Raw genomic sequence first — 420,815 nt, 5'->3', positions numbered from 1 at the left:
TCCGCAGATTATGCACGAATGTTAAGAAATCCGGAGTGCAAATATCAACCAAAAAGAAGATCGTTTTTTGATTTATGAAAGAGATCTAATATAAATATTTAATTTTTTTTCATTAATTATAAGTAAAAGATATCCCCTAAAATAATCTCACCCTTAGTCTTAAATTTAATTATATCACTATATCTCCCTTAATTATTACAAGTTAAAACTTCATTTTTATAAAATCTATTTAATTTTTAGATAAAGATGTATTAAGATTTTACCAGGCCATCATCATCCTTTTTTATTGCAAAAAACTATAAATTATATGTAAAATATACTGGCATATTAATTGATTTATATTTTAAATACTGAATTTAAAAATTCACACAACAACTTACAAAAAATCTCGATCCGACAAAATAAAACTTCTTGCTTTTAAATTATGATGATTATTTTAAATTTAAATTTTATTCGAAAGATATATATACTTATATACACTTGCAAAATACTACAATTATTTAATTACCAATAACAACCAACTCAAAATTACTCTATCTAACATTAAAAAATTTCGTAAATTACTCAAATTGCGTATTGAATATATTCTCAATACGCCGTAATTTTACAATTATTATTTAATCTATAATTCACTTAACATTAGGTGAAACCATATTCTCAGGTACAACGACTTCATCAAACTGCTCAGCTGTGACTAAATTCAGCTCTACAGCAACTTGTTTAAGTGTTTTACCTTCCTTATATGCTGTCTTAGCAACTTTTGCCGCGTTTTCATAACCAATCACAGGATTCAATGCAGTAACTAACATCAACGAGTTATGCAAGAAATAATCAATCTTATCTTGGTTCGGCTCAATCCCCACAGCACAATGCTCATTAAAGCTATTACATGCATCACCTAGCAGCTGAATTGATTGCAGTAAATTATAAGCAATAACCGGCATAAAAACGTTTAATTCAAAATTACCTGAAGCTCCAGCGATATTAATCGTCGTGTCATTACCCAAAACCTGCGCAACAACCATCGTCATAGCTTCACTTTGAGTAGGATTCACCTTACCTGGCATAATACTCGAACCTGGTTCATTTTCAGGAATACGAATCTCCCCAAAACCACAACGAGGACCACTCGCTAACCAACGAATATCATTGGCAATCTTATTTAAACTCGCAGCAACTGTTTTCAGTGCGCCAGAAGCAAATACTGCAGCATCACGTCCTGCTAGTGCTTCAAACTTATTCGGTGCAGTCACAAAAGGTAAACCCGTAAGCTCAGCCAATTTTTTTGCTGCATTTACAGCATAATCAGGATGAGCATTTAGACCTGTCCCGACAGCTGTACCACCTAATGGCAATTCATATAACCCTTCTAAAGCTTGCTCTAGACGCTTTAATCCATGATCGAGTTGGGATACATAACCACTGAATTCCTGGCCTAAAGTTAACGGCGTTGCATCTTGTAAATGTGTACGCCCAATCTTAACAATATTTGAAAATTCTTGAGACTTCTGATGTAAAGTTTCACGTAAAGCTTGAACTGTTGGAATCAATAACTCATTGATCTGTAAACTAGCAGCGACATGAATCGCTGTTGGAAACGAATCATTTGTAGATTGAGCTCGATTAACATGATCATTTGGATGAACGGGTTTCTGTGCTCCAAGCGGATTACCCAGCTTTTGATTCGCAATATTTGCAATGACTTCATTACAGTTCATATTACTTTGAGTACCAGAACCTGTTTGCCATACCACCAATGGAAATTGACTGTCCCATTGCCCCGTAATCACTTCTTCTGCTGCACCCACAATATAATTCGCCAATTCAGCAGGAATTTGATTTAACTCAGCATTGGTAAGTGCAGCCGCTTTTTTGACCAGCCCCATACCACGGATCATCGCACGAGGAAGTCGCTCACCACCAATTTTGAAATTTTGCAAACTGCGCTGGGTTTGAGCCCCCCACATGGCATCACTTGGTACTTCTACATCACCCATCGTGTCGTGTTCTATACGTGTTTGCATATCAGCCTCAAATATTTCGCTATTCCTTGGAAGAATCATGTTTGATTCGGATTCATCCACCGTTGATTTGATGCTAATCAAAAAAACCATAAATGTAAATGATTATCATTTTAATTATTAAAGGTGCTTTGATAGTATCGCCATTGATCTTCAATCATTTGTTCTAGTGATCGATGTGCTTTCCATTTCAATAATTCAAATGCTTTTAAACTATTCGAACCAATTTGATCTAATTCTTGGAAAACATAATCAGTTTCCTCAATTCGAATTTTTGTTTCAGTCACTTTTTCTACCGTATTAATCAAGTTTTGAATTGAACTTGGCTGACCTGCGATATCAAATGCTTCGCACGTTGATCTTTGATTAAATAACCACTTTAAAGTTGCAATGACTGCCTCACACACATCAATGACATGCACAAAACTTCGTTCAACCGTTTGGTCTTTTGTCTTGGCATTCTTTTGTAATTGAATGGAATCGCGCTGCATGGCTGCGACTTGTAACACCAAAGGCAAAATATTTTTAGGTAAAGGGGCAACCACTTCACCCAAAACTCCATGTTCAAAAGCACCAGCTACATTTGCTAGTCTCAGGATCGCAATACTCCATTCTTCGTCCGTTTTAGAGGTATCACGGATGATCTCTTCAATCATTTGCTGGGATTTAATATAAGGGTTTGGATTGGCAAAATTGAGAGGATGTTCTTCATTTAAATTCAAACTCGAAGTGCCATAAACCGCTATACTTGAAAGATGCAATAATGTTCGTACACCAGTTCGTTGCATTGCACGCATCAGACTCATAATGCAACTGACATTATCATTATAATATTCAAGCGGTTTTAAGCGAGACTCCTCTAAAGACTTAAATCCTGCAGTATGTATAACAGCACGGATTGAGTACTGCTCAAAAACTTTATTCAGAGCAGGCGTATTTCTAACATCTAGCTTTACAAAAGGTACATACATTCCAGAAATATATTCAAGACGTTCAAGTGTTTGTAAATTCGCATTGGCAAGATTATCTACAATGACGACTTCTTGACCATGTGCCAATAAGCTTAAAACAACGTGTGAACCTATAAAGCCTAATCCACCTGTCACTAAAATCATTGTATACTACCTTTTTGTTTAAAAGCCTGAACAAGCTATTTTCAGTTTGATCACCCTATGCGAAGTTTTAAATGAGTACGTTATTACTAATTACCTCGGCACCTAGCTCAATCCATGCTTGGCATGCATTAGGACTCGCACAATCATTGCAAGCGAAAGGCGAAATTTTTCGAGTTTTCTTTTATCAAGACGGCGTTCAAGTTGCAAACAACTTACAGTGGTCGCCAGATGATCAAAGAAGTCTCACACAAGAGTGGCAAAAATTAAATATCAAACTTCCTGTTTGCGTAAGTGCTGCCCTAGCACGTGGAATCACTGATGCTGAAAATGCTCAACGCCATCACATTGAGTCCCATAATCTGGCTGAAGGTTTTCAGCTGGTAGGACTCGGTGAATTGGCAGATGCTGTCTCATCTTCAGCACGTCTAGTTCAATTCTAAATTATTCATTTTTCATTGATTGTTGCAATTGAAAGGTAAATTGTGTGAAATCTGTACTGGTTATATTAACCCAATCAAATCTCAACTCGCTACAAGTTCATGAGAGCCTTTCTGCAACCATGGTTTTAGCAACTTTTGGCGCTGAAGTAAAAGTTTTATTGCAAGGCTCAGCCTTAAGTTTACTCCGTTCCGAATTAAGCTTCGAACCCATTAAACATGCGTTTAAACTGGCTTCCAACCTCGTCGATAGCTTTGAGTTTTACGATCTAAGCCCTATTTTGGTTGAATCCAATCAACAAGATAATCCCTTTGTTCAACATACTACGCATGAGATTAAATTTATTGAATTTAATAAAGAGTTAATTCAAAGCTTTGACCATGTGCTGCATTGGTAACTCATATGACCGATAAAACACTTTATTTAATACAATCTCAATTTGCAAATACAGAACATTGTATTCAAAAGGTTCAAAAGACATTGGATAGCAATGATGCTTTAGTCCTTATGGGGGATGCGGTGTTGGCATTGTTTACACCATCTTTACTTACGATTCAAAACAAGGTCTACGTTTTAGATCGAGATGCTGAGTTATTACCTTCACATCTATTGAACGGCGATTATTTTCAAATTGAAGTGATTGATTACACCACTTTTGCAGATATCATTCTGGGCTTTACACGCTGTATTAGCCTTAAATAAAACAAATTTATTGACTTAGGTTTTACCATGACCACTGAATTATCCCTTGAACTCGATCAAGATGGTCATTTAGTTGACTATACCATTTGGAATGAAAATGTAGCGCAAGTACTCGCGAATACGCTCGATCTTGAGCTAACAGCTTGGCATTTCGAAGTATTGCATGCGGTTCGCCAGTTCTACGCTCAATTTGGCCATTCTCCTGCAACTCGTCCCTTAATTAAATTTTTAATGAAACACGTCAGCGCTGACATTGATAATGCAGTATTGCAAGAAAGGTTTAAAACAGGCCTAGTTGCTCGCCATCTAAGTCGATTAGCCGGAATACCAAAACCAGCCAATTGTCTGTAAGCCAAAGCTACTTTTTTGATTTACATAGTATAGTGAGTCAGTTCAGTTCGTAGCTTAAAAAATGAATTAATCAGTGAAATAGATATTAAAAAACCCGCTATGCAGCGGGTTTAGACATCACCTAGACTAATGATGGTTAAGATGTCGCGTGTCAATCAGGGAAATTGGAATACGTCAACTCAACGCAAAAAATTATAATAAAGTTCGAGTTATCAATTCAGTCCAAATTCATATCAATATCTGACAAATTTGCTAGTTTGCGCTACACCAATCATCAATTGTCATGCCCGATTGTTGAAAACTCGTAGATTGCTGATTTAAATAAAATTGCGCAATACGCTTCATTACATGTGCTTGTTCAACTTGAATAAAATGGTCTGCTAAACCAACAATGTTTTGATAGGCCTTTAACCTTCCGCATAAAGCAAGTTGTTGCTCCATCGGTGTGGCTGTACTGTGTTCATCATCTAAAATTTGCTTGGTTTGTTCGATCAGCTGCATTTCATGATCCAGTTTTTGCTGATACGCCATTTGTTGTGCATCAATCAAATCATTCGCTACAACCTGTTGTGATATAACAAAACTTAAACCTACAAAAATCAACCTCACCCATAACATGCGCATTAGATTCCTAAATCAGGCTCAGCTTTCCAAACATCCTCATAATCATCTCGATCAATCATAAAACGGAAACCTGTTTCCAATGCAAGAAATGGAATGGCATCGGGTAAAATTTCTTCAAGCTCTTTCACCGTCATAGTCTCAAAAAAATCTTCGCCCTCGCCTAATTCACCACCATAAATAAACCATGCCACTTTCTCACCTGGTTCAGGCTTATTACGTAAACCGACGATTGGCTCTTGATCTAAAGTATGCTTAGCCACAGCTACAACATCATCTTCATTCACTTTGATGTAAGCAGAATCAAACTCCTCACAGACTAATTTTTGCTCTTCAATAAAATCTTGCAACATGGATGATTCCATTTTCATCATAAATTCAGACCTAATTTTAAGCATAGTGTCGTATAAGCACAATCAATCCGACGAAACAATCTGTTTTTACAATGTTTTTTTTGCTATCTTGATTTTGTTACATATTCAAGATTAAATGGGGGGAATTTCATATGAGCAGCAATTCAAATATTTCAGCAACAAATACCGCTTCTCTACATGGTGGTAAACGTGCCAATGCAGGTCGAAAATCACAGTTTTCAGAAAAAACAGTAGTAATGCGTGTTCCTGAATCAAAAGTGATTCAAATTAAAGAATGGTTAAAAATACGACCTGAAGATGATTTCAATCAACAAATTGAAATTTCACCAATCCAATTTAGAACACGTTTAAAAATCGCCTATCCTATTGAATCTGTGGCAGCAGGTTTCCCTTCCCCAGCACAAGATTATGTAGAAGGACATATTGATCTAAATGAATACTTGGTTCACAACGTAGCATCTACTTTTATACTACGCGTAAATTCTTTATCAATGAAAAATGCAGGGATTGAAGTTGGTGATCAAATCTTGATTGACCGGAGTTTGAATGCAGAACATGGTGATATCGTCTTGGCGCTGATTAATAATGAATTCACAGTAAAAAGATTAATGTTAGAAAAACAAAATGATGGAACGATCCTTTTATGGTTAAAAGCCGAGAATCCAGACTACCCTGACATCTATCCTCGTAGCGAAGAACAAATCATGGTCTGGGGTGTAGTGACTTGTATTTTAAAAAAACTGAAATAAATTGATCTAAGCAGTTCACCCTACTCCTATGCAAAATATTTATCATCAAGAGATTTTTGCGCTCATTGATATTAATAACTGCTATGTCAGTTGTGAGCGTGTATTTAATCCAAGTTTAAATGGTCAACCGGTCGTTGTTTTAAGTAATAACGATGGTTGTGTCGTATCTCGTAGTGAGGAAGCAAAAGCTCTCAATATTGGCATGGCCGTGCCATGGTATGAAATTGAAAAAGATATGCTTAAAGCTGGTGTTAAAGTATTTTCAAGCAATTATGCCCTCTACGGCGATATGTCTAGTCGTTTTTTCACTATTTTAGAGCAACACTTTCATGCAGATTCAGATCTAGAGCCCTATTCAATTGATGAATGTTTTATTCGTCTAACACATTATCAAAGTCTTTTTGATTTAGAAAAATTTTGTCGAGAATTAGTCGACCGTATTCAACAATGGATCGGTTTACCTTGTTGTATCGGGATTGGTTACAGTAAAACACAAGCTAAACTCGCCAATCACTTTGCCAAAAAACGTTCTGGTTTTAACCGAGTGTGTTCTTTATTGGATTTGGATCCATGCAGTTTTGATCAATTACTTATAGAAACCTCAGTATCGGAAATTTGGGGCGTAGGTCGAAAAATTAGTAAACAACTTGAAAGTTACGGTATTTATAATTGCTATGACTTAACTTTTGCCAATGAACACTATTTGATGAAGCAGTTTTCAGTGCTCATGGGGCGTACCATTCGTGAGCTAAAAGGTCAGTCCTGTATTTCACTAGAAGATCCTTATTTACCGTCTAAACGAATCTTAGCATCACGAAGTTTTGCATCAGCATTAAAGGATAAAGCATTAATCAAGCAAGCCATGATTTTTCATTTAAGTCGGGCTCATGAACGTTTAAGCAAGCAAGAACAATTATGCGCCTGTGTCCATGTGTCTCTTTATGAAAAAATTCCAGTAAAACCATTCAAGAAATCACATTCTCATGTAATTGGTTTGGAATATCCGACGGATGATTTATTACTCTTGACGCATGCAGCACAACAGCAAATTGATGTTTTATTTAAAGAAAATATACGTTATGTAAAAGTTTCCGTCATGTTTTCTGCTTTGAGTGCTAAAAAAACACATACACATGACCTTTGGCAGCCTCATGATTTAATCCAGCAGCGAGATTCACTCATGACAACAATTGGCGCTATGAAAAACCGCTTTGGAAAGCATTGTATTCAAGTGGGCTATCATACCAATCAACAACAATGGAAAATGAAGCAATTACACCACTCTCCACGCTATACCACCTCATGGTCAGAAATGCTAACTATTGATGACTCACATATGGCGGTTACACAAAACAAATGAATACTTTTGGTCAATTCGGTTTAAAATAGCAGACTCGAAGAATTAAAAGAAAAATGTAATTTTTTAACATTGCCAATTGACTGCAAAGTTCTCAAAATACAGCTCATTGACGACATTGTTTTTTTGCTATTTTTGAAACAAAATATAAATGAAAAGCTTAAAAACATGCCATAATATGCAAACTTTGCAGACATCTTGCAAGGTTATATTGCAACTTTCATATTGGAGCTGTCTTCATGAGTTCGACCATTTTGGTCATACATGGACCAAATTTAAACTTGCTAGGAAAGCGAGAACCTGAAGTTTACGGACATTTAACTTTAGACGATATCAATCATCAACTCATACAGCAAGCTCAAGAAAGTTCAATTCAACTTGAAACCTTCCAAAGCAATTGGGAAGGTGCCATTGTCGACCGAATTCATCAAGCCCAGATTGATGGTATAAAATTTATCATCATCAATCCTGCTGCACTGACCCACACCTCAGTAGCAGTACGTGATGCCCTATTAGGTGTTGCGATCCCATTTATTGAAGTTCACCTTTCAAATGTTCACGCACGTGAAGCATTTAGACACCACTCTTATCTCTCAGATAAAGCTGTCGGTGTCATTTGTGGACTAGGCGCACAGGGTTATTCATTTGCATTAACTCATGCCGTGCAAAAAATTCAAACTTCTACACATCTTTAACCTTAGGAATACGAATTCATGGATATTCGCAAAATTAAAAAGCTCATCGACTTAATGATTGAATCGGATCTTCAATCTATTGAAGTAAAAGAAGGTGATCAATCCATTGCTTTAGCGCGTCGTAATCCTATCGTAGCCGCTGGTGTTGCACCAATACAATCTGCTGCGCCAGAAGCTCCAGTTGTGAAACCAGCTTCTCGTGGTGCTGTTGAAACCTCACCAATGGTTGGCGTGTTCTATGCTGCACCAAGTCCAGGCGAAGCACCATTTGTAAATGTAGGACAAACTGTTTCAGCAGGCGAAACGCTTGGAATTATTGAAGCAATGAAAATCATGAACCCAATTGAGGCAACTCAAAGTGGTGTGATTGAAGAAATTTTAGTTAAAAATGGTGATGTAATCCAATTCGGTCAACCTTTATTCCGCTACCGCGCGTAATCGTTGGGGGTTGGTATGTTGCAAAAAGTTCTCATTGCCAACCGAGGTGAAATTGCACTGCGTATTACACGTGCTTGCAAAACACTCGGTATTAAAACAGTCGGTATCTACTCGGTTGCCGATAAAGACCTCATGCATTTACGCTTTGTTGATGAAGCCGTTTGTATTGGTCCTGGTGCAAGTAGCGAAAGTTATCTAAATATTCCTGCAATTATTACAGCAGCGGAAGTGACTGGTGCAGATGCAATTCATCCAGGTTATGGCTTTTTATCAGAAAATGCTGAATTTGCTGAGATTGTAGAAAGTTCTGGTTTTATCTTTATTGGTCCACGTCCTGAACATATTCGCCTTATGGGGAATAAAGTGTCAGCGATTATGGCGATGCGTAAAGCTGGTGTACCAACCGTTCCAGGTTCAGCTCATGCTGTAACACCAAACAATGCCTTGGCTGAAGCAAAAGAGATTGGCTTCCCACTTATCGTTAAAGCTGCTGCTGGTGGTGGCGGTCGCGGTATGCGAATTGTTGAACGTGTTGATACACTGTTGGAGTCTGTACAAGCAGCTCAACGTGATGCTGAAATGTGGTTCGGTGATGATACGGTTTATATGGAACGTTTCCTTCAAAAGCCACGCCATGTTGAAGTACAGGTGATTGGCGATGGTAATGGTCACGCCGTACATTTATATGATCGTGACTGTTCATTACAACGTCGTCATCAAAAAGTGCTTGAGGAAGCTCCTGCTCCAAATCTTCCAGAAGAAGCTCGTGCTGAAATTTTAGCAGCTTGCGTAAAGGCATGCGAATTAATGCAGTATCGTGGCGCAGGCACGTTCGAATTCTTATTTGAAGATGGTGAGTTCTTCTTTATTGAGATGAATACACGTGTTCAAGTAGAACATCCTGTGACTGAAATGGTGACGGGTGTCGATATTATTGAACAACAACTTCGTGTAGCCGCTGGTCTTGGTTTGAATCTAGAACAAGATCAAATCAAAGTACACGGTCATGCAATTGAATGCCGTATTAATGCAGAAGATCCAACCACCTTCCTTCCATCACCAGGTAAAATCGAGCAATTCTACACACCAGGTGGTGCAGGCATCCGTTTAGATTCTCATATCTATCCAGGTTATAGCATTCCACCTTACTATGATTCGATGATCGCAAAATTAATCGCACATGGTAAAGATCGCGAAACCGCTTTGGCTCGTATGAAACAAGCCTTAGATGAAATGATCTTAACTGGAATCAAAACCAATATTCCGCTACACAAAGATCTCATCCTTGAAGATAAGAACTTTGCAGAACAGGCTATGGATATTCACTACTTAGAGAAACATTTGTTGAAACAGGTACAAGGACATAGCGAAGCTGAGTAATTACAGCTTTACAAGATGAATAAAAAAGCCTCTTTTTCAGGAGGCTTTTTTATTATTGAAGAATAGGCTGCAAAGATTTTAGCTCATGGCAATATACGATTAAGTTTTGCAAAACATTGTCCACCCTTTTCAGATGCACAGAAATTGATTTGATTCGGATTGTCCCATTTTACAAAATATTGAGACAAATCTCCTGCCTGATCTACTTGATTACCAGAGCAGTCTTTTTCATTGTTCTCATAATTGACTTGCATGACCAAGGTAGGCAACAAACCCGAAGAGCTGTCTTGAGATGGTTGATACTCAAATAAACCGACCGACCACTCTTTAGCACTATTCACGACCACCTCATTGTTACCACGGAAATTATAATACTCAACACATTTTTTATTATTTGGAATTTCCATTCCCCATAAACCTAAAATTTCTGGGCGCATGTTGATTCGAATATTATTTTCAGGCTGTTGTAAATCAGCACCTTTAGCTTGCGCTTGGACATTTTGATCGGCAGAAGAAAAAGACGTCATTAATAAAAGTAAAGGTGCAAAAAAAACTGTTTTTTTCATACAACATCTATAGGTCAACGTTTAGAGCTAAATTAGCACATTTCAGCAAGAAAACTCATAGAATTAACGTGATAAGAACAATTTTATATAAGAAAATGAATTCCCTATTGATGAACTTTAAATCATCAGCAGTTTAATGCGATCTATTGATTTATTAGTGCAAAAATATATTCTTATCAGAATAATATTCATTCTATACCTCACAGAAAGCTTAAAAATATAAGATTTTATGCAAGGGAATATACGTTAAGTATGACCATATGGATACGAACAGAGCTGATTAAAAACAATGCACAATCTTTTTTGATTGTCATGCTCATCATTACACTTTGTGCTTTGGCTGGAATACTTGGTCGACCTCTCTCATTTCTTGCAATTTTCTGGCCTGCAAATGCCGTACTACTTGGTCTTTTTTTAAGATTTAGTTATCTCAATAATCTTGGTGGCTGGCTTGGCGCCTTTTCTGGGTATATGCTTGCAGACCTAGGTACTGGCAACACTTTACAACTTACTTGGTTGTTAACTCTTGCTAACTTGCTAAACCCATTAGTGACCTTATACCTACTGAACCGGTTAAAAATCAATTATCAAGAATTCAATAAAGGTCTTACATTTGTTTACTTATTTTTAATTAGTGCTTTTGGAGGGTGCCTAGCGAGCCCAACCTTTGCGATTTTAACCATCCCTTATGTTCCTAACAGCTTTATGGAGCTCAGCCGTATTTGGGTTGATTTTGGCATGTGGTGGAGTGGTGAAATTCTTAACTTTGTCGCTTTTTTGCCTATTGTTCTCGCATTACCAAGCAAAACTATAGTTCAACAATATTTTGTAAATCAAAAAAATCAACGTTTAAGTTTACCCCTTATCTTACCCTTCGTATTTGTCGTTGTATCTGTAATTCTAACTCACTTTTTTATTGGGCCTGGCGCCATCATGTTCCCGATTGGAGCACTCATCTGGGCAGCATTAACCTACAATTTATTGTTGGTTGCAATCATCAACTGCTTTGTATGTATGTTCTTATACAACAGCTTAAGTGCATATTATCTAACAGAATCTCCAGAGGCATTTATTTCGACAACACTGTCTGTTCGCATCGGTCTTTTCATGCTGGCTTTAGGCCCACTAACATTATCAATTATTAGTTTGAATCGCCAAAAGCTATATCACCAAATATTATATTTAGCGAACCATGACAGTTTAACAACGACTATGAATCGCCGATATTTTTATGAAGAAAGCGAAAAGACGATAGACTCAACTCATAGGGAGGTGAAATCCAATATTCAGAGCGTGTCTATTTTACTACTCGATATTGACCACTTTAAAAAAATTAATGATCAATATGGACATGAAATAGGTGATATTGTTCTCAAAGACTTTAGCAATATCGTCAGATCTCAAATTAGATCAAATGATTTATTCGGTAGAGTTGGCGGTGAAGAATTTGCCATCTTAATTAAAGATAGTAACCTACCAGCCTGCATTGAAATCGCACAGCGTATATGCGACCGCGTGGCAGAAACACCGATTATGATCAGGCAAAATCAACATCTCAATATTAGTGTAAGCATAGGTTTAAGTTATCAACAACTTCCGTCTGGCACCCCATTCCAACAATTGATTAATCGTGCAGACGTTGCCCTTTATCAAGCGAAATCTGCAGGACGAAATAGATTATGCGTGGATCCGCAATTACTATTTACTCAAACATCATAAGTCACTATCTTGCTTCAGTGGGCTTGAGATTTGGTAAAGCGGATAAAAATATTAAACCAATCAACGTTGAAGCTCCTGCAATGATAAAAATATAGCTGCCAGAAATCAGCTCCCAATATTGTCCTGCCAATACGCTTCCAGATGCCACACCTAAGCCCCACATCGTACTATACAAAGCTTGAGCTCTACCCTGCTGCCCAGCAGAAAAGTGCTCAAATATAATGCGCATCGCCAATAAGTGAAATAAACCGAAACTAAATGCATGCATTGTCTGGGAGAAAAATTGAAGAACAAAACTTTCAGGAAATAAACCAACAATCAAAAACCTAAGCCCAGTCATCCATAAACAGATCGCAACCAACTGACGCCATGTAAAACGATTTAAAAAAAATGATGCATAGGCAAACATCATGATTTCAGCAATAACACCTGTTGACCAAAGAAATCCTGTTGCTGTGGTACTAAATCCAGATGACTGTAAGTAATTGCTATAAAAACTATAGAATGGTGCTTGAGCAAACAACATAATGAACTCAATTAAGAAAATTGCTTTCACAATTGGTTGTTTTAAAACTGGAATAATGGATTCAAGTGTTTTTTGGGCTTTTGGTGCGCCCTTCGGTTCTTTTACTGTAAATGACCATAAGAACGCTAGAAATGAAATACTCAGTAATAAAATCGGGAGATACTGAATATCGATGATTTCAAGAATTAGACCAATAAAGAAAACACCAACAATAAACCCAATCGATCCCCATTTTCTCACTTTGCCATAAAGTTCATTTCGTTTTTCGCCTAACCAAAATAATGTAACGCCTTCAAATTGAGCAAGTATCGCATTTTGAAAAAAGCTGAAGATCAACATTAACAAGGCAATTGATTGAAAATTATTAGGTATAATAAAAATGAGGAACCATATACTCGCTTCCATCCATGTTGCGATTCGCACCAATAGCATTCTTTTACCCGTTTTATCCGCCACCCAACCCCAAATAAACGGCGCAAAAAAACGTGTCATGATTGCAATTGCACTAAGCCCCCCAATCTCTAAAAAGCTAAATCCCTGATCTTGCAGATATAGACTCCAATACGGCATGAAGGTACCAACAATCGCATAGTAGAAAAAGTAGAATCCACCTAATTTTGTTTTAATTGGCAACGCTTGTATCATATTGCAATTACCAGTATTTTCAATAAGTTAATATCATTTAATAGTTGCATACATTTGTTACCACTTAGGTGTAATTGCACTTCATCAGTCTACAAATCAGTCTACAAATTTATTTTTTTGTAGACTCTTCATTTTTTGTAGACTGAAGATATTTACGTCTTAGAAAATAATTCTGTGATCATTTTCATGAGAATTAATTGTTAGTAAGTTACTAAAGAAATTTTATACTTTACCTATAAGGTTTCCTACCCAATTTTGCTATTTCTCTTTTTTGAGAATTCAGCGGATAGCATAACTTGCAAAGTATTGAAAAAATTTCAATCTATAGATTGAATCGTACTAGACTGGGGTAATAGAGTTTGATGAGGAAATTACTGCTAAATTGCTAATGTAAAAATTTATGACAATGCATGAGTAAGAGTTTTTATAAATTACAATTATATTAATTTAAATATTATATTAATAATCTATTAATATCAGGCACTCATAATAAATATTTCTAAAACTATAAATCTTGATACATATTCAGGGTATCTATTAATAAATATAAGGCACATGCTGAGTTTGTCGATAATACTATTGACAATTCAAGGACAATCATTATGTCAAATTTCACAAAGTCAAGTGACTCTAAAACCCAGCAACAGAACCAGCAACAATCAAATCCTGCAGACGATAATACGCAAAAAGCTCAGCAAGAAAAAAATAAGGAACAGCAATTAAATGCTGAGAACAGACAAACTAAAGATGCTCCGAAAGAGCATACTGAGGTTGAAGTTAAAAAATAACTTATAACTCAGAATTCTTAAATCATTTAAAAGGTTTAACTCCTTTTAGGTGATTAGGATAAATAATGAATATTGTTAAAGTTAAAGTCCATAAAATGTATGAAAACTTTCACAGAAATCCAGCTATTCAATATGTTGGGTTTTTTGATGATAATAATGTATTAATCAGCTTATACGATAACAATAATATTAAACTCATTAATAAAATCGGGACGTTGCAATGGGTAAGCATTGCTACTAATCAAGCTTACTTTGTTGAAATACCAGATTATATTAGTGCCGAGAATTAAACTCATGATGATTAAATACCCTCAAGTAATCCTCGTTTTTCACAAAGAGTCAAACCACAGTGATCGTAGATGTGCTTGGGCAAACTATAATTATCAAGGGAAACTAAATAACATTACGGATTTTTATGGCCAGAATTTATCTCTTTACGATGGCAATAAAGTTGTCATCGATGGTGATATTTGGGTTCTGGAAAGTCATCTACACAAGGTATATAGAGATAGAGGTCGCAAATGAAAAAAATTCTAAGTGCATTCGATTTAAAACGTAATTTATATTTCAGAAAATTAATGCTCGATGGTGATTACAAACAAAATGTATATGATTTAAAGCATAGGAATAATTATGATTTATATGTATATAAATTAATAGATAGTGAATCAGGCAGAAAACTGTACTTTAAAAATTTTATTATATTTAAATAAATTAGCCCTCATTTAGAGGGCTATCCCTTTACTGATTAGCAATAATTACTTTTGAGATTTCCCTGGCAATCAACCATGCTTGATCTTGAATTAGCTTTGCTTCAGCATCATGAGAGATAAAACCAACTTCAAGGATTAAACCTCCATTTTGTACGAAAGCCAATTTGCCTCGAGCCGATTTAGATTGATCAATCCAGCCACTATCTCCACGAAGTCGTGAACCTGTGATTTTCTGAACGGCTTTAGAGATCTCTTGAGCCAATTTCTTATCTTTAGGTAATGAGATTGTTTCAATACCAACAGCAGTTTTGTTTGCTGCTGCATTCATGTGAATCTCTAGAGCAATTTTAGAGCCTTTGATCAATTTGAGTGCTGAAGACAATGGATCGTTCTGAGTGCCGATACCATCAGTTTTCACCTGTAAGCCCGCCTGCTTTAGGTAATAAGCTAAAGCATTTCGAATGGTTACAACAAAATCGGCTTCTTTAAGATTGCCATTTACCGCACCAGGATCAGAATTTGAATGCCCTGCTGTTACAGTTACAAACTGATTAATGCTATGCAGTTCAGGTTGAGCCTTCAAGCGAGCAAGAATCATAGCTACACCAACAAAACACCCGACAAATTCTTTCCATTGTTCGGGAATGTAGTTTTTAAGCTCTGGTGGAATAACATTCCACACCTGTACAAACTGATCACAGAATAAAATTAAGGCATAAAAAAAGGCGCTAAATGCACCTACTTGTACTGACTTGAGTTTCCAAGCCTGTTTCCAATTTTCAATTAATTTCATTTTCTATCCTCTCTGAGGCTTTTCATAATAGCCACATCTTGTTTGAGTTGATTGATTGTATTAATGGTCCACGAAGCACTAGTTATAGATATGCCGAGTAGAATTGTTGATGCCCATTTAAGTAAACCTATCGCACCTTGAGCACGATTGTTTTCACGCTCAAGCGCCTCAATCTTGATACGATGCTGATCAAGTGCTTGGTGATACCCTTTGTTAATGGCATTTGATTCAATAAGTTGTTCAGACACTTTTTGGAGTTTGTCTGTTACTTCATTTAATTTTTTCCAAATTGATGCACTAGGTTCATTCACTAACGCCCCCTTAAAATCGACAATAAAAAAACCACCCGAAGGTGGTTTGTGATTAATCCGCAGTGGCTTGTGTGATTCGTGTTGAATATTTCCACGAGGTCGGCTTCCATACGTCCCGTGCAGCAACACGAACATAATATGTTGTCGTTGATTGCAAGCCAGTAATCGTGCAAGCATTTTCGCTACCCGTCCAACGTGCAGCTGTAGTTTCGGGATCAAAGTTCGCATTAGTGCTGATCCACACTTGGTAATCTTTCAAATCAGGCACTTCACTTGGAATCCAAGTCACTGTGATCGAATCTGCAGTTGCCGATGTGTACACGTTCAACAATTGTGGTGGCACTGGATTACTGATATTTAATTCAGCAAAGGTACTGACAATCGAACCGTTTTTACTTGCGACACGTACTGTATAAGCACGTTGAATACCATCGATTTTCGCTTCATCCATACTGTATGAATAATCGGTATTCGTCGTTTCAATTGTTCTTAGCAATACGCCATTTGACCAAATTTGCACAACGTAACCAGATGCGCCTGCGGCTGATTGCCATTGCACTTTGAAGCTAGTACCAACGAATGCTGACTGCAGTGACAAGCCTTTCACACCTGCAGGACGACCACCATTAATGGTGTAACTGTATGCCGTTACTTCATCTAAGGTTTCTTCTTTTTGCTCAAGACCATTGAAGCTTGTGAACTTTAAATAAATCTGTTTACCGATCATATTTGAGTTGAAGTCATATTCAAAAATGGCTCGGTCAATACGAACAAATGATTCACCTGAACTGTGTGAGCTTACATCATCAAAACGACCACGAAGCATGCCACTTAATGTATAGCGCCCTGATCCATCCAAGGTTGCATCAACATAGTTGATATATTCATCACCGACTTTACACAAGGTTGCATCAACTTCAGCATCTTCAAGCGTACCACCAAAGATTTGAGATGATGTATTCAACTGTACTTGCATCGATGTGTCATCCGCATCAATGGCTGAAACTAAGGTACCGTAACGAGCAGAGCCATAGATAGTGCCGATCATTTCATAAGTCGTATTGTCTATACTTGCCCAGACGTTACAGCCACCCCAATTAATACCACCAGATGCAGCCACCCAAATTTGATTTTTTCCATCGGTTAATTCTAATGGAGGCTCAAAAATTGCCGGTGCATTGACATTACCTGGTTCTTCATTGCCACCTTGATACCCATTCGAGGATTGCAGGTCATATTCAACTGCTGAACGAGATCCGACTGCTAACTCTTCAGCGGTAATCGAAAGTACCCCCGCCTCATCTTCTTCAACTCGTGTGATTCGTACTGGAAACTGATTTAAACCTAAAGATTCGTCTGTGATGGTCACAATGTCCATTGGTTCAAGTCGGCAGTACTTCCAACCCAATTCGAACTCATATTCATTTCGAACATAGAGTCGTCGCTGTAATAGCAATTGCACCGCATGACGGGCAATTTTTGGCTCACAGAAAAAGTCGAACTTGACTGGATCTTGTGTACGCAGCCCAAACATTTCAATGTTGGCTTGGTCCTTAGCTTCAACGGTTTCTGTGTTGTACTGGTTGAAGCGATTCACGTACTCAATTTGGCAATGGTTGTATGCATCGGTATCGCGACTTCGACGCACACGTACTGGCTGATCTTCACCTAAGAAATCATCATCTGTTAAGTGATATACCGGTTCAAGATTTGGCGTAAATGTCACGCCATTTCCTGTCACTGCACTGTCACCGTATGAACGGATTTTCAAGCCATCGGGACTTGGTACCACTGCACAATTCACCGCTTCAACAATTTCATTGATGATTTCAAATGCTTCACGCTGTTCAGTCAAAGCAGGACTGATCAACAAATTAGTGGCTGCACAATAGGTTCGAAATTCAGATAAATCTGCCATATTCAAACTTGGTGCCGCACCATATCGTGGATTTGTGATGAAATCTACAATCACATCAGCTGGATTGGCATCATGGATTGTTTCTGAAAAAGTAATATCGCTAATCACTTCAAAATTATGATTCGATAATGCTGCACTACCACCCAGATCATAATTAGCACATGCGACATATCCAAGGAACGGATAATGCACCGCCTCATCTGGATGCTTTGATGCTAAATAGCCCCAAACAGCATTTTGATCCCCATCGAACAATTCAAATCCGATCTGATCAATTGGCTTGAGTTGCACACCGCCTTCAGTTTTAGTGACGATCTGTTCTTTATCACGCCAGATGATGCCAATGTCTTTGATTTTGTTTTCACATAGACCCAACATCAAAGAGGCTGAATAAGTATATGTTGTGTTTTTAGTCTTGGTTTTACCACCTTTACCACCTGATTTTGTCACTGTGGTATGCGGTGTGGCTTTAAAGTCGCCATACCAAAACATGTTGGCTGCTACACGGTTTTTGCCATAGACCAATGGCTGAGTCAGACCATACGCAGATTGCTGAATGCGCATCGAATTGATGCGCTTATCAGATGTGCTGACTGTTGTAGTCCCAAATATTCCGCCCATTATTCTTTTAGCCTCTTCATACGAAAAAAGCCCGCAATTCTGCGAGCTAGACTTCCTTTTGTGCCATCTTGGAGTATTACTCCCTGATGTAAATAGGAGTGAATAATCGTTGGCCATTGGACGACAATTGCACCATGACTGATGCACTTGCCAAAGTGGTATAAAACAATGTCACCAGGCTGTGGCTCATCGACTTCATCGCACACGGATAAAACATGCTCTAAATATCGTTGGCCAAGCTGATGCATGTGCCAATCTGGTGGATATGGACGCGGATCTAAGTGATCCATCAAGCCCACTTTTTCATAGACTTCACAGATCAGTGTTCCACAATCCACACCCACGCCTTTGACTCGGCCCTGATGATGATAGGGGGTGCCGAGCCAAGTTAGGGCTTCGGCAACGGCTTCGAGGTTTTTCATCTTAATTAATAACTCATATAGCTTATGATTTTACTCACAATAAGATTCGCTTGACGTTCGCTACCAGCCGAATTTGGGTGTAATCCGTCATATAGGTATTTTCCAGCACCACCCTGAACTTCCAATTCACGGATTATTCCACTCTCTTTGTTTTGATCAATCAGAATAAAACCATACCGCTTCGCCATTTTTCCAAGCCCATCAAGTAAAGGCTCTAAAGATTCAACCGTACTGGATGCACGTTGTAGCGGATTCGCATAGAAACAAACAGCATCTGGCCAAGTATTACGCAACGTCCAAAAAATCCAGCGCGCAGCTTCTAAGCAAATAGTCTGATCAAGATCCTCAAGTGTAGCTTTTGACATAGCTGCTTCATAAGATCCGAGATTTGTTAAGCCGTCATTTGTTCCACACGCGACAACGATCACATTTGGCGCTTCATTGTTTAATATGGCTTTATCAACTTGATTCTTTAGATATTGATAATGTGTAACACCTGTTCTATTTCTAAAAGCTGCACCACTTTTCGCATAGTTACGAAACACTGACATTTTCAGCATATCTTTTGCAAAAACAGGCCAATTTACTCGTCTTGAAGTACTATCAAAAACTTCGTTATCGACATCAGATGTTTCAGTAATAGAATCACCGAAAAAAAGATAACTTGCACCATGAGCTTTTGACTTTGTACCTTCCCCTGCTAAATCAGTACCGTAAATTTGTTTCAATTTTCCACTTATATATGGTGTGAAATCGGTCGGTTGATCTGAAATTTCAAATTGAATTTGTGAGGGATCACTGGAATTAACATTCGCTAATTTCAGAGTCATTTGAGCATATTTAGAACCAGCAGGTATTGGGAATGTTTTATAAGTTAAACTTGGTGAAATACTAGCAATATCAGTAATATTACCATTCTGATTTAAGAAACGAATTGCTTTATATCCACCAACCCCATTTCCTAAGAAACCGCTTACTGTTAAATTACCACTTGGCGGAACTTCAATAAAACCACTAGAAATAGCGCCGACTGAATCGTTCAATTTGCCTTCTGCTGTTACTACTTTATCAAGCACAACATTCGTCGGATCAAATATATTCTTAGAACCTGGTTCAAACTTTGCGTTTAGTATTGTATTTACGGTTTTTTCTGCATCTTTATTTAGTACAACTTCATTCTCATCTAAAATTTTAGCACCGTAAATCTCTACTGCTTTGCCTCTAGCATAAGCAACCCAAGTTGTTACTGAGTTACCGAATTCAATTTGTATATCTTTAGTATTTAATACAAAAGTATCAGTCGTATCTTTTAATGTGATCTGGAAATATTTAGCATTAAAAGGGACAGTAAGCACAGTTTGTAAGAGTGTTTTATCAATTGCCACAACTGACATTACAGACAAGTTTTTATCTAAAAATCTGCAATATTTCGTATACGCTGATGATATTAATCCACTTATAGCAATACTTGATCCTTTTGAAACATCAATTAATCCAGTTGTTATTGAAAGTCCGCGATCAACAATAGCACCAGTGCTGTTTAAGTTTTTCCCAATTAACACATTATCTGGGTCAAATATGTTTTTATTTGCAGGTTCAAATTTAGGTTTAATTAAGTCTTCAACTTGTGTTCTTCCCAATTTTGTACCGTATATTTCAATTAATTCACCCTGTACATAAGCAGTAAAAGCTGTAGCAACGCTTGAAAATTCAAATTGTATTGACTCAATATTGATATCAGTGTTGTTTGCTTCTTTCAAAGTCATCTGCGCGTACTTTGAACCATTAGGAATAGGGAATGTTTTTGATGTTAAATTTGATGCAATACTGCTCACAGTAATTACACTCATATCATCTTTTAGAAAGCGAATAGCGCGAAAACCGCCGACACCATCACCTAAAAAACCACTGACAGTTAAATTCTGCTGATTTTGTACATCAACATAGCCGCTAAGAATTGCATTTCTTTTAGCAGAAATTGAACCATCAGAAGTTATAGAAAAATCCCTTGCCACGTCTTTAGGGTTAAGAACGTTCTTAGATAATGGTTTGAATCTAGGCTTTGTTTTATCAAATAATAGCTCTTGAAAGCCTGTCTCTTTTAGTTCATTGAATTTTATGTCGGTATGATCATTAGCCATTTTTAATGGATCATATAAACTCTTTGTAAGGCTAGTTACACCAGATGTTGCCTTATAATATTCACCACCACCCTCAACGCTCAAAACTTTTACGGATACACCTAGTGGAATATTTTCAATATCAGCGTTAGCTTCTGCGAGTGTTGCATAAGACTTGTAATAACCATTCGCTGTCGCAGACTGACGTTTATCAAGTTCATCAGTAAAATTAAGCAGCTTACCCATAGCTTGCTGGAATTTACGCTGAGTAATATTAGTACCGATAAATTCAAGAATATTTGGTAAAGGCATTTTCCTACCCCATAAAAAACCCAGCTCAAAGGCTGGGTATGGATTAATACAAATTTGATTAAACTGCGGTTTCTGGCACAGGAATAAATGGCGCACCACGGAAACGGCTAAAATTATTGAATCGATTTTGGCAAGTCTCTAAGCGTTTATCACATCCTGGATAAACTTTGATTCGTTGCCCTGCCTGCGGGGCATCTAACAATGGCAAAGTCAATAATAAAGCACCTGATTCATGCATGCGAACCGTCCGTTTTAGACCAGCATTTCCACCGTCCAGAAACTCGATCACGCCTTGTGTGAACCATCCCTGTGGTTGATTCACTTGGCATAAAATTCGTGCTGCAGTACTGCCTGACTCAATTGTTGTTTCAACCATGAAGTTTTCGCGCAGCAAGCCACATGCGCCATCAAACAAAGTGTTTGAACAACTTGGCTGATATAGATTTCGCGGCATTTGCACATTCAATTCATCCAGATCTGATGCAACACTGGCATGAATTGAATTACGATCTAAGTCAGGCTCAATGATTCGACCTTCGAACAACTTAATGGTGCCGGCACTGGTGTCCGTTGGCATACTCTTATCCATAAATATGCGCTCCAACTTAAATCGAGCACCATCTAATTGGCCATTATGAAACGCTTGAACAACATTAATGCCGTTCCATTCATTATCATCAATACAATTAATGCTGATCGATAAATTATCAACTTCAATACCGAGTGACAGACTAATTCCTTCCCGGCTGATGATCGGACCTTTCGAACTATATGCTTGACCTGCAACAGTCAAATCAAAGTCATAATTCGTATATCTGAATACATCACCCTGCACAGTTGTAATCGTATAGAGATCTGCCATTACAAACTGATCAGCATCAAGCAACGCAATTAATTTTGGAGAAGCAGCTCTCATACTTTATTTCCTAAAGATCCCACCAGATCAACTCTTTTTGCGTTCCAAAGTTTATGCATAAAGTTCGTAAACTGTTGCTCATCATCAGCAAATCGACACCGATAATAAAAAATGCCATCAACTTGCAACGTATCACCTTCAGCAAGGGGTATCGGTAAATTCAACAAACCGTTCTTTGTAATTTCATACTGTGTTACCCACATTTTTGCCTCAAGATCAGTCCACATTGGTTGATCAAGATCATCACTCCACATAAGAGGGTCTTCAGATACAAACTCAGCCGTATGACTTACCGGTATTTCTAGGCTGGCCATTTTCTTATGCAATTGAAAAAAAGTGGTTTCACCATCACCAGTAAAAGTGCAATTAAACTCATAATCATCAGGCATTTTGAAAAGAAATGAATCGAAAGCGCCACGGCGCTCTAAAAAAAAACTTTCAAGTTGCTGTAATTCACTCCTACCATTCTTTTCGCGTAAAAATGCAAATGACATTGAGATTTCATACTTAGGAATGGCTTGGTAACTTGCGCGAAGCTCCCGACCGTTCACAGACGTCATTATTTTGGTATTAAAAATGGGAGTTTTTGACAACTCCCATTCAAGACCAGGTAATTCAGGAAATAATACATCAGACACAAAAACCTCCTTAGGTACCGAAATTACGGCGATGGCCCTTTAATCCACTCGCCAATTCACGACCATGCTTTTCAAAGAAACGCTTTACGTCACGTGAGTCAAAGGCTTGAATTGAGAAATGGTTACTCACTTGCTGACTTGGAGTTTGATGTGTGCCAAAGCCTCCATCTGCACTAAGTGACTTACCTAAGGCACGAATCGTATTCGCGTGCTGCTTAGGTAAAACCATTTCTTCTTCGTGAAGTTGTGTCATAGGGTTTACACCAGCAGGAATATCGTAACCACCCCGAGCAGATGCCACTTTTCCAACAATTGCTGATACACCCGCGAATGCAGCAATACCAGCCGCCACACCCAATGCAGGACCTACGATTGGAATAGACGAAAGCGCAGCCCAAGCACCAGCCATAGCCTCCCAAGCTGACATCATGATTGACTTTAAGACTTCCATGAGCTTTAAACCTAAACGAGCAATTACACCTGTTGAAGTTGCAGCGGTTTTCATGCCTTCACCAGCTACCACAGCACCAGTCTGAGCAGCTTGCCCAGCTACTTCAGCCGCCGTCTCTGATTTGATAAACCCTAATTTAATCACCATACGAGTTGCTAAACTTGCAGCGTATTTTTTCAGTGGTTCACTAATCATGCTTTGAATAAATGCCCCTGCCAGTTCTGTAAAAATGGCATTCATGGCATTTTTCCAAGTCAGCGTGCCATTCATCATGGACTGAATGCCTTTATCCCATAGACCAGACATGCGTGACGTCAGATCCCCAAACTTATCTTCAAAGTCTTTCATTTGAGCATCTGAAATCATGCCTGGTGCTTGGATATCAGATACCGATCTTTGATGATCTAATGCACTGATTTCATTGGTTACGCCACTTACCCCAGAACTATTCCCAGTGAGTTGACTTAGCTCTTGTTCAAGATCTAGGCGCTCCTGCAATCCAATACGCTTGATGGCATACAACTGTTCTTCAAGTTGTTTTGCAAGACGTACCTTTTCAACATTATTGATTCTTCCAGCATCAAGATCAGCATCCAAACGTGCCATTTCTAGCTCGAATATTTGCTGAGACAAAATCATTTTGCCTTGAAGCTCTTCCTCATGAAGTGCCTTGAGTTTTTCAAGCTGCTCAATTCGAATAGCTTTGATTTTGTCAGCGGCTTCCTGCTCAGCTTTGATTGAAAAAGCTTTCTTATCTTCAGCTGACAATATAGAAGAATCAATATTACTAAGTTCTTTCTTAAGATCTAAAGCAACCTGCTTGCTTTCATCTGCATATTTATACTGCAGTGCTAGCATTTCCTTTTCAGCTTCTTCAGCTTTGCGGATTTGCTCTTGAAGTGATTTATCAAAATCTGAAGATTCAGTCCCTGCTTCTACACCGTTAACGCCAGCCATGTAACCCTTGACGTTTTTCACGTACTGGCGATTAATTGGACCAATACCGGTACCACGATCAACATTCCCTTCACCTGCATGATAAGCAGAAATAGCCTTGTTGATATCACCATACTTATCTAGCAAGAAACGCATGTATTTGGCTGCGCCTTCAGCAGCTTGTTTTGTGTCGAATGGATCAGATACGCCAAAGCGCGTGGCGGTCATATCCAGCATTTGAAAGTTGCCTTTCGCCGTGCCGTATTTAGTCTGAACGCCTTCAACATTTCGACCCTTAGTCTCTTGCATGTTAAGAGCTGATAGCATGCCACTCGGCAAGCCATACTTGGCTTCAAAGCCTGAATAGTTAAACTTTTCAGCATTCGCTTTTACACGTGCATTGACCTGCAAGATCTGTTGCTGTTTTTCAAGCTCCTTAGTTTGACGTTTTTGAGTCTCCTCAGCTTTCTTTTCAGCCTCCTCACGCGCTTCAGCTGCTTGTTTACGCTTCCAGTCCGCTTCTTCAGCCTGTTTAACAGCTTCAGGCATTGCACCGTCTTTAGCGGTGTATCCCATACCTGCCTTATCACGAGCATCTGCCATGTGCTCAGCACGCTCACGCGACACACCACCAACGTTCATGTTGTGTTGAATATAGCGTTCTCGTTCAGACTGTTTGTTAGATTCACGAACATACTCCATCTGCTTTGCAGTCAAATTGGCTAATGCAATTGCTTTATCGTTGATGGAATTTGTGTGTTCCTTATTATCCTTAGTACCTTGTGTCACAACATGGTTATAAGTCTTTAGAACACCCTGAGCATCAATGACTGCTTTACGCTCTTTATTAACGGCAGCTGCTTTCTCATCAATGCCTGTTTTATGCTTAGCCTCAACAGTTCGAAGATTGTTGATACCAGTAGCCAACTGATCCGCATTTAGTTTGCCTTGCAAATATTGGTCATATAAGTCTTTCGCCGTCTTCTTATCAGCCTCAGAAGCATCAGAGTGACTAATAAGCGCACGCACCAAGCCTAGTAATGCAATTTCCTGTTTACGGAATCCTTGTTCAGCTTTGGATAAATCTGCTGTAGCTTGTCGAGTCAATACACGCTGTTGAGCCTTATCAAGCTTTTCATATTCCTCACGAAGTTGAGCAATTGTTTTGCCTTGTGTACTTAAAGCAGGTACTGCTTCATCACTGCTTCGTTTCATGTAAAGGAATGCAGCACCTGCCGCTAGACCTTGAAATGCCAACATACCTAAGCCAGCAGGCCCACCGAGCAATGCTGAAGCACTACGTAAGACACCCATCGCCGTCGCGGTACGCATTGCCTGTCCTTGAAGCGCAGACAATTGCATCTGGTATGCCATACCCTGGGCCACGCCGATCACAAACTCTTTAGCCAATACGGCGCATTGAACAACTAATTTGGCTGAAATAGCTGCACCTAAAGCGATGGCCACAGCTTTAATATTGTCAAAGTTCTGCGCAATAGCAGTCACTGCAGGCGTTACTGAATTGATCAGCATTGCCTGGAAACCTTGGAACTGAAGTTCTAATGTGTAAAGGTTTTCTTTTGCTTTACCAAGATTGTTCACCATGTCCTTTGACATGATTGCACCAGCATTCTTGGCTTCCTCACCCCATTTTTTAAAACCTGCACCGCCGTCTTTAAGTAGTGGAATCAATAGACTGCCATCATTCACAATCTGTTCCATGTAGGTGATGACTTCAGCGTGCGATAAATTGGCTTTTTCCAAACCGTTGTAATATGCCTGGATAACTTCTGGACCACTTAAATCCTTGAACATATCAATGGTCACACCGATTTTAGGTGCAACCTTCTCGAAAAAATCCATCATTTCGCCTTCACCACGGCGTGCTTCACCGAGGCGATCTAGCGCATCCTTACCCATCATGCCGAACTGTTCTAAAGACAGACCAGCCGTTCTAGCACCAGCAGCAAAATATTGAAAGTCTTCAATTGACTCACCAACAACTTGGGACATCTTTTGGACTTCAGATGCAGTATTAATCGAATTTCGAGTGAAATTCACCAATCCATCTACTGCCAACACTGAACCAATACCAGCGGCAATTTTTTTACCTAAGCCCAGCATTTGAGTTGAGATATTGCTTGAAAGATTATCGAAAGTCTTTTGAACACCTGACACGTCAATTTTGAAGTCAACTTTTTTGCCTGTGACTTCAATTTCCTGCGCCGTATCTTTAACAATACTTTCGGCTTCATTCATGCCTTTTTTAAGTTCAGAAGTCTTCGCACCAACGTGCACTTCCACTCGATTGTTGCTCATAATTCCTATCTCACAGGCACAAAAAAACCGCCGTGAGGCGGTATGAAAATTTTCAGGTATTAAAAAGCACTCTAAGGTGCTTCTTTAAGTAAGTTTCAAAACTATGGGAGTTACTGTTTTGTTCCTAAGTACAGTACTGCGTTCTGTCTATTGCTATTTTCTGCCACTGCATAAAGTGATTTAATTGATGAATCATAATAAACCACACCCTTTACAGACTGTCCTGCTAAGAGACAAGGTGAATAACCAAAAGCTAAATCAACATTGTAGTAAGGTGCATTTTCTTCAACTGCTATTTTCCCCGAGAAAGTGCAGCCACTTTGTCCCTTACCTGAAATCACTCCCGTATTTGAAATTGTTAAGGTTGCCTCTTCAATACCTTCAACTATCGCTGATTGACCTATATAAGATCCTGCAATTGTCGTGAGATTGGATACCGAATTATTTAAATCAGCATCATATAAAGTGTCAAATGTAACCTGATTTGACGGCGTATAAGTGATCGTTCCATTTAGGCTCTTTTTAGTTTCAAAAGTACCATTAATAGATGTGTCGTAAACTGCACTACCACCAAAATAAAAGTCTTTCCCTTTAATCGCTTTTACTGTGTTACCAGAAACAGTTAAGTCACCAGTCATGAAGCCAGTAATTCCGTTAGAATAAGGTGGTGTGTATAGAAACCAGAATTTATTATTTTTATCTACCAACCCAATAACATTTTGCGCTTGATTGGTCTTGCCAGTGTAAACACCAGTGATTTCAGCATTAGCTACAGGTGTTTTATCTCCCTCATTATTAGAAGAAGATGAATTACCCCCGCCACCACCGCAAGCACTTAAAGCTAATGCTAAAAACCCAAATCCAAGTACTTTTTTCATGGTTATATCCAAGTTGTTATAAAGTCACACAAACTTTAACCAACTCAAATCTTTAAATCAATCAGGGCAGCCTTAGCCACCCTGAGGAAAGTTCTGCAGATCCGCAAACAAATCATATTCATCATCGCTTTGAGTATCTTCTGAACCAGTACTGTCTTCAATCCCCATAAATGCCTCAAGAATCCGACACAGACGCTGAATGCCAACATGGCTGGGAGGACACTGCTTTTGATACGCATTCAATGCTTTGACTCTTGGAAAATCCAATTCATTACGCACATAGTCGTAATCCTTGCCTAGAGTTAGCACCAAATGCGTGTACAGCTCCTCCCAGTCTATTCCCCCGATTCACCTTCTTGAGGTTCATCACCTGTATAAACCAGACCTGATGCACCCATGACCGTTTCAAATACGTCATTGACGTGACCAATATCTAGCAGTTCATCAGCCACGTATTCACGTGTAATGTCAGGGTAATTGCGCTTTAAGGATTTAAAAGCAACATCTGCCACTAAAGCGAAATCGCTTGGATCGAAGCTTTTTAGCTTAGGCATCAATTGTTCAGCAGCACCCAATGACAACGGCGCAAAAATCCAAATTTGGCCATTAATTTTAATGGGGTTACCACGTGGGTGATCGACCTGGTTAAATTGCATGTGATGTTACTCCGAAGTAGTCCATTTGAAGACGCGGTTTAAGTCGTCAGCCATTGGCTGGAATTCAAATTCAGGTAGATCGTAATCATCCTGTTTTGAGCTGAACGCCAATTTGTTGCTAACACAGCGGAAGAATTCCATTCCAAAGAACTTACCTTTGTAGTCGCGGAACAAATCAACACTGAATTCAGGGGTGTAGCCCATATCCAAGTTGCTTACGATGCCCGACTTGGCGCCTGCCACCGTCGCAGTGTATTTGAAGCTGATAAATACGGTTTTACCCACATCGGCAGATGCAAAGGTATAAACACCTGTCGATTCATCCACACTGTATTGACCTGCAACCGGTGCACTCGCCACACGCTTTAATGGAATAGCTTTGGCATCAGTCACGCCTAAATCTTTCAAGAATGTACCGCTATTCGGGACCACTGGCGTAACTGACGCTGCAACGACTTCACCATTGATGGTTTGAGCGACTGCAGTAATACCACCTTCAGTGACCACGCCACCAAAGAAAATGGAATTCAGTAATGCGCCGTTGATGCGACCCATGGTTGCTTTACACTTAATCGAACCTTTACCGCGTGCGGCATCCACGGCGAACTGACCACGGCCATAGAGTTCTTTCAAGTCATAGCTGATATCAACTGACGTTGACTGCAGTACGCCCACTTCAACTGGTGTGCCGTTGGTGATTGGATTACCGTGCACATCCTGTAATGGTGTGGCAAAGATTTTACCGGCACCAAATAAATATTGAGCCATATCGACCTCTTAAAAATGAGAAAACCGCCGTATTGGCGGTCATGGAATTTATGAATTGCTTTAGGTAGTGGTGAGGATCCGTATCGGAATAATGGCAATCCCTTGGTCATCAAGCATATTTTCCACTGCTTCAAAAACTTCGATCGTGCCCTCGATCCAACAATGCTCGACCAATCCTCCTAAGGTTTGGTATTCGCAGATGTCAGGATGATCAGGCGCAAGCTTGGCACGTACTTGATCAATCATCTGATTTAACTGCACGCTCGGCGGTATAGATGGATTTGATTCATGAATGTAAACGTACACTTCCGCTTCAAGTTCAACCTTGGCATCCAAGCCTTTGATCGGTGCTTCAGTCTGGTTGCCTTGCGTCACAAATAACGCTGGGCGCTGTTCGGGTGTAACATGGTTAAAATGCCTTAGCCTGCGACTCGTGGTTTTAATCCCATCGATACCCGATAGACGATCAAACAATGCCTGGTAAATGGCTTCACTATTCACTGCTCAATCCCCTTTCAATTGCAGCATCAATATTCTTCGGCACACTCTTCGCCACTTCATCCAATGAATCACGCATAAAACGGCGCTCTTTCATATCGACTTTACGAGAATGGGCTTTGATCATGATTTGACGTGCTGTGATCGGCTGACCAAAGACTTTCTTGATCATCCGAAGATGCGCCTTAATGGCCAATGCACCTTTAAGCCCAAATTCATGAGCAAAGGCATAAGGTACCAAAGCACCACCCGCACCGACTGTACCTTCGATCCAATCCTTACCCTCTTCCACCTTAGATGCAACAGATCCCCTTAAACGCCCAGACTGCACATTCAAGCGCTGACCTGTCAGCATGTCTTCCTGAATAGTGCGCTGAAGTTTAAGTGTGAGTGCATTTACCGTGCGCCGTATTTCAGCACGTACACGTTCATTGACCTCGTTAAAATCAACATCAGCATCAACACGGTAATCACTCATACATCACCTACTTTGCAGCAGCAGTTTCTTTTTTAGGTTCTGCTTTGATTTCAGGTACCGCACGTTTAAAACCATGTGGTGCCAAGATGTGTGCAATGTCGGTATCCGACTCGATCACACCTTTTTCAACCTTGTATGTGGTGCCTGCAATTTCAAGCGAAGTCGCTTTAAAGTTTTCAGGCGCTTGATACTTAAATGACATGCCTTGCTCCTAAACAACGAAAGCACCAACACCGATACGATTGGGATTGGTTCCATCATTGCCAACTGGAATTGAATTTTTTAATGCCAGGTAACGCTGACCATAAATACTTTGGTTATAAAATGCATCAGTACCCGAACGTGAAAAACTCACGCTCTGACCTGCAATAGTCATACTTGATGCATCTGAAAAGCTGTTACCTGACTTTGATTTATGTGCAACTCTGAGAATATGTGCTGCATATAGACCCACAGCACGTTCTTTCAGATCACCAAATTCAAGTGCCGTCACAACGAGATCCGCTTCTTCTAACGCATCTGCAATTTCTGCATCGGCTAAATTAAGTAGCGCCGTGTCGTACTTGAACTTCAATTTAAAAGCTTGTGGGTCCATAGATCACCTTATTCAGTGGCTTGAGCAAGTTTGGCTTGCAACTGCTCAAGGGTTTCATCTTCAGCAAAGGTGATTTCAAGATCAGTCAGCGCTTTACGCACATCATCAATCGTGAGCTCAGGAGTTTTGGATTCATCCTTGCCTTTACCGTCGTCTTTACCCGATTGAGCGCCTTTACCACGACCTGAAACAGGCTTTTCAGTCGCTTCTGCAATTTCTTCAACAGCCAGTTCACCTGCATCAATCAAATGCTTAGCAAACTTATTCTTTTGAAGTGCTTTATGGTGATTGGCTTCAACTACTACGGCGATCCCTTTAGGTAAAGTCACCAGGCCTGAAAAAACAAAAGCGGCATTAGAGCCGCTGTATGTATATGAATATTTAGCCATGAGATTTTAATCCTTATGCATGGTCAAGGTAACGAAGTGAATCAACACGCTTCAGCCAAACGCCTTGGTATTTGTAATGACCAGGCACAAGTACATCTAAGCCTTTCGGTTGCGCTGTTAAGAACTCAACGCTGTCACCTTTAAACTGGATACATGATGGATCACGGCGATAAATGATCGAACGGTCAGCGCCTGCAGTACCTTTGCCATTACCACGACCAGAACCACGAATCGTTAATGGCTTACCCTGAGTGGTGAAGATGTTGTTTTCTTCAATGTACTTCAGGAATGTTTTACCGCCAGAGTTTGGTACCACACGTGTTGAAAGGTGTGTGTACTGCGCTGATGCCATCAAGTAGGTATCTGGCTCAATAGACGCATCACCGTCAAACAGGTTTGCTGAGTCAGCCAGCGAATTATTGAAGTCAGATAAAACTTCTTCAATGGTCGCCGTAGCCCAGTCATGCTGACCTGTCACGATGGTCACGCCTGTTTGGTTCAAGAAGCCATTCACCTGTTCAAGCTGTCCACTGGCATTGGCTTTGGTGTAACCATACCAAGCGACATTCGACATGTGCTTTTCAGCCGCCAAGTTTGCAGCCTGAACTTTATCTGCTTCGATTTGAAGCCCCATTTTTTGTGCAGTCGCCAATTCAACGATTGAATATTGATAGCCAATCACACCAACTTTCACTGGCAGGCTCACAGTGTCATATTCCACTTCTGCAAGCGGGATATCATCACCAGTACCAGCATAATCCTTACCTAAGCCTACGCCTTTTTTACGAGAGAGGATTTCACCACCACCATAAACCGCATTGACGTTGGTTACTGGGATGAACTTGGCATAATCAAGGACCTGCGCCAGCTGTGGTGTAATTTCGTTCTGTTCTTCGATCTTAACGAAGAGCTGTGCCAATGCATCCATGTTGAACGCATCGCCAACTTGTGCCTGAATGGCATGTGAAATCGGCGTTAAACGCGCTTTCATTTTTGCTAATTTGCTCATGTTTAATTAAGCTCCACGAAGATTAAGAAGGGCTAAACCATCGGCACCGGTCACGGTTTCCCATGCTGCACCTGGTAATTCTGTTCCGTCAGTTGCTGAGCTCGACAATGAACCCAACGGCGCTGCAGTGGTACCGTTTGCTGTTTTTACATAAACCGCTGCGGTAATGTCTGTGACTGGTGCAGTCGGTTTGACCCAAATCGCACCCTCAAACATGATCGGCAACATGTCACCAGCTTTATAGACTTCCTTGCCTGAAGCATCTTTGCCAGTCTTGCCAACGCCGTGGCGTACTACAACACCAAAGCGTGTAGGTGTAGCACCAGTCACAGACTTCACAGATTTACCGTCAGTCGTGCGGACAACCACATCACCGTCATTCACATTCACTAGGCCTGACAATGGCAGTGACAGTACGACCTCTTTCGTGGTTAAACGGCCACGCTGACCGACCACCGCATTTAATTGCTGAACCATGATTCAAGTTCCCCTTAAATTGTTTTGTATGCAGCAGACTTGTCATAACCCTTATTTTCATTCGGGTCTTGATTATTGTTTTGCTGTTGTTGCTGTTTATGCAAAGCATCACCGACAGCATTGCCTGGTGTGGTCGTTTTTACCGCTGACAATGCACGGAATACCGTGTCGACTTGCTCAGGCTTAGCGTCACCCACGGGGACACCACCAAGGACAGCAACGACTAATGAATCACCTGCTTTCGCGGCAATCACATCACGCTTGATCTGCTCACATGAACAGCCTTCAGTTTTGATACCTGGTACCAATGCAACGGCGTCCGCAATGACAGAAGCACGTTCTGCAACGACCTGATCAAGTTTTTCAGGTGTCATTTGGTTTTGTTCAAGATCGCCGACTTTCTGCTTCAGCTGTGCATTTTCAGTCTGTAAAGTGTCCACCAATGCTTGAACCGCTGGTAATTCATCACCAATCGCAAATTGCTTGTCACCGACTTTCAGTTTTGCCGCTTTCAAGTTTTCAATCTGGTCTTGCTGGATTTTCAAGGCATCCGCTAAGGGCTTGTTATCGCCGATATCGAAACGAATACCGTTTACAACTACTTCCATTGTTTTTCCCTCTGTTGGGTTTGGGTTTTGGTCACCGACGCGACAATCACCGCCACAGCGACCGTATTTCACCAGCGCCACGTGATTGCCTTTAAAATTGATAAAGCGAGCTTGATACGGCGTACCATCAGGTGCCGTGCCTTGTTCAAGGACAAGATCAGCTGCATAGCCCAATGAGATTTCGACACGCTCATTGTTTTGAATGGCATTGATGCTGTTCTGATCTTTAATGATCAGATCACCGACCATGAAATCACCTTCCTGACGCACGTTTTCACATTCGCCAATGTGGTATTCCTTCCAGTTGGAAGCATTGATTTCATTCTTTGGTGGGTGATAGTCCGTTGCATCTACGCCGTCGAATCCTTTAATGACTTCAGGTTTGAATAGATCCTCAGCTGCAACATAGACATTGATGACCTGATCTGCTGAGAAGCCTTCTAAATTTGGAAATTCATAGGCGTAGTACTGACGTACTTGAGGTGCTTTGGCCAAACGTACGTTGACGCACTTCAGATACCCTTCTTGAGTAAATGAGCGTGTACTTTCGCTTGGTGCAAAGTCCCCAATTTTGAGTTGGTAAATTTTATTCATGAGTTAATGACTCAGTTTTTGTAGGATTCCGCATAAAAGAAGTGCACAAGCCACAATTGCCGCCATGTGTAACAAACATCGACCAAACAATTCTGAGTCGTTATCTGGCACTGATGATTCAAGATTTTCAGAAGGTGGTGGTGCAGGCGAAGGTCTTGACCTAAATTGCTTATTAATAGTTGATAGTTTTTTTGGTTGTTCACAGGAGGTATCTAATTGATTTAGTGAATCTTGGTCATTAAAAAAGGGCTTATTCGCCCTTATTTCTTCCGCTTTCTTTTTTATGCTATTCGCAATCATTTCCAAATCGTGTTGATCCAAACAATTACTAAAAGCTGGATAAATCTGACAGTCTGAATAACAACCCTTCATGACATCCCAATCGGTAGCAGGCTGTGGTACTGCTTTTTTGTTTTGAGCTTCCAGGCGGCGATAAAAACGCTCTTTGGAAAATTTCTTTTTACGCATGACATCACCTTTCTGTGGGCAATAAAAAACCCACCGAAGTGGGTCAATGTTCAAGATCAATCAAGGCTTAAGATACACTCGAATTGAGTGGCCACCTCGAGCAGCATTATAACTATGTTCAACATCACGCACGGTACCTGAAACTTCGTCGCCGTGTTCAGTTGTACCGGTAAATATTTCACCAATTCGAGGTACAACTTCTAAGTTCGCATCAATGGCTAAATGATCGTGATTAATAACTTCTACTTTCATAAATAATTCCTATCTAATGGGAATCAACTTTATGAAAGTTATAAAATTTATTCAATACAAACCCACCTATGTGGGTTAAAAATTTGAAATTATGCAGTAACTAACTTAGGTTTTGGCGGTGATGGCTTAGCCTTAGGTCTTGGACAAGTAGAGCGCTTTCCATCAATATGCTCGGATAAATCAGGTGGTATCGTTTTGTGCATAGGGTCTAAAATAAAATCTACACCCTCTCTCCTAGCTAGTTTTGCAGCTGGTAAAAAATCTGAATCACCTGAAACCAATATAATTTGATCTACAAATTTTTTATACGTCAAGCTTGCTACATCAAGCCCTATTTTCATATCCACTGTTTTTTGAGTAACTTCTAACTTAAAATCATCATCAGTTAAAGAATTATAATCTCGCTTGCCCGACAAAAGCTCCTTCATTGTACTTGGCTTAATTGTCCAACCACTTATTTCCGAAAGATATCCCATTCTAAGTGCAACTTTTCTTTGCTCTTTAAGACACTTAAAAAACTCTTGTCTAAAAACTGCCATTTCTGATTTTGAAAAATCAACAGCCTTCTTTGAGATTGGATAATGATGTTTTTTAGTTAAAGGCTCACAATCGTAATAAAAAATTCTGTATAGCTCATGTTCTCTTTTATTACTTTTAGTTTCACTGCTGCTATTTGTAGTCTTGTCTCTACGACCTTCTGTTAAATGATACAAACACATTGTATATAAGTTTTTAGCAGCTGCCTGAGGAGTATTATCTTCGGGTTTTGTATAAATTGTTTTATATCTTTTTAAAAAAAAAGCACCATCAACTAAAATTGCAGTTCTTGCCATATATCCCCCAGATACACAAAACCCCTAGGGTTCGGCGATGTCTAAATGGTAGACGGCTTACAACCAAGGGGTATGTGAAATAATATATGCACATAATTGATTTATGTCAATACAGTTTGTTAGCCCACCAGAATATCCTCATAATTCGGTACTGCCGTGCATCGGCAACCAATCTTTTCACCAGGGTGACCACCATCAGGAGGTGTATCCCATCGAAAGGTCTGCCCATGGTGACGACGACATAATGGCCGAACCCTTTCATCCTTTGCCGTTAAGTAATCGTATGTTTCCACACCCATCGACGTCTGACGCTTCTTGTTGATAGCGCCGTTAATCTTACCCATCTGATCGGCTGCAATCAGTCGTGCACGAAAGTCCGTACTATGACCGAGCTTTTTAATTTCCTGAGCCAGATCTTCGTTGGTCTGCCCTGTTTGCAAAGCATTCATCACCAAAGCTTCTAGCTTATCGGTGTACTGAATTGGAATTGATTTAATCAAAGATACGTTTGCAGCAATCTGAGTATCAATCTCATCCTGAATATCAGCACCACGGAAAAACGGCGTCAAATCCACACCAACAATGGTCTTAGTATGGCTTGCGATCTGCTTATCCACTTCTTTACTGGTATCCATGACCACCTTAGTGGCCAAAGATACCGACACTTCCATGGTGTATTTGACCATCTTTTCACGTAATGCTGTGAATAGATCAGTCACCCAGTTATCACCAATGTTGTGACCTACCGTAGGTAAAACTAAATCCTTGGTTTGGTCTTGGCAATATTTGGAGATTACCAAAAGCTGACGTGTATAAAACAACTCAACACGGCGATTGACCTTGACTGCCTTGGGCTTAGCCTTGCGTCCTTTCTTGCTTTTCTTGATCTGCTGAAGCTGAGGCTTAAGGATCTGTATGATCGTCGTCATTTGGCTTCACCATGGTTTCCAGCAATTTGATGTGTTTTTCATCAATGACAGAATAAACGCCGTCGATATTCAGCTGACGAGCGATCTGCGGTTCAGTGATGATGCCCATATTGAGATACTTCTCATCACGCTCAGCATTGGCTTTTTCCACTTCCGCACGGACTTTCGCATCCAATTGCCAAAGCGGATTAAATACCACATCCAGTTCAGGAAATTGACGTCCAAAAGTAGACTGACAGATCACGGCGAGAAACTTCATCAAGATCGGCTTAAGGTCCCATTCCTGCTTAGTAGCAATCGAGTCGTAATAATTACGAGTGTCATGCTCACCAGTGGCATTCATGCCTGCAGGTGATTGGCCAAACAGAATCGTATAAGGGATATCTGCCGCGCCTGCCGTCTGAACAGAGAATTCACGCATCATGTCAGGCAAGCCGCCGAAACTATACGTTTTTGATTCGTACTTTTCTTCAGCATCAAGGACTAACATACCGTTTAGGCTTTTCATCAGCCCCACAGACATGAAACGTTCCATGACGCCTTTCATATCCTCTCTAATCTTATCGACCAAGTTCGGCGTTTGAATGACGTCAATCTTCGACTCATGAATAAGGCTAGCAGATCCACGCTTTACACTGGCATGGTCAAGAAGATCCTCATAGACTTCTTGCAAGATGCTTTGAGGCTCTTCATTGACCACATCGGCATGAGCAATACGAATCAAGCGAGTATGATGAATGCGCTTTTTCGCTTCATTCCCCATTTTCATTTCGTAAAATTCAGGCTGTTTTAGCAGCCCACAGCATGCCGACGGTGGCAAATAGCTATTTTTATCCGCCGTGATGTATTTCTTTTTCACGACTGTGAAGAATTCCAAACGACCTTGGCCGAGTTTGGAAATATCTAAAGGTTGATCTAAGGCAGCGCCGTCAGCCGTTCCAAGCAGGATATACACAACGCCGTAGAGGCGAGACAGGATTAAGCCTGATAAAAGCACATGCTCTAAGTGAAATGCCTTACACGCTTCTTCAAGGCGTTTTAAATCATCACCTTGAATGCCTTCATAGAACCATCCAGCTCGAAGCATGTCAGATGCAGGACGATTGACAATACGGCGTGCAAGCCAGTTTTGATACACCGCTTCAAGTTGATCATCGTCAATGTCTTTACGGACGAACTTGCCACCTGTGGCTTTGTCACGCTCGGTACCAATATTGGATACCAAGTTGGTATATGCACCAGCATCACCAATAGCGTTGATTGCCTGTTTTACTGCATCTGCTACAAGCGTTTTAATTTTACCGCCTGTATCAGACTTTTTATCTTTAGCCATAAATACCTCTAATCAAATACAGTCGGCTTTTTCGCAAGTGAGTCATTAATCGCATCGATAGTAGGGTCCCATTGGTCATCATGCTCATGTGTGAAGTCGGCTTTAAGACCCTCGATTTCTTCAACATAATTCAATAACCACGGCGCACTCACAGGTAGAACAACACGGCGATCTTCAACATAGAACACCACATCCATAGTACGAGTCAGCTTGTCTGTATCACGCTGAATCGCTTTGATCGGTAATGTGGTTTCACGCGAAATGTTTTGGATCAACATCGTTCCAGATGCTTTATCCTCAATGGCCATGTATCGAAGCTTGCCGATCTTGGTATTGCTTTCCTTATGCTTATTGATGAAATCCTTGGCTTCCTTCATCAGCTCAGGTGCTTCCCATTTTCCACGGCGTACGTCGATGATGTACAGACGATTGTCATAACCAAGCCCTGCACATAAGAACACTGAATAGTCGTTATGCTCTTTGGTTTTTTGCGCCGTATCTGCCCATATTGCACGCCACTTGAGTACTGGTAACTCATGGTATCGATCGAACCATTCAGCCTTAACAAGGTCACCACCAAGCTTTTTAGGCTCTTGCTGGTACTGACTGCTGAACGTATAACGTGACACTGTAGCGCCGTCTTTATCCTGACCGCCCTTCTCTAACTGCAGTAATGACTGTAAAGACTCTTTCAGTGGCCAATAACTCTGACGCCCTTTCTCGTCACGCTCGACATCACGTGGCACTTTACGGCGTATATGCTCAGGCAAGGTATTGATGTAAGCATCATCAATCAGTGCCGGTATCGAGATCTGATGCCATTTCCCTGGCACGTTGCCAGTCATCACAAAGTTAGTCGGATCCTCAACGTGTAAACGCTGCATAATCAGAATAATCGGTGTAGATGATTTGGCTTTACGTGAGTTGACCGTGTTCAGAATCTTACGATTTGCCTTGTTACGTGCCGTCTTACTAAATGCATCTTCAGGCTTGAGCGGATCGTCCAGGATAATCGCACCAGTAAATCCAGCATCTGCCAAAGTACCTGCACGGCGGCCCGTAACTTGACCACCCATCGAAGCGGAATAAACATGTCCCGCTTCATAGCCGTCTACAGTCGTTTTCCAGCTTGCCTTAGCATCGGTACTAGTCGAGATCTTCACAGGCCATAAGCCTTGAAAATCTGCCGATTTCACAATGTTTCGCGCCGTAGATGACACATCTTCTACAAGTGATTGCGAGAATGATAAATACAAGAACCGTGAACGCTGGTTTCGAGCAATACCACGTGCAATCAGATTGGTCAGTAGTTCAGTCTTACCCGAACCCGGTGGAACGTTAATGACTAAATTTTCAATGCGACCAGCAATGACTTCATCAATTGCCCATGCAATATATTCATGGTGCCAATTAACTGAGAACTTAAACCCCATACGAGGCATGAAAAAACGGCGTGTGAAAAACAAATGTTCACGTTCGCATTTCTCACGTTCAATCTTTATCTCAAGCGGTCTAGTATTTACTTTCGAGTTCATCTAACACCTGCTTCACTAATTCAGGGCTAGCATCCACGTAGGTAACATTTTCGCTTTGTAATGGTCCACCACCTGCGCCAGTCAATTCTGTTTTATTGGTGTACTTGCCACCGACATCTTCAGCCACCTGTTTAAGAATGGTCAGCTGTAAAATCGGATTGCGTTTGTTCTGTGGGTTATTCAGCAAATTCTCATAATGACGTAAGCGCACGGCGAGATTTGCCAAGGGCATTTCATCTGTGTTTTTACGGAACTGCTCCCGGGTTTTATAAAACTCATCAGCTAATGCTTTACTGAGGTTTTGCCCTGTCCGTTTGGTCGGGTCGTATGCCTCACACTGCTGACGTGAAATAGTGATGCCAAACTCTTGTTGGACAAGCTCAACGGTTTCAGTAGGTGTATTCCACTGCGCTAAGCTACGCACGATAAAGAGTTTGTGCTTTTGATTTAGCGTTGCCATTGCTCTTTATCCGTCCAACTACGTCCAACTTAATGGACAAAAAAATTTAAACGACCTTCAGAAGGCAAGTACCACACGCATGGTAAATATCGGCTCTTGAAATTTCAGGTCGCTGTTTCGCTGCATCAATCATGATTTGAACTTCTTCGCTTGCACCATAACGGCGTACCACACCAGTGAATTCCTCCACGTCATGCCCTTTGATCTCAATCTTTGGTAAACCTGTTTCACGGTTAAATTGTGGGATACCCCATTCATCACGCTTATGTGCGATGTGGTAAAGCTCATGCTCAACCAGTGCACAAAATGCAATATCATTCGCCACTTGGGCAAATTTGGCATCAACCGTAATGAGATATTCAGGAACTTGACCAAACCATTGTTCAAATTGTTCCTCTTGGCGTGCTTTCTTCCATCCACCCATATTGATCATGACTTTTTCAGCTTGACCAACGACAAAACGCCCCTGTTTGATAAATCCGCCGTTTGCCCACATCACGGCGATCTGTGGCCAGTAAAATGAGTCCAGGTGAATATGATCAGGGTTAAACACTTCAGAATGTTCATTTAGGAATACAGCTTTAATCCATGCCCACAGTTCGGGTGCTGGGATAAAGTTAGGCGTATCTAAATCGAATATTTCTTTTGGTGGGTGTGGTCGAACTGGTATGGCTTGTCCGACTTCATTGCTCATTGCAGTACGTTCCGTAAGTTTCGGATACGCTCTTTCAGCTCAATCATGATTTCATCAATGGCAATCATCTGATGACGCTTAAGACCAGAACGGCTGAGGTTTTGATATTTCGCCAGCTCCGCACAACAGAACTGTAAATCTTGTTTAGCTTGCACACGATCTGTCATATAAGTCCCTACCGCGTTAATACAATATTTCAAACAAAAGAAACCCCACTAACAATTACGTTAGTGAGGTTTAGTGCCGTAATAAGTTCGGCAAGTACTTCAAAAAGGGCTTGCTCTTACCTGCGAGCCCTTTAGGTTGGCATGGTGCAAATACATGCATGCGTTAGAAATTCAAGTTAGATGTTAAACATCCAGGTTTATTGAAAGGAAAACGCAATTCCGTATTTCAACTTGAACACTTCCGTATTGCTTACGGTTACAACCCAAGATCACATTAACACCCCTTTAAACTTGAAAAATAAAGTTAATGTAAGGGAATTTATTTATCGCTTTAACTTGCTAATTCAATGAACGATTAATTATGTTAATAATTTAAATGGCAAAAAAATACCTCCTGGGTGAGGAGGTAAAATTGAAGAACAGGTTAGGTCCTGTGCATAAATAATATTCGGTTTCTAAAAGCGTAGCATTAGCAATAAGTTACAATATTATATTAGAAGAATTCATTAACCCGAAGATTTTAATTCAAGCTGTCTATCATCTTGAGTAATCTTAATTTTAATATTTTGATAAGTACGCTTACTAGGATTCATAGCGGATCCTACTACCTCTTCAAAAAACCTTCTATCTTTCATTAACTCTGCATATAGCTTGTAGCCTATCAATATTCTTTCAGGTTTTTTATTATTCGCTAATGTTTCTTTAAAAATATTGTTTAACTGGTTTACATCTAACATAAATAAAAATAAGCTCTAAATTTAAGAAGCCCATTATGCCTTATTCAAAAGTTCAAACAATGACAACTGCCTGTTATTAAAGCTTTCAGAACAAACAAACGGTTAAAACACTATACTTCGTAACTTTATCACCAAAAAAAAGAAATATTGATAACAAAAAAGCCCACCACTGGCGAGCTTTTAAAATAACTTAGTGCATCAACGTACACTTCGGTCACTATAGCACAAATATGACATAACCCTTGCGCAAGGTCAAACATTCATTATTGTCTTTGAACAGTATGTTCGTTAGTATTTTAGGTAACTTCATCTCGCTGCCCAATGATGTCTGATTATAAGCTAACATTAAGTGAATATTTATCTACTGTTCAAGAAGTTATAAGGGTCACCTTTGATGAATCTGTTTGGGTCAAAGCAGAGATAAGAAATTTAAATATTAAAAGCGGACATTACTATCTTGAGCTGGCTGAAAAAGAGGAAGGTTCAGACAAAGTGATCGCTAGTTGTAAGGCCACTATTTGGAAGTCTTCTGCTCAAAAGATGGTTCTAAAGTTCGAACGTGAAAGTGGTATTGAGTTATCACGAGATCTTAATGTTCTGATAAAAGTTAAAGCCAAGTTTGACCCTCAATATGGTTTCTCAGTTAATGTAGAAGATATTGATTCAAGATTTACGTTAGGTGATATAGCACGGCGCTATCAGCAGACATTAGAAAAATTACAAACCGAAGGTCTTGCAGATAAAAATAAACAGCTACCTACGCCGTTTGATATTCAAAATGTCCTGGTCATTGCACCTGAAAATGCTGCAGGTTTAGGCGATTTCAAAAAGGATGCTGACGCATTAGACAAAGCCGGTGTCTGCCATTTCGTTTATCACAGTGCAACTTTCCAAGGCAATACAGCGCCAACAAGTATCCGAGATTCTTTAATAACTGCCCTTAAGCAATGGGTCAAAGATTATGAAGTTGCCCCTGATCTCATCGTTCTTATACGCGGTGGTGGATCTGTAAATGATTTAGCATATTTAAATGATTTTGATTTGGCAGCTCTGCTTTGTAAGCGTTCCGTCCCTATCTGGGTCGGTATTGGCCATGAAAAAGACCGAACGATTCTAGATGAAATTGCACATCGATCTTTTGATACACCCAGTAAGGTCATTGGAGGTATACGTAATTTGATTGTAGAGCGTGTCCAAGATGTAACTGATTCTCTACAAACTATTAAGTTGTTATCTCAGCATCAGATCACGGCGTATCAAAGCCAGAATGATCAATACATAAAGTCAATCAAGACACTGGCGAATAATCAAATTAGTTTAACTAATCGAAATTTAGACTTAATTAAAGACACCACTCAATATTTAGCACAGCAACAGGTTAAGCTGGCTTCTCAGCAAGTTGAATCTCTCATACGCGAAACATTACTTCAGAATCCCAAAAATGTTATGGCCAAAGGTTTTGGTATCGTCCGTAGCCAAGGCAAAGCCATACGTTCTATTCAACAAATATCAGGTGATAGCATTCAAGTAGAATTACAGGATGGTATTATCAATGCCAATGTGACTCAGGTATCAAGCAATGACTAAGAAAGAATTAACGTTTAAAGAAGGCTATGAAATTCTCAAAAAGAACGCCGAGCTGCTTGAGTCTCAAGATGAACCAGATATTGATAATTTGATGAAAATTGTTGAAGAATCGATGTCAGCATATAAAGCCTGTAAATCACGTGTAGACGCCGTTCAACAAGCTTTGAATGAGACATTTAAGGATTGAAATGCATAATTCACTTGAAAGCTTCTTAAAAAGAATATCTTTTTTCCTTATTTATTTACCAGCACTCATTTATGGTTGCCAAATTGCTTATTTTTCAGGAATAAGTGAACCGTTGGGAATAGACATCTCATCCTTAGGAATGAATTATTTTGAGGTTTCATTTTTTGGTTATTTAAATCTATCTACTACGTTTTTAGATAATTTAAATAAACTAGTATTATTAATTGCATTTTCTATGTTGTATTTAGCCATAGCATTTTTATTACATGTTTTGGCGATTCACCCTTCAGAAAAAGAAAATGAAAAATTCAGAGTTGATGCACTATTATCTAGTTTTGAATTTCAGAAACCGATTATTTACTCTAAGTTTGTCAAAATGGTAAATTCATTTTGGTTTACTACTACTATCTATTTCTTTATATTTATCTTTAGTCTATTGCTCATTCTTACATTCTATAATAAAGGTAAAAAAGATATTATTTCTACTGTTGATAAGATTAAGACATCTGAAATTTGTGAATACACTACTGGTTATATCAAACAAAATAACGAACAATTCAGAGTCAAACCTATTCTGTGTGGTAACTATAAATGTTATGGAATTAACTTAGATAGACTTGAAGTAATCACTTACCTCCCTGAAAACTATAGTCAATTTTTAAATATCCCAAATAAATTTAAATAAATTAATACTTCAAGAACGGTTGATTAAGCACCTTATTTGGTGCTTTTTTTATATCCAACAAATCCATACCGACTATGCAAAGCAGCTAAACCGCACTTAACATCCATTCTTGAATCTGCTTGAGTACGATTTTCACGTACCATTTCAGACCAAGAATTCCCATAAAAATAACGATCAATGATTGCTTCCATCCAATCATCTAAAATTTCAGATTGTCCCTGCATATCTAATATTAAACGCTGTACGGCGCGTGCTTCATTATCATCAATCTGACACACAATTTTTGTCTGCTTTAATTTTGGTAATTGATAATCACCAGTCAGGAAATCAACAATGATTTTTGATTCCTGTAGATCGGTCAGTTTTTTCTGTTTTGTTTTCTTAGTGGCATGATCCATGGCCACTGCAATCGGATTAATACTTTGGCTACATGTACCACTAACTGAATTCATCCATGCGCCGAATTGATGTAACCATCCTTCTAAATCAAAACGTGACCAATCTATTGTTTGTAAAATATGTTGTTTCGTTGCCTCTGCTACAACCATGACTATTCCCCTACCATCTTCTCAATTTGTTGTATTGCTAAACCTGATTTCACTTGTTCTGTACTAAACCGTATTACCTGGTAACCCATCATTGCTGCTGAGTTATATTTTTCCATGTCACCGATATACCCCTTGCCCCTAGTGTGACGTCCACCACTCCATATACCGCCTTCAACCTCTATGAGTATTTTTTTGTCGATCAGGTGAAAATCCGCACGCCATTTGCGTTTGGGATGGAACCTAAACTCTCTCTCAAATTCGATTCTGTGCGCCTTAAGTTGTAAAGCTAATATCGACTCTCCCATACTTTCAATTTGCTTATCACGGCGCGGAGATTTTGACTTAAGTACATTTTTACTTTTTGAGCCGTACAAGCTTTTATATTCAGCAAGGGAAATACTTGTCATACTGATTTTCCAAAAACGATATCAGCAAATAATTCCCTTGCTGATTTGCTCAATCTGAATCCCTGGGGAGTTTGGCCATCCTTTTCCACGAGCCCCCAATTCGCTAGTCCATTCAAATAACGTTGCAGGCTACGGATTGAAATTCCCATGTTCGGTTGAATCTCATCGAAAATTTGTTTCACAGAGATTCTTCCATTCGTTGAAGACATGATTCTCAAGATCATCAGGTTTGTAATCGTGCGATCAGCTTCAGTCACGCTACACCTCCCATTAAAACGCCGTTAAAACCTACCTGTTTCAAATAGGATTCCCATTTTTTCGCCTGTTCAGGTTTTTCAAGTTTCATTGAGATACGAGCTGCAAGTTTTTCATAGGACTCGCCTGGCTCAGCGTACTTACCAGCAAACTCTGGATGCTTAGCTAATTTCTGAGCAAACACCTGAATCTGTTTGTCAGTGAGGTATTTTGGTTCTGCAGTAGAATTTAATTTCTGATGGCCATTGGAATTTGAATACTTGGTGCGGTATGCGTTGATCAACCAATCTGCAAAATGGAAATTCATCAGTTCATCACAGAGATTCTTTCCAGCGTTGTAAATTTCAAATGCACGTTTTTCACGATCACCCCAAGTTGCGTTCATGAGCATTTCAAAATCCAAATCGGGATCAGCCAAAAAAATTTCTTCACGAAGTTTTTTGAAGCAAAGCCACCCTTTTTTATTTTTAGATTCTATTGAAAGATTCTTTGAAAGATTCCGTGTCCCAACGTTGGGACCCTTTAACGGAATTGTTGGGACTCTTTCATGGAATTGTTGGGACTGTTCCATTGTTGGAACTGTTCCACTGTTGGGACTCTTTAAATCATCATTTTCAGTATTAAAGGGTACCGTTGTTGGGGCTGTTTCACGGCCATTTACACCTATTAATTGATAGACTTTAACTTGTTTAGTTCGGCCTTTGCGTTCACCAGTATCTGCAATTAATCCATCTTCGATTAGCTCATCGATGATTTTAAGAACAGTTTTACGGTCCATTTCTGTATCTTCAACCAATCTGCTCATGCTTGGATATGCACAATGATCTTCACTGGCACGATCAGCAAGTGAGAGCAATACTAATTTTTTAAGGGGTTTTAAAGCTCCGCCTTTTTTGGTGGGCATTTCAACTTTCCATGCCCATACACTTGCATCCAAGCTCATGGCTTAACTCCCAATTTTACAAGGCCGCGCACTTCCAGCTGACGGACAATCCGAGGTTCTATAAAATCGTTGTTGATTTTGTAGCGAATTCTTGATTTTTCTTTGACTTGAATGAGTTGAGCGCCATTCTGCATTTGATGGCGTAGAGCTATGGCTTGCCCCCCCATTTTGGTTGTGTGCTCGAGGAGATAAAATTTCTCTTGTGCCTCAATTGCAGCATTCATTTTTGATAAAGGCATTGCTGCAAGCTCTAAAGCGGTATAGATCCGAACGGGATCTAGTAAATTAATAATTCTTTCTTGAGCGATAAAGGTGGTTTTAAGTTTCTTGCTCATTCATCACCATCCTTTGGCTTCACATAACTGCCAAATGCCATTACTTGATCTGCTTTAATTAAGCTTGAGATAACTTTATGTGCTAACCACATCGTTATACGAAATCGGTATGCCATCTTTAGAGCGAGTTCTTCTTTCGTCACTGCAGCATTGTTTTCGCTATAGCCGCGTAGCTTGAGGTTCGTTTGTTTAACTAGATAAACTTCATTTAACAACTGCAGTGTCGGCTCATAGAATGACTGCACACCTTGTTGCTGTTTATAGTCAGGTTGCTTTTGAAATTCAGTATTCATGAAACCTCCGCTAATGCCATTTCAGCATCTGTTAAACGACGCTTGACCAATACTTCTGTCACTGTTGCTGTACGCACAAGATGATTGAGTGCAAAGTTATGGTTGCCATCCAGTAAAACCCCACCGCTCTGTACTTTGTGAACTGTCATCAAGTGGCCTGGCTTGTTTGGATCGATAAATACAACGACATCACCAGCGAGGAAATCTATGTCTGGATTGTTTTGAACAACTTGTTGTGATAAATTTATTTTCATATTCAATACCTTCGAATGTTTTGAATTACTAAAAGCCTGACCTTGACCGTCAGGCTTTTTCGTCTACGCAAGCATGAATCTGTGAATCAAGCTTTGCTAAAAACAAATGAAGTTGATGAATTACTTTGGACATATCCATTGCTTCACCACGTGTAATGCGACCATCAGCCATCATTTCTCTGAACACTTCACAAACGTCACCACCACCCTTGCCAATACTTAAAACAAGGTCTGTTAGCGCCGTGTCTCTGCATTCAGGAATTTGAGGCAGATCTATTGATACCTTTCCATGATCTGCATTAAGAGCATGCAGGATCCTGAAATCCCCAGTAATTGCAATTAGCTTTGATGCTTCAGCGAGCGTTAAGTGATGTGTATCCGTATTAGGATTGACTTTGCTGTTGAGTACAGCTGGGCTTTTAATTCCGAGGCGTGGCGCAAGTGCATTTGCTCCACCTGGATAATCGTGAACTGTGTTGTATGCAGCATCAGTTATGTTCATTCGTATTCCCTTTGAACGTGTTTTTAGGCAGATGCTTTATTAAAATTATTATTAGTACGCTTGATAGGTTCTAAACCTTTGGCTAAATCCCTAATTTGATATTCACGTGCTAAAGGAATTTTATGTTCAGACCACTGACTAATCGCTTGAGAAGATACATCTAGCTTTTCTGCAAGATCAGTAACACTGCAATTTAATAACTCTAGTGCTTCTTGTTTCGTCATATATTCTGCCCAATAAGGTAACTTTTCTTACTTTATTAAACAACATAAAACTTACCTAGTCAAATGGTAAGATTGCTTACATATAACTTGGTAAAAATTTATGGAAACTCTTGGTAGCCGTTTAAAAACACTTAGAAAAAATAAAAAAATTACTCAGCAACAATTGGCTGATTCTATCGGTGTATCTAAAACGTCTGTAATTTATTGGGAGAAAGATGACAATCTTCCTAAGCATGATAGTCTCATGGCGCTATCTAATATTCTCTCTGTATCCCCTGAGTTTTTAATATCCGGAACTAATCCAAATAGTATTGATTCTAATGTTTCCTTACCTTTTGTTGTTACTGGTCGCCTGGTTCCAGTTATTTCATGGGTTCAAGCTGGATCTTGGACTTCTGTTGACGCCGTACCTAATGGGACTCAATTCGAGGAATGGTTACCACCCAATCCAAGGTGTGGAAAGAATGGATATGGATTAGAAGTTGTAGGTGAATCCATGATGCCTGACTTCAGACCAGGCGATAAGATTTATGTAAATCCTGATTTTCAAACGGCGGATTTGAGAACCGGTGATCTTGTAATCGTTGCTTGTGAGGGTGATGCTGAGGCCACATTTAAAAAACTAATATTAGAAAGCGGTAATGTTTACCTTCAACCTTTAAATCCAAAATGGCCTGAGCAAACAATTGCTTTAGTTGATGGCTGTAAATTGGTTGGTAAAGTTGTTGGGTTGTATAGAGACGTATAATTTTTTTGGGAGGGAAATCTTTTGAATATAAATAATGTTATTTTTCATCAACTAGAAAAGAAATCTGAAGAACGAGGTCCTGAAACTGTCTCTGAGGATTATGCAGATGAACTACTGTCTCCAAATGATCCAATTGTTCAAAAGTTTTGTAAAGATATAGTTGATTCATATCGAACCCATAATCCTATTTGGGGTAATATTGATCAAACTAAAGCTTTTCACACATTACTTGAAGGTCAGAATTCACCTGATCCATCAGATTTTGTTCAATTTTCAAAAAATGTAACTGATCTTATCAAAACTGAACTGTCCAAATCTATAATGGGTACTGGAGGCTTTATTCTTATATTGAATTACACCCATTCTGAAATAGATTGGCTAATGGTAATTATGCTTAAGAATGACGAAGGATATGGTTTAAGCGAATTATTAACTTTAGAAAAACGAAAATATCTTAATTTAAGAAAACTAAATGAGTCTGCACGAGTCAATATAAAGCAATGGTATGATAATATTAGCTTATCAGATGAAGATAAAGGAAACTGCCTTTCATTTATGAAAGGTAAAAAAGATGAAGATGTAACGGAGTATTTTCGAAATGCTCTAGGTTGTATAGGTTATCAAAGCAGTAATAAAAATACTAAAAATGTAATTAAAGCTATAACTGATTACATGGAAGAGAAATCATATCCAGCAAGCGTAAGGGACTCTATCCGTGATAGTATGTATACGTATTTTTCCACACAGCACAGTGCGGATCTTGAAGTTGACTTAGTTACAATATCAAGAAAAGTTAATGCTGAATCTCCAGAAGATTTTACCAGCTATTTATCTGAAAATAATATAATGATTGATTCTTCATTTAAACCAAGTGAAAAAAATTACAGGGGACTTCAAAAAATTTCATTTAATATTGGTGAAGTAAAAGTAAGCTTTACATATGATGATTTAAATGGAAATGTAGTTTTAAATAATGAAGGTTTACTGATAAAATCAATACCTACTCACATTATCAATGAGATAGAAAGTTACAAACCAAGAATCTCCCCTCCTCCAGCGGGCTAGTCCTATGCAAAGTTCAACTACTTTCGATGGCGTGAGAATATATGTTAATTTAATTAAATTAACTAAAAACATTAAACATCCTTCTCGAAGGACATTACAGGGCTTTATCTCCAAGGAAGATAAAGATGTTGCTAATGAACATTTGGAAAGTCTAAAAAATTATATTAATTCTTCATCTCAACTATTTCCATTTTTTGATGATGAAGATGGTGAAATTATATTTAAGCTACCAAGCTTTTATAATTTTTCATTAAAATCAATGTTAAACGATCATCCATCATTAAGAAATAATTTAATTTCAGAACCCACTTATTTCCAAGATATTGATTACATCTACTCTCCCTTAGATATTAGTCAAATAGACTTGATTGAAAATGGAGAAATCAAAAACTACATAAAAAATGTGAATATTTATTTATTACTGAAGACTCAGTCTGATCATCAGACCACTAACGGTTCAAATGAAGAAACTTTATATTTTCTAGGTAAAAAAAAGTTTTCCATAATCAATAATCTTTCATCTGTAAGCCCAGTAGACTTAGATACAATTTTAGCTTTTAAGACTTCTTATATTGAAAGTCAAATACATAAAGATGCGATAAACCATATTATAAAAGATAGCTTAATTAATTTTTATTCTAATCACCATGTAATTTCAATAAATCAGGTTTGTAAGGACTTTAATAAAATATATGATGTAATAAAGAATAATTATGAAACATACATGTCAGAATTTACTTTTTCTAAAGTTAAAAGAGAAGTAGAAAAATTCAGGACTGAAAATATTATACGCATAAACAAAGCATTCTCAGATATTCAAATGCAAATCGTGACTATACCAGCATCAGTAGTTATTGTTGCTGCAAATTTCAAAACAGCCAAAGAGTTTTCACTAAAAACTAATAGTGTGATTCTTTTTGGTGCAGTATTTTTTGCAATTGCAGTATATTACATATGTGAGAATCAGAAAGACACCCTTATAAACATTTATCATGAAATTCTCTCACACAAAGACGAACTAGAAAAAAATCCTCTATTTGTTCCTGATAACGATATATTAAAAAATTACACCTTTTTAATTAATCGCTACGAAAAGCAAATAAAAAATTTAATGAAAATCAAATTTGGAGTCTTAATATCAGTATTACTTACCATTATGATTTATTTAAATCTAAATTCTGAATATACATGTTTAACCAAAAACATATGGTTTTTAGAAATTTTCTGGTGTTCTCCTCCTAAATTTTAATCATCATGTGTTTTATTTAAGATTCCTATGCGTCATATTAATATTGATTACTCTAATTTCTAAAATTGCCACTTTAATTAACTCACCCTTGCTTGTAGTCGTATTAAATTAATTAATTCTAGAAAACCCACCCCTGCGGTGGGTTTTCTTTTATGTAGGCAAATTTAACCAACCCTTCAAATGTCACTTTTGAACGAATAGTATAAATTTGGATATATACATCAAAAAGGTTGACTTAATGAAATACTTACTTGGTGCAACATTGCTTGGATTGGCACTTACAGGCTGTACTTCAACACCTCAAAAAATTGTTGCACAAAATAATGTTACTAATAACACCCCTGCTAATACCCAAGTGATTTATTTCACTGGTCCAATGGATCTTACGCTTGAGCTTAAGTCTTCAGACAACTTTAAAACTGCAGAATTAGTAGATAACTCAGGTAAAGTTCATCACTTAAAGCAAACTGTTGCAGCGTCAGGTGTACGCTTAGCTAATGAACAAGGCGTATTAATCCATTTCAAAGCTGGTGACGGCGTAGTTGAATTAGTACCAGGTAAGCCAATCAGCATTACTGAGTTCAAGAAGCAATAATTTATTTCCCTCAAATCGACCCACCTTATGGTGGGTTTTCTTTTTTTAAAAACCATATTTCCCCTGATATTATGAACTTAAGACTTTGTGCCAACATTGATCTTAAAAATATAAAGGATAAAATTATGATCGAAGTTTCTTTGATAGATATTTCCAAAGGCGTTCAAGAGCCTTTGTATGCTCACGAATTTGAAATACTGCCCCGTTTTGGAGAGTGGATAAATATAAATGGTTCGATTTTTGAGGTTGTGATGGTGATTCATCATCCTTCCGATCAATCTGGCCCGGATCTATATGTAAAGCATCTAGGCAACGATATTGATTTAATCGACCATCTGGTCCGTGAAAACGCAACTTAACTTTTGATAAGTATTCTTCTGTCAAATCATCAGGATTAGTAATAAGCACACCAATCAAATGAGCGTTTGGTCTTTGCCCAGCCTTAAGGGTAATTAGCTTATTCTTGCTTGTAATTCCAATCATAGCCAACTCCAAACAACCCACCCCAGCGGTGGGTTTTCTTTTGTCTAGTATAAAAGAAAAAAAACAAAATAGTAAGTTTAATTACCAAATGTGTTGACACCAAAGGTAAGATATCTTACCTTTGGTGTCACAAACAATAAAAAAGCACACCAGGAGGTAAGGGATCTGATGTGCTTTTGCAAACTGCGAGATCAATTATGAATCTAAATTTCACCCCATTCAATACCGTCGCCGTAAGTTTATTGGTATCTAGTGTAACGATTGGTGCATTAGTCTTCACTAAACAACCTCAAGCGACTGATTTAAAGCTTAGCTATTCAAGCTATGTGCCTAATCAGACTGCTGTAGCTGCTCTTAAACTAACATCTGAAACAACTGGCTATGCTGTAATTCGACTAGATGAATACACTCTTGACGTGTCATTTGACTATGAAAAATTCACTAATGATTACGGCGTACCTGGTAGTGAATATGACGATGCAATGATTACCTCATTGACGATCGATAAAGTTCACGATGTTTTAGGTAATTCAGTATCAGATTTCACTGATCACAACGACCATTACAACATTAATCAAATGTTGATAGCTCACATGCATAAAAATCGCATGTTGGGAGGTGTGTGATGGCCCTACCCATCATTGAAGCTAACCAAACATTATTGGTTCAAGCCATCATCGTATATCTGTATGCGGATCCAGGCTTGGGTAAAACCTCAATTGGATTTACGGGCGACAAAGCTATTTCATTCGACTTTGACAAAGGAGCACATCGTACGGGTGAGTTACGTCGCGGTGCTGTTGTTCAGGTACAGCAATGGTCAGATGTAGCAAATTTAACGCCTCAGGATTTGGCGCCATACAACACAGTAGTCATAGACACTGTTGGTGCAATGCTAGAGAGCATAAAAACACATTTGGCTTTGAACAATACCAACAAACAAAAAGATGGTTCACTGAAATTAAAAGCTCAAGGTTTGGCGAACAATATATTCAAACAATATGTGAACACGTTGATTGCTTCAGGCAAAGATGTAGTTTTTATCGCTCACGCATCTGAGGATCAGAACGGCGATCAAGTTGTATATCGCCCAGACCTTGGCGGTAAGAACCGTAATGAGCTTTACCGTATTGCAGACATTATGGGTTATTTAACGACTGTGACCACAGGTGAAGGTAAAAACGCACGTGTCATTAGCTTCAAGCCTTGCCCTACTCATCACGCCAAAAATGCAGGTGGTCTAGGTGGTGAAACTGGTGAAGTGTGGGTACCAGATTTAAAGCAAAATCCTACATTCTTGGCTGACATCATCAAAGCTGCTAAAGACCACATCAATACAATGACACCCGAACAGCTGGAAACGATCAAAGCAGATGAGGACCTTGAAAATTGGAATCAAAATTGTGCTGAAGCACAACATGCTGGGGATCTAAATCAACTTACTGAGTCATTACCTCAGGGCCATCGTTATGTGATGGATATGTGGTACGCCGTTCAACGTCGGGCTAAAGAACTAGGCTGTCCCTACAACAAAGATGATAAGAAATGGCTCAATCCACCTGAATTTAACGGCATTACAAATGAGCAATTAGCTCAACTACAAGACTTTATTGCAGAACGTGGTTTAGACACTAAAACGGTTTGTGAATATTTAGGTCTAGATGCCTTGGCTCAAATTGAAGCAAGTCAATTAGTTGCAGTTAAGAAAGACATCGAAAAATTAGCAAAAAATATGGTGACTAGATGAAATTTAACTATTCCTCTATCACCCGGACACTCACAGTGTTCGGGGCGAGAATGACCCATATTTTTGAAAATGTAGGTATTGGTGAAATTGAAAGCCTGGTCATCAATGCAAAATTTAAAGAAGCAACTTGGAGAACGAAATGAGCTCTGTAAAAGAAATCCAAAAAGAAGAAAACGAGCAACGCTTGCAGAAAGCTAAAAACAAAGTCATTGCCGCTTTGGAAAAGGATCCGCTTGGTTTGTCTATTGCTCAGCTTATGACGATCTGCCAGCTCAGCATCAAGACAGTTAAAAATGTTTTGTCAGTGATTGAAGTTGACCAGGAAGACGGTGTGTTCTTTTTAAAGGGTAAACCTAAGGATGAAATCAGCCATAAGCCACAAGTCGTTCCAATGGAAAAACCAACCACTGTGGCCAAACCTGCAGGAGAACCAGCTGCCATTAATATAAGTGAAGCATTCCTGAATCTGCTCAAGGACTTTCCTGCAGGTTTAAATAAAACTGACATTCAGGCTGTATTAAAGATTTCGGACAAGCAGTTTTCAAATCTGACCTACAAATTTACCCAGGCCAAAAAAATCGAACGTTCAGGAAAACTAGGCAGCTATATCTACACACTGCCTAAACCTGAGTCTAATCAACCAAAGATTGAACCTGAACAACCAGTATCAGAAATCATTGAATTCCATACACCTGTGGTGGCTGATTCAACCCAATTCGATACACCTCAGATCATTGAGCCTGAGCCACAACCAGTTAAGGAAAACAAAATGCCAGCTTCAAATACACCAGTTTTAAATGCCCTAATGAAATTGGCTGAAACACAAGTTATTCAAACCCAAACACTGGAACTCACTCAGGATCAGATTGGCCAAGCCTTAATGGAATACTTTGACTTTAATCGTATCGAATGGACCACAGATGGTGAAACCCTGGTGGCAACTATGGTTAAAACTGAAGAAATGGTGGCGTGATGGGAAATATAACTATTTCTGAAACTCGGGAATTAATGAAGGCAGTTGAAAAAATTGCAGTTCGCCCAGGTGATGTCACTCATAAGGATTTAATGATAGCGCCTGCCCTTTTTAAAAAACTCATGGAGGATCGCACCAATGGTGTGATCTCTATCCAAGTCTTAATTGATGGCAAACCAATTGTTATTGAGGCGGCAGTGTAATAATTGAGAAAACAGAAAATCCGCTGAATCTTAGCTTGGATCTGATTAATAAAATTTTGCCTGAGCTTCAACAGCAATTTGACAATTTTGAACATGATCCATTTGCAATGAAATTTGGTCTTACACTTGAAGAATCAGGTGTGGGTATCGAAATTAAAATCAAGACTGGTGAACAATACAGCTACAGCCTGGAACAGTTAAAAAATCTGAAAGCTGAATTAGAAAATCCACTGGTGCAAAGTTTACAGGAGGTATCATAATGGCTTTAAAAAGTTTTAAGAATATCAGTGAAGATGAACGTTCTAAATTATTAAAACCATTTTTAGATGCACCAGACGATCAAAAGTTTGGCCAAGATTTGGTAGCGTTGTATTTAGATTGTTCACCTTGGACATTAGCAAGAATGCGCTGTGATGGGTCTGAACTCCCCTACACCAAAATTGGTCGCCGAGTTGCATATAGAAAAGCTGATGTATTAGCATTCGAAAAAAGCAGAACCGTCACCTGCACAGCTCAATACGCATAAGTTAAAAAGGCAGGTTTACCCTGCCTTTAATTGCTTAAGTCTTTCATCCCATACACTTTCATAATTAAAACAATCAATTCTCCCTTGATATACAGCCTCAATCATATTCATGGATGCTCTTAATTCCTCCATCGGGATTTGTACATACCCACCCGTGACATCTAAACGTGGTCTTGCAGTATGATTAAGCAGTCGTTTAGTGACATAGATATTAAATCTTAGCAAATTACATATTGTCGCGAAGGTGCGTCTAAAATCATGCATCGATACATAAAAGTTAACCTGAGCACCTATTTTCTTGAGTGCAGTATCTACAACAGTAGCGTGAATATTATGAGAAGTTGGGATTTTAGTCGCTGGGAATACCCAATCATTTTCTTTTAGTAAGTATCTTTCTTTAAGTATGGATAGTAAGTGGTCCCCTACTGGAAATTTATGATTAGAACCATTTTTCGTATCTCTAAAAATAACTATACCTTCTTTAAAATTTACATCTTCCCATTTAAGACCGCAGACTTCTTGACGACGGCAACCGGTATACATGGTAAATAAAATGATATCTCTATGCGTATTGGATCGTGCTGTATTTTCTAGATTAAGCTCATCCTCATAATTTAGAACGGCGTTGTAGTATTTATGAATGATACTTTTATCTAAATGCCTATTACGACTTTCAATCTTATTCCAGCCTTTAGTTACGGCAATAATATCTACCGGATTGCTTTTTAAAATTGGGTTTTCATCGGTCGAATACAGCACATGAATATATTTCCAGACCGTGCCAAGCAATGAAATTGCACCATTGGCTGATGACTTGCTGAGCTCAGATACTTTGATAAATTTGTCCAGGACTTCTTTTTTTGTTATTTCAAAGAGCTTACGATCTGACCACTTTAAGTATAAATCAAAGTATTTTTTATACTGCCTAATTGTTTTAGGTTTAAAATCATTTCTATCGATATAAATCTTTAATGCTTCATCGACAGTGATATTTAAAAAATTATTTACGCTAACTTTTTCATTAGGACTAATGTATTCCCCATTGGAGATTTGAGCCAAAATCATTTGGGCTTTTGCTCGAGCAGAATTTACAGATATTTCGTTCGCTTTCCCAATCACTACTCGATAAAGTTTTCCCTCGTGTCTCCGTTCTACAATATAGGATTTTGATTTAGTAGTGACTCGAATCGCAAAACCGATCAAATCTGTATCTCTAATAATTTTTTGACCAGAATCCGTCAATGGGATAGCATCAACATTAGACTTGTTGAGTTTCATGATTAATCCAATAAACCTGTAGTAAGTTTATTAAATCATGCTTCTCAACAGTCTACAAATAGTCTACACGTTAATTTTTAAGAGATTTATAGAACCGTTAAAATTAATATAAGTTGTTAATAAATATAAAATTTTAAGTTAATCTTCATCCACAATGGTGCTATAGAAAAAGTAGAATCCACCTAACCTACTTTGGATTGGGAATGTTTGGTGCATATTGAACCGTGCTTAATTTCGAATAGAACTATAATATTATAAAATAGATAATGAATAGTGATGAGAATGAGTAAGGCAGCTCAAGGCTGCCATTAAATTAATTCAGTGCGATGACTTTAACTAAGATTGTTTGTGATTCTTCAAAGTCATCAAATATTTGCTTTCGATTAAGTTCTTTTGACTTCACTTTAAACTCATGATTCTGGTACTGAATGACTGATGGAATTGAATCGAAATACGCATAGTCTGCCTCGATGGTTTCTTCAAACAATGGAGTGCCCAATTGATAGTCTTTGCTCTTCAGCACCACATATTTCACAGTCGTTTTCATTTCATACTCTTTTATTAACGCTTTATTTTTAGTTATATCACCTTTTGAAAAGTGTTCAATCAAAAATAGAAACGTTTGACTATAAAGGACTCAATCAATTATTTTTTAACGCCTTTAAGCTTAATTAAAGCAACATGACAAGCATCACCACAAAGAAAAATAGCAAAATAAGACAATAAATATATATTTTTTGATAACTGGTTAACATTTATATGGATTCTATGCTAAATTTAGCATATACAAAAACAACATCTATTTAACTGGTTGATAATAATGAAAGTTCAATTTATATCTATTCTTACTGCTCTTTCACTGAGTGGGTGTATCGTTGTATCCAATAAACCAAATGCAAGTTCTGCAAAAGCTTATGCATCTAATGTTATTGATTTTAAACCTTCAGAAAATGCCAAGCGAATTGAAACACGTGGTCAGGTGATTTGTGAACCGTTAAAACCATGTACTGAGTTAACATTTGATTGGAAACAGCAGAGCAATAACTTATTTAGAGTACATACAAATCTATTTGATCGAAAATCTTTTGATATCAAGCAAGTGATCTTCACGCTAGATGGTCAAACTTATCCTTATACAACTTTAACTCAAACCAATACACGATCAGTCAACAATTCAGATCTCATTAACTCTACAAATTACATTGATGTACCAATGAATTTTGTCGTTATGTTTGATCAGTCTAAATCTATCGATATTGCTGTAGTGACAGATCAAGGTGCTATTACGCATAGCATTTTAAAAGATGGGCATGCATCGTTTGCCTATCAAACATTTAAAAGTGGCTACCAACAATTTAAGCAAAAGTAAAAAAAGACCCACTATGGGTCTTTTTTTAATCATCGATACAAAACTGCAACGTGTTATTAGACTGCTAGGCATTTCATTTTTTAGAAATTTTCGTTAGATTTAACAAATTGTGTACACAGTTATAATAAACAAGACAATAGGTAAAATCATGAAAATCAAACTAGCGCTTATTTCAGCATTGGTTGTATTAACAGGTTGTGCAGGAAGTTATCCAGAACGTGTTGTAACCAAAGGACCTCTCATCTGTGCTACTGATGAAATTTGCCCTGAACTTGCACTACGTTGGAATGATGAAAAGCGTAATGGTTTTAAAATAACTGCAGATGTAAATGACACTGTACAGCACGATATAAAACAATTGAACTTTATTGTTGATGGTCAGCCTTATGTCTATTCAACAATTCAACCAACCCAATATGCAACTGTGGCAGGTGTAACAAATTCATCTAATTTTATTATCGTTCCTGTAAGTTTTTTAAACTCATTTAGAGACGCAAAACAAATTGATCTAAAAATTGTGACAGCTAACGGCGAAGTGACTCGTCCAATCTTGCAAGCTGATGGTCAGAAATCTTCTGCTTACTTAACCTTTATCAAAGGTTATACAGGTCAAACTATCGAATAAATGCATTATTCATTAAAAAGCCAGTTCGTTGAACTGGCTTTTTTTTAAGACTTACAACTTTTTTGATAACTTGTTCCTAAATCTTGGAATGATCGATCAAAAGAATTTCTCATTTTTCTTGCAAACAATGCTTCTTCCTTTGCTTTAGCCATATGAATATTCTTTTGTGCTAATCGTTCTAAAGCATTTAACGCATCTGCATATTCACAAGCTCTTTGAATGATCAACGAAATATTCTGCTTACTATCGACCGATTGATGTAATCGAATTTGACTCGCCTCAATCTCGTTATAAATTGACTTCACTTCAATATCAAACTGAGATTGCGTTAAGCCATTCGCATAACTATACGATAATCCACATAAGACCATCGCCCCAACCAATATCCTTATTTTCAATTGAATTCCCCATAAAACGTTCAATTGCAATTTTAAAATTATATTAAAAAGCCAGATCAATCATCTGGCTTTGACATCATACGCTTTTTTACTTCGGTTAAATTGGCTCAAATGGCGCAACAACGTCGGCATTTTGGGCACGATGACGCATAAAGTGATCCATTAACACGATTGCAAGCATCGCTTCAGCGATTGGTGTCGCACGAACACCCACACAAGGATCGTGACGACCTTTAGTAAGCACATCCGTATCTTCACGATTAATCGTAATCGTTTTACCTGGTGTAGTAATAGAAGCAGTAGGTTTTAGTGCAATTGATACACGAATATCTTGACCGCTTGAGATACCGCCTAATATACCACCAGCGTGATTCGCTAAGAAGCCATCAGTTGTCAGTTCATCACGTGTTTCATGACCAAATTGTTCAGCCACGCCAAAACCATCACCAATCTCTACACCTTTAACCGCATTAATTGACATCATCGCATGTGCGATATCAGCATCTAAACGGTCGAAAACAGGTTCTCCCCAGCCTACGGGTACTTTTGAAGCAATAATTTCAAGTCGTGCTCCACAGCTTGTTCCTTTTTCACGCAAAGACGTCACAAGTGCTTCAAAACGTGGTACAGCATCTACATCACCACAAAAGAATGGATTATTCGGCACTTCATTCCAATCTAGTTTTTCTGTTTTTTCAGTTCCGATTTGTGTTACATGCCCACGGATTTCAATACCAAATTTTTCAAATAAGAATTTTTTAGCAATTGCACCCGCTGCGACACGCATCGCTGTTTCACGTGCGCTTGAGCGACCACCACCACGGTAATCACGGAAACCATACTTTTGTGTATAAGTATAGTCTGCATGACCTGGACGGAAAGTTTGTGCGATATTACCGTAATCTTTAGATTTTTGGTCTGTATTACGAATTAAAAGACCAATGGATGTCCCAGTGGTTTCACCTTCGAACACGCCTGAAATAATTTCAACCTCATCTGGTTCTTTGCGTTGTGTTGCAAATTTAGAGGTACCTGGTTTACGACGATCTAAGTCTATTTGTAAGTCCTCAGCTGATAACTTCAGACCTGGTGGAACTCCATCTACAATCGCCATCAAACCAACACCGTGAGATTCACCACAAGTTGTTACACGGAACAATTGTCCAATACTATTGCCAGCCATGTTCAACAACTCCTTTATACTTGAACAGATTGAATGAATAAATCACGATATTGACGGCATTGTGCTGCAGTCAGTGCAAAAATACCTGACCCACCACGTTGGAATTGCAACCAGTAGAAATCAACAGTATTAAAGTTTTGCTTCATCGCCCATTCTGAGTTGCCCACTTCAATGACGATTAAACCATCTTCAGTTAAATAGTCTGCGGCTTGAGCCAGCATTTTACGCACAAGATCCAAACCATCTTGACCCGCTGCCAATGCCAACTCTGGCTCGTGATGAAACTCATCTGGTAAATCTGCCATATCTTCAGCATCGACATACGGCGGATTAGAAACAATTAAATCATATTGATTTTCGGCAGGTATTTTAGCGAAAAGATCAGATTCCAATAAAGCGACTTGATACTGTTTATTGTGATGCTCACAGTTGATTTGTGCAACTTCAAGGGCTTCTTTTGAAATATCAGTAGCATCGACTTCAGAATCAGGGAATGCATATGCCAAAGCAATCGCGATACAACCAGACCCAGTACACATATCCAAAATACGCTGTGGAGTTTTAGGATTTGGATTCACTGGCAAATTATTGACCGCCTCACCCATTTCACCATTTTCAGTCAAACAATAAGGTGCAAAACGATTTTCAATCAGCTCAACGATTGGTGAGCGTGGAATCAGTACACGCTCATCGACATAAAATGGTTTACCAAAGAAATAAGCAAGATTTAATAAATATGAAGTAGGAACACGGTCATTGATACGACGTTCGAGTAAGCTCAAGAATTCCGCAACTTCGCTTGGCAGCAATTTTGAGTCTAAAATCTCAGCATCGGCATTCCAGTCCAGTGACAGAGTTTGTAAAACTAAAGCAGAACTTTCAGCAAAATAATCTTCAGTACCTTGACCTAAGTGTGCATCGTATTGACGTAATGCTGTAACTCCAAAACGAATAAAATCTCGAATAGTTGTTAAGTTTTCAGCGGCTTCCTGTAGATGTTCAGGGCTAATAGTCGGTCGATCCACTTAAGGCGTCTCCAAGGTCAAATTTTTAAAAACGGTCTATGATACCTTGTTTTGTCCTATTAATAAAAAGTTCTATCCGTGTTATTCGGCAAATTTGTATTGAAAATTTGAATAGTTAGAATTATCTATTGAATAAGGTCTACTCATTCAAGTTTTAAAATAGCGAGAAAGTTGATTAAAACTAACGATATTGAAAATAATCGTGTATACTCGAAGCCAACTAGAAAATTTATGTTGTTTCATTAAATCTTTTATTTCGCAGTGTTAGTCATAATCCTACGTTTGGTTTCAGATTTTAAGTTTCATTTTTTTTCCAAGTTACATCATTGAGTTCAAACTCATAACATTAAAGTTTTATTAGGATTCCTATTATGTCTAATACTGTTAAAGGTACAGTTAAATGGTTCAACGAAACTAAAGGTTTCGGTTTCATCCAACAAGAAAACGGTCCTGACGTTTTTGCTCACTTCAGCGAAATCAAAGGTTCAGGCTTCAAAACTTTGGCTGAAGGCCAACAAGTTGAATTCAGCGTAACTCAAGGTCCTAAAGGTCCTAACGCTGTTGACATCGTAGCAGTTTAATTAACTGTTAAAAAAGCGGGCTTAGCCCGCTTTTTTTTCGTCTCTCGAAAAGTTCACCATACTTGAAAAAGAAAATTTAGACTCAAAATAAGAAAAGTTAAAGTGAATTTCAAAAGTTAAAGTATGAGTTATAAACACAATAATTTAATGGCAATGCGTCAAAATTACTGGAGTGATGATTCTTCCCCTCGTGTCACAACAGAAAAACAATTTCTTAAGCAATTTTTGATGGATCATCAAATTTTTGAAAATCCAAGTTCGGATGATGTTAAATATTTTGTCTTCAGCTTACCTAGCGTCATTATTATCAAAGCATATGCCCTTGGATTTATTCATGAAACTGTTGTCAACTTAATGAAGTTATTCATTTCAGAGTATCGCGTGTCTCTATCGGCTCGAGTTCAACTCCCAGTTAAATACCGACTTTAAAAAGCGTAGGCTATTTAAGTTTGAATAAATTGACCATTTATACACCTGATATTGAAATACTTGAACTATTTTAATACGTTCATAACATGTAATATTCAATACAATGATTTCTCTGCGCGATTCGCTTAAAGGACCTAAACTTCATGTCAGATCAGAATGAAAAGCTTAAACAATTAAAAACTTCTTCAATGGATCGCCGTCTTTCGATTGCGAAAGCTTCTCTACTGGCTGGCACACGCTGGGCTGCTTCAAGTGCGAGTTCTATTTTTTCAAGCGAGGAAGAAAAAGAAAAAAAACGTAAACAAGCGATGAAAGAACAAGCTGACTATCTCGTTGCTGAAATCGGTAAATTAAAAGGCTCTATCGTCAAAATTGGTCAAATGATGGCGTTATATGGTGAGCATTTTCTACCTGAAGAGATTACGCAAGCCTTAAACACTTTAAATAATCAGACCGTTGCCCTTGCCTGGCCTGCGATCCATGAGCAACTCCGCAACCAACTTGGCTCTAAACTCGATGATCTCACCATTGATCATGAGCCTTTAGGCACCGCATCATTAGCGCAAGTTCACCGTGCAACACGTAAGTCTGATGGTCTTGAATTGGTGCTCAAAGTTCAATATCCAGGTGTAGCAAGCGCAATTGACTCAGATATGAGCTTGTTTAAGAACATGCTCAAACTTACACGCATGGTTCCTCAAACTCGTGAATTTGATCAATGGTTTGATGAGGTTCGCGAAATGATGCACCGTGAAGTAAATTACAAAATTGAAGCTGAAACAACACGTCGTTTTAGAGCGCGTTTAAAAGATGATCCGCGTTATGTTGTTCCACAAATTATTGATCAATATTGTACAGATCAAGTGCTTTGTATGACTTTTGAGCGTGGTGTTCCGATTAATAGCCCAGTCATGCTTTCACTCCCTCAGGAACGTCGCAACAAATTAGGTGAAGCATCGCTTGAAATTGCCGTTCGTGAAGTATTTGAATGGGGCGAGATGCAGACTGATCCTAACTTTGGTAACTACCTAGTACGCTTAGGTGACGGCGCGCAAATTGAAGATAAAATCATTCTTTTAGACTTCGGTGCGATCCGTCAATTTGATGATCAACTCCTCAAGGTAGCTCGTAATTTAATTACCGCGGGCTATCATCATGATGCTCAAGCCATGGTCAATGCTATGACAGGTTATGAGTTTTTCGATGCAATGCCATTAAGCATTAAACCTGACATGGCAAAAGTGTTCCTTCTAGCTACTGAAGCTTTTAGTACTTATAGCAATAATCCAGACCTACCAACAGGCATTATGGATGAACAGCAGCGCTATGATTGGAAACAAAGCCAACTGCATAGCCGTGTGATGCAACGAGCATCCAAGTCGATGGCATCGCGCTATTTTTCAGTTCCACCGAAAGAATTTATGTTCATCAGTCGTAAGTTCATAGGTGCATATACATTCATGACTGTGATCGAAGCAAAAACAAATGTGCGCAAAATGATCCAATCATATGTTTAAGGAACAAAGACCATAGTGATCTATCGTGTCACTATGGTCAATTTATTAAATAAAAAATTTAATTACTAAAAAAAATATATCTTAAATTTCATTAGAATACCTATTGAATTACCATTTATCTGTTTGGTCAAAAAAGTCTTTTAAGCTAGTCATTTTCGACATAGTCATTTCACTAAACACATGTCACGATCTTGTTGTATAAAAAAACCATCAGGGAATTTACAACAATGAATGATATCGCAAACAAAGCGCAAGGTTTAGGCTTAGCCTTGATCACTAAGCTCGCAGGCAGTGATTTAATCGATCAATTAAAACTAAGAAAAATTATCGAACGCTCGCTTTATCAAGGTTCTAAGGCTGGATTTAAAACCTTGGGCTCTACACAGAAAATTTTTAAACAAAAATCCAATACTCCAACTCAACGTCTATCCAATCAGCAAAAAGGGTTATTTGATCTCAGCCTTTCTGAAGAACAACAGATGACTGTTGATGCGATGCAACAATTTGCTCATGAAGTTCTCTACCCACTAGCACATACAGCCGACCACCAAGCTACTTTTCCAGAAAACTTATGGGCTCAATTTAAAGATTTAGGTGTCAATTATTATGCATTGCCTGAACAATACGGCGGCGTTGCTTCAGAAAAGAATGTGGTTACAAATGTGCTGATCGCAGAGCAACTTGCACAAGGTGACTTCTCATTAACAGCTACATTACTCTCCACGTTCTCAGTCATTAATGCAATTACACAGTGGGGTTCAGCAGAGATTCAAAATAAGTATTTGTCGGCATTTAGCGAACAAGATGATCTATTTGCAACTTTTGCTGTTCAGGAAAATACACCTGCTTTCAACCCTTTCCAATTAAAAACAAAAGCGACACGCCAAGGCGATCATTTTGTCATTAATGGTGAAAAAACTATCGTTATTCTAGGTGAGCAGGCAGATCTTTTATTGGTTTCCGCAGATTTAGATGGAACAGCTCAAGTTTTCATTGTTGAGCGAAGTGAAACCATTTCATATAAAGCTAATCCAGCAATGGGGCTTAAAGCAACCCAATCTGTGAGCCTAAAATTTAACAACACACCAGCATTTAAACTGAGTGAGCAAGATTTTGATTATTCAGCGTTCATTGATCTGGGTAATTTAATGTGGTGTGCAATGGCAGTGGGTACATGCCAAGCGGTTAAACAATATTGCATTCAGTATGCCAATGAACGCACCGCATTTGGTGAACCAATATCCCACCGTCAAAGTGTTGCATTTATGATCGCGGATATGGCTATTGAAATTGATGCTATGAAAATGTTGGTTTTGAATGCTGCAAGCCGTGCAGAATCAGGTTTAAGTTTCCATCGTGAAGCATACTTAGCACGAATTTTATGCGCAGAAAAATCAATGAAAATCGGCACTGATGGCGTACAACTCTTAGGTGGACATGGCTTTACCAAAGAACATCCAGTTGAACGTTGGTATCGAGATTTGCGTGCTACTGCCATTATGCATTCTGGTTTACATGCTTAATCAAATAATAAAAATTTAAGGACAAAGATGATGAATTTAGAAAATCCGAAAAAATTTAAAATGCTTGTTGATCAAGCTCATCAGACAGCGTTAAACGTGCTTCGCCCTATTTCACGTAAATATGATAAAGCTGAACATGCTTATCCCAAAGAACTCGACATGTTAGCATCCCTATTGGATGGTATGAATGAAGGTGGCGATGGCATGAATGCTGGCGCTGCCGTCAATAAACGTGGAGATACGACTCAAGGCAACAAAAATGGAGTGAACATGTCTACTGCTTTGGGTGTAATTGAGATGTGTTATGGCGATACTGGTTTATTACTTACCATGCCTCGCCAAGGATTAGGTAACTCTGCAATTGCTGCTGTAGCCAATGAAGAGCAACTTGAACGCTTCAAGGGAACTTGGGCTGCGATGGCAATTACCGAGCCAGGCTGTGGATCTGATTCTGCAGCAATACGCACCACAGCGACTAAAGATGGTGATGATTATATTTTAAATGGCGAGAAAATTTTCGTCACTTCTGGCGAACGAGCTGATTCAGTCGTGGTTTGGGCAACACTCGATAAAAAACTTGGGCGTGCAGCAATCAAATCATTTGTTGTTCCTAAAGGCACGCCTGGCATGACCGTTGAACGTCTTGAACATAAACTCGGAATTAAAGCTTCAGATACTGCTGTCATTCGCTTTATCGATTGTCGTGTCCCTGCTGCAAATTTATTAGGCAATGCTGAAATCGATGTTGCAAAAGGTTTCGCTGGCGTCATGGAAACTTTTGATAATACACGCCCTCTTGTGGCCGCAATGGCAGTTGGGTGCTCTAAAGCGTCTTTAGAGCGTATCAAGGAAATTTTTAAAGACCAACTAGATGCTGAATATGCCACCCCCTACCTTCAATCCTCAAATATTGCAGCTCAGATTTATCGTATGGAAGCAGAATGGGAAGCTGCTCGTTTATTAACCCTAAAAGCTGCATGGATGGCTGACAATAAAAAGCCTAACTCGCGTGAAGCTTCAATTGCAAAAGCGAAAGCTGGACGAATTTGTAATGAAATTACATTGAAGTGTGTCGAACTTGCTGCAAGTGTAGGCTATACCGAAGATGAGTTGTTGGAAAAATGGGCGCGTGACTCCAAAATACTAGATATCTTCGAGGGTACACAACAAATTCAACAGCTTATTGTTGCGCGCCGTGAACTTGGAAAATCATCAAGCGAATTGAAATAAATCACGTTGAATTAAACTCAATTCCGATGAAACTTAGATATACTCTGTGAAGATTTACTAAGTTTCATCGATTATGTACTTTATTCGAACTATTCAACCCCAAGATAATCCCCATATTGCAAAAATCATTCGTGAAGTCTCAGTGGAGTTTGCTCTCGCTGCTGAATCAGGCTTCGCAGTAGCAGATCCAATTCTAGATCAACTCTATGACGTTTATACAAAACCTCACTCCATATATTGGGTTATTAGCAATGACCAACACGAGGTCTTTGGTGGTGGGGGCATTGCACCTTTGCTGGGCCAAGAAAACACCCTAGAGATACAAAAAATGTATTTTATGCCCTCAATACGAGGTTTGGGTTTTGCAAAACAAATTCTAGAAAAATGTATCCAATTTGCACGAGATCAGGGTTACACGCAAATTTATCTCGAAACCACAGCATCTCTTTGGCAGGCTGTAAAATTATATGAAAAATTAGGTTTTCAACATCTACAACACCCATTAGGAAATACTGGACATAGTGATGCATGTGAAATACGCATGTTAAAAGTATTATAAAAAAAACCGACCCATGGTCGGTTTTTTTTATTTTTGAGTGTTAGCCCAGTAATTTATCAATAACACCAAATTTTTTAAAAATTTTTGCTCGTCGTTTAGGATGAATATTGGCTTTATTTAAATCGCCACCATAATGGTCAAATACGCGCTTATCCATAATTTTAAACCATAACTTAGGTATTAAAACTGGGATCAACATCGTCGCATATCCACTTGGCAACACTGGCGCTTCTTCAAAGTTTCTCAATGCTTGGAATGGTCGTGTCGGATAAGCATGATGATCCGAATGGCGCTGCAACTGGTATAAGAATAGATTGGTTGTGATGTTATTATTATTCCAACTATGTTCAGGCATAGTACGCGAATAACTTCCATCTACTTTCTTCTCTCGCAATAAGCCGTAGTGCTCAAGATAGTTGACCATTTCGAATAAAGTCACACCATAAAGTGACTGAATGGCTAAGAATGGTAAAATTTTCTTACCATACAGTTTTAGCATCGTTGCGTGAAAAGTTGCACTAATGGCTGCGCCGTGAAATAGTTCATTTTTCAGTGAAAAGAACGATTCACCTTTACGATTTAATCGATGTTTCTCAATCTGTATTGCCGACTTCAAGCCACCGCTAATGGTTCTTGGAAGAAACTCATAAAAGGTCTCACCCATCTTAGAGGTCGCTGGATCTTCTGGAGTAGCAGCACGTTTATGATGCCCATATGGGTGCTCAATACGGAAATGATTGTATCCAAGTGGTGCTAGTGTCACGTGTGACCAATAATGATCTGCACGCTTTGGACGATGGCATAGTTCATGGGCAGTATTCACACCAATACCGTTGATCAATCCCATTGTACAACCAATCAATAACTGATCCAACAATGGAGTTTCTTTACGTGAAACAACATATCCGGCAAAAAAATTGGCTGCATATTGTAAAGGAACAAACATTTTTACTATACGATCATAGTAAGGATCACTGACTAATTTTTTGATCTGCTCATCACTCGGATTATTCTCATCAGTACCGACCAAAGCATCAATGGTGGGAATAATTACGTGTAATAATAAAGGTCCACCTAATGCAAACAATTTTTTAGTTGCTTTAGGTCCGTATTGATATCCAGCCAAAAAGCCCATCCCTAATACAGGCAGTGCTGGACTAAGCAACCATAAGTAACGCTTCTTATCCAGTTGTAAGCCTTGCGCTATCGGGTTCTGACTCAATAACTCTTCAACTTTTACCTTTGCATTCACTTGCAATTTTCCTTTTCTATTTCTTATTTTTATCTTTGGTCATTTCAAATTTCAAATACAGTCGTAATCGTCCAAAAAAGCTATTGAGTCGTATTTCCACAACGATTTTGAAGATAAAATACATTATAGAAATCTTTACACATGTTAAGATTCAGCAATTGTAAGCGTATAGGGAATATACGAAAAACATGGATGCCCTCAGTCAAGTTTTTGAAGATATTCACCTCAAAAATACGGAATATCTCTACCTTCAAGCACAAGGTAAATGGGCTTTTGAGTTAAGTCATCAAACAGCCATGATTACCTATATTTTATTATACGGTGAAGCCTTTTTTAAATTTCAAAATGGCGAACAGCTACACTTAAAAGCTGGAGATATGGCAATTATTCCTTCTGGAATGTCACATCAAGCCTATAGCCATCAAGAACAAAGATTAGTCAACATTACTCAAATAGATCATTTATTTAAAGGTTTAAGAGATGATGAAATTATCCTCGGTGACGAAGATGATAAATCTGAGAAATCTCTCATCTTCAGTATACGATCTAATATGGACAGTATTATGGGTGGACCATTGATTCAAGCCTTACCCACTTATATCCATTTAAACAATGCACTGAATGCTAGAGAGCCGGAGTGGTTAAGGATCGGGCTTTATTTCGTGGCTGATGAAACCAAGATGAACCGACCGGGTCGCCATAAGATTATGGATCACGTGGTGAGTATTATGTTAATCGAATGCGTGAGAGATTACATTTCCACGCTTACAGACCAGAATAACTGGTTAAATGCTCTTACTCACCCAGAACTGAGCCCTGCATTTTCAGCGATTCACAGCCAACCAGAACGAAACTGGACTGTAGAATCATTGGCAGAAACTTGCTTTATGTCGCGTTCAAAATTCGCTCATTTATTTCAAAATATGGTGAATGAAACACCATTAGCATACTTACAGAAACACCGTTTAAGATTAGCCAGTCAACTTTTACGCTTGAGCCAGCTTTCAATTCAACAAATCGCACACAAAGTTGGTTATTCATCAGAGACTGCATTTAGTCAAGCCTTCAAAAAACATTATCTATGCAGTCCAAGCCAATATCGTAATACTTATTTGAATTAATCGAATTGAATAAATCATAGCAAAATAAAAAAGCACCGAAGTGCTTTTTTATGAAGATAGAATTACTGGGTGAGTTACTTAATTTTTGCAACTGACTTTAAATACTCAGTGTAATCTTTAAGTAATTGTGTACCACGATAGTTTTGATAAAGCTGTGCAAGCTGCTGTTTTTCTTCAGCCGAAATCGAATCCATCGATGGTTTTTTTACCTCAGCCACACCGATAATTACCATTTCATTTGGTAATTGAGCTGTAGTCACAGACCACATTCCTGCTTTAGGTGCAGGCACACTAAATGCAGCACGTTCAATTTCTCGTTTAAGACCTTGAGAACGAGTAAAAACACCAGCATTTACGAAAGATTGCTGATGCTTAGTTAAAACCTGCTGTGAAGGTAGTGTTTTAAAATCCTTCAACATCGCAGCAACTTTTGCTTGAGCAGCTTCATATGCCTTTTGATTCAACAGCTTTTCTTTGACCTTCGCTTTGGCTACTGATAAAGGTTGAACACCAGCTTCACGGTATTCACGAACTTTTAACCAAACTGTATCACCATTCGCCAATTGTATATTGCTGGTCGCGTTACGATCACCATTTTTTACATCTTGACTAAAGATCTTAGCTTTAACAGCAGGATCCGCTAGGACTGTATTTTGAGTGGCAAGAGTTACATTATTCGCAGTAACCAATTTAGCCGATTTTAATTCCTGAGGAACTACATCTAGTGCGTCGCTACTAACAACGAGCTCATTTAAACCATTCACTAAATCAGAATAAGCATTGGCATTTTTAGATTTTAATAAATCAACTTCAAGACGTGCTTTTTCAGACTCAAAACTAGCAACATTCACTTGAGCAGCTTTAGCTTGAATAATATGTACACCAAAATCAGTTTTTACTGGCTTAGAAATCGTACCTTTTGAAGCTTGAACTGCATTATCAAAAGCATCACCGAATACACCGGCTTCATAACCATCAACTCGACCCGCATTATCTTTGGAACTAGAATCTTCAGAATACTGTTGAGCAGCCTCTGCAAAAGATAATCCTGATTGAATTTTTGCATAGACCTCATTGGCTATTTTTTCAGCCTCAAGCGCAGTACGATTATCTGTTGTAATCAAAATATGTTGGACTTCAACTTTGGCATTTTTATTTTGTTGAGTTACATATTGATCATAAGCTTGTTTTAATTCTGCATCTGTAACAGTTGTTGTGGCATTTGCTACCATAGCAGGCGTTACCAATACATAATCAAGATCAACTGAGGCAGGTTGCTTAAACAGCACTTTATGTTTTTCATAATAAGCAGCGACTTCAGCATCAGTTATTTTTACAGACGTTTTGTAATCATCCAATTTTACAGATGACATAAATAACGTACGTTGCTCACCTTGTAGATTTGCGATTTGCTGAATATCACTTTGGCTTACCAAAGAATTATCACGAATGCTTGAAACTAACATTTGAAGCGCATGATCTTGTCTTAAATTTTGGATTAGACCCTGGCTCGTCATATTAATTGATCGAAGATAGTTTTCATAAGCTTGTTGTGAAAATTTACCATCAACCTGCAGACTTGGCTGTTGAGCAATCATTTGTTCAATCTGAGCATCACTTAAACTGATGCCTAACTTTTCAGCCTGCTGAACCAATAAAGCACGATCAATTAAACTATCTAGAGCCAATTGTTCAATATACGATTGATTCAGAAGTGATTCATCACCTTGAACCATTTGTAAGAATTGATCTTTATAATTCTTAGTTTGAACTTCTAGCTCTTTATTAGAAATTTCTAAATCATTAACGGTTTTAGCAATCCCATCTTTGTTTCCACCACCGAAATAGCCTTCAATACCGACCAATGCCAATGGTGTCAAAAATAATACTAGAAGGACTTTGCCGAGCCACCCTTTAATGAGTTTACGAAACGATTCCATAGGTATTCCAATATTTTATTTCAAAGCGATTCTAACTGATAATCCAAACCGAATATATCAGATGAAGCCATAAATTTTCTTTTTAATAAAAAACGCGCCAAGTCGGCGCGTTTTGGACTTAATAAGAATTAAGCTACAGAATCTTTTAAACCTTTACCAGCTTTAAAGCTAGGAACTTTACTTGCTTTAATTTGTAATTCTTCGCCAGTTTTCGGGTTACGACCAGTGCGTGCAGCACGATCTTTAACGCTGAAAGTACCAAATCCTACTAAAGTAACAGAGTCACCTTTTTTCAGCGCTTCGCCAATAGAAGCAATAGTCGCGTCCAATGCCTTACCAGCATCAGTCTTAGACAATCCCCCTTTCTCTGCAATTGCATCAATCAATTCTGATTTATTCATGAAGATTACGTCCTCTTATATCGTTTGTTTAAAATCCAAGGCTTGTATTTTAAAAGGCCATGACGACTTTATAGCAATGCTTTGGGGGGAAACGCAATACTGCTCGACCTGTTTTGATCAAAATAAGCGACAAAAAATACCAAAATTACAGTTTTATCTCTAAATCCATCATTTTTTTTCAAGTTTGGCTCGTAAAGCTTGATTTTCAGCAATGAGCACATCTAATTTCTGGTGAATATCTAAAATCATATTCTCAAGATGTTGTACATCTTTAGTTGAGACGAGCCCAATACGATTAAGCGAAGTACTCACCCCATGATCTAAAAGTTTTTCCACCTTATCTTTTTTATCCGTAACAGACTCTTTAGTTTTTTCCGCAACTTTGATTACTGTTTGATCTGTAAATTCAACCGTTTTAGATTCAAGCTCTTCACCGACTTTGACTAAAGAGTCAAACATTTTATTACCTTCTTCCTCTGCGCGAGAAAAAGCACCTAAACCAGCAAGCCAAATTTGTTTAGTATATTTACGAAAATCAAGTGTGGACTTACGTTGATGCTTTGTTTTACGTGAGTTTGCAGGTTGTGAGTTGTCCATTAATTCCTGTTCTTTATTGTTATTTACATCTTGATCCACCGTTACACTCCTGTATATTTTAGCCTCTAAACTGACTATTCGTGCATAAAATACATTGATAATATCAAATATCGCTATTGAACCTTGTTCAAAACTGTTCTACAAAGCAATGATAAATGATGTAATCTTAGACTTAATTTAAGTTTGTGTTAATAGAACTTTTTAGATTTATTAAATTTGAATAGGATTTATTTATGAGTGAATCGCAACAACAACAAGGTCATACCCGTTTGTTGCTTAACATTGTTATGTTAGTTTTAGAGACATTCTATTCTTTCGTCTTAAAACATGACCGTGTTGTTCGCCTTCAAGCAAAAAAATTTGTAGAACAACAAATTACAATTAAAATGAATAGCTATATCCCCTATTTTGACTTTTATATCCAATTTACGGATAAAGGCATCTTATTTGACCTTCAAGCGCCAGAAAAAGAACCTAACCTCAAGGTAAGTAGTACTTTAGTCGATATCATTCAAATTTTCGGGTTTGCAAACCGCAGAAGTTTGAAAAAAATGCGTATTGAAGGTGATCAAACCCTTAAAGACGAATTCAGAGATTTAGCATTGCATCTCTCAACACCGAAATTACTTTCAGATTGGAAAAATTGGTTAACAACAGCTTCTGAAGACCAAGATACAAAGGCTTCGAGAAAACGCATTGCACCATTACTTGAAAAAATTGACTTACAAAGATCTAAAATCAATACACTTCAAGTAGAGGTAAAACAATATAAAAATCGTATGCGTCGCATGCAATCCAACCAAAAACGTATCAACATTGCATTCGGGATAGTTTCGGTTCTATTCGTGGCTTTAATCGTGTATAATTTATTGAATATTTATTAAAATAATAAAGTTTTATCTGTTTGAATCCTCGCCATATTTAATTCCGATTAATTTAGTTGGTTTTTAGAAAAAAATACTTGACTAAATTAGTCGGAATTCATAAAATTTCATCATCTAGCCTTTTACACGTGTATCGAATCATGCGCTTAACCACTCGCGGTCGCTACGCAGTGACTGCATTACTTGATCTAGCTTTGCAGCCGACTGAACAAACCATTACTTTGGCAGAAATTGCTACTCGCCAAACTATTTCTGTGGCTTATTTAGAACAACTATTTGCTAAATTAAAGCGTCATGGCTTGGTTTCGAGTGTACGTGGTGCTAATGGTGGATACCATTTAGCGCGTAATGCTTCTGATATTACGGTCTTAGAAATTATTGAAGCTGTAAACGAAACTGTTGATGCAACACGTTGTGACCACAAAGGTAACTGCCAAAATGGCGCAATGTGTCTAACTCACGATTTATGGCAAGAACTCTCCCTCCACATTGCCGATTACTTAGCTAAAATCTCTCTTGCTGATTTAGTTGCTCGCGATAACGTTCAAACTGTTGCGATCCGCCAGAATACAGCTCCATTAGATTCAGCCCTTTTATCGGTTACAGGTATTTGACATGAAACGTCCAATTTATCTTGATTATGCTGCAACGACTCCAGTCGACCCACAAGTTGCTGAGCGCATGATGGAATGCCTTACATTCGATGGGACTTTTGGTAACCCTGCATCACGTTCGCACGCATATGGTTGGCAAGCTGAAGAAAAAGTTGAATACGCTCGTGAGCAAGTTGCAAATCTTGTAAAAGCAGATCCACGCGAAATCGTTTGGACATCTGGCGCTACAGAATCTGACAACCTTGCACTAAAAGGTGTTGCACAGTTCTACGCTTCAAAAGGCAAACACATTATTACGAGTAAAATTGAACATAAAGCAATTTTAGATACTTGCCGTGAATTAGAACAAGAAGGCTTTGAAATTACCTATCTTGAACCAGAAGCTCAAACAGGTCTAATTACTCCTGAAATGGTTCAAGCTGCTTTACGTCCTGATACAATTCTTGTTTCATTAATGATGGTCAATAATGAAATTGGTACTGTGACTGATGTTGCCGCTATTGGTGAATTAACTCGCGCGAATAAGACATATTTCCACGTAGATGCTGCTCAAGCTGCTGGTAAAGTTGAAATCGATTTATCAACCATGAAAATTGATTTAATGAGTTTCTCTGCTCACAAAATTTATGGTCCTAAAGGTATCGGTGCACTTTTCGTACGTCGTAGTCCACGTGTGCGTCTTAAAGCTCAAATGCATGGTGGTGGTCATGAGCGCGGTATGCGTTCTGGTACGCTTGCTACTCACCAAATCGTTGGTATGGGTGAAGCATTTGAACTTGCAGGTAAAAACCTAGTTGCTGAACAAACTCGTTTACGCACTCTACGTGACAAACTTTGGAATGGTCTACAAGATCTTGAACAAGTTTTCTTAAATGGTCATCCGACTCAAAACGTAGCAAACTACTTAAACGTAAGTTTTAACTTCGTTGAGGGTGAATCTTTAATGATGTCACTTAAAGATGCTGCTGTTTCATCTGGTTCAGCTTGTACTTCTGCAACATTAGAACCTTCTTATGTTCTTCGTGCATTAGGCTTATCTGATGAGTTAGCACACAGTTCAATTCGCTTCAGTTTTGGTAAATATACGACTGAAGAAGATATTGATCATGTGCTAGAAGTAACTAAAGCTGCTGTAGAAAAATTACGTGACCTTTCTCCACTTTGGGATATGTACAAAGAAGGGATTGATCTGTCAAAAGTTGAATGGACAGAACACTAATTTAAACCAAACACATGCATCTTATTAAGCTTAAATATTGAAATTTAATAAGATGCACCCATATTAAATATTATCAGCCGACCCTGAGGTTTGGAGACGCATCATGGCTTATAGCGAAAAAGTGATTGATCATTACGAAAATCCTCGTAATGTTGGTGTTTTAGATAAAAACGCAGAAAACGTAGGTACAGGTATGGTCGGTGCACCAGCTTGTGGTGACGTTATGCGTCTTCAAATCCAAGTGGATGAGAATGGTGTAATTGAAGAAGCTCGCTTCAAAACTTACGGATGTGGTTCTGCAATTGCTTCAAGTTCACTTGTAACTGAATGGCTAAAAGGTAAAACTTTAGACCAAGCACAGCAAATCAAAAATATTGATATTGCAAATGAACTTGCGCTTCCTCCTGTAAAAGTACACTGCTCTGTACTTGCAGAAGATGCAATTAAAGCTGCTGTAGAAGACTACCGTAGCAAAAAAGCGAAAGCTTAATTTAGCGCTTGATGATTGAATGGAGTTTTCATGATCAATTTAACTGAAAATGCTGCAACTCATATCAGCAATTATTTATTGAATCGCGGTAAGGGTGAAGGTATTCGCGTTGGTGTGAAAACTTCAGGTTGTTCTGGATTGGCTTATGTTCTCGAATTCGTTGATGAAGTTGATGAACATGATCAAGTCTTTGAACAGTTTGGGGTTAAAGTTTTCGTTGATCCGAAGAGCCTTGTTTATCTAGAAGGTATGGAAATGGACTATGTTAAAAATGGTCTAAACGAAGGTTTTGAATTCAACAACCCAAACAAAAAAGGTGAATGTGGTTGTGGTGAATCTTTCACTGTTTAAGATAATCATTCTCTTTTTACCTGATTAAAACAGTGCCCTGCACTGTTTTAATTCTATTCAGCGCCCACTTTTATTTTTCACTATTTTGGAATTTCCAATCCATGAATCATTTTGAGTTGTTTAATCTCCCTGTAGCACTCGATATTGATTTAGCAACTTTGAAAGCTAACTTTCTAAAATTGCAGCAACAATATCATCCAGATAAAGCTGAAAATAAAGACCAGGCCTTGATCAAATCTAGCGAAATTAATCAAGCTTATAAAGTTTTATCTCAAGTTGACAGCCGTGCTGGATATTTACTTACACTCAAAAAACAAGACTATCATTTAGATCAATCCATCAATGATTTCGAATTTTTACAATCTGCATTAGAAATTCGTGAACAATTAGATGAAGCTCAAAGTTCTGAACAACTTTCATCTTTAAAAACTGAAGTGCAACAATGGATTGATGGTTTAGTTCGCGAATTCAAAATAGACTATGAAGCTGAAGATTGGGCTGAGTCTCGCGATACTGTTCGAAAATTACGTTTCTTCCAAAAAGTGATGAACGATATACATCAAGCTGAAGATCGTATTCTCGATGATGAAGATTTTGATTTAGATGACGAATTCTAATTTTATTTTTTTGTTTTATTTTCAAGGGATTTAACACATGGCACTCTTGCAAATTGCTGAACCTGGACAATCAAGTGCGCCACATGAACATCGCATTGCTATTGGTATTGATTTAGGTACGACCCACTCTCTTGTAGCAACTGTGCTTTCTGGCAAACCTAAAGTTCTAAACGATGAACAAGGTCAAGTGTTACTTCCTTCTATCGTACATTATGCTGAAAACTCTACTGTGCTCGGCAATGACGCAAAACCGTTTATAACTCGTGACCCACAGAATACTATTGTTTCTGTAAAACGTTTTATGGGACGCTCAAAAGCTGATATTAAATTTCAACACCCGTATCAATTGGTGGGTGAAGACAATCAGATGCCTGCTTTTGAAACAGCACAAGGTCGTAAAACACCTGTTGAAATTTCTGCTGAAATTCTAAAAAATCTAAAAGATCGCGCTGAAGCAAGTTTAAAAAATCCCATAAATGGTGCTGTCATTACAGTACCTGCCTATTTTGATGAGGCACAACGTCAAGCAACACGAGACGCTGCACAGCTCGCTGGTTTAAACGTACTGAGATTATTAAACGAACCTACAGCAGCAGCTGTAGCGTATGGTTTAGATCAAGCAACAAATTTAAGTACAGATCAAAATTATGTGATTTACGACTTAGGTGGTGGTACTTTCGACGTATCCATCCTACGTTTCTCACAGGGTGTATTTGAGGTACTCTCTACAGGTGGACACACTGCACTTGGAGGCGATGATTTAGATCGTCTTATCGTCAAGTGGGCTAAAAAATCACTCAATATCGAGACCTTAGATGATAACGAGTATGCACACTTCCTTGTTGCAGCACGTAAAGCGAAAGAAGCTTTATCGGATCAAGATCAAGTTAATCTTCAGCTTTTAGAAAACGAATTAACATTGGATCGTGCAACGTTTGAAAGCATCATTAAAGTTGCTCTAGATAAAACGATTTCAGTGTGCAAACGAGTATTACGTGATGCTAAATTGGAATTAGACGATATTAAAAATGTCGTTTTAGTTGGTGGCTCTACTCGCTCTTATGCGGTACAAAAAGCTGTAGCAGAAGTATTTAGTCAAGAACCTCTGTGTACCATTAATCCAGATGAAGTCGTTGCAATTGGTGCTGCAATTACTGCCAACCAATTAATTGGTAATAGCACCGATGGTTCTTTACTACTTGATGTAACACCGTTATCACTTGGTATTGAAACCATGGGTGGATTAGTAGAGCGATTAATTTCACGCAATACTGCAATTCCTGTCGCTCGTCGTCAAGAGTTCACCACGTATCAAGATGGTCAAACTGCGATGTTAATCCATGTTGTCCAAGGTGAGCGCGATTTAGTAGAACATTGCCGTAGTCTCGGACGTTTTGTTTTACGCGGCATTCCACCGATGACTGCTGGTCAAGCACGCATTGAAGTGACTTATCAAGTCGATGCTGACGGTCTCTTATCGGTATCTGCTCGTGAAACAACATCTAACGTCTCAGCTCAGATTGATATTAAACCATCGTATGGTTTATCTGATACTGATATGGAGCGCCTACTGGTTGATGGTTTTAAATTTGCAGCAGAAGATAAAGCCCTTCGTCATTTACATGAAACTAAAGTTGAAGCTCAACGAGAACTTGAAGCTCTTTCTCAAGCGCTTAAAGCTGATATTAAACTCTTGACTGAACAGGAAGCTCAGGATTTAATTTCTGCACAAACTCATTTGGCTCAACAACTTGAAACTTCTGATATTGAAGCAATTGAAGCTGCTGTTGCTGCGTTAAAAGTTCATAGTGATGCATTTGCTGCAAAACGAATGAATCAACATATTGATCATGCTCTCAAAGGCACTAAGCTTGACGATTGGTCAAACTCAAACTAAACATAGGTAAAAATTTATGCCACGTATTAAAGTTCTTCCACATGCGCAAATTTGCCCTGAAGGTGCTGAGTTTGAAGTTGAGCAAAATGCCAATCTTTGCGAAAGCCTACTAAAAAATGGTATCAAAATTGAACATGCTTGTGATATGTCTGCAGCTTGTACGACCTGCCATGTCATTGTTCGTAAAGGTTTTGATGGTCTTGAAGAAATGAATGATGTAGAAGCAGATTTACTCGATCGTGCTTGGGGTCTAGAGCCAGATTCACGTCTTTCTTGCCAAGTAAAAATTGAAAATGATGATTTAGAAGTTGAAATTCCGAAGTACACGATTAACCATGCTTCTGAAAATCATTAATCATTTGTAAAACTATAAAAAAAGGTCACTTAAGTGACCTTTTTATTTGTGTAGATATAAAATCCTAATTTAGATATTTTACTTCATCAGATAGTTTTAATTTCACAATACCAGAAGAGTTGGTTAAATCCTGCTGAAGTTTAATACGTTCAATCATTTTTTCTAAAACTGCGATTAATTCAGCATATTCGTAATTTTGTACTTCTTCCATATTCAGCACCAGCTGAAACCCTTTGTACTCATAATCAAACCAATGTTGATGGGTTTGCTTGGTGCTATATTTTTCCATTACCTGCCAACTCTTAATCGAACCATGAATCCCTTTCAGTTCTACAGGTTCCTGAGGCGCACAAAGATAATAGTTTTTAACTAACTTATAAGTCTCATCCGAGATTAAAATTTCATCAATTTCTGCAGCATTTTGAAGTCTTGCAGCTAAATTCGCATCCCGCCCAACAATGGTATATGCCATTCGATGAACTGCGCCATAGTTACCAACGTGACAATAACCAGTACTAATGCCCATACGTATATGCAGTGCTGAGTATCCCATTTTCACCCAGCGTTCACGCAAAAATTTCATTTGTTGACGCATTGCCATCGCCATATCGATGCAATTTTTGGCATCTTGTTCAACCCCTTGCGAATCTGGATCTCCAAAGAAAATGAGAATCGCGTCTCCCATAAACTTGTCAATTGTTCCACCATATTGCTTGGCAATTTCAGTCATATGGCTCAGATAGTCATTCAAAACAAAAGCTAAGTCATCTGGAATAAGAGTCTCTGAAAGCTCAGTAAATCCCTGAATATCAGAGAAAAAAATCGTAATTTTTTTTCGTTTATATTCAAGTTTAGCTTCAGTTTCACCACGCATGATTGATTGCCACAATTGAATTGGTGCATAGCGGCTTAACTGATTCGATAACTCAATATATCGATTCATTTCTTTAAAATAAGTTTGACGTTGAACATCTAATTTTTTTACACGTCGATTCTGATAATAATTAGCAAAATTCACAAAAAGAATCGCACATATACACGAGACTACGGACAATTCGATTGAAGTTTGCTGGAAATAATCTTCAAAACCAAAAATAAAAATTGTACAAATATAAAAAACAATGATCGCAACTAAAATTGCAATCGAACTCACCATCATCGAAATTTTATTATTAACGGCGGTATACACTAATCCAAACAGGAAAACAAATGTTGGCAACAAACTTAAATGCACTGCTGCTAAGGCGGTAGCTACAACAACAACATCAATAATAAAGAACGCAAAACGTCTGGTTTTACTACCATAACGATATTGGATACTGTGTGAAATTCGGGGCGCTAATAGAATCAGCAAGAAAATAAATAGAGGGTATAAAATCTGATAATTTTGGTTTTGTGAAGTGAAATAATAGATCACAACAAGAATCGCGATCATCACATACCCCATCATCCTGAGGAGTACTTCAAATTGCTGTGGCTCTTTATCCAGCATTCGTTCAAATGGCAATTGCTATTACCTCAATTCACATTATTTTTATTCTTCCCTGAAATTGACGTATTTACTCCATACGCCAATCGAAAGGCATGTCACCTTGACCACGTAGCGCGAGCATGAGCGTTTGACGCATATGCGCTAAAACATCATTACTGTAAGGAACTGCAGGTGAAGCACCCCAAACAGGCTTAGGCCATGCAGAATCATTCTGATAACGAACTACATGATGAAAATGAAGTTGAGGAACCATATTTCCTAGTGCTGCAACGTTCATTTTATCCGCACGGAAAACTCGAGATAATTGACTAGATAACCAGCTAGATTCTCTTAAAAATTGTTCTTGGTCTGCTTGGCTTAATTCATATAATTCAGTTACACCAGGAACACGCGGCACCAAAATCAACCATGGAAATTGCATGTCATTCATTAAACGACAAGTTGAAAGTGGAAAGTCGCCAACAAAAAAAGTATCTTGAGCAAGTTGTGGATGCAAACTAAACATATATTTATAAATGACGCAAAAATTAAATGGATAGCTAATACTAACACAACAGTTTTAGACTGAGTATTATTAGTCATGTGTTTCGATACAAAAAAATATGTATTTCATTGATTTGAATCTCACTCATTCATTGCAACTCATCGCTAAAAAATCTACCTATAAGTTGACTGTCAGCCAGTGCATTTTGAGCAATGAACAAGTCTAGATTCAAGCCCAACTTAGATCAGTTGAGCCCTCTCATCAATTCATCTAAAAGATCATTAATAAACTGAATTCTTTTGTCATTTTCCTCAAGCATAACCATCACTTTCAGACGTTGACCACCGTCCATTCTAAAAAATGTCGGATGTTTTTGCATCATTTGGATAATACTCATCGCTTGAACAGGAGTATCAGGTGAAAATTCAATTTGGCCACCCTGCTTACTCAAGTCAATCTTGGTAATACCTAATTTTTCTGCTTTTATACGCACCTGATGAACAGTAAAAAGATATTTCACTTGTTGAGGTAGCACACCAAAACGATCGATAAGCTCCATACGGATATGATCGAGTTTTTCTTGTGTATCCGTATTACTAATTCGCTTATAGAACAATAAACGCTGATGCACATCACCTAAATATTCATCTGGAATTAATGCAGGCATATGTAAACTAATTTCAGCCGTGATTGACAAAGGGGCATCAAAGTTAGGAGTCTTACCATTTTGGATAGCTTTAGTCGCTTTCTCAAGCATTTCCATATATAGACTATATCCAATTGCATGCATTGAACCACTTTGTTGCTCACCTAAAAGCTCGCCTGCTCCACGTATTTCTAAATCCTCTGTTGCCAATACAAAACCAGCGCCTAAAGTAGAAGCACGCTGAATGGCATCAAGTCGTTTTTCAGCATCACCTTTTAAGCCTTTAATAGACGGAACCATCAGATACGCATAGGCTTGATGATGAGAGCGCCCCACACGACCACGCAGTTGATGAAGTTGTGCCAAACCTAGCTTGTCTGCTCGCTCGATGATAATTGTATTGGCATTTGGTACATCAATTCCCGTTTCAATAATGGTCGAACACACCAATACATTATATTCTTTATGATAAAACTGCTGCATGACCTGTTCTAACTCACGCTCACGCATTTGACCATGCGCAACTGCAACCCGAGCTTCAGGAACTAACAACCGAATATTTTCAGCCGCTCGTTCAATGGTATCCACTTCATTATGCAAAATATAAACCTGACCACCACGTAATAGTTCACGCAAGATCGCCTCTTTCATCGTGGCATCGGTCTGCTCATTGACAAAGGTCTTAACAGCGAGACGGCGTGCAGGTGGTGTAGCAATAATTGAGAGGTCACGCATACCTGAAAACGCCATATTTAAGGTACGCGGGATTGGCGTAGCGGTTAGCGTCAGCATATCTACATCGGCACGCATCGCTTTAATACGTTCTTTATCTCGCACACCAAAGCGATGTTCTTCATCAACAATCATCAATCCAAGTTGTTTAAACTGGACATTTTCCTGCAAAATTTTATGCGTTCCAATGACGATATCAACTTTACCCTCTGCCAAATCTTCGATCGTTTTTAAGTGTGTTTTATTTGAGCCAAATCGAGATAACACTTCAATACGGATAGGCCAATCAGCAAATCGATCTTTGAAAGATTCATAATGCTGTTGCGCAAGTAAAGTTGTTGGAACTAAAACAGCAACTTGCTTATTGTTCTGTACAGCAACAAAAGCAGCTCTCATCGCTACTTCTGTCTTACCAAATCCAACATCACCACAGACTAAACGATCCATTGGTTTAGCTTGTTGCATGTCGTATAAAGTCGCTTCGATAGCATTCGCTTGATCAAGCGTTTCTTCATAAGCAAAACCACTGACAAACTGCATATAAGTAGTGTGATCTAATTCAAATTGAATACCTGGTTTTGAGTGGCGTCTTGCTTGAATATGAAGAAGTTCGGCTGCAACATCATGTATCTGTTCTAGTGCTTTGCGCTTAGCTTTATTCCAAGCATCAGTACCAAGTTTATGCAGTGGTGCTAAATCAGGATCACCTCCACTGTATCGACTAATCAGATGCAAATTGGTGACAGGAACATAGACTTTGGCATCATCAGCATAATTAAGTTGCAAAAATTCGTGGTCTTGATCATCAATACATAAAGTCACTAATCCCGCATAGCGACCTACACCGTGATCAATATGAACTACAGGAGCACCTATACTTAATTCAGTTAAACTTTTAACTAAGAACTCTTCAGAAACTTCATGCTGGCGTTTTCTACGGCGTTGTACAACACGATGCTCATAGAGTTGATTTTCTGAAATGACAGATATTTGTCCTTTAATCTCCAAGCCACGCTCAAGTGGTGCATGCGTTACTGCTACTGAATATTGTTGATTAATAAACTCCTGATAATGCTCTACAACAGGAATTTCACCCATACTTGCTCGCAAGGAGTCCTTTAACGATTCACGACGTCCCGCACTTTCAGCGACGAGTAAGACAGGGTGTTGCGCAGCATCAATAAATGATTTTACAGCATGAAATGGCTGTTGATGTTTAGGCTCTACCGCTAAACGAGGTGGCTGTTCAGCAGAGGTATTAATTACACCCGCTTTAGGTTCAAAAACTTCGTCAGATGCGATAATACGAGGAAACTGATTGAGTTGTTCAAAAATTTGATTTTGTTGAAAGAAGATTTGTTCTGGAGCTAATAAAGGTTGATCAACATTATGACGTCGGTCTTCATAACGCTGATAAATATCTTTCCAAAATTGAGTTAATTCACTTTCAATATTGCGATCTGTAATGACAATGGAATGATTTGGTAAGTATGATGTAATACTACTTTGTTCTAGCATTTCTTTTTTTGAAAAGAACAGCGGAAAGTAATAGTCCAATCCCGGTGAAGATATACCCTCCATTACATCCTGATAAATTGGATTTTTTTTCGGGTTCGCCGTTGGAAACTCTTCAGCATAACGGTCTCGAAATTGAGCTCTACCTTCTTTTAAAGGAAACTCTTTAGCTGGTAAAACCTTAAAATGTTCAAGTTTCGTCGTGGTCCTTTGAGTTTCTGGATCAAAAAATTTTAAAGAATCAATTTCATCATCAAACAAATCTATTCGAATTGGAGCATCTTGCCCCGAAGCAAAAATATCAACTAAACTTCCCCGAACAGCAAATTCTCCATGATCATATACAGTATCGACCAAATGATAACCAGCCTGAATCAGGCGTTGTTTCTGCTTTTCTAAATCAAATTTTTGCCCAACGCTAATATCAAAATGCTCACCTAACACCCAAGACGTCGGCGCAACACGTTGTGCCAAAGTTGTGCTTGAAATGAGTAGTATCCCTTTTGCTGGCATATTAGAGAGCACTGATAATCTTTCTGAGACAATATCTTGATGCGGAGACAACCGATCGTAAGGTAAGATCTCCCAATCTGGAAAGATGGTGGGCTTCACACCATAAAATTCAAGTTCACTCTCAAGTTGAGCTAAATGTTGATTATTTCTAGCTACCAGAACAAAGAGTCGATCAGAGTTTTGACTTATTTCTTTTAAAAGCAAAGCGATGGCAGAGCCTTTAAGCGCCCCTAACCATCTTTTTTCGCCAGATTTTATTTGTGATAGATTAAGTTGAGAAATTTCTTTTTGGAACATGAAGATCGCTTTAAAAGTCTGGTAGGACATTGCACTATTTTATCATGTTCAAAATCGAGAATGAGTTATTTTTAGATATCACAAACATTCAGTCGCAAACATTAGCGCTCACGTTTGAATTCACGATAATAATCATTGAGCAATATCACGAATTTTTTTAACTGTTCTAGATTCTGTTGATTATTACCTAATCTCGTAGTAAAACGACCTGTATTCAACTCAAGATCTATTTTCTCTTTGATCAACATTCCCCGATAAAATAAATTTTCCAAATCATCAAAACGAGTAACCTTTCGGTTCGAAAAATATGACAATCTTTCATTTAGTTCATTCAAAACAACGTCATCGATAATATATCCTAATTCAGGATCATAACGAATTTGATGAGTCTGTAAATAAACTTGCTCAGCCGATGGTTTTTTTTGAAACAAATCAGAAATTTTTTTAAACATAGTTTGGGAAGAAAAGCTGAAAACTCAAAATGATGGTCTATCTTAGCATCTGGTCACGAATACACCTATATTCATGACCAAAAAGCACTCAAACTAAAATTAACCGTAATTTTTTCTTAAATATTCTACAATCTTCTTCGATTCGAACAACTTTACGCCTGTGTTAGGATCAACTAAGTACGGGACTTGTATATCCTTCCCCTTGCGATTCATTACCTTTACAACCTGCTCGCGTTTACCGCCAGCCAAAGGAATATATTTCCCAGGCTTCAATCTTAAAATCGCTGGTCCTTGATCCTGCCAACGCTCTTTAGCGACATTGTGAAACTTAAAAGGTAATTCAAGTTCTGTGAGTTCAGCGCGCACGATTCTGGTGTATGGACTCGCTTCAAACCCCCACAGCTCAATTAAATGCTTGGGTTGTGGTCTCTGCTTAATCGCTTTATTTATAAAAATCCCACGAGCACCATTAATCAGTGTTCCAGCTAGAGCAACTACAGGCAATTTGGGGTAATGTGAGAATTGCTTCGGTGTTTGACCTTTCTCACCATAATGCTTAAAAAGATAGTGAATAATATCCTGAGACTCGTAAAGTTTAGCCCCAGTATTTTCATCAATCAAAAAAGGAAATTGAATCTTACCACCAAGTGTTTTCACTTGATCTCGATAGACCCTTCCACCTTTCGGACAAGGATACACTTCGTAGTCAAGATTAAGTAAAGTCAACACCTCTCTTACACGACGACAGAATGGTGATCCTTCAAATTCGTAAAGCTTTAATGCTTTTTCTGGCTGTTTAGGAAACGGTGTACCTGAAGTCCCACGTCCACCTTCTGCAACAGCTGAAGCTAGCGCCTGAGCCACTTTTAATTGATGAATCACCATACTGATTACCTCGTTTTTGTTTTATTTAAATTAATCGACTAATTTTGTCTTGGACACAATAATTCCATTATTGTCTGCATAGATATAATCACCTGGTTGGATTGTGATATTTCCAATTTGAATCGTGATATTGGTTTCGCCCACCCCTTTACGATTACTTTTTTGAGGTATAGCCGCAAGTGCGTGCACGCCTAGATTTAAACTCGCAATGGCATCAACATCTCTGACACAACCATTAATAATGACACCACTCCATCCATATTTAACGGCAGACTCAGCAATCATATCTCCCATCAATGCACAACGCATGGAAGAACCACCATCTACAACTAAAACTTTGCCTTGCCCATCTGTAGCGAGTAACTCTTTTACTCGTGAATTGTCCTCAAAACATTTAACAGTGACAGCTTCACCCCCAAAGCTTTTTACACCGCCGTAACTTTTAAAGAATTTTCCATCAATAGATGGATACAATACTTGAATATCTAAATCAGGATGGTCATCCAGTAAATCACACGTCACAAATGTTGGCGTTGTCACTTTTTATACCCTCAGTTATGTTTTTGAATCTCTAAATTATCATAAATCTTAATTTTTTCATTTTGAGTTCTTGCGCTCACGACCATAGTATTAGCGACTTGCTCTGCTGTCACTGGCTTATATTTGAATGTATTTGGCAGAAATTGCGATACTCGCTTGAAAATACTCTGAGAAATATCCTCTAGTGTCCTTGTTTCAGCTCTTTCACCAATTAAGAGTGAAGGTCGAATGATCGCCAATTGATAGAGTGATAATGATTTTAGATAATTTTCTAACTTTCCCTTCACTTGATTATAAAAGAATGGAGATCTTTCATTCGCACCTTCCGCACTTACAATTGCAAAAAAAGTATCGGTATTCACGAGCAAATCAGCAAAATGAGCATTTATCTCAAAATCGATATTGTAAAAATTTTCTTTAGAGCCTGCTTTTTTAATTGTACTTCCTAGGCAACTAAACGCATGTGAGAATCCAGAAGCGTCCTCATCATTTAACATTAAAAAGTCATCAATGACCAACTGATCAACTTTAGTGAACTTTTCAAATTGTTCATCATGCTTACGAACAACTACGACAATTCTTTCGCAATCTACCAATTGATTCAAATGATTTACCAAAGATCGACCAACTAAACCAGTTGCCCCTATAACTATTGCACTTTTAATATTTTTAATCATTTTTTCGCCATTCCTTCCAATATTCATATAATCTAACGTGCTAACCGCATTTTATCTGCATCAAAAATGTTGTCAAAGCATGTCAAGACTTGACTTTGCCGCATCATTTAATCACAATATGGCACTTGTTTACGGGCTGGTGTAAATTCTTCTAATGTTTGTATTTAGTTGAAATTTCAGCCCGCCCAGACCAATCAATTTCAAGGAGTGCACGAGTGGCAAACTCTGCTCAAGCAAAAAAACGTGCTCGTCAAAACGTTAAAGCACGTAAACACAACGCAAGCTTACGTTCTATGGTTCGTACTTACCTTAAACGCACAGTAGCAGCGATCGCTGCAGGTGACTATGCAGCAGCTTCTGAAGCTTACAAAACTGCAGTACCTGTAATCGACCGTATGGCTGACAAAGGTATCATCCACAAGAACAAAGCTGCTCGTCATAAGAGCCGTTTAAATGCACAAGTTAAAGCTTTAGCTTCTAACTAAGTTGCGTTAAAAAAAGCCCTTTAAGGGCTTTTTTTATATCTTTAATTTATCAACAATACTTAAATAATATTAAAATTACTATCTTTCTTGCTCTACAAATTCACGAATAGATAATTCATTACATTCACCACGCCATATCCATTTCAATTTTGCATCTATGAATGCTTCACCTTCAAACCAAACAAACAAACCTTCCATCATTTCTGGCCAATCATGCTGACGAATCTGTGTTTTACCTGAAATCACAGCCAGAATACCAGCCAGAATAGTGTCATGGCTAACCGCCAAACTTAATCCATGATTCTGTTGAGGGTGAGTTTGATAAAGCAAATGTAAAACATCAACCACACCTGTAATTGGCTGCTTCATCCCAGGTAAGGTATTGTTTACAAAGCTATTAATAAAGCCCAAAGCACCTTGTTGCTTAAAATATGGCGCAGCTTGATCGATATCTAAAACGAAGCTACCAGGCTCGACCAAAAGCCCCTGCTCAACAATCTTAATATGATGGGTATTTGACTTAGGATTGATTTGATCAGCACCTTGAATCATCAGTGCAGCAGTATCAATACAACGTTGAATTGGACTAGAAATACAGTGTTCTATCATACGATCTGTTTGATCTATAAGATAAGCCCCCCAAGCCTGCGCCAGATCCTTACCTTGATCAGTTAATTGCAAATCATATCCAGCGAGTCCTTGACCCACCACCATTTCACGTATTGAGTGGCGAGTAAATAGTGTAACAGGCACAGCAACATCGGGCAGTAAGTCAACTGCTCTGAGCATACTTGGAGGAAGCAACTTCAGCGACATAATAATTCTAATAAATGAAATTAATTTGACTATAACACGATGAAATTATAGTTCCACTCCCCTAAAGTACATTTGACAACGCATCTAAAGCCAATTGCCTCATTTCAGGATCACGATATGCGATAAAACCATTATTCAAAACAGTATCACGCTGATTATAGGTAAATGGCACAGAATCTAAGGTCAATAAACCACCCCCTATACTCTCTAGCAAGCCTTGTCCAGCACTAGTGTCCCACTCAGAGGTTGGATGAAATCTTGGGTAAATATCTATCTCACCTTCAAGCATCATACAAAATTTATAAGCACTTCCAGCTTCACGACGTATAACCGGTATTTCTCTTTCAATATAATCAATATAGTGTTGATACTTAGGATTTTTACTACTATGACTGAGTCCAATTTGGATGGCATCGACTGGTGAGGCTTTAAATTTGCAATATTTTTCCCAAATATTGTTCATAAATGAATATTTATAAGGAAGATCCGTCAAATAGCCCATATACATAACTTGCTCTGTCGGCACGACTATGACTGAAAATACAGTTTGATGGTTCTGAATAAGACTCAGATTAATCGTAAATTCATCACGCTCATGAATAAACTCCTTCGTACCATCCAAAGGGTCTAGCATCCAACATTGAGGCCATTCATGTCGCTCCGAATAATCACTTTCTTCAGAAATGATTGGAATATCAGGTGTAAGTTTTGCAAGCTCTCTGAGCAGATATTGATTTACCTTTAAATCTGCTTGAGTTACAGGAGAATGGTCATCTTTTTCGTTGATTTTAAAATCACGTCCAGCACAATAGTTTTGATATTCTTCTAATAATATTTGGCTTGCAACAGCCAAAATCGGAACCAAATTTAACATTTGTTGATCTTGGGGAGCATGCGTTGTGATAAACATGGATAAAACCTATTTTTTCTGGCGCTACACACTCTAAGCACGACGATCATATTAAGAACCTCAGCCTAAAATGCAGCGTGATTTAATTTGCATTGTTGGATTTATATTAATAGTAGCAAACCTATAAAATATAACCACTTTGAAACACATAACCCATTTCAATCATAAGAACTCTAACACTTTTAAAACAAAATCCGAAGCGTGATTGCCAACAACCCTCAATACATCTTAAATAACACCCGCAATAGTTCCAAAAATCAGAGAGCGCCTTAGAGTCAGTATCAACATAAAAAAACAAGCCTTCTTAAAGAAGGCTTGTTTTTTATTTTTGCTCTTTGACTGGACTTTCAGGCTGTTCATTCGGTTTTTTTACAGGCTCTTTATTTTTAAAAGAGTCCTGATTCCCTTTATCCTCATTAGATTCTTTGTGTGGTTTCGAACTATTATCATGTTTTGTCATACTTCAAACTCCTATGCACCATTTTCAAAAAATATGATGCTTTCATAGCGACTTCTATACTATTTTTGTATTCATTCTCAATATCTAAATTTGTGACCTCACACATCTAATTCGATATAATGCGAATGGAATGAAATATAGAAGTCACCACGCACACCCATTCTTGAAGTTCAATTTTAAAATGCTGATGCGAGTTCAACCTTTTGCATCAAATGATGGTGTAAGTCGATATTTAAATAACGCCCATTTTGTTGTTTTTATTTGTGCTAAATTGCAACAATACCTGAGGAAAGATGAATGAATAAACCCATCATCATGTTCGACATGGATGGAACCCTACTCGATCTTGCTTTTGACGATTTAATTTGGAATCACAAACTCCCTGAGCGACATGCCAAAACTCATCAAATCAGTTTAGATCAGAGCAATCAAATTCTATTTAAATTTTATCAAGATCATAAGCACACGCTCGATTGGTATTCTACGCGCTTTTGGACAGCCAAAGTCGGCGTTGATACCTTTCAGCTTCAACACGATCACAAAGAATTCATCAAGCTGAGACAGGGATGCATTGCGTTATTATCAAGTCTTAAGCAAGCTGGATACCGAATGTGGTTAGTCACCAATGCTGATGAAAGAGGTTTGGCATTGAAAATGAATCAAGTTGACCTCACCTCTTATTTTGAAGTGATGATCAGCAGCGAAACGATCGGTTTTGCTAAAGAGCGTTTTGAATTTTGGGATCAATTACAGCAAATGCACCCATTTGAACCTCGTCACTGCGTTCTCGTTGATGATACTGCGGTTGTACTCGAAGGTGCTAAATCTTTTGGTATTGAGCATCTAATCACAATTACCCAACCATCTAGCGCTCAACCTGAGCGCGAAAGGTCTAAACTTCAGTATCCTGCAATCAATGATCTAAGATCATTAATCCCCTATTTAGACCAAATTAACCATGAGAAAGAAATGAATGTCAAAACAGCATGAAACTAAAATCACAGATTCAATGCGAATTGATAAGTGGCTTTGGGCAGCACGCTTTTTTAAAACCCGCTCAATTGCCAAAGCAGCAATCGAAGGTGGTAAAGTTCATCACAACAATGATCGTGTTAAAGTTTCTAGAGAAGTACGTGTAGGAATGGAGTTAACGATTCAGCAGGGATTTGAAAAGAAAACCGTCATTGTGAAAGCATTATCATCTGTACGAGGCGGGGCACCTACTGCACAATTACTCTATGAAGAAACTGAAGTCAGTATCGCGCGTCGTGAGTTGCTTTCTGCACAAAGAAAATTGCATAATCTTGCACGACCAGATCATCGACCAAGCAAAAAAGATCGACGTGATATTACAAGATTCCGTCAACAAAATGGTCAGCAATATGACGAAGTTTGGTCATACGATGATGAATAAGTTAAAGCGACAAATACTGTCGTTTTGAAGTTTAAAATTATAGAACAGTCCGATTTTTTCTGTCACTATAAATGCCGTGGACATTAGACTTAATTAAAGACATCCACTTAAGTTATCAGTGATTTACATCGTTTTGAGGTTATGAGATGGATGATAATAAAAGCAAAGCACTGAGTGCTGCTTTAAGCCAAATTGAAAAACAATTTGGTAAAAATACGGTAATGCGCCTTGGTGACAATACTGTTCAAGCTGTAGAAGCTGTATCTACAGGCTCTCTTACATTGGATATCGCACTAGGTATTGGTGGTTTACCTAAAGGCCGTATTATTGAAATTTATGGTCCAGAATCATCAGGTAAAACCACCATGACACTTCAAGCGATTGCGCAATGTCAAAAAGCTGGTGGTACTTGTGCATTTATCGATGCTGAGCATGCTTTAGATCCTCAATATGCTCGCAAACTTGGTGTAGATATCGATAACTTATTGGTGTCACAACCTGATCACGGTGAACAAGCACTTGAAATTGCAGATATGCTGGTACGATCTGGCGCTATCGACTTAATTGTTGTCGATTCTGTTGCAGCCTTAACTCCTAAAGCCGAAATTGAAGGTGAAATGGGTGACTCTCATATGGGTCTACAAGCACGCTTGATGAGCCAAGCATTGCGTAAAATTACAGGTAATGCAAAGCGCTCCAACTGCATGGTGATCTTCATTAACCAAATTCGTATGAAAATTGGTGTCATGTTTGGAAGTCCAGAAACCACTACTGGTGGTAATGCGCTCAAATTCTATGCTTCTGTACGCTTAGATATTCGCCGCATTGGTCAAGTGAAAGAAGGCGATGAAATAGTTGGTTCTGAAACACGCGTTAAAGTGGTGAAGAACAAAATGGCACCTCCTTTCCGTGAAGCATTATTCCAAATCATGTACGGTAAAGGTACAAATCAGCTTGCTGAATTGGTCGATCTCGCTGTACAACAAGAACTTGTTCAAAAAGCTGGTGCTTGGTATTCATACCAAGGCAACAAGATTGGACAAGGTAAGAACAACGTGATTCGTCACCTTGAGGAAAATCCTCAACTTGCGCAAGATCTTGATCGCATGATTCGTGAACAGTTGTTAACCACAGCGACACCAGCTCCAACTGAAGAAAATGACGAAGAAGCAGATTTATTTGAAGTATAAGTTTTCAAAAATTTGAAATCGAAGCGCCCAAATTCTGGGCGCTTTTGTTTAAGTGCATGGATTTAAAATGTCAGAGAAGTTTCCCAAGTTCATTCATTATGAGCAATTAAAATCAATAATGAATGAAGATGAACCTCAACATCTCATCAATGATCAACACTCGGCTAGTCAACACCTAACCGATCAAGCACCAGATGAATGTGATTTAGATGATACTCATTCTTCAGTTCTAGCACAGAATAAAAGCTTAACAGGGACTCGTTTGAGATCGTATGCATTTGCAGTCTTAACTCGCAAAGAATACTCAAAAAAAGACTTAATCGATAAACTTGCTTTGTATGCACAAAATAAAGAAGAGGTTTTGAGCTTAGTTGATGAGCTAGCGCGAGAAAATTATCAAAGTGATGCTCGCGTTGCAGAAATGACGGTACGCAGCCAATTACGTAAAGGAAAAGGCCCAAATCGAATAAAGCTAGCGCTTAAAAGCAAACACGTTGATAAAGCGTTGGCTGAACCAGAAATGGAAGAAATAGATTGGTATGAACAAGCATACTTATTGAAGGTCAAAAAATATGGCTATGAAGTTGCTCAGGACGCAAAATTAAAAGCAAAACAAATTCGCTTTTTACAATATAGAGGCTTTGAACTGGATGCGATTATGAAAGCTATAAAAAGAAAAGAGAATGAAGAATAAGAAATAAAATTATTATAATGGTGGCAACCCTACTAGCAAAACTCCGGCACATCATAGTTCTGATACCGTTGCTACCTTCCGGTCCTGGCGGGGTTCTCAGAGTACAATTGCGAAGCCACCAGCAGGGCTACCATTGCAAGAACAGAGTATAGAGATTTTTAACGATCTTGCAAGACCATAATGGGCTTTAAAGGCACTAAAAAAGTTCAAGTGAATATTTACTAATCTATTAACAACAAACTTGATATTTTTCATCTAAATAACTTCAACTTAAATTTCTTCATTTATACAGTTTCATTGTAAATTTATATTGATTTTAAATGCTATGACGTTTTTAATGATCTGATTATTAAGAATTGAAAATACTCAAAGTTCAAATTTGAGTATGGATACAAATGGAATAATGAACATGCTCAATAAGCGTACTTTTCTTGCACTAGCATTGATGAGCTCAACATCAGTTTTTGCCAATATTCCTATCGAATCAAAAGGATTAAGCCAAAATTCAAGTTTGAACCAAACAGCAGTCGCAGTGAATAACACCGCTACCGCTCCTACCAACACCAGTTGGCAACTTATCCAACAAAATCAACGCTTAGAAAATCAAATTCGTGCACTTCAAGGCAAATTAGAAGAACAAGAACATCAAATTAATCAACTGACCAACGAATTAAAAAATCGCTATACAGATCTAGATCAAAGATTAGAACTCCTTCAACAAAAAATTGATCCTGTGGAGGAGTCCAATACCGAAGATCCTAATGCTGCACCACCCGCTCCCAATGAGCCAACTGCACCAAGCACTAGCACTAACTCAAATACCACAGCATCACAAAATGCAACGAACTTGAATCAAACCAACCAACAAGAACTTGATAAAGCAGCTTATACAGTTGCCTTAGATGCATACAAGCAAGGTGGCGCAAAAAAAGCTATTGCACCTATGCAAAACTTTGTACGTAACAATCCAAATAGTGTGTATACAGGTAATGCCTATTTTTGGTTAGCTGAGTTCAATTTAGCAATTGAACCACCCAATTATGAAGAAGCAAGAAAACACTATGAAACTGTCGCTTCGAAGTTTCCAAATTCAGGGAAAGCAGCGCGATCTTTATATCAGCTGTATAGCATCGCGAAAGATGTAAATAAAAATGTTCAAACTGCTGAAATTTACAAAAATAAATTATTAAGCACATATCCTGACTCAGAAGAAGCTGGATATTTCAAAAAAAGTTAAATAAAAAAGACATCATAAGATGTCTTTTTTTATGCTAGCAAAAGCCCTTAACGAACAATACCGCGCTTAGATTCATTCAGAGAATCTATAAGGAGCTGTGCTTCAGAAACATTTGGTAAAATTTCAGCAGTAATCTGCTCAATGGCTTGTTGTGTCGTCAGACCACTCTTATAAATCAACTTAAATGATTCTCGCAAACCATTGATTACATCTTTGGACCAACCCTTACGACGCATACCTTCTACATTCATTCCAAATGCATGCGCCGGATTACCAGACACCATCACATAAGCAGGCACATCCTTCAAAATCAATGATGCTCCACCAATCATGCTGTATGAGTCGATCTTACAGAATTGATGAATACCTGAGTTACCACCGACAACAACGAAGTCACCAACATGCACATGACCTGCGACACCAACATTGTTTGCAAAAATGTTGTTATTACCCACCACACAGTCATGCGCAATATGCGTATTCACCATCAACAGATTATTACTACCAATTTTAGTAATACTTTGATCCTGCACTGTACCGCGATGCAGACTGCAATGCTCACGAATTTTGTTGTTGTCTCCAATCTCAAGCCAAGTTTCTTCACCTGCATACTTAAGATCCTGACACACCTCACCCACACTGGCAAACTGGAAAATTTCGTTTGATTTACCGATGCGAGTATATCCACCAACCACCACATGAGAATGTAATACTGTCCCACTATCAATCGTCACATGAGGACCAATAATCGAATAAGGACCAATTTTTACATCAGAAGCAATCGTTGCCGTAGGATCAATAATTGCTGTAGGGTGGATTAAATCACTGTTACTCATGCTTGCTCTAATTTCTGATGAGAGATAATAATTTCAGCTGTCGCTGCAATTACACCATCAACGCTCGCACTACAAAGATACTTGTAAATACCACGTTTCTGCATTACAAGCTCTGATTTTAACACGAGTTGATCACCAGGAACGACTTGTTTTTTAAAACGAACTTTTTCAGCGCCAGCGAAAAGAAAAAGTGAACCAGGTTTGGGTTTTTCATTGTTCATGATAAAGCCAAGAACGCCAGAAATTTGTGCCATCGCCTCAACGATTAAGACACCCGGCATGATTGGATAACCTGGAAAATGACCTTGCATAAACTCTTCATTTATGGAGACATTTTTAAATCCGACAATTCCATTCTCAGTCACTTCTGTAACACGGTCTACCAATAGAAATGGATAACGATGCGGCAAATATTCACGAATTGTTTGAATATTCATCGGCAATTCAGGAATTGAAAAAGATAAAGTAGACTCTGTCATATTATTTACGCAATTTTAAAGTTGATTCGATTGACTCTAACTGAGCCTGCATATCATCTATTTGTTTGACTAATTTGGTCAATGGCACATCTGCTAATTGTCTTAGACGAACAACTGTTCGTTTCCAACGAGAATTTTCGAGCAATCCCATTCCTGAAGAATATGTACCAGCTTCTAAAATGCTACCTGTGACCATTGACATTCCAGTTAGCGTCACATTATCTACAATTTTTAGATGTCCTGAGATACCACAAGCACCTGCAAGGATACAGTTTTTGCCAATCACAGTACTGCCCGCGATACCGCATTTTGCAGCAATCGCAGTATTTTCACCGATTTGAACGTTGTGTGCGACTTGCACAAGATTATCAATAATCACACCATCATGAAGTATAGTGTCATCCAAAGCGCCACGATCAATACTACAGTTAGAACCAATTCTGACATCATTTCCAATTTGAACAGACCCGAGTTGAGCAATTCGGTTCCACTTACCTTGATAAGGAGCAAAGCCAAAACCCTCTCCTCCAATTACGGTATTCGCATGGATACGAACACGTTTAGCAATTTTAGATCGACCCGTAATCGTGACATGCGAATCAATGAAACAATCCTCACCGATTTCAACATACTCATCAATTTTAGTTTGCGAATGAATTACTGTATTTGAACCAATCACGGCATGTGGGCCAACTACAACGTAATGACCAATGTATACATTATCTCCAATCATAGCACTCGGATCGATTACTGCGGTGGCCTCGATTCCACGTTGCACAGTTTTAGATTCGAACACATGAGTTAAAATCGCGAAAGCAAGATACGGATTTTGTACGACAATAAAATTATTATGCTGATTAAGCTGAGCCTGCATCTCAGAAGTGACAATTAAGGCACCTGCTTGAGATGAAATCGCTTCGTCTAAATACTTATCAGAATTTACAAAAGAAATTTGGTTTGAGTTCGCTTGAGTTAAACTTGCAAGACCCTCTAGCAACAGATCTGCATCACCAATAACTTGGCCTTGTACAAGTTTGGCCAAGTGATCGAGACGAAATTGATTTGATTTCATTGACTATTTGATTGCATTAACCTTTTGAATCATTTTAGCAGTTAAATCGTATTTTGGGTCATATGCCAAGGCAGCATTTTTATTTAAAACTAAATCAAGATTATTTTCTTTGCGCAATTGTTCAGCAATTTGTTTAATTCTTGAGTCAAAAACTTTGTTTGTATTTTGAATGGTGCTTTGAACACGTGATTGAACAGTCTGTTGTAAAGATTGAAATTCGTTCATCTTCGTTTGATATTGAGAGGATAGTTGCTGGGCATTCGATTGATTGGCTTGAGCTGATTTAGCCAACGCTTCAATTTCTTTACCTAACTGTTCCAACTTTACCGTTTGCGGTTTAATTGTCTGCTCAAGCTGAGCATTCTGCTGCTTTAAATACGTGCTATTTTCTACCACTTTTTCTAAATCGATTACCCCATATCCTGCTGCATGTGCAAAGCCAACTACAGATGTGAGTAAAGCCGTTGATATCATTGTTTTAAATATATTCATTATTATTCCTTTTAAGGCAAAAGGCCGTACTAGAAAGTACGACCAATTTCAAATTGAACAGACTTAGTTTCATCACCAGGCTTATCATTCAGTGGGTACGCATAGCTTAATGATAGTGGACCAATCATCGTAATCCATGTGAAGCCTACACCAACACTATAACGCATATTTCCGGCATCGAAGCCAAAGTTATCTTTACAGTACTGTCTAGCATCGAATGCCGTCGGATTGGTTGCGCCAAAATAAATATTTCCAGTAGGTACGTCACATTGAGTGTCGAACACTTGAGCACCTTCTGCAAAAATAACAGGACGGACCTGTCGCGCCCAGTCGCCTTTGAAAGGAACTGGTAAGATTAATTCAGTGCCAAATTGAACTAATGCATTACCCCCCACCTCTTCAGGGTTTCTATCTTCTCTAGTTAGAGCAGCATCTGTAATACTCGGATATTTTGGACCTAATGTACTATTATCGTAACCACGAACAGATCCATAACCACCAGCGTAATAGTTTTTATAGAATGGTAAATCATTACCGAAACCTACCTTACCATAACCACGCCATACAAAATCCTTTCCTAAAGGAATAAAGGCTTGAGTATCGTATGTTACCTTCTGATATTCAACATCACTACCCGGCAATGCAATCTCTGCATTAACACGATGAGACATACCCGACGTTGGGAAGCGTGGATTATTTAATGTGTTATAAGACCAACCTAAATTTAAACTATAAGTAAAGAAATCACCTTTAAACTCATTACCGTACTCAACTTCAGGTTCAGAGCAAGGTTCATAACCAATTACATTACCGTTATCATCTTTAATTGGCTCTAAGTCGACTGGACAATACTTACCAGTACTTGTTTCCCTACCACCATTGGCAAGTAAATAATCACGTACATAAGTAGAAACAAATGGACCAGTCGTTACTTCAGTTTGATCAATATTAATACCAGCACTTAAGCTCTGATTCTCATCAATTGGGTAACCAAAGCTCAGACCACCACCGAAGCTATCTGTAACATAATTGTTAACGTTATAGTCTTCGTCTAATTTCGTCTTACGATAATAGAGATTGTAACCACGGCTGACACCATCAATTGTAAAGTATGGATCAGTAACACTTAGGTTATAATAATCTTGTGTCTCAGAACGAGAAAGATCAATCGCTACACGGTTACCTGTACCTAAGAAGTTAGTTTGACTTAAGCCTGCTTGGAATGTGATACCACCATTTTGCGAATAACCAACAGCTAAAGTACTTGATCCTGAGTGTTGTTCTTCAACAGCGATATTCAAATCGATTTGATCAGGCGCTCCTGGAACACGTACAGGCTTAACATCAACTTTGCTGAAAAATCCAGTACGCATCAAACGGACTTTTGAAAGATCAATTTTTTCATTACTCGCTAATGCACCTTCCATCTGGCGCATTTCACGACGTAAAACTTCATCAGCAGTCTTGGTATTACCTGTAAAATTAATACGTCTAACCGTAACTTGCTGACCCGGATTGATGTAATAATTCAAATTAACTTTTTTTGTTTCATTGTCAATTTGAGGCACAACATTAATTTCCGCATAGTAATAACCAGCATTACCATACTTACGCTGTAACAACTGTTTTACTGCATTCACCAACTCTTGTGAGTAAGTTGCATCATCTTTATAAATCTTTAGTGCACGAAGATCTTCGTCTTTATATAAAGCATCACCTAAAAATTTAGTTTCACCAAATTTAAATTGCTCACCCTCATTCATTGAAACTTCAATGAAAATATTTTTTTTATCTTCACTGATATTCAAATTAGAGTTGGTAATTTCAAAATTGATATAACCTTTATTAAGGTATAAAGCTCTTAATGCTTCAAGGCTTGCTGCCATTTTTTCACGCGCATAGCGATCATTTCTGGAAATGACAGATAACCATCCGCTTTCCTTGACAGCAAAGACTTGCTTAATTTCATCGTCTTTAAATACAGTATTACCAATTAAATTAATTTCAAAAACTTTAGCTGGTTTACCTTCAATGAAATTAATATTGACATCTACACGGTTATTAGCTTTTGCAACAGTTTCAACCTGAATATCAGCATTGTAGCGACCTTGTTGTGAATACTGTTGTTCAAGCTCGGTTTCTAGCGTCTGAAGTGCAGATTTAGTGAGCACCTCACCTTCAGCTAGACCCATTTTCTTCAAGCCCTCTTCCAAGGCTTCTTTTGGAATGAGCTTATTACCCTTAAAATTGATTTTAGAAATAATAGGACGTTCAACGACTTTAAAAACCAAAACATCGTTTTCTTTAAAAGCTTGAATATCATCAAACGAATTAGAGGCATACAAGGCACGAATCGCATTCGCAATCACTGGATCATTAATGCGATCCCCAGCATTCACCGGTAACATTGCGAGTACATTAGCCTGCGTTAGTCGAACTAATCCATCAACACGCACATCCCGCGCGATAAACTCGTCTGCTGCATATACTTGTTGTACTGCTGCCATTGCGCTAACGAGTGCCAATGGCATAAATAAATGTTTGTGCTGCATGCCTATTGTTTTCCAGTAAGTTAATTATCCATCTATAACGCTTATAAACGCATAAAATCATTAAATATTGCGAGAAACATCATACTTCCCAGCAACACCATACCAATTTTTAATCCAACCAATTGTATTTGTTCAGAAACAGGTTTACCACGAATTAATTCAATTATGTAATAAACTAAATGCCCACCATCCAACATCGGAATCGGAAGCAAATTTAATATCCCCAAACTTACACTCATTAATGCCATAAATGAAATGAAAGTTTGCCACCCCATTTCAGCACTTTGACCTGCAACTTTAGCGATCGTAATTGGACCCGAGAGATTATCCAACCCAATCAATCCACGAATCATTTTGACAATTGAGCCAAGGATCATAGATGATAATTGACCCGTTTTCTCAAGCGCAACCACAAAAGCTTCCGCTGGATTATATTGAATAGTATGCTTATATTCAGCAGGAATATTGATCTGACCAGATTGAGCTTGAACTCCCAACATTCCTGTCGTATTCCCCATATTGTCGCGCTTCCCTTGGGGCATGACCTTTAATTGAACGATCTCGCCTTGACGCATCACCTCAATATTCAATAGTTTTTCTGGTGATTTTTGTACTATATCAACAACTTCAAACCAATCGTTAATTTTTTTATTATCAATCGCGACAATTACATCACCTTTTTTCATCCCTTGGCGTATAGCAGCACCATCTTCAGATAATTTATGCACAACTGGTTGAATATGAGGTCGATATGGTAAAAATCCCAAGATATCCAAAGGTGATTGAGACTGATCTTTTAAAAAATGCTGAATCGGTAAATTAAAAGTTTGTACCTGACCATCACGATCAGCTTGAATTTGAATCGTACCAGTTTCACCTACGCGATCAATCAGCGCATAATTCAATTTTTCCCAAGTTGGCGTCGCAGTTCCATCCACAGCTATGATTTTATCACCAGAACGCATCTCTACTTGTGCGGCTGGCGTATTTTCAATCACTTTACCAATTCGAGTGTTTAATTGTTCTTGTGCTGGTAAGAATAGAATCCAAAACAGTAAAACGGCAAAAATTAAATTAACGAGGGGTCCCGCAGCAACGATTGCAATTCGTTTTAAAGGGGATTGCCGATTAAACGCATAAGGTAAATCTTCCGCACTTACATTACCTTCACGCTCATCCAACATTTTTACATAACCACCTAAAGGTAATGCAGAGAGCTGATATTGGATACCCGATTTTTTAGAGGTCCACTTTAAAACTGTTGGACCAAATCCAATTGAATACACAAGAACCTTAACGCCAAGTTTTCGTGCTACCCAGTAATGTCCAAATTCATGAATTGCAATCAATGGACCTAGAAGCAAAATAGCCGCGACGATAATGAAAAGTATATTCATCTTAGGTACTCAGTGAATTCGTGAGTTGAATAGCATAGCGACGTGCAAGCGCATCAGTCTCTAAGATTAGCTCTAAAGAATCAGCATTTGAATTTTGAACATGATTCAAAGTGGATTCAACAACTTTAGGAATATCTAAAAATTTGATTTTATCTTTTAAAAATGCTTCAACCGCGATTTCATTTGCAGCATTTAAGATCGCAGGCGCCAATCCTCCAGATTTCATTGCTTCACGAGCCAATTGCAACGCTGGAAAGCGTACAATATCAGGCTGCATAAAATTAAGCGTATCGTATAGAAATAAATCTAGCGGAGGAACATGTGTTTCAATCCGATCTGGCCATGCAAATGCATGTGCAATCGGCGTACACATATCAGGATTACCCATTTGAGCCAAAGTACTACCATCAACATACTGAACCATTGAGTGAATAATACTTTGTGGGTGCACAACCACTGTAACAAAATGTTCTTGAATTGAAAATAAATGACAGGCCTCGATCAACTCGAGACCTTTGTTCATTAGCGTTGCCGAATCAACTGATATCTTCTGCCCCATAGACCAATTAGGGTGCTTACAAGCCTGTGCAGGTGTCACCGTACTGAGCTCATCAAGCGTATGATGCAAAAATGGACCGCCAGAAGCAGTCAACAAAATTTGTGAGACACCTAACTGGGGTTTACCAGCTGTATCTAATTGCAAATAATTTTGAGGCAGGCACTGAAATATTGCGTTGTGTTCAGAATCTACAGGTAATAATAAGGCTTTATTCTCTTTAGCGGCCTTCATCATGATGTCACCAGACATCACCAACGATTCTTTATTTGCTAGAAGAACACGCTTACCCGCTTGAACAGCAGCGAGTGTTGGCAACAATCCCGCTGCACCTACTATCGCCGCCATTACAATATCAACCTGAGGATGCTCAGCAACAGCGATCAAACCCGATTCATCGGAGAGAATTTCGGTTGAAGTGATATTTTTTAATTTGAAAAATTGATGTAGTTCATCCACTTTCGCCGAAGGTACAACAGCATACTGTGGATGATATTGTTGACATATTTCGCTTAACTGCTCTACACGACTAAATGCAGATACCGCAAAAACATTGTACTTCTCTGGATGTCGATCAATGACTTTTAAGGTACTTTGTCCAATTGAACCCGTTACACCTAATATACATACTGATTGAGACATCTATAAATCTACACCAACAAGTTTTAAAACAAATATTCCCGCAGCAAAAATAGGTGCGGCAGCAAGCAATGAGTCAATGCGATCTAATACACCACCATGACCAGGCAAAATACGACCTGAATCCTTAATACCTGCACGACGCTTAATCATTGATTCAAACAAATCACCTTGAACTGAGCTAAATACTGTCAGCACAGATAGGAGTAAAAATAGAATATGCTCTACTGCGGTTAAATCTAAATAGTTAAATTGTACGAATAAGATAACAATGATGACTGTAATTACACCACCGATTAACCCTTCAATAGATTTATTCGGGCTCACCTCAGGTGCAAGCTTACGCTTACCAAGCTTCCTACCTACAAAGTACGCCCCACTATCAGCACCCCACACTAAGAGGAATAGATACATGAGCCACCAAGGTGAACTTATCCAGACTTCGTATATTGCCGATACTGCAGCACTAATAATCACTACACCAATCCAATTCAGTGAAGTGTTATACCACGCATCATAAAGAGGATATTTCTTAACCCAATAAATGGTAGTAACCCAAGTAATAATCGAAGCACTCCACAACAGCAGCACTAGATCATCAAAATAAAGCGCAATTGCAGAAAATACCGCAGTGATTACACCAAAGCATCCTGCTTTAAATTTATTCACTTGATCAGTTTGACGAGGCATGAGTTTAAACCACTCATAGCCAGCCCCCCCGGCAGCGATAATCATTAACGCTAACATTGGATAAATGGATGTAGTTGCAAACATACAGCTCAACACTACAGCCACTAAAATCAATGCGGTAATTATCCGCTCTAACATTATTAGTTCTCTATTTTCTCTTGTTGGACCTGCTCAGAAGTTTTTCCAAAGCGCCTTTCTCGCCCTAAAAACACACCAAAGGCATGATCCAATTCTTCTGTTGTGAATTCTGGCCACAACGTCTCAGTAAAATACAATTCAGCATATGCAGATTGCCATAATAAAAAATTAGACAATCGATAATCACCACCTGTACGAATCAATAAGTCGACTGGAGGTAAGTCACCTAAACTGACATGCTGAGCAAACAAATCAACATCAACTTGATCAACATCAATTTTTTGTTCTTTGACGAGTTGTGCTATTGTTTTAGCAGTTTGTGCGATATCCCACATTCCACCATAGCTCACAGCAATTGTGAGCGTCATTTCTGTGAAAGTAGCAGTCCTTTGTTCTGCTTGCAACATTAATTGTTGCAATTCTGGCGATAAACGAGAGCGATCCCCGATGAATCTGAGCCCAATCTGAAACTTTATCATTCGAGGAATTTGTTCATTAATCGTCTCTTGCAACAACTTCATGAGCAAATCAACTTCGTATTGAGGTCGATTCCAGTTTTCACTTGAGAAGGCATAAACAGTAAGTGCTTTTACACCCACTTTACGACAATGCTCTACAATCGGATCAAGGACATTTTTTCCTTCACGGTGTCCATCACCTTTTTGTAGATGTTTCTTTTTTGCAAAACGATTGTTGCCATCCATAATGATGGCAACATGTTGTGGCAGAAGCTCTGCTGAGATGGTCATTATATAGCTTAGACCTTCATCAACTCTGCTTCTTTTGCTGCTAAACGCTTTTCAACTTCAGCAACAAACTTATCTGTGATTTTTTGGATTTCATCGCCAGCACGACGCTCATCATCTTCAGAAATTTCTTTTTCTTTCAACAACGCTTTAATATCACCTAATACATCACGGCGAATATTACGAATCGCAACTTTTGCATTTTCAGCCTCGTTACGTGCCACTTTTTGCATATCACGGCGTGTTTCTTCAGTTAATGCCGCCATTGGTACACGAATTGAATCAGCAGTAATTGGGTTCAAACCTAAATCTGACTCACGAATTGCTTTATCGATTGCAGCAACCATGGTGCGCTCGAAAGGTTGAACAAGCAATGTACGCGAATCTTCAACACCAATGTTAGCAACTTGGTTTAATGGCACATCAGAGCCATAGTAAGGAACCATTACGCCGTTAAGAATTGATGGATGTGCACGACCTGTACGAACTTTAGCAAAACCATGCTCTAATGAGTCTAATGATTTATTCATGCGCTCTTCAGCATCTTTTTTAAGATCGTTAATCATGTGATCTTCCTTACCTAATTCTCAAAATTTAAATCAAAATAGTGTTTAGTATAAATAGCTTTGAAAGCCACGTACATCAATTAGTAACGTGAGTACCTTCTTTTTCACCCATAACCACTGACAATAACGCACCTGATTTATTCATATCGAATACTTGAAGTGGAACATTATGGTCACGGCATAAGCAAATCGCGGTTAAATCCATTACACCAAGTTTCTCATCTAAGACTTGGTCAAATGTTAATGCATCATATTTAACAGCGTCTTCATATTTGCTTGGATCTTTATTGTAGACACCATCCACCTTCGTCGCTTTGAGAATTAAGTTAGCCTCAATCTCAATACCACGTAAGCATGCAGCCGTATCTGTCGTAAAGAATGGGTTACCCGTACCCGCTACAAATACACAAACTTCACCATTATTTAAATGACGAATCGCATCACGGCTAGAATATGATTCTACAACTGTACCGATTGGTAATGCTGACATTAAACGGGTTTTGATATTACGACGTACCAATGCATCTCGTAATGCCAAACCATTCATCACAGTTGCTAGCATACCCATTTGATCACCTGTTACGCGACCAACCAACCCATCTTGCTGTAATTGGCTACCACGATAAAGGTTACCACCACCCACAACGATACCAACTTGCACACCTAGACCAACCAAGTGAGCAATAGATAAAGACATTTGATCAAGCACCTGCGCGTCGATACCCATATCTTTATTGCCTGCTAGCGCTTCGCCCGAAAGTTTTAGCAGAATACGACCAAAGCGTGGTTTTTTAGAATCTAACATCACAAACTCCAATATCCGAATTCATTTATATGTAATACTTCAAACAATTATGCGGTTTTAATTTCAATCAATTCTGCATAAAGGTCGTATTCATCCGCATCAGTGATTTTAACAACCAGTAAATCACCTGCTTTAATCTTGCTCTTATCAATATCTTCTACAAAGACATTTCCATCAATTTCTGGAGCATCTGCATAAGAACGCGCCACTGCAACTGGAAACTCTTCTTCTAGATCATCAACCAGCACGGTCATGGTTTGACCAATACGCTTTTGTAGCTTTGCAGCAGAAATTTCTTGCTGAACCTGCATAAAGCGTTCGTAGCGTTCCTGTTTAATTTCTTCAGGCACATGATCTGGCAGATCATTTGCAGTTGCACCTTCAACTGGAGAGTATGTAAAACAACCAACGCGATCGAGCTGAGCTTCTTTCAACCAATCTAGAAGTTGCACGAAATCCTCTTCAGTTTCACCCGGGAAGCCAACAACAAATGTTGAACGAATGACTAAATCAGGACACTTTTCACGCCAAACTTTTAAACGCTCTAGCGTGTTTTCACTATGCGCTGGACGCTTCATTAGTTTTAAAATTTTAGGGCTTGCATGTTGGAATGGAATATCTAAGTAAGGCAAGATCTTACCCTGTGCCATCAAATCGATAACTGCATCAACATGTGGATATGGGTAGACATAATGCAGACGTACCCAAATACCCAATTGACCTAATGCTTCACACATATCATAGAACTTAGTTTTTACAGGCTGACCATTCCAAAAATCAAGCTTGTATTTCGTGTCTACACCATATGCCGAAGTATCTTGAGAAATAACCAAGACTTCTTTAACACCAGATCGTTTTAAAGCCGCCGCTTCTTCTAATACTGAACCGACTGGGCGAGATACCAGATCGCCACGCATACTTGGAATAATACAGAAGGTACAACGATGGTTACAGCCTTCAGATATCTTCAAATATGCATAATGTTTTGGTGTTAATCGAATACCTTGTTCTGGCACAAGATCAATAAATGGATTGTGCTTAGGAGGCTCAGGAACATATTGATGCACAGCTTCCATTACTTCTTGATAAGCTGCTGCACCAGTAACTTTAAGTACATTTGGATGCATTTGACGAATTTTTTCTTCATCTTTACCCAAACAACCTGTTACGATGACGCGACCGTTCGCACTCATCGCCTCGCCAATCGCGTCTAATGACTCTTGTACTGCAGATTCAATAAAACCACAGGTATTAACAACAACTAAATCAGCACCGTCATAATCCGACGCTACATCATAACCTTCAGTTTTTAACTGAGTAAGAATTCGCTCGGAATCTACCAATGCCTTAGGACAACCTAAAGAAACAAAACCGACTTTGGGGGATTTCATGAATCTGCGCTCCACTAGAATCCGCGTATTGTATGTCTTTTCAATTCATAAAAACAGTTGAAAACCCCACTCTTTGCATAACGCACCAAAATATTCCCATAAATTTTAAAAAATATTGCAATCGCACCAATATGATGCATTATTAAATAAACCCAACTTTGCTTGAATATTTTGCAATCGCTTCGCGCTTTTTTTCTTAATAAATGAGTTCATTTTAGTTGTTTTTAACGATTTCAAACAAAGTTGGCTCATATTTTGCTTTATTTGAGGACGTTAAAATTAAATAACTCCCTCTTTGTGAGCAGTGATGGAAAAACTCATAGATGCAATTGCTCTATTTTAAGACAGGATTTTGAGGTTAATGAATCAACAACCAACGATTGATTACCGTTTACTCGTAGACAACTTGAGCACTGCGATACTTTTAGTCGATAGTGAATTAAATATTTTTTATTTAAATTCCTCATGTGAAGCACTCTTTGATATCAGCTTATTAAGAGCATCAGGTCAATCTGTGCTCAGTATTTTACAATCTCCAGGTGATTCATTTAACACAGAAGAAGCACTCACGAATACATTACTCACGGGGCAAGCTTATACCCGCCGTGAAGCGACTATTATTGTGAACTTTAAAGATGTACATGTTGACTATTCTGTTGCCCAACTTAACACTGGCAAAAGTTATCACCCCCTCCTTCTGATTGAACTCAATCCAATTGATCGAATGTTGAAAATTTCTAAAGAAGAAAATTTTATTCAACAACATCAGGTCGCACGCCAATTAATCAGAGGTGTCGCGCATGAGATTAAGAATCCATTAGGGGGCATACGTGGCGCAACTCAATTATTGGCACGTAGTTTAAATGATCCTGAATATAAAGAATTTACGGACATTATTATTAGTGAAGTAGATCGCCTGAGAAATCTTGCTGACACAATGCTCGGTTCTCGGCAGTTACCAAGCTATGAACCTGTAAATGTTCACGAGCCTTTGGAGCGTGTGCGTTCGTTAATTGTAAATCAAACGAAAAAGAAAATTAAAATTACTCGTGATTATGATCTTTCATTACCTGATGTTGAAGCAGATCGGGATCAACTTATTCAAGTGATGTTGAATATCAGTGTAAATGCTGTTCAGGCCATGACTGAAAACAAAGAGTTTTTTCAAGACACTCAACCTGAATTAACCTTGCGTACACGTATTCATCGCCTTGTCACGATTAACGGAACTTTACACCGCTCAACTGTTCGAATTGATATTGAAGATAACGGCCCTGGCGTTCCAGAAGAAATTTTGGAGTCCGTATTTTATCCATTAGTCACAGGACGCGCTAAAGGAACAGGCTTAGGTCTGAGCATCGCACAAAATATTATGCATCAACACAATGGAATGATTGAATGCCAATCCGTTCCGGGCAAAACCGTATTTAGTCTTTATATACCTTGGGAGTTAAACCATGTCGCGAAATAAAATTTGGGTAATAGATGACGATCGCGCCATGCGTTGGGTTCTAGAAAAAACATTTAAAGAAGAAGGTTTAGATGTTACCAGTTTCGAAGAAGCTCAATCTGCACTGGATCAGTTACTTGATGATACACCTGATGTAATTTTGACAGATATACGGATGCCAGGAATTGATGGTCTTACCTTTCTCGCTAAAGTCAAAGGTCATTATCCTGATCTACCTGTGATCATCATGACGGCACATTCGGATCTAGAGTCAGCAGTATCAAGCTATCAAACGGGTGCTTTTGAATATTTACCAAAACCATTTGATATTGATGAGGCTTTAGCACTTGTCAATCGTGCCATCATGCACATTAATAAGCTCCAACAACAAGAATCTGCGAAATCAACCGTACAGCCAATTCAATCAACTGAGATCATTGGAGAATCTCCTGCAATGCAGGAAGTCTTCCGAGCAATTGGACGTTTGTCGCAATCACACATTACGGTATTAATTAACGGTGAGTCAGGTACAGGTAAAGAGTTAGTCGCTCATGCATTGCATCGTCATTCACCTCGTAGCAGCAAGCCATTTATTGCGCTTAATATGGCTGCCATTCCGAAAGATTTGATTGAAACTGAATTATTTGGTCATGAAAAAGGTGCATTCACTGGCGCTAATACTCAGCGACAAGGTCGTTTTGAGCAAGCCAATGGCGGTACATTATTCCTTGATGAAATTGGGGACATGCCATTCGAAACCCAAACGCGCTTATTGCGTGTTTTAGCTGATGGCGAGTTTTATCGCGTCGGTGGACACATTCCAGTGCGTGTTGATGTCCGCATTGTCGCTGCGACTCACCAAGATCTAGAAAAATTAGTACATGATGGACGCTTCCGTGAGGATCTTTATCATCGTCTGAATGTAATTCGTATTCATATTCCTAAACTTGCTCACCGCTCGGAAGACATTCCGATGCTCGCACAACACTTTCTCGCACGAGCAGGTAAAGAACTTGGTGTAAGTCCAAAGATTTTACGTACAGAAACTATTGAATACATGAAACAGTTGCCTTGGCAAGGTAATGTACGTCAACTTGAAAACACATGTCGCTGGCTGACAGTGATGATTACTGGACGAGAGGTTTACCCAGAAGATCTTCCTTCTGAGTTAAAACAACTGCCAATCCAAAAATCTGATGATCCAAATCATCCACACAATCAAGCAGATCGTATCGCTATTCAGCATTGGGATGAGTTGCTTAGTCAGTGGGCTGTACAAAAACTCAAAAATGGTGAAATGAAATTATTGGATATCGCCACGCCTATGTTTGAACGCACCTTAATTAATGCGGCACTACAACAAACTCGAGGAAGAAAACGCCATGCTGCTGAGCTTTTAGGTTGGGGTCGCAATACCTTGACTCGTAAGCTAAAAGAATTAGGAATGGATACTGCTGAAGATGATGAAGATGAAGTCGTAAGCACTACAGCCGAGTAAACTTCTAGATTTAGGTTAATCAACACAATTGATTAACCTATTCTTCATCATAATTCTAAAATTTTAAATCATGCTCAATATAAGATACAAAAAGATGAGTCCAAATGAATAATAATCACTTAAAGCATAAAATTTATCTAGGTATCATCTTCTGCCTTATTTCTTCACCCTCCTTTGCCACAGTCGGCGGTCCCGAGACAATAGAAGTACTAGGTTCAGATATTAAAGATCAGAAAATATATTATTTACGCCATTACCATGATGAATCTGGTCGACCACCAACACTTTATTATTATTTGCTCAACAGCAGAAACCCACATAAAGCGATTGAGGTTCAATCCATTTATACCCCATTAAATAGCCGAAATCACATTACTGAAATTCAGCATGCGCTACGCAAAATTCAAAGTATTCAAGCTCGCCTTGTCAAACCAACACCATTAAGCCCCAAGACTGCTAAACTAAAATTCAATAGACAAAGAGAACAGACTGGAAATTTTTGGTTAAACGTGCCAGAAATTAAAGTAAGTAAATTCCAATCTCAGGTACAACTCAGCCAAAGCTCTGATCCTTCAATGTATAAAAGTCAACAATTCGAGAATATTCGATATCATCGTAATTTACCTCAGATCAAAAAACTTTACGCATTTCCTTACACTTTCCCCGATTATCGCGTTGCAGTCATTAGTTACATGGGTATTCCTACTGAAACAGGCTACGAAAAACAAGATGCCATTTTACTCAGCTCAACAAAATAAAAAGCTCCCGAAGGAGCTTTTTATTATGCTTTTTAAGCACGCTGTTCAATTGGTACAACTTTGCGTAATTCAGGTCCTGTGTAATCTGCACTTGGTCGAATAATACGGTTGTCCGCACGCTGCTCCATCACATGTGCCGCCCATCCTGTTACACGAGACATCACAAAAATTGGCGTGAATAGCTTCGTTGGTATACCCATAAAGTGATAAGCAGAAGCATGGAAGAAATCAGCATTACAGAATAATTTTTTCTCTCGCCACATGACTTCTTCACAACGTACTGATACTGGATATAAAACTGTATCTCCTACATCTTTGGCCAAGCGTTCAGACCATACCTTAATAATCCCATTACGTGGATCATTGTCTTTGTAAATTGCATGACCGAAGCCCATGATTTTTTCTTTGCGTTCAAGCATACCCAGCATTTCACGCTCAGCTTCTTCAGGAGAGCTCCACTGCTCAATCATATCCATTGCCGCTTCATTTGCACCACCATGCAGTGGACCACGCAATGAGCCAATCGCACCTGTAATGCACGAATGTAAATCTGATAACGTCGAAGCACACACGCGCGCCGTAAACGTAGAAGCGTTAAATTCATGCTCCGCATAGAGAATCAATGAAACATTCATGACTTGTTCATGCAATTCATTAGGTTTTTCGCCACGCAATAAATGCAAGAATTGAGCACCAATTGAATCGTCATCAGTACTTTCTTCGATACGAACACCATCATGGCTATATCGATACCAATAACAAATAATGGCTGGCAATGTTGCCAAAATACGATCAGCTACATCTTGCTGCTCACCAAAGGACTGTTCTGTTTCTAAGTTACCCAACATAGAAACACCAGTACGCATAACATCCATAGGATGTGAGTCTGCTGGGATACGCTCAAGCACTTCTTTTAGTGCTTGTGGTAATGCTCTCAGTGATTTTAGTTTTGCTTTATAGTCCGCAAGTTGTTGCGCCGTAGGTAGTTCACCAAAGAAAATTAAATATGCAACTTCTTCAAATTGGCAGTTTTCCGCCAAATCCTGAACATCATAACCACGATATGTTAAGCCTGCACCACTTTTCCCAACGGTTGAAAGTGCTGTTTTACCTGCGACTTGTCCACGCAATCCTGCGCCAGTCAATACTTTTCCTTCAGCCATTTTTTTATTTCTCCTGAGTGAATAGCTTATCTAGTGTGTTTTCGAAAGTATGATAATCAAGGAACTCGTATAATTCTTTTCGTTGTTGCATTTTATCAATAACATTCACTTGCGTGCCATCTTTACGAATTGAATGCATTACTTCTAATGCTGCTTTCTGCATCGCACGTGTCGCAGACAATGGGTATAACACCATTGAAATCCCCTGTTCTGCTAGCTCTTCGGTTGTATAATAAGGGGTATCACCAAATTCAGTGATATTCGCTAGCACAGGCACACCTACAGCATCACAGACTGTTTTATACATCGTTATATCAGTCATCGCTTCCGCAAAAATAGCATCAGCTCCAGCTTCAACACATGCACATGCACGATCAATGACGGCTTGAAGCCCTTCTTTTTGCAGCGCATCCGTACGTGCCATGACCACAAAATTAGAATCAGTTTTTGCATCAACAGCAGCCTTAATACGGTCTACCATTTCTTGTTGTGACACAATTTCTTTATTCGGACGATGTCCGCAGCGTTTTTGCGCAACTTGGTCTTCAATATGAACAGCAGCAGCTCCAGCTGCGATCATTTGCTTGATACTTCGTGCAATATTAAACGCACCACCCCAACCTGTATCAATATCCACAAGTAAAGGTGTATCTACACGTTCAGTGATACGACGAACATCTTCAAGCACATTATCTAAACTCGTCATTCCCAAATCAGGAAGACCATAGGAATAGTTTGCAACACCTGCGCCCGATAGATAAATTGCTTTATAGCCAACTTGTTTTGCCATCATTGCTGCATATGCATTTACAGTTCCGATGATTTGTAATGGCTTTTCCACTTCTAATGCTTGTCTAAATCTTAAGCCTGCAGACGATTGTTCTGTCATATTCCTTTCCACAGTGTTTACTATAATTATCGAGTTTTTAGTATATCTATAAATTTAGTTTGATATATGACCGTTTAGTATTTTTGCTCTAAAACTTTAGTCATATAAAAGTGAATTGTCATTCATTTTTTGATTTTGTTATTATTTAGAGTGACAGGCGTTAAGTGCTTTAATTTGTTATACTCCATCTTCAAATTCATTTTCACTATTGTTACTGCATGCAACATCCATTTCCACATATTGAAACTTCTGGTTGTGATATGCCCCATACTCGCCGTGGTCAAGAACGACGTTTAGCATTATTGCTAAGCGCCAATACGCTATTCTTGGAACGTGGCTACGATGCTGTGTCTTTGGATGATATTGTTCAACATGCTGGAGGCTCCAAAGCATCTATCTATAAATATTTTGGCGGTAAAGAAGGGCTTTTTACTGCAATATGTGATTATCGTCGTGAACTCTTTTTTAAAGATATCTGTGTTGCATATGATCCAGAACATGGCGATTTTAGATCTTATCTGATACATACATTACTTAACTTTCATCGCCACATTAAAAAAGAAGATCACACTGCCTTTATGCGTCTCGTGATTGAGCAATCCCAAAAAAATCCAGAACTTGCTCTTTATTTGCACGAAAAAGGCCCTAAACATATCCAGTTAGCGATCGCAAATGCATTAGAAAATGCGCATAAACTTGGCGTGTTAAAATGTGAAAATCCTTTATTTTCTGCTCAATTATATTTTGGAATCTTAAGAAATTTAGAATGGAAAATTTTAATGGGGATACCAGAACTTGAAACCGATCAAGAAACCATCGAATACATCAGCTATTCTGTCGATCGCTTCCTAGATGGGCACCAAAAAGTCTAGTTTTTTTGCAATTCTCTTTACATATAGTATATTAGTCGATTCTCGTTTTTTTCATCAACCAACAATTATTGGTCGTCTCACTCACTATTTTGACGAAACAATGATTGTGGAGTAACCATGGCTCTACGACATTTTCTTACTTTACGTGACCTTTCAACTGCAGAATTAAATCGCATTATTGATCGTGCTATAGAATTAAAACGCATGCAGCATAATCATGAAGTCTACCAACCCTTTGTTGGTAAAGTAATGGGAATGATTTTTGAAAAATCGAGCACACGTACCCGTGTTTCTTTTGAAGCTGGTATGACCCAATTTGGTGGTAGTGCAATTTTCCTTTCGTCCCGGGATACACAATTAGGTCGCGGCGAACCGATTGAAGATTCAGCTCGCGTTATTTCAAGTATGCTTGATATTGTAATGATTCGTACTTTTGGCCACGATATTGTCACTCGTTTTGCAGAATATTCTAAAGTCCCAGTTATTAATGCACTGACCGATGATCACCACCCTTGCCAATTGCTTGCTGATGTTCAAACATTCGTAGAACACCGTGGCTCAATCCAAGGCAAAACCGTTGCGTGGATTGGTGATGGTAATAATATGTGTAACTCATATATCGAAGCTGCACATATGTGGGGCTTTAAACTCAAGATTGCATCACCAAAAGGTTATAAACCAAAACCTGAATTTCTCTCTGAATTCGCGCACTGCGCCGAAGTTGTAGACTCTGCTGAAGATGCTGCAGTGAATGCTGACCTTATCGTTACTGATGTTTGGGCCAGCATGGGACAAGAAGAAGAGCAAAAAATTCGTGAAAAAGCTTTTGCTGATTTTCAAGTCAATGAACGTCTAATGGATCTTGCTCATCCAGACTGTTTATTTATGCACTGTTTGCCAGCCCATCGCGGTGAAGAAATTTCAGAAAATATGCTCGATCATAAAAATGCTGTGGTATGGGATGAAGCTGAAAACCGCCTTCACGCTCAAAAAGCACTTGTTGAGTTCCTCATCAATGAAAGCTTAAAAAAAGATTAATTTCATCCACTAAAAAAGCACCCTCGGGTGCTTTTTTATTTTCTAAATCTTAATGATCATCTTTTAAATATTTAGGTTCTTTGGGAAGTTGCCAACTACAAAAGAAACATACGATTAAAATAATGATCACGTAAATAAAAAATGAATTTTCAATTCCTGCGGCCTTAAACTGTAAGGCAACAGAAGGTGCAGAACCACCAAATACAGCATTACCTATCGCATAAGAGAAACCTACACCCAACGCACGAACATGCGGAGGAAACATTTCAGCTTTTACAATTCCACCAATAGAGGTATACAAACTAAGCAATAGCATAAGGAAAATCAGAAGCATCGCGACAATGAATGGAGTTTCGCTGAAATATCTCATCCCGATTGCCATGACTGGGTAGATAAATATAGCCATTAGACCACTAAATAACAGCATAGAATTTCTGCGACCAATACGATCTGATAATGCACCAAAGAATGGTTGTGCCACCATGAGTACAAAAATACAGGCTGTCATCATCAACCCTACCGTTTTAGGATCTATTCCAATGTTGGTAAGGTAAGTTTTTGAGTAAACTGTAATCACATAGAAACTAAGAGAGCCTGCTGAAGTATAACCAACTACCAAAAGGAAAGTTTTCCAGTGATTTTTAAAAAGCTCACGAAGTGTACCAGAATCTTCTTTGTCACTTTCATCACTGGATAAAGTCTCTTCTAATCTACTTCTCGCTAATAAAGATAAAATTGCTGCAACACCACCAATAATAAATGGAATTCGCCATCCCCCATCATAAAGCTGCTGTTCAGACATAAAAGCTAAGAATATTACACCCAATAAACTTGCAAGGAGTTGACCACCCGTGAGCGTTACGTATTGAAATGATGAAAAAAAGCCACGTTGACCTTTTAAACCCAATTCACTCATATAAGTCGCCACAGCACCATATTCACCACCAACGGATAAGCCTTGAAGCAGTCGAACCATTAATAATAAAAACGGTGCAGCCATACCCACTTGCTCATACGTTGGTAACGCTGCAAACATGAAAGAACTTATAGCCATCAATATAATTGAGATGACCATTGATTTTTTTCGACCGTGTTTATCTGCAATTCGACCAAAAAGCCAACTACCGATAGGTCTCATAAAAAAGCTTGCTGCAAATACACCCCACACATAGATGGCTTGGGTAGAACTATCCATATCTGGCGCAGTTAAAGCTTGGGTAAAATATACAGCAAATACTGCATATATATAAAAATCAAACCATTCAACTAAATTACCAGAAGCTGCACCAATAATTCCTTTGATACGGCTGGTTTTTTCTTGCTTGGAATATATTGTAGACAAATGAAAAATCCTTATTCTAATTACATCGTTTATTGTCGAATAATGATGAAACTCTGTGTATTTCAAAATTTCAGGCAGAAAATATATGCCTATTTCATGCCAATTTAAAAAGCCTTTATGTAAATTTTATTAAATAGGCTTATAAATTTTTCTCAAATATATTTAAGGTCGATTTATTATTAATTTAATTAAAACAGACTTCCTCCTATGACAACTCACCGAATAAAGCCTTGTGGCTGTAAAATGATAATCAGCGCCCCGAAAACAACCACTCCGCCACCAATGATATCCCATTTAGTAAGATCCATTTGATCCACAAACTTTAACCACAACAATGCCGAACAAATATAAATACCTCCATATGCAGCATATATTCGACCTGATGCTGCTGGATGCAAAGTCAATAACCACACAAAAGCAGCGAGTGCGACAGTAGTAGGTAGCCACAACCAATGCGAACGCCCTTGATTTAGGATCAAATATGGAAAGTAACACCCTAATATTTCCATCAGTGCTGTTAGAAAAAATAAAGCTGTCGTAGATATTACTTTTGTAACTTGTATGTCCATACTTTCATCCAAAAATTAAAGCCCGTTTAAATAAACGGGCTTTAGTACAATTAATAACACACTAGGCTGGTTCAGCTGCAGAATCTTCAAATACTTCCAACTTTAATCCAACAGCTTTGCCATCTTCTTTTTTAACTGTTACTGCTACATTACCGCCGTTTTCAGCCAACTCACCAAATAAAATCATTTCGGCAAGCGGCTTTTTCAAATGCTCTTGAATCAAACGCTGCATTGGACGAGCACCCATCAGACGATCATAACCATTTTCACTTAACCAATCTCGTGCTGACTGATCTACCTCTAAAACAACTTTTTTGTCATCAAGTTGAGCTTGAAGTTCTGTAAGGAATTTATCTACCACAGAATCGATTACTGTCGTAGGTAGAGCTTTAAATTGAATAACCCCATCTAAGCGGTTTCTAAACTCTGGTGTAAATGCCTTCTTCATTGCTTCCTGATTATCACGACTATTATCTTGCTCTGTAAAACCAATACTTGTACGGGAAATACTTTCAGCGCCAATATTCGTTGTTAACACAATAATGACATTTCTGAAGTCTGACTTACGACCATTATTATCGGTTAATGAACCATGATCCATGACTTGCAGCAATAAATTAAACACATCAGGATGTGCCTTTTCAATCTCATCCAATAACAATACACAATGTGGATTTTTATGGATTGCGTCAGTCAGTAAACCACCTTGATCAAAACCAACATAACCTGGAGGTGCACCAATCAAACGTGAAACCGCATGACGTTCCATATATTCAGACATATCAAATCTGACTAATTCAACACCGAGCAGTTTTGCAAGTTGTTTTGTCACCTCGGTTTTACCCACACCAGTAGGTCCTGCAAATACGAAACTACCAACTGGCTTATCTGGTGCTTTAAGCCCAGCTCGTGACAACTTAATTGCAGAGGATAATGCGGTAATCGCCTCATCTTGACCAAATACAACTCGTTTAAGATCACGCTCTAAGTGCTCAAGCACAGATTTATCATCTTTGGACACAGTTTTAGGTGGAATTCGTGCAATTTTCGAAACAATATCTTCAACATTTTCAACTGTAATCAAAGTGTTATCTTGATCAGCTTTCAAACGTCGTTGTGCCCCTGCTTCATCTATTACGTCAATCGCTTTATCTGGGAGGAAGCGATCATTGATAAATTTAGCCGATAACTCAACTGCAGAAACAAGAGCTGCATCATCATATTGAACTTTATGAAATTCTTCGAATTTAGACTTGAGTCCACGAAGAATATCAATTGTTTCATTAATTGATGGCTCATTAACATCAATCTTTTGGAAACGGCGTGATAATGCATGATCTTTTTCAAAAACTTGACGATATTCTTGAAACGTTGTTGAACCAATGCAACGTAAAGTACCATTTGCCAATGCAGGTTTGATTAAATTCGATGCATCCATAGTGCTACCCATACTTGAGCCTGCACCAATGATCATATGAATTTCATCAATAAACAAAATTGCTTCTGGCTTCTTCTTTAGGGCATTTAACAATTGCTTTAATCGTTTCTCAAAGTCACCACGGTATTTTGTACCTGCAACAAGTGCACCGATATCTAAACTATAGATTTCCGCATTCAGAAGTGGCTTTGGTGCTTTATTGTTAACAATCAGCCAAGCCAAACCTTCTGCTATGGATGTTTTACCCACACCTGGATCACCCACCAAAAGCGGATTGTTTTTACGACGTCGACATAGAATTTGAGCTGCACGCTCAATTTCCTTTTCACGACCAATCAAAGGATCAGTTTTACCCTTTAAAGCTTCTGCGTTGAGATTTAAAGTATAAAGCTCTAATGGACCTGCATTTGCTGAAGCTGAGTTTTCACCCTCTAAGTCATCCGTTTCTTCTTCAGCTGGAACATCTTCCTTACGCGCACCATGTGAAAGATATTGAGTTAAAGTAAGACGATTGATTTGGTGACGTTTTAGCAAATAAACCGCAAATGAATCTCGTTCTGAGTACATTGCAACCAGTACATCTGCACCCTCAACTGTCCGATCTCCACCACTAGACTGAACATGGAAAATTGCACGTTGTAATATACGATCAAAGCTTTCTGTAGGATGAGGCGCTTGTTCAGCATTATCGCCTAATTTAGGCGTATGTTGCTCTACATACTCTTCAAGCTCTTTACGTAAACTGACAATTTCTGCACCGCAGGCTTTTAGTGCATTCACTGCAGAATCATTATCTAAAAGTGCGAGTAACAAATGTTCAACTGTAAGAAACTCATGTCTCTTTTGACGAGCCATGCTAACAGCCAAACGCAGTGATACTTCTAATTGACGACTGAGCATGTGATCCCCTTATTCTTGTGGCTCGATCTGGCAAAGCAATGGATGACTTTGAGAGCGCGCATAATTGTTAACTTGATTCGCCTTGGTTTCAGCAATGTCTCTAGGATAGACACCTGCGATACCTTTTCCTTGATAATGTACTGTTAGCATTACTTCGGTAGCTTGGTCAAGATTCAATGCAAAGTATTGTTGTAAAATTTCAATTACAAAATCCATTGGCGTGTAATCATCATTCAACAATACCACATTGTATAAGGGAGGTCGCTTAAATTGCGGTGGTGCTGTTGCTACAGCTAAATCGCCATCGGCTTCATCATTTTGTGCATCACTCAATCGTGGATTGAAGTGCCAATCCACTAATCCAGATTGTTGAAATGATAATTTAATGTCATTTAGACATTTATGACGTTTATTACTTCGCATAGCACTCTATAATCTATTATTGAGAATTTGCCGCAGCTTGCGGTACTTCAGCTGCAAAGGCAGCGGTTGATTCGATTGCTTCACCACGTTGCCAACTAAAGCGCTTAGTTTGAGCACTTGAGCCTTTCACACGGATTTCAATAAATTGGGGCGTAAAGCCTTTTGGCATCGTCCAACGACCAGTTAATCGCTGATAATGGTCGAAACTGAATGATTTTTCTGAAATTGGAACAACTAAAACTTCCGTACCTTGAATTAATCTGATTTCAATTTCACCAGATGCTTTACGTTTATTCGGGCTGACTTGAACTAAATCAACCTGATATTCATATACATTTTCTGGAAGCGACTTAACAGCTAAATTTTGCACTGTTAAACTCAATCCACCACGTTGTCTCAGCACTTCTCGGAAAATCGCACTCTGACCTTCAATTTGAAGTTTTTCAGCGTTGGCTTGATTTAATGCAGCATACATATCGTTTGAGTTAGTTACAGCAACATCACGTTCTTGAACTGAGGTATTTAATTTCTTATTCAGCTCAGATAATTCTTTTTTTTGTTTTTCGACAACTTCAACCAATTGTTCCGCGTCAGCATCATAACCAACTACAGTTAGACCTTGACGATGACCAACCGTATAGCCCAGAAGTAAACTGCCTGCACATAAGATGATTCCACCCGCCATAAGGGGTTTATTCGATTGAAAAAAACCGATATTTTTTTCATCTTTATGCTGTGACGTATTATTTGATTCTGAGTTTTGCATCGTCATCTCTAATTTATAAAATCAAAACACACATTTAACTGCAAAGTTAAATGTGTGTGAAGTCAAAAAAGGTTTTTTATGGTAATAAACCAATCACGTTAAGGCCTGCATTTTCCGCAAATCCAAACATTAAATTCATGTTTTGAACAGCTTGTCCTGCTGCACCTTTCACCAAGTTATCTTGGGCAACTAAAATGACTAACTTTGTTGGTTGTGGTTTATACAACGCAATACGTAAATCATTTGATCCACGAACAGAACGAGTTTCTGGTGAACTTCCTGCCGGCATAACATCAACAAACTGCTCGTTTTGGTAGAACTGTTCGTAAATTACTTGCAAATCGGCTTGCTGACCTGCTTCTGTTAAGTCGATATATATTGTAGATAACATGCCACGAATCATCGGCACCAAATGCGGAACAAAAAGGATATTGTCAAATACACCTTTCTGTCCCGATATATTTTCAAGCGCTTCAACAATTTCAGGATGATGGCGATGCCCTGCAACACCGTAGGCTTTGAAGTTATCAGCATTTTCAGTATAGATCATGCCTAAACTTGCTTTGCGTCCAGCTCCAGATACACCAGATTTTGCATCAATAATAATACTTTCAGGTTTTACCAATACTTCTGAAGATCTCAGTACAGGCGCCAAACCAATTTGAACTGTCGTTGGATAACAACCAGGATTACCAATCACTTGAGCTTGTTTAATTTTTTCACGATTGAGCTCAGAAAGCCCATACACTGAATTTTTAAGTAGATCTGGACAAGCATGCTCCATACCGTACCATTTTTCAAATTGCGCTAAATCCTGCAAACGAAAGTCAGCGGCTAAATCGATTACTTTTGTATTCGCTGCTACTAATTCTTCAGCGTGTTTCATCGCTACACCATGTGGTGTCGCAAAAAACACAACATCGCAAGACTTTAATAAATCTAAGCTTAAATCTGAAAACTCTAGATCGGTATGACCACGTAAACTTGGAAACATATCATCGACACGACGACCAGCCTCAGTACGAGAAGTCAGTGCTTTCACTTGAACATTTGGGTGTCGCAGCAAAAGACGCAAAAGTTCAACGCCTGTATATCCTGTACCACCAACAATACCAACTGAAATCACGATATCTACCTCTAAATGACTGTATTCGTTACAGGCAGTAGTATGACAGGAACTTGTGACTTTCTGAACCCTTTCATATGGGAATGCTGTTATTTTATAAGTTTAATAATTTAGATGGCTCTGTTAAGCATCTAATAAAGTCTATCATGTGACTTCATTGATTTACCTGCCAACTCAAATAGCATAAATACAGTGCAAATATAAACCCTGGGAGAGCAAGAAATACGATCGGATCCTGTTTCACAACAAAAGGAGTTACTCCCCATACCGAACATAACCCTCCACTCACGGAAAGCAATTTAGAAATCTTTTTTTTGATTTATCTATAAAATTGCCATGATCAATAATATCAACCACGCTATAGCCCCGCCAAAAAGCGATAAATAGTTCGTCCAATGAAAGTGAATAGGATTACTCGGGTTCAGTAGAATATACATGAGGATGCTATAAAGCATTAAAGCAGGCACAGACAAAATTAGAATCAAAAAAACACACACTAATTCGTCTTATGAGCATATTAGAGACAAACTAACCAAACAGAGCAATCATGATAGCCAAAATTTAGAATACCAGTCGCCAGATCAGACTAATTGACTAGCGCTAAACAATTGATTTTTTAATATCGACAAAGCAATCCCAGCATAATAATTAATTATGCATCCACCAATATGGCAACGGCGTTATTTTTAATTTTTTTCGGTTAAGTTTAAAATCTGGATCATACTTCGCCACTTCCGCCCAAAACTGAGCACTATGATCAAAATGCTTTGTATGTGCTAATTCATGCACACAAACATAGCGTGTTATTTCCTGAGGAAAAAGCACCAAAGCACTATTCAACATAATGTCATGACGTGCTGTACAACTTCCCCACCGCGTTTTTGGCTGACGAATCTTACAGCCATGATAAGCTAAACCACACTGATCAGATACTTGAGCCAGATATACAGGCAGATGCTGTTTAGCATAATCAATAACAAAGGCTTTTAAATATTGTTGAGGCTGACGATCACTCACACTCAGCTCATTCATCACTGAATCAAACTTATAGTTGAATTTCTGCTGAATATATTGAATTTTAATAGAATTTTCTAAATTAAATAACTGTAAAGATAAAGGTAAAACGCGATCAATCTGTTGAATTTTACTTTGTTGTGCCTGCCAAGTTTGAACGATCCAAGCTTCTGAATCTTGAACAAACTGTTGTATTTGTTTATGGGTACAAAACCATGGCGCAGTCACACAAATTGACGTTCCATCTATACGTAGACGTAGTCTTTTCGATCGAATACTTTTGGTGATTTCAATATCAGGAAGGTCGGATAAAGTCATTGTTATTCTTTAATTATTAAATCCCCACCCCCCCTTTAAGAAAGGGGGAAGAAAAGCCCTTCTATTTAAAAGAGGGAGTTTGGGGAGACCAGCTCGTCAAGGAGTTAAAATTAAACTGCTGTACGCTCTTCAATACCATTGTTGGTCGCAACAATCGCAATGTCTGCTTTATTCAAAGCAAAGATACCGTTGCATACCACACCAGGAATATCATTCAATGTTTTTTCAAGCTCAAGTGCATTTAAGATATTTAAGTTATGCACGTCTAAAATCACGTTACCATTGTCGGTCACTACACCTTCACGGTACGCTGGGTCGCCACCTAAAGAGACAATTTTACGTGCAACAGCAGAACGTGCCATTGGAATCACCTCAACAGGAAGTGGAAAATCACGCCCCAACTGATCTACCCATTTAGAATCATCTACGATACAGACGAATTTTTTTGCAATCGATGCCACGATTTTTTCACGTGTCAATGCCGCACCACCACCTTTGATCATGTGCATATGACGATCAATCTCATCTGCACCATCTACATATGCATCAAGACCACCCACTGAGTTCATATCTACCACTTCAATACCCAGCTTCTTCAAACGCTGCGCAGTCGCTTCCGAACTTGCAACTGCAGCTTCTAATTGAAGTTCAGGAAGTAAATCAATCAAAAAGTTAACAGTACTGCCTGTGCCTACGCCTAAAATGCCCCCTTTCGGTAAGTGTTTTAAAGCTGCTTGTGCTGCTGCTTGTTTTTTCTCATCTTGGGTTGCATATAGACTCATGACTTCACTCAACTAATTTGGACTTTTGCAGTTATTTTAAACCGCTAAGCCTTATGGTTTGTTACAATAAGCGCCTATTTTAAACTGTTAGATGGAAAATTAACATGCTGTCTCGTTTGGTTCGACAAATTTTACAAGCAACGGTATACGACGTTGCTATCGAAACCCCACTCGAAGCGGCACCACGAATTAGTGAACGTCTTAATAATAATATTCGTTTTAAACGTGAAGACCTACAACCCGTATTCTCTTTCAAACTCCGCGGTGCCTACAACAGAATCAGCCAACTTCCTAAAGCTCAACTAGAACGAGGTGTCATTACCGCTTCTGCTGGTAACCATGCTCAAGGTGTAGCTCTCTCAGGAAAAAAATTAGGAATTCGCGCGATTATTGTGATGCCTAAGACAACACCAGACATTAAAGTCCAAGCAGTAAAGCGCTTAGGTGGCGAGGTCGTACTTCATGGTGATTCTTTTGACATCGCAAATAAATACGCAATTCAACGTGCGCAAGATGAAGGAATGACTTTTATTCCGCCTTATGACGATGAACTCGTTATGGCTGGTCAAGGTACAATTGCCAATGAAATTTTACGTCAATGGCGAGATGTGGATTATGTATTCGTTGCCGTTGGGGGTGGCGGTTTGATTGCAGGTGTTGCTGCTTACCTTGGTGATGTTGCACCGCATGTAAAAGTTATTCCTGTGGAATATGATGAGTCAGCTTGTTTAAAAGCCGCTTTAGAAGCAAATGAACGTGTGATTCTGCCTTCAGTTGGTTTATTCGCGGATGGTACAGCCGTGGCGCAAATCGGTGAAAAACCTTTTGAAGTGATTCGTCTGCAAAAATCTGACAATTCAGGTCCAATCGTAGAACCAGAAGTTGTTCTTGTGAATACTGATGAAATATGCGCAGCAATTAAAGACACCTATGATGAATGCCGTAGTATTGTTGAGCCGTCAGGTGCGATGGCACTTGCAGGGATTAAAAAATATGTGGCTGAGCACGGCTTAGAAGGTAAAAACATCGTTTCAATTGTATGCGGTGCAAATATGAACTTTGACCGTTTACGTTATATTGCAGAACGAACTGAATTAGGTGAACGTAAAGAAGCTATTTTTGCTGTCACGATTCCTGAACAAAAAGGTGCATTCCTCAATTTCTGTCGTGCCCTTCAAGGTCGAAATATTACTGAATTCAACTACCGTGCAAGTAGTGCGACTGCAGCGCAAGTATTTGTTGGAATTAGTTTAAAAAGCGGCGAAAAAGAACGTCAAGAAATATTCGAGACATTAAAGTTTCAGTATGATGTGGATGACTTATCTGACGATGAAGTTGCCAAATTACATATTCGCTACCTGATCGGTGGTCATGCTGATATTGAAAATGAACGTTTATTCCGCGTTGAATTTCCTGAACGTCCAGGTGCATTATTAACATTCTTGGAACGTCTTGGTCCAACGCATAACATTACCCTGTTCCATTATCGTAATCATGGTGCGGCTGAAGGTCGTGTATTGGTTGGACTCGAAGCTGAAGATGCACAACAAAACCCTGATGGTTTAGTTGAAACGTTAGAAAGTATCAATTATCCATACGAAGAAATTACCAATAATCTTGGTTATCAACGTTTCCTCAAATAAAATCAATACAGCCTGTCATTTTGACAGGCTTTTTTAATTCAATAATTGATATACAATTAAAATCGAAAGATAGAAAAAACGATCACTTTAAAATTTTAGATATTAAGATAAATCATGCAAATATGGTTCAGTTTTGTAGTAATTCCTTTTCTCATGTGGATCATCTTTTCCGCACTTCTGTTTATTTCGAAATATCTATATCCTGAAGTTACCACCTTAAGCAAATCCCTCGAAGTTTTTATTTTTTTAGGTTATGCAGCACTCCCCTATATCATGTTGGGATTAGCACCTATTTATCGTTATCGTATGACGTTGATATATATGATGGCAATTGTGCTCATGACAAGTTTCGTTCATGCTAACTTTATGATCGATCATATTCATTTAACTTATATTTACTTAGCACTTTCATGGACATTGATTTCAATTACGATTTACTATTTTTATAGTGATCACAAATAATCCTCAACAAATGAATTGAATCAACTCAGATCAACAAGATAAACTCACTCAAAGCGAAATTAAAATCAAATCATTACTTTCTGATCTTTAAAATTTTAGGATATTCAATGGCGCTATTTGCAGTAATTGGCTTAGGCAGCTTTGGTGGTACAGTTGCATTAGAACTCACTCAATTAAAACATGATGTGATTGGAATCGATACTGAAAAAAAATACGTTGAAAATATCTCTGATAACATCAGTCATGCTGTCATCGCCGATGCCACAGATGAACATGTACTTCGAGAACTGAATGTACAGAATTGCGATGCCGTCGTTGTCGCAATTGGAGAAGATATTGAGGCCAGTATTCTATGTGTCCTCAACCTTAAAAATTTAGGCGTAGAAAAAATCCTAGTAAAAGCAAAATCGAAAGCCCATCATATGATTTTGACGCATCTCGGTATTGGTCAAATTATTCATCCAGAAGAAGACATGGGTATTCGCGTTGCACAATCATTAAGCTACCCAATGGTTAGACGCTATATGGCGTTGAATGATGACCGTTATATTGTCAAAGTGGAAGTGAGTGAAAAACTACAAGGTGTAGAATTTAAAGATATCATGGAGCACAGCGACGGCGTACAAACATTACTATTACAACGTGGCACACATGTAATTTATGACATCGCACCTGGTACATTGCTGCAAAAAAATGACATTTTAATTGTTGAAGGTCCTGTCAATCTTCTACGTAAACTCTCATCGAGATTTATTTCGAAATGATGAAATTTTATGATCAATTGATCAATAAAAAAACGCAAAGTATTAATTTGAGTCCACCAAGTTTGCTTGCTTTGGGCTTTCTCAGTTTTATTATCATTGGAACATTACTGCTAAAACTTCCCTTTGCACACGAAGGAAATGTCTCTTGGCTAGAAGCCTTATTTACCGCCACGTCTGCTGTGACAATTACGGGACTTTCTGTGGTCAATATTGGCGAGGCATATACGACTTTTGGTCAATTCATCATTATGCTACTCATCCAATGTGGTGGCTTAGGATTCATGACTTTCGCAATTTTGGCTGCTTTGAGCCTTTCCACTAAACTTGGTTTAAAGCAACAAGTGATGGCTCAAGAAACAATTGGTCAAACCAGTTTAGCAAGGGCCTCGTTCACTGTTAAAGCCGTCTTATTGTATTCTCTATTTTTCGAAGGGATTGGAACATTCATCCTGACATTTACGTGGCTTCAATACTACGATTTTAGTGATGCCCTGTTTTATGCAGCCTTTTACAGTATCTCAGCATTTAATAATGGTGGTTTCTCTCTTTTTCCAGACAGTTTAATGAGTTTTTCAGGCCAATATGCTGTAACTCTGACCATCAGCATGTTGTATATCATTGGTGGAATAGGTTTCGTGGTACTTATGGATATCAAACGCGCTCATAAGTGGAAAAAACTCTCAACCAACAGCAAACTGATTCTTTCTACTATCGCGGGACTCAATCTATTTGCCTTTATTATGATTTGGTGTTTAGAAGCAAATAATCCATTGACCCTCGCCCCAATGTCAATTGGAGACCAAGCATTAAATGCTTGGTTTCATGCCACAGTACCGCGATCCTCTGGATTTAATAGTATTGATATGGCCAGTATGAGTGATCCAGCAACCTTGGTGACTATGCTACTAATGTTTATTGGCGGCGGATCTTTAAGTACTGCTGGTGGTATTAAAGTAGGTACATTTATTATTGTAGTATTGAGTGTAATCACATTTTTGAGACGAGCTGACGAAGTCACTGTTTTTAAACACTCGATTCCCGCAACTGTCACCTATAAAGCTCTTGCGGTCATTAGCATAACTGCTATGCTCATTTTCATTGGTTTCTTTACGTTATTAATTTTAGAGCCTAATAAACGTTTTCTAGATTTACTATTCGAAGCTGTTTCCGCAGCTTGTACAGTCGGATTATCTAGAGGTATTACTTCAGAATTACAACCTGCAAGTTTATATATGCTCATGATACTGATGTTTGCGGGTCGTCTCGGTCCTTTGACACTAGCTTATTTAATTGCAACCCCTAAAAAAAGCAGGTTGAGTCATCCTAATGCTGAAATCCAAGTGGGTTAGATAGAATTCACTTGGATCTAAGGTGAAGTTGATCGATAAAACACGAACCAATCCAAAAATAGATCAGATGTTTATAGCCATAAGTGCGTTTTATGATAGCCATGATTTCTTTATGCAAAGCATTGAACTTATCATGAAAAAACACAACCTTAGAACTTTGCAATCAACAACCCAATACAAAGAAATTAAAAGACTCAAGGAAACCCCAAATCTTTAGACCATATGCTTATGATTAAAAATTATGATTGGAAACCAATATAACGATTGAGGTTTTCAACACCCAATGCAACTTTATAAATTTTAAACTGAGCTAAATCAGAACGAGTAATCTCAGTAAATACATTCGAGTTTTCATCATCTGCATGAATTTCATCTACTGTGCGAGGCATAGTTGCTTCAAATTCATCTGAAATAAATTCAAATCCCAAGTCCATAGCAATAAACAATGTATGATCACAAGGTTGAATATATTGCTCTTCATTCCAGTCAATAACAGCGTGTTGACAATGCGGGCACTGTACATTTTCTTGAGGATCTTGAAGTTCAATTATTGTATAAGCCATGTCAACCTTAAGTATTACGCGCTATAAAACATAAGTTTAACCATTGCTTTTAGATTTTTAAATAGCCCTCTTTATTCATTACTAAATATAACAACCTTAGATTTTAGAGAAAACACAGCAACTCAATTGACTATTCAGAACAATAATGTATTTTTTAACAAAACGTCGCATATATGGAATGAATCCATGCTTTCAGATTTAGATGATTTTTATTGCTTTGCCCTTGTTGTCGAACATGGCGGTTTTAGCGCTGCTGAACGAGCAACTGACATTCCGAAATCAAAATTGAGTCGACGTGTTTATAATTTAGAAGAAAATCTCGGTGTAAGGCTTATTCAACGTAGTTCACGTCATTTTGCTGTCACTGATATTGGGATGAACATTTATCGCCATGCGCAAGTAATGATGAATGCTGCCCAATCTGCTCATGATTTGGTAGATCATTTAAGTGAACAACCAAGAGGCTTAATTCGTGTTAGTTTACCCGTATCAATTGCCCAACATGAAATGACCAAAATACTGCCAAATTTCCTCAAGCAGTATCCTGAAATTAAAGTACAATTGATGGTTACTAATCGACGTGTCGATATCATTAATGAAGGAATTGATTTAGCGCTTCGTGTTCGCTCAAGTTTGGATGATGACCCAAGTTTGGTCATTCGAAAATTTGAAAATATTGAACAACATCTTTTCGCCAGCCAGGCTTATCTTAATGAGTTTGGATCTATCAAAAAACCTGAAGAACTCTCAAATCATCGAATATTAAGTATGGTTGATGAACATACTGATCAACAACTCGTTCTACATGATTCAAACAACAAATCGATTAAAGTCAAAGTGAGTCCAGTCGTGATGGGCTCTGATTTACTTATGCTTGCACAACTTGCAAGTGACAATTGTGGGGTAGCATTACTCCCAGACAGTATTGTTGAAGATTATATTAAAGATGGGCGTCTTGTTAAGGTTCTGCCTGACTGGAATGCACCACACGGTATTTTTCATGTGGTTTACCCTTCTCGCCGTGGTTTATTACCAGCTGTACGTGTGTTCATCGACTACTTAGTTGAGCACCTCACCAAAAGATAGTCACAACAGCACAAAGATTTAGAAGAATGTTGGCTTATTATTTGCTACCATTCACTCTGCTTTGTGCTAGTTTTTTTAGATTTTTATGACTTCTATTTATCAACAACAACTTGATGCAAAAATTGAACGTATCCGCAATCAATTTGCTGAATATCAACCACCTGAACTAGAAGTTTTTTCATCTCCTGAAAAACATTTCCGTATGCGAGCTGAGTTCCGTATTTGGCATACAGAAGATGATATGTTTTATGCCATGTTTGAACGCGCGGAAGATGGTATTCAAAAGAAAGTTGTACGTGTTGATGAGTTTCCAATCGCGGATAAATCTATTAATGATTTAATGCCTGTTCTCCTGTCTGAACTAAAATCAAATGCAGTGCTCTCTAAGCGTCTGTTTGAAGTACATTTTCTTTCAACGTTGAACGGTGAAATGCTGGTTTCATTGATTTATCGTTGTCCGCTTGATCAAGACTGGGAACAACTAGCAAAAAATTTATCTTCAAAACTCAATATTAAGATTATTGGTCGCAGCCGTGGTCAAAAAATTGTATTGACGGATGAATATGTAATTGAAGAATTACACGTATTTGACCGTAAATTCAAATATAAACAAATTGAAAGTAGCTTCACGCAACCTAATGCGCAAGTTTGTCAAAAAATGCTGGAGTGGGCATGTAACGCAGCTCAAACCAGTGATAAAGATCTTTTAGAGCTTTATTGCGGTAATGGTAATTTTACCCTTCCATTATCGCTAAAGTTTAATCGCGTTCTAGCGACGGAACTGGCTAAATCATCAGTTTATGCAGCGCAATGGAATATTGAGCAAAATCAAATAAACAATATTCAAGTTGCTCGCCTTTCAGCTGAAGATTTTACTTTAGCCTTCAATGCAGAACGTGAGTTTAGACGTTTACACGAAGCCAATATTGATATTCAAAGTTATGACTTCGATACTGTATTTGTAGATCCACCTCGTGCAGGCATTGATGATGATACCTTGAAGCTGCTTCAACGCTTTAACCGTATTATTTATATTTCATGCAATCCAGATACTTTACACGACAATTTGAAGATGTTATCGGAAACTCATAAAATCACTAAATTTGCGCTGTTCGATCAATTTCCTTATACCCACCATGTCGAGTCAGGCGTTCTTTTAGAGAAAATTTAAACAATTTATTTCTTACTAAATGGACAGTTCTTACACTGTCCATTTTTTATGCTTTTTGAATTTCACTTAAAAATCATATAAATAAAGAAAAATTTAATTTTTCAATGTCATAATTTCGTTAAACTTTAGGTTTATCATCGAAATATTTATTTTAAAATGTGCCTTAAATCACGATTACAAACTTGCATTAAATTTTAAATCGACTATATTTCGACCTATCTTTGGTTGCAAATGAAGGCTCTATGAGTTTTTGGCAAAAGCTGTTTTCATCAGATTCGCAGCAGAACGAGCATAAAAATCAAATTGCTTGTGTTGAAAATGATTGTTCATGTAAGACTAACGATCAGTTGATCGAGGCTTTACAAAAGGCATCAGATGAAGATGTAATACGCGGAATCAAAAAAGTTCTTATTTCGCGTGGCTATTCAAAAAAAGATCTTACTGATTTATTGAGTAACAAAATCACCCTTCAGTAAAGAAAAAAAGCACTGCATAGACAGTGCTTTTTTTATGATAAATTTTCTGTTCAATTTAAAAATGTTCAATTAAGATAAGCTCATAGGATAATTAAAAATACATTTGGGGATTCAATGAAAAATATTCTATTCATTATTTTAGGGGCGACTTTCATATCGCTTAGTGGTTGTAATAAGCTACCTTCAGCATGTGAGGAAGTTTGGGGCAACATTGAAAAATTAGCGAAAGAGAGCGGTATTCCTCAAACTGCCATAGATCGTCAAAAAATCGAGTTTGAAGAGCAAATTAAACAGCTTCCTAAAGAAGATGCAATTAAAAATTGTGAAACACAAAATGCTTTCTTCTCATAACTTCATTTGAGTTGAATAAAAAATTTAGGCACCTTTTTTAGAGTGCTTATATTGTATTTATACCTCATTATTTATTTCCAATTCGGTTATACTGTGGACTCTCTTTCAATAAATGTACATCTGTAAAGTTATTGGAATATTTTATAAATGCGGCATAAACACGTCAAAACATTCCCTCTTGGTGCTCACTTAATTGTTAAGCATTTTGGTTATTCACATCATGGTATTTATGTGGGTAAGGGTCGTGTTATTCATTATTCAGGTTTTGCTCATCTCTTTAAAAAACATCCGATCGAAATTACATCTCTGCAAAAATTTGCACATGGCAAAAAAATTACGATTCGGCATTATAGCACCCCCAAATATTCAGGTCGTGCTGTCGTAAGACGAATGCGCTCTCGAATGCATGAAAATAACTATCATCTCATTATTAATAATTGTGAACACTTATGTTCTTGGGCGATCACGGGCATCGAAAGTAGCCCACAAGTCATCAAAATGATGAATAGACTCACCACTATTGGTTATATCAGCTCACTCATGAGCTACTTAAATAGTCTTCTTTTAACTTTAGCAACCACCTGTTTTGCTTTGGTATTTTATATTAAGAAAAAGTTAAATGATCAGCGCAAACTGAAAGGCCCTGTGTATATCGCTTTACAGCAACATCAGAAACTAAAGCAAAAAAAAGCCCCGCTTAAGCAGGGTTTCGAGGAAAACAAAGTTTCAAATTAACCTTTCGGTTGAATTAAATATGCGCTTGAAAATCCAAATAGTCAAATATATATTTGAAATATAATGTTATTTTAGTTTTTATTTATAACTTATTAAATTATTCTTAAATACTCACCTTTATCTAATCATGTGAATTTAATCACAAAAATTATTTATTAACCTAAATTTGAATAAAAAAAAGCCTGAATCAATCAGGCTTTTTTTGATATTACCAAACTTTATTTTGCAGGCTTAAAACTATCTTTTAAATCCAAAATACGGTTAAAGACAGGTTTTTCAACAGTATGATCAAATTGATCAGCGACAAAATAACCTTCACGTTCGAATTGGAATCGATCTTCAGGTTTCGCTTGAGCTAAAGCAGGCTCAATTACCGCTTGAACAATTTTTAGAGAATCTGGATTTAAATTCGCTAAGAAATCATCGTCCGCATCAGGTGCGGCTTCAGTAAATAGACGATCATAAATACGAACTTCAGCAGGAATCCCTTTATTTGCAGATACCCAATGAATAACACCTTTGACTTTACGACCTTCTGGATTCTTACCTAAAGTATGCGGATCGATAGAGCATTTAAGTTCAACAACTTCGCCATTTTCATCCTTAATCACTTCATCACATTTAATCACATAAGCATGACGTAAACGGACTTCACCACCAGGAATTAAGCGTTTAAACCCTTTAGGCGGCTCTTCCTCAAAATCTTTACGATCAATATACAATTCAGAAGTCAGTGGAATTACACGATCACCCATATCAACATTTGGATGGCGTGCGTGTGTTAAATCCATATCCTCTGGAAGGTTGGTCAATGTCACTTTAAGAGGATTCAATACCGCCATACCACGTGCAGCAGTATTTTCTAATGATTGTCGAATGCAGAATTCAAGCATTGCAACATCGACAATACCATCAGTTTTAGATACGCCCACACGCTTACAGAAATCACGTAAGCCTTCTGGAGTAAAGCCACGACGACGCATTCCCACGACTGTAGGCATACGTGGATCATTCCAACCATTGACGTAACCACCTTCGACCAGCTTACGTAATTTACGTTTTGAGGTGATGGTATAATCAACATTCAAACGGCTTGATTCGTACTGGCGTGGAACTGCTGGAGAATTTACCTTAGCGACAACCCAATCATAGAACGGGCGATGGTCTTGGAATTCAAGCGTACATAGGGAGTGCGTAATGCCTTCAATCGCATCAGACAAAGGATGAGCATAGTCATACATTGGATAGATTTTCCAAGTATCGCCTGTTTGATGATGCTCAGAATGTAAAACACGATAAAGAATTGGATCACGCATATGTACGTTCGGTGATGCCATATCAATCTTGGCACGAAGTACTGCTTGGCCTTCTCCAAGCTCACCATTACGCATTTGTTCAAAACGTGCTAAGTTTTCTTCAACCGTTGCATCACGTTGCGGAGAATTTTTACCTGGTTCTACAAAATTCCCACGATTCAGCTTAATTTCTTCAGGAGATTGCAAATCGACATATGCATCACCTTGTTTAATTAATTGAATCGCCCATTGATACAATTGATCAAAGTAACTTGATGCGTAGCGTGGTTCACCATTCCAGTCGAAACCGAGCCATTTAACATCGTTCGCAATACCATCTACATATTCTTGTTCTTCTGCATCTGGATTTGTATCGTCAAAACGAAGATTACATAAACCAGAAAATTCTTCTGCAATACCAAAATTCAGGCAAATCGCTTTAACATGTCCAATGTGTAAATAACCATTAGGCTCTGGTGGAAAGCGCGTCACGACTTTATCTGTACGCCCTGCTGCAAGGTCTTCTGTAATTACTTGACGTACAAAGTCTAAGCCCGGTTGTTGTTCTTGCTGCGCAGCATCGACTGATGGATTGTTAGTCGTCGGGGTAATTGGCAGGGATGAAACAACATCATTCGGCTTCATAGTTGATAAATCACTTCTATAAGATAAAATAGGATAATTAAAACGCTATCTTCATATTATTAACAAAGAAAATAACGTTTTTGCTTGCCTTGTAGTTTACAGTTTGCTTATGCTTCTCTCAACCACAAACCCATGGCTTTTTGTCCATGATCAGGAGATTATAGAATGAGTTTTCCTCAAGTCGAATTAAACACCAATAAAGGACGTATTGTTCTAGAGCTTAACTCTGAAAAAGCACCTAAAACTGTTGCTAACTTTTTAGAGTACGTTCGTGATGGTTTTTATGATGGCGTAATTTTCCACCGTGTAATTGACGGTTTCATGATCCAAGGCGGTGGCATGGATGAAAACTTCAAAGAAAAAGCAACTCGCGATTCTATTGAAAATGAAGCTGACAACGGTTTAAGCAATGACGAAGGTACGATTGCTATGGCACGTACTCAAGCTCCTCACTCAGCATCTGCACAATTCTTCATTAACGTGAAAAACAATGCTTTCCTTAACCATACGGGTAAAACAGCTCAAGGTTGGGGTTATGCAGTATTTGGTAAAGTTGTAGAAGGTATGGACGTTGTTAATGAAATCAAAGGCGTTCGCACTGGCAACCGTGGCTACCACGCTGACGTTCCACTAGAAAACGTTGTGATCGAATCTGCTAAAATTATCTCTGAATAAAAAACCTATTCCCTAACTTATTAAGTTTTCAAGCACTGCTTTAAAACGAATATCATGTTCAAGGGATTGTTTCACCATCTAAAGTTGATGGGGATGTAGGCAAATAAGGAATATTAAGTGACCTATCTGTTTATTTCAGATTTACACCTGTCACCTGAACACCCTCGACTCGTTCGAGGGTTTTTAGATTTATTAGATCATTATCAAGACCAGCAAACCCAACTCTATATTTTAGGTGATTGGTTTAATGCATGGATTGGTGATGACTATACAGCTCCTTGGCTCGATGAAATCGTTGAACGCTTAAAAAGATTTACTGCTCAGGGAAATCAAGTTTTATTTTCTGTCGGCAATCGTGATTTTGCGCTGAATCAAATTTTTTTAAATAAATTTGGTGGTCAGTTGCTACCAGAAATTTCTTATTTACAAATCAACGATGTCAATATTCGTCTCGAACATGGCGATGCCTTGTGTACAGATGATGTCGCCTATCAACGTTTTAAAAAAATAATCAGAAATCCACTCCTCATTTGGATACTGCGGAAAACCCCACTTTCTTTTCGTACTCAACTTGCAAATGGATTTAGAAAAAAAAGCCACGAATCAAAAGAATTTAAATCTTATGATGTCATGGATGTAAATCAAGATACTGTCCACGATGCATTGAAAGAAGTTGATTTATTAATTCATGGTCATACGCATCGCCCATCGATTCATCAAGTAAATCATAAAGTACGCATTGTTCTTGGTGATTGGCGTCTTGATCATGCTCAGATTTTATTGATTAATCAGAATCAACTTTTTAAAAATCAATTAAGTTCACTTCAACTTGAAAACTGGACATATTGAATATTTTTGTAATGAAGCACCCTTTCGAGTGCTTCCATTTTTAGGATAAAACCTTATTTTCTTCTGCAACGCTTCTTGAAATTTCATTTTCTTGAATCGCATCCACATCAACTTTCGTTGGTTCAAATTTAATAATGAACCCGATAACAATAATTGGAATAATTGCGAAAACCGAAATAATAAGGAAAACATCTGTACTATATTTTGCCATCCAAATCGGTAACACAAATAGTGCGATCGCTTGAGCAACACCAGTCGTTGCACGATTAAATCCTACACCCACCCCACGAATATGAGCTGGATAAGCCATGGTTGGGTATACCATCATCTGAGCACCAGGACCAAAACCTTCTGCGAACAACCAAATACCAAGTAAAAGAATTGCACCATAGAGTAGATATTGATTTGATGGTTCAATTACTCCCAAGAGAATGAGTGCAAGAAACTGAAGCCCAAAGCCAGTTAACAATACGAATCGTGAACTAAAACGGCTCGCCATATAAACACCCAACAAACCTCCAGTGAATGCAAAGGCTAAATTTAATCCAAGCGTGGTTGTAATCGTCGTTAAAGTATCGGTATTGAAAAATCTGGTTAAAATCGAAGGTAAAAAGAAAGCAATGGTCGTATATTGAAAAGCAACAGAAATGTGGATCACAATGCTTACAATTGTTCTATGCAAATATACTGGACTGAATAACTCTTTAAAGCTTGCTTGAGGTTTTTGAATTTTCTTGGTTTCCTCAACAACCTTAGCATCTGGATCTACTTGTGCATTGATATCATAAGATTCACGTAAAATTTTAGCAGCACCCTCAAGATCGCCTTGATTAGCGAGCCATATTGGAGATTCTGTTAAATATTTACCCCGAATAAAAATAATCAATAATGCGGGTACTGCACCAAAGATCAGTGAAATTCTCCATAACCAATTTGCATGTTCTGGCGGTAGAATAAAATAGAGAACTAAAACAATGGCGAAACATACACTAGATGCTGCATACCACATTGGGCACCACGCGGCTAATCGTGCTGCTTTGTTACTCTTACCATTAAATTTTGAAAATTCTGATAAGTACGACATTGCTACAGGTAAATCAACCCCGACACTGATGCCCATAATAAATCGGGCCGCAATTAAAACCCAGACATTTGGGGCCAAACCTGCAACAATGGCTGCAATCACAAAAAGCACCATATCCGCCATAAAAACACGGTATCGTCCAATTTTATCTGTTAACCAACCACCTAATAAATTACCAACAATTGTACCGACTACAATTGAAGATGCCACCACACCCGTCATTACAGGTGTCAATGAAAAGTCATAAATAACTTGCTCAATACCAAATGACAAAGTCGTGAGGTCATAGGCATCAATAAATACACCTATTAATGCTAACCAAATAACTTTATTCGTCTTACCCTGACCCGCATGCTTAGAAATAAGATTCGAAACATCTTCTGTTCTTTTGATCAGATAACTTTGTTCATCGTTGCTTAATGTTGACATAAGTCCCCCCTTGTGCGAGGAAGCTTAATCATTGAATATTATTTTTATAAATATTATATTATTAAAAATATTTTATTATTTTATATATATTAAATAATAATAAATTTTGAATTAAAATTATTATTAATATATAAATTTAAAGCTTCAATTTGACTAAAAGACTATTTTATATAATTAGAAAAATTAACTATGACTCATAACAAATAAATCAAAATTATTTTAAAGAAAATCAAAAATAATATTCTTTTTTTCTGCTATAGAATTTTTTACATATAAAATCCATAAAATAATATTTTTAAAATTAAATTTAAAACAATATATTTCAACAACTTCTATTGTTTTGAAACTTTCAGCAATGTTTGAAATCAAAAATCTTTCTAAAAGCTATCCCCTAAAAAATGGTGGTGAGGCTCATGTCCTCAAGGATATAAATCTAAAAATTTTGAAAGGAAAAATCACGGCGATCATTGGTCCGAGTGGTTCTGGAAAATCAACATTGTCGAAATGTCTAAGCTTGTTAGAAAAACCATCTCATGGTGAGCTGATACTTGATGGAATTAAATTAAATCATCTAAATTCTGAAGAACTTCGATTACAACGTCAAAAAATTGGCCTAGTGTTTCAATCAGCATCGTTACTCAAAAGAAGAACAGCTGCCGAAAATATAGCATTACCACTCGAATTTTTAGGCGTCGTTGAAAATCAAATTCAAGAACGTGTTGAATATTTACTTGAAAATGTCAAATTGATGGATCGGGCTCATCACTACCCAAATCAACTCTCTGGTGGTCAGCAGCAACGAGTGGGTATCGCACGAGCACTTGCATTACAGCCAAGTATTGTTATAGCTGATGAAGCGACATCAGGCCTAGATCCTGATTCCACACAATCCATATTGAAATTATTAACTGAGCTTCGTGACGAACTTGGTTTATCGGTCATTCTCATCACGCATGAAATGGATGTTGTTCGTCAAATTGCTGATGAAGTTGCAGTGCTCTCTCACGGTGAAATAGTAGAGCAAGGTCCAATTATTGATTTAGTTTTAGATCCAGAATCAAATGTTGGTTCGAAAATATTTCCTACACCTAAATCAGCATCTATAAGTGCAGATCATATTGTTATCAATGCAACGTATTCCACAAAAAAAGGAACACCTTTAGATTGGTTGACTCAAATCAGTATTGAACTCAATTTATCTTTTGAAATTAATGCCTCAACAGTTGAATCCATTAATGGCTATACAGTAGGTAAAACAGTTTTTAGTCTTCCTGAACATGTATTTGCTGCTCATGCAGAAAAAATTTATTCCAGATTAGACCAACTCAATATTCATTACGCTCCTATTCATAAACTTAATGTACAAGCTGGCCAAGCGGCGTGAGGATGAAAGATGTCTAATGATATTGTTTTAAATCAAAATACTGCTTGGGCTGATATTCCAAGCATGATCATTCCAGCTTATTTAGAAACTTGGACAATGGTCGGCATCGTAATGACTTTAGTCATTATTTTTGGCGGAATCATAGGAATAGCATTATTTAATAGCTCTAACCGTGGATTATTTGAAAATCCTAAACTTTATGCAGTCTTAAGCAGCATAGTGAATATAGGTCGATCACTTCCATTTTTAGTGCTCATGGCAGCCATTATACCTTTAACAAAATGGCTTACAGGCACAACTATTGGTATTGCAGCTGCTGTCGTACCTATGACTATTGCAGGGATTCCTTTCTTCGCGCGCTTAGTCGAAAACGCACTGAATGAATTACCGCCTGAAATTACTTCAGTTGGGCGTGTTTCTGGTGGTACTCCTTTACAAATTATTCATCAAGTTCAGCTTAAAGAATCACTACCAAGTTTAGTTTCTGCTGCGACATTAAATTTAATCGTGATGATCGAATACTCTGCAATCGCTGGCACTATCGGTGCTGGAGGCATTGGTTACCTTGCTGTTTTATATGGTTATCAGCGATTTGATCATCACATCATGATCGCAACAATTATCACGCTTATTATCACGATCCAAGCTGTTCAATTCACGGGTAATCGTATTAGCGCTTCTCTCAAAAATCATTAATGAGTTAAACCATGAGTTCTAAACAACATAACTTTGAAATAAAGAAAAAATCTAAACTCCCTTTCATATTGGGTGCACTAGTCGTTTTGATTATAGGAGTGATTGTTTGGTTCAATCTTTCTAAATCAGATGAGAAGAATGCATCTTTTGATGATGTTTTAAAGGTTCACTATGAGCCTGCTATGATTGGTGAAAAAAATCTAATTGAATATGCCAATGAAAATATTGCACCTGATTATGGCATTAAGCTTGAAGCTGTTGGTGTTCAAGATTCTGTACAAGCTAATCGTGCGGTGAATGATGGGGAGTTTGCAGCAACGATTCATCAACACCAATGGTGGTTGAAACAAGTAACCGATGCTAATGGTTTTAAACTCATTCCAACAACTGAAATTTATCAATGGGCTTTTGCGATTTATTCAGATCGATATAAAGATGTTAAGGATATTCCTCAAGGTGCTAGTTTTGCGATTCCAAATGATTTAGCAAATCAGGCTCAAGCATTGTGGCTTTTAGAGCGTGAAGGCTTAATTAAACTTGATCCAAGCATTGAACCACGTACAGCACGCTTAAAAGATATTAAAGAAAATCCACGAAACTTCGATTTTAAAGAAATTGAATTACTTTCGCTTGCTCGAACTCTAGATTCTGTAGATGCAGCGATTGGCTATGTTGCTCAATTTGATGCTGGTAAAGTCTCTCGTAGTAAAGGAATTCTCTTCCCTGCAGCACCTCGCACCTTTGCAGCGCGCTTAGTGATTGCTGAAAAACATAAAGATAATCCTCAAATTAAAAAATTACAGCAAGTATTCTCTGATCCACGAATTGAAGAATATTTAAAAACAACCGATGACGTCAATGTCAAAGGAATTTTGAGTCCTGTGTCAAAAAATTAATTCATTACATTCCAAAATATGAAAGAGCCCAAGGGCTCTTTTGTCCTAATTTTTGTATATATTTTTTTAAAAATAACTTATGATATTTTAATATTTTTCTTTTTAAAACAGTTATTTACAATACAAAAATCATAATGCCTTACAACCTAATCATGCTAAAAAAATCCTTAATATTAACCAGCTTACTCTCTGCTGTATCGGCATTCTCATATGCCGAAGAAAACAAAACTGATTTCGATTTGAATGGAACCATTCGACTCAAATATACCCACAATGATTATTTACCAGACAGTGGTAATACCATTGATTTTGCTGATGCAGTTCTATGGCTCAATTATAAAAATGACAACATTACGGGACATTTAGACTATCGAATTTATCAAGCTTATGGGAAATTAGGTGGTATTCATTTACCGGTCAATGCTTGGATTGATTATGAAGTACAACAAGATCACCATATAAAAGCAGGTCTACAATCTGTACCAGTCGGCTTAGGCAGATATCAAAGTAGCACCTATAATCTTACTCAACTCTACCATTTAGGCTTGGAAGATTTAAATAATTGGGGTATCAGCTATCAATACTCCCCTAAAGATTTAAATCTAACAGCAGCATATTTCTTTCATGATGCTGGGAGCTATACTGGTAAAAGTAAAAACTCTGCACACTATTCAAGTAATTTAACTGTTGAACCTGAATTTACCAATGGAACTCAATTAGATGAAAAGCATACCATTGCCCTTAAAGCTGACAAAGAACTCCATTACCAAATTAATGATACTCCAGTGCATATTAAAATAGGTGGTTCTTACTTATATAGTGAGCTTGATAATAAAATAAGTAATCAAACTGGTGACCGTCAAGTATGGAGTGTATTTCAAAATACTAAATTTAATAATTTTGGATTTAACTTAATATACGGCAACCAAAGTATTAATAATAAAGATAAAACATTCAATGATGTTTCAACTTTTGGATTTTTTGATGGTCAATATAATGTAGCGAATGAAGCTAATTTTTTATCAACCGAAATTAATTATACTTTAGCTTCAAGTTATAAAAACTTCAACCAACCATTATTTTATTCTAACTACTCACGCTATTTTAAAAAATCAAATGATTTTAATGATTCTGAACGATTCATTAATGGTGTAACTGTTAAATATAAGAAGAATTTTCAATTTTATTTAGAAAACATTACTTCTAAGAATGATACTGTGTTCGGCCCTGTTGCTGATGGCTATGCAGAAGGTAGTGAAAACATATGGAATAATTTGACCTACTTAAGCTTAGGCTATTATTTTTAATCCATATTGATCAATTCTTGTAGTTTAGTCATCAAGCTACAAGAATTTTAAATTAAAAATTTTGTATCAGAACAAATACTCAATTCTCAATCCTACATTATTTGAGCATGTGCACCTTGAATTAAAATCATAAGACTTGATAATTAAAGTTCAAATAAATTTGTGAGTTTATGATGTCTAATTTCAGCAATATCACTGTACAACACCATGAAGATGATAAAGTGTCATTATTAATCGATGGTAAAGCAATCTCAGAACGTTATGATGTACGCCTAGATGCCACAATTATTGATGAACTCCAAAATCTTGCTGATGGCGCTGCATTGACAATTTTTGAACAATTTATATTTTCTCATCAAGACCTCAACTTTGAGCATTCATATCAATATGTGACTAACATCGTAAACCATAATAACGATTACAAATTGATCACCAACCTTGTCTATAAAATTAAAGCCGCAGACCAAGCTCCGATTGAACATAATATCAGTAAGAATGGTCAGCCTATGACTGAAGAAGATGTACGCGCATTCATCAATCAACAAATTGCAATGTCATTAGAAAAATATACTGATTTAAAATATTCCTATTGATTTAAAGACAAGTCAGGCCTTTCATATCATTTAGCATCAACTATAGAAAATATTTCAGTTCGGACTCATTTAAAATTTTTAGATGAATATATTGTGAATAATCGGAGGATAATATGGATCTGTTAAACATCTCCCAATCTCGCTACACCACCAAAGCATACGATTCTTCAAAAAAGATCCCTCAAGAAAAGTTTGAAAAATTATTGGAATCTTTAAGGCTCGCACCTTCATCTATCAATATTCAACCATGGCATTTCTTTGTTATCGAAACTGATGAAGCCAAACAGCGCATTGCTAAAGCACTGGTTGGTAAGTATGTTTATAATGCACCAAAAGTCCTTGAATCTTCACACACCATTCTGTTTTGTACGCATAAAGACATTACAGACTCTCATCTAGATCAATTATTAAATCAAGATGAAATCAGCGGTCGTTTTAAAGATGACCAAGCAAAACAAGCTCAAAAAGATACGCGTTTAGGCTATGTTGATTATTATCGCAACGAAAAAGGCGATATCCAGCGCTGGTCTGAAAATCAAACTTTTATTGCACTTGGGCAAACCTTATTTGCTGCAGGTTTAGAAGGTATCGATGCCACTCCAATTGGAGGATTCGATGAAAAAATTATCGCTGAAGAGTTAAATCTTGACGCAAAAGGCCTGATTCCATCAGTGCTATTGGCGCTTGGTTATCGAAGTGAAAAAGATTTTAATGCCAAATTACCTAAATCTCGTTTGAATGCAGATCAAGTTTTCACTCGACTATAAATGTATTTGCCACAATAGCTTTCATGCTATTGTGGCTTTTCATTAAGCCGCTATTTTCTGTGAAATTTCTAAACTGATCATTGCAGCAGTTGCAGCTGACAGCGTCCAACCCAGATGCCCATGACCGGTATTATAAAAGACTCTCGGATGCTTTCCTTGTCTTACCACTGGCATCATATTCGGCATCATCGGTCTTAATCCAGCCCAAGGGACACAATGCTCAGTTGAAATATCAAAATTACGATTCACCCAATGAACCAAAGGTTGTATGCGATCCATACGGATGTCTCGGTTATAGCCATTAAATTCCGCAGTACCAGCAATTCTTAAACGACCTCGACCTAATCTCGACGTCACGATTTTTGCACTTTCATCCAATAAACTTACCCATGGTGCATGTTGTTGGCTATGTTCATCATTCAGCTGAACTGTAATCGAATACCCTTTCACCGGATAAACATTGACACGATCTCCAGCCTGTTGTGCTAAATGATAGCTTCCAACTCCACCACAAATAACCATTGCATCAGCTTGAATAAATCCATCGGGTATATCTTTATTTTTGGGATCACAAGCCCGATATTTAGCTGAAACTTGCTCTGTAGAATGATCCAGATTTAAATCTTCAACTTCTACACCATATAAAAATTTCCCGCCTTTATTCGCCACCACTTGGGCTAAATGCGTGGTGTATTTGTGTATATCTCCTGTGGCATCGTCAGGACAATAAAAACCACCGTAATATTCCCCAGTCAAACTTGGTTCAATACTGTGAATTTCTTCATTTGTAACAGCGTGACGCTCTAATCCACCTTTGCATAACAAATCATTCACTCTTATTGCAACATCATAATCCTGCTGATTATGATAAAAGTGCAAAATTCCACGCTTTTCCAAATCGAATTGAATTTTTTCTTTCTGTGCAATTTCAAACAGCCGTTTTCTTGCCAATAATGCCAGCCTTACCGTTTCTTGTGTGTTGGCTTCGTAATGTTTGATATTACCCATAAATTCAATCAGCCAAGCGTATTTATGCAAATCAAAAGATGGGTTGAGTAATAATGGTGCATCTTTTTGGGTCATCCATTTGATACCCTTCAGTACCGTTGCTTTCTGATTCCACACCTCTGCATTACATGCAGAGAGTTGACCTCCATTCGCAAATGAAGTCTCCATTGCTGGATATAAGTTTTTATCCAAAATTGTGACTTGATAACCAAGTTCTAATAATTCATAGGCAGTGGTTATTCCTGTAATGCCAGCACCAATCACCATAATATGTGACATAAAAGCTCCTTGAAAATTTTATATTTTCAATGCCCCATCTGTCACGGTACCTGAGAGCTTCGGAAATCTTCATAACATATGATTTTTTCCATCCCCTTCGGTGAGTCTAAACATCATTAGACTTCCCTCCAGATGATTGAGAATAATTACAGTCCTTTTGCCTGAGAGATTCCGGGGTCGTTGCTCCTTCGGCGGATCTACAGAAGACCTCTCTCCTGCAATATTCGTTTAATTCTTATTCAGCAATTAATATGCCATAGTTAATTTTTTTATACATCTACGAAAATCAATTTTAAAAAATATTTTTATAAATATGGATCACCAACTTTAAGACAACAGCTAAGACAGGAATTTTTAGCTTGGGAAACGTTACAAAGATCATTGTTTAGCTCAAACTTTCTCTACCATCGAGAACAATTTAGTCATTAAAAAACAAATGAGGAAACAATTTATTTTTTAAAGTTACTCTCTCAGAGAGCTTAGATCATCTTCCATCTACACTTTCATCTTCTTCAGCATAAAAGTGTAATGACTGATTAGAGCAATCATTGAAGCTCAAAGTTTCAATAGATGTGAGAGTCAGCAGAATGTGAGTTAAAAATTTGCTGTCAACCCCACATGTTTTAGCGATGAGTATGTATAGACATTACAATGCCCATACCTGCAAGCGTTGCAATGACTGCCGTACCACCATAACTCATGAGTGGCAATGGATCACCAGTGACTGGAAGAATTCCACTCACCATTCCACTGTTCAAAAATACAAAGAAAAAGAAAGTTAAACCTGCCGCACCCGCATAAAGACGTCCAAAATTATGGAAGCTGTTCATGGAAATTATCAAACAACGAATAATGATCGCCGCAAAGATAACAAATAATACGAACACACCAAAAAAGCCAAATTCCTCTGCATAAGCAGACATAATAAAGTCTGTATGATGTTCGGGGAGATAACCTAAATGAGACTGTGTTCCTTCATTAAAACCTTTACCAAATAGTCCACCAGAGCCAATCGCAATTTTAGACTGAATGATATTCCACCCTGCACCTAGCGGATCTGATTCAGGATCAAATAAAGTTAAAATTCGCTTTTTTTGGTATTCCTGTAGAAAGAAATTCCATAATAATGGTGCAACTACTGCAAACCCAGCAACCACAGCCCCAATCAAACGCCAAGAAATACCACTTAAAAAAATGACAAAAATTCCGGGAATAATTAATCCAATGTTTAAGTCAGGCTGTAATGCGACTAAAACAAAAGGAATCATCATCAGAAATAATGCAAAGAGAATATGCATAAATTTGGGTGGTAAAGTCCGCAGACTGAAAAACCAAGCCATCATGAGTGGCATCGTAAATTTCATAAATTCACTGGGCTGCACACTCCCTAATCCAGGAATAGAAATCCAGCGTTTTGCGCCTAAGCGGACATCACCAATTAGCAATACCAAAAGCAGAAGCACAATCGAAAATGCATACAGATAAGGACTGACAATTTGATAAACTTTTGGAGGAATTTGTGCACAAATAAACAGCAAAATAAAACCGATACCAAAACTGGTCGCCTGACGAATCACCATGCTTGAATCATGATTGGTTGCACTATAAACAACCATGAGTCCAAAAGCTGCGTTTAATATCAAAAAACCAAGTAACCATGGATCTAAATGTAATTTAGTCCAACGTGACGAATCATGTTTGATTGTTCGTCCATCTCTCAAGGCATGACGCAAAAAACGGTACTGTTGTGAAGGTATCATTGGCTGAATTGCATATTCTAAGTGGCGTTATTATAAGACAATGTTTTGGCTATTTAAGCAAAGTCCCAAACATAAAACTAAATTATTTCGAGTCAGACTGTGACTGAAGAATCAGACGAGCAAGTTCTAAATCTTCAGGATAAGTAATTTTAATATTATCAGATCGTCCAATCACCACATCTACTGGATGATGAGCATATTCAAGCGCACTCGCTTCATCCGTGATTGTGATCTTGTGAGTTAATGCATGTTCAATCGAGGTTTTTAGCAATTTAATGGTCGACAATTGTGGAGTTTGTGCTTGCCACAATGCACTTCGATCAACAGTTTTTTCAATGGCACTCGACTGATCTACTCTTTTTAAAGTATCACGTACAGGCGTTGCTAAAATTGCGCTATGCTTAGATTCGATAACATGGCGAATCAAAGATTCTAAATTACTCAAGCTCACACAAGGTCGAGCAGCATCATGCACAAACACCAGATCATTTTCATCTGCAATATTGGTTAAATAATTTAAACCATTAAGTACAGAATCAACCCTCTCCTGACCACCTAAGCAGAAATGAAGGATTTCTGATTTAGCAAATTGAAGTGTCTGAGCAAATTGGTCATGCTCTGAGATTGCCAACACATAGCCAGCAATAGGCAATTGAGCAATACGTTCTACAGTATGCTCAAGTACAGTTTTATTCTGGATAATTTGATATTGCTTTAACGCTGATTTGGAAAATCGACTACCAGAACCTGCTGCCGGAATAATAGCCCATAATTTACGGTTGTTCAGATTCAGGTTGTCTAGACTCATTGGTTCTTAAATCTACGTTAGCATTTGGGTCGATGTAAATCGGCTTATAATTCGTACTGATTGTACTCATTTGAATAAAAGTTTCATGAGGCTTAATTAAGCCAAGATCTAAACGTGCATGTTCTTCAATCGCCTCAACACCATTTTTTAGATCATATACTTCAGCAGCCAGAATACGATTACGCTCTTTTAACTCTTCATTTGTTTCAGCTTGTTGATTCATTTGCTGAAGTAGCGCCTGATGAGGGAAATATCCTCCTTCACCGAGCCAAAAGCGATATTGAAAGATGGCAATTAAAATTATTGCCACCAGCAAAATCACTTTACTTGAAGTAGTTTTAAAGACGTCTAACATTATATTTGAGGCTTAGTTAACATCATGAAATTAGAGCACTAATATACCCTAAAACAAAGAAAGGTAGTATGTGTAACTGTGTTAAATATGCAAATGTTAAACAAATTCACATTGATTGATTTCTTTTAAAAATACTTACTGATAAATATCAAAAGTTATTGAATATTCAAGAGTCATTATATTTACACTTTTTATTTCATAGCTTAATAACAAAAAAACCACTCTTTAAAGAGTGGTTTTTTAAAATTCAAAATAATCTAAACGATTAATTTAAACCTTTAAACTCAGCTTTACCGCGGTAAATAGCATTCGTCAATTCTTCGATACGAAGCAATTGGTTGTATTTCGCTACACGGTCAGAACGACAAAGTGAACCAGTTTTGATTTGACCAGCACCAGTACCTACTGCAAGATCCGCAATTGTAGAATCTTCAGTTTCGCCAGAACGGTGAGAAATCACTGTAGAGTAACCATTTGCTTTAGCAAGATAGATCGCATCTAAAGTTTCAGTCAACGTACCGATTTGGTTATACTTAATCAGGATAGAGTTACCAACTTTTTCGTTGATACCACGTTGAAGGATTTTAGGATTTGTAACAAACAAATCATCACCAACCAATTGAATCTTGTCACCAAGAATCGAAGTTAGGTAAGACCAACCTTCCCAATCAGATTCATCTAAACCATCTTCAATAGAGATAATTGGATATTGGTTTACAAGACCAGCAAGGTAGTCAGAGAATTGGTTGTTTGTGAATGCTTTATTGCCTTCACCAGCAAGGATGTACTGACCATCTTTGTAGAATTCTGAAGATGCACAGTCAAGCGCAAGCATAATGTCAGAACCTGCTTTGTAGCCAGTTTTTTCAATTGCTTCAAGAATAACTGTAATTGCTTCTTCGTTTGAACGTAAGTTCGGCGCGAAACCACCTTCATCACCAACAGCAGTATTTAAACCTTGTTTCTTTAAAACTGATTTTAAAGAATGGAAGATTTCTGCACCTGCACGAAGTGCTTCAGAGAATGAAGTGAAGCCAACTGGCTCAATCATGAACTCTTGGATATCAACGTTGTTGTCCGCATGTGAACCACCGTTTAAGATGTTCATCATTGGAACAGGCATTGTTAAAATGCTGTTGTTACGAAGGTCTGCGATGTATTGGAAAAGAGGAATTTTCTTTTCGTCAGCAGCAGCACGCGCAGCAGCCAAAGACACTGCCAAAGTTGCGTTCGCACCTAATTTTTCTTTGTTTTCAGTTCCATCTAAAGCGATCATCGTATTATCGATGTCTTTTTGTTCGAATACTGATTTACCCACTAACGCGTCACGGATTAACGTGTTTACGTTGTTCACAGCAGTTTTAACACCTTTACCTAAGTAACGTGCTTTATCGCCATCACGAAGTTCTAAAGCTTCACGAGAACCAGTTGAAGCACCAGATGGTGCACATGCACGGCCAACTACGCCAGATGCTAAGATAACGTCTGCTTCGATGGTTGGGTTACCACGAGAGTCCAAAATTTCACGTGCACGAATGTCAACGATTTGGCTCATGAACAATTCCTCAGTTGATTAATAAAACGATGCGTCTAACGCTGCATCAGTGTGTATCTAATTTTTTGAAACCTTTAACCAAGGTATCCAATTCTTTAAGCTGAGCTAAGAATGGCTCAAGTTGAGTCATTCGAAGAGCGCAAGGTCCATCACATTTTGCTTTTTCTGGATCAGGATGTCCTTCCAGAAAAAGACCTGCTAGACCTGTAGCCATACCCGCACGCGCTAATGTCGTAATTTGTGCGCGACGGCCACCTGCTGAATCTGCACGACCACCTGGGGTTTGAAGTGCATGTGTCACATCAAAGAAGACTGGCACATTCATTTCTTTCATGATGTCGAAACCAAGCATATCGACAACTAAGTTGTTGTAACCAAATGCTGAGCCACGCTCACATAAAATCAGCTTGTCATTCCCGGCTTCCAAACATTTATGCAAGATATGACGCATTTCATGCGGTGCTAAGAATTGCGCTTTTTTGATATTGATAATGGCTTGAGTTTTTGCCATCGCCTCAACAAGATCTGTTTGACGGCTAAGGAAAGCAGGTAATTGAATGATGTCAGCCACTTCAGCCACAGGTGCTGCTTGATATGGTTCATGAACATCTGTAATGATCGGAACATTAAAATGTTTTTTAATGTCAGCTAACCACTCAATTCCTTTTTCAAGACCAGGTCCGCGGAAAGAATTTAAGCTCGAACGATTTGCTTTATCAAAGCTTGCTTTGAAAACATATGGAATATCCAAACGTTTGCAAATATCAACATAAGTTTCTGCAATTTCAAAAGCTAAATCTTTTGATTCAAGTACATTCATTCCGCCGAATAATACAAATGGCAAATGATTTGCCATTTGTATATCGCCTAAACGTACAATTTCTTGTGCTTTTAATTGTGACATTTAAACTTCCTAGTTATGTCCTAAGACATTCATTATTTCGATTTTTGATACTGTTTTTTAGCAGCATCAATAAAACCAGCAAATAATGGATGACCATCACGTGGAGAACTTGTAAATTCCGGGTGGAATTGTACAGCAATAAACCAAGGATGTTGAGGAATTTCAACAGTTTCAACTAAACGTTGGATTGGCGAATAACCAGAAATTTTCATGCCTTTTTCTTCTAAAGCAGGAATATAACGATTATTCATTTCGTAACGATGGCGATGACGTTCAATAATTTCTACTGAACCATACACTTCTGCAGTTTTAGTGCCTTCAACCAATTCTGATTTTTGAGCGCCAAGACGCATTGTTCCACCAAGGTCAGAATCTACAGAACGTTGCTGTACTTCACCACGTTCGTCTAACCATTCCGTAATTAAACCAATTAAAGGCGATTTAGTTGAACGGTTAAATTCTGTTGAGGTTGCATCTGCAATACCAGCAACATTACGTGCGTATTCAATGACCGCAAGTTGCATACCTAAGCAAATACCAAGGAATGGAATTCCATTCTCACGTGCGAATTTAATCGCTTGCATCTTACCTTCAGTACCGCGCTCGCCAAAACCACCAGGAACTAAGATTGCGTCAGCATCTTTCAACACTTCCGCTACATCTTGGCTTTCTAGTTCTTCGGCATTGACATAATCAATTTGAACTTTAACGCGGTTTTGGATACCTGCATGTAAGAGTGCTTCGTTTACAGATTTATAAGCATCTGGAAGTTCAACATATTTACCCACCATCGCAACACGAACAGTGTACTCAGGATTTAATAGTGCTTCTACGACATTATCCCAATCTGAAAGATCGGCTTCTGGTAAATCGTTATAACCAAAACGCTCGCAAATTAAATCATCAACGTCTTGTTCATAGAACGTACGTGGAATTTCGTAAATTGTGCGTGCATCTTTACACACCACAACTGCACGAGCTTCTACGTTCGTGAACAACGCAATTTTACGCTTTGTATCAGCATCAACATCGTGTTCAGTACGACAGATCAAAATATCTGGTTGAATACCGATTGAGAGTAATTCTTTCACTGAGTGCTGAGTTGGTTTTGTTTTCAACTCTGCAGCTGACTTGATATATGGCAACAACGTTAAATGCATCAGCATTGTGCGTTTGTGACCAAGTTCAACCATTAACTGACGAACAGATTCCATGAATGGGAGAGATTCAATGTCACCTACTGTACCGCCAATCTCAACAATAGCAACGTCATAGCCTTCGCCAGCGCGAAGAACACGTTCTTTAATATTGTCTGTAATGTGTGGAATAACTTGAACTGTTCCACCAAGGTAATCACCGCGACGCTCTTTATTTAAAACGTCTTGGTACACGCGACCAGATGTAAAGTTATTAAGCTTGGTCATTTTCGCACGACGCAAGAAACGTTCGTAATAACCCAAGTCTAAGTCAGTTTCCGCACCATCCTCTGTGACAAAAACTTCACCATGTTGGAACGGGCTCATCGTCCCTGGATCGACATTAATATATGGATCCATTTTCACCATGGTTACTTTTAATCCACGGGCTTCTAAAAGTGCAGCAACTGAAGCAGCTGAAATACCTTTACCTAGTGATGAAACAACACCACCAGTAACGAAAATAAAATGGGTCATTGGGTTTCTCGTACAATCGAGCCTAAATCGGCCTGCAATGTTGCGCAATTTTACTTTACTCTGTACCTATAAAGCAAAGTCAATCCGCATCAATTCAAAGAACAATAAACAATTGGTTATTCTATCATCATTTCCAATAAAGATTCACGCACACTTTCAGTGATTTTCATCTGTTAATTTGCTGTTATACTACGTCAGTCGATCTAGCTAGTTTGTTTTGAGCAACTATGAATAAAAAATTTTTAATCGGTGGTGCAATCTTATCTGCACTCCTCGTTACTGCATGTGTAAAAAAAGAAGCGCCTAAGGAAGAAGAACAGGAACAAACTGTTGAAACAACTGAACAGGCAGAACAAATTGAGAACATTGAGATTTCTGAACCAGAAATCGAACCTGAGCCACCAACTCAAGTTGAAATTGAGCATCAGGAAACAAACAATACGTCAGCGACTATTCGTCGTGAATACCGCGATGCTCCTGCACAAACGAATCCTGCCCCAGCACCAGCTGTTGAAAATGTAGAACGCCCTACACCTTCTCCAAGTGCATCAACAGGTGGTTCTCAATCTGAAGATGATGCTGTTGCCGCTGCTATTGCTGCTGCTACCCCTGCTTTAGAAAACTAATTTTCGAATTTAAAAAAACCGAGTGACAAGACTCGGTTTTTTTATGTCAACATAAATGAAAGTCAAATTGTTATTCATTTATAAACAACAAAAATTGTCAGGCTTTCTCTAATTCTAAAAAAAATTCTGCAATTAATTTGTGTGCCCAAGATTCTGGATTTTTTTTACCTTCATAGAAACAGCAATGGCTTCCTTTTTTTGTGGTCACTACTGCCATGTTCGGCATATGTTGAATCACTTCTTTATAAGGCTCTAAATTGCGGATATGGCATACTGGATCGTCTTCCGAATTTAAAATCATCAACGGCACTCTAATCTTCTCAAAGACATAGATGGGATTTGTCGCTTTACAATATGCGTCATAATTTTCAAATCCAGCGAACTGATAATATGTTTTTTCAAAATCAAATAAATCTTTAGCAACACTCAGTTGCTTTAAACTTTCTAAATTTCGCCAATGTTGCTCATAAGGTTTTAAAAAATGTGCATTTAACTTTTTTGCCATCAAACGGCTATAAAAAGGATGAACATTTGAAAAACCAGTTTCCGTATTGTATCCAGGACAAAGTGCGAAAGCCGCTTGAATTGGTGTGGAGCTTTCTTCCTCACCTAAATATCGAACCAATAATCCAGTTCCTGCTGAAGACCCAACTGCATACAATTTAGAATATGGTAAGCGCTGTTGAATATGTTCAATCTGCTCTCTTAGATCTTGCGTGTTTCCAAAAAGATTAATTTTAGGAACTGAAAGTGGTAGACCTGCATGCCCTCGTCTTAAACACAATGCAATACGCCAACCAGTTACTTGATGTAAGTCTCTGACCAATTCTCTCATACTGGCTGGGCTTCCAGTAATGGTATGCAGCACTAAAATAGTAGGTGTTTCCGCAGGCAGATGCATGCCATACCAAGCAATACCCGTTGTTCCCCCATCAGACATTGTTAACTGTTCAATGAAGTCATATTCTAATTTTACGGTTTTCTTTCGAACTTTATCAAAATACACCAAGTGAGCATGCGTATTCGAGAGCCACGGCGTTGGTCTATATTTATAATGCAGACGTTTCAAGTTTGAAATCACATGCGCTAACTCACCTTGCGGATTAAAATAGATTGAAGGTATAGCTGCACCAGTAAAATGATCAAGTTGGGTTTGAGTGAATTCTTGCATCCACTTGAAACGCTGATTAAGATTCATACAGACTCCGAATTTACTTACTCCAATTCATAAGCCAAAAACATGCCTAATTTATTTTGGTAGAAATTGAGCCATACGTTGGCCCATTTGCAACGCCAAAGCTTCTAAACCACTTTTAGGCCGAATCATCACCTCAAAGTCAATAATTTGACCTTGCTCATTAAACTGGATCATATCAATGCCTTTTAATGTTTTTTCACCCACATTTGTGGAAAATTCAAGCACAACACTGAGCCCATCTGCTGTATAGAACTCACGGTGATAACGAAAATTTTCAAAGATCTCAATCACATTGGTCAAAATAAAAGTAACAACTTGTTTGCCTGGATAAGGCTTAAATGCGACGGGTGATTTAAATACGACTTCTTCAGACAAAAGCTCATTCAATAGACTTAAATCACGCGTTTCAAGCATATGGTGCCAACGTTGAATAGATTTTTGTGTGGTTTCGAGTGTCATTTTTATGTCCTTTTTGTTGTATCAGTCCAATCTTTTAGAAGAAAAGGGAGAATACTGCGTCAAGGAGAGGTCTCATTCAATTAAGTACCCTCTCCAAATCCTCTTCTTGCACTTTCATCTAGAATACAGGAGAGAAATTTTCTGGCTTAAATCTTGGCAGCCAATTCAGCGCCTTGACGAATCGCACGTTTTGCATCTAGCTCACCCGCCTCTTTCGCCCCACCAATTAAATGAACTTTTTTACCTACCTGCTCGAGTTGATCAAACATAGCCGTATATGATTCTTGACCTGCACAAATCACCACATGATCCACGTCTAATACGGTAGTTTGTTCATTGATTGTGATATGTAAACCTTGGTCATCAATCTTGTTATACGTTGCACCTGGAATCATTTTTACTTCGCGATTTTTTAATCCAGTACGATGAATCCAACCCGTCGTTTTACCCAAGCCTGCACCAACTGAAGTGGCTTTACGTTGTAATAAGTAGATTTCACGTGATGGCTGTTCTACTTGAGCAGGTTTTAAACCTCCTACATTAGAATATGATGTATCAATTCCCCATTCATCATAAAATTTTTGAGGATTCAAGCTTCCACTTTCCCCCTCATGTGTTAGATACTCAGCAGTATCAAAACCAATACCACCAGCACCAATAATCGCAACACGCTGTCCGACTGGTTTTTTCTCTCTTAAAACTTCGATATAAGACAACACTTTTGGATGATCAATTCCTTCAATATCTAAATGTCGAGGTGTCACACCTGTAGCGACTACAATTTCATCAAACTGATCTGTATTGAGCTCTTCAAAAGTTGCAGTATGGTTAAGTTTTAATTGAATTAAAGGCTGCAACTCAATTTTTCGCTTAAAGTAACGCAATGTCTCATAAAACTCCTCCTTTCCTGGAATCGTTTTTGCAATATTAAATTGCCCCCCAATTTGATCGGCTGCTTCAAAAATGGTGACCTGATGACCACGGTCAGCTGCATAAGTAGCAAAACTCAATCCTGCAGGACCTGCACCAATGACAGCAATTTTTTTAGGCGTATGGGTTTCTTTAAAAATGAGTTCAGTTTCATGGCATGCACGTGGATTAACCAAGCATGACGCAATTCTGAGTGAAAAAATATGATCCAAACACGCTTGGTTACAGCCAATACACGTGTTGATTTCGTCACTTCTACCCTGTTCAGCTTTTAGTACAAATTCTGCATCTGCAAGCATTGGGCGAGCCATAGAAATCATATCTGCATGACCTGAAGCTAACACGTGTTCAGCCATTTCAGGGGTATTGATACGATTTGAGGTAATCAATGGAATATTAACTTCACCTTTTAGCTTTTCTGTCACCCATGTAAATGCTGCTCGAGGTACTTTCGTTGCAATCGTGGGTATACGCGCTTCATGCCAACCAATACCTGTATTAATGATAGTCGCGCCGGCTTTCTCAATTTCTTTTGCAAGATGGATGACCTCCTCAAGCGTTGAACCGGCCTCAACCAAGTCGAGCATAGAAAGTCTATAAATGATAATAAAGTTTTCACCCACCTCTGCACGGGTACGTTTTACAATTTCAATCGGCAAACGAATGCGGTTTTCATAACTCCCACCCCATTCGTCATCACGGTGATTGGTACGTGCTGCGATAAACTCATTGATGAGGTAACCTTCAGACCCCATAATCTCAACACCATCATAACCTGCATATTGAGCCAGCTTTGCACAGTTGGCAAAATCATCAATGGTTTGATGAACTTCAGCCGAGCTTAAAGCATGAGGTTTAACTGGATTAATTGGTGCCTGAATTGCTGATGGTGCAACATTTTCAGGCTGATATGAATATCGACCAGTATGCAAAATCTGCATTGCAATCTTACCACCAGCATCATGTACCGCTTGCGTAATGATTTTATGTTTCTCAGCTTCAGCAATCGAGTCTAATTTTGACCCTCCAGCAAAAGTCACACCAGCATCGTTGGGTGAAATTCCCCCCGTCACGATAAGACCGACCTGTCCTTGAGCACGCTCAGCATAAAATGCGGCCATACGTTCATAGCCACCTTCAACCTCTTCTAAACCTACGTGCATTGAACCCATCAATACACGATTTTTTAAAGTGGTAAAACCTAAATCTAGTGGTGCAAGTAAGTTTGGATAATTTGACATTCTGACCTCATGGCTCGCGTTTGCTTGCTATTATTGTGTGCTTCATGCAACTTGTTGCATAAATATATATTCTAATTTTGCATTTTATGCAACATGTTGCATAATAAAGTTGATTCAACATTTTACGATATATGATTTATGTCTTTAGCACATGTTTTGTTGACCAGTCTCATCGAAAAACCAAGTACAGGTATTGAACTTGCGCGTCGCTTTGACCGTTCTATGGGATTCTTTTGGAATGCAACTCATCAACAAATCTATCGTGAACTCAATGCTATGCAAAAAAAAGGTTGGATTTCGACTATTGATGAAGGTGATCCCAACTCGAGAAAGAAAAAATATAAAGTTGATGCTCTAGGTCGAACTGAACTTGCCAATTGGATGGTACAGCATAGTGAGCCTGCCCAACTCAGAGAAGAATTGATGGTGCGTCTAAGAGCTGAAGCACAACTAGGTGGTAATAATGTGTTGACAGAATTGGAATCTCATTTAGAGATTCATAAAAATAAGTTAAAAATATATCAAGCGATTTACGATAAAGATTTTGCCAATAAAGATAATGATGACCGTACACTCTATATTCATAAAATGATTCTTCAATTAGGCATTGAACTAGAGCAAGGTTGGATCAGTTGGTTAGAACGTGTAATTCCACAATTGAAAATAATGAATACAAAATAAAGGATATATCTATGCCATTTTTTACTATGCATGATAACGAAAAATTATATGTTCGTGAAATTGGTCAAGGTGAACCTGTTTTGGTGCTATCTGGTTTAGGAATGCAAAGTTGGCAGTGGATCCCTTTTTTTGCATTTAATTTAAAAAAATATAAATTCATTATTCCTGACTGGCGTGGTTTTGGTGGGTCTAAGCATTGTAAAATTCCAGATACTGATGCTATTTCAAGTCACTGGAACGATATTCAGGCATTGATCAGTCAACGCCCTAGACAACATTATAAAGTGATTGCTTATTCTATGGGGGCAACTACTGCCATGCATGGTATGCAATATGGTCAATTTGCTGATCAAATCAAAGCATACTTGCATATTGATCAAACCCCTAAAATACCTTCTGATGAAACTTGGAGTTTCGGGCTATTGGGCGATCGCTATCCAGAGTTCAAAAAGCTACTCATCGAACTTTCTTCTTTTTTACATCAACATGAAAATTATCAAAACCTGAGTGAATTACCTACTCACTTAAGCCGCGAATTAGTCGAGCTTTGGGTTAAATTTTTATCTTTACAAGATAATCATCAATTGAGCGCTAAAATTTTTAAAACAACGCTCAATCAACCGAAAATTCAAAAGTTAATCCTCCCTATGCAACGTCTCGACTATATGCGTTGGTACATTGACAACTATCTAAACCATAAAGAAGATTACAGAGCCGCGATCTCAAAGTTAGAATGCCCAGCAACTTTTTTTATCGGCACTAAATCCGCACTCTATCCAGCGCAAGGGCAAAAGCTCATTGCTGAATCGGTTAAAAATCATCGTATCGTACTGTTTGAGCGCTCAGGGCATACGCCTTTGATCAATGAACCCATTAAATTCGCACAAGAAATTTCTAAATTTCTGAATCAAACTATATAAGCTCTAATGAATATTTGAATATTAAGTTGATCCAGACGTCATACTTGGGCACAAAATCAATAGGATGGAGATTGGATGAATCAGTCTAAAACAAAGCTTGTGATTTTTTCGGGTGCTGGTATGAGTGCTGAAAGTGGTATCAATACATTTCGAGATAGCGATGGACTTTGGGAAAACCATCGCATAGAGGATGTTGCAACGCCCGAAGCTTGGCGTAACAATCCTGTTTTAGTACAGCGCTTTTACAATGAACGGCGAAAAAAAATTTTAGCATCTGAACCTAATGCAGCACATCTTGCGATTGCAGCACTTGAACAACATTATGATGTACATGTGATCACGCAGAATATTGATGACTTACACGAACGCGCTGGTAGCAAAAAAGTACTGCATCTTCATGGAAATATAACACTCGCTAAAACATCGGGGCCAAATGCTCAATTCACAGACAAATTTTACTCAATTGAAGGAATTGAACTGGATATTTCTCGTGACTTCTGTGATGCTGGATATCCGCTTCGTCCACATGTCGTATGGTTTGGTGAATCCGTTCCCGCTTTTGAAGAAGCAGATGTGATATGCCAGCAAGCTGAAATCTTTGTTGTGATTGGAACGAGCTTAGCTGTTTATCCTGTTGCAGGCTTAGTACACAGTATTTCACCAAGCTGTGATGCGTATTATATCGACCCTAGAGCCGATCTCGGCCGTGTGCCACAACACTATACATGTATCTCAAAATCAGCAACCGAAGGAATGCAAGATTTGGCTAAACTTCTTTCTTCAGTTCAGCCAAATTGAGGCATGGGCTTATTTGAGTTTATCAAAATAAGGTTTTAACCATCGAGATAACATGAAGCCAATTAAGACAATCAAATACAAAGGCCAAATCATTAATAAAAACACCAAAAGATCGAGCACAAATTGCCAGCCATATTTGATGCTATTCCAAGCACGCTGAGTAAAGTGATCACCATTTAATCGCGCCACTGCATCAATATCAATATCAACCCTTTCTCGGACCAGTGTTGGTTGATTCAGTTGTAAACTGATCGTACTGAATTTAACACGGTCTTGAACTTCGAGTTGAGTGAGCCGTGTGATTTCATTCAAATGAGTTGGTCGTGCTTGACTTGAAATAGTCTGTGCTTGATTCATTTTTTCTTGAAGAAGCTTCAATTCAAAACGTTGTGCACTATAGCGTTGCTGATTCAAAAAAAACATTAAAGGTAAAAGTTGATTAACAACATGTGGGGCACGCTCACTCGGTACACGTAGCACCATAAAAGATACAGGTTCAACTTTTTCAAATACTTTTACTTTGCCTTCTGAAATATTCTGACGTTTAAGATCAACCACATTGAAATCAATATCTTTTCTTTCAATAAATCCGCCTGCTTCAAGGGTTATTTTTTCTATCTCTAAACTGCTTTTCACCACATCTTTAACGGTAAAGTTAACTTGCGCCTCTCGAACCATACGACGAGTCAGCTCAACTGGATTAACCTCTTGATTTAATATGACCTCAGGTTTTTGCTCCTGGACGGGCGAAGTATTTGGTTCAGCCGCTTCTTGCATATCAACTTGCGTATCAGCAGTATTTTCTTGAACTGCTTCAGCAGAATGTTCCTCTATTTTTTTTGAACAGGATGCCAGCAACATCGAACACAGCAGCGTGCTTATTACTATTCTTTTCATTCATTTTCTCTAAATTATAATGTTTGTATTGATGGCTCATAATTTTAATTATTATAAACATTCAATTAAGAAATTATACTTAAAAGTTTCAATGAAAATGGCATACCTCATTGAATGAAATATGCCATCAATTCATATTCAATTGATTTTCAGATTCTATCTACTCTATTAGCTTACTTTGTCCATGTTCATATCATCGACTACATGACCAGCGATCTCAGACACTAAATTTTCAAAAGAGAAAATTTGATTTAACTGCTCTTGCGTTAAAAGATTCTGCTCAATGACAACTTGCTGAATGGTTTTATTTTCTGCAAGACAAACCTTCCCAATTTCATCACATTTGGCATGACCTAGAATCGGATCTAATAATGTGACAATGCCAACACTTCGCATCACTGCATCGTAACAAGTCTGTTCATTTGCAGTAATACCTTGGATACATTTGTTTTCTAGTGTTTGCATTGCTTGAATTAATAAATTGGTTGATTCATTCATGGTCAGTGCAATTACAGGTTCCATGACATTTAATTGTAATTGCCCCGCTTCAGCTGCCATGGTCACTGTCAAATCATTACCAATGACTTTAAAAGCAATTTGGTTCACTACTTCAGGAATAACTGGATTGATTTTCGCAGGCATAATGGATGAGCCGGCTTGTAATTCAGGTAATCTAATTTCAGCTAATCCCGTACGAGGCCCTGAACTTAATAAGCGCAGGTCATTACAAATTTTTGAGAGCTTGATGGCTAAACGCTTTAAAGTACTTGATAGAATAATAAATACGCCACAATCACTGGTGGCTTCAACATAGTCTTCAGCACCTTGTAATTTCAATCCAGTAATTTGAGAAAGCGTTTGAACCACTTCTAGTGCATATCCATGAGGTGTGTTCACACCCGTTCCAATCGCAGTCGCACCCAAATTTATTTCTAGCAGTAAATGACGCATCTTTTGGATGAGGCGATAATCTTCTTTTAATAGCGTCGCAAATGCACGAAACTCTTGTCCGAGTGTCATGGGTACAGCATCTTGGAGTTGAGTTCGCCCCATTTTAATTACGTGTTGAAATTCAGATGCTTTGATCTCAATAGCAGCGATTAATGAGCGAACTTGAGACAATAAATCTTCTAAACTGTAATATGTTGCTAGTCTCAATGCAGTTGGATAAACATCATTGGTCGATTGCGATTTATTCACATGGTCGTTTGGATGAATTACATCATATTGACCTTTAGGCAAGCCGAGACGCTCGAGTGCAAGGTTAGCCACCACTTCATTACTATTCATATTAATAGAAGTTCCAGCCCCACCCTGATAAATATCAATTGGAAATGATGATTTCCAACTTTCAGGCTGCTCAATCAGTTGATCACAAGCCCATTGAATCGCTTGGCTGACATCTTGACTCAATTTGGAAAATTTTAAATTTGTCTGTGCTGATGCTTTTTTTACCTGTGCCAATGCACGAATAAAATGTATGTTTTCACCTATTTGTTGATGCGAAATCTGAAAATTCTCCATCGCACGCAGGGTATGAATCCCATAGTAACGATCGGAAGGAACCGCTTTTTCACCGAGCAGATCCTGCTCTATTCTTGTTTTATCAAATTGAACCGTAGACACTTTTATTACTCAACAATAATGCACCATTATCGTGCAATATCGATGATAGGCTTCATGCTTATTTTCACTATTGATTTAATACTTCTTTATGCAATAAAAAATTACAACTTCGCTGTTTAGGTGACTAATGTAACTTTATGTTAAAGACAATCATTTATAGAATTGTATTAAACCTCAAAGTAATTATTTTTTGAAAAAAATAGTCTTTGTAACCAAAATTACATTCAGTTTCACTAAACGACTATAAATCTCACTCAAATGTAACAGAGCGTAATTTTCAAAACGTGCTTGAATCAGCTCCTCGAATAATTCGATTAAAAATTCATCTCGGAAAGATGGTCATTTAGGACAGACAAAGGATGGCATAGCAATGAGCCAATTAAATCCTACGCTAATCACATTTATTTTTTATATTGTGGCGATGCTTGGCATTGGGCTTTATGCCTACAAAGCCACGAATAATTTTGATGATTATATTTTAGGTGGTCGGAGTTTAGGCAGTGTCGTCACTGCATTATCCGCAGGTGCATCAGATATGAGTGGCTGGTTACTCATGGGTCTACCTGGTGCAATTTATCTCTCAGGTTTATCCGAAGCTTGGATTGCCATTGGTTTAATTATCGGTGCTTGGTTGAACTGGCTTTTGGTCGCGGGTCGTCTACGTGTTCATACCGAAATTCAACATAACGCATTGACTCTCCCCGACTATTTCACCAGCCGCTTTGGTGATCGGAAAAAAGTACTTCGAATCATCTCAGCTTTTGTAATTTTGATTTTCTTTGCAATTTATTGTGCCTCCGGCATGGTCGCAGGTGCACGTTTATTTGAAAGCCTATTTAGTTGGGATTACAACACAGCCCTGTGGATTGGAGCAGTAGCAACGATTAGTTATGTCTGCATTGGTGGTTTTTTAGCCATCAGTTGGACAGATACATTTCAAGCAGGCTTGATGATCTTTGCGCTTTTACTTGCTCCAGTAATGACCTATTTAGCCATTGGTGAAAATGCTCAGCAAGTTAGTGTCATTGTGGAATCCGCACGCCCATTAGCGAATAATTTACTTTCAGATCTCAGCACTGTAGCAATTTTATCTTCAATGGCATGGGGACTTGGCTACTTTGGTCAACCACATATTCTTGTGCGCTTTATGGCAGCAGATTCCGTGAAGTCTATTCCAGCAGCACGTCGCATTGGAATGACATGGATGATTCTATGTCTTGGTGGTGCAGTCGCTGTCGGTTATTTCGGAATCGCTTACTTTGATACGTTTCCTCAACTCGGTGCTGCAGTCAATGCAAATCCTGAAACTGTTTTTATGGAATTAACTAAAATTTTATTTAATCCATGGGTTGCAGGAGTGATTCTTGCCGCGATCCTTGCTGCAGTGATGAGTACCCTAAGTTGCCAGCTATTGGTATGCTCAACCACGCTTACAGAAGACTTATACAAAGCATTTATTCGTAAATCTGCCTCACAAACCGAGCTGGTTTGGGTAGGTCGTTTGATGGTATTAATCGTTGCGATTATGGCGATCTTCCTTGCAATGAATCCGAACAGCAAGGTACTCGGTTTAGTTGCTTATGCGTGGGCTGGCTTTGGTGCAGCATTTGGACCACTGATTATCCTTTCTCTCTTCTGGAAGCGAATGACCATCAATGGCGCATTGGCAGGTATGGTTGTTGGTGCTGTTACCGTCATTGTATGGAAAAACACAATGGCTGATACAGGCGTCTATGAAATCATTCCTGGGTTTATTTTATCTTGGGTAAGTATTATGGTGGTGAGTTTATTAGGCCGCCCGCCAGCGCAAGATGTGACTGACCGTTTTGACGAAGCTCAACAGAAATATGAAACTGAAATGCAAGAAATCAAAAATGGAAGGTAATGAGAAATAAAGAATTAAGGGGCTTATAGCCCCTTTCTTATACATTTACTTTTTAAATGTTTGCTTAAGTTGCACTTGCGACGATTCCTTAATAACTTCCATCACTGGATAGCTACGGGTTTCTTTGATGCCTGGCAGTTGCCATAAAACCTGTCCAGAAATCTTGCGAAACTCTTCCATGTTGGCGCAACGGATTTTAACCACAAAATCAAAACCTCCGCTGATCATGTGACACTCAACAATCTCAGGGTAACTTCTGACTGCATCAGAAAATTCTTCTAATACATTTGGAGTTGTTTTATCTAATAAAATTTCGACAAATACCACAAAACTTCGATTCAGCAGATCTGGATTTAACTTGGCTTCATAACCTGTAATATACCCATCTTTGGTTAGTTTTTGTACTCGAGCAAGCGCTGCTGTGGGAGAAAGATTGACCATTTCAGCAAGTTTTATATTTGATAGACGCCCATCTTTTTGCAAGATATCTAAAATTTTTAAATCTGTACGATCCAAGGTCATCATTTGAGTCTGCATGCGAATTATTCTCTAAATTTAACTCTAATTATAGTGAGTTATGCACCATATTTTCTGTAATTATAAATTAAATAAACCTTAAAGATAAATCTATTTCATTGTCACAGGACGCTGGCGTATATCTCATGGAACAACTTAGCTCACCCCTTTCTCGCCCATTAGACATTCAAGACATTACTGAATTTAAAGATAAATCAGATCTAGAATTAGAAATAAATCGTGCATGGCGCCGTGATGAATCTGAATGTGTCGAAACACTTCTCGAACAGACCGAGATTGATCAAGAAATTTCAGACAAAATTTATCAATTAGCCTTCAATTTAGCGCATTCATTACGTGAACGTAAAGGGTCAGCAGGCAAAGCAGGCATTGTACAGGGTTTATTACAAGAATTTTCATTATCTTCACAAGAAGGTATTGCGCTCATGTGTTTAGCTGAAGCGCTGTTACGTATCCCTGATAAAGCAACACGTGACTTATTAATCAAAGACAAAATCAACCAAGGCAATTGGAAAGATCATTTAGGTCAAAGCAGCCTAATGTTTGTAAACGCGGCAGCATGGGGCTTAATGTTGACCGGTAAGTTAATGGAAACACCTAAAGCAAATAGTTTATCTGGTCTACTCACAGGCATCTTGGCACGAAGTGGCCGTGGCATTATTCGCAAAGCCGTTGATGTTGCTATGCGTATGATGGGTGAACAGTTTGTTACAGGTGAAACCATTGATGAGGCGTTAAATAATGCCGAACGATTAGAAGAACAAGGCTTCCGTTACTCATATGATATGTTAGGTGAAGCAGCGCTTACAGATCATGATGCGGAGCGCTATTATCAAGATTATACAAATGCGATTCATGCGATTGGTAAGGCATCATCCAACAAAGATGTTTACGAAGGCCCTGGGATCTCAATCAAACTTTCGGCGCTTCATTCACGTTATCAACGCTCGCAAATTGACCGTGTACACGATGAACTTTATCACAAAGTCTTTAATCTAGCGGTTCTAGCGAAACAATATGATATTGGTCTAAATATCGATGCTGAAGAAACTGATCGTCTGGAAATTTCATTGGAACTTCTTGAACGCTTATGTTTCGAACCGAAATTGAATGGCTGGAAAGGCATTGGATTTGTGATTCAAGCTTATCAAAAAAGATGTTTTTACGTGGTCGATTACATCATTGATTTAGCTAAGCGTAGTCAAAAACGTTTAATGATTCGTTTAGTCAAAGGCGCCTATTGGGACAGTGAAATTAAGAAAGCACAAGTTGAAGGCATGACCGATTATCCTGTCTTTACTCGAAAAGTGCATACAGATTTATCTTATATTGCATGTGCTCGCAAACTTTTAGCCGAACCAGACTTTATTTATCCGCAATTCGCGACACATAATGCACAAACCTTAGCCACTATTTATCATTTAGCAAATCCTGAACATTATTATAAGGGACAATACGAATTCCAATGTTTACATGGCATGGGCGAACCACTTTATGAACAAGTCGTCGGTTCTAAAGCAGATGATAAACTTGGCGTACCTTGCCGAATTTATGCACCTGTCGGAAATCACGAAACCCTTTTGGCTTATTTGGTTAGACGATTGCTTGAAAATGGTGCAAACACGTCTTTTGTTAATCGTATTGCTGATAAAACACTCAAAATTGATGACTTGATTGAAAATCCACATCAAACCATTGATGTCACAAGTCGAATCGAAGGCAAAGTTGGATTAAAGCACCCTGCTATTCCATATCCGAAACATTTATATGCTGATCATCGCCCTAACTCTCTTGGAATTGATCTTGCAAATGACCAAGACCTTGAACATTTGAATCATACTTATCAACAATGGTCTAAAGTTCAAATTAAAGCCACCCCAATGGGTCTGAGATTAGATGAATCCATACACGATACAGAGTCAATGGCAATTCTCAATCCTGCAAACCATCAAGATATTGTCGGTAATGTGACGGAAACTCATGCCATGCAAGTGGAAATGGCGTTAGTTAATGCGACTGAAGCACAGCAGGATTGGCAAAATTTGGAAAAAGATCAACGTGCAGAATATTTAATTACAGCATCCAATGTGATGGAGTCTCGACTTGAAGAGCTGATGGTTCTGCTCAGTCGTGAAAGCGGTAAAACATTTGCCAATGCGATTGCTGAAGTACGCGAAGCAGTAGATTTCTTACGCTACTACGCAGCACAAGTGAAAGATCTAGATCACAAAGCCGTTATTCAACCCTTAGGTACAGTATTGTGTATTAGTCCTTGGAACTTCCCATTGGCAATTTTTACAGGTCAAATCTCGGCAGCACTTGTGACTGGAAATACTGTAATCGCTAAACCAGCGGAACAGACCCCTTTAATTGCCTCAATTGCAGTTCAGATCCTTTGGGAATCTGGCGTACCACAATCTGTCTTACAGCTCTTGCCAGGACGTGGTGAAACAGTGGGTGCACAACTCAGTAGTGATCATCGTATTCAAGGTATTATGTTTACAGGGTCAACTGAGGTTGCGAAAATTTTGCAGAAAACCGTTGCAAAACGACTGAATCAATTTGGTCAATCAATACCTCTCATTGCAGAAACTGGCGGTCAAAATGCCATGATCGTAGATTCTTCTGCCCTGACTGAACAAGTGGTATTAGATGTTGTCAGCTCAGCATTTGATAGTGCAGGTCAGCGTTGTTCAGCACTGCGAATTTTATGTGTTCAAGAAGATAATGCGCATACCGTGATCAAAATGCTCAAAGGTGCAATGAAGCAATTGCGTGTCGGTATTCCAAGTTTATTAAAAACTGATATCGGACCTGTAATTGATCGAGAAGCAAAACAAACCATTGATCAACATATCAATAAAATGAAATCTTTGGGCTATCCCGTTCAACAACTCATGTTGGATGAAGATGACTCTCATCTCAAGCAAGGGACATTTGTTAAACCGACTTTGGTTGAGTTACCACATTTAGATGATCTTGAACGTGAAGTTTTTGGTCCAGTACTGCATGTCATTACTTATAAATATGGCGAACTTGATCGACTTATTGATCAAATCAATGCCAAAGGCTATGGTTTGACTATGGGCTTACACACGCGTATCGATGAAACCATACAAACCGTAATTTCAAAAGCAGAAGTTGGAAATCTCTATATTAACCGCAACATTGTAGGTGCTGTTGTCGGTGTACAGCCCTTCGGTGGAGAAGGTTTATCTGGTACAGGTCCAAAAGCTGGTGGACCGATGTATATTTATCGGTTAATGCATGAATGTACACATAAAAAAATTGCACAACCGTATGCAACGAGCAAAGGCGTTGAATTGACTGAACATCAAAATTTATTGAATCAATATAAAGATTGGGTCAATAAGTCATTTCCTCATTATCAAATGAAGGCATTGCAACCAAGTTGTGTCGGACATAGCTATGAATTACAAGGACCAACAGGTGAAAGTAATCAATATGTTGTGTTACCGAGACATCGTGTTTTAAGCTTGGCAGATCAGGAAATTGATCAGATTCATCAACTGCATGCCATTCTAGCGATTGGCTCTCAGCCAACCGTTCTAGGCGAGAATACGTTTGTTCTAAAATACTTACAGTCTATGCCTAAAGAGGTCGCTCAACGTATCGCCATTATTGCTGATATTGAGACAGGTAGTTTTGATGCAATTCTACATCATGGCACCAAAAATCAACTGTTAAAATTGCAAGATAAAGTGGCTCAGCGACAAGGTCCGATCATCGGAATTACACATCTAGAGCCTGGTAATTATGACATTCCTTTAGAACGCTTCTTTATTGAGCGTGCAATTAGTATTAATACCGCAGCTGCAGGTGGTAATGCAAGTCTAATGACCATGCAAGCTTGATTCTGTTGAGTCAAAAAAAACCAGTGCATTGCACTGGTTTTTTATTTGTGATTTAAACAGCAAGCATACTATTTAAAGTTTCCGATACATTTTTAGATTTCACGATAGGTTTCAATGCTTCAAGTTTCGCTTTGACTTCGGCTTGTTGAGGTTGGGCTAACGTGTACCAACGTGACAAAAGTTGTAACAAACGTGAGCCTACAATCGGATTCTTTTCGTCCAAATATTGAGCCAACTGAATAATGTGATCTACCCCAAAACTCCAAGTATTCACAGGGTTTGAATTTAAACCACCAGTTACAGCACGGATTCGATTAGGTACTTTAAGATCGTAATCAGCATGTGATGTCAGTTTTTGAATCGTCTCTGCTGTCGCTTTCGGATGAGCTGCTTGGATCATAAACCACTGATCCATTGATAGAGCCTCATCTTTAAAACGCGCATAGAAATCTTCTAAAATCTCAGCAGCTTGCGGTGCATCATTCCACACCAACACTTTTAAAGCCCCTAAACGTTCAGACATATTACGTGTTTGACGATACTGTTGCTCAGCTAAGTCAAATGCAGCTTCATCTCCTTGACGTGCAATAAAAGAAAGCATGATGTTCTTTAAAGCACGTGTACCCATAGCTTGGGAAAAATCTGACTGTGTTGCTGGATCTAATGATAAATAAGTCTCTTTAGCAAAATCACCTAAACGGCGAGACAAAGTATCTAATAGAGCATTACGCTTTTCATAGATCGCTGTCGGTTGATAATCGTAGTCAATACGGCTACCCAAATATCCTTCACTCGGAACATCAAATAAACGTGAAGCTAACAGCGGATCTTGCTGAATTACTCTAGGTAGCGTTTTTAACATCGCTTCAATATATATGTCAGCAGGTTGGTCATTTAATAAGATGCGCTCAAGCAATGTTTGCGTCGCTTGCCACTGATTAAAGCCATTGGTTTCGTACTGTAATAAGAAGGCAAGCTGTTCATCAGTATAATTAAACTCTAAATTCACGGGTGCAGAGAAATTTCGTAATAGTGAAATTACAGGCACCTTCGCCACGTTTTTAAACTCGATCGTTGCTTCATCAGTCGTGAATAAGTAAACACCATCTTTGACTTGATCTTCAACTAAAGCTGAGCATTCAAGTTGAAGTTGCTCACCAGTGTGTTCATCAAACAAAGCCAAAGCGACAGGAATTGGAACCGCTTTTAAGTTTGGATATTTTGGATGTGGTTTTAAACTTTGCTTAAAGTTTAAACGATAAGTTTTCTGCTCAGCATCATACTCACCTTTGGCTTCAAGCTTAGGTGTACCCGGTTGGTTATACCAAGTTAAAAATCCTGATAAATCCACACCAGAACCTGCTGATAATGCAGCAACCCAATCTTCCACAGTCACAGCTTGACCATCATGGCGACGGAAATACTCATCCGTTCCTTTACGGAATTTTTCTTTACCTAATAAAGTCGCCATCATTCGGTTAATTTCTGCACCTTTTTCATACACAGTCGCTGTATAGAAGTTATTAATTTCTACGAAATGATCTGGACGTGGAGGATGAGACAATGGGCCTGAATCCTCAGGGAATTGATGCGCTTTAAGCACTGCCACATCATCAATTCGTTGAACAGCAGCAGACTGCAAATCCTCAGAAAAAGATTGATCACGGAAAACGGTTAAACCTTCTTTCAGACAAAGTTGGAACCAGTCTCGGCAAGTAATACGATTACCCGTCCAGTTATGGAAATATTCATGAGCGATAACAGATTGAACACGCATAATCGCAGCATCAGTCGTGTATTCTTCATCAGCTAAAACACATGATGTGTTAAAAATATTAAGCCCTTTGTTTTCCATTGCACCCATATTGAATGCACTGGTCGCGACAATCATATAATTGTCTAAATCATAAGGTAATCCATAGTGCTCTTCATCCCAACGCATAGAATGTTTAAGTGCTTCCATGGCAATATGGCACTTAGGAATATCTTTTTCTTCAGCATAAATTTCTAGAGCTACATCACGACCTTCAGAAGTGACGTAACGATCTTTTAATACCGCTAAGTCTCCAATGACACATGCAAAGAGATAGGCTGGTTTCTTGGTTGGATCTTGCCAAATGGTATAATGACGTCCTTCGCCCACTTCACCCGCTTCAATTAAATTACCATTCGCCAGTAGGACTGGAAATTTCTTATCCGCTTCGACACGTGTTGTGAAAACAGACAGCACATCTGGACGGTCTGGATAGAACGTAATTTTACGAAAGCCTTCTGGCTCGTTTTGAGTTACAAACAGATCAGATGCTGCTTGGTATAAACCTTCAAGTTGTGTGTTTGATTCAGGATGAATTTCAACGACTGTAACGATGCATGCATCATCAGGTGCATCTTTAATCACTAACTGTTCATCATCTAGATGATATTGCGAAGAATCTAACTCTTGACCATTCAGTGTAATTGACTTCAACTCAAGCTCACGACCAAGCAATACCAAATCACCTTCAGTCTGACGTTGCATTTTTAGTGTGCCTGTCACCATCGTATGATCGTCATAGACTTGGATATTTAAATCAATCGAATCCACGACAAATGCTGGCTTCTGATAATCTTTCAAAAAAATCGTTTGATCTGCTTCGATCACTGGATTTGCCGCGATATTCATAACTCGTCCTATAAGCTGTTCTTTACAGCGATTATGCTTTTATGTGAAGTCAATTGATCATAGGTCAAAATTGACGAATTGTCTGTGTTTGACGCTCTATTTAATATGGGTCTATTCATGTTTTTTTCAATTTAATTTATTTGTAGTAACAACAGTTTGCTTCTTTATTACCCGTTTCAAATATCTTGTCTAAGTACGATAGAAATGTAACAAAAATTCACTTCTTTATTTTCAAGCATAATTATTGCTTCAGTTTAAGAGCGGTAATCATCAAAAAACTTATAAATCATAAATGAGGTGAATCATGCTCATCAGGGACCACATAGTCAGAGTAGAAAACATCAAAACCATGCAGATGATGGATGCTGCTAAAATTGATCATCGCGTGATTGCAGCGTTTTTAACCAGTGAGGGAATGCCTATTGAAACATCAGAAGTCACAGCTGTATTGAAAAACTATGATGTACTCGGAATCAAGAGATTATCTCAAAAGAAATCTCAGGTACTGATCCAAGCTAAAATGCAACATTTTTCCGATTCAGAGCTCCCTTGCCCTTTAACCTATTAAATCCTCTATCTAGGTCGATCTAACACTTGAGGAAATGATTTTCCGGTTCGATCTATTCATATATTTCACATAAGCAGGCATTCACCTGCTTATTTTATTGATCGCAACACCAGTCAGATTTGTTTTCAATACTGACTCAATCAAGCGATGTTGAACAATCGTGTGTATAATTCTTTCATCTTGAAATTAAAGTGCTGCCATGTTGCAAATTCTCCAAAAAAATGCTGATGAAAGTAGTTTCTGTCCACTTTGTCAGGCCAGTATGTACTTTATTGAAGCAGAAGAATTTGATAAAGAAATCCTATTCCATCAATGTTCCCATTGCCACCATCAAGTCTTTCAAGATGAAAACCGCAACTGCCATTGTGAGCGCTGCACAGCAAAACGAAAGAAAATGATGCAGGAAACTCGCATTCAAGAACAACGTAAGATTGCATCGAAGAATAAAGACATACAAGAACTCGATTTGCATCAACTGAGCTTTATGCACAAGTTGTTTTTACTCTCAATATTAGATCAACAAGTCCATGAGCATACCCAACATCAAGAATTCATCGATTGGGAAAATATTAAATATCATACCATTACCCCAAGTTATTTATTTCAAAATCATTTGATGAAACAACTTTTGAAAGACAATATTCTTGTCCCACGTGACTTTTCGAGTGAACTCAGTCAATACTATATTAATGTCCGTCTTGACGGCTATTCTGAGCCGAGCTTGTTTAGTATTACTCAAGCGTTACGTCAGCTCTTTTATGAAAATCTGAGCCAAGGTGTACCATTTAAAAATAGTGATGAAGTCAAAAGTGCACTCTATACTCTGTTGTACCAAGAAATTATTCAATTTGCGCAATACTACTGTCGAACTTGGGGCGTTCAAATTGCTGGAAATCAGAGTTTTCAAACCTTTTGTTTTAGATTATTAGACTCTCTTGCTGTGGGTCAAATCTATTATTTAGTTCAAACTGCGCTTGAGTATTTGCACCATCAGAAAGCACTCCAAGCCCGTAATGAAAATTTTATCAATACCAACCTTTTAAAAAAGACCTTACAGCAATATCGTGAACGTTCTTTAGCTGAAAAATGGGAAACCTCAACACTGCCAAGGCTACCTAACTTACCTTTAAGTAAAATGAGCGAAATCTTATTTTTTCATTTTCTAGGCTATGATGAATCAATCTTTTTTCAACCCGTTTGGCGATCGTGGAGTAAAATCGAGCCACGTTTAAATTTCTACTCACAAAAACGTTGTATGAATTGTGGCTCGAATGAACTTTCTGTGGATTATGACGCTGATGACTATGTCAGTTTAATTTGTCGTAATTGTAATCACCAAGACCACTATTTTACACGCTAGCGAACGACTATGAATCATCCAGAAAACTTGATAGCAAATGCTCCAAAAGATATTGAGGTTCAAACCCAAGAGATTCTTAAACAGGTCATTGAAGCATGGCATCTGTTAAAAACCACTCAACCTTTAGTGCATTGTATGACCAATCAGGTTGCTGCCAACTATGTCGCAAATGTACTGTTAGCTGCTGGTGCCTCACCTGCCATGATTGATAATCCTTTTGAAGCTGAAAGTTTCGTGAGTATTAGTCAAGCTTTAAGTATCAATTTAGGGACTCCTCATACAGAACAAGTTGCCGCAATGAAAATTGCCACAGAAACTGCTCACAAAAAAAATATACCTTGGGTATTAGATCCTGTTGGCTATAGTGCTGTTTTGCCATGGCGTACTGAAATTACAAATGATTTATTGCGGTTTAAACCCACCATTATCCGAGGTAATGCTTCAGAAATTGGGAGCTTAGCAGGACAACAAAATCAATCTAAGGGTGTAGACAGTACCCTCGATAGCGCTGCCGTAGTAGAACAGGCAAAAACTTTATTAGATTACTCTGAATGTATCGCAATTTCTGGCGAATCTGATTTTATTCTTTCTAAGTCTTATGGATGTATGGTTAAGATTAATGGAGGTTCACATTTACAGCCAAAAGTTACCGCTACAGGATGCGCCTTAGGTGCATTAATTGCTGCTTATGCTGGCGTAACAAACCCAACCATTGCCTGTATTGCTGCCCATGTACACTTTGCCATCGCAGGTAAGCTCGCTTATACGCAGGCTCAAACTGTCGGAAGTTTTAATGTCGCTTTTATCGATGAACTCTATAGCTATTCGGCTGAAAAAATTCAAAATAGTGCAGATATCGAAATACTGACTTTTGCTGCATAACAAAAGGCTGAAGATCACTTCAGCCTTTTTTGTCTTACTTCTGAACTCTACCTTTACGATAATGCTCTTTTGGCATTTCCGCCAACTCAATGATCAATTGAACCGTTAAGCCTTGAGCATGATAACCATTAAAGCTATGAAGATACTCATTTAAGCGATCTGAAATAAGATTCTTTTGCTCTTCATTACGCCCCGTCATGATCCCTAAACGAACATGAATATAGGCTTGAGGCTCTTCGCCAAAACCAATCAGGAAATCACTATTAGCACGAATACGTGATTTGATATCAGAAGGATGCCCCACTAGACCTGTATCAAATAAAGCGTGGTTTAAGCCTAAAAGCAACGCTTTCGCATCTAAATTTTGAATATTATCCGAATACTCAACGATCATCTGTGGCATCTTAATTCCCTTTGCTTGTGTGTTAAAAAATCAATTTCAAACGCGTAACTCATTATTCAATGAATAATAAGGCTAATCTCACTTGGTCATAGCCTATACGCGGATTGGTATTTTCCACGATCGGACGCAACTTGATTGCGCCATCTTCACCGAAATGTTCAGGACTCTGTCTTTTAAGTAATTTTTTATAGATTTTACGTACTTGTTCAACGACTTCATCCCCAGGATGAGCAACCGAGATATCTAAGCCCTGCTCACGATGAAGTTTGCCTAAGTGGTTAATAATGGTTGCTGGCGTTAAACCACGCTCAACCGCAATATCCTGAATTTCATAACCATTTTCGAAGAGCTCGCGAGTTTCATCGAGAGTCGCGGTGGCATAATTGGCTTTGCCTGCATTTTTGGCAATTTTTTTCTCATTACGACTAATCTCAAGCTCATTGAGTGTGCCACCACAGTGCCGAATAAATGCCTTATGTTGCGCTTCTAAATCAGCATCACCAAAATGCGCTTCTGCTTCATCAGAGAGTTCTTGAAATCTTCGGTCGGCTTTAATTGCTAAACTGTCTAATTCTAATGCTTGCTCATTGAAGCCTAGCAACCTCAGACCATCAATAGATTTCAAACGAGATAAGGCGACATAGCCCTGACCCTTTTCAAAGGTATTCGCCAAATTGATTTCCGCCGCCGATAAAGTCATCCCTTGAGACTTATGAATAGTAATCGCCCAAGCTAACCGCAAAGGAACTTGGGAAAAACTCGCGATTGTCTTTCCTGCATCATTATCAACAGACCAGGTTTCAGGTTCGACCACCAAAACAGTGCCGTCTGTTAATTTAACTTTAGGTAATACCCCGTGATCATCTACTTCTTCAAAGCCAATGACTTCACCAAGGCTGCCATTGATATAACCCACATCAAAATTGTTTTTTACAAACATGACTTTGGCATGTTTCTTTAAGGTCAATTCTTCTGGTGCACGAACGGAAGATTTTAATGTCTCAATTAATTTTTCATTACCATCCATTTGTGCACAAAATTGATGACCATCCCCATCAATCTCATTTAAATGACGGTAATTAATGGCATCAACATCCATATTATGGGTATACAAACGTGTAAATGTTTCACCAATATCTTGCTCACGCGTTTGTTGTAAAGCTTGAATATGCTCGGCTTGAATATTTTGTGCACGGATTGCATTCAAAATATCATTCAAGGCTGAGTCATCTTGTCGATGTTGTTCAGTTAAATAACAAACACGAAATTTCGCTTCTACCCAAGCCTGGGACATAAAACAGAATTTATCTCGATTTTTTTCGTCATTGCGTCCGACTGGTGGTAACTGGAAGAAATCTCCGGCGGCAATCACCTGTATGCCACCAAATGCTTCATCAGACTCTTTAAAAAACTTAAGCACTTGATTAACTAAATTAAGCTGCTTCGCATGTAGCATCGAAATCTCATCGATGATCAATACCTGCGCATTTTCTAAATGCTCTTTGAGATATTTACGCTCTTTCATGCGCTTTAGATCATCATCTGATAAAAAATCTTTGATCCCGATCCCCGCCCACGTATGAATGGTCATCCCATTCATGTGTGTGGCTGCAATGCCTGTAGATGCGGTAATGGCGACTGAAACTTTTCGTGCCTTAAGATAATTAATATATTGATTAAGCGTATACGTTTTTCCTGCACCCGCAGAACCTGTCAAAAAGACATTTTCTCCTGCTTTCATTAACTTCAGTGCAGTTTCTTGTTTCATATGTGCTTAACCTAATTTGAACGCTCATAGCCTAACGACATTTCATCAAAAAGTTAAGCCAAAAATCAGCCTTGTGATCATGTTAACGCTTGAATACGTCAATTTAAGGCGCATCAGCTGTTGATTTGTTCAGGATCTCCAAAATTCCAAATCAACATTTCATTGACTTGATGTACAAACGCTTTGGCTTCCCTCACAACCTTAAGATCAGCAACTTCGTTATTGGGCAAACGCAGTTGGTCAAAATGCAACTGATCGAATTTAAAAAAACACCCGAGTGTCAAATGCTGTGAGGGATCATGTAAATTTGACATATGGAACGCCACATATTCACCATCAATAATTCTTTGGGTATAAGATAAAGCCAAACAATGTTTATAATTTACAGACTCTTGAATAATTTGCTCTAATTCATTCAACTCCACAAATTTCCAATTCTCTGTATACATGACTGCTTGAGGTGATACTCGTTTCCAATGACTTTCAGCATGTCTCAATTTCAAAGTCGTCAATGTATCCACATAATGTAAATGCTGATGCCAACGTATTGCTTGCTGATACCATGCGGGCCATGTCATATTTTTCGAAATAGTTCTATCTTGTTGGAAAAAATCAATGAGATAATCTGCGACATAAGAGTCAAAAATACTATTGCTTCGGTTATATTGAGAGTTTGGATGTTTAAAGCGCTGCCTAAACTCATCTAGATTGATATGATACTGCTGCATCAAGAAATGAAAATGCGTTTGATGTTGTGTTGAGGGCTCAATAAATTTGATGATTTCATCAGGTAGATCTTTAACTAAGTCATTTAAAAACAACATATAAGACTGCATCACTTGAGAAATACGTTTAAAGACATATTTCACTGAACTCAATCCTTGCTGATCCAATGACCATAACAAGTCCAACCATTCATTAAGATATAAAATAGAAGCCGTGAGAGGTTGTGATTTTTTAGAATATTGAACATTTAGCGGCTCATGCTCAGCAGATAGTTCAAACCATGATTGTTGCTGTGAAATACGTAAACACTCAGAAATAAATAAACGACCGATAACCTGTTCAAAATATTGAATCGAGAGTTGTATGACATGCGGATGTACTTTACAGCAATCCACAAAACTTAAAGCGGTGACGGCCAATCGAATATTGGGATCTTTTAAATTTTCACTTACCCAGTCGATGACAAGATAATCTTGTTTAAATAACCAATTCACTGCTCTTTTGTGTATAAACAGTGGCGACTGTTGCGCTATATCTTCTACCCAATACTGCACATCTTTATTTAAAAAATTTTGTTTATTGAAAATATCTTGATACTGCCAATACCCTCGTTTGATCCAACGTGTAAAACCTAATAAATGCGGTGTTTGCTCGTTATGCTGTTTGAGTAAATTGAAATCAGGCTCTAAGTCTACCAATTGAGATAAGCTAAATTGTTCTTCGAAAGAAATTTGTGCCATACGATATAACCGTTTTGGCAACATTAATTCTGCTGAAGTGCTTAACCGATCGTATACTGGAATCAATTTTTGCACTGCAAGAAAATTATCTCCCATGACTGAATTGACCAAACACAGATGTTTAAAATTTAGTTCAACTTCCAGAGGTATTTCAGCACCAAATCGACTGAAATTCAGCAAATGAGGTTCATCATAATACTCACTTTGCATCATGATTCGATCTAACTGCATCGCTTGTTGATCGGTCAAATTATAGAGGCACTGTTCAACACGATTTTCTCCATCGACCCATTTAAAGACTTCTTCAACCAGCATTTGACGAAATAACTGCACTTTCGTTTTTAAATATAAAGAATGATGTGAGGCCTTATGATTAAAGATAAAACTAAAATCATTGAACATAAAATCCGCAATTTTTTGAATCTCGACATTTGAGTGGGATGTATAAAATTGAATTTTATAATCATCGATACACTCAACTGTGAGCAATCCATCTGCGATTATTAAGCTATTATTTTCCTGATCAATTACGAATAAATTTTCAGGCGTAATCGTCCATAGATATAACCACTGATCCTGAAATACAGCTTTGAGTGTATCGCAATGATCAATTAATGCCTGTGCAGTATATTGATGACGTTGCTTTGGATTTTGCGGAGGACACGCCAGCATACAGTTTGCCTAAATATGAAAGACTGGAAGATTTTTAAAAATAACAACGATATAACCACATTATTCTATCTTAAAATGAGTTGTGCTATTCAGATTCTGTAACTTTTGTATGAGTCACATTAGCAGTTCGTATCATGCAGCAATTATATGAAAATTTCTTTAAAGTAGGTTTGACTCACTGCTCTGACTGTATTAAAACAATCTCATACTAAGAACTTTAGAGACAATAATGAAAACAGTGGTGATTACAGGTGCAAATACAGGAATTGGATTAGCGACAGCAAAAAAATTTGTTGAAGATGGTCATCACGTCGTGCTTGCTTGTCGTAATTTGGATAAAGCTCAGAAAGCTAAAGCAGAAATCAGCACCAAAGGTCATGGTCAAATTGATATTGTAGAATTAGATTTAAATGATTTAAATCAAGTCAAATCTGCAGCACAAACTTTAAAAGAAAAATATTCACAGATTGATATTTTGGTCAACAATGCAGGTCTGATGACGCCTAAATTAGAAGAAACGGCTAATGGTTTTGAAAAACAAATAGGTGTCAATTATCTAGGGCATTTTGTGTGGACAATACAATTGTTACCTTTACTTCAAAACGCGCCTTCAGGCCGTATCATTCATCTTGCATCCATGATGCATGTTCTGGGTAAAATTGACACACATCAATTTAAATTTCATTCTGTTAAAAAGTATAACGGTGTACTCAGCTATGGAAATAGTAAATTAGCAAATTTACTATTTAGTCATGCCTTAGCTGAAAAGCTCAGAGGCACATCTATCACCAGTAATGCAATTCATCCAGGTGGTGTGGATTCCGAAATTTATCGCGAGCTTCCTAACTATCAATATCGCGCTTTAAAATTGTTCTTAATCTCACCCAACAAACCAGCAAATCTTATTCATCAAATTGCGTTATCACCTGAATGGTCTAAGAAAACAGGTCAATACAAAAGTTTGCAAACACCAGCTTTTCAATCTGCACATGCGAAAAATCGTAGTTTAGCTCAGCGATTGTTTGACGAGACAGAACAACTTTTAAAAGAATATTTATAATCAACCTAAACAGTTTTGAATCAGGGAATGAATCAATAGATGATCGAAAAAATGAGTGCTGAGACCACGCTACACTACCAACCCGACATTTTAGGTGAAAAATTTGAGCAACATATTTTCAAATTTTCGCCTGATTATGATGGTGAGGTTATTGCAACATTAGTACGTCGTCCATCAGATATTCCATCAACTAAAGCTGTGCTGTATATCCATGGCTTTATTGATTATTTCTTTCAACAAGAAATGGCGAAAAAATTTAATGCCCAAGGTTTTCAGTTTTACGCCATTGACCTTAGAAAATACGGTAGATCACTACTTCCGCATCAAAAACCTTATTTTGTGAAAGACCTAACCGAATATGATGAAGATATTCATGCCGCATTGAATACAATTCAAAGTGAGGGTAATGAATCGGTATTATTATGCGGTCATTCTACAGGTGGTTTAACTGCCACTTATTTTTCAATTCGACACCCTGATCATCCATTGATTAAAGCAATCTGGGCCAACAGCCCATTTTATGATTTCAATATGAATGTATTAAAAAAGAAATATGCGCTTCCAATGATTGCAAAATTAGCTCAGCAATTTCCGTTGATGCAATTACCAAGTGAATTAAATAAGTTTTACGTGAAGAGTTTGCACGAAAATTTAAATGGCGAATGGAGTTTTGATCTCAAGCTTAAACCTAAAACCTACACCAAAGTGTATTTGAGTTTTATCGGTGCTGTTGTGAAAGCACAACAGAAAATCCAATCTGGTCCTAAAATTTCAGTTCCGCTTCTTGTTATGCACTCAAGTCGCACGACCAATCCCAAGAAATACAACATTGATGCTCAGACTTCTGATGTGATTTTAGATGTAAAAACTATCGAAAAATATGCAAAAGCATTACAAGGTGATGTCACTGTAATGACAATTAAAGATGGTCTGCATGATTTGGTTCTTTCAAAAAAACTGGTTCGTCAGCAAGTATATGACCAACTCTTTGCTTGGCTTGCTTCAAAAAATCTCTAAATTCTGTTCATCTAAGACCTCATTTTATTGGTCTTGATTGTTAATGTGTATTGATCAAGCTGAATTGACTTTCTCTTGGTCATACAATATTTCTATTCTTCAACCTTCCCATCTCTTCACAGACCTTTGCGACCAATCTCCTTTTCACCCATTTGAAATATTATTTCTTGCTTTCTGTTTTTTGTTTTGAGCCATGGAGAAATTGGGTTGGTATTTGGTAGGTACACATCTTCTCAAGCGTGTCCAATACTGCAAACACGGTAAATATCGCCGAACACAACAATAAATGGTAAAAGGAATCTCACCATGGCTTTTAAAAATATTGCAGACCAAACAAACGGGTTTTATATCCCTTGTGTTTCACTCTTCGGACCAGGTAGTGCTAAAGAAGTTGGAAGCAAAGCTCAAAATTTGGGCGCTAAAAAAGCACTGATTGTGACTGATGCAGGTTTATACAAATTTGGTGTCGCAGATATCATCGCTGGCTATTTAAAAGAAGCGCAAGTGGAGAGCTACATATTTGCAGGTGCTGAGCCTAATCCGACTGATATTAATGTTCACGATGGTGTGAAAGCCTACAATAATAATGCTTGTGATTTTATTATTTCTTTAGGTGGCGGCTCTTCACACGATTGTGCTAAAGGTATTGGTTTAGTGACTGCAGGTGGTGGGCACATTCGAGATTATGAAGGAATCGATAAAAGCACCGTTCCGATGACACCTCTTATTGCAATCAACACAACTGCAGGAACTGCTTCGGAAATGACGCGTTTCTGTATTATTACAAATACAGAAACCCATGTAAAAATGGCAATCGTCGATTGGCGTTGCACTCCACTCATTGCCATAGATGATCCTAAACTGATGATCGCAAAACCTGCAGCGTTGACAGCTGCAACAGGTATGGATGCGCTTACTCATGCCGTCGAAGCCTATGTTTCAACAGCAGCAAATCCAATTACGGATGCCTGTGCTGAAAAAGCCATCAGCATGATCAGTCAATGGCTGAGTCCAGCGGTTGCTAATGGTGAGAATATTGAAGCACGTGATGCAATGAGTTATGCACAGTATTTGGCAGGCATGGCATTTAATAACGCCTCTTTAGGTTATGTACATGCCATGGCTCACCAATTAGGCGGTTTTTATAATCTTCCGCATGGTGTATGTAACGCGATTTTGCTCCCTCATGTCTGTGAGTTCAACTTAATTGCCTGCCCTGATCGTTATGCCAAAATAGCTGAATTAATGGGTGTAAATATTGAAGGATTAACCATTAATGAAGCTGCATATGCAGCAATTGATGCGATCAAAATCCTCTCTCAATCCATTGGCATTCCAACAGGATTAAAAGAGCTTTCGGTTAAAGAGGAAGATTTAGAAGTGATGGCTCAAAATGCACAAAAAGATGCCTGCATGCTCACTAACCCACGTAAAGCAGATCTCCAACAAGTCATCAACATTTTTAAAGCTGCAATGTAAATTTTTGAGTTGCTAGATCTAAAAGAGAATCTGGATACACTTCAGATTCTCTTTTTTTTTATTCTTTGGTTCACAATCGAATTCGGTAGTACATTACATCAGGAACAGCGGCTTTAAAATTTTGTAGGTATAAAAAAATGAGAATAAAATACGTTAACAATACGAAGAATATGCTTTAGGTCGTTGTGTTTTACTTTAATTCGGCTCAATTATGATAGTGCTGTAAAAGTTGTTGCGTTGAATGATCTTGCGGTGATAACTCCATTAAACGCTCCATTGCATCAACTGCATCAGGATTTCGTGCAATGTATTTTAAAAGCACTTCAACATCAGAATAGTTAAAAATTGCTTCGCTTAGACGCGAATCTAGACAATTTCGCCAAGAACATAAGAATGGGCTTTCAGTTTTGGAGAGCATTACACCATTGACCTGCTGTAAAGCTTTATCAATAAATCCAACGTCTAAAGCATTTTCGATTTGGAGGAAATCAGCCTCAATATGCGCCAGTAATTTATAGGGTCTTGAGCCTAACATTCCACCCAATAAATCTCGAAGCTGCGACATTTCAGCTTTTAAAGTTCCCATGCTTACCTTGCGTTCCCCATACAAAGCTTGATGAAGCGAATCTAAGCTAAGCCCTTGAGGACATAATGCCAATATTGTCAAAATTTCAATCTGTCTAGGGGTAACCACCAAGGTACGTCCGTTAAATATGACTTGAGGAATTCCAAAGGTACGAATAAATAAATGTTGGCGTTGATAATTCAGTAATGCTGATTGTATTAAAGATGCACAACGTTCTGCTGCGAGTAGTCCAAAACTATTGTGATGATCCCATGTCGTTGATAAATCTAATACACCAATGAGTTGCTTCGAAAATGGATCAACAATTGGTGCTGCATAGCACACCCAATCATGAATAGACTCCATATAGTGTTCATTTGAAAAAACACAACTTGATTTTTCAGTTTTCAAGGTTAATGCTAAAGCATTGGTTCCAACCACTTCCTCCCGCCATTGACCGCCTTCAATAAAGTGAACGCGTTCTGCAGCCTTACGCATTTGTTGACTTGCTTCCGTCCAAATAATGGTACTGTTGATATCACCTACCGCAAGTACCATAGATGATTGTTGTGCAACATGTTTTAACTCTTGTTCACATATTTTCAATGCTTGATTTAGGCTGTTACTTTCAACAGTACTCGTTGTGATCAACGGCGCTACCATTCGCTCTTTCGGAATTTCTGCCAACTTCGATCTTTGCCAAGACTTTAAAATATGCTGACCAAGTTGTTTCGCCTGTACAGTTGAAAGACTGATTTTCTCTCTAAGTGTTTCTATTTGTTGTCTTTGCTTGATAAGAGTCTGCATTGAGTTCATTCCTTATTATCTCAACATTTCCCAATATGCATATGTTGTACTTATTATAGTTATAGTATTTGTTGATCAGTTGTAAACCTTCATCATTCCAACCTTTTTCCAACCTTATTGTGGTTATGTTAACTCATCAATAATAGAAGATATCTAATACCAAAGACGAAGATATTTTCCATAACTTTACAGCACAACCAAAGGATGGACACTATGCGCTACGCTGATCCCAATCAACCAGATTCTAAAGTTCAATTTAAAGCACAATACGAAAATTTCATTGGTGGGAAATGGGTTCCTCCAGTAAAAGGTGAGTATTTTGATAATCTTTCTCCCGTAGATGGGAAAGTCTTTACTCGAGTTCCCCGTTCTTCAGTCGAGGATATTGAACTCGCTTTGGACGCAGCTCATGCCGCTAAAACTGAATGGAACAAAACGTCTGCAACAACTCGCTCTAACATTTTATTAAAAATAGCAGATCGCTTAGAAGAGAATCTAGAATTACTTGCTGTGGCAGAAACATGGGACAATGGTAAACCTATCCGTGAAACCTTAGCTGCAGATATTCCACTGTGTATTGACCATTTCCGCTATTTTGCTGGCTGTATCCGCGCACAAGAAGGTGGTATTTCAGAAATCGATGAAGATACTATCGCTTACCATTTTCATGAGCCGTTGGGTGTCGTTGGACAGATTATTCCATGGAACTTTCCGATTTTAATGGCGGCGTGGAAACTTGCGCCTGCATTAGCAGCGGGGAACTGTATTGTCTTAAAACCAGCTGAGCAAACTCCTGTCAGTATTCTAGTTTTAGTTGAACTGATACAAGATATTTTACCACCAGGTGTGCTGAATATCGTCAATGGTTATGGTGTTGAAGTAGGACGCCCTCTTGCCACAAATCCACGTATTTCAAAAATTGCATTTACTGGCTCAACTGCGGTTGGTCAATTAATTATGCAATATGCCACCGAAAATATTATTCCAGTGACATTAGAACTGGGTGGCAAATCTCCAAATATTTTCTTCGAAGACATCATGGATAAGGATGATGAATATCTAGATAAAGCGCTTGAAGGTTTTGCCATGTTTGCCCTGAATCAGGGAGAAATTTGTACTTGTCCATCACGCGCTTTAGTCCAGGAAAGTATTGCTGATAAATTCTTAGAGATGGCTGTAGAGCGCGTGAAGCGAATTAAAACGGGACATCCACTTGATACAGAAACCATGATTGGTGCTCAAGCCTCGCAAGAGCAACAAGATAAAATTTTAGGTTGTATTGCGACAGGTCGTGAAGAAGGTGCTCAAATTCTTACAGGTGGTCAAGCACGTGAAGAAATTGGACAAGGTTTTTATATTGAGCCGACGATTTTCAAAGGCAATAACAGCATGAAAACATTCCAAGAAGAAATTTTTGGACCAGTTTTGGCTGTGACAACATTTAAAGATTTCGACGATGCTATCAACATTGCCAATGACACCATTTATGGATTAGGTGCTGGTGTTTGGTCACGATCAGCGCATACTTCATATCGTGCAGGACGTGCAATTCAATCAGGTCGAGTCTGGACAAATTGCTACCATATCTACCCTGCTCATGCTGCTTTTGGTGGTTATAAAAAATCAGGGATTGGTCGTGAAAATCATAAAATGATGCTGGATCATTACCAACAAACTAAAAATTTATTGGTGAGTTACTCAACTAAACCAATGGGTTTCTTCTAAAACAAAAGCTAAAGAAGCGGCTGATTGCCGCTTCTTTTCTGCTACAGGAGCTTAATGGATTAGCTGGCTTGTAGACTTTTCATATCAATCACAAAACGATATTTCACATCACTTTGAAGCATTCGCTCAAATGCCTCATTAATATTTTGCATATCAATGACTTCTACATCCGACACGATATTGTGCTGACCACAAAAATCAAGTAGTTCTTGAGTTTCTTGAATCCCACCAATCACCGATCCAGCGATTGATTTTCTTCCCATAATCATGGGCACTGAATTACTGCTAAATTCACCGAGATAGCCTACCAATACCAGTGTCCCACCCAATGCAAGTGTCGGAATATAAGGCTTTAGATCATGATCATAAGGCACAGTATCAATAATTAAATCAAACTGATTTTTCATTGATTTCATTTGTGTTGGATCTGTTGATAACACGACATGATCTGCACCTAAATCACGTGCATCCTGTTCTTTATTTGCTGATCGTGTAAATAAAGTCACTTCTGCATCAAGCGCATGAGCAAGTTTAATCGCCATATGACCTAAACCACCGAGTCCAACAACAGCCACTTTAGAGCCTTTACCGACATTCCAATGTTTTAACGGCGACCATGTCGTGATCCCTGCACATAAGATGGGTGCAATGGATTGAGTATCTAAATTTTCAGGTACTTTCAATACAAAATCTTGGCTCGCAATGATCGTTTGTGCGTAGCCACCATAAGTAGGTGTTTGATCATGACGATCTAAACTACCATACGTTTGTGTATTGCCAGCTTCACAATATTGCTCCAAACCTTGGTGACAAGCTGAACAAGTACGACATGAATCTACCATACACCCGATTCCGACCAGATCTCCGACCTTAAACTTCGTTACAGATGTTCCGATGCTTTTTACACGACCAATTACTTCATGACCCGGTACAATTGGGTAACGACTAAAACCCCAATCATTACGCGCTTGATGTAAGTCAGAATGACATACACCGCAGTATTCAATATCAATAATGACATCATCGGGGCGAGCTTGACGTTGCTGAAACGTATATGGAACCAATGGACTTTTAGAATCAAGCGCTGCGTAAGCTAAAACATTATGGGTCATCGTGACTTCCTCAAGCTATTAATTTCGTACTCTCTTATTCGTTATATCACATCAATATTTTTAATAAATTTAGCTGAGTCTCAATCTAATTTCTTTTTCACTTATTTTTGTAATTCGCGCTCTACGAAATGCAAGCGATCTTGCCCCCAGTACATATTTTCCCGTACAAAAAATGTAGGTGCTCCGAATACCCCTCGTTGTACGGCATGGTTTGTTTCATCAATCAATTTTTGTTTTACCACCGGATATTGGCTTAAATCCAAAAGTTGCTGACCGTCGATTGCATCACCTTGAAATAAATTTATCAGAACTTCTGGATCGGCTAAATTCAAGGGCTTTCTAAACATCGCATCGAAAAGCTTGGTCAAAATCACTTCAAAATATTCATCATGAGAGATTTTGACTCCCGTTAATATACGCATTAAAGTCAATGTATTCATTGGAAAATATGGATTCATCTGCATCGGAATCTGATAATAATCTGACCATCGATTTAAGTCTTGCATTGAATAGATCCCTTTAACAGGCACCTCAATTGGACTCTTGTTACCAGTCGATTTAAAAATTCCACCCAATAAAATTGGTGTGTAATCAATCAATGCATTATATTTTTTGGTGATTTCTTGTAGCTTATAAAAAGCCAAATAACTAAATGGACTGCCAAGATCGAAATAAAATTCAACTTTTTGTTGTTGTGTAGTCATGTCTTATCCTTATTAAATATGATTACCACTGTTCAGACCATGGTCGCAAATCCAATTCATGTGTCCAAGCATCTCGTGGTTGATGAGCAATATGCCAATAGTTATCAGCTATATGTTGAGGATTCAAAATACCGTCATGCTGTTTTTTTTCATACAAATGAGGGAAAGTATCTTTAATAAAATCAGTATCAATCGCCCCATCAATAATGATGTGCGCAACATGAATATGATGAGGCCCTAACTCTTTTGCCATACTTTGGGCTAAGGCTCTTAACGCATGTTTAGCGCCAGCAAAAGCGCTGAAATATGATGAACCACGGATGCTTGCTGTTGCACCAGTGAAAATGATAGTGCCGCGCTGCCTTGCGACCATCCGTTTAGCTACTTCACGACCATTTAAAAAAGCACTAAAACAAGCCATTTCCCAGATTTTAAAATATTTACGTGCTGTTTCTTCTAGAATGCTACACGGCACATTTGCTCCAATATTAAAAACCAATACTTCAATCTGACCAATGTCACGTTCAATTGTGTCAATCAGTTGAATCACTTGATCTTCTTTTCTTGCATCTGAAGCAAATCCATAAGCTTTACCACCGTGTGCTTCAATCTCTCGGATGACAAGTGCAAGCTTGTCTGCATTGCGTCGAGTCATACAAGCAGTATATCCACCTCGTGCAAAGCGTTTTGCGATCTCACTGCCTGTGGCATCTCCTGCACCAATGATCAGTGCGACCTTGTTATATGTTGATTTTTCTTCTGAATGATTAATTTCTGACTGCTGATCGTTCATCATCTCTCCATTAAATAACGATCGTTATTATAACGATCACTATGTTATAGTTTTGAGGCACAGTCAATGGTTATTGAATATTCAATATGAGATATAAAGCAGGATACAAAGAAGAAAAACGTCGCGAAATTTTAAAAACCAGTGGTGAACTCGCAAAAAAACAAGGTTTTAACAATACTGGGGTTGATGGTTTTATGCACGCTGCAAATATGACCAGCGGTGCTTTCTATTCTCACTTTTCTTCAAAAAACGACTTATTTAAAGCCTTAATCGAATCTGAAATCGGAGCAAGTATTCAACAGTGGGAAATGAATCCTCATCAAGATCCAGAATCTTGGTTAGATTTTGAAATGAACCGATATCTTTCTCTATTACACGTTCAACACCCAGAAAAAGGCTGTGTTTTACCCTCACTTGCTGCTGAAGTTTCACGCGCTGATGTTGACATTAAACAATGTTTTGAAAAAGAACTTCAGCGTGGTTACAAACTATTTGCGCAGCATGCTCCAGAACCTGATTTCGCTTGGTCAATACTCTGTCAAATGGTGGGCTCCGTACTATTAGCACGTGGAGTTCAAGATGAATGCTTAAAAAAAGATATTCTCAATTCTAGTCTAGCTATGCTCAAGACATTATTAAAAAATGGGATTGCGAAATAAATCGTTTTATATTGTTTTATGGAAGAAACCTTAGTTCCAAAAGCTCTATAATTTCCTCATCATTCTTTTAAGAACGTCACATCATGAGAAAGCTTCCTGAAACAGTATATGCAATACAGCATTTAGCCTTTGAAGATCTAGGTTCTTTTGAGGAGACACTATATCAACTGGGTTATCGGGTCAGATATTTTGATGCAGGTGTGGATGATCTTTCAGTAGCATTAAACTACGAAGGTCTGACCATTATTTTGGGTGGACCGATTGGTGTTTATGAAACAGAAGATTACCCTTTCCTACAAACAGAAATAGACTTACTTAAAGAAAGATTAAAACTTCAACGCCCTACGCTTGGCATCTGTCTAGGTGCTCAACTCATTTCAAAAGCCTTGGGTAGTGAAGTATATGCCGGCCACACCAAAGAAATTGGCTGGAGTACGGTAGATATTATAAATGAGCAAGACAACGTTCTAAATTCTTTAAATGGTGTGCCAGTTTTGCATTGGCATGGTGATACCTTTGATCTTCCCGCGCAATCGAAACTTCTGGCGAGCACACAAATTTATAAAAATCAGGCTTTTCAAGTTGGATCTAATATTTTAGCACTCCAGTTCCATCCTGAAGTGACCTCAGATAGTTTAGAGAAATGGTTGATTGGTCATACTTGCGAATTGCGTAAAGCGGGTATCGATATTACTCAATTACGTGCAGATAACCACCGTTATGCTGAAAAGCTAGAATCTGTGGCAGGTTCAATCTTAAGCCATTTTATTGAACAGATTAAATGATTTTGATTTGAATGCCTTCAACCCAACTGTAGATCAGGATATTGGATTATGCTATACCTAAATTCAATATCCAAAAATTATAATGAAGATATAAATGTCACCACTGTTCAGTTTAGCCATCGTTCATTTCTTTGCACTTATTAGTCCTGGACCAGATTTTTTATTTGTCACGCAAAGTGCCGTTCGACAGTCTCGCATACATGCACTTTTTGCAGCATTAGGAATTTCTCTTAGTATTTTAGTTTGGGCAATTTGTGCTATGAGTGGATTACACTATCTATTCCAAAAAATGGCTTGGCTCCAAACAATTATGATGATTTTAGGAGGGGTTTATCTCATTTATTTAGGCATTCAACTCTTTAAATCAGGGCTAACGAAATTAGAACCTGCTTCAGCTTACGTTACAAAAGGCATAGTCAAGAAAAAATACAGTTCTTTACTCATTCAAGGCTTTCTCACCAATATGGCAAATCCTAAAGCATTAGTTTACTTCAGTAGTGTTTTTGCGCTTGCGATGAATAGTGATGCAACTCTGATACAGCAGAGTTCACTGTTAATGTTAATTTTTATTGAAAGCTTGATTTGGTTTGCGATAGTTGCTTTTATTTTTTCTGCTAAACAAGTAAACACAATATATCAAAAAATCAGCAAGAAGATTGATCTTATAACAGGTAGTATTTTTATCAGTTTTGGATGTTTCTTAATTTTTAATCGCGATTAAAAAAGCACCCGTAGGTGCTTTCTTAAATGTACTGTTTTTGAAGAATATTATTTCTTATCAGTTGCGACTGAAGCTTCAGTCGTAATATTCACCGTGATTTTGTCGCCTACATTAGGCACATATGCTCCAACACCGAATGCAGAACGGTCAAATGAAGTCGTTGCATTGAAACCAATAGACTGAGCTTTCGTCATAGGATGTTCAGCTTGTTTATTCAAAACAGCATCTAGTACGACAGGCTTAGTAACATTTTTAATCGTTAGATCACCTGTGATCTTATACTTGTTCTTACCATTTGGTTGAACTTTAGTACTTTTAAAAGTGATATTCGGATGTTTTTCAGCATCAAAGAAATCTGGTTTCAATAAATGTTCATCTAATGCTTTAACATTTGTATTGATACTTGAAAGTGGAATTGTAACATTCACTGCTGAATTCGTAGGCTTTTCATTGTCTACTTTGATCGTCCCTTGGATATCGCTAAAATTACCTGAGGGTGTAGAAAAACCAAAATGATCCCAAGTAAATACTGTCGCTGTATGAGTTGGATCAATTTTATACTCAACTGGTTTAGCAACTGAAACTGTTGCTACAGAAAGCACTACGGCACTTAACGCTATTGTTTTAAAGTTCATCAATTTTTCCTCGAATTTTTTAAAACATTTATGAAATGGATAGTGAATAATGTATAGCATTCTGAAATTCTTGCATCAGTACAGATAGAACAGTTTGTTGCAAGATTAGAACGCACCTTAAGAAGGTGTCACTTTTATCAAATCAATTTGATCAGATTATGACTATCACTTGTGTATAGATCATGTTTTTCATCTTTAAGCTTTCTCCTAATAAGCAGTTAACATCAACACATATCTTAAATATGAGATTAAATTAAACATTTATACAATATACTAATATTTTGTCTCATTTATAATACTAAAATTACCGCTTTGAACTGGAGAATAATGATGAGTGAACAACAACAAGCGATTGATAAAGCGCTTAAAACTAAAGCACCTAAAGATGTCGTATTGGCTTTTTTATATAATACTGATAAATCAAGAGTAGCGATTGCTTCAGAAAAGTTAGTGGCTGAAGATGCCATTTATACTTCGCTAAATTTTAATAATCCTGAACTTAAACAAATTGAACCTTGGGCTGGTACTTCTACAGGTCGTGATGTCTACATTTATACTTTTTCTAATGTCGGAACTTATTGGACGATCGATGATTTTCAAATCACAGATATTTTAGCTGAAGATGAAACAGTGGCTGTATTCGGTCAATTTACTTATACATCTGTTTACGCTAAGCGCACTTTTACTTCACCTTTTTCAATTAAAGCAATAGTTAAAGATGGCTTAATCACGTATTTCCAGTTTATGGAAGATACTTACGCTTCAGCTGCATCTTTCAGAGTAAGTGGTGAATGGACAATTCAACAAAATGCTGATCCAAAATTAAATTTTACCGTGTCAGAAACTACGGCTAATTAACTGTAAAATAATAAAAATAGGATAATAAAAAAGCCTCATAAGAGGCTTTTTTTATGACTGTTAAAGCTTTTCAATCAGAATACGATCAATCTGTTTTAATCCTGAAGTTTTTTCACGATTTTTTCGACGTACTTTAATGATTTTCTCTTCAGCCATATCTTGTAGCAATAATTCTACTGCTACCATCGCTTCAAGTGGTAAGTCTTCACCAATCCACTTTTGCTCACCCGCATCCATTAAAGTAATTTCATCACTAATTTGCTCATACAAACTCATTGCGCTACTCACTTCCAATCTGAAATCTAGGGAATGAATGTATCTATATAGATACATAAAAATAAAAAGACGCCCCACAGTTGGGACGCCTTTTAAAACACTTAATTCTAAGAATTAAGCAGTAATTTCTTTCACTGCTGCGACAACTGCTTCAGTCGTAATACCGAAGTGTTGGAACAAATCTTTCGCTGGTGCAGATTCACCATACGTAGTCATACCGATTACACGACCATCTAGACCTACAAATTTCCACCAGTAATCTACATGTGCCGCTTCTACAGCAACACGTGCACGAATGTTAGATGGAAGAACTGCCTCACGGTAAGCAGCATCTTGCTTCACAAATTCTTCAGCACATGGCATAGACACAACACGCACACCTTCAAGCTGTGCATAAGCTTCCATTGCCAATGCAACTTCTGAACCTGTTGCAATGATGATCGCTTTCAATTCGCCTTTTTCTTCAGCCAATACATAACCACCTTTCGCAACATCAGCAATTTGTGCCTCTGTGCGTGTTTGGAATGCTAAGTTTTGACGAGAGAAGATCAACGCAGTTGGACCTTCAGAACGTGTTAACGCAGATTTCCAAGAAATTGCTGCTTCAACTGTGTCACATGGGCGCCATGTGTTGAGGTTTGGTGTACCACGTAAAGATGCGATTTGTTCAATTGGTTGGTGTGTTGGACCATCTTCACCCAAACCAATAGAATCGTGTGTGTAAACATGAATCACACGTTGTTTCATCAATGCAGACATACGTACTGCGTTACGTGCATATTCCATAAACATGAGGAATGTTGCTACGTAAGGAATGAAACCACCGTGAAGTGCAACACCGTTTGCGATTGCAGTCATACCGAACTCACGTACACCATAGTGTACGTAGTTACCTGCAGCATTGTCTTGAACGCCTTGTGCGCCTTTCCAAAGTGTTAAGTTAGAACCTGCTAAGTCAGCAGAACCACCTAAGATTTCAGACAGCATTGGGGCAAATGCTTGGATTGCATTTTGGCTTGCTTTACGTGTTGCGATGGTTTCAGCTTTTGCGTTTACTTCAGCAATATACGCATCCGCTTTTGCAACGAAGTCAGCAGGTAATTCACCGCTTAAACGACGTTTAAGATCAGCCGCTTCAGTAGGATATTTTGCTTCATATTGTGCAAATACTTCGTTCCAAGCTGCTTCTGCTTGTTGACCTTTTTCTTTCGCGTCCCATGCAACATAAACGTCAGCGGGAATTTCGAATGGACCTTCAGTCCAACCCAACGCTTCACGCGTTAATGCGATTTCGTCGTTACCCAGTGGTGCACCATGGCAATCTTCTTTACCTTGTTTGTTTGGTGAACCTAAACCAATAATCGTTTTACAGATAATGATTGTTGGTTTCTTCGTTTCAGCTTTAGCTTCTAAAGTTGCCGCACGTAATGCATCTGCATCGTGACCATCAACTTTCAATACTTGCCAGCCATAAGCTAAGAAGCGTTGTTCTGTATCGTCAGAGAACCAACCTTCTACTTCACCATCAATTGAAATACCATTGTCGTCATAGTAAGCAATTAATTTACCTAGACCCAAAGTACCTGCCAATGAACATGCTTCATGAGAAACACCTTCCATTAAACAGCCGTCACCTAAGAAACAGTAAGTGAAATGATCAACGACTTTAATGTCTTCTTTGTTGAATTGCGCTGCTAAGGTTTTTTCAGCCAAAGCAAAACCAACAGCATTCGCGATACCCTGACCCAATGGACCAGTGGTTGTTTCGATACCAGGTGCATAACCTAATTCTGGGTGCCCCGGTGTTTTTGAGTGCAATTGACGGAATGCTTTTAAATCTTCAATTGAAAGATCATAGCCAGTCAAATGTAATAATGCATATTGAAGCATTGAGCCATGACCATTTGATAATACAAAACGGTCACGGTTAGCCCACTGAGGGTTTGTCGGATTGTGATTTAAGAATTCACGCCATACAACATCAGCAATATCAGCCATCCCCATTGGTGCACCTGGATGTCCAGAATTTGCTTTTTGCACAGCATCCATTGCAAGTACACGAATTGCGTTAGCAATGCGACGTTCATTCAGCGGGGTTGTCATAGATCAGTGTCCGATAAATTAAAGATGGGAAATGAATAAAATTCAAAAACTGGGTGTATTGTCTTAAAAAAATCAAACAGCGTAAAGCCCAGAAACGTATATTTCAGCCCTAAAGCGAAAAAATTCATACAATGCGAGTCGGTTTTATCAATATTCAATTCAATATTTTTTAGTCGCTTGGCCTTTTTTTAAAGTACTGATGTTGAATCATGTATTCACATTCTTTCGTACCCACTTAAGCTGTTTTTTATTTCAGCTCAGTCTTAAAAAGAATAAGTCTTATACAAAAGTTTTCACTTATCAATTTAACAGATGATGATATCAATTAAAAAAACACAAAAATGACATAAATTCATGCTTTTTAGTCAGGTTAAGCTAGTCCTTAACGTTAAGTCGATGTACCATATTGCGTCTTTAGAAATAACTGTGATAGGACTTATGCGCGAGTACGCTGTATTTACTTCAGAATCTGTAAGCGAAGGCCATCCAGATAAAATGGCTGACCAAATCAGTGATGCTATTTTGGATGCAATCTTAAAAGAAGACCCATATGCACGGGTTGCTTGTGAAACGCTTGTAAAAACAGGTGCTGTTGTTCTTGCAGGTGAAATCACAACAACTGCAAATGTAGACTTTGAAGCAATTGTACGCCAAACCGTAAATGGCATTGGATACCATCATTCTGATTTAGGTTTCGATGGTTCGACTTGTGCTGTCATCAACATGATTGGAAAACAATCTCCTGAAATTGCTCAAGGTGTAGATCGTCAAAAACCTGAAGATCAAGGTGCTGGCGATCAGGGTTTAATGTTTGGCTACGCAAGTCGCGAAACAGATGTTTTAATGCCTGCTCCTATTTCGTATGCGCACCGTCTTATGGAAAAACAAGCAGAACTTCGTCGTAACGGAAGTCTGCCATGGTTACGTCCAGATGCGAAAAGCCAAGTGACTTTTGCATATGAAAATGGCGTACCTGTTCGTTTAGATGCGGTCGTATTATCGACTCAACACGATCCTGAGATTTCACAGACTGATTTAAAAGAAGCTGTCATTGAAGAAATCGTGAAAAAAGTGATTCCAGCAGATATGTTCCATGCGGATACCAAATTCCATATCAACCCTACTGGTATGTTTGTGATTGGTGGTCCAGTCGGTGACTGTGGTTTAACAGGTCGTAAAATCATTGTAGATACATATGGTGGTATGGCTCGTCACGGTGGTGGTGCTTTCTCTGGTAAAGATCCATCTAAAGTAGACCGCTCTGCTGCTTATGCTGGTCGATATGTTGCAAAAAATATTGTTGCCGCTGGTTTAGCCGATAAATGTGAAATTCAAGTGTCTTATGCGATTGGTGTTGCTGAACCAACATCTATCTCAATCAATACATTCAATACTGCTAAGGTTTCTGAAGAATTGATTATTGCATTGGTACGAGAGCATTTCGATTTACGTCCGTATGGTATTACACGTATGTTGAATCTCATTCAACCGATGTATAAGCAAACTGCTGCATATGGTCACTTTGGTCGTGAAGGTTCTGATACTGCATTCACTTGGGAAAAGACAGACAAGGTTGAAGCGCTTAAAGCATCAGCTGGTTTGTAATTTCCAAATAAAAAAGCCCACATTGATGTGGGCTTTTTTATAGATTCAATTTGCTTTATCACTTTGATGAAGCGTGTCCAAAAACGACTGCTTCACAGGGACATTTTGGTTATCTTGTAAATATAAATGGGCCACTTTAAACACAATGGCTGCGGCTAAACACGCAATGATACAAAATATCCAAAAACCATAAGGTGTTCTGATATTTTGTGATCCGCATTCAGAACACACTTTGTCTGTCGAAGCAACCACCTTGTCGCAACACGCACAATGATACTGATACAGCATACTCATCCTCCCGATTTGACTGTCTTTTTATTTTTATCTACATCACCTTAGAGGCTAATATTTATACTATATAAGCCTTCACCAATAATCAACCTCATGATGTAGCTATAAAACAGCAACCATCTATGTCTTCATTCAATATCTTGTATTATCAGATATCTATATGAATTTTTTTTGACAACTTGCTCTATCATTCTTTTTTCTTCTAGAGATTATCCATATTTTATTCACGCACTCGCCCATCATATCCGCATGGAAATCATAAATTGAAGTAAAATAAACGTAGTGAAAAAATGATGATATGACGATGGTTCAATTAATTAAGAAAGGCGGCTTGAGAGAAAGAGCAAACAGAAGTCGCTCTTATCAAGGTTCTGAAAATACTGAAGCAACTTTGCGACCAAGACGTTATCAGCAAGACACGCTCGTTCTGACTCAAACAGAAGAGTTAGATCAGGATTCAGTTAAGCAAAATAAGCGCATCTATCCACAACCAGACTGCAAAGATCAAAAATAGACCACCCGATGCCATATCTATGTAATGCCCTGAACGCTGGTAGAGCTGTTTAATTTTAGGTCGTGCTAAAACGACCATCAAAAACGTAAAGGTTAAAAACGTTTGAATCGGAATAATGACTGCCAGTTGTATTTTCAACATCTCTGGTGCTGAAGCAGTTAAGGCAAGTGAAAATACACTACTAAAATAAATCAGTGTTTTAGGATTGGATAGGTTTGTAAACAACCCCATCAGAAAGTATTTTTCAGCTTTTAAAGGTAACTGATTTTCATCAATTGCATCAAGTTTGAAAGACTTATAGGTTTGCCAACCACCCTTTAGCATCGCCCAGCCCATTTTTGCCAAAAATAAACCACCGACTAACATTAAGACTTGTTGAATCCAAGGGAATTGGGCAATCAAAAGTGCAAAACCTGATAAAGTTAAAATCACCCAAAATAAAATTCCAATAGAAATACCTAAAATAACTTTCAACGTGTTTGCGATTGTGGTTGACGCTGCGCATTTGGCAATCAACAAAATATCAGGTCCAGGACTCAATTGAGCAACAAGATGTAGGACACAGATGGTAAGTAATAGAGACATAAATCAAAAATGAATAAAAATTGTTTGAATTATACTGTTTTTTAGGAAAATCGAGATACAAAAATAAAAAAACCAGACATTACATCTGGTTTTGAACATGCGCAATTTACTTTTGATTAACGTCTTTCATTTCAATTTTCTTTGCTTCAGGTGTAATTTCTCTTGCTTCACCATCAATGATAGTAGAGTCATTTGAACCACGACCGTGCTGCTGGCTTTGCATTTCTTGCATTTGGCGCATTAAATCTGCAAATGGATTCTGACCATTTGCTTGACCACCCATGCCGCCCATATCTCCCATCATACCACCCATCATTTTTTCCATCATGGCTTGCTGACGCTTCATCATGGTTTTCATCATCACCGCTTTAAATGCTGTTTGAACAGGTGGAATTAGAATAAGTAAGGCGAATAGATCGGAAATTAACCCCGGAATTAAAAGGAAAATACCCGCAATAATTTTAGGTAAGTTATTGGTCAAATTCGGATCAGCACTCATATGACCTTGTTGCATTTGCTGCATCTGTGGCATTAAACCTGATGCATGAGAACGAACCATATTTAAACCAATAAAGAATGCAGCAATAAACCAGAAGAATACATACCACATACTTCCGACTAGATCACCCACACCGACCCATACGAAGATTTCAAGGACTATACCGATTAAAACAATAAGAGCTAATTTCATGAAATGTAATCTAATCTCAAAAATTTAAATATAGGGTCGTAATCATCTGCTCAATCTGTATCAAGCTTTTTTCATACGCTTATGTAACAATATGGGCATTATTTTATTTTTAAAGTCATGGAATGTCATTAATTATCGGAATTGATCCTGGTTCACGTCTAACAGGTTACGGTATTATTCAAAAAGAGGGGCAAAAACTCACTTTTGTTGATGCTGGAACAATTCGCACTGAAACACCTGACATGCCTGAGCGTCTAAAACGAATTTTTTCAGGCATTGAAAGAATCGTTAAATTTCATGGTCCTACCGAAGCTGCTGTGGAACAGGTATTTATGGCGGTCAATCCTGACTCTGCCTTAAAACTTGGTCAAGCACGCGGTGCAGCTATAGCGGCATTGGTCAATTTAGATCTACAAGTGGCTGAATATACTGCGCGTCAAATTAAACAATCTGTTGTTGGCTATGGCGCTGCTGATAAAGAACAGGTTCAAATGATGGTTATGCGCATACTTAATTTAAGTATTAAACCACAAGCCGATGCTGCAGATGCACTTGCCGCAGCAATTTGCCATGCACATGCCTCTGGCAGTATGAGTAAATTGGCTGTCTTAAATGCTTTAGGTGGAATGGCACGTGGACGAAGCCGCAGCAGTAGTCGTCGACGTTAAAAGTCTCTCGACACTCAATGCACTTATTGGCGAATTTGAAAGTTATCGAAATCACGCTCTTTGATGTCAATTAAGTCTTCATAGAAGATTTGCTTAACTTTACTATTATGAGGCCCTGCCATGGCCAGTTTGATCATGTCATTGACATCTTTATATGTGCCAACAATGATAGCTTCCACATCCCCATTATCCATATTTTTAACGTAACCAGTTAAATGCAACTTTAAGGCTTGTTCCATAAACCAGCGACGAAATCCGACCCCTTGAACAAGACCTTGTATCGTTAATTTTAAATATCGCATATCTATCCCTGAATTTTATTTTAGATTTACTATTTGATAAATCGCTTGAACCATATTCTGAGCTAACAAACCACGTTTACCCTGTTGAGCCAATACATCACCTGCCATGGCATGTAAGTTAACAATTTCATGAAGTTGAATGGAATTAGACAATTGTCCTTTAAGACTAGCAATCATTCCTGCAAGGATATCCCCCATTCCACCTGTACCCATTCCTGGATTACCTTGGGTGCAAATCCAAATGGTTTGCTGCGCGTCAATCGTTAAACTTCCTGCACCTTTTAATACCCATTCACCAGCATACAGTGTTTGTAATCGTTTAATTGCTTTGATGCGGTCATGCTCAACTTCCGCCACGCTAGAGTGTAAAAGTTTTGCAGCCTCACCAGGATGTGGCGTTGCGTAAGTTCTCTCATTGAGTCGAATGGGCTTTTCAGATAAGAACCACAATGCATCAGCATCGAGTACAGTCGGTTTGTTCATAGAGGACAGAATACTCATCCATTGATCATATTGCTCAGCTGCCCAATCATCACGTCCCAACCCCATTCCAAAACAAATCGAATCGACTTGCTGTAGCAAATTTTTTCGTTGTGATGGATCGAAACGATTAATATCCTGCACCATTACATTGGGAGATCGTGACAAAATTGCTGAATGATGTTTAGCATCACACACGATCGTGACTTTACCCGCCCCAGCGGCAAATGCAGCTTCAGCCGCCATAATCACCGCACCTCCCATTTGTGCATGACCGCCAATCACGAGCACATGCCCATACGTTCCTTTATGTCCTGTAGAGTGTCGTCGCGGCAAAATTGTTTTGACTGGGCTTAATCGGGCCACAGGTTTTAAATCTGAGTCACATGGTAAAATGGGAATGAGTTTTAGATGTCCTATAAAATCCTGTGCACGCCCTACAAATTGCCCTACCTTATATGCGAGTGCGGTAAGCGTATGCTGAGCATGAATAGCCATTGGTAATGGTTGACCTGTATTTGCATCTAAACCGCTCGGCATATCAATCGCAATTTTGACGCCGTCTTGCTCATTAATATGATGGATAATTCTCTGCCAGTCTTCACTTAAAGTACGATTAATTCCAATTCCAAACAATGCATCAATATAGACATCATAACCCTTACAATGGTTCAGATCGGTGAACTGCTTAAGTGGTATGGATTGACTCATTTTATAAGCACTCTGCAAGGAGTCAGCCGAGTGATGATCGACTTGTGAAAAAGAAAAAATATCGATTTCTAGATTTTGGTTGAATGAACAATGTCGTGATAAAGAGTGCTGTGCTAAATAGTACGTAACAAGATAACCATCCCCTGCATTATTTCCTTTGCCGCAGCAGACTGCGATACGGATTTTCTTTTTTTCAATACCTTGAAGAATTGTGATGATTTCTTGTGCCATCATCCAAGCAACTTGCTGCATAAGACCAAAAGCACTATTTTGATCGTCAAACCAGCGCTGTTCCCAAGCTTGTATCTCACTGCTGTGATAAACTTGTTGATGCATTATCGTTCCTTTTTTTATTTATGACTCAATCTCTCTCATCTATACCAGCTCGTATTCCAACACAGCAATTTGATCCTCATGCGCTTAAAGCTTGGATTAAATCTCAAGCATTGGAACTGGGCTTCGCTGATTGTGTCATTGCCCGACCTGATGCTCAAGATGAATTACCTCGATTAAAAGCATATTTAGATCAAGGATTTCATGGTGACATGAAGTTCCTCGAAGAAAATTTGGAAAAACGTGCTAATCCAACACTGTTGGTTCCCCATACAAAAAGTATTATCTGCGTCAGAATGAATTATTTGGTTGAACGACCTCAACCTCGAACAGTACCTGATTTCCCTAATTCTGCCGTTATTGCGCGATATGCACGCGGACGGGATTACCATAAAACCATGCGCGGTAAATTAAAAACACTTTCAAACCTTATTCGTGAAAAAGTCGGTCCGTTTGAATCAAGACCTTTCGCCGATTCAGCCCCTATTTTTGAAAAATCACTCGCTGAATCTGCAGGTATGGGTTGGACAGGTAAACATACCCTGCTCATCCACAAAAAATCGGGTTCGTTTTTTGTACTCGGTGAACTGTTTAGTTCACTTGAATTACCCTTTGACGAGCCTGCCAGTGCACATTGCGGATCATGTACAGCATGTATTGATATTTGTCCAACGCAGGCGATTGTAGCGCCATATCAATTAGATGCCCGAAAATGTATTGCCTATCTGACCATTGAATACCAAGGTGTGATTCCTGAAGAACTACGCCATGGCATAGGTAATCGCGTATTCGGATGTGATGATTGCCAGCTGATTTGTCCTTGGAATAGTTTCGCACAAACCACAACGGTTACTGATTTCCATCCCCGTCATGGGCTGGATCGTCTTTCTTTAATGGAATTATGGCAATGGGACGAAGCAACATTCTTAGCCAACACAGAAGGCAGTCCACTGCGTAGAACAGGCTATGAAAGCTTTATGCGGAATATTGCGATTGGAATCGGGAATGCACCGTATCATCCAAACAATATTGAGCAATTGATACTAAAAAGAAATCAGTCTAGTGAGATTGTGCAAATCCATATTGACTGGGCAGTACAAGAACAACACTCAAAAAGAAACAATTAACACTACTTTTCCAAGATGACTTGACAAGACAAAATCACCATTTTGAGCATGATCTGAAATTTTAAGCACACGTTAGCAACAAGTTCTCAACATCAAGTTCCCAAAAAATAATTTTGCGGCGAAAAACGCATAAAAATAGTCAAGTTTGTAACTAAATCAACAATGATTAATTTCTATTGAGTTGGCGAATTTGATAATTTTTTTGAGTCATTATTGTCATATTTTACGATTTTGCTTTATTAAAATTACAGTATGATCAAATAAGTAGCTTTTTAATTGATGGATAAATTATGCAAGTACGCAATGATTGGACGCGTGAAGAAATACAAAAACTCTATGAACAACCCTTCATGGACTTAGTTTTCGAAGCACAACGCGTGCATCGTCAATACTTTGATGCAAATACCATTCAGGTCAGCACATTACTATCGATCAAAACGGGGAAATGCCCTGAAGATTGTAAATACTGTTCTCAATCTGCACGTTATGATTCCAAACTTGAAGCCGAAAAAAGAATTGCTGTTGAAAAAGTAATTAATGAAGCCAAAGAAGCTCTCGCTTCTGGATCATCTCGTTTTTGTATGGGTGCTGCATGGCGAAATCCTCATGAACGCGATATGCCTTATGTACTTGAAATGGTACGTGAGGTAAAGGCCCTAGGACTTGAAACTTGTATGACCTTAGGGATGCTCAATCAATCACAAGCGGAACGTTTAAAAGAAGCAGGTTTAGATTATTACAATCACAATTTAGATACCTCTCGTGAGTACTATCCAAATGTGATTACCACACGCACTTATGATGATCGTTTAAATACTTTAGACTTTGTACGCCAAGCAGGCATGAAAGTGTGTAGCGGTGGAATTGTTGGCTTAGGTGAAGATACTCAAGATCGTATTGGTCTATTACATGAACTTGCGACCTTAGCTATTCATCCAGAATCGGTACCAATCAACATGCTTGTGCCGATCGAAGGCACACCCTTAGCAGATGTTGAAAAACTCGATGTGACTGAATGGATTCGCACTATTGCCGTAGCGCGTATTATCATGCCAAAAAGTTATATAAGACTTTCAGCGGGTCGTGAATCTCTTTCTGATTCTGATCAAGCTTTAGCGTTTATGGCAGGTGCTAACTCTTTGTTCTCAGGTGAAAAGCTTTTAACGACACCTAATGCTGGTGAAGGCAAAGATAAGCAGTTATTCGATAAGTTAGGTCTAAAAGCAGAAAAAGCGAAGCCGACTGTATCAGAGCTGACTATAGATGCAATGGCAAGTTAATTTCAAAGCTTCACTCAATTAAAAACCGAAGCTTTGCTTCGGTTTTTTTATGATGTGATCAATATGCCATAACTGGCATTAAGATACTGTCCTGGCTTAATTTCATCTGTTCCATTGGCATGGTGTACCGTTATTTTTTGACTAAATGCATCAAACTCAAAGCGATCATAACTATCTTGGTGGTGCATCAACCAATAAATCGTATCTATGGCATGATCATCACAAATATAAGTATTTGATTTAAAATCTTTACCCATTTAATTTAAATCCTTTTTCTAGTCACAATATGATTATATCTCAATTCATTTTATTGAATATCATTTTCTTTATTTAAGATAATATCTAATTTTTTATCAATCCAATATATTATATTTACATATCACAATAAATCGATTTCCACACATTTTATAAGCGCTATTATTTTATTTTATTTTAGAATAAAGACTGATTATTATGAGTATTATTAATTTAAAACCTCAAACTGCATTGCAACACCGCCCCAGCGCACTGACCACACAAATTAATGCTGTATGGGGACAAGGACCATCTTCACGTTATGAAAGCCTCGCCTCGTTATTCAGACCTACATTTGAAAAAATCAAAGCTTCGCGATCAGAACGCGAAGAAAAGCGAATTTTAGCTTTTGAACAGATTCAATGGTTAAAAGACATCGGTTTTACGAGACTTCGCTTACCCAGTTCGCAAGGGGGATTTGATGCAACGATTCCAGAATTATTTAATCTATTGATCGAACTTTCCGAAGCTGATGCAAATTTACCGCAGGCACTTCGCGTACATTTTGGCTTTGTGGAAGATTTACTGCTCAGCCGCGACCCACAGTTTAAATCTATATGGCTTCCTAGAGTGGCTCAAGGTCAAATTATTGGAAGCGCATGGTCTGAAGGTGGAAATGAGTCCATTCATGAATTTAAAACGAGACTTTCCAAAGATGCTGAGGGACGCACGATATTGAATGGACAAAAATTTTATACCACAGGAAGCTTGTATGCAGACTGGATTGATGTGGGTATTACTGATTTGTATGGAGAATCAGCCAGTATTCTAATCCCTCGACATGCTGAAGGTGTTGAGATTGTGGATGACTGGAATGGTTTTGGTCAAATTCTTACAGCAAGTGGTACTACTAAGTTCACTGATGTTGTTGTGAATCAACAAGATGTCATCGGAGACCAACAGCGCTTTAAATATTCAGCAGCATTCTATCAACTGATTCAATTGGCAATTATTTCAGGGCTTACAAGAGCAGCAAGCTATGAAGTATCAGCTGAGGTTTATAAACGTGAAAGAAATTATACGCATGCCAATGCTTCCTTCGTCCGTAATGATGCTCAAATCCTACAAGTGGTGGGTCAAATTCGTGGTGTAGCGTACACCACTGCAGCAATTATTGGAAAAAATGCACAGGCTATACAACGTGCTTTTGAAGCTGGGTTGAATGATAATGAACAACTCGAAGCAGATCAAAATGCCATAGCTGAATTAGAGGTTGCTCAATCTCAAACCATTATCACCACACTTGCATTAAATGCTTCGACCATCATTTTTGATGCTCTAGGAGCATCAGCCACTGATAAAAACTTAGCTTTAGATCGTTTCTGGCGAAATATTCGTACGCTCGCATCACACAACCCAAGAATTTATAAAGATCGAATTGTCGGAGACTTTAGCGTAAATGGTGCATTGCCCCCTTATCAATGGCGTATCGGTAAAGTTGACGAATCAGGGCTTCTACAAACAGATAAGGCTTCTTGAGCTCGCTTTAAATCTTTAAGACACTATTCTTTAGTGTCTTTTTTTAGTGTTTTTTAAAGTGATCTATCTAAATCGCTTAGGCTATTAGAGCTCTTATTTACGAACCTAGTAAAAAGGTCCTTAACAGGACCTTTTTAGCATCATCGAAATTACATCAATTAGGCAGCTTGAGTTTTCAAATGTTTCGCCAAAGGACTATTACCAATTTGCCATACAAATGGCAATTCAGTTTGATTCACGACAAAAGCACCCACCACTTTCTCCTTATAAATAATCGGATTATGTGAGGATACAACTCTTGCATTACGCCAGAAACGATCTAACTGTTTTGATGAAGCACTAGCTGAAGCACCTAAACTGTTGAATAGTTTAGTTGTTAAATCAAGTACAAGATCTGAAATGACGACCTGCCCTTGAGCAGATTCTAGTTCCGCAATTTGGTTAATCTCATGATCTTTTTCAGATGAAGCATTAAAGTGACTTAAATATGCATCATCCAGTGCTGCAGCTGTTTTTAAAGTAATGGCTTGACTGGCAAATGCTTGGGAAGATGCCTTACCAATCACTTGTAGAATCTGAGCATCATCACGGACAAGATCAGCATTCCCGTGGCTAAAGATTCGAGTACGCTTACGCACTTCCTCACTAAAGGTCTCCACCGCAGAAAATGCGATGCCGGTCAGTGTTGCTAGATGTACAACTTGATAAAAAGCTGTTTGATATTTAAAACGCTGATCAAACGGGTAAATATGATCTCGTTCAATCGACACTTGGTTGATTTTTAGCGTCCCGCTTCCAGTGGTTTTTTGACCAAATCCATCCCAATCATCATGTACTTTAATTCCATTAGCTTTAGTTGAGACCGCTGCAATCACATGCTGATCAGTGGTCTCATCATAGGCAAAAAGATCAATCCAATCGGCAAAAATAGTACCTGTAGAATAGAACTTTTCTCCTGAAACTTCATATTCGCCTTGTTGATTTTGTTTCACTCGGGTAATGACGTCGCCTATCTCAACATTACCGACTTCTGTCCAAGCGTTTCCTGCGATTTCACCATTTACAAATCGCTTAAACCAAAACGCTTGTGATTGATCTTTATGCGCCACTAAACGGTCTTCGACAAATGCAAAATGTCCACGTAAAGCTTGCACAATATTTGAATCCGCTGTCGCCAACTCGATTAAGATTTGGAAAAGTTGCTGTTGGGTAAAACCTGCACCGCCATATTTTTTTGGCACACGTAATGCACCAAAACCTGCATCGTTTAACCATTTAATTTGTTCATGAGGCAAATCACGATCGGTTTCTCGTTGAACGGCCCCTTCTGCAATCCGCTTAAAAATCGGTCGAAACTTTGCTGCAACCTCTTCATAGTTGGCACCAAGTGAAAGTTCTTCATTCTGATTTAATATAGTCATAATAAATTTCTCCTTAGCTCCATGGATGACGTGGTGGTGGGACATCATTTAGAAAATAATTTCCTACAATGTTGTATTTCCAACGCACGGGATCATGCAAGGTGTGTGTTCTAGCATTGCGCCAATAACGATCTAAATTTAATTCCGATAAGGTCGAACGCGTGCCAGAAAGCTCAAATAATTTATTCGCTGCTAAAATCGCAATGTCAGTCGTCAAGACTTTTGCTTCAGCCACGAGCAATGTTGCTTCATTAATTTGATCTTCGGTCGGTTGTTCAAGCGCTAAATCAATCGCTAATCCTGCCAAATCCAGAACCGCTTCAGCAGCACGCAGCTTAATTTTCAATTCACCAATATTAGCAATGGTATATGGATCTGAACTTGCTTTATCTAAACCTGAATCAATCCATGGACGTGCAAAGTTACGAACGTAATGAATCGTTTCTTGAATCGCACCACGCGCAATCCCAGCATCTACAGCAGCTTGAATAAATTGAGAAATTGCTCCAGCTGCAGTCGGTCTTACAAAAGCTTGATAAATTGGAACGATAAATTTTGCATCTACTTTAACGTTGTTTAATTCGACTGATCCACTGACCGTTGTACGCTGACCAAACCCACTCCAATCATTGGTAATTTTTACACCTTCTGTCCCTTGTGGCACGATTGCAGCAAATGGTTTTCCTTCAGCATCAATCGCAACAACTGGAATGCGGTGTGCCAGTAAAGCTCCAGTTGCAAAGAATTTTTGACCATTCACAATCCCATTGCCAGAAGCATCAAATTCTATTTTTGTGGTGAGATCGGCAACCGTCTTAGACCCTTTTTCTGAGAAAGCATTCCCCAAACGCTCTCCACCCAGTACTGCTTTAAAAAAGAATTGTTTTTGTTCTTCGGTGGCATCTAAACGGATATGCTCTAGAAACACCCAATGATTTTGTGCGATTTGACCTAGTGATGGATCAGCGCTAGAAATGGTTTTAACAACTTCAGCGAGAGTCTTGTAGCTCGCTCCTGCACCGCCATATTGCTTTGGAATATTAATTGCCCAAAGCCCTGATTGAGAGTACTTGTTAATTTCACTCAAAGGTAAACGGCGTTCATGATCACGAATGGAGGCTTCCTTTGCAAAATCTTCAGCGAGCTGTTGTGCGATTTGAATCGCTTCTTCATCTGTCTTAATCACATGCGCTGGCTGATGAATTTGGTAGAATTCTTTTGAAATTTCAGCCTCATGCAATTTTATATCTATTTGTGCAGTCATTTTATTCTCTTCAAAAAAATTGAATAAAATTAAACTAGCACTAATTATTTTAATTTTTTATACGATTATTTTATTTACTAATCTAATTTCAAACAAAATAAATCATTTATTTTTTTATTATGTATATTGCAGTTTTTCTCATTAAATAATAAGTATGACATTTCATATAATCAGAATATAAACATTTAATTATTTTATATTTTCATTATGACTAAACATATACGATTTAATGCTTTTGAAATGAATTGCATTGCACATCAGTCCCCAGGCTTATGGCGTCATCCGCTCGATCGCTCTACGGAATATAAAGATTTGGAATATTGGACTGATTTAGCAAAAATATTAGAAAAAGGTATTTTTGACGGTATTTTTCTTGCAGATGTTTTGGGTATTTATGATGTGTATCATCAATCGGCTCAACATGCTTTAAATGGTGCTGTTCAAGTTCCTGTGAATGATCCAATTCAAATTGTTCCAGCAATGGCAGCAGTCACCCAACATTTAGGATTTGGCGTAACCACCTCTATTTCATTCGAACATCCTTATCCCTTCGCACGACGTATGAGCACGTTGGATCATCTCACCAAAGGTCGCGCGGGTTGGAATATTGTGACTTCATATCTAGAAAGCGGATCCAAAAACTTAGGTTTAAAAACCCAAGTAAGTCACGACAATCGTTATGATATTGCAGACGAGTATCTGGAAGTTTTATATAAACTCTGGGAAGGCTCTTGGGAAAATGATGCGGTACGACGCGACAAAGCTGCTGGTATTTTTGCGGATCACACCAAAGTTCATCCAATCCTTCATGAAGGTACATATTTTAGCGTGCCAGGTATTCATATCTGTGAACCTTCTCCGCAACGCACACCTGTATTATACCAAGCTGGTGCATCAAAGCGTGGACAGAAATTTGCCAGTCAAAATGCAGAGTGCGTATTTATATCTGCACCAACGAAAGTTGCTGTAAAAAAGTTAGCACAAGGAATTCGTCAGAATCTTATTGAGGAAGGTAAAGATCCAAATGCAGTTCTAATTTATACGATGCTTGCGATTGTGGTCGATGAAACTGATGAGAAAGCGCAGGCTAAATTTGCAGAGTATCAATCTTACGGAAGTTATGATGGTGGATTGACACTCGCTTCAGGGTGGTCTGGTGTAGATTTTTCACAATTCAAAGCTACAGACCAGGTTGAATATATTCATACCAATGCCATTCAATCTATGTTGCAATCATACGTAGAAGCAGATCCAGACAAAGTTTGGACCATAGAAGAAATTGCAAAATGGACCAGTGTTGGTGGAAACGGCCCCGTGATTGTCGGCTCACCAAGCACAGTAGCCGATCGTCTTCAAGAATGGGTGGATGAAACTGGCATTGATGGATTCAATTTGGCTTATATTTTGGCACATCAATCTTTTGAAGACGTGGTCGAATACGTCATTCCTGAGTTACAACGTCGCGGTGTTTATCCTACAGAATATACCAAGGGGACACTGAGAGAAAAGTTGTTTGGTCATGGACCATTACTTCCCGATGATCATCGTGGTGCTCAATACCGTAAGTCATCAACGAATGGGCTGCACACCACAACCAAAAACGCAACACTTGAATCTGTGTAGATCCATTTAAATTCTCTAAATCTAAAAAAAGCCCCTTTCGGGGGCTTTTTTAATGCTGATGTTCTAGTTCATGGTGATATGCATCATCTTCTATCTGCAAGGTCATTTCAGTAATATGATGATCATGACTTAACATTTCAAAAGCTTGTTGATGTAAACGTTTAGGATCGACATTCGGTGCAACCAAATGAACTGTGAGCATGACTTTTTTGGATGTGATCGCCCAAACTTTGAGTTGGTGAATATCCGTGACTCCTTCAAGCGATAATAAATCTGCACGGAGCTTTTCAATATCAATTTCATCAGGCACACCTTCGAGCAGGATGTTGACACTTTGCTTGGCGAGAATCCAAGCACGGGGTAAAACCCAAAACCCAATGAGGACTGCAATAATCGTGTCAACGAGTACCCAACCTGTAAAATAAATAATCACAGCGCCGATGATCACACCCACAGAACCAAGTGCATCACTTAATACTTCTAGATATGCCCCTTTGATATTGAGGCTGTCCTGACTACTTGAGAAAAGAATCTTCATCGAAATTAAATTAATGATTAAGCCAATGACGGCAACAATCATCATTCCAACACTTTGAATTTCAGGCGGATTACTTAATCGATGAATCGCTTCTACCAAAATATAAATTGCAACGATAAATAACATCACCGCATTAAATAGAGCTGCCAAAATTTCAAACCGTTGATATCCAAAAGTTCTCTTGTTGTCTGCAGGTTTTTGACCAATCTTAATTGCAACCAACGCGATGGCTAAAGCGGCAGCATCAGTAAACATATGTGCAGCATCAGACAATAAAGCTAAACTTTGGGTAAGGAATGCTGCAACGACCTCAACAATTAGAAAGGTCGTGGTTAAAGCGAGTGCAAAAGTCAGTTTCTTTGCGTTGCCTTTACTGACTTCCACATGACTGTGATCATGATTATGCGAACTACCCATTTTATACTCCTCATCAGAAACCTCACTTAAAATAAAGTGAGGATCTGATTCATATACATAATGCTATTGTTTAATTTATTGTTCTGCTTTTGCTTGATTCATCCACCTATACAATACAGGTAAAAGTAGTAGCGTCAGTATTGTAGACGAAATTATTCCACCGATAACCACTGTCGCAAGCGGTCGCTGTACTTCAGCACCCGTACCCGTAGCGAGGGCCATTGGAACAAATCCTAAAGACGCCACAAAAGCCGTCATCAGCACAGGACGTAATCGCAACACTGCACCTTGCCAAATGGCATCTTTTAAACTGTATTCACTTCTTAGCTCCTTAATAAAGGTCAACATAACCAGTCCATTCAGAACAGCGACACCTGATAAAGCGATAAAACCAATACCGGCAGACATTGAGATAGGAATATCACGTAACCATAAAAATAAGACTCCACCCGTGAGAGCAAAGGGTACGCCCGTGAACACCAATAAACTTTCTCTGATATTTTTGAATACAGCCATCAGCAGGATAAAAATCGTAATCAAAGCCAATGGAATCACGATAGTCATTCTAGCTTTGGCAGATGCCAAATTCTCAAACTGTCCACCATACTCAATCCAATAGCCGCTCGGTAATGCATATGTCGTGAGGCTAGATTGCAACTCTTGGACAAATGAACCCAGATCTCGCCCTTCAACATTTGCCGTCACAATAATCTTACGCTTGCCATTTTCACGACTCACCTGATTCATACCATCAATATTTGACACTGTAGCCACATCTGCCAGTCTTACTGTCCCACCATTGGGGAGTTGTATGGGTAATTGTGCAATCCCCATGACTGTCCGATCTTGATCAGTAAGTCGAATAACAAAATTAAAACGGCGGTCGCCTTGTAGAATTTCACCGACTTGTTGACCACCGATACTTGAAGCGACTAAATTTTGTATTTCACGAACCGAAAGACCATATTGCGCTGCTAAAGAACGATTTACATCTATATTTAACAAAGGTAAACCTGAAGTCTGTTCTACTTTGACTGCGGTACTGCCACTGATTTTTTGCACAATCCTGGCAATTTTGGCAGCTTCATCGTTTAACACCTGCATATCATCGCCAAAAATTTTTATACCTATGTCACTGCGGACTCCAGAAATGAGCTCATTAAAACGCAATTCAATGGGTTGAGAAAATTCACTATTGTTGCCAGGCAAAGTCTCCAAAAAAGCTTCAATACGTGACCTTAAATCATCTAAGCTTTCTTTGGGATTCGGCCACTCTTGACGAGGTTTCAACATAATGAATCCATCTGAGATATTGGGTGGCATCACATCTGTCGCCACTTCAGCAGTACCAGTTCGTGCGAAAACATTTTTAATTTCTGGAAAATTTTGAAGCAAAAGTTTCTCAGTCATTTCCTGCATTCTTAACGATTCTTCTAAGCTGGTACTGGGTGAACGCATTTGTTGAATTGCAAAATCACCTTCGCTTAATTGCGGTGCGAATTCACTTCCTAAACGTGTCGCCAACAACCCTGTTAAAACTAAAATACTGACTGCGAGCGTTAACATGACCGTTCGATATAAATAAGTCATATCTAATGCTTTTAGATATTTTTCCTTCATCCATACCATCCAACGCCCTTCTTTCTCCTTCACTTCACCTGTTACAAATAAGGCTACCGCTGCAGGAACAAAAGTGATGGATAAAATGATCGCAGCAATAAGTGCTAATACTACGGTGAGTGCCATAGGGTGAAACATTTTTGCTTCAACACCACTCAACGCAAAAATGGGCAAGTACACCACTAAAATAATCGTTTGACCAAAAATTAAAGGACGGCGTGCTTGACGAGCAGCAAGGAATACTTCTTTGAAGCGCTCTGAACGGGTTAAAGGTCGTTTAAACTGTTCTTGGGCATGAGCTAATCGGCGAATACAGTTTTCGACAATTACCACCGCGCCATCTACAATAATTCCGAAATCTAGCGCACCTAAACTCATAAGGTTGGCACTAATTTTCTGCTGTGCCATACCTGATAATGTAAATAACATCGAAAGTGGAATCACGCATGCTGTAATTAAAGCTGCTCGAATATTTCCCAAGAAAATGAATAAAATCACAATCACCAAAATTGCACCTTCGACTAAGTTCTTTTGAACTGTCTTAATGGCTTTCTCGACTAAGGTGGTACGATCGTAAACAGTTTCTATTTTTACGCCTTGGGGCAGTGTGGTTTGGATTTCCTGAATTTTTTGATCAACCGCTTGTGCAACGCTACGGCTGTTTTCACCCATCATCATCATGGCGATGCCGAGTACGGTTTCTTCTCCATTATAGGTAGCTCCACCTGTTCTAAGATCATGTCCAATCGACACTGAAGCAATATCTGAAACACGGACAGGATTTCCATTTAAGGTAACCACCGTTGTATTTTCAATATCCTGTATCGTATTCAGTGTTCCAGGAACTCGTACTGTCAGTTGTTGACCTCCATCTTCAATAAATCCTGCTCCACGATTTTCATTGTTCTCAGTAAGAACTTGTTGAAGTTGCGTCAAACTGACTTGTAGTTGTTGCATACGATTCAAGTCTGGCGAAACAACATATGTTTTATTGAATCCTCCAATAGTATTCACCTCTGCAACGCCTTTTACCCGTTGCAATTGTGGACGCACAATCCAATCTTGAATTTCGCGTAAATCCATTGCTGTGTATGAAGAACCATCAGGTTTTTTAGCCTTTGGCTCAGCTTTTAGTACCCATTGATAAATTTCACCCAGCCCCGTAGATACTGGAGACATGGTAGGTGCGATATCATCAGGTAATTCGGATTGAACCTCTTGCACACGCTGATTAATTTGTTGACGTGCCCAGTAAATATCAGTGCTATCTTTGAAGACAATGGTGACCTGAGATAAACCATACCTAGAGATCGAACGGGTTAATTCAAGATCTGGTATCCCCGCCATGGCATTTTCAATTGGATACGTAATGCGTTGCTCAACTTCGAGCGCAGTAAATCCATTGGCTTGGGTATTAATTTGAACCTGTGTATTGGTAATGTCTGGAACTGCATCAATTGGCAATTTTTGATAACTATAAACTCCAACAGCAATCCAAGCACAGGCAAACAGCATGATCCAAATCGCATGTTGAATTGAAAACTGAATAATTCGCTCAAATAGCCCTTCAGCCTTCGGCATGTCATGATTAGTGCCCATGGTCAGCTTCTCCTTTTTCTAACTCCGATTTCAGTAAGAAGCTGCCTTGATTGACATATTTTTGCCCCGCTTGAAGACCAGACTTAATTTCTGCCCATTGACCATCTGAAGACATTTCACCTACTTCAATGGGTTGTGCTTTAAAGTGGAGTTTTCCATTTTTTTGTTCTGTAACAATAAATATTGCTGATTTACCTTCGATTTGTTGCACTGCATTTTTTGCAACGCGTAATACATTGGATGCATCGGGACTTTGAAGTTCAACATTTACCATCAAATTTGGTCTTAACTCACTTGCCTTTCCTTGAACTTTAGCGCGAACAATCAAGCGACCAGTCTGCGCATCTGCTTGCGACGTTAACGATTGCACAACTGCTGTATACGTCTGACCTGATTGTAAAGATTTGAATTGAATATTTTGTTGTGCACGAATTTGATTACTCGCATCTGCAGGTAACACAAATTCGAGCCATAAATCTTTTAATTGTTCGATGATGAAAATCTGATCTGCAAGTTGCACATTTTCACCTACCACGATGTCTTTTTGGCTGATCACGCCCGAGATAGGCGAACGAATGGTAAAACGCCCATTCGAACCTGCTGAAGCTCCCAAAGCTTGTAAACGTGCATTGGCACTTTGCACTGTGATTTGTGCTTGACGATATGCATTTTCAGCACGTTGCAAATCCTGTTTTGCGGAGATCCCCTGCGACCACATCCGTTGTTCACGTTGCAAATCTTGGCGTGCCAAATCTAAATTGGATTGCGCCATTCTCAAATTCGCTTGTTGGTCAATGAGCTCTGGGACACTTAATACTGCAAGTACTTGACCTTTAGTTACTTCTTGTCCCAGTGCTACATTCACTTGTTCAACATGACCAGCAAAATTAGGGGAAATATGCGCTTGTTGATCTGTATTTACCATCAATTTTGCAGGCAAGTTTGTGTATCGCGGAATTGCACCTAATTGAGCTGATTCTATTTTTATACTATGTTCGACTAGCTGTTTAGATGTGAGTTCAATCTCACCTTCTTCTGCATGATCAGCTTCTGCGCCATTCGACGTTTCAGCTTGCTCTTCACTCTCGACAATTGCTGTTTTGTTATTATCTTTGAAAACAATCCAAATCCCGATAACTACCGTCACCCCAATAATCAGGGCGATGAAGAATGCTTGGTTTATTTTTCCTTGTTGTATAGATCTCATTTTATTCTGCCCCTATATTGATGAAATTTTCTGACTGTGACACAGCCTCTTTGAGTAATTGGGTATAGGCATCCGAACGACTAATTTGTTCATAACTGGTACCAATACTTAATGCCTCAGCAGCAAGTGCGGTTTGCCATGCCTCTCTTAAGAGCTGAATTTGACTGAGCCGAATATTTTGTAATTGTGTCGTTGCTTGTTGCACCTCAGTGATTGAAAGTTTTCCATTTTTAAAACCGAGCAAAGAGCGCGTCTGTACTTTTTCAGACAAGCCTTTCTGTCTCAGTACAGCGTCATACTGTAGTTTTAAGCCTCGCACCTGATGAAATGAGTTTGCAATCTCTAAAATTTGTTGTTTGAGTTCTCTTTGTTGTTGACGCTCAAGTAGAGATTGCTGACGTTGGGCAAGCGGAATTTGGTATTGCTGACGATTAAAAATATTGAACGGAATATCTACACCCACAGATAAACTAGTATCGTTTGTCTCATTGGGCGCTTTTGTTCGCGTCATCCCTACATTCAAATTTGGATTTGGTTTTGCTTTTACTTTAAGTTGCTCAATTCGTTGATTAGCCTGTACAACATTGAGTGCATAAAGCTTTTCTAAATAACCTGCAGAAATATAATTTTGAACATTCTGTTCAACTTGGTCAGGCCAATAAATCCGATTTGAATCAACCTTCACCTCTGCTTCAGTTTCTCCCCAGAGATTAGAAAGATTACGTTTTGCAATTTCTTTATTTAAAATGGCTTGCTGATAATTGCGTTCATTTTCTGCCGCTTCAATCTGCGCTCGTTCATACTCAACCAAGGCTATGCTTCCTGCCTGATATCGTTTTTTAGCGCTGTCTAAAGTTTCACGACTGACTTGCAGTTGAGACTTTTGAATTTGTGCTTCAGATTGCGAAATTAAAAACTGTGACCAAGCATACTTCACGATTAATTGGCTTTGTGCTTCCCACAACTTTTCTTGCAATTCATTTTGTTGACCCGCCAAACGCGCTATATTTTTTTGAATCCGTCTTTGACCAAAAATGTCGATCGGCTGACTAATACCTAGACTTAACTCTTGATCTTGATTCGAGCCAAAGCCATCTCGAGACAGAGTGATGGTCGGGTTTTGCCAAAGTCCACTTTGCTTGACTGCAAGTTCTGACATTTGTTGTCGTTGCTGCCAAATCTGTTCTGATTGTTGATATCGAGACACTTGAACGAGTGCTTGTTCAAGCGAATTGACTGTCATTGCTTGAGCATTTGCACCCAAACTAAGCGAACCTAAAACCAGCCATAATCGAATGGAATGTTTTAATTTAAAAGACATGTGAATTTCCCACTAATTTAAAAATAAGTGGTGGGAAATTTTTAGGCTACCCCACCAATAGCGGGGTTAATTCAGGAGGCGGAGGGATTTTACCTAAATGAGGCGATTGATAGGCATTAATCCAAAGAAAGTGATTTTGGTAAATCTTTTCGATGTGTTGTGATGAAGGCAAATTCTCGTTTACAGCAAGAATAAACTGAGACATCGACGGCAGATGATCTTGATGATCCAAAACATCGATTTGCGCTTTTTCTTCTAGCGTCACGCTTTGATCATCACCAAGCACGAAGCCTTTTTCAATTTGGGACTTCGGACTTTGATTTGAAAGATCGGCTTGGCAAAGTACAGGTTGATGATGACCAAAGTGAAAACTTTGTGTCGATGTTGAGTCGCTTTCATGAACACAAAAAGCCGCCGCCACATTCCAAAGGCTTTGGAACATGAACATACATGCTAAGAATGTCACAAATTTAGCCGATCTCATTTAAGCAGGCTCTCATCTTTTCTATCTGCATTTAAAACGTGATAGTGATCACAATCAAGTGAAGAGTTGTAATTCTCCATCATATTTTGATGATCGAAACCTTGATATTGAAATAATGTACATAAGAAAAATGAATGAAAACTTAAAAATTTAGCGCTTTTAAAGCACGCTTCGAAAATGGTATCGATTTTGCTACCTAATCATACGAATTTTATTTTTTGTATTACTGAGGTGGCAACAATGAGCTATGTTGCACGAGAATTGAGTCAAAAGCATAAATTTTTGCTTGGTTTTGGATCGTTTTTAATTCCAATTTTAATCTGGTGTGCAGTAAGTTATTTGCCTTTTATTTGGCATCCCCAAGTTCAAATCACAGATTCTGGTAGCACATCATTTTTACAAGTCGATAGCCGTGTCAGTAGAGAAGTTTATTATGCTGAAGCGCAATCGGCAGTCGATCAAGGACTGCCACCACCTCGGGGAATTTTGGTCAATCCCATTTATCTACCCGCACCAGATGAAGTCGCTACAGCCTTAGTGACCACATTTACAACGTCACCCGCTCAAGCAAATGCACCATGGTTTCATGAAAGTTTATGGCACAGCATTAAATTGGTGTTTACCGCATTTTTTATTTCTTCTTTGATCGGTATTCCTTTGGGTATTCTTTGCGGTTTTTCTCATAAAATTTCTCAATTAACTGAACCTTTTGTAGAGTTCTTTCGCTATCTGCCTGCACCAGCCTTTGGCGCTCTTGCTGTTGCGATTTTGGGCATTAATGACGCACCTAAAATTGCCATTATTGTGATTGGGACCTTATTCCAACAAATTCTTATTATTGCCAATACCACCCGTCTGGTCGACCGCAGTCTTGTTGAAGCTGGATTCACCTTAGGAACCAATAAAATCAAAAGTTTATTATATGTGGTCATCCCTGCTGCACTCCCAGAAATTTATCGAAACCTTCGTGTACTTTTAGGTTGGGCTTGGACCTATTTAATCGTTGCAGAACTCATAGGAAGTACATCCGGTATCACGTGGTTCATCACTCAACAAGCTCGCTATCAAAACTTTGACAATGTTTTTGCCGCAATTTTGATTATCGGTTTGATTGGTCTGATTTGCGACGTGATTTTAATGAAACTTGGACAGCACTTATTTAAATGGAAAACGGGAGCTCGCTAATGTCTTCACTAATTCAACCCTCAGATTTTGATGCCCGCGCTTACTTTGACAAAATTTACGCTCGTCCCGTCATTTTAGAAGCGAAAAATCTCACCCAAAAGTTTAGCCACGGAAAAACTGAGCGCACCATTTTAAATGCTTTAGATTTAAAAATTCATAAACGTGAATTTATCTGTGTTATTGGTCCTTCAGGATGCGGTAAGTCTACCTTTAGCCGTATTGTGGCAGGTCTTGATCCATATACCAGTGGTGAATTACTGGTAGACGGTGAAACCATCACAGGACCGAGTCCAGAGCGTGGCATGGTTTTCCAAGGCTACACACTGTTTCCATGGAAAACGGTAAAAGAAACTGTCATGTTTGGTCCACTCATGCGAGGTGCCAGCAATGCTACAGCTGAGGCGCAAGCCCGTGAATGGATCAACATTATCGGACTTGAAAAATTTGAGCAGCAATACCCTCATGAACTTTCTGGAGGGATGAAACAACGCGTTGCCATCGCTCGCGCGCTCGTGAATCAGCCGAAAATTCTTTTGATGGATGAACCCTTTGGGGCTTTAGATCCTCATACGCGTCAAAAAATGCAAAAGCATCTGATCGATCTTTGGGCCAATATCGATATCACGATTATTTTTGTGACACACGATATGGACGAGGCGATTTTACTGGCCGATCGGATTGTGGCATTGAAGGCCAATCCTGGCGAAATTAAGGAAATCATTGAGGTTGATCTACCAAGACCACGTCAGCATGAATTGATGCTCACTGAAAAATTTAAATATTTAAGACAACGTGTAGATGCTTTGGTACATGCTGAAGAAGATGAACTTGATCCAGCACTCGCCGACTTACCTAAAATTCCAAGAATGACCAAGGTCAGTCATTCTAAATAAGGCGCTATATCCTGATCACACAAACGGTCAGGATAAAGCATGCAACATCAATCCTTTTGACCACACCATTTTAAATGCAGACTTGGATTAATCACGACTTCATTTCATCACGCTCAATTCGCCCATCTACCAATTGAATGGTTCGATCACATGTAGCGGATAATCGTGGATCATGGGTCACTAACAATACCGCACAATTTTGTTGCTCATTTACTTCACGAAACAGCTCAAAGACTTCGCTCGCTGTTTGACTGTCTAGATTACCTGTAGGTTCATCAGCGAGGAGTAAAGCAGGCTGAGTGATTAAAGCTCTGGCGATTGCGACACGTTGTTGCTGCCCACCAGAAAGTTGACTGGCTTTTCGTTGTGCAAATTGACTCAATCCTACCGCTTTTAACAAATCATGTGCCCGATCTAAAGCTTGCTGATTGGGTTTACCATGCACCAACATTAGAGGCATCAAAACATTCTCAATAACGGTGAACGCTTGAATCAAATGATGAAACTGAAACACAAATCCTATGCTCTTCCCACGCAATTCCGTTCTTTGTTGATCTTCCATTTGACTGGTTGGTTGACCAAGTAAATAAATTTCACCACTGGTGGGTTGATCGAGTAAACCTAAAATATTTAATAACGTACTTTTACCTGAACCTGAAGGTCCAATTAACGCAGCAAAATCTTGACGATGTATCGCAAAATCAATCCCATGCAGCACTTCAATTTCATTGGGTTGTCCAATGTTATAAGACTTTTTCAAAGCCTCTAAACGTAGTACTTCATCATGATTAGACATGACGGATTGCCTCCACAGGATCTAAACGCGCTGCACGACGGGCAGGAATCGCCGCTGCAATTAAACCGCTCAATGTTGCAAGTAATAAAGCGGATCCAATCAAATAAGGTGAAATTGGAATGTAGAATAACCCTGGGCCAAATTCATTAAATGACCAAACCAATGCATAACTGGTCAGGATTCCGACAATAGAACCAAGTAAGCCGAAAATCGCACCTTGAATGAGAAAGATTATCAAAATCTGTTCTCGGCTCGCACCTGTCGCACGCAAGATTCCGATCTCACGTGTACGCTGTACCACTGTAATGGAGAGTACGCTGGCGATCGCAAATGCAACAGATATTCCAACAAATATAATAATCATATTGGTTGAAAGACTTTGCGCTGAAATCGCATTCATCAATTGCGCATTACTTTCAATCCAACTTTCAGCTTTTAATCCAGTGAGACGATGAATTTGCGTTGCGACCTGATCTGCGGAGAAAATATCAGAAATACGAAGATCAATAATGGTAACCCCACCCGGCAAACCCAATAAAGACTGTGCCCGCTTTAGATCGATATACATATAGCGTGAGTCTAGTTCTTTGACCCCGAGTTCAAAAATACCCGTTACATTCATGACGGCGTTAATATCTTGACCGTTATCAACGCGAATTTTACTGCCTACGCGCACACCAAGGTCTTTGGCCAACTCACTTCCGATGAGTACATCATCTGCTTTTAAACGAAGCTGACCAGTTTTTAGATACTCTTGCAAAGGTACAATACGTTGATAACGTGGTAAATCAATCCCCATAATCGCAACTGACTGAATCGCTTCCCCCCGTTTTACCAGTGCAGGTCCTGAAATCATGGGGGAAACGGCATTGAGCGTCTTGATATTGTCTAGATTTTCAAGAACTTCTTGCCAGTTATTGATCGACTTAAGTCTTTGAGCCCTTTGATCTTCATGGATGATGTGTGCTACGCCCTCAGGCACTTTAACGACGCGATTGACCTCATCTGGTGCATGTAAACTAATATGTGCCTGAGTACCCAACGTACGCTCAATCAAATTGGACTGAAGCCCCTGAATTAATGCACTAATAAAGACAATAACGGCAACACCAATAGCAACACCACCAATAATCATCAGTGTTTGACTGCGACCCTCGCGTAAAAACCCAACAGCGATGAGCCAATTGGTCCATAAACGCTTTATCTTCAAAGTGCTTGTACCTGCTTAGTTCTGACACGCTGATCCGCTTTTACTTCATCAGGCTTTATTATGACCTGATCATTATGATCCAACCCTGATAAAACTTCAGTCATGGTGGTTCCACGCAACCCTAATTTTACAGATTGACGTTGGACCTTACCCTCTCTTATCACCATAACTTCAGCTTGCGTGGTTGAAGGGTCAATAAGCGCGTCATTGGCTATTACTTTGGTTTTATTTCGACGTGCTGTTTCGACATTCGCTGAGACTGTCATATCTTGCTTCAAAAAAATGGGTACAGAATTCACCGCCAATTTGACTTCAACCGTACCACGTTGAGGATCAATATTAGGTGCAATAAAGTTAACTTCAGCTGGAAATGCTTGCTCTGGATAAGCATCTGCAATCACTTCAGCTTTTTGACCTAATTTCAGATAAGGTAAATTTTGTTCATCCACCGCCACTTTAATTTGCGTTGGACTATCAACTGCGACTGTAAAGAGCACTTTTCCAGGTTGAATCGCATCCCCTTTTTCGACTTCACGCGTCAAGATCGTACCCGATACTTGTGCCCGAATTTCACTTTTTGCCAATTGGGCACGTAGCGCATTTAATCTTTCGCTTAAGGTTTTTTCTTCCACTTGACCTGGAGCAAGGCTTTGCGCCTTCAGTTTTGCCGCAGATAATTGATTTCTGGCTAAGCGTTCAGCTTCTAAAGCTTGTTCTTTTTCTTCAACAGAAAGCACTCCCGGTTCCGTTTGCTGACGACGTCTTGCTTCGCGACTGGCTTGTTGCAATTGGAATTCTGCCGTTTTCAATTCAACCTGCGCTTGTGGATAGCGAATTTTCTGCAATTCCTCTAGCGCAACTTCTGCTTCACGGACTTGTGCTTTTAAATCATCAGATTGAATAATTAACAGTACATCTCCTGCTGCTATTCGTTGACCTTCTTGCACGCGTCGCTCAATCACCACACCCGAAATTTCACTCCCAATTTCACTACGTGCTACATTTTCAGCACGACCTGAAGCGACCACTGTTTGAATCAGTGGTTTTTCTTCGATTAGGTAAGTTTCGACTACGGGACCTTGCCACCAACGGAAAATGAAATATATCCCACCAATCAAAATGAGCAGAATGAGAATCCACCATTTTCGTTGTTTTAAAATACGCAAAGCTTTATCTCCCAATAGGCCTACTTCGGTTTATATTGTCGAGTACAATAAGCTCTTAAAATATCTGGTGAGCGTTTGTGAAGATGCTTGGTATTTCGTCCCGCAACACGTTTACGCCACATTTCAAAACTACTTTTTTTTAATTGTTGTCGCATCAATCGAATAACTGCACTTTCGTTTAATCCGTATTCCAGCAGAATGGCTTCAAAGGGTGTCCGATCTTCCCACGCCATTTCAATAATTCTGGAAATATCAGCTGTTGTATACAACGCATATGATCCTTTTTCATTCGCATCAAACGTTGATGTTAAGCGTTCATTCGTGAAAAATATGTGATTTTTTGTTGATTTATAGACACTTCATACACGCTAACGCATTCATCGCATAAAACGATTGATTTTATAATTTTAATCCGTTTCCTAGTTTTTCCATTTCTATCTATTCTTAATACATACAAGGTAGGCAACTCTGTTGCTCTACCGACCAATCATTCAGTCCAACTTTGTGCCCAGTGCAAGCCCCTCTGCACTGGGCTTTTTTTTATTTAAATGATTCAACCAATTTTGGATAAATCAGCCCATCAATATCTAGTTTTACCGTATAAACTCCATTTTCAAGATTAAACTTATTGACATGATAAGTTGATCCATAAATAGAATCTAAAGTTGAGGAGCGTTTAAATACCTTTTGATTTGCCTCAAGATCCAACAAATGTGTGCCTTGAATAAATTGTTCATATTGCTCAGGTTCAACACCAACACGCTTAGACATAATCATCAAAGCATCGTTTCTCGTCTCAGGGTCTTGAATAAATTTGACGGTTCGATCCCATACTTGCAGCACTTTTTTCCACTCTGCTTGATGCCTAGATAAATGCGTCATATTTACCGTCAACGTATCATAGATCAATCCTGGTTTATCTTGAGAACTATAGATGATTTTGGACCCAGCTACGCTTTTTAAAGCTTGATTTGCTACAGGTTGCCATACAGCGATGGCATCCACATCTGGGCTGCTAAACACTTGGGGTAATTCGTTGGTTGCTGCATTAATCAGTTTAATTTCATTGGCTGATATATTTTGATCTGAAAGTGCGGTATTCAATAAATTATGATCGACCAGCCCTTTTTCGACTGCAATAGTTTTACCCTTAAGATCTGCCACACTATGAATGCCCTCTTTTGCAAGAATGACATCATTCCCTGATGAATAATCAGTTGCTAAAATCATAATGCCCCGCGTTCCACCTGATGCGATGACCAAATTATCCCCATGAGAAACAGAAACCGCATCCAATTGGTTTGCTGCAAAAGCATTCATAGAGGCTGAATAATCAAACCATTTAAACTCTACGTTTAATCCAGCTTCTTTAAACCATCCTTTCTCAATAGCAACTTGCCATGCCACCCATCCCGGCCAATCACTGTAACCAATACGAATCGGTTGCATTGATTTTTCGGCTTGAGTATGTTGACTTGGTTCTGGAATTTTTGCGGTTTTATCACAACCCACGAATAACAGTGCAGTTCCAATGACTCCCCAGACCATCGTTTTCATTGCACCACCTCACCAATGCTCGTGCACTTAAATTTAGTATTGGTAAAATTTGAGGCTTGAATATAATCACGCCATCCACCAAAGTGACTGATATCAAGTGCATCTGCTAAAGCATGTTTTTCACATATAAAGCCTTTCACCCATGTTCCATCAATGAGTTGTACATTGCCAATACCAAGTGGTGCTGGGACTTCAGCAACAATGTCACCGAACAATGCTCTTGGTACATCCCACACTTCCACTTCAATAGAATGACCTGATGTATCTCGTTGTAGCCCCGGCTTAGGTGGTTGAGTATTTTTTAAAGCAAATAGTTTGTAATACGGCGCAGTACGCGTTTTTTTTACCAAGGTGGCTTGTCTGCTCGTTAACTGAAAATTCAGCGGCATGCCTGTAAGATGTGCTCCCACCACTGCCAATTTAACGGTGTGCTCAGATCCTATTGATTTATGAATTTGATAGCCTTGCTTTGACGTTGCTAAATTTAATCCTGAAGTCGCTTGCCATTGCTGACCGAAGTGTGCCAAAGCTTGATCCATCCAAGCGCCAGCAATTAAGGTGATACCACTTGGCAAACCATCATCACGGATGACATTCGGAAGTGCCAATGCTGATAAATCAGCAAAATTAACAAAATTGGTATAAGCCCCCATATGCGAATTCTTTTGGATCGGATCTGCTTCAACATCTGCAATGCGATAAATCGAAGGAGCTGTTGGCACCATCAACGCATCATAATTTTCTAATTGAAGATTAATCTGTCTAGCCCATTCTGCACGCTGATACTCATCTTGCATCACGTCTACAGCATTGAATTGATCAGCTTGATCAATAATTTGCTTAATTACCGGATGACATTGCTCACGTCGAACTTTGTGTTCGACGGCATGCGTACGCTCCGCAACCCATGAGCGGTTATACAATGCGGCAGCCAATTGATTAAATACTGTGAAATCAATCTCTTCAACTTGAAATCCGAGCGATTTCATTCGAGTAATGGCTGTTTGAAATGCTTGCTCACTTTGAGTATCACCATAAAATTCTAAGTGATCTGGGATTGCAATCTTGCCCTTCGAAAATTGTGTCGGAACTGTTCTCGGATGCTGTCTTGAATAAGCATCGGTCGCATCATAACCTTGCATCAATTGCGCTACCGTCCAAGCATCCTCTACTTGAGTTGCAAAAATTGAGATCACATCAATACTTCGACATGCAGGGATTAAACCTGTGGCTGAAAACCAGCCTTTGGTTGGTTTGAGTCCGACAATATTATTGAAACCCGCGGGAACTCTGCCAGAACCCGCTGTATCAGTACCGAGGGCGAATGGTACATACCCATTTGCTACTGCAACCGCTGAGCCAGAGCTTGATCCACCGCTGATATAATCCGGATTGAAACTGTTTTTTACTGCCCCATAGGGTGAACGTACGCCAACCAATCCCGTGGCAAATTGATCTAGATTGGTCTTGCCCACCACGATTGCACCAGCAGATTTAAGCTTAGCCACTACGGTTGCATCTTGCGTTGCTAAATAAGCCGCATCTGGGCACGCCGCAGTGGTATAAAATCCAGCAACATCAATATTGTCTTTGACAGCAAATGGCACGCCATATAACGGAAGATCAGCGATATCCTGATGGACCAATGCATCAATCTGCGCCTGTATTTGCTCTGCACTGGCTATTGAAATCCAAGCGTGATCATCATTGCAGAGTTCAGCAACATAACGCTTTAAGTCATTCAACTGAATAGTTTGATTTGTATAAGCCTGTTGCCAATCTTGTATAGTCCATAATGTCTGCACGGCGGTGCTCCTTATACGTGTTCCGAATTTTGAGGAATAGGTGGCATGACTGCATCCATCAGCTCTAAATGCCCCTTAATTACCCCTTTTAATGCTTTAAATTGCTCACTGATGGCTTTTAGGTCACTGCTGACCCCTTGCATCAACATCACCTGCATGACTTTGTCATCATCTAATTGGATATGTAGTGAACTAATCACCTGAGTCAAAAACTGTTGCTGTAAATCAATAAGTTGTGTTCTTAATGGCTTTAAACTGACGTCATACAGTAAGGTTAAAGTACCGACCATGACCTCATTTCGGCTGACGAGGTCATTGATCAAATGGTGGTTAATCATGTCAACAATGGCTTGAGATCGGCTTTCATAATGTTGATCTACAATTTTTTGATCCATAGCCTGCAATGTATTTTCAGGTAAAGTGATGCTGATCCGCGCCAGCTTCTGTTTAGGCACGTTTGAGCTCCTTAGGTTTTTGAGATTGTTGTAGGTGTAAACCCGCACGGACGCTCATCAGTTCAATAAAGAATTGAAGGATGGGATGCTTCGATTGTTTGGATTGATTTGTCGTCATCTGCAGCACCTCTAGGTATTACAAAAAAAAGAATTGGTAATACTTGGTAAATGCAGAAAACGTGCCAAAACTTTTCTTGAGATATATAAAAGAGAGCTAGGAAAAAAGTCGTCGGAAAGATTCAAAAATGTGCATGAATCAAATTTGTGCACTTGATTTGTTCAATGTTCAGAAATGCAAAAAGACCGCCTTTCTGGAGATAGACGGTCAACTCGAATAGTTATTATTTTGTCTTCTTGTTCTAATGAAATACTTTACTGGATATCAGTGACGAACTCCTCACGCGGAATACGGAATTTCTTCAATCCAATTAACCAATCTTTTTCTGGATTACGGCGACCTAGTGCCAATAGCACCACCGACTTCAAGCCTTTTTCTTTTAAACCTAATAATTCATCCAAACCGTCTTTATCAAAACCTTCCATTGGCGTTGCATCTACACCTAACTCAGCTGCTGCCGCAATTGCCATACCAAAGCCAATATGTGCTTGTTTTGCAGTATGGTGGTATTGCTGCTCTTCAGTAAACGTCGAGAACAGGTTCTTTAAGTTTTGCACCACATCCATGGTCGTATCTAAAGGTAAATGACGCTCACGATTCATTGCGTTATAGCGTTCATCGATACGCTCGTCTGGAATCGTATCCCAAGCCGTAAATACCAAAAGATGCGATGACTGGGTAATTTGCGGTTGATTCAATGCAACTGGTGAAATTTTCTCTTTAAGTTCTTGGTTGCTGATCGAGATAATATGGAACGGTTGTAAGCCCGCTGAGGTCGGTGCTAAACGCGCAGCTTCAAGAATTTGATCGACTAATTCTTGCGGTAGTTTTTCACCAGTCATTTGTTTGGTTGCATAACGCCACTGTAAAGCTTCTAATAATTTCATGTATTTACCTATAATATTTAAATGTGAATATTTTTAATTCTTTAAGCGTATAAACTCGCCAACATTGATTTGAGTGATTGGCTTGGACGACCTAAAAGTTGTTCTAAATCTTGGCTTTGAACTTCATACTGTCGATGTTTAATATCTACGACTGTGCCATGTGTGAGATAGATCAGAAATTCGGGCAAACCGATTCTTTTTAACAACTGTTGATAGGCTTCTTCAGTGAGATCGTGATATTCCACTGGTATTGTTTTGAGTTGACTTAGCTCATCAGCAATATCTTGATAGCTATAAGTTTGGCTGCCGACTAACTCATAGACCTTATTCTCATGATCATTTTGAATTAAGGCATTTGCTATTGCTTCTCCTAACTCTGCTCTTAGCACATAAGGCACTTTTCCCGCTCCTCCAGAGAGCTGGATGCCTGTATCGATGACTCCTTCACCGATAATTTGTGGAATCGCTTCTGCATACATGGTGTTGCGTAGGAGTGTATATTTCAGTCCGCTTGCTTTGAGGTAATCTTCAGTTTGAAAATGACTGATCATCAAATCTTTCACCGCTGAATTTTCGATATTTTGAATGGACAAACCTGTGTAATACACATGTTGAACACCTGCTTCACGCGCAGCATCGATGACATTCTTATGTTGTTCAAAGCGATTCATTTCCATCGTTGAAATGAGAAGTAACTTGTCGATACCATGAAAGGCTTTGATCAAACTTTCAGGTTGATTGAAATCTCCTTCACGGACTTCAATATGTTCACTGACATAAGGTTTGGCTTTTTCTAAGTTTCTCGCCAATACAGCAAATTCATTGTTTTGTAGCTGTTGCTTTAATTGTTGCACTACACTTCGCCCTAAATGGCCAGTAGCACCAGTAACTAAAATCATTCAATAACCTTGGATTATTTTTGCAATGATATAATTTATAGGCGAGTTAAAAAATGAGATCACTATACTGTTGTATAGTGAATTTAGGATTTCATTTGATTAAATTTTATGACGAGATGGGAGGATAGATGGCTGATTTTATGAAAGAGAATGCTGAAACATTAAGCGAGGATGACCAATGTAATTTGATGTTTATTGTGGCACTTAAAAATGCCATGAACGTCATTAATGGCAAATGGAAACTTGCGATTGTTGCAACCATGATTAAACAGCCACGCCGTTTTAATGAGATTGAACGTCTGCTGCAAGGCATTACACCCAGAATGATTTCTAAAGAGCTCAAAGAACTTGAATTGAACAATGTTGTTGAAAAAATTGAGTCTCTTGATGAAACCACGGGTAAAACGACCTCAATGTATGATCTGACGTCATCAGGTCGTGGATTAGAAAAGTTGATGGTGCAAATGGCGGTTTGGGGACAAGAGCATAAAGAGAGTTTGAAGTAATTATATTTTTTTATTGATCGAATCAAGGCGGTCTAAGTCTAAGACCAGTACCACAATTTTTGCATCAATAACTTGATAAACCAAACAATTATCTGCTGATCATAGTTTTACTTTATACAAATCGACTGATTCACTGAATTTTTCTTGGGATTTTGGGACTGTCTAAAATTGTCTCGAGCTTACGAATAAGCTGTTCTGCAATTTGTGGATTAAGTTCATCGAACTTTTTAGAGACCTTTTATTAGATCATTAACTGGTAAAATAAAATTTATCTTTTAATATATAAAACAAAATGTTATCTTAAATTTGATTTTTTTTAATCTAAAAATCCTAACAAAAGTATTTTATTATTATGAAATTAATAGCAATTAAATTAGAAAATTTTAGGGGTTATCAAGGTGTAAATCTGATAAATATTGATTCTAAATTAACAGGAATCATTGGGAAAAATGATGCGGGTAAATCGACTATTTTAGAAGCACTAGATATTTTCTTTGAGAACTCTTCTTTGGATAAGAGTGATAAATGTGTCAATTCTACCGAAGATGATAATGTTTCAATAACATGTATTTTTGATGATAATCCAACCTCTATAATACTTGATGCTACATCTGTCACAACTTTACAAGATGAACATTTACTAAATTTAGATGGATACTTAGAAATAAAAAAAACTTTTCGTATAAGCCAGAAAGTATCAACTGACTTATGTCTGATTGCCAACTATCCAAATAATAGTGGCTTAGATAATTTGATAATTTTGAAAAATGCAGAGTTAAAAGCATTGCTTAAGGTAAAAAATCTAGATATATCCCAAGTTCAAGACCAAAGATCTAATACCTCCTTAAGACAATATTTATTCCAATCAGAACATCTTACCTTTCAGCTTAAAGAAATTCCATTAAATAAAGAAGATGCAAAAAATGTTTGGGATGCCCTAAAAAACTTCTTACCTATTTATGCTTTATTCAAATCAGACCGCAATAGTAGTGACCAAGATAGTGAAGTCCAAGATCCAATGAAACTGGCAATTCGACATGCATTATCTGAAATTCAACCACAATTACAAGCTATTCAGGAGCATATCAAAACAAAAGTTGAAGATGTTGCGGGAAGAACTTTGGAAAAACTATCAGAAATGGATTCAGCATTAGCGAGAGATTTGATTCCAGATTTTTCAAAAGAACCTAAATGGGAGTCTATTTTTTCAATGGCTTTAGCCTCTGAACAAGGTATTCCTGTCAATAAAAGAGGAAGCGGAGTAAGAAGATTAATTCTCCTAAACTTTTTTAGAGCCGAAGCAGAGAAAAAATTTCGAGAGGCAGATGGTCGCTCAATTATTTATGCTATTGAAGAACCTGAAACCTCACAACATCCAGATTATCAGGAGATGCTAATAAAAGCTCTTCTAGATTTATCCATATTGCCCAAAACTCAAATATTAGTAACTACTCATACCCCAGCCTTAGCAGGCTTGATGCCTCTAACCAGTTTAAGATACATAACTAAAGATGAGGAAAATCAACATGTAATTGCTCATGCTGATCGCAATGATATTTTAAAATCAATCAGTGAAGATTTAGGTATCCATCCTTTTGGTAATATTTCTAATCCTCAATGTCGAGGATATATCTTTGTTGAGGGTGTATCTGATGTAGTGTTTTTAAAACACATATTTGCAAAATATGCAGAAAGTCGATTAATTCAAAAAGATTATATCGCTGAATTAGATGTACAACTTTTAATAAGTGGTGGTAGTGATAATTTAAAACATTGGGTTAATTATAAGTTAATTGAATCACTTCAAAAACCTTGGGCTGTCTTTTTTGATTCAGATGATGATGGTCAAAACTGTCAAAAACATCAACAAAATTTAGCTATAAAAGCAAAATACCCTAATATAATTTTTCATTTAACACGTAAAAGAGAATGTGAAAACTACTTGCATCCAAACCTGATACTTAGATTAACTAACAATGAAGTCAATCACTTACCTGATGACTTTTCTGATCAAAAGATAATATTACAACCATTATTGTTACCATTTAAGACTGTTAAACAAACTAATATGATTGAAAAACTATGGCATTTAACAACATGCGATGAAATTATAGAAAGCTGTACAGATGCACAGGGAAATAATGAATTCCTTCAATTCATTAATAGAATTGAGGAAAAGTTTGGTTTAATTGAACCAGAAAAAAAGACCGCCTAAGCGGTCTTTTTTTATATCGCACTTATCAAGCCACAGGCGCCAACGTAAACAACACCTGCCCCGTTTTCACCGTTTGCCCTTTTTCAATGCTAATCGCTTCAACCTTCATACGCTCAGGCGCAATAATTGGAATCTCAATTTTCATCGCTTCAATCACGGCAAGCGTAGCGCCTTCTTCCACAATATCGCCTGACTGACATTCAATTTTCCAAATTGAACCCGGCATATGCGATTCCACCGCACAGCCCCCTTCAGGTACTTCAACCCCTTCACCATCATCGACTGCATCCAGGCTTTCAGAGACATATTCTGCAAGTCCTGCTTCATGCCAGCGACGACGTTCAGCATCAAAGTTGGCTTGTTGCACAGCCTTAAATGCTGAAATGGAGGCTTGGTTTTCCGTTAAGAAATCGTTGTACTCTTTTAAGTTTAATACGCCTTCTTCAATACGCAGTTTTAAGCGACCAGCTTTAAAGTCCTCACGCATCTGCATAAGTTCTTCTTCAGACACTTCATAGAATTTAATTTGGTCAAAGAAACGCAGTAACCACGGCTTGCCTTGCTCAAAGTCGGCGTTTTTACGGTAGCGTGACCACATTTGCGTGGTACGACCGACAAACTGATAGCCCCCCGGACCTTCCATGCCATAGACACACATATAGGCACCGCCAATCCCTACAGCATTTTCAGGGGTCCACGTCCGTGCTGGGTTATATTTGGTCGTCACCAAACGCTGACGCGGATCAAGTGGTGTTGCGACAGGTGCACCCAAATACACATCGCCCAAGCCCATGACCAAATAACTTGCGTCATACACCACATCTTTCACAGCTTGTTTATCTTTTAAGCCATTAATACGACGGATAAATTCGATATTGTCTGGACACCATGGTGCATCTGGACGCACGGTTTGCATATAGCGTTCGGTCGCAAGTTGGGTCTGTGAATCTTCCCAAGCGAGTGGTAAATACACAGTACGGGATGGTACCTGCATCTCTGTGACATCTGGCAATTCAGCTTCTGCCACTTGCAACAATCGCAGTAAATCCAATTGATCGAGCTTGATCGAATCAAAGTGAATTTGTAACGAACGAATACCCGGTGTCAGGTCGATAATGCCGGCAATATTTTGCTTTTGAACCCATTGCATCAGCGCATGAATACGGAAACGTAAGTTCAGATCCAGTACCAACTCGCCATATTCCACCAACATGTAATTATTGCCAGCAGGACGATACACCACATCAGGTGCACCATTTTCACCTTTTAAGGTATCAAGCACAGCGTTTTTCAGTGTAGATAGCTCAGGATAGAACGACTCATCAAATGCCACCGCTTCTGTATCTGATGCTTCTAGTTGTGCATGATATTTTTCATTCAAAAGTTTGGCTTGGTGATAGCTCACAGGCACAAATTTGACTTTATCACCGGCTTTGAGCTGTCCCAATTTCCACAGCTCAGAATGAATCACCACCGCAGGACAGACAAAACCACCGAGACTTGGACCATCTGGACCAAGAATAATTGGCATATCACCGGTGAAATCAATCGCACCAATGGCATAGGCATTGTCATGAATGTTGGATGGATGCAGACCTGCTTCACCACCGTCGATACGCGCCCATTCAGGTTTTGGACCAATTAAACGGATACCGGTCCGGCTTGAGTTAAAGTGAATCTCAAAGGTATTGGCAAAGAAGGTATCAATGTCATTTTTGGTGAAGAAATCAGGCGCACCATGCGGGCCATACATCACCGCAATTTCCCATTCATGACTAAATGATGGGATTTGCTCAGGTGCAAGGCTTTTCACTTCATCACTTGTGAATGCAGTAATCGGCAACATATCGCCAATCAGTAAGTTACGCCCTGTATGACCGCCAAACTGACCTAAGGTAAAGGTCGCTTGTGAGCCCAAGTATTCAGGTACATTCAAACCGCCTTTAATACCAATATAGGTACGGCAACCTGTGCCGATTTTACCACATTTGAGAATCTGACCTTTACGCACATTCACGGTTTGCCACATCGGAACTTGAACGCCATCTAGTGTCGATGGCATATCACCACCGGCAAGCACGATTTGGCTGTCACAATGGAATTTTAAAGTTGGTCCTTGTAGCGTACATTCTAAACCTGCGGTATTAAATGGATTGCCAAGCAGTTGGTTTGCTACATTTAAAGACAATGGATCAATCGCACCTGATGGCGGAACACCGACATCCCAATAACCCAAACGACCTGTAACATCTTGCACAGCAGTTTGAATACCAGCTTGAAGCACTTCAATCTTTTGCGTTTTCCACTCAAATGTATTTAAAAAACGTGTGGTTTGTGTGCCTGCTTTAAAGACTTCACCATCCACAATGTTTTGTAGATATTCAAGATTGGTTTCGATCCCTGCCACTTGAGTTTTAGCAAGCGTATCTGTCATGGCTTGAATTGCTGATTCACGGTTATCTGCTGTCACAATGATTTTAGCAATCATTGGATCATAGAAAGATGAGACATTTGAGCCAGTTTCTACCCAAGTTTCATTACGAGCATTGTCATCAAACGCCACATGCGTTAACAGCCCTGCACTTGGTTGGAAATTTTTAATCGGATCTTCGGCATATAAACGTACTTGAATCGAATGACCTTTAGACTCCAAAGCTGATGTCGGTGCAACCCAATCACCACTGCCTAATGTCACCATCCATTCTACCAAATCGACACCAAACACTTGCTCCGTCACGCCGTGTTCAACTTGTAAACGGGTATTTACTTCTAAGAAATAGAATTCTTGCGTGTCGGTATCCATGACAAATTCGACTGTACCTGCCGAACGGTAATTCACCGATTGCATGAGTTGAATCGCAACAGTTTGAATATATTCACGTTGCACATCATTCAAATGTGGTGCAGGTGTCTCCTCAATCACTTTTTGGTTACGACGTTGCACCGAACAATCACGCTCACCTAAAGCTAAAACGAGACCCTTACCATCACCAAAAATTTGCACTTCGATGTGACGGGCATTTTGCACGAATTTTTCTAAGTACAAACCAGCATCTTTAAAGTTGGCTTGTGCAAGATAAGATACGGTTGCATAGGCATCTTTAAGCTCTTCTTCGTTCCACACCAAACGCATGCCGATACCACCACCGCCTGCGGTACTTTTCAGCATCACAGGATAACCAATGCGTGATGCTTCTTTTAGTGCTTCAGCTTCATCGGCAAGCAATTGACTACCCGGTAGTAAAGGTACATTGGCCTGAATCGCAAGTTCACGCGCGGTATGTTTTAAACCAAACGATTTCATTTGGCTTGAGTTTGGCCCTAAAAACACAATGCCTTGCGCTTCACATAGGTCACAAAATTCTGCATTTTCAGATAAAAAACCATAACCGGGATGAATCGCTTGTGCGCCTGTTTGTTTAGCGACTTCTAAAATTTTATCGACATTTAAATAGCTTTGGCTTGCAGGTGAATCACCAATAAACACTGCTTCATCCGCTAAAGTCACATGCAGTGAGTCACGATCTGCTTCTGAATACACCGCAACAGATTGAATACCTAATTTTTTAAGGGTACGGATCACACGGCAAGCAATTGCCCCACGGTTGGCGATTAATACTTTATTAAACATGGCTTATTCCTCGCCTTCACGTACGATCAATTGAATTTTGGTTGGGTTATAGGCATTGCATGGGTTATTCAGTTGTGGGCAGTTCGAGATCAATACGATTAAATCCATCTCCGCTTTCACCTCCACATATTTCCCCGGTGCCGAGATGCCATCATCAAATTTAAGATGACCTTCCGCAGTCACAGGTACATTCATAAAGAAGTTAATGTTTGGCCCAATATGGCGCACGTTTAAACCATGCTTTTTGGCAATTTCATGTTGTGATAAAGCAATCATGAAATTGTTACGGCAACTGTGCATCGGGAACTTATCGTGTGCGTAACGGACAGTATTGCTCTCACATGAACATGCACCACCTAAAGTGTCGTGACGACCACAGTTATCATCATTAATGGTGGCAATTTTATTACCGAAGTTGGTATATAAGGTCGTGCCTTTTTCTAAGTAAATTTGTTGGTTGATGGCTAAAGTATCGGTTGCACTATAACGCTCTTCAGGGTTAGACGCCGAGATAAAAAGCGTATCGACCGCTTGATTTCCTTCAAGATCAACAATACGGAAATATTGCCCTTTTTTGACTTCGCACATCCATGCTTCACCGGCAGGACAGACTTCGCTTAAAACTGATTTTTCTAAATTTACAAGTGCAGTCATGATCATTCCCCAATTAAGCGCTTAATGCGTAGTAACGATTGTTGTTTTGGAATGCACGCTGATTTTGCGGGCATGAATCACGACATACATCGGTATCAAGTAAAGGAAGTGCTTTAAACAATGAAAGCTGAACATCGGCAGGCGCATATTCCGTGCTGTTATCTAAAGCATGCGGTGCGGATGATAAGAACACCAAGCAATCCATTTCAAAGCGCAGTTCAATCACTTGATTCGTATTGTCAGATGCTACATAGCTGAGATTGCCATGGTCATCCGGTTGAACTTTAGAAAACAGATTTAAGGTACTGCTCAGGTCTGTTGCCGATAAACCAAACTTGGTCATTTCAAGCAATAACGAATCTTTGCCGTTACGGTACATGTCATTACGCGCATCTTGAAAGGTTTGCGTGCCAAATTGTTGTTCGATTTGTTGTGCGGTACTTGGTGCACAAAACGCATCATTCCAACCGTGGTCATCTTTGACAATGGAAACCATCGCGCGACCAAGATCAGATGCAAGGATATGTCCTGTGCTTAAAAATGCCGTATGTTGCCCTTTTAAGCTGTCTGGCATGTTATAGCGTTCGAGTTTGTCTTCGCTATTGACGCAGTACAATGCCACATTGGCATTTTTGCCTAAGGATTTAAGTTGTAATACTGCGCCACGCTGAATACGTGCTGACCAGTGATGTCCACCCGGTAAACGTTCCGTCCACAGGACTTGATCTTCGTGATAAGTTATTGTGCTCATATGCATCCATCCCAATCTTCTACGGTTTACCTCCCGGGCTTTTATCCCTCCGTGTAGCTTGAGCTTGCAACTTAAGCCGTGAACTCTCGGTCGCAGACATACATGATTGTTCATGTATCGGAACCCTAGATCACTTTATGATTGAATAGATAGATGCAAAGGCTGTGCCAAAGTAATACTTTTTTGTGTTTTAGTATTACTATCGCTTGATATACAACATTACTCTTAGAGCTGATTGTATTGAACGCAACTTAATTCAAGTAAACCTGATGAATCAGTCGGAGTAAAGAATACGCGGTAAGCACCGAAATTAACCTGCGTGCAATTTTCTTGTTCAAAAAAAAAGCTTACACGTGATTCTATTTTGTTTGTTATGAGCGGTTATTTTCTGATTGCTTAAGTAGGTTTAGACTCTGGTTGATATCACGCACAGTGATTAACTTAAAAATCATAACTAAGCTTCCAAGTGCTACGAACAAAAGAAATACAAGTAAAATGATTAAAGTCATCCCTGTGTTTAATGCGCTATCTGAGGTATAACGAGCTAAAAACCAAGTAAAATTTGAAAATATAAAAAAAGCTAAAGAACCGGTGACGGTATATAAGGCACCATACGCTAACCCTTTAAAGACTAATTCCCGTTCTGAATAAATACATTGAATTTCTCCATTTTCAACTTTAAAAAATTTCCATGTAGTGCGAAGGGACTTCACTAAGTAAAAATAGTAATCTGCATATTTGCGTATAAGTATATCGGTTAAGAATGAAGGAATCTCAACACCGCCATTGAGTTGATCACTGGCAATTTTCTTCAAAAAAGGATCTATTGTTTTATTCGGGCTTACAGAGATAAATTCTCGAATGTAAAAAGATGCAGCCTCATATAAATTTTTATTTTCATTAAAACTTTTCAGACTCACAAAATACGTTTTTCGACCGTAAAAGACAGCGACGATACCTATAAGCGTCGTACAAATAATCGAAAATAAGCTGAGATAGTCTGAAACTGAAAATGAAGGTATGAGTTGTATCATGGATATAATCTTAAATTTATAATGTATTGAGTTTTATAATTAAAAAAACCACTTAGATAAATGACCAAAATAGTGGACAATGGACTGAGATCAAATCGTTTACTTTCTACAAACAGATGATGAGTCCAATGTCTCGATGTCAGACATCACTCTTAGTTAAAAAAGTATAATCAAAAGCAAAAAATTCGTCTTCATACAAATAATGGCGACTATCTACTTTTCATCTTAATTTCGCTCATTATTTATATGAAGATTCATTCGAGGTTCAATCTTTACTCTATTCAGTACGATTAAACTTTCTTACATGTAATAGAGTTTTCTTGATTCTGAAAATTTAGCTAATTTTTTTATAAATGAATCGAAATAATCTTTTTCCTTATCTTCAGTTCGAAAACCTGCATATAAAGTACGCCTTAACCCCTCTGGTGCAACGCAATCTAGGCGACGTGAAGTGACCCACCCTTTGATTTCATATTCGTTTACCACCCAATCTGGTAAAGCTGCGATTCCACGCCCACTTGCGACTAACTGAATCAGCATCTGGGTCAGATCTGTGGTTCGAATATTTTTTGGAAGAATATTTGCAGGAATGAACAACTTCGACATGATATCTAAACGATGTTTGTCTACTGGAAATGTAATCAGCGTTTCTTCAGCTAAATCTTGAACAGTAATGTTTTTTGCACGTACCAAAGGATGTGTTGTAGATAAAACAAGTCGTGATTCATATTCAAATACTGGGAAATATTCAACTCCTTTTAATGCAATTGGGTCTGCAGTAATCAACAAATCAAATTCGCCATTTTGTAGCAATTCATGAGGATTTGCTTCAAACCCTGATGCAAAATCTAAATCAACATCAGGATATTGGTTTCGATACTGATTTAATATCGGCATGAGCCAATCAAAACAACTATGGCATTCTGAAGAAAATGTAATTCTACCAGTTTGCCCATGGATAATACGCGTGATATCGCTTTGAGCAATCTGAACTTGCGGTAAAATTTCATCCGCTAACTGCAACAGTCTTAAACCAACATTAGAAAAAGTAATTGGCCTCGTCTTGCGGTTGACGACTTCAACCCCCATCCACTGATCAAGCTCACGTAACTGATGAGATACGGCTGAAGGTGTAATGCAGAGATCACTCGCTGCAGCGACTAAAGAGCCATGCTCTCTCAAAGCCAATAGCATTTTCAAATGTTTTAGTTCGATCATATGGGAAAAAACTCAAATCATGATCCCTCTAGGGACATATTAAAATCTTCGCTTTAGCCCACATTAAGTGAGCTATCTAGGCTGATAAGACATTTGGGTGAAATTAAATCAATCCTTTTACAAGGAAGATACTTCCTATGATAACCAACAAGACAGCGAAACATTTCTTTAACATTGCTGGCGATAAGGCATGTGCAGTTTTGGCACCAAATTTTGCTGTTATAAAACTCATCACACTAATGCCAACGAAAGCATAAATATGAACATACCCGATGGTATTCGGCACATTGATCTCAGCAGTCATACCAAAAACCATAAACCCTATAGCACCAGCTAGAGCTATTGGTAATCCACAAGCAGCAGATGTACCGACAGACTTTTGCATCACCACCCCATAACGATTCAGATATGGAACGGTCAGACTACCACCACCAATCCCAAAGAGTGCCGATGCAATCCCAATGACACTACCTGCTGCAACTTGCTGACTTGATGAAGGAAGAGCCATTGTTGAATTAACTGCTTTGTTCGCGCCTGTAAACATAGTATACGCCACCCAAATCAAAAATAAGCCGACCATGATTTGAAGATGTAATCCCGGTAACAAACCAGCAATTCCAGCACCTGCAAAACAGCCGATGGCCATGGGTGGAGCTAAATTTTTAAATACAGGCCATAGCACAGCACCATTTTTATGGTGTGCCATTAATGAGCTAATCGAAGTGACAACGATTGTTGCTAAAGATGTTCCTAGTGCCAGATGCATAATGACATCAGGATCATAACCCATTTGGGTAAAGACAATAAAAAGTAGTGGCACAATAATCGTACCACCGCCTACACCAAACAGCCCAGCCGCAAAACCAGCAAATGCACCGATGATTAAAAAGGTTATAAGTTCCACAATAGACTAACTTTTAAAAAGATGAAGGGATTAAGGGGTTGAGTTAAGCGTGTTCCAACTGACCCACTTGATGATAAGCACGGTTAAAGTACACCAAACTTTCTTCTTGATTACTTTGCTTTACTGCAGTCACACGGCATAAAAAAATACTATGTGTACCGACTTGTTGAATATTCTCAATCTCGCAATCAAAACTGACTAAAGCATCTTCTAAAATCGGCGACCCAGTTTTTAAATCAATCCAATCACCTAGTCTGAAGCGATCTTCTGAGCTGAGCTTGCTTGAAGCAAAAGCATTCGAAAGCTGTTCATGCTGAGTACTCAGTACGTTTACAGCCAAGACTTTATTTTCAACAAAATGTGCATGTGAACGAGAGAACTGATTCATACAGACTAATAGTGTTGGCGGAGTATCTGTGACACTACATACCGCAGATGCAGTAAAGCCATGCATCCCTGCTTCGCCTGTGGTTGTAATCACATTTACCGCAGTTGTAAGTAAAGACATTGCATTTCTAAAGTCTGTTGCTTCAATCATCTCTTTCATCTCAAATATACATATGACGTGTCGTCCATTAGACAGAACAAATGATCTTGCGACGATTTGCCCTGATTAATACAAGACTACGTTTGATTAAGCTTCTAGCTCTTTACGGACAATGGCAGCTCCAGCACTTAAAGCCTCAAGCTTGCCACGTGCCACTTGACGAGAGAGCGGCGTCATACCACAGTTCGTTGATGGATAAAGCTTATCCGCGTCCACAAATTGCAAAGCTTTACGCAAGGTATTCGCGACTTCCTCTGCGGTTTCAACTTGATTAGTTGCCACATCAATTGCACCGACCATAACTTTCTTACCACGAATCAATTCAATCAAATCCATTGGCACACGTGAGTTTTGACATTCAAGCGAAATAATATCGAGCTTAGATTGTTGTAGCTTCGGAAATGACTCTTCGTATTGGCGCCATTCATTACCCAAAGTTTGTTTCCAATCGGTATTGGCTTTAATACCGTAACCGTAGCAAATATGAACCGCAGTTTCACATTTTAAACCTTTAAGTGCACGCTCTAGGGTTGGTACCCCCCAATCATTTACTTCATCGAAAAATACGTTAAACGCCGGTTCATCGAATTGGATAATATCCACGCCTGCTGCTTCAAGCTCTAAAGCTTCTTGGTTTAAAATTTTGGCAAATTCCCAAGCCAATTTTTCACGGCTCTTGTAGTGACCATCAAATAAAGTATCAATCATGGTCATTGGACCAGGCAACGCCCATTTAATTGGCTGATTGGTTTGGCTACGCAAGAATTTCGCATCTTCAACAAATACCGCTTGTTTACGAGAAACTTCGCCCACAACAGAAGGTACACTTGCATCATAACGATTACGAATACGCATGGTTTCACGCTTTTCGAAATCCACACCTTCAAGATGCTCAATAAATGTAGTGACGAAGTGCTGACGGGTTTGTTCACCATCACTCACTATATCAATACCAGCAGTGACTTGCTCATGTAATGATAATTTCAATGCATCACGTTTTGCCTCAAGAAGCTCTTCCCCTTCGAGTTTCCATGCAGACCATAGTTTTTCAGGCTCAGCTAACCAAGATGGTTTCGGTAAACTACCCGCAGTTGAAGTTGGGAGTAATAATTTCGGTGGTGTAAGTGCCATGTCTAATCTTCTTTCTCTAAATTCGTGAATCTGTATATCAATTGGATGTTTTAAGCAGCTGTTTCGACTTCGAAATTTTCAGCCCATTCATTTAAAATGTCTTGATAAGGCTTAATGAAATTTTCTTCTGTCCATTTACCTTGTTTGACTGCTAACTCAGCACGTTCTACACGGTCATACACCACACGTGTAAGTGAATAATCGCCATAGCTTAGACTTGGTTGATACACCACACCTGCAGGAGAGTTGGTGTTGTAGATTTCAGGTCGATAGATGCGTTGGAAACTTTCCATGGTCGCAATAGCACTGATCAATTCAAAATCAGTGTAGTCTCGGACTAAATCGCCAGCAAAATAGAATGCGAGTGGTGCGTTACCACCTACAGGTTTGAAATAACGTACACGTAAGCCCATTTTGGCAAAATATTCATCGGTACGTGAATATTCATCATTTTTGTATTCCACACCCAAAATAGGATGTACGTTGGTGGTACGGTAATAGGTTTTAGAGGTTGAAACACTTAAGCAAATTACTGGTTCTTTGTTGAATTCTGCTTTAAATACTGCTGAATTCACCAGATGTTTATACAATTTGCCATGTAGATTACCAAAATCTTCAGGTTTTTCACCCACGCCACAACCCAACTGAGTCAATACTACACTGAAGTCATAATCACGTACATAAGATGAGAAGCTATTGCCAATCATACCTTCAATACGTTCACCTGTTTGGTGGTCAATCACCACACTTTTCAGTGTTTCAATAAATGGGAAAGTTTGTCCATTGCCTTCGATATCAATTTCTGCAGAAATGATGTCGATCTCAAGTGAATAGCGATCACCTTTAGGATTATCGACAGTCGCCAAGCTATTAAAACGGTTGTTGATCATCGCAAGTGTACGACGCAGATTTTCCTGACGACTTTCACCACGAGCCAAATTAGCAAAGTTTGTAGTCAAACGTGTACTTTCTGCTGGCGTATAGTTTTCATCAAAACGGATACGTTTAATTGAACACTCAAATGCTGTACTCATGGAGATTGCCACCTAAAATTTTATAAAAAACTAAATTTCTGAATGGCTGTATTTAAACGTGAATAATAAAGTGAGTAAAACGATATAAATTCAGCTTAAGATGAGAATCCCTCATGTTAAAGCATATTCGCTATTTCAAAGCGATTTAGAATAGATGAGCTAACTTATCCATGCAGTTAATGAGTAGATCACTGGTTTACGGATGCGATTCCGTTCACTCAAATGGTGCTCAAGTGAATTTATCTCAACCTAACCTTAGAAAATATCAGCTTATTAGAGGTTTAATTATCAACTCAATCTTTAAAATATAGGGTTTAAATTTAAACCTATATAACCATGTCAAACAAACTTGAACGTCAAAAACTGTCTCTCCCAGCAGGTCACGACAAACTTCTACTTCATTCCTGCTGTGCACCATGCTCGGGTGAAGTGATGGAAACCCAGATTGAATCAGGCATCAACTTTTCGATCTTTTTTTATAACCCCAATATTCATCCTGTCAAAGAATATGAAATTCGTAAAGAAGAAAATATTCGCTTTGCCGAAAAACATAACATTCCTTTTATCGACTGTGATTACGATACAGACAATTGGTTTGCACGCGCCAAAGGTATGGAAAATGAACCTGAAAAAGGCATTCGTTGTACTATGTGTTTTGACATGCGTTTTGAACGTACAGCTTTATATGCAGCTGAAAATGGCTTCAGTCTAATAAGTAGTTCGCTTGGTATTTCCCGTTGGAAAGATATGAAGCAAATCAACGACTGTGGTCATCGTTCAGCTTCACATTATGAAGGGATAACTTATTGGGATTACAACTGGCGTAAGAATGGTGGTGCTGTGCGTATGCTCGAAATCAGCAAAAAAGAGGAGTTTTACCAACAGGAATATTGTGGTTGCGTCTATTCCTTACGTGATACTAATCGTTGGCGTATGAGCCAAGGGCGTGATCGCATCAAAATAGGTGTGAAATTCTATTCAAATGCTCTGGATGATCTAGACTGATTACTTCAGTATTTAGCTATAATCTATATAAATAATTAAGCTTATGGCTAAATTTCAAAATCGTTGACCAGATTTTATAGTTCTTAACATATGAATGGTATTGTAAGTTTTTAACCACTCACGTTTAATCACGTCGAAACCTTGTAAACGCCAAAATTGCTCCGCTGCAGGTAAAAAGGGATGTGTATGCAAATACAAGGTTTCTATGCCGTGTTGCTCGGCATGTGTAAATAATAACTGACACAGTTGCGTGGCAATGCCTTGTCGACGATATTCAGGCAGTACAAAAAGTTTGACCACCTCAACAGCACCTTCAGCAATATCCAAATCAAAACGTCCGTCATAGGCACGGTAAGCAATCGTTGCAATAATTTTGGCTTGATTTTTGACCACGATAAAACAGCCTAAAGGACTGTCCACATAGTACTGCTCAAACTGGGCAATATCTTTTGGAATACAAGCAACATACAGTTCTGGAAATAAAAGCTGCCGTGAATATAAAGCAAATTGAATGACAGATTGATCGGCGGATTGCAGTGTTTCATAGGTTAAATTCATTTTACAACCAAGAATGATCAGGGATAACAATGGTCTTGTCTTGAATCATGGCTTCATGAAACTCGACATCGTAGACGCTTTTTAAAAATTTCGGATCGGTGAGACGCGCTTTTGAATCAGGATGAATCACTTCATGTTCACGCATAAAGAACAAATGATCGGCAAATAAAAATGCCAAATTCGGATCATGCATAATGGCAATCACTGTAAAATTCTGCCGTGACAATTGACGCAATTTTTTCATCAAATAAGATTGATAATAAACATCCAAATGATTGGTCGGCTCATCTAATAAAATCACTTTCGGTGCTTGCACTAAAATACGGGCAATCATCACCAATTGACGTTCCCCGCCTGATAGCTCCGTATAAGGACGCTCTTTTAAATGCTCGATATCGAGATCAACTAAAGCCTGATCGACCATGTCCCAATCTTGTTTAGATGGACGAAATCGACTAAATGCAGCCCGACCTGTAATCACCACATCTTTAACTAAAAATGGGAAAACCGTTTTATGGAACTGCGGTAAAAATCCAAGTAGCGCGGCCCTTTCTTTACCTTTTATGTTTTCTAAGGCTCGACCTGCATAAAGTACTTGCCCATCTGTGGTCTGTTCTAAACCTGCCATCAGTTTAAATAGGGTCGATTTGCCACAACCATTGCGACCTAAAATCACCGAGAACTGATGGGCTGGAAATTCAAGCTGAATATTTTTTAACACGTGTTTATGCCCATAGGCATAGTTCAACTGTTCAATATGAATCATGCCCAAGCCGTCCTTTGTGTTTTGATTAATAATAAGAAAAATGGCGCACCGAGGAGCATGGTGAAAATGCCGATTGGAATTTCAAAGCTCAGTAAAACTCGTGAAAAATTATCAATCAGCAGTAAAAAACTACCGCCTAGAATCATGTTGGCAGGAATACTGTAGCGGTGGTCAGGGCCGACCAGCATGCGCACAATATGCGGCATAAATAGTCCGTATAGACTGATAATGCCTGCGGCAGCCACTGAAGTGGAGGTGCATAGCGTCACCAATACAATCAGTATGAGTTGCTCCCACTTCGGATTCACCCCCACAGCTTGTGCTTCATCAGCTCCCAATGCCATCAGATTCAAGCGCCAACGCATGGCGTATAAGCCCATTAAAGCCACCGTAATCGGCACAACCGCATATTGGACTTTCTGCCACGATGCCTGATGTAAATTCCCCATGGTCCACTGCACGATCGCTTGTAATTTAAAAGGATCACTTAAATATTGAATAATGGTCAGTCCTGCTAAAAACAGACCTGAAACAATCATGCCGGATAAAATCACCATCACCAATGAAGTTTGGCTTTCATGCTTTTGTTGGGCAAACACATAGGTTAATGCCACTGCACATACGCCAAAAATAAATGCTGATAAATTGGGCGATAACCAACTCAAAGATAATGCTAAAGCCGCACCAAAGGCGGCACCTGAAGAAATCCCTAGCACATAGGAATCCACTAAGGGGTTGCGGAATAAAGCTTGCAAGCCATTGCCGGCTGTTGCCAAAGCCGCCCCAACCATAAAGGTTAATAAGATGCGTGGTAGGCGAATATTGAAGACAATATTGTGCATCAAGCTAAATTGTTGCGCATCAAAATACGCTGTACCAAATATCCACTGGATAAACCATAGTGCATAATCCCCTGCGCTTAATGTTTGACTGGGGCCGAGCAACAGCGACACAAAAATCAGCAGAATCGGCAATGGATAAAACCAGGTGTATTTCAATTTTGCCTTATTCATGACATCAACCCCTTGGCAATTTTCTGACCATAGAGTTTCTCTAAAATTTTGAGTTGCAAGGCTTCAACTGCTAAGCCTGAGGTGTCAGGGTAAATGTGATGATGCAGATAAATCGCAGTCACAATAATTTTGATTGTATGTGGGTTATAGATAAATGCAGGGCTGAGATTAAACACTTTCTGTTGTTGTACTGCTTTTAAACCTTGTAACTCTTTACGCTGATAAATCAGGTTTGGGTCGGTATTCCACAGCACAATATTGTCAGGATTCCACTCAATCAACGTTTCTGGATTAACATTCGGTTGATTGGTCTCTGTCTTAACGATGTTGTAAGCCCCAGCCAATTCAATAAAATCATTGGTAATCGATTTGCGTCCTGAGGTTGAATAAATTCGCCCACCTGACCATGCGTAATACACTGATTGCTTATATTTTTGTTTTGAGGTTTTGAGTGCCACTTCAGCCAGAAGCGCATCTGAAAAATCCAGAATTTCTTTAGCACGTTGCTCAGCACCGGTGAGTTGGGCAATTTCATACAGCTCTTCTTTTACCTGATTATAGGTGCCTGACTCCATCACATAGACCGCAATACCGAATTGTCGAAGCAATTGAATGGTTTGCGTTTGCCCACTGACTAAAATGACCAAATCTGGCTTTAACAGCATTAAGCTTTCAATATTGGTGGCATTTGTACCTTGTGAAGGTGTGGCGAGTTGCTTATTGGCAATACGTGAGTCCATTTTAGAATAAGCATTAAATAACAAGGGCTGTAAATACACCTCAGCAGGAATCCCCACGACCTTTGCACCCTGCCCCAACATATGTAGCCCGTCTAAACCTGACTCAAATAAGGATACAATGCGCTGTGCCGGCTGAGCTAGGCAGACTTCGGTCTCTGAGCTATCAACCACACAATGCGATGTTGGGCTTTGTATTTTTGCTGGTATCGGTTGCTCTGTTGCCGTACAAGCCAACAGTACACAGCTCAGTAAAAGGACAATAAATCTTTGCATTAGTATTGCCACTGTACCGATAACGCTGCTTTGATCGGCTCACCGGGTTGAATCCATACATGGCTATAACTGGATAGATAATATTTCTCGTTTAACAAATTATGAATATTCAATTGATAGCGTAAATTTGGATTTGCTTGGTAATAAGCCCCAAGGTTAAATACGGTATAGGCAGGTAAGCTGAAACCATTAGCCGTATTGTTTGGGCTGTCCCCACTGCGTTGCCCGACATAATTGAGGTTGAAATTTAGACCTGCCGCTTGTTGCGCATTTTGCAAAAGGTCATAGCTTGCCATGACATGTGCGCTATGTTTGGGTACGTTGCTCAGTGCTGAGCCTGCAGGCAACACATCATCTTTGCTGACTTTGGCATCCATATAGGCGTAGCCTGCTGACACCAGCATCTGGTCATTGATACGATGGTTGAAGTCAATTTCAAGTCCCTTGCTTTTCACTTCACCGATTGCAGCTTCAAAGTTTGGGTCAATCGCATCCGTCATCAGAACATTTTTTTTGCCCATATCAAACAAGACGATGCTAAGCATGCTGTGATCTTGCCAATGGTATTTCGCGCCGATTTCATAGCTTTTCGCTGTTTCAGGTGCAAACGTCTCCCCTGTGCGACCCATGCCATTATTCATGGAAAATGTTTCGCCATAATTGGTGTAAAAAGAGAGTGCTGGCGTAAGACGGTAATTGAGGCCTATACGTGGGCTAAACTTTTGTGCTGTACTCTGATCCTTGAATTGTGTGCGATGGTTGATCAAGCGCTGTTCGACACGATCTAATCGACCACCGAATAAAATATTCCATTGATCATTAAAAAAAACCTGATCTTGTACATTCACAGCCATGTACTGCTGACGTTCATCCGAATCGGTATGTAAAGGCATCTCGGAACTAAATTGCCCATAAACGGGATGGTAAATGTTGATCCAATTGGGCTGAGCAGCCGAGTGATTGAGACGCAATTGACGTTGCATAAAGTCTAAACGTCCTGTTTCTGCACCGAGTACCCATTCATGCTGCACATGACCGAGTTGCAGTTGACCAAGTAATTCACCTTGTAGCAGAATATCCTCAGTCTGATAATCACGATGACGACGCTGACGCTCTAATGTTTCAAGGTCGGCCTGTAATTTGCGTGGTTCTGTTGAATAGCCAACCATCTGCGCATCTTTATAACTGATCGCAGCATTCATCTGCCATGCGTCATTGAACTGATGCTTTAATCGAACTTGATAGAGATTGTCTTTGACGCGCATATCATCATCAGAAGGCTCACCGGTAAAGGTCTTTGGATCCATCAATAACTGGTTATTTACAGCCGTGATACCACGGTCAAATGTGCCTAAATGCTGGGTAAATTCAGTGTCTAAATCCACTTGGGTATTTTCAGATAATTTCCACGAGAATTGCGGTGCGACAAATAAACGTTGGCTACTGACATGATCACGGAACGACTGATTATCCTCAATGGCAAAGGCCATTCGATACGCCAACGCATCGCTGATTGGCGCGGTCTGCTCTAGACTTAAACGATATTCATCTTGTGTTGTTCCACGAAGATTAAGCACTGTTTCAGGCGTCCATTGTGGTTTTTTTGTGGTGACATTCAATGCCCCACCGACCTCACCACGTCCATACAGTGCGGCACTGGGACCTTTTAAAAAATCCAGTGATTCAATATTCACCATATCTCGCGGTGCAGAAATGCCACGATTGACACTTAGCCCATTACGAATGGCATTCACCCCCATATTGGGATTGCCTTGGAATCCCCGGAATGAATAATTATCCCAAAAGCCCCCACCATAATTATTTTGATGCAATACCCCACTCACGATGCTGAGGGCTTGATCCATGCGCTGAATATCTTGCTGCTGAATGACATCTTGCGACAGATGACTTTTATTGAAAGGGATATCCAATAGATCATGCTGAAACTTGCTTAAAGCTTGAGATTGCTGTGTAGATTCTGAGGCTAAAGCTGTGCTGACATAAATCGTATCTAAGGTTTTGACCTGATCTGTTGCAATCACCTGATCATTTATACCAACCAAACTCATTAAAAAAACTACACGCGATTTCAAAAAAACTATCCTCATCTATACGCACAATATTGATGCATTTACAAATAGTGATTTCAAATTGGTGCACTATTCATAAAATTAATGCACTAAAACTAAGCGCAAGTTGTTCTAGCATCGCTGGATTAGTTTTGTGTACATTCTTGTATACAAGATATGGATTAGAAGCAAAAAAAATGCCAATTTTTGAAAATTGGCATTTTTTTAATAAATTATCCTAAACAGTTGAAAATATTTTAAGGGTAATTTTCTTCACGTCCTCAATACTATGTAAGACATGATGTTCTGCTAAATGGATCGCCCCATCAGCATCACGAGCTAAAATACATCTAAGTATTGCAGCATGATCTTGATAAGCATGCTGGATATCGAATTCACGCATGGCGCCTAGACTGAGCACAATTCGGATTTTTTCACTGATTTCATGATGAATCTTGGCGATTTGACGATTTCCTGCAGCTCTAACCAAGGCACAATGAAAATCTTCACTTTGCAGCACCAATGCTTGGGTGTTCTGGTTATAGTCCTGTTCGTCTACAAGCCATAATCGCTTTAAATTCTGTAATTCTTCAGATTGCTCATGATCCATTACGCATAAACGTTTAACAGCCTCTTTTTCCAAGATCATACGTAAATCAAAGAGCTCCTGATAAAAGGTAAAATCTAAAGGCTTAATTTCCCAACCACTGCGGAAATGCACATTCACATAGCCTTCTTGTTCAAGTCGATACAGTGCTTGCCGTGTTGGGGTACGGCTAACCTCATACTTTTCAGAAAGGTCCGTTTCAGTAAAACGTTGTCCAGGTTTGAGCTTAAAGCTAAAAATATCATCCTTTATTTGTTGATAAATCACATTAGCTAAATTGCCAGTGCCTGACTTAATGGGCGTTATGCTCATCCTTAATTCTCGTTTTACATCTATGTAATAAATAAATTATAGAGTCATCATGAGAATTTAAGAATCAGTAAATATTGATATATAGGAAAATAGATTAAATTTTGGCTTTTAGATTTATAGGATAATTTAATTTAAGCCCCTATATAACGCTAATTAATAATTGCATTTCAATACTATAAATCAACCCATACAAGAAATTGAAAAGACTTAAACTTTTCCCAAAAACCAATTTTTCCAAGAACTGGTTCCACGAACTTCAATGGGTACGGTTGCAATCAGGGTATCTTTTAAAACGTCAGTATGTCGTACGGCTTTGGCTAATCGGGCTTTTACAGAGTGAATGCATTCACGATCTCCAAACTCACATCGATCTAATGTGGTGCCACCGCAAGGACCATTTGCAAGTCCTTTAGGACATGTTTCAGGGCAAATATATAAAGTATCAGCCAATCTACATTGACCGCAATTTTCACAGCCCACAACCATATGTTTAGACGTAAATTCGGTTTTTAACAAAGTTTTTGATGCTAGCTCGTTATTCCAAAAGGACGCTTTAAAAATAAACTTACCTATACCTTTAGAGATTTTGGACTCAAAAAGGGCTTTATGCATGACATGCAAATGATGATATTTAATCAGCTGACCTAATGTCGGTTGACGTGCATCATAAGTTAATTCTGGAACAAACTCATTTCCAGTCTTAATCTGCCAAAGAGATTTCCAGCGTGCTTCTAGTTCCTCTAAATCATCATGTTGATATTGCTCAATATAATTTTGAAGAATCTTCTGTTCTTCTGACTTCTCGCATGCTGAAAGATGAACACCATTGAAACCTAAAAGCTTACACATCAATATTTGTATGGCACACCGCTTATACGCATTTTCAGCCAATCCATTCTGTTTTTCCTGAGCCAACACTCTCAACATATAAGGTGTAATCACAATACCAGCGACTTTATTTTTGACTATAAAATTGGCCCGTGCCAAGCTCAGTGGCATAACGCAAGCCAGTATTTTTTGTTTGTAATGGTAATGTTTTAGAAAAGACTTTATCTCTTTTAAGGCATCCATGTCATACCCTAATTGGGTAATAATAAAATCTGCGCCGGCTTTAACTTTTTTATGTAATTTTAAATATTGAGCATAATGCTCAGCCTCAGTATATTTAAAGGGATTAAATGCAACACCTATATTAAAGCCACCATAATTCTTTGCGGACATCACTGCATTAATCGATTCTAGATATCGGGTACGTTCAAATTGATCATCCCCATAACTATGCTCTTTAAGCTTATCACCAGTGATCAAAAGTAAATTTCTAATCTGAGCTGAACTAGCCTGATGAAGAAATAACTCAAAATCCTTAATATCACGACCTTTCCCTGAAAAATGCAAAACTTTATCGATTGATTTTGGATAATCCTGACTTGCTTCAAGGGGTGCCATATCGTGATCCGATTGGACACGATCGGCAATGGCTACAAAGGCTGGAAAGCCCGCTATATTATGCGTTATCTGTTGGCTTTTGGTTGAGGTTAAATACTCTACTAAAATACAGAATTTTTGAAGTTCTAAGTGTTGAAAAAAATTAAGCATGTGTCTTGATTGACCGATTTTTTTAGACTGCAATCATTGTCTAAATCCAAATGAATAGAATTCATGCACTTATTCAAAGATTAACAGAATTTATTAAATTAGATGTAACCCATTTCCAAGTTATCTATTAAATTTAAATAGCTTGGGAAAAATCGGCTTTTGAACAAGATTGTAGAACAATCATTAAAATCGATTAAATCAGGATATTCTATCTTTGAACTCTTTATTCCCTAAAGGTCATTATAAATAATTGATGATTTAAGCTGTTACCATTTGCTTACCAAAATTTAAAAAATAAAAAACCACTTACGATTAATGCGCGTAAGTGGTCGTTTTATTTGGTGGGCCCAGACGGATAATAACTAACACCTACCCTATTGTTTTTATTATACTAATTAATTTCAAAAAATTATGGGATACAAGTTAGGATACACAGATCAATTGATCTATTTTTAAGCAATTAAACTTTTTTCACTACCAAACTCTCTTACTATATCACCAACTTCACTTATTATGACAAATAAAAAGCCTATTGGTGAAAGAAGAGCCGTCATCAATATAATTACTATTATCGATTTTAGTATGCACTTTTTATAATGGTACGCCCCAGATAAGTTTCATCTATATCCGCGACGACATCATAGTAAGCGAAATGCTGAAGAATACATCCCCTTCCCGATTATGAATTACTATAAGCAGAAGTTACATCTAATATCTTGTAGGCACCTTGTGCAATATAATACTTAAAAGAATTTCAATTTTGCGGTTCATTAAATGGAGTTCGTTGTCTACTGGTATTACAGCACTAATAAAAGATATTAAAAATATTATTTTATGTTAATCATATATTTTCGCTCTCGAAACTAAAACTATTTTTATCTGTTGCGATTATCGATTATATTTTTTCGATCCAGCATCTTGTGAAAGCGCAAAATTAATAATCTCATCTGACTGAAACTCTTTCTTGATATATTTCAGACTAACTGGATTACAACGTAATGCATATTTCAAAATTTTCTCTGAATACTCTTTTAAAAACTGGATCACAAAAGCTCGCTGCTCTATTGCTTGGAACCATAAGTCCTCATAGCACACCTCAATATATTGAATCGCATAAGGCCGAAGCTTTACAGCATACTCACATAGTTCTTTACTAGGGTTATTAATATATTGAATAGACATAGGATTATTTTCAATAGCCATCAGGCACATTGAAGCAGTTGGATTCCGAATATCTCTAATCGCCATACCATCTTTGCGTAATACCATATAAGAAAGAGCTTCTGTTTGGTGCTTAACGTATTTAATTGCTAGAGGATGTGATTGAACTGCAACTTGACAAATTTGCTCTGTTTGATGATGAACATATTTAAGTGCAAATCCATTTTGCATTACTGCTGCCAAGCATATTTCTTCATTCTGAAATAATACATGTCGTAGTGCTAGCCCTTCATTTTTCACAGCTGTTAAAATTATTTCATGGCTTGGTTCATGAATAAACTGTAAAGTATCGCCATTTTGCTGGACAGCCATTAAACATAAATCTTCAGTCTGGTTTTTAACATATTTAATAGCTCTAGAGTTTTGTTTAACTGCCTCATAACATAACTTAAAATCTTGTCTTACTACATACTGTAGATATAAGCCATGTTCACTGACTGCTTTAAAGTCAGCTTCATAACTTAGATCATACATTCGAGTACATTGAATCATTTCGAAACTTTCTCTTTATGTACAGTAGAATGATGAAATGTATAAATGATTTCATCATCCATTTGTTTATTTACTTTTATAATTTCTGATTTTTCAACATATTCAACGCTACATCGACAATCATGTCTTCCTGTCCACCGACCATACGGCGTTTACCTAGTTCGACTAAAATATCAAATGCAGATAATCCATATTTTGCTGCAGCCGTTTCAGTATGACGCAAGAAACTTGAATAAACACCTGCATAACCGAGTGCCAAGGTTTCACGGTCTACGCGCACAGGGCGCTCCTGTAATGGACGCACAATATCTTCGGCAGCATCAATCAGTTTTTTCACATCACAGTCATGGTTCAAACCCATTCGCTGAACAGCTGCAATAAATACTTCAAGTGGTGCATTGCCTGCTCCAGCCCCCATACCTGTTAAACTAGCATCAATACGGTTACATCCATGTTCCAATGCTACAATACTATTCGCCACGCCCAAACTAAGATTATGATGTGCATGCATACCTGTTTCTGTTTCAGGATCCAGCAAATCTTTCATAGCTTTAAAACGATCAGCGATATCGTACATATTCATGGCACCACCAGAATCCACTACATAAATACACTGGGCACCATAACTTTCCATAAGTTTACCTTGCTGAGCCAAACCTTCAGGTGTATTCATGTGGCTCATCATTAGGAATCCAACGGTATCCATGCCTAATGATCGAGCATATTCAATATGCTGTTTAGATACATCAGCTTCGGTACAGTGGGTCGCAACTCGAACAACGCGTGCACCAGCATCATAGGCTGCTTTCAAATCATGGACAGTGCCAATGCCAGGCAATAGTAAAGTCGCCACTTTGGCATTTTTGACTTCACTAGCAACAGCTTCTATCCACTCTAAATCTGTATGTGCGCCAAAACCATAGTTAAAACTTGAACCTTGCAAGCCATCGCCATGTGCCACCTCAATGCTATCTACCCCAGCTTCATCTAGGGCGCGAGCAATTCGACGGACATGATCCAAGGAATATTGATGGCGGATCGCATGCATGCCATCCCGCAGGGTCACATCAGAAACATAAATCTTACGTTGTGGATCTAACATTTTACGCTCCTGCTACTACGTTATTATGGGTTAAGTGCATTTCGGCAAAACGCTCAGCAGCAGCTAAAGCTGCACTGGTCATGATGTCGAGATTACCGGCATAAGCTGGCAGGTAATGTGCTGCACCTTCAACTTCAAGGAAAATAGAGACTTTCAAGCCGGCTAATTTTCCTAAGCCTGGAATATTTAGCGGTCGCTCTGCATTAAATTCTTCAAACTGTACATCCTGTTTTAATCGGTAACCCGGAACATAAGCATTTACGGCATCTACCATATTTTTTACTGAAGTACGGATAGCATCCTGATCAGCACCCGCTTCTGCCAAGCAATACACGGTGTCACGCATGATTAAAGGAGGTTCAGCTGGATTCATTATGATAATTGCTTTGCCTTTTTGCGCACCACCGACTTGTTCAATGGCTTTAGATGTGGTTTCAGTAAATTCATCGATATTGGCACGTGTACCCGGACCTGCAGACTTGCTAGCAATTGAAGCAATAATCTCAGCATAATGAACTTTCACTACTTTTGAGACTGCACGTACCATTGGAATTGTTGCTTGACCTCCACAAGTTACCATGTTGATATTGGCTGCATCCAGATGCTCATCCAGATTCACGACCGGCACCACATAAGGTCCTATTGCCGCAGGCGTTAAGTCAATCACTTGAATGCCATATTTTTGCAATACTGCATTGTGATGTGCATGTGCCCCAGCAGAGGTAGCATCAAAGACAATTTTAATATCTTTAAATGATGGTAGTTTGAGCAAGCCTTCAACACTTTCAGCAGTGGTTTCAAAACCAAAACGTGCAGCACGCGCCAAACCATCAGACTGAGGATCTGCACCGACCATTGCAGCCATTTCCAGGTATTTTGCATTGCGCATAATTTTAATCATCAAGTCGGTACCAATATTGCCCGAACCAATGATGGCGCATTTAATTTTTGCCATAATATTTGTCCCTATTTGTTATGCGCTAAAACGTACAGAGACTGAGCCAAAGCCTTCAATCTCTACCTTAAATTCTTCACCTGCTTTTACTGCCACCATTGGACCTAATGCACCAGTCAGAACAATGTCACCAACTTTTAAAGGCCGTCCACGCCGTACCATTTCATCTGCTAGCCAGACCGCAGCATTGAGTGGATTATCCAGACAGGCCTTGCCTTGTCCCTCTGATACCACTTCATCTGAACGAGTCATTTGCATACGACAATTCACTAAATCAACATCAGCCAACTGTACTTTTTGAGTTCCAAGAACAAAGGCTGCACTTGAAGCATTGTCTGCTACTGTATCCAATAAGGAAATTTTCCAGTTTTCAATACGGCTATCTACGACTTCAATCGCAGCCACGGCATACTCTGTAGCAGCAATAATGTCAGCCACACTATGTTTGCTATGGTTTAAACTGCTTTTCAGCACCAATGCAATTTCCGCCTCAACTTTAGGCTGAATCAGCTTGTGAAACGGGATGGTTTGACCATCCTCAAATGCCATATCTTCAAAAAGCATGCCGAAATCAGGTGAATCCACGCCTAGCTGTTTTTGGACTGCATATGAGGTGAGGCCAATTTTTTTTCCGACTAGACGACGACCTTGATTCAGCGCGCGCTTAGTATTAATGTCTTGTATCGCATAAGCCTGATCAACTGTAGCAGCTTCAGGCAAAAGTTCTCGGATTGGTGCAATCGCTTGCTGACTTTGTTCGGCTTTATATAATGCATCCGCAATCGATATTTCTGTGGCTTCCATTCTCGGCTCCTTCTCTTGTTTCAAGCTATTTTTAGGCGAAGCTCCGCCTAAGCTTGAATGCTCATAGTTTTATAATTGAGTGAAAATGGTTCAGCCCATGTTGCACTCTTCCTTAAAATGGGCTGACATCAAAATGAATTAGTCTGTGATACTGACGTTTTTACCGCTTTTTAGCTCTGACATACGTTGGTCAAGTTCTCCATCGACATAATAGAGTTCTGTAAAACAGCCGATTTGATCACGAGTATCAAAATATGCCCAGCGGCAATTACCAAATGGTCCTTCGAAAAATCCAGCCATAGCTTTAACAATACCTAAATTTAAATAGTGCTGTTCCGCTTGGGCATATTCAGCCGCATCTTTTTGACGGAACCCTATGTGATGCGGGCCTTTACCTTTATCATCCAGCCAGTCTTTATATACGCTCTTGCCACCATCATGGCGAGCTAGTTCGATTAAGGTTTCACCAGCAAAGCCATACGCACAGCTAAATTGAAAGTCTCCTCGTTGACCATAATACTCTTTCTCTTTTTGGGTCTGAGAAAGACCTTCAGCGACATTCCACACTTCAACGCCATTAGTCTTACTGAAGAAATTCATTGCCTGCTGCAAATCTTCCACCACAAAACATATTTGGTCGAAGCGCTTACTCAGCATATTCTGTACAACTGACATGACCAGATTCCTTATGCTGACTCTAAGATACGAAAACTAATGGCTTGTGCAGGACAAGAGCCTGCTAGTTCTATCACTTCATCTTCACGATCAATATCAACTAAATGCAGCTTTAAATTAGCCACCTGACTGCCTTCTGGGATTTCAAATATATCTTCCGACATGAGGCACATGCCATAACCCTGACATTGGTGTGCGTCTAAAATAATTTCAATTTTTTTGTTGCTCATGAGATTCATCCTTTAATTTCAATATTCTGTCCTTTCAGACTATTCATGTTTTTTTATAAGAACACGCCCAAATTTGGAGTACGTAAAACCGCTTCTGTTAAGATAGCCTTGCGTTTTAATAAACGAACACCCTGCTCTGTAATTTTTAGCGTGTCTACACGGCGGTAAGGAATGATGTCGCCCTGTTCATCATGACCACGTTGGCGGTACATAATCGTAGCACTGTGAACATTTACAACATCGGCTTGTTCAGTAGGTTCAATCATCACACTACCAATTACACGTAAAGTACGTGATGGTGGTACTTCTGCCCACGCCTGCCCCGATGCCATACGATCTATACGTGTTTTAATATGTGCTTTTCGATCTAACACACGGTAGGCTTCGCCAGGAAACTCATCTTTAAAATGATAAGAGCTGATACGCAGTGGTACTTCGTAGACAATCTCATCATCCAAAAGCGCAAACCATTCGTCAAAACGGCGTTCATCTAACAGCAGCGCTTCCTGTGCCAAAAATTTGTGTACAGTATTGTGAGTTGAATAATCCATTATGCCACTCCTTTTTGCTGTTCATTTTCATCAACCAGACAAGTTACTTTGGCTTGTTTGCCTTCACGCATTTCTTTCAGCCAGCGGCGCCAGAACCCAATTTGACAGTATTCACCGTAAATGGATGGATGAAATTCGCCTGGGCCTGTCCAGCTTGGATCTTTACCTGTCTGTTTTTGACTGTAGTGCAAATTGACTTTTTCCTTGCGCAACCACGGACTTTGTGCCCCCTTAGCAATTCCTTCCCAGACCGCAGTATCATCTGCTTCAAAAATACCGCCCGAACCAAAGGCATATTGTCCTGCGGCATAAGCTTTTTCTGCATAGTGTTCTGGTACAAAGCTGAACTCAAACTCGTAGTTCCAAAGTTCCATCACCCCAGGTGCAACTGGTTGCCACATACGAATGTTGGTAAATGGAATAGGCATTTCACCCGGCGCTGACGGATGTGGCAAACGCATATAACTGAAGTTCGGAAAAATCGTACCAATGGTCGGTGGAATTTCTTTAATCATTTTAATTTGGGTTTCATCTAGATTAGATAAATCAAACTGTGCCTGTAGCTCTGGTGGATACCCCCAATTTGGTAATGGAATGCCGACCATATCGGACAAGTTATGACCAATAAAACTGTTACCGTTACCAAAATCATAACCTGACGCATGAGTGCTGACTTGATTGACGCTTGGAATAAAACCTGAACTCGCCGCAGACATATGTGCCGTACTCACATGGTAGGCATCGCCACAGAAGTTTTCTGCACCGCTTTTCCAGTCGGCTTTGACCTGGAAGCGCTCTGGTTCTTTAAGTAATTTCACGCCATCTGGGTGAATACCAAAAATCGCATCCAGGGCCCATACCGTGTCACCTAGATACTCACGTAGATCAGGTACATCTTCATTTAAAGAGGCAAAGATAAAACCATATAAGCTTTCAACTTTAGCGGCGCGAAGTAATCCCCATTCCTTCGCATCAAGCTTGCCGCCATAAGCGTCTTTCATGTGCGGTGCGCCCATCCAGTCGCCGTTGTTTTTATACACCCAACCATGGTACGGGCATTTAAAACTGGTCGCATTACCACGGTCGTTATGACATACCTCTGTCCCGCGGTGACGGCAATGATTCAGCAAAACGTTGATTTTATTTTCGCTGTCACGCGTCACAATCACTTTATCCAAACCCAGACGGCGCAATACATAGTCGCCTGAATTCGGAATTTCAGTTTCATGCGCAATAAAAATCCAGTTGCGGGTATAAATACGTTCCATTTCTGCACGGAATACCGCATCGTCATTAAACACATCAATCGGTAACAAACCGTTATTTAAACTTTCCTCTACACGATCACATAAATGATCCACATAGTCTTCATCACTTCCTGCAGTCACTTGAATATACTTAAACATGCGACATCTCCCTGATTGTTGTTTTCTATGCCTGGCTTGCGCTCATCCTGAGCGTTGCTGGGCAGCTCGGTTTAAAAAATAATTAGCCTGCTTTTTTGGCTGGGCCATTAAATGGCGCCCAGTTCTGCTTTCTGAATTCCAGCAAATAGGCTTGGGCATTGTCTTCATGTAATGGAAGCTCACGTGGAACCCAGTCGGTATCTAGCTGATCCATATCGGCATCGTATTCAAAACGGCAACCCAATGGCCCGTCGAAATACCAGAACCAGTTCGAACCTAAACCATGACGGCCAGGGCCCCAAAAGCTTTCGTGACCCGCTTTTTCAAAACGCTGGCCTGCCAGCATCAACTCACTTGGCCCAGAAAGATGGAATGAAATATGTTCAACACCTTTGATATGTTCCGGTGCCTGAATGAGGAATAAGGTATGGTGATCTGTGGTACCGCCAGCACGCAGGAATGGTCCGCCACCTAGACGGTCACTGACACGAAAACCTAAACGGTTGACAAAAAAGGCTTCGGCTTTGGCAGCATCTGGAACAAAGATTGCCGTATGTCCAACTGTACGCGGTTGAATTTGAATAGAATGATCTACCCCCAGCTGATTATAGCCACGCTGATGTGGAGCACCTGGCGCATTGATTTTTTCTACAGGCAAATTCAATTCACGGCGAATGCTTATTTGGAAACCAATGCTAATGCCTGAGTCATCTACAGTTTCTAAAGCACCATTTTCTAAAACCTTAACATCACGGTCTTTAGAAAGTTCAGCTTGAATGGCATCTAAAGTCGCTTGATCTGCAACACCATAGACCATTTTGCGTAACTGACTCATGGATGGGAGCTTTGGCGGCAAAGCAGCATGATCTGCTTCTGCAACCAGAATACCTGTACCATCTAAAGTTTCAAAATAGCGGCCAAAAGCTTGACCTGGCACTTCAGTCAAACCAAAGTCCTGCATAAATTGAACTGAGGCTGCCAAGTCATTTGCACCGTAGATCAATTGATCTACACCGATAATATTCATTCCATTTCTCCTGTATTCCATTCCTCGGAATACCCCTGTTACCTTGTATTTTTATATCGCCGTTTTACTGCATCTTGCATTGGCTATTGAGCTGTCCAGCATTGTGAATAAAGTTGAAACAGCCCAATATTAGATCTAAGACCAATTGACGATTGACTTAGTCTGTGTACAATCCATCCCAACACATGTATTTCATTTCAAGAAATTCATCGATGCCATAATGTGAACCTTCACGGCCCAAACCGCTTTGTTTCACGCCTCCGAATGGCGCCACTTCATTTGAGATTAAGCCTGTATTGATACCGATCATGCCTGCTTCCAAGGCCTCAGAAGTACGCCAAACACGCGCAGAGTTCTGACTGTACAGGTATGCTGCCAGTCCAAATTCGGTATCGTTGGCTTGCGCAATGACCTCTTCATCTGTGCTGAAACGGATCAGCGGCGCAACCGGGCCAAAAGTTTCATCATGCGCAATCACCATGTCTTTGGTGACATTGGTCAAAACCGTCGGCTCAAAGAAGAATCCGCCTAACTCGCTGCGGCGTCCGCCGCACACTACCGATGCCCCATGCTCCACGGCATTGGCAATATGCGACTGCACTTTTTCGACTGCGCCAGCATCAATCAGGGGGCCTTGAACTACGCCCTCTTCCAGGCCGTTGCCCACTTTCAGCGCTTTGACTTTAGCTGCCAAGCGCTGTGCAAATTCGTCATAAATTGCGTCCTGCACATAGATACGATTGGCAGAAATACAGGCTTGCCCTGTGTTACGGAATTTAGAAGCAATTACGCCATCTACCGCCAAGTTCAGGTCTGCATCATCAAATACAATGGATGGTGCATTACCGCCCAGTTCCATTGAACATTTCTTAATGGTGGCTGCTGATTGTTCTAACAGTGTGCGACCCACTTCTGTCGAGCCTGTGAAGGTAATTTTACGGACTAAAGGATGTGAAGTCAGAATGCCACCAATGACACGGGTGTCATTACCGGTCAATACACTGAATACGCCATCTGGCACACCAGCACGGCGAGCAAGTTCTGCCAGTGCCAAAGCGGTCATCGGGGTCTGGCTGGCAGGTTTTACCACCATGGTACAGCCGGCTGCCAATGCAGGTCCTGCTTTACGAGTAATCATTGCCGCTGGGAAATTCCAGGGGGTAATCGCTGCACAGACACCAATCGGTTGCTTTAATACTACAATACGCTGGCTATCTTTCGGTGCCGGCAATACATCACCGCGGATGCGTTTCGCTTCTTCAGCAAACCATTGCAAGAATGAAGAGGCATAATCCATTTCACCGCGCGCTTCAGATAAAGGCTTGCCTTCTTCCAAAGTAATGATGGTGGCTAAGTCTTCTTTATGTTCCACCACCAGCTGATACCAGCGGTTGATAATTTCATAACGCTGTTTGGCTGTGGTTTTACGCCATTTCTCAAAAGCTGTTTGTGCTGCTTCAATGGCGTGATTGGTTTCTTCTTCCTTGCAACGGGGCAATTTAACCAGCTCTAATCCTGTTGCCGGGTTATTTAAGCTGTAATTGCCATGAGCAGTTTCCTGAATCCACTGGCCATTAATAAAGGCACCTGTTTTCCAAAGGCTGGGATCTTTCAGCAGGTCTGCTGGATTTAAATGTGCAAAACTATTCATTTATCTATCCTTAACTTATTTAGCCTTACTCTGGAAAACGGCCAATCAGGAATTCGCTATCCGGGTCATCGGTGCATGGCAAGCCTGAAGCGATTAAACCTTGACGCAATACTTTCATCTGACGATCTGGAATACGGGCAATCGGTGCGCGAAGCGGACCACCGTTGAAACCAGCTAACCAGTCCATGTATTTCCAATGCGCACGGTTAATATAGTTAGAGCCTGGCATATAGGCTCCAGTTGCAGCGCCTACTGCACCGCGAGCCGGCTGAGCTTGCCAATACAATTTCATCGCTTCATCAAAGTTGCCTTCTTTAGCTAGATTAAAGGTTTTGACAAAATGATCACCCATCCACTGTGTATAGCTGGTTCCTGAGAATTGCATATCCATGTAACGAAGTAGTGGAATCACATCACTTTCAATCGGGCATGTCACGACGATCTGATCGTTAAAACGTTCAAAGCTATCAACTAAACCGGCAATATGCGGGAAGCCTTGTTCTGCTTTTAACGACACCACATTCGGACAGTCATCAATTAAGCGTTGAATCAGTTCTGGTGACATGCCTTGTGGATGTACACGCTCAAAGCCCCATAATGGAATCGCGAACAGCATTACGGCTAAATCTGTCGCATCACAGAAAGCTTTGGTGTAGTCATAAATGTCTTGTTCAGAGGTCGGCCAGAAATTGGATGGATAAGACAGCAGCACAATATCTGCACCGGCTTTTTCCGCCAGTTTTACTGCACGAATATTTTCTTCTAGTGTGCCAAAGCCTGCATGGAAGAATAGACCCAATTTGTCGCCTGCCTGATCTTTTGCCCAAGCAGTAAACTGTGCATTTTCTTCTGGGGTAATTGCAACTTCTGTGCATAACAATGTATAGGTGTAACCTAAGTCGATGACTTTTTGAATATCATGGCGAATGCCCTTTTCATTTAAACGGCTTAAATCCTGGCTATAGCTTGGAATGGTGACAGATGAACAACCTTTTAAATGTTCTTTTGCCCAAGCACGTGCTTCACTGCGTTGATAATTAGCCATGAAAATTCTCCTTTCCCTGTAGGGTTACGTTCTTAAATATTGATGTTTTAAATTTTTAATTAACGGTCGATGGTGACAATGCTGTCGTTCATCTCTTGGTATTTGTCTGCGGTTTTGGCATTACGTAGCAGCATTTCAGCAGTCACGATGTCTTGTAGCGCTGAGCCAACGGATTTGTAGATGACAATCTCTTCCGGTGTATTACGTACTTTGGCTTTTCCTGACATCACATCAGATAAAGAAACTGTCTTTGCAGCCACATCACAGCCTTCTTGTTGTGCAACTAGCGCATCACCTGTTTCATGAATCACTTCTTCCGGCATATCCGCCACAATCAGGCTAGCCTGTTTCATGGTTTCAACATCTAGCTCACGCTGTTCTGGCAAGGTTGAACTGACTGATACAACAGTCATGCCCGGTTCAAGCCATGCAGCATCAAATACCGGTCCGCCGTCACGGCTGCGTGATGCACAGATCACCACATTGGCACCCTGCACTGCTTCTTCTGCGGAAGCGAAAGACTGAATATCCAGACCGTATTGGGCATGGAATTCTTGTGCGAATTTTTCACGGTTGGCTTGTGTTGGGCTAAATACGCGAACTCTTGCCACACGGCCTGTAGCATTGAGTGCATGTAAATGACTACGTGCGAGTGCACTTGATCCTAAGATCGCAACATCTAATTGATCTGCATCTGCCAAGGCATTGACGGCGACGGCTGAGCTTGCTGCGGTGCGGATGTCGGTAATGCGGTTACCATCAATCAAAGCTGCAAGACGCATGGTATCTTGATCGAACAATGAAATAAGGTAGCTGGCTTTTTTGTTTTTTGGGCTTGCTGCAATCAGCTTACAACCCATATATTCTTTAGATGGAGATACGGCACAAAGGCTACGTAACCAGAAGCCATCACCACGTGCCATTGTGCGCGGTGGCACCATTGCATTGGAAATAGGCTGGCTATAAGCATTGCTAAGCGCTTCGATGGCGCTTGACCAGGTTGCGAGTTCTGCAACATGATCATCATTAATAAATAAAGTTGGATGGTGTGCGTGGTTCACTGCTGAACTCCGTTTCAGTCATTTTTTTCTAATGTACTGAAGCGAGATATGCGGAGCTAGCATATAAGATGTAAAGCAGTTATCTATAAAATGGATGGATTAAATAGTGTTTGCATTGATATTTATAAGAATTTTCTACGGATATTGTGGATGGTCTAAGTCTTAATTAAATGCAGAACGGTAAAATCTATAAAAAAAAGCTCAATCGGTAGTGACTGGGCTTTAAGATACATGCTAATAAAACGGAAAATTAAAAATATATAAGGAGTATCATGTTTATTCTATGGAATTTTAACCACTAATACTCCATTGTGGACATTCAAGCTCTTGCTTACCTCTTGAATAGTAATGGCACTTAGAACAGGAATTACACTTAACTTTATCAGAAAAAAGAAAATTGGGAGAAGCGATTAGATCTCGACATATACCTATATGTAAATTATTTGGTATTTCTTTGTTCCTTATATGACCATACGAAAGTCCTGATGAGATGAACTCTTGTTGCTTAAATTGATTAGATATAGATATCTGACGTTCTATTCGGTCTTCAATATTCCTTGAGTAAGGATATATCAACCGTTTATTTATATTGTAAAAACCTTCACTTAAATCATAAAAATCAGGCTTAATAAATCCCATTAAAGATTTAATATTTAAGACCTCATCTAGAGATGAATCACCCGTAATTAAACTTATTCTAATTGAAGATTCTATTTCATGCTTTTTCAGCAATGTAAGCCAATCATTCAGACAACTTAAGACTAGCTCATGATCTATTGTAAAAAATGGTTCTATAAGTAAATTAAACAAGTAGCCATGAGCGGCATGAAGCTGAATATGACGGAAGCCGTGTTCGATTGCTAACTCTGTACCTTGTTTTAAATTTTTAAATTGATCCAATATAAAATTCTCATTAAATTCAGATGAATAACCTTTATATAATGAGACATTATTTAATTTAGAAATAAAGTTATATTGACCTTTATAGCCCATCCATGTGCTGGCTAACTGTATGCCAGGTATGCTTCCTTTATTTTGTATTCTAGATGCTAATTCTTTCCATATTTTATCATTTGTTATGTTAGGTGACCCCCCATTAGTCCCGAAACCATTTGGAATCACTACATTTCCTACAATAGCACAGTACAGTTTCTCACTAGCTCTAGCTTCATAAAACTCAATAAACTTTTGGTTTATTAAGTTATCCCCATCTGTCATTCCTGTATTGACAGCTAAAAAAAAGTTTTTCTTTTGAAACAACATTTAAATTTGCTTGCTTATAAAATACTTATAAAAAAATGTGAATACTGTAGCAACAATTGTACTTATAACATTAATAAAAATAGCAGCTGAAATATCATCTATTTTATCCATAAATAAAAGTATAACTATAGATAAATTAACAAAAACTAGAATTATTAAAGCAATTTGTAGTGCAGTAATACCAGCTTTTAATACTTTTAGAAGATTTGATATTTCAAAGGGTAAAATAGAATACGCTTCTTCTAAAGATGAAGGTTTCATCCTCACATGATCTTTTATCTCATGATATTCATATTGAAGATGTGTTGGGACAGGCCAAGTTTGAGTACTGAAACCATGCTGACCTGAATATGACCGACTATCTTCCATTAACTGACTAAAATCAATTTTCGCAACTTTTTCCCCAATCTCAAGAACAATATATTTAGAACTATAATTATAGAGGACTAGTCCTAATTGCCCTTTAAAACCAGGGTCTGCAATAGTATTAACTGCACTTAAACCTATGCTAAATAATGAGCCTTTAGTTACAACTCGACCTAATATATTAGAAGGAATTTCTAAATGTTCTTGTGTGATTAATACAACTTTATGTAATGGTTTAATAAGAATTTTTTTTCCATCTTCATTTTTTGCTGTCAACTTTTTTGATGGATTTTCTGTTAAATCAAAATAATTTTCACTAGCTGTCAATTCATATGAAGCTCCTTTTAGGTTATTAGAATCAAATCCCTTTGTTATAATTTTATTTATCGCTGCTTGCTGTTCAATATATTTATCACTAAGAATCATTTTTTCATTTCCAACTAAGAGAAATAATTTTTTCAAGGCATTGATCAATAGCTTTGACATCAGACTTATCAATTGAATTTTTACTGATCAAATCTGAAATATTTTTGTCGAAATTTTCTTTAAAAGGACTGGCTAAAGCTAAGTTCCAATCTACTAATGTATAACATATAGAAATTAAATAGGTTTTTATAGAAGGATTGTTAAATCCGTAACTATCTAATAGGTTAGATAATTCCCTTTCCAAATGCTGATTATTTTTTAATAATGTATCAAACTCATTTAGAACGATCTGTGTATCAGGGTTCAGTAGATCTGGAAATTTCATTACAATACTCACTTATAAATTATTAATTGAATCAATAATACGTTGATGAATATCTTGAACTGGTAAGTCCGCAGGAATCTTTACGATAGCACCCTGATATTCTTGAATCACTAGATCATAATTTTTCTTAACAATCTTCAGTTTTTCAATATTTTCATACGTATCTTTGACAGAGCGATTAGACATACGAGCTAAAGACACATCAATAGGATTATCTAAATAAATGATTAAATCTGGCTTTAAAAAATCTTTATTAATTTCATAAAGAAATTGTCGCTCTTCAGGTGTTCTAGAATGATAAACGTAGGATGAAAAGAAATATCTAGTACAAACAACATTGATACCTTTGTTTAAAAAATTTTCCATTCCATCAATAGGGTTATGCAAATGATCATGCCTATCAGCAGCAAATAAAAAAGCTAACTGTTTATCAAAGAGAATTTCATCTGAACAGACTGTGACTCTCCCCTTAAAGATCTCTCGAATAAGATTTCCAATAGGACCATTAGAAGGTTCATAAGTTAGATGAGACTTATTTCCTTGATTATTTAAATAATCAAAAAGTAATTGTGATTGTGTAGAGGTTCCAGATCCATCAATACCCTCTATAACAATAAATTTACCTTTCATTTTGCAGCCATCATCAAATTAATACAGGGGTAGCTTAGCAGATCTGTTTTTTTTTTACTAAGAAAAGCAGAATTGGCTGTTCATAGTTTAGATAATCAATCTATAAGCCTTAATTTGATATAAAGTTTCTTAAACAAAATCAAAACTTCCAAACTCCATCACCGATTCACAATCATCCCTTTCAATATCTGCGGTGCTTGCTTTTCAAACCACTGCTGAATTACTCGTGAAGCACGAGTATTTGGACGGCGAATGGTATGCGCCAGCACCACACTACGTGACAGCTCAGGCTCTACAATCAAACTCGCAGCTAAACGTTGCTGGTTTTCCACACCAAATAGCCCCGAAGAAATCGCATAACCTCCACCAGCCGCTACTAGCTCATGTTGCAAACGATTCGAGTCGGCTTCTACCACACAGTCAAACTTATAATCCATCTGCCGTGCCAATTGATCTAAACGCGCACGCAGCGGATGCGGACGGCTCGGTACAATTAAAGGTAAATCCTGCAAATCTCTGAGCTTAATGGTCGGCTGTTCCACCAATGGGTCATGCGCTTGACCGACCAGCATCAATCCGAACTCAGCAATCACTGCTTCCTCATGCTTAATCACCTCACCTTCACGAAGCAATAAAGCCATATCAATCCGCCCTTCTTCAATCATTTCTTCCAGATGAACGTTTGAACCTTCACTAAGGTGCAAATCAATACGCGGGTAATTTTGCTTCACATAGCGGTACAGCTCCCCCGAGAGTTGACGTACCAAGGCAGGCAATAAGCCGACACGGACTTCACCAATCGGTTCACCGCCATAGGTGCGAATATCATCTTCAATTGAGCCGCATTCAATCGCTAGGTTAATAATTCTGGGTAAAAGTTCAAAACCTAATTCGGTCAGAACCACACCACGTCCGGTACGTTTAAATAAGCGTGTGCCGCATTGTTCTTCAAGTTGGGCAATATGCCGGCTAATCATGGACTGCGGTACATTAAACGCATGCGCTGCCTTGGACAGGCTGCCTAACTCTGCGACTTTAATAAACACCAGCCATTTAGAATCCAGTATCGATTGCATGCATATTTCCCTATTCATGTTCCCTATGAAAAACCGACCTGAAACACAGACCGGCTTAGATCTTTATACTGCATTAAGAGTCAAAAAACTCTTTAAATTAGTATGAATATCTGCAACTTGATGCTTGGACGGCGTAATCCCTGCTTCCAGCAGTTTTCTTGCCATCATATGATCTACAGGTTGATTCACCGAATCAATAGCTACAAGTTTATCTTTCGCATAATGGAACACGGAAAAACGGCCGCTTTTCATATCGCCACGAATCACATAATCACTGGTATCAAAAGAAAGTCCGGTCATCTGCAAACGAATATCCCCTTGGTCTGTCCAGAACCACGGTACATTTTTATATTCCACAGGCTGCTCAGTGACGAACTTGGCTACGGTAATCGCTTGATCATTGGCATTCTGCACCGATTCCAATCGGATACGGCGGTCGCCTGCAAAATGATTTTCATGGTTGGCACAATCACCAATAGCAAAAATATTGGAGATATTGGTTTGCATGGTACGGTTTACGCTAATCCCATTATCACATTGAATGCCTGCCTGCTCTGCCAGTTCGGTATTTGGAATTGCCCCTACGCCCACCAACACCAATTCAGCAGGAATCACGCCATTAGCACAACGTACCCCTGTGACTTTCCCTGACTCACCGACAAATTCATTGATAAATGCACCGGTTTCAATTTGAATGCCATTTGTACGGTGTATATCGGCAATATAATCTGACACCAAAGGCGATACAGAACGGCCCAAAACGCGTGGCATATGCTCGAGCACCGTCACATTCTTAGCTAAACTACGTGCAGTAGAGGCCAACTCTAAACCAATAAAACCGCCGCCGATAATCACGACATTTTCAGCAGTATTCAGTGCTGAGCGTAATTGCCGTGCATCCTGTAAAGTGCGCAGACTCATCACGCCTTGCAGTTCAGTTCCCGGTAAAGGCAATTGACGTGGACGGGTTCCTGTCGCCAATACCAGATAATCATATTCAATCATATCGCCATGATAGAGCTTGACCACGTTTTCATCGGGGTCAATTTCGCTCACTGCAGTGTTTAAACGTAAATCGATTTGATATTTTTCATAAAAAATTTCTGGCTGCAGACAGAGTTTGGATAAATCCATCTCATCTGCATCTTTGATAAAGCTTTTTGATAATGGTGGACGATGATATGGTAATTCAGCTTCATTACTGATTAATATAATTTCACCAGCAAACTGTTCATGACGTAGGGCTTTGGCACAGCTGCAGCCGGCATGACCACCACCAATAATCACCACTCTTTTATTGTTATTCATCTTGATTTCACTCCATGAAAATCATTTATGGGTTAAAAAATGAGTTAAATGCTGGGTGACCTGATCAGGTGCTTCAAAATTACAGATATGACCACTGCCCTGAATAATTTCTAACTTCGCCTTCGGCAATTGCACTGCCATCGCCTGCATATCTTCCACTGGACCACCACCATGATCATGCTCTGCGGCCAGTAGCAATACCGGAGCTTGAATCTGTCCGAGTGATTTTGAAAAGTCCATTTCAATAAAAGCATTCACATAGGCACAGTAACCTTCGACCGTGGTACGTTTAATCATGGCTCGCAGTTGTTGGTCAGCCTCAGGATGCGTGTTACGAAATTCTTCAGACAACCAGCGGTCCACCGTAACATCGCCTAATTTATCCAAGCCATTGGCCTGTGCTTTGGCACAACGGTCACGCCAAAAATCGTGACGGTCATCTGGCTGACGAGGACGGCAGCAACACGCTACAATTTTTTCAATCCGTTCCGGATATGCCAGCCCCAGCGATAAACTGACAGAACCGCCAAAACCCAGGCCAACCACACTACTTTTTTGAATGCCTAAATGATCCCATAACGCAATCACCCCATCGACAATTGCTTGAAAAGAACATGGTTCTGGCGGTAATGGACTAAGGTTATGCCCCCAGGGATCAAAGGTCAGTACCTGAAAATGCTCTGCCAGAATTTCCGCATGCGCTGCCCAAAAACTTGCATCATTGCCTATACCCGGAATAAAGGTAATCCATGCCGCCTCTGATTTGCCTTGAACATGATGATTAAATAACGGTAATGACGTCATGTCAGTTGAACTCCACTCATATCTTGTTTGAGCTTAATTAAACAAAAATGAGTGATGAATCCTAGGTTTGAAATCCTAAATCAGATATCCAGAATATGCATATCTGCTTTATGAGTTAAATGCTATTTTCACATGCCAATGCTTCGTACAGTTAAGACCAAGGACGAATAACACTTTGGTACTGACCAACGGAGCACGACATGACCACAGCACAAAATTTTAAAATAAAAGGCTTAGATCGTATACGCTTTGGCGTTGAACAGCTGGATGATGCTTTACGCTTTGCCAATGATTGGGGCCTGAAGCAGGTCGAAAGCGATCAGGACAATAGCTATCTTTTTGTGACTACAGACAATTCTCAAGTCGAGATTTTTCAAGCGGATGCAACCAATCCGGACCGCATACCTATCGGAAATCCAAGTGGTATGTGTGAAATGGTATGGGGCGTCGAAGATCAGGACAGTCTGGATTCGATTGCTGCAGAGCTGAGCACTGACCGTGAAGTGACTGTAGATGCTGACGGCACCATACACAGTCATGATGATTTGGGCATTCGTATTGCTTTCCGTTTAGCCCAACGCAGTTATGTACCATTTTCCGATACGCAATTTAACTCACCAAGCCAACCTAAACGTATCAATAGCCGAGCACCTCGTTACGAAAAAGCGCAGCCTTATGAAATCAGTCATTTAGCTATTGGAGTTGACCATGCTGGGGAAGCAGTGAAATTTTATCTAGAGCGATTAGGCTTTCTCGTTTCTGATCGTTATGCAGACCGTGGTGTATTCATTCGTTGCTCTGCAGAAGGAAATCATCATCATCTCTTCTTTATGAATGGTAAAGCTCCTGGTACTCGCTTTAATCATCTAGCTTTTAAAGTACGTGACATTCATGAAGTAATTTTTGGCGGTCAGCATATTGACAGTCAAGGCTGGCAAACATTTGCAGGTCCAGGCCGTCATCGTGTTTCTTCAGCATGTTTCTGGTATTTCCTTACCCCATTTGGTGGTGCTTGGGAATATGCCGCTGATGAGGACATCGTGACCGAAGACTGGGAATCAACAGACTTTGCAGCGGAAGCACATATTTTTACCGAATGGACTTTCGGCTTGGAAAAATCTGACGGTACCTTGCGTGGTCCGATTTCACATAGTAAAGCACAATCACTAGAAGACTAAAGCTGACGTTGAGATAAGGAAGAAAGCATGAATGCTACTGTTCATACTGAAGCGGAACATTACTGGGTTCAGCTGATTCACTCAGATGTGCGCATCATTCAAGGTAAATATAAAACCCGTATTATAGAAGCAGGCAATCCGAACAACCCTCCCCTGTTTTTACTGCATGGTACTGGCGGGCATGTGGAAAATTATGCCCGAAACATTCCAGCGCTGGCTGAACACTTCTATGTGATTGCCTTAGATTTTCTCTGGCATGGTCGTTCTCAAACGACTGGATTTGATCATGAGGTCATTCCAAATTTGATTGACCAGATTCTGGATGTGATGCAGCAATTAAATATTTCACGTGCGCATTTTGAAGGCCAATCTATGGGGGGCTGGGTTGCCATGCAATTGGCAATTCAGTATCCAGAAAAAGTAGATCGTTTAGTACTGACCACCACTATGGGTTACCGCCCAGATGCATCTGCAGTCCCTGACTATGTAGAACCGCATTGGGCTGCAAATTTACCCAGCTCGATTGAAGTACTCAACAACCCAAGTTTTGAAAATGTCCGTACCCGGATGGCACGCATTTTAGCGAAGCCAGAACGTTTAACGGATGAAGCTATCCAAGTTCGTCAAAGCTTATATCGTCAACCTGCTTTGGCTGAAGTTCAAAAGCAATTCATTACTGAATATTTGTCTGGCGAAACTATACAAAAACATACGGTAACTGATGCTTTGGCTAAAAAAATTCTAGCTCCGACGCTAGTTTACTGGGGCGATGCCAACCGTACACCGCCTGCTTTAGGTAAGCATATTGCAAACCAAGTTCTGCAAGGAAAATTTTACTGTGCGGAAGATACGGGACACTGGGCGCAATTTGAAAGTGCCGACGTCCACAACCAAGTGGTAACCGACTTCTTATTAAGCAAAGACCAATAAAACCAGATTTAAACATTGAAAATTTAAGGAAGAACGAATGTCGAAAATTGATTTAACAGGCCGCTGGGAATTGGTGACCTTTGCACAAAACTATGATGACGGACGCCAAGTTCTACCTATGGGTGAAGCACCGCAAGGCATTATTCAGTATACCGAAGATGGCTTTATGAGCTGCATGATCTGCCGTCCAGATCGTGCCAATTTTACCACTGGGGGTCAGTGGAATGCTTCGGATGCCGAAAAAGCCGGGGCTTATAACAGCATGATGTCCTATGCAGGTCGATATGACGTTGAAGGTAATACGGTAACCCATTATGTCGATCTCAGTTTATTTCCAAATTGGATTGGCGGACAGCAAAAACGTACCTTCTCTTTGGATGAACAAGGTCAGCTCAGTTTGACTGCCCGTTTAGAAGAAAATACCTCTGAAGCCCGCACTGCACTCTTGCTGTGGAAACGCGGTTAATTCAATTTTCAAGGAATGAACAATGAATACGATGACAAATCCTGAGATTGGCAAAAGCATCCAATGCGGTGCAATTCAAACCAACTATCACGATGTAGGACAAGGGGAACCTGTACTGCTACTGCATGGTTCAGGCCCTGGCGTCAGTGCATGGGCAAATTGGCGTTTGACCATTCAAGCACTACAAAATGATTACCGCTTGCTTGCACCTGACTTTGCCGGTTTTGGTTACAGCACATTCCCAAAAGACATCAACTTTAACCGTGATACATGGCTACAGCAAATGGTGGATTTCCTAGATGGTTTAGGACTAGAAAAAGTCAATGTCATCGGTAACTCCTTTGGCGGCTCCATGGCACTTGCCCTAGCTATTTATCACCCTGAGCGTGTCAATAAGTTGATTCTTATGGGCAGTGTTGGAGTTCCATTTGAATTGACGGCTGGTTTAGATGCGGTATGGGGCTATACACCATCATTTGAAAACATGCAGGCAATCATGAAAATCTTTGCCTACAACCAAAATCTGGTGGGTGATGATCTGGTGCAAATGCGCTATATCGCCAGCACCAAAGAAGACACACGTGCAGCCTATGAACGCATGTTCCCCGCGCCACGCCAGCAATGGGTTGAAGCAATGTCTCATTCAGAGGAATCCATTCGCAAAATTAAGCAGCCGACATTGATGGTACATGGTCGTGATGACAAGGTGATTCCGCTTTCAACCTCTTTGACCATGCTGAACTGGATTGAAAATAGCCAAGTTCATATTTACAGCCAATGCGGCCATTGGACGCAAATCGAGCACGCACAAAGCTTTACCCAACTGGTTGCACAATTTTTAAAAGATTAATAATGCTTCAAGGATGACTCGCATGACACAACAATCTGCCGCTGCAGGCAAAAAAGTTCTCATTATTGGCGCAGGTACAGCAGGCATGGCTTCCGCTATTACGCTTTCCCGTATTGGCCTGAAAATCGACCTAATAGATATCAATCCGAATTGGGGTGCATTAGGTGCTGGATTGACAATTACCGGCCCGACCTTACGAGCACTGAAACAGCTCGGGGTTTATGACGAAGTCACTGAACAAGCTTACGTTGGTGATGGTATTCAAGTGTGCGATCCAGCTGGCAATCCTATACGTATTATACCAACACCCATGCTAGATGGTGCCGATACCGCTGGAAGTGGCGGTATTATGCGTCCAACTATGCATTCGATTATGCATAAATACGTTAAAGACTCTGGTATTCAAATGCGCTTGGGTTTAACTGCTGATGCTTTTGAACAAGATGAAAATGGGGTAACGGTAACATTCAGTGACGGAAATAAAGGCTATTATGACTTCGCGTTAGGTGCAGATGGTGTACTTTCAAAAACTCGCCAGCTGTTATTTCCTGACGCGCCTAAAGCAGAATACACAGGTCAAAGCTGCTGGCGTTTATTTTTAAAGCGCCCTGCTTCCATTGAACGTCGTACCTATTTCTTGGGTGGTCCAGTGAAAGTCGGTTTTACTCCTGTTTCTAAAGATCATATGTATATGTTCTTATTGGAACGCTGCCCACAACGCTGGCAAGAGCCTGAAGATAATTATAAAAAATTAAAGCAGTTGCTTGAAGGTTATGACGGTATTCTAGCTGAAATTCGTGAATCCTTAAGCGAAGCTGATAATCAAAATATCAACTTCCGCCCACTTGAATGCTTTGACCTTCCAGGACCATGGTATGTAGGAAAGGTATTACTTATTGGTGACTCAGCACACCCTACTACGCCACAATTAGCTTCAGGTGCAGGTATGGGTATTGAAGATGCTTTAGTACTCGCTGAAATCTTTGAAAAACAGCCAAATGTCGACCTGGCCTTTGCTGAATTTATGCAGCGCCGTGAGCAACGTTGTCGTTTAGTCACGCAAAGTTCAATGGAAATTGGACGTTTGGAGCAACAGCGAGCACCCGTTGAACAACAAACTGCTGTGGTAGAAAAAGCACTGAATATTCTTAAAGAAGCCATTTAATCCAAAGCCCCGGTCACAGTTGATCGGGCTTATTTTTTTAAATAAGAATTTATACACCTCAGTTTAATTAACTAGCTCAGTGACGAGCATACATTATTACCATGCTAAAGGAGCAGCATTATGGTTCGTATTGAAAGCAAACGTGGAATGTTTGCGCTGATGTTGGCACATTGTGCCGGCATGCTAGATTTAGTCGCGTTGCCAATTTGGGTTGGAACACTCATTGCCCATTATCAGTTTGATCCACAACAAGCTGGTGGTTTAGCGACGCTCTTTTTAATGGGTGCTGCAGGTGCCAGTATTTTCTTTGCACCACGCTTTAACCGCATCAATGTCAAACTTGCTTCTGTTGCAGGCTTCGCATTAGCAGCTATCACATTTGTAATTGCAGGACTCAATACAAGTTTCCCAGTTTTGGCTGGATTACACTTTCTTGGTGGACTCGCTGCAGGTACTGCACTCAGTGTGACGCATGGAACTATGGGGCATGCTATTAATCCACACCGAGTATTTGGCTTTGCTGGACTGGCTATCGGTATTTTTGGAGTAATTTTTTTAGGTGGCACACCTGAAGTAATTCAATACTTTGGTGGTCAGAGCATGTTCTATGTAATGGCGGGAATAATGATATTCGCATCTTTAGCCTGTCTGTTGTTCTTTCCCAAACCAACCAAACCGGTACCTTTTGATAACTTTGAACAAATTAAGAACTTACCCCCACTAGGTAAACCTGTGTGGTTCTGCATGATTGGTGTGGCATTGTTAGCCATGACCCAAGCCATGACCTTGAGTTTTTATGAACGGATTGGTTTAGAACGTGGTTTTACCCGTGACATGGTCACCATGGCTTTAGTCATTTACGGTATTGTCACCATTTTTCCGGCACCTTTAGCCGCAATTTTACAAAATAAAGTCAGTGTCACCGCGATCATTGCTTTTGGTCCGATTTTTCAAGGGATCTTTGCCTTACTCACCACACAAACCCATCATTATTCAGTCTTTGCTTTTGCTGGCCCAATGATGGCATTTACCATTTTATTTGTGCATACCTTTGCTTTTGGTTTATTGGCACGTTTAGACCCAACTGGTCGAGCGGTCGCAGGAACCCCTGCCATGCTGATGGTCGGTGCAGCGGTTGCACCTTTTATTAGTGGTACGCTAGTGAAATTTATTGGTTTTGAGGCGATTGGTTATGCTTGCTGTGTGCTTGTAGCGGTACAAGTGTATTTATTTAGTCAAACGCGTAAAGCTGTATTGGCAGGTGAAACCAATGTTCCTGTAGCAAATATCACAAAAAGTGATCAACACCCTGCCGTTTAATACAAGCAGATTTTTTAGTTTTATTCGCTATTCACTCTATGTCAGGTTTTTCCATAAGCCTGACTTTTTTTAATTTGCTACATTTAATAATCCCATAATTTATTTTTAGCTTTAGAAACAAGTATGTAACTTAAAAGTTTATTAAGCTTAAGATGAATTATACTCAGTTCTACTTTACTCTACACCAAACTTGCTTTGGATTTAACTAGAAACTGGATAGCTATTGATGACAAGAGTGATTCTTCATTAGTGAAAGTAAAATTCACGAAACATAGCAATTCTTTATAAAATGCACTTATTATTAAAGCATATGATGCGCCCTCTGCCGGTTATGGACTAAAGTGCACAATAAGGCTTTCGCTTTTTCTTTAATATAATATGAAACCCAAATAATCCTTGTACTCGAGGCAGATGTTTGATCCTAGTGCTCGATTATATTAATAGTAAACTCAGCCATAATAGCAACGCCCAGATTTCGCACAGCTCTTCAAATAATGAGAAACCAATAGCAAACCGTCTTAGGTATGGATGATATAAAACTATTGAGCATAAAAAAACCTGCATCCGCAGGCTTTTTCATGCTCAATAGTTTTTAGATATAAGCTGCCGTAACTTGCTCAAAGCCCTTCGCTAGCAGCATACTTCTTTCCATCATGGAACTCCCCTCGATTTCCATACGGCCAATTTCACCCGACGTTTCCACCACAAATTGCGCACGGGCCAAGCGTTTTTGCATGAACTGCTCGAATACAGCTTCCAAATCATTCCCATATTCATCAAGTAGCTTAGCCAGAACAATCGCATCTTCAACTGCAAGCCCAGCACCCGAACCTAAGTGAGGAGTGGTTGCATGTACAGCATCACCAATCAAAATGGTGGAACCGCGATGCCAATCGCTATTCACCATTACACGCTCTAAAGGACGGTAAATGATTGGCGTGTTTTCATCAATCGAATCAATATAAGGCTTCAGTACTGCTTCGAATTCTCTCAGCAGCTGTTTTGCCATGTTTGGTAATACTTCAGGCTCTCGCCATACCTGATCTTTTGGTACACACTCCATCATGTACATATACATTTGCGTTGGGCTGCAAGGGTTAAAACCTACTTTCATATTTTCAGACTGGAACATGCGTCCGCGATTGATCTCTGCAGGACGGTCAAACTGCAAGCGCCAGCAGGCCTGGCCGGTATATTCAGGTGCTGCCTGCTCTGGCATAAGTAATTGGCGCAATTTTGAAAATACACCATCCGCACCAATGACCAAATCATAATGTTGGGTACGCCCACTCTCAAACTGTACAAAACTGCCATGCTCTAACGTACTTTGTAGGCTTGCAACTGTATCGCCTAAAAAAACAGGGATATTCAATGCTCTCACTTTACTTGATAAAATGTCGTGCAGCACCGGACGCAGAATAGCACCCTCAGATGGAAAGTCATCAGCAATGACGCGTTTAGATAAAACGGTTCGAATAAAATTACCATGTTGGTCATAAATATCTACCCCATCATGCACAAAACCTTGCTCAGCAATTTCTTGCTGGACACCCAAGTCACACAATGCACGCAATGTCAGTACGGAAAGCGTGAGTCCTGTTCCCAAAGCTTTCCAGTCTTCAGATTTTTCTACCAATTCAACATCATGGTTGGATTGTTTTAATTTTATAGCTGCAGCCATACCACCAATTCCGCCGCCTAAAACCAATATTTTCATGTTCAATTCCTTGAGTGTTGTTAACTAGCACAATACCTGCGCTATTTTTCATATCAAACTCAGTCAATATTCCATTGAACGAGTCAAACCTGACTGCTACAAAAGCAATCGTTATTCAGCCAAACCTGAAACAGCTTTGCTATGCTGTACAAAATTTTCAGAAATATTTTTAATCATCATACAGACCGTCATAACGTCAGAAGCTATAGCTAAAATTGCAAAGAATCGCGTCCATGCCATATTATTTGCCATATAACCCATGCACATGGTTCAAGAAACTGCACCAAATTGGCCAATACCGCACATCCAGGAAACACCTGTAGTCCTTGCTTCTGTTGGATAAAACTTCGCAGCTAAAACAGGTAATGAAGACTGAGCGGTATTTTGTAGCGTTCCAGCACTGTTCACTAATACAATAAAAAAAGTTTGTATGTGCATCATTCTATCCTTGTTTCATGCATGTTTCATGCAGTGCAAACATTAAATTCTGAATTCAGCATAACCTAACCCAGTATCTATAATGATGGGACAAGCTGGATATTAGATATAATTAAAATAGATAGCATGAATAAAAAACCGCCTCTTTGAAACGGCGAACCAAAGAAACTATTTGGTTATTCGGCAGGCTGTATTTTGAAATAATGCTCAGAAGCCCAAATTGCTGTATTAGCGCATAAAACAAAAATCAACATTGCAATAGAAAGGTTCAACAGTGAGGACCAAGGCAGAAAACTCAGTATTAGACCGCTCAGAAGACCGAAGAAAAATTGTAGTCCGCCCATGAGCGCACTGGCAGAACCCGCTTGACGGCCTTGCTTCGACATGGCCAATGCCGTTGAATTCGGTGCAGTGAGGCCTATACCTGAGACCGCCATAAATAGACCAGCCAATACCACTACTAAGCCAGCTTGTGGCAAAACAGATGCTATCAGCAATAAAAATACCCCGGCAATTTGCACTAGGCCGCCAATTCGCAGCCGTTGCAGCACCGAATATTTATGTTCCAGCATGTGATTTATGGCTGACAACAACATTGTGCCCACAGCATTAATACCAAAGGCATAAGCAAACTGCTGTTCATTCAGATAATAGCTATCCATCAATATAGTCGACGCCACATTGATATAGCAAAACAATACACCAAAGCTAAAGCAGCCAGCTAGCATCGGAAAACGGTAGCTCGGGTCTTTGAAAATTTTAAAATACAGCTGAAATACATGCTTAAATGAAATTTTTAGTCGGCGCTCGACAGGCAGTGTTTCTTTAAAGCCGAAAATAACCCAAACCAAACTGACAATACCTAATAAGGTCAAAGCACTGAAAATGGCATGCCAATGAAAAAAGAGCAGCAGCCAGGCACCTAAGGTCGGTGCAATCACTGGGGCAACGCCCATTACAATCATCATGCTGGCGAAAGCTTTAGCCGCATTATGGGTATCTAATACATCTCGTATCGCTGCACGAGCCAAAACCAGGCCGACACAGCTGCCCAATGCCTGCAATACACGTGCAGCAAGCAAATTCAGCAAATCATCTGCGTATATACACAGTATGCTCGCTACAATGTGTAGGCACAAACCAAAAATCAGCGGTATTTTCCGGCCGATCTTGTCACTGATAGGGCCATAAATTAATTGCCCGATTGCCAGACCAAAAAAATATGCTGGTAGTGAACTCGAAACCAGTAATGTAGAGACTGCATATTCTTTGGCCATATTCGGTAAAGCTGGCAAATACATGTCTGTTGAAAGGGGTGCAATGGCTGTTAACAAGGCTAAAAGTAAAATCCAGCTCAGGCTATATTTCTGCACAGTCACAGCTTGTGTCATGCGGTATATCCTTTATTTCGGCAAAAGTTATCCATTGCTCTGTTTTCAAGGCCTTAAAATATTTAGTTCAATGGATTAGTGGGTCAGTACAGCTCGGTTCAACAAACCTTGATCTGCAACAATCGTTTGTCCCGTCATCACCTTGTTTTGCTTCGAAGCTAAAAACGCATACAATGCGCCGTAATCCTCAGCATCAGGTAACTCCTGCAGCAGGCTGATAGACTGGAACAGATTTAAAAAAGTATCTTTAGGAATATCAGACTGTTTTTGATGATCCAATTTCAGCGCTTTCGGGCCTTTGAGCTGACTATTGCCAATAGCAGCGGGAGCAACGCCATTGACCCTGATTTCAGGTGCAAACTCAAATGCAAGCTGCTGAATCAGACTTCGAATTGCACCTTTAGTTGCAGTATAAACTGCTCCGCCACCATCTGCGGCGTAAGCTGCGGTAGAGGTCGTAAAGACCAATGACCCTTGATTGGCTTTGAGTACATCAGCAAAGATATGTGCTGTCAGTAAATACCCTTTGACATTGACATCAAATAACTCATCAAAGAGTTGATCCAGATGTGCCGCACTCATATCTGCAATTGCTACATTGCCATCAAAAATCCCTTGTGCGCCAATCACCGCATCTAAACGGGCATATTTGGCTAAGATTTGTTGTTTACAGTGTTCAAGTTCTGAAATCTTGGTGACATCACAAGTCATTAATAAGTCACGATCAGTAAATTCAGAATGTAGTTGCTGGATTTTTTCAGCAGAGACATCCGTCACAATGACATCCGCACCTTGGTCCTTGCAATAATGGGCAATACCTAAACCTAAACCAGAACCTGCACCTGTAACTAACACAATGTGGTTTTCTAATAGTGACATGAGCTTCCCTTTTGAAAATAAAGGGTCAAAGACTGACCCTGTTGGCATTTCCTGTGCATTAAATATCTTAAAATTCTGCAGGTAAGTTAGCAGGTTTAGGTTTATTTTTCAGATAAAGTGGTACGGAAACATTCAGTGCGAAACGACCATCATTACTCACGGTGTTTTTAGTTTCTAAATCTTTAGACCAACTTAAACCTACATATAATCCACGACCAAAATCTTTAAGGACTTGTACACCAAGACCTATTTGACGTGCTTTATCATTTTCATGTCCATAATATGCTGTACCGTTGTTTTCATCAGCAGTTACTTGCTCACGAATATAACCAATTGGACCGACTTGTAGTCCCTCATGGATTGAATCCAGCTTTTTCAGCACGGTTGCATCGAAAAAGAATTCATCACCTGAGAGATATTTACTTTCTTTGTTCTCAAAATTATAGAAGTAATGCGATTCTAGCGAAACATTCCAATTTGGACTAAACAAGCTATAACCCAAACGTGGGTTGATTGACCAATATTCACCACTGGTATTGGTACCACCTTGTTTCCAAGAACCTGTGGTGGTCACTACCCCTAGACCAGAGCTGACATACTGCCCCGGCTTGACTGCCCAAGTAATATCAGCAAAATGGAGATCAATATTGGCAATATTAGTATTTGAATGTGTTCCGATTTCACCGAGCATTGGATTACTAATGGTTTCTTCTGCAAGAATAAAAGGAATTGCCACCCATGCACGATAATCACCACCCAAGACTTTCCAACCTGGTGTATAAATGAAGATAGAAGTCGATGCTGGTGCATTTAACTCTAATCCCATGTTATTACCATTGTTGTCTTTGAGTTCACCATTTAGAAACTTGGTCGAACTCGTGTAGTAAAGCCCCGGTGGTAAAGGTGCACTAAGGGGGATACCCATAGTATTACCCGCTGGTGCTTGTGGTGCTGCCCCTGGCTCTAGAGCCATAACCATTTGTGAAATACAAAAAGATAAAATAGCTAAAGCACAAGTGCTTTTTTGAAATTGTTTTAACATTGCCTACTCCATTAGCGCTGTTTATTCCATTAACTAAGCTATTGAAATGAACGCTATGAAGTCACCAAAAAATATTGAAAGCAGTTATCAAATTTATAGATATCATCATCCTTTAGACAAGGAATAAAATGCATATGTAATAATACATAGTAGGTTCAAACCAGCCACATTCAACAATTAGATATCAATAAGTTACATGCAAATCATCTCATTTTTCGCCAACCTTATATAAAGCAAAATTTTAAATTCATCAAAAACCACTTGCATTAATAGTCACTATCTTGATCTTTTTTTTTGAAATTAATTTTTTTAACACTTCTTTTTCATTTTATATGAATAAGTGGATGAGCAAATGCTTAAAATATATGATGTTGTTTGTGACTGATTTACAACGTAATTTGCTAGAGATAGACTGTACAAAAGATTAATATAATTTCGTACCTATGGGTTTTTTAAGCATTATAGATAATAAAGAAATTTATAGTTTTATGCTCAATGATGAGCAGTGGGATAGACTCAAAGATAAATATAAAAATCTCAGCATGTATATGCCTTGCTGTCAGACTCGTGCCATTCCTAAAAAGAGTAAATTAGGCACACAATATTTTGCACATCATCCCTCAAGCAGTTGTGGTTTTAGCTCTGGTGAAAGTCGTGAACATCAGTTCTGTAAATATCTCATCTTAAAATACTTACATGAGCATGGATGGACAGTAACGCCTGAGTTTCGTGGTCAAACACCTTCTGGTGAAACTTGGATTGCTGATATTTATGCCCAGAAGAATAACGCCAAAATTGTAATTGAAATTCAATGGTCACTTCAAAGTATTGAAGAAACCAAGCGCCGTCAGGAAAAATACAAACAATCAGGGATTCGAGCCGTCTGGTTTATGCGAACCACTCAAAAAAATAAATGGGATGTCTTAGATTATCAAAGCTATGACTTACCTGTTTTTTCAATTTGGCTGAACAAAGAAAATTATCAATTGATGGCTAGTGGTGTATTCCACAATTGGGACGACTCCGACTTAGTGGAAATTGAATTTATAGATTTTTTCAAAGCACTGATTACTGGTTCCGTTCAGTATTCCTTAAAACCCAATGCAAAGCGATCTATACAGGTCTCAATGAATAGCAGTCAGTGTTGGAAATGTAAAAAGCAAACCAACACCATTATGGAGATTAATTACTTTATTCCACATGCCAAAGGATATACTAAAATACACAGCTTAAATATCGAAAGACTTTCACATTATCATTGTGAGATTCTAAATCACCCCAGTCTAATCAATTCATATCAGTATGGCTTGCTAAAAAAACGTTTTAGTAAAACCCGTGGTGAAGCCTATGTATCAAATGGCTGTTTTCACTGCGATGCTCTACAAGGTGCATTTTTTTCACATCACGAACGTGATACACAAAATATGAAACATAGCCAATTTATCGATGTACAAATTGACCATGACACTCAAATTGATGGGCTGTGGTTTTATTTAGGGTGACTATGCAGAAGCCCAAATCTATTTTTAATTTCTATAGTTGTTCTTTAGCTAAGTTCAACAAAGCTTCTAGTGCAGGTAATTTATTCGTAACACCTGTCATACTAGGTGACGTGTTCAAGTACTGTATTAAAGGCTCTAAGAGCTTTTTGTCACTTAAATCTTCAATACTAATCGGTAGTTTTGGCAACATTAAACTCATTCTTGAAACTACTCTTTTTTTCATACCTTTATATTGTACTGGGATCACATCATCCACTTTTTCAACGATAAAACAATCGACTAAGCGAAATAACTTCGGAGGTTTATTTCCAGTTCCCTCAATAACCCACATCATATCTCCAGCTTGTGGATTTCCCTTGGCCCTCGTATATAAAATGGATTCAGGCAAAGAGCGATAATTTATCTTTGTATTATCAAAATTATGATACCCGATCCAATGCTTTGTCATAAAAAAATCCCAAACAACAAATATGAATGATACAGTATCCATAAAGTATCTAAATACAAAATAGAATAAAACCATCCACATTCAAAAACATAAAATCAATAGCTTATATTTAGCTCTCTTAGCACTGTATATGCTAATTTTTTAAATCTCAAATTCAACAAAAACCACCCACATTTATAACCATTTTATTGACCTTCTGTTTAAAAATATTTTTTTCACATGCCTTTCCTTAAATAATAGTAACAAGGAGCATGATTATGAAATCTAGAGTTTTAAATTTTAAGAAATACACTAAAGTAAAGTTTGACTCTTATCAAACTATTCCCGTCCCTTATCCGCCTTTAAGTAGAATTTATCTTTGCTATGTTCATATATTAAAGGCAGCAAGATTACCTTCATTCTTTGATACAAAAACCAACCTCGCATATCCGACCACAGCTACAAATAATCAGATCTTTTTTCTAGACAATTTTCTGCTTCTATATGCGATCCAAATACAAAATTTACCTATTAGCGGATGCTATATTTTGCAGACCGACATCGATTTACCTAGGCTTGAATATCAACTGAGTACACGCTTATTCACACTAATTACTGAACTTAAATTTGATATTAAGCAGATCAATCCAAATAACGTGCTAAATGCATTTAACACATCACTTTCCAAGCATGCCATTTATGACTTGAATTCCACTCACACCGATAAACCGCGCTCTGAATTTTCACTCGATTTACTCTCAAAACTAATCGGCTGTAGCCGTAATCAACTCTTATATCAACAAAAACAAATCAACGATGCATATTCAATTAAAGTCCAGCAACTCAAGCAAAAGTGTGTAGCACTCCAACACCCTCAGCCAAGTACAGAACTGTTTTGGAGCGCTTAACATGGAAACTAAAAGCATCATTCATCAATTATTACAGCAAGAATTTATCCATGAACATTATGCTGAGATACTAAGCCAATATTTAAAAGGCAAAGTCTATATTCTTGAGCTAAAACAATTATTAAATCCAGAGATCACCACAGAATATGATCACATTCAACTGTGCTTACTCTCACCGCCTAGCGTTTCTCAACATCCAATTTGCGCTTATCTTTATTCAGTAAAACAGCACTTACAGCATTCTTTAATACAGCAATGGGCGATCCACAATTTACATGCTGCATGTATTCTTAAATCTATCCAGAATAAGGGTAACAAAGACCATCAAACAACAATTATTAAAGTTCTTGATCGATTTAGGTTAGCAAATGAAGCTTATGACGCATCACAACAGGAAAAACCGCTCAGTAAATCTCAGCGTCAGTACCTATGGCTATGGCAACAGCTGCCTGAAGATGAAATAGGACTATGTGAATTTGTACAATATTTACGTCGCTTAGAAACGAATCCCCAACTCACTCGTTTTCAATATTTATTACTGCTAGATCTACGGCGTTTTTATGATTATGTATTAGCACTCAAGCCCAAAAAGAATAATTCACCCTCAATCAAACATGTTAATGAACCCCATTATCTCGATGAACACGGCGCAATTTTATGTCATCCACAAGACATGCCACAAAAGGAAGATCCTGCCCTCTTCTACGAAAAATCCCAAGATGAGCAACCTGATCCTCAATATGCTGTAGATACTGCTCAAATATTCCCTCTAGCAACTCAATCAAGTTTCTTACAACATAAAATCAGCCAACTCACTCAACAACACATCATTCGGCAACAGCATGATTTTACGTGTAGCAAACATTACCCAGATTTCAACAGTTTGAGCCTACTGGTACAACATTGCTACCAACATTATTTAAACAACCCAAATAAAAATAAAGCCTATCTGTTTATCCTCCTGAGTTTTCTCAGCGGGGCTCCGATTGAACAATGGCTTAATCTGCAGATCAAACAACGCTATGCGCTCAATAAACGACAAAAACTGATTTTAGAAGACGAACAATATTTTTTACGCTCCAAATTTACGTTATTTGAAGATGCTAATTTTGGCTATAAAGATCAGTTACTCAATCAAGTGACCTACTTCGACTTACCGTTAGTCAAAGAGCTAGTAGAAGGTCTAAGAAAGCCTCCCATAATAAAACAAGAACAGGTCGCACATGCTTTAAAAAGATGCCGTGAAGAACTGTTTATTCCTTCACTATCAACTAAAAAAATAAGTGTGTTATTACATCACTGGATTTACCAGCATACTCAAAACCAACAACTTGCCGACATCCTGACAGGCATTGATGCTAATCGATCTGTTTCTATTTCTTATTGTTCATACCCTATATACCGCTTACAGAAATGTTATCAAACAACTGTAAAACAGCTTTCTCATGATTTAGCACAACAAGTTCATTTTACTCATGATGAGCAACTACGGTTTGGGAGTTGCAAAGCACCCAAGCCACAGATAGTGACCGCAATATTTGCATATCTACACTACCAAATCATTCAAGCTCAACATCAAGGGAAAATGTTGGAGATGTTCAATCACTACAACATTTGGTTGTGGCACATTTTATTATTGTTCAGTGCTGCTCGACCTGTTAGCGAGTTTCCTGGCTTCTTAAAAAATTTTGATCTAAATCAACAATGGCTTTGGGTTTCAGATAAAGAAATTCATTCAAGAACGGATGATGGCCGTTTAATTCCACTGTGCGATTTTGTAGTGAAGGAAATCCGCAAATTCATAGCCTACTTAAAGCAGTTTCAACAACTATATCCAGAGCATAAGACTCATCTTCAAGAAATTTTAAACAGTAAAAAACCACTGCTTAGCGTTTACCAACAAGGACAATGGCAAGCACTTAGTCCTCATATTATCGATCAATTCACCAATATCATGCAGCTCAAGCAACCCAATTGGTTACGTCATACTGTACGAGCGTATCTCACAGAAAAAGCAGATGAAAATTTAATTCTTGCTTTATTTGGGCATGAGCAAAATCAGCAAGAAATGGGGCAAAAATTCTCAAGTTTTTCACTTCAACAATATAAAGAACTCGCCAACGACCTCAACGATATGCAACACGCTTACCAAATTGATGGGATGTATGAAGATACTTAAAGAAAAAAACTATGCACATGAACGGCGTGCAAAAAATAGAGACAAAAAAATCCGCAAAGAGCGCTTACAGGTTCAATTGATCATTGATGAGTTTATATCACCTGAAAAACTACAGCTGGCACAACAATCTCAAAGCATTCCCGATCTTTATCACCAAGTGACTCAACATTTGGATCATCATAAATTCAGCTTTTCTTTAAAAAAGGCATTTTATCAGCACTTTCGCAAACATGTTATTCAATACAACCTTGCCAATAATACAGACTTACCACTCCCTACACAGCATCTCGTTTCTATTCAACGTAATCCTTTGCTTTTTAATGAATCTTGGTTAGATAATTCAAAATACATTACGTATATGAAAGAGCGGATTTGGCATTATTGGCATACTACAGAACATTTTTCAGATGATGAAATTATTGGCAATCTTCTTATCAGTGCAATCCTGTACGGCGGACTTTCACATCAAGCGAGCTTAAATAATTTACTTGAACACCTTAAGTTAGATAACCCGATCTATCATATTCAGGCTCTACAACTACCAATCATTTTCCTTGAACCTCAATCGCCACACTATGGTGACTTGTATGATCCTAAGCATCCCCTCAAGAAATCACGAAATTTTGTACCTGATCGATTGACTCAACTGTGGATCCTTAGATTTAAAGCAAAGACTATCGATATTCAATTTGATTGCTACGCTTATATCCGTTTCATTTTTAATGCATTAGAAATACCTTACAATTTAAAGCAATTTAATCAACTCTTAGAGGCTTCCGGTCATTCATTAATGCAATTAGACAATGTCAATTTAAGCCCTGCGCTTGCCCTGTGTTTGACTGAAGAAATAGAAACTTGTGGCTTAAGCCCTAGTGCATTTAAACGCTATCTTTCACCCCAGCTAATACCCTGCCATTCTGAACAAACTAAAGAGCCACTGCTCAAAAATATTAATTCCACGGCAAAAGAGGAACGATTACACACTGAAGATACTCTTGAGACACTTACTGCTTTGCATAAACAGATTTTGAGATTCTTCAAAAACAGCTATAAGACCTCTACAGACATATATAACTTTCTACACACCCAACATAACAGCCTGCCTGAAAATAGCAAACGGTTAGCTCTTTGGCTGTATAGCTTGTTTCATCCTGCTGTAAAAGATATTCACTCTATCGCTCAACTCTATCAGTTGGATTCAGCGAAATATTTGCTCCATATCTCGCAACAACAAAAAATTAGATATTCTTCAATTTATAGCTATTACACAAAACTCGCAGAGACTTGGTTACTCCACAGCAATGAATTTATAGAAGAACCTAACCTTAACGATCATTTGGAAGCGATCTATATCCGTATGTTAAGCAACGTAGGTAAATCTAAATCTCAAAAATTTGATCTCATAAAACGATTTCATCAATTCCAACATGTCTTATTTGATGCTGAACCGTTCCCACTCGCACATGAAGGTAAACACTTAAGCTCCCCGAAAGCTGAAATCATCTCTGCAAAAATATTCCAACAGATGCTTGCGCGACTTGAATACTACAAAAGCCCAAGTTATACAGTACATGACCTAGAAATGCTCAGTATCGTATATACGTTAGCATATCGTACGGGAACGCGGATTAATGAAATTCTTGGACTTCGAATAAAAGACGTGGAAGGCGTTCATGCCAGTTCGATTTGGATTCGCCCATATCGTGCCAAGCATCAACAACACTTACTTAAAACGGATAGTGCTGAACGCAATCTCAACATTCAAATTCTACTCACTCAAGAAGAGCATCTTAAATTTCAGTATTACTGTCAAGCACGGCGACGTGCTTATATGCCAAATCAATATTTGTTTACGACATGGAATGGAACAGATCGTCTAAAACCACATTTGGTGACACTCCCTTTTCAACGAATACTAGATACATTATTGCCTGAACATCGTTATTCTTTTCATAGTCTCAGACATACCGCAGCGAATAATCTCGCTTTGATATTAAACTTAAACTACGAATTTGTTTCTACTTTCACAGATTATTCATACGATCATTACAATCGCATTAGGAGTCATCTATTGCGCTCTAAAGCACCACAAGACAGCTGGTATTTAATTGCTCACCTGCTCGGTCATATTGAACCAACCGAGACTTTCCGAAGCTATATCCATATCAGCTATGTGATAGCAGGTTTACAATTACGTCAATTTGACCCAATGCTTTCTACCCAAATTATTCAAAAAATCTGCCCAACTTTAATAACGCCGTTGAAACACACAGAAGAGATTCATCTCAGTAGTTTTGACACTCAAATGCTTCAAGCGACTCATCTAATACTATTAGGCATAGATAAACAATCAAGTATGCCAATCAATAAAAAAGAAATTCAGCAAAAACCTACTGATGATTGCATCTATGGTACTACTCAATCAGAATACCCATCTGCACTGATCATAAAAATACTCAAAGCATTAGATCAGTCATATACACCTGAGCTTCTTTCTCAAAAGTATGATTTTCCGATCAAGCCCCTGATACGATGGCAGCAAAATTTATTCAGGCTCAAACAACTCAAAAATCGTAAAAACCGTGCACGTTTTATTATTGATGCGGATAAATCACAACGCATACTTCCACATATTGAAACGCAAGAGGAAAAACGACTATTAGAGTATTTCTTTAAACAGCTCAATCTGTATCATTATGATGATGCTAATCTATTGGCTGCTATAGATATATTTGAAAAAAAAGCAAGTGTTTCACATGCAGGACTAATTTTTAATATGTCTGATATAAGACAAGCGAATATATTTTTGAGGGGGATTTATTCACTGTTTCCAAATAAATATTGGAATGTAGCTATATCACCTGAAATCACTCAAGGAAAACTCATGGAGCGATTAGAATTTAAATTTCAATCTAGCAATACAAACAGCAGTTTGAGTAACTCTTTTAAAATCGAGCTAGTATCTCAAAACAATGCTAAAGCTTTAGCAGTACTTCGTTATTGCAATTTGATTTTGCTTATTTTATGTATGCCGTTATAGCCAATTCACAACTGATCCAGCTGATAACCTGAATATTCATAAAAATCTTGTACTAATTTTTCATACACTTCAGAAAAGTTAATTAAATTTTCTCGCTGTAAGCCGTAGTGGTCAAAATAACGATCATCAATAAAGTAAGCTAAACCAATATGTGTATTGAGAGAAGTGGATACGCCAAGCAGTCGACAAAAATATGGGTTATATTGTAGCTGTAATGCTGTATCCATAATAATTTTAGACGCTACAATTTTGGACACATTACGAATATTCAATTGCCGAATGCTTGGATGCATCGATGTCAACATACGATTCGCAGAATAATCCATCATGATCGTTTGGCCTTTTGTTAATTTAATTTTTTATCAGGTGATGATTTAGAGGCTTAACGTCGTTTCGTTAATCCCTAAACTGTACTTATATTTATATAAAAATATGTCTATATCGTCAAGTTTTTATTGTCTACTTAACAATTATTGTAAATTACATTAGACTCAAACATTCTTCAAAGTTCGATTAAAAAATAAGTTGGAAGTCAAAAAACTAACTCTGCAAAAGTTAGTTGAATAAACGAGGATATCTGTAACCTCTATTGGTCATTTTGAAACATGCTGATGAGACCTTCGCTTGAAAACTTCTATAAGCTACTTTTCATATTGAACTTATATGGTCATTAAATTTTATTGAGAAATAACGATCTGATTAATTCAGGGGTCCACCAAGAAACCAATACACTACAAAACCTATCTGATGCTTAAAGCAAAATAGTCGATAAATTTATTATTCCAATATCGAGTGATCAAACTAACTGAAATCATTGAATCCAATAATTATCATTATTACTAGTTAAAACATATAAAAACTTAGATTTTATGTGTTTTCATTTTAATTTTCATCAACTTAAGTGTTATAGATATTTTTTATATATATAAAATAACCTAAAAAGCTGATTGAAGTAAATTCAATGAGCTTTTTGAATAGCCACCGATTTACATCACATATCTATCGTAAGCATACCTTCGATACTAAAATAATTTCTACTTGCATTCGCTCTCTTTCCAATCCATTTTCTATTTGGTAAATAACAAGTACCAATTGAAATTTTAGTCTTTCCAAATTTTTTGTGAATATGTTCGTAAGCCTGCATTAATCTTTCATTTATTTCGATAGCATCATGATCTGCAAATAGTTCGGGTATATATTTATCTTTATCTATTAAATCAGAAAGCATCACGCCACATTTTTTAAATTGAATGCCTGGCTTATAGACTTGATCTAAAAGCTTTAAGGAGTATCTTGCTAGAACAGTAACACTATCCGATGGCTCGGGAAGGTCTATAGAAGTTGACTTTCCATAGTATGGAACATTCTTATCAAATGGATTTGATTGTACAAATACAATTAATGTTCCACAAAGCGAACCATCCTCTCGTAATCGCTTGACTGCATCCTGAATGTATTTGCAAATCGCCTCTCTCATATCCCCGATGTCAGTAATCTTCTCACCAAACGAACGACTTGCCACAATCTGTTTTTTAGGTGGTGGTGTATCTTCAAGTTCGATGCATGAAATCCCTTGTAACTCCATTACTGTTCGCTGCATAACAGATGAAAATAATTTTCCAATTTGGTGTGGGCTACATTTAGATAAATCTAATACAGTATTTACCCCCATATCATTTAAGCGTTTCGAATGTTTTCTACCAACTCCCCAAACCTCAGATACCTCAATAATCCCCCAAAAATGTTCCCGATGACGTGAATCCATGTCTACCAAATTACACACACCATTAAACCTTTTAGCTTTTTTTGCCATGTGATTAGCAATTTTAGCTTCTGTTTTAGTACGACCAATTCCTACGCACACAGGCAATCCAATCCATTTAAGGATTCGGTCTTTCATTTCTCTGGCAAGATCATCAAGATCATAATGTTCTGCATACGCCGTCAATTTTAGAAAACATTCATCAATTGAATATATTTCTTGCTCATCTGGTGCAACATACTGTCCAAGGATTGAATGAAAGCGATGTGACATCTCGGCATACAAAGCGTAATTGCTTGATAAGACCTGAACATTATGTTGCTCTACAATATCTCTAATTTTAAATAGAGGTACACCCATCTTAATGCCTAGATCTTTGGCTTCCTGAGATCGAGCAACTGCACAGCCATCATTATTTGATAACACAATGACTGGTTTATTTATAAGAGAAGGATTGAACAGACGCTCACATGAGACATAGCAATTATTTACATCTATGAGCGCGTAAATTTCTTGTTTTGACTTCATTTGAACTTCTTAATAACGCTAGTAACTACACCCCAAATTTCAAAAGTTTGACCTTCCATTGGATGGATATCTTTATAACCTTCGTTTTCGGCTTTGAGCCAACAACCTAATGCATCTTTAATGAGGCGCTTTACAGTGAACTCATTATCAATCAATGCGATAACAATATCTCGATGTTGAGGCTCAATACTACGATCAACAATCAAAGAGTCATTGATATCTAAACCAGCATTGAGCATAGATAAAGAGTTAACCTTTACAATGAAAGTTGCGTGATCATTACTAATCAAATATTCATTTAAATCTAGTTTCTTATCGATGTAATCTTGGGCTGGTGACGGAAAGCCAGCTTGGACGCGCTCTGTAGCTACAGGAATTTCTACACGGCTTAATGGATCTAATAATCGAATATCAGAAATTTCATGATTAGGTGATTTTTTTAAATAATTTTTAATTTCTACAACTCGAGACTCTGGTACACGAATAACTTTTGTTGGTTCATCAAACCGAGATTTTCGACCAGCACCTTCGCGCTTTCCACCGTGACCTGATATAATTTCTGACATGATTAATTTCCCCTTGATTGCGTTACGTAATCAAGATTGTATTCATGCTTTAAATTATTTCAACATATAAAAATTAGCTAATGCTAAAAAGGCTTTAAAATAGAGAGTCTTGCTGTTTATTTTCAGATGAACGGTCGAAAGGTTTGGTTATATATTCATCATCCATTTCAAAAAAAAGTTCATGAGCATCTAAATGGGAGACTGTTAACCAGTCTTTTCTATACTTCTCTGGAATAACAATGATAGATCGCTTTTCATCGTCTGGACCATGAAACTGTTTCATAAAGTGATGATGTTCAGCATTGATCGTCAACATTGAGAATGAGCGTATCTTTCGACCATCGATGATTGCGTCCTCATAAATACCTGCGACCGTAAAAGGAGCTTTATCTTCTCTCGATATACCACACCAATGAGGCTTTCCATCGATATACTTGGGCTCATAAAACTCTTGTACAGGTATCAAGCAAAACTTGTCATTTTTCCAAGCGCTTCGGAATGAAGGTTTTTCAGCAATTGTTTCTGTGCGTGCATTGTATGTATGCCGACCAAATTTAAGGTCTTTGGACCAATGAGGTACTAAACCAAATTTAGCCACGTCTAAATCAAATTGTTCAGCACCATCCATAATGATAGGGGCATCGTATAAAGGGAAGACATGTTGTCTAAAATCCAATTCTAGTTGTGATTCATAAAGATCTAATAAATGTAATTTATTTTTTGAAGGAAACTCATAATTTGAGCACATGTCTTATTTCCTTAATTATTATTTACTAATAAAACAGATTTCTATCCTAAACATCAAATTATGTTGACTTAAGATTTTATATTTTATATGAATTTCACTAGTATTATGTATAATTATTTATGAATTTAATTAATGAAAGCCCCCCTTTTCTGGAGGCTTTTTATATGTTTTATATACTGTATGCTACTAGTAATAATTAAAAAAACCACTTAATGCGGTTTTTCTTAATAACACAGCACAGTCTAATAATACTGAATAGCCATAAATTCAATATACATATTTTGGTAAAATAAAATTGCAAATTTACAAGATTTTTTGGATTAGAACCTTTTAATTTCAGAGACTAGTTTTTTATTAAAAAAATAATAAACTACTTAATTACATCCCTAATTTTTTTATTTAATCATATATATGGATAATTTTTGTACCATTCAAGTATTTTTAAATAATGAGTGGATCGACTGTGCAACTATTGAACTCAGAGATCTAGAAACTAAAGGTTGGTTGGCTAAAACTGCAACATACTATTTATTTGATTATGCAATTGATTACATTAATTTGAAAGATAATCATGCTCTTTCAAATTATTATCCTGTAACTATAAATAGTAATCTTGAAACCACATGGCCAGCTTTTCTTATGGATTTATTACCACAAGGGTACGGTCGAAGAGAGTTATTAAAAAAGCTTGGTCACTCTGAATATGCACAAGAGCTAGCAGATTGGTCTTTACTTAGGGCAGGAGCTAGTAACTGCATTGGAAATTTAAGGGTTAAAGAGGCACACGAATGGCTTCTATCTCAGTACTCACCTCAACCAATAATAGGATTTTCACTAGAAGAAATCATCCAACGTGGTGAACAATTTCTAGAATATTTAACTTCTTTAGGCTTATTTATTAATGGATCTACTGGTGTCCAAGGTGAATGGCCAAAACTGTTATTGACACAGAGTTTTGATGACCTATTTTATCTAGATCACACACTACCAGATAACAAGGCAAAACAACACTGGTTGGTTAAGTTCAGCCGTGGTAGAGATGAACGTCTCAATAAAATTTTAATGCATGAACCACTGTATATGCAATTAGCTGAATATCTTGGTCTGAATGTATTTAAAAAGTTAGAGCTATATGGAAAAACATTGTTCATTCCACGTTTTGATAGAAAGGTAGAAAATAATTGTGTTGAAAGAATTGCTCAAGAAAGTTTAGCCTCATTTGGTGGAAAAGCTGGCTTTGGAGTGGCAATGACCCATAATGAAGTTTGCCAATTAATTATGAAATATTGCAGTCATCCTGAACTTGATATCATCGAATACATTAAAAGAGATTTAGCAAATATTGCTTTAGGAAACAAAGATAACCATACACGAAATACTGCATTTCAACGACTCAATAATGGTTGTATTCAATTAACTCCTCTCTACGATTTCACTCCTACATGGATGCATCCAGATGGAATCTCTAGATGTACTAGATGGGAAAATGACGATACTAATTGGAGAGAAATTACAAACTATATTTTACAAAATACTTCTATAACCGAGGATCAAATAAAATACACGTTTACTGAACAGCTTGACTTATACAAAGGCTTATTAACTAAAATGGAATCCATAGGAATTGATTATGAGATCATCGAAAATTGCAAATATAGAATTCAAGATATTTGCCAACAATTAACAACAATTTGTCATAGATAGAAAATCCTTCTCAAAAAACAATCTATATCATACTGATTTTTAAACTGAAGAACTTCAGACGTTCAAGCATAAACTGTGGATGAACAACATCAACTAAAAGTTGGTTTTAATAATTTTATGAGATGCGTTCCAATATAAATTATAAGTGATATGGTTGAAAACACGATATCTCATCAAAAGCTTAAACCAATTTATTGCAAACAAAAGAGAAATTATTAGTTTTTCCCATCTGTAATCCATCATGTACCATGTGGTATTTATCATTTAAATAAGGTAATACAAAATGTGTATTCTAATAATTATTTACACCCAGTTGAGGACAAAAATCAGGGTTATATTGTAGCTGTAACGCCGGATTCAGGGTGATTTTTGTAGCCCCTATTTTAGATACATTACGATTATTAAGTTGCCGAATACTAGTACCTGATACTCGGTGGCATCAATGTAACAATACGACTCGCGGAATAATCCATGATGGTCGTTTTACCTTTTGCTATTTTTTTTATCATGTGATGATTTAGAGGCTTCACGTTTCTTTAGTTAATCTCTAAACTGTTTCTACATTTATATAAAAATATGGCTATATCGCCATATTTTTATTGTCTATATGGCGGTAGTAATGACATTTGAATTAAACTCGAATAATTTTAAAATTCGATTGAAAGAAGCCCGAAAGATACGTAAGTTAACTCAGCAAGAGTTAGCTGAAAAAACGGGAATACCTGTGACATCAATCGCACATTTCGAAGCAGGCTCACGAAAGCCATCGCTGGAAAATTTTTATAAGCTTATTGTCATACTTAATATATCGGCAGATTACATTTTGGGACGCTGTGAAAAAATGAGTACCACAGGGATTGATCCTATTACAAATGCATTACAGGACTTACCAGAGTTAGAACGCAAAATGATTGAAAAATTCATTATCTCACTTCAAAAAGAATGAGATTGAAGGGTTAAAAATAATTTCAAAATAAGGGCTATTAAATGATATGGATAAATACATCGATATGAATGATACAATTTTTATCTAAATATATTTTTTGATCTTGGAAAATAATTCTTAAATAAATCTCTTTCATAAATCTAAGGTTATAAAAAATTTATCCGAAAATATTATGATTAAGCCTAAAAAGTGTATAAGCCCACAATAGATTCCTGAGTATACTAAACATACAAAAGTCGCTAGCAGAATGGCTAACAGTCTGATCGCTATAGCTCTGTTATCAAATCAGCCTATCAAAAAGATAGTCGTGAATGCGAATAATGTATTCGAAAAAAACTTTCTCAGCAATTTGTAATGACCCTAAATATTAAAAAACCACATTTAAGTGGTTTTTTTTACATAGCGCCTAATTGGTTGCCTACACATTGTGTGTACGCTATGGATCAACTCATCATCTATTATCAATTAGATGGTCATAAAAATCGGATTATCGTTCACATCTACATTTTGCTTTGTAATTTCTATACCACTCTTCTATTTCTTCTGTATCAAAATAGACCGCCGATTGACGAGATGTGCCATCTTTCATAAATCTTGGAAAAGTAACATCATTTTCTATAATTTTGCGTAAGCAATCTCTGGTGACATTAAGCAACTCACAAACCTGATTATACTTCAACCGAAGTGGCTTGAGATTTTTACAAACTGAAGGTATTTCTATAGCTTCAGAAGCTTGATTACGGATAACGCTACGTCTTCCATTTGAATTATAAATTCTCGAATGATCCAACTTTGGATCCTCTTTCTAAAAAACTTACACCAAGCCTAACAAATTTTTTTTTTAGGAAATTAAATCCATGTAAAACTCAAAAAAAAATCACTCTCACGAGTGATATTTAAAATTAGTTGTTGAGTATTAAGTTAAGAGTGATTCGATATGGGCACTCCACCACTCCATAATCTCATAACGCTCTTCTAAGTGGGCTCCTTGATCATATGCTCCTTTAACACCGCCTTTCACGTGAGATAATGCTGCTTCGATCACCTGAGACTTATTACTAAAATGTTTATTTAAGTTGGTCGAGGCAATATGTCTAAAACCGTGGGGATTTTGCTTCCCTTTATAACCCAATCTATTTAGTGCAGCATTGAATGTTAAATTTGAAATAGGTCTGCCTAGATCATTTCTACCTGGAAATAGATATTCACTTTCTCCAGAATATTGCTTAAGTTCTTGTAAAAGCTGAATTACATGCCTTGATAAAGGAATTCCATGTTCAATTCTATTTTTCATCATATACGATGGTCTTACCCATACAGCCTCTTGAAAATCAAATTGCTCCCATCGTGCATTTTGCAGCTCTCCTGGACGCGGAAACATATGAATTAAAAGCTCTAAACCTATTGCAATCGGTCGAGATGAAGAATTTCGAATCAACGAAATCATTTTTGGTAACTGATGAATCTTTACGTGCTTCATGCTTTCGGACTCACCTTTTGCTAAATGGTTTCCAATACCTTCGAGCGGATTATATAAAATTCCCTTTTTAAACTTCGCTAAACTATAGGCACCTGAACAACATGAAATCAGCTTTTCAATTCTGTTAAAAATTCTTTCATTTATTTGCTTTTCAGTAAAAAACTCCAACCATTCTGTCGGCGTAATTGACTTATATGCACGATGTCCAAAGACTGGTATTAAATGCCGTTCAATTGATTGCTTTTCTTTTCGATAAGTATCAGCAGCCCACACTAATTTTTTTCGGTCTAACCACTCATATATTAAATTTGAAAATAATTCACTTTGCTCTTGCAACTTGAGTTGCTTAACCTCAGCCTGTGTCTTTATTTCAACTTTACCATTGAGCATATCTTCAGCTTTTTCTCTTGCTTGTAAGTAGCTGACCGAAGGGTAAGCTCCTAATCCAATCCAGGACCATTTGCCTTTGGAATTTTTATAACGATATTGCCACGATTTTTTGCCATTAGACTGAACTCTGCAATATAAACCCGCTATATCAGTTGGCTCACGATATTCTTTAACTTTAGGCTTTAAAGATTTATATCTATCTTCTACATTTTTTTTACGTCTTACTGTTCCATTCTGAACAATATTTGTTGAACGGTTTATAACATCAGCCTTTCCTGAATGTGTATTCATAACGCAGGATTATCCTTATATTATTTATATCTTGTATCCCTGAGTTATATTTTAAATTTAGGATACAAACAAGGATACACAGAGCGTGTTCCCATATGAAGTTATATGACGTTAAACAAAGCAATAAAAAACCCTTAACTCTTTTAGAATTAAGGGTTTGGATCTTATATAAAGCTATATAAGTATAAAATTTGGTGGGCCCAGACAGACTTGAACTGTCGACCAACGGATTATGAGTCCGCTGCTCTAACCAACTGAGCTATAGGCCCTATAAATACTGATTTCTCAAGTATTTTCGAATCAGAATACTAGCCAATATCAAATTCAAAAACAAGGTTTTTCATTTTTTTATCTTCAGCTTGACCAAAATTTATTCATCGCAGTTTACAAATCACGTACGATCTTGATCATGTATAGAATTTCAGTCACAAATATGTGAAAAATTATGAATTTTTGGTAAGCGTCGAGGATGTAAAGTTTGCAGATAAAATCTAAATTTAGTAGTCAATTTTTCTATAATTTATTACTAAAGGGATTGAATTTTTTAAAATGAAGTAAGAAACTCTGCCATATAAAATTCAAATATCTCTGTGAATCATGAAAAAACACATTGCCGAAATGGCATTTAAACTTGCTGGTGTCAAATATCATGTTGAACCGAATGTGCTTGGTGATAAACAAGTCATTATCGGTTTTGAACATACCACGATGATGGATGCTGTACTCTCAATCGCACTGTTTCAAATCCATGATATCCCGATTCACACACTAATTAAAAAAGAACTATTCAAAGGACCTTTTAAGCCAATTCTAGAAGGGGTTGGTGGTATTCCAGTTGACCGTCACTCAAATAAAGATATCGTGGCGCAAATGGTTGAACTCTTCAACTCCAATGACAAATTTAATCTCGTGATTGCGCCTGAAGCGACTCGTGCGAAAAATGGTGAACAACGTAAACCGATCCGCACCGGTTTTTGGCATATCGCAAAAGCCGCAAACGTCCCTATCGTTTTCTTGTTTGTAAACCAAAAAACCAAACAAGGCGGAATTTTTGGCAAAATCATGCCATCAGAGTTGGATCATGATTTGAAATTGATTCAGGAACTTTATAAGGAACATACAGGTTTAGACATTATTATTCCTGAACCGAAGAATAAAGCCTGATCTTGATCAATTGCTAAAATAAGGGTCTTTATTAAAAAAAAGCCCTTATGGTAGAATTTCGCAGATTTGATTAGGCATAAGGCCAATCTACAAGGAGCATATTTCGCATGGCGGGTCATTCCAAGTGGGCCAATATTAAGCATCGTAAAGCTAAACAAGATGCTAGTCGTGGTAAAGTTTTCACAAAATATATTCGTGAAATTGTTACAGCTGCAAAACTCGGTGGTCCAGATGCAGCAAGCAACCCACGTCTTCGTGCAGTTGTTGAAAAAGCATTGTCCGTTAACATGACTCGTGATGTCATCAACCGTGCCATTCAGCGTGGTGCTGGTGGTGAAGACAATGATGATTTAAAAGAAGTCACATACGAAGGTTATGGTGTTGGTGGTGTAGCCGTTATTGTTGAGACAATGACTGATAACTTAAACCGTACCGTACCAGATGTTCGTCACTGCTTCTCTAAAACAGATGGTAACTTAGGTACTAACGGCTCTGTTGCTTTCCTTTTCACTAAACGTGGTGAAATTACTTTTGAAGATGTTTCTTTAGAAGACCAAATTATGGACGTTGCGTTGGAAGCTGGTGCAGAAGACATTGAAGTGACAGAAGATGAAATTCTTGTGATCACCACACCAGAGTCTTTTGGTACAGTGCAAGATGCTTTAGCGGCTGCAGGTTTAAAATCTGACAATGCAGAAGTGGTGATGAACCCTTCAACTAAAGCAGAAATCACAGATATCGATCAAGCGAAAAAAATCATGAAAATGATTGATATGCTTGAAGATTTAGATGATGTACAAAACGTATATACCAACGTTGAGTTCTCTGAAGAGGTTTTAGCGCAATTGGATGCTTAATCCATATTCAGAATTAAAAAAACGCACCTTCTGGTGCGTTTTTTTAATTGAAAGGCGTCTTTTTTTGCAAGCTTGAATTATGCTTTACTCAATAAACCATGACAGTTAAATACATCATATTCTTTAATGACAAAACTTGAATGCAATGCCACAACATGATCAATTTTACCAATTCGCTGTAACAAAATCTGGCTATAATTTTCCATATCACGAGCAACAACTTCTATAATAAAATCAGCAGATTGCCCTGTGACTAAAAAAGCATTGATCACTTCAGGAATACTTTTAAGTTCATCTAAAAATTTTGCAAAAGTATCTGAGTCATGCTTACTCAATGATACTTGTAACAACACATGTAAATTAAACCCCAATTTTTGATAGTTAATATCACGCTTTAAATTTGTCATGATATTGGTTTCGATGAGATGTTTAATACGACGGTGCACTGAACTTACAGACAGGTTAATACGCTCCGAAAGCTCGTTCAGATTCAAATCTTCATGCGTAAGAATTTCTAAAATTTGTTTATCGTAACGATCTAATTCCATCTTCTTCTCAATATTTTCATGGCACAAAATGATTATGCGTTATTTTTTCAAAAATATCGATTCAAATGAAAATAAATTAACTAATTAGACAACATAACAGAAAATATGCTCTGTTATATCCCGCGCCAATCTACCCGCGCATTTCGTTCATTGGCATAAATACGTTTAACATATTGTCCTATCGGCAAATCAAGCAATTGATTTTGATATTCCACAAATTCAGATGAAACTGGCTGATGATATTCTCTTTCCCAAGGTGTACCAGAAATCTCGAGTAGTGGAGCAAGCATTGAACAAACGGCGATATCTGCCAAACCTAAACGATCTCCTACCAAATATCGAGATTGATTGTGAATCAATTGATCATTTAACTGCAAAATAATTTCATGCATGTTTTCTTTAGCAAGTGAAACTTGTTCATCATCGAGTTGATAGCTGGTTGAAACTAAAGTTTTAATAAGTGGCTTACTGATCTTTTGAAATTTTCTCAGATATCCTTTTTCACCAATCATGATTTCTAGCGGCTCATCACTTTCAGATAAAGCTTGAGCAAGCCCCCACCGCCTCACTGATACGCCCAATTGATTGCTCAGGTCATTAATTTCAATTGCTTTTTTTCTTAACTTTAAATCTGATCTGAGCAATGAATGCTCTGGATAGACATCATCCAAATACAGGGCAATTTGGGTTGAATCTGCAATCCACTTTTCTTTATCACGTAATATCGGCAGAGAGTTTTGACCTGTTTTTAATTTTGCGAATGCACGATGTACGCCCGGAATCATATTTTGAGCAACATAATCCAATTCCTTATGATCAAGTAACCAGCGAGCTTTTTCACAAAAGTGAGATAAAGGAAACTGGTAAAGGATGCGCATAAAATCTCCGAAGTCTTGATCAATCATAGGATTTATTGTTTTGCTTACTTTATGCAACCCTATGCCAAAACACAATGTGATAATGCATCAATTGCAACTTAAATTGTTATTTTTGGAAATATGAATCCGTTAAATTATAAATGTTTAGCAAATCTTTATCTTTTTTATTGCAAAGTCTAAATGAATTCAAGGTGTTTAGAGCACTGAAATTTATTAAAATTCATTATTAATCAAAATTTTAAGTTTTCTAATATTTTTCAATCGATATCTATATTTGTCTTAAGCATTTTTTTTTAATAGTTCAACGAAAACCAGCATTTAAAAAAAATATTCTATGGGCGTAGCGTATATCTCCTCAAAGAGGAATTGATCTATGTCTCGTTTAATTACTGAAAATGTTCATGTTATTGAAAATGATCAAGATGCCATTCATGCAGCCTATCATGTTGCTGATTATGCGCTCGAAGGTCGCAATCAGCGTGACCAACAACGAGCTTTACCATTTGCAGAAATTGAATTATTCAGCCAAAAAGGTTTAGGAGGCTTACGCATCCCCCACGTCTATGGCGGTGCTGAAGTCTCTCATCGTACCCTTGCCCAAGTATTTCGTATTCTAAATAAAGCGGATTCAAGTTTAGGGCAAATTCCACAAAATCAAATTGCATTGCTCAATATGATCAACATCATGGGAAGCGATGAACAAAAGCAATTTATTTTCAACGAAATTTTAAAAGGTAAGCGTCTTGCCAATGGGGGGCCAGAACGACATACCAAAGATACCAAGACTTTAGACACACACCTTGTTTTGGAGGATGGGAAATATCGAGTTTCAGGAAAAAAATTCTATTCTACAGGCAGTTCATTTGCACATTGGTTAGCCATCAAAGCCATACACCCTGAAGGTCACGTGGTTTTAATTTTAGTGAACCGTGAATCCACTGGTATCGAAGTCATCAATGACTGGGATGGATTTGGTCAACGTACCACTTCAAGTGGCACAGTGATTTTAGACCATGTTGAAGTTGATCCATTACTGATTTTTGATGAAAGAAAATTATTGGACGTCCCTAATTTTAGAGGCGCGTTTTCACAGCTGATGCAAGTGGCTATCGATGTTGGTATTGCTGAAGCAGCATTTGAGGACATGTTGTTTGCGATCCGTAAAGCACGCCCAATTGTGGATGCACAAGTTGAGCGTGCCAGTGATGAGTATTTCACCTTACAAGAAGTTGGCAAAGCTAATGTTTTGTTAGATGCCGCCATTCTTTTGCTTGATGAAGCAGCTGATTATTTAGATTCACTCAATGTAGTTGAACAACTCTCTGATGAACAGATTGCTGAAGCTTCGATCAAAGTTGCTGAAGCTAAAGTCTATGCCAATGATGCTGCACTGCATATCTCAGAAAAGTTGATTGAGCTCGGGGGAAGTCGCGCCAGCCTCAATGTCCATAATTTTGATCAACACTGGCGAAATGCACGTGTACATACCCTTCATGATCCTATTCGCTGGAAACTTCACGCGCTGGGTTCGTATTACTTAAACCATACTTTTCCTGCACGTCATGCCTGGATTTAAGGAGTCATCATGTCATCTTTACAAGCTTTAGAGATCCAAGAATCAGGCAGTTATAGACCAGCGCATATTATTCGCTCTGATGAAGAAGCATTAAAAGTCGCACACGAACTTGCAGAAAAGTTTAAGTACCGTGCATCTGAACGAGATTTAAATCGTGAGCTTCCTCATGAAGAAATCGAAGCGTACAGTCAATCTGGCTTATGGGCCATTACAGTACCTCAACAATATGGCGGTGCCGATGTTTCTATTCATACACTGACAAAAATCATCGCATTAATGAGTGGTGTTGATGGCTCTATCGGACAAATTCCACAAAATCATTTCTATGCACTTGAAATTTTGAGGAATACTGGGTCTGATGCTCAAAAAAGACGTTTATTTACTGAAGTTTTACAAGGTGCTCGCTTTGGAAATGCCTTGGCTGAGTTTAAAACTAAAAATGCAGCACAACGCCATACCTCTTTAAGACAAGTCGAAAATGGTTATGTCCTCAATGGAGAAAAATTTTATTGCACTGGCAGTCTATTCGCTCACCGTATTCCAACCCTTGCTAGTGATGAACAAGAGCGCCAGTTTCTGGTCTTTGTTCCACGTCATAGCGAGGGCTTAAGCCTAATAGATGACTGGAGTGGATTTGGACAACGCACCACTGGCAGTGGGACTGTTAAATTTGAAAATGTACAGATTGACCCAGAGGATGTAGTCCCTTTTGATTCAGCTTATTCAACCGCCACCATTTCAGGTCCATTTGCACAAATTATTCATGCCTCAATTGAAACAGGCATTGCTCGAGCTGCTTTTGAAGAAACATTAATACGCGTTCGTCAAGCACGCCCTTGGATAGATGCAAAAGTTGAACATGCCACTCAAGACCCTTTGACACTGTACGAAATTGGTCGAATTGCAACAGACGTCAAGGCCACTGAGTTACTACTTAAACAAGCAGCGCAAGCGGTTCAAGATGCCAAAGTCTCCCCTTCAGAACATTCAGTTGCACATGCTTCTATTCAAGTGGCTAAAGCACGTGCACACAGTACCGAGACTGCACTAAAAGTCTCGTCAAAACTGATTGAACTGGCTGGTAGTCGTGCAAGTCAACGACAAGATAATCTTGACCGATACTGGAGAAACGCACGTGTTCATACCTTGCATGATCCAGCGCGTTGGAAATATTTCTTCATAGCCAATTATGTTTTAAACGGCGTATTCCCCCCAAGACGAGGTACGCTGTAATGACAAAAATTCAATCGAAACCTCAAAAACAGATCCTGTTCAATGCATTTGATATGAATTGTGTAGGTCATATTAATCATGGACTTTGGACACATCCACGTGATCAATCATACCGATTTAATGAATTAAGTTATTGGACAGAACTCGCTCAAACTTTAGAGAAAGGTCTTTTCGATGGATTGTTCATTGCCGATATTACTGGCGTTTACGATGTCTATCAAAATGGCATTGATCTAACCTTGAAAGAATCAATTCAACTGCCAAGCCATGATCCAAGCACGCTGGTGTCTGCAATGGCAGCCGTCACGCAGCATTTGGGTTTCGGTATTACAGTGAACTTAAGTTATGAATCTCCTTATCAATTTGCTCGTCGCTTCGCGAGTCTGGATCACCTGACCCAAGGACGTTTAGGATGGAATATCGTCACTGGCTATTTGGATAGTGCAGCGCGATTATTCGGTCAGCAAGGACTGAAAGATCACGATTTACGTTATGAACAAGCTGAAGAATTTTTAGAACTCTGCTACAAATTTTGGGAAGGCTCTTGGGAAAATGATGCCGTCATCCAAGATAAGCTCAATCGCATTTTTACCGATCCGACTAAAGTACATGCGATCCACCATCAAGGAAAGTTCTATAACAGTCACGGCGTCTTCCAAGTCTCGCCTTCAGTACAACGAACACCTGTTCTATATCAAGCGGGAGCATCACCTAAAGGACTACAGTTTGCCACTCGGCATGCAGAAGCCATGTTTATTGGTGGAGATACCGCTGAAAAAATTGCATCGCAAACACAAAAGATTCGCCAATTAGCCCATTCACAAGGTCGTGATGGTACAGCAATTAAATTATTTGCGGGTATCACTGTCGTCACTGCTGAAACAGATCAACAAGCGCAAGAAAAACTGCAGGACTATATTCAATATGCAAGTCCTGAAGCAGGGATTGCGCATTTTTCAAGCTCAATCGGAACAGACTTAGGTCATCTAAAAGATGAGGATGCTATTCCATATAAAAAAACCAACAGCATCGTTTCTGTAAATGAGCGCTTTAAGGAAAACAAAGTCACTTTGGCAGATTTAAAAGCTCAGCATGTACTCGGTGGACGTTATCCCTTATTTGTTGGCAGTGGAGCAACAGTTGCTCAACAGCTAATCGAATTCATTGATATTTCTGGATTAGATGGTTTTAACCTTGCCCGTACAGTCGCTCCAGAGTCACATCAAGATTTTATTCGTTATGTCATTCCTGAACTGCAACAACGTGGTCGCTATAAGACCGCCTATGCTGAGGGTAGCTTAAGGCACAAGCTATTCAATGCGGGAGATCATTTACCACTTTCACATCCTGCACATCATTTCCGATGTCCAAGCTCAACACAAGATATACAACAATCAAATTTAAATCCTATACACCAACATTCAGCTTAAGTTTTTAATATTTAGGGGTCTTTCTATGGCACAAGCTCAGTCTTCTCGACTTAAATGGATCGGCGTTGCAATCGCCATTATTGTGATTGCAGCGTTTGCATGGTCCTTTTTGAAAAAAAATGATCAACAAGAAATTGTGATTGGCATTAGCCCACCATTTGCAAAACCACTTCAAGCCGCAATTGAAGAAGCAAAGGCGCAAGGCATTCATGTACGTTTGGTAGAATTTTCAGATTGGAATACACCCAACATCACCCTAAATCATGGGGATATTGATGCAAATTATTTTCAGCATCAACCTTTCTTGAATAATGCGTTAAAAGAAACCAACTTTAAGCTCAAACCCTTGGGCATCGGCTCAGGAACACATGTCGGTTTATATTCAAAAAAATATAAAGCGATGAGTGAAGTTGAAAATGGCGCTCGAGTTGTACTGCCAAATGATCCTGTGAATCAGGGTCGCGCCCTACTCCTCTTACAACACGCTGGATTAATACAACTTAAGGATTCCAACAACCACTTATCCAACTTAAAAGATATTAAATCCAATCCAAAAAAATTGAACTTTATTGAAGTCGAAGGCCCGCAAACTGCGCGTGCCGTAGATGATGCAGACCTCGTATTTAGCTATCCAATGTACCTACGCTTAGCGCAAACGATTGATCCAAATGATGCCTTAATTTTGGATGAAATTAACAACACGCTTTATGCCATCTTATTTGTTGTTCGCGATGACTTTGAACAAACTCAGCCTGAAAAAGCAGCTCAACTGAAAAAATTTATCCAAATTTATCAAAGCTCAGACAAAGTTAAACAAGCATTGAATGAGGATATTGGTGAAAAACTATGGTTCAAAGGCTGGAAATAAGGAGCGTTCATGTCTACTTCAACACAATCATCTAAATTCATCCAAATTGCAGTCGTCATCGTCGCAGTACTGGCGGCCTTAGTGGGATATCGTTATATCAGTCAAAACTCAAATGATAAAGTTATTAAAATCGGCATTAGCCCACCCTATGCTGAATTACTGCAAAGTGTCGCTGAGGATGTAAAAGCTCAAGGTATCCATCTGGAGTTGATTGAATTTTCAGACTGGCAAGCGCCCAATGTCGCTGTGCAAAATGGTGATATTGACGCCAATTTCTTTCAACAAAGTGTTTTTCTAGCGAATGCAGTGCGTGAAACAGGCTATGACCTTGTGCCTTTTGCAAAAGGTTCAGGCAGTCATGTCGGACTTTATTCAAAAAAATATCAATCCCTACAGGAAATACCTGATCAAGCGAAAGTAGTCGTACCGAATGATCCAGTCAACATGGCACGTGGTTTAAATTTGCTGGCTCGTGCAGGCTTAATTCAAGTTAAAGATATTAATAATGAACTCACCAGCACCCGAGACATTATCAGTAATCCTAAAAGACTCAAGATTATTGAAGTTGAAGGCCCGCAAACCGCGCATGCTTACAATGAAGCTGACTTAATTATGGGTTTTCCTCATTATTTGAAAATGGCAAAAGTTGCTGATCCTACGTCTGCACTGTTATTAGATCCGATCAATAAAAAATTTGCGATTTTGTTTGTAACGCGTCGGGATTATCAAGATCAGGATGACAAATTAAAAACTGTGGTTGACACCTTCCAAAACTCTGCAAAAGTCCGTCAGATTCTAGACAAAGACTTTGGGCAAGGTTTGTGGTTTGAAGGCTGGAAATAAGGAGAATAATCATGGTGAGTTTTGGTTCACACATTGAATTTGCAGTACCCCATATTACGATTCGTCATTTAAATAAGTATTACGATGTACAAGGAAAACAAGTTCACGCACTCAAAAACATTAATTTGGATATTCCTGAAGGAAAAATTTTCGGCATTATCGGCAAAAGTGGTGCGGGCAAATCCTCATTGATTCGCACCTTAAATGGGTTAGAAACTATTTCTGATGGTAGTATTCATATACATCAACATGATCTAGGGCAACTTAATCACAATGAGTTAATCGTCCTACGCCAGCGTATTGGCATGATTTTTCAACATTTTAATTTACTATCTGCCAAAACAGTTTGGGAAAATGTCGCGCTTCCATTGAAAATCGCAAAAGTGCCTGCTGCTGAGATTCAAACTCGTGTAGATGAGGTTTTAAATCTAGTCGGTTTAGCTGAAAAGCATCATCACTATCCATCACAATTATCGGGTGGACAAAAACAACGAGTTGGGATTGCCCGCGCATTGGTCAGTAAACCGGAAATACTATTGTGTGATGAGGCAACATCGGCACTTGATCCAGAAAGCACATCTGTTGTTTTATCTTTACTGAAAGAAATTAATCAAAAATTAGGACTCACCATCGTTCTCATTACACATGAAATGCAAGTGATTCGTGAAATTTGCGATCAAGTGGTGGTCATTGATCAAGGTGAAATCGTTGAATCAGGGCAAGTTTGGTCAGTCTTCTCTCGTCCCCAGCAGAAAATCACGCAAGAACTTCTCAATTTGGAACAGCTAGATTTGCCATTCCAGTTACATCAAGAGCGAGCTACACATTTAACGCATACCATTTTGAAAATCAGCTATGCAACTGATTTGAAAAATCCTCCCAACTTAAATGATGTACTTTCTAAAATTGCACTGCCTGTGCATTTATATCAAAGCCATGTAGACACTATTCAACATCATCTGGTTGGCTCACTCATCGTAGGTATTCCTCAATTAGATGTTGATGTGCATACGCTTCATCAGCAATTCCACCATAAAACATCACAAATCGAGGTGCTTGGCTATGCACAACCAGCTCATTGATCTTTTAATTACGGGTACCATTGATACTTTGTTAATGGTCGGTATTTCTGCATTTTTAGCGCTTCTTATTGGATTGCCTATGGCTGTAATCCTCGTCAACACCTCAGAAAATGGGATTTATCCATCAAAAAAAATCAATCATGCCTTAGGTTGGGTGGTAAATATTACGCGCTCTATTCCCTTCTTAATTTTAATGGTGGCGCTCATTCCCTTCACTCGACTGATTGTGGGGACCAGTTATGGGGTATGGGCTGCGGTTGTACCTTTAACTATTGCGGCTACACCTTTTTTCGCACGTATTGCGGAAGTCAGTCTACGAGAAGTTGATCATGGGCTCATAGAAGCTGCACAAGCCATGGGCTGTAATCGCAAACAAATTATTTGGCATGTGCTTTTACCAGAAGCACTGCCTGGTATTGTGGCAGGTTTTACTGTCACGCTTGTAACCATGATCAATTCCTCTGCGATTGCGGGTGCTATTGGTGCGGGTGGTTTAGGTGACATCGCCTACCGATATGGCTACCAACGCTTCGATATGCAAATTATGTTGGCGGTGATCATCGTATTAGTCGTATTGGTCATGCTGATTCAAGCTTTGGGTGATCAATTGGCACATAGTTTGGACAAACGTAAAATCTAATTCACACTATTCAATTGAGTCTCATCTGTGTTTTCGAGAAACATCCAAGCCATGACCTGACTTTGTCATGGCTTTGATGTAAAATCACCGACAATTTTTAAATAACACTGTGTGAGTCTTTTCATGGGTTTTAATTGCGGTATTGTCGGCTTGCCGAACGTTGGTAAATCTACACTTTTCAATGCATTGACGAAAGCTGCTATTGCTGCAGAAAACTTCCCATTCTGTACCATTGAACCAAACACCGGCATCGTTCCTGTTCCAGATCCACGTTTAGATAAATTAACTGCTATTGTTAAACCTCAACGTGTTATTCCAACCACAATGGAATTTGTAGACATCGCAGGTTTAGTTGCTGGTGCTTCTAAAGGTGAAGGTTTAGGGAACCAATTCTTAGCCAACATTCGTGAAACTGATGCAATTGCACACGTAGTACGTTGTTTTGAAGACGAAAATGTTATTCACGTGAACGGCAAAATTGACCCACTTGATGACATTGCAACTATTAACACTGAGCTTGCTTTAGCAGATTTAGAAACAGTATCAAAAGCGGTTACACGTTTAGCAAAGTCTGCGAAAGGTGGTGATAAAGAAGCTGTTGCAACAAAAGCTGTACTAGAAAAAATTCAGCCATTACTTGATGAAGGTCGCCCTGCTCGCGCAGCTGATCTTGATGACGACGAGCGCAAATTAGTTCGTGGCTTTGGTTTATTAACCCTTAAACCAACAATGTATATTGCTAACGTTGCTGAAGATGGTTTTGAAAACAATCCGCACCTTGATGCTGTTAAAAAATTAGCGGCAGAAGAGAATGCTATTGTAGTTCCGCTTTGCAACCAAATCGAAGCTGAAATCTCTTTGCTTGAAGATGATGAGCGTGCTGAATTTTTAGAAGCGATGGGCATGGAAGAACCAGGTCTTAACGTGGTTATTCGTGCAGGTTATGGCTTACTTGGCCTACAAACTTATTTCACTGCAGGCGTTCAAGAAGTTCGTGCTTGGACTGTAAAAATCGGTGCGACCGCTCCTCAAGCTGCTGGTGTGATTCACACTGATTTTGAGAAAGGCTTTATTCGTGCAGAATGCATTGCCTATGACGATTTTGTTCAATACAACGGCGAAGCTGGCGCTAAAGAAGCTGGAAAATGGCGTCTTGAAGGTAAAACTTATGTCGTTCAAGATGGTGATGTTTTACATTTCCGTTTTAACGTTTAAGTCATTAAAAAAACAGCCGAAAGGCTGTTTTTTTTGCAAAGATTATTTAAAAGATTGAGATCATGGATTTTGAGTTGAAGTACTCGAGTGATTTACGTGTTTATGGTCCATGTCATAGCGTAATTGTTTAGCTCGAACCAATACTTTCTCTTCCAGTTTCTTACGTAAACCAACAAGAAATATAAATTCTGCTACGACAAATAAAGGACCTATAGCGAGTCCAACAAGATCATCTACAAAAGCTGGTTTTTTCTTTTCATAATAGTGCCCAATAAATTGAATAATCCATCCCACAATAAAAAATCCAGCACTTACCAATACCCAAGAGGATGTCGCTAAAGCTGCTACTTGTGTGGCTGGCTGATAAATTAAAGCAAATAGCACTGCCATCACTACCCCAAAAATGAGATCCAAACTCAAGTAATAAATCACCGATGCGACGATCAATAACATTGCAAGATCAATGGGATATCCTGCAACTGTAAATTGCGCTTTGGCTGCAAAACACAAGATCGAAAATACAATCAAGGGAATTCCAATAAAATGTGAAAATACGTTTTTACGATCTAGGTGATAAGCTGCATATTGTCCAAGCAAGCTCTCTAAACGAGTCATGTTATCATTCCTTTTTCTGACTATTTCCTTCACTATATATAAATGTAAACCAATAAGTTGTCGACTAGACGACAAATAAACAGCATAAAAGGGATAATTTTGCTTTCAAATCAATACGTTTATCTTTTAAAAAATAATTGGTGGTTTAGCCAGTTTGATCATGAACTACAACAGCTGATGCTCGAACATGCACAGCTCATTGAATATGGCAAAGAGCAACTGATATTTTCTAAAGCTGATCAATTTGATGGCATTTATGCCGTGATTGATGGTGCTGTTCGTTTAGCACATATTGACGTAGAAGGTCGTGAGGCGGTGACAGTTATCGCAGATCCCATTATGTGGTTTGGTGAAATTTCGTTGATTGATCAACAACCCCGCTCTCATCATGCGATTACCAGTAAAAAATCCAAAATCCTCAAAATAAGTCGTGTAGGACTTGATCTAATTTTAGAACAATATCCAAAATTTTGGTTTTATATGGCCAAATTGGTCAGTCATAAACTCCGTTATGCTTTCATGGAGTTGGTGTCTATTCAAACACAACCCCTTATTCAACGTTTAGCCCAAAGATTAATCTTTATCTTAAATGGATACGGTAATCTCAAAGAGATTGAAAAAAACACCATCAACCTATCTCAAGAACAATTGGCACAAATGTTAGTCTGCTCAAGACAGACCATTAATCAAGAACTACAGCATTTAGAAAAAATTGGCGCAATTAAAATTGCATTTAAAAAAATTGAGGTGATTAATCTCAATCAACTTAAAGCTTTAGCCGATCAAACTTAACCGACTAAAGATGATATGCTTCAGTAAAATCTGGATTAATCATTGTATTGGGGTGGCTAGGGTCACTTAAAATAATTTTGTATACGCCTTGGTGTTTCCTAATTCTGGTTGCTCAATTGCAGTTTTGCACTGCGCTTTATCGCGTTCATAATTGGCTTGACGCTGTGCGAGCTGACCCTCATTTTCCACGATTGCACGTGCCCAAGCATCTATGGTTGTTAGCGCTTTACGACAAAGCGCATATTTCCCTTCAGTCACTGAGTCGGTCATTTTGACATTAATACGCCAATCCAACACCAATTGACGCACAGGCTCGCGTACTTGTGATGGTATAAGCGCTTTATTGGCTTGATACAGAATAGGATCAACCTGATTAATCAATTGCCAAGCATGATTTGCATATTCAGTTGCATCATTGGTCAACTTCGGTGCTTCTTTAATTTCAACCTTTTCATCGGCAGTTTCTGCCTGACCACCACAACCGGACAAAGTGAAGATGAGGAATGTAGTCAATGCAGCTAATTTAAAGGGAGATTGAATCGCAAACATGACATCGCTCTAATAAACTATTCGGCACTATGCTAGTAAATTCGGGTAGAATACTCAATCTCGTTTTATACCTTTTGTTCCAATCTCCAATTAGGTTTATCGTGACCCAATCAAGCTCCCCACACATGACACCGGCAAGTTTTTGGCAAGGTGCCAAAGATAGTCAAGCCATCATTTTCACCTATTTGCCTGTTTCATTCGCGTTTGGTGTATCTGCAACTCAATTTGGTTTTACAGCGTGGGAAGCATTATTTTTATCCTGTTCGATGTATGCCGGTGCCAGTCAATTTTTGGTGGTTGCCTTACTCGGCAGTGGCACTTCTATCTGGATGACAGCCTTAACAGTAATAGCGCTTGATATTCGACATTTGTTATATGGCCCTGCTTTACAAAACTTAATTCAAGATAAACTCAATCTGAAAAAAACTGCAATTTGGTCATGGGGCTTGACCGACGAAGTCTTTGCATCAGGCATGATTAAACTTTCGCAACGCCGTCAAGAATGGTCTGAATCTTGGATGTTAGGTCTGAGTCTGTTTAGCTGGTTGTCTTGGGCACTTGGATCTTTTCTCGGGGGCTTATTTGCAGATCAAGTCAGTCATCTCCCCCAATTTTTGCAAGCAGCGCTCGACTTTCTATTACCTGCACTTTTCTTGAGCTTTTTATTGGCTGCATTTGAGAAAAAACATACCTTTGTCGTGACCATCACCATTATTGTTTCTGCTATTGCGTGTTACTTTATCGATTTATCTGCAGCGATATTCATTGGCATAAGCTCTGGTATTTTGGCTGGTTTGTTTAAACATTATGTACTGAAGCAACATGATCCTTTGCACACAGGTGAACAATCATGAATCTAGAAATTATTTGTGTCGGTATTCTAGTCGGTATCGCGAATTTCGCCTCACGCTTTGGTCCTTTTTTTGTGATTCAAAAACTGCAACAAGGTCGCCAGAAACGCGGTGCACTTTGGCTCAAAATCGCCCTTGGATCAATCGGTATTGCTGCGATCAGTTCAATGCTCGTGGTCGCGACTTTACCACCGCTCTTAGAAACACCCAATAAGAGCGTTGCCATGTTAATTGGTTTTATTGTGCTCTCGGGTTTGTATTTCAAATTTAAACAGATTGTACCTGCAACACTCACGGCCGCACTCACATACGGTTTGGTGTATACCTATTTCCCACTTTAAACATTTCTTGCGTAATATTCATTCAGATTCTAAATTTATAAGCCTGATCCTCGGATAAGGCTTATGCATTTTTATCAATAAAAAAATTAAACGATATCAAAATAATTTCTTGCTTTTTCTTGTATTCATCGCGCTCAAGAGGTTTTAGTTCTGATATGCTAAAAGTCCATAATATCAAGCACGGATGAATCAAATGCTTATTACACTCGGTACTCCACTTCAATCTTCGGCGTTTAAAGTTCTATTATTGGGTTCAGGTGAGTTGGGTAAAGAGGTGGTAATATCATTACAACGATTAGGTGTAGAAGTACATGCAGCAGATCGCTATGACAATGCACCTGCCATGCAAGTTGCTCATCATTCCTATACTTTGAATATGGCGGACCCAAAAGAATTAAAAAAACTGATTGAACAAGTTCAACCTCATTTAATTGTTCCTGAGATTGAAGCCATTGCCACTGAAGTCTTAGTGGAAATCGAAGATGCTAAAACTGCCGTAGTTATTCCCTCTGCGAAAGCCGTGAATCTCACCATGAATCGTGAAGGAATTCGTCGCCTCGCAGCTGAGGAACTAGGGCTACCAACCTCGGCTTATCGTTTTGCCAATAGTTTGGAATCATTCCGTGCAGCATGTGATGATATTGGCTATCCAAATTTTGTAAAACCTGTGATGTCATCATCAGGTAAAGGACAGTCACGCGTAAAATCTTTTGATGAAGTCGACGCGGCTTGGGAATATGCTCAAACAGGTGGTCGTGTCAATCAAGGCACTGTCATCGTAGAATCGCAAATTGATTTTGATTTCGAAATTACATTACTCACAGTACGCGCAAAAAATCCTGAAACAGGAGACATCGAAACGCACTTCTGCGACCCTATTGGACACCGTCAAGATGCAGGTGACTATGTAGAAAGCTGGCAACCTCAACCTATGAGCACAGCTGCCCTTGATGAAGCAAAACGTATTGCCAATAAAGTCACAGTAGCGCTAGGCGGTTGCGGTATTTTTGGAGTGGAATTATTCGTTAAAGGTGATCAAGTTTGGTTCAGTGAAGTTTCTCCACGTCCACATGACACTGGATTAGTGACACTTGCATCTCAATATCAAAGTGAATTTGAACTTCATGCTCGTGCGATTTTAGGTCTTCCAGTGAATACGCAACGTCACAGTGTGGCTGCAAGCGCTGTGATCTATGCAGGTGTTGATGATACGAATTTGTCATTTTCTGGCTTAAATCTTGCTATGCAAAACCCTAATGTCGATTTACGTCTTTTTGGCAAACCTGAAGGTTTTAAACGTCGCCGTATGGGGGTCTCAACTGCACGTGCTGAAACAACTGACATTGCACGCGAATTAGCGACTGAAGCAGCTTCAAAAGTAATTGTAAATCAAAATAAATAATTCATTAGGTAGGCCATCATTTCATGATCAATACGTCTCCATTAGCAAACTATGTTTCGAGTAATCACGACATCAAGGCAATTAATCAATGGCGCTCAGATGTTGAAAATCAATTACAACATGAGTTTGAACATGGTAAGGCGATACGTGAGATCATCCTCACTCGATCAAATCTGATTGATGAGGCGCTTAAATTCCTTTGGCAGCATGCTGAGTTAGATCAAACAGATCTAGGCTTGTTCGCTGTAGGAGGTTATGGTCGTCGTGAAATGATGCCCTACTCTGATGTCGACATTCTGATCCTTTCAGAAGATGATCTTACACAAGAACAAGAAAATGCCATTACCATTTTTATTTCCTCTCTATGGGATGTTGGCAATTTTAAACCTGGCGTAAGTGTAAGAACCATTCAACAGTGCTTTGAACAGGCCATGAATGACTTAACGGTAGCTACATCTCTCATTGAGTCTCGTTTAATTATTGGCAATGAACACTTAGCGAAATGGCCTCGTCGTGTTGTTTCACAAACTTGGACGGATAAAACCTTCTTTGATGCCAAGATGGAAGAACAAGCCAAACGCTACGCTCAGCACAACAACACTGAAAGTAATTTAGAACCTGATATCAAAAATGCACCGGGCGGCATTCGAGACATTAACCAAATTGGTTGGATTGCAAAACGGCATTTCCGAGTAAATCGTATATACGATCTTGTACATTTAGGTTTCATTTCTGAGTTTGAACTTGGGGTTCTCGAAGATGCTGAGAATTTTCTCTGGGAAATTCGTCATCATTTACACCGCTTAACTAAGCGTGATGAAAACCGACTATTGTTTGATTACCAACGCGATATCGCAGCAAAATTTGGTTACCACAAAGTCGAAGGTGAACATATCAATTATCCAATTGAACAGTTCATGAAACGCTACTATCGAGCAGCTCAGCAGGTTTCAACCCTGAATGAAATGCTACTCGCCTATTTTAATGAGTCTGTCATCACGCCTCGTTTACCCAACTATGAGCGTAAAATTGAGGAAGTGAATGAAAACTTCAAATTGGTGGATGGTAAACTCGCAGTTCAACACCATAAAATTTTTGCAGAGAAGCCTACAGCCATCCTTGAGATTTTCTATATCCTAGCAAATCGACCTGATATTGATGGGATTCGAGCGCGTACACTACGATTACTCACTTTAGCTGCAAAACGCATTGATCAAGCGTATAGAGACAATCCAATTAATCAAGCCTTGTTTATGGCGATCATCCGATCACCAAATAACTTATATGAAACATTGCTTGCAATGAAACGTTATGGTGTACTCGGCAACTATATTCCTGCATTTGGGCAAATCATGGGCCTTATGCAATACGATTTATTCCATATCTATACTGTAGATGCACATACGCTCCTACTCTTACGTAATTTAAATCGTTTTAAAGCGCCAGAATTTGCTAAAGATTTTCCTGTCGTAAGTTCGGTATTCCAGCGTCTGGTGCGCCGAGACATCGTATTCCTCGCTGCTTTGTTCCATGATATCGCCAAAGGTCGTGGTGGAGACCATAGTGAATTGGGCGCGGTTGATGCCATTGAGTTCTGTAGCAAGCACGGTTTTACTGAGCGTGAGTGTAATCTTGTTGCGTGGTTAATCCAAAATCATCTATTGATGTCGATGACTGCGCAGAAAAAAGATATTTCTGATCCAGATGTTGTAAAAGATTTTGCCGAGAAGCTAGGTGATATGGAACACTTAGACTATCTGTATACGCTTACAGTGGCTGACATTAACGCAACCAATCCTAAGCTTTGGAACACATGGCGAGCATCGCTCATGCGTCAGTTATATACCAATGCTCGTGACGTTATTCGTAGTGGTTTGGGACGTCCTGTCGATTACCAAATGCTGATCGAAGATACCAAATTTGCAGCAAGTGAATTACTTGTCAATGATTATGCTTTAGAAGCTGTTGAAAAAGTTTGGCAAGAACTTGGTGACGAATACTTCCTCAAAGAAACTGCAGATGAAGTCGCATGGCATACACGTGCAATCCTAGATCATGGTGATAATTCAGCACCATTGGTGATGATGCGCGCGCACCGTAAATCAGCGCAAGATGCTGTGCAGATTTTTATTTACACTCAAGATCAACCTAATCTTTTTGCCACCACTGTTGCAGTTCTAGATCGTATGAATCTAGATGTACAAGATGCACGCATTATTACAGCAACTAAATCCTTTAGCTTAGACACCTACGTGGTGCTTGATCGTTTTGGCACATTAGTGACAGATCCAGAACGTGAAAATACGGTAAAAGAATCATTGGTGCACGCATTAACAGATTCACAAAATTATCCAGGTTTAATGCAACGCCGTATACCACGCCAACTTCGTCATTTTGATATCGAAAACACAATTGATATTACGTTGAACGAGGCGCTACAGCAAAATATGGTCGAGATCTCTACCCTCGATCAGCCTGGATTACTTGCCCGTATCGGTGGCTTATTTATGATGCAAGGTCTCGATATCCATTCCGCGAAAATCGCCACCTTGGGTGAGCGCGCAGAAGATATTTTCTTTGTAACCAAAAAGAATGGCGAACCTATGAATTTAACTGAAGCTCAGGCTTTTGCTGAACAATTAAAAGCAGCATTAGATGAGGCTTCAAATCAGGTCTGTAATCATCATTAAAATTTAGATTTAACCCGACGGTAACTGTTTCATGAACTCTAGTTTAAACCTATTACATCCTTATCCATTTGAAAAGTTGAATAAACTTTTTCAGGATGTAAAACCTGCAAATCTTCCGTTAATTCCATTGTCAATTGGTGAGCCAAAACATCCTGCACCTGAATTCGTAAAACAAGCTATTGTCGATAACTTCAATCATCTTTCGACATACCCAAACAGTAAAGGCTTACCAGAATTACGTGAAAGTATTTCGCAATGGCTCACACGCCGTTTCAAATTAAATGCTATTAGCGCAGAAGATCATATTTTACCTGTGACTGGCACACGTGAAGGAATTTTCTCATTCGTACAAGCGCTGATCAATCGTGATGAAGCGCCTTATGTAGTTATGCCGAATCCCTTTTATCAAATTTACGAAGGTGCAGCTTTACTCGCTGGCGCTCAACCCTATTTCATCAACTGTACTGAAGAAAATGGTTACCTTGGCGACTTCGATGCTGTCCCTGCAGAAGTATGGGAGAAGACAGCTTTGCTCTTTATCTGCACCCCCGGAAATCCGACAGGTGCTGTGCTTTCAAAAGAACAGTTCAAAAAATTAATTGCGCTCTCTGATCAATACAATTTTGTCATCGCATCTGATGAATGCTATTCAGAACTATGGTTTGATGAAGCCCCTGTAGGATTACTCGAAGTTTGTGCTGAACTAGGTCGTGATGACTATAAAAACTGTATCGTATTCCACTCTCTGTCTAAACGTTCTAATTTACCAGGTATGCGATCTGGCTTCGTTGCAGGTGATGCTAGTCTATTAAAACCTTATTTAAAATTCCGCACTTACCACGGTGCTGCAATGCCAGTACAACATCAATTGGCATCGATTGCTGCATGGAATGATGAAGCACATGTTGAAGAAAACCGTAAACAATACCGTGCTAAATTTGATTTATTCCAACAAGAATTAGGTCATTTGCTACCACTGAAAAAGCCTGATGCGGGTTTCTATTATTGGTTAAAGGTCGATAATGATGAAACTTTTGCCAAAATGCTGATGGAAAAAGCACATATCAAAGTCTTACCGGGTCGTTATTTATCTCGTGATACTGAACAAGGCAACCCAGGTGAAAACCATGTTCGTTTGGCACTGGTCGCAGATTTAGACCAATGTAAAGAAGTTGTTAAACGCTTAAAAGCAATTCTCTAATCGTGCATAATCTTTAACTTTAAGCCCTCTTTTTAGAGGGCTTATTTATTTTATTGATGAGTAAATGCTAGTCCAAATATTGGACTATAGCTCCCCTAAAGAAAATGTGAGGTTAACTTTGAAAACATCATTCATTTTAAAAATTAGTCAAAAAAACGCCATGAATTTTCATGGCGTTTTAAAATACTTAATGACTTTAATTGGAAAATTACAAAGTAGCCAGAATGTCTCTTAAAGTCTGATTTGGATTTTCTGATTTAGTAATCGGACGACCAATCACCAAGTGTGTAGAACCATCTAACATTGCTTGCTTAGGTGTAACAATACGTTTTTGATCATCCGCTGCAGAACCTTCCGGACGAATTCCCGGAGTGACGAGAGCAAAGTTCTGACCTAAAGTTTCGCGTAACATTTTTGCTTCTTGCGCAGAACATACAACACCATCCAAGCCACTTTCTTGAGTCAAGGTCGCTAGACGTTTTACATGTTCAAAAGGCTCAATATCCAAACCAAGATCACGTAGATCTTCTCGCCCCATTGAAGTTAATACGGTGACTGCAATCAACTGTGTTTGATAGTTACCTGATTTTAATCTTTCTACACAAGTTTCCATCATTTTTCGTCCACCAGATGCGTGAACATTAACCATCCATACCCCTTGATCTGCAGCAGCGCAAACGGCTTGTGCTGTAGTATTTGGAATATCATGAAATTTTAAATCTAAAAATACTTCAAAACCCTGATCATGCAATGCTTTTACAACAGTCGGACCTTCATGTGTAAAAAGTTCTTTACCCACCTTTACGCGACAAAGTTTAGGATCCAAATTTTCAGCCATTTTCAATGCGTCGTATTGGCTTTTTGCATCTAAAGCAACAATGATACTCAAGGTTGTTCTTCCGTCCATCTAAAGTTGCGTCATTATAAAGATGTTCAACTTAAGCTGCAAAATTAACTTTCAAAAACTCAGCATAAAATTCAACAGTTTATTTTCAATAAAAAAAACCTCTAAAATAAATTTTAGAGGTTTTTTAAATATTTATAAATTACAGCGGATTTGAGTTACGCGGATCTGAATGCACATCTAATACTGTCTTTTCATGACGTACATTTGCAGCAGCTTCTGCAGCAGCTAACTGAGCATTTTGGATTTGTTCTTTACGAAGATATTCAATATCTTTGCGAAGACGCTTAATTTCCCAACTATTTTGGAATACACGGAAAACTTGAACTCCGAGCAATAATCCAACGATGATCCCAAGTGCCAGAGTCAACAAAAGCAATAAACCTAATCTCATTGCCGGTACTTGAGTGAATAGAAGATCAACAGTCAGTTCTGTACCATTTTGCAGAACCAATGCCAATGCATATCCAAAGATTACAACTAACAGTGCAACTAATACGTAACGCATAACCACCCCTGAGTAATTTATTATTTTCCTGCTGATTCGTTTACAGCATCTCTTAGTGCTTTACCTGGTTTGAAATGAGGTACAGCTTTAGCAGCCACTTCAACTGACTTACCTGTTTTAGGATTACGCCCAACTCGCGGTTCGCGATGATGTAAAGCAAAACTTCCAAACCCACGAATTTCAATACGATTATCAGCTGATAATGACTCAATCATTTGATCGATCATAATTTTAACAGCTTCTTCGACCAATGGCTCAGCCAAATGAGGGTTTTTGATAGAAATACGTTCTATTAAGTCAGACTTATTAAGTGCTTCAGTAGTCATCTGCGACCTCTTTAATTATCAAGCTACTCTGTGCATAGCGAGATAATAACCTGTTTAAATACAAAACGGTAGCGCAGTAAGTCAATACTACGCTACCGTTTACAGTATTTGTGTAAAAAGTATTAGTTAAATTACATTAACAATACATTCAACACGAAAGACTTAGTGGTTCATTTGAGCTTTGATCAAATCACCAATTGTCTTAGGACCGTTGTCTTGACCTGCAGAAGCAGTTTTCAAGTTAGCAACAGCTTCTTTCTCTTCAGCTTCGTCTTTCGCTTTGATAGACAAGTTGATTGCGCGTGATTTGCGATCAACATTGATGATCTTAGCTTCAACTTCTTGACCAACTTCTAAGAATTTAGTTGCATCTTCAACGCGGTCACGGTTGATTTCTGAAGCTTTAAGAGAAGCTTCAACTTCGTCAGCCAATTTAATTGTTGCGCCACGAGCATCAACTGCAACTACAGTACCTTTAACAAGAGCACCACGTTCGTTAGCAGCTAAGAAATCGTTGAACGGATCGCTGTTCATTTGCTTGATACCAAGGCTAATACGGTTGCCTTCAGCGTCTACAGAAAGGATAACCGCTTCAACAGTGTCACCTTTCTTGTAACGACGAATCGCTTCTTCGCCTTGTTCATTCCAAGAAATGTCAGATAAGTGAACTAGACCATCGATACCGCCTGGTAAACCAATGAAGATACCGAAGTCAGTGATAGACTTGATTGTACCTGAAACTTTTTCACCTTTGTCGTGAGCCTTAGCAAACTCTTCCCATGGGTTAGCACGAGTTTGTTTGATACCAAGAGAAATACGACGACGCTCTTCATCAACTTCAAGAACCATAACATCAACTTCATCACCAATCTGAACAACTTTAGATGGGTGGATGTTCTTGTTTGTGTGGTCCATTTCTGAAACGTGTACTAAGCCTTCAACGCCTTCAGCGATTTCAGCGAAGCAACCGTAATCAGTTAAGTTAGTTACACGCGCTTTAACGATAGAACCTTTAGGGTAACGGTTCATGATCGCTAACCATGGATCTTCACCAAGTTGTTTAAGACCTAATGATACACGGTTACGCTCTTTGTCAAATTTAAGTACTTTAACAGTAACTTCTTGACCAACTTCAACAACTTCTGATGGATGCTTGATACGTTTCCAAGCCATGTCAGTGATGTGAAGAAGACCATCAATACCGCCAAGGTCAACGAAAGCACCGTAGTCAGTAAGGTTTTTGATTGTACCAGTAACTGTTTGACCTTCTTCAAGTTGAGAAAGAAGAGCTTCACGGTCAGCTGAAGATTCAGCTTCCATAACAGCACGACGTGATACAACAACGTTGTTACGTTTAGCGTCAAGTTTGATAACTTTGAACTCTAACTCTTTACCTTCAAGGTGAGTAGTGTCACGGATAGGACGAGTGTCTACCAAAGAACCTGGTAAGAACGCACGTACTGGACCGATGTCAACAGTGAAACCGCCTTTAACCTTACCAGAGATAACACCAGTAACGATCTCGCCGTCTTCAAAGATTTTTTCAAGTTTAGTCCAAGTTTCAGCACGTTTAGCTTTTTCACGTGATAAAACTGTTTGACCCATACCGTTGTCAAGCGCTTCAACAACTACGTCAACTGTGTCACCAACGTTAACTTCAAGTTCACGTTGTTCGTTTAAGAATTCAGAGCGAGCTACTACGCCTTCAGATTTAAGGCCAGTATCTACAGTTACCCAGTCAGAATCGATGCTAACAACGATACCTTGGATGACTGCACCCTTTTCAACGTTGAGGTTTAATTCGCTTGCTTCAAAGAGGGCTGCAAAAGATTCGGTCATGATATACCTAGAAAAGTCAGCGGTCTTGGATCAGACAAGGCCGGTTTAGTTAAGTATCGACATAGTCCATATAGAACTGATCAAGCTATGCTTCCACTAATATTCATTAATTTATCTTATTGCGCATCAATATATGCGGTCATCAGGTTAAATACAGCGTCAATGTCCAGATCTGAACTATCGATAATGTAAGCCCCTTCAGCCGGCTTAAGCGGCGCAACGGTTCTTTCCATATCACGCTTATCACGTGCTTGGATATTAGATAAAATGTCGCTTATTTTAACATTTTGCCCCATGGCCTGCAACTGCTTTACACGTCGCTCAGCACGAGACTCAGCAGAAGCCGTCAAATATATTTTTGCTTGGGCTTCTGGGAAGATTGAAGTCGCCATATCACGGCCATCGGCAACAAGACCTGGTGCTTGAGCAAATGCACGTTGTCTTTCGATTAATGCCTGTCTTAATTCAGGTACAACTGCAACCTTGGATGCAAACTCACCGACTTTTTCAGTGCGAATTTCATCCGTTACATCATGCCCGTTAAGTAAAATTTTTGTTTTTAAATGATCACTAACAAATCGAATATCGAGATGAGTCGCTATTTCTACGCATTTAACCAACACATCTGGATTGTGAATTGAATCAATTAAATTCAGTTGATGTAATGACAATCCCAACAAACGATACAAGGCTCCAGAATCCAGTAAATGAAACTGGTAATGCTGTGCCAATTTAGCTGCCAAAGTTCCTTTGCCTGAACCGCTTGGTCCATCGATCGTGATAATTTGAATTGTCATTACTTTACCAACTTCGCCTTAGAGGCGTTTTGCTAATTTCTTAAAGCCAAGTGTAATAGCAAGTTTGAGTTGTGCAAGAATTAATTTGCTCACAAATGGTGCTCTTGCCTGTAATTCGATCGTGTATGTGACTAAAGTTTTAGCTGATGAAAGCTCTTTGAATTCAATAATTCCGAGATGATGTTTGATTAATGGATTCTTGATAAGTTTGTATTCAATACGCTTATTTAGTTCTAGTACAGTAATTTGTTCTTGAATTGGCTTTATTGGGCCTAATCCCATTTTTCGTACTGATCCAATCCCATCAGGACGACTTGGATCAGCTGCATCTTTAATGCGTACAACCTGAATCGGTGCAAATACATCATTATAAGTCGCATGTTTTGACAAAACTTCAAATACACGATCTATAGGCTGGTTAAATTCTTGTTTAACTTGGATTGAATTCATTTTTTTATTCCTTTTCATTGAGTCCGCTTCATACTGACAATACATTATGTCAATTTTTCCACAATCAACAATAGCAATCATTCCTGATTATTTTCTATTTTTTGTCGTACACGCTGTTGTTTTTTTTGTTCACGTCTGAATTTAAAAAATTCTGAAAGCTGATGAGCACACGCTGATTGCATGCAGCCCCCTTCAAATTCAAATATATGGTTGTAATAACCTTGATTATTTAATAACTGTCGCGCACTGACTAGAGAACCCGCTTTAGGCTCTAAAGTACCAAATACAACACGACGAACTCGAGCATGAATTAAAGCCCCCACACACATCGTGCATGGCTCAAGGGTTACATAAAGGGTTGCATCTTCTGGTAGACGATAGTTCTGAATTTGATTACATGCTTGGCGAAGTGCGACCACTTCTGCATGAGCAGTTGGATCATGACTCAGGATGGGTTGATTATATCCTTCACCAATCACTTTTCCCTGACTCACAATGACAGCTCCAACAGGGATTTCTCCCAATTGAGCTGCCAATGCAGCCTGCTCATAGGCACGCTGCATCCATTTTAGATCTTCGGCATCAAATTGAATTTCAGACAAAATTAGATAATACCGTACTGTTTTAACAAGTTATTCCAGCTCTCGATATTTGTGACCGGTGGGTGCGCACCTAAAATTCCTTTTAAGGACATAGATTCTGCAGGTGTCCATTCAGGAGATAAATCTTTATCCACTAAACGTGCACGCACGCCTTCAACAAAATCAGGATGTCTAATTTTCCAATCAGAAATTTGAGTTTCAAGCTCAAATACTTCTTGCCAAGGATGAACTTGACGCCCCCATTGCCATAACAACCAGGTAATCGCAGCCGTACTCGGTGAGCCTTTTGCAAGATTTTCACTCGCTTGTCTTAGCCAATCACTACGTGCATCACTCAAACCGATGATTGCCTCGTAGTCATTTTCAAAGTTTGCACCACGACAGACACTGTGAATCACATCTAACGAGATTTGCAGTGGCCCTGGAGAAACTGGTCGATGCAAACTATTTAAAGTGTCATCTAATGCCCTAAAATCGCCAGCAGGATAATGATCCCAATCGATATTGATCAACTTTTGTAAAACAACATCGCGCTGAGCATCACAAATATGAGTCGCCCAACCAATACCATAAGCTCCTGCCGCAGTCATGATCGATCCAGTTAAACCTGTAAATAGACCTATTGGACCACGATCTGCCAAGAAACGACTAGCACCAACATCTGGATATAAACCAATATTTACTTCTGGCATTGCAAGGCGCGAATAAGGTGTAACCAGTCTAAATGGCGCAGCCATAAATAGACCAAGCCCACCGCCCATCACATAACCTTCACCCCAAACGACTATCGGCTTAGCGTAGTCATGCAACAAAAGATCTAGCGCGTATTCTTGTTCAAAAAATTTATTTGCCGCATCAACTTCATTATTGATGACCAACTGACGGAGTTTGCGCACATCCCCGCCGGCACAAAAAGCTTTAGGTGTTGTTGAATCAAACCAGATCGCTTTAACGGCATCATCATGATGAAACTTTTCAAAAACAGCCAATAAAGCCGTCACAATAGATTCATCAAGTGCATGTAAAGATTTTGGACGATTTAATCGAACCACTCTCCATCCATTCTGTGCTTCTTCAACAATTAAGTCAGGATGATATTGATTCGTCTCAGGAGATATTGTCATGCTTCCAGCTGCCATTTAATTGGCTCAATGCCATTTTGTTTAAGATAATTATTTGTTTTTGAAAAAACTTTACACCCAAAAAAACCACCTCGGTTTGCTGCCAATGGTGATGGATGTGCTGCTTTTAAGACCAAATGCTTACTTTGGTCAATTCGTTGACCTTTCTTATGCGCGTAAGCACCCCAAAGAATGAAAACGATCTTTTCACGTTGCTCATTTAGAACATCTATCGCAGCATCGGTGAAATCTTCCCAACCTTTCTTTTGGTGTGAAGTTGGCTGGCCCGCTTCAACAGTCAATACACTGTTCAGCAACAAGACACCCTCTTCAGCCCATTGGGTTAAATCACCATGCTTGGCAGGCGCTATTCCAAGGTCAGTGCTGAGTTCGTGATAGATATTACGCAAAGACGGCGGTAATGCAACACCCTTTTGCACTGAAAAACTCAATCCATGTGCTTGATTTGGACCATGATAAGGATCTTGACCGAGAATCACGACCTTTACACGATCTAAGGGTGTGGTGTTGAACGCATTAAAAATAAGGGAATTAGGTGGGTATATCACCTTATTCGCCTGTAATTCAGATTTGAGAAAAGCCTTCAGCTGATCCATTTTATCGCTGAGCAAAAAATCTGCTAAAGCATACTTCCAACCATCCTCTAACCGAACTTGATTCAGTTGACTTAATTCTTGTTCGGTGAGTTGCATTGTGTTCATCCCTAAATCAATCACAGCTTTAAAGTTTTACTTGTAAATCTACACTTGGGTTCTTAAAAGTGAAGCCTTGTTTCAATTGTTCGTACATTTTAGGATCAGACCATTCATTTTGAATTTGTTCTGAGAATACGATTTGATCCAGCTCCAATAAGCCCATCTGTTCATTTACGATATCTTCAGCAAAACTTTGCGCATAGCCTGTGTCAGTTTCATGCACGATCACTGAATAGACTTCAACATCACCTTCACCATTTTGCGTGATTGTTGATTTCAGTACTTGTTCTGCCAAATAAAAGAAAATTCGAGAAAATTGTTCAGCAGAAGGTGAAACGGGTAATGAAACCCAACGCGCACTAAAAGTTTTACATGCTTGAATATATTCAGCTGAATCCTCTTGCCAAAAACAAATCGCATGATCAAAACTATCATAAAGTTCTTTGATCACACCTTTCAGCAAACCAAAATCATAGACCATTTGACCATGATCTAGCTTTGAGGCTTTCAATAATAATTCGACTTTATAGCTATGACCATGAATTGAACGCTTACAGCGGTCTGATGTGCAATTTCGCACAATATGCGCGTTTTCAAACTTAAATAATTTTCGAATTAACATATGTCAGAGCAATAAAAAATCATGGATTAAAATGATTATAGTGCATATTCACACAACTCATCATTAATTTTAACGTTTTAAGCAATTGGCAAAACGTATTAAAAACAAAAAAATAAAAAGCCATCATTCAATTTGTTTAAATTAATAGTTTAGCAATTTAATCAATTGGTTTGAAGAGGTGCCAAACTTCTTGAGAAGACATAAACCTTTTCTTCATCACGCATCAGATAACTCGAAAAATATCGCTTTCGATCAGATAGCATGATTTCAATATCTGCTCGATAGAATGCAGATTTAACATCAAAATTATTTTTTGCTGTGCTTTTAGCTTCTTCACTTAACTGACTTAGAGTGTTAAGTTCCCAGAGCTGATCTACGGACTCAAAAAATTCACCATTGGCTTTTTTTTGATCCAAATCACGCTGTACATTTTGCACATCCAAACTAGGGTCTATAGCAGCAATAATCATCGCTGGTGCTGTATTAATATTAATTTTAATTTCTTTTAAAGGAATCGCTGTAACATAAGGTTTTATCAATAAAAACTTATCACCTTCAAATCCTCGCACTTGCTTCAACTCTTCAACGCTATGAAAAGGACCATTCGCTGGCAAATAAGGACGCGTTAAACTTAAATAATAATTACTCTCTCCCCCCATCGCGCCAATCGTCAAATCATCTTGATCTTGCCAATCAATTACCGCTTCACTCAATTCTTCTGGTAAACCAAGCTTTGTTAATAATCCCTTAAAGTAATTCACCGCATTATCATTCGACACACCATCATCTTTGACCAAACTGTTTAAATTAAACTTACCCGTTTCATCAATAATTCGCCCTGCGACATAACCACCATCAATTGGAAATGGTGGCATCGGTTGAGCCCAAGTTTCTTGAAGATTATCTGATTTTGAATTGGACTTGGCATCTTGAACCAATAATTCCGAGAAAAAAGCTTCAGCACTTTTTGCATAATACAGTGCTTGGTTTTGACGAATCACATAGGCCGTATTTTCACTGGTATTGTATTGACGATGGGCAATCGTCGCAGCAATGATAGTTGCCAAAGCGACTAACATCAAAATCGTAATCAGGGCGATTCCTTTTTGCTGCTTCATGCATTTTCCTAATGATTATTGACTAGATGCCGGTTTTAAATAGTCAGTATTAAGCAAACTAAAAATCCACTCGTATTCAACATCTTGTTGTTTAAATCTAATTCGCATACCTTTAGGCAATAGCCGAGCAACACCATCTTGAACATCATTACTATTAGAACTTATTGTTGATGTATCCGGCCACGAATTCAATTCATTCGGGTTCAAAATTGTGATTTGAAACTCATCCACATTCTCTAGGATCGTACTGGATAAAGGTTGGGTTGTTTGAAGAACATTCAGATTGGGATACTTTAAACGATAAACTTTTCGATCTTGTGCATTATAACGATATTCTATTCTCTCAAATGGAGACAAACCCTGTTTCAGCGGGTCTGTGACCCCTGCCTTACTAAATTGTAAAGACTGATCATCCAGTAAAAGTGCAGGTTGAATTTGTCCTGCGATATTTGCAGTCAGCGGTACAATTTGCAAAGCATCTCTTTGCATTTGTAAATAACTATCTTGCAAACTGAGAAGTTGCTGTTCATGCACCGCATTTCGATCTTTGACTTTATTCAAATAATCAAAAATTTTCCATCCCAAAGCAGACAATACTGCAAAGATGGCTATTGCAACCAAAAGCTCTACCAAGGTAAAACCTTGTTGTTTACTCTTGATCATGAGTTGGATTGCTCTCTGAGAGGATAGTTATAAAACATCATGGTGGTGACACCTGATTCAACTTTACCTAAATCATTGTTATATAGACTCACTTGCACTTCTATTTTCTGAACATCTGGGCTAATGGTCGCTTCTGATTTTTTATCAATTTGCCAACTTAACCCTTGAGAGGTAATTTGCTTCGATTGAGTTCCCTCTAACCATTCACCACTAATTTGCATTGCAGCGACTTCATTTTGTGCAACGAATTGTGCTTTTGTTCGCAAAATTGCATTCGCAGTCGCCTGTGTGTACTGCATAGCTACCTTCGTCAATGACATTGCTGCTACAGCGAAAATAGCCAAAGCCACCACAACCTCAATCAAGGTAAATCCTTTAAGCGCCCGCATCGATTTTACCCAAGTAATCTATTTGAATAAGATCACCAATTGCTTTGTGTTCATAATACATTTGAATTGTGACAGGTTTAACCTCGCCATTGCCCAACCAAATTAATTTCGGTGCATTATTATTCATCAAGTCTGCATTCGTTGCATTTTCAAAACTATACTCGCTACTTTCAATTTGAAATGAAACCTTAGCAGGTAGCTCTCTCGCAGAAAACTCTGGCATTTCAACCCAAGTAGAAGGTTGACGATTATTGTTCGATACAAGCGTCTGCTCAGGACGAGTTAAATCATTATATTTTTGAAATGTATAGCGAAACTGATCACCATTCCATTGTGGCACCAATGCAACCACTAACGATTGATCAACAGCCTCTCGTTGAATACGTTTTAAATCTAATATTAAAGCTTCTCTAGCTTGCATTGCCTTACGTTGATCAATCCCACCAATATTCATCACCACCAATGCCGCCATGATGCTGATGATCACAATGACCACCATCAATTCGATTAAAGTAAATCCGCCTTGACGGTGATCTAGAGATTGCATATTAGGCCACTGATTCTGTCAAATTAATCTGTTTAGGCATCATCAACGCTTGATCAATTAAAGCAACCCTTAGCGTATCTCGACAACCTAAATAGCGTTGATAGAAACTCGAGTTTAATATCGCAGCACCACCATGAGTAATCGACCAAATGGATGCTAAATAATCCCGAGAACTCATCTTACTTTGAATGGATGCTAGATGATTTTCTGTCATACGAATGATAATTCTGAGTCTACTTTTGCGGATCTGATACATTTCATTAAATAAATGATTAATACCCTGGCCAGTTGTAGACAATCGTTCTTCAATTTGATGAAAGAGTACAGTACGTTCTGGATGATGCAAATGATGCAACATAAAAAAAGCTAAATGTTCAGGAAAGCCTTTTTCAGTATCTCGAACCATTTCTAATAACATGCGCTCATTACGAATAATAAGCAACATGTACAATTCATCTTTACTTTGGAAGTGCTTATAGAGTGTTCCTTTTGCCAAATCCAACTCAGCGGCCAATGCATCTAATGTCATGCCCGCTTCGCCGTTTTCCAAAAGAAGTTGTTCTGCGACCTGAAATATTAATGCTTCTCTCGCTCTAAACTGAGCCTGACGATCCATCTTCACTCTATAAACTCTCTTCTTTCTATTTTCCGTATTAAATTTTTACTGCATTCGTAGAAGATTCTCGAAATTTTGCGTTGTAATAAAGGCAATCTCCTCGACTGACTTATCATATACATCACTTAATGCTTTGGCTACATATGGGACATACTTTGGTTCATTAGACTTTCCTCTATATGGCATTGGCGCTAAATAAGGGCTATCAGTCTCAATTAATAGTCGATCTAATGGAACTTGCCTAGCCACATCACGTAGATCCTGAGCATTTTTAAACGATACTATTCCTGAAAATGAAATGTAATAACCACAATCTAGAACTGCTTTTGCCGTATCCCAATCCTCAGTAAAACAATGCAAAATTCCGTGTGTCGACTTTTCAGCTCTTATAATATCAATCGTATCGTTTTTAGATGAGCGTGTGTGTACAACCACTGGCTTTTTCACCATCTGTGAAGCTTGAATATGCCGTGCAAAACATTCTTTTTGTTCTTTAACAAATTCAGTACTGTGATAATAATCTAGACCCGTTTCACCAATTGCCCAGACCTTATCTTTACTCGCCAATTCAACCAAAGTTTCAACAGTAGCACGCTGCATGACTGCTGGATCTTCACATGGGTGTACCCCAACACTGTAGCCTACTCCTTCGTGTCGAGCTGCAATTTCTGACAGAATAATATGATCATCCAAATCAACGGATATCCCCATCATTTTTGTGACACCAGCATCAATCGCTTGCTGAATTGCTAAATCGATATTTCCCTCGTAAGGTTCAAGATTGAGCATGTTTAAATGACAGTGTGTATCTACAAACACAAGGACACCTTTTAATTTTTTAAGTCAGAGCCTACATTGTAAAGCTTGCGCGTGCTGTTGACATACTTCCAGCGAGTATTTTTTCTGCTTCCATTTTGTAATAGGCTCCTTTATCTCCAGTTAACTGCAATCCAAAACCTTGTGGTTTAATACCCGATTGCTTATAGGAAATCCAAATCACCTTACCCGTAATTGGTATTTTTTGGGTTTGATTAGGAAGTGTTGCCAAGATAAAAATCTCTTCACCCATTTTGACTGGATGTTTGGTTGGAATAAATAATCCACCACCCTCAACAAAAGGCATATAACTGGATTGCAAAGTTTCGCGATCATTAATATTGACTTGTAATAAACCGCCCGGACGTGGCTGCATCTCTATCCCCTGTATTCAAACATGATTATTGAACATTCATTAATTTTATAAAAAGCTGATCAACAATTAAATTTGATTGAACATTCTGCTCAACCATTTGTTTTGCTTGATGCACATCGTTATAAATATCAAATAATTGCTCTAATTGATATTGCTCAGCCAACAAACTAAAGTCTAAATCGCTATTTTTTACATTTTGTTCCATTTTATAGGCAACAAGATCAGCTAATAAGTACTCAAACATAACAATCAACTCGGAAAAGTTGAGTTGCTTATTCCAATTAGAAGCGTACTGCATTGGCATATTTTTTTGACTGACTAAATGATACCAATCATTTATAAACGCACTTCGCAGAGTTAACCATTCACTTGAAGCCAACTCAATAGCAGCTAAAGGCATACCATTCGACAGGTTAAGCAACAGTTTTCCCAAAGTCTGCTGCTCCGCATTCAAGTGCTCATTCAAATACGCATTGGCTTGATCATCAGTCAACCGATCTAAGGCGTAATGTTGTAGGCGACTTCGTATAGTGGCTGGTAATTTTAAATAATGATCCGCCAAAAGAATAATCACAACACGCTCACCTGGTTCTTCAAGTGTTTTCAATAAAGCATTTGACGATGCTATATTGAGCGCTTCCGCCGGCTCAATCAAAATAACCCGCCAACCATCGACAGTTTGTTGCACGAATGGCTGTAATTCACGAATTTTTTCAATTTTAATTTTAGCGTTTTGTTTCTTATTATCCTCATCCGTCGTGACGTAAACATAATTTGGATGAGTATCTGATTTTAACCACAAACAACTCGAACACTGACCACAAGGTTGATTTGGCTGCTTATCTAAACATAGCAGCCAAGCAACAAATTGTTGGGTAAAAGCTTCTTTACCACAGCCTTTTTTGCCATAAAAAAGTAATCCATGACCAACTTGAGGAAACCGCTGAGTCAGTGTGTTCCATACATTAAGTTGCCAAGGATAAACATGCTGAGTCTGAGTCATTGACTAATCTATATTATTGGAAATGAGAAATAGGCATTGCATTAAGACGGTCTAAATCTTGTTGCGTATCCACACCTGGTGGTAAGCTCACCTCTGCCACATCAATTGCGATTCGATGACCATTTTCTAAAACACGCAGTTGCTCAAGGCTTTCTAAAACCTCGAGATCTCCCTGATCCCATGTCACGTACTCTTGCAGCAACTTCACTCGATAGGCATATAAACCAAGATGTCGGTAAGCATTTCGATGTAGTATCTGAGTTTGTTGCTTTGATCCATCACGATCATATGGAATGGTTGCACGACTGAAATAAAGCGCTTCATTGAACTTACTCATGACGACTTTCACAATACTATCGCGCTTAAATTCTTCTAATTCTTTGATCACTTCACACAAAGTGGACATTGAACATTCAGGCTTTTGCTCTAACAAAGAAGCAACCTGTTGGACTAAAGATGCAGGCAATAATGGTTCATCACCTTGCACATTTACAATAATATCTTCACTCGCCCAACCTTTGATTCGTGCAACTTCACTCAATCGGTCGGTTCCAGAAGGGTGTTCTGCACTGGTCAACACAACATCAATTTGTTCTGCCTTACAAAGATCAACAATTCTTTGATCATCAGTAGCAACACATAAATCATCAAACCCAGTCACTTTTCGCGCCTGATCTACCACACGTAAAATCATTTCACGCCCGTGTATTTTAAGGAGTGGTTTTCCAGGTAAACGCGAACTTGCAAAGCGAGCAGGTATTACAATATGTTTCATGGATATTCCTTATGTGTTTACGATACCGAGTTTTGCAAGCTGTTGATCCAGCAAATCATAACAAGCTGATGATAAAACTGCTTCAACAGGAACCACCCAAATTTCACGACGAAATTCTGGATGTTGTTTTAACAAAGGGAGGAGTTTCACAGCATCTTTTTCAGTGGTGATGATTGGATTTGAATCTTCAAATTGTAAATCATCAATCTGATAATCATAATGATCAGGAAATTCATGGCACTGAAAATGCTTTAAGCCCATACTTTCAAGGGTTTTATAAAACCGTTGCGGGAACCCAATACCAACAACCGCATAATAATTCAAATCAGTGGCAAAATATTCAACTTGATCTTCGACTGGATTTAACAAGTACGGCGCTGCGACTTGTAATTGCATATACAGATTTGAGCTTGGTTGTTCAGCATGCTCAATTACTGTACCACTGCATAACCGTGCTACTGGCTCACGCAAAAAGCCTTCTGGCAACAGTTTCTGATTACCCAAACCACGATTGTTATCCAGCACAATCCATTCTAATTGACGATCAAGTGCCCAATGTTGCAAACCATCATCACTAATGATCAAATCAAGTTGATGCTGAGAGAGAAGTAACTCTATACTTTTATGTCGTTGCCCACCTACGACCATCGGCACGCCAGTAGATTGCACAATTAAACAGGGTTCATCACCCACTTCATTTGGCTCAGAGTCGAGATTCACGCTTGCAGGAAAAGGACCTTTACCACCATAGCCTCGACTAATTACTCCAACTCGAATATTTTTTTGTTGAAGATATTTAACCAATTGAATTAATAACGGTGTTTTACCACTACCACCTACTGTTATATTGCCAATGACCATGACAGGAACTGGTGCAGTATAAATAGGTTTTATACCACGTTGATACAAGGCTTTGTTCAGGGAAAATCCTAATCGATAAAGCAATGACAGGGGTCGCAATACAATCAACCACTTGGATTGCTTATTCCAAGCGTTTTGAATGACCTGCGCAATAGACATAACTTATTCCTCAAAATTACGTTGATGCAGTTGGAAATATGCACCACGCAAATCGAGTAATTCCTGATGTGTTCCCTGCTCTAATATTCGACCTTTATCCATTACCACAATAAGATCTGCATTCTCAATCGTTGATAATCGATGTGCAATGACAATCGTTGTCCGATCCTGCATAGCTGCATCAAAAGCACGTTGAATGAAGTATTCAGACTCATTGTCTAATGCGCTTGTCGCTTCATCAAGAATTAAAATCGGAGCATTTTTTAAGATTGCGCGAGCAATTGCAATACGCTGTCTTTGTCCACCAGATAAATTTAAACCTTGAGCACCTAATGGTGTGTCATAGCCTTGAGGCAGTGCCATAATAAAGTCATGGGCATAAGCAGCTTTCGCAGCAGCAATAATCTGCTCTTCCGAAGCATCTTGTAACTGTCCATAAGCAATATTTTCACGAACAGTTCGGTTAAACAGCACGACTTGCTGATTGACCATGGCCACTTGTGAGCGTAACGCTGTAACTTCAATATCTTGAATATCATGGCCGTCAAATTTGATTGACCCTGAACTTAATTCTTGAAAACGAACCAATAAGTTGACTAAAGAAGACTTACCAGCCCCCGAACGCCCCACCAACGCTACAGTCTGTCCAGCCTTAACATTTAAATTGAAATCATGGATCGCGTGAAAACCATCGCTGTATGTTAAATTTGCCTGATTAAATTCAATATTGCCTTTGAGTTGTGGTTTTAACTGCCCTTCGTTTTTTTCTTCAGGCATATCCAATAATTCAAATACTGAATGTGCTGCAGCCATTCCTCGCTGTAATTTTTCATTGATATCGGTTAAAGCTTTAATCGGCTTACTCAACATACCGGCTGCAGTAATATACGCAACAAACTGACCCGCTGAAGTATCCTGTAATATCTCAGGTCTTAAAGCAATCCAAATCACAATACTTAAAGCGATCGCCATAATAAGTTGTACAACAGGACTATTTAATTGTTGTACTGCAACCATTTTTAAACCACGACGCAAGTTTTCGAGTGAGGTTTCTTTAAAACGAGTTTGCTCGTATGCCTGTCCACCAAACCCTTTAACAACTAAATTACCATTCACGGTTTCTTGCACTACATGGTTTACATCACCCATCGTATCTTGCACTTGAGTAGACAGCTTACGCATACGTTTAGCAGCTTTTCTAATCAAAAAACCGATTAAAGGCGCAAAAATCAAAATACATAAAGTCAAGCGCCAGTTGGAATAGAACAAATATCCTAACAGCGCAATGGTGATCAAACCTTGTTGTAATAAGGTTCTTAATGACTCCGTTGAGGCAGCAGTCAGCTGTTCAACGTTGTACATAATTTTGGCAGTAATATGACCACTAGTGTTATCTAAATAATATTGCGACGGTAATCGCATTAATTTAGCAAAAACTTCTTGGCGAATATTAAAAATTAGATTTCGAGAAATCACCGAAGTGTAGTATCCACCTAGAAATAGCCCCACTCCTCGTACAAACATCAAAACAACAACCAAAAATGGGAATAAGTTCGTGAAACTTCGATCCTGTTCTTGAATGGCATTGATAATATGCTCTAATAATTTCGCAACAGAAACTTCAGTCGCGGCATTCAGCACAAAACCAAATACAACAATCAATGCAATCGTCCAGTACTGTTTTAAGTAACTCAACAAACGCATATAAACTTTAAAATCTTGCTTCACTCACAACCTCTAATTGGTACGGTATCCTTAAACACCTAAACAGATTCAGCACGTTTGCAATTTAATCATACATAATTCGAACATCGAATGCTAAAGTCTGCCCCACTCTAAAATCAATGGCCTGATTGTATGGAATGATCAAAGTAAACCTTAGCTCAAGTGGAGTATTGAGACCTAAATGACTTAAATCTCAAACTCATCTAAATACATCACATTTACAGTTTTTAAATTAATTATTTTTCATCTAAACAGATATTTAGAATACCATCTAATTCATCAAGTGAATGGTAATGAATCACAAGCTTACCTTTACCTTGCTTATTGTGATCAATTTTAACATCTGCACTGAAACGTTCAGAAAGACGCTGAGTCAGTTGCTCTAAATCAGCTGAAATTGATGGTTTTGGCTTATCCTGTTTTGGTGCATTAAAATCACGCACTAACTGTTCTGTTTGACGAACAGAAAGGTTTTTTTCAATGACAATTTTTGCAATTTCAATTTGGTCTTTTGCACGCAAAGTCAATATTGCACGCGCATGCCCCATATCTAATTGACCTTGTTGGATATGGTCTTTAATCGGATCCGCTAAGCTTAATAAGCGCAATAAATTACTTACTGTAGTACGTGCCTTGCCCACCGTTTCAGCAATTTCTTGGTGACTTAATCCAAACTCTTCATGAAAACGCTGCAATGCCATAGCTTGATCAATTGGATTTAAATCTTGGCGTTGAATGTTTTCAATTAATGCCAACGCAATTGCAACTTGATCTGACAAATCACGAACAATTGCAGGAACTTCATTTAGTCCAGCGATTTGAGCTGCTCGCCAACGGCGCTCCCCTGCAATAATTTCATATTGATGTACATCATCCTCAATTGGACGAATGACAATCGGCTGCATGATGCCATGCTTTTTAATAGAAGATGCTAATTCCTGAAGGTCTTCTTCATGAATAAAGCGTCGCGGCTGATAATTACCACGTTTAAGAAGTTTGACATCTACTTGTTTGAGCTGACCATGATCTAATGACTGTGCTTCTAATTGTAATTTTTCTTTTTGAATAGAGCCCAATAACGCATCTAAGCCACGACCCTTTGCTAAGCCTCTTTTCTTCACGGTCATGCTTTACTTCCTTTTTTCACTTTGGTTTTTTTTAACATTTCAGCAGCAAGATTCAAATAAGCCACTGCACCCTTAGAACTTTTTTCAAAATAAATAATCGGCAACCCATGTGCTGGCGCTTCCGCTAAACGCACATTTCGAGGAATAACCGTTTCGTATAATTTTTTACCAAAATACTGCTCCAACTCATCCGACACATCACGTGTCAGCGCATTTCGAGCATCGTACATGGTACGCAATACACCAATGATTTCTAAATCAGGATTTAACGCTTGTTGAATACGATCAATCGTTTGTGTTAAATCTGCCAAGCCTTCCAAGGCATAATATTCACACTGCATTGGAATGATCACGCTTTTAACAGCAGCCAATGCATTTACCGTGATCAAACTTAAGCTTGGTGCACAATCCACAATGATGTAATCAAACTTATCTTCAATTTGTTGGATCGCATCACGCAGAATAAATTCACGACCGTCTTGCTCAGCAATGGCTAATTCAACACCTGCTAAATCACGATTGGAGCCAAGTACGCGATATCCAACTTCAGCTTTAGTGATGGCCGTTTCAATTGGCACTTCGCCCAGTAAAACATCAGTTACTGAGTATAAGAGATCATTCTTTTGAATACCCGAACCCATAGTGGCATTGCCTTGAGAGTCCATATCAATCAACAATACTCGCTTTTTAAGCACTGCTAATGATGCAGCCAAATTTACAGCAGTCGTGGTTTTACCTACGCCACCTTTTTGGTTCGCAATAGCAATAATTTGAGCCATGGTAACCCCAATCCCTAGAATTTTTAAATTTGTTTAAGTAGCAATAAATGACGTTGTTCATCTAAACGTGGAACGTGAAGCTCAATAATTTCGCAACTCAACTCATCTTTATGGTTTTCAATTTCCTCAGCAGGAACTAAACCTTTCATTGAAGCAATAATACTGTTTTCATGCATAAAAGGACGAGAAGCTGTAATAAAATCTGTCAGTGAGGCGAAAGCACGACTGGTAATTACATCAAATTTACCCAGTTCATTAATACTCTCTTCATTCTCTACTCGAGTTTGAACTGCCACAACATTTTTTAGTTTTAAATCAGCAATAAACTGTTTGAGAAAACGAATTTTTTTCCCATTCGAATCCAGAAGCACACAGTTTCGATCAGGTTGACATAGGGCGATAATCATCCCCGGCATACCACCACCAGTACCAATATCAAGCAATCGTCCTTCAGGCAAGTCTTTCAAGATACTGAGGCTATCCAACAAATGTTTAACTAACATTTCTTTAGGATCACGAATCGCGGTCAAGTTGTACGCCTTATTCCACAATACAAGCGCATCTTGATATTTTAATAATAAATTCAACGCCTCATCACTGAGTGATAAACCTAGTTTTTGACTACCTTGTTGTAACTCATGAAAAAAAGGATGCATAAACAGTAAACATCTCAATAAAATTAATCAAAGTATACCGTTTTATGCATCGTGGAACACTATTTAACGCTTAGTGAATACTCAGTTAGTTAAATTGTCCTTCTCGAATTTGCTGATCCAACTGCATCAACCTTTCTGGAGTACCCACATCCACCCATGTTTCTGCCATTTTTGCAGCAGAAATTCTGTGGTTGTGCATAGCATCTTTAAGCAAAGGTGCTAAAGGACGCTTACCCCACTCTAGACCTTCGAATAAACGAGGATGAATCACCGCAATACCACTATAAGTCAGATTTTCGCCCTCTTTTTCTTGCTCAAAAGTATAAGCACGACCATCTAATAGTGTGAAATCACCTTGAGGGTGTTGTAGCGGATTTGGCACAAGTACCAAGTGTGCTAGATCTTCTTGTAAATCAAGCTCAAGCAACTGAGCAAAATCAAACTGAGTCCACACATCCCCATTGACGAGGATAAATGGTTCTTCACCCAATAAGGGCAAAGCATTGATGATTCCACCAGCTGTTTCCAAACCCTCATCTTCACGCGTCCAGCGAATGTTCACACCAAACTGAGAACCATCACCTAAAGCACCGATCAATTTGTCTGCCAGCCATGCCGAATTAATAATAATTTCACTAACACCAATCGACTTTAATTTTTCAATATGCCATACAATTAAAGGCTTTCCACCCACTTCCAACAATGGCTTTGGTTTATAAAGCGTTAAGGGGCGCATACGGTTACCCAGACCCGCTGCTAAAATCATAGCTTTCATGCAGCTACCACCTCATAGTGACCATACTTGGCTTCAAATGCATGTAGTACTTTATCTTCAATCCATTGAATAAATGGAGTGAGTTCAGCGTAAGGCTTCGACTCTTCGAGTAAATACCACATGACACGAGGCAGGTCTTTTAGATAGCCCGATTTTCCATCACGTTCAAATAATCGCACAAAAATACCTAAAATCTTCAAATGACGTTGAATCGCCATGAAGTCAGCATCTTTAATAAAGCGCTCTAAATCACGATCAATTTTTGAATCATCTGGTAATAATTCATAGAAAATTTTAAACCATTGTTTTACGCGTGCTGGAGGCCATTGCACGTATGCATCACGTGTAATTGAAATCAAGTCGTAGGTATCCGCACCGATTACCGCATCTTGAAAATCAATTACGCCTTGTTCTTGTTCATCATTCAACAACATGAGATTACGACTGTGAAAGTCTCGATGAACAATCACTTGTGGTTGAGCTAAAGCCGCATTTGCCAATATCGCAAAAGTACGCTTAATCAAACCTTGTTCATCAGCATTTAATCGAATATTTAATGATGGAAGCAACCAATCTGTGAATAACTCCATTTCACTGATTAATTTTTCGTAACTATATTCTGGAAACTGATCCACACCATGAATAGACTGTAATTGAATGAGTTGTTTAAAACTCTGTAAATAATGCTGATCTACCGTGTCATCGTTTAAATGGTTCGCTAAAAGCTCATCTCCAAAATCTTCAAGAAGCAACAACCCTTGCTCTAAATCCTTTGCAACAATATGTGGAACACGAACACCATGACGATCGAAGAATTCATCAATCGTCACAAAAGGTACACAATCTTCTTTTTCTGGAGGTGCATCCATTAACATAAATGATTTATTATTCAAGGTGATTCGCGCATAGCGACGGAAACTGGCATCGCCTGCTAAATATTTTATTTCGAACTGCTCTGATTGAAGTACAGATTGCACCCACGTATGTATCAATTGTTCACGTTGTGTATTCATTTGCTATAAATTCTAGTACAGGCTGAATATTTAAAGTGCTAAGTGTAGCCACTAATCCGTTTTTTCTCTATGATGCGACAATAATTAATTGCAATTTGCATACTTGGTTAATGATATAAATGAAGCATCAGTTTACTTTCAGCCCTTTGGCGACTGCTATTTTAACCTTATTGTGTGGTAGCACAGTCTCAAGTTATGCCGACTCAAAAGACAGTACAACTGAGGTGGACAATCAAGCACTTCAAACTGCAATTAAAGAAAGCTACCCTGGTCAGCGCTTCTTTGATCAATATTATGTCAATAAAAATTCAGCCGAAGCGCAACAACGTAGCACGTTCTCCCCAAGCTCGAAATTTTGTGCTCAAACTTGGTTGACACCAATCAGCCCTGATACTAAAGCAGTTGATCCTGAGCAAGCAACATCGATCATCACCGCTGATCGTGCATATTACAATCCAAATGGTGACTCAGAATTAGAAGGCAATGTCATCATCGATCAACAAGGTCGTATGGTTCGTGCAGATAAGATTAAAATTGACAACACTCAAACCCATGCCAAAGCTTCTGGCAATGTACAGTTAGCACAAGCCGGTTTATTGGCTCAAAGTGATCAAATTGACTACAATTTAAAAACCCAAACGGGACGCCTCAATAACAGCTTTTATATTTCAGAAGCGACACATGGGCATGGTCGTGCAGAAAATATTGAGCGCACCTCACCCAATATTTTACTCCTTCAGAATGCAACTTATAGCACGTGTCCACCTGAGCAAAGCCCAACATGGAAGATTCAAGCCAATTCGATTGAGTTAAATCAAGACACTGGGCGTGGCGTGACCAAAGGCACTAAACTATATATTAAAAACACACCAGTGCTGGCTGTGCCATATTTCAATTTCCCTATTGATGATCGTCGTACCACTGGCTTATTAAACCCAGGTTTTGGTTATACAAACGATGGTGGTTTAGAACTTGAAGCGCCAATTTATCTCAATTTAGCACCCAATTATGATGCGACTATCACTCCACGTTTCATTGGCGGTCGTGGATTGATGGCTGAGGGTGAGTTCAGATATCTGACTGAACAATATGGTGGCGGTCGTATTTGGGGTGGTTATTTAGCACAAGATCGTAAATATGATGATGAAGATCGCAAAGATTTACACCTCTTGCACAATTGGAAAATCAATGACCAATGGACGACCAATTTAGAATATAACTATGTTTCTGATAAAGACTTCTTTGCCGATCTAGACAGCAATCCGAATACAAGAACAGAGTTAAACCAACGCCGCGCTTGGGATCTTAATTACGCGAATGGAATTCCAGGGTTACGCGCGCAACTCAAAGTTGAAGACTTCCAGACGCTAGACCCTGATGTTGATGATGTTGATCGCCCCTATGCACGACTACCGCAATTGCTTGTCAATTATATCACTGGTAATCCGCAAGGACTGGAATATGAATTTAATAACGATACAGCATATTTCCAAAAAGATATTAATGACTTAAATGCTTCAGACAACTCAAATATGGACACCATTTATCAACCAAGTGGTACACGTCTTTATAATGAGTTTTCTGCTCGATATAACTTCCGCAATCAGTGGTCATTCTTTATACCTCAAGCATCAGTTCGCTCTATAAATACCTTCTTTGATCAAAATACGATTGATCGTATCACCGAAGAACAAAGAAAAAATACCAAAGACAATGCAGTTATAGTTCCAGAGTTTACTTTAGATGCTGGTCTTATCTTTGAAAAAGATGGAAAATTCTTACAAACCATCACACCACGTGCATTCTATGCTTATGCACCACACAGAAATCAAAACAGTTCACCGAACTTTGACTCAACCGCAGCGTCCCTGAATTACGATCAACTCTTTAATCCACGTCGCTTTTACGGTCATGACCGCCTAGAAGATAATAACTTCTTATCACTCGGGGTAAGTTACAGCCTCTTTGATACAATCGGATTAGAACGTTTACGTGCCAGTATCGGACAAAGTTACTATTTTGAAGACCGTAAGGTGACTTTGAATAATAGTCAAAATGACCCATTTAATACTGAGCGTCAAACTGGTCCTGTGATCAGCATTGCCAGCCAGCTTTCTCAGAACTTTACTGTGAATGCAAACTCAATGTGGATGTCTAACGGAGATAATGCTCAACGTGATCTACAAGTGTATTACACAGGTGATCAAGGTAACCTATACAACTTTGGTTATTTTAATCGTAAGCGACTTGAAGATCGTCAAGACCACTATGACCAAGTTACAGCATCCTTTATACAACCTGTGAAAGGTAATTGGAATTTGATGGGTCACATGCAATATGATCTAGACAACAGTGTTGCACGCGAGTACCTTTTAGGGATTAATTATGAGTCATGCTGCTGGGGTGTTTCGGTCTATGGTCGCTCTTATTACAATGACTTAGATGATGTTAATGCACCAGACACCAAACAAAAACGTGCTGTAATGGCAGAGTTTACACTTAAAGGACTTGGTGGCTTAAACAGTAAGTTAAGCTCTTTACTGGAAAATCGAATCTTGGGTTTCGATAAAGTTAAACAAAATTGGACGAATTAATGAAGATGCAAAATTTAAAACAACTCTTTAAAGCTTCAGCATTAGCACTTGTTATTTCTGCATCAGTGTCAAGTTATGCAAACCCATCAGATCAAATCGTTGCTATTGTTGGCAAAAGTGCCATTTTAAAAAGTGACATTGCACAAGGTGTCGCTGAGCTACAACATCAACTTAAAGCTCAAAAACAGGATGTACCACCACTTCAGGTACTTGAAAATCAAGCTCTGAATAAACTTATCATCCAAAATGCGCAACTTGAACAAGTAAAACGCTATGGCATTCAAGTTGATGAAAAAACTTTAAATGATGCTGTACTTAATGTTGCTCGCCAGTCGAACAGTAATAGCCTTGAAGACTTCCAGCAAAAGCTTGACCGTATGGCTCCGGGCACTTATGAAAACCTACGTGCTAAAGTCGCTGATGATCTTGCTATTCAGCGCTTACGTCAACAACAAGTGATGTCACGCATCAAAATCAGCGACCAAGATGTTGAAAACTTCCTCAAATCGCCGGAAGGTCAAGCTGCTGTGGGTACTCAAGCTCACGTCATTCACTTCAGAGTTTCAGGTGAAGCCTCTCAACAAGAACTGACTCAAGTCGCGCAACAAGTTCAAGATGCACTTCAGACTTCCAATAATGTAGACGCAATACAGAAACAATTTTCTACATCTACACTTAAAGTTGAAGGCGCAGATATGGGCTCGCGCTCAATCGCAGATATTCCAGAAGAACTTGCATCGAGTATCGCTTTAGTTTCACCGGGCAACACCACTGATTTAATTCAGGCTCGCGATGGCATCCACTTGTTGAAACTCTTAGAGCGCAAGTCAAACGAGAAAAAGACAATTGTGCCACAATACCAAACTCGCCACATTCTGATTAAGACTTCTGAAGTGGTGAGCCCTGAAAATGCCAAACACACAATTGACAGTATTTATAGCCGTGTAAAGGCAGGTGATGATTTTGCAGTCCTTGCTGCAACTTATTCAAATGATCCAGGTTCTGCACGTGATGGTGGTAGCTTAGGTTGGGTTTCACCAGGTATGATGGTGCCAGAGTTTGATAAAAAAATGCAGACTGCGAAAATTGGCGAAGTCAGCGAACCTTTTGAAACTCAGTTTGGTTGGCACATTTTACAAGTTACTGATGCACGTCAGCAAGATATGACTCAGGAACAGCAAAAACGCATAGCGCGCCAAATTCTTGGTGACCGTCAATTTGATGCAGAGTTAGATGGCTGGTTAAGAGAACTTCGCGCAAGTACATACGTTGAAATTAAACAACCCAACCAAAACTAATTTTTCTTAATTGAGAGCCTCCACTATGGGGGCTTTAATTTTAATTTTTAGGCTGTTCATATAAAAAAAGGCACCTTCATCAGGTGCCTTTTTGATTACTCAAAAATTAACGATTGTTATCGTCTTCTTGAGCATCATCAAATTTTGTTTCGCCATCAAAGGTTGGTGTAGAAGTCGCACCAAAGCCACCTTGACCACCAAAGCCACCTTGACCACCGAAGCCACCTTGACCGCCAAAACCTTGACCGCCACCGAAGCCACCTTGACCGCCAAAGCCACCTTGACCGCCAAAGCCACCTTGGCCACCAAAGCCGCCTTGACCACCGAAGCCACCTTGACCACCGAAGCCGCCTTGTTGACCACCGAAGCCACCTTGAGCACCAGCAGGAGCGCCAGCAGGAGCACCAGCAGGACGTGGATTACGTGCAGGTACAACTGTTGAAATAGCGTGTTTGTAAACCATTTGGCTTACCGTGTTTTTTAATAATACAACGTATTGGTCAAATGATTCGATATGACCTTGTAATTTAATACCGTTGACTAAAAAGATTGAAACTGGAATACGTTCCTTACGGAGAGAGTTTAAGAACGGATCTTGTAAAGTTTGACCTTTAGACATGTTATACTCCAAAAAATAAAATCAGCGCAAAAAAACTATCTTTATTTTTCAATTAAAATTTATAAAAAAGATAGTGAGTAAATTTTGCTTTATCCATATAAGTTTCGCAAGTCTTCTTGAGCTTGCTTTATCGTCAAAAAAGTTTGAAAACTGTGCGCTTCTTGCAAAGAACGTAACCAAGTGTATTGACGTTTAGCCAGTTGTCGTGTTGCAAACAAACACTTGTCTTCCATATCTTGCTTAGATTTGAGACTTCTATCACTATTTTTAAGAAAATCTAAAGCTTGGCGATATCCAACAGATCTCGCCGATGGCAAATTATCGCTTAAATCGTATTTTTCAATCAGGTACTCCACCTCATTTAAAAAACCGATATCCCACATTATTTTTAGGCGCAGTTCAATTCTTTTGTGTAATTCTACACGATCAGGTAACAGCGCATAATTATGAAAATTGTAACGATATGGCTGTTTTTTGGGCTGTTCTGCTTGAAGCTCAGTGATAGGTCGACCTGTCAGACGATAGACCTCTAGCGCGCGTATAATGCGCTGACGATCACTCACTTTAAACTTCTCACCTGCCATAGGATCGACACGTTTTAACTCTTCGTAGACGCTCTCCCAACCCAATGCCATGGCTTCATTTTCAATTTGTTGACGTACCTTTTCATCAGCATTAGGGAGATTCGTTGCCAAGCCTTCCAATAGTGCTTTGTAGTACAACATCGTCCCACCCACCAAGATTGGGGTCTTACCGCGTGAATGTATTTCATCAATCAGCAGCGATGCATCTTCAACGAATTGAGCTGCCGAATAAACCTCGAGCGGTGTAATAATATCAATCAGGTGATGTGGATATCGCTCCTGCTCTTCTTTTGATGGCTTTGCCGAACCGATATCCATGTCCTTGTAGATTAAAGCAGAATCTACCGAAACAATTTCAAAATTACCGCGTTCATATAGCTCACATGCCAAAGCAGTTTTCCCACTCGCAGTCGGCCCCATTAAGTTGATGACTGGCATTTGATTTGACATGTACAATTACTCTCCTCGAGCAAATAATTTATCTAACTGGCTAAGTGGAAAAGCCCTCCAAGTTGGTCGTCCATGATTACATTGACTTGCAAACTCAGTTTGTTCCATCTGCCTCAACAGTGCATTCATTTCAGAAATACTTAACATTCGATGCGCACGCACTGCGCCATGACATGCCATTCCTGCCAAGATATGGTCTCTTTTTTGTTGTAAAGCACTGGCCTCATCATTGGGATCAAGATCATTCAAAAGTTCTGGGATTAATGCATTAAAATCGGCTTTGTGCAAAATAGCAGGCACACCTCGCACTATCACTTGCTCATCGCCATATTGATCAATTTCTAAACCAAGCCGCGCCAACTGAGGCTTAAGGTCTTCGATACGCGTGGCTTGCATGCGTGTAATTGAAATCACTTTTGGAATAAGCAACTGCTGTGATGTCCAAAATTCAGGTTTATCCCAAGCAGATTTCATTTGCTGTAATAAGATCCGCTCGTGCGCGGCATGCATATCTACAATGATCAAGCCTTCAGAATTCTGCGCCAGAATATAAATTCCATGAAGTTGTGCAATTGCAATCCCCAAAGGAAACTCGTCAACTTTAGAAGATGTTGATTCCATCTCAGTATCATAAGGAACTTCAAAATTAGATGACGTTTCTTTCAAAGGTGCCAAATAAGATTTGAGTGCATTGCTAATATTAGAATTTGAATAAGACTGACTCGGCGCGCTATATTGAACTGACTGAGGCTGTTTAGCACTAAAATCTGTTAGATACCCCTCATGACTCGATTCCTGCAACGTCTGGGACATAGGGGGCGATGCTTGAGCATTTTGATGCAAATTAAATTGCTCTTGATAACGTGGTAGCTGAACTGATGGTGCGATGACATCTTGATCAAGCTTTAAAGCCTGGGCTAAATCCGCAGTCGCAGTTTGAAATTGCGACAAAGTTTCTTTGGCAAAATGACGTACAAATTCGTGTACTTCACGTTGATTCAAAAATCGAATCTCATGTTTAGTCGGATGTACATTCACATCAATAAATTCAGGATCAACTTCTAAGAACAACAAATAAGCTGCATGTTGATGCCCATGCAAGATGCCATCATAGGCCATTCGCAAAGCATGAGAGATTGTTTTATCTTTTACGATACGACCATTCACGTACACATACTGCAAATCACTTTGTGCTCGAGCATCAGAAGGATGACCTAACCATCCTGATAAGCGCATATTGACACTATCAGCATCGATCCAATACGCATTTTCAGTAAATTGTCGACCTAAAAGCTGCTGTACACGTTGAAATCTGAGTTGACCACTGTCTGCGACAGGCAAATTTAAACGAATAGCACCATTATGTTCCAGCACAATCCGAATATCGAAATGCGTTAAGGCTAAGCGCCGTACGATTTCTTCAATGTGACCAAATTCCGTATTTGGCTTTTTTAAAAACTTTCGTCTTGCTGGCACATTAAAAAATAAATCTTGTACACGTATGTGTGTGCCTTGCTGAGTAGCAACAGCTTGAATCTCTTGATGATCAAAGGCCGTGCCGTTTACTTCGACCTGATAACCAATTCCTGAATCATCACGACTACTGGTCAAGGTCAAGCGCGAAACAGCAGCAATGGAAGCCAAGGCTTCTCCGCGAAAACCTAAGCTCACAATTGCATGTAAATCTTCAGCAGTTTGAATTTTACTGGTCGCATGCCGCATCACCGCAAGCGGAAGATCCTCAGGATGAATCCCTTTGCCATTATCGATAATCTCAATCAGCGTACTACCGCCTTGTTCGACTCGAATGATTAATTCAGTCGCACCTGCATCAATGGAGTTTTCTAGAAGTTCCTTCACCACTGATGCAGGACGTTCAATTACCTCTCCCGCAGCAATTTGGTTTGCTAATGCAGGAGATAAGGTTTGAATTCGATTCAAGCTAAGATCATGCGCCATAGAATTATTTAAAACTGTGTCTTTAATTTTGCGAGTAAAGCTTCATCATTTGAAGAAATCGTGACATGACGTACTGATTCATCATCAGATTTCTCAATATTCAAGATAACATCTGCATTTGGAATTTCGTCACCACCTTTAGAGGGCCATTCAAACAAGAATAGTGCATCAGCAATATCCAGATAATCACGAATACCCATCAACTCAAGTTCATAAGGATCATTCAAACGATACAAATCAAAATGAAAGACATCCTGCTGATTGATTTTATAGGGTTCAACCAGTGTATAAGTCGGGCTTTTAACCGCACCACGATGACCTAAATTTTGAAGCCAATAACGCGTCAGGGTGGTTTTACCCGCACCCAAATCTCCAATGAGGTATATGACACCCTTTTCAATACACTGCCCTAAACATGCAGCTAATTTTTGAGTATCTGCTTCATCATTTAAGTTGAGTTGAAAAGAATATTGCATCTGGATCACATTAGACATCTGTTGAAGAGGTATAATAGCATGCTCCTGAACAGTGCCTATCTCGACTTGTTCAAAAACTCATTCATCTGATCATTTTTTTATTCTGTTGTCTTGTTATGCCAAAATCAAATTCAGAAAGTGTCCCAAGTTTTACGCCACCGATGATCAATGGTGTAACAGCCAGCAAAGTATTTCTTCCAAATCTCGAAGTCTCCCCGATCACGATTTATGATTTCCTCATTCAAGCCTTTTCTCATATAGACGCACTGGAATGGCAACAACGTTTTCAAGATCGTCTTATTTACAATGCGGATGGCAACACACTTTCCATCAATTCGGCGTATCAACCCAATTCTCATATTTTTTATTATCGTTTTTTAGCAAACGAAATTCATGTTCCGTTCAAGGAAAAAATTTTATACGAAAACGATGATCTGCTCGTGGTGGATAAACCTCATTTTTTAACCATGAGTCCGACAGGTCAATATGTTCAAGAAACCTTATTGGTGAGATTAAAGCAGTTCACTGATAATCCTCATCTCACACCGATTCATCGTTTAGACCGCGAAACAGCAGGTGTTGTTTTATTTTCAAAAAAAGTTGAAAGTCGCGGAGTCTATCAACAACTTTTTGCAGATCGTAAAGTATCCAAAAAATATCAAGCCATCGCACCTTACTTAAAAGACTTAGTCTTTCCACGAACAGTTGAATTGCGCATGGAAAAGGGAAACCCATTTTATATAATGAAAGTAAGTGAAGGTGTCACCAATTCTGTCACTGAAATTGACCTTATAGAACACAATTCAAAGTGGGGACGCTATATTTTGAAACCACTGACCGGTAAGCAACATCAACTCCGCGTTCACCTCAATGCGCTCAACATTCCAATCAAAAATGATCCTTTTTATCCGGTAATCGCGCATAAAGCTGAGGATGATTTCAGTGCTCCGTTGCAATTACTTGCTGATGAGCTTCAATTTATTGATCCGATATTAAATATTGAAATGCACTTTAAAAGCATGCAAACACTGACATTGTAGATTCATTGTAATGACAAATTTATATAATTTTTACGTTCAGACATTGAAATTACATTTACTTAGATTAAAATAAGCACTTAAATTTAGAGTCGTTTGGTTTTAATTCATGAGAAAAACAGAAGTTTATCAAGTCCGACTTGACTCACAAGAAAAAAAACAAGCCTTTGCAGTTTTTAAGCAATTGGGGATTACACCAGCGCAAGCAGTGCGTTTATTTTTCAAACAAGTTGTACTGACAAAGTCCATTCCTTTTGCAATCGAAAATCAAACGATCAACATGGATCAATTGTTGAAACTCAAAAAACTTAAGCAAGAACAACAAGATTCCAATACTACAACTTCGAGTTTAGATGACGACGATTTTTTTGCAGAATTGAATGCACTTTTGGGTGAAAGCGATAAAGATTAATTTTTGACATAAGTTAACTTTGTCGTATTTTTAAACAATTTAATTTACAGCGCCCTGCGCAAATATGTTTAGCTCTTCATCATAACAAGATTAAAAATAATGATCTGAGGAGAGCTCAATAGTGATAGTACGGAAAGCCACAACAGAAGATCTCAATCAACTCGCTGTACTTTTTGATGAATACCGACAGTTTTATGGTGCATCATCCAATATTCAACAATCCTATGATTTTCTAAAACAGCGATTCGAAAACCAACAAAGTGTTATTTTTATTCACATCAAAAATGATGTAATCACTGGCTTCGTGATTCTTTATTTAGGTTTTTCATCCCATGCTTGTTCAAGCTACTACATTCTAGATGATGTATATGTCACTCCAATTTATAGAAGACAAGGTTCAGCCAAACAACTCATTGACACTGCAATTTTGTTTGCACAATCCGAAAAAGCCAGTCGAATTTCATTAGAGACACAACGAAGTAACTTTCAATCTCACCAACTTTACGAAAAGATGGGCTTCGTCAAAGACAATGAATTCCAAACCTATCATTGCTTTCTATCCTAAGGCATTACACAACATATCGTCTTAAGAATAGAGTCTTTAGCATTGATGATTTAAATCTCAAGGAGTTGAGCATCAGGACTTTGATTTTTTGCGGCGAGTATTTGCTGTTCAGTGAGATAGCAATATTCACCTTCAGCAAGCTGATCTAATTTTAATTGTCCAATTTGCAGTCGATGCAATGATTCAACACGATTTCCCACAGCAGCAACCATACGCTTAACTTGATGATAAACGCCTTGATGCACTGTAAATTGTAGGTGTTGTTCGCTTATGAGTTGAATGTCTGTTGCTTGAAACAATCCTGTTTCATTGCGAAGCTCTACACCTTGACCCAATTGAATGATTTGCTGCTCAGTGACTGGATCTGCTGTATGCATTTGATAAACTTTAGGAACATGTTTTTTAGGATGAGTCAGCGCTTGCAGAAATTGTCCATCATCTGTAAGTAACAATATACCAGTCGTGTCTTGATCTAAACGTCCGACTGTTTGCACTCCCCTTTGCAACAATATGTCATCAATCAATTCAAATACACTGAAGTGATGCGTCGCTTGATGCGAGCATTCATAGCCTACAGGTTTATTGAGTGCTATATAAACTTTTTCACGATAAGTATATTCCTCGTTATACACGTGGAAGCTAAGACCTTGAAGCTTCAGTTTATATTTCGGGTCCGTGATCACAGTACCATCAATGACCACTGCACCAGCTTTAATTAATTGTTGACAATATTTTCGTGATCCAAAGCCTTGAGACTGTAACATTTTTTCCAGAACCATGAATCACTTCCATTACTTACAATATTCGTTGAAATTTAAAGTATGTCATCTGAATGCAGACTTTAAATCAGTTAAACTATTATAACTTTCAAGTACTGTCCTGATAAGCACTGGATCTTCTTTATGTCTCAATTAGACCTCAATTTAATCGTTCTAATCATTTTATTGGCATGTGGAATATTCAGTCAAAATACAGCTGTCACAATTTCAGTCGCAGTACTTATTGTTTTTCGTATCACCCCTTTAAACGAGTATTTTCCATTGCTTCAACAGCATGGTTTAAATATCGGCATTATTATCCTCACCATTGGCGTTCTTACGCCAATTGCCAGTGGCACCATTCCGGGTAAAGATATTCTCAAGTCGTTCTTGAGCTTAAACTCAATTTTAGCCATTGGAATCGGATTATTGGTTGCATGGTTAGGTGGTCGTGGCGTAACGCTTATGGCGAATCAGCCAAATATTGTCGCTGGACTTCTGATTGGTACTGTAGCAGGTGTGGCTATTTTACGTGGCGTCCCTGTTGGACCTTTAATTGCAGCAGGAATACTTTCCATTATTATTGGCACTTCTTGAAACAGGTTCCTTTCACGACTGAACAGTCATTTCACAAACGCAATAGTCATCATTTGTTGGTTTGATCTTTTAGAACTGCGGTAAAGTATTTTGATTACGGATACTTGCACAGTTTAAATTATGCAAAAAATTAAAATTATTCGTCAGGATCAATACGAACTTGCTGCTACCTTTTTTCCTGCCGAGCATTCAAAGCGCCTTCCTGTCTTGGTGTGCCCTGCCACTGGAATTACTCAAAAGTTTTATCATCGATTTTGCGAATGGCTTAACCAACAAGGCTATGCCGTAATGGTGTTTGATTTTAGTGGTATTGGTGCTTCTCTTTATGGCCCATTGAAGCAATCCAAAGCAAGTATTGTGCAATGGGGGCAGTTGGATATTCCAGCTGCAATTGATCAACTCTTACAACTCACCCATGCCAAGCAAGTTATTCTTGTCGGTCACAGCGCTGGTGGACAACTCATTGGGATCACCCCCAACCATGATAAAGTTGCAAAAGTCGTGGCAATAGCAGGTTCGACTGGGCATGTAAAAGGGCTCAAAGGTCGTACGAAACTACTTGCCCCTGTGATGTTTAAAGGTATTTTTCCTCTCGCACGTATGACGCTCGGTTACGGCCCTACCCAAGCCATTGGTATGGGGGAAAATCTACCGAAAGATGTTGCACGTGACTGGGCTCAATTTTGTAGTCAACCTGGCTATGTTATTAATGCGATTGGGAAAACGGTTGCCCTAGATCAAGACTATCACCAAGAGATTCGAATTCCTATCACTGCTATTTGGGCAAGTGATGATGAGATTGCAACCGAAGCAAATGTTCAGGATTTACTTCGTTTATATCCTAATGCACCTACTGAAGCGATCGAACTCAAACCCAAAGAGCTTGGCCATAAAGCGATCGGACACATGCTGATGTTCAAACAGTCGCATCAAAATATTTGGCCGATGATCGAATCTCAACTGCATATATAAATCTCCATAAGTAAAAAACCGCCTTAAAGGCGGTTTTTTAAACTTACTCTATCCCAATATTCCAATCGAAAGCTGGATCACTATCGCATTTACAATATCGATGAAAAAAGCACCTGTCAGTGGAATAAGTAAGAATGCTTTGTGTGAAGGACCATAGGTATTGGTTACTGCTTGAATATTGGCAATGGCCGTTGGCGTCGCACCCATACCAAAACCACAATGACCTGCTGATAAAACCGCAGCATCGTAGTTGCTCCCCATCACCTTAAATGTCACAAAAGCAGTGTATAAAATCAATACCAGCATTTGCACAATCAGAATCGTGACTAACGGACCTGCCAAATCTGCTAATAACCACAGTTGTAGTGATAACAATGCCATAGATAAATAAAGTGATAAAGATGCATTTCCAAACACGTCAATCGCACGATCAAAGATATTTACTTTGAATACATGTTCAAGCAGATTTCTCAAAATCACACCTGAACCTAGCGCCCAAACAAAGGTTGGAAGCTCAAACCATTTACCCTGACTAAAATCTGTCATTAAGTTTGCCGTGAATATACAAAGTGCAAACATACCAAGCGTCGAAACCGCATTACTTGCAGTAATTAAGCGTGTCTTTTTTGGATATTCAAATGGTGCAGATTTTAACTGATCATCCAATTGTGATTCGTTTTGATCATTGTCAATTTTGTTAGCCAGTTGATGACGTTTAATTAAAAATTTAGCAACTGGACCACCAACGATACCACCAATGATCAGACCAAAGGTCGCACTTGCCATACCCAATACAATAGCACCTTGAATGCCATGCTGGGTTTCAAGCACTTGGCCCCATGCACCTGCCGTGCCATGACCACCCGTTAAGGTGATTGAACCTACAATTAAACCGATGAGCGGATCTAAACCTAATACCGTCGCTAAACTCACCCCAACAATATTTTGAACGATCACAAATCCGATCACACAGAACAAAAATATAAATAGGGCTTTACCACCATCTTTTAATTTAACAAAATCTGCACCTAAGCCCACAGAGGTAAAGAACATCAGCATTAAAATGCTTTGAATTTGCGCATCAAATGTGGCACTGATATTAAAGAATTTAAATAAGATGAATGCTGTAATTGCTGCGACCAAACCGCCAATCACAGGTTCAGGTAAATTGTAGTTTTTAAAGAATTGGACGCGGTTGACTAGATAGCGCCCAATAAATAGAAAAAATACGGCAATCACGATGGTGCCAAAGGCATCAACTTCAAAATTCATTGTATTTCCCTAATGTTTTAATTTTAATCAATTTTCACAAAGAATTTTGCTTTATTCAGCTACTGAAATGTAATTTTTCAATGATTTATAGGCAGTACATTTATTTGTACTGCCCTGTTGGTTTATTGCGCCTGTTTTCTTCTTTGTTCTCGAATTGATTCGCGAACTCGATCTGGCTCGACTACACCTAGGTGGTGCTGATTGTAATAGCGCTGTTTATCGTATTCAGACATGTTTACTGTTTCATCTTTATATTTCTGATAACATGCATCTTCTTCTGAATCATAATTTTTAATCTCCACGCTTGAACATGCAATGAGCGATAGACTGATTAAACTTAAGGTAAGTAGCGTTTTCATTATATTCATGCTGTGTTCATTTTTTGCTTATTCTATTTATTTCACATTTTTAGATTGTTGCTGTCTGTTTTATTTATGGTTACGTGCTTGTAAGATTTTCGCAGTAGTCAATTTGAATTTATATTCGATTCAGCATGACGAATCTGTGTGAATGTGTTTTAATGCAGGCAGTATGAGATGAGCCTTATATGAGTATCACGAGAGTGGTACGACTAGCCCCGTTAATTTTTTAATTACGGGGCTTTTTCATGGGCTTTCTTTTTCGGTAGATGACGGTTTCTCCATATTTTAGAAACACCCACTCTTTGGCTTGTTGATCAGTGATATCTTCAAACACGTAGTAGTCATGATCCCATGCTTCTTGATGGAAAATGACCTTCTTCGTATAAGTTTCATTCTGCCCATTGGTCATACAATTAAAGCTGTCGCCTTGGTCTTTGACTTGGATTCCGTTAAGGAAGCCACCGATACAGAGGAAACGGGGCTGTTTAAACATTCAATTTACTCAGCATACTATTCATATAATTATCATAATTCCCAAGTTGATTTTTCCAAAATCTATCATTCTCAATATCATCAATAAACTGTACAACATCAACAGGATTTGCTTCTTTCTCTAGATCAAATGAATCATCTATGAAGGAGTTCATAAAATCAGCCTTTCCATTTAAAGATATAATTATTTCATCCATAGATATTTTTAAATGATTTTCAAAATATTGGTGATCAAATTCTAATGTTGTATCTATAATCCAAGAATGAATTTTTACATCATCTAAATTTTCAAAATATTGCTTCAAAAATTCATTTCTAATGTAGGTCACTTTTTTAGATAGTTGATAAGCTGCTTTATTTAACGTGAAGTTTCGATATTCATAGATTTCTTGAATACTACTTTTAATATAAGTTGATTTTACTTCTGCAACAATGACAAAATTTTCATATATTGCGATTAGATCAATTTCGCCAACTTCTCTATCTAGAGGTTGATATTGGCAAATTACCTTAAATCCAACATTCTTAAATTTCTCAGCTAAGTTTAATTCAATCTTATCTGTTTCATTTTTAAGCTCCAAACGATTTTTATGTAGCTTGCGCACATAATTAATCATCATCGAATTTACATTTTGAAATGCAGTTAGCCATGGAAATTGAAAAACAAAATCATCAATTTTGTAAAATGGTTTTTGTTGAAATGTGGAATAATCATCTTCACTGTACAAGTCACAAGTCCAAAAACTCAAGATTTGTTCCATTTTCTTTTTTTTGACAGAATTTGAACTACCTTTTACCCAAGATGACATTCTTTTAATCTTGTCTTCTTGCCTAGCAAATTTGAAAGGCATTCTATTTTCACCGATCATAAAACCATGCATAGTGAGTCGCATTAAGGCTTGCAAATTACTTTGAGAACGAGGTAAAAAACTTATAAATTTTTCAATATGATCTTTTAAATAATGGGCTTGCGATAAAGTCATGGTAATCATGGTTTCATACGCATCAAGTTTTTGATTGTTAATACTGAAGTCTACAATCCCATAGACCTGTTCTAATTGTTCTTGGATACCAAATGCTTTTGATAAAGCAATTGCATTAGCTTCTAAATTCTCACCAGTATTTATAATGCTATACACAACATCTGAGTTTAAAAGTTTTTTAGTACCTATACTTAGCCAATAACTTAATAATAAAGAGTGTTTTTTAAACCAAACATCTTTATCTTTTTTTGCATTTGTATAAATTAGTTCACAATTTTTGAGTTTATAATTTACATCTTCGTCAAAACAAAATGACTCAAGTACATTTCTTTGGTAGTTAATAATCTCAACTTTTATTGCCACAAGTTTTTTATATAATTCATATTGCTGTAGAAGCTGTGGTGTCATCCCGTCTTCAATCAAGAAAGGCATAAGTTTATTTTTTAATGCTAATGCAATTGACTCTTCAGATAATTTTTTAGTATTTTTCTTTGATGTTTTAACAATTTCATCAAAAGCTTTCCACACTGTTTGTGCCGAATTATTTTCATTTCTATCAAATTGATAAGGCAAATAATCAAAGTAATCTTGATTTGGAATCAAATACTCATAAGCATATAAACTGCCAAAAGCCATAGCTGTAATTTGACCGATATTCAGCCTATTCTTAATATCATCATAAATTTCTAATCGATGCGTATATTGTGATTGTAAATACTCTACAGTCTGAAAAAAACTAGTAAGGGTTTCATTTTTAAATTCTTGTTCAATTTCCCTTAGTAGACACCATGAATAATGAGCAGAATGAAGTATTATCCCTGAATAACGTACTCCCAAAATAAAACTTTGAACATCAAGTTTTAAATAATTTAGACAAATATTTTTATCAATCGAATTTAAACGAATATATTGACTTAATGCGAGAATATAATTTTGACTTTTTATATCATCAACAGTGAGTAATTTAATAAAACTTGATTGCCAGAACATATCAAATTTATTTTTAAAAACTCCATGTTTGGGTTGTGAACTTTTATACAAAAGTTCTTGTACAATTTTTTCTTTTGCTAGTTCTAGACCAAAATTCAAAAACAAAGCATCGAATTTATTTTCATAATAATTTTGCATAAAAATAAGGGCTGATAAATCAGCCCTTATCTTATATTGCCTAACGCTTAATTTTCAAGCAAATCATAGATTTACTCTTGCGCTAGGGAAAAGCCTTTCGGCTTTTCTTTATCCTAGCTCATTAAGACAATTGAGCAGCAGCAATTTTCTTCGTATCAACGTCTTTAGCAGCGTCTGTATAGTCGTTCATTTGATCGAAGTTCAAGTACTTGTAGATATCCGCAGACATGCTGTCGATTTGAGCAGCATACTGTTGGTATTCTTCAGGAGTTGGCAACTTACCAAGTACCGCAGCAACAGATGCAAGCTCAGCAGAAGCCAAGTAAACGTTCGCACCTTGACCTAAACGGTTCGGGAAGTTACGCGTAGAAGTAGATACAACAGTTGTATTTGGAGCTACACGTGCTTGGTTACCCATACATAATGAACAACCTGGCATTTCTGTACGCGCGCCAGCTTTACCATAAGTATTGTAGAAACCTTCTTCCATTAATTGGCGTTCGTCCATACGAGTTGGAGGAGCTAACCAAAGACGAGTAGATAAAGAACCACCAGGTACTTTGTCTAAAAGTTTACCAGCTGCACGGAAGTGACCGATGTTTGTCATACAAGAACCGATGAATACTTCATCAATTTTGTCGCCTTGAACGTCAGAAAGAAGTTTTGCATCATCTGGATCGTTCGGGCAGCAAAGGATAGGTTCTTTGATGTCAGCAAGGTCGATTTCATACACTTTCGTGTATTCAGCATCAGCATCAGCTTTAAGAAGTGATGGGTTCGCTAACCATTTTTCCATGTTCTCAACACGGCGCGCCATAGTACGAGCATCGCCATAACCTTCAGAGATCATCCACTTCAACATCGTGATGTTTGAACGAAGGTATTCAGCAACTTTCTCTTCAGAAAGTGTGATCGCACAACCAGCAGCAGAACGTTCAGCAGAAGCATCAGAAAGTTCGAACGCTTGCTCAACAGTTAAGTCAGTTTCCATTTCTGATAAGTCGATCTCTAAGATACGACCAGAGAAGATGTTTTTCTTACCTTTTTTCTCTACAGTTAAGTCACCTTCTTTAATTGCGTAGTAAGGAATCGCATGTACTAGGTCACGTAAAGTGATACCAGGTTGCATTTTACCTTTGAACTTCACAAGAACTGATTCAGGCATATCAAGTGGCATAACACCAGTTGCTGCAGCGAACGCTACAAGACCAGAACCCGCTGGGAAAGAAATACCGATTGGGAAACGTGTATGTGAGTCACCACCAGTACCAACTGTATCTGGAAGAAGCATACGGTTTAACCAAGAGTGGATAATACCGTCACCTGGACGTAAAGAAACACCACCACGGTTCATGATGAAATCAGGAAGCGTGTGTTGCATTTGAACGTCAACTGGTTTTGGATACGCAGCAGTATGACAGAAAGATTGCATTACGAGGTCAGCAGAGAAACCTAAGCAAGCTAAGTCTTTCAATTCGTCACGCGTCATTGGACCTGTTGTATCTTGAGAACCAACAGTTGTCATCTTAGGTTCGCAGTAAGTACCTGGAAGTACACCTTGACCTTCTGGAAGACCACAAGCACGACCAACCATCTTCTGAGCAAGCGTGAAGCCTTTGCCAGTTGCAGCTGGTTGAACTGGAGTACGGAACAAGTCAGAAGCAGGAAGACCCAATTCTTCACGTGCTTTAGTAGTTAAGCCACGACCAATGATCAAGTTAATACGACCACCCGCACGTACTTCGTCTAGAAGTACTGGAGTTTTTAACTCAGCTTCAGCAATTTGAGCGCCATCTTTGAACGCTGTAACTTTTGCAGTCGCTTTGTCAATCTTCAACGTGATTTCGTCGCCCATGTTCATGTTTGCAACGTCGATTTCAACTGGTAACGCACCAGCGTCTTCCATAGTGTTGAAGAAAATCGGAGCAATCTTAGAACCTAAGCAGTAACCGCCTTCTTTCTTGTTTGGAATGTGAGCGATTTCGTCACCGAAGAACCAAAGCACAGAGTTTGTAGCAGATTTACGAGATGAACCTGTACCAACAACGTCACCCACGTAAGCTACAGTATTGCCTTTCGCGATTAAGTCTTTGATTTGGCTTAATGGACCAACTTCACCTGGAACTTCTGGTTTAATACCATCACGTTCGTTTTTCAACATTGCGTTAGCGTGTAACGGAATGTCTGGGCGGCTCCAAGCGTCTTGAGCTGGAGACAAGTCATCTGTATTTGTTTCGCCAGTAACTTTGAAAACTGTAAGTTTGATTTCTTCTGGAACGTCTTTACGGCTAGTGAACCATTCAGCGTCAGCCCAAGATTGAAGAACAGCTTTCGCGTTTTCGTTACCTGCTTTTGCTTTATCAGCAACGTCATGGAACGCATCGAAAACAAGAAGTGTTTTCTTAAGCGCTTCAGCAGCTAAAGCACCAAGCGCTGCGTCTTCTAATAATTCTACTAAAGGAGCAACGTTGTAACCACCAAGCATAGTACCTAGTAAGTAAACCGCACGCTCTTTAGAAACTAATGGAGAAGTCGCTTCACCTTTCGCCAAAGCAGCCAAGAAAGCAGCTTTTACGTAAGCAGCTTGGTCAACACCTGCTGGAACACGGTTTTCAAGCAAATCAACTAAGAATGCTTCTTCGCCAGCTGGTGGATTTTTTAATAATTCAACTAATGCAGCTGTTTGAGCGTCATCAAGTGGCTTCGGTGGGACTCCGAGTGCGGCACGTTCTTCAACGTGTTGGCGGTAAGCTTCTAGCACGGTGTTATTCCTCTTCTTTAAAAAATTACTTGCAATATCCTGCTTATAAAGCCTGCAAATAATATGGACTGCTAAATTTTACTAAAATTCCGGTTAAAAGTTAATGCAAGAAGAGTGTTTCTTTGTGATGACCATTATTTTCTTACTAAATGATCTCTCTTCTGATTACTCATTGCTCAATATGTTGTTTTATCGAACAATTCTGACATTAACATGAAGCTTTTACGGATCTTAAATAAATAAAAGGCAACAAGATGTTGCCTTTTAAATCCTTTTTTGACTATTCAACCTTAGTGGACAGTTGTGCGATCTAAATATTGTTGCAGACTTTCTCGTGTTCCTTCAAATCTGACCAGAATTTCATCATCATGTAGCATGCGGTGTTCGGCACAAGCAAAACTAATGTGTACCTGATAAATTTTGGCATGTTCATTGATCATATTTTTAAGATAGACTCGATCCCCTAGACTTAGGACGTAATGGCTGCCATTAATTACAGCAACACCATTGGCATCTTCAAGCAGAAGATCGGCATTATTCAGGTATGCGACCACTTCCATTGTTCCGCTCCTTTTGTTTTATTTATCTTATTTTTATATAAGCTTTTCTATTTTAATGCTAATTAAAATTTGTAATTAATTTCAACAAAAAAAGGGAAACTTACGCTTCCCTCTTTTTTATGATCAATCTTTTTGTAGCGCCTTAAAACTGTTTGTAGTCAGGCAGATTATCTTTATCGTAAGGAGTGGCTAAACACTCATCCGTTGCTTCTTTTTTGAATTTAGCCATTAATGCATCACGATCCACTTCTAATTGATTCGCAGGATAAGCATAGACCTTCTCAATTTGAGCATCTACAAATTTCTTCGTCGTCGGATCGGTCAGTTTAGAAGCATGTTCGACCGCTGCAGTTTTCTCGATACCATTTTGACGGTCTAGCAAAATAGAGCGTGCAGCATTACCAATACTGGTACAGTAACCATGCCAGACTTCTTCAGGGGTTAGTGGCTTTTTTTCTTCACAAGCACTGAGCAAAACGGCTGAACCAAGTACAGCACCCAGAATCACGAATTTGTTCATACATCTCTCCTGTTGCGGCTATGATAATCGAGTTAAACCGAATAGGAAATCGTGTAATGACATTTCTCGTTCATTAGCCACAGCTTGAGCGAATAATTTTATTCTGATCATCCACGGTTACTGTAATACGATCATTTCGATAATCCATAGTAACCAGATCATTTGGTCCGACACGGCGAATAATTTTGGCTTTGGTTTTATTCAAAATCTGTTGATCATCAAGATTATGCATACCGACTAATTTTTTCGCTTCTTCAGGTTTGCAAATATTTTGATGATGTCTAAATAGTTCCCATTCTTCTACCACAACACCATCTGGCAACTGGCAATAACCCACTTGACCATTTACCTCATTACGTATTTCTAATTTTCCACCTTGTTGAACACAAAATTTGCTTGCAGGATTAGCCATTCCAATTTTTGGAGTAAGTTGCTCAGTTTGATTGGTTTGACAGCCCGCCATGAGTGTTGCCGCTATCATCGCCATGAATATTGCAATTGTTTTCATTTTTTAATTCGTTCTTGTCCGATAAATTTTAAGTCTAGCATTTTAACAATAGGGCTTAAATTTAATTTCGGTTTATACATTGAATTAAAAAGGGCTTCGATTGAAGCCCTTTTACCTTTTAGAATCGCCAATTGTAGAAAATATCAATGGCTTTTTCTAAAGACTGACTTGCTTCCAGATAGAGTCTTTGGTTCATCTGATATCGTAGCGTTAATTTATTGACTGGCGTAAAGACACCAACACCATAACGGATATATAAATCAGGGGTCAGATAACCTGTCACACTCACTTGAGTGTCATCGCCTGTTCCTTGCGCATCAAGAGCAAGACCACTTAACCCAAATGTCTGTCCAATTTGATTGGTCAAAGCACGTGTACCACCAAGCCCTAAGCTAATCCCCGCTGCAGCAATGGTATTGTTCACATCTGACTTAAAGCCTTCTGCTTGACTCAAGCTACTTGAACCTTCATTGATTCGACCTGTAATCAAGGCATTCATTGCTTCTTGTTCAGATAATCCCGCATCATTAAATACTTGGATATTTGGACTACTTGCGGTTCCAGTAACACGCACCCCAACTGTACTGCCTGAAATAAGTTTACTTGCTTCAACCTCAAGGGTTGGGTTGGACAATGCGCCATTGAAACGTGCAATTGCACGACTTAATTCTAAAGACTGCCCATAAGCTTCAATGGTAACGCGTTTACTTACACCAATCGCACCATTGGCACGCATGGCAGTTTCTATTCCTCGTTGCGTTAAGTAAATTCGCCCAAGCAATGGAATACGACTATTAAAGCCTTGGAAAATCACTTGGTTTCCTAAATTTAATTCTAAGTCAGCGCGGATATCCCATGGCTTTGCAGCCTTAAGTACCGCGAGTTGATTATCACCTTCACGTACCACTCGAACATCGGCGGATAAAGGCACTACGGACGCGCTCGATTCTGGCATTGAAATCAGCGCACGCGGAACTTCAACTTTACCATTCAAAGTTAACTGCTTACTGACAGGACGTGCATCTAAATCCATTTCAGTGTTCACAACAGCTGTGATTAATGGTGCTTGGCGAATAAATAAATTATCACCTTTGAGTTTTAAACGAATTCTAGGATCATTTTTCCAATCGATATCACCCGTTAACTTACCCACGCCTCGACCACTATTGAAAGCGCCATCGATCGTCGCTTGGTTTTGACGAATAGATGAATACAGCTGAATATTCGTGAGATTAACAGGTAACGAAATCATGCTGATGGAACCATTTTTAAGGCGCATTTCGCCGTTAAATAACGGTTGAGTCAATGTCCCACTGATTTTACCCGCAAGGGATAAATTACCATCGATTTTACGCACATCCGAAATGAATGGTTTTAAAATTTTCAGTTGTACTTGACTCAGAGCAACTTCACCACGCATTGGTTTCGAATCAACAAATGGATTCACCACAACATTTGCATATCCAGTCCCAATATTCGGAGCTTTCAAATCAGCACGAAGTAATAATCCTTCACGAATACTTCGTGCAATAAGACTTACTTCATCGTAGTTCATCGTGGTGCTGATATCATCTGGATCGGCAGCTGCTAGACCGACAACACCATTACGCGTAACAAGTTTGGCATCGATTTTTGGTTGAATGCCTTGCCCCCAAGACGCTTTAGCATAACCATCCAATTTACCCGTAATTGCGAAACCTTCAGGCATAAATGCGGCAAAGTCACCAAGATCTAAATTCCGACTCACAAATGAGGCGCTACCTTTGGTCTTACTCACACGTAAGGGCTGATCAAAGCAAAGTTGGCTTTGATTACTGGTCCAGCAATGAGCACCCACAAATAATTCTGTTTTCGCAGTATTATAAATCACAGGTGCAGGTTGGGCCTGTTTCAAATGCGCGCGTGCAGAGTCAAAGTCACCTTTTTGAATTTGACCTAACCAATCATTCGCAGGATTAAATCCACCTGCCAGTTGTACATAAAATTTAGACAGCTTGTTCGCGGCTTGGACTTTCAATAAATGTGCTTTTCGCGTGCCAGCAATCGAGACTTCAGCGTTTTGAATCTCACGATTGCCACTTCTTAAACTGTCCATTCTTGCAGTTAATGCAGTAGGCACTGTATCCGAAGTTGGTAATTCCCCTTGGATGTTGAGTGATTTGATACTGACAAGATCATTGAAACCAAAGTTATTCACCTTCACATTCGCAGTTGCTGACAATCTCGGTTGAGACTGCACATTAACAAAACCTTGCGCACGACCACGTAAACCAGGATAAAGCTCAAATAATGCAGGCGCGTCAATCTTAACGCGAAGATTCTGAGCATTCCCTTCGGCTTGAATCTGATTCTGCGCATACACCAAATACAAATTATTGGCTTCAAACTGTTGTGGTAGGAAACCTATCTGATTCGAATTAAGAATAACAGCAAGATTACCTTTTGCTCTAAGCGGTTTTTTATTGATCATGCCAGCGAGATTGAGTCGATCAATATTAATTTTTTTCAAACGATCTGACCAAACACCATCCGTTTTGACATTGCCTGAAATTTCACCTTTAACACTTGAGACAAAATAATGAGGCTTAAAGCGTATTAAAGAAGCATTAATGTCCCATCCGATTCCATTGGCTAAATTGACTAAACCGTTGGCATTAATCTGACCCGCAGCACCCTGATGTTTAAATTCGGAAATATTGATGCGCTGAGGTGTGCCTGCTACACGTATTTTAAGCTGACCATCCCCTTGTGGCAGTTGGCTTGCATGCAATGCACCATCATAATTTACTGCGAAGCCTTTAAAACCACCACCCGACTTTTCATCATGTAAAAGAATGGCTGCTGTACTTGAGCCAGTCAGCTTAATTGTCTCCGGTGGATTTTGATTGGCAAGTTGACCTGAAAGATTGATCTGATTTAACTGAATAATTTGCTGGTTAGGGCGAGCAAAGCCACTGGCTTGAATTTGTCCATTTAATAAATTTACAGGAGCAGCAGCACTGATGGTTTGCGGATTAAAATCTTTTGCATTAAGCACTGCATTCCACTTCAACTGTCTTTGATCAGATGGTAATTCAACCTTGGCATTTGCTTGTAAAGATCCTTTTCCATCTGCTTGATAGATAAATGAAGGAACATGAAGATCATTCCCTTTAAGGTCTAATTGGGCATTGTATTTGCCAGCAGGTAAAGTTCCTTTTTCATTTGCACCAACTACGGTTGCCACATGAATATTTTGTTGACCTTCAACTAAAGCAAGTTTTACATCCCCAGATTCACTACTTAACCAACCAATGTACGGAACAGCACGATCAATATTTTTCCAAGCGACATCTAGCAACATCGGATTCGGCTTATTATTTTTTTGTTCAGCTTGATTAAGATTTAAATTCCATGTTTCATATTGGTCGAAATCAATAAGTGCTGTGAGAGCTAATCCCTTCTCTAACGAACCAGCTGAGGCGATTTTGGCATCCAAACGTTCTGGCAGAAAATCTTGCACCACTTGTGGAATCACTTTATCTTTTGGATTGATTTTATCTAAGCGACCTTGCACATCCCAAGTGACTTTATCCTTCCATCCTACGACACCCGCAAGATTTAGCGCCCCGTTCATCAATTGACCATTCAGGTTTGAAATATTCAATTGATTGACGAGATCTGTATGCGCCAGCGCAGTATATTGCCCTTGAGGAATATTTTTACCAGAAATATCGGTATTAATATCCAAATTCAAACGTTGGATATCTCCAGAAAACTTAGCAACTCCTTGTTTAGATAAAAGCTCCTGCTCTAGCATTAAAGGCCAGTGATAATCTTTAAAGTTTAAAGCACCTTGCATCGGTACATTCTTTCGAACTGGATGTACCACTGCCCAACCTGTTAATAAATCAGGGGTACGCGTGGCAATGCCCGCTTGAATGGTATCTAAAGAGCCTTTTGCATGGAGATAAATATCCTCAACGTTGATCGACTTTAAAGATGGGAGTCTTACAACTGCTTGCGCATCTAACGGATATTTACCTTTAAAATCCATCTGACCTGTTGCTTTTTTTACAGACAAATAACCCATATCAAACTGCGAATCTTCAAACTTAAGCTCAGTACCTGACCATAGTGCTTCGTTTAGGATAATGTCATTAAATTGCACTTTAGAACTTGAAGTTTGGATCACCAATTGATCGATATCGGCATGATCAACACGTAAAACAAAAGGGAGTTTAATTTCACTAAACTTAAATGGCTCATCACTTGGCGGTGACTTGTTAATGACACGCAAATTTCGGACATCGGCACGATTCAAATGAATTTCTTTATCTAATATGGCACGCCAACCCAAAGTGACATCAGCTCTATCAATTTTCACATCAACTGATTTCAGCGTCACCAATACATTTTTTAGAATGATGCCTTGAAGTAAATTTCCACCTTCATATTCATACTGAATAATCTGTTGAGTGGACAAAGCACGGTCAAGTAAGAATTTACTGCCTTTGTCTGTTGAAAACATTACGGCAAGCGAAGCCACAAAAAAGATCAGAATAAATAAAATGATCAGCAATACACGGCGTAATAAACTTCGCTGTGGCGTCACGTTTTGCTCAGGTTGCTGCTCGATGTCTTCAGCCATACTTATTCCAAAAAATGATTGAGTACTTTTATTATCTTAAATATTAAAGTTGCGGCCCGATAAAGAAATGTAGACGAATAGGTTTACCAGGATCAGATATCCCCGATGCCACATCTAGACGAATTGGACCAATTGGAGAGTTCCAGCGGATTCCTGCTCCTATGCTATATTCAGTATCATTGGTAAATTTTTCATCATAAGCATTACCAAAATCACTAAATAACGCGGCGCGCCAACCTTCTTTAAATTGGTAATTGTACTCTAAAGTCCCAATCGCACGCGCTTGACCTCCGACTTTATATCCAAATTCCACAGGGGACAAACTCTTATAGTCAAAGCCTCGTAGACTTTGGTCACCACCTTCAAAGAATCTCAAGTTATAGGGCACTTTTTGAAAATCTTCTGTGATGATATAACCGAGGTTTGCCCCACCAATGAATTGATGATCATTGTTACTGCCTAGTGAATATAAAAATTTCCAGTTCGCATTCACAATCGCCATATCAGCATCGGATAGCAGGCTTTCACTCCCCAATTGGATTTTGTAGTTTTGTTTAAATCCTTTTGTCGGATTTAATCGATTATCACTGGTGACTTTAGTGGCTTCATAACCAAGTAATAAAGATTGCTGCTCATCATTACCCGTTGCAACGACAAACTCTGGGATTTCATCCCAATTGGTATCTGGGTCAAGTGTCTCAGGAATATCACCTTCAATCGTCATACGATCTAGACGATAACGCACACCAAAAATATGCTGCCAATCACGACGCGCACCTTTAATAATTCTGTCAGCTCCGGCAACGGCGGATTCCACAATGAGATTTAATCCATTCCCAATTTCATCACGATCTTCACGCTCGTAACCACCAACTAGACTGACATAATCATTTAATGGGTGTTTATATGGAATATTATAGCGACCATCAATCGATTGTCTGACTTGTGACAACTCTAAGTTTGCATCAAACGAATGACCTCGTTCATTCACAATAGAACGGCGGTACTGACTTCGTAAGCGCACACCTGTATCAGTACCATAACCAATACCCGCTTCAACACTATTTAATTTATCCGCATTCAATGTCACGATGACAGGGATTTTTTTCTCTTCACGTGCTAAGGCTTGTAAACGCTCGGTTTCTTCCTGCTTGGCTTGCGCTTGATTATCAGCATCATTACGCTCTTGCAAAGTACGACGTTCATTTCCACCCGCAAATTGAGTTTCATCTGCCACATTCTGCGTGACTTCTTCTGATGAACTTGCCTGTTGTTCAGCCTTTTCTTGACCTGTTAATAAACTTCGATCAATTTTTTGCTCATCCACTAAAGCCTGCAAATCAGGTGCGAGTTCAAGCGGCTTAATAATTGGATCAGGTTTAACAGCGTCAACAAGGCTATAGTTAAAATAACGTGAATTGGTTAAGTTGTTGGCTAATACATTTACACGCCATGCGGTAAAGTCTGCACCTTCTTGCCAAGGAGCTAATGTTCTTAAAATATCTTCACGAATCGGTAATTTTTTTGATGGATCACTCATTCTAAACTGCACATCATCCAGCTTATAACGTTCACCTGTTTCCATCTTCAAATTTATATCGGCTTGATTTTGAGGGCGGGCCAACATGACATCGTGCATTCGCCAATAATAATCAAAGAAACCGTTGTTATTCGCCGCTTCAATGATTCGAGCTTTTGTCGCTTCGTATTTACCATGATCGAAAATATCACCCACCTCCAAATCAGGAAGCACTCGAATCACTTGCAATTGAGCAAGATTCTGCCCAGGCCCAGTAAATTCAATATTTTGTTCTCGTACCACTACTGGATTATGAGGTGTGACATTGACACGTACTCGGTTATCACTGACTTTTTCAAACTTAAATTCAGCATCGTAATAACCTACGGCTTGTGCAGCTTGGACAGTCATATTACGGAGTTGCGGGACGGCAGCATTGAAATCTGAAAATGACTCAACTGTGAATGAAGATAACTTTGCTTTGATATTGTCCGCGAGTGCTTTAGGTGCGCCCGTAACATCTGCGGTAATACGTGGCACAGCAGCGGGCTGATTAAGACGTGGAGGACGTATTTTGTAGAAAATGCGTTTAAACACATTTACTTTTTCTGGTTCTTTATTTTCAGGTTCTTGGGTTTGAACGGATAATGAACGTCCTTCCACATTTTCAGACACCTCAATCTGACGATCAGACTGAATGTTTTGCATCAACTGATCAATGTTGACTGGCGCTTTTGTTAACTCAGCCTCTGAAATGTCATTCGCAGGTAGATCTTGTACTTGAATGGCTGGAGTCGTCAGACCCGATCTGAAATTTTGCGCTTCCTGCTTGGCTTCTTCAGCGACTGATAAAATTTCATTGGCAAGTCGAGGGTCCACACTTTCCTCAGGTAGCAACTCCAAATCATCAAATTCTATCGGCTTGAATTGCTCTTGTGGACTCAATTGCTCTTGCTGCTGAAGCATTTCATAACTATTAAAATCATCTTGCCCACTCAGCTGATCTATTTTTTGATCAATACTTTCAATTTTCTCTTTTGACAATCCCTGTTGTTGCGCAACGTTTTCTATTTTTTGTTTATTATTTTCGATGGCTTGTACGGATGTCGCAGGCTCAAGCTCCTGACTTGAAACCACTGCGTCGGCTGCAAATAACACAGGTGAAGAAAGCGCACCTAAAAAAACACTTGCATAGAACCATTTATTGATATCATTTGATATCCATGTGTGCTGCACACATTGGGAAAGTAATGATTTTTTAAATTGTGTTTTCGATGGCATACTGCGCTCTGAATACTTTATATTTTAAATAGAAAATACGGATTTTTCACTCAAGCTAACTGAATCAAATTTCTAGTATTTTCAAAATTTTTAGGATGAAAATATGATACATGATTTTCCGATATTGTTACTAAATCATCACATTTCTTAATAATTTTTAAAAAAGCTGAATTGTCATGCAAAAACAAGAGCATCTACTGAGTTCGCGCCGTTTTTTACCTATGTTTTTGACTCAATTTTTTGGAGCCTTAAACGATAATGTCTTTAAACAATCCTTATTGCTTGTCATTACCTATGGTTGGATTCAACAACAGACCGCAAGCGTAAGCACACTCAATAATCTAGCTGCACTTCTCTTTATTCTACCTTACTTCATTTTTTCAGCGACTGCAGGACAAATTGCAGACAAATACGAACGCTCTTTCTTGATTCGTAATATCAAATTGCTTGAAATCTTGATTATGCTGATCGGTACTGCTGGATTTTTACTCGGCAATTTATGGCTATTGTTATTTGCATTGTTCCTCATGGGTACACACAGTACCTTCTTCGGACCGATTAAATACGCCATTCTCCCTGAAATATTAAAACCAAATGAATTGATGTCGGGTAATGCTTTATTTCAGTCAGGTACTTCCATTGCAATATTGATGGGGATGATCTTGGGTGGTGTAGTGATTTCAAACTCTGAAGGTAACTTAGTTTGGATCAGCCTGACGGTCGTGACCATCGCGATACTTGGTTATAGTTGTAGTCGCTTCATTCTCAAACAAAAAGTCCGTGAAAATCATATCAATGTCGATTGGAATTTCTTTCGAACAAGTTTCCAAACCATACGTTATGCAAAAAGCTTACCCCTCATCTTTACCATTTTATTGGGTAATTCTTGGTATTGGTTTTATGGCGCGACTTATTTAACCCAAATTCCTCAAATGACTCAGCAAAATCTTCATGCCAATGAAAATGTGGTTAGTCTCCTCCTTACCTTTTTTTCTGTGGGTATTGGTGTAGGTTCATTATTATGCCGAAAAATTGGTGGCTCAGAGGTCAATATTAAAATGGTGCCTATTGGTGCAGTAGGCTTAACCGTTTTCGCCTTCTATTTAGCAGCAAGTTTAGCCTTTGTTCCTGAAAGGACTGGCGATTTTATTGGCATATCAGACATGTTTAATTCTGGTATGATTTATTACCATGTGATGATTGCAGTTACTTTATTGGGGATCAGTGGTGGTTTTTATATTGTTCCGCTGTATGCCATGATGCAAGCCTATTCACCGTGTTCACATCGTGCTCGCGTAGTGGCTGCTAATAACATTATGAATGCAGTATTCATGGTGTCTTCTGCTATATTCTCCATTATTATTTTAAGTATCTTAAGTATTGATATTAAGATTCTATTCAGTATTACAGCAATATTGAGTGCTCTGTACACGATTTGGTTATTAACACGCTTAAAACCAATGTTAAAAAATGCTCAAATTGATTTAGAGGATTAAGGTTATGCGTCACTACACAGGTCTAGATAAATTTATCCATTCATTTGATCAAGCACTGCGTAGTTTGGTTCCAGGCACCACCACCTCACAACGTGAAAATCCAGCAAGTCAAGCAGAGACTCATCTCGCAGTGAGTGAAGCAAGGCATGTTGCTGGACTCATGCGTGTTAATCACAGTGGTGAAGTCTGTGCTCAAGCGCTTTATCACGGTCAAGCATTGACAGCTAAGTTGCCTAATGTTCGTCGTGAAATGGAGCATGCCGCGATTGAAGAACAAGATCATTTAGCATGGTGTGAAGATCGTTTAAAAGAGTTAGATAGTCATACAAGTCTACTTAATCCTGTATGGTATGGTCTTTCTTTTGGTATGGGTGCGATTGCAGGTATTGCTGGTGACAAATACAGTTTAGGCTTCGTTGCAGAAACCGAACGCCAAGTGAGTCTGCATCTGCAACACCATCTTGACCAACTCCCACCGCATGATGACCGCTCTCGTCAAATTTTGACACAGATGAATCAGGATGAACTTCAGCATCGAGATACTGCACTAAATGCAGGTGGTGTGGAATTACCAGCTGCCGTTAAAATCGCAATGACGGGTATATCCAAACTCATGACCAAAACAAGTTATTATATTTAAAAAAAACGCGGCTCATCGGCCGCATTTTTTATAGATGATGGAATCGTCTAAACTTGTTTAATTCACGTTCAGCATGATTAAAATTCAAATCTAACCGCAATTTATCCTGCTTTAAGGACTTGATTTTCTTAAGATACTCTTCCCGCTTTTCTTTGGTGATTTTGTCATCCAGCAAGTAGTCTCGATATGTTTCAATTTCTTTATCTTTAGCATCTTTGTCTTTCTTAGAACGATGGTACTGATCGGCCACATTATAAAAGGGTGCTAATTGAGCATGTAACTCCGATGGGCAAACCCTATAACCACCTCCTCCCTCCAAAGCTCGATCCAAAATAACTTCGGGTTGACAATATGAACGAAGCCCAAGTTGGTAACCTTGTTCATATAACTTGTGATCAGGTTCAATATTTACTTTTGAACAGGCTTTTTGATGTTTAACAATGCGATTCGAATAACCACTGCTTCCATCTTTTTCACCTATTTCAGACCATTGAGCAGTTCGACACTCTTGAGGGGAAAGCGTTGCACAACCTGAGAGCAACGCCAAAATTGCGCTTAACACAATAATTTTATACATCTTCTTGATATGGAGCTTATTTATTTTGAAGTGCCGTATTATAAAAATTAGCCCATTTAAAAGAAGCCAATTATTGTTACATCACGGCCTATTTGCGTATCAAAGACATATTTGATCAATACTACCGATGGACTATTCGGCGAAACTCATCCTATTTTAGAAAATGAACCATCTAGTGACACTTGAGGAAAATGATGCGCTTCATGCTCAAATAATGGATTTTCCCAAATATCAAACATTGGAATTTTAACATCTAAGGCTAATGGCATTTTTTTTGGATTAAATTGCATATTTTGGAGCGTATTTCCCCAGGCAATGAGATCTACATCTAAAGAGATATCATGTGACGGACGGACTCGACCAGAAGCTTTTTCGAGCGCTTTTAAAAGATTGGTAATTTCATTGACTTGCTGCTTTGATTCTAATAAACATGCAGCATTCCAATAATCTTGTCCAACACCGTCTCGACAAGGTATGACATAGATGGGAGAACGCGCAATACAACCTAATGATGCGATTTGTTTTAATGCATTCACCAGATGATTGTGCGGTTGGCTATTACTCGCCAATGCTAGCGCGTAAATCATTACGGTGTCTTTCAAGACGAATTCCTACTGAATTGGCTTGTGGAATAATGGCAGGCTTACGCACAGTAATTTGAATAGACTCAATTGCTGGATATTGGTCAAACAAAGCTTTGAGGACAATTTTTGCAGCAAATTCAATTAATTCAGGTTGAGCTTTTTGAATCGTCTGAGTCGCGATTTCACAAATTTCAGCATAATTTAAAGTATCAGCGAGTAGATCTGAATTTGATGCCTGCTCTAAATCGGTCGCAATATGAAGATCAAGCAATAATGGTTGAATGATTTGCCTTTCCCAGTCAAAACATCCGATGACTGTTTCAACTTTCAATCCTTCAATTAATATGGAATCCATCTTCAATCATGACCTTTTCGTAAACTATCAAACAGTGATAGCACACTTGACGGGAGGCGATAAAAGCAAATCCTCTTCTATTGAGGATTTGCTTTTATATTTTAACACTTGTTTAAGATTTAATGTTTCAACAAAAGATTAGGATCGATTGTTTGTACCATTTGTAAGCGCTGATCTGCATAAATATCAGTGTACGGCGCAAGAATTCTCATAAAACGATCAAAATAAAGCATTTGTTTAAACAGCAATGCGAAATCCCGTGGGAAACGGATGCCATGACGCTCACCTACAGCCACCATATCCATCATGATGTCATTTAAGTCAGCTGGATTAGATGACAGAATTTGCTGAGGATCAGCGGTGAGCACGCCACTAAATAATCGTTCTAAATCGTTTGCCAAAACTGTTGTATCAATTTGCGTATTGGTCATGCCCATTTTCAGCATATTTTCTGCCATCAATGGATAATTGGTATTTTGCAATGCATCCATGAAAGCAATACATGCCGTCCATACTTCAGGCTTTAATTGTCCCACAATACCAAAATCAATGAATCCAATGCGACCATCATCCAAAAGCATGAGGTTGCCTGCATGTAAATCTGCATGGAAACTTTCACACATCATCAAACTACCAAACCATGTGTTCATGGCAGTAATCAGAACCTGTGATGGGTCTTTGGAAACTTGACGAACCACATCGAAATCCGTCAATGGCACGCCATACAGACGCTGCATTGTCAGGACACGGCGTGTGGAATATTGATGATATACCTTTGGTGCAGTCGCTTTGGTATTTTGAGTAATGTGCAGATAATTAACAAAATCATCAATATTTTTTGCTTCTTCAATAAAATCAACTTCACGAACCATACGTGTTTTGATTTCTTCAACAATATCCGCAAGTGAAGCAAATTTTACTTTAGGAACTGCCTTCTCTAGAATCTTGGTCGCCCAATGTAGGACATTTAAATCCGTATAAAGGATGGTTTCAACACCAGGTTTTTGCACTTTGATCACGACATCTTCGCCGCTCATCAATTTAGCAGCATGCACTTGTGCGATCGAAGCAGAAGCTAATGGCGTTTCATCAATAGATGCGAAAATTTCACCTAAATCGCGACCCTCAAACTCAGCATTCAAGACACTTTCAATATAGCTAAATGGGAGTTTAGGTGTCTGATCTAAACACCCTTGAAATTCCTCAACATATTCACGTGGAAATAATGAAGGCGTGCTGGCAATAAACTGTCCCAACTTAATATACGTTGAACCAAGTGACTCGAAAGTTTCGCGCATTAATTTCGCATTACTCGGTTTTTCTGTCGCGTATTTAATCCCTGCTCGCGCAGCAATGACCGCAGTTTCACCTACACGGGCCACTGAGCGTAAACCATCTAACCAAATATTATTTTTCATAATGTCGATATTAAATTTCGATATGTTGAGTGTAGCAAATTAAATTGTCTTTGCGGATTGACTGCTGTGACAGATTTGACATTCTTTATCCTTGTCAAAATTCAAAATTCGCTGTTGCATGTTCATCCCATTCCATAGAAGGATCTTCTGTTTTAATGGTGTTAAATTTAACCCCAGATATAATAGCGCATGATGTGCTTGCATACTTGCCATCATGTTAGGAGTTGTTGCTAAAACTCCTGAATCTGCACACCTTAAACTCTCATCTGCATGATCTTCTTTGGGAAAAAGACATTCATAACACGCTGATTCACCATCCACCATAAATAACTGCCCCTGCAAACCAATCGCAGAAGCACTAATGAGTGGAACATTCTGATTCTTACACATTTGATTGATCAAATAACGGGTTTCAAAATTGTCACAACCATCTAACACAAGATCTTGCTGTGTAATCAGTGCGGCAGCATTATTAAAATCAATTTTTGAAGTGATGTATTCAATCTTAATATAAGGATTAATTTGAGAAATTTTCTTGGCTAACACTTCAGCTTTGTAAAAACCCACATCATGATGATCAAAGGCAATTTGTCGCTGTAAATTACTGATTTCTACAGTATCAGCATCGATGAGTGTCAATTTACCTACGCCTGCTCTCGCCAATAACTCTGCAGTCAAACACCCTATTCCACCACAACCAATAATGAGCACATTGGACAGCTTTAATCTTTCTTGTGCATCAATATCCCAATCCTCTAGTAATATTTGTCTTGCGTACAACTGTAGCTCAACATCACTCAGTTCAATGCTATCACTCACCTAAACACCCTGATTACATGCTTGTATAAGCCTATGATACCGAATAAACAAGCAGTCTATTCATACAATTCTGAAGATAATTTTTACCCTAGAAGATCTGTACCTTATTGTTACAATTCGAATAATTTTGTTTAATTTTTCTTATTTTATTTTTTACTATTAATAAACATAATCTCAATAATTGCTTCACTAGCAATTGATTTAAAAAAAATCTAACTCCAATAAATGACAGTCATACTTATGAATAAAAAAATTTTAGCACTCGCTGCATTATTAGTTTCGAGTTTATTCCTGACGGCATGTAAAGATGAAAAGATCACCAACATTACATACGTCAATCAAGGTTCGGATACCCAACCAGAATATATAGAAAGCACGCTTTATGATCTGGACGAAGAGAATACTTCACCCAATCAAGACAATCGGCAAATGTTCTTGATTCTGCACTACACAGCAGTATCTAAAGACGAAACATTGGCTTTGTTTAAAGATCCTAATTTCCCTGCCAGTAGTCACTATTTTGTACCCGCATTATCAACCAATGGTAAATTTACTGTGTACCGTCTTGTGCCTGATGATAAAAGAGCTTGGCATGCTGGCGCGAGTTCTTGGCAGACCAACAGTAGTTTGAATGCCTCGAGTATCGGAATTGAAATTGAAAATCTCGGTTTCCCTGCAGATGATGAACAACTCCCTTTAATGCAACGTCGATGGTATCCATTTTCATCAAAACAACAAATCGAAGTCCTTGCGGATATTATTTTAAAAATTACTAAAAAATACGAGATCAGACCCGACCGAATTTTGGGACACAGTGATATTTCTCCAGGTCGTAAATTTGATCCAGGTCCGCTATTTCCTTGGAAACGTTTATATGAAGACTACAACATCGGTGCTTGGTACGATAACGACACTGTAAATTATTATCGTACCTATCATCCTTGGAAGAATGATATTGCTTCGTTACAAAGCAAATTGGCATTATACGGTTATAACGTTCCTGTCACTGGTCAATATGATCAAGTCACTCAAAATGTTGTATCTGCATTCCAAATGCATTTTTATCCTGAGAAATATGATGGTATGGCGGATATTGAAACTGTAGCCCGCCTTGATGCATTACTTGAGAAGTATCGAAATGTAGCTCGTCCGGCGATTTCACCATAAAGCATCTGAGATCAGTTTAGTCGTCTATTTAAGTGAAGACTAAACTGATTTTCATATATTATTTTGGCGCCATACGAATTGCGCCATCCAATCGAATCACTTCACCATTTAAATACGAATTTTCAAAGATATGTCCAACCAGTTTCGCAAATTCTTCAGGTTTAGCTAAACGTGGTGGGAATGGAACCATCTGTCCCAATGCATCCTGCACATTTTGCGGAAGACCTTTAAGCATCGGGGTTTCCATGATTCCTGGCGCAATAGTCATAACACGGATCTTTTCACGTGCTAACTCACGCGCCAATGGTAAAGTCATACCAACAACAGCGCCCTTAGATGCAGAATATGCAGCCTGACCAATTTGACCGTCAAAAGCAGCAACTGAAGCCGTGTTCACAATGACACCGCGTTCTTCCTCTTCCCCCGAAAGCGTATACTGTGACATTAATTGCGCAGCATAGCGCAACATATTAAAGGTTCCACTGACGTTGATATTCAGCACTGTTTGGAACATATCTAAGGCATGCAGGCCATCGCGACCAAGCACTTTAGCTGATGGTGCAATACCAGCACAGTTGATTAAACCATTTAATTGTCCATATTTTCCTTGTATGTGTGCAAAGAATAATTCAACTGCTTTTTCATCAGTTACATCTAGTTGAATAAACTCTGCACCAATTTCCTGACCCGTCTGCTCGCCCAAAGATGCATTCATATCAACAATTACCACACGAGCACCCTGCTGTTGAAGATAAGCTGCTGTAGCCGCACCTAACCCAGAAGCGCCACCTGTAATAACAATCACTTTTCCTTGAATATTCATAAATCTCATTATCCTTTTTTTAGTTTTAAGTTGGCTTTAGGGTAATCTTCCTCTAATACAGATTCAATTTATTCAGTGACCAATTGGCATAAAAATTCAAAATAGTTATAATTTAATATTTATTTTATATAAAAAATTAATCACACATTACAGTTAAGTTTGCTTTAGTGACATGATTTAAAACCATACAGTCATCGTTATTCTTTTGAATTCGTCTAATATTTAGACTATTTTAATCTTATTAATTTCGGCAGTTTGCCATATCTCCTAAAGGTTCAATGATGTTTAAAATGATCGATGTCTTAGAGCAAAATTTTGCTCAAACTTTCCCCCATTCACTTAACCAAGATGCAGATCGAATTTCAGAGCAGCTTCAAATGAGCATTCTGAATGCATCTGAAATAGATTTAAAAAATGCAATCAATCATTTCCTAGACACTCAAGATGCAAGTGAAACTGCACTTGCGTTAGATATTTCAACTGAGCGTCTTAATGAACTGAAATCTGGCATTGCGTTAAAAGATGCTTCGAAAATTTCGGACACTTTAAAAGTAGTGGCGCTATGCTTGGCTTTGGAGTCAGACTCATTAGAGCTTCTTGAAGTGAGCGATATTTCAACTGAGTATTTCGTATAATCTGAGTGTTGAGATCAAACTCATAGGGTTTGGTCTCATTTTCTCTATTAGTTTTATTTATTAAATTATGTGACCTTCATCTCATTGCACTAATTCATATAAAGTTCTGATAAATCACTATATTTTCACAAAACCACAATATTTATAAAATATTAATTTGATTTCAATGTGTTAACTCAAAATTTTAACTTTATCAAAATTTATTCTTTTAATATCTCATTTTCTTTTTTGTCACAAATCACCTGAAAGGCTATTTATATCGAAAATTTAGCGAATTAAATCAGGTACTTTAGTGAAAAAATCAATATCTCCATTGAAATTAGGTCTATTGGGTTTAGCAATTAGTGTTGTTCATAGTGGAGCCAATGCCGCACTTCCTAAGGAAATTAAACTGGATTATGCCTACTATGCTCCTACGAGCTTAGTGGTTAAAAATCAAAAGCTATTAGAAAAGGCTTTACCCAATACCAAAATCAAATGGGTATTTAGTCAAGGCAGTAATCGCTCCTTAGAATATCTCAATAGCGGCAGTGTTGATTTTGCTTCAACTGCTGGTCTTGCCGCTGTATTAAGTCGTGCCAATGGTAGCCCTGTTAAAACAGTTTATATCCAAAGCCAACCTGAGTGGACAGCTTTAGTCGTGCCAAAAGACTCCCCGATTAAATCATTAAAAGATCTAAAAGGTAAAAAAATTGCCGCAACAAAAGGAACTGACCCATTTTTATTTACGCTACAAGCTTTAGATACCGTTGGATTGAATAAAAAAGATGTACAGCTTGTTCATTTGCAACATCCAGATGGCAAAACTGCGTTAGAACGTAAACAAGTGGATGCTTGGGCTGGCTTAGACCCTTTGATGGCATCAGCTCAAGTCCAGTCGGGTGCAAAACTGCTTTATCGTAATGTAGGCTTTAATAGTTATAGCGTGTTAAGCGTCAAAGAGCCATTTACTCAATCTAGCCCAGAAGCAATTGAAGCCGTAATTAAAGCGTATGAGCAAGCACGTAAATGGGCAAAAGCCAATCCAGATAAACTGGCGCAGTTACTCGCCACTGAAGCTAAACTACCTTTAGAGGTTGCAAAACTTCAGCTTCAGCGTACTGACTTTAATCAAAATACCCCTAAAGCCCAACACATTAATGCACTACAAAAATCCAGCAAAATCTTGACTGAAGAAGACTTAGTTCGTAAAGGAACAAATGTAAATCAAGTTGTTCAACAGTTATTTAATGCCTCATTCGCTCAAAAAGTGGTGACAAAATAATGGCGATCAGTGAAAAAGCGATTGAACATCGAAATATTGATGTCCAATCACAACTGTCGACAAAAGGGAATAAATGGTTGAAAGGCATTTTTCTCCCTGTATTACTGGTATTACTGTGTGAAATTTTGGTTCGAGGTGGTGTAGTTGAACCTTATCTACTACCTGCACCAAGTAGCTTGTTGGTTTCCCTGCAAGAACTTGCTCAGAATGATTTAGGGCAACATATTTGGGCAAGTACATGGCGAGTGTTTTTGGGATTTGCTATTGGTAGTGGCTTAGCACTATTTTTTGCAGTTTTGGTAGGACTCAATCGCCATGCAGAAGAGTTTATTGAACCGACCTTTTCTGCAATTAAGTCAATTCCTAGTCTTGCGTGGATTCCCCTCCTTTTGTTATGGCTAGGTATTGATGAGTCCTCAAAAATCACCCTCATTGCGATTGGTGCTTTTTTTCCAACCTATACCAATACTGTGGCTGGTATTCATGGTGTCGACCGAAAACTGATAGAGTTGGCTCAAGTGTATAGACTGAATCGTTGGCAACAGATCTACCAAATCGTTTTACCTGCAGCGTCACCATCTATCCTTACAGGCTTGCGCAATAGTCTGAGTTTAGCTTGGATGTTTATGATTGCCGCTGAGCTCATTGCAGCAACGCAAGGTATTGGATATTTATTAAGTGATGGACGTGAAACATCGCGCCCGGATATTGTGATCATTGCCATTATTTTATTGGCAATATTGGGGAAAATCACGGATACCATAATGAAAGTATTTGAATCAAAATTATTGTTATGGCGTGATGTCATTAAAAGATAAATCAATAAAAAGCGACCTAAAGTCGCTTTTTATGTTTCTAGTGAGGCCATTGCGCTAAAGTCACGCGATCGTTACCACCATAATCTTTAACGGTTCTCACTTTCTTATAACCTGCTTGACGGAATAGATGCTGAACAGCTTCTGCTTGATCATATCCATGTTCAAGCACCACCCAACCTTCAACAGTCAGATGCTTCTTGGCTTGTAAAATAATTTGCTCAAGATCAGCTAAACCTTTTTTATCAGAGATTAATGCACGTTGCGGCTCAGTCGCCAAATTGTGCATATGTTCATCTGCTGGATCAATATAAGGCGGATTAGACACAATGACATCAAAAAATTGACGCCCAAACGGTTTTAACCAACTGCCTAATATAAATTGAATCTGATCTAAGTCATGTTGCTCAGCATTAAATTTAGCGACTTCCAATGTAGGCTCATAAATATCGGTTGCTGTTAAAGACCAATTAGGACGCTCGGAAGCGAGTGACAATGCAATGGCGCCTGTCCCAGTTCCTAAATCTACAACGCGCGCATCCTCAGGTAACTCTAACTTTAAAACTGTCTCCACCAAAACTTCGGTGTCTGGTCTAGGCACCAACGTATCGGACGTCACTTTTAAGTCCAATGTCCAAAAAGGTTGCGAACCTGTGACATAAGCTAAAGGCTCACCTGCTTTAATCCGAGCAATCGCCTCTCGATACGCCTGCTCTTGTTCTGCAGTGAGCTCTTTATCCTTCTTCATCACCAAATCGAATGAATCGATTTTAGTGATATGTTCGAGCAACCAAGCATTTTCTTGACGCTCATAACTTTCAGGCTCTCCACGCAGTGCAAGCGCTTGTTGAATGTTCATTAACCACCATTCTGCTGTGCAAGCATTGCCAATTGATCCGCTTGATATTCACGATGTAAGCTATCTAAAAGCTCAGTTAAATCTCCCTCCATCACTGCATCCAACTTATATAAAGTTAAGTTAATACGATGATCAGTCATACGACCCTGAGGATAATTATAGGTACGAATACGTTCTGAACGATCACCTGACCCCACCAAATCACGGCGCATTTCAGATGTCGCAGCATCAGCTGCTGCACGTTTAGCATTCTCAAGACGAGATGCCAATAATGCCATTGCCTTTGCTTTGTTCTTATGTTGTGAACGCTCTTCCTGACATTCAACAACAGTACCTGTCGGAATATGGGTGATTCGCACAGCAGAATCCGTTTTATTAACGTGCTGACCACCCGCCCCAGATGCACGATAAGTATCAATACGCAAGTCTGAAGGGTTAATATCTACAGTCGTATCAACATCAATTTCAGGAAGAATTGCAACGGTACAAGCTGACGTATGAACTCGACCTTGTGATTCAGTTGCAGGAACGCGCTGAACTCGATGAGCACCGCTTTCAAACTTTAAGCGTCCGTAAACACCTTCACCATTAATTAAGCAAATAATTTCTTTGTAACCGCCATGTTCACCTTCATTTTCAGAAAGGATTTCGACACGCCAACCCTGTGATTCAGCATATTTACTGTACATACGGAATAAATCACCAGAGAAAATCGCAGCTTCATCGCCACCTGTCCCTGCACGTACTTCCAGATATGCAGAGTTCGCATCATTTGGATCTTTCGGAATCATCAGAATATTCAATTCTGCCTCTAAAGATTCAATTAATGCTTTATTTTCTTTAATTTCTTCTTGTGCCATTTCCTTAAAGTCAGGATCTGACAACATTGCTTCAGCCGTTACAATATCTTCTTCCGCTTGGGTATATTTTTTCCAAACAGTGGTGATTTCAGTCAAATCATTGTGTTCACGTGACAAATTACGGAAACGCTTATTGTCGGAAATGACTTCAACATCAGCCAATAGCGCTTCTAATTCTTCATGACGATCACAAAGTTGGTCTAATCGTAAACGTAACGATTCTTTCATGTTAAATAAAATCTCTAATACTGGATTAACCTAAGGACTGCCTTAAATTAATATTTCTAAAATTGCGAGTAGTTTAACGACTCTGACATTCAATTAACATATTTATATAGAATGACTTTGCAAAACCATTTTGCAACCCTTGTCACACCCAATTAATGGATAATCAAAAATTAGCTCCATAACTGCCAAGTTTAAAAATTGTTGATGGAATCAACTCTCCATAGTTTCTTCTTAATCAACCTAATGATGCATATTGAATGATCAGTTGTAATATAAAAACAACATTGTGCAACCAAAACGTAAAACTCTAGGTCAACTTCTACATATTTAGTGCTTCAATTCTTGTTACATTGTGCTCAACGAATTATTACTCGTCCACGAACAAGGACATGGAGTCACACATGAAATTGAATACCCTATTAATGTCAGCCACCTTAGCCACTGCATCAATGTTCACGGTATCTGCACATGCAGACAGTACAGCGCGTGTCGCTGCAGCGAGTGCTTTAGGTAGTGTAGCAGGTACAGCAATTGGTAAAAACATGGGTGGCACAACAGGTGCAACTTTAGGTGCAGCACTTGGTGGTGCTGGTGGTGCTGCAGTTGCTAGTAATAAACGTAACCGTACTGAATCTGCCATCGGTGGTGCATTAGGTGGCGGTGCAGGTTATACCGTAGGTAATAGCATGGGTGGAACCAATGGTGGTTATGTCGGCTCAGCTTTAGGTGCTGCTGGCGGTGCTGCTCTTGGTAACAAAATTGCGAAAGACAAAGCGTACGATGCTCGCCAAGATCGTAAATGGAAAAAGAAAAAACGTAACCGTCGTTAATTCAAACTGATTGATAGTTTCCCCTTTGAATACTCTGTATTCACCTCGATGCGCCTTAGGGCGCATTTTTTTATCAACAAATTAATTATGGATAAATTAGGAAGAGAAAAATACAAACCAGCAACTTGCTCTCCCAAATGATTGCAGAAATTTGGATTAAATTAAAACCATCAAATATAAGACTTCGACAAGGAGTTCACCATGAAATTTAATTCAAAGTTATTTGCTGCTGCGATCGCAACTGCTGCCTTGAGTACAACAACCGCTTATGCTGATAGTTCGTCTAGAGTTGCCCTCACATCTGCTTTAGGTGGAGTCGTTGGTGCTGCGATTGGTCAACAAATGGGTGGCTCTACTGGAGCAATGATCGGATCAGCGATTGGTGGTGCTGGTGGTGCAGCTGCATCAGCGAATAAAAAAGATCGTAATGCTGCTGCAATTGGTGCTGCATTAGGTGGTGCTGGTGGTTACACGGTTGGTAATAATATGGGCGGAACAAATGCTGGTTATGCTGGTGCTGCATTAGGTTCAGCTGGCGGTTCAGTTTTAGGTAAAAAAGTGGCTGAAGACCGTCGCGAAGATGATTATAGAGATCGTTATGATCGTCGTGACCGCGGTTATCGCAATTCAAACTATCGTTATAATGACCGTAATTACAGAAGTGACAATGGTCGTCATTTAGGCTGGTATAAAAACGGTAAACGCTAATTCCAAACTCTTAAAATTCAAGCGCTCAACTTAGAGCGCTTTTTTATTTACACTTATATCGTTTTTTTTCAATATACAAATACTCAAGTTCGTATTAACATCTTTATGAGTGTTCAAAAGAGTAGAAAGTTATGCGAAGCTTAAAAGATATCGAGTTTTCAATATTGGAACTCGCTCCTGTACGTGATGATAAAACGGTTGCTTTTTCACTACAGCATGCTTTGGAGTTAGCACAAAAAATCGAACAATTGGGTTTTAAACGACTGTGGCTTGCAGAACACCATAATATGGACGGTATCGCTAGTTCAGCTACAGCTGTGTTATTAGGCTATATCCTTGCAAACACCTCCTCTTTAAAAGTAGGTTCTGGCGGAATCATGCTACCTAATCATGCACCACTTGTTGTAGCAGAACAATTTGGAACACTAGCAACGCTTTATCCTGATCGAGTTGAACTAGGACTAGGACGCGCACCAGGTACAGATCAATTGACCATGCGTGCCTTACGCCGAGGTCGTCAAGAGACTGAGGATCAATTTCCACAAGACGTGCTCGAAATTTTGAGCTATTTGGGGGAACCATCACCACATCAGAGAATCAAAGCGACACCAGGTCAAGGAACACATGTTCCCGTATGGCTGTTAGGTTCTAGCTTATTTAGCGCACAATTGGCAGCTAAACTTGGCTTACCTTATTCTTTTGCCTCTCACTTTGCCCCTCGTATGCTGGGTCAAGCGATTCAACTTTACAGAGAAAACTTCGAACCTTCTGAATATTTGGATCGTCCTTATGTATCAATGGGCGTTCCAACTATTGTAGCTGATACTGATGAAGAAGCTGAATACTTGGTTACTAGCGCTTATCAACGTGTATTAGGCTTAATGCGTGGGCAAAGCTTAAAACTCAAACCTCCAGTTAAATCAATGGATGGAATTTGGTCTGCTCCAGAAAAGATGTCAGTTGACAATTTTTACGCAATGGCTCAAATCGGATCACCAGAAACAGTGAAACAAGGTCTTGAACAACTACTGGTGCCTTATGATGTAGATGAGTTTATTTTTACCTGTGATATCTACGATACAGACAAACGCATTCAAAACTTTGAGTATTTAATGCAAATTAAGCAAAATGCTTAGATCAAAAAAATCCTGAAATGATTGAGTAATGGTTTTGATTTCAAATCTATAATTAATTGCTCTTTCATTTCTTGAGTTTGTCAAACAACTATTGGCAATGAATGACATCAAATGTCCCTAAAAGACTATTCCAATGAAAAAATTCTTGTAACCAACAATATTAATTATTCACAATCAAATACTTAAAATTTGGCATTTTATATCAAACTAAAATAAGCACTTCTGCAAAATACATCACATTTTTAAGCGATAAAATTTCATGATTAAAAAATAAATACGGATGTATAACATGGCCTCTATCGACTTAGAAAAAATGTTGGATAAAGTAAAACATACTCAATGGACACTCTCGGATATTGACTGGGATGCTCCTGGCAAAGAATTAGTCACCGCAGAACAGTGGCCCAAGCTTAAAGATTTTATGGCTGATCTAATGTGGATCGAACATGTAGGTGCTCGTGCATTTTCTGCGATGTCAAAAAAAGCACCGACAGATACGCTTCGCGAAATGTATGCCATTTTCCACGCTGAGGAACAGCGTCACGCCAATGCCGAAATGGCACTGATGAAAAGATGGGGTATGCTTGAAGGCGATATTCCTAAACCCAATAAAAATTTAAGACTGATTATCGAATGGCTCGACACTTATGCTGACGAAATGCCCTTCTATATTCTAGGTGCTGTCATTCCGATGCTAGAAGTCGCTCTTGATGGCGCACTTTGTACATTCCTATTGGATACTGTAGAAGACCCAGTTTGCCATCAAGCTTTTGAACTGATTAATGGTGACGAAGCTCGTCATTTAGGTGTTGGATTTAGTGTCATGGAAGATCAAGGCTACAATAAAACCTTTATTGAGCTTTCTAAAATGGCAGCGCGTGTTGTAGATCCACGTTTATTACTTGGTATTCTTGCCTACTTACCACTCATTAATAAAATGCGTGATAATGTGATTAAACTAGGTCTGCCAGAAGAAAAGCTCTATGCAGCGATGCACAAATTTGCTCGAATCGGTGGACGTACTGCAGAAGGTCGTCGTAATCCTTGGTATCAAATTATTAACTTCCATGCACGAAGTGCCATGAACCGACGTAATAAATGGTTTCATATCCCTGTCGACACTATGGTAAAAATGACTGATAAGATTCCAGAAAAATCTTTACCTAAAATCCCATCTTGGATATATGAATTAACTGCAGAACCAAAAGCAACCCACTAAAACAATAATTAGGTACAGAAATGAAAAAAAGGAATAAAGCCCACACGGATTCGTTCTTTCATAATGAAGCTGAGTATTTTTCCAACTTTAAAGGAAAAATTATCTCAGCTGAGGACATCAAACAAACCGATTTTTCAGGATTAAAGGTCGCGATTATTGGTGCCAATCAAATGTCAGTTTCACATTTAGATGTGGTTTGTGAAAATGCGCTATTCGTCAAAGTATTTCAAATGACACCTCATTTCGTTTTGCCACACACTGAAAAAGGGATTCAAAAAATTATTGCTCATCCCCTCATCGCTAAAAATAAACGATTATTTAATCAGCGAATTAAGACGACTTTGGCAATACGATATTTAGATTCTCAGATTTCAGATACTTGGTTAAAAAGACAATTGATGCCAAATCCAGCTTCGTCGCAAAAAATATTTTTTAAATCCGATCATTATTACAACGCCTTACAGCGAGAAAACTGTAAATTGATCACATGGCCAGTCGTGAAAATTACTGAAAATGCCGTTCAAAGTATGGAAGGAATCGAACACTTAGTAGATATTATTATTACAACGTACGAATAGTGATCATCATTTTGTAGATAAATGCGAATCTAAATTACATTTTATGATGAAATTATAGACACTTGAATTATATAATTTTTGAATTTTATGAGTATTTATGACGATTAATCTCTTAATAAAAAAGAAGCACAGCTAGTGCTTCTTTTTTTTAAATTAGATTTACAGATTTAACCAATCCGACGTTTTAAGCCAGTCATTTGCAATACTCGTGTTGAAATTTCTTCGATCGACATTTCTGAAACATTTAGATATTTAATCCCTTCAGAAATATAAATACCTTCGATTGCACGCAATTCCATCTGGCATTGGCTAAAACTTGCATAACGACTGTTGGCTTTGCGTTCAGATCGAATTGCCACCAAACGATCAGCGTCAATCATTAATCCAAACAATTTATGCTTATGTGGACGTAAAACTGCTGGTAAACGGTTGTCATCCAAATCTTCTTCAGTTAACGGATAGTTCGCAACTCGAATACCAAATTGTAATGACAAATAAATTGAGGTCGGTGTTTTACCAGAACGCGAAACTCCAATCAAAATTAAATCCGCTTTATCATAGTGTCTTGTACGTGCGCCATCATCATTATCCAGCGCGAAATGTACAGCATCAATACGTGCTTTATAAGACTCAGAATCAGTCACAGCATGTGTTTGTCCGACTAAAGTTGTAGGGGCTGTTCCAAGCACCTCAGATAGCTTACTAATTAACCCTTCAAACACATCTAAATTAACCGCATTTGCCGTATTGATGATGTCCCGAACATAGGGATCCACAAGAGTATCAAAGACAAGAGGTTGTTGGCCATCAGACTCTGCGCGCGCGTTAATCTCTGCAACGACGTTCATTGCAGCTTCTTCTGTAGTGATATACGGAATGATATGAATATCAAAATCGACATGAGGAAATTGAGCCAATAAAGAATGCCCGAGTGTTTCAGCCGTAATGGCAGTACCATCGGAAATAAAAAAAACACTTCGTTTAATATCTTTACTTTCTGCCATTAAATTAATCCTCAAATATTTGTCTAAGTACTATATAATCTTTATAGTAAACCGATCTTACATGACTGTCGCTTAGTAATGAAAGTTTGCTAAGTTTTCACAGAAAAATATCATGCCAAGATAGTGATTAATACTGCAAAAGTGGAGTAACAACTTTGGAAGCACGCGTAATCGGTCTGGAAAAATTAGGTAAACACGACGTAGAAATCGTGGGCGGTAAAAACTCATCTCTAGGCGAAATGATCAGCCATTTAGCAAATGCTGGTGTATCAGTTCCAGGTGGTTTTGCAACAACTGCTGCAGCTTACCGTGAATTCCTTGAGCAAAGTGGTCTAAATGCCAAAATTTCAGCCGAGCTCAAACAACTCAATGTTGACGACGTAAATGCACTTGCTGAAACTGGTGCTAAAATCCGTCAATGGATCGTTGATACTCCGCTTACTCCAGCACTTGAAAAAGAAGTTCGTGATGCATTCGCAACTCTTTCTAACGGCAACCCTGAGATCGCGGTTGCCGTTCGTTCATCTGCGACTGCAGAAGATTTACCAGACGCATCTTTTGCAGGACAACAAGAGACTTTCCTAAACATCCGCGGTATTGACAACGTCTTAATCGCGATTAAAGAAGTTTTTGCTTCACTTTATAACGACCGCGCAATTGCTTACCGAGTACACCAAAACTTCGATCATGACATCGTTGCTCTTTCTGCTGGTGTGCAACGTATGGTTCGTTCAGAGACTGGTGCTGCTGGTGTAATGTTTACACTGGACACTGAATCTGGTTTCCGTGACGTTGTATTCATTACTGCATCTTACGGTTTAGGTGAAATGGTCGTTCAAGGCGCTGTAAACCCTGATGAATTCTATTTATCTAAGCCACTTTTAAATGCGGGTAAACACGCAGTATTGCGTCGTAACCTTGGCTCTAAGCACCAAAAAATGATCTACGGTGAAGAAGGTTCTGCAGGTAAATCAGTTGTTGTAGTGGATGTTGAAAAAACTGAACGCCAACAATTTGCTTTAAATGATCAAGAATTACAAGAACTTGCTAAGCAAGCGTTAATCATTGAGCAACACTACGGTGCGCCAATGGATATCGAATGGGCGAAAGACGGTGATGACGGTCAAATTTACATCGTTCAAGCACGTCCTGAAACTGTGAAAAGCCGTGAGAATGTCGGCACAATGGAACGCTACCTATTAAAACAAAAAGGTACAGTGCTTTGTGAAGGTCGCTCAATCGGTCAACGTATCGGTTCTGGTAAAGTCCGTATTGTTAATTCAATCAAAGAGATGGACAAAGTCCAGGATGGTGACGTTCTTGTTTCTGACATGACCGATCCTGATTGGGAACCAGTCATGAAACGTGCTGCTGCGATCGTTACTAACCGTGGTGGTCGTACTTGTCATGCTGCGATTATTGCACGTGAACTCGGTGTTCCAGCGATTGTTGGATGTGGTAATGCAACAGAAGTACTTATCGATGGTCAAGAAGTGACTGTTTCATGTGCTGAAGGCGATACAGGTTTCATTTACGAAGGCGCTTTAGATTTCGAAGTTCAACGTAACTCGATTGAATCTATGCCAACACTTCCGTTCAAAATCATGATGAACGTTGGTAACCCTGATCGTGCATTTGACTTCGCTCAAATTCCAAACGAAGGTATTGGTCTTGCACGTCTAGAGTTCATCATCAACCGTATGATTGGTGTTCACCCTAAAGCATTACTCAATATTGACAGCTTACCTCGCGAAACACGTGCAGCTGTGATGACCCGTACTGCAGGTTACTCTTCACCGATCGAGTTCTACGTTGAAAAACTGGTTGAAGGTATTTCTACACTTGCTGCTGCATTTGCTGATAAACCTGTCATCGTACGTATGTCTGACTTCAAATCGAATGAATACGCGAACTTAATCGGTGGTAAGTTATACGAACCTGAAGAAGAAAACCCAATGTTGGGCTTCCGTGGTGCAAGCCGTTATGTTTCTGACAACTTCCGTGACTGCTTCGAATTAGAATGCCGTGCATTGAAGAAAGTTCGTGATGAAATGGGTCTAATTAACATTCAAATCATGATCCCATTCGTACGCACAGTCGCTGAAGCAAAACGTGTTATTGAACTTCTTGCTGCAAATGGCTTAAAACGTGGCGAAAATGGTCTTAAAGTGATCATGATGTGTGAATTACCAACCAATGCTCTACTTGCTGAACAATTCTTAGAGCATTTTGATGGCTTCTCAATCGGTTCAAATGACTTAACTCAGTTAACGCTTGGGCTTGACCGTGACTCAGGTATCGTTTCTCATTTATTTGATGAACGTGATCCAGCAGTAAAAGCTCTTCTTTCAATGGCGATTCATGCATGTCGTAAAGCAGGCAAATATGTGGGTATTTGTGGTCAAGGACCATCAGACCACCCAGATCTTGCTCGCTGGTTAATGGAACAAGGTATCGAATCTGTTTCACTCAACCCAGACTCTGTTTTAGATACATGGTTCTTCTTATCTGAAGAAAAGACTAAACAAGCTTAATAAACTATGTTAAAAAAAGACCCATTCGTGGGTCTTTTTTTTCCCCATTATTTTTTAGTAATTTTTGAGAAATTAGGTTTATGCAAATTTACTTGGCGAGAAATAATCAACAAGCTGGACCGTATACGGTAGAGCAGTTAAATCAAATGCTCTCGAGCCAACAAGTTTTACTCACAGACTTGGTCTGGCATCAAGGTATGACTGAATGGAAAGCTTTAGGTGAACTCACTCAAGGAAAATTATATTACCAACCTGAAGGCTATCAACCAACTCCACCAGTACAACAAAGCTATTCAAATCCTTCAATTGCGAGTGTAAATGTTCAAAAAAATACTGCTCAGCAAGAACTTGCCTCAATTGGATCTCGATTTTTAGCTAAACTCGTTGATCTAGCGCTTTGGTTGCCTGCCATGGTGATTCCTTCGTTCTTTATGCAGGAAGAACAAGTTGCTCAATTGACTGAACTTCAGCAAAAAATGCAGAATGCTAACTCATCAGATCAAGCAATCAAATTACAGGAACAGTTATTTACACTGATTCCAATGGAAGCTTGGCAAGCAATGTTGGTTTACATTGTATTAATGCTAGCTGCTCAAGCATTTTTAATTGCGAAAAGTGGTCAGAGTTTAGGTAAAAAAGTAGCAAAAATTCAAATTGTTGATGCTGAAAATGGACAGCAAGTAAACTTAATGCGCGCATTCACATTGCGTAGTGTGATTTTTATTGTATTGAATTTACTCTTTATGCCATTCATTACCATCATTGATCATGCCTTCGTTCTAAGTCAAAAAAGACAAACTTTGCACGATAAATTAGCAAAGACTAAAGTCATAAAACGATAATTTTTATCTTAGGGGAGCAAATGCTCCCCTTTGTTTTGCCTCTGTTTTCACATCAAAAGTAATCAATTCTTCAACCAATTCCGACCAAACAAATTGGGTTTAATCCTTATATTTAAAGGCACTTTACATATAGCTTAGTTGGTCGTTATAGGGCATAATGCCCTACAACGTAGCGGTGTCATATGACTGAAATTCAGTAAATGTAATTTTCTGTTTTTCAATCATGTGACACTATAATCGCTATCCCATAATTTTATTAGGGAATGGGACTCTTCACCGAGGTTGTAAAATGAGACAAACAATTTTAGCTGTATTGTCTTTATCAACGCTTGCCGTGCTCTTAACAGGGTGTGGCGGTGATATGGTACTTCTAAACTCAAAAGGTCCAGTAGCACAAGGTCAGTCTGATCTTATGATGACTGCGATCTACCTCATGCTATTGGTAGTAATTCCATCAGCATTGATGGCTTTATGGTTTAGTTGGAAATATCGTGCGTCAAATAAAGATGCAGACTATAAACCTACATGGGCACACTCTACTATTATTGAAATCGTAGTGTGGGGTATCCCGTGTATTATTATTGGTATTTTAGCGTATTTAACATGGTGGGGCTCACACAAGTATGACCCTTATCGTCCGCTAGAATCAGAGAAATCACATTTAACTATTCAAGTTATTGCTGAACAGTTTAAATGGGTTTTTGTTTACCCTGAACAAGAAATTGCAACAGTTAACGAAGTTCGTTTCCCAGAAAAAACTCCGATTAATTTCAATATCACCTCTAACTTTACAATGAACTCTTTCTTCATTCCTCAGTTAGCGGGTCAGATTTATGCAATGGCGGGTATGCAAACTCAACTTCACGTCCTTGCGGATAATGAAGGTGTATACCGTGGTTTCTCTTCGAACTATTCAGGCTATGGTTTCACACAAATGCGCTTCCAAGCTCATTCTGTTTCAGAAGCTAAGTTCGCTGAATGGGTGTCTGCAGTAAAAGCTGGTAACGGTACTTCGATTAACCCTGAAGCTGTTCAAAAAACAGTTTTAGACCAAGCTGAATTTGCAACCTTGCGTGATGGTAACCGTTCAGAGAAACAAATCGCTGCGATGGTTCGTAACGCTAAAACCGATCTAGAGAAGCAACAAGCTGAAATTGCTCAAAAAGAAGGTCCATATAAGGCACATCCTCATCCTGTGACTTACTACTCTTCTGTTGAAAAAGGCTTGTTTGAATCAATTATCAACAAATACATGGCAAACTACCACGGTGCAGATCACTCAGCTAAAGCTGAAGGTCATGCTGTAGTTGCTGATGTAAATGCTGAACCTGCTTCTTCAGTTGTAGGGGAATAAGACATGAGCTTCTTAGGTAAGTTAAGTGTAGATGCTATCCCGTACGATCCAATCGTACAGGTAACAGTGTTAATGATGATTTTAGGTGGTATTGCAGTATTTGCTGGTATCACTTATTTCAAAAAATGGGGCTACTTGTGGAACGAATGGTTCACATCTGTAGACCATAAAAAAATTGGTATTATGTACCTTATCGTTTCTGTGATCATGTTATTACGTGGTTTCGCGGATGCGATTATGATGCGTCTTCAATTGTTCCTTGCAAAAGGCGGCGGCGAAGGCTATCTACACCCTGAACACTACGACCAGATTTTCACCGCACACGGTGTAATCATGATCTTCTTCGTAGCGATGGGTCTTGTAGTGGGTATGATGAACATTTCAGTTCCACTACAAATTGGTGCGCGTGACGTAGCATTCCCATTATTAAACTCTTTAAGCTTCTGGTTATTCGCTGGTGCTGCTGGTTTGATGATGGTTTCTCTTGCGCTTGGTGAGTTTGCGGCAACTGGTTGGATGGCTTACCCTCCTCTTTCAGGTATCGAATACTCTCCTGGTGTTGGTGTTGACTACTATATCTGGGCACTTCAGATCTCTGGTCTTGGTACACTTCTTACTGGTGTTAACTTCTTCGTTACCATCATTAAAATGCGTGCTCCTGGCATGGGTCTTATGGATATGCCGATCTTTACGTGGACATCTTTATGTACTGCAGTATTGATCATCGCATCATTCCCAGTGTTGACTGCAACAATTGCAATGTTAACGCTTGACCGTTATTTCGGTTTCCACTTCTTTACAAATGACATGGGTGGTAGCCCAATGTTGTATGTAAACTTGATTTGGACATGGGGTCACCCAGAAGTTTATATCTTGATCTTACCTGCATTTGGTCTATTCTCTGAGATTACTTCTGTATTCTCTCGTAAGACATTGTTTGGCTACAAATCAATGGTATATGCAACGATCGCGATTACAGTTCTTGCATTCGTAGTATGGTTACACCACTTCTTTACAATGGGTTCAGGTGCCAACGTTAACGCGTTCTTCGGTATCATGACCATGATTATTGCGATTCCTACAGGTGTGAAAATCTTCTCTTGGTTATTCACAATGTATAAGGGTCGTATTACCTTCACATCACCAATGTACTGGACAGTTGGCTTCTTAGTGACTTTCGGTATCGGTGGTTTGACTGGTGTACTTATGGCGGTTCCACCTGCGGACTTCCTTGTACACAACTCACTATTCTTAATCGCTCACTTCCATAACGTAATTATTGGTGGTGTTGTATTTGGTATGTTTGCTGGTATTACTTTCTACTGGCCGAAAATGTTCGGTTGGCAGTTAAGTGAATTCTGGGGCAAAGCATGCTTCTGGTTCTGGTTCTTCGGTTTCTACTTCGCATTCATGCCATTGTATATCCTAGGTTTTATGGGTATGACTCGTCGTCTAAACTCGTATGACAACCCAGACTGGGATCCATATGTTGGTATCGCATTATTCGGTGCTGTATTAATCGCAATTGGTATTGCTTGTTTCATCATGCAAATCATTGTTGGTTTCTTACAACGCGAACAAACTCGTGACGTTACAGGTGATCCATGGGATGCACGTACGCTTGAATGGGCGACTTCATCTCCAGCTCCATTCTATAACTTTGCAGTACTGCCTCAAGCGAACGGTATCGACCGCTTCTGGACTGACAAAGAAAATGGTGTAGCTTACGCACGTCCTGCTAAATATGAAGATGTTCATATGCCAACGAACCGTGCTGCGGGTGTACTTATTGCACTGATCATCACTGTTATGGGCTTTGCACTTATCTGGCACATTTGGTGGTTAGCGATTGTTTCTTTCGTTTCTGCAATCATTGGCTTTATCTGGAGCTCATTCACGAAGAAAGTGGATTACTATGTTCCAGCTGCTGAAGTAGAACGTATTGAAAACGAACGTTATGCGTTACTCGAAAAACACTTGAAGAAGGACTAAGGATATGGCTGAAGTACTTCATCACGAAAACCACGAGCATGATGAACATCATCACGATGATACAGACATCACGGTCTTTGGTTTTTGGACTTACTTGATGAGTGACTTGATTTTATTCGGTACACTCTTCATCGCGTTCGCTGTATTAAGCAGTCATATTCCACCTGGCACTCCAAGTGCAAAGGATCTTTTTGCAGATTCTTTAGGTTTCGTTTTAACTGAAACTTTCGCACTTTTGATTTCATCAGTGACATTTGGTTTTGCGGTACTTGCTTCTTACAAGAAAAATGTTGGTCAAGTTCTAGCTTGGTTAGCAGTTACATTTGTATTCGGTGCAATCTTCATCGGCATGGAACTTTATGAATTTAATCATTTAGTTCATGCTGGTCATGGACCAAGCGTGAGTGCGTTCTTATCTGCGTTCTTTACTTTAGTTGGTACGCACGGTATTCACGTAACTTCTGGTTTGGTATGGATGATCGTATTGATGATTCAAATCAAAAAATATGGTTTGACTACAATCAATACTCGTCGTCTTGCTTGCCTAAGCTTGTTCTGGCACTTCCTTGACATCGTATGGATCTGCGTATTCAGCGTAGTGTACTTAATGGGAGTATTATAATGAGTCATGATCATAATGCTGCTGGTGCATCACACGGTAACGTAAAGCAATACACAATCGGGTTTGTACTTTCTGTTTTATTGACTGTAGTTCCATTCTACATGGCAATGAATACTGATAGCTTCAGCCGTGGTGCAATTATTGCTGTTATCGGTATTACAGCTGTTGCTCAGGTACTTGTACAATTAGTTTACTTCTTGCACATGAACTCATCTTCAGAGCAACGTTGGAACGTGATTGCATTTATCTATACAATTCTAACTATTGCTGTTCTTTTAGTTGGTTCTGTATGGATCATGAACTACTTACATTCAAACATGATGATCTAAACTGATTGTCATGTTTAAAAAGTATTTATTCCTGACTAAGCCAGGAATTCTCTTTGGTAACTTTGTTACCACTTTGGGTGGCTACTTTGTAGCTACCCAAGGTTCAGTAGATTTCCTTCTCCTGCTTCTTACCCTCATTGGCACTACCCTCGTAGTTGCATCTGGATGTGTGGTTAATAACGTTATTGATCAAGACATCGACCAAAAAATGCAGCGCACTCAAAATCGTGCGTTAGTTAAGAAAACCATTTCTGTTCAAATTGCATTAGCTTTTGCTTTCCTGTTAGGCATACTCGGTTTTGGTATTTTATGGTTTTGGGTAAATGCATACGCTTTTTTATTCGCAGTTATTGGTTTTGTCGTATATGTTGGTTTTTACAGCTTATGGACAAAACGAACAACGATCCACCAAACTGTGGTCGGTAGTATTTCTGGTGCAGCCCCCCCTGTCATTGGATATACAGCGGTCGCGAATCAATTCGATTTAGGTGCGCTACTCATTTTCTTGGGTTATGCATTTTGGCAAATGCCTCACTCATGGGGAATTGCAATTTATCGTTTTGATGATTACAAAAATGCGGGTATTCCGATTCTTCCTGTTGCGTGCTCGATTGTTCGCACCAAGATCGAATCGCTGATTTACATTGTGCTATTTGCAATCTCAATGAACGCTTTATTTGTATTTGGCTATGCAAATTGGCTTTATTGTATAATTCTCAATGTATTGACTGTTTATTGGCTATATTTAAATATCATTGGATTTAAAGCTGAAAATGATCAATTATGGGCAAAGAAATATTTCTTATTCTCTGTTCTCCTAATTACGATTATCAGTATTTGCTTTAGCTTTACTGCTACTGCACCAATAAACAATCTTGTCATTTTTTAAAAGATAGAGAAGCCTCTATCTTTTTTTTAATACTTACAAATCGTGAGTGACATTCCAAAAAGAATCCAAGGTATTTAGTAATCTAAATTTTAATTCGTTTTCCTGCCAAACAATCCATCTCAGCTTATAATTAATCATTAAATTCATCAAAAATTTAATTCAGTTTAAGCGAGTCAAATAAAAAACTGCTGACCAACGCTGTATGAAATGCAGTTAGTTTTTTATTGACAAAAATACTATGTCCACCTTCTACTTGTTCATAAAAATACACATCATCAATTTGCTTATCTTTCATTTTAGCAGCCATTTTACGAGCGTGTACTGGTGTTACACGATCATCACTTGTAGCAGTATAAAATAAAACTGCAGGATATTTTTTTGATGGATTTTTTTGATCATCTAATAAATGATAAGGTGATATCGATCTCAAAAACTTAGCATGATCAGGATTTTCTGGATCACCATATTCAGCTATCCACGAATATCCTGCACCAATTTTATGAAAACGAAGCATATCAAGCACAGGAACCTCACACACAATAGCCTCAAACAAATCAGCGTATTGAGTCAGCATATTCCCCATCAATAAACCACCGTTACTACCACCAATTGCAGCCAATTTTTCTTTAACAGTTACACCACGCTGAATCAAATCTTGAGCTACTGCCGCAAAGTCTTCATATGAACGATGCCGATATTGCTTCAAAGCTTGCTGATGCCAATTTGGTCCATACTCCCCTCCACCTCGAATATTTGCCACAACATAGACACCACCTTTATTAATCCAAGAAGTCATCTCTTTGTCTAAAAACCTAGGTTGCAATGAAATTTCATAACCACCATAACCTTCGATCAACACTGGCTGATATGAAGAAAAATTCTTATTTTCTGAAATTTGGAAATAAGGAATCTGTGTTCCATCTTTAGAAGTTGCAAAATTCTGTTCAACGCGATAATCGTCTGGATTTAGAATATATTTTCTAGTCTTTAACTTTATTTTTTGTTTATTTTCAAAATTAATCAAATATTGTGTTTGAGGTTGAATAAAGCTCTCAACGGTCATTACAATTTCATTATTTTCTTTCTCAAATGAGTTAATTGAAATTTGAGAATAAATTCCATCAGCAAAAATTGTGTCTACGAGCTCTAAATTCTTTCCAATTTTATAAACTTCTAAATAATTACTCACATCCTTCATGATATTTAAAATTAAATAATCTTTAGTCAAAGCATAACTACTCATAATTTTTTTTGGAGTCGATTGAGCAATCACTTTGAAATTTCGATCTCCATTCAAGAAAGAATTAAAATCGATCATTAGCAAACTGCCAGATGTGTAATTCACTGAAATATGCCAATCAGATTTCAATTCAAGAAACATAAAATTCTGATGTAATGAAAAAAAAGCATTGTGTGGGATATCAATTCTTTGCTTTTGCTCACCTAAAAAAAACTCATTTTCATAAAAGTTTTTTATTCTCATAAAAATATGTTCAGCTTTACCTTCTAAATGATCAATATAAACAACGCCTTGTAAATCATCATTTTCCACACTAAAAACTGTTTCAGCTTGATCAATCGGTGTTCCACGTTTCCATCTTTTTACAATTCTCGGATATCCCGATAATGTAAGACTATCTTCACCAAAGTCAGTCATTACATATATTTCATTTTTATTGATCCAACACGTATTCGCTTTTGCTGTATCAACAAAGAATCCATCTTCGACAAATTTTTTCGTCTGTAAATCAAATTCACATATTTGATATGAATCAGAGCCCTGATCTGATAAATAAATCATGCAATGTGAAACGTCATTTTCTAAAAAATCAGCACCTGCAAAAGCCCAATGATGGTTTGCATTACGGCTTAATTCGTCTAAATCAAGAAGCAACTCCCAATCCGTATTTTCTTGTTGATATTTTTCCAGCGTGGTGCGTCGCCAAATACCAATTATATTTTTTTCATCTTGCCAGAAGTTATAGACATACTCTCTTTTTTTATAAATATATGGCAATGAATATGCACTTAACAAAACCTTTTCTATATCCCTATAGGCTTCGTCAAAATATTTGGATTTGGTGAATTTATCTTCTGTAAATGAATTTTCATGATTTACCCAATTCAGAGCTTCATTACTGTTGATTTCTTCTAAATATAAATATGGATCTGTCATACGTTATTTTTCATCTTATTAATCATGTATTGAGATTAGTCTACCTTGAAGAAATGTAATGATCTGTCAAACAGTGTTTGAGAATATGTAACTCAAAACTTAGACTTATTTAATAGCTGTGACTTGAATTTTTGACTTAAACCACATAGAATCTTACCTTCGCAATTTTTGCGACACGCTGTTTGTTTACATTCAGTTGTGACTCCTTGCTTCTAACAAATGCGTTAGGGGCTGCATAAAACCGTAAGGAGCTGACAATGCGTCACTACGAAATCGTAATTCTGGTACATCCAGACCAAAGCGATCAAGTGGTAGGTATGGTAGAACGCTATATCTCTCACATTAAAGATGCTGAAGGTCAAATTCACCGTCTTGAAGATTGGGGCCGTCGCCAATTGGCTTACCCAATTAACAAAATTCACAAAGCGCACTACATTTTAATGAACGTTGAATGTAACCAAACTACGCTTAATGAATTGGAAGAATTATTCCGTTACAACGATGCTATTCTTCGTAACGTTATTATTCGTCGTGAAAACGCAATCACTGAAGAGTCTTTATTGGCTAAGAGTGCTGAAGAAAAACGTGCGCGTAAAGCTCAACGTGAAGAAGCACAACAAGCTCAAGACTCTGCTGAAGCATAAGGAGAACATCAATGGCACGTTTCTACCGTCGTCGTAAGTTCTGCCGCTTTACAGCTGAGAACGTTACATATATCGACTATAAAGATATCGATACTTTAAAACAGTACATCACTGAAAACGGCAAGATTGTTCCTAGCCGTATTACAGGTACTAAAGCTCGTTACCAACGTCAATTAGCTCTTGCTATCAAACAAGCTCGCTACTTAGCGTTGATTCCTTACACTGACAATCATAAGTGAGGTTGAGCTGTGGATATTATCTTATTACAACGCATTAAGAACCTTGGTAAATTAGGTGATAAAGTTTCAGTTAAAGCTGGTTACGGCCGCAACTACTTAATCCCTCAAGGTAAAGCAGTTGCTGCTACTGAAGCTAACACTGCTGCATTTGAAGCTCGTCGTGCTGAACTTGAGAAGCAAGAAGCTGAAGTATTAGCTGCTGCTCAAGCACGTGCTGACCAATTGAACGAAGTAAATATCGTAATCACTGCGAAAGCTGGTGACGAAGGTAAACTATTTGGTTCTATCGGTACTCGTGACATCGCTGACGCGTTGACAAATGCTGGTCTTGAAGTTGACCGTGCTGAAGTTCGTTTACCGAACGGTGCACTTCGCCACACTGGCGAATTCAACATCGCAATCCAATTGCACCATGATGTTGTTGCTGAAGTTCTCGTTACTATCGTATCTGAGTAATTTTATGCAAAGAAAAAGAGCATGCATCAGCATGCTCTTTTTTTATCCCTAATAATTATAAAATTTGATTTAGCAAGCTGAAATTTAGACTTAGTTTTTTATTTGTTATCGATATTATTTGTTGCACTGTCTTGCTTGTGCATTTTGCATTAAGATAAGTCTCCCCTATTCATTTTCGTAATTATTGTAAATCAAGGTTTTATATGTCTCAGGCGACTGCCAAAAAAAATACGAATAACACTGAGTTAGATTTGCTAAAGAGTGAATCTTCAGCACTCAAAGAGTTTCGTACGCCTCCGCACAATCTTGCTATTGAACAGGCTGTTCTTGCCGCACTCATGACAGTAGCTGAGTCATTCGAACAGGTCAGCGATATATTAACCGAGAATGATTTTTACGCGACTCGACATAAATATATTTTTAGAGCAATTGAAAAACTTTCTAAAGAAAGTTCACCTTATGATGCCGTATTGGTCAATGATTGGTTAATCAAACAGAACCTGCTTGATGCGATTGGCGGTGAAGAATATTTAATGCAATTGATGGCGGATTCTCCATCAAGCTTTTATAACCTTGAAACTTATGCCAATAAAATACGTGAATTTGCAACTTTGAGAAATATGATCAAAGTTGGTAATGAAATTCTACAAAATGCGTATGACACGAAAGGCCGAGAAGTCAGTGAAATTTTAGATTTAGCTGAGACCAGTATCTTTTCTTTGGCTGAACAACACAATAACAATGCTAAAGCTCAAGGACCAAAAGCAATTAATACCGTTGTCGCAGATGTATTCGATAAACTCAACGAATTATCACAACTTGATGGGAATATTACTGGTCTGACCACAGGATTTGTGGAGCTTGATAATAAAACATCAGGTATGCAAGCTGGAGATATGATCGTCGTTGCTGCCCGTCCATCAATGGGTAAAACAACTTTCGCAATGAATTTAGTCGAAAGTGTGCTATTCAATTGCAACCTTCCTGCTCTCGTATTCTCCATGGAGATGCCTGCTGACTCTATTGCCATGCGTTTAATTTCCTCGTTTGGTAAAGTGCATCAAGGACATTTGCGATCTGGCAAATTAGATGGCGAAGAATGGAACAAGGTCACGGGAACGATTCTTCAATTGCAAGAAAAACATCTTTATATTGATGATTCATCTGCCCTCCCACCGACTGAAATGCGCGCACGTGCAAGACGTATCGCCAAACAACACGGTGGTAAACTGGGTTGCATCATGGTCGATTACCTGCAGTTAATGAAAGTACCAGGTATGGGTGATAACCGTGTGGGTGAAATTGGTGAAATTTCTCGAAGCTTGAAAGCATTGGCGAAAGAGATGCATTGCCCAGTGATTGCACTTTCGCAGCTTAACCGCTCACTCGAAAACCGTCCAAATAAACGTCCTGTAATGTCAGACTTACGTGAATCTGGAGCAATTGAGCAGGATGCCGATTTGATCATGTTCATTTATCGTGATGAGGTATATAACAAAGAGTCTAAAGAAGCCGGAACTGCCGAAATTATTATCGGTAAACAACGTAATGGTCCAATTGGTACCGTTCGACTCGCTTTTGAAGGTCAATATACGCGTTTTAGTAACTTGTCACCTGAATATTACGCACAGAACCAAGAAGAAGAGTAATTTTGCTTTGATCAATTCTTAGTTAAGAACGCACGAATTGATCTGACCTCAATTATCTTTTTTCAATTTAAAAGAATTAACCTTTCCACATGCCTCTAGGAGTAAATTAGAGTGCGCCAAGCAACGGTTTGTATTGACACACACGCATTGCAATACAATTTAAATCGCGTGAAACAACTTGCACCAAACTCTAAAGTTGTAAGTATGGTTAAGGCAAATGCTTATGGTCATGGAGTCTCAGATTGCTTAGCCGCATTGAGCCAGTCTGATGCTTTTGGCGTTGCATGTTTAGAAGAAGCACTTGAAATACGTGAATTAGGTTTTAAACAACCTATCACATTAATTGAAGGTGTTTTTTCTGAAGATGAAATGCAAATTGCGATTGACCAAAATATTGAAGTAATCGTTCATCATCATCAACAACTGCAGTGGTTGTTGCAAGTTAAAGATTCTTATATCGCCCGAAATCTAAAAGTATGGGTTAAACTAAATAGCGGAATGAACCGCTTAGGCTTCAAAATTGATGTAATCAAATCGATTATTCATCAATTAAAAAATGAAGGTTTTACCTGTGTACTTGCAATGCATTTTGCTAATGCAGATGTTGATCACCCTTTAAATGAACAACAAATATCTCAATTTCTTGAAGTAAAACAAGATTGTGCACCAATTTTAGCTTCGTGTTGTAATTCAGCAGCAATTTATAAATATCCTGAATTGCATTTTGACTATGTTCGTCCTGGTATTATGCTGTACGGCTCAACGCCATTTGCAGATCGTGACGTCCACGCTCTAGATTTAAAACCTGTCATGACATTCAGTGCTGAGATTATTGCACTTAACACCATTCAATCAGGTGAAGCTGTAGGTTATGGCTCAACCTTTGTTGCACAGCGACCTATGCAATTAGCAATTGTCTCGATCGGATATGGTGATGGGTATCCAAGAGCTTTTATTCGTGATAATACGGTTTCACTAGATGGTCAATTGACCCCATTGATCGGTCGAGTTGCCATGGATATGATTGCCATAGATGTCACTGATCTCAACGCAAAAATTGGTGATCTAGTAGAATTATGGGGTAAACATCGTTTAGTGGATGATGTGGCTGAAGCGAATGGTACGATTGGTTATGAGTTGTTATGTCGATTAAGCCAACGTCCGAAGCGTCTCAAAATGTAATGAGCGAATTAAATCAACGTAATGCTAAACAGCATTACGTTGTAGTTCATTAAAATCCGTATCCTGAGCGCGTGTCAAAAATCGAATTAAATAATCAGCTTGATCTTGAGTAAACTGTATTGGCGTAAATTGACTAAATCCCATATCTATTAAAGCCTGCTTCACTGGACTTTGTCGTCCTACAAACTTCATAGACCATTCTTGAAATTGTTTTTTTTCAATATTTTTTCGCTGAAATAGGCGAATTTGATGATGGCGTTTATCCTTGTGAAGCTTTTGCAACAATATATCTAGTGTGGCTTCATCACCCTCTAGACATTGAAAATAGTGCCCATCTGCATAATAAAGTGCTCCAGAAATTTGATGCTCATAATTGAAATGACGGGCTTCATTCAAGATTTCACGAACATCAATCAATAAGCGACTTGCATCTGCAGTCGACACACTCGCATAACTGAACTGTTGCATTGCTTCCCCTAATTTTTATAGTAATGATTTAATATTCAATGCAACTCAATTTAATCTAAACTTAATCATAAAGCAAAATTATTGCCAATAGTCTGCTGTTGGACGTGGCAAACCGTTTAATCCTTGACGCAAAGTATCTGACCAAAGTTTACTAATAGATGAGAAATATGGATCATCATCATGAATACGTTTAGACAATGGAATCGCAAAACTATCTTTTTTATAAATACATGCATCTAGTGGTAAGCCCACAGAAACATTAGATCTAAGGGTTGAATCAAATGAAATTAAACCGCATCTTAATGCTTCATCTAACTCAGTATTGTAATTTAATGCACGATCTAAAATTGGTTTACCGTATTTACTTTCCCCAATCTGAAAAAAGGGCGTATCTGACGTCGCATTGATAAAATTACCCTGAGGATAAATATTATATAACTGAATATCCTCCCCTTGAATTTGACCAGAAAGTAAAATCGTACAGTGATAATTACTTTGCTCTAGTTGATCAGTAGTCACATCCATAATGACACGCTTTAAAGTATGACCAACCAATTCAGCCATCTCGAACATGCTATTCACACTATACAAATTAGGTTCGTGTTTTAAATCTAGCTGATTCTGTAAATGTCCTATAACGGCTTGTGTCGTCGCCAAATTACCCGCAGTTTGTATACTGATAAAACGCTCACCCTCAACACCGAAAAGATAGAGTTTACGAAATACAGAGATATGATCTACACCTGCATTTGTTCGCGTGTCACTGATACAAATTAAGCCATCACGTAAACGCATAGCACAACAATAGGTCATTGAAATCTCTCTTCTAAATTTTGTTCTAACACGGTAATACCTGAACGATGGTCGTCATACTCTCCACGCCACCAGCTTCTCGCACACCTCTGATAGGTGCAACGTCCCAATAATCACGCCCTAATGCAATATAAATGTGTGAACTTGGCGTATAGAGCTGATTGCTAACATCAAATGTATACCAAACTCCATCTAGATAAGCTTCAGCCCAAGCATGGCTCGCCAAATGACTCATTTCTGGAACGTAAAGATATCCAGAAACATAACGCGCAGGAATATTTAACTCTCTACACATACCTACAAATACATGAGTATGATCCTGACATACCCCTTGTTGATGATGGAATGCATCTATTGCCGTAGTATTCACTTGAGTAGAATCTGAAATATATGGCATATGCTCAAGCAATGCAGAACTTAAATGTTTTAATTCATCACGAGTCTTTTTAATTACATGTTGAGCTGCAAAAGCTTTCATTTCAGCATCACATTGAGTCGCTGGGGTAATTTGTAGAAAAATACCGACTGGCACTTCTGACTCAATAGCTTGTTCTGAAACTGTATCGATTTCAATAATGCCCTGCGCCATAATACTTAAACTTTGATATGCATAGCGTTGAGTCGAAGTGATCCAAATGTTATTAAAGGCATCTTTTGCTTCGACCTTATAACCAGGAATACTCACTGACCAAGCATCTACTTTTTGGTGAGCATTACTTTGAGGACACATTCGTATATATTGGATACTATTTTTTGCTGTTTCCGTATATTGATAATGGGTTTGATGATTAATCATCAATTTCATGCATCCACCTCAAATAAACATTGCACCTGATCATTCAATTGGTAAAAGCTATTAGCGTTTGGATGCGCTAAAAGATGTTGCCAAGCCTCATCTAAACTGTCCCATCCTTTAGACTTCAACAGTTCAATCACAACACTTAAAGAATTGATTGTAGAATTAACATCCTGATTCAATCTTATTTCACAATCAAGATTTTCGAAATATTGTCCTAGACTAAAAAACAGAAAAATGTCTTCATTTTCAGCTTCTAGAATATCGCTACACTCATCAACAACAGTACAAATTAATCCTGCATTTTGTGTCGCTGTATCCACCATCTGTTTTAATTCTGAATAAGCCTGAACTGACAATACACCACGTAAATCTTGAATATTATTTTTCACACATTCAAATTGTTGAAAGAAAGAAGCAGGCTGATCATTACTCAGAATCAGCTCATTGAGCGAACACGCATTAAAAGCGGGTAAGCAAAAAGCATGGGCATACTGCAATGCTTGAACATCATCTTGAAATGGAAACTGACCACATAAATGTTGAATACGAGATAAATAACGGCCAACCCAGTAAATATTTTGTGCATTGCTATTTAATATAATCATGACAAGCTCCTGGTTGTATATTTATGAATGTAACGGATCTATAACCCATGTATCTTTAATGCCACCACCCTGTGATGAATTTACAACTAATGACCCTTCTTGCATCGCAACTCGGGTTAAACCTCCCGGCACGATTTCTATACGATACGGTGAACTTAAAATAAACGGTCTTAAATCAATATGGCGTTCAGCGATGCCGAATTCAGTTAAAGTGGGCGCGACTGAAAGCGCTAAAGTTGGTTGTGCAATGTAAGCATGTGGCTGTGCAATTAATTTTAATCTAAATTGTTCAATTTCTTGTTCGGTCGCTTTAGGACCAATTAACATGCCATACCCCCCTGAACCTTGCGCCTCTTTAACCACTAATTTTTCTAAATTACAAAGTACATAATCGAGTTCTTCACGTTCACGACATTGGTAAGTCGGTACGTTATTTAAAATTGGCTTCTGGTTTAGATAGTAATCAATCATTTTATCGACATAAGGATAGATTGATTTGTCATCTGCCACCCCTGTGCCAGGTGCATTCGCAATCACGACATTGTGTTGTAAATATGCAGACATTAGGCCAGGTACACCTAATGTACTGTCTGGCATAAAACACAATGGATCAAGAAATCCATCATCTAGGCGTCGGTAAATGACATCGACTTGTTTTTTACCCCAAACGGTTTTGGCATAGACCTTAGCATTTTCAACGAATAAATCCTGACCTGTAACTAGAGGAACATCCATCTCACGTGCGAGGAAACAATGCTCATAATATGCACTGTTATATCGACCGGGTGTAAGCACCACGATAAATGGGTTATCTACTTCAGCATTTTCCTCGAGTATTTGTCTTAAAAGTTGCGGATATTGCTCTACACCTTGTAAATTTGATGACTTACAAGGTTCGGGCATCATTTTTTCACTAATTTTTCGACTTTCCAACATATAAGACACGCCTGATGGTGTTCTTAAATTGTCTTCTAGTACAAAGAAGTCACCTTGCTGATCACGAATAATATCGATTCCGCTAATTTGACTATAAACTTTACCTTTCAATGAATGTTTATACATCAATGGTTGGTATGCTTCATGAGTGAGCACTTGCAGCTCAGGCACTAAACCGTCTTTTAAAATCGCCTGATTATGGTAAATATCATCTAAAAAAAAGTTCAATGCTTGCACTCTTTGTGCACAGCCTTGCTCTATTTTGTGCCATTGTTGTTTGGCAATTACACGTGGAATTAAGTCATAAGGAATAATGCGATCTGTACCCTCAGCATCACCATAAACTGTAAATGTAATGCCCTGATAGAGAAAATGTTCCTTCGCTTGGTGATTTAATGATTTCAGCTCATCCAAGCTTCTTTCACATAACCAATTTTCGATTTTGCTAGATGCCTCTACCCCAATGGTTTTATCATCTAAAAGTTCATTATAAAATTCAGATTTAAGTTGATCGAATAAGTACGCAGTGCTGTTTTGTTTAACTTCGATCTGCTTAGATTTTTCAAAAGCTTCGACGGTATGATCAGCCTCAAAATTTGCGAGAATTGAAGTGGTATTTTTTTCCTCTTTTAGCATACATACCTCTTAATTGTTATCAATTGTAAACAAAATTAAGCAATTTCAATGCCAAAAATTTACCTATTCATCTATTAATGCCCCATTTTTGAAGCATTCACAACGAAAAATGGCCTAAAGATGTATCGAAATATAGTCAAAAGCCTCACTTTCCATGCTTGCTTATCTCTTAAAGATTTTTTATTGTGTGTTTGAAAAATATTTTCTCTTTATTCATTAGTTGATTATGTCCTCTCAAGAAAAAGAAACATCGAATAGCTTATATCGACAGTGGCAAATTCTTTCACGCTTGACCACTGGTAAATGGATGGGTACACGAGAGTTGCAAGAGACGTTGCAAAGAGAAGGTATTGAAATCAGTTTAAGAACCATTCAACGTGATTTAAATCAAATTTCTCAAAGATTTCCTATTGAGAGTAATAAAACTGTACCACAAGGTTGGCGTTGGCGATCAGATGCCCCTATTCAAAGCTTGCCGCATATGACCAGCTCTCAAGCGGTCACCTTTATGATGGTTGAAGAGCATTTGAAGCATTTGCTTCCACCAAGTTTAATTGAGGAGATGAACCCTTGGTTCGAGCTTGCAAAACGCAGCTTATCTACACAAAACAATGTACGTCAATGGATTAACCGTGTCCGTATTGTTCCAGCAAGCCAGCCCTTGATCCCTCCTGTTGTAGAGAAACATGCGCAGCAAGCCATTTATGAAGGTCTATTACAAGATAAACAGATCGAATGCATATATCGTGCGCGTGGACCTGAAAGTGAAGAACGTGGTTATACCTTAAACCCGCTTGCATTGGTTCAAAAGGGTTCAATCATTTATTTGATTTGTACTCGACATGACAAATCAGAAGTTCAAACCTTTGCTTTACATCGTTTTAAATCTGCAAAAGTTCTAGAGCAACGCGCCTTACACCCTGTTGACTTTGATATTGATGCTTACATTGAATCTGGTGCGCTCGGCTTCAGAGTTGATTTCAATAAACCCACTGAGCTCGTTCAACTCGAACTCTTTATGAATAAAGCTGATGCACTTTACTTTTCCGAAAGCCAACTCAGTAAAGATCAATCCATCACACAAGTATCTGATGATCTCTTTAAAGTGGTGGCTAATGTGCCCTTTACTTCACAATTGGTTTGGTGGCTCAGAAGCTTCGGCAAAAAAATCATTCGTATTGAACCACTCGATGTATTTAACGCCGTTCATGAAATTGAAAATTAAAAAAGAGCCAAATTGGCTCTGAAGATTTTTTATTATCATATTTTCAGTATTGCGCTGATTTCTTATTGTGTTGAGTTTAAATACGTGAACTAAACTCCCCTTTAGCCCACGTATACTTTTCAATGTCGTTGGATTATGATTTACATCGTGCAGCATGCAATTTCATAACCATTATAACGAATACGCTTCATCGTCATGGCCTTTCCTCTTTGTTTTGAACGTAGAGTCAATATAGCCACTTCAACATTGAATGAGAAATAATCAAAATTTATTTATTAATCTATATTCTTGTTAAACGTAAATAATAAATTATTTATCTAATTTATGAATAAATCGTTATACGAGGATCAAAAAAACCCGCATCAAGCGGGTTTTTTGGACTGCAACAGGCTTAAGCAGATTTTTTAGTTTGTGCATTCTTACGAATCGTAATCATCACCAATTGAACAGCAGCAGGTGTTACGCCCGGAATACGACTTGCTTGAGCAAGAGTTTCAGGACGAACTTCTTTGAGTTTCAAAGTAATTTCACGAGATAAACCAGATACCACGTCATAATTAAAATCAGCTGGAATCTTAGTCTCTTCTAAGCGCTTCATTTGCGCTACATCCTGATGCTGACGGTTAATATAACCCTCATATTTAACTGCAATCTCAATTTGGTCACCCACTTGAGCAGAAACATCAGAACCAGTGAGTTCCGCAATTTGAGCAAAAGTAATGTTCGGACGTTTCAACAAATCAATCGCAGAACATTCTTTAGAAAGATCCGCACCTGTCATTTCAACGAATTTTTTACCCATTGGATTGTTAGGTGCAGCCCAAAGATGTTGTAAACGACCTGTTTCACGCTCAACCGCTTCCATTTTTTCGCAGTATGCTGCCCAACGTTCGTCATCTACAAGACCCATTTCACGACCGATTGGCGTCAAGCGTTGGTCTGCATTATCTTCACGAAGCATCAAACGGTATTCCGCACGTGATGTGAACATACGGTAAGGTTCTTTCGTACCTAAAGTGATTAAGTCATCGACCAATACACCCATGTACGCTTCATCACGCTTCGGTGTCCATTGTTCTTGATCCCACGCACGGCGTGCAGCATTCAAACCTGCAAGTAAACCCTGTGCACCGGCTTCTTCATAACCTGTCGTACCGTTGATTTGACCCGCAAAGTACAAGTTATTAATCGCTTTAGTCTCTAAAGTGAATTTCAACGCTTGTGGGTTGAAGTAATCATATTCAATCGCATAACCCGGACGAAGAATGTGCGCATTTTCCATACCACGGATTGAGCGTACTAACTCAAACTGAACATCAAATGGAAGCGATGTAGAAATACCATTTGGATAAAGTTCATGTGTATCTAGGCCTTCAGGCTCAAGGAATACTTGATGAGAATCTTTATCGGCAAATTTATGAATTTTATCTTCGATTGACGGACAGTAACGTGGACCTACACCTTCAATCACACCAGTATACATCGGTGAACGGTCTAGGCCGCCACGGATAATCTCATGTGTTTTTTCATTGGTATGCGTGATGTAGCAGTTGACTTGCTCTGGGTGCATAGATGCATCACCCATAAATGACATCGTTGGTGATGGGAAGTCACCCGGCTGTGGTATCATGACAGAGAAATCTACAGAACGTGCATCAATACGTGGTGGCGTACCTGTTTTTAAACGACCGACTGGCAATTGAAGCTCACGTAAACGGTGCGCTAAAGAAATTGAAGGTGGATCACCTGCACGACCGCCGCTTGATTTCTCAAGACCAACATGAATCACGCCACCCAAGAATGTCCCAGCGGTTAACACGACTGTTTTCGCATCAAAGCGAATCCCCATTTGTGTTACCACACCTTTAACGGTATCGCCGTCAACAATGAGGTCATCTGCTGCTTGTTGGAAAATATCAAGATTGGCTTGGTTTTCTAATGTTTCGCGAATAGCCGCTTTATAACGTACACGGTCAGCCTGCGCACGCGTTGCACGAACTGCAGCACCTTTACGTGAGTTCAGAATACGGAACTGAATACCACCCTTGTCTGCTGCGAGCGCCATCGCACCACCTAAGGCATCAATTTCGCGAACAAGGTGTGATTTACCAATACCACCAATCGCTGGGTTACAGCTCATCTGCCCTAAAGTCTCAATATTATGAGTTAAGAGTAAAGTCTGTCGACCCATACGTGCCGCAGCAAGCGCTGCTTCTGTACCAGCGTGTCCGCCACCGATAACAATGACATCGTAAACTTTAGGATAATGCATAGTGGTATATGAGGAGATAAAAATAATGACAGAAAATTATAGCAAATTTTGTTTGCCTTGAGACAATCGAGAACAATTTAATTCTAATTTTTTTGAAGTCCAATAATATAAACTATTTTGATATAAAAATTTATAAATTTTGCAGATTTAAGTGATTTTTTAACAATTTAGAAAATTTATTTACAGCATTGCCCTTCCATTGATTTGACTATTTTTTCAACATATTCCTGTCATATTTTTTAACAAGAGTATACGAACATGAAAGTCCAGTTATTTACGATGTCAATGTTATGTTGTTTGGGTCTAAGCGTAAGTAGTATGAGTATTGCGAATGACAAAGTTGATAATGCCTATAATGCCAAACAATTCCAAAGCGTATGTAAGGGTAAAAGCGAAGGCGATGCTGTCAGCTTCCCGTATAAAGGAATCATTTGGAATGGTACTTGCCAAACTCAATTTTTCCCTACCCAAAGTAAAGATTTGAAAGGCAATGAAGAGCAGCTTAATTCAGCTTGTAAGTCTGATGCAGCGAGTGTTTCCGTGAATATTGAAGGTCAAGAATATAAAGGCAAATGTGCACTCGGATATGCGCCACCGATGCCAAAAGCATCTTAACCTATTTTTTTAAATTCGACCGTTTATGCAACCAATTGAAAAATTGGTTGCTTTTATTTATTGATAACGATAAAACCAAATTAAAAATAACGATCTATTTATAAATAACACAACAAAATTCAGGATGAATTTATGGACACAGGGATCCTTACAATTTTTTTACCTTTAGCACTTGCAATTGTGATGGCGGGTTTAGGACTTGAACTCACTGTTCAAGATTTTCTACGCGTTCGTAAACACCCTAAAGCAGTGCTCATCGCATTATTTTCCCAACTCGTCATTTTGGTTGGCGTTGCATTTATTATATGTAAAATACTCAATCTATCGCCTTACTTGGCTGTCGGCTTAGTGTTGCTTGCTGCCTCACCTGGGGGCGCGACAGCCAATCTGTTTAGCTATTTATATAAAGGTGATGTTGCCCTCAACATCACCTTGACTGCGATTAATGCCATTATTGCTGCAGTGACCTTGCCGCTGATCGTGAATTTTGCAATCACACATTTCATTCAGGATTCAACTCAAATTGGTCTGCAATTTAGTAAAATTTTACAAGTGTTCGCCATTATTCTTATTCCAGTTGCCCTCGGTATGTTTGTGCGCTACAAATTTCCAAATGTTGCAACCAAACTAGAAAAACCAGTGCGTATTTTTGCCGTTGTATTCTTAGTGTTAATTATTGTCGGTGCAGTACTTTCTGAACGTGCCAACATTATGAATTATCTTGCTCAAATTGGTTTGGCAACAGCGTTATTTTGTATCGCAAGTCTTAGCGTTGGTTATTTTCTACCACGCTTCTTTGGTGTACCGAGTTTTCAAGCAAGAGCGTGTGCTTTTGAAATTGGTATCCATAACAGTACTTTGGCCATGGCGATTGCAATTACGATAATGAATAGCAGCGAAATTGCAATGCCAGCAGCTGTTTATTCAATCTTTATGTATATCTTCGCTGCTATTTTCGGCATGTTGCTGAATCGTTTTGCACCATTAGACCATCCGGCTGAGTTAACTCGAAACCACTCACAAATTAACTGATATTAATTGAGTTAACCAACTCATCTTAAAGGCACTGTAATCGTGCCTTTATTTATGCTTCAGGTTTTATCTGCATTCTTAAAGCGAATACAGTACAATGCTAACCCTCGTATTGCATATTTAGGTTTTTTTACTGTGAAGTGGTTACAAATCCATATTACTGTCGATCAAGCACAAGTTGATTTTACTGAAACATTATTATTATCTCTTGGTGCAGTCAGTGTGACGCTAGATGATGCAGAAGATCAAGCGTTATTAGAACCACTTCCAGGTGAGACTCCGCTTTGGAACAAAGTCATCGTAACGGGTATTTACGCTCAAGAAGATGATGAAGAAATCGATGTCGTCGCACTAGAAACTTTCATTAAAGACCAGATGCCTGAAGCGCCTTTACGTTATGAGTTTATCGAAGATCAAGAGTGGGAACGCACTTGGATGGATGCATATGAGCCAATTCAAATTGGTGAAAAATATTGGATCGTGCCTGAGTGGATGGAAGCACCCGAAACGGATGCGGTCAATATTAAATTAGATCCAGGCCTAGCTTTTGGTACAGGTAATCATGCTTCAACATTCCTCTGCCTACAATGGTTAGGTAAAACCGATGTAAAAGACAAAATCGTCATCGATTACGGCTGTGGTTCTGGCATTCTAGGTGTTGCTGCCCTACTGCTTGGTGCAAAAAAAGTATATGCAACAGATATTGATCCTCAAGCTGTACTCGCTACACAACAAAATGCTGAATTAAATGGCGTTCTCGAAAATTTATATGTCGGCTTACCTGAAGAATTTAATCAAGCACTCGGTGAGCAAAAGGCAGATGTATTTGTCGCAAATATTCTTGCTGGCCCACTGATGGCACTTGCTGAGGAGTTTTCAACACTCATTCAACCTGAGGGTGAATTCGCACTAGCCGGTATTATTGAAGAGCAAGTTGATGATGTTTCTCGTGTTTATGCTGAATTTTTTGATATATTAGACAAAGAAAAGCGTGATGAAAATTGGTACCGTCTTTCTGGGAAACGCCATAAATAAGTAGAGCTTAATTTAAGATATGAGTGATAAACAAACCCGCTGCCCAAATTGCTCCACAATTTACAAGGTATCAGTCACCCAGTTAACTGTTGCCGAGGGTATGGTTTGTTGTCCTAAATGTTCTGCTGAGTTTAATGCGCTTCTACATCTATTCAATCCTCAACCGAAAGTGATTGAACCTTTAATCACAGAAGGCCAAGACAGTACAGCACCATCTGAAGATGTGATTGAACCAAAACAAGAACAACACCTATTGGATATTTTCGATCGTAAAGTTGCAAATTCAAACATAACCTTGCGTACGTATTTAAATAACTTAAATACGTTCAATCACGATCCGATTACCAATTACCCATCTTTAAATCTTTCATCATCGATCCATGCCAATAGCCAATCGAAACCAAGAACTAGGCTTTATATTGCGACATGGGCGATCGTAAATACAATTTTAGCGTTATTACTGGTTTTTCAATTTTTATGGTTTAACCCAAATGTATTGCAACGCTCAACTGTGCTAAATCAGGCATTTATATCAGCATGTAACTTATTTAATTGTGACACGCTTGATGAACGCTATACCCATATAAAAGTACAAGACCTCAATATTGAGTCAACATCAGCGATCTCCACTGTTTTTTCAGGTCACTTGGTGAACCAATATAGCAAAGGGCTAAAACTGCCTCTGTTGAAAATAAGCATTTTTCAACAAGGTAAATTGATTTCATCCTCTATTAAAGCACCCAATGAATATTTAGTAGAAAGTTTGCATGGAATTACACGAATTCCTCAAGATAGTCCATTTGGTTTCAAATTTAGTATAAATTTTTCTCAATCTGAGTTTGACAATTATAAATTGGAAGTTATACGACCATAAGATCAAAAAAAACGATAAAAAAATTAAAAAAAATGTAGTTTTCTTGCTCACTTTTTCATAGACAATGGTATGATACGCGCCACGAAAGCTTTGTACCGCAAACTCCTCGCAATTTCTCAAAATAAATACAGTTCTGTTCATGTGCTTAATTTTTTTATTCAGCGCATCAGGGATGTTTTTTGTTTTATGTGGAACCGTAACAAATATTAAACTATTGTTACGCTTATTTTTCACTCAATTGCTCTAGTTGTGGCAAGCTAATTGTTCTTGTTTTAGAGTCGACCGTTTTAGGACCTAAAACGGAGCTCGTTTTTTTTATTTTGACCACAAAATCACTTTTACCCTAAGTGATTATTGATTCTCGGATTAACTCGCATGAATAGCAAATCTCCTATTTTTACTGCACAATCTGATGTCGCTCTTCGTATTCACGTAGATCGCGCAGTTCGCCATTATTTTGCACAATTGCAAGGCGAGCAACCATCTCAAGTTTATGACATGGTTTTAGCAGAAATGGAGAAACCTCTTTTATCTGTAGTGTTAGAATATACACGTGGCAACCAGACTCGCGCTGCTGAGATTCTAGGCCTTAACCGTGGTACTTTACGTAAAAAGTTGAAAGCTCACGGTTTAATGAGTGAATAAATGATAAAATGCTTGCGGCTTCCGCGGGCATTTTTTTTACCTGCTATTTAGCTTTTTTGTTTTAATTCTTGATAACTGTGACTAAATCATGACTATTAAACGCGCATTAATCTCTGTTTCTGATAAAACAGGCATTGTTGAATTTGCCCAAGACCTTGTTGCTCTAGGGGTAGAAATTTTATCTACTGGCGGTACTTATAAGTTGTTACGTGACAACAATATTGCTGTAGTCGAAGTTTCAGAGCACACTGGTTTCCCAGAGATGATGGACGGACGTGTAAAAACACTTCATCCGAAAATCCACGGTGGTATCTTGGCTCGTCGTGGTCTAGATGAAGCTGTGATGGCTGAACACAACATCGATGCGATCGATTTAGTTGTGGTAAACCTTTATCCATTTGCTGCAACTGTTGCAAAACCTAACTGCTCACTTGCTGATGCAATCGAAAATATCGACATCGGTGGTCCAACGATGGTTCGTGCTGCTGCGAAAAACCATGCGTCTGTAGGTATCGTTGTAAATGCATCTGACTATGCGACTGTAGTTGCTGAGCTTAAAGCTGAAGGCTCACTTTCTTATGCAACTCGTTTTGACTTAGCAGTTAAAGCGTTTGAACATACCGCGCAATACGACGGTATGATCGCATCTTATTTAGGCGCTCGCGTTGGTAAAGAAGAAGGTCAAGCTGATCAATTTGCACGTACATTCAATACGCAATTAAATAAAGCTCAAGATTTACGTTACGGTGAAAACCCACATCAATCTGCTGCATTCTATGTTGACCCTGCCGCAACTGAAGCGTCTGTTTCTACAGCTAAACAGTTACAAGGTAAAGAACTCTCTTATAACAACATCGCAGATACTGATGCCGCACTTGAATGTGTTAAATCATTCGCTAAACCTGCTTGTGTAATTGTAAAACACGCAAACCCATGTGGCGTTGCAGTCTCTTTAGACGGTATTAAAGCTGCATATGACCTTGCATATGCAACTGATCCAGAATCTGCATTCGGTGGCATCATTGCGTTTAACCGTGAATTAGACGTTGCAACTGCACAAGCTATTGTTGATCGTCAATTTGTTGAAGTGATTATTGCACCAAGTGTTGCTGAAGGTGTATTAGAAGTTACAGGTGCGAAGAAAAACGTACGTGTACTTGTATGTGGCGAATTACCAGCAATTGATGAACGTGCTCCACAAATGGACTATAAACGTGTAAACGGTGGTTTGCTCGTTCAAGATCAAGACTTAGGTATGATTACTAAAGATGATCTTAAAGTTGTGACGAAACGTGCCCCAACTGAACAAGAAATTGATGACATGATCTTTGCTTGGAAAGTTGCGAAATACGTTAAATCAAACGCGATTGTTTATGCTAAAAACCGTCAAACGATTGGTGTCGGCGCAGGTCAAATGAGCCGCGTAAACTCTGCTCGTATTGCTGCGATCAAAGCTGAACATGCAGGCTTAGTCGTAGAAGGTGCAGTAATGGCATCTGACGCATTCTTCCCATTCCGTGATGGTATTGATAATGCCGCTAAAGCAGGTATCAAATGTATTATCCAACCGGGTGGTTCAATGCGCGATGAAGAAACGATTGCTGCTGCTGACGAAGCTGGCATTGCAATGGTGTTCACTGGCATGCGTCATTTCCGTCATTAATTAATGGTTCGTGTCATGATGACTTCTCATAAGTCACCTATAACACTGATAAGAGATTTTTAATCTTGCCTAAAGTCCTCTTCTATTCATTTAGTTGAGGACTTTATGTCATTTTCGATTCATGGAGTATGAACCGATGAATATTTTAGTTTTGGGTAATGGCGGTCGTGAACATGCGTTAGCATGGAAAATCGCTCAAGATGAAAAAGTAGCTAAAGTTTTTGTTGCACCGGGTAATGCAGGCACAGCAACAGAAACAAAATGTGAAAATGTAGCACTTAACATTTTAGATAACCCTGCCATTATCGACTTTGCAAAAAATAATGCCGTGGATCTGATTGTTGTCGGTCCTGAAGCACCACTTGTAAATGGTGTTGTAGATGCGTGTCGTGAAGCAGGTGTGAAAATTTGGGGTCCAACCCAATTTGCTGCGCAACTTGAAGGCTCTAAAGCATTTGCTAAGCATTTCTTAAAACGCCACAACATCCCAACTGCTTTTTATGATGTATTTACAGAAGTCGATGCAGCAAAAGCATTTGTTGAGAAAAATGGCGCGCCAATCGTGATCAAGGCCGATGGTCTTGCTGCAGGTAAAGGCGTGATCGTTGCGATGACCAATCAAGAAGCGTTTGATGCGATTGACGACATGCTTGCTGGCAACAAATTTGGTGATGCAGGTTCACGCGTTGTCATTGAAGAATTCTTGGCAGGTGAAGAAGCATCTTTCATTTGTATGATTGATGGCGACAACATTTTACCAATGGCAACTTCACAAGATCATAAACGTATCTTTGAAGGTGACCAAGGTCCAAACACGGGCGGTATGGGTGCTTACTCTCCTGCTCCTGTTGTAACGGCTGAAGTTTTTGAAAAAACCATGAATGAAGTGATGCGTCCTACGGTTGAAGGTATGAAAAAAGACGGGCACGTTTATACAGGTTTCTTATACGCAGGTTTGATGATTGATGAACAAGGTCAGCCTAAAGTGATCGAGTTTAACTGTCGTTTTGGTGACCCTGAAACTCAACCAATTATGATGCGTTTAAAATCATCTTTAGTTGATTTAGTTGAAGCAGGTATTGAAGGTAAACTTCCTGCAGAAGCTGAATGGGATGAGCGTAAAACGGTTGGTATCGTACTTGCATCACGTGGCTACCCTGAAACATCTAGCAATGGCGATGTGATTTCTGGTTTAGATACGGAAATGGCAGATGCGAAAGTGTTCCATGCAGGTACGAAAGCCAATGAGAATGGTGATATCGTAACTGCTGGTGGTCGTGTACTTTGTGTGACTGCACTTGGCAATACCATTGGTGAAGCACAAGCAAAAGCTTTAGAGCTTTGCAAAAAAGTGACTTTTGACGGCGTTCAATACCGTAAAGATATTGGTTACCGCGCAATTGCGCGTGAAAATGCTTAACCTATATATTAATTAATAAAACCCCGCTGAGTGCGGGGTTTTTATTTATTTACTATATATTCGCTTAATATAGCTCGCCACTTTTTCAATTTCAGGAAAGATTGTTGCCTCTGTAATGCCTAAAATTTCAAGTTGATCAATAATCCTTGCTTTATCACTATGCGGAATAATTATTTTTTTATCATTAGTCAAAATTAAACTATCATTTAATTTTGCAGGTTTATCTTTTTTAAAATTATTAATACCAAATAGAAAAAATGCACTATCTTGTCTAATTACACGTTGATTATCCATTTTAGGTTTCACACATAAAACATTAGAGAGAACATCTGGCTCTATGCGTGGCTCGAAATGAGGTTTTTCACTCTGAATTTCATAAACTAATTTTTTAACATGGTATTGGGAATTAAACTCTACACACATTTCCTTATACCCATCATCGAGAAAAATTAAATCTGTATCTATATTCGAAGGTATCCTAAAATCGTAAGAAATACGGCTTAAATTAGATAAGATACTAACAGTATCACTGTCATAATATTTGATAGATGATTTAGGTACTTTAAAAACAATCAGCTCACCATCATTTTTTGACTTAGATTGACATGCAAAATATAAGGCAATTAACGGATTAGTGGTTATATCTAATAACCGTGTAGGTAGCGAATAATGTTGCATTTTTACTAGAAATTCAAAGGTTGTTTTACAATGTTCAAAATCCTGTGGGCATCTAAGTAACAGCTCTTTAAAAATAATATGCTCATTCTTTATAATTTTATCTCGATAAATATAGGGCTCAAGCTTATAGTCTTTATTTGAATGTCCTCTAAAAAAGATTGCATGATCATTAGAAATCAAATCATAGTCATTTAGCTTTTTTAAAATTTCTGCAACACCTATTTGCGCTTTAGACATATAAATCTCAACGAAAAATTATTTTTATGTGGAAAAATTTATGATACAGATAAATTGTTTGCTTTTGCAGACTTAAATTCTACAAGAATATTAAAATTGAGCTTTCGCTCCTATTCCTTTACCAATGGTAAGATGCTGACACCGACCCATTTATCCAAATGTATGTAGATGCTTGAGTTATAATTTATGATCAAATCCTATCTCTTTTCACGGCACATAAAAACATCCCTCATCTAATATGAGGGATTTTGGACTATTTAGATTCTGACTTTGGATGCAGCTTTACCATCATCTTAGAATACCCACGAACAAAATTAGACTGAACAATTTCAGGTTCTTCAAGCACTTCAATTCTGTCATAACGTTTGAGAATCTCCTCCCAAAGAATGGTCAATTGCATCTCAGCTAAACGACTACCCATACAGCGATGAATTCCATAACCAAATGATAGATGTTTTTTCACATTTTCACGATCAATACGAAATTCATCCGCATTTTCAAACACAGTTTCATCACGGTTAGCAGACGCATACCACATAACAACTTTGTCACCTTTACGGATATACTGACCTTTATAAATTAGATCTTGAGTCGCTACACGGCGCATATACGCCAATGGTGTCTGCCAACGAATAATCTCACTAACCATATTAGGCAACAGATCAGGATTATTCTTCAGCTTGTCTAATTCCTGAGGGAACAAATGCATTGCATAAACCCCGCCCGACATCGAGTTACGAGTCGTATCATTCCCGCCTACGATTAATAATGCCAAATTCCCCAGAAACTCTAATGGCCGCTGAATCAGATCCTTTGTCTCATCACTCCGAATAAGCATACTCATCAAGTCAAAGCTTGAAGCCTCACCTGCTTCTATACGTGCAGCCTTATCATGCCAAAGTTGTGACAAATCTCTCACCATCTCTTTTAAACCATCAAAAGTATTTTCAATGGTCATCGTACCGCCTGTCGTACCTGGCGATGAAGATGCAATTTCAGACCAATACACCAATTTACTTCGTTCTTCGTAAGGGAAATCTAGCAATGTCGCCAACATTCTTGAAGTCAGCTCAATTGATACTCGATCTACAAAGTCAAAAGCTTCATTTAAAGGCAAGTGATCAAGTACGTCTTGGGTACGTTTCCGAATCAAGCTTTCCATGTCTTTTAAGTTTTTAGGTACAAAAACCCCCTGCACAGCTTTACGCTGAATATCATGCTTCGGTGGATCCATCGCAATAAACATTTCAAGTTCTAAACCTTGCGGTTGCTCACCCAACATAATGATCGGTTCTGAAGAGAAGAGCTGATGATTTTTATCAACGTACATGACATCTTCGTACTGTGTCATCGACCAAAAAGGACCAAATAAACTGTTTGATTGATAATGTATCGGCGCATCTTTCCGTAATCGCTTAAAAGTATCCTTCCATACACCTTGCTTGTATAAAAAAGGGCTACTGACATCAAGCTCTTGTAAGGGGCAAACATTTGGATCTGGAAGTTGAATTTCTTGAATGTGATCAAAATCAGGATTCTTAAATAGGCTACTTTTTAATTTATGGTATACATGGGCAGCTTTGATGTGATTTTCTAAGGGAATATAGCGAGCGCTAAAATTCACCAAATCTACTCGAACAGCATTCATTTTTTTGACTAAATTATTCATGACAATGTGTCCTATGTGATCTCATCTTTAAATTTATATTCAGCCTTTATTCCATTAAGCTGATGATCTGTGTTTGAGCATAGAATTTAAAAAATACACAATCAGGTCATTTTTTGACATTAATAAGTCATTTTTTGACATTCTTTTAATTCAAATTAGCAGCTCTAATGAGGCTAGATTTAAGAAAGATCAATATCACGCTATCTGGACTTGAGTATGATGTCTAAAGGAATAGAACATAGCAATCAGGACGATAATGCAATTCGGGCATTGATTCCCTGCGCATATGTCAGAATTATTGCGCAACAATTGGGAGGTGGGCTGCGTGTATTCCCAACTTTATTGAATGGCACATCTCTGACTGCTGAATTTATTCAACAGGAAGATTCCCGGATTTCAGCATCTGATTTTATTCGTATATTTGACAATGCATTGAACATGGCAGATGTTCCCGACTTCGGTTTAGAACTTGGACATCGCCTTAAACCAACGACTCATGGCGCAATGGGCTTTTTGATGCACAGTTGCCCAAACCTCTATGCTGCACTTGAAGCGATTCAACATTATCTACCTACTCGGATTGGATTTGCAGAAGTCATTCTCGAAAAGCGTGATCAGCAGATGAATTGTAAAATTCAATTTAATATCGATTGCTCCACCCTTGTATATCAAAGCATGATCGAGTCTTGCATGGTGGTATTTAAAGAGTGTGCTGAATTTATTTTAGGTAAGCCATTAACTGAGGCGAAGTTGCTTTTTAGCTATCCTAAACCTGCTTACCACGCTGCTTATACAAAAATTTTTCAATGTGATTTCGCATTTTCACAATCTTTTGATGGCATTCAGATACCTTTATCTGTGTGTAAAATCCCGAATGCTTCAGCAAGTCAGGAGAACTATCTCATTGCAAAAAAACAATGTGAAAATGTACTTAAGGAGCTTCTTACACCCCAAAATACTTATCAGTTTCGTGTCAAAAAAATACTGATTGAGCATTTATCAGATCCCAAAAATGAATCTGAGATTGCCTCTTCATTATTCATGAGCAAACGAACCTTAGCTCGTCATTTAGAAAAAGAAGGTTTAACCTTTAAAGAAGTCAAAGATCAAGTTCTTGCACAGCAAAGTGCTTATTTTCTTGAGCATACGCAACTCACGATTGAAACAATTGGTATGCTTCTTAATTATCACGATGCCTCAAATTTCAGACGAGCATTCAAGCGTTGGTTTGGTATGCCCCCTAGCCAATATCGGCAGAAATACAATAATGATCTTACCAAGCAAATTTCTAAATTAAATTAAATCCATATTTTTCATATTGATATATTAAATCATTATAAGGTGTTCGGCTGGTAACGGGTCTTTCTAATTTGAAACACTCAAATTATAAGTATGATATTTAAAGTTTATTTATAAATTCTCATAAATTGTATATGACGCTTTATGCTAAGCTAGTTCATTAACATCACTATATTGAATAAAAAAAAATTGTTATCATCAACCAACTTTTTTGTTATCAATGCTTAAATAATTGATAGCTAAATATCGAATTATCTCTAACAGATGAATAGGTTGAAATGCTCTTTAAACAAGGACAGTTCATTTCACTATTCACCTCACTGCATATGTAAGTTGAAGATTGTTTCAACATACTCAGGAAATATCATGAAGAAAATTCTTGGTTTAGTTTTGGGCCTATCAGTGGGTATCGCTGGATGCTCAAAACAAGATGCTCCAGAAACCGCTGCAAACAACACGAATAAAGATTCAGTTCAAACCATTACAATCGCTTCTACAGGTTCAGATGCAGATATCTGGAAGTTCATTGCTAAATTGCCAGAAACTGAAGCTGCAGGTTTAAAGTTAGATGTTAAAAACTTTACTGATTATGTTTCAATGAACACTGCGGTAGCCAATAAAGAGATTGATATCAATGCCTTCCAATCATATGCATATATGGTTGCATACAATGATGCTAATACTCAAAAAATTGCGCCATTATCTACGACTTATCTTGAGCCAATGGGGATTTACTCAAGCAAAGTTAAAAATCTAAATGATTTCAAAACAGGTTCGACCATTGCAATTCCAAACGATGGTGCTAATGAATCACGTGCCCTTTTATTATTGCAATCTGCTGGTTTAGTAAAGTTAAAACCTCAATTTGACAATGTCAAAGGCACAACTTCTGATGTAACTGAGAATCCTAAACAGATCACCATCAAACCGATTCAAATGGCAACTGCGGTACGTGTGAAAGATGAAGTGGACGCCATTGTATTAGGCAACACCTTAGCAATGGAAGGTGGTCTGAACGTATTAAAAGATGCGATCTACTACGAGCCAATCGATCAAAGTACAAAAATGAATGTGAATGTACTGGCTGTAGCTGAAGGCCGTCAGAATGATCCTGTATTGCAAAAGGTAGGTCAGCTATATCATACAGATGCGGTTAAGCAATATGTGAAAGAAAACTTTGGTGGCACTAAAGTTAATGTTGATAAACCAACGACATATCTCACAGAAGCTCAATAATTCTAGACTTCTGTATTTTTAACAGGCAAATTTAATTTGCCTGTTTTTCATTTTTAATAGTTCTTGACGTTATGATTGAATTTAAAAATATTAGTAAACATTATCAGCTCAAAGGCCAAACTATTCACGCCTTAGACAATATTAATCTGACGATTCCAGATGGAAGTATCTTCGGAATTATAGGCTATAGTGGTGCAGGTAAAAGTACACTGATCCGTTTGATCAATTTACTAGAAAGACCCAATCAAGGTCAAATGATCATCCACGGTCAAGATTTTACTGCTTTGAGCGCTTCAAAATTACGTCAAGAACGCGCCAATATTGGTATGATTTTCCAACATTTCAATTTATTACAAACCAAAACCGTTGCAGCCAATATTGAAATGCCAATGAAACTTCTTGGCTGGAGTAAAGCTGAGCGTCTAAAACGCTTAGATGAGCTACTTGAGTTTATCGATTTAAAACATAAACGCGATGCTTTTCCAGATGAGCTTTCTGGTGGTCAAAAACAGCGTGTAGGTATCGCTCGGGCACTTGCCAATCATCCAAAAATTCTACTCTGTGACGAAGCAACATCAGCGCTTGATCCTCAAACGACAAAGTCTGTACTTGCCCTTTTGAAAAAAATCAATCAAGAGCAAGGAATCACCATTGTTATGGTTACGCATGAAATGGATGTTATTGAGTCGATTTGCGACTTTGTTGCAGTTATGGAACAAGGCAAAGTGATTGAACACGGCAGTACTCTCGATATCTTTAGTCAACCTCAACACTCGACGACCAAAACATTTATTCAAACTGTTTTACAGCAGCAATTACCTATCAATATTTTAAATAACTTAGAAAATCAAAATCACCACAGTATTTATAGCTTGCAGTTCTTAGGTACTTCGGCCCAAGAAACTGTTGTACAAGCTGCCATTAAACGATTTGATATTAGTCTCAATATTTTATTTGCCAATATGACCGAAATTAATGGCGCTGTAATTGGGCAAATGTTTGTGCAATTACTGGGTGATCCAGACATTATTCAAGAAACCATCAGCTTTTTCCAACAACATGGCGTTAAAGTTGAGCAATCAGGAGTACGTGCATGAGAGATATGATTGTTCAATGGCTAACAGAAATTACTGAACCTTTTTGGAAAAGCTCGCTTTCAATTGATCAATTTGTGACAGCCCTACAAGAAACCTTCCATATGGTTTTCTTTGCAATGCTATTCGGTACGATTTGGGGTTTAATTCAAGGAATAACCCTACTTGTTACACGACCAAACGGGATTTTAGCCAATCGTGTGATTTACTATGGATTAAACCCTATTGTGAATGCATTACGTTCCCTCCCGTTTATTATCCTCCTGATCGCGGTTATTCCACTGACAAAAATGATTGTGGGTACTTCTATTGGGACATGGGCAGCTATTGTTCCTTTAACCATTTATGTAGGACCTTATATTGGTCGTCTTGTTGAAACTTCACTCCTTGAAGTCAACGAAGGTATCGTGGAATCAGCGCAAGCTATGGGCGCAACACCCCTACAAATTATTTTCAAATTTATTCTACCTGAGGCACGCAGTTCCCTCATTCTCAATTTAACTACAGCTGCAATCAGCTTAATTGGTGCAACAGCCATGGCTGGCGCTGTCGGTGCAGGTGGCATTGGTGATCTTGCGATCTCCTATGGTTATCAACGCTTTGATACCAGTGTCGTTATACTCACTGTTATTGTGCTTTTAGTATTAGTTCAATTGGTGCAAATGACAGGTGAAAAACTCGCCAAAATGCGATAGTAAATTTAAAAAAAGATCTCAAATGAGATCTTTTTTAATATCAATCCATCCAAAGTGAAGCGATTTTTTCCATTAATTGCGCACGTAACGGCGCAGTTGGATTGCATGGATTACGCTTTGCTTCATGCTTATAAAACGCTTGCCAATCGCGTATCATTTCCAAACTAACACCTTGAGCTTTAAACTGATGGATGTCTTGCTTAGATACACTTTCTAAGCGTGCTTGAGCACCTTCTGGACCTGTTGCCCAACCGATAACCCCTTGCCCAAAACTCGGAAGGCTCATTTGGTTAGGTGTTTGAGGAACCGCTTTACGTTCGATTGTCTCATTGACCTTACAGCTGCTTGGACGCTCGTATAACTGAGACTTTTGCAGTTGACCAACTTGAGAGTTCTGCATACAACCAACAAGAACAATCGAACTCATCACTGCGCTGATGCAAGCACTCAATCTCACTTTTATCATCATTTACTTTTTACTCGAAATTAGTTCATCAGATCAGATAATCTTAAGCTAACAACAATGCACCTCATCAAATTCGAAATCAATATTTACAATACATCGCTGTTTAAAATTTGGGTGAATTTTACAATTTGATAAGCTTGATCTAGGATGAGATCAAATAAGTCACATGCTTTAGGATCGTTTAGGATGCGTTATCAAGTTCGCGTAATTGATGTTAACAATGCGCTACAAAACTATATATGGATTATTGAAGATACTGAAACCCAAGAAATTGCAGTGATAGACCCTACAGAAGCCAATTTGGTGGTCAACTATTGTGACTCGAATGGTTTAACACTTAAGCAAATATGGCTTACCCACTGGCATAAAGACCATATTGGTGGTGTACCAGAGTTAATCGCGGAAAAAAATATTGAAGTTTATGGTCCACGCGAAGAATTATCTAAAATTCCATTTATCAGTTGTCCACTCAATCATGATGATGAATTTTATTTTAATGACTTAAAGCTTGACGTCATCGCTGTTCCTGGCCACACCTTAGGTCATATCGCAATATTTGCAGATGAAATCGACAGTTTATTCTGCGGAGATACCTTATTTGCAATGGGATGCGGACGCCTTTTTGAAGGAACTGCTGAACAAATGTATCAATCACTTAACCGACTGTCAGCGCTCCCTCCAAGAACTCAAGTCTACTGTACCCATGAATACACGCTCTCAAATGCCCAATTCGCTTTACATGTAGAACCTGAGAATAAGGCACTGCAAGAACGATTTGAGCAAGTTCAGAAACTTCGAGATCAAAATCAAATAACCTTACCTTCCACCATTGAAATTGAACTTGAGACCAATCCTTTCTTGCGCGTCAACAGTGCTGAAGAATTTAAACGTATTCGGGAAATGAAAGATAATTTCTAAATTTAGCATTATCTATTCAAATTACAGATGTTTATTACTGAGCGACATTCGCTCAGTTTTTTATCCCTTTCAGATAAAATTTTCTATTCTTTACTTCAACACTTCATAAAAAATTGATCAAATTTTTTCTTTCAATCGCATGAAATATATACATTTTTATTAAATTACAATAAATTTACATTAATTTATGGTCAAGCCCTTTAAAAAGACCATCATTAACCTTATTAATATTTCATTAGTCAAAGGAGTTGTCTCATGAAGAAAGTGGTCAAAGCAAAAAATTTAATTGCATTCAGAATTTGGTTAGAAAAATTAGGTTATTCCGTTCGAAATTTAAAGGATAACCAAGGCTTCACTTTCAGCTTTAAAAAAGAATATGGTTTAGTGACATGTGACTTATCTGGAAATACTCTGGCAATGCAATTAGGTGAAGAATTCGAGGATCACTTAAAGGCTTAATTTCAGCTTAATTCAACGGAATGAATACTAAATAGATCATCTAAATATTAACATCGCCTCTTTGTAGGCGATTTTTTATATTTATATATTTCAGTTTTCAGTCTGTTTTTATATAAAAATATAGGCAATAAAAAAGCAAGGTATCAAACCTTGCCTTAATATGGTGGGGACGGAGAGACTCGAACTCTCACACCTTGCGGCGCTGGAACCTAAATCCAGTGCGTCTACCAATTTCGCCACGTCCCCTTTGAATACTCAATCATATTAGTGAGCTTCATAAAACTTGGCAGAGGATCAAGGATTCGAACCTTGACGAACGGTTTTGGAGACCGTCATGCTACCATTACACCAATCCTCTATTTCACCTACTTCGGTCGTTCCACCTAGTAAATTACTTGGTGGGGACGGAGAGACTCGAACTCTCACACCTTGCGGCGCTGGAACCTAAATCCAGTGCGTCTACCAATTTCGCCACGTCCCCGATGGCTGTGTATATTATAGAGATCATTATCTCATGACAAGCCCTTTTTTTGAAAAACCTTATTGTTTGACTAAATATAAAACAATTATCCATTTTACTGGTTTTTCTTTAGACAAATTCGCTTAATATCTGTTTTAATTGATAAATATTGTCCAATCTTTGTGATTTATTTTTCATCAACATCTGCTGGAGTACTGGTGTTAAGTCAGAAAAAGGCTTAATAATTTCAACTTTTAATTGCTGACAATGCCATTTTGCCCAATCCATATAGCTTTTTTTACGGATTGAGTACTGATTTAACCATTCCAACCAAATAATGCCGAGTGCATATATATCAGATGCTTGTGATTTTAATTCACCATGAAACAACTCAGGCGCCATATACCTTGGTGTTCCATGCGTAGAAACTTGAGGATGGCACTCAAAGTGAAACATCTGTTCAAAATCAATTAATTTGGGTTGACCATTCAATATTCTAAAATGTTCTCTTTTGAGATCTGCATGAACCAATCCTTGCTCATGAATCAATAGTAATGC

At 38.7% G+C, this 420,815-nt stretch carries 420 protein-coding genes, 4 tRNA genes, 1 other RNA gene, 1 pseudogene and 2 riboswitches (1 of these 428 only partly in view); of the genes and pseudogenes, 172 read left to right on the top strand and 254 right to left on the bottom strand.

The genetic code is table 11. The annotated features are described in order from the left end of the window. Positions 1-629: 629 nt before the first annotated feature. Both fumC and AC1M9C_RS02665 read right to left on the bottom strand, forming a co-directional pair. The gene (gene fumC, locus AC1M9C_RS02670; RefSeq protein ID WP_481953180.1) at positions 630-2,024 is read right to left on the bottom strand and encodes a class II fumarate hydratase; all 1,395 of its coding nucleotides are present in this window, start codon (positions 2,022-2,024) and stop codon (positions 630-632) included. Between the two features lie 110 nt (positions 2,025-2,134). Continuing rightward, positions 2,135-3,136, bottom strand: coding sequence for an NAD-dependent epimerase/dehydratase family protein (locus AC1M9C_RS02665; protein ID WP_481587414.1), 1,002 nt, complete (start codon positions 3,134-3,136; stop codon positions 2,135-2,137). A 71-nt stretch (positions 3,137-3,207) separates the two neighbouring features. On the opposite strand from AC1M9C_RS02665, the gene tusD reads away from it, so the two are divergent. From tusD to AC1M9C_RS02645, 4 genes are read left to right on the top strand one after another with little or no spacing between them, the layout of a single operon-like run. Next, positions 3,208-3,576: a sulfurtransferase complex subunit TusD gene (gene tusD, locus AC1M9C_RS02660; protein ID WP_035267807.1), complete on the top strand. Its 369-nt coding sequence runs from the start codon at positions 3,208-3,210 to the stop codon at positions 3,574-3,576. Between the two features lie 44 nt (positions 3,577-3,620). Beyond that, a complete protein-coding gene (locus AC1M9C_RS02655; RefSeq protein ID WP_481587415.1) occupies positions 3,621-3,971 on the top strand; it encodes a hypothetical protein in 351 nt (116 codons plus the stop codon). Positions 3,972-3,976: 5 nt separating this feature from the next. Continuing rightward, a complete protein-coding gene (locus AC1M9C_RS02650) occupies positions 3,977-4,276 on the top strand; it encodes a DsrH/TusB family sulfur metabolism protein (protein WP_481587416.1) in 300 nt (99 codons plus the stop codon). A gap of 27 nt (positions 4,277-4,303) precedes the next feature. Continuing rightward, positions 4,304-4,627 carry a TusE/DsrC/DsvC family sulfur relay protein gene (locus tag AC1M9C_RS02645; protein ID WP_481587417.1) on the top strand — a complete coding sequence of 108 codons (324 nt, stop codon included), beginning with the start codon at positions 4,304-4,306 and terminating at the stop codon, positions 4,625-4,627. A 252-nt stretch (positions 4,628-4,879) separates the two neighbouring features. Here AC1M9C_RS02645 and AC1M9C_RS02640 read toward each other — a convergent pair whose 3' ends face one another. Then, entirely contained in the window at positions 4,880-5,251 is a 372-nt protein-coding gene (locus tag AC1M9C_RS02640) for a hypothetical protein (protein WP_481587418.1), read from the bottom strand. Then, positions 5,251-5,601 carry an immunity protein Imm33 domain-containing protein gene (locus AC1M9C_RS02635; protein ID WP_035267817.1) on the bottom strand — a complete coding sequence of 117 codons (351 nt, stop codon included), beginning with the start codon at positions 5,599-5,601 and terminating at the stop codon, positions 5,251-5,253. Before AC1M9C_RS02635 ends, AC1M9C_RS02640 begins: the two co-directional genes overlap by 1 nt. 152 nt (positions 5,602-5,753) lie before the next feature. Here AC1M9C_RS02635 and AC1M9C_RS02630 point away from each other — a divergent pair, with 152 nt between their 5' ends. From AC1M9C_RS02630 to accC, 5 genes are all read left to right on the top strand, one after another. Continuing rightward, positions 5,754-6,371 (top strand): LexA family protein, encoded by a 618-nt coding sequence (locus AC1M9C_RS02630; protein ID WP_257219868.1) that lies wholly within the window; start codon positions 5,754-5,756, stop codon positions 6,369-6,371. 28 nt (positions 6,372-6,399) lie between these two features. After that, a complete protein-coding gene (locus AC1M9C_RS02625) occupies positions 6,400-7,731 on the top strand; it encodes a Y-family DNA polymerase (RefSeq protein ID WP_481587419.1) in 1,332 nt (443 codons plus the stop codon). A gap of 236 nt (positions 7,732-7,967) precedes the next feature. Continuing rightward, positions 7,968-8,423, top strand: a complete 456-nt coding sequence (aroQ, locus tag AC1M9C_RS02620) for a type II 3-dehydroquinate dehydratase (protein ID WP_035267826.1) — start codon at positions 7,968-7,970, stop codon at positions 8,421-8,423. Positions 8,424-8,441: 18 nt separating this feature from the next. Then, the gene (gene accB / locus AC1M9C_RS02615) at positions 8,442-8,861 is read left to right on the top strand and encodes an acetyl-CoA carboxylase biotin carboxyl carrier protein (protein WP_035267829.1); all 420 of its coding nucleotides are present in this window, start codon (positions 8,442-8,444) and stop codon (positions 8,859-8,861) included. A gap of 15 nt (positions 8,862-8,876) precedes the next feature. Further along, positions 8,877-10,241, top strand: a complete 1,365-nt coding sequence (accC, locus tag AC1M9C_RS02610; RefSeq protein WP_481953179.1) for an acetyl-CoA carboxylase biotin carboxylase subunit — start codon at positions 8,877-8,879, stop codon at positions 10,239-10,241. Between the two features lie 83 nt (positions 10,242-10,324). Here the strand turns inward: accC and AC1M9C_RS02605 are convergent, their stop codons facing one another. Further along, complete coding sequence (locus AC1M9C_RS02605) at positions 10,325-10,807, bottom strand: hypothetical protein (protein WP_035270703.1); 483 nt, start codon at positions 10,805-10,807, stop codon at positions 10,325-10,327. 252 nt (positions 10,808-11,059) lie between these two features. Between AC1M9C_RS02605 and AC1M9C_RS02600 the strand changes: the two genes are divergently transcribed. Beyond that, positions 11,060-12,526: a GGDEF domain-containing protein gene (locus tag AC1M9C_RS02600; RefSeq protein ID WP_481587420.1), complete on the top strand. Its 1,467-nt coding sequence runs from the start codon at positions 11,060-11,062 to the stop codon at positions 12,524-12,526. Positions 12,527-12,530: 4 nt separating this feature from the next. Here the strand turns inward: AC1M9C_RS02600 and AC1M9C_RS02595 are convergent, their stop codons facing one another. Then, positions 12,531-13,694, bottom strand: a complete 1,164-nt coding sequence (locus AC1M9C_RS02595; RefSeq protein ID WP_481587533.1) for an MFS transporter — start codon at positions 13,692-13,694, stop codon at positions 12,531-12,533. A gap of 605 nt (positions 13,695-14,299) precedes the next feature. Here AC1M9C_RS02595 and AC1M9C_RS02590 point away from each other — a divergent pair. After that, positions 14,300-14,485, top strand: a complete 186-nt coding sequence (locus tag AC1M9C_RS02590) for a hypothetical protein (protein WP_481953178.1) — start codon at positions 14,300-14,302, stop codon at positions 14,483-14,485. A 65-nt stretch (positions 14,486-14,550) separates the two neighbouring features. Further along, a complete protein-coding gene (locus AC1M9C_RS02585) occupies positions 14,551-14,775 on the top strand; it encodes a hypothetical protein (protein ID WP_481590017.1) in 225 nt (74 codons plus the stop codon). 451 nt (positions 14,776-15,226) lie between these two features. Here the strand turns inward: AC1M9C_RS02585 and AC1M9C_RS02580 are convergent, their stop codons facing one another. The 30 genes from AC1M9C_RS02580 to AC1M9C_RS02435 all read right to left on the bottom strand — a co-directional run bounded on the left by AC1M9C_RS02580 (position 15,227) and on the right by AC1M9C_RS02435 (position 41,313). Next, a complete protein-coding gene (locus AC1M9C_RS02580; protein ID WP_481953177.1) occupies positions 15,227-15,991 on the bottom strand; it encodes an N-acetylmuramoyl-L-alanine amidase in 765 nt (254 codons plus the stop codon). Continuing rightward, the gene (locus AC1M9C_RS02575; protein WP_481592616.1) at positions 15,988-16,302 is read right to left on the bottom strand and encodes a hypothetical protein; all 315 of its coding nucleotides are present in this window, start codon (positions 16,300-16,302) and stop codon (positions 15,988-15,990) included. Before AC1M9C_RS02575 ends, AC1M9C_RS02580 begins: the two co-directional genes overlap by 4 nt. A gap of 52 nt (positions 16,303-16,354) precedes the next feature. Further along, a complete protein-coding gene (locus AC1M9C_RS02570; protein WP_481953176.1) occupies positions 16,355-18,841 on the bottom strand; it encodes a phage tail protein in 2,487 nt (828 codons plus the stop codon). Further along, a complete protein-coding gene (locus AC1M9C_RS02565; RefSeq protein WP_481953175.1) occupies positions 18,841-19,263 on the bottom strand; it encodes an NlpC/P60 family protein in 423 nt (140 codons plus the stop codon). The genes AC1M9C_RS02570 and AC1M9C_RS02565 overlap by 1 nt, the downstream gene beginning before the upstream one ends. A 5-nt stretch (positions 19,264-19,268) precedes the next feature. Then, positions 19,269-21,695, bottom strand: coding sequence for an SGNH/GDSL hydrolase family protein (locus AC1M9C_RS02560; protein ID WP_481953174.1), 2,427 nt, complete (start codon positions 21,693-21,695; stop codon positions 19,269-19,271). 58 nt (positions 21,696-21,753) lie between these two features. Further along, positions 21,754-22,611, bottom strand: a complete 858-nt coding sequence (locus AC1M9C_RS02555; RefSeq protein WP_481953173.1) for a DUF2163 domain-containing protein — start codon at positions 22,609-22,611, stop codon at positions 21,754-21,756. Then, entirely contained in the window at positions 22,608-23,249 is a 642-nt protein-coding gene (locus AC1M9C_RS02550) for a DUF2460 domain-containing protein (RefSeq protein WP_481953172.1), read from the bottom strand. Before AC1M9C_RS02550 ends, AC1M9C_RS02555 begins: the two co-directional genes overlap by 4 nt. 10 nt (positions 23,250-23,259) lie before the next feature. Next, entirely contained in the window at positions 23,260-26,955 is a 3,696-nt protein-coding gene (locus AC1M9C_RS02545; protein ID WP_481953171.1) for a lytic transglycosylase domain-containing protein, read from the bottom strand. A 110-nt stretch (positions 26,956-27,065) separates the two neighbouring features. Next, positions 27,066-27,833, bottom strand: a complete 768-nt coding sequence (locus AC1M9C_RS02540) for a hypothetical protein (protein WP_481953170.1) — start codon at positions 27,831-27,833, stop codon at positions 27,066-27,068. A gap of 72 nt (positions 27,834-27,905) precedes the next feature. After that, on the bottom strand, positions 27,906-28,142 hold the full coding sequence (locus AC1M9C_RS02535) for a hypothetical protein (RefSeq protein ID WP_481953187.1): 237 nt from the start codon (positions 28,140-28,142) through the stop codon (positions 27,906-27,908). A 26-nt stretch (positions 28,143-28,168) separates the two neighbouring features. After that, positions 28,169-28,489, bottom strand: coding sequence for a hypothetical protein (locus AC1M9C_RS02530; protein ID WP_481953169.1), 321 nt, complete (start codon positions 28,487-28,489; stop codon positions 28,169-28,171). A 6-nt stretch (positions 28,490-28,495) separates the two neighbouring features. Further along, a complete protein-coding gene (locus AC1M9C_RS02525) occupies positions 28,496-29,257 on the bottom strand; it encodes a hypothetical protein (protein WP_481953168.1) in 762 nt (253 codons plus the stop codon). A 60-nt stretch (positions 29,258-29,317) separates the two neighbouring features. Then, a complete protein-coding gene (locus AC1M9C_RS02520; protein ID WP_481595303.1) occupies positions 29,318-29,758 on the bottom strand; it encodes a hypothetical protein in 441 nt (146 codons plus the stop codon). Beyond that, the gene (locus AC1M9C_RS02515; protein WP_481953167.1) at positions 29,751-30,233 is read right to left on the bottom strand and encodes a hypothetical protein; all 483 of its coding nucleotides are present in this window, start codon (positions 30,231-30,233) and stop codon (positions 29,751-29,753) included. Before AC1M9C_RS02515 ends, AC1M9C_RS02520 begins: the two co-directional genes overlap by 8 nt. A 7-nt stretch (positions 30,234-30,240) precedes the next feature. Then, positions 30,241-30,435 carry a hypothetical protein gene (locus AC1M9C_RS02510; RefSeq protein WP_481595305.1) on the bottom strand — a complete coding sequence of 65 codons (195 nt, stop codon included), beginning with the start codon at positions 30,433-30,435 and terminating at the stop codon, positions 30,241-30,243. A 9-nt stretch (positions 30,436-30,444) separates the two neighbouring features. After that, positions 30,445-30,828, bottom strand: coding sequence for a DUF4054 domain-containing protein (locus AC1M9C_RS02505; protein WP_481953166.1), 384 nt, complete (start codon positions 30,826-30,828; stop codon positions 30,445-30,447). Positions 30,829-30,836: 8 nt separating this feature from the next. Beyond that, complete coding sequence (locus tag AC1M9C_RS02500; RefSeq protein ID WP_481953165.1) at positions 30,837-31,217, bottom strand: hypothetical protein; 381 nt, start codon at positions 31,215-31,217, stop codon at positions 30,837-30,839. Positions 31,218-31,230: 13 nt separating this feature from the next. After that, positions 31,231-32,226, bottom strand: a complete 996-nt coding sequence (locus tag AC1M9C_RS02495; protein WP_481953164.1) for a DUF2184 domain-containing protein — start codon at positions 32,224-32,226, stop codon at positions 31,231-31,233. Positions 32,227-32,232: 6 nt separating this feature from the next. After that, a complete protein-coding gene (locus AC1M9C_RS02490) occupies positions 32,233-32,703 on the bottom strand; it encodes a structural cement protein Gp24 (RefSeq protein ID WP_481953163.1) in 471 nt (156 codons plus the stop codon). A 14-nt stretch (positions 32,704-32,717) separates the two neighbouring features. Then, the gene (locus AC1M9C_RS02485) at positions 32,718-33,905 is read right to left on the bottom strand and encodes a DUF2213 domain-containing protein (RefSeq protein ID WP_481953162.1); all 1,188 of its coding nucleotides are present in this window, start codon (positions 33,903-33,905) and stop codon (positions 32,718-32,720) included. A 3-nt stretch (positions 33,906-33,908) separates the two neighbouring features. After that, on the bottom strand, positions 33,909-34,373 hold the full coding sequence (locus AC1M9C_RS02480; protein WP_481953161.1) for a hypothetical protein: 465 nt from the start codon (positions 34,371-34,373) through the stop codon (positions 33,909-33,911). Positions 34,374-34,433: 60 nt separating this feature from the next. Beyond that, on the bottom strand, positions 34,434-34,625 hold the full coding sequence (locus AC1M9C_RS02475; protein WP_481953160.1) for a hypothetical protein: 192 nt from the start codon (positions 34,623-34,625) through the stop codon (positions 34,434-34,436). 89 nt (positions 34,626-34,714) lie between these two features. Further along, positions 34,715-35,458, bottom strand: a complete 744-nt coding sequence (locus tag AC1M9C_RS02470) for an NYN domain-containing protein (protein WP_481953159.1) — start codon at positions 35,456-35,458, stop codon at positions 34,715-34,717. A 119-nt stretch (positions 35,459-35,577) separates the two neighbouring features. After that, positions 35,578-36,387, bottom strand: a complete 810-nt coding sequence (locus tag AC1M9C_RS02465; protein WP_481953158.1) for a phage head morphogenesis protein — start codon at positions 36,385-36,387, stop codon at positions 35,578-35,580. Next, on the bottom strand, positions 36,362-37,720 hold the full coding sequence (locus AC1M9C_RS02460) for a DUF1073 domain-containing protein (protein WP_481953157.1): 1,359 nt from the start codon (positions 37,718-37,720) through the stop codon (positions 36,362-36,364). Before AC1M9C_RS02460 ends, AC1M9C_RS02465 begins: the two co-directional genes overlap by 26 nt. An 8-nt stretch (positions 37,721-37,728) precedes the next feature. After that, the gene (terL, locus tag AC1M9C_RS02455) at positions 37,729-39,255 is read right to left on the bottom strand and encodes a phage terminase large subunit (RefSeq protein ID WP_481953156.1); all 1,527 of its coding nucleotides are present in this window, start codon (positions 39,253-39,255) and stop codon (positions 37,729-37,731) included. Beyond that, positions 39,233-39,715, bottom strand: a complete 483-nt coding sequence (locus AC1M9C_RS02450) for a DUF2280 domain-containing protein (protein WP_168396906.1) — start codon at positions 39,713-39,715, stop codon at positions 39,233-39,235. The genes terL and AC1M9C_RS02450 overlap by 23 nt, the downstream gene beginning before the upstream one ends. 46 nt (positions 39,716-39,761) lie before the next feature. Next, the gene (locus AC1M9C_RS02445; protein WP_481953155.1) at positions 39,762-40,409 is read right to left on the bottom strand and encodes a putative metallopeptidase; all 648 of its coding nucleotides are present in this window, start codon (positions 40,407-40,409) and stop codon (positions 39,762-39,764) included. Then, the gene (locus tag AC1M9C_RS02440; protein WP_171319224.1) at positions 40,406-40,576 is read right to left on the bottom strand and encodes a hypothetical protein; all 171 of its coding nucleotides are present in this window, start codon (positions 40,574-40,576) and stop codon (positions 40,406-40,408) included. The genes AC1M9C_RS02445 and AC1M9C_RS02440 overlap by 4 nt, the downstream gene beginning before the upstream one ends. Positions 40,577-41,082: 506 nt before the next feature. Beyond that, positions 41,083-41,313 (bottom strand): hypothetical protein, encoded by a 231-nt coding sequence (locus AC1M9C_RS02435; protein ID WP_481953154.1) that lies wholly within the window; start codon positions 41,311-41,313, stop codon positions 41,083-41,085. Between the two features lie 324 nt (positions 41,314-41,637). On the opposite strand from AC1M9C_RS02435, the gene xseA reads away from it, so the two are divergent. The 3 genes from xseA to AC1M9C_RS02420 are packed head-to-tail and all read left to right on the top strand — an operon-like array spanning position 41,638 to position 43,772. Continuing rightward, positions 41,638-42,900: an exodeoxyribonuclease VII large subunit gene (gene xseA / locus AC1M9C_RS02430; RefSeq protein WP_481953153.1), complete on the top strand. Its 1,263-nt coding sequence runs from the start codon at positions 41,638-41,640 to the stop codon at positions 42,898-42,900. Further along, the gene (gene xseB / locus AC1M9C_RS02425; protein ID WP_481591012.1) at positions 42,893-43,087 is read left to right on the top strand and encodes an exodeoxyribonuclease VII small subunit; all 195 of its coding nucleotides are present in this window, start codon (positions 42,893-42,895) and stop codon (positions 43,085-43,087) included. Before xseA ends, xseB begins: the two co-directional genes overlap by 8 nt. Position 43,088: 1 nt before the next feature. After that, a complete protein-coding gene (locus AC1M9C_RS02420; protein WP_481953152.1) occupies positions 43,089-43,772 on the top strand; it encodes a hypothetical protein in 684 nt (227 codons plus the stop codon). 32 nt (positions 43,773-43,804) lie between these two features. Here AC1M9C_RS02420 and AC1M9C_RS02415 read toward each other — a convergent pair whose 3' ends face one another. The 9 genes from AC1M9C_RS02415 to AC1M9C_RS02375 are packed head-to-tail and all read right to left on the bottom strand — an operon-like array spanning position 43,805 to position 47,533. Further along, the gene (locus AC1M9C_RS02415) at positions 43,805-44,320 is read right to left on the bottom strand and encodes a hypothetical protein (RefSeq protein WP_481953151.1); all 516 of its coding nucleotides are present in this window, start codon (positions 44,318-44,320) and stop codon (positions 43,805-43,807) included. 2 nt (positions 44,321-44,322) lie between these two features. Next, positions 44,323-44,727, bottom strand: coding sequence for a DUF559 domain-containing protein (locus AC1M9C_RS02410; protein WP_481953150.1), 405 nt, complete (start codon positions 44,725-44,727; stop codon positions 44,323-44,325). Beyond that, complete coding sequence (locus tag AC1M9C_RS02405; protein WP_481953149.1) at positions 44,724-44,984, bottom strand: hypothetical protein; 261 nt, start codon at positions 44,982-44,984, stop codon at positions 44,724-44,726. Before AC1M9C_RS02405 ends, AC1M9C_RS02410 begins: the two co-directional genes overlap by 4 nt. Next, a complete protein-coding gene (locus AC1M9C_RS02400) occupies positions 44,981-45,925 on the bottom strand; it encodes a helix-turn-helix domain-containing protein (RefSeq protein WP_481953148.1) in 945 nt (314 codons plus the stop codon). The genes AC1M9C_RS02405 and AC1M9C_RS02400 overlap by 4 nt, the downstream gene beginning before the upstream one ends. Further along, positions 45,922-46,260: a hypothetical protein gene (locus AC1M9C_RS02395; protein ID WP_179998047.1), complete on the bottom strand. Its 339-nt coding sequence runs from the start codon at positions 46,258-46,260 to the stop codon at positions 45,922-45,924. Before AC1M9C_RS02395 ends, AC1M9C_RS02400 begins: the two co-directional genes overlap by 4 nt. After that, entirely contained in the window at positions 46,257-46,553 is a 297-nt protein-coding gene (locus tag AC1M9C_RS02390) for a hypothetical protein (protein WP_481953147.1), read from the bottom strand. Before AC1M9C_RS02390 ends, AC1M9C_RS02395 begins: the two co-directional genes overlap by 4 nt. After that, entirely contained in the window at positions 46,550-46,807 is a 258-nt protein-coding gene (locus AC1M9C_RS02385) for a hypothetical protein (RefSeq protein WP_481953146.1), read from the bottom strand. The genes AC1M9C_RS02390 and AC1M9C_RS02385 overlap by 4 nt, the downstream gene beginning before the upstream one ends. Positions 46,808-46,856: 49 nt before the next feature. After that, the gene (locus AC1M9C_RS02380; RefSeq protein WP_481953145.1) at positions 46,857-47,309 is read right to left on the bottom strand and encodes a phage regulatory CII family protein; all 453 of its coding nucleotides are present in this window, start codon (positions 47,307-47,309) and stop codon (positions 46,857-46,859) included. A gap of 23 nt (positions 47,310-47,332) precedes the next feature. Next, positions 47,333-47,533: a Cro/CI family transcriptional regulator gene (locus tag AC1M9C_RS02375; protein WP_481953144.1), complete on the bottom strand. Its 201-nt coding sequence runs from the start codon at positions 47,531-47,533 to the stop codon at positions 47,333-47,335. Between the two features lie 100 nt (positions 47,534-47,633). Between AC1M9C_RS02375 and AC1M9C_RS02370 the strand changes: the two genes are divergently transcribed. From AC1M9C_RS02370 to AC1M9C_RS02320, 11 genes are all read left to right on the top strand, one after another. Further along, entirely contained in the window at positions 47,634-48,281 is a 648-nt protein-coding gene (locus AC1M9C_RS02370) for a LexA family protein (protein ID WP_481953143.1), read from the top strand. A 21-nt stretch (positions 48,282-48,302) separates the two neighbouring features. Continuing rightward, positions 48,303-49,346 (top strand): nucleoid-associated protein, encoded by a 1,044-nt coding sequence (locus tag AC1M9C_RS02365; RefSeq protein ID WP_481953142.1) that lies wholly within the window; start codon positions 48,303-48,305, stop codon positions 49,344-49,346. A 4-nt stretch (positions 49,347-49,350) separates the two neighbouring features. Then, positions 49,351-50,595 (top strand): hypothetical protein, encoded by a 1,245-nt coding sequence (locus AC1M9C_RS02360; protein ID WP_481953141.1) that lies wholly within the window; start codon positions 49,351-49,353, stop codon positions 50,593-50,595. Between the two features lie 238 nt (positions 50,596-50,833). Further along, entirely contained in the window at positions 50,834-51,190 is a 357-nt protein-coding gene (locus AC1M9C_RS02355) for a hypothetical protein (protein WP_481953140.1), read from the top strand. 125 nt (positions 51,191-51,315) lie between these two features. Next, positions 51,316-51,549, top strand: coding sequence for a hypothetical protein (locus tag AC1M9C_RS02350; RefSeq protein WP_481953139.1), 234 nt, complete (start codon positions 51,316-51,318; stop codon positions 51,547-51,549). Between the two features lie 321 nt (positions 51,550-51,870). After that, a complete protein-coding gene (locus AC1M9C_RS02345) occupies positions 51,871-52,299 on the top strand; it encodes a hypothetical protein (RefSeq protein WP_481953138.1) in 429 nt (142 codons plus the stop codon). Beyond that, on the top strand, positions 52,299-53,420 hold the full coding sequence (locus AC1M9C_RS02340) for an ATP-binding protein (protein WP_481953137.1): 1,122 nt from the start codon (positions 52,299-52,301) through the stop codon (positions 53,418-53,420). The genes AC1M9C_RS02345 and AC1M9C_RS02340 overlap by 1 nt, the downstream gene beginning before the upstream one ends. Before the next feature lie 139 nt (positions 53,421-53,559). Beyond that, the gene (locus AC1M9C_RS02335; protein WP_481953136.1) at positions 53,560-54,393 is read left to right on the top strand and encodes a hypothetical protein; all 834 of its coding nucleotides are present in this window, start codon (positions 53,560-53,562) and stop codon (positions 54,391-54,393) included. Next, positions 54,393-54,596: a hypothetical protein gene (locus AC1M9C_RS02330; protein WP_481953135.1), complete on the top strand. Its 204-nt coding sequence runs from the start codon at positions 54,393-54,395 to the stop codon at positions 54,594-54,596. The genes AC1M9C_RS02335 and AC1M9C_RS02330 overlap by 1 nt, the downstream gene beginning before the upstream one ends. A 35-nt stretch (positions 54,597-54,631) precedes the next feature. Next, positions 54,632-54,856: a hypothetical protein gene (locus tag AC1M9C_RS02325; protein WP_481953134.1), complete on the top strand. Its 225-nt coding sequence runs from the start codon at positions 54,632-54,634 to the stop codon at positions 54,854-54,856. Then, on the top strand, positions 54,856-55,122 hold the full coding sequence (locus AC1M9C_RS02320; RefSeq protein ID WP_481953133.1) for a helix-turn-helix domain-containing protein: 267 nt from the start codon (positions 54,856-54,858) through the stop codon (positions 55,120-55,122). Before AC1M9C_RS02325 ends, AC1M9C_RS02320 begins: the two co-directional genes overlap by 1 nt. A gap of 15 nt (positions 55,123-55,137) precedes the next feature. Here AC1M9C_RS02320 and AC1M9C_RS02315 read toward each other — a convergent pair whose 3' ends face one another. Further along, positions 55,138-56,400, bottom strand: coding sequence for a tyrosine-type recombinase/integrase (locus tag AC1M9C_RS02315; RefSeq protein WP_481953132.1), 1,263 nt, complete (start codon positions 56,398-56,400; stop codon positions 55,138-55,140). Between the two features lie 313 nt (positions 56,401-56,713). Further along, the gene (locus AC1M9C_RS02310; RefSeq protein ID WP_035270711.1) at positions 56,714-56,947 is read right to left on the bottom strand and encodes a hypothetical protein; all 234 of its coding nucleotides are present in this window, start codon (positions 56,945-56,947) and stop codon (positions 56,714-56,716) included. Positions 56,948-57,220: 273 nt separating this feature from the next. Between AC1M9C_RS02310 and AC1M9C_RS02305 the strand changes: the two genes are divergently transcribed. Continuing rightward, the gene (locus AC1M9C_RS02305) at positions 57,221-57,769 is read left to right on the top strand and encodes a hypothetical protein (RefSeq protein WP_481587484.1); all 549 of its coding nucleotides are present in this window, start codon (positions 57,221-57,223) and stop codon (positions 57,767-57,769) included. A gap of 148 nt (positions 57,770-57,917) precedes the next feature. Then, positions 57,918-58,394 carry a hypothetical protein gene (locus AC1M9C_RS02300; RefSeq protein WP_481587485.1) on the top strand — a complete coding sequence of 159 codons (477 nt, stop codon included), beginning with the start codon at positions 57,918-57,920 and terminating at the stop codon, positions 58,392-58,394. Positions 58,395-58,438: 44 nt separating this feature from the next. Here AC1M9C_RS02300 and AC1M9C_RS02295 read toward each other — a convergent pair whose 3' ends face one another. The 3 genes from AC1M9C_RS02295 to prmB all read right to left on the bottom strand — a co-directional run bounded on the left by AC1M9C_RS02295 (position 58,439) and on the right by prmB (position 61,000). Beyond that, complete coding sequence (locus tag AC1M9C_RS02295; protein ID WP_179998066.1) at positions 58,439-58,792, bottom strand: hypothetical protein; 354 nt, start codon at positions 58,790-58,792, stop codon at positions 58,439-58,441. Between the two features lie 97 nt (positions 58,793-58,889). Beyond that, positions 58,890-59,975: a chorismate synthase gene (gene aroC / locus AC1M9C_RS02290; protein ID WP_481587486.1), complete on the bottom strand. Its 1,086-nt coding sequence runs from the start codon at positions 59,973-59,975 to the stop codon at positions 58,890-58,892. A 14-nt stretch (positions 59,976-59,989) separates the two neighbouring features. Beyond that, positions 59,990-61,000, bottom strand: coding sequence for a 50S ribosomal protein L3 N(5)-glutamine methyltransferase (gene prmB / locus AC1M9C_RS02285; RefSeq protein ID WP_035263595.1), 1,011 nt, complete (start codon positions 60,998-61,000; stop codon positions 59,990-59,992). Between the two features lie 371 nt (positions 61,001-61,371). On the opposite strand from prmB, the gene AC1M9C_RS02280 reads away from it, so the two are divergent. From AC1M9C_RS02280 to AC1M9C_RS02255, 6 genes are all read left to right on the top strand, one after another. After that, the gene (locus tag AC1M9C_RS02280) at positions 61,372-61,581 is read left to right on the top strand and encodes a cold-shock protein (protein ID WP_035263597.1); all 210 of its coding nucleotides are present in this window, start codon (positions 61,372-61,374) and stop codon (positions 61,579-61,581) included. Positions 61,582-61,704: 123 nt separating this feature from the next. Beyond that, entirely contained in the window at positions 61,705-62,010 is a 306-nt protein-coding gene (locus AC1M9C_RS02275) for a hypothetical protein (RefSeq protein ID WP_092766328.1), read from the top strand. Positions 62,011-62,153: 143 nt separating this feature from the next. Then, positions 62,154-63,527 carry an ABC1 kinase family protein gene (locus tag AC1M9C_RS02270; RefSeq protein ID WP_092766329.1) on the top strand — a complete coding sequence of 458 codons (1,374 nt, stop codon included), beginning with the start codon at positions 62,154-62,156 and terminating at the stop codon, positions 63,525-63,527. Positions 63,528-63,754: 227 nt separating this feature from the next. Next, on the top strand, positions 63,755-65,050 hold the full coding sequence (locus tag AC1M9C_RS02265) for an acyl-CoA dehydrogenase family protein (protein WP_481587487.1): 1,296 nt from the start codon (positions 63,755-63,757) through the stop codon (positions 65,048-65,050). A gap of 30 nt (positions 65,051-65,080) precedes the next feature. Next, the gene (locus tag AC1M9C_RS02260) at positions 65,081-66,280 is read left to right on the top strand and encodes an acyl-CoA dehydrogenase family protein (RefSeq protein WP_035263603.1); all 1,200 of its coding nucleotides are present in this window, start codon (positions 65,081-65,083) and stop codon (positions 66,278-66,280) included. A 73-nt stretch (positions 66,281-66,353) separates the two neighbouring features. After that, a complete protein-coding gene (locus AC1M9C_RS02255) occupies positions 66,354-66,839 on the top strand; it encodes a GNAT family N-acetyltransferase (protein WP_481587488.1) in 486 nt (161 codons plus the stop codon). Between the two features lie 40 nt (positions 66,840-66,879). Here the strand turns inward: AC1M9C_RS02255 and AC1M9C_RS02250 are convergent, their stop codons facing one another. After that, a complete protein-coding gene (locus AC1M9C_RS02250; RefSeq protein ID WP_481953131.1) occupies positions 66,880-68,091 on the bottom strand; it encodes an alkane 1-monooxygenase in 1,212 nt (403 codons plus the stop codon). A 188-nt stretch (positions 68,092-68,279) separates the two neighbouring features. Between AC1M9C_RS02250 and AC1M9C_RS02245 the strand changes: the two genes are divergently transcribed. Continuing rightward, a complete protein-coding gene (locus AC1M9C_RS02245) occupies positions 68,280-69,212 on the top strand; it encodes an AraC family transcriptional regulator (protein ID WP_481587489.1) in 933 nt (310 codons plus the stop codon). Between the two features lie 74 nt (positions 69,213-69,286). Here AC1M9C_RS02245 and AC1M9C_RS02240 read toward each other — a convergent pair whose 3' ends face one another. The 3 genes from AC1M9C_RS02240 to AC1M9C_RS02230 form a co-directional block, all read right to left on the bottom strand. After that, positions 69,287-71,152 carry a SurA N-terminal domain-containing protein gene (locus AC1M9C_RS02240; protein ID WP_481587490.1) on the bottom strand — a complete coding sequence of 622 codons (1,866 nt, stop codon included), beginning with the start codon at positions 71,150-71,152 and terminating at the stop codon, positions 69,287-69,289. Between the two features lie 128 nt (positions 71,153-71,280). Beyond that, positions 71,281-71,553 (bottom strand): HU family DNA-binding protein, encoded by a 273-nt coding sequence (locus AC1M9C_RS02235; protein ID WP_035263613.1) that lies wholly within the window; start codon positions 71,551-71,553, stop codon positions 71,281-71,283. Between the two features lie 168 nt (positions 71,554-71,721). Beyond that, entirely contained in the window at positions 71,722-72,150 is a 429-nt protein-coding gene (locus AC1M9C_RS02230; protein ID WP_481953186.1) for a phasin family protein, read from the bottom strand. Between the two features lie 233 nt (positions 72,151-72,383). Between AC1M9C_RS02230 and AC1M9C_RS02225 the strand changes: the two genes are divergently transcribed. From AC1M9C_RS02225 to fdx, 8 genes are all read left to right on the top strand, one after another. After that, positions 72,384-73,034, top strand: coding sequence for a hypothetical protein (locus tag AC1M9C_RS02225; protein WP_481587491.1), 651 nt, complete (start codon positions 72,384-72,386; stop codon positions 73,032-73,034). A 140-nt stretch (positions 73,035-73,174) separates the two neighbouring features. After that, a complete protein-coding gene (locus tag AC1M9C_RS02220) occupies positions 73,175-73,648 on the top strand; it encodes an Rrf2 family transcriptional regulator (protein ID WP_035263618.1) in 474 nt (157 codons plus the stop codon). A gap of 1 nt (position 73,649) precedes the next feature. After that, positions 73,650-74,867, top strand: coding sequence for an IscS subfamily cysteine desulfurase (locus tag AC1M9C_RS02215; RefSeq protein ID WP_481587492.1), 1,218 nt, complete (start codon positions 73,650-73,652; stop codon positions 74,865-74,867). A 103-nt stretch (positions 74,868-74,970) separates the two neighbouring features. Continuing rightward, positions 74,971-75,357: a Fe-S cluster assembly scaffold IscU gene (iscU, locus tag AC1M9C_RS02210; protein WP_035263622.1), complete on the top strand. Its 387-nt coding sequence runs from the start codon at positions 74,971-74,973 to the stop codon at positions 75,355-75,357. 30 nt (positions 75,358-75,387) lie between these two features. Beyond that, on the top strand, positions 75,388-75,708 hold the full coding sequence (iscA, locus tag AC1M9C_RS02205) for an iron-sulfur cluster assembly protein IscA (RefSeq protein WP_035263624.1): 321 nt from the start codon (positions 75,388-75,390) through the stop codon (positions 75,706-75,708). A gap of 101 nt (positions 75,709-75,809) precedes the next feature. Next, positions 75,810-76,325 (top strand): Fe-S protein assembly co-chaperone HscB, encoded by a 516-nt coding sequence (hscB, locus tag AC1M9C_RS02200; protein ID WP_092766335.1) that lies wholly within the window; start codon positions 75,810-75,812, stop codon positions 76,323-76,325. A 37-nt stretch (positions 76,326-76,362) separates the two neighbouring features. Next, positions 76,363-78,222 carry a Fe-S protein assembly chaperone HscA gene (gene hscA / locus AC1M9C_RS02195; protein ID WP_035263628.1) on the top strand — a complete coding sequence of 620 codons (1,860 nt, stop codon included), beginning with the start codon at positions 76,363-76,365 and terminating at the stop codon, positions 78,220-78,222. Positions 78,223-78,238: 16 nt separating this feature from the next. After that, positions 78,239-78,577, top strand: a complete 339-nt coding sequence (gene fdx, locus AC1M9C_RS02190) for an ISC system 2Fe-2S type ferredoxin (protein ID WP_035263630.1) — start codon at positions 78,239-78,241, stop codon at positions 78,575-78,577. A 64-nt stretch (positions 78,578-78,641) separates the two neighbouring features. Here fdx and AC1M9C_RS02185 read toward each other — a convergent pair whose 3' ends face one another. The 7 genes from AC1M9C_RS02185 to AC1M9C_RS02155 all read right to left on the bottom strand — a co-directional run bounded on the left by AC1M9C_RS02185 (position 78,642) and on the right by AC1M9C_RS02155 (position 86,810). Next, positions 78,642-80,084, bottom strand: a complete 1,443-nt coding sequence (locus AC1M9C_RS02185; protein WP_481587494.1) for an adenylate/guanylate cyclase domain-containing protein — start codon at positions 80,082-80,084, stop codon at positions 78,642-78,644. 52 nt (positions 80,085-80,136) lie between these two features. Beyond that, positions 80,137-80,574, bottom strand: a complete 438-nt coding sequence (locus tag AC1M9C_RS02180) for an HIT domain-containing protein (RefSeq protein WP_035263634.1) — start codon at positions 80,572-80,574, stop codon at positions 80,137-80,139. Between the two features lie 223 nt (positions 80,575-80,797). After that, a complete protein-coding gene (mfd, locus tag AC1M9C_RS02175; RefSeq protein ID WP_481587535.1) occupies positions 80,798-84,256 on the bottom strand; it encodes a transcription-repair coupling factor in 3,459 nt (1,152 codons plus the stop codon). Between the two features lie 101 nt (positions 84,257-84,357). Next, complete coding sequence (locus AC1M9C_RS02170) at positions 84,358-84,708, bottom strand: hypothetical protein (protein WP_035263638.1); 351 nt, start codon at positions 84,706-84,708, stop codon at positions 84,358-84,360. 99 nt (positions 84,709-84,807) lie between these two features. Then, on the bottom strand, positions 84,808-85,593 hold the full coding sequence (locus AC1M9C_RS02165) for a glutathione S-transferase N-terminal domain-containing protein (RefSeq protein WP_481953130.1): 786 nt from the start codon (positions 85,591-85,593) through the stop codon (positions 84,808-84,810). A gap of 30 nt (positions 85,594-85,623) precedes the next feature. Beyond that, positions 85,624-86,133, bottom strand: coding sequence for a ribonuclease E activity regulator RraA (rraA, locus tag AC1M9C_RS02160; protein WP_035263643.1), 510 nt, complete (start codon positions 86,131-86,133; stop codon positions 85,624-85,626). A gap of 11 nt (positions 86,134-86,144) precedes the next feature. Beyond that, positions 86,145-86,810, bottom strand: coding sequence for a Rossmann-fold NAD(P)-binding domain-containing protein (locus tag AC1M9C_RS02155; RefSeq protein ID WP_179998082.1), 666 nt, complete (start codon positions 86,808-86,810; stop codon positions 86,145-86,147). A gap of 215 nt (positions 86,811-87,025) precedes the next feature. Here AC1M9C_RS02155 and rpsT point away from each other — a divergent pair, with 215 nt between their 5' ends. After that, entirely contained in the window at positions 87,026-87,295 is a 270-nt protein-coding gene (gene rpsT, locus AC1M9C_RS02150) for a 30S ribosomal protein S20 (protein ID WP_035263646.1), read from the top strand. A 78-nt stretch (positions 87,296-87,373) separates the two neighbouring features. On the opposite strand, the gene AC1M9C_RS02145 is transcribed toward rpsT, so the two are convergent. From AC1M9C_RS02145 to AC1M9C_RS02135, 3 genes are all read right to left on the bottom strand, one after another. Further along, the gene (locus tag AC1M9C_RS02145; protein WP_481587496.1) at positions 87,374-88,111 is read right to left on the bottom strand and encodes a histidine phosphatase family protein; all 738 of its coding nucleotides are present in this window, start codon (positions 88,109-88,111) and stop codon (positions 87,374-87,376) included. 61 nt (positions 88,112-88,172) lie between these two features. Beyond that, positions 88,173-89,021, bottom strand: coding sequence for a 3'(2'),5'-bisphosphate nucleotidase CysQ family protein (locus tag AC1M9C_RS02140; RefSeq protein ID WP_481587497.1), 849 nt, complete (start codon positions 89,019-89,021; stop codon positions 88,173-88,175). Between the two features lie 322 nt (positions 89,022-89,343). Then, positions 89,344-89,481: a hypothetical protein gene (locus AC1M9C_RS02135; protein WP_171076720.1), complete on the bottom strand. Its 138-nt coding sequence runs from the start codon at positions 89,479-89,481 to the stop codon at positions 89,344-89,346. A gap of 297 nt (positions 89,482-89,778) precedes the next feature. Between AC1M9C_RS02135 and AC1M9C_RS02130 the strand changes: the two genes are divergently transcribed. The 4 genes from AC1M9C_RS02130 (at position 89,779) to AC1M9C_RS02115 (ending at position 92,779) form a co-directional block, all read left to right on the top strand. Then, the gene (locus AC1M9C_RS02130) at positions 89,779-90,471 is read left to right on the top strand and encodes an HAD-IA family hydrolase (protein WP_481953129.1); all 693 of its coding nucleotides are present in this window, start codon (positions 89,779-89,781) and stop codon (positions 90,469-90,471) included. After that, positions 90,455-90,895, top strand: coding sequence for an RNA-binding S4 domain-containing protein (locus tag AC1M9C_RS02125; RefSeq protein WP_035263651.1), 441 nt, complete (start codon positions 90,455-90,457; stop codon positions 90,893-90,895). Before AC1M9C_RS02130 ends, AC1M9C_RS02125 begins: the two co-directional genes overlap by 17 nt. 146 nt (positions 90,896-91,041) lie before the next feature. Beyond that, a complete protein-coding gene (recA, locus tag AC1M9C_RS02120) occupies positions 91,042-92,085 on the top strand; it encodes a recombinase RecA (protein ID WP_035263652.1) in 1,044 nt (347 codons plus the stop codon). Between the two features lie 67 nt (positions 92,086-92,152). After that, the gene (locus AC1M9C_RS02115; protein ID WP_481587536.1) at positions 92,153-92,779 is read left to right on the top strand and encodes a regulatory protein RecX; all 627 of its coding nucleotides are present in this window, start codon (positions 92,153-92,155) and stop codon (positions 92,777-92,779) included. 27 nt (positions 92,780-92,806) lie between these two features. Here AC1M9C_RS02115 and ffs read toward each other — a convergent pair. Continuing rightward, positions 92,807-92,903: signal recognition particle sRNA small type (ffs, locus tag AC1M9C_RS02110), an RNA gene on the bottom strand. Positions 92,904-93,188: 285 nt separating this feature from the next. Here ffs and AC1M9C_RS02105 point away from each other — a divergent pair. Further along, complete coding sequence (locus tag AC1M9C_RS02105; RefSeq protein ID WP_481587499.1) at positions 93,189-94,016, top strand: YbgF trimerization domain-containing protein; 828 nt, start codon at positions 93,189-93,191, stop codon at positions 94,014-94,016. Positions 94,017-94,063: 47 nt separating this feature from the next. On the opposite strand, the gene lpxA is transcribed toward AC1M9C_RS02105, so the two are convergent. From lpxA to rimO, 12 genes are all read right to left on the bottom strand, one after another. Further along, the gene (lpxA, locus tag AC1M9C_RS02100) at positions 94,064-94,852 is read right to left on the bottom strand and encodes an acyl-ACP--UDP-N-acetylglucosamine O-acyltransferase (RefSeq protein WP_035263657.1); all 789 of its coding nucleotides are present in this window, start codon (positions 94,850-94,852) and stop codon (positions 94,064-94,066) included. After that, positions 94,849-95,331, bottom strand: coding sequence for a 3-hydroxyacyl-ACP dehydratase FabZ (gene fabZ, locus AC1M9C_RS02095; protein WP_035263658.1), 483 nt, complete (start codon positions 95,329-95,331; stop codon positions 94,849-94,851). The genes lpxA and fabZ overlap by 4 nt, the downstream gene beginning before the upstream one ends. 1 nt (position 95,332) lies before the next feature. Further along, positions 95,333-96,403 carry a UDP-3-O-(3-hydroxymyristoyl)glucosamine N-acyltransferase gene (lpxD, locus tag AC1M9C_RS02090; RefSeq protein ID WP_092766345.1) on the bottom strand — a complete coding sequence of 357 codons (1,071 nt, stop codon included), beginning with the start codon at positions 96,401-96,403 and terminating at the stop codon, positions 95,333-95,335. 3 nt (positions 96,404-96,406) lie between these two features. After that, entirely contained in the window at positions 96,407-96,895 is a 489-nt protein-coding gene (locus AC1M9C_RS02085) for an OmpH/Skp family outer membrane protein (RefSeq protein ID WP_035263662.1), read from the bottom strand. Between the two features lie 29 nt (positions 96,896-96,924). After that, positions 96,925-99,447, bottom strand: a complete 2,523-nt coding sequence (gene bamA, locus AC1M9C_RS02080; protein ID WP_481588191.1) for an outer membrane protein assembly factor BamA — start codon at positions 99,445-99,447, stop codon at positions 96,925-96,927. A 41-nt stretch (positions 99,448-99,488) separates the two neighbouring features. Continuing rightward, on the bottom strand, positions 99,489-100,844 hold the full coding sequence (rseP, locus tag AC1M9C_RS02075; protein ID WP_481953128.1) for an RIP metalloprotease RseP: 1,356 nt from the start codon (positions 100,842-100,844) through the stop codon (positions 99,489-99,491). Between the two features lies 1 nt (position 100,845). Then, positions 100,846-102,042: a 1-deoxy-D-xylulose-5-phosphate reductoisomerase gene (gene ispC, locus AC1M9C_RS02070; protein ID WP_481953127.1), complete on the bottom strand. Its 1,197-nt coding sequence runs from the start codon at positions 102,040-102,042 to the stop codon at positions 100,846-100,848. Continuing rightward, entirely contained in the window at positions 102,043-102,867 is an 825-nt protein-coding gene (locus AC1M9C_RS02065) for a phosphatidate cytidylyltransferase (RefSeq protein WP_481587502.1), read from the bottom strand. It lies immediately after the preceding gene. A 2-nt stretch (positions 102,868-102,869) separates the two neighbouring features. Next, complete coding sequence (gene uppS, locus AC1M9C_RS02060; RefSeq protein WP_180027804.1) at positions 102,870-103,616, bottom strand: polyprenyl diphosphate synthase; 747 nt, start codon at positions 103,614-103,616, stop codon at positions 102,870-102,872. 8 nt (positions 103,617-103,624) lie between these two features. Beyond that, entirely contained in the window at positions 103,625-104,179 is a 555-nt protein-coding gene (frr, locus tag AC1M9C_RS02055; RefSeq protein ID WP_035263669.1) for a ribosome recycling factor, read from the bottom strand. Positions 104,180-104,255: 76 nt separating this feature from the next. Beyond that, positions 104,256-104,984, bottom strand: a complete 729-nt coding sequence (pyrH, locus tag AC1M9C_RS02050) for a UMP kinase (protein WP_035263670.1) — start codon at positions 104,982-104,984, stop codon at positions 104,256-104,258. Between the two features lie 47 nt (positions 104,985-105,031). Beyond that, positions 105,032-106,375 carry a 30S ribosomal protein S12 methylthiotransferase RimO gene (rimO, locus tag AC1M9C_RS02045; RefSeq protein WP_035263671.1) on the bottom strand — a complete coding sequence of 448 codons (1,344 nt, stop codon included), beginning with the start codon at positions 106,373-106,375 and terminating at the stop codon, positions 105,032-105,034. 361 nt (positions 106,376-106,736) lie between these two features. On the opposite strand from rimO, the gene glnL reads away from it, so the two are divergent. The 3 genes from glnL (at position 106,737) to AC1M9C_RS02030 (ending at position 110,081) form a co-directional block, all read left to right on the top strand. Then, positions 106,737-107,846 (top strand): nitrogen regulation protein NR(II), encoded by a 1,110-nt coding sequence (gene glnL / locus AC1M9C_RS02040; protein ID WP_035263674.1) that lies wholly within the window; start codon positions 106,737-106,739, stop codon positions 107,844-107,846. Continuing rightward, entirely contained in the window at positions 107,833-109,323 is a 1,491-nt protein-coding gene (glnG, locus tag AC1M9C_RS02035; protein ID WP_035263676.1) for a nitrogen regulation protein NR(I), read from the top strand. The genes glnL and glnG overlap by 14 nt, the downstream gene beginning before the upstream one ends. A gap of 104 nt (positions 109,324-109,427) precedes the next feature. After that, a complete protein-coding gene (locus tag AC1M9C_RS02030) occupies positions 109,428-110,081 on the top strand; it encodes an aminotransferase (protein WP_481953126.1) in 654 nt (217 codons plus the stop codon). A gap of 32 nt (positions 110,082-110,113) precedes the next feature. Here the strand turns inward: AC1M9C_RS02030 and prpC are convergent, their stop codons facing one another. Further along, the gene (prpC, locus tag AC1M9C_RS02025) at positions 110,114-111,244 is read right to left on the bottom strand and encodes a bifunctional 2-methylcitrate synthase/citrate synthase (protein WP_035263678.1); all 1,131 of its coding nucleotides are present in this window, start codon (positions 111,242-111,244) and stop codon (positions 110,114-110,116) included. Between the two features lie 4 nt (positions 111,245-111,248). After that, on the bottom strand, positions 111,249-112,133 hold the full coding sequence (prpB, locus tag AC1M9C_RS02020) for a methylisocitrate lyase (protein WP_035263679.1): 885 nt from the start codon (positions 112,131-112,133) through the stop codon (positions 111,249-111,251). Positions 112,134-112,351: 218 nt separating this feature from the next. On the opposite strand from prpB, the gene AC1M9C_RS02015 reads away from it, so the two are divergent. After that, entirely contained in the window at positions 112,352-113,005 is a 654-nt protein-coding gene (locus AC1M9C_RS02015; RefSeq protein WP_481953125.1) for a TetR/AcrR family transcriptional regulator, read from the top strand. Positions 113,006-113,122: 117 nt separating this feature from the next. Beyond that, positions 113,123-114,043: an ornithine carbamoyltransferase gene (argF, locus tag AC1M9C_RS02010; protein WP_035263683.1), complete on the top strand. Its 921-nt coding sequence runs from the start codon at positions 113,123-113,125 to the stop codon at positions 114,041-114,043. A gap of 49 nt (positions 114,044-114,092) precedes the next feature. Here argF and AC1M9C_RS02005 read toward each other — a convergent pair whose 3' ends face one another. The 8 genes from AC1M9C_RS02005 to rpiA all read right to left on the bottom strand — a co-directional run bounded on the left by AC1M9C_RS02005 (position 114,093) and on the right by rpiA (position 122,721). After that, positions 114,093-115,385: an MFS transporter gene (locus AC1M9C_RS02005; protein WP_035263684.1), complete on the bottom strand. Its 1,293-nt coding sequence runs from the start codon at positions 115,383-115,385 to the stop codon at positions 114,093-114,095. A gap of 215 nt (positions 115,386-115,600) precedes the next feature. Then, complete coding sequence (locus AC1M9C_RS02000; protein WP_481953124.1) at positions 115,601-115,954, bottom strand: YnfA family protein; 354 nt, start codon at positions 115,952-115,954, stop codon at positions 115,601-115,603. A gap of 61 nt (positions 115,955-116,015) precedes the next feature. Continuing rightward, positions 116,016-118,292 carry an ATP-dependent Clp protease ATP-binding subunit ClpA gene (clpA, locus tag AC1M9C_RS01995; protein ID WP_481953123.1) on the bottom strand — a complete coding sequence of 759 codons (2,277 nt, stop codon included), beginning with the start codon at positions 118,290-118,292 and terminating at the stop codon, positions 116,016-116,018. Between the two features lie 9 nt (positions 118,293-118,301). Then, positions 118,302-118,715, bottom strand: a complete 414-nt coding sequence (gene clpS, locus AC1M9C_RS01990; protein ID WP_035263688.1) for an ATP-dependent Clp protease adapter ClpS — start codon at positions 118,713-118,715, stop codon at positions 118,302-118,304. A 16-nt stretch (positions 118,716-118,731) separates the two neighbouring features. Continuing rightward, positions 118,732-119,481, bottom strand: coding sequence for a DUF6776 family protein (locus tag AC1M9C_RS01985; RefSeq protein WP_481953122.1), 750 nt, complete (start codon positions 119,479-119,481; stop codon positions 118,732-118,734). A 76-nt stretch (positions 119,482-119,557) separates the two neighbouring features. Beyond that, entirely contained in the window at positions 119,558-120,607 is a 1,050-nt protein-coding gene (gene argC, locus AC1M9C_RS01980) for an N-acetyl-gamma-glutamyl-phosphate reductase (RefSeq protein ID WP_481589944.1), read from the bottom strand. Positions 120,608-121,255: 648 nt separating this feature from the next. Then, on the bottom strand, positions 121,256-121,939 hold the full coding sequence (locus AC1M9C_RS01975) for a M48 family metallopeptidase (protein ID WP_481953121.1): 684 nt from the start codon (positions 121,937-121,939) through the stop codon (positions 121,256-121,258). Between the two features lie 110 nt (positions 121,940-122,049). Further along, complete coding sequence (gene rpiA, locus AC1M9C_RS01970; protein ID WP_035263693.1) at positions 122,050-122,721, bottom strand: ribose-5-phosphate isomerase RpiA; 672 nt, start codon at positions 122,719-122,721, stop codon at positions 122,050-122,052. Positions 122,722-122,825: 104 nt separating this feature from the next. Here rpiA and ilvA point away from each other — a divergent pair, with 104 nt between their 5' ends. The 4 genes from ilvA (at position 122,826) to AC1M9C_RS01950 (ending at position 126,939) form a co-directional block, all read left to right on the top strand. After that, positions 122,826-124,364, top strand: a complete 1,539-nt coding sequence (gene ilvA / locus AC1M9C_RS01965; RefSeq protein ID WP_481953120.1) for a threonine ammonia-lyase, biosynthetic — start codon at positions 122,826-122,828, stop codon at positions 124,362-124,364. 114 nt (positions 124,365-124,478) lie between these two features. Further along, positions 124,479-124,826 (top strand): hypothetical protein, encoded by a 348-nt coding sequence (locus tag AC1M9C_RS01960; RefSeq protein WP_481587510.1) that lies wholly within the window; start codon positions 124,479-124,481, stop codon positions 124,824-124,826. Between the two features lie 107 nt (positions 124,827-124,933). After that, positions 124,934-125,590, top strand: a complete 657-nt coding sequence (locus AC1M9C_RS01955; protein ID WP_092766365.1) for a potassium channel family protein — start codon at positions 124,934-124,936, stop codon at positions 125,588-125,590. Beyond that, the gene (locus AC1M9C_RS01950; RefSeq protein WP_035263851.1) at positions 125,590-126,939 is read left to right on the top strand and encodes a TrkH family potassium uptake protein; all 1,350 of its coding nucleotides are present in this window, start codon (positions 125,590-125,592) and stop codon (positions 126,937-126,939) included. Before AC1M9C_RS01955 ends, AC1M9C_RS01950 begins: the two co-directional genes overlap by 1 nt. 239 nt (positions 126,940-127,178) lie before the next feature. On the opposite strand, the gene AC1M9C_RS01945 is transcribed toward AC1M9C_RS01950, so the two are convergent. After that, positions 127,179-127,502 carry a hypothetical protein gene (locus tag AC1M9C_RS01945; RefSeq protein WP_481953119.1) on the bottom strand — a complete coding sequence of 108 codons (324 nt, stop codon included), beginning with the start codon at positions 127,500-127,502 and terminating at the stop codon, positions 127,179-127,181. Between the two features lie 186 nt (positions 127,503-127,688). Between AC1M9C_RS01945 and AC1M9C_RS01940 the strand changes: the two genes are divergently transcribed. The 5 genes from AC1M9C_RS01940 (at position 127,689) to AC1M9C_RS01920 (ending at position 131,321) form a co-directional block, all read left to right on the top strand. Beyond that, positions 127,689-128,588, top strand: coding sequence for a LysR substrate-binding domain-containing protein (locus AC1M9C_RS01940; RefSeq protein ID WP_481953118.1), 900 nt, complete (start codon positions 127,689-127,691; stop codon positions 128,586-128,588). A gap of 85 nt (positions 128,589-128,673) precedes the next feature. Further along, positions 128,674-129,759 carry a tRNA (uridine(54)-C5)-methyltransferase TrmA gene (trmA, locus tag AC1M9C_RS01935; RefSeq protein ID WP_481953117.1) on the top strand — a complete coding sequence of 362 codons (1,086 nt, stop codon included), beginning with the start codon at positions 128,674-128,676 and terminating at the stop codon, positions 129,757-129,759. A gap of 242 nt (positions 129,760-130,001) precedes the next feature. Then, positions 130,002-130,235 carry a hypothetical protein gene (locus tag AC1M9C_RS01930; RefSeq protein WP_035263705.1) on the top strand — a complete coding sequence of 78 codons (234 nt, stop codon included), beginning with the start codon at positions 130,002-130,004 and terminating at the stop codon, positions 130,233-130,235. Between the two features lie 114 nt (positions 130,236-130,349). Continuing rightward, complete coding sequence (locus AC1M9C_RS01925) at positions 130,350-130,586, top strand: hypothetical protein (protein WP_481953116.1); 237 nt, start codon at positions 130,350-130,352, stop codon at positions 130,584-130,586. A 147-nt stretch (positions 130,587-130,733) separates the two neighbouring features. Next, positions 130,734-131,321: a lecithin retinol acyltransferase family protein gene (locus AC1M9C_RS01920; RefSeq protein WP_051586486.1), complete on the top strand. Its 588-nt coding sequence runs from the start codon at positions 130,734-130,736 to the stop codon at positions 131,319-131,321. A gap of 218 nt (positions 131,322-131,539) precedes the next feature. Here the strand turns inward: AC1M9C_RS01920 and AC1M9C_RS01915 are convergent, their stop codons facing one another. Then, positions 131,540-133,261, bottom strand: coding sequence for a glutamine--tRNA ligase/YqeY domain fusion protein (locus AC1M9C_RS01915; protein WP_092766370.1), 1,722 nt, complete (start codon positions 133,259-133,261; stop codon positions 131,540-131,542). A gap of 165 nt (positions 133,262-133,426) precedes the next feature. Between AC1M9C_RS01915 and AC1M9C_RS01910 the strand changes: the two genes are divergently transcribed. After that, positions 133,427-133,936 (top strand): peptidylprolyl isomerase, encoded by a 510-nt coding sequence (locus tag AC1M9C_RS01910; protein ID WP_035263711.1) that lies wholly within the window; start codon positions 133,427-133,429, stop codon positions 133,934-133,936. Between the two features lie 117 nt (positions 133,937-134,053). Then, a complete protein-coding gene (locus AC1M9C_RS01905) occupies positions 134,054-134,785 on the top strand; it encodes a UDP-2,3-diacylglucosamine diphosphatase (protein WP_481587514.1) in 732 nt (243 codons plus the stop codon). 40 nt (positions 134,786-134,825) lie between these two features. Here the strand turns inward: AC1M9C_RS01905 and AC1M9C_RS01900 are convergent, their stop codons facing one another. After that, positions 134,826-136,298, bottom strand: a complete 1,473-nt coding sequence (locus AC1M9C_RS01900; RefSeq protein ID WP_481953115.1) for an MFS transporter — start codon at positions 136,296-136,298, stop codon at positions 134,826-134,828. A gap of 355 nt (positions 136,299-136,653) precedes the next feature. Here AC1M9C_RS01900 and AC1M9C_RS01895 point away from each other — a divergent pair, with 355 nt between their 5' ends. The 6 genes from AC1M9C_RS01895 to nfsB all read left to right on the top strand — a co-directional run bounded on the left by AC1M9C_RS01895 (position 136,654) and on the right by nfsB (position 141,941). Next, the gene (locus AC1M9C_RS01895; protein WP_481587516.1) at positions 136,654-137,682 is read left to right on the top strand and encodes a methionine ABC transporter ATP-binding protein; all 1,029 of its coding nucleotides are present in this window, start codon (positions 136,654-136,656) and stop codon (positions 137,680-137,682) included. A 9-nt stretch (positions 137,683-137,691) separates the two neighbouring features. After that, a complete protein-coding gene (locus AC1M9C_RS01890) occupies positions 137,692-138,378 on the top strand; it encodes a methionine ABC transporter permease (RefSeq protein WP_481587517.1) in 687 nt (228 codons plus the stop codon). Positions 138,379-138,389: 11 nt separating this feature from the next. Continuing rightward, a complete protein-coding gene (locus AC1M9C_RS01885) occupies positions 138,390-139,274 on the top strand; it encodes a MetQ/NlpA family ABC transporter substrate-binding protein (protein ID WP_481587518.1) in 885 nt (294 codons plus the stop codon). A 152-nt stretch (positions 139,275-139,426) separates the two neighbouring features. Then, positions 139,427-140,581: a hypothetical protein gene (locus tag AC1M9C_RS01880; protein WP_481953114.1), complete on the top strand. Its 1,155-nt coding sequence runs from the start codon at positions 139,427-139,429 to the stop codon at positions 140,579-140,581. A gap of 173 nt (positions 140,582-140,754) precedes the next feature. Next, a complete protein-coding gene (locus AC1M9C_RS01875; RefSeq protein ID WP_481587520.1) occupies positions 140,755-141,174 on the top strand; it encodes a hypothetical protein in 420 nt (139 codons plus the stop codon). Between the two features lie 113 nt (positions 141,175-141,287). Then, positions 141,288-141,941: an oxygen-insensitive NAD(P)H nitroreductase gene (gene nfsB, locus AC1M9C_RS01870; protein WP_179998114.1), complete on the top strand. Its 654-nt coding sequence runs from the start codon at positions 141,288-141,290 to the stop codon at positions 141,939-141,941. A 42-nt stretch (positions 141,942-141,983) separates the two neighbouring features. Here the strand turns inward: nfsB and AC1M9C_RS01865 are convergent, their stop codons facing one another. The 7 genes from AC1M9C_RS01865 to AC1M9C_RS01835 form a co-directional block, all read right to left on the bottom strand. Next, on the bottom strand, positions 141,984-143,228 hold the full coding sequence (locus AC1M9C_RS01865; RefSeq protein WP_481953113.1) for a D-amino acid dehydrogenase: 1,245 nt from the start codon (positions 143,226-143,228) through the stop codon (positions 141,984-141,986). A gap of 139 nt (positions 143,229-143,367) precedes the next feature. Beyond that, positions 143,368-143,456: riboswitch (glycine riboswitch) on the bottom strand. 395 nt (positions 143,457-143,851) lie between these two features. Next, positions 143,852-144,988 (bottom strand): rod shape-determining protein RodA, encoded by a 1,137-nt coding sequence (rodA, locus tag AC1M9C_RS01860; protein WP_092766373.1) that lies wholly within the window; start codon positions 144,986-144,988, stop codon positions 143,852-143,854. A gap of 82 nt (positions 144,989-145,070) precedes the next feature. After that, a complete protein-coding gene (gene ispD, locus AC1M9C_RS01855) occupies positions 145,071-145,796 on the bottom strand; it encodes a 2-C-methyl-D-erythritol 4-phosphate cytidylyltransferase (protein WP_179998116.1) in 726 nt (241 codons plus the stop codon). Then, a complete protein-coding gene (gene ftsB, locus AC1M9C_RS01850; protein WP_035263725.1) occupies positions 145,762-146,151 on the bottom strand; it encodes a cell division protein FtsB in 390 nt (129 codons plus the stop codon). The genes ispD and ftsB overlap by 35 nt, the downstream gene beginning before the upstream one ends. A gap of 265 nt (positions 146,152-146,416) precedes the next feature. After that, positions 146,417-147,706, bottom strand: a complete 1,290-nt coding sequence (eno, locus tag AC1M9C_RS01845; RefSeq protein WP_180027787.1) for a phosphopyruvate hydratase — start codon at positions 147,704-147,706, stop codon at positions 146,417-146,419. Between the two features lie 46 nt (positions 147,707-147,752). Beyond that, positions 147,753-148,610: a 3-deoxy-8-phosphooctulonate synthase gene (kdsA, locus tag AC1M9C_RS01840; protein ID WP_481953112.1), complete on the bottom strand. Its 858-nt coding sequence runs from the start codon at positions 148,608-148,610 to the stop codon at positions 147,753-147,755. 32 nt (positions 148,611-148,642) lie between these two features. Beyond that, positions 148,643-150,283 carry a CTP synthase gene (locus AC1M9C_RS01835; protein WP_179998118.1) on the bottom strand — a complete coding sequence of 547 codons (1,641 nt, stop codon included), beginning with the start codon at positions 150,281-150,283 and terminating at the stop codon, positions 148,643-148,645. A 227-nt stretch (positions 150,284-150,510) separates the two neighbouring features. On the opposite strand from AC1M9C_RS01835, the gene AC1M9C_RS01830 reads away from it, so the two are divergent. Continuing rightward, a complete protein-coding gene (locus AC1M9C_RS01830; protein WP_481587524.1) occupies positions 150,511-150,909 on the top strand; it encodes an internalin in 399 nt (132 codons plus the stop codon). A gap of 97 nt (positions 150,910-151,006) precedes the next feature. Here the strand turns inward: AC1M9C_RS01830 and AC1M9C_RS01825 are convergent, their stop codons facing one another. The 3 genes from AC1M9C_RS01825 to AC1M9C_RS01815 form a co-directional block, all read right to left on the bottom strand. Further along, positions 151,007-152,107, bottom strand: coding sequence for a YheT family hydrolase (locus tag AC1M9C_RS01825; RefSeq protein WP_481953111.1), 1,101 nt, complete (start codon positions 152,105-152,107; stop codon positions 151,007-151,009). A gap of 51 nt (positions 152,108-152,158) precedes the next feature. After that, positions 152,159-152,566 carry a nuclear transport factor 2 family protein gene (locus tag AC1M9C_RS01820; RefSeq protein ID WP_481953110.1) on the bottom strand — a complete coding sequence of 136 codons (408 nt, stop codon included), beginning with the start codon at positions 152,564-152,566 and terminating at the stop codon, positions 152,159-152,161. Positions 152,567-152,712: 146 nt separating this feature from the next. Further along, on the bottom strand, positions 152,713-154,737 hold the full coding sequence (locus AC1M9C_RS01815) for a 2,4-dienoyl-CoA reductase FMN-binding domain-containing protein (RefSeq protein ID WP_481953109.1): 2,025 nt from the start codon (positions 154,735-154,737) through the stop codon (positions 152,713-152,715). 138 nt (positions 154,738-154,875) lie between these two features. On the opposite strand from AC1M9C_RS01815, the gene AC1M9C_RS01810 reads away from it, so the two are divergent. The 3 genes from AC1M9C_RS01810 (at position 154,876) to AC1M9C_RS01800 (ending at position 157,136) form a co-directional block, all read left to right on the top strand. After that, a complete protein-coding gene (locus AC1M9C_RS01810; protein ID WP_481587528.1) occupies positions 154,876-155,418 on the top strand; it encodes a PadR family transcriptional regulator in 543 nt (180 codons plus the stop codon). 11 nt (positions 155,419-155,429) lie between these two features. Further along, entirely contained in the window at positions 155,430-156,338 is a 909-nt protein-coding gene (locus AC1M9C_RS01805) for an alpha/beta fold hydrolase (RefSeq protein WP_481953108.1), read from the top strand. Positions 156,339-156,413: 75 nt separating this feature from the next. Beyond that, positions 156,414-157,136 carry an SIR2 family NAD-dependent protein deacylase gene (locus tag AC1M9C_RS01800; RefSeq protein WP_481953107.1) on the top strand — a complete coding sequence of 241 codons (723 nt, stop codon included), beginning with the start codon at positions 156,414-156,416 and terminating at the stop codon, positions 157,134-157,136. A 9-nt stretch (positions 157,137-157,145) separates the two neighbouring features. On the opposite strand, the gene AC1M9C_RS01795 is transcribed toward AC1M9C_RS01800, so the two are convergent. Both AC1M9C_RS01795 and AC1M9C_RS01790 read right to left on the bottom strand, forming a co-directional pair. Beyond that, positions 157,146-158,033, bottom strand: a complete 888-nt coding sequence (locus tag AC1M9C_RS01795; protein WP_481953106.1) for a DUF4349 domain-containing protein — start codon at positions 158,031-158,033, stop codon at positions 157,146-157,148. Positions 158,034-158,201: 168 nt separating this feature from the next. Continuing rightward, positions 158,202-159,659, bottom strand: coding sequence for an aspartate ammonia-lyase (locus AC1M9C_RS01790; RefSeq protein WP_481953105.1), 1,458 nt, complete (start codon positions 159,657-159,659; stop codon positions 158,202-158,204). A 370-nt stretch (positions 159,660-160,029) separates the two neighbouring features. Here AC1M9C_RS01790 and putP point away from each other — a divergent pair, with 370 nt between their 5' ends. Next, positions 160,030-161,544, top strand: coding sequence for a sodium/proline symporter PutP (gene putP, locus AC1M9C_RS01785; RefSeq protein ID WP_481953104.1), 1,515 nt, complete (start codon positions 160,030-160,032; stop codon positions 161,542-161,544). A 45-nt stretch (positions 161,545-161,589) separates the two neighbouring features. Here the strand turns inward: putP and AC1M9C_RS01780 are convergent, their stop codons facing one another. After that, the gene (locus tag AC1M9C_RS01780; RefSeq protein ID WP_035263751.1) at positions 161,590-162,081 is read right to left on the bottom strand and encodes an Lrp/AsnC ligand binding domain-containing protein; all 492 of its coding nucleotides are present in this window, start codon (positions 162,079-162,081) and stop codon (positions 161,590-161,592) included. 125 nt (positions 162,082-162,206) lie between these two features. Here AC1M9C_RS01780 and putA point away from each other — a divergent pair, with 125 nt between their 5' ends. Beyond that, a complete protein-coding gene (gene putA, locus AC1M9C_RS01775; protein WP_481953103.1) occupies positions 162,207-165,956 on the top strand; it encodes a trifunctional transcriptional regulator/proline dehydrogenase/L-glutamate gamma-semialdehyde dehydrogenase in 3,750 nt (1,249 codons plus the stop codon). Positions 165,957-166,008: 52 nt separating this feature from the next. Here putA and pepN read toward each other — a convergent pair whose 3' ends face one another. Then, positions 166,009-168,618, bottom strand: a complete 2,610-nt coding sequence (pepN, locus tag AC1M9C_RS01770; protein WP_481953102.1) for an aminopeptidase N — start codon at positions 168,616-168,618, stop codon at positions 166,009-166,011. A gap of 304 nt (positions 168,619-168,922) precedes the next feature. On the opposite strand from pepN, the gene AC1M9C_RS01765 reads away from it, so the two are divergent. The 3 genes from AC1M9C_RS01765 (at position 168,923) to thiM (ending at position 171,428) form a co-directional block, all read left to right on the top strand. Further along, positions 168,923-169,186, top strand: coding sequence for a hypothetical protein (locus tag AC1M9C_RS01765; RefSeq protein ID WP_481953101.1), 264 nt, complete (start codon positions 168,923-168,925; stop codon positions 169,184-169,186). A 199-nt stretch (positions 169,187-169,385) separates the two neighbouring features. Beyond that, positions 169,386-170,546, top strand: a complete 1,161-nt coding sequence (locus AC1M9C_RS01760; protein ID WP_481607435.1) for a hypothetical protein — start codon at positions 169,386-169,388, stop codon at positions 170,544-170,546. A gap of 9 nt (positions 170,547-170,555) precedes the next feature. Continuing rightward, the gene (thiM, locus tag AC1M9C_RS01755; RefSeq protein WP_481588221.1) at positions 170,556-171,428 is read left to right on the top strand and encodes a hydroxyethylthiazole kinase; all 873 of its coding nucleotides are present in this window, start codon (positions 170,556-170,558) and stop codon (positions 171,426-171,428) included. A 34-nt stretch (positions 171,429-171,462) separates the two neighbouring features. On the opposite strand, the gene AC1M9C_RS01750 is transcribed toward thiM, so the two are convergent. The 3 genes from AC1M9C_RS01750 to AC1M9C_RS01740 all read right to left on the bottom strand — a co-directional run bounded on the left by AC1M9C_RS01750 (position 171,463) and on the right by AC1M9C_RS01740 (position 175,737). Continuing rightward, positions 171,463-171,831: a 5-carboxymethyl-2-hydroxymuconate Delta-isomerase gene (locus tag AC1M9C_RS01750; RefSeq protein WP_180027772.1), complete on the bottom strand. Its 369-nt coding sequence runs from the start codon at positions 171,829-171,831 to the stop codon at positions 171,463-171,465. A 52-nt stretch (positions 171,832-171,883) separates the two neighbouring features. Beyond that, positions 171,884-173,599, bottom strand: coding sequence for an AAA family ATPase (locus AC1M9C_RS01745; protein WP_481953100.1), 1,716 nt, complete (start codon positions 173,597-173,599; stop codon positions 171,884-171,886). A 113-nt stretch (positions 173,600-173,712) separates the two neighbouring features. After that, complete coding sequence (locus tag AC1M9C_RS01740) at positions 173,713-175,737, bottom strand: hypothetical protein (RefSeq protein ID WP_481953099.1); 2,025 nt, start codon at positions 175,735-175,737, stop codon at positions 173,713-173,715. A 229-nt stretch (positions 175,738-175,966) separates the two neighbouring features. On the opposite strand from AC1M9C_RS01740, the gene AC1M9C_RS01735 reads away from it, so the two are divergent. The 3 genes from AC1M9C_RS01735 to mdh all read left to right on the top strand — a co-directional run bounded on the left by AC1M9C_RS01735 (position 175,967) and on the right by mdh (position 179,293). Further along, positions 175,967-176,797 carry an SDR family oxidoreductase gene (locus AC1M9C_RS01735; RefSeq protein ID WP_481587121.1) on the top strand — a complete coding sequence of 277 codons (831 nt, stop codon included), beginning with the start codon at positions 175,967-175,969 and terminating at the stop codon, positions 176,795-176,797. A gap of 51 nt (positions 176,798-176,848) precedes the next feature. Next, a complete protein-coding gene (locus tag AC1M9C_RS01730; protein WP_481587120.1) occupies positions 176,849-177,814 on the top strand; it encodes an alpha/beta hydrolase in 966 nt (321 codons plus the stop codon). A 306-nt stretch (positions 177,815-178,120) separates the two neighbouring features. Then, positions 178,121-179,293, top strand: a complete 1,173-nt coding sequence (gene mdh / locus AC1M9C_RS01725) for an iron-dependent methanol dehydrogenase (RefSeq protein WP_481587119.1) — start codon at positions 178,121-178,123, stop codon at positions 179,291-179,293. 205 nt (positions 179,294-179,498) lie between these two features. On the opposite strand, the gene AC1M9C_RS01720 is transcribed toward mdh, so the two are convergent. Further along, positions 179,499-180,674: a sigma-54-dependent transcriptional regulator family protein gene (locus tag AC1M9C_RS01720; protein WP_481587118.1), complete on the bottom strand. Its 1,176-nt coding sequence runs from the start codon at positions 180,672-180,674 to the stop codon at positions 179,499-179,501. Between the two features lie 204 nt (positions 180,675-180,878). Between AC1M9C_RS01720 and exaC the strand changes: the two genes are divergently transcribed. Next, positions 180,879-182,390 (top strand): acetaldehyde dehydrogenase ExaC, encoded by a 1,512-nt coding sequence (gene exaC / locus AC1M9C_RS01715; RefSeq protein ID WP_035263774.1) that lies wholly within the window; start codon positions 180,879-180,881, stop codon positions 182,388-182,390. A gap of 59 nt (positions 182,391-182,449) precedes the next feature. On the opposite strand, the gene AC1M9C_RS01710 is transcribed toward exaC, so the two are convergent. From AC1M9C_RS01710 to AC1M9C_RS01700, 3 genes are all read right to left on the bottom strand, one after another. After that, the gene (locus AC1M9C_RS01710; RefSeq protein WP_481953098.1) at positions 182,450-183,502 is read right to left on the bottom strand and encodes an NAD(P)-dependent alcohol dehydrogenase; all 1,053 of its coding nucleotides are present in this window, start codon (positions 183,500-183,502) and stop codon (positions 182,450-182,452) included. A 101-nt stretch (positions 183,503-183,603) separates the two neighbouring features. After that, entirely contained in the window at positions 183,604-184,206 is a 603-nt protein-coding gene (locus AC1M9C_RS01705; RefSeq protein ID WP_481953097.1) for a 2-hydroxychromene-2-carboxylate isomerase, read from the bottom strand. A gap of 22 nt (positions 184,207-184,228) precedes the next feature. Next, positions 184,229-184,999, bottom strand: coding sequence for an SDR family oxidoreductase (locus AC1M9C_RS01700; protein ID WP_035263780.1), 771 nt, complete (start codon positions 184,997-184,999; stop codon positions 184,229-184,231). An 86-nt stretch (positions 185,000-185,085) separates the two neighbouring features. Here AC1M9C_RS01700 and AC1M9C_RS01695 point away from each other — a divergent pair, with 86 nt between their 5' ends. The 3 genes from AC1M9C_RS01695 to AC1M9C_RS01685 all read left to right on the top strand — a co-directional run bounded on the left by AC1M9C_RS01695 (position 185,086) and on the right by AC1M9C_RS01685 (position 187,164). Beyond that, the gene (locus AC1M9C_RS01695; RefSeq protein WP_481953096.1) at positions 185,086-185,658 is read left to right on the top strand and encodes a TetR/AcrR family transcriptional regulator; all 573 of its coding nucleotides are present in this window, start codon (positions 185,086-185,088) and stop codon (positions 185,656-185,658) included. Between the two features lie 83 nt (positions 185,659-185,741). Continuing rightward, complete coding sequence (locus AC1M9C_RS01690; protein WP_481953095.1) at positions 185,742-186,443, top strand: glutamine amidotransferase; 702 nt, start codon at positions 185,742-185,744, stop codon at positions 186,441-186,443. A 94-nt stretch (positions 186,444-186,537) separates the two neighbouring features. Next, positions 186,538-187,164 carry a LysE family transporter gene (locus AC1M9C_RS01685; RefSeq protein ID WP_481587113.1) on the top strand — a complete coding sequence of 209 codons (627 nt, stop codon included), beginning with the start codon at positions 186,538-186,540 and terminating at the stop codon, positions 187,162-187,164. A gap of 47 nt (positions 187,165-187,211) precedes the next feature. On the opposite strand, the gene AC1M9C_RS01680 is transcribed toward AC1M9C_RS01685, so the two are convergent. Then, complete coding sequence (locus tag AC1M9C_RS01680) at positions 187,212-187,799, bottom strand: YceI family protein (RefSeq protein WP_481953094.1); 588 nt, start codon at positions 187,797-187,799, stop codon at positions 187,212-187,214. A gap of 330 nt (positions 187,800-188,129) precedes the next feature. Here AC1M9C_RS01680 and AC1M9C_RS01675 point away from each other — a divergent pair, with 330 nt between their 5' ends. Further along, positions 188,130-188,657 carry a nuclear transport factor 2 family protein gene (locus AC1M9C_RS01675; protein WP_035263788.1) on the top strand — a complete coding sequence of 176 codons (528 nt, stop codon included), beginning with the start codon at positions 188,130-188,132 and terminating at the stop codon, positions 188,655-188,657. A 60-nt stretch (positions 188,658-188,717) separates the two neighbouring features. On the opposite strand, the gene AC1M9C_RS01670 is transcribed toward AC1M9C_RS01675, so the two are convergent. Together AC1M9C_RS01670 and tkt are read right to left on the bottom strand one after the other, a co-directional pair. Continuing rightward, a complete protein-coding gene (locus AC1M9C_RS01670) occupies positions 188,718-188,933 on the bottom strand; it encodes a hypothetical protein (RefSeq protein ID WP_035263790.1) in 216 nt (71 codons plus the stop codon). A gap of 114 nt (positions 188,934-189,047) precedes the next feature. Beyond that, positions 189,048-191,036, bottom strand: a complete 1,989-nt coding sequence (gene tkt / locus AC1M9C_RS01665; protein ID WP_481953093.1) for a transketolase — start codon at positions 191,034-191,036, stop codon at positions 189,048-189,050. Between the two features lie 438 nt (positions 191,037-191,474). On the opposite strand from tkt, the gene metK reads away from it, so the two are divergent. After that, positions 191,475-192,641, top strand: a complete 1,167-nt coding sequence (metK, locus tag AC1M9C_RS01660) for a methionine adenosyltransferase (RefSeq protein WP_035263794.1) — start codon at positions 191,475-191,477, stop codon at positions 192,639-192,641. Positions 192,642-192,686: 45 nt separating this feature from the next. Here metK and AC1M9C_RS01655 read toward each other — a convergent pair whose 3' ends face one another. Further along, positions 192,687-192,929 carry a hypothetical protein gene (locus AC1M9C_RS01655; RefSeq protein ID WP_035263796.1) on the bottom strand — a complete coding sequence of 81 codons (243 nt, stop codon included), beginning with the start codon at positions 192,927-192,929 and terminating at the stop codon, positions 192,687-192,689. A gap of 307 nt (positions 192,930-193,236) precedes the next feature. On the opposite strand from AC1M9C_RS01655, the gene AC1M9C_RS01650 reads away from it, so the two are divergent. Further along, complete coding sequence (locus AC1M9C_RS01650; protein WP_035263798.1) at positions 193,237-193,446, top strand: hypothetical protein; 210 nt, start codon at positions 193,237-193,239, stop codon at positions 193,444-193,446. Here AC1M9C_RS01650 and AC1M9C_RS01645 read toward each other — a convergent pair. Both AC1M9C_RS01645 and AC1M9C_RS01640 read right to left on the bottom strand, forming a co-directional pair. Beyond that, entirely contained in the window at positions 193,390-194,031 is a 642-nt protein-coding gene (locus tag AC1M9C_RS01645; RefSeq protein WP_179998148.1) for a LysE family transporter, read from the bottom strand. The two genes, AC1M9C_RS01650 and AC1M9C_RS01645, sit on opposite strands and share 57 nt — an antisense overlap. Positions 194,032-194,137: 106 nt before the next feature. Then, the gene (locus tag AC1M9C_RS01640; RefSeq protein WP_035263802.1) at positions 194,138-194,722 is read right to left on the bottom strand and encodes an FxsA family protein; all 585 of its coding nucleotides are present in this window, start codon (positions 194,720-194,722) and stop codon (positions 194,138-194,140) included. Between the two features lie 122 nt (positions 194,723-194,844). On the opposite strand from AC1M9C_RS01640, the gene ruvC reads away from it, so the two are divergent. Further along, positions 194,845-195,390, top strand: coding sequence for a crossover junction endodeoxyribonuclease RuvC (gene ruvC / locus AC1M9C_RS01635; protein WP_035263804.1), 546 nt, complete (start codon positions 194,845-194,847; stop codon positions 195,388-195,390). Between the two features lie 23 nt (positions 195,391-195,413). On the opposite strand, the gene AC1M9C_RS01630 is transcribed toward ruvC, so the two are convergent. Next, positions 195,414-195,692: an acylphosphatase gene (locus AC1M9C_RS01630; protein WP_092766403.1), complete on the bottom strand. Its 279-nt coding sequence runs from the start codon at positions 195,690-195,692 to the stop codon at positions 195,414-195,416. Between the two features lie 15 nt (positions 195,693-195,707). Next, on the bottom strand, positions 195,708-197,219 hold the full coding sequence (locus tag AC1M9C_RS01625; protein ID WP_481592719.1) for an NAD(P)H-hydrate dehydratase: 1,512 nt from the start codon (positions 197,217-197,219) through the stop codon (positions 195,708-195,710). 20 nt (positions 197,220-197,239) lie between these two features. Here AC1M9C_RS01625 and queG point away from each other — a divergent pair, with 20 nt between their 5' ends. Next, positions 197,240-198,343 carry a tRNA epoxyqueuosine(34) reductase QueG gene (queG, locus tag AC1M9C_RS01620; protein ID WP_481587109.1) on the top strand — a complete coding sequence of 368 codons (1,104 nt, stop codon included), beginning with the start codon at positions 197,240-197,242 and terminating at the stop codon, positions 198,341-198,343. Positions 198,344-198,633: 290 nt separating this feature from the next. After that, complete coding sequence (bioB, locus tag AC1M9C_RS01615; RefSeq protein WP_035263808.1) at positions 198,634-199,623, top strand: biotin synthase BioB; 990 nt, start codon at positions 198,634-198,636, stop codon at positions 199,621-199,623. A gap of 47 nt (positions 199,624-199,670) precedes the next feature. On the opposite strand, the gene AC1M9C_RS01610 is transcribed toward bioB, so the two are convergent. Continuing rightward, complete coding sequence (locus tag AC1M9C_RS01610) at positions 199,671-199,880, bottom strand: hypothetical protein (RefSeq protein WP_035263811.1); 210 nt, start codon at positions 199,878-199,880, stop codon at positions 199,671-199,673. Positions 199,881-200,076: 196 nt separating this feature from the next. Between AC1M9C_RS01610 and AC1M9C_RS01605 the strand changes: the two genes are divergently transcribed. Then, positions 200,077-201,396, top strand: coding sequence for an acyl-CoA dehydrogenase family protein (locus AC1M9C_RS01605; RefSeq protein WP_481953092.1), 1,320 nt, complete (start codon positions 200,077-200,079; stop codon positions 201,394-201,396). A 158-nt stretch (positions 201,397-201,554) separates the two neighbouring features. Here AC1M9C_RS01605 and AC1M9C_RS01600 read toward each other — a convergent pair whose 3' ends face one another. Then, positions 201,555-202,817 (bottom strand): acyl-CoA dehydrogenase family protein, encoded by a 1,263-nt coding sequence (locus AC1M9C_RS01600; RefSeq protein WP_481587105.1) that lies wholly within the window; start codon positions 202,815-202,817, stop codon positions 201,555-201,557. A gap of 13 nt (positions 202,818-202,830) precedes the next feature. Beyond that, a complete protein-coding gene (locus AC1M9C_RS01595) occupies positions 202,831-204,081 on the bottom strand; it encodes an SfnB family sulfur acquisition oxidoreductase (protein WP_481587104.1) in 1,251 nt (416 codons plus the stop codon). Positions 204,082-204,288: 207 nt separating this feature from the next. Between AC1M9C_RS01595 and AC1M9C_RS01590 the strand changes: the two genes are divergently transcribed. Further along, on the top strand, positions 204,289-205,704 hold the full coding sequence (locus tag AC1M9C_RS01590) for an LLM class flavin-dependent oxidoreductase (RefSeq protein WP_481953091.1): 1,416 nt from the start codon (positions 204,289-204,291) through the stop codon (positions 205,702-205,704). Between the two features lie 49 nt (positions 205,705-205,753). Here the strand turns inward: AC1M9C_RS01590 and AC1M9C_RS01585 are convergent, their stop codons facing one another. The 5 genes from AC1M9C_RS01585 to AC1M9C_RS01565 form a co-directional block, all read right to left on the bottom strand. Further along, positions 205,754-206,659 carry a cation diffusion facilitator family transporter gene (locus AC1M9C_RS01585; RefSeq protein WP_035263822.1) on the bottom strand — a complete coding sequence of 302 codons (906 nt, stop codon included), beginning with the start codon at positions 206,657-206,659 and terminating at the stop codon, positions 205,754-205,756. Between the two features lie 75 nt (positions 206,660-206,734). Next, entirely contained in the window at positions 206,735-209,878 is a 3,144-nt protein-coding gene (locus AC1M9C_RS01580; RefSeq protein WP_481953090.1) for an efflux RND transporter permease subunit, read from the bottom strand. Then, positions 209,868-211,085, bottom strand: a complete 1,218-nt coding sequence (locus tag AC1M9C_RS01575; RefSeq protein ID WP_481953089.1) for an efflux RND transporter periplasmic adaptor subunit — start codon at positions 211,083-211,085, stop codon at positions 209,868-209,870. Before AC1M9C_RS01575 ends, AC1M9C_RS01580 begins: the two co-directional genes overlap by 11 nt. Before the next feature lies 1 nt (position 211,086). Further along, a complete protein-coding gene (locus AC1M9C_RS01570; protein WP_035263828.1) occupies positions 211,087-212,406 on the bottom strand; it encodes a TolC family protein in 1,320 nt (439 codons plus the stop codon). 46 nt (positions 212,407-212,452) lie between these two features. Beyond that, positions 212,453-212,890: a cation efflux protein, CzcI-like gene (locus tag AC1M9C_RS01565; RefSeq protein WP_481608445.1), complete on the bottom strand. Its 438-nt coding sequence runs from the start codon at positions 212,888-212,890 to the stop codon at positions 212,453-212,455. Between the two features lie 240 nt (positions 212,891-213,130). On the opposite strand from AC1M9C_RS01565, the gene AC1M9C_RS01560 reads away from it, so the two are divergent. Both AC1M9C_RS01560 and AC1M9C_RS01555 read left to right on the top strand, forming a co-directional pair. Then, on the top strand, positions 213,131-214,075 hold the full coding sequence (locus AC1M9C_RS01560; RefSeq protein ID WP_035263861.1) for an ABC transporter permease: 945 nt from the start codon (positions 213,131-213,133) through the stop codon (positions 214,073-214,075). After that, positions 214,075-214,968 (top strand): ABC transporter ATP-binding protein, encoded by an 894-nt coding sequence (locus AC1M9C_RS01555; RefSeq protein ID WP_481953088.1) that lies wholly within the window; start codon positions 214,075-214,077, stop codon positions 214,966-214,968. Before AC1M9C_RS01560 ends, AC1M9C_RS01555 begins: the two co-directional genes overlap by 1 nt. Positions 214,969-215,059: 91 nt before the next feature. On the opposite strand, the gene AC1M9C_RS01550 is transcribed toward AC1M9C_RS01555, so the two are convergent. The 10 genes from AC1M9C_RS01550 to AC1M9C_RS01505 form a co-directional block, all read right to left on the bottom strand. Further along, on the bottom strand, positions 215,060-215,764 hold the full coding sequence (locus AC1M9C_RS01550; protein WP_481953087.1) for an ABC transporter ATP-binding protein: 705 nt from the start codon (positions 215,762-215,764) through the stop codon (positions 215,060-215,062). After that, entirely contained in the window at positions 215,757-216,899 is a 1,143-nt protein-coding gene (locus tag AC1M9C_RS01545) for an ABC transporter permease (RefSeq protein WP_481587132.1), read from the bottom strand. Before AC1M9C_RS01545 ends, AC1M9C_RS01550 begins: the two co-directional genes overlap by 8 nt. Before the next feature lie 71 nt (positions 216,900-216,970). Further along, positions 216,971-218,140 (bottom strand): efflux RND transporter periplasmic adaptor subunit, encoded by a 1,170-nt coding sequence (locus AC1M9C_RS01540; protein WP_481953086.1) that lies wholly within the window; start codon positions 218,138-218,140, stop codon positions 216,971-216,973. 20 nt (positions 218,141-218,160) lie between these two features. After that, a complete protein-coding gene (locus AC1M9C_RS01535) occupies positions 218,161-218,409 on the bottom strand; it encodes a TIGR03643 family protein (protein WP_035263835.1) in 249 nt (82 codons plus the stop codon). 271 nt (positions 218,410-218,680) lie between these two features. Then, positions 218,681-219,697, bottom strand: coding sequence for an ABC transporter substrate-binding protein (locus AC1M9C_RS01530; protein ID WP_481953085.1), 1,017 nt, complete (start codon positions 219,695-219,697; stop codon positions 218,681-218,683). After that, positions 219,694-221,502, bottom strand: coding sequence for an allophanate hydrolase (gene atzF, locus AC1M9C_RS01525; RefSeq protein ID WP_481953084.1), 1,809 nt, complete (start codon positions 221,500-221,502; stop codon positions 219,694-219,696). Before atzF ends, AC1M9C_RS01530 begins: the two co-directional genes overlap by 4 nt. A gap of 11 nt (positions 221,503-221,513) precedes the next feature. Then, positions 221,514-221,957, bottom strand: a complete 444-nt coding sequence (locus AC1M9C_RS01520) for a CopG family ribbon-helix-helix protein (RefSeq protein WP_035263841.1) — start codon at positions 221,955-221,957, stop codon at positions 221,514-221,516. Further along, a complete protein-coding gene (locus AC1M9C_RS01515; protein WP_257219874.1) occupies positions 221,950-222,075 on the bottom strand; it encodes a hypothetical protein in 126 nt (41 codons plus the stop codon). Before AC1M9C_RS01515 ends, AC1M9C_RS01520 begins: the two co-directional genes overlap by 8 nt. Before the next feature lie 254 nt (positions 222,076-222,329). Continuing rightward, the gene (locus tag AC1M9C_RS01510; RefSeq protein ID WP_035263843.1) at positions 222,330-222,962 is read right to left on the bottom strand and encodes an NAD(P)H-dependent oxidoreductase; all 633 of its coding nucleotides are present in this window, start codon (positions 222,960-222,962) and stop codon (positions 222,330-222,332) included. A gap of 41 nt (positions 222,963-223,003) precedes the next feature. After that, on the bottom strand, positions 223,004-223,861 hold the full coding sequence (locus AC1M9C_RS01505) for an SDR family oxidoreductase (RefSeq protein WP_481953083.1): 858 nt from the start codon (positions 223,859-223,861) through the stop codon (positions 223,004-223,006). A 128-nt stretch (positions 223,862-223,989) separates the two neighbouring features. Here AC1M9C_RS01505 and AC1M9C_RS01500 point away from each other — a divergent pair, with 128 nt between their 5' ends. Together AC1M9C_RS01500 and AC1M9C_RS01495 are read left to right on the top strand one after the other, a co-directional pair. Further along, positions 223,990-224,367, top strand: a complete 378-nt coding sequence (locus AC1M9C_RS01500) for a winged helix-turn-helix transcriptional regulator (RefSeq protein ID WP_481953082.1) — start codon at positions 223,990-223,992, stop codon at positions 224,365-224,367. Between the two features lie 352 nt (positions 224,368-224,719). Continuing rightward, complete coding sequence (locus AC1M9C_RS01495) at positions 224,720-226,582, top strand: AAA family ATPase (RefSeq protein WP_481953081.1); 1,863 nt, start codon at positions 224,720-224,722, stop codon at positions 226,580-226,582. 25 nt (positions 226,583-226,607) lie between these two features. Here the strand turns inward: AC1M9C_RS01495 and uca are convergent, their stop codons facing one another. The 9 genes from uca to AC1M9C_RS01450 form a co-directional block, all read right to left on the bottom strand. After that, a complete protein-coding gene (gene uca / locus AC1M9C_RS01490; protein WP_481953080.1) occupies positions 226,608-230,213 on the bottom strand; it encodes an urea carboxylase in 3,606 nt (1,201 codons plus the stop codon). A 3-nt stretch (positions 230,214-230,216) separates the two neighbouring features. Beyond that, positions 230,217-230,867 carry an urea amidolyase associated protein UAAP2 gene (locus tag AC1M9C_RS01485; RefSeq protein WP_481953079.1) on the bottom strand — a complete coding sequence of 217 codons (651 nt, stop codon included), beginning with the start codon at positions 230,865-230,867 and terminating at the stop codon, positions 230,217-230,219. 13 nt (positions 230,868-230,880) lie between these two features. Continuing rightward, positions 230,881-231,618, bottom strand: coding sequence for an urea amidolyase associated protein UAAP1 (locus AC1M9C_RS01480; protein ID WP_481953078.1), 738 nt, complete (start codon positions 231,616-231,618; stop codon positions 230,881-230,883). A gap of 28 nt (positions 231,619-231,646) precedes the next feature. Then, positions 231,647-231,758: riboswitch (guanidine-I (ykkC/yxkD leader) on the bottom strand. 231 nt (positions 231,759-231,989) lie between these two features. After that, complete coding sequence (locus AC1M9C_RS01475) at positions 231,990-232,652, bottom strand: hypothetical protein (RefSeq protein WP_092766425.1); 663 nt, start codon at positions 232,650-232,652, stop codon at positions 231,990-231,992. 300 nt (positions 232,653-232,952) lie between these two features. Beyond that, positions 232,953-233,870 (bottom strand): LysR family transcriptional regulator, encoded by a 918-nt coding sequence (locus AC1M9C_RS01470; protein WP_035269661.1) that lies wholly within the window; start codon positions 233,868-233,870, stop codon positions 232,953-232,955. A 103-nt stretch (positions 233,871-233,973) separates the two neighbouring features. Beyond that, positions 233,974-234,774 (bottom strand): sulfite exporter TauE/SafE family protein, encoded by an 801-nt coding sequence (locus AC1M9C_RS01465; RefSeq protein ID WP_035269659.1) that lies wholly within the window; start codon positions 234,772-234,774, stop codon positions 233,974-233,976. A 43-nt stretch (positions 234,775-234,817) separates the two neighbouring features. Next, positions 234,818-235,312: a flavin reductase gene (locus AC1M9C_RS01460; RefSeq protein ID WP_035269657.1), complete on the bottom strand. Its 495-nt coding sequence runs from the start codon at positions 235,310-235,312 to the stop codon at positions 234,818-234,820. 96 nt (positions 235,313-235,408) lie between these two features. Continuing rightward, positions 235,409-236,452 carry a methionine synthase gene (locus AC1M9C_RS01455; RefSeq protein ID WP_035269655.1) on the bottom strand — a complete coding sequence of 348 codons (1,044 nt, stop codon included), beginning with the start codon at positions 236,450-236,452 and terminating at the stop codon, positions 235,409-235,411. 50 nt (positions 236,453-236,502) lie between these two features. Next, positions 236,503-237,486, bottom strand: coding sequence for a putative oxygenase MesX (locus AC1M9C_RS01450; RefSeq protein ID WP_481953077.1), 984 nt, complete (start codon positions 237,484-237,486; stop codon positions 236,503-236,505). A 336-nt stretch (positions 237,487-237,822) separates the two neighbouring features. On the opposite strand from AC1M9C_RS01450, the gene AC1M9C_RS01445 reads away from it, so the two are divergent. Beyond that, complete coding sequence (locus tag AC1M9C_RS01445; RefSeq protein ID WP_481953076.1) at positions 237,823-238,491, top strand: epoxyqueuosine reductase QueH; 669 nt, start codon at positions 237,823-237,825, stop codon at positions 238,489-238,491. Positions 238,492-238,545: 54 nt separating this feature from the next. Here AC1M9C_RS01445 and AC1M9C_RS01440 read toward each other — a convergent pair whose 3' ends face one another. From AC1M9C_RS01440 to AC1M9C_RS01315, 26 genes are all read right to left on the bottom strand, one after another. After that, positions 238,546-239,049 (bottom strand): GNAT family N-acetyltransferase, encoded by a 504-nt coding sequence (locus AC1M9C_RS01440; protein ID WP_481953075.1) that lies wholly within the window; start codon positions 239,047-239,049, stop codon positions 238,546-238,548. Between the two features lies 1 nt (position 239,050). Continuing rightward, positions 239,051-239,815, bottom strand: a complete 765-nt coding sequence (locus tag AC1M9C_RS01435) for an ABC transporter ATP-binding protein (protein WP_481953074.1) — start codon at positions 239,813-239,815, stop codon at positions 239,051-239,053. Continuing rightward, positions 239,812-240,828: a FecCD family ABC transporter permease gene (locus AC1M9C_RS01430; protein WP_481953073.1), complete on the bottom strand. Its 1,017-nt coding sequence runs from the start codon at positions 240,826-240,828 to the stop codon at positions 239,812-239,814. Before AC1M9C_RS01430 ends, AC1M9C_RS01435 begins: the two co-directional genes overlap by 4 nt. Beyond that, positions 240,825-241,841 carry an ABC transporter substrate-binding protein gene (locus tag AC1M9C_RS01425; protein WP_481953072.1) on the bottom strand — a complete coding sequence of 339 codons (1,017 nt, stop codon included), beginning with the start codon at positions 241,839-241,841 and terminating at the stop codon, positions 240,825-240,827. The genes AC1M9C_RS01430 and AC1M9C_RS01425 overlap by 4 nt, the downstream gene beginning before the upstream one ends. Continuing rightward, complete coding sequence (locus tag AC1M9C_RS01420) at positions 241,841-243,934, bottom strand: TonB-dependent siderophore receptor (protein WP_481953071.1); 2,094 nt, start codon at positions 243,932-243,934, stop codon at positions 241,841-241,843. Before AC1M9C_RS01420 ends, AC1M9C_RS01425 begins: the two co-directional genes overlap by 1 nt. Positions 243,935-244,148: 214 nt before the next feature. After that, complete coding sequence (locus AC1M9C_RS01415) at positions 244,149-244,829, bottom strand: GntR family transcriptional regulator (RefSeq protein ID WP_035267952.1); 681 nt, start codon at positions 244,827-244,829, stop codon at positions 244,149-244,151. A 207-nt stretch (positions 244,830-245,036) separates the two neighbouring features. Then, positions 245,037-246,425 carry a methylenetetrahydrofolate reductase C-terminal domain-containing protein gene (locus AC1M9C_RS01410; RefSeq protein ID WP_481587077.1) on the bottom strand — a complete coding sequence of 463 codons (1,389 nt, stop codon included), beginning with the start codon at positions 246,423-246,425 and terminating at the stop codon, positions 245,037-245,039. 888 nt (positions 246,426-247,313) lie between these two features. Further along, complete coding sequence (locus AC1M9C_RS01405; RefSeq protein WP_481953070.1) at positions 247,314-248,138, bottom strand: DUF4116 domain-containing protein; 825 nt, start codon at positions 248,136-248,138, stop codon at positions 247,314-247,316. A 76-nt stretch (positions 248,139-248,214) separates the two neighbouring features. After that, on the bottom strand, positions 248,215-249,240 hold the full coding sequence (dmpG, locus tag AC1M9C_RS01400; RefSeq protein WP_481607476.1) for a 4-hydroxy-2-oxovalerate aldolase: 1,026 nt from the start codon (positions 249,238-249,240) through the stop codon (positions 248,215-248,217). A gap of 1 nt (position 249,241) precedes the next feature. Beyond that, positions 249,242-250,195 (bottom strand): acetaldehyde dehydrogenase (acetylating), encoded by a 954-nt coding sequence (locus AC1M9C_RS01395; RefSeq protein ID WP_481953069.1) that lies wholly within the window; start codon positions 250,193-250,195, stop codon positions 249,242-249,244. 18 nt (positions 250,196-250,213) lie between these two features. Further along, positions 250,214-250,999, bottom strand: a complete 786-nt coding sequence (locus tag AC1M9C_RS01390) for a 2-keto-4-pentenoate hydratase (protein WP_481953068.1) — start codon at positions 250,997-250,999, stop codon at positions 250,214-250,216. A 138-nt stretch (positions 251,000-251,137) separates the two neighbouring features. Then, a complete protein-coding gene (locus AC1M9C_RS01385) occupies positions 251,138-251,674 on the bottom strand; it encodes a VOC family protein (protein ID WP_481953067.1) in 537 nt (178 codons plus the stop codon). An 11-nt stretch (positions 251,675-251,685) separates the two neighbouring features. Next, a complete protein-coding gene (locus AC1M9C_RS01380; protein ID WP_481953066.1) occupies positions 251,686-251,904 on the bottom strand; it encodes a ferredoxin in 219 nt (72 codons plus the stop codon). A gap of 53 nt (positions 251,905-251,957) precedes the next feature. After that, on the bottom strand, positions 251,958-252,455 hold the full coding sequence (locus AC1M9C_RS01375; RefSeq protein WP_481953065.1) for an aromatic-ring-hydroxylating dioxygenase subunit beta: 498 nt from the start codon (positions 252,453-252,455) through the stop codon (positions 251,958-251,960). Then, positions 252,455-253,861 carry an aromatic ring-hydroxylating oxygenase subunit alpha gene (locus AC1M9C_RS01370; protein ID WP_481953064.1) on the bottom strand — a complete coding sequence of 469 codons (1,407 nt, stop codon included), beginning with the start codon at positions 253,859-253,861 and terminating at the stop codon, positions 252,455-252,457. The genes AC1M9C_RS01375 and AC1M9C_RS01370 overlap by 1 nt, the downstream gene beginning before the upstream one ends. An 82-nt stretch (positions 253,862-253,943) precedes the next feature. After that, positions 253,944-254,888, bottom strand: coding sequence for a VOC family protein (locus AC1M9C_RS01365; protein ID WP_481953063.1), 945 nt, complete (start codon positions 254,886-254,888; stop codon positions 253,944-253,946). Positions 254,889-255,045: 157 nt separating this feature from the next. Next, positions 255,046-256,539 (bottom strand): NAD-dependent succinate-semialdehyde dehydrogenase, encoded by a 1,494-nt coding sequence (locus AC1M9C_RS01360; RefSeq protein WP_481953062.1) that lies wholly within the window; start codon positions 256,537-256,539, stop codon positions 255,046-255,048. Positions 256,540-256,564: 25 nt separating this feature from the next. Beyond that, entirely contained in the window at positions 256,565-257,584 is a 1,020-nt protein-coding gene (locus AC1M9C_RS01355) for a dihydrodipicolinate synthase family protein (RefSeq protein ID WP_481607485.1), read from the bottom strand. 59 nt (positions 257,585-257,643) lie between these two features. Then, a complete protein-coding gene (locus AC1M9C_RS01350; RefSeq protein ID WP_481953061.1) occupies positions 257,644-258,645 on the bottom strand; it encodes an ornithine cyclodeaminase family protein in 1,002 nt (333 codons plus the stop codon). Between the two features lie 291 nt (positions 258,646-258,936). Then, complete coding sequence (locus AC1M9C_RS01345) at positions 258,937-259,908, bottom strand: oxidoreductase (RefSeq protein ID WP_481953060.1); 972 nt, start codon at positions 259,906-259,908, stop codon at positions 258,937-258,939. Beyond that, positions 259,909-260,760 carry a dCTP deaminase gene (locus tag AC1M9C_RS01340; RefSeq protein WP_481953059.1) on the bottom strand — a complete coding sequence of 284 codons (852 nt, stop codon included), beginning with the start codon at positions 260,758-260,760 and terminating at the stop codon, positions 259,909-259,911. It lies immediately after the preceding gene. Continuing rightward, a complete protein-coding gene (locus AC1M9C_RS01335; protein WP_481953058.1) occupies positions 260,705-261,025 on the bottom strand; it encodes a hypothetical protein in 321 nt (106 codons plus the stop codon). The genes AC1M9C_RS01340 and AC1M9C_RS01335 overlap by 56 nt, the downstream gene beginning before the upstream one ends. Before the next feature lie 12 nt (positions 261,026-261,037). Next, on the bottom strand, positions 261,038-261,655 hold the full coding sequence (gene tmk, locus AC1M9C_RS01330) for a dTMP kinase (protein ID WP_481953057.1): 618 nt from the start codon (positions 261,653-261,655) through the stop codon (positions 261,038-261,040). Positions 261,656-261,813: 158 nt separating this feature from the next. Continuing rightward, a complete protein-coding gene (locus AC1M9C_RS01325; protein ID WP_481953056.1) occupies positions 261,814-262,731 on the bottom strand; it encodes a LysR family transcriptional regulator in 918 nt (305 codons plus the stop codon). Positions 262,732-262,794: 63 nt separating this feature from the next. Next, entirely contained in the window at positions 262,795-264,039 is a 1,245-nt protein-coding gene (locus AC1M9C_RS01320; RefSeq protein WP_481953055.1) for an NAD(P)/FAD-dependent oxidoreductase, read from the bottom strand. A gap of 21 nt (positions 264,040-264,060) precedes the next feature. After that, positions 264,061-264,843 carry an alpha/beta fold hydrolase gene (locus AC1M9C_RS01315; protein ID WP_481953054.1) on the bottom strand — a complete coding sequence of 261 codons (783 nt, stop codon included), beginning with the start codon at positions 264,841-264,843 and terminating at the stop codon, positions 264,061-264,063. A 200-nt stretch (positions 264,844-265,043) separates the two neighbouring features. Between AC1M9C_RS01315 and AC1M9C_RS01310 the strand changes: the two genes are divergently transcribed. The 6 genes from AC1M9C_RS01310 to AC1M9C_RS01285 all read left to right on the top strand — a co-directional run bounded on the left by AC1M9C_RS01310 (position 265,044) and on the right by AC1M9C_RS01285 (position 270,752). After that, complete coding sequence (locus AC1M9C_RS01310; protein WP_481607493.1) at positions 265,044-266,021, top strand: VOC family protein; 978 nt, start codon at positions 265,044-265,046, stop codon at positions 266,019-266,021. A gap of 27 nt (positions 266,022-266,048) precedes the next feature. Beyond that, on the top strand, positions 266,049-266,951 hold the full coding sequence (locus AC1M9C_RS01305) for an alpha/beta fold hydrolase (protein ID WP_481953053.1): 903 nt from the start codon (positions 266,049-266,051) through the stop codon (positions 266,949-266,951). A gap of 37 nt (positions 266,952-266,988) precedes the next feature. After that, on the top strand, positions 266,989-267,417 hold the full coding sequence (locus AC1M9C_RS01300) for a lipocalin-like domain-containing protein (RefSeq protein ID WP_481953052.1): 429 nt from the start codon (positions 266,989-266,991) through the stop codon (positions 267,415-267,417). Positions 267,418-267,439: 22 nt separating this feature from the next. Beyond that, positions 267,440-268,267 carry an alpha/beta fold hydrolase gene (locus tag AC1M9C_RS01295; protein ID WP_481953051.1) on the top strand — a complete coding sequence of 276 codons (828 nt, stop codon included), beginning with the start codon at positions 267,440-267,442 and terminating at the stop codon, positions 268,265-268,267. A 22-nt stretch (positions 268,268-268,289) separates the two neighbouring features. Further along, positions 268,290-269,432: an FAD-dependent monooxygenase gene (locus AC1M9C_RS01290; protein WP_481953050.1), complete on the top strand. Its 1,143-nt coding sequence runs from the start codon at positions 268,290-268,292 to the stop codon at positions 269,430-269,432. Positions 269,433-269,552: 120 nt separating this feature from the next. After that, a complete protein-coding gene (locus AC1M9C_RS01285) occupies positions 269,553-270,752 on the top strand; it encodes an MFS transporter (RefSeq protein WP_481953049.1) in 1,200 nt (399 codons plus the stop codon). A gap of 592 nt (positions 270,753-271,344) precedes the next feature. Here the strand turns inward: AC1M9C_RS01285 and AC1M9C_RS01280 are convergent. The 6 genes from AC1M9C_RS01280 to AC1M9C_RS01255 all read right to left on the bottom strand — a co-directional run bounded on the left by AC1M9C_RS01280 (position 271,345) and on the right by AC1M9C_RS01255 (position 276,219). Continuing rightward, positions 271,345-272,469, bottom strand: coding sequence for an FAD-dependent monooxygenase (locus AC1M9C_RS01280; protein WP_481953048.1), 1,125 nt, complete (start codon positions 272,467-272,469; stop codon positions 271,345-271,347). A 111-nt stretch (positions 272,470-272,580) separates the two neighbouring features. Continuing rightward, positions 272,581-272,721 (bottom strand): hypothetical protein, encoded by a 141-nt coding sequence (locus tag AC1M9C_RS01275; RefSeq protein WP_481953047.1) that lies wholly within the window; start codon positions 272,719-272,721, stop codon positions 272,581-272,583. 18 nt (positions 272,722-272,739) lie between these two features. Further along, positions 272,740-272,907 (bottom strand): hypothetical protein, encoded by a 168-nt coding sequence (locus AC1M9C_RS01270; protein ID WP_481953046.1) that lies wholly within the window; start codon positions 272,905-272,907, stop codon positions 272,740-272,742. 176 nt (positions 272,908-273,083) lie between these two features. Continuing rightward, the gene (locus AC1M9C_RS01265; RefSeq protein WP_481953045.1) at positions 273,084-274,298 is read right to left on the bottom strand and encodes a multidrug effflux MFS transporter; all 1,215 of its coding nucleotides are present in this window, start codon (positions 274,296-274,298) and stop codon (positions 273,084-273,086) included. 75 nt (positions 274,299-274,373) lie between these two features. After that, positions 274,374-275,177, bottom strand: a complete 804-nt coding sequence (locus AC1M9C_RS01260) for an SDR family oxidoreductase (RefSeq protein ID WP_481953044.1) — start codon at positions 275,175-275,177, stop codon at positions 274,374-274,376. A gap of 67 nt (positions 275,178-275,244) precedes the next feature. Beyond that, positions 275,245-276,219 carry a SphA family protein gene (locus AC1M9C_RS01255; protein WP_481953043.1) on the bottom strand — a complete coding sequence of 325 codons (975 nt, stop codon included), beginning with the start codon at positions 276,217-276,219 and terminating at the stop codon, positions 275,245-275,247. A gap of 488 nt (positions 276,220-276,707) precedes the next feature. Between AC1M9C_RS01255 and AC1M9C_RS01250 the strand changes: the two genes are divergently transcribed. Beyond that, the gene (locus AC1M9C_RS01250) at positions 276,708-277,721 is read left to right on the top strand and encodes a competence protein CoiA (RefSeq protein WP_481953042.1); all 1,014 of its coding nucleotides are present in this window, start codon (positions 276,708-276,710) and stop codon (positions 277,719-277,721) included. Positions 277,722-277,752: 31 nt separating this feature from the next. Here the strand turns inward: AC1M9C_RS01250 and AC1M9C_RS01245 are convergent, their stop codons facing one another. Then, entirely contained in the window at positions 277,753-278,211 is a 459-nt protein-coding gene (locus AC1M9C_RS01245; protein WP_481953041.1) for a hypothetical protein, read from the bottom strand. A gap of 215 nt (positions 278,212-278,426) precedes the next feature. Here AC1M9C_RS01245 and AC1M9C_RS01240 point away from each other — a divergent pair, with 215 nt between their 5' ends. The 3 genes from AC1M9C_RS01240 to AC1M9C_RS01230 are packed head-to-tail and all read left to right on the top strand — an operon-like array spanning position 278,427 to position 284,275. Continuing rightward, positions 278,427-279,056, top strand: a complete 630-nt coding sequence (locus AC1M9C_RS01240) for a hypothetical protein (RefSeq protein WP_481953040.1) — start codon at positions 278,427-278,429, stop codon at positions 279,054-279,056. Between the two features lies 1 nt (position 279,057). Beyond that, entirely contained in the window at positions 279,058-281,235 is a 2,178-nt protein-coding gene (locus AC1M9C_RS01235) for a hypothetical protein (RefSeq protein WP_481953039.1), read from the top strand. Beyond that, positions 281,228-284,275, top strand: a complete 3,048-nt coding sequence (locus AC1M9C_RS01230; protein WP_481953185.1) for a tyrosine-type recombinase/integrase — start codon at positions 281,228-281,230, stop codon at positions 284,273-284,275. The genes AC1M9C_RS01235 and AC1M9C_RS01230 overlap by 8 nt, the downstream gene beginning before the upstream one ends. Positions 284,276-284,280: 5 nt before the next feature. On the opposite strand, the gene AC1M9C_RS01225 is transcribed toward AC1M9C_RS01230, so the two are convergent. From AC1M9C_RS01225 to AC1M9C_RS01210, 4 genes are all read right to left on the bottom strand, one after another. Further along, the gene (locus AC1M9C_RS01225; RefSeq protein WP_481953038.1) at positions 284,281-284,604 is read right to left on the bottom strand and encodes a hypothetical protein; all 324 of its coding nucleotides are present in this window, start codon (positions 284,602-284,604) and stop codon (positions 284,281-284,283) included. Between the two features lie 662 nt (positions 284,605-285,266). Beyond that, positions 285,267-286,565: a Y-family DNA polymerase gene (locus tag AC1M9C_RS01220; protein WP_481953037.1), complete on the bottom strand. Its 1,299-nt coding sequence runs from the start codon at positions 286,563-286,565 to the stop codon at positions 285,267-285,269. After that, positions 286,562-287,131: a LexA family protein gene (locus AC1M9C_RS01215; protein ID WP_180027709.1), complete on the bottom strand. Its 570-nt coding sequence runs from the start codon at positions 287,129-287,131 to the stop codon at positions 286,562-286,564. The genes AC1M9C_RS01220 and AC1M9C_RS01215 overlap by 4 nt, the downstream gene beginning before the upstream one ends. Positions 287,132-287,225: 94 nt before the next feature. Beyond that, the gene (locus tag AC1M9C_RS01210; RefSeq protein ID WP_481953036.1) at positions 287,226-287,879 is read right to left on the bottom strand and encodes an SOS response-associated peptidase; all 654 of its coding nucleotides are present in this window, start codon (positions 287,877-287,879) and stop codon (positions 287,226-287,228) included. 411 nt (positions 287,880-288,290) lie between these two features. Between AC1M9C_RS01210 and AC1M9C_RS01205 the strand changes: the two genes are divergently transcribed. Next, positions 288,291-289,583 (top strand): type II toxin-antitoxin system HipA family toxin, encoded by a 1,293-nt coding sequence (locus tag AC1M9C_RS01205; RefSeq protein ID WP_481953035.1) that lies wholly within the window; start codon positions 288,291-288,293, stop codon positions 289,581-289,583. 619 nt (positions 289,584-290,202) lie between these two features. After that, positions 290,203-290,529, top strand: coding sequence for a helix-turn-helix domain-containing protein (locus tag AC1M9C_RS01200; RefSeq protein WP_180027699.1), 327 nt, complete (start codon positions 290,203-290,205; stop codon positions 290,527-290,529). A 487-nt stretch (positions 290,530-291,016) separates the two neighbouring features. Here AC1M9C_RS01200 and AC1M9C_RS01195 read toward each other — a convergent pair whose 3' ends face one another. From AC1M9C_RS01195 to AC1M9C_RS01185, 3 genes are all read right to left on the bottom strand, one after another. Continuing rightward, complete coding sequence (locus tag AC1M9C_RS01195) at positions 291,017-291,319, bottom strand: hypothetical protein (protein ID WP_481953034.1); 303 nt, start codon at positions 291,317-291,319, stop codon at positions 291,017-291,019. A gap of 126 nt (positions 291,320-291,445) precedes the next feature. After that, positions 291,446-292,690 (bottom strand): tyrosine-type recombinase/integrase, encoded by a 1,245-nt coding sequence (locus AC1M9C_RS01190; RefSeq protein WP_481606958.1) that lies wholly within the window; start codon positions 292,688-292,690, stop codon positions 291,446-291,448. A gap of 192 nt (positions 292,691-292,882) precedes the next feature. Beyond that, positions 292,883-292,959, bottom strand: a tRNA-Ile gene (locus tag AC1M9C_RS01185). Positions 292,960-293,287: 328 nt separating this feature from the next. On the opposite strand from AC1M9C_RS01185, the gene AC1M9C_RS01180 reads away from it, so the two are divergent. After that, positions 293,288-293,854 (top strand): 1-acyl-sn-glycerol-3-phosphate acyltransferase, encoded by a 567-nt coding sequence (locus AC1M9C_RS01180; protein ID WP_171076734.1) that lies wholly within the window; start codon positions 293,288-293,290, stop codon positions 293,852-293,854. Between the two features lie 107 nt (positions 293,855-293,961). Then, entirely contained in the window at positions 293,962-294,711 is a 750-nt protein-coding gene (locus AC1M9C_RS01175; RefSeq protein ID WP_035264495.1) for a YebC/PmpR family DNA-binding transcriptional regulator, read from the top strand. Positions 294,712-294,788: 77 nt separating this feature from the next. On the opposite strand, the gene AC1M9C_RS01170 is transcribed toward AC1M9C_RS01175, so the two are convergent. Together AC1M9C_RS01170 and AC1M9C_RS01165 are read right to left on the bottom strand one after the other, a co-directional pair. Then, the gene (locus AC1M9C_RS01170; protein ID WP_035264497.1) at positions 294,789-295,259 is read right to left on the bottom strand and encodes an Lrp/AsnC family transcriptional regulator; all 471 of its coding nucleotides are present in this window, start codon (positions 295,257-295,259) and stop codon (positions 294,789-294,791) included. 113 nt (positions 295,260-295,372) lie between these two features. Then, positions 295,373-296,137 carry a glutathione S-transferase family protein gene (locus tag AC1M9C_RS01165; RefSeq protein WP_481587043.1) on the bottom strand — a complete coding sequence of 255 codons (765 nt, stop codon included), beginning with the start codon at positions 296,135-296,137 and terminating at the stop codon, positions 295,373-295,375. A 373-nt stretch (positions 296,138-296,510) separates the two neighbouring features. On the opposite strand from AC1M9C_RS01165, the gene AC1M9C_RS01160 reads away from it, so the two are divergent. The 8 genes from AC1M9C_RS01160 (at position 296,511) to ychF (ending at position 305,024) form a co-directional block, all read left to right on the top strand. After that, complete coding sequence (locus tag AC1M9C_RS01160) at positions 296,511-297,713, top strand: SfnB family sulfur acquisition oxidoreductase (RefSeq protein ID WP_481608421.1); 1,203 nt, start codon at positions 296,511-296,513, stop codon at positions 297,711-297,713. Positions 297,714-297,722: 9 nt separating this feature from the next. Then, positions 297,723-298,946: an SfnB family sulfur acquisition oxidoreductase gene (locus AC1M9C_RS01155; protein ID WP_481953033.1), complete on the top strand. Its 1,224-nt coding sequence runs from the start codon at positions 297,723-297,725 to the stop codon at positions 298,944-298,946. Then, positions 298,946-300,376 (top strand): LLM class flavin-dependent oxidoreductase, encoded by a 1,431-nt coding sequence (locus AC1M9C_RS01150; protein ID WP_481953032.1) that lies wholly within the window; start codon positions 298,946-298,948, stop codon positions 300,374-300,376. The genes AC1M9C_RS01155 and AC1M9C_RS01150 overlap by 1 nt, the downstream gene beginning before the upstream one ends. A gap of 25 nt (positions 300,377-300,401) precedes the next feature. Next, positions 300,402-301,244: a MetQ/NlpA family ABC transporter substrate-binding protein gene (locus AC1M9C_RS01145; protein WP_179998201.1), complete on the top strand. Its 843-nt coding sequence runs from the start codon at positions 300,402-300,404 to the stop codon at positions 301,242-301,244. Between the two features lie 9 nt (positions 301,245-301,253). Next, on the top strand, positions 301,254-302,087 hold the full coding sequence (locus AC1M9C_RS01140) for a MetQ/NlpA family ABC transporter substrate-binding protein (protein WP_481587039.1): 834 nt from the start codon (positions 301,254-301,256) through the stop codon (positions 302,085-302,087). An 11-nt stretch (positions 302,088-302,098) separates the two neighbouring features. After that, on the top strand, positions 302,099-303,169 hold the full coding sequence (locus tag AC1M9C_RS01135) for a methionine ABC transporter ATP-binding protein (RefSeq protein ID WP_481587038.1): 1,071 nt from the start codon (positions 302,099-302,101) through the stop codon (positions 303,167-303,169). Continuing rightward, on the top strand, positions 303,150-303,809 hold the full coding sequence (locus AC1M9C_RS01130) for a methionine ABC transporter permease (protein ID WP_092766235.1): 660 nt from the start codon (positions 303,150-303,152) through the stop codon (positions 303,807-303,809). The genes AC1M9C_RS01135 and AC1M9C_RS01130 overlap by 20 nt, the downstream gene beginning before the upstream one ends. Before the next feature lie 123 nt (positions 303,810-303,932). Further along, positions 303,933-305,024: a redox-regulated ATPase YchF gene (ychF, locus tag AC1M9C_RS01125; protein WP_035264512.1), complete on the top strand. Its 1,092-nt coding sequence runs from the start codon at positions 303,933-303,935 to the stop codon at positions 305,022-305,024. Positions 305,025-305,084: 60 nt separating this feature from the next. Here ychF and AC1M9C_RS01120 read toward each other — a convergent pair whose 3' ends face one another. Continuing rightward, positions 305,085-305,639: an Mpo1 family 2-hydroxy fatty acid dioxygenase gene (locus AC1M9C_RS01120; RefSeq protein ID WP_481587036.1), complete on the bottom strand. Its 555-nt coding sequence runs from the start codon at positions 305,637-305,639 to the stop codon at positions 305,085-305,087. Between the two features lie 99 nt (positions 305,640-305,738). Here AC1M9C_RS01120 and AC1M9C_RS01115 point away from each other — a divergent pair, with 99 nt between their 5' ends. Continuing rightward, entirely contained in the window at positions 305,739-306,431 is a 693-nt protein-coding gene (locus AC1M9C_RS01115) for a Crp/Fnr family transcriptional regulator (RefSeq protein ID WP_481587035.1), read from the top strand. A gap of 66 nt (positions 306,432-306,497) precedes the next feature. Here the strand turns inward: AC1M9C_RS01115 and AC1M9C_RS01110 are convergent, their stop codons facing one another. Beyond that, entirely contained in the window at positions 306,498-306,980 is a 483-nt protein-coding gene (locus tag AC1M9C_RS01110) for a hypothetical protein (protein ID WP_035264529.1), read from the bottom strand. 125 nt (positions 306,981-307,105) lie between these two features. Here AC1M9C_RS01110 and AC1M9C_RS01105 point away from each other — a divergent pair, with 125 nt between their 5' ends. The 5 genes from AC1M9C_RS01105 to dapC all read left to right on the top strand — a co-directional run bounded on the left by AC1M9C_RS01105 (position 307,106) and on the right by dapC (position 313,465). Then, entirely contained in the window at positions 307,106-307,834 is a 729-nt protein-coding gene (locus AC1M9C_RS01105; protein WP_481587034.1) for an AzlC family ABC transporter permease, read from the top strand. Continuing rightward, positions 307,831-308,172: an L-valine transporter subunit YgaH gene (ygaH, locus tag AC1M9C_RS01100; RefSeq protein ID WP_179998205.1), complete on the top strand. Its 342-nt coding sequence runs from the start codon at positions 307,831-307,833 to the stop codon at positions 308,170-308,172. Before AC1M9C_RS01105 ends, ygaH begins: the two co-directional genes overlap by 4 nt. A 184-nt stretch (positions 308,173-308,356) precedes the next feature. After that, a complete protein-coding gene (purT, locus tag AC1M9C_RS01095; protein ID WP_481587033.1) occupies positions 308,357-309,574 on the top strand; it encodes a formate-dependent phosphoribosylglycinamide formyltransferase in 1,218 nt (405 codons plus the stop codon). Between the two features lie 23 nt (positions 309,575-309,597). Then, positions 309,598-312,264 carry a [protein-PII] uridylyltransferase gene (gene glnD / locus AC1M9C_RS01090; protein WP_481587032.1) on the top strand — a complete coding sequence of 889 codons (2,667 nt, stop codon included), beginning with the start codon at positions 309,598-309,600 and terminating at the stop codon, positions 312,262-312,264. Between the two features lie 31 nt (positions 312,265-312,295). Beyond that, a complete protein-coding gene (gene dapC, locus AC1M9C_RS01085) occupies positions 312,296-313,465 on the top strand; it encodes a succinyldiaminopimelate transaminase (protein ID WP_481587031.1) in 1,170 nt (389 codons plus the stop codon). A gap of 208 nt (positions 313,466-313,673) precedes the next feature. Here dapC and pyrF read toward each other — a convergent pair whose 3' ends face one another. The 26 genes from pyrF to AC1M9C_RS00955 form a co-directional block, all read right to left on the bottom strand. Continuing rightward, positions 313,674-314,372, bottom strand: a complete 699-nt coding sequence (gene pyrF, locus AC1M9C_RS01080) for an orotidine-5'-phosphate decarboxylase (protein WP_179998209.1) — start codon at positions 314,370-314,372, stop codon at positions 313,674-313,676. 139 nt (positions 314,373-314,511) lie between these two features. Next, positions 314,512-314,877 (bottom strand): lipopolysaccharide assembly protein LapA domain-containing protein, encoded by a 366-nt coding sequence (locus AC1M9C_RS01075; protein WP_035264552.1) that lies wholly within the window; start codon positions 314,875-314,877, stop codon positions 314,512-314,514. A gap of 20 nt (positions 314,878-314,897) precedes the next feature. Then, complete coding sequence (locus tag AC1M9C_RS01070) at positions 314,898-315,203, bottom strand: integration host factor subunit beta (protein WP_035264555.1); 306 nt, start codon at positions 315,201-315,203, stop codon at positions 314,898-314,900. 162 nt (positions 315,204-315,365) lie between these two features. Continuing rightward, a complete protein-coding gene (gene rpsA, locus AC1M9C_RS01065) occupies positions 315,366-317,042 on the bottom strand; it encodes a 30S ribosomal protein S1 (RefSeq protein WP_035264556.1) in 1,677 nt (558 codons plus the stop codon). Between the two features lie 116 nt (positions 317,043-317,158). Then, a complete protein-coding gene (cmk, locus tag AC1M9C_RS01060; RefSeq protein WP_481953031.1) occupies positions 317,159-317,839 on the bottom strand; it encodes a (d)CMP kinase in 681 nt (226 codons plus the stop codon). A gap of 18 nt (positions 317,840-317,857) precedes the next feature. After that, on the bottom strand, positions 317,858-318,289 hold the full coding sequence (locus AC1M9C_RS01055; RefSeq protein WP_481587029.1) for an SRPBCC family protein: 432 nt from the start codon (positions 318,287-318,289) through the stop codon (positions 317,858-317,860). A 77-nt stretch (positions 318,290-318,366) separates the two neighbouring features. Beyond that, entirely contained in the window at positions 318,367-318,891 is a 525-nt protein-coding gene (gene tadA / locus AC1M9C_RS01050) for a tRNA adenosine(34) deaminase TadA (protein WP_481587028.1), read from the bottom strand. A 2-nt stretch (positions 318,892-318,893) separates the two neighbouring features. Then, positions 318,894-320,015, bottom strand: a complete 1,122-nt coding sequence (locus tag AC1M9C_RS01045) for an enoyl-CoA hydratase/isomerase family protein (RefSeq protein WP_179998211.1) — start codon at positions 320,013-320,015, stop codon at positions 318,894-318,896. Beyond that, on the bottom strand, positions 320,012-320,725 hold the full coding sequence (ung, locus tag AC1M9C_RS01040) for a uracil-DNA glycosylase (RefSeq protein WP_481587027.1): 714 nt from the start codon (positions 320,723-320,725) through the stop codon (positions 320,012-320,014). The genes AC1M9C_RS01045 and ung overlap by 4 nt, the downstream gene beginning before the upstream one ends. Before the next feature lie 28 nt (positions 320,726-320,753). Next, positions 320,754-321,350: a 6-pyruvoyl trahydropterin synthase family protein gene (locus tag AC1M9C_RS01035; protein WP_481587026.1), complete on the bottom strand. Its 597-nt coding sequence runs from the start codon at positions 321,348-321,350 to the stop codon at positions 320,754-320,756. 161 nt (positions 321,351-321,511) lie between these two features. Continuing rightward, positions 321,512-322,468, bottom strand: coding sequence for a type II secretion system minor pseudopilin GspK (gene gspK / locus AC1M9C_RS01030; RefSeq protein ID WP_481587025.1), 957 nt, complete (start codon positions 322,466-322,468; stop codon positions 321,512-321,514). Between the two features lie 15 nt (positions 322,469-322,483). After that, positions 322,484-323,131 carry a type II secretion system minor pseudopilin GspJ gene (gene gspJ / locus AC1M9C_RS01025; protein ID WP_481587024.1) on the bottom strand — a complete coding sequence of 216 codons (648 nt, stop codon included), beginning with the start codon at positions 323,129-323,131 and terminating at the stop codon, positions 322,484-322,486. Next, positions 323,128-323,520: a type II secretion system minor pseudopilin GspI gene (gspI, locus tag AC1M9C_RS01020; protein ID WP_481587023.1), complete on the bottom strand. Its 393-nt coding sequence runs from the start codon at positions 323,518-323,520 to the stop codon at positions 323,128-323,130. Before gspI ends, gspJ begins: the two co-directional genes overlap by 4 nt. Further along, the gene (locus AC1M9C_RS01015; protein ID WP_481587022.1) at positions 323,507-324,067 is read right to left on the bottom strand and encodes a pilus assembly FimT family protein; all 561 of its coding nucleotides are present in this window, start codon (positions 324,065-324,067) and stop codon (positions 323,507-323,509) included. Before AC1M9C_RS01015 ends, gspI begins: the two co-directional genes overlap by 14 nt. 1 nt (position 324,068) lies before the next feature. Next, positions 324,069-324,683: a TetR/AcrR family transcriptional regulator gene (locus tag AC1M9C_RS01010; RefSeq protein WP_035264575.1), complete on the bottom strand. Its 615-nt coding sequence runs from the start codon at positions 324,681-324,683 to the stop codon at positions 324,069-324,071. A gap of 45 nt (positions 324,684-324,728) precedes the next feature. Next, complete coding sequence (locus AC1M9C_RS01005) at positions 324,729-325,502, bottom strand: TatD family hydrolase (RefSeq protein ID WP_481587021.1); 774 nt, start codon at positions 325,500-325,502, stop codon at positions 324,729-324,731. Positions 325,503-325,533: 31 nt separating this feature from the next. Beyond that, positions 325,534-325,875, bottom strand: a complete 342-nt coding sequence (locus tag AC1M9C_RS01000; protein WP_481587020.1) for a PilZ domain-containing protein — start codon at positions 325,873-325,875, stop codon at positions 325,534-325,536. A 25-nt stretch (positions 325,876-325,900) separates the two neighbouring features. Then, positions 325,901-326,878 carry a DNA polymerase III subunit delta' gene (locus tag AC1M9C_RS00995; RefSeq protein WP_481587019.1) on the bottom strand — a complete coding sequence of 326 codons (978 nt, stop codon included), beginning with the start codon at positions 326,876-326,878 and terminating at the stop codon, positions 325,901-325,903. A 13-nt stretch (positions 326,879-326,891) separates the two neighbouring features. Then, positions 326,892-327,653, bottom strand: coding sequence for a 3-deoxy-manno-octulosonate cytidylyltransferase (kdsB, locus tag AC1M9C_RS00990; protein WP_179998221.1), 762 nt, complete (start codon positions 327,651-327,653; stop codon positions 326,892-326,894). 9 nt (positions 327,654-327,662) lie between these two features. After that, on the bottom strand, positions 327,663-328,673 hold the full coding sequence (lpxK, locus tag AC1M9C_RS00985) for a tetraacyldisaccharide 4'-kinase (protein WP_481587018.1): 1,011 nt from the start codon (positions 328,671-328,673) through the stop codon (positions 327,663-327,665). A 3-nt stretch (positions 328,674-328,676) separates the two neighbouring features. After that, entirely contained in the window at positions 328,677-330,401 is a 1,725-nt protein-coding gene (gene msbA, locus AC1M9C_RS00980) for a lipid A export permease/ATP-binding protein MsbA (RefSeq protein WP_180027676.1), read from the bottom strand. A 233-nt stretch (positions 330,402-330,634) separates the two neighbouring features. Beyond that, positions 330,635-331,525: a ParB/RepB/Spo0J family partition protein gene (locus AC1M9C_RS00975; protein WP_035264597.1), complete on the bottom strand. Its 891-nt coding sequence runs from the start codon at positions 331,523-331,525 to the stop codon at positions 330,635-330,637. Further along, positions 331,522-332,304 (bottom strand): ParA family protein, encoded by a 783-nt coding sequence (locus AC1M9C_RS00970; RefSeq protein ID WP_035264598.1) that lies wholly within the window; start codon positions 332,302-332,304, stop codon positions 331,522-331,524. Before AC1M9C_RS00970 ends, AC1M9C_RS00975 begins: the two co-directional genes overlap by 4 nt. A gap of 23 nt (positions 332,305-332,327) precedes the next feature. Then, positions 332,328-332,960, bottom strand: coding sequence for a 16S rRNA (guanine(527)-N(7))-methyltransferase RsmG (gene rsmG / locus AC1M9C_RS00965; protein ID WP_481587017.1), 633 nt, complete (start codon positions 332,958-332,960; stop codon positions 332,328-332,330). An 85-nt stretch (positions 332,961-333,045) separates the two neighbouring features. Further along, complete coding sequence (gene murU, locus AC1M9C_RS00960) at positions 333,046-333,735, bottom strand: N-acetylmuramate alpha-1-phosphate uridylyltransferase MurU (RefSeq protein ID WP_092766212.1); 690 nt, start codon at positions 333,733-333,735, stop codon at positions 333,046-333,048. After that, positions 333,732-334,748, bottom strand: a complete 1,017-nt coding sequence (locus AC1M9C_RS00955) for an aminoglycoside phosphotransferase family protein (RefSeq protein ID WP_481587016.1) — start codon at positions 334,746-334,748, stop codon at positions 333,732-333,734. Before AC1M9C_RS00955 ends, murU begins: the two co-directional genes overlap by 4 nt. Positions 334,749-334,867: 119 nt before the next feature. Here AC1M9C_RS00955 and AC1M9C_RS00950 point away from each other — a divergent pair, with 119 nt between their 5' ends. Further along, complete coding sequence (locus AC1M9C_RS00950; RefSeq protein ID WP_481587015.1) at positions 334,868-337,342, top strand: LPS-assembly protein LptD; 2,475 nt, start codon at positions 334,868-334,870, stop codon at positions 337,340-337,342. Continuing rightward, the gene (locus AC1M9C_RS00945; RefSeq protein ID WP_481953030.1) at positions 337,342-338,640 is read left to right on the top strand and encodes a peptidylprolyl isomerase; all 1,299 of its coding nucleotides are present in this window, start codon (positions 337,342-337,344) and stop codon (positions 338,638-338,640) included. The genes AC1M9C_RS00950 and AC1M9C_RS00945 overlap by 1 nt, the downstream gene beginning before the upstream one ends. Before the next feature lie 106 nt (positions 338,641-338,746). Here the strand turns inward: AC1M9C_RS00945 and hfq are convergent, their stop codons facing one another. The 4 genes from hfq to tsaE form a co-directional block, all read right to left on the bottom strand. Continuing rightward, positions 338,747-339,259, bottom strand: coding sequence for an RNA chaperone Hfq (hfq, locus tag AC1M9C_RS00940; protein WP_481587013.1), 513 nt, complete (start codon positions 339,257-339,259; stop codon positions 338,747-338,749). Positions 339,260-339,348: 89 nt separating this feature from the next. After that, positions 339,349-340,293 carry a tRNA (adenosine(37)-N6)-dimethylallyltransferase MiaA gene (gene miaA, locus AC1M9C_RS00935; RefSeq protein ID WP_481587012.1) on the bottom strand — a complete coding sequence of 315 codons (945 nt, stop codon included), beginning with the start codon at positions 340,291-340,293 and terminating at the stop codon, positions 339,349-339,351. 6 nt (positions 340,294-340,299) lie between these two features. Further along, a complete protein-coding gene (gene mutL, locus AC1M9C_RS00930) occupies positions 340,300-342,252 on the bottom strand; it encodes a DNA mismatch repair endonuclease MutL (RefSeq protein ID WP_179998231.1) in 1,953 nt (650 codons plus the stop codon). An 8-nt stretch (positions 342,253-342,260) separates the two neighbouring features. Further along, positions 342,261-342,728 carry a tRNA (adenosine(37)-N6)-threonylcarbamoyltransferase complex ATPase subunit type 1 TsaE gene (gene tsaE / locus AC1M9C_RS00925; RefSeq protein WP_179998232.1) on the bottom strand — a complete coding sequence of 156 codons (468 nt, stop codon included), beginning with the start codon at positions 342,726-342,728 and terminating at the stop codon, positions 342,261-342,263. 116 nt (positions 342,729-342,844) lie between these two features. Here tsaE and AC1M9C_RS00920 point away from each other — a divergent pair, with 116 nt between their 5' ends. The 3 genes from AC1M9C_RS00920 (at position 342,845) to AC1M9C_RS00910 (ending at position 344,742) form a co-directional block, all read left to right on the top strand. Then, the gene (locus AC1M9C_RS00920; protein ID WP_481953029.1) at positions 342,845-343,768 is read left to right on the top strand and encodes a pseudouridine synthase; all 924 of its coding nucleotides are present in this window, start codon (positions 342,845-342,847) and stop codon (positions 343,766-343,768) included. 106 nt (positions 343,769-343,874) lie between these two features. Continuing rightward, positions 343,875-344,177, top strand: a complete 303-nt coding sequence (locus AC1M9C_RS00915) for a type II toxin-antitoxin system RelB/DinJ family antitoxin (protein WP_092766206.1) — start codon at positions 343,875-343,877, stop codon at positions 344,175-344,177. Between the two features lie 121 nt (positions 344,178-344,298). After that, positions 344,299-344,742 (top strand): GNAT family N-acetyltransferase, encoded by a 444-nt coding sequence (locus AC1M9C_RS00910; RefSeq protein WP_035264628.1) that lies wholly within the window; start codon positions 344,299-344,301, stop codon positions 344,740-344,742. Between the two features lie 50 nt (positions 344,743-344,792). Here AC1M9C_RS00910 and AC1M9C_RS00905 read toward each other — a convergent pair whose 3' ends face one another. Beyond that, positions 344,793-345,521: a pseudouridine synthase gene (locus AC1M9C_RS00905; protein ID WP_035264632.1), complete on the bottom strand. Its 729-nt coding sequence runs from the start codon at positions 345,519-345,521 to the stop codon at positions 344,793-344,795. 123 nt (positions 345,522-345,644) lie between these two features. Between AC1M9C_RS00905 and AC1M9C_RS00900 the strand changes: the two genes are divergently transcribed. Both AC1M9C_RS00900 and AC1M9C_RS00895 read left to right on the top strand, forming a co-directional pair. After that, complete coding sequence (locus AC1M9C_RS00900; RefSeq protein WP_035264635.1) at positions 345,645-346,097, top strand: DUF441 domain-containing protein; 453 nt, start codon at positions 345,645-345,647, stop codon at positions 346,095-346,097. Between the two features lie 120 nt (positions 346,098-346,217). Beyond that, positions 346,218-347,069 (top strand): alpha/beta hydrolase family protein, encoded by an 852-nt coding sequence (locus AC1M9C_RS00895; protein WP_481587010.1) that lies wholly within the window; start codon positions 346,218-346,220, stop codon positions 347,067-347,069. Positions 347,070-347,117: 48 nt separating this feature from the next. Here the strand turns inward: AC1M9C_RS00895 and gltS are convergent, their stop codons facing one another. The 10 genes from gltS to AC1M9C_RS00845 form a co-directional block, all read right to left on the bottom strand. Beyond that, the gene (gene gltS / locus AC1M9C_RS00890) at positions 347,118-348,341 is read right to left on the bottom strand and encodes a sodium/glutamate symporter (RefSeq protein ID WP_481587009.1); all 1,224 of its coding nucleotides are present in this window, start codon (positions 348,339-348,341) and stop codon (positions 347,118-347,120) included. A 122-nt stretch (positions 348,342-348,463) separates the two neighbouring features. Beyond that, on the bottom strand, positions 348,464-348,709 hold the full coding sequence (locus tag AC1M9C_RS00885; RefSeq protein ID WP_481587008.1) for a hypothetical protein: 246 nt from the start codon (positions 348,707-348,709) through the stop codon (positions 348,464-348,466). Between the two features lie 220 nt (positions 348,710-348,929). Then, positions 348,930-349,196, bottom strand: a complete 267-nt coding sequence (locus AC1M9C_RS00880; RefSeq protein ID WP_481587007.1) for a hypothetical protein — start codon at positions 349,194-349,196, stop codon at positions 348,930-348,932. Continuing rightward, positions 349,189-351,306 carry a hypothetical protein gene (locus AC1M9C_RS00875; RefSeq protein WP_481953028.1) on the bottom strand — a complete coding sequence of 706 codons (2,118 nt, stop codon included), beginning with the start codon at positions 351,304-351,306 and terminating at the stop codon, positions 349,189-349,191. The genes AC1M9C_RS00880 and AC1M9C_RS00875 overlap by 8 nt, the downstream gene beginning before the upstream one ends. Positions 351,307-351,427: 121 nt before the next feature. Further along, a complete protein-coding gene (locus AC1M9C_RS00870; RefSeq protein WP_481587005.1) occupies positions 351,428-354,067 on the bottom strand; it encodes a bifunctional aconitate hydratase 2/2-methylisocitrate dehydratase in 2,640 nt (879 codons plus the stop codon). 290 nt (positions 354,068-354,357) lie between these two features. Next, on the bottom strand, positions 354,358-354,627 hold the full coding sequence (locus AC1M9C_RS00865) for a hypothetical protein (protein ID WP_035267100.1): 270 nt from the start codon (positions 354,625-354,627) through the stop codon (positions 354,358-354,360). Between the two features lie 142 nt (positions 354,628-354,769). Beyond that, a complete protein-coding gene (locus AC1M9C_RS00860) occupies positions 354,770-355,147 on the bottom strand; it encodes a hypothetical protein (RefSeq protein ID WP_035267099.1) in 378 nt (125 codons plus the stop codon). 73 nt (positions 355,148-355,220) lie between these two features. Next, positions 355,221-355,655, bottom strand: coding sequence for an I78 family peptidase inhibitor (locus tag AC1M9C_RS00855; protein ID WP_481587004.1), 435 nt, complete (start codon positions 355,653-355,655; stop codon positions 355,221-355,223). Between the two features lie 118 nt (positions 355,656-355,773). Continuing rightward, positions 355,774-360,285 (bottom strand): translocation/assembly module TamB domain-containing protein, encoded by a 4,512-nt coding sequence (locus AC1M9C_RS00850; RefSeq protein ID WP_481587003.1) that lies wholly within the window; start codon positions 360,283-360,285, stop codon positions 355,774-355,776. A gap of 43 nt (positions 360,286-360,328) precedes the next feature. After that, complete coding sequence (locus AC1M9C_RS00845; RefSeq protein ID WP_481587002.1) at positions 360,329-363,085, bottom strand: autotransporter assembly complex protein TamA; 2,757 nt, start codon at positions 363,083-363,085, stop codon at positions 360,329-360,331. Between the two features lie 176 nt (positions 363,086-363,261). Between AC1M9C_RS00845 and AC1M9C_RS00840 the strand changes: the two genes are divergently transcribed. Together AC1M9C_RS00840 and coq7 are read left to right on the top strand one after the other, a co-directional pair. Continuing rightward, complete coding sequence (locus tag AC1M9C_RS00840) at positions 363,262-364,581, top strand: MFS transporter (RefSeq protein ID WP_481587001.1); 1,320 nt, start codon at positions 363,262-363,264, stop codon at positions 364,579-364,581. Positions 364,582-364,585: 4 nt separating this feature from the next. Next, positions 364,586-365,221, top strand: coding sequence for a 2-polyprenyl-3-methyl-6-methoxy-1,4-benzoquinone monooxygenase (coq7, locus tag AC1M9C_RS00835; protein WP_179998247.1), 636 nt, complete (start codon positions 364,586-364,588; stop codon positions 365,219-365,221). 28 nt (positions 365,222-365,249) lie between these two features. Here the strand turns inward: coq7 and AC1M9C_RS00830 are convergent, their stop codons facing one another. The 5 genes from AC1M9C_RS00830 to AC1M9C_RS00810 form a co-directional block, all read right to left on the bottom strand. Then, the gene (locus AC1M9C_RS00830; protein WP_481953027.1) at positions 365,250-365,798 is read right to left on the bottom strand and encodes a DUF2799 domain-containing protein; all 549 of its coding nucleotides are present in this window, start codon (positions 365,796-365,798) and stop codon (positions 365,250-365,252) included. 146 nt (positions 365,799-365,944) lie between these two features. Beyond that, positions 365,945-366,400, bottom strand: a complete 456-nt coding sequence (locus tag AC1M9C_RS00825) for a 2-amino-4-hydroxy-6-hydroxymethyldihydropteridine diphosphokinase (protein ID WP_481953026.1) — start codon at positions 366,398-366,400, stop codon at positions 365,945-365,947. Next, on the bottom strand, positions 366,357-366,737 hold the full coding sequence (gene folB / locus AC1M9C_RS00820; protein WP_180027650.1) for a dihydroneopterin aldolase: 381 nt from the start codon (positions 366,735-366,737) through the stop codon (positions 366,357-366,359). Before folB ends, AC1M9C_RS00825 begins: the two co-directional genes overlap by 44 nt. A 119-nt stretch (positions 366,738-366,856) precedes the next feature. Then, entirely contained in the window at positions 366,857-368,155 is a 1,299-nt protein-coding gene (locus tag AC1M9C_RS00815) for an ABC1 kinase family protein (RefSeq protein ID WP_481953025.1), read from the bottom strand. A gap of 39 nt (positions 368,156-368,194) precedes the next feature. Next, positions 368,195-368,974 (bottom strand): HesA/MoeB/ThiF family protein, encoded by a 780-nt coding sequence (locus AC1M9C_RS00810; RefSeq protein ID WP_481953024.1) that lies wholly within the window; start codon positions 368,972-368,974, stop codon positions 368,195-368,197. Between the two features lie 240 nt (positions 368,975-369,214). Between AC1M9C_RS00810 and AC1M9C_RS00805 the strand changes: the two genes are divergently transcribed. Next, positions 369,215-370,141, top strand: coding sequence for an N-acetylmuramoyl-L-alanine amidase (locus AC1M9C_RS00805; protein ID WP_481953023.1), 927 nt, complete (start codon positions 369,215-369,217; stop codon positions 370,139-370,141). 58 nt (positions 370,142-370,199) lie between these two features. Here AC1M9C_RS00805 and AC1M9C_RS00800 read toward each other — a convergent pair whose 3' ends face one another. Then, on the bottom strand, positions 370,200-370,964 hold the full coding sequence (locus AC1M9C_RS00800; protein ID WP_481953022.1) for a 3-hydroxyacyl-CoA dehydrogenase: 765 nt from the start codon (positions 370,962-370,964) through the stop codon (positions 370,200-370,202). Positions 370,965-371,245: 281 nt separating this feature from the next. Here AC1M9C_RS00800 and AC1M9C_RS00795 point away from each other — a divergent pair, with 281 nt between their 5' ends. The 3 genes and pseudogenes from AC1M9C_RS00795 to AC1M9C_RS00785 all read left to right on the top strand — a co-directional run. Then, positions 371,246-371,599 (top strand): hypothetical protein, encoded by a 354-nt coding sequence (locus tag AC1M9C_RS00795; RefSeq protein ID WP_481953021.1) that lies wholly within the window; start codon positions 371,246-371,248, stop codon positions 371,597-371,599. Positions 371,600-371,912: 313 nt separating this feature from the next. Beyond that, positions 371,913-372,863: an aliphatic sulfonate ABC transporter substrate-binding protein gene (locus AC1M9C_RS00790; RefSeq protein ID WP_481953184.1), complete on the top strand. Its 951-nt coding sequence runs from the start codon at positions 371,913-371,915 to the stop codon at positions 372,861-372,863. 116 nt (positions 372,864-372,979) lie between these two features. Next, positions 372,980-373,681 (top strand): annotated as a pseudogene (locus tag AC1M9C_RS00785) (ABC transporter permease); the annotation flags it as partial. 37 nt (positions 373,682-373,718) lie between these two features. Here the strand turns inward: AC1M9C_RS00785 and prmC are convergent. Then, positions 373,719-374,537, bottom strand: coding sequence for a peptide chain release factor N(5)-glutamine methyltransferase (prmC, locus tag AC1M9C_RS00780; RefSeq protein WP_481953020.1), 819 nt, complete (start codon positions 374,535-374,537; stop codon positions 373,719-373,721). Next, on the bottom strand, positions 374,537-375,625 hold the full coding sequence (prfA, locus tag AC1M9C_RS00775; RefSeq protein ID WP_035267080.1) for a peptide chain release factor 1: 1,089 nt from the start codon (positions 375,623-375,625) through the stop codon (positions 374,537-374,539). The genes prmC and prfA overlap by 1 nt, the downstream gene beginning before the upstream one ends. 401 nt (positions 375,626-376,026) lie before the next feature. On the opposite strand from prfA, the gene AC1M9C_RS00770 reads away from it, so the two are divergent. From AC1M9C_RS00770 to AC1M9C_RS00750, 5 genes are all read left to right on the top strand, one after another. Next, positions 376,027-376,455, top strand: a complete 429-nt coding sequence (locus AC1M9C_RS00770) for a hypothetical protein (protein ID WP_035267078.1) — start codon at positions 376,027-376,029, stop codon at positions 376,453-376,455. 201 nt (positions 376,456-376,656) lie between these two features. Then, positions 376,657-377,163, top strand: coding sequence for a hypothetical protein (locus tag AC1M9C_RS00765; RefSeq protein ID WP_035267077.1), 507 nt, complete (start codon positions 376,657-376,659; stop codon positions 377,161-377,163). Between the two features lie 131 nt (positions 377,164-377,294). Beyond that, positions 377,295-378,299, top strand: a complete 1,005-nt coding sequence (locus tag AC1M9C_RS00760; RefSeq protein ID WP_481953019.1) for an LLM class flavin-dependent oxidoreductase — start codon at positions 377,295-377,297, stop codon at positions 378,297-378,299. A gap of 289 nt (positions 378,300-378,588) precedes the next feature. Further along, the gene (locus tag AC1M9C_RS00755) at positions 378,589-379,518 is read left to right on the top strand and encodes a hypothetical protein (RefSeq protein WP_035267073.1); all 930 of its coding nucleotides are present in this window, start codon (positions 378,589-378,591) and stop codon (positions 379,516-379,518) included. A gap of 20 nt (positions 379,519-379,538) precedes the next feature. Further along, on the top strand, positions 379,539-380,096 hold the full coding sequence (locus AC1M9C_RS00750; RefSeq protein ID WP_481953018.1) for an NAD(P)/FAD-dependent oxidoreductase: 558 nt from the start codon (positions 379,539-379,541) through the stop codon (positions 380,094-380,096). Between the two features lie 167 nt (positions 380,097-380,263). On the opposite strand, the gene ppsR is transcribed toward AC1M9C_RS00750, so the two are convergent. Continuing rightward, complete coding sequence (gene ppsR / locus AC1M9C_RS00745) at positions 380,264-381,100, bottom strand: posphoenolpyruvate synthetase regulatory kinase/phosphorylase PpsR (RefSeq protein WP_035267069.1); 837 nt, start codon at positions 381,098-381,100, stop codon at positions 380,264-380,266. A gap of 155 nt (positions 381,101-381,255) precedes the next feature. Here ppsR and ppsA point away from each other — a divergent pair, with 155 nt between their 5' ends. From ppsA to cyoE, 7 genes are all read left to right on the top strand, one after another. Further along, positions 381,256-383,634 (top strand): phosphoenolpyruvate synthase, encoded by a 2,379-nt coding sequence (gene ppsA / locus AC1M9C_RS00740; protein WP_481953017.1) that lies wholly within the window; start codon positions 381,256-381,258, stop codon positions 383,632-383,634. 80 nt (positions 383,635-383,714) lie between these two features. Next, positions 383,715-384,476: an RDD family protein gene (locus AC1M9C_RS00735; protein ID WP_481953016.1), complete on the top strand. Its 762-nt coding sequence runs from the start codon at positions 383,715-383,717 to the stop codon at positions 384,474-384,476. A 289-nt stretch (positions 384,477-384,765) separates the two neighbouring features. After that, a complete protein-coding gene (cyoA, locus tag AC1M9C_RS00730) occupies positions 384,766-385,830 on the top strand; it encodes a ubiquinol oxidase subunit II (protein WP_035267063.1) in 1,065 nt (354 codons plus the stop codon). A gap of 3 nt (positions 385,831-385,833) precedes the next feature. Next, entirely contained in the window at positions 385,834-387,822 is a 1,989-nt protein-coding gene (gene cyoB / locus AC1M9C_RS00725) for a cytochrome o ubiquinol oxidase subunit I (RefSeq protein WP_035267062.1), read from the top strand. A 4-nt stretch (positions 387,823-387,826) separates the two neighbouring features. Then, positions 387,827-388,444 (top strand): cytochrome o ubiquinol oxidase subunit III, encoded by a 618-nt coding sequence (gene cyoC / locus AC1M9C_RS00720; RefSeq protein ID WP_035267060.1) that lies wholly within the window; start codon positions 387,827-387,829, stop codon positions 388,442-388,444. Next, entirely contained in the window at positions 388,441-388,773 is a 333-nt protein-coding gene (gene cyoD, locus AC1M9C_RS00715; RefSeq protein ID WP_171076771.1) for a cytochrome o ubiquinol oxidase subunit IV, read from the top strand. The genes cyoC and cyoD overlap by 4 nt, the downstream gene beginning before the upstream one ends. 10 nt (positions 388,774-388,783) lie before the next feature. Next, a complete protein-coding gene (gene cyoE, locus AC1M9C_RS00710) occupies positions 388,784-389,662 on the top strand; it encodes a heme o synthase (RefSeq protein WP_481586986.1) in 879 nt (292 codons plus the stop codon). A 154-nt stretch (positions 389,663-389,816) separates the two neighbouring features. Here cyoE and AC1M9C_RS00705 read toward each other — a convergent pair whose 3' ends face one another. After that, positions 389,817-391,838 carry a prolyl oligopeptidase family serine peptidase gene (locus tag AC1M9C_RS00705; RefSeq protein WP_481953015.1) on the bottom strand — a complete coding sequence of 674 codons (2,022 nt, stop codon included), beginning with the start codon at positions 391,836-391,838 and terminating at the stop codon, positions 389,817-389,819. A gap of 257 nt (positions 391,839-392,095) precedes the next feature. On the opposite strand from AC1M9C_RS00705, the gene rpsF reads away from it, so the two are divergent. The 5 genes from rpsF (at position 392,096) to alr (ending at position 396,008) form a co-directional block, all read left to right on the top strand. Then, the gene (gene rpsF / locus AC1M9C_RS00700) at positions 392,096-392,482 is read left to right on the top strand and encodes a 30S ribosomal protein S6 (RefSeq protein ID WP_035267614.1); all 387 of its coding nucleotides are present in this window, start codon (positions 392,096-392,098) and stop codon (positions 392,480-392,482) included. 11 nt (positions 392,483-392,493) lie between these two features. Then, positions 392,494-392,721, top strand: coding sequence for a 30S ribosomal protein S18 (gene rpsR, locus AC1M9C_RS00695; protein WP_004719336.1), 228 nt, complete (start codon positions 392,494-392,496; stop codon positions 392,719-392,721). Positions 392,722-392,730: 9 nt separating this feature from the next. Continuing rightward, positions 392,731-393,177: a 50S ribosomal protein L9 gene (gene rplI, locus AC1M9C_RS00690; protein WP_035267617.1), complete on the top strand. Its 447-nt coding sequence runs from the start codon at positions 392,731-392,733 to the stop codon at positions 393,175-393,177. 203 nt (positions 393,178-393,380) lie between these two features. After that, positions 393,381-394,826 carry a replicative DNA helicase gene (dnaB, locus tag AC1M9C_RS00685; protein ID WP_035267619.1) on the top strand — a complete coding sequence of 482 codons (1,446 nt, stop codon included), beginning with the start codon at positions 393,381-393,383 and terminating at the stop codon, positions 394,824-394,826. A gap of 111 nt (positions 394,827-394,937) precedes the next feature. Next, positions 394,938-396,008: an alanine racemase gene (alr, locus tag AC1M9C_RS00680; protein ID WP_481953014.1), complete on the top strand. Its 1,071-nt coding sequence runs from the start codon at positions 394,938-394,940 to the stop codon at positions 396,006-396,008. A 24-nt stretch (positions 396,009-396,032) separates the two neighbouring features. Here the strand turns inward: alr and AC1M9C_RS00675 are convergent, their stop codons facing one another. The 5 genes from AC1M9C_RS00675 to AC1M9C_RS00655 form a co-directional block, all read right to left on the bottom strand. Further along, positions 396,033-396,476, bottom strand: a complete 444-nt coding sequence (locus AC1M9C_RS00675; protein WP_481953013.1) for a BLUF domain-containing protein — start codon at positions 396,474-396,476, stop codon at positions 396,033-396,035. 78 nt (positions 396,477-396,554) lie between these two features. Then, positions 396,555-397,289: a proteasome-type protease gene (locus AC1M9C_RS00670; RefSeq protein ID WP_481953012.1), complete on the bottom strand. Its 735-nt coding sequence runs from the start codon at positions 397,287-397,289 to the stop codon at positions 396,555-396,557. A 25-nt stretch (positions 397,290-397,314) separates the two neighbouring features. Then, the gene (locus AC1M9C_RS00665; protein WP_481953011.1) at positions 397,315-398,094 is read right to left on the bottom strand and encodes a transglutaminase family protein; all 780 of its coding nucleotides are present in this window, start codon (positions 398,092-398,094) and stop codon (positions 397,315-397,317) included. Next, positions 398,091-398,693, bottom strand: coding sequence for a hypothetical protein (locus AC1M9C_RS00660; RefSeq protein ID WP_481953010.1), 603 nt, complete (start codon positions 398,691-398,693; stop codon positions 398,091-398,093). The genes AC1M9C_RS00665 and AC1M9C_RS00660 overlap by 4 nt, the downstream gene beginning before the upstream one ends. A 21-nt stretch (positions 398,694-398,714) precedes the next feature. Beyond that, complete coding sequence (locus tag AC1M9C_RS00655) at positions 398,715-400,265, bottom strand: circularly permuted type 2 ATP-grasp protein (protein ID WP_481953009.1); 1,551 nt, start codon at positions 400,263-400,265, stop codon at positions 398,715-398,717. Positions 400,266-400,491: 226 nt separating this feature from the next. Between AC1M9C_RS00655 and AC1M9C_RS00650 the strand changes: the two genes are divergently transcribed. Beyond that, entirely contained in the window at positions 400,492-401,490 is a 999-nt protein-coding gene (locus AC1M9C_RS00650; RefSeq protein WP_179998271.1) for a helix-turn-helix transcriptional regulator, read from the top strand. 391 nt (positions 401,491-401,881) lie between these two features. Here AC1M9C_RS00650 and mnmG read toward each other — a convergent pair whose 3' ends face one another. Then, the gene (gene mnmG, locus AC1M9C_RS00645) at positions 401,882-403,762 is read right to left on the bottom strand and encodes a tRNA uridine-5-carboxymethylaminomethyl(34) synthesis enzyme MnmG (RefSeq protein ID WP_481953008.1); all 1,881 of its coding nucleotides are present in this window, start codon (positions 403,760-403,762) and stop codon (positions 401,882-401,884) included. Positions 403,763-404,020: 258 nt separating this feature from the next. Between mnmG and AC1M9C_RS00640 the strand changes: the two genes are divergently transcribed. From AC1M9C_RS00640 to purD, 7 genes are all read left to right on the top strand, one after another. Beyond that, positions 404,021-404,377: a hypothetical protein gene (locus AC1M9C_RS00640; RefSeq protein WP_035267631.1), complete on the top strand. Its 357-nt coding sequence runs from the start codon at positions 404,021-404,023 to the stop codon at positions 404,375-404,377. A 132-nt stretch (positions 404,378-404,509) separates the two neighbouring features. Beyond that, a complete protein-coding gene (locus AC1M9C_RS00635; protein WP_035267632.1) occupies positions 404,510-405,409 on the top strand; it encodes a bile acid:sodium symporter family protein in 900 nt (299 codons plus the stop codon). Positions 405,410-405,544: 135 nt separating this feature from the next. After that, positions 405,545-406,444: a 50S ribosomal protein L11 methyltransferase gene (gene prmA / locus AC1M9C_RS00630; RefSeq protein WP_481953183.1), complete on the top strand. Its 900-nt coding sequence runs from the start codon at positions 405,545-405,547 to the stop codon at positions 406,442-406,444. A 19-nt stretch (positions 406,445-406,463) separates the two neighbouring features. Then, positions 406,464-407,318: a DUF3426 domain-containing protein gene (locus AC1M9C_RS00625; RefSeq protein ID WP_481953007.1), complete on the top strand. Its 855-nt coding sequence runs from the start codon at positions 406,464-406,466 to the stop codon at positions 407,316-407,318. A gap of 375 nt (positions 407,319-407,693) precedes the next feature. Further along, on the top strand, positions 407,694-407,963 hold the full coding sequence (fis, locus tag AC1M9C_RS00620) for a DNA-binding transcriptional regulator Fis (protein WP_001086304.1): 270 nt from the start codon (positions 407,694-407,696) through the stop codon (positions 407,961-407,963). Positions 407,964-408,051: 88 nt separating this feature from the next. Then, on the top strand, positions 408,052-409,626 hold the full coding sequence (gene purH, locus AC1M9C_RS00615; protein ID WP_092766164.1) for a bifunctional phosphoribosylaminoimidazolecarboxamide formyltransferase/IMP cyclohydrolase: 1,575 nt from the start codon (positions 408,052-408,054) through the stop codon (positions 409,624-409,626). Between the two features lie 136 nt (positions 409,627-409,762). Beyond that, positions 409,763-411,046, top strand: a complete 1,284-nt coding sequence (gene purD / locus AC1M9C_RS00610; RefSeq protein ID WP_481953006.1) for a phosphoribosylamine--glycine ligase — start codon at positions 409,763-409,765, stop codon at positions 411,044-411,046. Positions 411,047-411,091: 45 nt separating this feature from the next. Here the strand turns inward: purD and AC1M9C_RS00605 are convergent, their stop codons facing one another. After that, positions 411,092-411,961: an FRG domain-containing protein gene (locus tag AC1M9C_RS00605; protein ID WP_481953005.1), complete on the bottom strand. Its 870-nt coding sequence runs from the start codon at positions 411,959-411,961 to the stop codon at positions 411,092-411,094. A 253-nt stretch (positions 411,962-412,214) separates the two neighbouring features. After that, positions 412,215-413,630: a cytochrome P450 gene (locus tag AC1M9C_RS00600; RefSeq protein WP_481953004.1), complete on the bottom strand. Its 1,416-nt coding sequence runs from the start codon at positions 413,628-413,630 to the stop codon at positions 412,215-412,217. A 219-nt stretch (positions 413,631-413,849) separates the two neighbouring features. On the opposite strand from AC1M9C_RS00600, the gene AC1M9C_RS00595 reads away from it, so the two are divergent. From AC1M9C_RS00595 to AC1M9C_RS00580, 4 genes are all read left to right on the top strand, one after another. Continuing rightward, positions 413,850-414,932 (top strand): AraC family transcriptional regulator, encoded by a 1,083-nt coding sequence (locus AC1M9C_RS00595; protein WP_481953003.1) that lies wholly within the window; start codon positions 413,850-413,852, stop codon positions 414,930-414,932. A gap of 363 nt (positions 414,933-415,295) precedes the next feature. Beyond that, positions 415,296-416,165 (top strand): MetQ/NlpA family ABC transporter substrate-binding protein, encoded by an 870-nt coding sequence (locus AC1M9C_RS00590; protein ID WP_035267639.1) that lies wholly within the window; start codon positions 415,296-415,298, stop codon positions 416,163-416,165. A gap of 71 nt (positions 416,166-416,236) precedes the next feature. Further along, a complete protein-coding gene (locus AC1M9C_RS00585; protein WP_481953002.1) occupies positions 416,237-417,262 on the top strand; it encodes a methionine ABC transporter ATP-binding protein in 1,026 nt (341 codons plus the stop codon). After that, positions 417,259-417,954 (top strand): methionine ABC transporter permease, encoded by a 696-nt coding sequence (locus tag AC1M9C_RS00580; protein ID WP_035267644.1) that lies wholly within the window; start codon positions 417,259-417,261, stop codon positions 417,952-417,954. Before AC1M9C_RS00585 ends, AC1M9C_RS00580 begins: the two co-directional genes overlap by 4 nt. Positions 417,955-417,994: 40 nt before the next feature. Here the strand turns inward: AC1M9C_RS00580 and AC1M9C_RS00575 are convergent, their stop codons facing one another. Then, the gene (locus tag AC1M9C_RS00575; RefSeq protein ID WP_481586973.1) at positions 417,995-418,381 is read right to left on the bottom strand and encodes a DUF4951 domain-containing protein; all 387 of its coding nucleotides are present in this window, start codon (positions 418,379-418,381) and stop codon (positions 417,995-417,997) included. A 225-nt stretch (positions 418,382-418,606) separates the two neighbouring features. Here AC1M9C_RS00575 and gloB point away from each other — a divergent pair, with 225 nt between their 5' ends. Further along, positions 418,607-419,338, top strand: a complete 732-nt coding sequence (gene gloB, locus AC1M9C_RS00570) for a hydroxyacylglutathione hydrolase (protein ID WP_481586972.1) — start codon at positions 418,607-418,609, stop codon at positions 419,336-419,338. A gap of 255 nt (positions 419,339-419,593) precedes the next feature. Further along, complete coding sequence (locus tag AC1M9C_RS00565) at positions 419,594-419,797, top strand: hypothetical protein (RefSeq protein ID WP_035267651.1); 204 nt, start codon at positions 419,594-419,596, stop codon at positions 419,795-419,797. A gap of 161 nt (positions 419,798-419,958) precedes the next feature. Here AC1M9C_RS00565 and AC1M9C_RS00560 read toward each other — a convergent pair. The 4 genes from AC1M9C_RS00560 to AC1M9C_RS00545 all read right to left on the bottom strand — a co-directional run. After that, positions 419,959-420,043 (bottom strand) — tRNA-Leu (locus AC1M9C_RS00560). 38 nt (positions 420,044-420,081) lie between these two features. Next, positions 420,082-420,155, bottom strand: a tRNA-Trp gene (locus AC1M9C_RS00555). 38 nt (positions 420,156-420,193) lie between these two features. Continuing rightward, positions 420,194-420,278: transfer RNA gene (locus tag AC1M9C_RS00550), tRNA-Leu, on the bottom strand. 108 nt (positions 420,279-420,386) lie between these two features. Further along, positions 420,387-420,815: the 3' portion of a protein kinase domain-containing protein gene (locus AC1M9C_RS00545; RefSeq protein WP_481586971.1), read on the bottom strand. Its footprint extends 420 nt past the window's final position; 429 of the gene's 849 nt are visible here — the last part of the coding sequence; its start codon lies off the right edge, out of view; it ends in the stop codon at positions 420,387-420,389.

Source organism: Acinetobacter sp. 24-47-39 (assembly GCF_056783825.1).
This window is presented reverse-complemented; position numbering and strand designations above follow the sequence as displayed.

Bases quoted from the DNA above. Each gene is read 5' to 3' on its own strand.
- fumC (WP_481953180.1), bottom strand. From the start codon at position 2,024: ATGCAAACACGTATAGAACACGACACGATGGGTGATGTAGAAGTACCA.
- AC1M9C_RS02665 (WP_481587414.1), bottom strand. From the start codon at position 3,136: ATGATTTTAGTGACAGGTGGATTAGGCTTTATAGGTTCACACGTTGTT.
- tusD (WP_035267807.1), top strand. From the start codon at position 3,208: ATGAGTACGTTATTACTAATTACCTCGGCACCTAGCTCAATCCATGCT.
- AC1M9C_RS02650 (WP_481587416.1), top strand. From the start codon at position 3,977: ATGACCGATAAAACACTTTATTTAATACAATCTCAATTTGCAAATACA.
- AC1M9C_RS02645 (WP_481587417.1), top strand. From the start codon at position 4,304: ATGACCACTGAATTATCCCTTGAACTCGATCAAGATGGTCATTTAGTT.
- AC1M9C_RS02640 (WP_481587418.1), bottom strand. From the start codon at position 5,251: ATGCGCATGTTATGGGTGAGGTTGATTTTTGTAGGTTTAAGTTTTGTT.
- AC1M9C_RS02635 (WP_035267817.1), bottom strand. From the start codon at position 5,601: ATGTTGCAAGATTTTATTGAAGAGCAAAAATTAGTCTGTGAGGAGTTT.
- AC1M9C_RS02630 (WP_257219868.1), top strand. From the start codon at position 5,754: ATGAGCAGCAATTCAAATATTTCAGCAACAAATACCGCTTCTCTACAT.
- AC1M9C_RS02625 (WP_481587419.1), top strand. From the start codon at position 6,400: ATGCAAAATATTTATCATCAAGAGATTTTTGCGCTCATTGATATTAAT.
- aroQ (WP_035267826.1), top strand. From the start codon at position 7,968: ATGAGTTCGACCATTTTGGTCATACATGGACCAAATTTAAACTTGCTA.
- accB (WP_035267829.1), top strand. From the start codon at position 8,442: ATGGATATTCGCAAAATTAAAAAGCTCATCGACTTAATGATTGAATCG.
- accC (WP_481953179.1), top strand. From the start codon at position 8,877: ATGTTGCAAAAAGTTCTCATTGCCAACCGAGGTGAAATTGCACTGCGT.
- AC1M9C_RS02605 (WP_035270703.1), bottom strand. From the start codon at position 10,807: ATGAAAAAAACAGTTTTTTTTGCACCTTTACTTTTATTAATGACGTCT.
- AC1M9C_RS02600 (WP_481587420.1), top strand. From the start codon at position 11,060: ATGACCATATGGATACGAACAGAGCTGATTAAAAACAATGCACAATCT.
- AC1M9C_RS02590 (WP_481953178.1), top strand. From the start codon at position 14,300: ATGTCAAATTTCACAAAGTCAAGTGACTCTAAAACCCAGCAACAGAAC.
- AC1M9C_RS02585 (WP_481590017.1), top strand. From the start codon at position 14,551: ATGAATATTGTTAAAGTTAAAGTCCATAAAATGTATGAAAACTTTCAC.
- AC1M9C_RS02580 (WP_481953177.1), bottom strand. From the start codon at position 15,991: ATGAAATTAATTGAAAATTGGAAACAGGCTTGGAAACTCAAGTCAGTA.
- AC1M9C_RS02570 (WP_481953176.1), bottom strand. From the start codon at position 18,841: ATGGGCGGAATATTTGGGACTACAACAGTCAGCACATCTGATAAGCGC.
- AC1M9C_RS02565 (WP_481953175.1), bottom strand. From the start codon at position 19,263: ATGAAAAACCTCGAAGCCGTTGCCGAAGCCCTAACTTGGCTCGGCACC.
- AC1M9C_RS02560 (WP_481953174.1), bottom strand. From the start codon at position 21,695: ATGCCTTTACCAAATATTCTTGAATTTATCGGTACTAATATTACTCAG.
- AC1M9C_RS02555 (WP_481953173.1), bottom strand. From the start codon at position 22,611: ATGAGAGCTGCTTCTCCAAAATTAATTGCGTTGCTTGATGCTGATCAG.
- AC1M9C_RS02545 (WP_481953171.1), bottom strand. From the start codon at position 26,955: ATGAGCAACAATCGAGTGGAAGTGCACGTTGGTGCGAAGACTTCTGAA.
- AC1M9C_RS02540 (WP_481953170.1), bottom strand. From the start codon at position 27,833: ATGAAAAAAGTACTTGGATTTGGGTTTTTAGCATTAGCTTTAAGTGCT.
- AC1M9C_RS02530 (WP_481953169.1), bottom strand. From the start codon at position 28,489: ATGCAATTTAACCAGGTCGATCACCCACGTGGTAACCCCATTAAAATT.
- AC1M9C_RS02525 (WP_481953168.1), bottom strand. From the start codon at position 29,257: ATGGCTCAATATTTATTTGGTGCCGGTAAAATCTTTGCCACACCATTA.
- AC1M9C_RS02515 (WP_481953167.1), bottom strand. From the start codon at position 30,233: ATGAGTGATTACCGTGTTGATGCTGATGTTGATTTTAACGAGGTCAAT.
- AC1M9C_RS02510 (WP_481595305.1), bottom strand. From the start codon at position 30,435: ATGTCATTTAAGTATCAAGCGCCTGAAAACTTTAAAGCGACTTCGCTT.
- AC1M9C_RS02505 (WP_481953166.1), bottom strand. From the start codon at position 30,828: ATGGACCCACAAGCTTTTAAATTGAAGTTCAAGTACGACACGGCGCTA.
- AC1M9C_RS02500 (WP_481953165.1), bottom strand. From the start codon at position 31,217: ATGGCTAAATATTCATATACATACAGCGGCTCTAATGCCGCTTTTGTT.
- AC1M9C_RS02495 (WP_481953164.1), bottom strand. From the start codon at position 32,226: ATGAGCAAATTAGCAAAAATGAAAGCGCGTTTAACGCCGATTTCACAT.
- AC1M9C_RS02490 (WP_481953163.1), bottom strand. From the start codon at position 32,703: ATGGTTCAGCAATTAAATGCGGTGGTCGGTCAGCGTGGCCGTTTAACC.
- AC1M9C_RS02485 (WP_481953162.1), bottom strand. From the start codon at position 33,905: ATGAATAAAATTTACCAACTCAAAATTGGGGACTTTGCACCAAGCGAA.
- AC1M9C_RS02480 (WP_481953161.1), bottom strand. From the start codon at position 34,373: ATGCGTAAAAAGAAATTTTCCAAAGAGCGTTTTTATCGCCGCCTGGAA.
- AC1M9C_RS02475 (WP_481953160.1), bottom strand. From the start codon at position 34,625: ATGAAAGTAGAAGTTATTAATCACGATCATTTAGCCATTGATGCGAAC.
- AC1M9C_RS02470 (WP_481953159.1), bottom strand. From the start codon at position 35,458: ATGGCAAGAACTGCAATTTTAGTTGATGGTGCTTTTTTTTTAAAAAGA.
- AC1M9C_RS02465 (WP_481953158.1), bottom strand. From the start codon at position 36,387: ATGACGACGATCATACAGATCCTTAAGCCTCAGCTTCAGCAGATCAAG.
- AC1M9C_RS02460 (WP_481953157.1), bottom strand. From the start codon at position 37,720: ATGGCTAAAGATAAAAAGTCTGATACAGGCGGTAAAATTAAAACGCTT.
- terL (WP_481953156.1), bottom strand. From the start codon at position 39,255: ATGAACTCGAAAGTAAATACTAGACCGCTTGAGATAAAGATTGAACGT.
- AC1M9C_RS02450 (WP_168396906.1), bottom strand. From the start codon at position 39,715: ATGGCAACGCTAAATCAAAAGCACAAACTCTTTATCGTGCGTAGCTTA.
- AC1M9C_RS02445 (WP_481953155.1), bottom strand. From the start codon at position 40,409: ATGAGCAATGAAGTCGGACAAGCCATACCAGTTCGACCACACCCACCA.
- AC1M9C_RS02440 (WP_171319224.1), bottom strand. From the start codon at position 40,576: ATGACAGATCGTGTGCAAGCTAAACAAGATTTACAGTTCTGTTGTGCG.
- AC1M9C_RS02435 (WP_481953154.1), bottom strand. From the start codon at position 41,313: ATGTTAGATGTAAACCAGTTAAACAATATTTTTAAAGAAACATTAGCG.
- xseA (WP_481953153.1), top strand. From the start codon at position 41,638: ATGTCTGATTATAAGCTAACATTAAGTGAATATTTATCTACTGTTCAA.
- xseB (WP_481591012.1), top strand. From the start codon at position 42,893: ATGACTAAGAAAGAATTAACGTTTAAAGAAGGCTATGAAATTCTCAAA.
- AC1M9C_RS02420 (WP_481953152.1), top strand. From the start codon at position 43,089: ATGCATAATTCACTTGAAAGCTTCTTAAAAAGAATATCTTTTTTCCTT.
- AC1M9C_RS02415 (WP_481953151.1), bottom strand. From the start codon at position 44,320: ATGGTTGTAGCAGAGGCAACGAAACAACATATTTTACAAACAATAGAT.
- AC1M9C_RS02410 (WP_481953150.1), bottom strand. From the start codon at position 44,727: ATGACAAGTATTTCCCTTGCTGAATATAAAAGCTTGTACGGCTCAAAA.
- AC1M9C_RS02400 (WP_481953148.1), bottom strand. From the start codon at position 45,925: ATGAGCTTGGATGCAAGTGTATGGGCATGGAAAGTTGAAATGCCCACC.
- AC1M9C_RS02395 (WP_179998047.1), bottom strand. From the start codon at position 46,260: ATGAGCAAGAAACTTAAAACCACCTTTATCGCTCAAGAAAGAATTATT.
- AC1M9C_RS02390 (WP_481953147.1), bottom strand. From the start codon at position 46,553: ATGAATACTGAATTTCAAAAGCAACCTGACTATAAACAGCAACAAGGT.
- AC1M9C_RS02385 (WP_481953146.1), bottom strand. From the start codon at position 46,807: ATGAAAATAAATTTATCACAACAAGTTGTTCAAAACAATCCAGACATA.
- AC1M9C_RS02380 (WP_481953145.1), bottom strand. From the start codon at position 47,309: ATGAACATAACTGATGCTGCATACAACACAGTTCACGATTATCCAGGT.
- AC1M9C_RS02375 (WP_481953144.1), bottom strand. From the start codon at position 47,533: ATGACGAAACAAGAAGCACTAGAGTTATTAAATTGCAGTGTTACTGAT.
- AC1M9C_RS02370 (WP_481953143.1), top strand. From the start codon at position 47,634: ATGGAAACTCTTGGTAGCCGTTTAAAAACACTTAGAAAAAATAAAAAA.
- AC1M9C_RS02360 (WP_481953141.1), top strand. From the start codon at position 49,351: ATGCAAAGTTCAACTACTTTCGATGGCGTGAGAATATATGTTAATTTA.
- AC1M9C_RS02355 (WP_481953140.1), top strand. From the start codon at position 50,834: ATGAAATACTTACTTGGTGCAACATTGCTTGGATTGGCACTTACAGGC.
- AC1M9C_RS02350 (WP_481953139.1), top strand. From the start codon at position 51,316: ATGATCGAAGTTTCTTTGATAGATATTTCCAAAGGCGTTCAAGAGCCT.
- AC1M9C_RS02345 (WP_481953138.1), top strand. From the start codon at position 51,871: ATGAATCTAAATTTCACCCCATTCAATACCGTCGCCGTAAGTTTATTG.
- AC1M9C_RS02340 (WP_481953137.1), top strand. From the start codon at position 52,299: ATGGCCCTACCCATCATTGAAGCTAACCAAACATTATTGGTTCAAGCC.
- AC1M9C_RS02335 (WP_481953136.1), top strand. From the start codon at position 53,560: ATGAGCTCTGTAAAAGAAATCCAAAAAGAAGAAAACGAGCAACGCTTG.
- AC1M9C_RS02330 (WP_481953135.1), top strand. From the start codon at position 54,393: ATGGGAAATATAACTATTTCTGAAACTCGGGAATTAATGAAGGCAGTT.
- AC1M9C_RS02320 (WP_481953133.1), top strand. From the start codon at position 54,856: ATGGCTTTAAAAAGTTTTAAGAATATCAGTGAAGATGAACGTTCTAAA.
- AC1M9C_RS02315 (WP_481953132.1), bottom strand. From the start codon at position 56,400: ATGAAACTCAACAAGTCTAATGTTGATGCTATCCCATTGACGGATTCT.
- AC1M9C_RS02310 (WP_035270711.1), bottom strand. From the start codon at position 56,947: ATGAAAACGACTGTGAAATATGTGGTGCTGAAGAGCAAAGACTATCAA.
- AC1M9C_RS02305 (WP_481587484.1), top strand. From the start codon at position 57,221: ATGAAAGTTCAATTTATATCTATTCTTACTGCTCTTTCACTGAGTGGG.
- AC1M9C_RS02300 (WP_481587485.1), top strand. From the start codon at position 57,918: ATGAAAATCAAACTAGCGCTTATTTCAGCATTGGTTGTATTAACAGGT.
- aroC (WP_481587486.1), bottom strand. From the start codon at position 59,975: ATGGCTGGCAATAGTATTGGACAATTGTTCCGTGTAACAACTTGTGGT.
- AC1M9C_RS02280 (WP_035263597.1), top strand. From the start codon at position 61,372: ATGTCTAATACTGTTAAAGGTACAGTTAAATGGTTCAACGAAACTAAA.
- AC1M9C_RS02275 (WP_092766328.1), top strand. From the start codon at position 61,705: ATGAGTTATAAACACAATAATTTAATGGCAATGCGTCAAAATTACTGG.
- AC1M9C_RS02270 (WP_092766329.1), top strand. From the start codon at position 62,154: ATGTCAGATCAGAATGAAAAGCTTAAACAATTAAAAACTTCTTCAATG.
- AC1M9C_RS02265 (WP_481587487.1), top strand. From the start codon at position 63,755: ATGAATGATATCGCAAACAAAGCGCAAGGTTTAGGCTTAGCCTTGATC.
- AC1M9C_RS02260 (WP_035263603.1), top strand. From the start codon at position 65,081: ATGAATTTAGAAAATCCGAAAAAATTTAAAATGCTTGTTGATCAAGCT.
- AC1M9C_RS02255 (WP_481587488.1), top strand. From the start codon at position 66,354: ATGTACTTTATTCGAACTATTCAACCCCAAGATAATCCCCATATTGCA.
- AC1M9C_RS02245 (WP_481587489.1), top strand. From the start codon at position 68,280: ATGGATGCCCTCAGTCAAGTTTTTGAAGATATTCACCTCAAAAATACG.
- AC1M9C_RS02240 (WP_481587490.1), bottom strand. From the start codon at position 71,152: ATGGAATCGTTTCGTAAACTCATTAAAGGGTGGCTCGGCAAAGTCCTT.
- AC1M9C_RS02235 (WP_035263613.1), bottom strand. From the start codon at position 71,553: ATGAATAAATCAGAATTGATTGATGCAATTGCAGAGAAAGGGGGATTG.
- AC1M9C_RS02230 (WP_481953186.1), bottom strand. From the start codon at position 72,150: ATGGACAACTCACAACCTGCAAACTCACGTAAAACAAAGCATCAACGT.
- AC1M9C_RS02225 (WP_481587491.1), top strand. From the start codon at position 72,384: ATGAGTGAATCGCAACAACAACAAGGTCATACCCGTTTGTTGCTTAAC.
- AC1M9C_RS02220 (WP_035263618.1), top strand. From the start codon at position 73,175: ATGCGCTTAACCACTCGCGGTCGCTACGCAGTGACTGCATTACTTGAT.
- AC1M9C_RS02215 (WP_481587492.1), top strand. From the start codon at position 73,650: ATGAAACGTCCAATTTATCTTGATTATGCTGCAACGACTCCAGTCGAC.
- iscU (WP_035263622.1), top strand. From the start codon at position 74,971: ATGGCTTATAGCGAAAAAGTGATTGATCATTACGAAAATCCTCGTAAT.
- iscA (WP_035263624.1), top strand. From the start codon at position 75,388: ATGATCAATTTAACTGAAAATGCTGCAACTCATATCAGCAATTATTTA.
- hscB (WP_092766335.1), top strand. From the start codon at position 75,810: ATGAATCATTTTGAGTTGTTTAATCTCCCTGTAGCACTCGATATTGAT.
- hscA (WP_035263628.1), top strand. From the start codon at position 76,363: ATGGCACTCTTGCAAATTGCTGAACCTGGACAATCAAGTGCGCCACAT.
- fdx (WP_035263630.1), top strand. From the start codon at position 78,239: ATGCCACGTATTAAAGTTCTTCCACATGCGCAAATTTGCCCTGAAGGT.
- AC1M9C_RS02180 (WP_035263634.1), bottom strand. From the start codon at position 80,574: ATGTTTAGTTTGCATCCACAACTTGCTCAAGATACTTTTTTTGTTGGC.
- mfd (WP_481587535.1), bottom strand. From the start codon at position 84,256: ATGTTCCAAAAAGAAATTTCTCAACTTAATCTATCACAAATAAAATCT.
- AC1M9C_RS02170 (WP_035263638.1), bottom strand. From the start codon at position 84,708: ATGTTTAAAAAAATTTCTGATTTGTTTCAAAAAAAACCATCGGCTGAG.
- AC1M9C_RS02165 (WP_481953130.1), bottom strand. From the start codon at position 85,593: ATGGTGATTCATCAATTAAAAGTGGCTCAGGCGCTAGCTTCAGCTGTT.
- AC1M9C_RS02155 (WP_179998082.1), bottom strand. From the start codon at position 86,810: ATGATTAAAAATATTAAAAGTGCAATAGTTATAGGGGCAACTGGTTTA.
- AC1M9C_RS02145 (WP_481587496.1), bottom strand. From the start codon at position 88,111: ATGTCGCTGAAGTTGCTTCCTCCAAGTATGCTCAGAGCAGTTGACTTA.
- AC1M9C_RS02140 (WP_481587497.1), bottom strand. From the start codon at position 89,021: ATGTTTATCACAACGCATGCTCCCCAAGATCAACAAATGTTAAATTTG.
- AC1M9C_RS02135 (WP_171076720.1), bottom strand. From the start codon at position 89,481: ATGACAAAACATGATAATAGTTCGAAACCACACAAAGAATCTAATGAG.
- AC1M9C_RS02130 (WP_481953129.1), top strand. From the start codon at position 89,779: ATGAATAAACCCATCATCATGTTCGACATGGATGGAACCCTACTCGAT.
- AC1M9C_RS02125 (WP_035263651.1), top strand. From the start codon at position 90,455: ATGTCAAAACAGCATGAAACTAAAATCACAGATTCAATGCGAATTGAT.
- recA (WP_035263652.1), top strand. From the start codon at position 91,042: ATGGATGATAATAAAAGCAAAGCACTGAGTGCTGCTTTAAGCCAAATT.
- AC1M9C_RS02115 (WP_481587536.1), top strand. From the start codon at position 92,153: ATGTCAGAGAAGTTTCCCAAGTTCATTCATTATGAGCAATTAAAATCA.
- AC1M9C_RS02105 (WP_481587499.1), top strand. From the start codon at position 93,189: ATGCTCAATAAGCGTACTTTTCTTGCACTAGCATTGATGAGCTCAACA.
- lpxA (WP_035263657.1), bottom strand. From the start codon at position 94,852: ATGAGTAACAGTGATTTAATCCACCCTACAGCAATTATTGATCCTACG.
- fabZ (WP_035263658.1), bottom strand. From the start codon at position 95,331: ATGACAGAGTCTACTTTATCTTTTTCAATTCCTGAATTGCCGATGAAT.
- lpxD (WP_092766345.1), bottom strand. From the start codon at position 96,403: ATGAAATCAAATCAATTTCGTCTCGATCACTTGGCCAAACTTGTACAA.
- AC1M9C_RS02085 (WP_035263662.1), bottom strand. From the start codon at position 96,895: ATGAATATATTTAAAACAATGATATCAACGGCTTTACTCACATCTGTA.
- bamA (WP_481588191.1), bottom strand. From the start codon at position 99,447: ATGCAGCACAAACATTTATTTATGCCATTGGCACTCGTTAGCGCAATG.
- rseP (WP_481953128.1), bottom strand. From the start codon at position 100,844: ATGAATATACTTTTCATTATCGTCGCGGCTATTTTGCTTCTAGGTCCA.
- ispC (WP_481953127.1), bottom strand. From the start codon at position 102,042: ATGTCTCAATCAGTATGTATATTAGGTGTAACGGGTTCAATTGGACAA.
- AC1M9C_RS02065 (WP_481587502.1), bottom strand. From the start codon at position 102,867: ATGTTAGAGCGGATAATTACCGCATTGATTTTAGTGGCTGTAGTGTTG.
- uppS (WP_180027804.1), bottom strand. From the start codon at position 103,616: ATGACCATCTCAGCAGAGCTTCTGCCACAACATGTTGCCATCATTATG.
- frr (WP_035263669.1), bottom strand. From the start codon at position 104,179: ATGATTAACGATCTTAAAAAAGATGCTGAAGAGCGCATGAATAAATCA.
- pyrH (WP_035263670.1), bottom strand. From the start codon at position 104,984: ATGTTAGATTCTAAAAAACCACGCTTTGGTCGTATTCTGCTAAAACTT.
- rimO (WP_035263671.1), bottom strand. From the start codon at position 106,375: ATGAAATCCCCCAAAGTCGGTTTTGTTTCTTTAGGTTGTCCTAAGGCA.
- glnL (WP_035263674.1), top strand. From the start codon at position 106,737: ATGAATCAACAACCAACGATTGATTACCGTTTACTCGTAGACAACTTG.
- glnG (WP_035263676.1), top strand. From the start codon at position 107,833: ATGTCGCGAAATAAAATTTGGGTAATAGATGACGATCGCGCCATGCGT.
- AC1M9C_RS02030 (WP_481953126.1), top strand. From the start codon at position 109,428: ATGAATAATAATCACTTAAAGCATAAAATTTATCTAGGTATCATCTTC.
- prpC (WP_035263678.1), bottom strand. From the start codon at position 111,244: ATGGCTGAAGGAAAAGTATTGACTGGCGCAGGATTGCGTGGACAAGTC.
- prpB (WP_035263679.1), bottom strand. From the start codon at position 112,133: ATGACAGAACAATCGTCTGCAGGCTTAAGATTTAGACAAGCATTAGAA.
- AC1M9C_RS02015 (WP_481953125.1), top strand. From the start codon at position 112,352: ATGCAACATCCATTTCCACATATTGAAACTTCTGGTTGTGATATGCCC.
- argF (WP_035263683.1), top strand. From the start codon at position 113,123: ATGGCTCTACGACATTTTCTTACTTTACGTGACCTTTCAACTGCAGAA.
- AC1M9C_RS02000 (WP_481953124.1), bottom strand. From the start codon at position 115,954: ATGGACATACAAGTTACAAAAGTAATATCTACGACAGCTTTATTTTTT.
- clpA (WP_481953123.1), bottom strand. From the start codon at position 118,292: ATGCTCAGTCGTCAATTAGAAGTATCACTGCGTTTGGCTGTTAGCATG.
- clpS (WP_035263688.1), bottom strand. From the start codon at position 118,715: ATGCGAAGTAATAAACGTCATAAATGTCTAAATGACATTAAATTATCA.
- AC1M9C_RS01985 (WP_481953122.1), bottom strand. From the start codon at position 119,481: ATGCAAAACTCAGAATCAAATAATACGTCACAGCATAAAGATGAAAAA.
- AC1M9C_RS01975 (WP_481953121.1), bottom strand. From the start codon at position 121,939: ATGACTTTATCCGACCTTCCTGATATTGAAATCACCAAAAGTATTCGA.
- rpiA (WP_035263693.1), bottom strand. From the start codon at position 122,721: ATGAGTCTATATGCAACCCAAGATGAGAAAAAACAAGCAGCAGCACAA.
- ilvA (WP_481953120.1), top strand. From the start codon at position 122,826: ATGCTGTCTCGTTTGGTTCGACAAATTTTACAAGCAACGGTATACGAC.
- AC1M9C_RS01960 (WP_481587510.1), top strand. From the start codon at position 124,479: ATGCAAATATGGTTCAGTTTTGTAGTAATTCCTTTTCTCATGTGGATC.
- AC1M9C_RS01955 (WP_092766365.1), top strand. From the start codon at position 124,934: ATGGCGCTATTTGCAGTAATTGGCTTAGGCAGCTTTGGTGGTACAGTT.
- AC1M9C_RS01950 (WP_035263851.1), top strand. From the start codon at position 125,590: ATGAAATTTTATGATCAATTGATCAATAAAAAAACGCAAAGTATTAAT.
- AC1M9C_RS01945 (WP_481953119.1), bottom strand. From the start codon at position 127,502: ATGGCTTATACAATAATTGAACTTCAAGATCCTCAAGAAAATGTACAG.
- AC1M9C_RS01940 (WP_481953118.1), top strand. From the start codon at position 127,689: ATGCTTTCAGATTTAGATGATTTTTATTGCTTTGCCCTTGTTGTCGAA.
- trmA (WP_481953117.1), top strand. From the start codon at position 128,674: ATGACTTCTATTTATCAACAACAACTTGATGCAAAAATTGAACGTATC.
- AC1M9C_RS01930 (WP_035263705.1), top strand. From the start codon at position 130,002: ATGAGTTTTTGGCAAAAGCTGTTTTCATCAGATTCGCAGCAGAACGAG.
- AC1M9C_RS01925 (WP_481953116.1), top strand. From the start codon at position 130,350: ATGAAAAATATTCTATTCATTATTTTAGGGGCGACTTTCATATCGCTT.
- AC1M9C_RS01920 (WP_051586486.1), top strand. From the start codon at position 130,734: ATGCGGCATAAACACGTCAAAACATTCCCTCTTGGTGCTCACTTAATT.
- AC1M9C_RS01915 (WP_092766370.1), bottom strand. From the start codon at position 133,261: ATGAAGCCGAATGATGTTGTTTCATCCCTGCCAATTACCCCGACGACT.
- AC1M9C_RS01910 (WP_035263711.1), top strand. From the start codon at position 133,427: ATGAGTTTTCCTCAAGTCGAATTAAACACCAATAAAGGACGTATTGTT.
- AC1M9C_RS01900 (WP_481953115.1), bottom strand. From the start codon at position 136,298: ATGTCAACATTAAGCAACGATGAACAAAGTTATCTGATCAAAAGAACA.
- AC1M9C_RS01895 (WP_481587516.1), top strand. From the start codon at position 136,654: ATGTTTGAAATCAAAAATCTTTCTAAAAGCTATCCCCTAAAAAATGGT.
- AC1M9C_RS01890 (WP_481587517.1), top strand. From the start codon at position 137,692: ATGTCTAATGATATTGTTTTAAATCAAAATACTGCTTGGGCTGATATT.
- AC1M9C_RS01885 (WP_481587518.1), top strand. From the start codon at position 138,390: ATGAGTTCTAAACAACATAACTTTGAAATAAAGAAAAAATCTAAACTC.
- AC1M9C_RS01880 (WP_481953114.1), top strand. From the start codon at position 139,427: ATGCTAAAAAAATCCTTAATATTAACCAGCTTACTCTCTGCTGTATCG.
- AC1M9C_RS01875 (WP_481587520.1), top strand. From the start codon at position 140,755: ATGTCTAATTTCAGCAATATCACTGTACAACACCATGAAGATGATAAA.
- nfsB (WP_179998114.1), top strand. From the start codon at position 141,288: ATGGATCTGTTAAACATCTCCCAATCTCGCTACACCACCAAAGCATAC.
- AC1M9C_RS01865 (WP_481953113.1), bottom strand. From the start codon at position 143,228: ATGTCACATATTATGGTGATTGGTGCTGGCATTACAGGAATAACCACT.
- rodA (WP_092766373.1), bottom strand. From the start codon at position 144,988: ATGATACCTTCACAACAGTACCGTTTTTTGCGTCATGCCTTGAGAGAT.
- ispD (WP_179998116.1), bottom strand. From the start codon at position 145,796: ATGAGTCTAGACAACCTGAATCTGAACAACCGTAAATTATGGGCTATT.
- ftsB (WP_035263725.1), bottom strand. From the start codon at position 146,151: ATGTTAGACGTCTTTAAAACTACTTCAAGTAAAGTGATTTTGCTGGTG.
- eno (WP_180027787.1), bottom strand. From the start codon at position 147,706: ATGAGCCAAATCGTTGACATTCGTGCACGTGAAATTTTGGACTCTCGT.
- kdsA (WP_481953112.1), bottom strand. From the start codon at position 148,610: ATGTCACAATTAAAAGCACAAGAAATTGTACGTTTAGGCGATATACAA.
- AC1M9C_RS01835 (WP_179998118.1), bottom strand. From the start codon at position 150,283: ATGACCCATTTTATTTTCGTTACTGGTGGTGTTGTTTCATCACTAGGT.
- AC1M9C_RS01830 (WP_481587524.1), top strand. From the start codon at position 150,511: ATGAATAAAAAATTTTTAATCGGTGGTGCAATCTTATCTGCACTCCTC.
- AC1M9C_RS01825 (WP_481953111.1), bottom strand. From the start codon at position 152,107: ATGAATCTTAATCAGCGTTTCAAGTGGATGCAAGAATTCACTCAAACC.
- AC1M9C_RS01820 (WP_481953110.1), bottom strand. From the start codon at position 152,566: ATGACACTCGAAACCACACAAAAATCTATTCAACGTTGGCACCATATG.
- AC1M9C_RS01815 (WP_481953109.1), bottom strand. From the start codon at position 154,737: ATGTCAAATTATCCAAACTTACTTGCACCACTAGATTTAGGTTTTACC.
- AC1M9C_RS01810 (WP_481587528.1), top strand. From the start codon at position 154,876: ATGTCTTTAGCACATGTTTTGTTGACCAGTCTCATCGAAAAACCAAGT.
- AC1M9C_RS01805 (WP_481953108.1), top strand. From the start codon at position 155,430: ATGCCATTTTTTACTATGCATGATAACGAAAAATTATATGTTCGTGAA.
- AC1M9C_RS01800 (WP_481953107.1), top strand. From the start codon at position 156,414: ATGAATCAGTCTAAAACAAAGCTTGTGATTTTTTCGGGTGCTGGTATG.
- AC1M9C_RS01795 (WP_481953106.1), bottom strand. From the start codon at position 158,033: ATGAAAAGAATAGTAATAAGCACGCTGCTGTGTTCGATGTTGCTGGCA.
- putP (WP_481953104.1), top strand. From the start codon at position 160,030: ATGAGCCAATTAAATCCTACGCTAATCACATTTATTTTTTATATTGTG.
- AC1M9C_RS01780 (WP_035263751.1), bottom strand. From the start codon at position 162,081: ATGCAGACTCAAATGATGACCTTGGATCGTACAGATTTAAAAATTTTA.
- putA (WP_481953103.1), top strand. From the start codon at position 162,207: ATGGAACAACTTAGCTCACCCCTTTCTCGCCCATTAGACATTCAAGAC.
- pepN (WP_481953102.1), bottom strand. From the start codon at position 168,618: ATGAATATCGCGGCAAATCCAGTGATCGAAGCAGATCAAACGATTTTT.
- AC1M9C_RS01765 (WP_481953101.1), top strand. From the start codon at position 168,923: ATGCTCATCAGGGACCACATAGTCAGAGTAGAAAACATCAAAACCATG.
- AC1M9C_RS01760 (WP_481607435.1), top strand. From the start codon at position 169,386: ATGTTGCAAATTCTCCAAAAAAATGCTGATGAAAGTAGTTTCTGTCCA.
- thiM (WP_481588221.1), top strand. From the start codon at position 170,556: ATGAATCATCCAGAAAACTTGATAGCAAATGCTCCAAAAGATATTGAG.
- AC1M9C_RS01750 (WP_180027772.1), bottom strand. From the start codon at position 171,831: ATGCCACAGATGATCGTTGAGTATTCGGATAATATTCAAAATTTAGAT.
- AC1M9C_RS01745 (WP_481953100.1), bottom strand. From the start codon at position 173,599: ATGAAACAAGAAACTGCACTGAAGTTAATGAAAGCAGGAGAAAATGTC.
- AC1M9C_RS01740 (WP_481953099.1), bottom strand. From the start codon at position 175,737: ATGCTGGCGTGTCCTCCGCAAAATCCAAAGCAACGTCATCAATATACT.
- AC1M9C_RS01735 (WP_481587121.1), top strand. From the start codon at position 175,967: ATGAAAACAGTGGTGATTACAGGTGCAAATACAGGAATTGGATTAGCG.
- AC1M9C_RS01730 (WP_481587120.1), top strand. From the start codon at position 176,849: ATGAGTGCTGAGACCACGCTACACTACCAACCCGACATTTTAGGTGAA.
- mdh (WP_481587119.1), top strand. From the start codon at position 178,121: ATGGCTTTTAAAAATATTGCAGACCAAACAAACGGGTTTTATATCCCT.
- AC1M9C_RS01720 (WP_481587118.1), bottom strand. From the start codon at position 180,674: ATGAACTCAATGCAGACTCTTATCAAGCAAAGACAACAAATAGAAACA.
- exaC (WP_035263774.1), top strand. From the start codon at position 180,879: ATGCGCTACGCTGATCCCAATCAACCAGATTCTAAAGTTCAATTTAAA.
- AC1M9C_RS01710 (WP_481953098.1), bottom strand. From the start codon at position 183,502: ATGACCCATAATGTTTTAGCTTACGCAGCGCTTGATTCTAAAAGTCCA.
- AC1M9C_RS01705 (WP_481953097.1), bottom strand. From the start codon at position 184,206: ATGACTACACAACAACAAAAAGTTGAATTTTATTTCGATCTTGGCAGT.
- AC1M9C_RS01700 (WP_035263780.1), bottom strand. From the start codon at position 184,999: ATGAACGATCAGCAGTCAGAAATTAATCATTCAGAAGAAAAATCAACA.
- AC1M9C_RS01695 (WP_481953096.1), top strand. From the start codon at position 185,086: ATGAGATATAAAGCAGGATACAAAGAAGAAAAACGTCGCGAAATTTTA.
- AC1M9C_RS01690 (WP_481953095.1), top strand. From the start codon at position 185,742: ATGAGAAAGCTTCCTGAAACAGTATATGCAATACAGCATTTAGCCTTT.
- AC1M9C_RS01685 (WP_481587113.1), top strand. From the start codon at position 186,538: ATGTCACCACTGTTCAGTTTAGCCATCGTTCATTTCTTTGCACTTATT.
- AC1M9C_RS01680 (WP_481953094.1), bottom strand. From the start codon at position 187,799: ATGAACTTTAAAACAATAGCGTTAAGTGCCGTAGTGCTTTCTGTAGCA.
- AC1M9C_RS01675 (WP_035263788.1), top strand. From the start codon at position 188,130: ATGAGTGAACAACAACAAGCGATTGATAAAGCGCTTAAAACTAAAGCA.
- AC1M9C_RS01670 (WP_035263790.1), bottom strand. From the start codon at position 188,933: ATGAGTTTGTATGAGCAAATTAGTGATGAAATTACTTTAATGGATGCG.
- tkt (WP_481953093.1), bottom strand. From the start codon at position 191,036: ATGACAACCCCGCTGAATGAACGTCGCATTGCTAACGCAATTCGTGTA.
- metK (WP_035263794.1), top strand. From the start codon at position 191,475: ATGCGCGAGTACGCTGTATTTACTTCAGAATCTGTAAGCGAAGGCCAT.
- AC1M9C_RS01655 (WP_035263796.1), bottom strand. From the start codon at position 192,929: ATGCTGTATCAGTATCATTGTGCGTGTTGCGACAAGGTGGTTGCTTCG.
- AC1M9C_RS01650 (WP_035263798.1), top strand. From the start codon at position 193,237: ATGGTTCAATTAATTAAGAAAGGCGGCTTGAGAGAAAGAGCAAACAGA.
- AC1M9C_RS01645 (WP_179998148.1), bottom strand. From the start codon at position 194,031: ATGTCTCTATTACTTACCATCTGTGTCCTACATCTTGTTGCTCAATTG.
- AC1M9C_RS01640 (WP_035263802.1), bottom strand. From the start codon at position 194,722: ATGAAATTAGCTCTTATTGTTTTAATCGGTATAGTCCTTGAAATCTTC.
- ruvC (WP_035263804.1), top strand. From the start codon at position 194,845: ATGTCATTAATTATCGGAATTGATCCTGGTTCACGTCTAACAGGTTAC.
- AC1M9C_RS01630 (WP_092766403.1), bottom strand. From the start codon at position 195,692: ATGCGATATTTAAAATTAACGATACAAGGTCTTGTTCAAGGGGTCGGA.
- AC1M9C_RS01625 (WP_481592719.1), bottom strand. From the start codon at position 197,219: ATGCATCAACAAGTTTATCACAGCAGTGAGATACAAGCTTGGGAACAG.
- queG (WP_481587109.1), top strand. From the start codon at position 197,240: ATGACTCAATCTCTCTCATCTATACCAGCTCGTATTCCAACACAGCAA.
- bioB (WP_035263808.1), top strand. From the start codon at position 198,634: ATGCAAGTACGCAATGATTGGACGCGTGAAGAAATACAAAAACTCTAT.
- AC1M9C_RS01610 (WP_035263811.1), bottom strand. From the start codon at position 199,880: ATGGGTAAAGATTTTAAATCAAATACTTATATTTGTGATGATCATGCC.
- AC1M9C_RS01605 (WP_481953092.1), top strand. From the start codon at position 200,077: ATGAGTATTATTAATTTAAAACCTCAAACTGCATTGCAACACCGCCCC.
- AC1M9C_RS01600 (WP_481587105.1), bottom strand. From the start codon at position 202,817: ATGACTATATTAAATCAGAATGAAGAACTTTCACTTGGTGCCAACTAT.
- AC1M9C_RS01595 (WP_481587104.1), bottom strand. From the start codon at position 204,081: ATGACTGCACAAATAGATATAAAATTGCATGAGGCTGAAATTTCAAAA.
- AC1M9C_RS01590 (WP_481953091.1), top strand. From the start codon at position 204,289: ATGACTAAACATATACGATTTAATGCTTTTGAAATGAATTGCATTGCA.
- AC1M9C_RS01585 (WP_035263822.1), bottom strand. From the start codon at position 206,659: ATGGGTAGTTCGCATAATCATGATCACAGTCATGTGGAAGTCAGTAAA.
- AC1M9C_RS01580 (WP_481953090.1), bottom strand. From the start codon at position 209,878: ATGGGCACTAATCATGACATGCCGAAGGCTGAAGGGCTATTTGAGCGA.
- AC1M9C_RS01575 (WP_481953089.1), bottom strand. From the start codon at position 211,085: ATGAGATCTATACAACAAGGAAAAATAAACCAAGCATTCTTCATCGCC.
- AC1M9C_RS01570 (WP_035263828.1), bottom strand. From the start codon at position 212,406: ATGTCTTTTAAATTAAAACATTCCATTCGATTATGGCTGGTTTTAGGT.
- AC1M9C_RS01565 (WP_481608445.1), bottom strand. From the start codon at position 212,890: ATGAGATCGGCTAAATTTGTGACATTCTTAGCATGTATGTTCATGTTC.
- AC1M9C_RS01560 (WP_035263861.1), top strand. From the start codon at position 213,131: ATGAGCTATGTTGCACGAGAATTGAGTCAAAAGCATAAATTTTTGCTT.
- AC1M9C_RS01555 (WP_481953088.1), top strand. From the start codon at position 214,075: ATGTCTTCACTAATTCAACCCTCAGATTTTGATGCCCGCGCTTACTTT.
- AC1M9C_RS01550 (WP_481953087.1), bottom strand. From the start codon at position 215,764: ATGTCTAATCATGATGAAGTACTACGTTTAGAGGCTTTGAAAAAGTCT.
- AC1M9C_RS01545 (WP_481587132.1), bottom strand. From the start codon at position 216,899: ATGATTATTGGTGGTGTTGCTATTGGTGTTGCCGTTATTGTCTTTATT.
- AC1M9C_RS01530 (WP_481953085.1), bottom strand. From the start codon at position 219,697: ATGAAAACGATGGTCTGGGGAGTCATTGGAACTGCACTGTTATTCGTG.
- AC1M9C_RS01515 (WP_257219874.1), bottom strand. From the start codon at position 222,075: ATGACGACAAATCAATCCAAACAATCGAAGCATCCCATCCTTCAATTC.
- AC1M9C_RS01510 (WP_035263843.1), bottom strand. From the start codon at position 222,962: ATGAAATTATTAGAAGCTTTACAGTGGCGTTATGCAACCAAACAAATG.
- AC1M9C_RS01505 (WP_481953083.1), bottom strand. From the start codon at position 223,861: ATGATTTTAGTTACTGGTGCTACTGGCCATTTAGGGCGAAGTGTAGTG.
- AC1M9C_RS01500 (WP_481953082.1), top strand. From the start codon at position 223,990: ATGGCTGATTTTATGAAAGAGAATGCTGAAACATTAAGCGAGGATGAC.
- AC1M9C_RS01495 (WP_481953081.1), top strand. From the start codon at position 224,720: ATGAAATTAATAGCAATTAAATTAGAAAATTTTAGGGGTTATCAAGGT.
- uca (WP_481953080.1), bottom strand. From the start codon at position 230,213: ATGTTTAATAAAGTATTAATCGCCAACCGTGGGGCAATTGCTTGCCGT.
- AC1M9C_RS01485 (WP_481953079.1), bottom strand. From the start codon at position 230,867: ATGACTGCACTTGTAAATTTAGAAAAATCAGTTTTAAGCGAAGTCTGT.
- AC1M9C_RS01480 (WP_481953078.1), bottom strand. From the start codon at position 231,618: ATGAGCACAATAACTTATCACGAAGATCAAGTCCTGTGGACGGAACGT.
- AC1M9C_RS01475 (WP_092766425.1), bottom strand. From the start codon at position 232,652: ATGATACAACTCATACCTTCATTTTCAGTTTCAGACTATCTCAGCTTA.
- AC1M9C_RS01470 (WP_035269661.1), bottom strand. From the start codon at position 233,870: ATGATCGAACTAAAACATTTGAAAATGCTATTGGCTTTGAGAGAGCAT.
- AC1M9C_RS01460 (WP_035269657.1), bottom strand. From the start codon at position 235,312: ATGATTGAAGCAACAGACTTTAGAAATGCAATGTCTTTACTTACAACT.
- AC1M9C_RS01455 (WP_035269655.1), bottom strand. From the start codon at position 236,452: ATGGCACTTACACCACCGAAATTATTACTCCCAACTTCAACTGCGGGT.
- AC1M9C_RS01450 (WP_481953077.1), bottom strand. From the start codon at position 237,486: ATGAGTACAGCATTTGAGTGTTCAATTAAACGTATCCGTTTTGATGAA.
- AC1M9C_RS01445 (WP_481953076.1), top strand. From the start codon at position 237,823: ATGTCAAACAAACTTGAACGTCAAAAACTGTCTCTCCCAGCAGGTCAC.
- AC1M9C_RS01440 (WP_481953075.1), bottom strand. From the start codon at position 239,049: ATGAATTTAACCTATGAAACACTGCAATCCGCCGATCAATCTGTCATT.
- AC1M9C_RS01435 (WP_481953074.1), bottom strand. From the start codon at position 239,815: ATGATTCATATTGAACAGTTGAACTATGCCTATGGGCATAAACACGTG.
- AC1M9C_RS01430 (WP_481953073.1), bottom strand. From the start codon at position 240,828: ATGAATAAGGCAAAATTGAAATACACCTGGTTTTATCCATTGCCGATT.
- AC1M9C_RS01425 (WP_481953072.1), bottom strand. From the start codon at position 241,841: ATGCAAAGATTTATTGTCCTTTTACTGAGCTGTGTACTGTTGGCTTGT.
- AC1M9C_RS01415 (WP_035267952.1), bottom strand. From the start codon at position 244,829: ATGAGCATAACGCCCATTAAGTCAGGCACTGGCAATTTAGCTAATGTG.
- AC1M9C_RS01410 (WP_481587077.1), bottom strand. From the start codon at position 246,425: ATGCTTAATTTTTTTCAACACTTAGAACTTCAAAAATTCTGTATTTTA.
- AC1M9C_RS01405 (WP_481953070.1), bottom strand. From the start codon at position 248,138: ATGATTCAATGTACTCGAATGTATGATCTAAGTTATGAAGCTGACTTT.
- dmpG (WP_481607476.1), bottom strand. From the start codon at position 249,240: ATGTTAGATCCACAACGTAAGATTTATGTTTCTGATGTGACCCTGCGG.
- AC1M9C_RS01395 (WP_481953069.1), bottom strand. From the start codon at position 250,195: ATGGCAAAAATTAAATGCGCCATCATTGGTTCGGGCAATATTGGTACC.
- AC1M9C_RS01390 (WP_481953068.1), bottom strand. From the start codon at position 250,999: ATGGAAGCCACAGAAATATCGATTGCGGATGCATTATATAAAGCCGAA.
- AC1M9C_RS01385 (WP_481953067.1), bottom strand. From the start codon at position 251,674: ATGTCAGTTGTACAGAATATGCTGAGTAAGCGCTTCGACCAAATATGT.
- AC1M9C_RS01380 (WP_481953066.1), bottom strand. From the start codon at position 251,904: ATGAGCAACAAAAAAATTGAAATTATTTTAGACGCACACCAATGTCAG.
- AC1M9C_RS01375 (WP_481953065.1), bottom strand. From the start codon at position 252,455: ATGGATTATTCAACTCACAATACTGTACACAAATTTTTGGCACAGGAA.
- AC1M9C_RS01370 (WP_481953064.1), bottom strand. From the start codon at position 253,861: ATGTTTAAGTATATTCAAGTGACTGCAGGAAGTGATGAAGACTATGTG.
- AC1M9C_RS01365 (WP_481953063.1), bottom strand. From the start codon at position 254,888: ATGAATATTATCGGTGTAGATCAATTGATCTACGGTGCAAATGACTTG.
- AC1M9C_RS01360 (WP_481953062.1), bottom strand. From the start codon at position 256,539: ATGAATAGTTTTGCACATTTAAATCCAGCAGACCTGCTGAAAGATCCC.
- AC1M9C_RS01355 (WP_481607485.1), bottom strand. From the start codon at position 257,584: ATGGCTAATTATCAACGCAGTGAAGCACGTGCTTGGGCAAAAGAACAT.
- AC1M9C_RS01345 (WP_481953060.1), bottom strand. From the start codon at position 259,908: ATGTTGTTTCAAAAGAAAAACTTTTTTTTAGCTGTCAATACAGGAATG.
- AC1M9C_RS01340 (WP_481953059.1), bottom strand. From the start codon at position 260,760: ATGTCAAAGCTATTGATCAATGCCTTGAAAAAATTATTTCTCTTAGTT.
- AC1M9C_RS01335 (WP_481953058.1), bottom strand. From the start codon at position 261,025: ATGAAATTTCCAGATCTACTGAACCCTGATACACAGATCGTTCTAAAT.
- tmk (WP_481953057.1), bottom strand. From the start codon at position 261,655: ATGAAAGGTAAATTTATTGTTATAGAGGGTATTGATGGATCTGGAACC.
- AC1M9C_RS01325 (WP_481953056.1), bottom strand. From the start codon at position 262,731: ATGCAATCGATACTGGATTCTAAATGGCTGGTGTTTATTAAAGTCGCA.
- AC1M9C_RS01320 (WP_481953055.1), bottom strand. From the start codon at position 264,039: ATGAATAACAATAAAAGAGTGGTGATTATTGGTGGTGGTCATGCCGGC.
- AC1M9C_RS01315 (WP_481953054.1), bottom strand. From the start codon at position 264,843: ATGACGTCATTACCGTTATTTAATCATCATGTTCAAGGCAAATCAGAG.
- AC1M9C_RS01310 (WP_481607493.1), top strand. From the start codon at position 265,044: ATGACCACAGCACAAAATTTTAAAATAAAAGGCTTAGATCGTATACGC.
- AC1M9C_RS01305 (WP_481953053.1), top strand. From the start codon at position 266,049: ATGAATGCTACTGTTCATACTGAAGCGGAACATTACTGGGTTCAGCTG.
- AC1M9C_RS01300 (WP_481953052.1), top strand. From the start codon at position 266,989: ATGTCGAAAATTGATTTAACAGGCCGCTGGGAATTGGTGACCTTTGCA.
- AC1M9C_RS01295 (WP_481953051.1), top strand. From the start codon at position 267,440: ATGAATACGATGACAAATCCTGAGATTGGCAAAAGCATCCAATGCGGT.
- AC1M9C_RS01290 (WP_481953050.1), top strand. From the start codon at position 268,290: ATGACACAACAATCTGCCGCTGCAGGCAAAAAAGTTCTCATTATTGGC.
- AC1M9C_RS01285 (WP_481953049.1), top strand. From the start codon at position 269,553: ATGGTTCGTATTGAAAGCAAACGTGGAATGTTTGCGCTGATGTTGGCA.
- AC1M9C_RS01280 (WP_481953048.1), bottom strand. From the start codon at position 272,469: ATGAAAATATTGGTTTTAGGCGGCGGAATTGGTGGTATGGCTGCAGCT.
- AC1M9C_RS01275 (WP_481953047.1), bottom strand. From the start codon at position 272,721: ATGGCAAATAATATGGCATGGACGCGATTCTTTGCAATTTTAGCTATA.
- AC1M9C_RS01270 (WP_481953046.1), bottom strand. From the start codon at position 272,907: ATGCACATACAAACTTTTTTTATTGTATTAGTGAACAGTGCTGGAACG.
- AC1M9C_RS01265 (WP_481953045.1), bottom strand. From the start codon at position 274,298: ATGACACAAGCTGTGACTGTGCAGAAATATAGCCTGAGCTGGATTTTA.
- AC1M9C_RS01260 (WP_481953044.1), bottom strand. From the start codon at position 275,177: ATGTCACTATTAGAAAACCACATTGTGTTAGTTACAGGTGCAGGTTCT.
- AC1M9C_RS01255 (WP_481953043.1), bottom strand. From the start codon at position 276,219: ATGTTAAAACAATTTCAAAAAAGCACTTGTGCTTTAGCTATTTTATCT.
- AC1M9C_RS01250 (WP_481953042.1), top strand. From the start codon at position 276,708: ATGCTCAATGATGAGCAGTGGGATAGACTCAAAGATAAATATAAAAAT.
- AC1M9C_RS01245 (WP_481953041.1), bottom strand. From the start codon at position 278,211: ATGGATACTGTATCATTCATATTTGTTGTTTGGGATTTTTTTATGACA.
- AC1M9C_RS01240 (WP_481953040.1), top strand. From the start codon at position 278,427: ATGAAATCTAGAGTTTTAAATTTTAAGAAATACACTAAAGTAAAGTTT.
- AC1M9C_RS01235 (WP_481953039.1), top strand. From the start codon at position 279,058: ATGGAAACTAAAAGCATCATTCATCAATTATTACAGCAAGAATTTATC.
- AC1M9C_RS01225 (WP_481953038.1), bottom strand. From the start codon at position 284,604: ATGATGGATTATTCTGCGAATCGTATGTTGACATCGATGCATCCAAGC.
- AC1M9C_RS01220 (WP_481953037.1), bottom strand. From the start codon at position 286,565: ATGAAGTCAAAACAAGAAATTTACGCGCTCATAGATGTAAATAATTGC.
- AC1M9C_RS01215 (WP_180027709.1), bottom strand. From the start codon at position 287,131: ATGTCAGAAATTATATCAGGTCACGGTGGAAAGCGCGAAGGTGCTGGT.
- AC1M9C_RS01210 (WP_481953036.1), bottom strand. From the start codon at position 287,879: ATGTGCTCAAATTATGAGTTTCCTTCAAAAAATAAATTACATTTATTA.
- AC1M9C_RS01205 (WP_481953035.1), top strand. From the start codon at position 288,291: ATGGATAATTTTTGTACCATTCAAGTATTTTTAAATAATGAGTGGATC.
- AC1M9C_RS01200 (WP_180027699.1), top strand. From the start codon at position 290,203: ATGACATTTGAATTAAACTCGAATAATTTTAAAATTCGATTGAAAGAA.
- AC1M9C_RS01190 (WP_481606958.1), bottom strand. From the start codon at position 292,690: ATGAATACACATTCAGGAAAGGCTGATGTTATAAACCGTTCAACAAAT.
- AC1M9C_RS01180 (WP_171076734.1), top strand. From the start codon at position 293,288: ATGAAAAAACACATTGCCGAAATGGCATTTAAACTTGCTGGTGTCAAA.
- AC1M9C_RS01175 (WP_035264495.1), top strand. From the start codon at position 293,962: ATGGCGGGTCATTCCAAGTGGGCCAATATTAAGCATCGTAAAGCTAAA.
- AC1M9C_RS01170 (WP_035264497.1), bottom strand. From the start codon at position 295,259: ATGGAATTAGATCGTTACGATAAACAAATTTTAGAAATTCTTACGCAT.
- AC1M9C_RS01165 (WP_481587043.1), bottom strand. From the start codon at position 296,137: ATGCGCATCCTTTACCAGTTTCCTTTATCTCACTTTTGTGAAAAAGCT.
- AC1M9C_RS01160 (WP_481608421.1), top strand. From the start codon at position 296,511: ATGTCTCGTTTAATTACTGAAAATGTTCATGTTATTGAAAATGATCAA.
- AC1M9C_RS01155 (WP_481953033.1), top strand. From the start codon at position 297,723: ATGTCATCTTTACAAGCTTTAGAGATCCAAGAATCAGGCAGTTATAGA.
- AC1M9C_RS01150 (WP_481953032.1), top strand. From the start codon at position 298,946: ATGACAAAAATTCAATCGAAACCTCAAAAACAGATCCTGTTCAATGCA.
- AC1M9C_RS01145 (WP_179998201.1), top strand. From the start codon at position 300,402: ATGGCACAAGCTCAGTCTTCTCGACTTAAATGGATCGGCGTTGCAATC.
- AC1M9C_RS01140 (WP_481587039.1), top strand. From the start codon at position 301,254: ATGTCTACTTCAACACAATCATCTAAATTCATCCAAATTGCAGTCGTC.
- AC1M9C_RS01135 (WP_481587038.1), top strand. From the start codon at position 302,099: ATGGTGAGTTTTGGTTCACACATTGAATTTGCAGTACCCCATATTACG.
- AC1M9C_RS01130 (WP_092766235.1), top strand. From the start codon at position 303,150: ATGCACAACCAGCTCATTGATCTTTTAATTACGGGTACCATTGATACT.
- ychF (WP_035264512.1), top strand. From the start codon at position 303,933: ATGGGTTTTAATTGCGGTATTGTCGGCTTGCCGAACGTTGGTAAATCT.
- AC1M9C_RS01120 (WP_481587036.1), bottom strand. From the start codon at position 305,639: ATGACTCGTTTAGAGAGCTTGCTTGGACAATATGCAGCTTATCACCTA.
- AC1M9C_RS01110 (WP_035264529.1), bottom strand. From the start codon at position 306,980: ATGTTTGCGATTCAATCTCCCTTTAAATTAGCTGCATTGACTACATTC.
- AC1M9C_RS01105 (WP_481587034.1), top strand. From the start codon at position 307,106: ATGACACCGGCAAGTTTTTGGCAAGGTGCCAAAGATAGTCAAGCCATC.
- ygaH (WP_179998205.1), top strand. From the start codon at position 307,831: ATGAATCTAGAAATTATTTGTGTCGGTATTCTAGTCGGTATCGCGAAT.
- purT (WP_481587033.1), top strand. From the start codon at position 308,357: ATGAATCAAATGCTTATTACACTCGGTACTCCACTTCAATCTTCGGCG.
- glnD (WP_481587032.1), top strand. From the start codon at position 309,598: ATGATCAATACGTCTCCATTAGCAAACTATGTTTCGAGTAATCACGAC.
- dapC (WP_481587031.1), top strand. From the start codon at position 312,296: ATGAACTCTAGTTTAAACCTATTACATCCTTATCCATTTGAAAAGTTG.
- pyrF (WP_179998209.1), bottom strand. From the start codon at position 314,372: ATGGACGGAAGAACAACCTTGAGTATCATTGTTGCTTTAGATGCAAAA.
- AC1M9C_RS01075 (WP_035264552.1), bottom strand. From the start codon at position 314,877: ATGCGTTACGTATTAGTTGCACTGTTAGTTGTAATCTTTGGATATGCA.
- AC1M9C_RS01070 (WP_035264555.1), bottom strand. From the start codon at position 315,203: ATGACTACTGAAGCACTTAATAAGTCTGACTTAATAGAACGTATTTCT.
- rpsA (WP_035264556.1), bottom strand. From the start codon at position 317,042: ATGACCGAATCTTTTGCAGCCCTCTTTGAAGCAAGCGAATTAAACCTC.
- cmk (WP_481953031.1), bottom strand. From the start codon at position 317,839: ATGACAATTCAAATTATCACGATCGATGGACCAAGCGGTTCAGGCAAA.
- AC1M9C_RS01055 (WP_481587029.1), bottom strand. From the start codon at position 318,289: ATGAATTCAATCCAAGTTAAACAAGAATTTAACCAGCCTATAGATCGT.
- AC1M9C_RS01045 (WP_179998211.1), bottom strand. From the start codon at position 320,015: ATGACAATATCTCCTGAGACGAATCAATATCATCCTGACTTAATTGTT.
- ung (WP_481587027.1), bottom strand. From the start codon at position 320,725: ATGCAACTCACCGAACAAGAATTAAGTCAACTGAATCAAGTTCGGTTA.
- AC1M9C_RS01035 (WP_481587026.1), bottom strand. From the start codon at position 321,350: ATGTTAATTCGAAAATTATTTAAGTTTGAAAACGCGCATATTGTGCGA.
- gspK (WP_481587025.1), bottom strand. From the start codon at position 322,468: ATGAAGCAGCAAAAAGGAATCGCCCTGATTACGATTTTGATGTTAGTC.
- gspJ (WP_481587024.1), bottom strand. From the start codon at position 323,131: ATGATCAAGAGTAAACAACAAGGTTTTACCTTGGTAGAGCTTTTGGTT.
- gspI (WP_481587023.1), bottom strand. From the start codon at position 323,520: ATGCGGGCGCTTAAAGGATTTACCTTGATTGAGGTTGTGGTGGCTTTG.
- AC1M9C_RS01015 (WP_481587022.1), bottom strand. From the start codon at position 324,067: ATGCAATCTCTAGATCACCGTCAAGGCGGATTTACTTTAATCGAATTG.
- AC1M9C_RS01010 (WP_035264575.1), bottom strand. From the start codon at position 324,683: ATGGATCGTCAGGCTCAGTTTAGAGCGAGAGAAGCATTAATATTTCAG.
- AC1M9C_RS01000 (WP_481587020.1), bottom strand. From the start codon at position 325,875: ATGCAGCCACGTCCGGGCGGTTTATTACAAGTCAATATTAATGATCGC.
- AC1M9C_RS00995 (WP_481587019.1), bottom strand. From the start codon at position 326,878: ATGACTCAGACTCAGCATGTTTATCCTTGGCAACTTAATGTATGGAAC.
- kdsB (WP_179998221.1), bottom strand. From the start codon at position 327,653: ATGAAACATATTGTAATACCTGCTCGCTTTGCAAGTTCGCGTTTACCT.
- lpxK (WP_481587018.1), bottom strand. From the start codon at position 328,673: ATGTCTATTGCGCAGGTCATTCAAAACGCTTGGAATAAGCAATCCAAG.
- AC1M9C_RS00975 (WP_035264597.1), bottom strand. From the start codon at position 331,525: ATGACCGTGAAGAAAAGAGGCTTAGCAAAGGGTCGTGGCTTAGATGCG.
- AC1M9C_RS00970 (WP_035264598.1), bottom strand. From the start codon at position 332,304: ATGGCTCAAATTATTGCTATTGCGAACCAAAAAGGTGGCGTAGGTAAA.
- rsmG (WP_481587017.1), bottom strand. From the start codon at position 332,960: ATGCATCCTTTTTTTCATGAGTTACAACAAGGTAGTCAAAAACTAGGT.
- murU (WP_092766212.1), bottom strand. From the start codon at position 333,735: ATGAAAGCTATGATTTTAGCAGCGGGTCTGGGTAACCGTATGCGCCCC.
- AC1M9C_RS00955 (WP_481587016.1), bottom strand. From the start codon at position 334,748: ATGAATACACAACGTGAACAATTGATACATACGTGGGTGCAATCTGTA.
- AC1M9C_RS00950 (WP_481587015.1), top strand. From the start codon at position 334,868: ATGAAGCATCAGTTTACTTTCAGCCCTTTGGCGACTGCTATTTTAACC.
- AC1M9C_RS00945 (WP_481953030.1), top strand. From the start codon at position 337,342: ATGAAGATGCAAAATTTAAAACAACTCTTTAAAGCTTCAGCATTAGCA.
- hfq (WP_481587013.1), bottom strand. From the start codon at position 339,259: ATGTCTAAAGGTCAAACTTTACAAGATCCGTTCTTAAACTCTCTCCGT.
- miaA (WP_481587012.1), bottom strand. From the start codon at position 340,293: ATGTCAAATCAAATGCCAGTCATCAACTTAATGGGGCCGACTGCGAGT.
- mutL (WP_179998231.1), bottom strand. From the start codon at position 342,252: ATGGCGCATGATCTTAGCTTGAATCGAATTCAAACCTTATCTCCTGCA.
- tsaE (WP_179998232.1), bottom strand. From the start codon at position 342,728: ATGCAATATTCTTTTCAACTCAACTTAAATGATGAAGCAGATACTCAA.
- AC1M9C_RS00920 (WP_481953029.1), top strand. From the start codon at position 342,845: ATGCCAAAATCAAATTCAGAAAGTGTCCCAAGTTTTACGCCACCGATG.
- AC1M9C_RS00915 (WP_092766206.1), top strand. From the start codon at position 343,875: ATGAGAAAAACAGAAGTTTATCAAGTCCGACTTGACTCACAAGAAAAA.
- AC1M9C_RS00905 (WP_035264632.1), bottom strand. From the start codon at position 345,521: ATGGTTCTGGAAAAAATGTTACAGTCTCAAGGCTTTGGATCACGAAAA.
- AC1M9C_RS00900 (WP_035264635.1), top strand. From the start codon at position 345,645: ATGTCTCAATTAGACCTCAATTTAATCGTTCTAATCATTTTATTGGCA.
- AC1M9C_RS00895 (WP_481587010.1), top strand. From the start codon at position 346,218: ATGCAAAAAATTAAAATTATTCGTCAGGATCAATACGAACTTGCTGCT.
- gltS (WP_481587009.1), bottom strand. From the start codon at position 348,341: ATGAATTTTGAAGTTGATGCCTTTGGCACCATCGTGATTGCCGTATTT.
- AC1M9C_RS00885 (WP_481587008.1), bottom strand. From the start codon at position 348,709: ATGAATATAATGAAAACGCTACTTACCTTAAGTTTAATCAGTCTATCG.
- AC1M9C_RS00880 (WP_481587007.1), bottom strand. From the start codon at position 349,196: ATGTTTAAACAGCCCCGTTTCCTCTGTATCGGTGGCTTCCTTAACGGA.
- AC1M9C_RS00875 (WP_481953028.1), bottom strand. From the start codon at position 351,306: ATGCAAAATTATTATGAAAATAAATTCGATGCTTTGTTTTTGAATTTT.
- AC1M9C_RS00865 (WP_035267100.1), bottom strand. From the start codon at position 354,627: ATGGAAGTGGTCGCATACCTGAATAATGCCGATCTTCTGCTTGAAGAT.
- AC1M9C_RS00860 (WP_035267099.1), bottom strand. From the start codon at position 355,147: ATGAACAAATTCGTGATTCTGGGTGCTGTACTTGGTTCAGCCGTTTTG.
- AC1M9C_RS00855 (WP_481587004.1), bottom strand. From the start codon at position 355,655: ATGAAAACAATTGCAATATTCATGGCGATGATAGCGGCAACACTCATG.
- AC1M9C_RS00850 (WP_481587003.1), bottom strand. From the start codon at position 360,285: ATGGCTGAAGACATCGAGCAGCAACCTGAGCAAAACGTGACGCCACAG.
- AC1M9C_RS00845 (WP_481587002.1), bottom strand. From the start codon at position 363,085: ATGCCATCGAAAACACAATTTAAAAAATCATTACTTTCCCAATGTGTG.
- AC1M9C_RS00840 (WP_481587001.1), top strand. From the start codon at position 363,262: ATGCAAAAACAAGAGCATCTACTGAGTTCGCGCCGTTTTTTACCTATG.
- coq7 (WP_179998247.1), top strand. From the start codon at position 364,586: ATGCGTCACTACACAGGTCTAGATAAATTTATCCATTCATTTGATCAA.
- AC1M9C_RS00830 (WP_481953027.1), bottom strand. From the start codon at position 365,798: ATGTATAAAATTATTGTGTTAAGCGCAATTTTGGCGTTGCTCTCAGGT.
- folB (WP_180027650.1), bottom strand. From the start codon at position 366,737: ATGGATTCCATATTAATTGAAGGATTGAAAGTTGAAACAGTCATCGGA.
- AC1M9C_RS00815 (WP_481953025.1), bottom strand. From the start codon at position 368,155: ATGAAAAATAATATTTGGTTAGATGGTTTACGCTCAGTGGCCCGTGTA.
- AC1M9C_RS00805 (WP_481953023.1), top strand. From the start codon at position 369,215: ATGAATAAAAAAATTTTAGCACTCGCTGCATTATTAGTTTCGAGTTTA.
- AC1M9C_RS00800 (WP_481953022.1), bottom strand. From the start codon at position 370,964: ATGAATATTCAAGGAAAAGTGATTGTTATTACAGGTGGCGCTTCTGGG.
- AC1M9C_RS00795 (WP_481953021.1), top strand. From the start codon at position 371,246: ATGTTTAAAATGATCGATGTCTTAGAGCAAAATTTTGCTCAAACTTTC.
- prmC (WP_481953020.1), bottom strand. From the start codon at position 374,537: ATGAACATTCAACAAGCGCTTGCACTGCGTGGAGAGCCTGAAAGTTAT.
- prfA (WP_035267080.1), bottom strand. From the start codon at position 375,625: ATGAAAGAATCGTTACGTTTACGATTAGACCAACTTTGTGATCGTCAT.
- AC1M9C_RS00770 (WP_035267078.1), top strand. From the start codon at position 376,027: ATGAAATTGAATACCCTATTAATGTCAGCCACCTTAGCCACTGCATCA.
- AC1M9C_RS00765 (WP_035267077.1), top strand. From the start codon at position 376,657: ATGAAATTTAATTCAAAGTTATTTGCTGCTGCGATCGCAACTGCTGCC.
- AC1M9C_RS00760 (WP_481953019.1), top strand. From the start codon at position 377,295: ATGCGAAGCTTAAAAGATATCGAGTTTTCAATATTGGAACTCGCTCCT.
- AC1M9C_RS00755 (WP_035267073.1), top strand. From the start codon at position 378,589: ATGGCCTCTATCGACTTAGAAAAAATGTTGGATAAAGTAAAACATACT.
- AC1M9C_RS00750 (WP_481953018.1), top strand. From the start codon at position 379,539: ATGAAAAAAAGGAATAAAGCCCACACGGATTCGTTCTTTCATAATGAA.
- ppsR (WP_035267069.1), bottom strand. From the start codon at position 381,100: ATGGCAGAAAGTAAAGATATTAAACGAAGTGTTTTTTTTATTTCCGAT.
- AC1M9C_RS00735 (WP_481953016.1), top strand. From the start codon at position 383,715: ATGCAAATTTACTTGGCGAGAAATAATCAACAAGCTGGACCGTATACG.
- cyoA (WP_035267063.1), top strand. From the start codon at position 384,766: ATGAGACAAACAATTTTAGCTGTATTGTCTTTATCAACGCTTGCCGTG.
- cyoB (WP_035267062.1), top strand. From the start codon at position 385,834: ATGAGCTTCTTAGGTAAGTTAAGTGTAGATGCTATCCCGTACGATCCA.
- cyoC (WP_035267060.1), top strand. From the start codon at position 387,827: ATGGCTGAAGTACTTCATCACGAAAACCACGAGCATGATGAACATCAT.
- cyoE (WP_481586986.1), top strand. From the start codon at position 388,784: ATGTTTAAAAAGTATTTATTCCTGACTAAGCCAGGAATTCTCTTTGGT.
- AC1M9C_RS00705 (WP_481953015.1), bottom strand. From the start codon at position 391,838: ATGACAGATCCATATTTATATTTAGAAGAAATCAACAGTAATGAAGCT.
- rpsF (WP_035267614.1), top strand. From the start codon at position 392,096: ATGCGTCACTACGAAATCGTAATTCTGGTACATCCAGACCAAAGCGAT.
- rpsR (WP_004719336.1), top strand. From the start codon at position 392,494: ATGGCACGTTTCTACCGTCGTCGTAAGTTCTGCCGCTTTACAGCTGAG.
- dnaB (WP_035267619.1), top strand. From the start codon at position 393,381: ATGTCTCAGGCGACTGCCAAAAAAAATACGAATAACACTGAGTTAGAT.
- AC1M9C_RS00675 (WP_481953013.1), bottom strand. From the start codon at position 396,476: ATGCAACAGTTCAGTTATGCGAGTGTGTCGACTGCAGATGCAAGTCGC.
- AC1M9C_RS00670 (WP_481953012.1), bottom strand. From the start codon at position 397,289: ATGACCTATTGTTGTGCTATGCGTTTACGTGATGGCTTAATTTGTATC.
- AC1M9C_RS00665 (WP_481953011.1), bottom strand. From the start codon at position 398,094: ATGAAATTGATGATTAATCATCAAACCCATTATCAATATACGGAAACA.
- AC1M9C_RS00660 (WP_481953010.1), bottom strand. From the start codon at position 398,693: ATGATTATATTAAATAGCAATGCACAAAATATTTACTGGGTTGGCCGT.
- AC1M9C_RS00655 (WP_481953009.1), bottom strand. From the start codon at position 400,265: ATGCTAAAAGAGGAAAAAAATACCACTTCAATTCTCGCAAATTTTGAG.
- AC1M9C_RS00650 (WP_179998271.1), top strand. From the start codon at position 400,492: ATGTCCTCTCAAGAAAAAGAAACATCGAATAGCTTATATCGACAGTGG.
- mnmG (WP_481953008.1), bottom strand. From the start codon at position 403,762: ATGCATTATCCTAAAGTTTACGATGTCATTGTTATCGGTGGCGGACAC.
- AC1M9C_RS00640 (WP_035267631.1), top strand. From the start codon at position 404,021: ATGAAAGTCCAGTTATTTACGATGTCAATGTTATGTTGTTTGGGTCTA.
- AC1M9C_RS00635 (WP_035267632.1), top strand. From the start codon at position 404,510: ATGGACACAGGGATCCTTACAATTTTTTTACCTTTAGCACTTGCAATT.
- AC1M9C_RS00625 (WP_481953007.1), top strand. From the start codon at position 406,464: ATGAGTGATAAACAAACCCGCTGCCCAAATTGCTCCACAATTTACAAG.
- fis (WP_001086304.1), top strand. From the start codon at position 407,694: ATGAATAGCAAATCTCCTATTTTTACTGCACAATCTGATGTCGCTCTT.
- purH (WP_092766164.1), top strand. From the start codon at position 408,052: ATGACTATTAAACGCGCATTAATCTCTGTTTCTGATAAAACAGGCATT.
- purD (WP_481953006.1), top strand. From the start codon at position 409,763: ATGAATATTTTAGTTTTGGGTAATGGCGGTCGTGAACATGCGTTAGCA.
- AC1M9C_RS00605 (WP_481953005.1), bottom strand. From the start codon at position 411,961: ATGTCTAAAGCGCAAATAGGTGTTGCAGAAATTTTAAAAAAGCTAAAT.
- AC1M9C_RS00600 (WP_481953004.1), bottom strand. From the start codon at position 413,630: ATGAATAATTTAGTCAAAAAAATGAATGCTGTTCGAGTAGATTTGGTG.
- AC1M9C_RS00595 (WP_481953003.1), top strand. From the start codon at position 413,850: ATGTCTAAAGGAATAGAACATAGCAATCAGGACGATAATGCAATTCGG.
- AC1M9C_RS00590 (WP_035267639.1), top strand. From the start codon at position 415,296: ATGAAGAAAATTCTTGGTTTAGTTTTGGGCCTATCAGTGGGTATCGCT.
- AC1M9C_RS00585 (WP_481953002.1), top strand. From the start codon at position 416,237: ATGATTGAATTTAAAAATATTAGTAAACATTATCAGCTCAAAGGCCAA.
- AC1M9C_RS00580 (WP_035267644.1), top strand. From the start codon at position 417,259: ATGAGAGATATGATTGTTCAATGGCTAACAGAAATTACTGAACCTTTT.
- AC1M9C_RS00575 (WP_481586973.1), bottom strand. From the start codon at position 418,381: ATGAGTTCGATTGTTCTTGTTGGTTGTATGCAGAACTCTCAAGTTGGT.
- gloB (WP_481586972.1), top strand. From the start codon at position 418,607: ATGCGTTATCAAGTTCGCGTAATTGATGTTAACAATGCGCTACAAAAC.
- AC1M9C_RS00565 (WP_035267651.1), top strand. From the start codon at position 419,594: ATGAAGAAAGTGGTCAAAGCAAAAAATTTAATTGCATTCAGAATTTGG.